Genomic DNA, 456,756 nt, shown 5'->3' on the forward strand with positions numbered 1-456,756 from the left:
CGAGTCCGACACCCCCACCACCGTCATCGCGACCACCCGCACCCCCCTCGCCCACCTCCTCCACGCCATAACCGCCGGCAGATTGACCCCGCCCCGCGGTTGATCAACCGCCGTACCGGCGCGAACAGGACAGCGGACGAGGTTCGTTCGGTGGAACGGAAGTCGGGGAACCGTCCGGATAATCGCTCCGCAGCGATCAAGCGCCACACCTGATTCGGCGCCAGAGGGACACGCATGGTCCCTACATCGACCTCACCTGTTCAGAACATGCCACCCCTGCCAGGAGGAACCACCAGAGACTCGACGGTAAGTGACTGTCCGTATTGGATCTAGTGCGTTAAGTAACACTCCTCGTACGGTCATTGCGTCACCAAAACCGTATCTCTGGAGGATTCGTGGCAAACTTGCGCACTCGACTGGCCGTGCTGGGCTCCGCCGTGGCTCTCGCCGCAGGCGCCCTCGTCCCCGCGCAACTCGCCGGCGCCACCCCGGCGGCCGCGGCGGCCTACGAGTGGGTCGCTCTGGGCGACTCCTACACCGCCGGGGTCATCCCGGCGGCGGGCGACACCTTCGAAGTCCCCCGCGACGGCTGCGAGCGCACCGACCGGTCCTACCCGCAGGTCATCGACCGCGACCTCGGCTCACTGATCGAACTGACCAATGTCAGCTGCGGAGCCGCCGTCATCGAGGACATCACCTTCAACGCCCAGGAGCCGATCGGCCGCCACCTGCCGCCGTTCTCCGAGGACCCGGACTACCCGTTCCCGCCGGTGCCTCCCCAGTCCGAGGCGGTCGGGTCCGGCACCGACGTGGTCACCGTCGGCGCGGGCGGCAACACCCTCGGGTTCGCCCAGATCCTCTTCACCTGCCTGCAACTGGGCGACGGTAGCGGCGGTGTGGGCACGCCGTGCCGGGACGACCTGGCCGACGACATCCCCGGCCGGCTGACCAAGGTGAGCAGCGACTACAAGGAGATGCTCGCCGTCCTCCACGAGCGGGCCCCGCACGCCAAGGTCCTGACCGTCGGCTACCCCACGGTCATCCCCGAGGACACGTCCAAGTGCCGGTACAACGACTGGGAGCAGTTCGCGTCGATCACTCCGGGAGACCTCGACTGGCTGCGCGACGACGTCCTGGAACCGCTCAACAAGGTCACCGAGCAGGCGGCCGGTGCGCAAGGGGACACGTTCGTCGGCCTCTCCGACTCCTCCCGGAACCACAGCGTCTGCGACTCGGGCAAGTGGGTGGAGGGCGTCTTCACGACCTTCCCGACCGAGGTGGCCTTCGTCCACCCCAACGCCCAGGGCCACAAGAACGCCGCTGATCAGGTCGCCCCGGCGATCCTGAACGCCTTGGGCGTGAGCTGATCCGCGTCCGGCGCCCCCGGGGAGCCGCATCGGGCCGACGGCCCGATGCGGCTCCAGCGACGTGGCTCCAGCGACGTGGCTCCAGCGACGTGGCTCCAGCGACGTGCGCGATCCCGGCCGGGGTGCGCCTGGCCCTCGGCCCAGGCCCCACCCGGAGGCAGCCGCCGGGCCGGAGCCCTACGCCTCCACCCCCGGCGGACCGTGCGGCACCGGGCCCGCCCGGTCCAGCAAACCCGTGCGGGCTGCCAGGGCCGCCGCCTCCAGGCGGGAGCCGACCCCCAGCTTCATCAGAACGCGTTGGACGTGGGTGCGGGCCGTCGACGGGGCGATGCCCATGCCCGCCGCGATGAGGCGGGTGTCCTCGCCCTCCGCCACCCGCACCAGGACCTCGACCTCGCGCGGGGTCAGCATCTGGAGCAGGCGCTGGCCCTCGTCGTCCGGCTGGGCGGCGGGGTTCAGCAGTTCGCCGAACGCGCTCTGCAACAGCTGCGGCGCCACCGCCGCCTCGCCCGCGCGGGCCTTCATGATGGCCCGCTCGACGCCCTCGATGCGCTCGTCGTGCCGCACATAGCCGGAGGCTCCCGCGGCGAACGCGGCCGCGATGCCGCGCGGGTTGGGCACCGGGCCGAGGACCAGCACCGCCACCTGCGGGCGTTCACGCTTGATCTTGACCACCGGGTCGAAGATTCCCGGCTCGGCGGGTGCCGCCGTGCCGAGCAGGCACACCTCGGGTGCCCTCGTGATCACCAGCTCCGCCGCACCCGCGGCCGGCGCCGCCGCCGCGAGCACCCGGTGCCCGCGCAGCTTCAACGCCGAGGCCAGCGCCTCGGCCAGCAGTCGGTGATCGTCGACCACCATGAGCCGGACTCCCATAGAGCCACCCCACCCCCCAGTCCCCCCAGATGGTTGCCAACTATGGCCGCCCACTGGTCCTCACGGACAGAAGCCCCCCGACTTCCCCGTCGGCTCCCCGCTGTTCATGCCCCCGGAAGCTACACGCTTGTTCGACGTTGCGCTCCCCCTATCGGAGAGAAGTGCCCGGATTACCGAAATTCCCTCCGATTCGAGCGGGATGAGGGATACGTGCACGGCCCCGCCCCTGAGCTGGGGCGGGGCCGGCGAGGAAGATCGAGGGGGCGCGTGGGGTTACTTCACCCCGAAGCCGAGCGCCGTGTACTCCTTCTCGTCCTTCGAATACGGCTTGCTGACGAGTTCCGAGCCGATGAACCACCGTCCGTCGGTGTAGAGCATCTCGCTCAGCGTCGGCGTCATCCCGCTGATCGCACGCAGCACCGACTCGGAGGACGGGGTCTCCAGGAGCTTGGTCTGCTTCAGCGACGTGCCGTCGATGGAGACGATCTGGGCCCCCTTGTCGTACGGGCCGTCCTTGAAGGCGATGATGTTCGGCCCGTCCATCCGGATCGGGAACAGCTCGTAGTCGTCGCCCGCGTCGACCCGGTCGCCGGTGGACTTACCGGTGGCCAGCGAGAAGGAGACGATCTCGTTGGTGGAGCTGTAGGCGCCGGTGCCGTCGTGGTTCTTGGTCGGCATGTACACCTTGTCGTTGCCGACGTAGATGCCCCGGCAGGCCCAGACACCGCGGACGGGGCACTCGTAGTCGTACTTGTCGTCCGGGATGGAGATCTTGGCGCGCAGCTTGCCGCTGTCGTCGAGCGAGAAGATGTCGCTCGTGCCGGTCAGCGGGACGTCGCTGCCGGTGACGACACCGAAGACCACCGGCTTGGTGGAGATGATCTTGGCGCGCGAGATGCCGGAGGGCACCTTGTAGGTCCACTTGACGCTGCCCGACTTCGGGTCCAGCAGCTGGATCTGGAAGGTCTCGCTGCCGTAGTCGCCGCACTTGCGGACCGCGATCAGCTGGGCGCCGCCCGCGTAGCCCTCGTCGGTGCACTCGCCGACCTTGGGCGACCACAGCACCTTGCCGGAGTTGACGTCGAACGCCGCGCCGCCGCCGTAGCCGCCGGCCGCCGCGACCGTCGTACCGGAGATGGTGACCTCGCCGAACGGCACCTTCTCACCGCTCGTGTCGGCGCTCTTGGTCCACACCTCCTTGCCGGTCTCGACGTTGAACGCGGTGACCTCGGTGCAGGGCTGGCGGTCGTCGTTGTTCTTGCGCTTGGCCGACTCGGTCACCACGACGGCGATGCCCTCGGTGGTGATCTCACGGGAGCCCGCGCAGGTCTGACCGGCCAGGTCCAGCGTCCACTTGGTCTTGCCGCTGTCCGGCTCATAGCCGACGATCTTGTTCAGGGCCGACTTGGCGTACGTGGTCTTCGTCAGCCAGGAGCCCTTGACGCTGTCGATGGTCAGCTTTTCCTTGACCTCGTGCGCGGGCACCTGGAAGAGGATCTTCGCGTTCGGGCTGCTGGGCGCCTTCTCCTGCGCCTCGGTCGGCACCTCCACGCCACCGGACGACGAACCGCCGGACGAGGACGAACCGCCGTCGTCACCCTTGGTGTCGTCCTTGCCGCCGGTCGTGCCCTGCGAACTGGCGGTGTCCTTCTTGCCGCTGTCGTCGTCCCCGCTGGTGGAGGCGTAGAAGACACCGCCGCCGACGATCAGCGCGATGGCCGCGACCGCCGCCGTGATGATGATCGCCGTGGAGTTGACCTTCTTCTTGCCGCCCGGAGCCTGTCCCATCTGCGGGTGCATCGCCATGGTGGGCGGCTGGTAGCCGTAGGGGCCGGGCGGCGGCTGCTGCCCGTAGGGACCGGGCTGCGGCTGCTGGCCGTACGGGCCGGGCTGCGGCTGGCCGTACGGGCCCGGCTGGCCGGGGTGACCGGGCTGGCCCGGGTAGCCGTAGCCGGGCTGCGGCGGGGGCGTCTGCGGGTAGCCGTAGCCGGGGCCCTGCGCGGGCGGGGGCCCCTGCGGGGGCTGGCTCGGCGGCGGGGTCTGCTGGGCCGGGGGCGCCTGCGGGTAGCCGTAGCCCGGACCCGGCGCGGGCGGTCCCTGCGGCGGGGGTGTCGGGGCGCCGAAACCGCCGGGCGGCGGGGGCGTGGGCGCGCCGAAACCGCCCTGCGGCGGGGCGTCCTGCGGGGGCTGCGCGGGCGGCTGCCCCTGGGCCGGGGGCTGCGCGGGCGGCTGCCCCTTGTCCAGCGACGGGGGCTCTGCGGGCGGCTGGTTCGGGGGCGGGCCCGGCGGCTGGTTCGGCGGGGGCGGCGGCTGCGTCATGACGTGAATACCTCGAAGCGGAGAGCGGAGGACGGAAGAAGGACGGAAGGGGAGGCCGGCCGGGTCACGGCGGGGCCGGGCGGCGGTGGCGTCGGGCGGCCGGTGTCCACGGCCCGCGCCGGTGACGCGGGCCGGGCCCGCGGGACCGACCGGGCCCGTCGCACGGTCCGGACGGGGCCGGTGGCACGGGCGGGGCCGTCGGTCGCGCGCGTCACTTGCCGTAGGCCAGCATCAACTTCTCCTTCGCGTCGTCGACACCGTTCAGCAGGGTGGTGGAGATGTAGAAGCGGCCGTCCACGTAGTCGATGGCCTTCGCGTAGAACGAGCTCTCGATCTCCGCGGCGCTCGCCGGCATCTGGATGAGCTTGGTCGCCTTCGGGCCGCTGCCGGTGGCCGGGATCGACACGACCTGGCCGCCCGCGTCGCGCGTGGACTCCACGTACGCGAGGAGCTTCGCCCCCTCGACCTTGATCGGGACGATCTCCGCGTCGGCGGAGGGCGACTTCAGGCGCCACCTCTCCTTGCCGGTCGCGAGGTTCAGGGCGACGACCTCGTTCGTGCCGTCCTTCTCCTCGGTCGGCAGGTAGAGGGTGTTCGCGTCGGCCGCGACGCCCGTGCAGCCCGCCAGGTCGCGGGTGAGGATGCCGCCGTCGCAGTCGGGCGCGAACGAGGCGTCGGAGTCGACCTGCGAGCGGGTCGAGCCGTCGGCCTTGAGGGTGGAGATGTTCCAGGTGTTCTCCTCCTCGTTGGTGAGGTAGAGGACGACCGGGTCCACCGAGTAGGCGTGTTCGACCTTCCAGCCCTTGGGGATCTTCCGCGTCCACTTGGCCTTGCCGGTCCTCGGGTCCAGCTCCTGGACCTCGTCGTGCTCCTTGTCGGTGGTCACCGCGCAGGAGGAGACGGCGATCAGCCGCGCGCCGCCCGCGAACCCGGCGGGGTAGCAGGACTGGCCGTAACTCTTCTTGTCGAACAGCTTCTTGCCGGTGTTGACGTCGTACGCCGTCCCGGACTGCGAGCGGCCCACCATGAGCGTGTCCCCGGTGACGGAGAGCCCGACGCTGATGGTGCTGTCGAACAGCTCACCCTCCTCCACCTCCGTCGACCAGCCCTTGTCACCGGTGTTCAGGTCGACCTGCTGGAGCTGGTCGCACTCGGCGTTCTTCGAGGTGTTCTTCTGGTACGAGACCACGACCCGGTCGCCGGAGGTCGCCCTCGGGGTGACCGCGCAGATCTTGCCGGGGAACTCGATCGGGTCCCAGGCGGGGTTCCCGTCGGACACGTTGTAGGCGAAGAGCTGCTTGTACGCGGGCTTCACCGCGACCTTGTCGGTGACCCACAGGCCGGGGGCGCTCGCGCCGGAACCGGGGGCGTCGGGGGCGCTCTTGTACCAGAGCACCTTCGCCTCACCGGCCTTGACGTCCGCGTTGAGGTCGGCGATGTCGAGGTCCTCGCCGCCGTCGCCGCTGCCGTCACCCTCGTTGACGGGCGCGGAGGGCGCGTCCGAGGGCTTGTCGTCCTCGCTCGGGCTCGGGCTCGTGCTCTCCTTGGCGACCGGCTTCTTCTCGTCGTCGTCCCCGAGGCTCGTCACCGCCAGCACCGTGCCGCCGATCACGAGCAGCGCGGCCACGGCGGCACCGATGATCATCGCGGGCCTGCCCTTGAAAGGGCTCTTGGGACCGCCGCCACCGCCCGGGGGCGGGGTGGGCGCGCCCGGGTACTGCGACTGCGGATAGCCGTAACCGGCCTGCGACGCCGGGCTGTACGGGCCGGGCTGCGCGTAGGGGCCGGGCTGCTGCGGCTGTCCGTACGGGCCGGGCTGGGCGTACGGGCCGGGCTGCGGGGGCTGCTGCTGGGGGTAGCCGTAGCCGGGGGCCGGGGCGGGCGGGCCCTGCGGCGGGGGCGTCTGCGGGTAGCCGTACGGCTGTTGCGGCGGTTGCGGTTGTGACGGCTGCGGCTGACCCTGTGGTGCTCCGTAGCCGCCCTGCGGCGGCTGATCGGGTGGCTGAACCATCAGCGCTTTCCCCCTGTTCGCTGCTTTCGAGCCACCCGTGGTCACGCGTGGTGTCGCTTCTCGGACTGCCAAGACTCTTCTCAGACGGCTCTTTCTATCACTGCGACGCTCCCCCGTACGGGGCCGGTCGCTCCCCTGTTCCCAAGGGAGAACCGGCCCGTAATGCCTCCGTTACGCTCCTTCACGCCCCCTTCACCGGACGCACGCCCCCTACGCCGCAAGCCTTCCGAAGGGCCCATCACTGAGCGCGGGCGCCCCAAAGGGGCGCGGGGAACGGCGCGAGCAACCACGACCCACCCGCACCCGGCCTCGAACACCAGCCCAAACCCCGCCACCCCGCACGAAGCGGAGCGCTCACGCGTCGTCCGCGAGTTCAAGCCACCGCATCTCCAGCTCCTCCTTCTCCGCGCCCAACGCCCGCAACTCGGCGTCCAGCTCCCCCACCTTCGCGAAGTCGGTCGCGTTCTCGGCGATCCGCGTGTGCAACTTCGCCTCCTTCTCGGAGACCTTGTCCAACTGCCGCTCGATCTTCTGCAGTTCCTTCTTCGCGGCGCGCGCGTCGGCGGCGTTGCGCTGCGCGGCCTCGGCGGCGGGCTTCGCGGCGATCCCCGCGGCGGCCGCGGCGGCCTCCTCCATCGCGTGGCGCCGCTCGATGTACTCGTCGATCCCGCGCGGCAGCATCCGCAGCGCCGCGTCGCCGAGCAGCGCGAACACCCGGTCGGTCGTGCGCTCGACGAAGAACCGGTCGTGGGAGATGACGATCATCGAGCCGGGCCACCCGTCGAGCAGGTCCTCCAGCTGCGTCAGGGTCTCGATGTCGAGGTCGTTCGTCGGCTCGTCGAGGAAGAGGACGTTGGGCTCGTCCATCAGCAGCCGCAGAATCTGCAGCCTGCGCCGCTCACCACCGCTGAGGTCGCCCACCGGCGTCCACTGCTTCTCCTTGTTGAAGCCGAAGGTCTCGCAGAGCTGCCCCGCGGTCATCTCGCGCCCCTTGCCGAGGTCGACGCGGTCGCGGACCTGCTGCACGGCCTGGAGCACCCGCAGGTTCGGGTCCAGCTCGGCGACCTCCTGGGAGAGGTAGGCGAGCTTGACCGTCTTGCCGGTGACGACCCGGCCGGCGGCCGGCTGCTTCTCCCCCTCGCTGCGCGCGGCCTCCGCCATGGCCCGCAGCAGGGAGGTCTTGCCGGCGCCGTTGACGCCGACGAGGCCGATGCGGTCGCCCGGCCCGAGCTGCCACGTCAGATGCTTCAGCAGCACCTTCGGCCCGGCCTGCACGGTGACGTTCTCCAGGTCGAAGACGGTCTTGCCGAGCCGGGACGAGGCGAACTTCATCAGCTCGCTCGTGTCACGCGGCGGCGGCACGTCCGCGATCAGCTCGTTCGCCGCCTCGACCCGGAACCGGGGCTTCGACGTACGGGCCGGGGCCCCGCGCCGCAGCCACGCCAGCTCCTTGCGGACCAGGTTCTGCCGCTTGGTCTCCTCGGTGGCGGCGATCCGCTCGCGCTCGGCGCGGGCGAAGACGTAGTCGGAGTAGCCGCCCTCGTACTCGTAGACCGAGCCCTTCTGCACGTCCCACATCCGGGTGCAGACCTGGTCCAGGAACCACCGGTCGTGGGTGACGCAGACGAGGGCCGACCGGCGTTCCCGCAGGTGGCCCGCCAGCCAGGAGATGCCTTCCACGTCGAGGTGGTTGGTGGGCTCGTCGAGGACGATCAGGTCCTGCTCCTCGATGAGCAGCTTGGCGAGCGCGATGCGCCGCCGCTCGCCGCCGGAGAGGGGGCCGATGACGGTGTCGAGGCCCTGCGGGAAGCCGGGCAGGTCGAGCCCGCCGAACAGTCCGGTGAGGACGTCCCGGATCTTGGCGTTGCCCGCCCACTCGTGGTCGGCCATGTCCCGGATGACCTCGTGCCGGACGGTGGCGGCGGGGTCGAGGGAGTCGTGCTGGGTGAGGACGCCGGCGTGCAGGCCACCGGAGTGGGTGATCCGGCCCGTGTCGGCCTCCTCCAGCTTGGCGAGCATCCGGATGAGGGTCGTCTTGCCGTCCCCGTTCCGCCCCACGACGCCGATCCGGTCCCCTTCGGAGACGCCGAGCGAGACCCCGTCGAGCAGGGCGCGGGTGCCGTACACCTTGCTGACGTTCTCGACATTGACCAGGTTGACGGCCATTACTCTCCTGCCACGGGGACGATCGACCCTCCAGGGTAGTCGGCGGGGTGGAGGGGGCGTGACGGGCGCCCGGGCGGGGGCCTCAGCGGGAGACGGCGACGCCTTCGCGGCGGACGGTGGCGCGCAGGCGGCGGCCGCGCCGGGTGAGCCCCCAGGGCTTCAGGACCGAGATCACGGTCATGAAGACGTACGCGGTCAGCGAGACGGCCGGGCCGAAGAGGACGTCCCCCGCGTCCGGCAGCGGCCCGCCCGCGGCGACGGCGGTGACCGCCGCGTTCACGCCGGGGCGCAGGACGAGGACCGTGGCGGTGAGGGTGGCCAGGGTCAGCCAGAACTTCACCTGGACCCAGTGGTGGCGGGCCAGTCCCCACGGGGTGCCGAGGGAAAGGGCCAGGCCACTGCCGAAGGTGAGCAGGGCGACGGGGACCAGGAGCCAGTCCGCGAACAGCTTCATGGCCCGCACGGACGCCTCCACCGTCACCGCGGACCCGGTGGTGCCGGCGGTGACCCCGAGCGCCAGCAGCCCGAGCGTGAGCCCGAGCCAGGCGGCGGAGGCGGCCACGTGGACGACGAGGAGGGCGCGGCGTACGGGACGGCTTGTCTTCATGTCCACCACGGTGCCGGGCCGGGGCGCCGGGGTCGTCCCCTCGCGGGAGTATCCGGGGGTACGGGGCCGGGCGTACGGGGGGAGGCCGCGGGGGCCGGTGGGGGCCGGTCGCGTGGGGCCGCGAGGCCGGTGAGGCCGCGAGGCCGGTGAGGCTTCTCGGGCAGTTCCCCGCGCCCCTGAACGCACGGGCTGCGCCCCGTGTTTTCAGGGGCGTGAGGAGGAGGCCGTGCGCCCCGGGGGCGTCTCCACCCGGGGCGCACGGCGTTCACGCGAGACCCGGGGCGGCGCCGACGTGCTCGGGCAGGGCGTCATGTCACCGCGGGGCGAGGTCTCGGCGATGAAGACGGCCGGGACGGCGCCCGCGTTGGCCGGCCGGCGCGAATCTTCCGCGCCGGCTCACACGTGCCGATCACTCTGCGCGGCCCCACGCCCCGCCCGCTCCACCAGCAGCCAGCCCACGAGGGTCATCGCCACCGCCGCCGGCGCGCTCACCTGCACGGCGATCAGCAGGGCCGTACGCCCCTCGAACAGCCCGCCGAAGCCGACCATGGACAGCCCCAGCACCCCGAAGAGGCAGAGCACGACACCGAGGGTGGCGGCCGGTCCGGAGAACGCCGTCGGCCCGCGTGAACTGCCGCGCGGGCGCGGGACGGTGGACCGGGCCGCGGGCCGCTCGAAGCTCCGGAAGGCCGCGACCAGCACCGCCGTCAGAACGGCGGCGGCGGCGATGCGCGGGGGCAGCTGGGCCCACCAGGCACCCGTCGCGGGCGCGGGCAGCGGCACATCCAGCGCGAGCAGCACGCCGTAGACCCCGAGCATGGCCGACAGGTGCCACAGGAACGCGGTCATCGAAATGCCGTTGGCCGCCACGACCGCCCGCCACACCTTCGGCCGCTCCAGCCACCGTCCGGCCGGCCCGCGCAGCCACTCCACCGCGCCGACCAGCCACAGCCCGTGGCACAGCAGCGCGAAGGTCGGCGGCGCCATGTTGGACACCTTCTCGCCCGGCATCCCGACCATCGACAGCGGATACGGCCCGAACGCCACCAGCAGCGCCGCCCCCGCGAGCCCGGCCCCGGCGAGCAGATACGGCCGGGTCAACCGCCCGTCGGCGCGCAGGAATCCGAGCTGGTGGATCGCGAGCCACACGAAGGCGAAGTTGAGGAACTCGACGAACGGCACGTCGAAGGCGAAGCGCAGCACGTCGACGGTGCCCGCCGCCGCGACCAGCGCCCCGAACGCGCCCCACCCGAACCGCTCGTGCATCTTCAGCAGCGGCGGGGTGAAGGCGACCATCGCGAGGTAGATGCCGATGAACCACAGCGGCTGCGCGACCAGCCTCAGTGCCACGTCGAGCAGTCCGCCGCCCTGGCCCGCGAGGTGCAGCAGGACGGCGGCGGCGCCCCACACCCCGATGAACACCATGGTGGGCCGCAGGAGCCGCTGGAGCCGGGCGCGGAGGAAGGCGGGGTAGACGGAGTCGCCGTCCGGGTGCCGGCGGCTGAGCGAGCGGTAGGAGAGGGCGTGCGAGAAGCCGCCGACGAAGAAGAACACCGGCATGATCTGCAGGGCCCAGGTCAGGATCTGGAGCCCCGGCTCGACGGCGAGGAGGTTCCCCACCTCGACATCGCCGTCCGCCCCGCCGGTGGTGACCGCCGCCATCAGCCAGTGGCCGAGGACGACCGTGCCGAGGGAGGCGACGCGGAGGAGATCGACGTACCGGTCACGGGTGGAGGGGGTGGCGGCGGCGAGTTCGCTCGCACTCGTTCCGGCACGCACGCTTGCGCTCACGCTTGCACTCATGGGAGTACGGTCGCGCCGGCGCCGGGTCGGGCGTCAGCGCTCCCGTACTCAACTCCCGTCTGAGTACCTAGGCTTGTGCGCCCCGTACGACGGTCGCCCCCGGCGCGGGGGAGACGGCCACCCGCGCCGCCCGGCACGTGCCGGACGCGAGCAGGCCCTCGGCGACGGCGCGGGCCGCGTCGGCGTCCCGGACGAGGAAGGCCGTGGTCGGGCCCGAGCCGGAGACGAGCGCGGCGAGCGCGCCGGCGGCGCGGCCCTCGGTGAGGGTGTCGGCCAGCTTCGGGAAGAGCGAGAGTGCGGCGGGCTGGAGGCCGTTGGAGCCCGGCAGGAAGGCCGCGAGCGCGTCGGCGTCCCCCTTGGCGAGGGCGTCCAGCAGCACTTGGGAGGCGACGGGCTCGGGGACGGCGTCGTGCGCGTGGAGCCGGTCGAACTCGCGGTAGACGGCGGGCGTGGAGAGCCCGCCGTCGGCGACGGCGAACACCCAGTGGAACGTGCCGCCGACGTCGAGGGGCCGGAGCTGCTCGCCCCGCCCGGTGCCGAGTGCCGCCCCGCCCACCAGGCTGAACGGGACGTCGCTGCCCAACTCCGCGCAGATGTCCAGGAGTTCCTCGCGCGAGGCGTCGGTCCCCCACAGCCTGTCGCAGGCGAGGAGCGCGCCGGCCGCGTCCGCGCTGCCGCCGGCCATACCGCCGGCGACCGGGATGTCCTTGGCGATGTGCAGATGGACGGCCGGCTCGACGCCGTGGCGTTCCGCCAGCGCGAGCGCGGCCCGTGCGGCGAGGTTCGTACGGTCCAGGGGGACCTGGTCGGCGCCGGGGCCCTCGCAGGTGACGGTCAGCTCGTCGGCGGGGGTCGCGGTGACCTCGTCGTACAGCCCGACGGCGAGGAAGACGTTGGCCAGGTCGTGGAAGCCGTCGGGCCGGGGGCCGCCGACCGCGAGCTGCACGTTGACCTTGGCGGGGACGCGAACGGTGACGCTCACGACTGGCGGGGCTCCTCGGTGGGGGTCTGGTCGTAGGTCCTGGTGCCGGTGGCGGTGGTGGCCTCGGTGACGCGGTGCTCGGCGATGGCGGCGAACTCCTCGACGGTCAGGGACTCGCCGCGGGCCTGCGGAGAGACGCCGGCGGCGACGAGGGCGGCCTCGGCGGCGGGCGCGCTGCCGGCCCACCCGGCGAGGGCGGCCCGCAGCGTCTTGCGCCGCTGGGCGAACGCCGCGTCGACGACCGCGAACACCTCCCGCTTGGCGGCGGTGGTCTTGACCGGCTCGGTCCGGCGGACGAGCGAGACGAGCCCGCTGTCGACGTTCGGCGCCGGCCAGAAGACGTTCCGCCCGATCGACCCGGCGCGCTTGACGTCCGCGTACCAGTTCGCCTTCACCGACGGCACGCCGTACACCTTCGAGCCCGGTCCGGCGGCGAGGCGGTCGGCGACCTCCGCCTGGACCATCACGAGGGTGCGTTCGATGGTGGGGAAGGTGTCCAGCATGTGCAGCAGCACGGGGACGGCGACGTTGTACGGGAGGTTCGCGACGAGGGCCGTGGGCGGAGGGCCGGGCAGCTCGGTCACCTGCATCGCGTCCGAGTGCACGAGGGCGAAGCGGCCGGCGCGGGTGGGCATGCGGGCGGTGATGGTGGCGGGCAGCGCGGCGGCGAGGACGTCGTCGATCTCGACGGCCGTGACCCGGTCCGCCACCTCCAGCAGGGCGAGGGTGAGCGAGCCGAGACCCGGGCCCACCTCGACGACCGTGTCCTGCGGGCGGACGTCCGCGGTCCGCACGATCCGGCGGACCGTGTTGGCGTCGATCACGAAGTTCTGGCCGCGCTGTTTGGTGGGGCGCACGCCGAGCGCTGCCGCGAGTTCGCGGACGTCGGCGGGGCCCAGGAGGGCGTCGGGGAGGCTGGAGGGGCTGCTCACGGCACCAGGGTACGGGGCGGGGGGTGGGGGGTTGCTCCTGGGCGCCTGAGGGGTGGGGGGTCGGTGCGTCGGCGAGTGCGGCCCGGTGGGGGCCGATCGCGCAGTTCCCCGCGCCCCCAAAAACCCAGGCCCCTGCGGGCCCGGGTCTGCGACGGGCGCGGGGTGGGAAAAACAGCCCCCCTCACCCCCGCAGCCGCGCCCCGCAGTGGGGCCAGGGGCTCGCCCCGCGCTGGACATACAGCTTCTTCGCGCGAAGGGTCTGTTCGCCCGCGGGCGCGTCCTGGGGGCGGCCACTGCCCCCGAGGCTCTGCCAGGTCCGCGTGTCGAACTGGTACAGCCCCCCGTACGTCCCGGAAGGATCGACCGCGTTCGGCCGCCCCCCGGACTCGCACGCCGCCAGCCCCGACCAGTTCAACCCCTCCGCCCCCGCCACGGACGTCGGCACCGCCTTCGTCCCCACCTTCACGATCTGGTCCCTGGGCTCCCGCACCACCTCCGTACGCAGCAGCCGCGGTCGCTGCCGCACCCCGTTGACCGACCGGAGCGCGTACGTGACCCGGCGGGTGCCCGGATATCCGGCCCGCTCGACGACCTCCGTGCCCCGGAACAGGGAGGGGTCCTCGGCGCGGCGCACCCGGAACGGGATCGGCACCTCACGCACCTCCGTGGACCCGGTCACCCGCAGCACGGTCACCGTCTGCCCGTCCCGGGGAAAGCTCGCCCGGTCGACCGAGGTGGTGTCCTCCCCGCGCAGGGTGACCCCGGCCTGCTCCACGGCCTCCCCCACGGTCGCCGCGTTCGTGCGGATCGTCCGCGTCCGCCCGTCCGCCATGATCGTGACGGTGCGCTCGGTCCGGACGTCCAGCTCCAGCCCCTGCCGCCCGATGCGCTGGGAGCGCGAGGTCGAGACGTACGCCCCCTCCGCACGCACCCCGAGCTGCTGGAGCGCCCCGTCCACCGTGTGGGCGGTCGTCCAGACCTTGCGCCGATGACCGTCCAGGGTGAGGGCGACGGGCCGGCCGTAGTGCACGGCCACCTCGTCGCCGCTGCTCAGCGCGGTACCGGGAGCGGGCGCGATGACATCGTGGGGGCCGACGGGGACCCCCTCGTCGGCGAGCAGTTCGGAGACGTCGTCGGCGAAGGTGTGCAGCGTGCGCGGCCGCCCGTCGACGGTCAGCTCGATCGCCTTGTCCTTCGCCACGAACGCGGAGGTCCCGCCCGCGAGGAACGCCACCACCAGCGCCTGCGGGACCAGCCTGCGCAGCGAACCGGGCCGGTCGGCGGCCCGTCTGCGCCGGGGCGCCCGCCGGGAGGCGCCCCGGCCGCCCTCGACGGGTGCGCGGGTCCCGGGCACCGGCCCGTCCGGCTCCAGGGGCTCGTCACGGCGGCTCCGGTCCGCGTAGGCGGGGCGATAGGTGTCCACGTAGACCCCGTACGGCAGCGTCTCGGCCTCGTACGGCGGTGTCCCGGCGGCGCCGTACGACGCCAGGACCTCGGCCCCGTACGGCAGCGTCCCGGCCCCGTACGCCGGCGTCGCGGCGTCACGCACCGTCGGCGGCCGGCTCGTACCGTCCGGGCCATGGCTCTCGTAGGTCTCGTACGACGACGACTGCAGGTTGCTCACGACGACACGCTCCAGAGGGGATCCGGGTCCGGGTCGGGCGACGTGAACCTAGCGGACTTCGGTCACCCTCCAAAGCAACGTGGTCACGCAGTGTCGCGACACGGGCCACTGATCATCTTTTCGGGTCCCCCGGACGGCCCAGCCGGCGTGATCCGTCAGTAATCGAACGCCCTCGACGTGTTCGCCGCGATCGCCGTCGCCAGCGCGTCCTCGTCGATGCCCCGCACCGCGGCCATCGCCCGGACCGTGACCGGAACGAGATACGGCGCGTTGGGCCGTCCGCGGTACGGGGCCGGCGTCAGGAAGGGCGCGTCGGTCTCGACGAGGACGAGTTCGAGGGGGGCGACGGCGAGCGCGTCGCGCAGCGGCTGGGCGTTCTTGAAGGTCATGTTCCCGGCGAAGGACATGAAGTAGCCGTGCTCCGCGCACTCGGCGGCCATGGCGGCGTCGCCGGAGTAGCAGTGGAAGACGGTCCGCTCGGGCGCACCCTCCTCCTTCAGGACCCGCAACACGTCGTCGTGGGCGTCGCGGTCGTGGATGACCAGGGCCTTGCCGTGCCGCTTGGCGATCTCGATGTGGGCGCGGAAGGACCGTTCCTGGGCGGCCTTGCCCTCCGGCCCGGTCCGGAAGTAGTCGAGCCCGGTCTCCCCGACCCCCTTGACCTGCGGCAGCGCCGCGAGCCGGTCGATCTCGGCGAGCGCGTCGTCGAGTGCCGTGTCACCGCCGGGGGTCCGCGCGCCCTGCCGGGACCAGCCGTCGGGGTCGCCGTGCACGATCCGCGGCGCCTCGTTGGGGTGCAGGGCGACCGTCGCGTGCACGGCCTCGTACCGCGCGGCCGTCTCGGCGGCCCAGCGGGAGCCCTTGAGGTCGCAGCCGACCTGGACGACCGTGGTCACCCCCACGGAGGCGGCCTTCGCGAGGCCCTCCTCGACCGTGCCGGACTGCATGTCCAGATGCGTGTGCGAATCCGCGACCGGCACCCGGAGGGGTGCGGGGAGCGGGGGCGCGGCGTTCCTGTCGTTCTTGCCGGACGCGTTGCCGGAGTCGTTCGAAGGCATGCCCCGATCCTACGAATCGCGGAACCGCACGATCGGGGCATGCCTCACAGGCTCACTGACGGGGAGGATCAGCTCGCCTTGCGGTGGAACGGGTGCAGCAGGTCGGAGAAGTGCCAGTGGTGGTGCTCCCCGGGCTCCGCCGCGTCGCTCGCCGCCGCGTCGACCGCCGCCGGGCGCGGCTTCGGCACGTGGCGCCGGTGTTCGGCGTCCCGGACCGACGACACCTGGCCCGCCCGCATGATCCGTACGACATGACCGTCGCAGTTCTGGCACGCCGGCCGGGAGAGCGGGGACGGCACGACCTTGCCGTCGGCCACGTACATCACGAAGTCGCGCCCCTGGGCGTCGTTGTGGTGCTCGATCTCGTACGACTGCTCCCAGCCGTGCCCGCAGCGCATGCAGGCGAACGAGTACGACTCGTGAACGACGGCGGTGGCGGTGTCCCGCAGGACGGCCCGCTCTACGATCTCGGTCATTGCCAGCTCCTCTGGTCCGCTGGACGCTGAGGACGGGTAAGTCCTCACCACCCATAGGACTCCTCCGCAGACCCGAAGTGCACCCCACCTGCCGACTGTTGAAGCCGTTTTGGCCCGTCCTTGTGGGAAGCCCCTCCACGCGAGGGCAGTGCTTTGCTCGGCTTTGCCGGGCCATGGGGCGCGGGGGTGTGTTGCGGGGCGCGTAAGGGGTGGAGGCGTGGGGTGCGTCGGCGGATGCGCGCCGGTGGAGCTTCTCGCGCAGTTGCCCGCGCCCCTGAAAACCCAGGCCGTACGGCCTGAAAAAGCGGCGGGGCTGCGGGTCCGAAAGTCAACGGGGCTGCGGGTCCGAAAGCATGGGGCGCAGCCCCTGCTTCTCAGGGGCGCGGGGAACTGCGCGACCAGCCCCCACCGGGCCGCACCCGACAACGCACCCCCCGCCACCCCACCCCGCGTACCCCTACGGCGCAGCCCTCTTCGCCGCGACCACCGCGTCGAAGACCTCCCGCTTGGGCAGCCCCGCCTCCACCGCCACCGCGGCGATCGCCTCCTTGCGGCGCTCCCCCGCCTCCTCCCGCACCCGGACCCGCCGCACCAGCTCCGCCGCGTCCAGCTCCTCCGGCCCCTTCTCCGGCGCCCCCTCGACCACGACGGTGATCTCGCCGCGCACCCCGGCCGCCGCCCACTCGGCCAGCTCCCCGAGAGGGCCCCGCTTGACCTCCTCGTACGTCTTGGTCAGCTCGCGGCACACGGCGGCCCGCCGCTGCGCGCCGAAGGCCTCGGCCATCGCCGCGAGCGTCGCGTCCAGGCGGTGGGGGGCCTCGAAGTACACGAGCGTGCGCCGCTCCTCGGCGACCTCGCGCAGCCGGCCCAACCGCTCCCCGGCCTTGCGCGGCAGGAACCCCTCGAAGCAGAACCGGTCGACGGGCAGCCCCGACAGCGCGAGCGCGGTGAGCACGGCGGACGGCCCCGGTACGGCGGTGACCCGGATGTCCTTCTCCACGGCCGCGGCGACGAGCCGGTACCCGGGGTCGGAGACCGACGGCATCCCCGCGTCGGTGACCAGCAGCACACGCGCCCCGCCCACCAGCGCCTCGACGAGTTCCGGCGTACGCGCGGCCTCGTTGCCCTCGAAGTACGAGACGATCCGCCCGCCCGGCTGCACGCCGAGCGCCTGGGTGAGCCGCCGCAGCCGCCGGGTGTCCTCGGCGGCGACCACGTCCGCACCGGCCAGCTCCTGGGCGAGCCGGGGCGGCGCGTCCGCGACATCACCGATGGGGGTACCTGCCAACACAAGGATTCCTGTCACACCCCCATCCTCCCAGGGGGAACGCCGCCGGCAGGGCGCGGGACCGCCTCGGACACCCCGGCCCACATTCCCGTCCCACGGGACTCCCACAGCCGTGTTCCCTACGATGGCGCGGTGACCAGTACCGCGTCCTCCACGGACACCCGGCAGGACCAGGCCACCGAAGCGCAGCGGCCGTCGTGGCAGCACCGCCTGCGCCGATTCGGCTACGCGGCGCCCCCGAGAGGCGACGTCCGCACCCGGCTGGTGCCCCCGTACACCCGGCCGGGTCCACGGGTGTGGGCCGCGCTCGGGCTGCGCGAGAGTGGCGCGGCGCGCCTGGTCCGGTGGTCGGCGTGGGGCGGTCCGCTGCTGGTGACGCTGTTCGCGGGGCTGCTGCGGTTCCACGACCTGGGCAGCCCCAGGGCGGTGATATTCGACGAGACGTACTACGCGAAGGACGCGTGGGCGCTCGTCCATCGCGGGTACGAGGTCAACTGGGCGAAGAACGCCAACGAGCTGATCCTCCAGAACAACGGGAACGTGCCCATCCCGACGGAGGCGGCCTATGTGGTCCACCCCCCGGTCGGCAAGTACGTGATCGGTCTGGGCGAGCTGATGTTCGGGTTCGACCCGTTCGGCTGGCGGTTCATGACGGCCCTGCTCGGCACGCTCTCCGTGCTGATGCTGTGCCGGATCGGCCGCCGGATCTTCCGCTCGACGTTCCTCGGCTGCCTCGCGGGCGCGCTGATGGCGGTGGACGGCCTGCACTTCGTGATGAGCCGCACCGCGCTGCTGGACCAGGTGCTGATGTTCTTCGTGCTGGCCGCGTTCGGCTGTCTGGTCGTCGACCGCGACAAGGCGCGGCAACGCCTGGCCGCCGCCCTCCCCCGGGACGGCGACGGGGTCGTCCGCCCCGACGTCCTGATCGCCGAGACGACCCGCCTGGGGTGGCGCCCGTACCGCTGGCTGGCCGGTCTCTGCCTGGGCCTGGCCCTCGGCACCAAGTGGAACGCCCTGTACTTCCTGGTGTTCTTCGGGATCATGACGGTGCTCTGGGACTACGCGGCCCGCAAGGTCGCCGGCGCCCGTCAGCCGCTGATCGCGATGCTCCGGCGCGACCTCGGCCTCGCGTTCCTGTCCACGGTCCCCGTCATGATCGTCACCTATCTGGTCTCCTGGACGGGCTGGATCCTCTCCCCGGACGACGGCACCGGCGGCTACTACCGCAACTGGGCCGCGACCGAGGGCAAGGGCGGCTGGCTCGCCTGGCTCCCGGACTGGCTGCGCAGCCTGTGGCACTACGAGCACGCGGTGTACGAGTTCCACATCGGGCTGTCGTCCCCGCACACGTACCAGTCGAACCCGTGGAGCTGGATCGTCCTGGGCCGCCCGGTCTCCTACTTCTACGAGTCCCCGTCCCCCGGCAACGACGGCTGCGCGGTCGACACCGCCGACAAGTGCGCCCGCGAGGTCCTCGCCATCGGCACGCCCCTGCTGTGGTGGGCGGCCGCCTTCGCGGTCCTCTACGTCCTGTGGCGCTGGTTCTTCCGCCGCGACTGGCGCGCCGGCGCGATCGCCTGCGGCATCGCCGCCGGCTATCTCCCGTGGTTCCTGTACCAGGAGCGCACGATCTTCTTCTTCTACGCCGTGGTCTTCCTGCCGTTCCTCTGCCTCGCCGTCACGATGATGATCGGCGCCATCCTCGGTCCCCCCGGCGCCCCGGAACGCCGCCGCGTGGCCGGCGCGGCGGGCGCGGGCGTCCTGGTCCTCCTGATCGCCTGGAACTTCATCTACTTCTGGCCCCTGTACACCGGCCAGCCCATCCCGATCGACAGCTGGCGGTCGCGGATGTGGCTGGATACCTGGGTGTGATGGCCGAACCCCGTTCGCCGGGCTCTGGCGGGCTAACAATCAGGGCACGCACAGGAGTCATTTTCCCCACGCGTTACTCCGGCGTGCTTACAGTGAGCCTCGGCAAGCGGTTTCTGAACGCGTTCAAAGGGGGAGTCGCGTCATGCGCAAGGGGGTCAAGGTCGCCATAGTCGGCGGAGTGTTCGCGGCGATGGTGGGCGGTGCCGGGTACGGCGGGTACAACTTCGTGACGGCGCTGAACGGGGACGGCGGGGGTGTCGAGAAACGCACCGGGCCGCCGGGCGGGGACGAGGTCCGGGAGACGACGGAGAAGTTCTTCGCCGCCTGGGAGAAGGGCGACTCGGCCACGGCGTCGTCGTACACGAACGACGCCGTGGACGCGGGGAAGGTCTTCGGCAGCTTCACGGGCGTCGCGCGGATCGACGACGTGAAGATCGAGCCGGGCAAGCCCACCGGGAGCGGCGACCGGACCGTCCCGTTCTCCGTCAGGGCGACCGTGTCGTACCAGGGCAAGAGCAAGGAACTCGCGTACAGGAGCCGGCTGACCGTCGTGCGCGGGAAGACGACCGGGCGGGCCCTGGTCGACTGGCGGCCCTCCGTCGTACACCCCGAGCTGAAGAAGGGGGACACGCTGTTCACCGGGGAGGCGGCGGCGCCGCCCATCGAGGCCGTGGACCGCGACGGCAAGGCGCTGACCAAGGAGAAGTACCCCTCCCTGGGGCCGATCCTCGACACGCTGCGCGAGCGGTACGGCTCCGACGCGGGCGGCACCTCCGGCGTCGAGCTGGGCATCCACCACGCCGCCGCCGAGGCCGGCGACACCACCCTGCTGACCCTCACCAAGGGCAGGGCGGGCAAGCTGCGGACCACGATCAGTGCCCGGACGCAGGCGGCGGCCGAGCAGGCGGTCACCAAGCACCCCGAGTCGTCCGTGGTCGCCGTGCAGCCCAGCACCGGGCAGGTGCTGGCCGTCGCCAACCACCGTGACGACAGCTTCAACGCGGCCTTCCAGGGTGAACTCCCGCCCGGCTCCACGATGAAGATCGTCACCGCCGCGATGCTCATCGACAACGGCGTGACCTCCATGAACGGCCCCGCGCCCTGCCCCGCCACGGCCACCTGGCAGAGCCAGACCTTCAAGAACCTGCCCGGTCTGAAGCCGGACGAGACGCCGAACGCGACGCTCGCCAACAGTTTCGAGCGGTCCTGCAACACGGCCTTCATCAAGCTGATCGACGAAAAGCCGCTGTCCGACGAGTCGTTGACCGAGGAGGCGCAGGAGCGGTTCGGGATCGGCCGGGACGACTGGAAGACGGGCATCGTCTCCATGGACGGCAAGGTGCCGCCCTCCGGCGGGCCGAACCGGGCCGCCAACGCCATCGGTCAGGGTGACGTCCTGATGAACCCGCTCAACATGGCGTCGGTGACGTCCACGGCGATCACGGGGACGTTCCGGCAGCCGTATCTGGTGTCACCGAAGCTGGACGACCGGGAGCTGGCCACCGCGAAGGGGCTGTCGGCCAGTACGTCCTCGCAGTTGAAGCAGATGATGAGGCTGACCGCGACCCGGGGGACGGCCGCGACCGTCATGTCCGGACTCAGCGGCGACATCGGCGCGAAGACCGGTTCCGCGGAGATCGACGGGCAGGCGGTGGCGGACAGTTGGTTCACCGGGTTCCGCGGGGACGTGGCCGCGGCGGCGATGTCGGAGGGGGGCGGTCGCGGGGGCGAGGCGGCCGGTCCGATCGTGGTGGATGTGCTGCGCGTCTCTCCGTAGGGGATGCGGCTCGCTGCGGGGTGCGGGTCCGGTGGGGGGCCGCGGACAAACGCGGCCCCGCCCACGGAGTGACCCGCGGGACTCTAGGGTGGTGGTGCTCGTTGAGGGACGAGAGGCAGCCGGGGGCAGCGGAAGGTCGGAGCGTGGGTAAGAGAAGGCGTGTCGACGAGCGGAAGGCCGCGAAGTCGGGGAGGTCGCGGCGGCACCTCGTCCTGGGCGGAGTGGCCGTCGCGGCCCTCGGTGGTGGCGCGGTCGCCGTGTACACGGTGTTCGGCGCCGGCGCGTCGGCCGACGACCGTTCGGCCGACGCCAAGGCCGTGAAGAGCGGCCCCCTGTCCGCCGTCGAGGTCCGCACCGCCGCGACCGCGTTCCTGACGGCCTGGCAGAAGGGCACCGTCACCAAGGCCGCCGCCGCCACGGACGACTCGACGGCCGCGAAGACCGCGCTGACCGGCTTCACCAAGGACGCCCACGTCAAAAACGTCACCCTCACCCGCGGCAAACGCGCGGGCGACATGGTGCCGTTCACGGTGAAGGGCACGGTCTCCTACAAGGGCACGGCCAAGCCGCTCACCTACAAGTCCGCCCTCACCGTCGTACGGGCGAAGAAGGACGGCGAACCCGTCGTCGCGTGGCAGCCGTCCGTCGTGCACCCCGACCTCGACGAGGGCGACCGCCTGGTCACCGGTGAGGCGGGCACGCCCCCGGTGAAGGCCCTCGACCGGGACGGCGGCGAGCTGACGACGAAGAAGTACCCCTCGCTGGGCTCGGTGCTGGACGGTCTGCGGGAGAAGTACGGCAAGAAGGCGGGCGGCAAGGCGGGAGTCGAGCTACGGATCGTCCGCGCGGACCCGGAGAAGGCCGGGCCGGACGGCACCTCCTCCAGCAAGTCCGCCGGCTCCACCAAGTCCGCGAACTCCACCAAGTCCACGAAGTCCACGAAGGAGAAGGCCGCCGACAAGACGCTGCTGGAGCTGAGCAAAGGCACGCCCGGGGAGCTGAGGACGACCCTCAGCCCGGCGCTGCAGGCCATCGCCGAGTCGAAGGTGGCGGCCACGAAGCGCGCGTCGGTGGTCGTGATGCGCCCCTCGACCGGCGAGATCCTCGCGGCGGCCAACTCCAGCGCCTTCAACGTGGCGTTCCAGGGCTCCCTGGCCCCCGGTTCCACGATGAAGATCGTGTCGTCGGCGCTGCTCATCGACAAGGGCCTGGCGTCGGCGGACAAGGTCCACCCGTGCCCCAAGTTCTCGTCGTACGGCGGCTGGAAGTTCCAGAACGACGACAAGTTCGAGATCAAGAACGGCACGTTCAAGGCGAGCTTCGCGCGCTCCTGCAACACCGCCTTCATCTCCCAGGCGAAGAAGCTGGACGACAACTCCCTGACCCTGGAGGCCCAGCAGGTCTTCGGGCTCGGCCTGAACAACTGGGCCATCGGCGTGTCCAGCTTCGACGGCGCGGTACCGGTGCAGAGCGCCGCCCCGATGGCGGCCTCGCTGATCGGCCAGGGCGGTGTGCGGATGAACCCGCTGAACATGGCGTCGGTGGTGTCGACCGCCAAGACGGGCGTCTTCAAACAGCCCTACCTCGTCGCCCCCTCCGTCGACGGCCGCACCCTCGCGACCGCCTCCCGGCCCCTGTCCGCCACGGCCCGCACGCAGCTGCGCGAACTCCTCCAATACACCGCCGCGGCCGGTACGGCGGCCGAGGCGATGTCGGGCCTCGGCCCGGACTACGGTGCCAAGACCGGCTCCGCCGAGGTGGACGGCCAGAAGGAGCCCAACGGGTGGTTCACCGCCTGGAAGGGCGACCTGGCCTCCGCCGGGGTCGTCCAGGAGGGGGGCCATGGCAGCGAGTCGGCGGGGCCGATCGTGGCGGCGCTGCTGAAGGCGGGCAGCGGGGGCTGAGTCCCGGCGTCCGCGGTCATGTACGGGCGTGGACGCGGATCTTCTCGTACGACTCGGGCGACTCGGCCAGGCACCAGTCGAAGACCGACGGCCAGGGACCGTAGCCCGCGTCCAGGTCCAGGTGGGCCTGGCCCGGCAGGACGTCGGCGGGCAGGCCCAGGGGGTCGGCGTAGACCGCGGCCGCGCCGCCCGGGCAGTACGGGTCGTCGTCGCCGCCGACGACCCGGGTGTACGAGGCGGCCGCGGCCAGCCGTGCGGGGTCCGGCCGCGGCGGGGCGAACTCGGCTATCTCCGGGTGCTCCAGGGCGACGTCGGGGGCGGGCGGGGCGACGAGCAGGACGCGGTCGACGGGGCCGGACAGGACGTCGTCCCGCGCGACCGCGTGCAGCCACAGCAGACAGGCCAGGCTGTGGCAGACCACCGTGATCCGCCGACCCGCCAACTCCGCCAGCAGGGCGTCCAGTTCCGCCAGCCACCGCTCCAGGTCCGGGTCGTCCGGCTCCGGCAGCTGCGGGTACGCCACCTCGTGGCCGAGGTCGGTGAGGCGGTCGGCCAGCCAGTGCTGCCAGTGGGCGGCCGGGCGGTGGTTCTGCCACCCGTGCAGGATCAGGAAGGCGCGGGTGCCGTCGGCGGGCGGGGTCTCTGTCATCCCCAGATCGTCAGCGAAGCGGGTCCTGCCGGTCCAGTGCCGTCTCTGTGGCTGGATGGGTCGCCGGGCGCGGGCCGGTGGGGCTTCTCGCGCAGTTCCCCGCGCCCCTGAAGGACAGGGGCTACGCCCCAAGCTTTTCAGGGAACGCAGGACCGGTACTTCCCGCGCCTGCAGGAGAGGTGGGGCTTTCGGGCCCGCAGGGCCCGGGCTTTTAGGGGCGCGGGGAACTGCGCGAGATGCCCCACGCACCCGCACCCGCACCCCACACCCACCGCACCACCCCGACAACCCCCTCGCATGGCCCGTACACCCACCGCTAGCGTGCCCGCATGACCAACCCCGCGCAGGACACCGAGCGCACCGCCGCCCACCCCCGTTTCGCCGAGGCACTCACCACCCTGGGCCTGGGCGAACTGCACGCCCGGATCCGCAGGTTCCCGGAGGCCACGAGGACCGCGGCGGAGGCGGCGGCGGCCCTCGGCTGCGAGTTGAGCGAGATCTGCAAGTCGCTGATCTTCGCCGCGGACGGCGTCCCCGTGCTGGTGCTCATGGACGGCGCGTCGAGGGTCGACCTGGAGCTGGTCCGGCGGGAGCTCGGCGCCACGAAGGTCACCCGGGCCCGCGCGGACGTCGTACGGGAGACGACCGGGTACGCGATCGGCGGCGTCCCGCCCTTCGGGCACCGCACCAGGACCCGCGTCCTCGCGGACCGCTCGCTCCTGGACCACGCGACCGTGTGGGCGGCCGCCGGCACCCCGTACACCGTCTTCCCCATGGACCCCAGGACGCTGATCGCCCACGCGGGCGCCACCCTGGTGGACGTCCGCGAGCACAGCGCGTGACGCCCCTCGTCACCGCGGCGGTACTGCTCGCCGCGGTCACCCACGCCAGCTGGAACGCGATCGCCCACAAGATCACGGACAAGCTGGTCGGGTTCACGCTGATAGCCGGCGGCGGGGCGCTGATCGGGTTCGCGATGGTGCCGTTCGTGCCGCTCCCGGAGGCCGGCGCGTGGCCGTATCTGATCGCCTCGACGGTCGTGCACCTCGTGTACTACGTGCTGCTGATGACGTCCTTCCGCCTGGGCGACTTCGGCCAGGCCTACCCCATCGCCCGCGGCTCCGCGCCCCTCGTCGTCACCGTGCTCGCCGCCGTCTTCGCGCACGAGGTGCCGGACGGGTGGGCGGCGGCCGGCATCCTGCTGAGCTGCGCCGGGCTGACCGGGGTCGCGCTGTGGGGCCTGCGCGGCGACCGCCCCCACTGGGCGGCGATCGGTGCCGCGCTGGCCACGGGCGTCTCGATCGCCTCGTACACGGTCGTGGACGGCCTCGGCGTACGGGCCTCCGGGTCCGCCCTGGGCTACATCGCCTGGCTGATGGCCCTGGAGGGGCTGGCGATCCCCGCCTACGCGGTCTGGCGTTGGCGCGGCGAAACGGTCGCCCTGCTCCGGCCGTTCGCCGCCGTGGGTCTGCTCGGCGCCGCGCTGTCCGTGGCGGCGTACGGCCTGGTCCTGTGGGCCCAGACGAAGGCGGAACTGGCACCCATAGCGGCCCTGCGGGAGTCGTCGATCCTCGTGGGGGCGGCCATCGGGGCGGTGTTCTTCAAGGAGCGGTTCGGGGCGCCGAGGCTGGTGGCGGCCGGTCTGCTGGTGGTGGGGATCGGGCTGATGCTGCACGCCGGGTAGACGGAACGCGTGCCGGGCAGGCCGTGCGTCCCCGGGCGCGGAGGGGCACTCTGGAAAGAGCGGTTCCGGAGGTGATCGTCATGATGAAGTCCACAGTCGGATGGCATATCGAGCTGGAGTTCCAGGAGGACGACCAGCGCACCCGTGCGGCGGCCCTCGTACGGCTCCCCGACGGGCAGGAAGTACGTGCGAACGGCTACGCCAGCCGTCACCGCTCCGACTCCCGGCAGCCCCGGGTCGGCGAGGAGATAGCCGGCGCGCGGGCCTTGAACGAGCTGGCCATGAAGCTCCTCACCAAGGCCCACGACGAGATAGACGAGGCATCGGGCCGGACGTCCCACCCGATCGCGCTCTGACGCTCCGGGTCGGCGAGGACGACCGGACGGCGCCATCGCGCCCACCCGTACACGGCCGGAAGGCGGCCGCGCGCGAGCGGGCGCGGTGGCGTCCGCGCATGTCGGCGCGCGAAGAGTGGACGCGTTGCCAAGTGACAGTGGACCGTCAGCCAACGACATTGGCCGGATTTCCGCGCATCCTGGTGATCGCCGCCGCGGAGTGCGGCCGTCCGGAAACACCGGGACCGGGCCAGGACACCAGCGGGGGAGCCCTGGGCCGGTCCGGCCGCTCACCCGTGACGGCCCCTCCGCGGCGGCGATCGTGCGGGCGTGGCCGATCGACGCTCAGCGCCGCGCCAACGCCTCCCGCACCGCCCTCACCAGGGCCTGCGCCCGGGGGTCCGCCGTCACCGTCTTACGGTAGCCGTTCGTGACGTAGCCGAAGGCGATGCCGGTCTCCGGGTCGGCGAAGCCGAGGGGGCCGCCCCGGCCGGGGTGGCCGAAGGAGCCGGCGCCGAGCAGCGGTGAGGCGGTGCCGTGGAGCATGTAGCCGAGGCCGAAGCGGGTGTTGATGACGAGGACGCGGTCGGGGCCGGCGGATTCCTCGGCACGGGCCGCCTCCATGGTCGCCGGACCGAACAGCCGTACGCCGTCGACCTCGCCGAGGAGCGCCGCGTAGAAGCGGGCCAGGGCGTCCGCCGTGGCGATGCCGTTGGTCGCGGGGAGGGCGGACGCGCGGTAGGCCGGGTCGTTCTGGTCCGGGAACGGGGTGATCGCGGCGAAGGCGCGGCGGGTGAGGGAGTCGGGGTCGTCGTAGGCCTCGGTGACCGACCGCTTGGCGCGTACCCGCAGGCCGCCCGAGGGTTCGGGCGCCGACTCCAGACGGCCCGCGCGGCCGACCCGGCCCGCGGCCGCCACCGTGTCCGGCAGGCCGAGCCACAGGTCGTCGTCCAGGCCCAGCGGGGCGGCGATGTCGGAGGCGATCCACTCGCCCGTTCCCCGGCCGGTCACGCGCCGGACCAGTTCGTCGAGCATCCAGCCGTACGTCAGCGGGTGGTAGCCGTGGTCGGTGCCGGGTTCCCAGGCGGGGGCCTGCGCGGCCACGGCGGCCGGTCCCCGGCGCGGGTCCAGCGATGCGGCGGGGGTGAGGGGCCGGTCCAGGGCGGGGAGCCCCGTCCGGTGGCCGAGCACGTGTCGCACCAGCGCGCGGTCCTTGCCGTGCGCCTTGAACTCCGGCCAGTACCGGCCCACCGGCGCGTCGAGGTCCAACTCCCCGCGCTCGGCCAGCATCAGCGCCACCGCGGCGGCCACGCCCTTCGTCGCCGAGCGCATGATCTGGGCGGTGCCGTGCCGCCAGGGCGCGTCGCCGTCGATGTCACGGGTGCCGGCCCACAGGTCGACGACCTTGCGCCCGTGCCGGTACACGACGACCGCCGCGCCTCGCTCGCCGAGCGCCTCGAAGTTGCGTACGAACGCGGTCCTGACCGGCTCGAAGTCCTCGGCGACCGTACCGTTCACGTCCACGCCGAGCTCCCTGTCCGTTCGTCCACCGCGGCCGAGCAGCGACCACGCGCCGCGACCGCCCACGCGATCCGTTCGCCGCGATCCGTTCGCCGCGACGACGGATGCAACGTACAGGCAGGGTTCCGGATTCCTCCCGCCCGGGGCCGCTCCCGCCCGGGGCCGCACCGCACTCAGCCCAGCAGGATCGAGACCTCGATGTTGTCGCGGGTGGCGTTGGAGTACGGGCAGACCTGGTGGGCCGCGTCGACGAGTTTGGCCGCGATGTCCTGGTCGATGATCGGGAGCGAGACGCTGAGGGCGACGGCCAGGCCGTAGCCGCGCTGCTTGTTGGGGCCGATGCCGACCTTCGCGGCGACGGTGGAGCCGGTCAGGTCGTAGCCCGCGCGGCGGCCGACGAGGACCAGCGCGTTGTGGAAGCAGGAGCTGTACCCCGCGGCGAACAGCTGCTCGGGGTTGGTGCCCTCGCCGTCGCCGCCCATCGCCGGCGGCATCGCGACCTTGAGGTCGATCTGGCCGTCCTGGCTGGTGATGTAGCCGTTCCGGCCGCCGTGCGCGGTGGCCTCGGCGACGTACATGATCTTCGTCGGACGCGTGTCCGGACGGGTGTCCGCACCGGTCTCCACCGCGGCGTCGTCAGTCATGCCCTTGGCCTCCCCCAGGACGAGCGCGTGGCCTCCCCAGGACAGGCGCGCACGAATACATCGTGCACAAGGTACCGGTCGGTAGGGGAGAGCGGTTACCAGGGGGTAGTAACCACGGGTAACACGAAGACCACTGGGTCACCTCCGCTCAGCGGCCCGCCGCCTTGGTCGCCCGCGCCGTGACCTGCCACAGTTCCTCGCGCAGCCGGGCGACCTCGGGGCCCTGCAGGCCGGTCGCGGCGGCGAGGGTGGCGGGGACGGCCGCCGCGCGGTCGCGGAGCTGTTCGCCGCGGCCGGTGAGCGCGATGCGCACCGTGCGCTCGTCCCGCAGCGAGCGTTCGCGGCGCAGCAGTCCGGCCGCCTCCAGGCGCTTGAGCAGGGGCGAGATGGTGCCGTAGTCGAGGCGCAGGGCGCCCGCGAGTTCCTTGACGGTGGTCTCGCCGCGCTCCCAGAGGGAGAGCATGACCAGGTACTGCGGGTAGGTGAGGCCGAGTTCGTCGAGCAGCGGGCGGTAGGCGGCGGTCACCGCGCGCTGGGCCGCGTACAGCGCGAAACAGAGCTGCTCGTCGAGGAGCAGCGAACCGTGGCGTTGCGCATCCGCTTGATTCGTCACGGGGCCCATTGTCACGGACGCGTGGGGGGTGGTGTCGGGGGGTCGTGGTCGCGTGCGGGTGGGTGGGGGTTGTTCGCGCAGTTCCCCGCGCCCCTGAAGAGCACCGGCGCGGGAGCGGTTTCGTCCGCGGGTCCGGTGGTGGATCTCGCGCAGTTCCCCGCGCCCCCGAAAAGCACAGGCCCTGCGGGCCTGCGACGGCAGTCGTGGGGCTGGAGAACCTGGGGCACAGCCCCGGGTTTTCAGGGGCGCGGGGAACTGCGCGAACGGGCCCCACCGGGCCCGCGGGCGACAGCGGACCCGGCCGGCTAGCCCGCTCGCACCGAGCGGGGGTCGAAGCCGAAGGGGAGTTCCAGGCGGTGGGCGCGCATCAGGGTGTCGTCGGTGAGGAGTTCCCCCGTCGGGCCGTCCGCCGCGATGACCCCCTCGCTGAGGATCAGGGAACGCGGGCAGAGTTCGAGCGCGTACGGCAGGTCGTGCGTGACCATGAGGACGGTGACGTCCAACGCCCGCAGGATGTCGGCCAGTTCGCGCCGGGAGGCCGGGTCGAGGTTGGAGGACGGCTCGTCGAGGACGAGAATCTCCGGCTCCATGACGAGGACCGTGGCGACGGCCACCCGCCGCCGCTGGCCGAACGACAGGTGGTGCGGCGGCCGTTCCTTGAACTCCGCCATCCCGACCTGCGCGAGGGCCCGGTCCACCCGGGCCTCCAGCTCGGGACCCGTCATCCCCGCCGCCGCGGGCCCGAAGGCCACGTCCTCCCGCACGGTCGGCATGAACAACTGGTCGTCCGGGTCCTGGAAGACGATGCCGACCTTGCGCCGGATCTCCGCCATGTGCCGCTTGCCGACGGGCATCCCGGCGACGGTCACCGTGCCCGCGCCCCCGGTGAGGATGCCGTTGAGGTGCAGGACGAGCGTGGTCTTCCCGGCCCCGTTCGGCCCGAGCAGCGCCACCCGCTCGCCCCGCCCGACGGTGAAGTCGACGCCGAAGAGGGCCTGATGACCGTCGGGGTAGGCGAAGGCCAGCCCGGCGACCTGGAGGGACGGGGGCACGGGATCCACGGGGCTCACGGGGCTCACGGAGTTCACGGGATTCACGGGGTTCTCGGGCGCGGTCACAAGCTCCATCCCAGCAGACAGACGACGAGCGCGGCGACCGGGAGGGCGAACGCGTACGACCACTGCGCCCGGGACGCGGTCACCTCGTCGATCACGGGCATGGTCCCCGCGTACCCCCGGCTGATCATGGCCAGATGGACCCGCTCGCCCCGCTCGTAGGAACGGATGAACAGCGCCCCGGCCGTCTTGGCGAGAACCCCCCAGTGCCGTACGCCGCTCGCCTCGAACCCGCGCGACTCGCGCGCGATCCGCATCCGCCGCATCTCGTCGGTGATCACGTCCCCGTAGCGGATCATGAAGGACGCGATCTGGACGAGCAGCGGCGGCAGTTTCAGGCGCTGGAGTCCGAGGAGGAGTGCGCGGAGTTCGGTGGTGGACGCGAGGAGGACGGAGGCGGCGACGCCCAGCGTGCCCTTGGCGAGGACGTTCCAGGCACCCCACAGCCCGCTGACGCTCAGGGACATCCCGAGGACCTCGACACGCTCGCCCTGCGCCACGAACGGCATGAGCACGGCGAACGCGACGAACGGGATCTCGATCAGCAGCCGCCGGAGCAGGAACCCGGCGGGTACGCGGGCCAGGTGCGCGACCACGCCGAGCAGCACGGCGTACAGCCCGAACGCCCACATCGCCTCCCTCGGCGTCGACACCACGACGACGACGAAGGCGAAGACGGCCGCGAGCTTGGTGTGCGGGGGCAGGGCGTGCACGGGCGAGTGCGCGTGCCGGTACAGCTTGTGGGCGTGGCCGGCGCCCATGTCAGGCGTTCTCGCGGAGGTCCGGGACGGCGGCCGGGGAGGTGTCGTTCGTACGCCGCCTGCGCACGGCCCAGAAGATGCCGGTACCGGCGGCGACGGTGACGCCGACTCCGATCACGCCCGCGAGACCGCCCGCGAGCCGGGCGTTGTCGAGGCCCTCGACGCCGTAGTCGGCGAGCGGGGAGTCGGCGGCGGCGTGGTCCTCGACCTTGGCGTCGATGCCCTTGTCGGCGGCGACCTTCTCCAGCCCGTCGGGGTCGGCCGACGCGTAGAAGCTGACGACACCGGCGAGGAGGAGGGAGGTGCCGAGGCCGGCGAGGAGGAGGGTGCGCGGGGAGCGGGCGACCGGGGCGGGCGCGGCGGCGGGGGCGGGCGCGGCGGCGGGGGCGTCGACCAGTTCGCCGTCGATCCTCAGCTTCAGCGGGGCGGTCAGACCGCGGGCGCCGTGGACGAGGTCCGGCCGTACGGCGATGACGGCGCCGACCGTGGCGGCGGTGATCGCGGCCTCGCCGAGACCGATGAGGACGTGGACGCCGACCATGGCGGTGAGCACCGAGCCGATCGGCACGTCCGTGGTGCCGCCGATCGCGTAGACGAGTGTGAAGGCGGCGGCCGCGGCGGGCACGGAGATCAGCGCGGCGACGAAGGCGGAGACGGTGATCGAGCGGCGCGTCCTGGGCAGGACCTTGGCCAGCCCGCGGAAGACGGCGTAGGCGACGACGGACGTGACGACCGCCATCACGCTGATGTTCACGCCGAGCGCGGTGAGGCCGCCGTCGGCGAAGAGGATGCCCTGCATCAGGAGCACCACGGACACGCACAGGATCCCTGTGTAGGGGCCCACGAGTATCGCGGCCAGGGCCCCGCCGAGCAGATGTCCGCTGGTCCCGGCCGCGACCGGGAAGTTCAGCATCTGCACGGCGAAGATGAACGCCGCGACGAGACCGGCGAGCGGCGCCGTCCGCTCGTCCAGCTCACGCCGGGCGCCGCGCAGGCTCACGGCGACCGCACCGGCGGCGACGACTCCGGCGACCGCCGAGACGGGGGCGTTGATGAATCCGTCGGGGACGTGCATACGAGGGCTCGCTCTCCTGGTACGGGGGCCGGGCCACCGGGTGGGGACGCGCTGGCTGGGGACTGCCTTCCGACGGGGGCCGGAGTGGCTGGAACCTTACGATGATAGAGCCCTGTTGCGACCCTCTTGCAAGAGCGCCTAGGCGCTGAATAGCGAACAGCTCGCCGCAGCCGCGGGGCCTCCGGGGGCGCCGGGCGGAAAATATGCGACATTGGAGAGACAGCGGAAGCGGTGGACAGCGGATGCACGGCTTCTGCGTGGGTCACTCAGCGTGAGGAGCAGCCCGATGTCTGTCACCGTCGAGCAGTACGCCCGGGCCCATGTCGTCACGGACTCCCCCGATGACCGGGACACCGTGCCGGTCATCCTGCGCTACGACCCCGACACCGATGCCTCCGCCGTCCGCGTGCGCCTGCCCGGTCCCGACGAGTGGACCTTCCCCCGCGACCTGCTCGAACGCGGCCTGCGCACCCCCACCACCTCCGGCTCTGTGAGCATCTGGCCCTGCGGCCGGGTCCAGGCCGTCATGGAGTTCCACTCCGCGCAGGGGGTGGCGGTGATGCAGTTCGACACGAAGGCACTGATCCGCTTCCTGCGGCGGACGTACACGGCCGTGCCGGTGGCGCACTGAGCGCGTCCGGCGCCGGCTCGGCGCCCCCGCCCGGTGAGGGGCTGCCGCCCCCGTACACCCTCGCGTCGTTGTGGGTGGTGCGGCACGGGCAGAGCACCGCGAACGTGGCGTACGCCGAGGCCGAGCGGACCGGGTCGACGGTGCCGTTGCCGGGCCGGGGCGGGGATGTTCCGCTGTCGGAGCTGGGCCGTACGCAGGCCGGAGCGCTGGGCGGGTGGCTGGCGGGGATCGCCGGGACCGGCGGCGAGGAGGCTCCCGACGGCGGACCCGGGCCGGATCTGGTGGTCTGCTCGCCTTACGTACGGGCCCGGCAGACCTGGGAGGCGATGGCCGGGCACCCGCGTGCGGTCCCGCCTCCGCTCCTCGTCGACGAGCGGCTGCGGGACCGGGAGACGGGGATCTTCGAGATGCACCCGCCGGACGCCCGGCGGGCCCGCGCGCCCGAGGAGGCGGCACGGTGGGCCCTCGTCGGCGACTGGTTCTACCGTCCGCCGGGCGGGGAGGCGCTGACCGATGTGGTGCTGCGGGTGCGGGACTTCGTCGGCGAGCTGGACCGGGTCGCCCCCGGCCGGCGGGTACTGCTGATCGCGCACGACGCGATCGCCGTCGCCGTACGCCTCGTGTGCGCGGGCCTCGGCGCGGCGTGTCCCGACGGGCTGCCGCCCGTCCCCAACGCCTCGGTCTCGCAGTGGGAGAGCGACGGGGGACGGCTGCGGCTGACGCGGTGGGGGGACACGGCCCACCTCGATCCGGGCTGAGCGAAGGGCTCGCGGGATCACACCGGGACGGTGAGGGTGGCCGTGTATCCCTGGTCGGTGCCGCCCTTCATGGTGGCGAGCTGCTGGTCGTAGCCGTCGCTGAAGATGTTGTCGGTCTCCAGGGAGAGGCGGCCGAGGTTCTCGACGCTCGCGCTGTACCCGTCCGTCGCGTACACGGTGTCGCACACGTCCTTGGGGAAGGCGAGCTGGGAGGTGGCGGCGATGTTCTCGGCGGCGGTGGCGTCCTCCAGGCTGTCGTAGACCTCGAAGTGGACGTGCGGCCAGCGGCCCGGGTAGCAGCCGGGGAAGATCGACGTGAAGGTGACCTGGCCCTTGTCGTCGGCCTCCTGGACGCCGCGCAGGTAGTTCTCCTCGGTGACGCCGTCGGAGTAGAGGGAGTACCGGCCCTCCCGGTCGCAGTGCCACACGTAGACCGCTGCGCCCTCCTTCGGGGTGTCGCAGCCGGAGGCCTGGTCGACGACCGTCAGCGTGATCGTCAGCGGGATGCCTTCGGCGACGCCGTCGGCCGAGCCGAAACTCTTCGCGATGTCCCGCCGGACGACACCGCTCTCCTTGAGGACGTCCGGGCCGTTCGAGCCGTCACCGGGGTAGGGGCCGGCCGTCTCGGTGGGGATGACCTCGCAGTCGGCGCCGGAGGCGCCGGCCGACGACGAGCCGGAGGAGGACGCGTCCGACGCGGAGCCGCCGCCGGAGCCGTCCGTGGAACAGGCCGCGACCAGCGGGACCATGCTCGCGCCGGCCAGCAGTCTGATCATGCGGCGGCGGGCGAACACCGGGAGGTCGTACGAGAGCCCTCTGTCGAACTCGTCGTCGTGGTCGTGCCCGTGGCCATGGCCGCCGCTGCCGTTCGTGGGTGCTGTGCTCATGATGCCGAACCACGCCTTCCGAAGATTCCCGTCATGGAATGCGCGTGATGCTACGAGCGCTTCCTGTGCGCTTCCCAGCCGCCTGCCATGGGCACGTTGTCAGCCGGGCGCCGCATCCGGTCACCGTACGGCCCCCAGCACCACGAGCGTGAACAGCGCCGGAGGGGTCGCGATCATCGTCGTCAGGTGGACGACCAACGCCCGCGTCAGCCCCAGCACCGGGAACAGCGCCAGCCCGCCCAGCAACCACCAGCCGAGGATCCGCCCCGCGAGCTGCCAGGCCGCGGTCTCCTCGGCCCGGGTGAGAAGCACGCAGCACAGGAGCACGTTGCCGGCACCGACACCGACCCGCCTGTCCACCTGCCGTACCCGCCGTACCCGCCGTACAAGCCGGATCGCACGGGACGCGTCTCATCATGACGGCCGAACAGCACCTCTGAGGGGCCCCGGCCCGGGTCACGCCCCGACCGTCCCGTCCACCCCCTCCCGCAGGAAGTCCGCGTGGCCGTTGTGGCGGGCGTACTCCAGCAGGACGTGGATCATGACCATCCGGAGCGAGACCTCCTCGTTCCAGCGCGGCTGGTGGCCGACGAGGTCCAGTGACTCCGCCTCCCGTTCGATACGGCGCGAGGTCTCCACCTCCGCCTCCCACGCCCCGAACGCCTCCGCCCGCGTCGAGGCGCTCGCGTCGTACGCCGCCTGGAAGTCGATCTCCTTCGACCACACCATGGGGGCGTCGTGGTCCTCGAACACCCGGCGGAACCAGGCGCGTTCGACCTCCGCCATGTGCCGTACGAGGCCCAGCAGCGAAAGGGTCGACGGGGGCATCGACCGGCGGCGCAGTTCCTCGTCCGTGAGGCCCGCGCACTTCATGGCGAGGGTCGCGCGGTGGTAGTCGAGGAAGGCGCGGAGTGTGGCGCGTTCCGTGCCGAGGTGGGGCGGGCCCACACGGGTGTCACGAGTCTCGTCGGTCGCGTCGATCTCGTCGCGCGCGTCGGGGGCGTCGGGGGCGTCGGGGGCGTCGGGGGCGTCGGGGGCGTCGGGGGCGTCGGGGGCGTCGGGGGCATGGTTCGCGTCGGTCTCTTCGGGCATCCGTCATTTTCACCCCTCACGCGGAAGCCGGTGAGGGCGCCCGTCCTCACGGGCCCTCACCGGCGGTCCTGCGTGTCCGTCCCGCGTGTCAGGCGCGGATCAGCTCCCTGTCCTCGTCGTCCTCGGCCGAGGTCCCGGTGGCGTCGTTCGCCCGCAGCCCCTCACCCTCGACGTCGACGTTCGGCAGCGCCCGGTCGAGCCACTTCGGCAGCCACCAGGCCTTGTCGCCCAGGAGGGCGAGGACGGCCGGGACGATGGCCATGCGGACGACGAACGCGTCGAAGAAGACGGCGATGGCGAGACCGAAGCCGATCATCTTGATCATCGACTCGCCGGAACTGATGAAGCCGGCGAAGACGGCCATCATGATCGCCGCGGCGGCCGCGACCACCCGTGCGCTGTACCTGAAGCCCGTCACCACGGCCTGGTGAGCGTTCTCGCCGTGCACGTACGCCTCGCGCATCCGGGTCACGAGGAACACCTCGTAGTCCATGGCCAGGCCGAAGACCACGCCCACCATGAAGATCGGCATCATCGACATGATCGGGCCGGTCTCCTCGACCCCGATGAGCCCCGCCAGCCAGCCCCACTGGAAGACCGCGACCACGGCGCCGAGCGCGGCCAGCACGCTGAGCAGGAAGCCGAGGGCCGCCTTCAGCGGAACCAGGATCGACCGGAAGATCACGATCAGCAGGAGGAAGGCCAGGCCCACCACCAGCGCGAGATAGGGGAGCAGCGCGTCGGTGAGCTTCTGCGAGAAGTCGATGTTCATCGCGGTGGCACCGGTGACCAGCACCTTCGCGTCCGTGTCCGCCGTCACGCCGGCGCCCGCGTCACGGATGGAGTGCACCAGGTCCTCGGTCTGCGTCGAGGACGGCTTGGACTTCGGGATCACCGTGATCATCGCGGTGTCGCCGGCCTTGTTGAAGGTCGCGGGCGTCACCGTCACGACGTCGTCGAGACCCTTGATCTCGTCGGTCACCGCGGTGGCGGCCCGCTGCGGGGACGCGCTGTCCTTGGCGTCGACGACGACCATCAGGGGGCCGTTGAAGCCGGGTCCGAATCCTTCCGAGAGCAGGTCGTACGCCCGGCGCTGCGTGGTGGACGTCGGCTGCGAACCGTCGTCGGGCAGGCCCAGCTCCAGCCGGCCGGCCGGGAGCGCGATCGCCCCGAGGCCGACGACGCCGAGCAGCAGCACGGCCACCGGACGACGGACGACGAAGCTCGCCCAGCGGGTGCCCAGGCTGGGCTTGCCCGCGACGGGCGCCTCACCGGTCTTCGCGGCGGTCTTCGCACCGGTCTTCGCGGCGGAGACCTCGGCAGGTCCCTCGGCAGGTCCCTCGGTGGACTTCTTCGCCCTGCCGCGTCCGAGCAGTCCGCCCTTCTCACCGGCGGGCCGGACCTTGCGGCCCGCGTAGCCGAGCAGCGCCGGGACCATGGTGAGGGCGATGAGGACCGCGACGACGACCGTGCCCGCCGCCGCGAGACCCATCTTGGTCAGCATCGGCACGTTGACGACCGCGAGACCGGCCAGGGCGATCACGACCGTGAGCCCCGCGAAGACCACCGCCGAGCCGGCGGTGCCGACGGCCCGGCCGACCGCCTCCTCGCGTTCCCTGCCCTCGGCCAGTTCGGACCGGTAGCGGGAGACGATGAACAGCGCGTAGTCGATACCGACCGCGAGACCGATCATCAGGGCGAGGGTGGAGGTGGTGTCGCCGAGGTCGAGCGCGCTGGCGAGCGCGGTAATGGTGGAGACACCGATGCCGACGCCGATGATCGCCGTCAGCAGCGGCAGCCCGGCCGCGACCAGCGAGCCCAGGGTGATGACGAGGACGACCGCGGCGAGGGCGAGACCGATGATCTCGCCGGTGGCCGCCGTCTCCGGCTCGGGCTGCAGGGCGTCGCCGCCCATCTCGACCGTGAGCCCGGCGGCCTGCGCCTTGTGCGCGGTGGTCTCCAGGGCCTCCTTCGAGGAGTCCTTCAGCTCCATGGCCGGGACCTTGTACGTCACCGAGGCGTAGGCGACCGTCCCGTCCTGGCTGACCGCGCGGGTGGTGAACGGGTCGCTGACGGAGACGACTTCGGAGCCGTCGCCCAGTTCCCCGACCGTCTTCTCGACGGCCGCCTTGTTGGCGGCGTCGGTCATCTTCTCGCCCTTGGGCGCCTTGAAGACGACCCGGGCGGTGGCGCCGTCGGCGCTCATGCCGGGGTAGCGCTGCTCCAGCAGGTCGAAGGCCTTCTGGGCCTCGGTGCCGGGGATGGAGAAGGAGGAGGATCCGGCGGCGGGCGCGGAGGCGGCGCCGACGCCCGCGAGCGTCAGCAGTGCCACCCAGATCAGGGCTACGAAATGTCGTCGCCGGAAGGCGAGTCGACCGAGTTTGTAGAGGAAAGTGGCCACGGGGGCGGTACTCCCGTTCAGGTCGTGGACGTGCAGGAGGGCAGGACGGATCAGCCCGTGCCGAAGGCGGGGAAGGCGAGAGGGGCAGGGGTGATCAGCCCGACGACATGAGCGGTGGCGTCAGGTACGGGTGTTCGCCGACTACGGGACTACTGGGTGGTCGACACACCGAGGGCGGGGAGGACCACGGCGTCGATGTACGAAGCGAGGAAGCCCTGGGTCGGCGGCAGGTCCTCGATCATGCCGCGCGCGACGTAGGCCCCGATGAACATGTGCAGCACGTAGTCGATGGCCGGGTTGTCCTCGCGGACCTCACCCCGGTCGACGGCACGTTGCAGCATGCGGCGGGTCTCCTCCACCTCGGGCTCGATGATCAGCTCGCGGAACGCCTTCAGGAGGTCGGGATTTCCGTGGATCGCCATGGCCAGGCCCCGCATGAGCGCGGAGTTCTGTTCCATGGTGCAGTCGTCCTGGGTGCCGATCATCGCGTGCATGTCGCCCCGCAGGGACCCGGTGTCGACGGAGGCGATGTCGGGGCCGGGCTTGTTGGCCCGCATCGCCTTCGCCACCAGCTCGGCCTTGCCGCCCCACTGGCGGTAGAGGGTGGCCTTGCTGGACCGGGTGCGGGCGGCCACGGCGTCCATGGTGAGAGCGTCGTAGCCGACCTCCCGGAGCAGGTCGAGGACGGCCGCGTACAGCTCGGCCTCGCGCTCGGGCGTGATCCGACTGCGGCGCACCGTCGCGGTCTCAGTCATCGCACTTCCCTTGCTCCGGCTTGGCGTTCGGGACGACAAGGCTACCGGCCGCACCCCTGAGGCACGGGCCGACGACCCCGTTCCCGAACGAAACGGTTTCGTACGCTTAAGAAGATACCCCGGCCCGCCAAGAAAACGAAACCGTTTCGTACGTGTCCTGGGTCACGGCGGTGAAGTTGCCGGTGCCTCCCGGGCGGAAAAGCATGGGTGGGTGAGCGACACCTATGAGCGAGGGACGGGCCAGGAGCGAGGGATGAGCCCGGGGCGAGGGACGGGCTCGGGGCAAGGGACGGGCCCGGAGCGAGGGCCGGGCCCGGAGCAGGCGCCGCGCCACGAGCGAGCGACGGACCCGGAGCAAGGGACAGACCGGAAGCAGGAGACGCACCCGGAGCGAACGTCGGACCCGGAGCAACGGACCGACCGGAAGCAGGAGACCCACCCGGAGCGAGCGACGGACCCGGAGCAACGGACCGACCGGAAGCAGGAGACGCACCCGAAGCAGGAGACCCACCCGGAGCAAGGGACGCACCCGGTGCAAAGGCCAAGCCGCGCGCAGAGGGTCGGTCGTGCGCAGGAGGGCGGCCATGGACAAGCGGCGGCCCCGGACGCCGGCTACCTCCGCTTCCCCCACCTCAGCGGCGACCGCTTCTGCTTCGTGGCCGAGGACGACCTGTGGCTGGCCCCCCTCGACGGCTCGGAGCGCGCCTGGCGGCTCACCGTCGACCGTACGAAGGTCGCCTGCCCGCGCTTCTCGCCCGACGGCCGGCACATCGCGTACACGAGCTGGCGGAGCATCACCCCGGAGATCCATCTGACCCCGGTGGACGGCGGGGCTCCCGCGCGCCGGCTCACCCACTGGGGCAGCCCCGACACCGAGGTCCGCGGCTGGACGCCCCCGAACAGGGCGGGCCGGTCGGACATCCTGGCCGTCGCCTCCCACGGCGAGCCCTTCTCGTACTTCACCTGGGCCTACAAGGTCCGCACCGACGGCGACCCCGGCCGCAAACTCCCCTGGGGTCCGGTATCCGACATCCAGTCCGCCGAGATCGACGGCGAGCGCCGCAGCCTGCTGCTCACCGGAACGCCCCCACACGAACCGGCTTCCTGGAAGCGCTACCGGGGCGGGGCCACGGGCCGCCTCTGGCTGCACGGCGAACGGCTGCTGGCCGACCTCGACGGGCACCTGCACTCCCCCATGTTCGTCGGCGGCCGGATCGCCTTCCTCTCCGACCACGAGGGCGTCGGCAACCTCTACTCCTGCGCGTACGACGGCTCCGACCTGCGCCGGCACACCGACCACGACACCTTCTACGCCCGGCACGCGGCGAGCGACGGCACCCGGGTGGTGTACCAGTGCGCCGGCGACCTGTGGATCGTCGACGACCTCGCCGCCGACGCCACCCCCCGCCGCCTGGACGTGACGCTCGGCGGCGCTCGCACCGGGCGGCGGCGGTACCAGGTGCCGGCCGCCCAGCACGTCGACGGCCTCTCGGTCGACGAGACGGGCCGGGCCAGCGCGGTCGTCGTACGCGGCAGCCTCTACTGGCTGACCCACCGCGACGGCCCCGCCCGGACCATCGCCGACACCCCCGGCGTACGCGTCCGGCTGCCCGAGATGCTCGGCTCCGGCGGGCAGGTCGCGTACGTGACCGACGCGGACGGCGAGGACGCGATCGAGATCGCCCACCTCCCCCGGGCCACCGGCGACCGTGCACCCCGCCGCCTCGCCTCCGGGGGCCTCGGCCGCGTCCTGGAACTGGTGGCGGACCCGCGCGGCGAACGTCTCGCCGTCGCCGCGCACGACGGCCGCGTCCTCCTCCTGACCGTGCCCGACCCAGCGGCTGCCGCCGCGGGAACGGAGGAGTCGAACGGCGAGGTCACCGAACTCATCGCCTCCCTCAACGGCCCCGTCCGCGACCTCGCCTTCTCCCCCGACGGCGCCTGGCTGACCTGGTCCCACCCCGGCATCGGCCGCACCCTGCGCCAGATCAAGATGGCCCGGATCAAGGACCGCCTCATCGTCGACGTGACGAGCGGCCGCTTCGAGGACGAGAACCCGGTCTTCACGCGGGACGGCCGCTACCTCGCCTTCCTGTCCTGGCGCGGCTTCGACCCGGTGTACGACGTGCACACCGGCGACCTGTCCTTCCCGCTCGGCTGCCGCCCCTACCTGCTCCCGCTCTCCTCCGCCACGCCCTCCCCCTTCGCACTGAACCCCGACGGCCGCCCGGTCGCCGGAGGCATGGACCCGACCGAGGACGAGGACACCGACGGAACGGTCACCGTGGAGACCGAGGGCCTGGAGAACCGCGTCACCCCCTTCCCCGTCACCGCCTCCAAGTACTCGGCGCTGCACCCGGTCTCCGGCGGCGGCCTCGTCTGGCTGCGCTGGCCCATCTCGGGCGCCCTGGGCGAGACCTTCGCCGACCCGGACGACATGACCGGCCGCCCGACCCTCGAACACTTCGACATCAGCAGGGCGAAGAGGTCCGAACTGGTGCAGCACCTGGACTGGTTCGCGGTCAGCGGCGACGGCTCACGGCTGGTCGTGGTGGACGAGGGCGACCTGCGTGCCGTCCCCTCCACCGAGTCCGGCGACGGCGACTCGACCGTCTGGATCGACCTCCGGCGCGTCCTGCACGAGGTCGACCCGGCCGCCGAGTGGCGCCAGTCGTACGCGGAGGCCGGGCGCCTGATCCGCGCCTACTTCTGGGACCCGGGAATGAGCGGCATCGACTGGGACGCGATCCTCGACCAGTACCGCCCGCTGGTCGAACGGGTCGCCTCCCCCGACGAGTTCGCGGACCTGCTGCGGGAAGTGCTCGGCGAACTCGGCACCTCCCACGCCTACGTCACCGCCGCCCGCCGCAACGAGGGCCCGCCCCACTACCAGCGCCGCCAGGGGCTCCTCGGCGCCAACCTCGTCCGCCGGGACGACGACTGGACGGTCCGCCGCATCCTGCCCGGCGACTCCTCCGACTCCAAGGCCCGCTCCCCGCTGGCCGGCACCGGCATCAGGGAGGGCGCCGCGCTGACCCACGTCGACGGCCGCCCGGTCGACCCGACGACCGGCCCGTACCCCCTGCTGGCGGGCGCGGGCGGCACGACCGTCGAACTGACCTTCTCCCCGGCCGAGGGCGAGGGCCGCTCCCGCCGCGTGGCCGTGGTCCCCCTGCTCGACGAACGCCCCCTGCGCTACCAGGACTGGGTGGCCAAACGCCGCGAGGTGGTCCGGGAGCTGAGCGGCGGCCACTGCGGCTATCTGCACATCCCGGACATGGGAGGCTCCGGCTGGGCCCAGTTCAACCGCGACCTGCGCATGGAGGTCTCCCGGCCCGCCCTGATCGTCGACGTACGCGGCAACGCGGGCGGCCACATCAGCGAGCTGGTGGTGGAGAAACTGAGCCGCACGATCCTCGGCTGGGACCTGACCCGGGGCGCCCAGCCGGTGTCGTACGCGTCGAGCGCCCCGCGTGGCCCGGTGGTGGCCCTGGCCGACGAAGCGACCTCGTCCGACGGCGACATGATCACCGCCGCCTTCAAACTCCTCGCGCTCGGCCCCGTGGTCGGCCTGCGCACCTGGGGCGGCGTCGTCGGCATGACCGGCCGCCACCAGCTCGGCGACGGCTCGGTCATCACCGTCCCCATGAACGCGGCCTGGTTCGACGCGTACGGCTGGACCATCGAGAACCGAGGCGTCACCCCGGACCTGGAGACCCTGCGCACCCCCCTCGACTGGGCCGAGGGCCGCAACACCCAGTTGGAGGCGGCGGTGAACCTGGCCCTGGACCTCCTCAAGACCCACCCCCCGGCGGACCCCCCCGACTACACGAACACCCCGGACAGGTCCCGCCCGAAGCTGCCGAACCGCCCCCGCCCCCGCCCCCGCCCCTGAGGAGGTTCTCGCACTCCTACGGTTCTTCTTGACGGTTCTTCTTGCGGGCGGACAACGACGCAGGGCGCCCTCCCGAAGGAGAGCGCCCCACGTTCGGCGTCGCCGAAGTCGGGTCCGGACGACTACACGTCCTGCCGGAACCGGTCCTCGTCGTCCCGCATCAGCCGCTCGGACTCCTCGTCCCGCCGCTGCGCACCACGCTGCGGCTGACCGTGCTCACGCTGCGGCTGACGCTCGCGCTGCGGCTGGCCGTGCTCACGACCGGGCTCGCGCCCGTGCTGCTCGCGCTCACGCTCACCAGGCCGCTGAGCCCGCTGCCGCTCCTCCGGCGACTGTCCGGCCTTCCGCTTCAGCTGCTCAGCCTTGTCCTGGAACTGGTCCTTCATGCCCATGTGGATTCACTCCCGTTGTGGGTGAGGGGATCGGGCCTCGACCAGACAAACACGCACGAACACGCCCCGCATGTCGATCAGTCACGCTCGGTCATCAGGCGTCCGGCGCCCCGACCCCCCGCGTCCGCTCGTCCGCGGCCCCACCGGCCCCCACCAGCCCCTTGGCGACCCCGCGGAGCCGAGGCTCCATCCGCCGCACCTCGCGCGGCGCGAACGTCCCGATGAGCCCCGGGAGATACCCGCGTACGCCCTGCATCCCCCGCAGCCACCACTGCCCGTACACATGACTCGACCGCCGCTCGATCCCGGCGACCAGCCGGTCCACCGCCGGTCCCAGGGGATACGTCTTCCCGGCCGGCCACGGCAGCCGCTCCCGCAACTCCCGCAGCGCCTCGTCCTTGTCGGCGCCCCGCACCATGTCCGTGTCCGTCCAGGACAGATACCCGACCCCGACACCCACACCCTGATGCGCGACCTCGGCCCGCAGACAGTGCGCGTACGCCTCGACGCCCGACTTGGACGCGCAGTACGCCGTCATCATCGGCGCCGGGGTGATCGCGGCGAGGGAGGCGATCTGCAGCAGATAGCCCCGGCTCTCGATCAGCGCCGGCAGGAACGCCCGCCCGGTGACGGCCGATCCGACGAGGTTGACCTCGACGACCCGCCGCCAGGACTCCGGGTCGGAGTCGACGAAGGGCCCGCTGTTGGCGACGCCCGCGTTGGCGACGACGATGTCGACCCGCCCGAACCGCTCCTTGACCTCCTCGGCGACCCGGGCCATGGCCTCGTGGTCGGTGACGTCGGCGTGCCAGTACGCTCCCCCATCTCCGTACAGCCGCTCCGACACCCGCTTCAGCTCGTCCGGTTCGAGGCCGACGAGCGCGATCTTCACCCCCCGCGCCGAGAGCTTGCGCGCGAGGAGTTCCCCGACGCCCCGCGCGGCCCCGGTGACGACCGCGACCCGCCCCCGCAATTTGCTGCCGTCGCTCATGCGCCCGCCTCCTCCAACTCGTCCTGTCCGGCACGTACATACAGCGCGGCCAGCCCGCGTATCCGGGCGCTGACCGCTTCCGGCGCCTCCACCGGCGCCATGTGTCCGACGCCGGTCAGCTCGCTCACGCCCACGCAGTCGGGCAGCGCGGCGGCCAGCGCCCGCGCGTGCACGGGCGGGGTCATCCGGTCCGCCGTGCCCACGACGACGGCCGTCGGCACCGTCAACTCCCTTACGCGCTGGTCGAGATCGAGCGAGGCGAGGACATGCGACCAGGCGTGCCGCACCCGGGCCGGGCACGCGTGCACGATCCGCGCGCACGCCTCGACCATCACCGGCGACGCGCCGGGGCCCATGGTCGCGTACTTGAGGATGCGCCGGGCGACCGGCGTGACCGGCCCGAGCGGCGCCCGCGCGCCGAGGACCCTCTCCGTGAGCCAGGTGCGTACGCGTCCGGGCCGCATCGGCACGACCAGCGACTCGACGGCCAGCTTCGAACTGCCCGTGCTGCACAGCAGGACGGCCGCCGCGTGCTCCCGCAGGCCCGGCCGCCCTGCGGCCGCCATCAGCGTCATCCCGCCCATGGAGTGCCCGGCCAGCACCGCCTTCTCGCCCGGCGCGAGCGTCGCGGCGAGCACCGCCTCCAGGTCGTCGGCGAGGGCGTCGGCGGTGCACACGGCGGAGGCGGGACTACGGCCGTGGCCGCGCTGGTCGTAGACGACGACCCGGTGGTCGACGGCGAGGTCCCGCACCTGCGCCGCCCAGTACGCCGTCGAACACGTCCAGCCGTGCACGAGCACCACCGCCGGCGCGTCCTGCGGGCCGTGCACCTCGACGTGCAGCCGCGCCCCGTCGGCGGACACGGCCGCCAACTCCCGTACGGCGACGGGCGGCGCGTAGGGCCCGTGCTTCACATGGGTCAGTCGGGTCACGCTCCGGCCTCCACCTTCGCCAGGTCGCCCGTCCCGGGCGTCTCCTCGTTCTCCGTACCCGGCCGGGCCGCCCGCAGCACCGTGTACTCGCTCAGATCGACACGCCGGGTCGCACTCCGGAACTCGCTCGTCGTGCCCGGCCAGACGGTCGTGTTGCGGCCGTCGGCGTCGAGGTACCAGCTGGTGCAGCCGCCCGTGTTCCAGACCGTGCGCTCCATGCGCTTGTGGACCCGCTGGTTCCAGGCCGCCACGGCGGCGGGCCGGGCGTCCAGGGCGACCCGGCCGCCCAGCACGTCCAACTGCCGTACGAAGTCCGCCATGTAGTTGAGCTGCGACTCGATCATCAGGATCATGCTGGAGTTCCCCAGGCCCGTGTTGGGCCCGATGATCGTCATCCAGTTCGGGAACCCGGCGGCCGACGCCCCGCGCAGCGCCTGCATCCCGCCGTCCGCCCACGCCTCGGCGAGGGTCCGGCCGTCCGCGCCCACGACCCGGTCGGCGATGGGCATGTCGGTGACATGGAACCCGGTGCCGAAGACGATCGCGTCGACCTCGGCGGCGGACCCGTCGGCGGCGACCAGTGTGGAGCCGTCGACCTTGGCCAGCCCGGACGCGATCACGTCGACGTTCGGCCGGGTGAGCGCCGGATAGTAGGTGTTGGACAGCAGGATGCGCTTGCAGCCGATGCGGTAGTCGGGCGTGAGCCGGGCGCGCAGCTCCGGGTCGCGCACCGCGCGGGCCAGGTTCCGCTTCGCCACCCGCTCCACCAGGCCCAGCGCCTTGGGGCGCTTGGTGAAGGCCTGCACCTGAAGCTCCCGGACGCCCCACAGCACGCCGCGCCGCGCCTGCGCGGTGAAGGGCAGCTGCCGGTGCAGCCACTGCTCGACGCCGCCGATGCCCCGGTCCACCCGCGGCATCACCCACGGCGGGGTCCGCTGGAAGAGGGTCAGCCGGCCGACCTCGGGCGCGATCGCCGGCACGATCTGGGCCGCGGAGGCCCCCGTGCCGATCATCGCGACCCGCTTGCCGCGCAGGTCGTAGCCGTGGTCCCAGCGGGCGGAGTGGAAGACCTTGCCGGGGAAGGAGCCGAGCCCCGGCAGCTCGGCCTCGGTGGGGATCCGCGGATCGGAGAGCGGGCCGGTCGCGGAGACGACCATGTCGGCGCAGAGCCGCCCGCCGCTGGTCTCGATGTCCCAGCGCAGCCGCTCCCCGTCCCAGGCCATCCTCAGCACCTCGGAGTCGAAGCGGATGTGCGGCCGCAGCCCGAAGACGTCCGTCACGTGCTCCAGATAGGCCCGGATGTGCTCCTGCCCGGAGAAGGCGCGCGGCCAGGCGTAGTTGGGCGCGAAGGAGAACGAGTACAGATGGGACGGCACGTCACAGGCGCACCCGGGGTAGTCGTTGTCGCGCCAGGTGCCGCCGACGGCACCCGCCCGCTCCAGGACGACGAAGTCGGTGATCCCCTCGCGCCGCAGCCGCACGGCCGCGCCGAGCCCGCCGAACCCGGACCCGACCACCGCCACCCGCACATGCGGCACCCGCTCCCGCCCGCTCTGCCCCTGCTCGGCCATCCGGTACCTCCACGCCTCATCGCGTGCGCACACCGCGTTCGCACCCCATGTCCGCGCCAGTAATCACTGGCGCAGTGGGGAGCGTAGGGCAGGACCGTACCGATGGGTAGGGGTCCGGCACTCTGGAGTTACCAGCGGTACGACATAGGCTGCGCGCGTGGCAGAAGACGGCGAGCGACACGAGTACCGCATGGAGGAGCTGGCCGGGAAGGCCGGCATCACCGTACGCACCCTGCGCTTCTACCGGGAGCGCAAACTGATCCCGCCACCCCGCCGCGAGGGCCGTATCGCCTGGTACGACGACACCCACCTGGCCCGGCTGCGCACGATCTCGGCACTGCTGGAGCGCGGCCACACGCTCAGCGGGATAGCCGAGCTGGCCGAGGCCTTCGACCAGGGCCGCGACGTGGGCGACCTGCTGGGCCTCGGGGACCCCACCGAGGAGGTCCCGGTCCGCCTCTCCCCCGAGGAACTGGCCGACCACTTCGGCGACCAGTCGACCCCGGAGAACCTCGCCGCCGCCCTGGACCTCGGCTATCTCGCCACCGACGGCGGCGAGATCGTGCACATCAGCCGCCGCCTCCTGGACGTCTCGGCGGCCCTGGTCCGCGAGGGCGTCCCCCTCGCCGACGTCCTCACCGTCGGCCGCCGCGTACGCGAACACGCCGAGGCCCTCGCCACCCTCTTCACCGACCTCATCCTCACCCAGCCCGGCCGCACCCCCGAAGACCTCCACCGCCTCCGCCCGTTGGCGAAGAGCGTGACGGAGGCGGAGCTGTCGCTGGCGCTGGACAGGCGGTTGCGGCAGACCGAAGCGGGCGATCAGGGGCCATGGCCGGGGCCGCCGGGATCGCCCCACCCGCCTCCTCAGAGGTCGTAGACCACCGTCACCGGCGCATGGTCCGACCATCGCTCCGCGTGAGTCGCGGCCCGCTCCACGAACCCCTTGACCGCCTTGGCGGCGAGCCCGGCCGTGGACACCTGATAGTCGATGCGCCATCCCGAATCGTTGTCGAAAGCCCGCCCCCGGTACGACCACCAGGTGTACGGCCCCTCGACATCGGGGTGCAGGTCACGCACGACGTCGACGTACCCCCCGTCCCCCGCGTCGAGGACCTGCCCGAGCCAGGCCCGCTCCTCCGGCAGGAACCCGGAGTTCTTCTGGTTGGCCCGCCAGTTCTTGAGGTCGGCCTGGCGGTGGGCGATGTTCCAGTCGCCGCAGACCACGACCTCGCGTCCGTCGGCGGCGGCCCGCTCCCGGAGTTCCTTCAGATAGGGCAGGAACTCCCCCATGAACCGCACCTTCTCGTCCTGCCGCTCGGTGCCGACCTCGCCGGAGGGGAGGTAGAGACTGGCCACGGTCACACCGGGCAGCTCGGCCTCGACGTACCGCCCGCTGCCGTCGAACTCGGCCGAACCGAAGCCGATCCGGACCCGGTCGGGCTCACGCCGGCTGTAGAGCGAGACCCCCGCGCGCCCCTTGGCGGCGGCCGGGGCGTGCACGACGTGCCACCCCTCGGGCTGTCGCACCCCTTCGGGGAGTTGCTCGGGCTCGGCCCGCACCTCCTGCAGGCACACCACGTCCGCCGAGGTCCCGGCGAGCCACTCGACGAAGCCCTTCTTCGCGGCGGCCCGCAGCCCGTTCACATTCACAGAGGTCACAGTCAGCACCCGGGCACGATACCCGTACCGTGGACGGGGTCCGGATTCGGCACAGATCACCCCGGACGCCCGCGGTCCCGGCCGCCGCGACTCCGGACGCCCGCGGCCCCGGCCGCCCCGAAGGAGAATCATGCATAGATGTACGATTCATGGCATGATTATCCGTCCCGTGCCCTTCGATCACCCCGACGCCGTCAAGCTGAACGACGAGGTCCAGGCCGAGTACAGCGTCCGCTACGGCGACGACGGCGACGCCACCCACATGGACCCGGCACACTTCCTGCCACCGAGGGGCCTGTACCTGATCGCCTACGACCCGCACGGCAGACCCCTGGCCACGGGCGGCTGGCGCAGCCAGGACACCAACGACGAGGGCAACCTGGACGGCGACGCCGAGATCAAGCGGATGTACGTCACCCCCGAGGCACGCGGCCTGGGCCTGGCCCGCCGCGTGCTCGCCGCGCTGGAGTCCGACGCCCGCGCCGCCGGCCGCACCCGTATGGTCCTCGAAACCGGCACCAAGCAGCCCGAGGCCGTCTCCCTCTACACCTCCAGCGGCTACGAGCCCTGCGCGAAGTTCGGCTACTACCGCTTCCACGAACTGAGCCTGTGCTTCGCGAAGCGGCTGCACGCCTGACCCCGGGCCCGTAAATCCCGGTGCCTTCCGGGGTGTCGGGCCCCTACCGTGAGCCCGGTGAAGAAGAACACGCGTCTGCGCCGTCTCGTCGTGGGCGACACCACCTGGCACTGGACCGTCCGCCAGAGGTCCCGCGTGGCCTACGACCACTGCCACCTCAAGCTGTCCCTCTACCCGCAGGGCCCCGGGCGCCGCCGCCTGGTCCTGCTCTTCAGCCCCGCCGAGGACCGCGTCGTCTCGAACTGCTACTTCGACTCCGGCGCCCTGGTCCGCCTCTCGAACCACACCTACCTCAACCTCCACGAGCCCGGCACGGTCCGCCGCCTCCTGGACGCCGCCGCCCCGAAACTGGACCTCCACCCGTCCGCGCAGGAGGTCGAGGTGGACGGCTGGCCGTACTTCGACGCGATCACGGAACCGGAGCCGAGCGCCCCCGCCGGTCTGTCCGACCATGACTCCGGCGCTGACGGAACATCGTCCTGACAACACGTCAAAGCCCCGGTCAGGAAACCCGACCGGGGCTTTGAGCTGCGTGGACCTGTGGGGATTTGAACCCCAGACCCCCTCGATGCGAACGAGGTGCGCTACCAGACTGCGCCACAGGCCCTTGCAACGAGTGAAACTCTAGCATCCCGATCGCGGTGCTCGGAAATCCGTATCCGCGAGCCCGCTAGGCGGCCTGGGGCCGGCTCCTGGCTGGTCAGCGGAGTGGGAGATCCGGGGCCGCGTGATCACTCGTTGGCCGCTCGGGGGCGGTCGCCGTCCTCGTACTGGTCGAAGAGGGGCGTGCGCCCCCGCTCGCGGGAGCGGCGCGCGGACGCGGCCCGGCGGGCGTCGGAGCGGCCGCCGTCGGGGGCGTCACCCGCCTCGCCCGCGTCGGCGTCCTCCGCCCCCTCCCCGCCGTCGCGCTCGCCCTCCGGCTCACGCCCGGGGGCGTGCGCGGAGTGGGACGGGGCGCCCGAGGAGCCGTGCGGGTCGGCCGCGCTGGAGCGCGCGGAGCTCCACGCGTCCGGGGCACCGAGGTCGACGCCGGAGGTGGCCCGGGGCGCGACCGGCGCGGTGACGTAGGTCGGGAGCGGCACGGGGACGGGGTCCCAGCTGTCGCCCTGGCCGGGCCGCCGCTGGCGCTCCCGCTGCTGGTCGACCCACTCGGCGTGGTCGGTCTGCTCGACGAGTGCGCGGCGGTCGGCCGCGAGGGCGGTCAGCTCGGCCCGGCTCTCCTCGTTCTCGGGTCCGTCCTCCGGCTCGTCGGTGTCCACCGGGTCCGGTGCGGGGCGCCGCCGCTGGGGCTGCCGCTCCCGCAGTCGCTGCGCCGCCACCTCGGCCTGGCGCCGGTCCATCGTGTACGCGAACCGCTTCAGCTCCTGGCGGCGCAGGTGCGCGATGTACGTGCTCAGCAGCACCGCCGGTACGGCCGGCGCCCACAGGAAGGCGAGTCCGCCGACCGCCGCGACGATCGCGCCGAGCGAGAAGGCGAGGAAGAGCAGCACCGTCGTACGCCGTCGGCGCGCGAGCACCTTCGAGCGCTGGGCCCGCGCCTTGGCCTCCGCCGAGTTGGCCCGGCGCGCGGCCGCCGTCCGCCTGTCCGCATGCTGCTTGTCCGCATGCTGCTTGTCCGGCCGCTGCTGGTCCGCACGCTGCTGGTCCGCACGCTGCTGGTCCGCACGCTTCGCGCGCGCGGGAGTCGGCGGGTGAGCCGCCCCCTGCTTGGCCTGCGGCGCCCCGCCCTGCTGGGGCAACGGCTTCGGCTGTGCCGGTGCGGGCGCCTGCGCCGCCGGTTTCCCCTGCTGCTGGGGCTGCTGTCCCTGCTGCGCCGACTCACCTCGCTCCGCCGGCAATCGGGCCTTCGTGTGCTCCCGGTGCGGGGGCATGGCGAAGGCCCGGACGTCCACCGAGTCGGTGACGCCGTCCGGTTCGGCGCTGGGCTCCCCCTCTTCGGTGGAGCGCGCCCGCAGGTCCTTGGCGTATCGGCGCTCCATCCCCGCCCGGCCGGAAAGCAGCCGGATGGCGGTGCTGAAGCGTTCCGTCGGACGGGCTTCGTTCAGCTCGTCCTGCCTACGGAGCCACATCGGCACCAAGTAGGCGGCCCAGGCCCCGACGATGACTGCGTAGATGAGGCCGCTGCTGCTCACGACTCACACGGTAGAGGGGTTTGCGTGAGGCCATCCGCCAATTGAGCCGGTGTGTCGCACGATCCGGCTGATATTTCGAGCTTTTTTTGTGACCGATCCGATCAGCGGGCCACCGAGAGCGCGAAATTAACGTGCTGAGAACGTCCCGAGAACGCCCCGACTCGTTCAAGCCGATCGTCGACCGATCGCCGCCGGGGCATTTTCTTCGAACACTTATTTCATTTATTGAGGAGGTCCGGGCTTGCCGGCGTCGGAACCGGCGTTCCGCGCGCTCCGCGTCCGTTCCCGCTGCCAGCGACCGAGCAGCCCCTCGGGGACCTCCTCCGCGGTGAGCGCGAAGACGAGATGGTCGCGCCAGGCCCCGTCGATGTGAAGATATCGTGGACGAAGACCTTCCTCGCGGAATCCGAGTTTCTCCACCACCCGTCGGCTCGGCCGATTCTCGGGGCGAATGCAGACCTCGATGCGGTGCAGTCCGACGGTCCGGAAGCAGTGGTCCACGACGAGCGCGACGGCCGTCGGCATCACCCCGCGCCCGGCCACCGACTCGTCGACCCAGTAGCCGACATGGCCGGAGCACATGGAGCCCCAGGTGATCCCGGCGACCGTCAACTGCCCGACCAGCCGCCCCTGGTACTCGATCACGAACGGCAGCATCCGGCCCGCGTTGGCCTCCGCCCGCAGATGGCGGACCATCTGACGGTACGTCGGCCGGTGCGCGACGGGGCCGCTGGGCGTGGGCGGCGGGATGGTCGCCTCCCAGGGCCGCAGCCAGTCCCGGTTACGCCGGTTCACCTCGCGCCAGGCCCGCTGGTCACGCATCTTTATGGGCCGGAGAACGACCTCGCCGTCCACCAGCGCCACGGGCCAGGATGGGGTGTTCAGCTCGCACCCCCGTGGCCGGTTCTCGGGTGGTCCCCGCCGCGGAGCTGGTCGACGGCGTGGGTGAGCAGGGGTTCCAGTACGGCCAGGCCGTCCCGGACGCCACCGGTCGAGCCGGGCAGGTTGACGATCAGGGTCCCGCCCGCGACTCCGGCGAGGCCCCGGGAGAGCGCCGCCGTCGGCACCTTGCCCCGGCCGTACGCCCTGATGGCCTCGGGGATGCCCGGCACCTCGTGGTCGAGGACCGCGCGGGTGGCCTCGGGGGTGCGGTCGGTGGGCGAGACGCCGGTCCCGCCTGTCGTCACGATCACGTCGTACCCTGCGGCGACACCGGCCCGCAGCGCGGCCTCCACGGGGTCGCCGTCGGGCACGACCTGGGGGCCGTCGACGGCGAAGCCGAAGCGCGTGAGCCCCTCGGCGATCAGGGGCCCTCCCCGGTCCTCGTAGACGCCGGCGGAGGCGCGGTTGGAGGCGGTCACGACCAGCGCGCGGTAAGGCGCGGACCCGGTGTCGTCGGGGGGCGGCGTCATGTCCGGCTCCAGTCGCCCGACTTGCCGCCCGTCTTCTCCTCGACACGGACGTCCGTGATGACCGCGCCCTTGTCGACCGCCTTGACCATGTCGATCACGGTGAGGGCGGCGACGGAGACCGCGGTGAGGGCCTCCATCTCGACGCCCGTTCGGTCCGTGGTCTTCACGGTGGCGAGGATCTCCACGGCGTCGTCCGCGACCGACAGGTCGACCTTGACGCCCGACACCGCGAGCGGGTGGCAGAGCGGGATCAGGTCCGGCGTGCGTTTGGCGCCCATGATCCCGGCGATGCGCGCGGTGGCGAGGGCGTCGCCCTTGGGCACCCCCTCGCCGCGCAGCAGTTCGACCACTTTCGGCGAGACCAGGACCCGGCCGCTGGCGCGGGCGGTGCGCGCGGTCACGTCCTTCCCGGAGACGTCGACCATGCGGGCGGCGCCCGCCTCGTCGATGTGGGTCAGTCGGTCCTGCGGCGTACTCATGGTGGTGTGACGCTCCCGGTCGGGGCCCGTCGCGGTGCGGCGCGCGCTCGGTTGTGCGCGACACGGTACGCCACCCCCGACGGTTCAGCCGAGCAGGACGACCTCGACCTCCGCGGCGGGCTCGACCGACTCGGTGTCCTCGGGGATCACGATCAGCGCGTCGGCGTGCGCGAGGGCAGCCACGAGGTGCGATCCGGCGCCCCCGACGGGCGTGACCTCGCCGTCGGCGTACGTCCCGCGCAGATACTGGCGGCGTCCCGCGGGCGAGGTCAGCGCCTTGGGGGCGCGGAGGGTCGCCGTGGTCGTCGGACGGTGGACGTCGGGCAGGCCCATCAGGGCGCGGATGGCGGGCCGGACGAAGATCTCGAAGGAGACGTACGACGACACCGGGTTGCCGGGCAGCGCGAGCAGCGGGGTGTGGTCGGGGCCGATGGTGCCGAAGCCCTGGGGTTTGCCGGGCTGCATGGCGAGCTTGCGGAAGTCGATGCCGGAGCCCTCCTCGTCCTCGTCGCCGACGGACTCCAGGGCCTCCTTGACGACGTCGTACGCGCCCACGCTGACCCCGCCGGTGGTGACGACCAGGTCGGCGCGGACGAGCTGGTCCTCGATGGTGGAGCGGAGGGTCTCGGCGTCGTCGGCGACGGCGCCGACGCGGTAGGCGATCGCGCCCGCGTCCCGCGCGGCGGCGGTGAGGGCGAAGCTGTTGGAGTCGTAGATCTGGCCGGTGGCCGGGGTCTCGCCCGGCGGGACCAGTTCGCTGCCGGTGGAGAGCACGACCACGCGCGGGCGCGGGTGGACGCGTACCGAGGCGCGGCCGATGGCGGCCAGCAGTCCGAGCTGCGGCGGGCCGAGGATCGTCCCCGCGGCCAGGGCGCGCTCACCGGCCTTCACGTCGCTGCCCTGCGCGCGTACGTGGGCGCGTGCCTCGGCGGCGCGGTGCACGGCGACCTGGCCGGTGGCGCCCTCGGGGGCGGCGCTGCGGGCGCGCATCCCGGAGACGGGTCCCCCGCCGAGGCCACCGTCGGTCCACTCCACCGGGACGACCGCCTCCGCGCCGGGCGGCAGCGGGGCGCCGGTCATGATGCGGGCGGCCTCGCCGGGGCCGACCCGGGGCGCCTCGGCCTGGCCCGCCGCGACGTCCCCGATCACGGTGAGCACGGCCGGGAACTCCTCGCTCGCGCCCGCGACGTCCGCGACCCGTACCGCGTACCCGTCCATCGAGCTGTTGTCGAAGGGCGGCAGCGACACCGGCACCGTGACGTCCTCGACCAGGACACAGCCCTGGGCGTCGAGGAGTTGCAGCTCGATGGGTTCCAGGGGGCGGACGGTGGCGAGGATGTCCTCCAGGTGCTCGGTCACCGACCAGAGGTGGTCCGGGTCGGTGGCGCGGGTCGCGGCGGTGCTCAATGTGGCTACATCTCCTCGGCTACGTAACTGCGGAGCCAGGTCCGGAACTCCGGGCCCAGGTCCTCACGTTCGCATGCGAGTCTGACAATGGCACGCAGGTAGTCGCCACGGTCACCGGTGTCATAGCGGCGGCCCTTGAAGACGACGCCGTGCACGGGGCCGCCGACCTTCTCGTCGGCTGCGAGCTGCTGGAGGGCGTCGGTGAGCTGGATCTCGCCGCCGCGGCCCGGCTCGGTGCGGCGCAGCACGTCGAAGATCTGCGGGGCGAGGACGTACCGGCCGATGATCGCGTAGTTCGACGGGGCGTCGGCCGCCTCCGGCTTCTCGACCATGCCCGTGACCTTGACGACGTCGCCGTCCTGCGTGGCCTCGACGGCGGCGCATCCGTAGAGGTGGATCTGCTCCGGCGCGACCTCCATGAGCGCGATGACGCTGCCGCCGTTCTCCTCCTGGACCTCGACCATGCGCTTCAGGAGGGGGTCGCGGGGGTCGATCAGGTCGTCGCCGAGGAGGACGGCGAAGGGTTCGTCGCCCACGTGCGGGGCGGCGCACAGGACGGCGTGGCCGAGGCCCTTGGGGTCGCCCTGGCGGACGTAGTGCATGGTCGCGAGGTCGCTGGACTCCTGGACCTTGGCGAGCCGGTGGGCGTCGCCCTTCTTCTGGAGGGCCGACTCCAGCTCGTAGTTGCGGTCGAAGTGGTCCTCAAGGGGGCGCTTGTTCCGGCCGGTGATCATCAGGACGTCGTCGAGACCCGCCGACGCGGCCTCCTCCACCACGTACTGGATCGCCGGCTTGTCGACCACCGGCAGCATCTCCTTGGGGGTCGCCTTGGTGGCCGGCAGGAACCGGGTTCCCAGACCCGCGGCGGGGATGACAGCCTTGCTGATCCTGGGGTTCGCCTCACTCATGGGCGGAACCATATCCGGTGCCTTTGTGCGGAATCTGTGGCTCCGATGAATTCGTTCTCATATGAGCCGATTACGAAGAATACTGGAGCTACCTGTGAGCCGGATGGGACCTGAACCGGAGCTTTCCAAGCGAATGTTGCGACGAGAGCTCCTCCTGGTGAGGAACGGGTTGACGCCGGATGACGTCCGGAACACGACGGGCGCCCTTGCGGAGCGGGCCCTCGGTCTGCCCGAACTGGCGCACGCGCGGACGGTCGCGGCGTATGTCGCCGTGGGGAGTGAACCGGGCACGCTCGCGCTCCTCGACGCGCTCCGCGCCCGGGGCGTGCGCGTCCTGCTCCCGGTCCTGCTCCCCGACAACGACCTCGACTGGGGCCCCTATGAGGGAGAGGCCTCCCTCGCGCGCGTGCGGCACGGGGGCGGGCGCATGGCGCTCCTCGAACCCGTCGGCGAGCGCCTCGGCCCGGAGGCCGTGACCACCGCCGACGCCGTCCTGCTGCCGGGCCTGGCGGTCGACACGCGCGGGATGCGGCTGGGGCGGGGCGGAGGCTCGTACGACCGCGTGCTGGCCCGCCTGGAACGCGCGGGCGCCGACCCGGCGCTGGTGGTGCTCCTGTACGACACGGAGATCGTGGACCGGCTCCCCGAGGAGCCGCACGACCGCCCGGTGCACGCGGTGGTGACCCCGGCGGGAGTACGACGGTTCCGGTGACCCGGACACGGAGGCGGCCCCCCACGCGTGCGTGGAGGGCCGCTTCCGGCGTTCAGGAGGACGTCACGGTTTCAGCAGCAGCGTGTCGCTCGTGCCGCCCTCGACCGCCTTGTCCGAGAACGACCATGCCAGCAGCTCACCCTTGGCCCACTTGTCGGTCTGGTCGGTGTAGTGCGCGTTGTACGCGTGCCCGGAGGCGCCGGTGAGGTTGATCCACTTGGACTTGTCGAGGTCCCCGAGGTTCACCACCATGCGCATCGAGGGCACCCACACGACCTCGTAGCCGCCCGCCGCGTTCCAGCCGGTGGCGTTGACCGTGGCCTCGCCGCCGCCGAGCTTCCAGGGGCCGCGGTTGAGCATGTACTTGAGGAAACCGGGGCCCTCGGCGCCGAGGGTCTGGTTCTTCAGGAACAGCCGGTGCAGCCGGCCCCAGCTCCAGGTGTCGATGTCCTTGCCGAGCTTGGCGGTGAGCTCCCAACGGGCGTCACGCATGGCCCGCTTGAACAGCTCGTCGCGGGTGTCGGCGGCCTCCTCGGTGCGGGTCTTCGGCGTCGACCACCAGTCGTTGTCCTGGTCGTCGATGATCTTGCGGACCACCTCGAACCAGCGGTCGCCGCCGTCCGGCTGCGCCTGGTCCGTGTCACGCCTGCCGCACTCGCGCACCCGCCGGTCCTCGTCGGCGGGGCCGGTGGCGTCGACCGGCTCGACCGACAGGCACTGGCCCTCGACGCGCAGTTCCTTGGGCAGCTTGTTGCCGAAGGCGAGCTTGAGGATGTTGCGCCAGACCGAGTTGAAGTACGCGGCGGCCGCCGAGTCGGCGTCCTGGGTGTAGTCCCAGCCCTCCAGGAGCTTCTGCGCCTCGCGGACGTGCGGGTCGTTCACGTCGATCTTGAGCAGCAGCGGCACCAGCAGCTTGGCGATCTCGCTGCTGTTGTCCATCTGCATCTGCCGCATGTCGTCGGTGGAGATCTTGCCGCCACCCTTGATCTTCGACTCGATGAGACTGGTGATCCGCTGCGCGCGCGTGCCGTAGCCCCAGTCCGTGGTGAGCGTGTACGGGTACTTCTTGTCGACGACGGCCTGGTTCGCGGTGACGATGTAGCCGCGCTCCGGGTCGTACTCGTAGGGCAGTTCGTCCTGGTCGATGTACCCGGTCCAGCGGTACCTGGCGTCCCAGCCGGGCGCCGGGATCGAACCGTCGCCCTTGCCCCGCGTGGGGATCTTGCCGGGCAGCTGGTAGCCGATGTGGCCCTCGGTGTCGGCGTAGATCAGGTTCTGCGAGGGGACGTCGAACAGGGCGGCGGCCGCACGGAAGTCGTCCCAGCCCTTGGCCTTGTTCATGGCGAAGACGGCGTCCATGGTGGTGCCGGGGTCGAGCGCGGTCCAGCGCAGGGCGATGCCGTAGCCGTCGCCTCGGTCGGGGGCGTCCTGGCCGACCGTGGCCTTCTTGCCGACCTGGACCAGTTCGCTGCTGCGGTCGGACAGCAGGGGCGCGTTGTCCTTGGTGGTCCGGACGACGATCTTCTTGGACGTGCCGCCGGCGACCTCGATGGTCTCCTCGCGGGTGTCGAAGGGCAGGACCTTGCTGCCGTACTGGTAGCCGTCGCCGGTGAGCTTCTCCAGGTAGAGGTCGGTGACGTCGACGCCGGAGTTGGTCATGCCCCAGGCGATGTCCGCGTTGTGGCCGATGACCACGCCGGGCATGCCCGAGAAGGTGTAGCCGGAGACGTCGTACTGGCACTTGGCGGAGACGGCCTTGCAGTGCAGGCCCATCTGGTACCAGACCGAGGGCAGCGCCGCCGACAGGTGCGGGTCGTTGGCGAGGAGCGGCTTGCCGGTGATGGTGTGGTCGCCGGAGACGACCCAGGAGTTGGAACCGATGCCGTTGCCGTTCACGCCGACGGCCTCGGGCAGGTCCTCCAGGACGCCGTAGAGGCCGTCCAGCTGGGTCTGGAGGGCTCCGGAGTCGGTGGAGGTCCCGGCGGTGCCGGTGCCCGTCCCCGTGCCGCCGGTGCCCTGCGTGGAGCCGTCGACGCTCTGGCCGGTGCCCTGCGTGGAGCCGTCGGCGTTCTGTGTCGAGCCGGACCCGTCCGACCAGGTCTTGGTCAGCTCGTCGTACTGGCCCTCCCGCACGATCGTCCCGTTGCGGTCGTACGGGTACTGCGGGTAAAGGTCGGCGATCTGCTTCGGGCCGAGGCGGCTGGTCATCAGGGCGCGGTCGATCTCGTCCTGCATGTTGCCGCGCAGGTCCCACGCCATCGCCTTCAGCCAGGCGACCGAGTCGACCGGGGTCCACTCCTCGGGCCTGTAGTCGTTGGCGAAGCCGAGGGCCGCGTACTCCAGCGAGATCTCGTCCCCGTCCTTGCCCGCGAGGTAGGCGTTGACCCCCTTGGCGTACGCGTCGAGGTACTTCCTCGTCTCGGCCGAGAGCGTCTTCTTGTACTCCTCCTCGGCGATCCGGTGCCAGCCGAGGGTGCGCAGGAACTCGTCGTTGTCGACCTGGCTCTCGCCGAACATCTCCGAGAGACGACCGGCCGTCATGTGGCGGCGCACGTCCATCTCGTAGAACCGGTCCTGCGCCTGGACGTAGCCCTGCGCCATGAACAGGTCCTCGTCGGAGGAGGCGTAGATCTGCGGGATCCCGTAACCGTCGCGCTTGACGTCGACCGGTCCCGACAGACCCTCCAGGGTTATCGAACCCTTGGTCTGGGGGAAGGAGGCGCGCACGGTGGAGACGGACCAGAACGCCCCGTAGCCGACGCCACCGATGATGGCCAGGACCAGGATGATCAGGAGAAGACGGACTTTGCGTCCCTTCTTCCTGCCGGACTTGCCGGACTGCTGGCCGGAGGAGGCGGGATTGTCGGTGGGCATCGCTGTCCTTGCTGTCCTAACACGAGCGGCAGGTCGGGCTGTGCTTTGTACTGAACGCTGGAGCAACCATAGGCGCAGGGCCCGACACGACTTGACGCGGAGTCGGGAACTGGCGCGGACGGCTGTTCGATCTTGCCCCCGCAAGCGTCAAGAAATCGTCAAGAGTTAGGTAAGGTAACGAAGTACTTGCACTGACGTAACCGCAATCGCACGGTTTCCGTGATCGGCTCGGCATGCCCCCACGCGCGTGTGCCCCGCATCCAGTGCTCGGCAATCCCAACCGGAACCACGTGCGGTTCGGCGAGAAAGGTACGGCCCTCTGACTGTCCACGACCTCAACCAGCTCCTGCTCGTCTGCTCGCTCGTCCTGTTGGTCGCGGTCGCCGCGGTCCGGATCTCGTCGCGCAGCGGGCTCCCCAGCCTGCTCGTCTACCTGGGCATCGGCATCGCCATGGGCCAGGACGGCATCGGCGACATCCACTTCGACAACGCCGAACTGACCCAGGTCATCGGCTACGCGGCCCTCGTCGTGATCCTCGCGGAGGGCGGCCTCGGCACGAAGTGGAAGGAGATCAAACCGGCCCTGCCGGCCGCCGCCTCACTGGCGCTGGTCGGGGTCGCGGTGAGCGTCGGCGTCACCGCCGCGGGCGCGCACTATCTGATCGGGCTGGAGTGGCGACAGTCACTCATCATCGGCGCGGTCGTGTCCTCCACGGACGCGGCGGCCGTCTTCTCCGTGCTGCGCAAGATCCCCCTCCCCGCGCGCGTGACGGGCACCCTGGAGGCCGAGTCCGGCTTCAACGACGCCCCGGTCGTGATCCTCGTCGCCTCGCTCTCCATGGCCGGACCGGTCGAACACTGGTACGTCCTCATCGGCGAGATAGCGCTGGAACTGGCGATCGGCGCCGCCGTCGGACTCGCCGTGGGCTGGCTGGGCTCCTGGGGCCTGCGGCATGTGGCGCTGCCCGCCTCCGGCCTCTACCCGATCGCCGTCATGGCCATCGCCGTCACCGCCTACGCGGCCGGTGCCATGGCCCACGGCAGCGGCTTCCTCGCCGTCTACCTGGCCTCCGTGGTGCTCGGCAACGCCAAGCTGCCGCACTGGCCGGCCACGCGCGGCTTCGCCGAGGGCGTCGGCTGGATCGCCCAGATCGGCATGTTCGTCCTGCTCGGCCTGCTCGTCACCCCGCACGAGATGGGCGACGACATCTGGCCCGCGCTCGTCATCGGCCTGGTGCTGACCATGGTGGCGCGACCGCTGAGCGTCATCGTGGCGCTGACGCCGTTCCGGGTCCCGTGGCGGGAGCAGACACTGCTGTCGTGGGCCGGCCTGCGCGGCGCGGTGCCCATCATCCTGGCGACGATCCCCATGGTGAGCGGGATCGAGGGCAGCCGCCGGATCTTCAACATCGTCTTCGTACTGGTCGTGGTCTACACCCTCGTCCAGGGGCCGACACTGCCCTGGCTGGCCCGCAAGCTGCGCCTCGGCGGCTCCGGCGACGAGGCCGCCGACCTCGGCATCGAGTCGGCACCGCTGGAGCGGCTGCGCGGTCACCTGCTGTCCGTCGCCATCCCCGAGAAGTCCCGGATGCACGGCGTCGAGGTCAACGAGCTGCGGCTCCCCCCGGGCGCCGCCGTCACCCTCGTCGTCCGCGACGGCACCTCCTTCGTGCCGCTGCCGACCACGGTCCTGCGCCGCGGTGACGAACTGCTCGTCGTCGCCACGGACCCGGTCCGCGACCAGGCCGAACGCCGCCTCAGGGCCGTCGGCCAGGGCGGCAAGCTGGCGGACTGGCTGGGAACGGGCAACGGGAACAGCGCCGGCAACGGGAACAAGCACGGGAAGAACGGTGGGGCGGGTCGTTAAGAGCAGGTTTCGTCCTGTTCACACCCTCTGGAATCGGGGGTGCGACCGCCCATGGTGCTCGTTTTCACAGGCGACCCGGCCGATCACCCCTGTACGATGAAGGCGCACTTGATCGGACCAACTCTGCCTGACGCAGAGCTGGCGCGACCGTATGGCGGCCGGAACGCCCCTCGCAGTGGGCTCCGGCATCTACCGCAGTAGCGCAAGAGGACAGCTCTCGGCGCCCCCCGCACGGGCGCGCTACCAGGCGGCGGAAAGGCACGGCCGTGGCATCCACGGTCACCTCGAACACCTCGAACACTCCGAAGGCGTCCCGCCCGGGATACGGGCAGTTGCTGCGCACCCCGCGCGCGTGGACGTTCCTTCTCCCCGGCTTCGCGGCCCGTCAGCCGTTCGCCATGCTGACCATCTCCATCGTGCTGCTGGTCCAGCACACCACCGGCTCGTACGGGGCGGCCGGCGCGGTGGCCGCCGCCACCGGTGTCTCCATGGCCCTGTTCGCCCCCTACAGCGGCCGCCTCGCCGACCGGCACGGGCAGCGGGCCGTCCTGATCCCCGGCGTCCTCGTCCACGGGGCCGCCGGCCTCACCCTCACGGCGCTGGCCCTGATGGACGCCCCCCTGTGGGCGCTGTTCGTCGCCGCCGTGCCGACGGGCGCCTCGGTGCCGCAGGTCGGCCCCATGGTGCGGGCCCGCTGGGGCGTCAAGCTCCAGGACTCGCCCCTGATGAGCACCGCCGCCGCCTTCGAGTCCGTCACCGACGAGCTGACCTTCGTGCTCGGCCCGCTGCTCGCGACCGCGCTCTGCACCGCCGTGCACCCGGCCGCCGGCCTGCTCACCGAGGCCGGGCTCACCCTGATCGGCGGCCTGTTGTTCGCCGCGCAGCGCGCCACCCAGCCCAAGGTCGTCTCCGTGGCGCACGCGCGCGTGGAGCGCGTCTCCGCCCTGTCCGTCCCCGGGGTGCGCGTCCTGATCGTCACCTTCCTGGGCATCGGCTCCGTCTTCGGCGGTATGCAGGTCTCGCTCGCCGCCTTCTCCGAGTCGATCGGCGAGCCCGGCCTGAACGGCGTCCTGTACGGCGTCTTCGCCGCCGGCAACATGCTCTCCGGCATCGTCTGCGGCGCCATCGCCTGGAAGGGGGCCCCTCAGCGGCGCCTGATCGTCGGCTACACGGCCCTCGCGGTGGTCGCCTCCGCCCTGTGGACCGCCGATTCGGTGCTCGTCCTCGCCGCGCTCGGCCTGCTGGTCGGCATGTGCATCGCCCCCGCACTGATCACCGGTTACACGCTGGTCGACTCGCTGGTCCCGTCCGGCGCCCGCACGGAGGCCTTCACCTGGCTCACCGGCGCGGTCGCGCTCGGCCAGGCGGCCGCCGTCACGGCCGCCGGGCAACTGGAGGACCGGCTGTGGACCGGCGCCGGATTCCTGGTCCCCGCGGCCGGTACGGTACTGGCCCTGGCCACCCTGTTCGCGCTGCGTACGCGGCTGGTGGGCCGGCCCCGGAGCCGTACCGTCGCGCGTGTCGTCGGTCACCGAGTGCCGGTGACAGTGGACTGATCCCGGGGGAATAGGTCACTATGGACCGTCGTTAGCACTCATCGAGTGAGAGTGCCAGGAGGAAGAGCCAGTGCCGACGTACCAGTACCAGTGCACCGAATGCGGTGAGGGCCTCGAAGCGGTGCAGAAGTTCACCGACGACGCCCTGACCGAGTGCCCCGCCTGCAACGGCCGCCTCAAGAAGGTGTTCTCCGCGGTCGGCATCGTCTTCAAGGGCTCCGGTTTCTACCGGAACGACAGCCGTGGCTCCTCGTCGAGCAGCAGCCCGGCGACGTCGAAGGGCTCGTCGGAGACGAAGTCGTCCTCGGACGCGAAGCCCTCGTCGTCCTCGTCGTCCTCGTCTTCGTCGTCCTCCGACTCGAAGTCGTCGTCCGCGGGCTCCTCCTCCACGAGCAGCACCTCGGCCGCCTAGCGCTCCCGTCCGGGACCCTGCCGTCGTACGCGAGTCGTACGCGACGGCGGGGTCTTCGGCGTTTTCCCAGCCCGGTTAGGGTGCGGGCATGGCGAACACGGAGCACGTGGCGAACGGAGCGGGGCCGGTGGGCGGGACGGGTACAGCGGGCGGCACGGCGGGGACGGGCTCGGCGGGGACGGACCTGGCGGAGATCGGGGTCATCGGGGGGTCGGGGTTCTACTCCTTCCTCGACGACGTGACCGAGATACAGGTCGACACCCCCTACGGGCCGCCCAGTGACTCCCTCTTCCTCGGTGAGATCGCCGGACGCCGGGTCGCGTTCCTGCCCCGCCACGGGCGCGGGCACCATCTGCCGCCGCACCGCATCAACTACCGGGCCAACCTGTGGGCGCTGCGTTCCGTCGGCGCGCGCCAGGTGCTCGGCCCGTGTGCGGTGGGCGGTCTGCGGCCGGAGTACGGACCGGGCACGCTTCTCGTCCCCGACCAGCTGGTGGACCGCACCAAGTCCCGCACCCAGACCTACTTCGACGGTCTCCCGCTGCCCGGCGGGGCCATCCCCAACGTCGTCCATGTCTCGCTCGCCGACCCCTACTGCCCCGTGGGCCGCGAGGCGGCCCTCGACGCGGCGCGCGGCCGGGACTGGGAACCGGTGGACGGCGGCACCCTGGTGGTGATCGAGGGCCCCCGTTTCTCCACCCGCGCCGAGTCCCTGTGGCACCAGGCCCAGGGCTGGTCCGTCGTCGGTATGACCGGCCACCCCGAGGCCGTCCTCGCCCGCGAACTGGAGCTCTGCTACAGCACCCTGACCCTCGTCACCGACCTCGACGCGGGCGCCGAAACGGGGGAGGGCGTCTCCCACGAGGAGGTTCTGCGGGTCTTCGCCGCGAACGTCGACCGGCTGCGGGGCGTCCTCTTCGACGCGGTCGCCGCCCTGCCGCCGAACGGCAGCCGCGACTGTCTGTGCGCGAAGGCGCTGGGCGGGATGGATCCCGGGTTCGAGCTGCCGTAGTCGGTGCCGGCGGGCGCTGGCACGGGCCGATCGGGGGAGTAGTGGCCGGGGAGTGAGCGGCGGGAGTTGTCCGCGGGCGATGAGAGCTGACGGCAGGCGGAATTCCTCGTTCGGGCGGTGGAGTTATCCACAACCTGTCGCCAGTCCACAGCCCGAAGCAGCCGTGGCCGCGAAGCCTCATCGTGGGACCGCAAGCCGATCTCACAGAGCAGGTGGTGGTCTCCATGTCCTCTTCCATGTCCCGAGCCGCGTCCCCTTCCGCGTCCCCTTCCGCGTCCACGTCCCGGCCTCCTTCCGCGTCCCGACCCACGTCCCCCTCCACGTCCCGGCCCCCTTCCACGTCCCGGCCCGCGTCCGCACGGCTTCCCTCCTGGGCCGCCGGCCCGCCCGGCACCGACGCCCCTCCCACCTGCGAGGTCCCGCACTTCGCGCCGCTCCGGGTGCGCGGCGGGGCGCACCGGCTCCGCCGTCTCGCCCGCTGCCGACGACGGGCCATGGCGGCGGGCCTGGCGGTGACCGCGGCCGCGCTGCTGGTGACGGGAGCGGGGCCGGGGGAGACCGGACGGGTCAGGGGCCACCCCGTGGCCGACCCGGTCCCCGGGCGCCCCACCGCCGCCGGGACGGTGACCGCGCCGGTCCGCATCGCCGACGGCGCGACGGTACGGCTGCTGCGCCCCGGCGACCGCGTCGACGTGATCGCGGCCGAGGAGTCCGCCACGGGCGCCGGGGCCGCGCGGATCGTCGCCCGCGGTGCCCGTGTGTCCAAGGTGCCGGCCGCCGACGCCACCGAGAGCGGAGCCCTGGTCGTGCTGACCGTGCCCCGCCGCACCGCGGCCCGGCTGGCCGGCGCGGGCGCCACGTCCCGGTTGGCGGTGACGCTGTGGTGACGTCACGTCCCACGATGGCGGGACCCGGCTGGACACCCGGGCCCGGCCCTGACGTAGGTTGCGGAGTCGTTTGTTCCACAATCAGCGCAGAAGGGCCTCGTGGTGAGCAAGCAGAAGCAGCCGAGCGTCTGGGAGGGCTTCAAGGCCTTCCTGATGCGGGGGAACGTGGTCGACCTGGCCGTCGCCGTGGTCATCGGCGCGGCCTTCACCAACATCGTCAACTCGGTGGTGAAGGGCGTCATCAGCCCGCTGGTGGGAGCGTTCGGCACGAAGAACCTCGACCAGTACCGCTCGTGTCTGAAGGACCCCTGCACGGTGGCGGCGGACGGCACGGTCACCGACGGGGTGGCGATCCTCTGGGGCACGGTGCTGAACGCGACGCTCACGTTCCTCATCACCGCGGCCGTCGTCTACTTCCTGATGGTGCTTCCCATGGCCAAGTACCTGGCCCGCCAGGAGGCCCGCCGCAAGGCGAAGGAAGGCACGCACGAGGTCATCGAGGTGACCGAGCTGGAGGTTCTGAAGGAGATCCGCGACGCCCTGGTGGCCCAGCGCGGTTCCGGTCACGACCGCACCTAGCGGCGGCGTTCGCGGCGCTGGGCCGACGGTGTCAGAGGTGGTGGGGCGGCTTCTCGTCGAGGAAGCGCTTCAGGTCGGCCGCGCTGTCGCCGCCGTCGCCGGGCCGCTCGCCCCACCCGTGGTCGGTGTCGTCGGACGACGGCCGGCTGAGCGGGTCGTCGAAGACCAGCGCGGCCTTGGGGTCACGCGGTTCGGGGGTGGGAGCGGTAGCCATGCTTCCAGGGTACGGCCCCGATCCCGGTCGGCGGCCGGTCGCAGCCTCTCCCCCCGGGCCACCCACACGGTCGCCGGGCCCGTCCGCGCACTCCCCCGGCCCCGCCGGGCACTTGTGCGCACCCGAGCGAGAATTCCCCCGGCTTATCTGGTGTGCTTGGCCCCATGACGTCCAGTTCCACGCCCTCGGCCCCCTCGGGTCCGGAACCGACCCCGGGCTCCGGCACGGCCTCGGCCACGCCCCGGGCCTCGGCCTCCGCCTCCCACTCCGGCGGCGGCCGGGCCCCGGTGCGCAGGCTGGTCGCGCGGGGGCGTGGGGAGGAACACCGGGTCGCCTCACCGCTGGAACTCCTCTTCGACCTCTGCTTCGTGGTCGCCGTGGCCCAGGCGGGCGTCCAACTCGTGCACGCGGTCGCGGAGGCCCACGCGGCCGAGGGCATCGTGAACTACGCGATGGTCTTCTTCGCGATCTGGTGGGCCTGGATGAACTTCACCTGGTTCGCCTCGGCGTACGACAACGACGACGTGCCGTACCGACTGGTGACCCTCGTCCAGATCGCCGGGGTGCTGGTGCTCGCCGCCGGGGTCACCCGGGCCTTCGAGGACCACGACTGGCTGCTGGTCGTGCTCGGGTACGTGATCATGCGGCTGGCGATGACCGCGCAGTGGCTGCGGGCCGCGCGGACCGCGACGGGCGCCGAGCGGGGCACGGCACTGCGGTACGCGGCTGGTGTGGCGCTCTGCCAGGTCGGCTGGCTGGGGCTGCTGGTCCTCCCGGAGCCGGCCCGGCCGTGGCTGTTCCTGGTGATGGCGATCGCCGAACTGTCCGTCCCGGTGTTCGCGGAGAGAGGCTTCCAGACGTCCTGGCATCCGCATCACATCGCCGAGCGGTACGGCCTGTTCACCATCATCGTGCTCGGCGAGACGATCCTGGCGGCGACGGTCGCCGTGAAGTCCGCGGTGGACGACGAGGACGCGCTGGGCGAGCTGTTGCCGATCGCGTCGGGCGGCCTGCTGATCGTGTTCTCGGCGTGGTGGGTCTACTTCACCGTCCCCATCCACGGCCATCTGCGCTCCAGCAAGGAAAGCTTCCTGTGGGGTTACGGCCACTACCTGATCTTCGCCTCGGCGGCCGCGATCGGCGCCGGGCTGGAGGTCGCGGTGGAGCAGGCGGTGGGCAAGGCGCACATCTCCACACTGGCCGCGTCCGCCGCGGTGACCCTGCCGACGGCGCTGTATCTCCTCTCCGTGTGGGCCCTGCACGCCCGCCACTACAAGGTGGGCACGGCCCGGCAGGCCGTGCTGCCGCTCTCCGCGCTGGCCGTGGTCGTGTGCACGTTCCTGGGCCACTGGGCGGTCCTGACCGCGGGCGTCGTGGCCGCCGTGACGGTCGCGGCCGGGGTCGCACTCAGCGCCCGCGACCACCGTGCCGAGGAGACCCACAGGGACCTCGGGACGAGCCCGGCCCACGACACCCGTGACGCCCATGGCAGTTGACGCGCTCACCGACGTCGCCGGCCTGCGAGTCGGTCACGCCACCCGGGTCGGCGGGGGCTGGCTCACCGGGACCACGGTCGTGCTGGCCCCGGAGGGCGGCGCGGTCGCGGCCGTGGACGTGCGCGGGGGCGGGCCCGGCACCAAGGAGACGGACGCGCTCGACCCGCGCAACCTGGTGCAGAAGGTCGAGGCGGTGGTCCTGACCGGCGGCAGCGCGTACGGGCTGGACTCGGCGTCGGGTGTGATGGCCTGGCTGGAGGAGCGGGGGCGGGGCGTGCGGGTCGGCCGTGACCCGGCGCACGTGGTGCCGGTGGTGCCGGCGGCCTGTGTCTTCGACCTGGGCCGGGGCGGGGACTTCACAGCCAGACCCGATGCCGCGCTCGGCCGGGCCGCGGTCGAGGCGGCCGACGCGAGCGGGCCCGGCGCCCCGGTGGCGGAAGGCTGCGTGGGTGCCGGGACGGGGGCGACGGTCGGGCTCCTCAAGGGCGGCATCGGCACCGCGAGCACCGTGCTGGAGTCGGGCATCACGGTGGCCGCGCTGGTGGTGGCCAACGCGGCGGGCTCGGTGACGGATCCGGAGACGGGGGTGCTGTACGGGGAGCTGCTCCAGGGGCGTAGGGCGTATCCGGCGCCGGAGGTCCACGACAGAGCGCGGCGCCGGATCGCCGAGGCCGCCGCGGAGAGCCCCCCTCCCCCGATGAACACCACGCTGGCCGTGGTCGCGACCGACGCCGACCTGACCCGCGCCCAGGCCCAGAAGCTGGCCGGGACGGCGCACGACGGCATCGCCCGCGCCGTGCGTCCCGTGCATCTGCTCAACGACGGGGACACGGTGTTCACCCTGGCGACGGGCGCCCGCCCGCTGCCGCCGCAGGCCGGTCCCCTCGCACTGAACGAACTCCTTGCGGCGGGGGCGGACCTGGTGACGCGGGCGATCGTGCGGGCGGTGCGGGCGGCCGCGTCGGTGGACGGGCCGGGTGGTGTGTGGCCGTCGTACGGGGAGTTGTACGGAGAGACGTGAGGGGTGACGGGCGCGAGGAGGGCATGGGAGTCGTGGGGGCCATAGGACTCGTGGGGGTCATGGGGGTCATGGGGGTCATGGGGGTCATGGGGGTCATGGGGGTCATGGGGGTCAACGGGATCTGAGAGGTCGGTAGTTCCAGCGTTCCGGCGGTGCCGCCGGGGGCGATTGTCCCGGTTCTGTCACGTGATGCCGTCAGGCGGGAGTCAGGGGGAACCCTCTCGGCCACCGCTCGCTCTCTCTCCACGTACCGGAGCGGAGCACGTAGATCACGCGGATCACGCGGACGCGAAGAACCTGGAGCAGATCGTGACAAGGCCGAAGATTGCTGTACGGCAGGCACTGGGGACCTGTGCCGTGCTGGTGGTCGGTGCGCTGACCCTCACCGGCTGTGGCGGAGACGCCCAGGCCGACAACAAGAGTGGTGGCAAGGGGACTTCGGCCGAGGACGCGGTGGCGCGGATCACGATCTCGGCGAAGGACGGATCGACGGGCGCGTCCATCAACGCGACCGGGGTGAAGGTCAGCGGCGGCAAGCTGACCGAGGTGAAGATGACCGCCGTCGAGGGCGGCACGGCCGTGGCGGGCGAGATAGCCGCGGACGGGCGGTCCTGGAAGCCGAAGGAGCAGTTGGAGCGCGGTACGAAGTACCGGATCTCCGCGACCGCGAAGAGCGCCGCCGGGAAGACGGCGGCGGCGAACTCCATCTTCACGACCGTGTCGACGGCCAACAGCTTCATCGGGACGTACACCCCGGACAACGGCACCACGGTCGGGGTCGGGATGCCGGTGTCGTTCACCTTCGACAAGGCCATCACGGACAAGAAGGCCGTGCAGTCGCACATCAAGGTGACGTCGAGCAGTGGGCAGCAGGTGGTCGGGCACTGGTTCGGGGCGCAGCGTCTGGACTTCCGGCCCGAGGAGTACTGGAAGGCCGGGTCCAAGGTCACGATGAAGCTGGACCTGGACGGCGTGGAGGGCGCGAACGGCCTCTACGGCGTGCAGGACAAGACGGTCACCTTCACGGTCGGGCGCGCGCAGGTCTCCACGGTCGACGTGAACACGCAGACCATGACGGTCGAGCGGGACGGGAAGACGCTCAAGACCGTGCCGATCTCGGCGGGCGCCGCCGCGAACCCGACGTACAACGGCCAGATGGTGATCTCGGAGAAGTTCCGGCAGACGCGGATGAACGGGTCGACGGTGGGCTTCGGCGGCGAGTACGACATCTCGGACGTGCCGAACGCGATGCGGCTGACCACGTCGGGCACGTTCGTCCACGGCAACTACTGGTACAACCGGGGCAACCCGCCGTTCGGGCGTGAGGGCACGAGCCACGGGTGTATCGGCCTCGCGGACGCCCAGGGGGCGAACGGCGACACGCTCGGCAAGTGGTTCTTCGACAACTCCCTCGTCGGCGACGTGGTGATCGTCAAGAACTCCCCCGACAAGACGGTCGCGCCGGACAACGGCCTCAACGGCTGGAACATGCCGTGGAGCGAGTGGACGGCCGGAGACGGCATCTGACCACCCTGTTCTGTGAGTTCGTGGGGCCGCGCGGGAACAGACCGCGCGGCTCCCTCGTTTTACGGGCGTACGTTTTCTCGGTTCCCGGACATGATGTCCGACCGAGGGGCTACGGTATGCACCCACAAGGTGACATGCAGCAACGCCGGGAGAAACCTTGAGCGTTCCGTACGAGACGGCAGCGTACGAACCACCCGAGTCGCCCGAGTCTCCTGAGGAGCACCTCGCGCGGCTCCTCGGCCGCGCCCTGAACTCCTTCGAGCTGCCCGACGAGACGATTCGACAGCTCGACTGCGCCCTCGCGCACGACAGCTCACTGCACTCCGCGCACTACAGTTCGGGGCTGCACCGGGCGACGTACCGGCACACGTGGCTGCTGGCCGACGGTTCCGCCGTCACCCTGTGGGAGCTGGTGCACAACACGGCGCTCGGCAGCGAGATCCAGCACGAGGTGTACACGGACGACGAGGAGCTGCGGGCCGCCACCGCGCGCCTGCCGCTGCCGCCGGACGCCACCGACTTCGAGCTGCCCGCCGTGGTGGAGCTGGCGGCGTTCCCCGAGCCGCGCCACGAGTACGTGCCGGACGACTCGGCGGACCACGCCCGTCGGCTGCTGCGGCGCGCGGAGAACCCGGACCCTCCCGGGGACGAGCTCGCCACACTGCTGCTGCGCACCGCGTTCGCGCACGAGATCACCCAGGCCTTCGGACGCCCGCACCGTCCCGCGCGGCACGGCCGGCCCGGCTGGAGTTTCTCGCTCTACGAGCACGCGTTCCTGCTCACGGACGGGCAGGAGATCTCCCTGTGGGAGGTCGAGCACACGGCCACACCGGACGGACGCCACATGTGCGAGGTGTACGCGACGGAGGACGCGGCCCGGGACGCCATGGAGCGGCGGGCAGGGACGCTCGGCTAGGCCTTTCGGCTGGACGTTTCGGCTGGGCGTCGCGACTGGACGCCGCGGCCGGACCGGGCGGACGCTGCGGCCGGACCGGGCGGACGCCGCGGCCGGACCGGGCGGACGCTGCGGCCGGGCCGGGCGGTGACGGGCTCAGGCGAGGCGGTCGTCGCTGAACTGGCGGGCCAGGAACGCGAAGGCGTCCTGCTCCGCCGGGGTCAGCTCCACGTGCTCCACGTGGGGGCCCTTGCGGCGCTGGTGCGGCAGGCCCAGCAGGCGCTGCCCGCGCCGGCCGGTCAGGCCGGCGAAGCGGCCGCGGTGGACCTCGTGATCCCGGCTCAGTACGCGGACCAGCACGGCGACCCAGATGACCGACGCGAGGACGAGGGCGGCCAGGCCCAGAGGCTGGAGGATCGACACGTGCTCAGGCATGCCGTCCAGTAGACACCACCGGATGGGACTTTGAGCCCGGACCGTGACGTATCTCGCAGGTACGACGCACACGCCACACGGGCGGCAAAGGCACCCAAAGGGGCGCACGGCGCGGACGGGGCTCAAGGGGTGGACCGGGCGCACGGGGTGGACCGGGCGCACGGGGTGGACCGGGCGCACGGGGTGGACCGGGCGCACGGGGCGAAGACGCGTCAGGCCGCGACCCTCTGCCGAGCGGGGTCGCGGCCTGCGTACGGTCACGGGTTCAGGCCGCGACCGGCTCCTTCGTCTCCGCCGCGACCGCCGTGGGCGCGGACTCGGGCGCCGTGTCCGCCGGGGCCCTGCGCATGCCCTTCAGGAGGATGACCAGGCCGGCCGTGACCGCCGTACCGATCGCGATGGCCAGCAGGTAGAGGAGCGGCTTGCCGATCAGCGGGGTGACCCAGATGCCGCCGTGCGGGGCGCGCAGGGTCGAGCCGAAGGCCATGGCCAGCGCCCCGGTGACGGCGCCGCCCGCCATGGACGCCGGGATCACGCGCAGCGGGTCGGCCGCCGCGAAGGGGATCGCGCCCTCGGAGATGAACGAGGCGCCGAGCACCCAGGCCGCCTTGCCGTTCTCGCGCTCGGCGGTGGTGAACAGCTTCTTGCGGATCGTGGTGGCGAGCGCCATGCCCAGCGGCGGGACCATACCGGCCGCCATGACGGCCGCCATGATCTTCATCGCGGCGGGACTGGGGTCCTGCACGGCGATACCGGCGGTGGCGAAGGCGTACGCGACCTTGTTGACCGGGCCGCCCAGGTCGAAGCACATCATCAGGCCGAGGAGGACGCCGAGCAGGACGGCGTTGCTGCCGGAGAGGCCGCTCAGCCAGTCCGTCATGCCCTTCTGGGCCTCGGCGATGGGCTTGCCGATCACCACCAGCATCAGGAAGCCGACGACGAGCGACGAGACCAGCGGGATCACGACCACCGGCATGATGCCGCGCATCACCGGTGGGATCTTGATCCGCTGGATACCGAGGACGACCGCACCCGCGAGCAGACCGGCGACCAGACCGCCGAGGAAGCCTGCGTTGATGTTGGCGGCGATCATGCCGCCGACGAAGCCGGGGACCAGTCCCGGCCGGTCCGCCATGCCGTACGCGATGTATCCGGCGAGGACCGGGATCAGGAAGCCGAAGGCGACGGCGCCGATCTGGAACAGCAGGGCCGCCCAACTGTCGGCCTGGAGCCAGACGAAGTGCTCGGTGACCGGCTTGGCCTTGTTGATCTCCCAGCCGCCGATCGCGAAGCCCAGGGCGATCAGCAGACCGCCCGCCGCGACGAACGGGACCATGTAACTCACGCCGGACATCAGCCACTTGCGCAGCTTGGTGCCGTAGCCGTCGCCGGACTCGCCCGCCCGGTCGACGGGGGTTCCGGGCCGGGCGGCGGCCGTGACCTCGCCGCGCTCGGCCTTCTGGCGGACCTCGGCGATCAGTGCGCCGGGGCGGCTGATGCCCGCCTTCACTCCGACGTCGACGGTGGGCTTCCCGGCGAACCGGTCCTTCTCCCGTACGGGCACGTCGTGGGCGAAGATCACGCCGTCGGCGGCGGCGATGACGGCCGGGTCGAGGCGGGAGAAGCCGGCCGAGCCCTGCGTCTCGACGACGATCTCCACGTCACCGGCGTCCCGGCCCGCGTTCTCCAGCGACTCGGCGGCCATATAGGTGTGCGCGATGCCGGTGGGGCAGGAGGTGACGGCGACGATACGGAACGGGCGGGCCTCGACGGTCTCCTGCGGGGCGACCTCCTGGGGATCGACCTCCTGGGGATCGACCTCCTGGGGATCGACCTCCTCGGCAGTCGGTGCCGGGGTCGTGCTGACCGCGGCGGCGTCGGGGGAGGCCGTTCCGCCCGACGCCGCCGCGGAGTCTTCGGTGCCCTCGGTCGCGTCGTCGCCCCGGATGAGCGCGGCGGCGCGGCCCGCGTCGTCCACGGCGCGCAGGGCGTCCGTGAACTCGGTGTTCATCAGCTGACGGGCGAGGGAGGAGAGGATCGTGAGGTGGGCGTCGTCCGCGCCCGCCGGGGCGGCGATGAGGAAGATCAGGTCGGCGGGGCCGTCGGGTGCGCCGAAGTCGACGCCGGCCGCGCTACGGCCGAAGGCAAGGGTCGGCTCGGTGACGTGCGCGCTGCGGCAGTGCGGGATGCCGATGCCGCCGTCGAGGCCGGTCGGCATCTGCGCCTCACGGGCGGCCACGTCGGCGAGGAAGCCGTCCAGGTCGGTGACCCGGCCCTTCGCGACCATGCGCTCGGCGAGGGCACGCGCCGCCGCTTCCTTCGTATCGGCGGACAGGTCGAGGTCGACCAGATCCGCGGTGATCATCTCGCTCATCGCGGGCTCCTTCGCACGCGTATCGCCCGGGGGATGTGGCGGGCGGGGGTGGGGAGGGAAGGGTGGGAGGCCCGGGCCTGGAGGGACGGCCGGGGGTGGAGTCGGTGTGCGGTGGTGGGTAACGCAAAACGAAGGTTCGTTCGCGGGGCGCCGGGGAGGACGGCGGGGCAGGGCGCAGGCCCGTTCGCGCGGTGGTAGCCAAAACGAGCGTTCGTTCGCGAGCCACCGGGGAGGGCGAGGCACAGCGCAGGCAGGTTCACGCGACGGAAGGTAAAACGAACGTTCATTCCCGACCGTCCCCTCATCACGTCACCCTCTCCCTCAGCACCCGGTCCGCCGGTACCTCCGCCGTCACCGTCACCGCCGCCGGGTCCAGGTCGCGCGGGGTCGGCATGACGCTGCCCGGGAGCTGGACGGCGGCGGCGCCGTGGGCGACGGCGGAGGCGAGGGCTTCGGGGCCATGGCCGCCGGCGATGAGGAAACCGGCGAGGGAGGAGTCGCCGGCGCCGACGTTGCTGCGGACGGCGTCGACGCGGGCGGTGCCGAACCAGGCGCCCGAGGCGTCGACGAGGAGCTGACCGTCGGCGCCGAGACTGGCCAGTACCGCGTCGGCGCCCATCTCGCGGAGTTCCTCCGCGGCCTTGACGGCGTCGCCGACCGTGGCGAGGGGCCGGCCCACGGCTTCGGCGAGTTCCTCGGCGTTGGGCTTGACGACGTCCGGGCGTTCGCGGAGTGCGGCGAGGAGGGCCGGGCCGGAGGTGTCCAGGGCGATGCGGGCGCCGGCCGCGTGGGCGCGGGCGACGAGTTCGGCGTACCAGGACGGGGCGAGGCCGCGCGGGAGGCTGCCGCAGCAGGCGATCCAGGAGGCGTCGGTGGACTGGGCGCGGACGGTCTCCAGGAGCAGCTCGCGCTCGGGGGCGGACAGTTCGGGGCCGGGCGCGTTGATCTTCGTCAGGACGCCGTCGGCCTCCGCGAGGGCGATGTTGGAGCGGGTGGCCCCGGCCACCGGCACTCGGGCGACCTCGATGCCCTGCGCGGCGAGCAGGTCGGCGACCAGCGCGCCCGGTGCTCCGCCGAGGGGCAGTACGGCCACCGTGCGCCGGCCCGCGGCGGCGACCGCCCGGGAGACGTTGACGCCCTTGCCTCCCGGGTCCATGCGCTCGCCGGTGGCCCGGATGACCTCGCCGCGGTCGAGGGAGGGGACCTCGTAGGTGCGGTCGAGGGACGGGTTCGGGGTGACGGTGAGGATCATGAGTGGTCTTTCCGGCCGACGGATGCGGTGGAGCCACCGGCGGGTGCGGCGCCCGGGACGCGCAGCACCTCGGTGCCCTTGCGCTCGATGGTGAGGGCGTCCTCGGGGTTCAGCCCGCTGTCGGTGATGAGCAGGTCCACGTCGCTCAGGTCGCCGAAGCGGGCGAAGTGCTCCTGGCCGTGCTTGGAGGAGTCGGCGAGCAGCACCACGCGGCGGGCGGCGGCCACCGCCGCGCGCTTGACGGCGGCCTCGGCGAGGTCGGGCGTGGTCAGGCCGTGGTCGACGGAGAAGCCGTTGGCGGCCACGAAGAGGACGTCGGCGCGGATCTCGCCGTAGGCCCGCAGTGCCCAGGCGTCCACGGCGGCGCGGGTGCGGGTGCGGACACGGCCGCCGACCAGATGGAGCTGGATGCCCGGGTGGTCGGCGAGGCGGGCCGCGATCGGCAGGCTGTGCGTGACCGCGGTGAGGGCGGCCTCCAGCGGGATGGCGGCGGCGAGGCGCGCGATCGTCGTACCGGCGTCGAGGAGGATCGTGCCGTCGCCCGGCAGTTCGGCGAGCGCGGCCTGGGCGATGCGGTCCTTCTCGTCGGCGGCGGTGCCCTCGCGTTCGGCGAGGTCGGGCTCGAAGTCCAGACGGCCGGCGGGGATCGCGCCGCCGTGCACCCGCTGGACGAGGCCGGCGCGGTCGAGGGCCTTCAGATCCCGGCGGATCGTCTCGGCCGTGACCTGGAACTGCTCGGCCAGCGACACCACGTCCACCCGGCCGCCGTCACGCGCGAGCCGGAGGATCTCCTGCTGCCGCTCGGGTGCGTACATGTCCGTTCGCCTCCGACTGGTGCCCGATTCTGTGGTTTCGCTCGGGAGACTACGCCGGGATGTCCGGAAAGTAAACAGGTTCGGGGCGGTTCGGGACACCAAGGCGGACATGAATGGGCATGAGCGGGCGTGATCGGGCATGACCGGACGCACGACGGGAGCGGGACCCGGCCCCCAAGGGTGCCCGGCCCCGCTCCCACTCCCGTTCACCTTCGCCTTTCGCCGTTCACCCTTCGGCTTCCGGCTTCCGGCTTCCGGCTTCCGGCTTCCGGCTTCCGGCTTCCGGCTTCCGGCGAGCAGACCCTCCGCCGGTCAGCGCACCGGCTCACCGACCTCCACGGACACCGGCTCATCGCCTCGCACGGACACCGGCTCATCGCCTCGCACGGACGTCGGTTCGTCGCTCCCTACGGGCACCGACGCACCCGTCTCCGCCGCGGCGCGTGCCGGCAGGGCGAACATCAGCAGGAAGATCGCGAGCAGGACCGCGGCCACCCAGCCGAGCGCGTACTCGAAGGCGTCGACGAAGGCGGGGCCGATGTCGGTCGGGGCGAGGTGGTCGTCCATGACACCGAAGAAGACGACGGCGACGAGGCCGAGTCCCAGTGCGTTGCCCATCTGCTGGACCGTGCTGATCAGCCCGGACGCGGACCCGGCGTGCTCACGCGGCACTCCGGAGAGGATCGCGTCGGTCAGCGGGGCGACGATGAGGCCCATGCCCGCGCCCATCACGACCAGCGGGAACGCCATCTGCCAGGGGGTGATGGCGAGGCCGTACCGTACGGACTCGGCCAGGTACAACAGCACTCCGGCCGCCATCAGCAGCGCGCCCGCCTGGAGGACCTTGCGTCCGAAGCGCGGGACGAGCTTCTGGACCGAGACGCCGGCGGCGACCGACACCGCGAGGGAGAACGGCACACCGGTGAGGCCGGCCCGCAGGACGCTCCAGCCGAGGCCGGTCTGGAGGTAGAGCGTCCAGACGAGGAAGAAGACACCGAGGGCGACGCCGAAGACGGTCTGCACGGCGATGCCCGCCGCGAAGCTCTTCACCCGGAACAACGACAGCTCGATGAGCGGGGACCCGTCGCGCACGGTCTTGCGTCGCTCGTACGCCACCAGCGCCGCGAACACGGCGAGCGAGCCGGCCATCGAGACGTACCCCCACAGCGGCCAGCCCAGTTCCCGGCCCCGGGTGAGCGGGTAGAGCAGCATCAGCAGGGCGGCGGTGACCAGGGCGACGCCTACGAGGTCCAGCTTCAGGGCGTGCGGGGCCTTGGACTCGGTGATGAAACGGCGGCCCAGGATCAGGGCCGCGACGCCGACCGGAAGGTTGATCAGGAAGATCGCCCGCCACTCGAGGCCGAGCGGGTTCCACTCGATGAGCAGCGCGCCGAGCAGCGGGCCGGAGACCGCGCCGAGGCCGACGATCGCGCCGAACAGCCCGAAGACCTTGCCGCGTTCGTGTGCCGGGAAGGTCGCGTGCACGATCGACAGCACCTGCGGCACCATCAGCGCGGCGGTCGCACCCTGCGCGAGCCTCGCCGCCACCAGCATCTCCGGGTTCGCGGCGAGGCCGCACAGTGCGGAGGCGACCGTGAAACCGCCGATGCCGAGGAGGAAGATCCGCCGACGGCCGTGGATGTCGCCGAGCCTGCCGCCGGTGACGAGGCCCGCGGCGAAGGCGAGGGCGTAGCCGGCGGTGATCCACTGGATCTGGCTGAACGAGGCGTTCTCGCCCTGCTTGATGGAGGGGATCGCGATGTTGACGATGGTGACGTCGACGAGGTCCATGAAGGCGGCCGTCATGACGATGGCGAGGGCGATCCACCGCCGTCGGTCGGCGTCGGCCGCTGCGGGTGCGGGTGCGGGGAGCGCCGTTTCGGTGACTGTGGTCGGGTCACTGGCGGTGGATCGGGGCTGGTCGCGCAGTTCCCCGTGCCCCTTCGGGGCGCTCGTTGTCGAGGTCATGCTTTGAAGGTAGAGGTCGAGTAGGTCAGATCATGTCCTACTTCTGCGGCATCCTCGCTCCATGACTACGGACACCCCGGCGCGGCTCCTTCAGCTCCTCTCCCTCCTCCAGACGCCCCGCGAGTGGCCCGGCGGTGAACTCGCCGACCGGCTCCGGGTCTCACGGCGGACCGTTCGCCGTGACGTCGACCGGCTGCGCGAGCTGGGCTATCCGGTGCAGGCGACCATGGGGGCCGAGGGCGGGTACCGGCTGGTGGCGGGGAAGGCGATGCCCCCACTCGTGCTGGACGACGAGGAGGCCGTGGCCATAGCGGTGGGGCTGCGGGCCGGGGCCGGGCACGCGGTGGAGGGCGTGGAGGAGGCGTCGGTACGAGCCCTCGCCAAGCTCGAACAGGTGCTGCCGTCGCGGTTGCGCCACCGGGTCTCCACGCTGCAGGCCGCCACCACCCCCCTGACCAGCGGCGACGGGGCGACGGTCGCGCCCGAGACGCTGACTGTGATGGCCTCGGCGGTGGCGGGCCAGGAGCGGCTGCGCTTCGCCTACCGTTCCGGTGACGGCACCGACTCGCGGCGCCACTGCGAGCCGTACCGGCTCGTCTCGACCGGCCGCCGCTGGTATCTCGTCGCGTACGACCTCGACCGCGCCGACTGGCGCACCTTCCGGGTCGACCGGGTCGAGGAGCCCTTCGCCACGGGCGCCCGGTTCGCGCCGCGCGAGTTGCCGACGGGGAGCGCGGAGGAGTTTCTGCGGCAGTCGATGTACCGGAGGCAGGAGACGTTCGCGGTCGACGTCACCTTCGCCGCGCCGGCCGAGGTCATCGCGGCCCGGGTGCCCCACTGGCTGGGTACGCCCGAACCCGTCGACGAGCACAGCTGCCGGCTGCGGGCCTCGGTCGGCGACTCCGTGGAGTGGCTGGCCATGCGGCTGGCCGTGGTCGACTGCGCGTTCACCGTGCACGGGCCGCCGGAACTGGTGGGATACGTAAGGGAGTTGGGCGCGCGGCTGACCCGGGCGGCCGGCGGGGCCGAGGAGTGAGGCCCGCGGTGCCGGTTCCGTGAGCGATGTCGGATCCGTGAGCGGTGCCGGATCCGTGAGCGGTGCCGGATCCGCGAGCGGTACCGGGTCCGCGAGCGATGCCGGATCCGCGAGCGATGCCAATTCCGTGCGCGGTGCCGGTTCGGCGAGCAGTGCCGGTTCCGCGAGCGCCGCCCTGACGTGCGGGTTCGGCAGAAGGGCCCCTGTGGCACAATCTGCCGTTCGGGTCACCCCGGGGTTCAGGTCCGGGGTGGCCCTTCGGTCTGCCCGGCCCGGCCGCGACACGGCCACCAGCCCGGCCCGCCACGGAAAGAAGCCGGGCTTCGGCGCCAGGGGGGGAGGCGCCGAAGCCCGGCTCTCGGAGAGTCCCGGCGCTGGGGGGAGAGCGTCGGGACTTGGCTTCGGATGGTCTCGGTGCGGTCGGGGGTCCTGCGGTGGAGTCCCGGGGGGCGGGGCCACGGCAGGGCGCTTCGGGTGGTGACGGCTTACGGCGTACGGCGGTGCGGGCTGGCTCAGGTGTCGCTTCGGTGGGCGCTGTACCCCCGACTCCCTCGAACTCCGGGTCCCGGGCCTGACGGCTCCGGGCCCGGGGAAGTCGTGGGCCCGGAAGACTTGTGCCCCGGGAACGGGGAGTTGAAGCGGCGTAGTACGGCCAACTGGCGGCACGGAAACGGCCAAGTCGTGGCCGGCGTACGTCGGTACACCGGGCCAAGCCCCGTGGCGGCCCCAGGGGTTGGGCCGTACGGGGTCTGTGGTCCGTACCCGGCGATGGTCGCCGTTCTGCTCCTCGAACGAGTTGGCCGGGGGGTCAGGCGACCGCGTCGAAGCCCGTGTCGCGGGCCAGCTTCTTCAGTTCGAGCAGGGCGTGCTTCTCGATCTGGCGGATCCGCTCGCGGGTGAGCCCGTGTTCCTTGCCGACCTCGGTGAGGGTGCGCTCGCGGCCGTCCTCGATGCCGTACCGCATCTTGATGATGGACGCGGTGCGCTGGTCGAGGCGCCCGATGAGGTCGTCCAGCTCCTCGCTGCGCAGCAGCGTGAGCACGGACTGCTCGGGCGAGACCGCGGAGGTGTCCTCCAGGAGGTCGCCGAACTGCGTGTCGCCGTCGTCGTCCACCGACATGTTCAGCGAGACCGGGTCGCGGGCCCAGTCGAGGACGTCGGTGACACGATCCGCGTTGGAACCCAGCTCGGCGGCGATCTCGGCGGGCTCGGGGTCGCGCCCGTGCTCGCGGTTGAACTCACGCTGCACACGGCGGATCCGGCCCAGCTCCTCGACCAGGTGGACGGGCAGCCGGATGGTGCGCGACTGGTCCGCGATCGACCGGGTGATGGCCTGACGGATCCACCAGGTGGCGTACGTCGAGAACTTGAAGCCCTTGCGGTAGTCGAACTTCTCCACCGCGCGGACCAGGCCCGCGTTCCCCTCCTGGATGAGGTCGAGCAGGGGCAGGCCACTGCGCGGATAGCGCCGGGCGACAGCCACGACGAGGCGCAGGTTGGACCGTATGAAGACGTCCTTGGCCCGCTCGCTGTCGGCGACGAGGGCTTCGAGCTCTTCGCGGGTCGCGTCCGCCTTGGCCTCCTCATCGCCGTCGAGGATCTGCTGGGCGAACACACCCGCCTCGATGACCTGGGACAGCTCGACTTCCTTGGCGGCGTCGAGCAGCGGTGTACGCGCGATCTCGTCGAGGTACATGCCGACCAGGTCGCGGTCGGCGATCTCGCCGCCAGAGGCGCGAACGCTGCGAGCCGCGTCGGTCCGGCCGGAGGCGGACGAACGACGAGCGGCGACGGCACGGGTTGCCATGCGTGCTCCCTTGCGATGGTGGGCTGGCAGGGTCGTATCGGGTCCTACGTGTGTCTCGATGCGGCCGCTCGGACACTCTCCCGAGTGCCCTGCTTCCGAAGGAAACAACGACTGGAATCAGGACAGAATTCCCCACCGGTCCCACTATTTTTCTGATCTTGCAGTACCCTGTGCCGCCGCAGGAGGAGGCGAGATGTCCGGAGAGTCCGCAGAGGTGCAGGTCAGACCAGGAGTCGAGACCGACCTCGCCGCCCTCACCGACCTCTACAACCACTATGTCCGTGAGACGCCCATCACATTCGATACCGCTGTCTTCACTGCGGAAGAGCGCCGCCCTTGGCTGCTCTCCCACCCTGAAGACGGCCCGCACCGCCTGATGGTTGCCACCGCGAAGGACTCACAGCGGATTCTGGGGTACGCCACGAGCAGCGCGTTTCGCGGGAAACCGGCGTACGACACCTCGGTGGAGGTGTCGGTGTACCTCGCCCCGGACGCGGGCGGCCGGGGCGTGGGCACGCTGCTGTACACGGCCCTTTTCGAGGCACTCGCCGACGAGAGCGTCCATCGCGCCTACGCCGGGATCGCCCAGCCGAACGAGGCGTCGACGCGGCTGCACGAGCGGTTCGGGTTCCGGTACGTCGGCACGTATCGGGAGGTCGGGCGGAAGTTCGGGCGGTACTGGGATGTGGCCTGGTACGAGAAGAGGCTCGACGAGACAGAACGTCTCGGGCGCATGGGGCCGGAGCGTTGAAGGCCGGGCTGCTACTCGGCGGGCCTGGGCTCAGCGGGTAGGGACTCGGTCGGCAAGGGGCGTTCGGTGGAGGGGGACTCGGTAGACGGGGACTCGGTGGACGGGAACTCGGTGGACGGGAACTCGGTGGTCAAGGACTCGGCGGGCAGGGACTCCCTCATCGCCTTGGCCGTGGCGGTGGGGTCGTAGCCCTCGGGTACCCCTTCGACCAGGATGATGTCGCCCGTGATGTGCCGTGAGCGCAAAGGGGCGATCTCCTGGTACGCGGGCGAGTCCCACCAGCTCCGCGCCTCGGCGATCCCGGGGAAGCCGATCACCACGACGGCTCCCGGCCAGTTCCCCTCCTTCACCTCGTGCCGGGCGACGTGTACGAGGAAGCGGCCGCCGTACGGCTCGAAGGTGGCGGGGATGCGCTCGATGTACTCGGCGATCTCCGGGTGCGGGGCGGCGTCCCTGAGGTGGGCTATGGCGTACGCGGGCATGAGGGGGTCCTTCCCGGTCGGCCGGGCTCACGCGGGCGGGGGCTCGAACGCGGGCCTCGCCGCCCCTGACGCCGACGAGACTGCCAGGCGTAGGGGCCGGGGTCGATGACCTCTGGGGTAAGGAGCCCCGGCCTGCGCGTCCAGGTCGCCCGGACCCACTACCCGAACTGCACCGACCGCTTCGCCAGGCCCATCCAGAAGCCGTCGATCACCGACCGCTGGGCGTCCAGTTCGCCGGAGGCCTCGGCCGCGCCCATCGTGACGAAGAGGGGGGCGAAGTGCTCCGTGCGGGGGTGGGCCAGCTGCCCGGCCGGGGACTTGTGGAGGAAGTCGAGGAGGGAGTCCCAGTCGCGGGATTCGAGGGCCCGGTTGCCCCAGTCGTCGAACTCCGTGGACCAGGTGGGGGTGCCGGCCTGGCGGAGGGCGGCGAGGTTGTGGGTGAAGAAACCGGACCCGATGATCAGCACGCCCTCGTCGCGGAGGGGGGCGAGCTTGCGGCCGATGTCCATCAGCTTCCGCGGGTCGAGGGTCGGCATGGAGATCTGCAGGACCGGGATGTCGGCGTCCGGGAACATCTCCACCAGGGGGACGTACGCCCCGTGGTCGAGGCCCCGGTCGGGGATGTCCTGGACGGGGATGCCGGGGGCCTGGAGCAGCTTGCGGACCGAGGCGGCCAGCTCGGGGGCGCCCGGGGCGGCGTACTGGACCTTGTAGTAGTGCTCGGGGAAGCCCCAGAAGTCGTAGACCAGGGGGATGGTCTCGATCGCGCCGAGGGCAAGAGGGGCCTCCTCCCAGTGGGCGGAGATCATGAGCACGGCCTTGGGGCGGGGCAGGGTCGCGGACCAGGCGGCGAGTTCGCCGGGCCAGATCGGGTCGTCGGCGAGCGGCGGGGCCCCGTGGCTCAGGTACAGGGCGGGCATGCGCTCGGCGGTGGCGGCGGACATAGGGGTGACTCCCTCAACACGCGCGACGCACACGACACGCGCGCCTCGGCGGGCCCGGTGGTCGCTTCTGTCTCCTTGGATTCGCCTGGCGCACCAGGCGCTTGAGACTCCTTCCAACTCCCCAGTAGTTGAAGTCTCAATATTTCTTGTTTCACCTTACATCTCTATAGTTCAAATTTCAAGAAGGGGCCTCGTACAGTGGGAGCATGAAGACCGCATCCACTGAGGAAGAACCCCGCTGGCTCACCGACGAGGAGCAGCGCACCTGGCTCGCCTACGTGCACGCCACGACCCTGCTCGAAGATCATCTCGACCGCCAGTTGCAGCGCGACGCGGGCATGCCCCACCTGTACTACCACCTGCTCGTCGTGCTGTCCGAGGCACCGCAACGCCGACTGCGGATGACCGAGCTGGCGATGCAGACGAAGATCACGCGGTCGCGGCTGTCGCACGCCGTGGCACGGCTGGAGAAGAACGGGTGGGTACGGCGCGAGGACTGCCCGTCGGACAAGCGGGGCCAGTTCACGGTGCTGACGGACGGAGGCCGGGAGATGCTCGCGAAGAGCGCGCCGGGGCATGTGGGCGCGGTGCGGCAGGCGCTGTTCGACCGGCTGTCGGATGAGCAGCAAAAGGCCCTCGGCGAGATCATGGCGATCGTCGCGGAGGGGCTGCAGCCGAGCGAGGCGGGGGCGGATCTGCCGTGGCTCCGGTAGTGCTCCGCCGGGGTTCGGGGTGGGGCCGTCGGGGTCGCGGCGTCCGTGGGGGTGTCTAGGGCTGCCAGGGGTCGATGCGGGGCGGGGGCGGGGGGCGGGGCGTCGTCGGGGTCGCGGGCGGCAGGCGACAGGTGACGGGTGACAGGCGACAGGCGAAGGCTCCGGACGTCGTGATTCGGGCGTCGGGCGTCGGGCGTCGGGCGTCGGGCGTCGGGCGTCGGGCGACAGGCTCCGGACGTCGTGATTCGGACGTCGTGATTCGGACGTCGGGCGACAGGCTTCGGCCGCCTGTGGGCGCGGTCCCGCCGAGCGCCCCGGTCGGCCGACCGGCGGTCGGCCGTGCTTGTTGTGCTGAGTTCGCGTGTGGGATGACGGGAGGGGTGGGGCAGGGGACTCCGCCCCTGCCCCACCCCTCCCCTTCCGTCAGTCCGGGTCCGCTGTCAGTGGGCGATCACCGGCACCTTGAGCTCGTCCGTCGCGTCCGCGTCCGATCCCGCCGTCGCCGTCATGTCGGGCTTGCCCGTCGTGACGAAGGTGAAGGCGATGGTGGCGGCGGCCACCAGGATGCCCACGGCGAACCAGATGGCGGTGGTGTAGCCGTTGACCATGCCCTGGAGCTGGACCAGCTGGGCGGCCGGCTTCGAGGTGGCCGAACCGATGTGGTCCGCGACGTAGGACGTGGTCGCGGAGGCGGCGACCGTATTCAGCAGCGCCGTGCCGATGGCACCGCCGACCTGCTGCGAGGTGTTGACCATGGCGGAGGCCACACCCGCGTCACGCGGTTCGACCCCGTACGTCGCCAGGGACATCGCCGGCATGAACGCCGTACCCATACCGAGGCCGAGCAGCAGCTGGGCCGGCAGCAGCAGACCGGCGTAGGAGGAGTCGACCTCCATCTGGGTCAGCAGGAGCATGCCGAGGCCGGCGACCAGGAAGCCCGGGGCCATCAGCAGGCGCGGCGGGACCCGGGTCATGAGGCGGGTGCCGATCTGGGTCGAGCCGGTGATCATGCCCACGATCATGGGCAGGAAGGCGAAGCCCGTCTTGACCGGCGAGTACCCCTTCACGATCTGCAGGTAGTAGGTCAGGAAGAGGAACAGGCCGAACATCGCGATGATCGCGAGGCCGAGGGAGAGGTAGACACCGCCACGGTTGCGCTCGGTGATGACGCGCAGCGGCAGCAGCGGGGCCTTGACCTTTGACTCGACGAGCACGAAGGTCGCGAGGAGCACCGCCGAGGCGACGAACAGCGTGATCGTCATCGAGTCCCCCCAGCCCTCGGACTCGGCCCGCGTGAAGCCGTAGACCAGGGAGACCAGGCCCAGGGTGGACAGGACGACGCCGGGGATGTCGAGCGGGGAACGGTTGCGGCCGCCCGCCGGCTCACGGATGACGAAGTACGCGCCGACCGCCGCGATCACCGCGAACGGGATGTTGACGAAGAACGTCCAGCGCCAGTCCAGGTACTCGGTGAGGAAGCCGCCGAGGATCAGGCCCACGGCACCGCCGCCACCGGCGATCGCACCGTAGATGCCGAACGCCTTGGCGCGCTCCTTGGCGTCGGTGAACATCACGGCCAGGAGGGAGAGCGCTGCGGGCGCGAGCAGCGCGCCGAAGGCGCCCTGGAGCGCGCGGGCGCCCAGCATCATCGCCTCACCGGTGGCCGCGCCGCCCAGCGCGGAGGCACCGGCGAAGCCGATCAGACCGGTGACGAAGGTGCGCTTGCGGCCCCACAGGTCGGAGATACGGCCGCCGAAGAGGAGCAGACCGCCGAAGGCCAGCGCGTACGCGGTGATGACCCACTGGCGGTTGCCGTCCGATATCCCCAGATCCTGCTGGGCGGAGGGAAGGGCGATGTTCACGATGGTCGCGTCGAGCACGACCATCAGCTGGGCGAGGGCGATGAAGACGAGCGCTTTCCAGCGGGTGGCGTGCGCGTCGTTTCGCTGATCGGCCGCCGATCCGGGTGTTCCGGAGGCGCCGCGGACTGTTTCGGACATGGAGGTACCCACTTCGGGACTTCGTGACGGAAAGATCGGTATCGGGTGACGGAAAGATCGGAAAGATCGGTATGAGGTGACGAAGTGATCGGTATGAGGTGGGACCGAGCGATCGTCATCGGGTGACGCGGCGATCGGTACCGGGTGCGGACAAGGGCGTCGCGAGGGAGGGCGTGTCGTCGTCGACAGCCTCGGGGTCAGCGGTTCAGCGGGGCAGTGAGTCAGTGGTTCAGGACGGGCACGGCCTCCGTAGGTCCTCCACGGTCACCGGGGCGCCGGGCAGTTCGGAGGTGGCCGGGGCGCGCAGGCCGTCCAGGAACAGTTGGAGATGGCGGTGGAGGAAGCGGTCGGCACCCCCGCACTGGGTGCCGGCCGGGGGCCTGCTGAGCTGGCTGACGGCGATCATCAGGTCGCCGACGCCCACGTCGGAGCGGAGCTGCCCGGCGTCCCGGGCGCGCTGCATGATCCCCTCGACCTGATCCTCCAGGCGCTCGCGCGCCGCCTCCAGGTCGGGGTGGTGCGTGTCGAACGTGCTCTGGATCATCGGGCAGAGGGCACTGATCCGCTCGTCGGCCGAGGTGTGCACGAAGCGCGAGAGCGCCTCGAACGCGTCACCGGTCTCGGTGAGCGCGGCCTCGGCCGCGAGGGCCGTACGGTCCATGACCGAGCAGACGACCTCACGGACCAGCGCTTCGCGGTCCGGGAAGTTGCGGTACAGCGTGGCGTTGCCGACGCCGGCCCGGCGGGCGACCTCGTCGAGCGGCACATCGGGGCCGAACTCCACGAACATCTCCCGGGCGGCACCGACGATCCGCTCCCGATTGCGCAGGGCGTCGGCCCGGGGGCGGGACACCTTGCGACGTACGGCGGTGGCGGTCTCCACGGCGTACTCCTCTGCTGACTGATCCGGTGGTGTGGGGGGCGCCCGGTGACGATCCGGGGATGGAGTCCCCGTTTCGCTCGGACACATGGCTAAACGGGGAAACGGTCCCCGGTTATTTCCCCCCACCGAAGACTTTTCCTGTGACCTGGGTCACACTTGGATGCCATGCGGATGGCATGCGGATGGCAGTCCGGATCGCCTCCGGATCGCACCCGGACCTCATCTCGACCACGCCTCGACCGCGGGCGGATCAGCCGCCGCGCGTCCGGGCGCCGATGCCCACGTTCGGCCCTTCCAGCGCGCGCCCGCGCACCCCTCGAACCAGGGTGATCGAAGGAGGACAGCCTCGTCACGGACGGCTGCCGTGGAGCGAAGGGCGCGTGGATGCAGCAGCCGTTCCGCCGAAACGGGATACCCGCGCGCCGGATACGTCCGCGCCGCGTCGTCGCGCTCGCCTCCGTCACCGCCCTCACCCTCGCGGTCAGCACCTCCGCCGGCACGGGGCACCTGGTGGCCAAGGAGACCACGACGGCCGCGGGGGCCACGGCCCTGGTCCGAGGTTCGGCGCTCAACCCCTGCATGATCCGCGGCCCGCTCGGCACCCAGATGTCCGAGGGCATCCCGACCCCGCCCGGCTACGCCCGCTCCACCGGCACGGTCCGCGCCCTCAACCTGATGATCGACTTCTCCGACGCGCCCGGCGAGGGCAGCGCGATGGACCGCTTCGCGGAGTTCGCCCCGCAGACCCAGAAGTGGTTCAGGACCAGCAGTTACGGCCGTATCGACTATCGCCCCGAGGCCCCGCTCACCGAGTGGCTGCGGATGCCGAAGTCCTTCCGCTCGTACGGCATAGAGCGCGGCGCCCCCTTCGACCCCGGCTACCGCCGGCTGGTGCAGGACATGGTGCGGGCCGCCGATCCCCTCGTGGACTTCCGGGCGTACGACCTCATCAACGTCCTCGTCACCCCGAACGCGGGGCCCTCCGCCCTCGACACCGTCCTGTCGGTGACCTTCGCCGGCAACCGCGAGGCGCCGATCGCGGACGGCGTGCCGGTCGCCAACGCGTCGTTCGTCTACAGCCGCCAGGACGACGGCTCGGGCTCGTACGCGGACACCGGGTACCGGGTCCTCCCCCACGAGAACGGCCATGTCTTCGGGCTGCCCGACCTCTACACCCACGAGGGCGGGGGCGCCGTCGGGCACTGGGACATCATGAGCGAGGACTGGGGCGTCGAGAACGATCTGGTGGGCTGGCACAAGTGGAAGCTCGGGTGGCTCGACGAGACGCAGGTCGGCTGCGCGGCGACGGTCGGCGCGGTCGAGTACGCGCTGACCCCGCTCGCCACCGCCGGGGGCGCGAAGCTGGTCGTCGTCCCGCTCAGCTCCCGGACGGCGTACGTCGCCGAGTTGCGGACGCGGGCGGGCAACGACGCGGCGGTGTGCCGGCCGGGTGTGCTCGTGTACCGGGTCGACGCGACGGTCGACACCGGGAACGGGCCCATCAAGGTGCACGACGCCCGCCGGGACAGCGGGGGGTGCACGCGCAGCCCCAACGTCCACGCGGAGCTGTCCGACGCGCCGCTCGTCGCCGGTGAGACGTTCAAGGACAGGCGGGCGGGGGTGGAGATCGCCGTGGCGGGGGTGGATGCCGGGGGGAGCCATCGGGTGGTGGTCCGGCGGGGGTGAGGGGTGGGGGCAGGGGGGCAGGGTCCGGGGTCAGGGGCGGGTACGGGACCAGGGGCGGGTACGGGACCAGGGGCGGGTACGGGGTCAGGGGCGGGTCCGGGACCAGGGGCGGGTACGGGGTCAGGGGCGGGTCCGGGACCAGGGGCGGGTACGGGGTCAGGGGCGGGTCCGGGGTCAGGGGCGGGTCCGGGACCAGGGGCGGGTACGGGGTCAGGGGCGGGTCATGGGCCAGATATGAGTCCTGGGCCAGGTGCGGGTCCTGGGGCCGGTCGCTCGGTTCCCCGTGCCCCTAAGGCACCAGGCCCTGCGTACCTGATGGACGACGACCCTCCGAGCCCGAAAAGCACGGGGGCGCAGCCCCTGCTTTTCAGGGGCGCAGGGAACTGCGCGACCAGCCTCCACCGGGCCCGCACCCGCCGGCGCACCCGTACCCCCGAGCCAAGAGGCGCCCCGCGCGGCGGCGCGAGCGGGCCGCATTACCGTGAACCCATGCTCCCGAACGTCCCGAGCCCGGCCCCGGCCCCCGCCCTCGCGCCGGCGTCAGCCCCCGCGCCCGCGCCGGCCGAAGCCGTCGCCCCCCTGATGCGGGGCATCACCGTGCTGCGCCGGCTCACCGACGCGGACGGGACGCTGAGCCCGAGCGCGCTGGAGAAGGCCACCGGTCTCGCGCGCTCCACGGTCGACCGGATCACTGCGACGCTGGCCCGCATGGGCTACGTACGACTGGACGGCCGCGACGCCGTCCTCGCCCCCCGCCTGATGGAGCTGGGCAACGCCTACCTGGCCGCCCTCCGCCTCCCCCGCCTCCTCGACGCCCACGCGGACGCCCTCGCCGACGAGCTGGACGAGTCGGTGTCCCTCGCGGTCCGCGACCGGGACGGCGTCCGCTTCATCCACCAGGCGACCCGCCGCCGCGCGATGTCCCTCAGCTTCCGCATCGGCGACCTCCTTCCCGCCGAACGCACCGCACCCGGCCCGCTGTTCGCCACCGAGTGGGAGCCGGCCGACTGGGCCCGGTGGCGGGCCCGCCGCACGGCCGACCCGGAGGGCCGCGGCTTCCCGGCGGTGCCTCCGCGCGCCGGCGCGTACGACGACTTCGAGGACCGTGCGGCACGGGCGGGCGCCCAGGGCTGGGCGCTGGACGACCAGTTGATCGAACCCGGGCTGGTCGCGGTGTCCGTACCCGTGCGGGACCCCCGTACGGGACGGATCGCGTGTGTGGCGAACGTCGTCAGCCATACGAGCCGGCACACGGCGGAGTCCCTGCGGTCGACACTGCTGCCGCGGCTGCGGGTGGCCGTGGCGGCGATGGAACGGGAACTGCGGGAGCTGCGGGACCCCCCGCCGCCGGTCACCGCGGCGCGGGGCGACACCTCGGCCCCCTCCGGGCTCGCCGCCTGGACCGGCACCTCCAAGCAGGAACTGGGCCGGGAGTTCATCGAGTCCCTCGCCCGGGGGCTGACCGTGATCACCTCGTTCGGCGAGGGGCGCGCGGAGCTGACCCTCACGGAGGTCGCCAGGGCCACCGGGCTCGCCCGCGCGACGGCCCGGCGCGCGCTGATCACCCTCGAACACCTCGGGTACGTCGAGTCGTACGACCGCGTCTTCCGGCTCACGCCCCGCGTACTGAGCCTGGGCTTCCCGCCCCTGTCGATGCTCCCCCTCCCCCGCATCGCCGCTCCGCATCTGGCCGAACTCTCCGCGCGGGTCCACGACTCGGCGTCCCTCGCGGTCCTCACCGGGGGCGGGGACGAGGTGCAGTACACGGCGCGGGTCGCCACGAGCCGCATCATGAGCGTCAACATCACCCTCGGCACCCGGCTGCCCGCGTACGCGACCTCGCTCGGCCGCGTCATGCTCGCCGACCTGCTCCCGAAGGCCCCGCTCCCGCCCCCGGAACGTCTCGTCCCACTGACCCCGCACACGATCACCGACCGGCCGGAACTGCTGACCGTCCTGGAGCGGGTACGGGCCGCCGGATACGCCGTCGTCGACGGGGAGTTGGAGGAGGGGCTGCGGTCCATCGCGGTGCCGGTGCGGGAGCGGGGCGGGCGGGTCGTCGCCGCGGTGAATGTCGCCATGCACAGCAGTCGGCGTTCGGTCGAGGAGTGTGTGGGGGAGGTTCTGCCGCAACTGCGGGACGCGGTCCGGCGGATCGAGGAGGAGCTGGAGGTGGCGGGGATGTTCCGCCGCGTCCCGGAGGTCTGACCTGGGGGGGGCACACTTGCCCGGGTGCACACCTCGGGAGAACCTCGGCGCCGGGCATGCGCAGGGGCTGGGCTGCCCGCCTACCCGTTGACCCCCGTGTACTTGCTCAGGCTCCAGTTCCACAGCAGCCTCGACAGGACGAACGCGGTGAGGCCGACGAAGGGGGAGGCCACCGCCAGCGCCTCCGGTACGCCCATCGCGGCGCCGTGGCCGGTCAGTACGCCGGCGGGGAAGTACGCGATGAAGGCGAGCGGGACGACGAAGGTGAACGCGGCGGACACGGCCCTCGGGAGGATGCTGAGGGGGTAGCTGCCGAAGGTCCCCATCAGCTCCTCCAGCCACTGGCTCCAGTAGGCGGTGGCCGGGAAGTGCAGCGCGGCGGCGGCCAGGGCGGTGAAGAGCGCGGCCTCGACCAGCATGCCGCCGACCACACCGGCCAGCACGTACGTGATCCGGCCCGCCGTCCAGTCGAGGGAGCTGCGCTGCAGCGCGGCGACGAACAGCCCGGCCGCGACGACCAGGTCGCCGATCGCGTTGACCGGGAAGAAGGCCAGCTGGACCTGCCGGTAGACCGGCATCGGGCGGATCAGGCAGGGGTCGACGACCCCCTCCTGGACGAGGACCTGCATGTACTGGACGCGGCCGAGGAAGAGCACGTACAGCCCATGGGCCAGCATGCGCATGCTGGCGATGAGCAGCACGTCGGAGCTGGACCAGCCGCCGAGTCCGGGGAACCGCGTGAGCAGCACCGAGGCGAAGACGACGATGGAGACCTGCCAGATCGCCCCGACGGCGACGTTCATCAGGAACTCGCCCCGGTACTCCAGCCGGGCCTTGAAGTTGAGCCTGGTGATCCGCCACACGACCCGCCAGGCGTGCGCCGGTCCGTGGGGAGGGGTCCTGGGGGGAGCGGACTCGTGGCGGGCGGGCTGGGGGCGGGCGGCCTCCCGGTCGGCTGTCCCGGCTGTCCCGACTGCCCCGGCTGCCCTGTCCGTCTCCTCCGTCCCGGCTGTCCCGTCGGGAACGGGTGTGTGTCCGGTCCTCGTCATGGTCATCCTCCCTGGGCCACGACGCGTCGGCCGGCCCGTTCCCAGAGCCGGCGGGTGAGCAGCGCGAGCAGCACGATCCAGACGGCCTGCACCGCCATCTGCCCGAAGGAGTCGCCGACGCCGATCCGCCCGACGTAGATGGACAGCGGTACGCCGAGCGTCGCCTGGAACGGCAGGAACGCGCTGAGCGTGATGAACCAGTCCGGGAAGTACCAGAGCGGCGCGTACACGCCGGAGAGCAGGTTCTGCGCGAAGACGAGGATGAGCAGGGCCGCCTCGTTGCGCAGGGTCCAGAAGCACAACAGGTCGACCAGCATCATCACGTAGTACAGGACCAGTTGGCCGAGCAGCATGCTCACCGCGAAGACCCCGGCGACGGCGGCCGAGGCGGGCGGGGCGACGACCCCGACGGCGAGGGACAGCACGTATCCGGCGAGCACCCAGCCGAAGCCGTACAACTGGTCGCCGAGGGCCCGCAGCGCGTAGTAGCGCTGGGGTTTCATCGGCCGCAGGTACCAGTAGACGATCGTCCCGAAGTGCAGGTGCTGGATCACCGTGTCGCGGCCCGCGCGCCGGTCGAGGCCGCGGATGCGGTTCGCGAGCACGGCGAGTACGGCGTAGCCGACGGCCTGGGTCTCGTCGAGCCCGGCGCTGGAGTCGGTGTTCGCGTACAGCCCGCGCCAGAGGTAGACGACCAGGCAGACCTGGACGAGGAGCCGGATGGCGGTGGCGGTCATCCGGGGCGGGGCGAGCAGTTCGCCGCGGGGGGTGATCCAGGAGACGCGGCGGGCGCGGGAGAGGGTGGTGGGCTGCATGGCTCAGCGGGCCTGGGTGGTGGCGGAGGCAGCGGCGGTGGGTGGGCCGGTGTCGTCGACCGGTGTGCCGGACGGGGGCAGGTCGCTGAGGTAGGCGGCGCGCATGACGTCCTCCAGGTCGTTCTCCTCCAGCGCCAGGTCCGCGACCCGGAACCGCCCGATGATCACCTTGAGCGCCTCGTGCACGCTGGGCGCGTCCTCCCCGACCGGCCCGAACACGACCCGCGGCCCTTCCCAGCGCAGCACCCCTATCCCGGCGAACCCGGGCAGCGGCACTTCCGTGACTCCGGCCGCCTCACCGTGCTCGTCCCCCTCGACCGGCTTGACCGCCTCGACGTCGGCCGGGTCGGCGAGCGTGGCCCGGACCTGCCAGGTGCCGCCGAAGCGGCGCCGGATCTCCTGGAGCGAGCCGTCGAGGACGATGCGGCCGTGGTTGATCAGCACGACGCGCTCGGCGAGCCGTTCCACCTCGGTCATGTCGTGCGTGGTGAGCAGGACGGTACGGTCGCGCTGCTCGACCTGGTGCCGCAGGAACCGCCGTACCTGCTCCTTCACCACCACGTCCATGCCGATGGTGGGCTCGTCGAGAAAGACGACGGGCGGGTCGTGCAGCAGGGAGGCGGCGAGATCGCACCGGACCCGCTGCCCCAGCGACAGGTGCCGGACGCGGGTGTCCCAGAACCCGGAGAGTTCGAGCAGCCCGTCGAACTCCTCGATACGGTCCCGGAACTGCCCCTCGGGAACCCCGTAGATGTCCCGGAGGATCTCGAACGAATCCCGGGCGGGCAGGTCCCACCACAACTGCGTCCGCTGCCCGAACACGGCCCCGATGTTGTGGGCGTTGCGCTCCCGGTCCCGGTGCGGGACGACCCCGGCGACGAGCGCCTCGCCGGAGGTGGGCGTCAGGATGCCGGTGAGCATCTTGATGGTGGTGGACTTCCCGGCCCCGTTGGGACCGAGCAGCGCGAGCAACTCCCCCTTGCCCACACTGAATTCGACGTCCTGCACGGCGACCTTGGCCACGCGCTGCGGACTGACGAGCGATCTGAGCGCCCCCGCGAGGCCGGGCCGCCGTACGGTCGTCTGAAACACCTTGGACAGCCCGCGCGCCTCGATCACCGCAGACAACGGCCACACATCCGTCCCACTCATAGGCAGTTCGACGCACCGAACGGCGTCCGGAATCGCGGCGGCAATGCTAGGCCCGGTGAGGCGGCGGGCGGTAGCGACTTTTTTGCAGGCGGCCGCCGTGCCCTCGGAGATCACCGACTTCATTCACCCAGGCAACCCGCCCCGAAGTCCTCCTGCTCTCGCTCTCGCTGCCGCTCCCGCCTGCCTGTCCCTCGCCACTCCCTCCGAGGTGGGGCGAAGGGTTACCGGCGCGTACGCGGGCCAGCGCGTCGGCGGAGATCGGCGCCTGACATCATGCGCGCCATGAACGCCGATTCCCCCGCCTCTTCCGGCTCCCCCACGGGGAGTTTTCTGCTCGAACTACGGGACGCGATCAGCTTCCGGGCCTTCGGGCTCGTCCTGGGCGGCCTGCTGATTCAACTCGCCTTCACCGTCTCCTATCTGGGCGCCTTCCACTCCCCCACGCCACACCGGATGCCGGTGGCGGTGGTGGCCCCGGCGGAGGCCGCCGCGCAGATCGTCGCCCAACTCGACGGGCTGGACGGCGACCCGGTGAACGCGACCGCCGTCGCGAGCGAGTCCGCCGCACGGAAGCAGATCATGAACCGGACGGTGGACGCCGCCTTCCTGTTCGACGCGACCGGCACGAAGGACACGCTGCTGGTCGCCTCCGCCGGCGGGCCCTCGGTGTCTCAGACCGCCACCCAACTCGCCCAGAAGATAGAGACCTCGCAGAAGCGGCAGGTCGCGGTCATCGACATCCAGGCCCCCAACACCGGCGACGGACGCGGCATGGCCTCCTTCTACCTGGTGCTCGGCTGGGTGGTCGGCGGCTATCTGACGGCGACGATCCTGAACATGTCGAGCGGTTCGAAGCCGGCCAACCGGCACCGCATCGTGATCCGATTGGGCGCGTTGGGTCTGTACGCGATCGCGTCCGGGGTCGCCGGAGCGGTGATCGTGGGCCCGGTGTTCGACGCGCTGAGCGGTCACTTCTGGGCGCTGGCGGGGATCGGCACGCTGGTGGTGTTCGCATCGGCCGCGACCTCGCTCGCTCTCCAGACCCTGCTGGGCATGGTCGGCACCGGCCTGACCATCCTGCTCTTCGTGGTGCTGGGCAACCCGAGCGCGGGCGGCGTCTACCCGTCGGTCCTGCTGCCGGGCTTCTGGAGCGCGATCGGCCAGGCACTGCCGCCGGGCGCGGGCACCACGCTGGTCCGCAACACGGTGTACTTCGACGCCCACGCCACGACGGCCGCCTGGTGGGTACTGGGCGCGTACGCGGTGGTCGGCGCGGCGCTGGCCCCGTTCGCGGCGTGGTGGAAGGAGCGACAGGGGACGGCGACGTCCGACGGCTCGGTGGATCCGGACGACATCACCCTCGGCACGGCAGGTGAGCCAAGCAGGTAACCCGCTGCCCGGCCGCCGGTCGGCAGCCGCCTCGCCGACGCCGGCCGGGGTAACCCCCTCGCCCGCCCACCCCCACCCGCTACACTGACGGCGGCGTGCCAGTCCGCTGGCGCACCGCCGGATCAGTGGATCGATGTGTCCGGGATCAGTGGCATTGGCCTCTATATTCCTGCACGTTTCCAACAGATCCCTGCCTTTGCCTTCGTAGCTCAGGGGATAGAGCACCGCTCTCCTAAAGCGGGTGTCGCAGGTTCGAATCCTGCCGGGGGCACAGCAAAAGGGCCAGCTCAGGAGGGTTTCCTCCCAGGCTGGCCCTTCGTGGTGTTCGAGGCCGTGCCACACGCGTGCCACTACGGCTTTGTGGACGGCCGGATCCTCTAGTCCGAGACGGCCTCTCCCCCACCCTCACGGATCATCGCCCCGAGCCGATCAGCGATGGCCCGGTCACGGTCGCTGGTCATGTGCTGGTAGATCAGCGCGGCACGCGAGCTGCTGTGGCCCATGCGGGTCATCAACTCACGGGTACTGGCCCCAGCGGTCGAGGCCAGCGTGTTGCCGGTGTGCCGAAGATCGTGGAAGTGCAGTTCGGACGTGACACCTGCCGCCTTCCGGGCCTTGACCCAGTCGTCGCGGAAGTTGCTCCGTCGCAACTGCCCGCGCTGCGGCCCGACGAAGACGTGACCGTCACGGCCAGGAGCAGCGACCTGCTCCAGGTGACGCGTGACGTCGTCGAGCAGCTCGGCCGGGAAGGAGACGGTACGCACCCCGGCCGCAGACTTCGGGCCCTTGTCGAAGAGCCGCCCGCTCTGCAACTCGGCCTGAGCCCGGCGAACAGTGACAGTCAGCCCCTCCTCGTCGAGGTCCCGACGCCGCAGGGCCGCCAGCTCCCCGAACCGCAGCGTGGTGAAGGCCGCCAGGAGCACGAGCAGCCGGTAGCGCGGCGCGATGGAGTCGGCGATGGCGAAGACCTCGGGCACCGTGAGGACCGGCCGCTCGGGCACGTCGTAGCGATCTGCCCCCTTGACGCGGCATGGGTTGCGCCGGATCAGCTCGTCATCCACAGCCGTGTTCATCAGGGCCCGCAGGAGTTGGTACGCCTTGACGACCGTCGGCTCACCGATGCCGGCCGCGAGGAGCCTGCCGCGCCAGCTGCGCACCCGAGTCGTCGTCACGTCGGCCACCGATCCGGCCCCGAAGGTGGGCAGGATGTGCAGCCGCATCACCGACTCGTTCCGCTCTCGGGGTGCGGTCGGCGAGCTTCCGGTCCCGCAGCCACGCGGTCGCGTACTCCTCGAAGTTCACCGCCCCGGCGTCCGGGTCCGACCACTGCCCACGCGTGATGTCGGACTCGACGTGCGTGAGAGCGGCTTGAGCATCGGTCTTGGTCGGGTAGGTCTTCTCAGCCGGACGCAACTGGCCCGTCTCCGGGTCGCGGTAGCGGACCTGCCAGCGGCCGGACGGAAGCTGCCGGACCGACCCGAAGTTTCTACGCCTCCCCTTTTTGTTTGCCATCAGGCGACCCTTCGCAGGGAGTCGCGCCGGTGCCCGATCGGTTGCACCGTGTTGGCGTCGATGAAGGCGTTCATCGCGCTCTCTGGGATGCGGACGTGTCGGCCGACCTTGACGAACTCGATGCGTCGCTCGGCGATCAGTCGGCGCGGGAAGCGTTCCGTGGTGCCGAGGAGTTCGGCCACCTGCGCCACGGTGAGGTAGCGGTCAGCCACGAGTGGGTTCTCCTTCTGTTCCGGGGGCGGGTTCGAGGGACGCGGCAAGCCAGGTCTCGCCCGCGCTGAGGCCCGTTCCGGCGAACACCCAGTGGGCGAGGACGAGGGTGGTTTCGCCGTCCTGGGGTGCGGGTGGATCGGCTTGTGCTCGTCGCCAGTCGGCGCGGGCGTCGCGGAGGGCTCCGAGGGTGGTGGAGTAGCGGCGGGACTTTGTGGAGAAGTGGCCGCGGAAGCCGAGCATGTGCGCCCAGGCGCGTAGGCGGAGGTCTGCCAGTTCGGGGCGTGCGCCGAGGGTCCAGGCGGTGCGGATCATGCGGCGGGCGTGGTCGGTGATCCGGGCCCCGGCCAGCTCGGCGAGGAAGCGGATCGGCCGGTCAAGGGTGCCGGTCGCGGTCTCGGCGCCCTTGGTTGCGTACTTGGCGATGTACGCCGCTACGGCCCGCTCGGTCAGCTCCTGGCCGCCGTCGAAGTCGGCGGAACGGATCGGGCGGACGTCGAGCTGACGGCCGAATGTGAAGGTGTGGGCCCGGCCGTCGACGGTCGGGCCACCGACGCGAGCGGCGGTGGCGGCGGCGTGGATGGCGTCGCTCAGCAGCTCGGCCGTGGCCCAGGCCGGGGGCGAGGTGTCGCCGCCTTCGGGGCCGTCGAGGCGGATGACCGCGTGGAAGTGGACGGCCCCGCGCTTTTGGTATTCGGCGACCTTGGCGAAGGAGATGCGGGCGTGGTCGCGGAAAGCGCGTTGGGTGAGGCCGGCCAGCTTGGCGACCTCGCGGCGGAGGTAGATGGAGAAGCGGCGCCACAGGGCTCCGGCGTGGGCGTTCCAGAGCACGGCTGCTTCGTAGTCGTACGTGTCCGGGTCGAGGGGCGTGCCGAGGGCCGGGTCTGTGTCGTCGTGCCGGACGCCGCAGCGGCAGGGCTGCCCGCTGGAGGGGCGGTTGTGGACCGGGCCGAAGCTCGGCGCGGTGAAGGTGGCGAAGACGCGCGGGTGTGTGCCGACCTGTTCGGGGGTGCCCTTGCCGCCGCGCAGTCCGGCGGTGATCAGGTGGTAGGTGTCGCGGCGGTAGACCTCCGCGCAGGCCGCGCAGCGGGTGGCACGGCGGTTGTTGCAGCGGACGAGGAGGTTTCCGGCGGGGAGGGTGGTCGAGTCGAGGTGGTGCAGGACGCGCCCGACCTCACCGGTCGTGGTGTCGACGGCGTACTCGGTGCGGTGGCCGTCGAGGCGTACGGGGTGGGTGCAGCCGCCCAGGCCGGAGAGTTGGCGGGCCAGTTCGGGCAGGGTGCCGAGTGAGGCGAGCATGGAGAGTTCCGCCAGCGGGGGCGGAGTCTGCCGGGTGATGATGGGTGTTCCTTTCGGCTGTTTCGGCGGTTGGGAGGGACGGCCCCGGGGCGGCGGGATGCTTGGCGGCTTGTTGCCGCCCCGGTGGCCGGTCAGTGCTTGTGCGCGTTGTTGACGAGGGAGCGCAGGACGACGGCGGCGATGGCCACGGAGATTGCCGAGACGGCGACCGCCGCCAGGAGCGCGGTGAGGACGACGCCGACGACGACCACGGCGGCGACCGCGCCCACGAACGGGGCGAGCGGGCGGCCGGCGGAGTGAGCCGGAACCGGGGCGTGGTTCTGCGGGATGTGCGTGGTGATGCTCGGGACGTGCGGAGTGTCGGGCAGCTTGGGACGGAACACGGCAGGTCTCCTTTGTGGTTGTGTGCGGTCGTTGGTTCAGTCGCGGTTGCCGTTGACGACGTCGACCCCGGAGCGGGTGCCGGACTCGATGACCGGGGCGAGGATGGTGTGCGAGAGCCAGAAGCCGAACAGTGCGATCACGGCGGCAACCCACAGGCGGATGCCGAGGAACTTGATCGCGGCCCAGGCGATGACGCCCAGGACGAAGACGAGCGGCAGCGAGCTACGAAGGCCGTCGCGTCCTCGCGCAGCGCCACCGGCACCCGAAGCGGTCCGGCGCCGGTACGGCGGGGCATCCGCACCTTCCTCAGGACGTCGAAGCCGACGAGCCGCAGTTCCACGACCCCGGGCTTGACGTCCCGCACGTACACGGCGTGAACGCCCCAGGCGTGCCGCAGACGCTCGGCCGAGGCCGCCACATCCGCAGGTTCCTGCCCCGGGGCCAGCCGCAGCCGGAGCCGCAGGCCGGTCGAGGTGGGCCGGATCATGCCCCGCCGAGGCGGCACCGGCCGGACCTCCCTCCGAGTGGTCGCCTTGACGGCCAGCGCCCTCCACCGGGACGGCGGGACCGTCAGGCCGCACGCATCCATGGTCGAGGAGTACGAGGCCAGCAGCCGGGCCACCGAGACCGGCAGCCCGACCGTAGACCAGTACGCCGCAGGGCGGGCGTGCCGGGCGTAGAACGCGCCACCGCCAATCACAGCAAGCGGCGCACCCCACTCGGCCAGCGTCACCAAGTCGGTCACGGCGATCAGCCCGCCTGCGCCATCGGGAAGGCACCCGGAGCCACGGCAGTGGCCCGGTAGGCGATGCCGTGCCGCTGCTGGCCGTTGAACACGCTCTCCCACGGCCGGGCGACGAGCCCTGGCAGCGCGACGGGAGCACCGACCGTCAGCCCGTCGGTCACCCCGCTCTCGGGGATGGTGACCTGGATCAGGGACGACTCGCCTTCGTCGATGAAGACGACGCCGACCGTCATCAGTGCCTCACCGCTCACGGCGTCCTTGGCGATCTCACCGGTCTGCCGGTCGCGCACCTTCGGCGCCGGCGCTTCCCCGAGGCGTACGCGGCACGTGCGAAATGCGGGACGCCGGACTCCCCGTCCCTCTCACCGACGAAGGTCCGACCGTCCACGAGGTCGACCTAGACGAGGCACTGAGCGGCAACCAGTTGGCCCGCGCCATCACGACAACCGCCACCCTGAACGAGGCAGAAGCACACAGCCGCGAAATCTGTGGCTACTCAGAGATCGACTACGAGCGCAACAAGGCCGCACGGCTCAAGGACAAGCCACCGGTACAGCTCGACCCCCAGGCCGTGCTGACTCAACTCGACCAGTTCGAAGCCGAAGCCCGGAACCGCGGAGTCACCCACACGACGTTCCGCCGAATCACTGAGGCCCTAGGCCTGCCGGGCAGCCAGCGGCAAGGACTCAAGGATCTACTCCTGGCTAATAAACCCGGGCAACACACTCCACCTCTATGGAGCATTTCAGGAAACCCGTAGAAGCATGCAGAATACTCTTGTATTATTATTATATCGTGCGACCAATAATCCTTGCGAGCTACTTTTACCCCGTTTCCTAATCGGAATGGCTAATCAACCGCAACCATGATGAACCGGGGACGTTGAAGCCTTCGGACACGCCGAATGCAAGATTTAGGGTGATCAATCTCCCCTTGGCCCGCTTCATGCGGAGCGGGCCAAGGCTATTTCCGCGAAGGGGGTTACTTCTTGTATCGCATCTTGCGAATCTTTGGCATTCGCCTAGAGATTTCCTCCAGGACGCTACTAAGGAAGAATACCCCCTCCATCCCCAACGCTGTCAGCAATGCGTGCAGCCCAGGGACGCCGGTCAATAGCTCTAGGGCGAACAGGCCAGACGCTGCCATGACCTTCGCGACGGCCAATACTACGTCCCCTGACGAGGAACACCCCGTCACCAACTCCACAATCAGCGTGGGGGAGCCTGATACGGGAATCCCACCCTTGCTTTCCTCGGACCCTAGAAGGATGCGCTCAAGTTCCTGTTCAAGGACAGCGCGCACCACATCTCGCAGTTGGTCTGAGTTGGAACTTTCCAAGCCAGACACCTCAATGCGCAAGGCAGGGTGGGAGATTTCCTCAGTGCTCACCTGAGCACTCCTAACTCAGGCAGGACTGTGGTCGCTCAAAGTTTGGCGACTCGGGATGACCACGAGTTCCTAGCCTGTTAGAGGGTCGACTGCTGACCCCCGCTATAGACGGGGAGCCCAGAGTAAGTCCTCCGTCAGGCACTGGGCTCCCCGTTCGCGGCTCTTACAGCTCCCGCCTGCAAAAAGCACCCAGTCGAGTGAATTTAGATACATAAATTCACCTCACCTGATGATAATCGGATTACCCGTGGTCACCTGCTCGGTCGTTTGCGCGGAATATTCTCGTTGGGCCAAGTATGTAGAAATACATGCGGCGCACCTCTGCCACGGGGCCGGGGCATCGCTCATGCATCGGCCGACCTCGGCACTGTTGCTTGATCGGGCATGGACACAGCCCAACGTCGCCCAACGTCGCCGCGTCTAGTCCCAGGTGATGCCCGACGCGCCCAACGTCGCCGACTGAGTTACAACATTCTTTACGGGTTCAAGAGCCCGCGCACGGCGCGCTACGTGCATGCGGGCAGAAGCGAGGAAGTCACCTGCAGGTCAAAGACATGCCTCCGGCGGGGGCGCTCAGGCTCCGAGATGGCGGGGGCGCCGTTCGCGAGTGCCGGCCGTTTGTGGTGTGCGCGGGGAGCTCCCATCCCGTCTGCCGTCGACCCAGGCAGAGCCGAGCAGACGCGGCCCCTGGCGTCCAGGTCGTTCGTACAGTGGCGCGCTCCACCTGGACGCCAGGAACCACGCCCGCTCCACGGTGTGTGGGTCGACGGCAGACGGGATGAGAGCTGAGGTGAGTGGTGGGCTGAGGTGCCGCCCGTTACAGCCAAGGTGGAGTCCATCCTGCATCGCGGCATAGATCAGCAAAAGGCTTATCTATTTGTGAGAATAGTGGATGAGTGTGGACGTCAGTAATCCGAGCCCCCAGTATCTGCTTCCGGGTGCTGCTCGTGTCGGGGTATCCCATATCGCGGCGGGCTGATAGCACGAAGTCGGCGTATAGCCTCATGTAAACGATCGGAGGCGGAGGGTTGAAGCTCGCCTGCATGAAGTTATGGAAGGACTCCACGGCTTCATCGGACCCGAAAATTGCCACCCATGTCGCGAACTCCGAAATGTGACTCCTGAGTGTATCCTCATCCACCGCGCGGCGGTCTAGCATGTCCTTGAGCGTGTTAATCATGGGCTTATAGGTGTCGTACTTCTTTTCGGATATCCTTGCCTCTAGCTCTCGAAGTCTCTGAGCTTCCAATTCGGATCTTTTTGCAATTTTTGCTGATCTTGCAGCGATTACGGCTGCAACAATGGCGGCGATTGCGGGGATTGCTGCCACAGTTAGGGAGATTTTCCAGCTGGCGTTGGCACCTTCGGCTGCCGCAATCCAATGTGTTGGTGCCATTTGCCCTCGATTTCACTACATTCAATTTCGAATCAAACCAGCAGCAATGTGAGTGCCGCCCCCAACAGCAACCCGACCACTCCGGCGACCACTACTGCTGCGAAAGGTGGTTTCGACTTATGGTCGTCATTGAGCTCCTCAATGATTCCCGCCTGGCTGACGATGACGTCGACTAGCTGGGCCACTTCATCCGTTTGTGCACGGTCTTGTGTTGAACCGTCATTAACGCGACTCACGATTTGATCAACGGTTGCAGGCAAGACTCGATCATCAGTTCTCACCCAAGCTTGGCCGCGAACCATAGTAAATCCGCTAACTGGTGCTGGAATTTCTACTGCGCCGATAGCCTTTCCCTCGATCTGCGGCGCATTGATGGAAACGTCAACTGCTGGGTGAATCATGGAGAGGGCTTGATCCACCCGCTGGTGCAGGCGACTTTCATCGATCCCGATAAGGCGATCAGGCCATGGCTTGTCGTCGCGGATGCCAAAGAGGACGACTCCACCCGCAGTGTTGGCGAATGCTGCGATAATTCGGGCCAAGTCTCGCGGGTGAGGGAGGGCGTGCAAAACTTCGAGAGTCTCGCTCTCGGGCTGAGAGGCGAGACGGTAAATGTCTCCGTAAGCCAATGGCACGTTATTCTCCCTTTAAGGTCCCATTCATCAGCTTTGATCCTGCCAGAGCTTTAGAGCTCGCTTAGCTCGTGTTTCAAGTTCCCTGGCGCGAGTCGCTTGGTTGGCGACCGTACTGATCTGCGTGTTCTGAGCCATCGTGCCGCTTGTCAGAGTTGAGCTGGACGCTTCGTAGCTCGACCTGACACTGACGAGGCTCGATCTCAGATTCACGCTGCCCACCATCGGCTCTAGCTGGCGAAGCCCATCGACGGCCTGTCGCCCTCCGGAGTTCTGCCACCAAGCTTGGTCGCGATATGTCTGGGATGCGTCACCAGCGATCCTGATCAGCACCAGGAGGTGGGCTCCAACTTCGACGGGAGGAGCATCCCGCATGTGCTTCTCAAGCCGACGCTGCTGAATCGCGACGTAGACGGCGGTCGGCCCGCTGAGAGCTCCGATTGCTCCGCCGATGCCGCCCAACCATGCCGCCAGATCTGCCACAGAGCTTCTCCCCCCGCTGCGCCCCTGGTGCGCCCGACTGAGCGGGGGGCCACGGGGTCACACTGACACCAACTGTCAATCCCTACACTCAGGACGCCTGATCACTCAAGGCCCGACCGCGCCTCCGAGCTCCTGGGCCGTCCCTGGGCCGTCCGAAGCCGACCAACGCCGACAGACGCCACCCACGGGTGACCACCCCCACCCCGCTCTGGCCTGGGCTCCCCGAGTTGATCTGCGACACTGGGAGGGTTATGCCGAAGCCCGGAGAACTGGCAGTGACACCCCGAGAGACTTCGCTGCTGTACAGCAGCGAAGTACAGCAACTACGGCGACCGCAGCCCGTCGTCACCGACCGCAGGCACCCGGGCGACCAGCCCAGCAGACCTCAGTGACCGCCCCGCCCGTAGTTCGCATCGAGGGGGCCGGCGGAACGCAGAGTGGACGCGGCAACGCTTGTCAAGGTCGCACGGAGCGACTGACACCAACAGGCGCGAACAGCAGTGGCCGGCGTCGGACCCCAGCGGACGCAGGACCGAGACGGAGCGCCGGTTGGCCGCCGGTGCCGACTCCCACTGATCGACCTGATAAGGAAGCGGACCAAGTGCAAAGCGTCCGTGTGCATACCACATCAGTCTTCAGCGTCGCTGAAGTACACCGTAAGACTCGGCCAACCGCCGTCCGCAGTGACCTCCGTATGCATGACGAGATCCTGAACCTCAACCAAGCCAAGGCTTTCGATCGAGTCTGCGACCCTACGGAGCAGCGCAGGCACGTCATCCTGCCCCGCTCCCGCCGGGTTGGCCTGCGAGAAGTGTTTGATCGTCCACGATTCCATGCGCTCATGATCGCGCAAGCCCCGACCATCACGCTGTCCCGCCGGGGCAGACCTTCCTGAGGTGCCGTACAGCAGTGAAGTACAGCCCGCCGTGCCAACGACCGGACCGCCCTCAAACCCAAGCAGCCGACTGACGCGCCTCGGAGACCTCAGCGACCATCCCGCCCGTAGTCCGGGACGAAGAGGTCCGTGCCAGACGCGTGCTAGATCCAGCGGGGAATCACGGGGAACAGCGGGGAATCAAGCGGCGATCCACCAGAGCGGCAGCGCCCTTAGTCGCAGGTCAGCCAGGCTTCGCAGGCCGGAAAACACGAGCTTCCCAAGCTGAGGTACCAGCCAAGTCACCGGCGGCAATCGACCTCAAGTCCTGCCCCCGGAGCGTACGAGTGTCTACGATCGCGCGGTGAGCTACGACATCTACTTCTTGAGCCGACGCGACGGGCAGTCCTGGGATGACGCCCTGGAGGCCGTGGAGGACGCAGCCGAGGAGAGCGAGCCGATCCCTTCCCGCCTCCTTGAAGCTTGGGGCCGAATCGTGCCGCAGGCTCGGACCCTGCTGGGCGAAGTAGAGATCACGGAATATGGGCAGGAGTCGCGGGACCTGAGCCACTCGGGCACCGGCATCGACCTGTCCGTCTTCGGCGACGAGGTGAGCATTACTGTGCCCTACTGGCATGCGGGGGACGACGCTGTGGTCGTACTCGACAAGGTCTTCGCCCTTGCGGCCATCGTCGAGAAGGAGACTGGGCTGACTGCCTACGATCCCCAGGTGGAGCGTCCACTTCGAGAGACACCGTTGCAGGGCGCTACCGGGCTGATGTCGCGCATCACCGAGGATTTGCGCAGCCGCTACGGCGGTTGATCACCGGGCAAGGCGGCGGGCCAGGTTCCGAGCCGTCTACGCGTCGCGTGCCACAGTCGTGCCAGATACAGGGGTCAGCCGCGGTCAACAGGGGTGACTCGCAGGCACAATCGGTCCGACTGACTTGGTCGAAGTATCCGCAGGTCACCTACCGCCCAGCCGCTCTCCTAAAGCGGTGCTCAGCTCCCGTCGTGCAGCGCGCTACTGATCTCCAGAAGACGTCCCTCAGGCAGAGCGAAAGCGTTGCTGGGGTTTCGGTAGGAGTGTCCACCATCGTTGATCCAGACGCCGTCTGCCAGCGTCCAGCAAGCGGGAGCCCATTGGCCCTGGTTCTCAAGGAGAATGCTCGCCACGTCGGCGGGCTGCTCGATCAAGGTGAGAGCGCTGAGCGCGGTGGTGAGGGCGACGGTTGCGTCGTCGGGAAGTCGCGCGTCGCCGAGTGTGGGGAAGAGCAGCAAGAGACGGGCGTCGGGGTCGTCAACGCCCTTTGTTGACGACTGTCGAGCAGCGGACAGCAACTCCGGCCAGGCCATGCCGGGGCCCATGAAGTGACCGTCATCCACAGCGAGGGTTTCCGCTGCCGGCCAAGTCGGGTGATGGATCAGATAGTCCACCCCTCGCTCTCCGTCGAAGTTGCGATAGACGACGTAGATCGTGTGGCCGGAGCGGAGGGGCACGCTGAACATCGGCCACTCCTGCTCGGCGGAGAGCACGCGGTAGAGCTCCATGGCCGCGTCCCAGTCAGCTCCGAACGCGGCTCGTTGCGCGTCCTCGCCGCGCAAACAGGTGCCGAGGTGCACGGGCCAAAACAACGGATCGTCAAGGTAGGCGCCACCCTCGACCAGAGGGCCACCTTCATATCCGGGGATCTTCAACACGCGAGGATGATGGCACGAGGGACCGACACCACCAGGGCGTGAGGGCCCGGCCCCCGCTCCGTCTCAGTTCCCGTCTCATTCAGCGCCGTTCACGGTCGTTCAGACGAGACCCAGAGCCGTCCCCGCCCCGATGACCGACCGCCCATGAACGCAGGTGAACGCCCGGGAACGACGCCCGCCACCCCACCACCACAGTTGGAAAGCGTGCGCAGCAACGCCAGTGTCAGAGCCTGGGCCTACGGTCCGTACATGGCAATCAGACCATCAGCACGTTGGCGTTCACGGGTGGACGAAGAGGCAACGGAGCTCGCGGTAGGGAGACGGGCCCCGAGCGATGCTTTCCTGTCGGAGCTCTTCCCTGAGTCGCTCCTGGCGGCGACGGATGAGGCCCTGCGTACGTTCGAGTCGGACGTAGAGGCGCTCCGGGACCAGGACAACGAGCAGGTCTTCGAAGCGATCAAGCATGTCGTTCTGGTGCTGAACGAGATCAACGAGGACCACGACGGCGCCGGCTACGAGACCCAGGAGCGTGAAGAGCTGTGCCTCTACATCGATCAGACCTTGATGGAGCACGGCATCGACGTCCCCGCCCTGGCGGCGAGGCGAGGCATCAGCCGCACCGAGATCACGGACGACTGGCGGGACTGGTAGCCGTTGCTGTACAGCAACCCCAGCAACCGCCAGCACAACACCGGCTGCCACGCTCTTCCCGGCAGCCTGTATGACCGCCAATGACCGACCTTTCCAGAGCTACGGATCGGAAGGTCTCTGACATCCACGGCTGACATCAACGACGCCGGACGGGGGCGTACACCAGCATCCCTGTCCGGCCGTCGCACCAGTCACCGGCAGCGGCCGGAACGGGCCCGGATCGAACTCCTCAAGCGGTGCTCGCACAACGCCGCGGCTGACACAGCAGCAGAGTGCCGGCAGGGCTCAGTCCTCACCTACCTGTACCAACGCCACGGCGAAGGAGCCGCCGGCCCCCGCAACGACCCCATCGAAGGTATGCCGGGTGACCGGGTTCCACGCTCGGGCTCCGGGCGAGAGATCGATGATGTTCGTGTACCAGGTGGCCTCATAGCCCAGCAGACGGACAACACGTTCCGCCGCTCTCCGGGCGTGTGCGCGGTCTCGGCGTCCTGAGCCCGGGAACACAAGGTCGTAGGTCGCCAGGTAGGTCAAGAGCTCCGCTGCGCGCTCAGCGTCGATCTGCAAGAGTGCGTCGTCGATCTCTACTGGTGTGTCCGGGCCGACTGCACCTTCCACTGCATACTGCTTCCAAGCCTCTTCGGCCTCGGCGGCCACTTGGCGAACGAGTCCCGGAACGGATCCGCCGGCCTGATCCACCAAGCGGCCGAAGACCCCGTCTTCCCGCGACAGAGAGCCAGTAAGAGCGCGCAGTTCCGCAGCTACGTCCACCGTGCCATTCTCTACTGGACCAGCCCCGACCCGGCCACGGCTGTGCAGCATCGTGCGATCCGCCGGTGAGTGTCTAACTGCGTGACAACGCCCACGAACACCGGCGAACAAGCACGGACGCCTGCGGACCATCAGCACAGGTGAGAGCCACACCAGCCCAAGGCAGCACCCCCACCCAAGTTGCTTCGGGACGAAGCGGTCGCTCCGTTAAGGTGCGCGGCATGACCGACGACGCCGCGGCCTGTCCCGAGTGCAGCCAGCCCATGAAGTCTGGTGGCTTCGTCCTCTCCAGGCGGGAGGACGATGGCCGGCGGACCTGCCGGACGTTGTGGAGGTGTAGCGGTCGGCATGTCTGGTGGAACTGGGCCGACCGGCCGGATGAGCCTTTGGAGCCCTGCCCCGTGCCTCAGCTCTTCCGCTGACATCCAACGTTGACATCGACGCCCCCGGACGGCGGCGACACTCAGCACCTACGCGTGGCACCGGTAACTGAGGTGTGCCCCATCCGGGACGAGAGGAGATCGAACTCCTAAAGCGGGTGTCGCAGGTTCGAATCCTGCCGGGGGCACAACGCGTTGCCGCTCTGACCTGGGGTTTCTTCCCCAGGCAGGCGCTTTGGTCGGCCTCGGACTCCTCGTCCGGGGCCGTTTGCGTGAGCGGACGAGGAGTTGCTTTGCCGAACATCGCCCAACGGATCAGCATCGTCCGGGCCTCGTCCGGCGCCGTCCACCGTCTGTCCAGCCCCCGCTCCACCACAGGTCAGGACACCCCGATCCACCCGAACCTCCAGACGAACATCTGGAAGGGTGTTGGGGGCAACCCCTCACGAGTGCGAATCTCGGGTGCTCCGCAGCAGCCTGAACAGACGAAACGAAGGGCGCACGCTCCCGCATCCCACGGCGGACTGCCGACACCGACTGCGTGGCGGAGTCCTACGGAACCTGGCGGTAGACGTCGCGGCGGTTGCCGACGGCCAGGACCCACACGATGAGTTGGCCGTCCTCGACGGTGTAGACGATGCGGTAGTCACCGACCCTGAGTCGCCAACGCGCGTTGTGCCCTTGGAGGGCCTTGATGTCGAGCGCAGTCGTATCGCCCGCATCCATTGCCTTCTGAAGTTCAGTGAGGCGATACAGGATACGCAGGGCATCCGGGCGCGGGATCTTGAGCATGTCCCGCTGCGCGTGCGGCGTGAAGCGCGTGACGTGCCCCATGGGTCAGCCCTCATGGGCGCGGAGCAAGGCAGCCATCTCTTCGAACGAGACCGACCCTTTTGTGCCCTCGGACTCGGCTTCGTCGGCCAGCCGGTTGAGCCACGCCTCTTCGGCCTCTTCGGCGATCTGTCGCAGGCGCTGGTACTCCTGGATATCGATCACGACAGCTTCATGCTTGCCGCGCCGGGTGATGATCGTCGGGGTTTCCTCCCGGCGAGCGCGATCGATGACGTCGGCGAGGTGGCTGCGGACCTCGGCCATGGATTCAACCACCGGATCCCTCATGTAATCAATGTAGCAGATGTACATGAAGGCGGAAATCCGTCCACTGGCGCACGGTCCCGTTGGCTTCGTGGTTCTTGGGGGCGAGATAGAGCTTGCCGTTGTCCTCGCTGTGCGCCTCGACGATGTGCGCCCGCAGGCGTCGAGGTCGACGCGGCCCGCCTTCAGCGCGGATGCCTCGCCCCAGCGCAGGCCGGTGTAGGCCAGCAGCACCTCCTCGTCCGGGGCCGTTTGCGTGAGCGGACGGGGAGCTGATCCACCGAATATCGCCAAGGGATCGGCACCAACCGGCACGGGATCCGGGCCGGGCTTCTCCGTATCGTCGAGCTCGGGTTCCGCTTCGGGGGCGGTGTTCTCAGAGGTGGCGCTGGCGCGCGGTACGCGCCTGGCCGCAAGCCTCGGCGATCGCCAGGTCCGCCTCGGGGGGCAGGCTCGTGTACGTGTCGGCCGTGATGGTGATCGAGGAGTGGCCGAGCATCTCTTGGATGTCCTTCAGGTCGGCTCCGGCCGCGTGGGCGAGGGTCGCGGCGCCGTGGCGGAGGTCGTGGAGCGGGACCGGTGGGAGGCCGATCTCCTCGTACAGCTCGATGAACCGTCGCGTGACGTTGGCGGGGTGGAGCAGTTCGCCGTTCTCGCGGGTGAAGACCCGTCCGGTCTCCCCCCAGGCGCTCCCCCACTCCTTGGGTCCTTGTCCTGTTGGACGCGGTGACGCTTGAGGGCCTGGACGGTGTCGGGGTCGAGCGCGATGGTGCGCGCGCCGGCGTCGGTCTTGGGGTCGTCCTCGTACACCTCCCAGCCGTCCACGACGAGTTGCTTGGCGACGGTGAGACCGGCATCCAGGTCGGTGTCGGTCCACTTCTGCCCGCACGCCTCACCCCGGCGCAGCCCGACCGAGCGACCGGCCGTGGCCCTGAAGGAGATCGGCGTCCGGTTGGTCTGGCGCAAGACCGGCACCGCCCGGCGTATCCATGACGCCCTCCTCGCCACACGCGGCGACGAGCCGTACGTCACGCTCATGGTCAACCCAGCCGCTGGGGACGGAAAGGTCCACGCGCTCTACAAGTCGTGGGGGTACGAGGATACCGGCCAGAGCCGGTCCTCACCGGTCCTCACCGTGGTGATCCGCGCAATCCGCTGACGGATGTGGCGGGGTCACCCGGCCAGCACGATGGCGTGTGGCGACGGTGCGAGCCGTGCCCTGTAGCGGCGGATCCCCAGCTGCGGTGCTCCAGTTCTGCCGCCACCAGCACCTCCGCCGTGTTCAGCCGGTCGGGCACGAGTTCCACCAGCGCTGCCACCGGGTGGTCGCCGACCAACGAGAAGCCCTTGACCTGGCGGAACTCCCACTGCGGGTTCGGCTGGGACGCGCCGTGGCCGCGGACGATCCACTCGGCCCTCTCCGGCCCCGCACCCGGCGGCTTCTCCACGCCCACGTCCAGCAGACCTGCCTTGACCGCGAAGCTCATGCCCATGCCGGAGCCGACGACCGGACGGGTGCGCTCGCCGGGGTCGATCAGACGCGCGACGGGCCGTGCTCGGCCGTCCGGTGTGGACAGTGCCACCCCAGGGAGGCGTGGCGGAACGCACCTTTGCCGGCCGGTGTCTCCGGACGGAACGAGCACACCATCAGGAGTTGCCGGAACTCGCGGTCGGGCGTTGCCTTGACGTAGGACGCCCACTGAGCGGGCACGCCCTCGTGGTCGACGGGCAGCACGTCCCAGCCGAACGTGAGCCTGCCGCGCAGCGGCTCGTCGTCGGCCGGGCTGCCGAGCGTGCGCTCCGGCACAAGCTCGACATCGTGCCACCGGACCTCGGTCATGCCACGGCTCCCTTGCTCCGACCATGCAGGTAGGTGAACGCTCCCCAGTCACGGTAGTGGGGATGCCGGGCACGGGTGGCGAGTTGGGCCTCGCGGAAGGCGCGCTCCGGGTCCGTGCCGTGCGCGATCCGATGGTGCATGTGGTGGTAGAAGTACGTGGCCGGCTCCGGGCGTACGGGCCACAGACACCCGACGACGGCCTGCGCGCCGGCGGTGATCAGTGCCGACGGGATGCCACGGACGTTGTCCGCGCGGTCGAATCGGCCCAGCGCGGACTCGCACGCGGCGAGAGTGACCAGGCGGACACCGCGCAGGTCGGCCTCCAGGAAGTCGTAGGCGAAGACCCGGCCGTCGTCATCACGGTCCGGGGTGAGACAGAGGCAGTGCATCCACGGCGCGTCCTGGTCCAGCGTCCCGTGTACGGCGATGTGGACCACGCCCGCCGTGGCCAGTTCGGCGAGCAGCCTGTCACGCGTGGCCGCGGGCCCGGTGGCGGCGTCCGTGCCGACCGCGTCGGCGACTTTCCGCGCGTGTTCCTCCAGCGCCGGTTCGGCGTGCAGCCCGTAGGGCACGCCGCCGTCAGCGGAGGCCAGCACCGCGGTGCGGCGCGGCCGTACGGGGCCTGCGGCTGGCATCAGGGCTTCGAGGCCGGCGATGGTGGTGACCGTCCAGTCGTCGGCGATCATCCGGTCCCCGGTGCGGCACAGCGGTAGCGGCAGGTAGTGCAGCGCGCCGTGCGGCCAAGCCAGGACCCGCTCCTTGCCCTGGGCCCGCCACTTGTCCCACAGTTCGCTGCCGCCGAGCGGCATGTCGCCCGGCTGCCGCAGCAGTCGGCTACCTTCCGGCGTCACATCGCCGAACAACGGGTCGCGTTCGACCTCCGTCCGGATCGCCTCGACCCGGTCCGCCACCGGGTGCCGGTCGTTGTTCTCGTCCGCGCCGTCGCCCAGGTGCACGACGAGCTCCCGGCTCTGCCTGGTGACCGCGAGAAGCACGGCCGCGCCACTCACAGCGGCGGGCAGGAACCAGGTCAGCAGTACGGTCCGGTCGTCCAGAAGCTCGTGTGTTGCCTGGTCAGACCCCACCTGGAGGCGTTGCGGGCCATGCCGAACTCACGGGTTATTGCACACATGCGAAGTCCCTGGTGGAGACGGTTCTCTTGGTCGAGAACCCACCCACCAGAGGCTTCATCCACCTATGAGACCAACTGACCAGCCGACGCCAGAGGTTGGAATGGACTCGCCGTCACTGCGGAGGAGTGAACGAGACCCACTTCTGCGCGGGGCTGCCGTTGCAATTCCAGATCTCGGTGCGGCTGCCGGGAGTGGTGGCGTAGCCCACGACGTATTCTCTCCGCTGCGGTGCCCCGGCTGGGCGGCGATGCGGCAGGGCCGATCGTCGGTCCTGCCGCATCGCCCTCCTAACTCCGGGCGGGCCAGGTCAGATGATCTTGAACCGCTGGTTGAACGAGCCATGGCAGGTGACCTGGAGGATCCCCGTCTCGTCGCTGGAGCGGCCCTGGTAAACGTCGAGACACTTGTCCGCGAACGTGCGGATCTCGACCTCACCGTTGCCGACCTCGGTGATCTTGAACCGCTGGTTGAACGAGCCATGGCAGGCGTACTGGAAGATCGGCGTCTCGTCGCCGGAGCGGCCCTGGTAAACGTCGAGACACTTGTCCGCGAACGTGCGGATCTGGACCTGCGGGGCATCCGAGCCTGCGGCTGCGGCCGTGTTGACGACCGGCGCTGCGGTCACTGCCGACGCCGCGACGGCCAGGACGACCAGGGCCCGTCGCCCCGTCTTGATGGTGGAATGCATGCGCTTTCTCCCTTTCCTGGAACGCTGCTGTTGGAGAGCTGCTGGGTCATGTACACGCCAGCTCTCCGCCCCAACACGGCAAAGCATAAGAAGCGGCCCATGCAGAAAAGTTGATTCCTCCTGTACGCACCGCCCTGGATCGTCGGAGCTTCTGACCTGCGGAATCGCTACCCATCGAGCCCCGCGAACTCGGCACGACCGGCAAGAAGCGGCAACAACCGGCAACCTTTGTCCGCGCGCATCACTCCCAGCGGTCACCCCCGTGCTGCTCGGGCGGCTTCGACTCGGTCGGCGTAGACCCGGTAGGCCTTCCGTCCGGCCGGTGATGCCCCGTCGGCGTCGAGAGCGGTACACGCCTCCAGGGCCGCCTGGTGGACGCTGAGCGGCGCGGCCACCCGCAGCGAGAAGCCCTGACGCCGCCGGATGGTCCGGCCGTCACCCAGCGCGGCCCGGACAACGACGTCGGCCGCGCCCTGCAGATGGTCGGCGAGCAGGCCGGGCACGTCGATGCTCACCACCAGGTCCGTGACCGCAGGGTTCTCCGGCTCCGGGCTCTCTTCGCCGCCCGGCTCCCCCAGTAGCTCTTGGAGGTCATCCGGCACGCCGCGGGCGCCTGCGGAGTCGAGCACGCGCCGGATGACCTTGGGGTCGTCCGTAGCCGAATAGGGCGGGGCATCTGACATCCACGGCTGACATCAACAGCACCGGACGCCAGCAACTCCGGGCGGTCGTAGGCACTAGCCCAAGCTTCGCGGCAACCGCCTGATGAGGATGTCGGATCGAACTCCTAAAGCGGGTGTCGCAGGTTCGAATCCTGCCGGGGGCACCAGCCAAAAGGCCCCGGACCGATCATGGTCCGGGGCCTTTCGCGAAGGCCGGCGCGCTCGGCGCGAGTGAAGGAATGATAGACGTTCCGAGGCTTGGCCTAGAGGCATCCGTGGAGGCGTCCGCCTGCCGCTAGGGCTGATTGTTCCAGCCCGGAGCAGCGAGCTCGGCATGGCGGAGCAGGCCGGGCTCGGTGCCCCTCCGCCTCTGCGCAGGGCCGGCGGCTCGGTGCCGCCGGGTCGGCCCGCCGAAAGGCGCACGAGCACGGGGCCGCATCCGCCCGGTCGGTTAGGGCTTCTCACCGTCCCGGTCGACGAGGGACTGGGTCGTCTTCATCTCGCAGAATGTGACCTCGCCCTTCTTGTACGAGCGTCCGGCCGACGAGCCGTCCTCGTACGTCACCTCGTAGTCGCGCACCGCAACGGTCTGCCTTCCCCGGTACTGGAAGGTGTCGGGGTCGAGGAGGTACTCCTGGCGCTGAACGGCCTTGCTGCCGCGGTCCGGATATATGGCGATGGCGTCATGCCCCATGGGGTCCTTCACCAGGTGCGGGACCACCTCGATCCCGGGGTCCGCGGCCAGGGCCCGGAACAGCTTGGCCATCCCCTGCGGGTGCACGGGATAGGCCTCGTCGAGAGTCGCCAGGAGCGCGAAGGTCTCGTGCTGGTCACCCGTCAAGCCGGTGTCCTTGCCCATGGGGAACATGTCCGCCGCCTGCTTCCGGATCTCGGCGGGGTCGTCCGGCAGCGAGGCGAGCAGGCGATACAGCCGCCGCTGCGAAGGCTCGGTGTCGCCGTCCTTGTCGTCCTCCCTCACGGGGCTGTCGTACTGGACCCACTCCTCGCTCACCTCAGGCTTGACATCGGGCGCTGCGTCTGACGCGCCGTCTTGGCACTGCGCGGTCTCCAGATAGACCCACTGGCCGTCGCGCGGATGCAGATCCGGCTGCCGCGACACCGCTTCCGCCGCCTGCTCCAGGAGTGCCGCCCCGGACGTCAGGTCCGGGCCGGCAGGCTGCACGCCGCGCTCGGGTCCATCGCCACCGACGAGCATGGTCACCAGCACCGCGATGGTGATCACCGTCGCGGCGACCCCCGCAGCCGTCACACGCCAGTCCAGCCGCACCCTGCGGGCAGAACCCCGCTGCGCTGCTCCCAGCAGCTTCTGGCGGCCGGGCACCAGCCGCACCCGGTCCGGCGTCGGCGCATCGGCGCGCAACTCGTGCACCTTGGTCATGTCATCCATGAGTTACCGCCCCGTGGTGGTCGCTTACGAGGGTGGGGTCGGCGCCGAGCGCCGTACGCATCCTGCGCCGCGCCCGGCTCAGCCGGGAGCGGACCGTGCCGACCGGAACCCCGAGGGCGTCGGCACACTCCTGGTAGGTGAAATCCGCCCAGGCGACCAGCAGCAGCACATGCCGGTCCTTCCCGGGCAAGGCCGCGATCGCCCCGGCCAACGCCTGCTGCGAGGCCTCGGCCGTCACCCGCTCGTCGGCCCGTTCCGACCAGGACTCGGCCACCGGGTCGACGCCGGTACGGGCCAGCGCCCGCAACGCCCGCACCTCGGAGCGGCGGTGGCTGCCGATGAGGTTGCTGGCGATGCCATAGAGCCACGGCCGGGCACTGGCGTGCGCGACGTCGTAACGGGCGCGGTTGCGGAAGGCGATGAGGAAGGTCTGCGCCGTGATGTCGTCGGCGTGACTGTCGCCCAGCCGGCGCATCACATACCGGTGGATCTCGGCGGCGTGTCTGTCGTAAAGCCTGGCGAACGTCTCCGGCTGCTCCAGGGATTCCCGGATGACCAGCGCGTCGTCGGTGGGTGGATCCCCCACGAGGCCCTCGCTTCTTCGTACAGCAACGGGGGCAGCCAGTTGGTCGTCGCTCAGCGGCCTGTTCCAGGCGCCGTTGTGTACCCGGCGGGTCGGTGCAGGTGCTGTCGAAACTGGTGAATGTTCGATTCGCACCCACCGCCGTCTGCTGCCCGAAGCGGTGAACAAATGCTGTCCGCTCTCGTGGACAGAGCCACAGAGATCAGCCACGGTTAGCGAAGGAGCCTAAGGCCGAGTTTCGTCTCACCAGGTCTCGAAACCGCAGGTCAGTGGCATGACGCGGTTACTCTCGTCCGGATCTGTGCCGACGGCCACAGCGAGCGGGATACGCGTATGCTCATACTGAGTCATGACAAAGCCTGCTGCGCTGAAGCGTCACTTGCCTACCAGCCCCTTCAAGGCCCCGGTCACACCGGCTCCCAAGCACTTCGCAACGGACGACCAGGTCACACATGACGTGTACGGTCTCGGCCGGGTAATCGGCATCGAGGACGGAATCGCGGCGCTGGTGGATTTCGGCTCGGCGCAAATGCGGATCTTGAGCCCGTACGCCAAGATGACCAAGCTGTAGGACCACTGTGCCCGGTCACGGCACGCCAGGCCCCATCAGGGACCTGTAACGAAAGAGAGCCCTCTCATCGAGCCAACGTCGCTGTTCTCCGCTCCGGAAGAGCAACCTCGCTGCTCCACTGCAGCGTCGCCGCCTCCGACGGCAAACCCCTTCCAGGCCCCAGACTTCAGGGAAGAGGAGATCTTCCTACTCGACGAGGCACAGGAGCCCGCCTCAGGCATGTGTGCGGCGCGCCCCAAGGCGGCTTAGCTCCACGAATGACGGTGGCTTCGGCAGCCGGCCACGGGCCGTCTCCGGTGTTGCGGAGGAACGCGGCCGTCTCAGTTTCCGTCTCAAACACAGCGGTGACGGTGTCAGACCCCAATGCGAGTCTGGGGCGGCATGGAGACACCCGTTGCCCCTGACAACGGGGATGAGGAGCACGCCGTCATCGCCCACTTCCGGCTCGGCGGTGACGGCTTCGGCGATGTCGACCAGCGCGAGCGAATTTACGAAGCTGAGGAGGCGATGGAGGCAGCGACCGCGGAGGCAGGCGTCGGGGAGGTCGACGGGAAACGAGTTCGGAGGCGGCGAAGCCGTCGTGTACGCCTACGGACCCGATGCCGATGCTTTGTTCAAGGTCCTGGAGCCGACCCTGCGCAACCTGCCGTTCCGGCCGGCGTACGTCCGTCTCAGGCGGGGCGACAACGAGACGCGAGTGGATCTGTAGGCCTACCGAACGAAGTGGTGCGTTGGCGAGCGCACCACAAGCGCACCAGAACAAACGGGGAACAGCGGGGAATCACGGGAACGCAATCCCGCCCGACGAGGCCGCCGCCTAGCTGGCCCTTCAAGGACGAGCTGGCCCGGCGCCGGTACCAGAAGTTGATCGACCGTCTTGAGGCGCTGATGCAGGAGGCCCTCAAGCCCGAGTATCAGGGCTACTTCGGGCAGCTGATTCTGAGCGGCGACGACCTTGAGGAGACGGCAGAGCTCAAGGACGTCCGGCGTGCCGCTCGTGAGACGGGGCGCCGTCTCGGCTGGAAGACGACCACCCGTCTCGTCGGTGGCCGGCTCTTCGTGCTCGACGAGCGCCAGGTGCCCGAGGAGATCGAGCAGCTGGCTGGGGATGCGTCCGCTGCTGCGATTGACCGGGCTCGGGAGGAAGGCCGCCGACCCCGGCTGACCTGATCCGAGGGAGACGCAAGGGGCCGCCCCACCACAACAGTGCGGCGGGGCGGCCCTTTCGCGCACGGCTCCCCGGCACGGATCAGGCACACATCACGCGACACCTTCCTCCAGGGCAGCCACCGCCTCGGCGGCCTCGCGGGCCTTCCGCTCAGCCTTCTCCAGCTTGTCCTTCGCCTTGGCCAGCTGCTTGGCACAGCGCTTGTGCATCTTCTTCGAGACCTCGTCCAGACGAAGCCCTCGCAGCGGCCCAGGCGGCACAAGCCTCCTCGGCGGCCCGTCGAGACCCCTTCTTCGACTCGCTGGGCCGGGCCCGGGCGGCCCTCGCCTACGCTGCCCTCGGCGACGGCCGCATAGCCGTGCGGTCCCTCGGAGGGGCCCAGGACACCTTCGTCAAGGCACCGGAGCGAGAGCGCCCTCGCTGGACGGCCTTCTACGGCCAGTCCGAACTCGATCACCTCGCCGCCGTCGTCCACTACAGCAGCGGAAGCCACACCCTCGCCGAAGCCATGGCCCACCGCGCCCTGGCCCGGATCCCGACCGCCTTCCGTCGCAACAGAGCGCTCGCAACCGCGCAACTCGCCCTGCTCCACCAGGGAGAACCGGAGCAGGCAACGGCCACCGCTGCCGACGTTTTCACGATCATGGACGGCGGCACGCTCCCCCGGCCGCATGCGCACCCTCCCCGGCGACTTCCACCGGGGCCTGTTCCTTCTGGCCCCATCCGCCTCCTGCGCACGAGACTGGGCAGACCGCGTGCGAACCGAATGGAGTCGAGCGTGATCGACCTGCGTCACTTCCGGTACGGAAGCCTCCCGGAGGGCTTCCGGCAGATGCTCATCGACGTACACGCCGACGCCTACGCCGACCAGATGGACGACCCCTTCCACCAACGCTTCGCCTGGTTCGTCGACCACTGGACCGGCATGGACGGCTTCTCCTGCGTCGTGGCGTACGACGCGGACGAGACGGTCGGCTTCGCCTACGGCGCCCCGCTCGCCCCAGGCCGCGAATGGTGGCGTTCCACCGACTACGAGCCGAGCGACGGCTACAGCTCCACCTACGCCGTCTCGGAGGTCATGGTGCGCCCTGGCTGGCGCAAGCAAGGCATCTCCGAACGACTCCACGAGGCGCTGCTGAAGGAACGCACGGAGGACCTCGCCGTGCTCCTGGTCGACGTGACCCACCCCAAGGTCCAAGCCCTGTACGAGTCGTGGGGATACACCAAGGCCGGCGAGCAGCAGCCGTTCGCCGACTCCCCTTTGTACGCGGTCATGCTCAAGGACCTTCGAACGTGAGTCGGCTCCCCGGCCTGCGCCAAGGCTCCTGCGAGCTACGGAGTTTGGCGCCCATGCGCCCCAACTGCGAAAGGTTCGGGATATCCGCCGCCACCTGATCCTGCCGACCGGCACCAAATGCATCAAGCACTCGTGCAGTCTGCACAGACGCTGGGCACGACGGTCGCGGGTCCGGTTACCTTGCTTCACGCCTCTGGTCGTCAAGGAGCGCTGAGGCGGCTGTCGAACCCGTCATGTACAAGCCGTTCACAGGCGTCATACACGTCACCCGGTGCGCTCCGTTCGACGGCGAAGCCGAGCTTCGGGCACTCCAGCACCCGTTGACGGTCGCCGACGAGCATGTCAGCGACGAGCTTCTCGTCGCTGATGGGATGCCAAGTTCTCTCCCATCCCCTGCCCCGCGACTCCACCGTCCTGCGCTGCTGCACGAGCCGGAAGCATTCCTCCCCCTCACGGGTCAGCTTCCTGCGGCACTGAGCCACCGTCCGGGTCTTGCGGATCTCGAACATCGCACCCCTTGAACCGGGGTGTTGCGACAGCTGCTAGAGAACCCAAGGTCCCTCCAGGGGCTTGTGCGCTCAGGGCCGCTGAACCCCGCCGGGTGCACCGTGCACCAACGGTTGCGCCTGGCTGTTGTGCTGTCAGGCCCGGGCTGGTCCAGGCTTTCGGGAGTCGGTCAGCGGGCCGGGCGCCGGGTGGAGCGGGCCGCCAGGTAGAGCAGATCGACGATCAGAAGCAGTACGCCGATGGACATCAGGTAGAGCATGCCGTCGACGGCCGCGCCGATGGCGACCAGAGCGATTCCGGCGATGAGCAGGATCAGGAAGGGGACCATGACGGGGTGCCTCCAGGGAAGGGAACCGTGCGGAATCCATGTGTTCTCTCGGCTACGGCAGGACACGCTGTGCCTGTGCTCGATGTCGCGTCGGCCGAGGAGGGGTACGTGGTGGCTCCGGCGCACGAGGTCTCCACCGGGGTGGAGGCGGCGTCCGCCGACCGCGTGCCCCACCGACCCCAGGGTTCTCAGGACGATGCCGACGACAGCCGGCCGGTGTCTTCGAGCACGCCGTCAGGGAGCGAGTGCGCCAGGCAGTGTGCTGTTCGTTTGATTCTCCGCGTGCCCGAACGCTCGGATTCCAGGAATCCTGGGCGCCTCGCAGCCGGTGCCCCCACGGGGCTTCGGCCCTGGGGATCTCAGGCGGTGCGTTTGGCGCGGTGGCGGGCTTCCCGGAGCCGGACCTTCGAGGGGAGGCGGTCCAGGCCGGCCGAGTCCCGTGCGTGTGCGAGTGTTTCGCGGCTCAGCCGCCCAAGAGCCCGCGCCGGGTCGGCGTGAGGCTCCAACAGCAGCCGCACGCGTGCGGTCGGAGCGGTGCGTCGGCCCGTCAGCCGGACATGAGCCCGCGAGACCCCCTCCAGGGCTTGTGCCTCTTCCTCGATGGCCCTCTCCAGCGTGCGGCCGTCGAGTCGGGCCGGCCCGCCGTCTCCGCTGTCGACGAGGACGCGGTCCAGGCGGTGTCTGCGTTGCGCGAAGAGCCACCACAGCAGCAGGGCCAGCAGCACGGCCAGCACCGCGATCACGGTCGGCCACCACCAGTCCTCTTGCCTCCACCGGGTGCGTCCCCAGGCGCCCAGCACCACGTCGTCCGGCCCGCGGAAGGGCCACCAGCCCGGCACGTCGAAATTCCAGTGGCGCTGCAGATCCAGTGCGCCCAGCAGCACGCCGCCGCCCAGGGCGAACAGTCCGAGGCCGAGAAGTCCGAGCAGCACCCGGTTCACCGTCTTGAGCATCCAGATCACCTCAGCCCTTCTTGGGGCGCCGGACGCGCACGGCCAGGGCGGGCTGCCGGGCCAGGCCCAGGGACGCCACGGCTTCGCCCAGCTCGGCGTCCAGGTCCGCGCGGACCTCCTCGAGACCGCGGAAATGCGCCTGGGCCCGGGCCTTCACCTTCCGGCGGCCGACGGCGACCTGTGCCGACTGGACCCCGGGCACCTGCATGGCCCGGTCGCGCAGAACCAGGGCGGCGGCGCGGCGGTCGAGCCCGGCTCGGACGTCCTCCGTCCCGGGGATGCCGGTGGGCCGCCGCATGGGCAGCAGCCGGCGCAGTCCCGGCGTCACCGCCAGCAGGAAGAGCCACAGGCCGAGGGCCATCGCCACCGCGGCCCCGACGATCATCCAGACGTCGTCCAGGGGCCGTGTGGCCAGTTCCTCGGCGAGCCGCCGCCGCCATTCCATCGCGGTGCGGCCCGCCCGCACCGCGACCACGTCGTACAGGAGAAGTCCGACGGCCGCGGCGGACAGCAGGGCTGCCAAGGCCGCGGGAATCCGCCGCGACGACCAGAAACGGCGCGCCGACCGGCCTGATCCGTCGATCGCCTTCGTCGCGCCCTCGGCCGCCCCAGGAGTGCCGTCGGCGGGCGGAGCCGCCGTCTGTCCCGGGCCGGAGGAGAGGTCGCTGCCACCGGCCGACTGCCGCGAGGTGTTCGCGCTCATCTCACCCTCTCCCGGTCCGTGTGCCGCGTATGAGCCGAGTGCAGGCGCTCGACCGATACCGCGAGGTCGGACACCTCCATGCCGGCCCATGCCCTGACACGTTCGGTGACCTCGCGGCGCACCGCGGCGCACTGCTCGCCGATGTCGGACGGGTAGCCGAGCTCGACGGTGATGTGCAGCCGTGCCTCGCCGAGCACCGCCCGCAGTCCGGCGGCGGACTCGGCGTCCCGTGCCGCGCCGGTCCGTTCCGGCGCCTGCCGTACGGAAGTGCTCACGTGCGGCGTCCGGCGGCCGGGGGGTACGTGGCCGGACGAGTCGGCGAACCGGCTCAGCGTCTCGCGCGCCACCCGGGCAGCGATCTTCGCGACGACCCGGTCGGTCACGGCGGTCGCTCCGCGCTCCCCGCGGGGGACGCCCGGGCGCTCATCGGCTTCGCCGCTCACCGCCGCCAGTCTCCCCGAGCCTGTCGCCGGTCGTCACGGATCCGATCCTGCCGGTCCCGGCGGCGGACGAAGTCGCCCGGTTCGAGATCACCCTCCATGAACCGCCCGATGACGAGACCGACGAGGCCCAGCACCAGCACCAGCAGGAAAGCCCAGAAGTCACCGAAATACGCGGCGAACCCCAGCGCCATTCCGGCCATCAAGCCCACCACGGCCCTGCTCATTTCGCGCTCCTTCACTCAAGCGGGCTGCCGCCCCGGCTACTGGATCCGCTGCCGCTCCTCCCCTTGGTCCTCTTCGTCGTCCGGCAGTTTCACGTCGCTGACCGTGATGTTGACCTCCACGACGTCCCGACCCGCCATCCGCTCCACGGCGGAGATCACGTTCTCCCGCACCGTGGCGGCCACGTCCGTGATCGAGACGCCGTAGTCGACGACGAGCTCCAGATCGATGGCGGCCTGCAGCTCTCCGACCTCGACGCTCACCCCGCGCGTGGCGGACTTGCCGCTGCCGGCGCCGGGCATCCGCTCCCGCATGGATCCCATCGAGCGGGCGAATCCGCTGCCCAGGGCATAGACGCCGCGGACTTCCTGTGCCGCCATTCCGGCGATCTTCTCCACCACCACATCGGCGATGGTCGTCCGGCCGCGAGAACCGGGCGCAGCGCCGAGCCTGACGCCGGTGTTCTCAGTCATCGGGATATTCCTCCCTCGCGAGGCCACAGAGCACTCATTACTCGGATTATAGTCTTTTTAGTACCTTTTGCCTGAATATAGAGTGTGAGACAGGGTGGTCCGACGAGTGGCCTGAGGCGCCTGCCCCGAGGTCGCGCGGACACCTCGGGCAGAGCGCCGCGGGAAGAGAACCGCAGCCGTGGAGAAGAAGGGTGAGAGGCCGGTGACCGAGGCGTGGACGCAGGCAGTACGAAGCCAGCTTGGCCTGGGCCGGCTGCTCCCGCTCGGCGGGCCCCCCGACGGGACGTGGATCACCGAGCAAGCGGCCGTCCAGGCCCTCGGGCGCACTGCCGCCGAGGTCCCCGGCGTCCGACTGGAGTCCCTGCGCATCGGGTCGGCGCCGCTCCAACCCGTGTCCGAGCCTGCCGTCCGTCCGCCGGCCAGCGCGCTACCGCCTGGCCCGCTCACCATCGATGCCGCCTTCGCCGCATCCCTCGTACGGCCGCTGCCGGAGACCGCCGACGAATTGAGGAGCGCGCTGCTGGGCGCGGCCGCTGAACGGCTCGGGCTGGCCACGGTGACGGCTGACATGCGCGTAACGGATCTCGTTGAGGTCCCGGAGGCGGGCATGACGTCTCCGACCGCGGCGACGGCCATGAGGCCCACACCGGAAGCCGCGGCCGAGCAGGGCTCGCCTCCGGTGACCGGAACAGGGTCCATGCGGGGACTCGTCGGGGAGCTGGCGGACATCGCAGCGGGTGTGCCGGGCGTCGCCCACCTCACCGCCGTGCTGGGCAGCCGCCCGGTCAGGGTGGAGGACCATGATGATCCACCCGGCCGACACATCGAGGTTCACCTCGCGGTCGCCCCCGGACACCATCCATTGCAAGTCGCCCGCGCCGTCCGGGACGCGGTGGCCGAGGCAGCCACCACTGACACCTCGGGCCCGGTCACCGTCGCCGCCCTCATCACGGAAACCGCGGCCTGGCGACGGACCTCGCCGGTCACCGTGATGAGTGCCCCTCAGTGATCGGCCGGCCCCTCTTCATCGGCCGCCCCCGGTTCTTCCCTTAAAGTGCGCGTGCGCGGACCGCTCCGCTGGCCCTGTCCTGCCGCGGTGTGAGACCTGCCTGGCAGGGAACCCGCATGCGGACGAAGGGTGTGCGCTGCCGCCGACAGACGAAGCAGACGTCGTCCTTGCTCCGCGGTCGCGCGATGTGCATCCGCAACGGCGGAAGCGCGTCCCTGCCTGTGGGCCGGTCTCAGCAACTTCCGAGGCGGCGCCTGACCATCTGCCTCCTTCGGAGAGAGTCTCAGCAACATGACCACAAACACCACGGTCCGCCCCCCGCCCTTGGAGAGGTCCGGCAGTGACTTTGCCCGGTTGTCGAGAAAGATCGCTGATGCCGGCCTGCTGGGGCGCCGTCCCGGCTATTACGCAGTGCGGATCACCGTGGTGGCCGCGCTCTACGTCGGTGGGTGGGCCGCCGTCGCGCTCATAGGCGACAGTTGGTGGACGCTGACCGTCGCCGGCTTCCTGGCCGTCGTCTTCGGCCAGGTCGCCCTGATCGCCCATGACGCGGCCCACCGCCAGGTGTTCCGGCGGCGCCGGGCCAGCGAGGTGTCCGGCCGGATCGCCGGTGCCGGTGTCGGGATGGGCTACGGGTGGTGGCAGGACAAACACACCCGCCATCACGCCAACCCCAACCATGAGGCACTCGACCCTGACCTCGACCCCGACCTGCTGGTCTGGTCCCAGGATCAGGCCCGGGCCGCCAAGGGGCTCCCCCGCCTGATCGGCCGCTGGCAGGCGTTCCTGTTCTTTCCGCTCCTCACGCTGGAGGGCTTCAACCTGCACGTGTCGAGCATGAAGGCGCTGGCCAATCGCTCGCTGAAGCACCGAGGGCTCGACGGGGCGCTGCTGTTCGGGCACTTCGTCGCCTATCTGAGCGTCCTGTTCTGGCTGCTGCCGCCCGGCATGGCGATCGCCTTCCTCGCCGTCCACCAGTGCCTGTTCGGCGTCTACCTCGGCTCCCTCTTCGCGCCCAACCACAAGGGCATGCCGATCCTGACCGGCGAAGACCGCCCGGACTTCCTGCGCCGCCAAGTGCTCACCTCGCGCAACGTCAGCGGCGGCCGGCTCACCGACATCGCACTGGGCGGACTGAACCACCAGATCGAGCACCACCTGTTCCCCAGCATGCCCAGCCCCAACCTGCGCAAGGCCCGGACCGTCGTCCGGCGCTACTGTGAGGAGCTGGGCGTGGACTACGTGGAGACCGGGCTGATCACCTCCTACCGGCTGGCCCTCACCAGTCTCCATCAGGCCGGAGCACCGCTCAGGCACCCCCACGTCCCCGCCTAGAGAGGCGCTGCCGCAGCCATCGGTGCCCGTGATGTGGTGTCGGACCACGCACGTCGGTCCAGAGCACGGCTGTTCGACGCTGTCGAAGAGCCGACCGCTCTGCGACTCGCCCCTGAGCCCGGCGAACAATAAGCCGTGCAAGGTCACTCGAGACCGACCAATGGCGACCGATGGGGCCGGATGAGCCGCCCCGCGACCAACGAAACCACAGGTCAGAGGCGCCCTGCCAGAGGCGTTTCCGCCCAGGGCTCGCCGTACGGCAAGATGGGCCGCTTCGTTCCGCCGGCGGCAGCGCCGCCTAGCACGTCCTGGAGGGACTTGCGTGCTCAATGCTGTTTCGGGCGGGCACGACCCGACCTACCAGCTCCAGACGAGCGTGCTCACGCTGATCTTTGGCATGGCGCTCATCAGCGTCGGCTGGATGCTGCGGCGGACGGGACGGCTACCTGCGTATCTCGACATCGGGCAGAAGGCGTTGGGCTCGCTGGTACCGCAAGGGGGCAAGAGTGCCGGCGTCGGTAGGCTCGGCGCGGCCATGATCGCCGTGGGTGGGTTCTTCCTCATCGGTACCGCATGCCTCGCGCTCGGGGCGCTGGGCGTCCTCGGTCCCTGAGAACAGGCTCGGGAAGAGCCACGCCGACCTCAGCGCGAGTGTCTGACTGCGTGACAACGTCGACGGACGTCGACGGACGGCGGCGGACGAGGGCGGACGCATCCGGACCAAACCGAGCGGCTGCATGCGCTGCAGGTGCGAATCCTGCCGGGGGCGCAACACGTTGCCGCTCTGACCTGGGGTTCATCCCCCAGGGAGGGGGTCCATTCGGCCTCGGACTCGTCGTCCGGGGTCGTTTGCGTGATCGGGAAGGACTTCCGTGTCGAGGCTGTCGGGCACGGTTCCGAGGTCGCGGCGGAGCTGGTCAAGGACGTCGTGTTGGGGGGTGCGGCACTTGGCCAATCCGAGTCCGGCCGACAGGCCAAGCCCTGGCATCGACGTGTATCCCGGCATGCTCAGGGGGACCACGCCGCGAGAAGCTCCGCCGGGCCGTACGCAGCGTCGAGCCCGGCGCAGTCGGTTCCGCTCCGCGAGGCAGCGATGACCGGCACAGGTGCAGGCGTGAGCGCGGCGCGGTGTCGATGCAGGGCCGCGAGATCGTGCCGGTCGAACGGGGAGTTCTCCAGCCACTTCACCGAGCCGACGAAGAACAGTTCCCTGGCGATCGGCTCGCGGTCCGCTCCCACGATGTCGATCTCCACATCGTTGGTGCGGGTCCAATAACCGCCGATCGCGGGGGCGGCGGGGAGGTCCCCGTCAGGCAACAGCCGTGCCAAGGCCTCGCGCACCAGAGGTTCAACGGCCCTACCGCGCCAACTGGTCCAGTTCTCGCGGATACGGCGCAGCGTCAGGTCACCCCGGCCCCTCTCGATCTCCTGCATCGCGGGGCCCAGTAGCTTCAGCCAGAAGCGGAGATATGGATCCGCGATCCGATAGCGGCGATCCTTCGAAGGCCGCGTCGACACGGGAAGCTCCGCCGCGATCACTCGCTTGTCCGCAAGGATTCCCAGCGACCGCTGTAGCGGCGTTGCCCCGATCCCGCCGGCTGCGCGCGCAATATTGGAGAACGTCCGCTCACCGCTGCCGATAGCCGAGAGCACAGTGCGGGCTTGCACCTGCTGGGGGAACTCCGCGGCGAGCGAGCGTTCCGCCGACACCAACAAGGCCGAGACCGGATCACTGAGCGCCTCCCGCAGGAACTCCCAGACGCCGGCGCCGTGCGTCCACTCCGCACAAATCAGAGGCAGTCCACCGGTGATCAAGGCCGCATCGAAGGCCGAGGCAGGGTCGAGGCCGAGCATCTCGCCCACCTCCGCCGGGTTGAGCGGCCCCAGCACCATCTCCCGTCCGCGCTGATGGAACGGGCGTCCATAGCTGTTCAGCGCTTCCATCATCGACAGGTCGGAGCCGATGAGAACCAGCAGAACCGGCTTCGTCTCCAGCACTCGGTCCCAGGCCCGCTGCAGCATTCCCTCGAACGCGCCCGCGTCATCCATCAAGTAGGGCACCTCATCCAGGACCACCACGCTCGCCCGGTCGTGCGGCAATACGGCGGCCAGTACATCGAAGGCGGCATCCCAGCTCGCCGGGCTGGCAGAAGACAGCAGGTTCGCCAGCGGAAGGCTGGATGACTGCGCGTCCTGACCGAGCCGCTCCAGGTCCGCCTTTGTCGACGCCCCCGTTGCGGCGTAGAAGAGGAAGGGCGCACCAGACATCTCGGCGAACCGCTCCACCAACCGCGACTTACCCACTCGGCGGCGCCCACGAAGCATCACGCACCGCCCGGGGCGCTCCCTGCCGATCCCCGCCGTCACCTTGCCCAGCTCGCGGTCCAGCGTCTTGAGCTCATGCCGCCTGCCTACGAAATCCGCCACGTCGCCGCCTTCCTCTACGACCATTACCCACCTCGCAGATACTAACATCACAGTTAGTAACATTAGTGTTAGCTGTGGCCCGTTCGGATGGAGGCAGTGACAGCCCAGTCCACCCACGAGAAATCAGCGTTGCGTGAGCCTGGCCTCGGCCTGCGGGAACCACGTGCCGGTGATCGCCCAGCTGGTGCAGGCCGACGAGGACACGGTCCGCGATGTGATCCACCGGTTCAACGAGATCGGGCTGGCCTGCCTGGCCCCTCAGTGGGCGGGAGGCCGTCCCCGCCGGCTCGGCCCTGACGACGAGGACTTCGTCGTGGCGACGGCCACCACCCGCTCCTCCAGGATCGGCCAGCGCTTCACCCGCCGGCCGTTACGCAAACTCGTCGTCTACCTGCGCAAAGTCCATGGCCGGGTGATCCGGATCGGCCGTGAGGCCCTGCGGCGCCTGCTCGCCCGCCGCGGCGTGACCTTCCAGCGGACCCAGACCTGGAAGGAGTCCACCGACCCCGAGCGCGACGCCAAGCTCGACCGGATCGAGCACGTCCTGGAGCACTTCCCCGACCGCGTTTTCGCCTTCGCCGAATGCGGCCCACTGGGCATCCGCCCCACCGGCGGGTCCTGCTGGGCGAAGCAGAACCGGCCCGACCGGGTCCCGGCGACCTACCACCGCACTCACGTGGTGACCTACTTCCACGGCTGCTACTCGGTCGGCGACGACACCTTGTGGGGCGTCAACCGCCGCCACAAAGGCGCCGTGAACTCCCTGGCCGCGCTGAAGTCGATCCGGGCCGCTCGCCCGGACGGCGCCCCGATCTACGTGATCATGGACAACCTCTCGGCCCACAAGGGCACCAAGATCCGCGCCTGGGCGGGTAAGAACAAAGTGGAGCTGCGCTTCACCCCGACCAACGCCTCCTGGGCCAACTCCGTCGAGGCGCACTTCGGGCCGCTGCGGCAGTTCACCCTCGCCGACTCCCACCACCCCGACCACACCGTCCGGACCCGGGCTCTGCACGCCTACCTGCGCCGGCGCAACGCCAACGCCCGCCACCCCGACGTCCTGGCCGCCCAACGCACGGAGCGCGCCCGCATCCGCAGCGAGAAACGCGTCCGCCGGGGCGGACACCCCCTCGCCGACGCGGCCTGACCGATCTTCTCAGCGGGGGTTCTACTCGTGAGGCTGCCAGGTGTAGCGGACGTCCGGCTCATGTTCCTCGTTGCGCAGCCCGTCGGTGTGCTCGACCGCGATGAAGCCGTGCCGCTCGTAGAACCGTTGAGCTGGTCCGTTGACCTGGAACGTCCACAGTCCCAGTCCATCGGGCCGCTGCTGCTTGGCCAAGTCCATGAACCGGTCGCCTACACCCCGGCCGCGCCAGGACGGATCGAGGTAGAGCTGTTCGAGTTCCTCGCCATCGAGTACCAGGAGCCCGATCACGGAGCCCTCGGCGACGGCTACCCAGGTCTCGCACTTCGGCACCACCACGTAGGAAAACCAATTCCGCACCTCGTCGTCGCCGTGCGCGCGGCGCACGGTCGGCAGCGCAGCGGTGAAAGAACGCAGCCAAACGTCGGCAACGTCGGCCGCATCAGAGTCATCCGCACGCCGAAACACAAGCTCACTACTGTTCACAGAGCGCGACTATCGCAGGTGGGTGATCTTGGCGCATCCGAATTTCGAGAGTGCCGTCCTCCCGGCGAACCTATGCGGTCAGAGCACTAGTGCGGTGGCCAGGAACGTTCGCCGGGGTCGGCTACGGCGACACGATGCAAGAAGCCACCGAGAAGCTTCAGGACCACTGGAAGGACTCAGCCTTTCCAACCTGAAGTTGCAGGTCACTGGGTCGGCGTGGGGCGAGGCCCGGTGCGCACGGGCTGTCTTCCGTGTGTCTACCAGAGTGTGGACGGTCCCGCGACGACCCAGCCAGCGTCGGTTGGCTTGGTCCAAAAGCCCAGTGACACCTCGATTACCTGCGCGCGGTAGGTGACCTCGGCGTAGAGATGGCTGCCAGTGTGGCCCCAGTTGCAGTCCCCGATGTCCCCAGATACGGCAGGCCGCCCGCGAAGGGGTCAGTCCCCGAGGCCGTCGCGCAGGAGGCGGCGGGCCACCTCGGTGCGGGCCGTGGCGAGTTCCGCGGCGATCCGCTCCGTCCGATGGGCCTGCGGCACCACCGCGGCCGGCTGGGGCTCCCCGGCGAGCAGGCAGGCGCGCCGCAGATGGGTCGGCGGGTGGGTGGCGTCGACCTGGTGCCCGCGACGGGCTCCGGCTCGCCTCTGCCGTTCGTACTCGTGCTCGGGGACGGACGCCGCGTACGCGGTGAGGACTTCCCACAGCTCGTCGGCCCGGGCCGCGGCCTCCCGGGCGGACCTTCTCCCGCCCAGGGCGGCACGGTTGGCCGCACCGCGCAGCTGGACGCCGAGCGCCCTGGTGATGAGCAACCGGTCCATGAGGCTCGCAGCCTCCTGGGTGGACGCGGTGCGGGCCGCCAGCCGGTCGGCGAGGTACTCGGCCCGGATCCCGGCTCGCGACGTCAGCCGGACGAGCAGTACCAACACCGCGTGGACCAGCAGGCGTGGGACCACGTAAAAGACGTTGACGAGCATCTCCATCGCGGACGGATGCGCAAACGGCCGAAGGGTCTGGTGCCAGAGGGCCATGGTCCGTATCGCCGAGCCCACCACCAGGCCGTTGCGTGTGTCGCCGTTGGCGTAGTGGGCCAGCTCGTGGCCGAGCAGCGCGATCCGCTCCCCGGGCGTGAGAACCTCCCACAGCGGCATGCCCAGCACCAGCAGTCGCCGGCCGCGCACACCGTACGTCGTGACGCAGGCGTTGATGCTCCCGTCCACGGCGATCACGTGCACGCCTCGGGTGCCGACCGCGTCCGCCACCTCGTCCACCAGGGCGAAGAGTTCGGGCGCGTCGGCCCGGAACAGCAAGGGTTGGTCGTCGGGCAGGCGGCGAGCCCTCGGAGCGAGCGCCCAGGCCAGCACCAGGAGCACCGGCCCCGCCACCATGCCGACACCGCCCCAGCCCGCCACCACGCACCAGACACCGCCGACGGCGAGCGCGAGGGTGACACCGTGCACGGTCAGTGCGAGCGCGGTGCCCGCCAGCGCCGAGGCGTCGCGCCGCGGGCGGGATTCCCGCCCGCTCTGCATCTCGGCGAGCAATTGCTCGCCATGCCGTCGGGCGAGGGCGCGTTCGGCTCGTTCCAGTCGGCCCCCGTCCGGTCTCGGCTCCTCGGGGTCCACGTTCCAGTCGCAGGCGGCACACCAGACGGTGAACCGGCTGTCGCCCCGGATTTCCGTGCCGCATTCCGGGCACGGCTGTGTCGTCTCTCTGGTCATGGCGGGCATGACGTCTTTCCCCTCCTCCGCAGCCCCTCCCCGAGCTGCCGCCTGCTGATACCGGGCGATCTGATCACACGGCCGAGACGCGGTGGGGCATGGGCCGTCCGTATCGGCTGAACCGTGATCTCGTCGCAATCGTCCGAGGGGCGGCGGTGGCTCGGGCAGCGTCCTCCGGGAGCGGGTGGCAAGAGGGCACGGGAACGGGGAACGGGAACGGCCCGTAGGCGACCGGTGTCCGGCTGAAGCCGTGGATACGGATCACAACGAGAATTCTCCGGTTCTCCCTGCCCTTGCATCGGGGCGGATTAAAGACCTCCTCTACGATTTCGCGCACATGCCGCCTTTGTTGCAGCAGTGGCGGGTGTGAGTTGAGCAAGGTGTTTTGGTGCGACTTTTTTGAATAAGGCCTGAACGCGCCCTTTTTGCAGGGTGTATGGGGCACTCACACTCAGGGAATGGTGGTGGTTCTCGACGGTGTCGGTCGGCCGGAGTGTCTGTTGTGTTCCTCCAACGGGCCCGATGTTCGTGAGCGTGGACGGATCATTCCCCTGTCGGCCGAACTCTGTGACAGGTGCTGGCACGAGGTGGCCAACGAGCTTGCCCTGGGTGAGGGGGCCACAGCCGCGCCGGAGGCCGAGGTGGATCCGGACGATGGGGGATGGGTGGAGCCGCCTACCTGCCGGCGTTGCGATGCGCCCGTGCGCCGGTACCCGACCAACTACGACCGTTGGGTCGAGCTGGCCACGTTCGAGCTGCCGGCGAAGAAGGTCGCTCCGCACCACCGTTGGCGTCTGATGCGGCCGAGGGCGGCGAACACTCCGGTCGTGGTGGCTACAGTGGCCGTCAGGATCGGCGCCGTCGACCCCACGCCCGGGGAACCCGTCATTCCCTCCCACGAGTTCGTCTGTCTGCGGCGTGACGCCTGACGCCGATTCCAGTGGAGAAAGTGGAGAAAGAGGCACCGGTGAGTGACGCCGAACCGTCCGCGCCCCGGCGCGCCGAAGCCAAGCGTGTGCAGGATCGGCGGCGGCGGGAGCGTATGCGGACCAATGGGGGCGTCGAGCGTTACACCGTCGAGGAGATCGGGGCGCGGGACGGGTGGGTCTGTGGGCTGTGTCTGGATCCGGTGGACCGGGTCCGGGAGCACCCCGATCCTCGGTCCCCGAGCATCGACCACGTCCGCACCATCTCGTCCGGCGGCACCGACACCCGGGACAACGTGCGTCTCACGCACTGGGGTTGCAACCATGCGCGCAACGACAGCACTCCGCTGAGGACTGTCGAGGAGGCCGAAGCCCAGCGCGCGGTGCTCGGTCGGCTGCCCGGCCTCCGGGACCTCGCGGAGAGCCTGAACGCGGAGGACATGGTCCGGCGGTCCCAGGCGTACCACTCGCCCGAGCGGTACCGGGCCAAGCTGGCCCGCCGGGTGGAGCGTTACGAGCGCGAAGGGCGCTGAGGCGTCCGGAGGCCCGGCCCTGCCCGCACAGCAACAGCAACAGCACGTCACCGTGCCATCGCGGGGCGCACCCCCTCACGCTCCTTCCACCGCACGCCGACCTGAAGAAGTGAGGGACAGGCACACTGGAAGGCAGAGCGTGCGGTGCGTGCGGTGCGTGCGGTGCGTCTCATGGCACCCCCGGGAAGGATCACATGTTCGTCATCTTCGGCACCAAGGGATACCTGTACCAGCTCGCGATACTGACGCTGGTGTGCGGGCAGTGCGGGAACCCCGCCGCGCATACGCTCAGGAAGCGGGTCACGAAGTTCACGCTGTTCTTCGTGCCGCTGTTCCCGATCTCGACGAAGTACCAGACGCAGTGCACGTTCTGCGGCGCGGAGCAGAAGGTGACCGCCGAGGAGGCGGAGCAGCTCCAGGCGCAGAGTTCGGGCGGCGGTCACGGCGGCTCGGGCGGTCCGTCCCACGGTCAGCCCCAGCAGCAGCGGTACCAGTCCTAGGAGGCGGCTGTCCGTCTTCCGGGGGCACCGGGGCCCTGTCCGCGAGGGTCCGGCGGGCCGCTGACCTCCCCAAAGGACTGAGGGAAAGAACTACCCGCCCACCCACCCTCCCCGGCCGCGAAGCGCGCGTCACCCGTCCGAGTGACCGGCTTGACCTGAGCGGAGCTGTCGGCAGGTCGCGTCACGGCGCGGACATCGTTGCGGCGCGCCGCCCCGCCCGCTCGGGCCGCCCCGCCACCCACAGCACCGACGTCACCAGCACCGAAGCCCCCGCCATCATCGTCATCGCCGTCGCCGGTGAGGTCAGTTGGGCCAGGCCGCCCGCCAGGGCCGCGCTCAGGCCCTGGAGGGTGAGCATGCCGGACGAGTGCAGGCCCAGGGCGTGGCCGGTGAGTTCGGGTGGGGTGAGGGTCAGGAGGTGTTGTTGCTGGATCAGGCTCGCGCCGAAGCCGACGGAGGCGAGGGTCGCGCAGGCCGCCGCGGCGGGGGTCGGGGGGTGGAGGGCGAAGAGGAGGTAGGGGGTGGCCAGGAGCAACAGGAGGGGGGTGGCCAGGCGGTCGCGGGTCCGGGGTGGGAGGAGGCGGCCCACCGTCACGTCGCCCGCCAGCATGCCGAGCGCCGCGCAGGCGAAGAGGAGGCCCGCCCGGTCGGGGGCGTAGGCGACGAAGAGGGACTCGCAGCCGACGACCAGGCCGTTGGGGATCCACAGGCCCAGGTAGAGGCGGCGGCGGGGGACGGACGACCAGAGCAGGGCGTTCGTGCGCCAGGTCTCGGCGACGGACGGGCGGCCGGAGGCGCGTGGGGCGCGGCGGGTCAGGCCGAGGGCGGTGCACAGGGCCGCCGCCGCGTACAGGGCCGCTGCCACCAGGAGGGTGACCGCCGGGGACAGCAGGGCCACGAGGGCGCCGCCGGTCGCGTAACCGGCGATCTGGGTGATGCCGTGCAGCATGTTGAACACCGAGCGGCCGAGGAGATAGCCGTCCTTCGGGAGGATCTCGTTCAGCAGACCCCAGCGGACTCCGCCGCCGAGGGAGGCGAACAGGCCCTGGGCCGCGATGACCGCGAAGACCGTCCACAGGGGCAGGCCGGGCAGGGCCAGCGACGCCGTGCTCACCGCGAGGAAGGCGGCGAGGCCCGCCGTCGTCGCGCGCGGTGGCAGGCGGTCCGCCGCCGAGAGCAGGGTCGTCGCGCCGACCACTTGGGCGAGGGACGGGCCGAACATGCTGAGGGCGGACAGGAGCGGGGAGCCGGTCGCCGCGTAGACGGAGGTGGCCAGGGCGAGACCGCCGATCGTGGAGGCGGCGACCTGGAGCGCGGAGGAGACGAAGAGAGGGGTGAACTCCGCGGTGCGGAAGAGGTGTTGATAGCTGCGCATGGGACACGACCCTCGTCGTCCCCCATCCTCCCGTCGTAATGTTTCGCGTACACGCGAAAGCTCTGCCAGAGTTCCGCCAAGGCTCTGCCAGGGCTCTGCCCGTGCTCCGCCGAAGCCGTCGGGCGGGCTCGCGTCGTACTGTCGGAGGTGACCGCGTGGGCTGGTGGCAGGTCAACGCCGACACCCTCGCCGGGAGCCGGTTCGTCGTCTCGCCGCTCGCGGAGACGTTCGCGAGTCTGAAGTTGCTCCACGCGGGGGCCGGTACGCATCCCGGAGAACGGGCCTGGCTGGCGGCCCATCTGCCGTCTTACCGGCGCGAGTTGGACCGTGACCCCGTCACCGCCCTGCTGATCCGCTCTGGGCTCGGCAGGGAGTGGATCGCCGACTTCCTGACGCCCACGCCCCGCGAGAACGAGTCCTTCGCGGACGAGATCGCCCGCGTCCGGGGCGCAGACCCCGCCGCCGCCCGCGCCCACCTCGTCCTCTCCCTGCGCGGCCCCCTGCCCTCCGCCCTGCACCGGGACGACCTTCCCGAGCGGGCGGCCGGCCTGCTGACGTACGTGTGGGAGGAGACCGTACGGCCGTACTGGGAGCGGCGCCGGCGGGTGCTGGAGGCCGATGTGCTCGCGCGGACCGCGCTGCTGGGGCAGGGCGGCTGGACGGCGGTGCTGGACGCGCTGCGGCCGGGGATGAGGTGGCTCGGCGAGAACCGGCTGCAGGTCAATCTGCACGAGTACCCGCCGCGTGAGATCTCCGGGGCGCGGCTGGTCTTCGTACCGGTCACGCCGCAGCGGACGGGGTGGGTGGCGTGGGAGGAGCGGGAGCGGTACGCCGTGGTGTACCCGTGCTCGGGGGTCCTCGCCGACGGCGGAGGCGGAGGCGGAGGCGAGGGTGGGGATCGTGGTGGTGGGGATGGGGGCGTCGTGCCCGCCGCGCTCGGGGCGCTTATCGGCGGAGCCCGCGCCCGGGTCCTCGTCCTCCTCGACTCCCCCATGAGCACGACCCAGCTGTGCGCGGTGACCGGGAAGACCCTCGGCTCCGTCGGCCGTCATCTGCGGGTGCTGCTGGACGCCGGGCTGATCCGGCGCGGGCGGGCGGGCCGGTCGGTGCTGTACGCGCGGACGGCGCAGGGGGAGGTGCTGGTGCGCGCGCCGCACCCTCGCGGGGGCGAACATCCTTCCGGAGATAGCATCCGTTTATGACTACAGACAACGCCACCCCCTCCGTCCTCGACGTGCAGATCGACGCTCTGAAGGGCGGCTCCGCGGACCTCGCGCAGTACGCCGGACAGGCCGTCCTCGTCGTGAACGTCGCCTCGAAGTGCGGTCTCACCCCCCAGTACACGGGCCTGGAGGCGCTGCAGGCACGCTATGCCGCGCAGGGCTTCACCGTGCTCGGTGTGCCGTGCAACCAGTTCCTCGGGCAGGAGCCGGGGTCGGCGGAGGAGATCGCGGAGTTCTGCTCGGCGACGTACGGCGTGACCTTCCCGCTGACCGAGAAGGTCGAGGTCAACGGTGAGAACCGGCACGCGCTGTACGAGCGCCTCGTGGACCACGCGGACGCCGAGGGTCACACCGGCGACATCCGCTGGAACTTCGAGAAGTTCCTGATCGGCCGCGACGGCTCGGTCGTCGCCCGCTTCTCGCCGCAGACCGAGCCGGAGTCGGCGGAGCTGGTCGCCGCCGTGGAGAAGGCCATCGGCTGACCGCCGGAGGACCCTTCGTTGACCTTGCCCCTGGGGCAAGGGGCAGCGTCCCTCTCGCCGGGCGGAAGGCGCCCGGTGACGGAGGAGCGACCCAGTGCGCATGAACGACGACGATCCGGACGACCTGCTCACCATCGGTGCCTTCGCCGCCCGCGCGCGGCTGTCGGCGAAGGCGCTGCGGCTGTACGACCGGCTGGGGCTGCTCCCGCCGGCGTACGTCGACGAGGTGAACGGCTACCGGTACTACCGGGCCGACCAGGTCGAACGTGCCCGTCTGGTGGCACTGCTGCGTCAGCTCGACATGCCTCTGGCGCGGATCGCCGAGATCGTCGAGACCGTCGAGCCGGACGGCGCGCGGGCCGCCGAGCGGCTCGCCGCGTACTGGGCCGGCGCCGAGGAGCGGTTCGCGGCACAGCGGACCCTGGTCGACTACCTCCGTGGACGGCTGTCGGGAAGGGATACCGGTATGTACGGGAAGTTCACGGTCGAAACGGTCGACACCGCTGCCCAGGTGCTGCTGACCCAGTCGCGCCACACGCTCGCGGACGAGTTGCCGGCGTGGATCGGGGCGTCGCTGGGGCGGCTGGAGGAGGGCGCGGCGGCGTGCGGCGGAAGCACGGGCGCGCCGTTCGTCGTCTACCACTCCGAGGTGTCGATGGAGAGCGACGGGCCCGCCGAGGCGTGCGTTCCGGTGGCGGACGAGAGCGCCGCGCGGGTGTGGGCGGCCGAGTACGGACGGTCCTGGGAGACGAAGGTGCGGGTGGAGCCGGCGGGACGGCTCGTGTACACCCGGATCAGCAAGGCCCAGGTGGCGCATCCGCAGATCCTGGCGGCGTTCGAGGCGGTCGAGCGGTGGATCGCCGGTCAGGGGCTGGAGATCAGCGGGCCGTGCCGCGAGATCTACTTCGCCGACTGGGAGGCGGCGGGTCCGGAGGACCCGGTGTGCGACGTGGCGTTCCCGGTCGCATCCTGACTCTGCCGGTGCCGGTCGCGTCCCGACTCTGCCGGTGCCGGTCGCGTCCTGACTCCGGCGATGCGGCCGTGGTCGGTGCCTGTGCCGGTGCGGCCGTGGTCGGTGCCGGGTGCGGCCGTGGTCGGATACCGGTGCGGCCGTGGTCGGTGCCGGGTGCCGCCGTGGTCGGATACCGGTGCGGTCGTAGGGGTTTCCCTACGGCCGTACCGGATCGCATACGTCCTGTCGGCCAACTGTCGGCGAGTGGTTAGCGTCTACCTCAACACACGGAGAACGTCAGGGACGACGTCGGTGAAGACCGCACCCGCCCGCACGAGCCGAAACGGAACGGAAGAGCCGCAGTGGCCTTTGCCGAGCTGACCCCACGACGACCCGTCTCGCGCGCCGACAAACCGTCGCGCGAGCCGTGGCGGGAACGCCATCGGGTGCCCCTCACGGCCGCCCTGTGCGCCCTGCCGCTGTATTTCGTGTGGTGGGCGGTCTTCGCGACCGGCGGCGGCGACCTCGCGGCCCAGGTGGCCTGGGCGGAGTTCGCCAAGATGTACCCGGACTCCGCGGTCAACCTGTTCTGGTACGGCGGTCTGCACGCGGCGAACTACAGCGTGCTCTCGCCGTACCTGATGGCGGCGTGCGGGGTGGTCCCCGTGACGCTGGTGTCGGGGCTCTCGGCCTCCTGGCTGGCCGGTGCGGTCGTCACTCGCATGGGTGTACGCGCGCCGGTGCCGGTCGCGCTGGCGGCGACGTTCTCGCTGTGGTGCCAGGTGGTGTCGGGGCGCTCCACGTTCATGCTGGGCACTGCCTTCGCGATGGGGGCCCTGCTGGCGGTGCTGAGCGGGCGCGGCGGGCGGCAGCTCGCGGCGGCGGCGGTGTGCGCGACGCTGTCCACGCTGGGGAGTCCCGTCTCCGGGCTGTTCCTCCTCGTGATCGGCGCCGCGTATCTGCTGTGCCGTGAGTGGGGCCGGGCGGGGGCGCTGATCCTGCCGCCGGTGACCGTCGTGGCCGTGACCACGCTGCTGTTCCCCTTCGAGGGCGAGCAGCCCATGGCCTTCAGCCGGATATGGCCGCCGGTCGTGCTGTGCGCGGTGGTCGTGCTGGTCGCGCCGAGCGCCTGGCGGGTGCTGCGCCTGAGCGCCGCGATCTACGCGCTCGGCGTGGTCCTGTGCTACCTGATCCCCACACCCATCGGCACGAACGTCGAGCGGCTCCTGGAGCTGGCGGGACCGGCGGCCGCCCTGGCGATCTGCCTGTACCGGGGCGAGGCGCGCACGGACGGCGCCCGGCTCCCCCTGCCCTGGTTCACGCCGCAGCGGCGGACGGTGGCCGGAGTGGTGGCCCTGGTGCTGTCCGTGACCTGGCTGACCGGCAAGACGACCGCCGACATCGTCACCAACACGAAGGTGCCGGAGTGGGCGGTGAAGACCGACGGGGTGGTGAAGGAGCTGAAGCGGCTCGGCGCCTGGAAGACCCGCGTCGAGGTGGTACCGGCCCGCGACCACCGTGAGGCCGCCATCCTCGCCCCGTACATCAACATGGCCCGCGGCTGGAACCGGCAGGCCGACGTGGAGCGCGGCCGGCTGTTCTACGAGGGCCATGGCGGGACCGAGGTGCCCGAGGGGGCGTTCACGCCGACCGCGTACAAGGCGTGGCTCTCGCAGTGGGCCGTCGGGTTCGTGGTCCTCGTCAACGGCGAGCCGGACGGGCCCGCCGAGCTGGAACACGCGCTGGTGACCAGTGGGCCGGACTATCTGCAGCCCGTCTGGCAGGACGCCAACTGGAAGATCTACCGGGTGAAGAACGCGACCCCGCTGGTCGACCGCCCCGCCACCGTCGTCAGCGCGGACGGCGCCAACCTCGTCGTCCACATGCCGAGGGCCGGCGAGGTCACCGTCCGCGTCGCCTACTCCCCCTGGCTCTGGGCCGACAACGGCTGCCTCACCGCCGACCGCGAGTCCGACGGCGACCTCACCGAGTTCACCCGCCTCACGGTCCACGAACCCGGCAACGTGCGCATCAGCTCCCAGTACGGCGGACCGTCCCGCAAGACGGCCCTGGAGTGCGAGAAGGAAGCGGACGAGAAGGGGGTCGGCGGGGAGGAGTGAGGGGGGCGCTCGGCGGGAGGCGTACGGCGGACACGGGGAAGGACATGGAACGGGCTCCTCTGCGTGTACGTGACTGGCGTGTACGGGTCCGGCGTGCTGGTACGTGCGAGGGGGCGCCGCGTCCGGACGCGGCGCCCCCTCGTGGCGCTTGCGGGTCGGAGACCCGGCGGCCTCAGAACTCGACGCAGCTCACGCTGTTGTCGCCGATGTCGTTGTTGCTGAAGTCCGCGTCCGCGCTGTTCGCGGCGGCACGGTAGCGCAGGTGATCAAAGCATTGCGTACCGAGTCCCGTCCATGGCGCTCGATCGCGAGGAAGAGGCGGCCGACCGCCTTGGGAAGCAAGCCTCGGAACGCGTTTGACGCGCACGGAAGCGCCCCTTCCGTCCGTGTGGTCGGAAGGGGCGCCTCGTGCCTTGTGCCGCGTGCCTTGTGCCTCGGGGGTCAGTCCGCGCGGGTCAGTCCACTCCCGTCAGCTCACTCGGGTCAGCTTGGTGAGGAAGCCGGGCTCGGTGAGGGTTTCCTGGAGGGCGACCGGCACCTCCACGCCGTCGCCGGTGCCGTTGCCGACGATCAGTGAGCCGACCTCGGTGCCCGGCTTCGCCTCGTGCGGGATGGTGGCACTCGCGTCGAGTTCGATCTTGACGGTCTTGCCGGCCCAGCCGACCGCCGAGACGTTCTTCGTGACCACGACCGGGGTCCGGCCGCCGAGCCCGTCGTCGACGTATCCGACGACGTCGCCCTTCTTCAGGATCGTGTCGGAGGTCAGCCCGTCCTGGGCGGCGAGCATCGCGGTCTTGCTGACCGCGTTGACCGTGTCGATGATCGGCGGGGTGTGCTGGCCGAGGATCGCGCCGACGACGATCGCCGTCTCACCGCCGACCTCCTGCGTGGCCGCGAAGAGGAGGTTGCCGCCGGCGGCCGTGGTGGAGCCGGTCTTGATGCCGATGGCGTTGTCGTAGGGGACGAGCCGGTTGTAGTTGCTCCAGGGCTGGCCCGAGGGGTCCTTCCAGGAGGGCAGCCTGGTGATGTCGGTGAGCGCCTTCATCTTCACCAGCTCGTTGCCGAGCTTGACCTGGTCCTCGGCGGTGGAGACGGTCGTCTCCTTCAGCCCGGACGGGTCGGTGTACTTCGTGTTCTTCATCCCGAGGTCCTTGGCGGCGGCGTTCATCTTCTTGACGAACTCCTCCTCGGAACCGTTGCTGTCCCAACGGGCGAGCAGCCGCGCGATGTTGTTCGCGGACGGAATCATGATGGCCGCGATCGCGTCGTACTGGGAGAGCGTGTCGCCCTCCTTGACGGTGTTGAGCGTGGACTCGCCGTCCTTGTCGTAGCCGCCCTCGGTCTCCGCCTTCGCGTCGACCGGGATCTTCGCGCCCTTCTCCCCGGCCTTCATCGGGTGGTCCTTGAGGATGACGTAGGCGGTCATCGCCTTGGCGACGGAGCCGATGGCCACGGGCTTCTGCTCGCCGAAGCTGTCCATCGTGCCGATGCCGTTGACGTCCATCCAGCCCTGTCCCTCGTCGGGCCACGGCAGGGACATCTTGCCGCCCTTGAACGCGTACGACTCGTCGGCGGTCAGGGCGAGGGTGGGGGCCGGGAGCGGGCGCAGGGACTGTGCGACCGCGAACACGATCACCAGCAGGATGGCCAGGGGGGTCCAGATCTTGACCCGGCGGATGAACGTCCGCACGGGGGTCTGGCGCGGCGGTGGGGTGTTCGTCAGTTCGGCCAGCAGGTCGAGCGGCGGCTTCGGCGGCAGCGGCTGCTGCGTCGTCCGCTCCGGGCCCACCTGGGGGATGGTCCGCGTCGCCTCCGCCGGGGTGATGGCGGGGCTGTCCGGGGTCGCGGCCGGGGGCCTCGGCGGGGCGTGCTCGTCCAGCGGCTTCAGGGCGACGAATTTGCTGGTGCGTTCGGATGGGGGCGGGGGGGTCGTGCTGCCGGGCTCGTCGTCGGCATCGACCTTCGCCCTGCCGGCGGGGGCGGGCTCGGTGTCGCCCTTCGCCCTGCCTGCGGGGCCGGGATCGGCGTCGGCCGCGACCTTGTCGGTGACGTCGGGCCTGGCGTCGGCCTTGGCTCCGTCGGTGGCCTCGGCGCTGTCGGCGTCCGTGGACCTGACGGCGTCCTCGGGCTGGTCGACGGGCTCGGTGGCCTTGGTGGCGGCGCCGCCCAGCTTGAGCATGGTGGTGGGGTGGTCCACGGCGGGCGGCCGGGGGGCCCGGAAGATGGCGGTCGGCTGATCCACAGCCCGCCCCGCCTCGGCTCCGCCATCGCCCTCCGACGTCCCACCCGCACCACCCGCGCGGCTTTCGTCGTCGTCCGCGGGTGGCCCCTGTGGGGCGCCTCCACCGTCGGCGGCGATCAGCTCGTCGGCGGGGCCTGATTCGTCGGCGGGGCCGTCCGGGCCGTTGACGGGATCGTCCCGGCCGTCGGCGGGGCCGTCCCGGCCGTCGGCAGGGTCGTCAGGGCCGGCGGGGGCCTGCGGCCCGGTGGGGGCGTGTGGCTGGTCGGCGTCCACGTCCACGGCCGCGTCCACGTCCACGGCCTCGGTCGAGTCCGAGCCGACGCCTGCACCCTCGCCGGCGCGGGCGGTCCCGCTCGCGCTCGCGGCGCCGGGGCGCCCGGCAGCGGAGAGGTGAACCGTGCTGTCGGTGGCGGGGGGCGCGTCGGCGGGGTCGGACTCCGTGCTGGCGGCGGCAGCCGGGCGCGTGTCCGTGGGGTGCTTCGCACTGTCGGTGGTGGCGGAACCGGGCGTAGACCTGCCGTCCGATTCCACCCGGAGCGTGGTGGTCTTCGGGTCGTCGCCGGATCGGGAGGTCTTGGCGGCAGCGTCGGCCTTGGCCTCCGTGCCGGCCTCGCTGCCGGTGTCGGCGTCGGCGTCCGTACGGGCAGCGGCGGCGGAGTTGGTCTCCTCGCCCGCCCGAGCCGCGGGCAGTCGTACCGCTGAGGCGGTGGGGGTGGGCGCAGCGGCAGCGCTGTCGTGCCGGTCGGCGTCGTCGTCCCCGGCTGCCGGGGCCGTGTCGGCGGACTCGGTCCTGTCCGTGCCCCGGCCGCCTTCGTCAGCCCCGGGGACAGGCTTGCTGCCGGGGGTCTCCTCCTGGCGCTGGTCCGGCGCGGCGTCCTGGCTCTCCTCGGCGGCGTCCGCCGCCCCAGCCCCCGGCTTGCCGCCCGAGGCCCTCTCCGCGCTCCGGCCGTGGCCGTCCGGGCCCGTCACCGCGCCACCGGCGTCCTCACCGTCGCCGGAGTCGGTGTCCGCCGACGCGTCGCCCGCGTCCGCGTCCGGGACAGCGGGCGGCGAGTCGGCATCCGAGCCCGCGTCATCCGTACCGGCTTCCGAAAGCTCCGCGTCCGAGCCGTCGTCGGACGCCTCGGCGTCCGAGTCGCCCGCCTCCGGACCTCCCGCACCCGAACCGGCATCCGCACCAGCCCCGTCCGAGCCGTCGGCGCCGGCGCCGGCGCCCGAGCCCCTACCGGCCTCCGGCCCGTCCGTCTCCGATTCGGCACCCCCGACGGCTCCCCGCCCCGCAGAGTCCGCCGAACCCGAACCCGAACCCGAACCGGCACCGGCACCGGCACCGGCACCATCCAGATCGGTGCCTTCCGCCTCCAGCAAGGTCCGGCGGGAGAACACCGCTGTCGCCTGGTCCGGCTTCGGGGCGGGGTCCCGGGACATCGCGAGGCGTGGGTCCAGGGATGGCTTCGCGGGGCCGGGGGCGTCCCGGAGCGGTGGCTCGTTCCCCGATGTCGACTCCGTCGACGACTCGTACCGCTGCGACCTGTCGGGGGACGTGCCCGCCACCGATGCCTCCTCCCGCGCGCCGCCCGTCCTAGGAGCGCGCGCCCAACCGAACCGTGATTCCGTGAAATCCCGCCGCCCGGACACTAGTCACCGGCGCACCGCCGCGCCTCGCCGCTGTCCGAACCATGTACCAGTGTCCTGTGTGCGGGCTTAACCCCTGCGGTAGACGAGAACGACATACCTATCGGTTCCACTACATTTCGGTCACGCACTCTCGACAGACCAATGTGAGAGGGGTCACCCTGTCTGTCATCCACGCGGGGAGGCATGGATGGGCAGGAGCCGCAGAACGATTCCGGAAGAGCTTCTGCTGCTGGCGTTGGACCCGGCCACGGGTACCACCGCACAGCCGCAGTCGCTCGACCTTGGTCTGGCCGGAGCGCAGCTAGTGGAGCTGGCGCTGGCCGGACGGATAGCCCCAGACGGGGATCGTATCGCCGTGGTGTCCCCACGGCCGACTGGAGATCCGACTCTGGACTGCGCGTTGGAGTTGCTGCGAAGGCGTGGCGCTCCCGTACGGGCGGTCCATTGGATCGGCGGGCCGCGTCTCGGGCTCCGCCAGATCTATCTCTCGCATCTGGAGCGGTGCGGCATGGTGCATGCCGTGGCGGGCCAGATGTGCGGAGTGCTGCCGACCACTCGCTACCAGGCGAGTCAGACCGAGATCAGCCGGGAGATCCGAGCCCGGCTGGACTCCGCGATCCGCACCGGCGTCCCGCCGGACCCGCGGACCGCGGCGCTCGCCGCGCTGGCGCACGCGGTCGGCCTCGGCAAGCACCTGTATCCGGGGAACGAGGGACGCTCGTCCCGCTCCCGGCTGCGGGACCTGATCCGGCACGACCCCATGGGGGGCCTGGTGGCCCACGCCGTCATGGACGTGCAGAACGGCGTGGCCGCACAGCCGCGCCGCAGCCCGGCACCGACCGGCCGTCAGGCCGCCCCCGGCGCCAGGCCACCCGCACCGGAACCCGCGCGCGGTGTTCCGATGCAGCCACGCCGCGGCTCGATGGCCCGTGTAGTGGCGCACTGAGAGACACACGCAGCACACCGCAGGACCAGAAGCACGAAGAGCACCGAGAACACCTGAAGCGCGCGAGGAGTTCGGCGCAGGCGCCGAGGCACCGGGGTGCGTGTGGGAGCAGGACCCCTGAGCCGCGGGTCCCTACCCCACCGCACCACGTGCGTCACGGGCGCCCAGGGACCCAGGACCCGGTTCGGGAGCCGCAGGTTCGCGCGGGGCGTGTGGGGCCGTAGTACGCCCCCACACGCCCCGCGCGACCGCATGCCCGCGCCCGGCCCGCAGGCGGTCGCGTGCAGGCGGCCGCGCCCACCTCGCCGCCATGCCAGGCCGCGAGTGACGTCGAGGCCGGCCGCGCCCCGCGCGCGTCCATCCGGCGGAGATCCCTCCACGGCGGAAAAACATCGGCGCGAACGGCGCGTACGCAGCGCATATCCGCTGTTTTCCAGCGGTACTCGGCACCTTGGTGGCAATCTGCTCAACAGCAGATACGCAAAGTAGAGGCACGCAGCCGGAGGTGCACGTCCCGTGGCGTCCAACGTCAATCCCACCGTCAGGCGACGCCGGTTGGGCCAGGAGCTGCGCAGGCTCCGCGAGCTCAAGGGCATGACCGCCGAGGAGGTCGCCGAGCGGCTGCTGGTCTCCCAGTCGAAGATCAGCCGCCTGGAGAACGGCCGCCGCAGCATCAGCCAGCGTGACGTCCGCGACCTCTGCGGAGTCTACGAGGTCGAGGACCAGCGGGTCGTCGACTCCCTGATGCAGATGGCCAAGGACTCCCGCCAGCAGGGCTGGTGGCACGCCTTCGGCGACGTTCCGTACAGCGTCTACATCGGTCTGGAGACCGACGCGGCCAGCCTGCGCGTGTACGACCCCCAGGTCGTCCCCGGGCTGCTGCAGACCCGGCCGTACGCCGAGGCGCTCATCGCGGGCGCGCTGCCCGAGACGACGCCCGCCGACATCGACAAGCGGGTCCAGGTACGGCTGAGGCGACAGGAACGTATCTCCGCGCCGGAGAGCCCCCTGCGGCTGTGGACGGTCCTCGACGAGTCCGCGCTGCGCCGGGTCGTCGGCAACCGCTCCCTCATGCGCGAGCAGCTGGAGCATCTGGTCGAGCAGCCCCAACTCCCGCACGTCACCGTCCAGGTGATCCCCTTCGACATGGGCGCGCATCCCGGCCTGAACGGGCAGTACGCGATCCTGGAGTTCCCGGACGCGTCGGATTCCAGCGTGGTCTACATCGAGGGTGTCACCAGCGACCTGTACCTGGAGAAGCCGGCCGATGTCCAGAAGTACAGCGTCATGTACGAGCACCTGCGGGCCCAGGCCCTGAACGTGGAGCAATCCCGCCAGCTCATCGCCGACATCGCGAAGGACTACGCGCAACTCCGTCCCCACTGAACGGCCCCCGACCGCCCCCGAACGGTTTCCGCAGGGCCGCTGAACGGCCCCTCCAGGCCTGGTGGGACTGAAGGGGCCGGAAGATACACCCTCGACACACTCGGGGGGAAGACCCCCATGGAATATGCCACCCACCCGAGTGAATAGTCGCTTCGCCAGCCGATGTTGGCGAGTAGCGTCGATCACGCCAAGGAAAGCAACGACCTTGGCGCAAACCGAACCGTGGGCTCCGGCAACGGACAGCACCCTTCCACGGTTCGGCGACAGCAACTCAGCGACCAACCGGCAAGCGGAGCAGAAATGGCAATTCAGCAAGGCGCCCAGAACTCGTGGGTCAAGTCGTCCTACTCCACGGGCAACGGCGCGTGCGTCGAGGTCAAGTCCCCCGTCGTCTCGGCCCTGTCCGTGCGCGACTCCAAGGTCACCGACGGCCCGACGCTGGCGTTCCCCGCCGACTCGTGGAGCGCGTTCGTGGCCGAGGTCGGCCGGGGAGCCTTCGACCTCGCGTGACCATGGTTCACCACGACCATCACCATCCCCCTCACCCCAACTCCACACACACCCACTGACAGAGCCCTCTCGACCGGCCCGCCGTCCTGGCCGAGGGGGCTCGGCCTTGCCCGCGTCCCACCGCCGGGTCCGGCGCGCGGGCACGCGGGCCGCCGCAGGGAACACCTCGGGATCACCCCGGGATCACCGCAGGCGGTCCACGTACCGGTCCGTCCCCGGCACCGTGGGAACGAACGGGGCGAGCAACTCCTGCCGCCCCAGCCCCGATTCGGTGACCGCCTCCCCCAGACCGCCGAAGTACGCCTCCCAGCAGTCGCGCGGATCGCCCTCCAGGAACCACAGCAGGGTCAGGCGGGTGTCGACGCCCTCGACCTGCTTGACGTACGACATCCGGTCCAGGGGCAGCGGGGTGGGCCGGAAGACGGTGACCATGGCGGCCGGCGACCCGGCGAGCCGCTTGGGCAGGTGCCGGGCCCGCAGCCACTCCAGCAACTCCCCCCGCTCCGCGGGTCCTTCGGCGTCGATCACCTGGAGCACGAGGCCCGCGTACGGGTGGTCGAGGGCATGGAAGTCGCGGGGTCCGGCGGCGCCGTCGCGGTAGACGGTCACCTCGTGGTCCTGGAACGCCGTGAAGACATGCGTACGGTCCTGGTAGACGCGTGCGTCGCGATTCAGCCGCCTGTTGATGGCGACGGTCCACCTCATGTGGTCGTCGTAGCGGCCGTCGGTGATCCAGTAGGTGGAGAGGTAGCAGCCGGCGGTGACCGGCTGGGCGATCGCCGACTTCTCGGGCGTACGCAGGAGCTGGAGGTCGCGGGTGGCCACCCAGCGGCGGCCCGAGAACATCCAGGGCATGGCCATCGCGCCCGCGTAGTAGTGGTCGTCCTCGTACCAGCGGTTGTACGCGTACTCGTGGCCCGGGTGCGGCTCGACCATGGTGATCAGGGCGTGGCCGGGACGGACGCCGTAGGGGCCGACGGCGGCCAGTTCGGCGTACGTGGCGCTGCGGGTGTCCTCGCTCCTGTGCTCGGCCTCGCTCATGTGCGTCCCCTTCCGTCCCTCTGCGGTCGCCCATACTCTGACGCTCCGTCAGATAATGCGCCAGAGCCGGGAGGTCTTCGATGTCACTGCTCACCGGAAAGACGGTCGTCGTCTCGGGAGTCGGGGCCGGACTGGGCCAGCGGGTCGCCGCGGCGGTCGTCCGGGACGGCGGGAACGCCGTACTGGGGGCGCGTACGGAGGCGAATCTCGCCAAGGCCGCGGCGGAGGTGGACCCGCGGGGCGCGCGCACGGCGTACCGGGCGACCGACATCACCGACGAGGCCCAGTGCGCGGCGCTCGCGGCGCTCGCGCGGGAGCGGTTCGGGGGTGTGCACGCGGTGGTGCACGTGGCGGCCTGGGACAGCTACTTCGGGGGCCTGGAGGACGCCGACTTCACCACCTGGCAGGCGGTCCTCGACGTGAATCTGCTGGGCACCCTGCGGATGACCCGGGCCTGCCTGCCGGGACTGAAGGCGGCGGGCGGCGGGTCGGTGGTCATCATCGGCACCCAGTCGGCGGTGGCCGCGCCCTCGCAGGTGCGGCAGGCGGCGTACGCGGCGTCCAAGGGGGCGCTGACGAGCGCGATGTACTCGCTGGCGCGGGAGCTGGGGCCGCACCGGATCCGGGTCAACACCGTACTGCCGGGCTGGATGTGGGGGCCGCCCGTGGAGGCGTACGTGCGGTTCTCGGCGCACACCGAGGGGGTGTCCGAGGCGGAGGTGCTGGCGCGGCTCACGGAGCGGATGGCACTGCCGGAGCTGGCCACGGACGGGGACGTCGCGGACGCGGCGGTCTTCCTGGCCTCGGACCGCGCGCGGGCGATCACCGGCCAGTCGCTGCTCGTCAACGCCGGGGAACTGATGCGCTGACCTGCTCACGCCGGGGCCTCACGAGGGAAGAAGGCTGATCCTTTTCGGCCACTCGTAGTTCACATACATGGATGGAGGTCATCGCTCGGAACTATTTTACCCCCTCTTGACCTACCCCTTCCTTGCCGTGGCCATGCCACCGAACCCAGAGTTCACATGCCTGACCCTGGCGGCGGACCCTGGAAGGGGGCCCATGAATAGTCTCGACTGGGCCGTGCTCATCGGCTACTTCGGTGTGATGGTCGCGATCGGCGTCTGGTCGCACAAGCGTGTGGACAACGTCAGCGACTTCTTCACGGCCGGCGGCAAGATGCCCTGGTGGCTCTCCGGCATCTCGCACCACATGTCGGGCTACAGCGCGGTGATGTTCACCGGCTATGCCGGCATCGCCTACACCTACGGTGTCACGTCGTTCGTGACCTGGTCGTTCCCCATCGCCCTCGGCATCGCCATCGGCTCCAAGCTGTTCGCGCCGCGCATCAACCGGCTGCGTTCACGGCTGCAGGTGGCATCGCCGCTCGAATACCTGAAGAACCGTTACAACCTGGGCACCCAGCAGGCGTTGGCGTGGTCCGGCATGCTGCTGAAGATCGTGGACGTCGGCGCGAAGTGGGCCGCGATCGCGACCCTGCTGTCCGTGTTCACCGGCGTCTCCCTGAACCAGGGAATCCTGATCACGGGCTCGATCACGGCCGTCTACTGCACGATCGGCGGTCTGTGGGCCGACGCGCTGACGGAGCTGGGTCAGTTCGTCATCCAACTGCTGGCCGGTATCGCGATGTTCATCGCGGTGGTCGCCAAACTCGGGGACTACGGCGGGTTCTTCGGGGTCTGGGACCGCCCGGAGCTGAAGGGGCACGCCGAGCCGCTGGTCGGCCCGTACGGCACGGTCTTCCTGCTCGCCTTCCTCTTCATCAAGCTCTTCGAGTACAACGGCGGCATGCTCAACCAGGCCCAGCGCTACATGGCCACGGCGACCCCGCACGAGGCCGAGCGCTCCGCCCGGCTGTCGGCGGTGCTGTGGCTGGTCTGGCCGCTGGTGCTGTTCTTCCCGATGTGGATGTCTCCGCTGCTGGTGAAGTCGGAGTCGGGCAACGGTTCGGACACCTACGCCCTGATGACGGAGCAGCTGCTGCCGCACGGTCTGCTGGGCCTCGTCATCGTCGGTTTCTTCTCCCACACGATGGCCATGTGCTCGTCCGACGCGAACGCCATCGCGGCCGTCTTCACCCGGGACTGCGCGCCGGTGATCTGGCGCCGGGCGCGGACGTGGAGCGAGGGGCAGGGGCTGCGGGTCGCCCGGATCACGACGGTCGTGTTCCTCGGCCTGTCGATGGCGGCGGCCACGCAGGTCAACTCGCCCGCCTTCAAGGACATCATCACCGTCGTCATCAAGTGGGTCGCCGGGCTCATGGGCCCGATGGCCATCCCGATGATGCTCGGCCTGCTGCGGCCCTTCCGCCGCTCCGGTCCGACGGCGGCGCTCACGAGCTGGGCGTGCGGCCTGTTCGCCTTCTGGCTGGTGAACTACCCGATCAACTGGAACGTCGACGGCGGCGTGCCCCTGCAGTACCAGGTGTCCATCCCGCTGGCCGTGTCGCTCGTGCTGTACATCGTCATCGGCTTCATCAAGCCGGAGGACACCCCCGAGCGGCTCGCCCTCATCGAGATCATCAACACGGACGGGGACGGCACGGGCGGGGCCGGCGCGGCGGCGGTACCGGCTCAGGGGAAGGACGCGTCCAGTCCCAGCGGGGTCTGAGAGCCTCGCGTACGGGGGTTCGTGTGGGGCCCGTAGGGCTGTGAAGCCGCGGGGCCGTGAGACGGTGAGGGCCGCGCCCGGGGGGATTCCGGGCGCGGCCCTCACGGCTGCCGCAGGTGGGCCGCGATCATGCGGGCGCAGGTCAGGGACTCGGTGTGGGTGGTGTCGACCTCCACGTCGTAGCGCACGCCCTCGTGGACGAGGTCCGCCTGGGCTTTGGCCATTCCCGGCACCCGGTCGCCCCGGGCGATCTCGCGGGCCGCGGCGACGGCGCTGTCGCAGCGGACGCCGGCCCAGAGCACGTCGACGCCGTGCGGGCCGTCGAGAAGCCGCTGCCAGCGTTGCTGGGAGGCCGCTCCGCCGAGGAAGACGTCGTCGACGATGACGCGGGCCCCCGCACGCACCATGGCCACGACGCCCCGGGCCCAGGCCTGCTCCAGTGCGCGGAAGTCCGCCCCGATGCCGACCTCGCCGTCGGGTGAGATCGCGATGCCGCCGTCCGTCGTCTGCATCCGCGCGGGCATGGCCTCGATGAGCGAGTCGACCCCGAACGCCAGCCACGGGTCCGGCAGTTCGGCCTGCAGACACCGCACGATGCCGGACTTGCCCGCACTGGAACCGCCGTTGAGGATGATCATCCGAGTGGCCATCGGGCCACGGTAGGCGCTCACGCTCCGGGCGTGAAACCCGTTTCCGGGCAGGCGGGCCGCTCCTTGGAGGGCGCGCCACCGCCCGGCGGGCGCGTCAGGAACACGTCCACCGGGCCCTCGGTGTCCAGGCGGAAGCCGTGGCGTTCGTAGAGGCGGCGGGCGGGGCTGCCCCGCAGGACGTTCAGGCGGACCGGGAGGCCGGTGCGGTCGGCGCGGGCGAGGAGGGTGTGGAGCACGGCTGTGCCGATGCCGGTGCCCTGGAGGTGGGGGGCCAGGTAGAAGTGCTCCAGCCAGTGGGCGTCGGCGGCCGGGCGCAGGGCCACGCAGCCGGCGACGGCACCGCCGGCCTCGACGACCCAGGTGTGGGCCGGGTCGAAGGAGTCGCGGAAGCGCCGGCGGACGCGGTCGGGGTCGTAGCGGCCGAGGCGTTCGAGGTCCGGGCGCATGACCACGGCGCGCAGCTCGGCGAGGGGCCCGACGTCCCTCGGCAGGGCCGGGCGCGTGTTCCAGTCGGCCATGTCAGGCACCGTGTCCACGCCGCCTCAGGCGCGTGGGTAGCGGGTCAGCCAGCCCGGTACCGCACCGCCCGGGGCGTGCAGGGCCGGGCCCTGGGTCATTTCGAGGGCGAAGTCGTCGGCGAGGACGAGGATCGTGGGGCGGCCCTCCAGTTCGGCGAGCCAGGCGGGGGGCAGGGCGGTCTCGCCGTGGAGGGCGCCGAGGAGACCGCCCGTCAGGGCGCCGGCCGCCCCCGAGGGGCCGCCGTGGTTGACGGAGAGGCACAGGCCGTGGCGGACGTCCTCGCCGACGAGCGCGCAGTACACGGCGACGGCCAGCAGGCCCGCCGCCGCGCCGTCACCGGCGAGGCGTTCGACCAGGGCGGGGGACGGCGCACCCTGGCGGACGGCGGCGACGGCCTGCTGGAGGGCGTCGGCGACGGGCTGGTGGCCGGGGCGGGCGGCCAGCAGGACCAGGGTCTTCTGGACGGCTGCGTCGAGGCTCTCGCCGCGCGCCAGGGCGTGGACGATGACGGCGTAGGAGCCGGCGGACAGATAGGCGGTGGGGTCGCCGTGGGTCTGGGCCGCGCACTCGACGGCCAGCTGGAAGACCAACTGCGGCTCCCAGCCGACGAGCAGGCCGAACGGGGCGGAGCGGGCGGCGGCCTCGGCACCGCACGCGCCCGGGTTCTTGGGGGCGTCGAGCGTGCCCATGGTCCCGTCGGCGAAGCCGAGGAGGCAGATGAGGGAGGGGTCGCGGCGCGCGTAGAGCCACTCCTCGCGGGCGAGCCAGCCGTCGTCCTTGCGGCGTTCGTCGGGGCCCCAGTCGCGCTGGGTCGCGGCCCAGCGCAGATACGCCCGGTGCAGATCGGTCGGCGGGTGCCACACGCCGGTGTCGCGGCGGACCTGGGCGCGGATCAGTCCGTCGACGGTGAACAGGGTGAGCTGGGTGAGGTCGGTGATCGCGCCGCGCCTGCCGTACGCGGAGGCCAGATCGGTCAGCCACTCCGGGCCGTACGCCTCGCCGATCTGCGCCAGGGTGAGGTGGTCGACCGGCGCGCCCAGCGCGTCGCCGACGGCAGCGCCCAGCAAGGTCCCGCGCACCCGGCTGCGGAAGTCCTGCTGCTCGACACGCCCCCAGACGGCACCGGCTGTCGCACCCACCCCAGCCTCCTCACGGCCCCTGCCCCGACCCGTACGTCAGTACATCTGTACATCCGTACGCCCGTACGGCTCGACAGTCCAGCACTGTAATCGAACAGGAACCATCGATTCAGGGCCCTCATCGAGCACTGAACAACACAAAACGCGCGACTCTTCGGGCACTGCGGCACAGAACAATCAGAGGCGAACAGGTGCTGTGCCGGAGTCCCACTCTCGAAGAAACCGTGCGCCGGCGCAACATCCGTCGACGGTCCGTTCCGGACGATTCACTCCGGGTGCCGCGAACGCGGCGGCCGGGCCGCCGCCGCCTCCGTGGCCCGGTCGTGCACGTCCACGATCGACGGGTCGCCGGGGCGCAGCGCCCGCGCCCGCTCCGCGTCGGCCAACGCCCGCTCCGGGGAGCCGAGTTCGAGGTGGACGGCGGCACGGTGGCGCAGCGCCCAGGCGTACTCCGGGTGCAGGGCGAGCGCCGCGTCGAGGTCGGTGAGGGCGTCGTCGAGACGGCCCAGCCGGAAGCGGGTGACGCCCCGGCCGGCGTACGCGGAGGCGTACAGGGGATCGAGGGCGAGGGCCCGGTCGTAGTCGGCGAGGGCCTCCTCGTCACGGTCGGCGACCCGCAGGGCGTCGCCGCGTTCGCAGTGGACCCAGGCGGCGTCCGGGTCGAGCGCGACGGCGTGGTGCAGGTCGGCCAGCTGCCGTTCGTGCTCACCCCGGGAGCGCCGTACGCGCGCCCGGCGCACCAGGGCCCAGACGTACTCCCCGTCCAGCTCCAGGGCGCGGTCCAGGTCGGCGAGGGCCTCGTCGAGCCGGCCCTGCGCGAGCCGGGCGGCGCCCCGCGAGGCCCAGGTCGAGCGGCGTACGGGATCGAGGGCGACGGCGCGGTCGAGGTCGGCGACCGCCGCGTCGGGGTCACCGAGGAGGCGGTGGTAGTCGCCGCGCAGGACGAGGGTGGTGGTGTCGTCGGGGGCGAGCGCGTCGGCGCGGTCGAGGTCGGCCACGGCGCCCGCGTAGTCCCCGGTGTGCGCCCGCGTGACCGCCCGGCCCTGCCATGCCGTGGCCGCTCGGGGGTCGAGGGCGAGGGCCCGGTCGTACTCGGCCAACGCCCGCTCGTGCGCCCCGTCCCGGTGCAGCGCCCGCCCGCGCAGGGCGTGCGCGTGCGCCCGGCGCCCGGCGTCGAGAGCGGCCCGGAGCAGCAGCACGCCCAGCGCGTCATGGGCACCGCCCCGCTCCAGCGCACCCAGCAGGTCCCGCCCCCAGCGCGTCGCGTCCTCGTCGTCGGCGTCCTGCCCCGCCTGCGCCAGGGCCTCGGCCCAGCGCCGGGCCACGGCCGTGTCCTCGCCGCACGCGTCCACGACGTCCCGCAGCGCCCCGGCGAGTGCCCCACGCTCCCCCGCGCACAGCCGGTGGTACGCCTCGGCCAGCCGCAGCTCCCGCCACCGCGCCTCACCCCATGGCTCCCGCCCCTCCAGCCCGGCTTCGGCCTCCGCGCGCCACCCGGCGAACGCCGCCGCCAGCCGCCGGTGCCGCGCGCCGAAGTCCCGGGGCGACCGCGTCCGCTGCAGCCGCACCATCGGGGCGCGTACGACGTCGTGGAAGACCACACGGTCGCCGCGGTCGGTCACGAAGGGGAGGGCGCGGAGCCAGGCGAACAGCGCGTCGGGGTTCTCGGCGGCGCCCGCGCGGGCGCCCGCGCCGGGAGCCGCATCCGCATCCGCATCCGCATCCGCATCCAGCACGGCCACCCGGAAGACCTCAGGGTCCAGCCATCGGGGCAACGCGCAGGTCAGCGCGGTGGCCCGGCGTACCGGGTCGCTCTCCCAGCGCAGGAAGCGCTCCACGGCGGTGGCGCTCGCGTCGCCCGCGTCGGCGAGGTCGTCGAGGTCGGCGGGGCGGGCCTCGGCGAGGGTCGAGACCAGGACGGGCAGGCCACCGGTGAGCCTCAGGACCTCCTCCACCACCGGCGGGGCGAGCACCCCCCTGGCCGCGAGGAGGCCACGGGACTCGGCCTCCGTGAAGGGCCGCAGCGGGAGGTCGAGGACGAAGTCGCCGAGGCCGCCCCAGCGGGCGGCGTCCAGGGGCCGCTGTCCGGCCGTCACCAGGACCAGGTTGCCGGGGAGGGGGCCGTGACGGTCGCCGGAGACGAGGTCGTGCAGCCACGGGTCGAGGAAGGCGCCGGTCCGCTCGTAGGTGTCGAAGAGCAGGACCAGCCAGGGCGCTTCGGCCGCGGCTCCGGCCAGCTCCTCCACCAGGGCGGGGGTGAGGACGAGTTCGGGGGCGAGGAGTAGTTCGGCGTCCTCCTGACCTCGGGTGCGCGGGCCGAGGCCGGTGCGCAATCTGTCCGCCTGGCGGGCGAGTTGGGCGGGGTCGACGGCGCCGGCGAAGGGGCCGACCACGGGGACGAGGCCGAGCGCGACGAGGGTCGCGCGGGCGGCGGCCATGCTCGCGGCCGACGGGTCGGCGACGGCGCCGGTGCGCCCCGGCCGAGCCGGCTGCCCTGCCTGAGCCGACTGACCCGGCCGGCCCGGTTCATCCGGTTCACCCGGTTCCCCGGGCCGCCCCTCCTGCTCGGGCACGGCCATGGCGGCGAGTTCGGCCGCGTACCGGCGCTCGCGGTGGGCGGTGAGCAGCCGTTCCAGTTCCTTGAACCGCCGTCCCTGCCGGGCGAACCGGTCCGCGATCACGGCCATGGCCTCCGGCACACTGCCGACGCCGTCGTCGACGTACGCGGTGAGGGCGCCGTGCTCCCGGGCGATCTGCTCCAACTCCCGGACCAGAAAGGTCTTCCCCATGCCCGCGTTGCCGTGCACGTGGAAGAGGAAACGGCGCCGCTCGTCCTCGACGGGCAGATCGAAGGTGGCGCGGAAGGCGGCCCGTTCGGCGTTCCGGCCGACGAAGCCCTGGCGGGTACGGCGCCGGATCAGCTCCTGCATCGTCGGAATCGGCGGCTGCGCGCGCCCCATGCATACCCCTCCGGCCCTCGTAGGTGCCCCGCGGTTTTCCGCCACCGGCGGGTCCCATTGTGATCCAACGCGCCGAAAAACACCTGGGGATGGCCCATACGCCCGCACATAGTTGGACCATGGCTGAAACCCAGACCCCCCGCGGTTCCCTTCTCCCCCTGGCCTCGACCCTGCTCGTCGGCACGGTCGCCCTCTACATGGCGCTCGTGGCGTTCGGCAACATCACCGACTTCGGTACGAACCAGCAGTTCGTCCACCATGTCCTCGCCATGGACACCACGTTCGAGGACGAGGACCTGATGTGGCGGGCCATCGAGTCGAAGGGCGTGCAGGACGCGGCCTACGTCCTCATCATCGTCTGGGAGACCGTCGCGGCCCTGGTCCTCGCCGCGGCCACCTGCTTCTGGACCCGCGCCCTCGGCCACCGCGCCTTCCACACCGCCCGCCGCTACAGCACCCTCGGCCTGCTCATGGTCCTCCTCCTCTTCGGCGCCGGCTTCCTGGCCATCGGCGGCGAGTACTTCGCCATGTGGCAGTCCGACGACTGGAACGGCCTCGACGCCGCCCTGCGGGTGTTCCTGCTGAGCGGGGTGGTGCTGGTGGTGACGTGCCTGCCGGCGAACGAGACCACCGCGAACTGAGGCCGGCCGACGGACGACTGCCGGCGGTCGGTCGACCGCCGGCAGTTCGGGCATCCAGACTCAGCACAGGCAGGGTTCGGTGCCCCGGCCCAGTCCGTTGATCTGGTCGTCCTCCAGGGCGCCGGCGAACGCGTGCACCTCGTCGACGTCACCGTGGAGGTACTCGCCCCATCCGTCGCCGACCTGGGCCCGGCCGACCTGGAGCGGGCCGGTGCTGGGCAGACCGTCCGCGAAGTCGGCGGTGGCCCCGTCGGCGAGTTGACCGTCCAGGAAGAGCTTGATCGTGTCGGTGGCGTCGTCGTAGACGACCGCGAGCCGGTGCCCCTCCCCCTCGCCGCCGTCGGCCATCGCCAGCTGCGCCACGACGGTCTCGGTGGCGTCCGGCTCGTCCGCGTTCGGCATGATCAGCTGCCAGGCGTACGTGGAGGGCTCGTACCGCACCCGGAACACGTCGGTGTGCTCACCGCCCTGGGACAGCACGGTCATCGGCCGGGACGGCTCGGCGTCCGCGAGGCGTACCACCACGCCGATCGAGAAACTGTCGGAGGTGTCGACGACGGGCCGCTCCGTGGCCGCGTACCCGCTCTCGCCGTCGAGCTTGAGATGGCCGTCACCGACGAGCGCGTACGGCACGTCGGCGCAGTCGGGGTCGAGGTCCGGGATGCAGGAGCCGTCCGGGCCGCGGTGGATCGTCGCGCCCGTGCCCAGCTTCAGCGGCACACCGTCGCCCTGGTCGGGGCTGGTCCCGTCCGTCGCGTTCTCCAGCGACCAGTGGGCGAGGGCGCGCGGCTTGCGGTGCCCCAGTTCGGCGGCCTCGTCCGGGACGACGACGCGGTCGTGGACCCTGATGCCGCCGAGTTCGCCGTCCCAGCGGTCCTGGTAGCCCTGCCCGTCCCGGGCGCGCCCGATCTGGAAGGCGCCGGCGTCCGCGCCGGGCGCGGCCTCCTTCTTCGTGCCGACCGCCCGGCCGTTGACGTACAGCCGGCCCTCACCGGTCTCGGCGTCGTACACGCCGAGCAGATGGGCCCACTCCCCGGCCTCGGGCACGCCGCCCGTCATCCGGGCGCCGCCGACGGTGAACGACCAGACGGGCGTCTCGCCACGGGCGTCGACACCGAGCGCGAAGGCCGTGGAGTCACCCGCGTCCTGCGCCGCGACGGTCATGTCCCGGTCGGTCCGCGCGGGCCGTGCCCAGCCGCTGACCGCGAACGTCTTCCTGGGGTCGGACACCGCCGGGGCACCCGGGGTGAGGTAGCCGTGGCTGCTGCCGTCCAGGGTCGCCGTCGAGGCGAGGGCCGTGCCCCCGGGTGCCGGGCCGCCGAAGGTCACACCGGTGCCGGCCTCGGCGGCGGTGCCGATCTCGGCCGCGGCGGTGGTCGCGCCGGCCGGGTCGTCGAGCTTCCAGTGGGCGACGGGGGCGCGGCCGGACTTCACGAAGAAGTCGTACGAGGTCTCGCCGCTGCTGCGCCCTGCCCGGTCGATCGCGCGGACCGTGAGCTGGTCGGGCCCGGAGTCGAGCGGCAGGAAGGGGATGGTCACGGCTCCGCCGGGTTCGTCGGGCCGAACGGTGCCGTACGGGCCGCCGATGAAGCCGTACGTGTAGGCCACGACGTCGTCCGAGGGCGAGTCCATGGTGAAGTGGCCGTACACGCCGACGCCGTCCACCCAGAGGACGTCCTGCGGGTACTCGGGTGAACTGACCACGGCCTTCTGCGGGTTCACGTCGTCGATGACGAACTCGCAGGCGGAGCCGTCCCCTTCGGAACTCCAGGTCGACTTCGACGTACCGTCGTCGGCCCGGACGTGCCAGGAGACCACAGTGTTCGCGGGCAGGTCCTCCCACGGCAGCCTGAGGGTGAACGGTGTGCCCGACCGCTTCGACGTGGTCGTGAGGGTCCTGCGCTGCTCGGCGCCCTCGGCGTCCTTCCACCAGAACTCGAACTCCCCGCCGAGGGGACCGCTGTCGGTGTCGTACAGGACCGCGTTGACCTGAGGCTGCGGATCGGCGATGTACGCCTTTCCGTCACCCGTCCCGCAGGCCTTGCCGCCCGTCTTCAGATCCCGTACGAGCGGCTGCTTCGGCGGCAGGTTCCCGGCCGCGTGCGCCACTCCCGACGTGGACGCCACCATGGCCGCCACGGAGCACCCCATCGCCAGCAGCGCACGGCCGCCGGATCTCCTTAACCCGTCCAACTGTTCCCTCCCCGGTGAGCTTTCCCCATCACCCGTGCGTCGCTCGGGCCGGTGGAGGCTAACAGGGGCCACGGACACCGCAGAAAGGGTTTTCCGCCCCGTCACCTCAGGTGCGTCACTCCAGCACCGGCAGCAGCTCCGGCAGATGGCCGTCCGAGGCCGCCGCCGCGCGTTGGCGTTCCTCCGGGACCTCGCCGTAGAGGGTGGTGCGGGGGCGGGCGGGGCGGCCGGCGGTGTCGGCGACCGCGATCAGGTCCTTGACCGACTTGTAGGAGCCGTAGGAGGAGCCCGCCATGCGGGAGATGGTCTCCTCCATCAAGGTGCCGCCCAGGTCGTTCGCGCCGGAGCGGAGCATCTCCGCCGCGCCCTCCGTGCCGAGTTTGACCCAGCTGGTCTGGATGTTGGGGATCCAGGGGTGCAGGAGGAGGCGGGACATCGCGATGACGGCGCGGTTGTCGCGCATCGTCGGGCCGGGGCGGGAGATGCCCGCCAGGTACACCGGCGCGTTGGTGTGGATGAAGGGGAGCGTCACGAACTCCGTGAAACCGCCGGTGCGTTGCTGGATGCCGGCCAGGGTGCGCAGGTGGCCCAGCCAGTGGCGGGGCTGGTCGACGTGACCGTACATCATCGTCGAGGAGGAGCGGATGCCCAGCTCGTGGGCGGTGGTCACCACCTCGATCCAGGTGGCGGCCGGCAGCTTGCCCTTGGTCAGGACCCAGCGGACCTCGTCGTCGAGGATCTCCGCCGCCGTGCCGGGGATGGAGTCGAGGCCCGCCTCCTTCGCGGCCGTCAACCACTCGCGGACCGACATGCCGGTGCGGGTCGCGCCGTTCACCACCTCCATCGGGGAGAAGGCGTGGACGTGCATACCGGGGACGCGGGTCTTGACGGCCTTCGCGATGTCGAAGTACGCCGTTCCCGGCAGGTCGGGGTGGATGCCGCCCTGCATGCAGACCTCGACCGCGCCGAGGTCCCACGCCTGCTCGGCCCGGTCGGCGACCTGGTCGAGGGAGAGGGTGTACGCGTCGGCGTCCGTGCGGCGCTGCGCGAAGGCGCAGAAGCGGCAGCCGGTGTAGCAGACGTTCGTGAAGTTGATGTTCCGGGTGACGATGTAGGTGACGTCGTCGCCGACCGCCGATTTGCGGACGTCGTCCGCGATGCGGGTGAGCGCGTCCAGTGCCGGGCCGTCGGCGTGCAGCAGGGCGAGGGCCTCGGCGTCCGACAGCTTCGTCGGGTCGTCGGCCGCCGTCGACAGGGCCGCGCGTACGTCCGTGTCGATGCGCTCGGGGGCCATACCGGGCGCCGCCGCCTCGCGCAGGGCGCCCCAGTCGCCGTAGACGGAGTCGAAGTCCTCCCGGCGGTCGCCGGTGCGGCCCTCCGTGTCGATGGCGGTGTGCAGGTCCGTGCGGCCGGCGGCGACGAAGACCTCCTCGGGCTCCTGCCACGGGTGGCCCTCCACCACGGCGTCCGGGCGCGCGAGGCCGGTCTCCGGGTCGGCCAGGGCCCGTACGTGCGGCAGGAGGCGCGGGTCGAGCCAGGGCTCGCCGCGCGTCACGAACTCCGGGTACACGCACAGGCGTTCGCGCAGCTCGAAGCCGGCGGCGCGGGAGCGGGCGGTGAGTTCCTCGATCTGCGGCCAGGGGCGCTCGGGGTTCACGTGGTCGATGGTGAGGGGGGACACCCCGCCCCAGTCGTCGATCCCGGCGCCGATGAGCCGTTCGTACTCGCTGTCGACGAGGTTCGGCGGGGCCTGGATGCAGCCCGCCGGGCCCATGAGGTGGCGGGCGACGGCCACGGTGGCGACCAGCTCGTCCAGTTCCGCGTCCGGCATGCCGCGCATCGCGGTGTCGGGCTTGGCGCGGAAGTTCTGGATGATCAGCTCCTGGATGCCGTGGTAGGCGCGGGAGATCTTGCGGAGCGCGAAGAGGGACTCCGCGCGCTCCTCGTACGTCTCGCCGATGCCGATGAGGACGCCGGAGGTGAAGGGGGCGGAGGAACGGCCGGCGTCCTCCAGGACCCGCAGCCGGACCGCCGGCTCCTTGTCGGGGGAGCCGTGGTGCGGGCCGCCGGGCTCGGACCACAGCCGGGTCGCGGTCGTCTCAAGCATCATGCCCATGGAGGGGGCGACGGGCTTGAGCCGCTGGAAGTCCGTCCAGCTCATGACGCCGGGGTTGAGGTGCGGGAGGAGGCCCGTCTCCTCCAGGATGCGGATGGAGATGGCGCGGACGTAGGCGATCGTGTCGTCGTAGCCGTGCGCGTCGAGCCACTCGCGCGCCTCCGGCCAGCGGTCCTCCGGCTTGTCGCCGAGGGTGATCAGCGCTTCCTTGCAGCCGAGGGCGGCGCCCTTGCGGGCCACGTCCAGCACCTCGTCCGGGGACATGAACATGCCGTGGCCGGCGCGGCGGAGCTTGCCCGGCACGGTGACGAAGGTGCAGTAGTGGCATTTGTCCCGGCAGAGCCGGGTGAGCGGGATGAAGACGCTCTTCGAGTACGTGATGACGCCGGGGCGGCCGGCCGCCTCCAGGCCCGCGTTCCGCACGCGTGCCGCCGAGGCGGCGAGGTCCTCCAGGTCCGCGCCGCGTGCCTGGAGCAGCACCGCCGCCTCGGTCACGTCGAGAGCCACGCCGTCGCGGGCGCGTTTGAGTGCCCGCCGCATGGAGTTCTCGGTCGGGCCGGTCCCGGAGGTCGCGGAAGTCGTCATCCGTCGAGCATACGAGCGACTTGGCTCCGCCTTGCGGGGTGGCTCCGGGTGGGGGTGGGATGGCTGGGGGGTGGGAGGTGCTTGAGGGGATGGCGAGTGCCGGCCCGGTGGGGCTTCTCGCGCAGTTCCCCGCGCCCCTCAAAAGCACCCCTGGCTCCGCCTCGGGGTACCGCGCCTGAGGGGCAGGGGTGCCTGAGGGGTGGCGGGTGCGGGCCCGGAGGGGGCTTCTCGCGCAGTTCCCCGCGCCCCTCAGAGCATCAGGCCCTGCGGGCCTGGAAGACACGGCCCTGCGCCCCTGAAAAGCTTGGGGCGTAGCCGCTGCTTTTCAGGGGCGCGGGGAACTGCGCGGCCAGCCCCCACCCGGGCGCGGCCGCCCGAGCGCGGCAAGCACCGAGTCGGGCGGCGCGGGCGAACCGTGAGCCCGGCGGCGTTATGCCGCCCCGCCTCCCAGGAACGTGCCGTACTCGTCCAGCAGCCCCAGCACCTCCGCCTCCCCCGCCGGAGGCAACTGCACCACGGCCTCCTCGATGCCCAGCTCGGCGTAGTACGCCAGCTTGCCCGCACTCGGCTGGACCGCGTACGGCACCACCTGAAGGCCCGCCGGGTCGCGGCCGGCGTCCGTCCACGCCGCCCTCAGGACCGGCAGCGCCTCCCCCAGCCCCCGCCCCCCGATCGGCAGCCACCCGTCCGCGTACTCGGCGATGTGCGCGAACAGCTTCGGCCCGGCGGCGCCGCCGATCAGCGTGCGCGGCCCGACCACCGGCCCCCGCGGCTTCCGCACCGGCTTGGGATACGCGGAGCTCGCCCGGACGCTCCCGAACTCCCCCTCGTACGCCGTCGGCTCCTCCGCCCACAGCGCCCGCATCAGCGCCATCCGGTCCCGCACCAGCTCCCGCCGGGTACGCCAGGCGACCCCGTGGTCGGCGGCCTCCTCCACGTTCCAGCCGTAGCCGACGCCGAGGGTGAGACGGCCGCCGGAGAGGTGGTCGACGGTCGCGATCTGCTTCGCGAGGTCGATCGGGTCGTGCTGGGCGACCAGCGTGATGCCGGTGCCGAGACCCAGCCGCTCGGTGACGGCGGCGGCCTGGCCGAGTGCCACGAAGGGGTCGAGGGTGCGGCCGTACTCGCGCGGCAGGTCCCCGCCGGCCGGGTACGGGGTCGTCCGCTCGACGGGGATGTGCGTGTGCTCGGGGAGGTAGAGCCCCGCGAAACCGCGTTGCTCCAGCTCACGGGCGAGCCGGGTCGGGGTGATCGTCTCGTCGGTGAGGAAGATCGTCACGGAGATGCGCATGGGTCATCTGTAGCGGCTCGGAACCGCGATGTCCATACCGACCGGTCGGCACTACGTGTCGGCGGGAGGGGCCGTCGCCAGCAGGGCCTCCTTCGCGAGACGGTCCGTGCGGGCCGGGTCGCCGAGGCGGTGCAGCAGGACCCACCGCCCGTCGTCGTACGCGGCGGCCACGACCGACGAGCCGCGGGTGGCGCCGTTGTGCCACCGGATCGAGGGGCCCCGCTGCCAGGAGGGCGCCGGATCACCGAGCCGGCGTTCGACGAGCAGGGCGACCAGCAGATGCGCCACCGTCCGGCAGGTGGACCACATGCCACCCGCCGGCAGGATCGGGCCGGTCAGCGTCCACAGCGGGCGCGGCCGGCCGAACAGGTCGCGCGGGACGAGGCGCAGGCTCTCCGGCGGGTGCGCCGTCACCACGCCCGCCTCCAGGCCGAGCGGCGACAGGACGTGCCGGTCGACCAGGTGCTGGTATGAGCGGCCCGTGGCGGCCGTGAGCGCGTACCCGAGCACGGCGTAGCCGAGGTTGGAGTACTCCCGCTCCCCCAGCCGTCCGGCCGTCAGCCGGGGCAGGCCGCGCAGCGACTCCCGCAGCGCCGTCTCCGTGAAGCCGAGGTACGGATCGTCCGGAGGGCCGAGGGGCCCGGCGGGCAGGCGGGGCAGGCCCGAGGTGTGCTCGGCGAGGTGGCGGAGGGTGATGCCCGTGCCGCCCGGCACCTCCTCGACGCACTCCTCCAGCGGGGTGTCGAAGCCGACCGTCCCCTCCGCCGCGAGCCGGGCCAGCACGGTCCCCGTCAGCACCTTGGTCAGGGAGCCGATCTCCACGAACCGGTCCGCGTCGTGGCCGTGCGCCACCCGGTCGGTGATGCCGGCGCCGCCCAGCAGGCAGGTCGGTGTCCGCACGTGCGGTGTCTCCCGTCGGACATCGGTCCTCATGTCTCCGGCATGTCCTTCCGCGGCGAAACGAAAACCGGCGATTTCCTTCCCTTGTCCCTCAGTTCACCACCGCATAGGAAGGTGGCACGCACCACCCCTGCACCACCCACGCCATGTCACTCACGACCGACCTGGGGAGCAGCAGCATGTGCGACGACGACCACGGTGACGCGAACGCGAACGAGAACGGCGACGGAAACGGCGACGGAAACGGACTCGGACGGCGCGCTCTGTTCGTGACGTCGGCGGCGGCCGCGCTTACGTTGGGAAGCGTGACCTTTGGGACGAGCGGCGCCGAGGCCGCACACGGCGACCAGGAGACGAGGACCATCCGGGGAACCCTCCCCGTCGGCTCCCCCGACTTCGTGTATCTGCCGGTCGAAGTACCGTCGGGCGTACGGGAGTTGAAGGTCTCGTACAGCTACGACAGACCGGCCGTCCCGGCGGGCACGATGGGCAACGCGCTCGACATCGGCGTCTTCGACGAGCGCGGCACGGACCTCGGCGGCAAGGGCTTCAGGGGCTGGTCGGGCGGTGCCCGCACGGAGTTCTTCATCCGGACGGACGAGGCGACCCCGGGCTACCTCCCCGGCCCGGTCCGCCCCGGCACCTGGCACATCGCGCTGGGCCCGTACACGGTGGCGCCGGACGGACTGCCGTACGAGATCACGATCACCCTCACGTACGGCACTCCGGCCCCGGCGGCGAAGCCCGTGTACCCGCCGGAGCGGGCCGAGGGGCGGGGCCGGGCCTGGTACCGGGGCGACTGCCATCTGCACTCCTGGTACTCCGACGGCCGCCGCACGCTCGGCGAGCTGGCGGCGCTGGCGCGGGCGGCGGGCCTGGACTTCATCAACAGCTCGGAGCACAACACCCCGTCCGCGCACGCCCATTGGGCCGAGCACGCGGGTGACGACCTGCTCATCATGCTGGGCGAGGAGGTCACGACCCGCAACGGTCATGTCGTGGCGCTCGGCATCGACCCGGGGACGTTCGTCGACTGGCGCTACCGGGCCAGGGACAACCGGTTCGGCCGGTACGCCCGGCAGATCCGCCGCGCCGGGGGCCTGGTCGTCCCGGCCCATCCGCACGCCACCTGCATCGGCTGCAACTGGAAGTTCGGCTTCGGCGAGGCGGACGCGGTGGAGGTGTGGAACGGCGCCTACTCGCCGGAGGACGAGGTGGCGCTCGCCGACTGGGACGGCATGCTCGTGGCGTCCGTGAAGGAGGGACGCGACTGGATCCCGGCCATGGGCAACAGCGACGCCCATCGCGACCCCGATCCCGTCGGCCGCCCCCAGACGGTCGTCCTGGCCGACGACCTGACCAGGGAGGCCATCCAGGAGGGCCTGCGGGCGGGCCGCTCGTACGTCGCCGAGTCCAAGGACGTGTCCGTGTCCTTCACGGCGTCCGGCGCGCGCGGCGAGCACGCGGGCATCGGCGAGCGGCTGAACGTGGCCCCCGACACCCTGGTCACCGTCCGCCTGGAGGCCACGGGCTCCGCGGGCTGCAGCATCCGCTTCGTCACCGACCAGGGCGTCCTGTTCACCTCGGCCGCCCTCCCGGAGTCCGGCACGGGCTCGGCCCAGTGGCGTACGACGGCCTCGTACGCGGCGTACGTACGCGCCGAGGTCCGCCGGCCGCCGATCGTGCCGGGCTTTCCGGGGCCGCTGGCGGCCTTCACCAACCCGATCTTCCTCGGACGGCGGTAGCGGCCGGCGGAAGGTCCGGCGATCATAGGGAGAACCCGCGTACGGAATACGCGTGTTGGGCCTTAGGTTTGGCTCGACACATCACGTGCGTCCGTACGGCTGGGCCGTTCGCGTGGACGCACCTGCACGGCGGAGGAGACGGCGCCCATGACCGATCACGCGACCACGCCCGACCCGGCGGCGGCTCCGGCGGCGAAGGAGAAGGTCGACACCTCGGTGCCCGCCTCCGCCCGCATCTGGAACTACTGGCTGGGCGGCAAGGACAACTACCCGGTGGACGAGGCGGCCGGTGACGCGTACGCCGGCGCGTTCCCCGGCATCGTGACCATCGCCCGCAGCAGCCGCGCGTATCTGCGGCGCAGCATCCGGCATCTGGTGGAGGTGGAGGGCGTCCGGCAGTTCCTGGACGTCGGCACCGGGCTGCCCACGGCGGACAACACCCACCAGGTCGCCCAGCGCAGCGCGCCGGAGGCCCGGATCGTCTACGTCGACAACGACCCGATGGTCCTCGCGCACGCCCGCGCGCTGCTGTACTCCGCCCCCGAGGGGGCGACCGCGTACATCGACGCGAGCCTCTACGACACGGACCGCATCCTGGCGGCCGCCGCCGAGACGCTGGACCTGTCCCGGCCCACGGCCCTGATCCTCAGCGGCATCCTCGGTCACGTCGCCGACTACGAGGAGGCCCGTGACATCGTCCGCCGTCTCCTCGCCGGTCTGCCCTCCGGCAGCTACCTCAACATCAACGAGGGCTCACGGGGCACCGATCCCGACTACGAGCGCGCGCAGGACGCCTACAACGAGACCGGCGCGGTCCCGTACTTCCTGCGCCCCATCGAGCAGATCACCGGCTACTTCGACGGTCTCGACCTGATCGACCCCGGCATCGTCTCCGTACCGCTGTGGCGCCCGGACGACACGGCGGCGGGCGAGCCGAAGCCGATCGGCCAGCACGGCGGGCTGGGCCGGAAGCCGTAGCCCGCGCGGGTGGCGCGAGTGGCCGGGTCCCCGGCGGGACCCGGCCCCGGTGTCCGCCCCCGTCCGCCCGGCCGGCCGACGGCTGCCCGATCCCGTCCTGAGGAGAACACGCCCATGTCCCGCCCCGCGGACCACGCGAACGGCACGGAACAGCCGGGTCCGAAGCAACGCGTCGTCACGGCCTTCCAGCGTTACGTCGCCAACCCGGTCCTGCGCCGGGTACCGCTCCAGACCGTGCTGGAGACCACCGGCCGCACCTCCGGTCTCCCCCGTCGTACCCCGATCGGCGGCCGTCGCGTGGGCGACACGTTCTGGCTGGTCTCGGAGTACGGCGAGAGGTCCCAGTACATCCGCAACATCAAGGCCGACCCGTCGGTGCGGGTGCGCATCCGGGGCCGCTGGCACACCGGCACCGCCCGTCTCCTCCCGGACGACGACCCGGTGGCCCGCCTGCGGACCCTGCCCCGTCTGAACAGCGCGGCGGTGCGGGTGCTGGGGTCGGGGCTGCTGACGGTGCGGGTGGATCTGCGGGGCAGGGGGCGCACCCCGTAGCGGTCCCCGTCAGGCGTCCTCGGGTTCCAGCTCGAAGGTGAAGTAGATGCTCAGCGTGTAGGGCTCGTCCTCGTCGTACGCGTAGTCCCAGGACACGTCCACCAGGAAGACGTCGTGCTCCCCCACCCACGCGTGGGCCTTCCGGAACGCCTCCGCGGCGGTCGTGGCCGGGAACAGTTTCCTCGCCATGGGATGGACCTGGGACTCGGCGTCCGAGTCGTCGAAGCCCTCCGGAACGGCCAGGCAGAGATCGGGGTCGAGGTCCATGGGGTGCGCGCCCTTCCTGTTCCTGTCGGTCGCCCCGTAAGACCGCCGCACCCCCGGGAGGGGTTGCTCCGGGCCGGCCGACTCAGTCCGGGCGGCCGTCCGGGCGGGTCGTCCGGACGGTCGTCCAGACCTCGCCGCCCTCCACCCGCACCACGCACTCCATGGTGACCACTGCGCCCGCCTCGCGAAGACGGGCAAAAGGGGTGAACAGGTCAGAACACCGGCGGGCGGGCCGCCGGTGGCCGACACGCCACGAACACGAACTCCCTGCCGGGACGGTCGGGGGCGTCCCGTACGTCCTCCAGCACGTATCCGTGCGCGGCGAGATCCGCCTCGACCTCGTGCCGTTCGCGGAATCTGAGGGTCGAGTCGGAGGTGAGCGGCGACTCGCCCCTGCCGCTGTCGAGGACGTAGTGCCAGCGGAAGGTCACCAGTGGGCCGGTGACCCGCGTCAGCTCCACCCAGCTCTCGACCGCGCCGAGGCCCGGTACCTCGGTGACCCGGTACGAGTCCTCGCGATTCCACGCCTCCCAGGCCCGCGCGGCCGGGTCACGGGTCTCGAAGACCAGCCTGCCGCCCGGTCGCAGCGCCCCGTACGCCCCCGCGAGCGTCCGCCGCCACGCCCCCGGTTCCACGATCGCCTGCGCCACGTTGGCCGTCATCGTGGCGAGGTCGGCCCGGAGCGGGGGAAGGGCGGTCGCGTCACCGTGGATCCACCGGACCCGGTCGGCCCCCGGTCTGGCCCGCGCGACATCGAGACAGGCGCCGGCCGGGTCGACCCCGACGACCTCCACCCCACGCTCCGCCAGCAGCAGCGCGAAGACGCCCGTTCCGCAGCCGATGTCGAGCACCCTCCTCGCGCCGGACTCCTCCGCGAGCCGGAGGTAGGCGTCCAGGTCGCCGCGATCGGGGTCGAGGGGGTCGTACAGCTCGGCCAGCCGTCGGTCACGGAAGATCTCGTCAGCCATGCGGCCACGGTAGGGGACGTGAGTGGTGCCCCCAACAGCCTTTGTCCTGCACGCAATTCACGCGACACGGCCCAGGGCCTCTGGAACGCTGTGCGTCGACCGCCGTTCCCGACCGAGGGTCTCTCATCCATGTCTGCTCGCCGCCCGACCGTGTCCATCCAGGAGTTCCCCGTCTCCGACGCCGAGGCCGGACCGTACGGAATCGCCGCCGGGCCGGACGGCGCGCTGTGGTTCACGCTGGTTCACGCCGGGCGCATCGGCAGGCTCACGCCCGACGGCGAGACCACGTCGTACGCCCTCTCCTCGGCGTCCGGCGGGCCTTCGCTCATCACACCCGGGCCGGACGGGGCCCTGTGGTTCACGGAGTTCCGGGAGCATCGGATCGGACGGATCAGCACGGCCGGGGAGGCCACGTCCTTCGCCCTGCCGACGCCCGACGCCGGGCCGTTCGGGATCGCGGTCGGTCCCGACGACGCGCTGTGGTTCACGGAGGCGGGGGCCGACCGGATCGGCCGGATCACGACCGAAGGGGAGATCGTGGAGTTCCCGCTGCCGGTCTCCGGGGCGTTCGTGTCGGCCATCGCCGCCGGGCCGGACGGCCGGCTGTGGTTCACGATGAACCAGGCGAACGCGATCGGTGCCATCACGCCGGACGGGGAGGTGGCCGTCCACCCGCTGCCGACGCCGGGCGCCGGTCCCGTGGGAATCACCGCCGGAGGTGACGGGGCCCTGTGGTTCGTCGAGATCGGAGCCGGGCAGATCGGCCGGATCACGCCGGACGGGAAGATCGACGAGTTCCCCCTGCCCGACCGCGAGTCCCGCCCGCACGCCATCGTCGCCGACTCCGACGGCGCCTGCTGGTTCACCGAGTGGGGCGCGAACCGCGTCGGCCGCATCGCCTACGACGACCGTCACCCGGAAACGCCCGAGATCCACGAACACGAGCTGCCGACCCCGTCATCGGAGCCCCACGGCATCGCCCTCGGCCCGGACGGCGCCCTGTGGACGGCCCTGGAGACCGGCGCGGTGGCCCGCGTCCGGCCCGCCGGGAACGCGGGTTGACGGTGCGTCCACCACGGCCCCCGCAGGGGGCTCGCTCGACCTGACGGGCGCAGTCAAGCTCAGATACTGCTCTGAACTCGCGTTTCCGCCTTGTCGCCGTTCTCGGCCCGGTGTCACGATCACGGCCTCGCCCGCCACCGACGGGCCGACCGACGGGGGTCGTTCATGTCACGCTCAGCACGTATGCCGCGCCGCACACTCACCGCTCCGGTGCTGCTGTCGGCGGCTCTGCTCTCCACCGGCGCGTGTTCGCCGGACGGCGACAGCGGGCCGCCGAAGCAGCAGCCGGTACGGACGACCCAGCCCAGCCAGGCGGAGACGGACCCGGCGACGGACTCCGACGAGGCGGACGTGGACCGTGTGTTGGACGACCAAGCTCCCGTTCCCGCGACGGGTCGCGTCATCCTGCGTCACCACCGGACGCAGGGCAGCGCGCACCTGGAGTTCGCCAAGGCGAGGAAGGGCGAGGGAAACGCCCTCACCGTCGCGGTGAGCTGCGAGGGCAAGGGCACGATCGAGGTCCGGTTGCGCCCCGGGGGTATCTCGTTCCCCATGGACTGCCTCGACAACGAAGTGACCACCATCGAGAACCAGTTCACCGGCGACGACTCGAACCGCGCCGGCACCGTCTCCGTCACCGCCCCCTCCGGAGTGCGCTGGTCCCTGTCCCTCGGCCGCGGTGAGCCGACGGAACAGGACCTCGACGGTTAGGGCCTGCTCCCTGGCGTCAGCCGGTGGTGCGCGCGAAGGCCGCCAGCGTCGCGAAGTCCGGTTCGCGCAGGCCGAGGCGGGGGTCCACGCGGTGCAGCAGCGCGGAGTTGTGGTGGTGGGCGGCGACGAGGTCCCGGTCGGCGGGGCCGATCTCGTCGTCGACCCAGGCGAACGGGCGCCCGGCCGCGTGCTCGACGAGGCGCCGTGTCTTCCAGAAGACCCCGGGGTACGCGGCGGCCGCCTGGGACGTGCGGGGCGGCACGGCCACGCCCGGCTCGGACCACTCCACCACCGGCAGCTCCGGCAGTCCGAGGACGGGCGCGATGAACGTGTTCGCCTCGTCGACCCAGGTCGTCGCCCAGGTCACGTCGAACAGCGCGGTCAGCTCCCGCAGTTGACGGCCGTGGTCGGGGTTGAGCCACACCCGCAGCGGCTTGACGTGGGCCGCGGGCTGTCCCGGGTGCTGGGCGAGCCAGCCCTGCGGCTTCATCCGGTGGGTGGTGTAACCGGCGGGCCGCCGCTCGGGCTTCGCGGCGTACGGGTTCAGCGGCCCGTCCACGTCCAGGTAGAGGAGCGGGCGGGCCATCAGTCCGTCTCTCGGGCTCGGGTCCGGGTGTTCCGCCATCGGGTGAGGAGGCCGCGGGTGGAGAGGGTCGTCGGGTCGTCGGCGCCGAGGGCCCGTTCCATCGCGGCGACGACGTCGGCCATGTCCTGGACCGCGGCGTCGGTGGCGGCCCCGTCGCCGGCGCGGCCCGCACGGTCGTGGCGCAGGATCGTCAGCGAACTGCGGGTGATCAGCGTCAGGTTGTGGTCGGCCCCCAGCTGCTCGCCGGCCACCGCGACGACCTCGGCGTAGGCCGCCTCCGCCTCGTCGGTACGGCCGTCCTGGCCGAGCCACTCCGCGCGGCAGCAGAGGGCGGCGAGCGTGTCGGGGTGGCCCGGACCGAGGACGCGGGTGAGGTCGGCGGTCAGTCCGTCGAGCGCGGTGAGGCGGTCGGGCAGGTCCCCCGTCTCGCCGCGCAGTTGAAAGGACAGCAGCCGGGTGGACAGCGTGTCGGGGGCGTCCGGCCCCAGGGCACGGGTCATGTCCGGCAGGACGGCGTTCAGCCGGTACACCGCGAGGCCGGGCTGCCCCTGCCGCAGGCAGGCCGCCGCCGACAGTGCGCGGGCGCGCAGTACGTCGGGGTCGTCGCCCCCGAGCCGCCACTGCGCCACGGCCGGCGGGAACGGCACCTCCCGGTTCGCCAGGCGCACCAGGGTGATCACCGCGCCCAGCGTCACCACCAGATGCACCCAGAGCAGCACACCGACCGGCACGAACAGGGCTCCCACGACCGCGGCCGCGAAGCCGCCCAGGGGCCACCGCCACGCCTTCGCCACACGCCGGCCCTGCCGGCCACGCCGCTCACGCTGCATTCGAACATGATTGCGTCGAGAAGGATCTCAGGGGAAGCCCTCACCCCGGCCAGACGATGGCCTGCGTCTCGCTGTACGCGTGCAGCGCGTACGAGCCCACGTCGCGTCCCACCCCGCTCTTCTTGAACCCGCCGAACGGGGCCTCCATGTTGCGGCCCACGGTGTTCACCCCCACGCCTCCCGCCCGGAGACGGCGGGCGACACGGAAGGCGCGGGCCACATCACCGGACCAGACGTAGTCGATGAGGCCGTAGTCGCTGTCGTTGGCGAGCGTGACGGCCTCGTCCTCGTCGTCGAAGGGGAGGACGACCACGACCGGGCCGAAGATCTCCTCGCGGACGACGCGCATGTCCGGGGTGCAGTCCGCGAGGACCGTGGGCGCGACGTAGAAACCCCGGTCGTACGGCGGCCGTTCGCCGCCCGCCACCACCCGCGCGCCCTCCTTGCGGCCCAGCTCGACGTACGACTCGACGCGGTCGCGGTGCGCCGCCGAGATGACCGGGCCGACCACCGTGCCCTTCTCGCGCGGGTCGCCCACCGGCAACCGGCCGGCGTACGCCGCCAGTTGGGCGACCAGCCGGTCGTAGACGCCGCGCTGCGCGATCACCCGTGTCGGTGCCGTGCAGATCTGCCCGCTGTAGAAGGTGAAGGTGGTCGCGATGCCCGCCACCGCCGACTTCAGGTCCGCGTCGTCGAAGACGACCGCCGCGCCCTTCCCGCCCAGCTCCATCAGCTGGCGCTTCATCCCGCGCCCGCACACCTCCGCGATCCGCTGCCCGACCGCCGTCGACCCGGTGAAGCTCACCATGTCGACGTCCGGCGAGTCCACGGCCGCCGCACCGACGTCCGCGCCGGACCCGCTCACCACGTTCACCACCCCCGGCGGGACACCGGCGGCCTCCAGGGCCTCCGCCATGCGGTAGACGGAGAGCGGGTCCTGCGGGGCCGGCTTCACGACCACCGTGTTGCCCATGGCGAGGGCGGGGGCGATCTTGCCGGCCGGGTTGGCCCAGGGGTTGTTGTACGAGGTGACGCAGGTGACCACGCCCACGGGGTGCCGTACGGCGAGGGCGCCCATCACGGCCGCCGCGCCGAAGGTCCCCGCCTCGTTGATCTGGGGGGCGATCGCCTCCTCCACCGGCTCGACGCGGGAGTACCGCTGGAACCGGGCCGCCCCCACCCCGACCTGCATGCCCCGCGCCGTCCCGGTCGTCGCGCCGCTCTCGGCCTGGGCGAGTTCGGCGTACGGGACGAGGTGGCGTCGTATGTGGTCCGCCGTACGGGCGAGGATCGCGGCCCGCTCGGCGGCCGGCACCCGCGACCACGGACCGAACGCCTCCCGGGCGGCGGCGGCCGCCGCGTGCACCTGCTCCCGCGAGGCCTCCGGTGCCCACCCGACGACGTCCTCCGTCGCCGGGTCGACGATCGCGTGGTGCCCGCCGTCGGGCTCCACCCAGGAGCCGCCGACGAACAGCCGCTGCCGTTGCGGGAACCCCTCCGAAGACCCCGCGGGACTCACTTCGTCCTCACCGTCCGCGTGTCCCGCCCGCTGCGCAGCACCTTCCCGGGCACGGCCCCGGTCACGACGTCGTCGCGGATCGCCTCGACGCCGTTGACCCAGACCGCCCGTACGCCGATCGCCCTGGAGTCGAGGCGCGGACTGTCGCCCGGCAGGTCGTGCACCAGGGTGGCCTTGCCGGCGTCGACGCGCTCCGGGTCGAAGAGGACCAGGTCCGCATGCCAGCCCTCTCGGACCTGCCCCCGTTCCCGCAGGCCGAAGAGGCGCGCCGGGTCGTCGGTGAGCATCTTCACCGCCTGTTCGAGGCCGACCAGCTTCCGGCCGCGCAGACAGTCCCCGAGGAACCGGGTGGTGTACGGGGCGCCGCACATGCGGTCCAGATGGGCGCCCGCGTCCGAGCCGCCGAGCAGGACGTCCTCGTGCCGCCAGGTCTCGGAGCGCAGGGCCCAGGAGTCGGGGTCGTTGTCGGTGGGCATGGGCCACAGCACCGTACGCAGGTCGTCGGCGGCGCAGATCTCCACCAGGCACTCGAACGGTTCCTGGCCGCGTTCGGCGGCGATGTCCTTGACGACGCGCCCGGTCAGGCCCTCGTTCGCCTCGCTGTAGGTGTCCCCGATGACGTAACGCCCGAAGTTGGCGAGCCGCCGGAAGACGCCCGCCTCCTTGGAGTCCGCGCGCCGCAGCATCTCCGCCCGGACCTCGGGGTCGCGCAGGCGCTCGATCCGCTCGGGCACCGGCAGGCCCAGGACCGGCCCCCATCCCGGGATCAGGTTGAGCGCGCAGAACGTGCCCAGCGACATGTTCATCGGCGTGAGGATCGGCATGGTCAGGGCCACCACCCGGCCGCCGGCCTTCCGGGCCCGCTCGCTCGCCTCCAGCTGCCTCGGCACGCGCTCGGGGACGGACGCGTCGATGGTGAGGACGTTCCAGTTGAGGGGCCGGCCGGCGACCGCGCTCATCTCCACGAAGAGATCGATCTCGTCGTCGCTGAACTGGTCCAGGCATCCGGCGACGATCGCCTCGATCTGGGTGCCCTCGTGTTCGCCCACGGCCCGCGACAGCGCGATCAGTTCGGCGGGCTTCGCGTGCCGGGACGCGACCGGCCGGCCGTCGCCGTCGCTGTGCGTCGAGGACTGGGTGGTCGACAGGCCCCAGGCCCCGGCCTCCATCGCCTCGTGGAACAGCCGCAGCATCTGGTCCAGTTGCTCGTCGGTCGGCTGTCCGCCGACCGCGTCCGGCCCCATCACGTACCGCCGCAGCGCGCAGTGCCCCACCATGAAGCCCGCGTTGACGGCGATGCGCCCTTCGAGGGCGTCCAGGTACTCCCCGAACCCGTTCCAGTTCCAGGGCGCCCCCTCCTCCAGCGCGACCAGCGACATCCCCTCGACCTTGGACATCATCCGGCGCGTGTAGTCCGCGTCCTCGGGGCGCTCGGGGTTCAGGGGCGCCAGCGTGAACCCGCAGTTGCCGCCCGCCACCGTCGTCACGCCGTGGTTGAGGGAGGGGGTCGCGTACGGGTCCCAGAACAGCTGGGCGTCGTAGTGGGTGTGCGGGTCGACGAAGCCGGGGGCGAGGACGAGGCCGCGCGCGTCCTCCGTGGTGCGCGCCTCCTCCGTCACCTCCCCGACGGCGGCGACCCGGCCGTCCCGTATCCCGACGTCGGCGGTGTACGCGGGGGCGCCCGTTCCGTCCACGACGGTCGCGCCTCTGATCACATGGTCGAGCACGGCTACGCCCCTTCCACACAGGCGACAAGCACGGATACGAAGGCTGTGCTGCCACGCCCCGAAGGGGCGCGGGGAACTGCGCGAGCAACCACGACGGGCCCGCGGCCGACGGACGAACCGGCCCGCCGCCGACGGACCGACCTGGGCCCGCCGCCGACGGACGCACCGCGGCCCACCGGCGCCGGACGCACCTCAGCCGGCGCTCGCCGCGGAGCGGAACCGCGACGTCCGGTGCACCGGGTCCGTGTCGATCTTCGGGATCACGTGCTCCCCGACCAGCCGGATCGTCTGCAGGGTCGCCTCCTTCGGCACCCCCACCGGCAGCCCGAAGCTGAGCTGGTCCGCCCCGGCCTGCTCCCAGCGCTTGCACTGGCGGAACACCTCGTCCGGGTCCCCGCAGATCAACAGCTCCTCCTCGATGAGCAGTTCGATGAACTCCTCGTTGTACTCGGGCAGCGTCTCCGGCCACACGGGGAAGCCGTCGGGCCGGGGGAAGGTGTCGTGGTACCGGAAGACGAGCGACGGCAGGTAGTGCAGCCCGCCGTTCACGGCGATACGGACCGCCTCGTCGTGGGTGGGCGCGCAGATCGCGGTCGTCGTCACCATGACGTTGTCGTTGACGAAGTCACCGATGGGTTCGGCGTCGACGATCGCCGTCTTGTACTTCTCCAGCACCCACTCCATGTCGGAGACCTTCTGCACACTGAAGCCGAGCACGCCGAGCCCCTTGCGCGCGGCCATGGAGTACGAGGGCGGCGACCCGGCGGCGTACCACATCGCGGGGTGCGACTTCCCGTACGGCTTGGGCAGGATCTTGCGCGGCGGGAGGGACCAGTGCTTGCCCTGGAAGCCGACGTACTCGTCCTGGAGCCACATCTTGGGGAACTCGGCGATGGTCTCTTCCCAGATCTCCTTGGTGTGGTTCATGTCGGTCACCCCGGGGATGAACCCGAGGATCTCGTGCGATCCGGCCCCGCGGCCGCTGCCGAACTCGAAGCGGCCCTCGGTGAGATGGTCGAGCATGGTGACCTTCTCGGCGACCTTCACGGGGTGGTTGACCTGGGCGAGCGGGTTGAAGATGCCGGAGCCGAGATGGATCCGGTCGGTGGCGTGCGCGAGGTAGCCGAGGAAGACGTCGTTGGCGGAGAGGTGCGAGTACTCCTCCAGGAAGTGGTGCTCGGACGCCCACGCGTACTTGAAGCCGGACCTGTCCGCCTGGATGACGTACTCGGTCTCCTCCATCAGCGCCTTGTGCTCGGCGAGCGGGTCCGTCTCGGCCCGCTTGCCCACGTATCCCTGTACAAAGAGCCCGAATTCCAAGGAGGTTCACCGTCCTCAGCGATACCCGGCGACAGTATCTGACTGAACGTCAGATCTCGGTAGGGCCGACTGTTCCACCGGCCCCGTGGAGCGTCAATAGCTGACGTGCCGTCAGATACGGGACCCGCGCCCGCGCCGCCCGGTCACAGGCTCACCCCCGCCAGCCAGCCCCCGTCGATGACGAACGGCTGCCCGGTGATGTAGGAGGAGTCCTCGCAGGAGAGGAAGAGGGCGAGGCGGGCGACCTCGTCGGGGCGGCCGATCCGGCCGAGCGGGATGCGCTTGCGGTAGAGCCTGTCGACGGCCTCGGCGGTCACCTCGTCGCCCGGGTCGGTCATCGCGGTGTCGATGGAGCCGGGGCAGACCGCGTTGACCCGGACGCCCTTGCGGGCCAGCTCCAGCGCGGCGACCCGGGTGAGGCCGACGATCGCGTGCTTGGTCGCGGCGTACGCGCCGACGTACGCCATCCCCGTCAGCCCCGTGTACGAGGCGGTGTTGACGATCGTGCCGCCGCCGGCCGCCTCGATCTCGGGGGCCAGGGTCCTGATGCCGAGGAAGACACCGACCTGGTTGACCTGAACGACCTGCATGAACTCGTCGAGCGGGGTGTCGACGAGGGAGTTGAAGCGCAGGACACCGGCGTTGTTGACGAGGCCGTCGACGCGGCCGTACGCGCCCTTGGCGGCGGCGACCGCCGTGGACCAGTCGGCCTCGCTGGACACGTCCAGGTGGACGTAGAGCGCGCCGATCTCCTTGGCGAGGGCCTCCCCCTGGTCGTCGAGCACGTCGGCGACGACCACCCGCGCGCCCTCGGCCCGGAACAGCCGGGCCTCCTGCTCCCCCTGGCCGCGCGCGGCGCCTGTGACGAGGACGACACGTCCGTCGAGCTTGCCCATGTGGACTCCCTTCGCGGTGCGTTGGCCGAGGTCAGGGTACCTCCGTTCCTGACGAAGCGTCAGATGTGAGACAGGTGCTTGCGATCGCGATCTCAAGTGACCCACGGGTAGGGATATTTGACCCTGTCCACCACACGTACCGGGCCCCAATAATCCGTCAGCGGAAGGTAAAGCCACCCCCAAGGAGAGAGCCGAACATGGCGAAGCGGCGCTTCAAGAACAAGAAGGTCCGGTACCTGGCGATCGGTGCCTCGCTCGTGACCGGTACGGCTGTCGCGGCCGTACTCCTGCCGTCGGCCAGCGCGGCCGATGAGAAGACGCCGGACCAGATCATGGGAATGTGTGAAAGGACTTCGGTACTCAACGGAAAGCAACAGTCGACGCGTGATTTCGGGGGTGGTCTCGGGGACGGATTCGCATCCGACACCTGTGATTTCGTCGAGACGAATTTCGAGACCTTCGACGGCCCCACGGAGAAGGTCACCGTGGACTTCCCGAACTGCGAGGCGAACGCCACCGCACCGGCGAAGGTGACCACCGAGTTCTCGAAGGCGGTGGGCCAGGGCGAGGGCAAGTACACCGCGACCCAGCAGGGCGCCCTCGGCGGTCTCTTCGGAGCCCTGAGCGGCGGCTGGGTGAAGCACAAGGGCACGCTGGACATGACCGTCAAGACGGCCACCGCCAGCGAGTCGGAACAGCGGGAGGTCCCCGTCGGCAAGGTGATGCATGTGACGTTCACGCCGAAGATGCAGCGCATGACCGGCGAGTGGCGGGTGCACCTCGACGCCAGGGAAGCCACCACGGTAACGAACGCCACGCCTGAGCAGAACTTCGTGGCTCCGGAGGTGGTCGAGGGTCCGGTCATCCTGGAGAGCGCCGCGGGCACGCCCGGACTCGCGGACGGCACCACCAAGGTCGTTCTGGAGGACTGCTGACCAAGGGCCGGCAGTCGACGGCCGACGTCCTCCCCCGACGGCCTCCGGCCGGCCCGCGCCACCGCACCTCCCCCTGGCACCGCAACCCCACCGCTTGGGAAACCCCTCCCACCAGCACTGATCCCCTCATCACCCTCGCAGGAGACCCACATGACACGCACCGGGCGCAGCGGCAACCACCGCAGCAAGAAGAAGCGCATCACCCTGGCGCTGGCACCGGTCGTCGCCCTCGGACTGGCCGTCCCGCTGATGTACAGCGCGGGAGCCGCCACCCCCGACGAGGTGGCCACCGACTGCCGTACGGACTCGGACAAGCTGGAGAACTGCGAGTTCGTCGACGTCCAGGTCAAGCGCGACAGCCTCGGCCCCAACGAGCGGGTCACCTCGGTGACCGACAACTGCGGAGTCACCACCCCGGCGACGAAGACCTTCAGCGGCACGGCGTCGGTGACACGTGTGATCCAGCTGGAGGACGGCTTCAACACGGACGGCAGCACGAAGCTGGCCAGCTCCGTCTTCGAGATCGGCGTCAAGTTCGCCACGCAGGAGTTCAACATCAAGCGTGACGACACCACGTCGTCGTTCTCCTTCTCCAGGTCCGACACGGTGAAGGAGGACCACATCGCCTTCTTCATGTGGTCCCACAAGCGCACCGACGTGAGCGGTTTCCTCAAGGCCACCTACAAGGAGGCCCAGGACGGTCAGACGGTGTTCTTCTCGCCCAGCGAGAACTCCACCGCCGTCCATGTCTTCTACCCGCAACTCCTGCCCAGCGGAACCCCGGACGGCCGGCTCTGGCTGCGCAACGTCAAGTGCGGTACGCCCCAGGCCAACGGAATCATCAACAGCGAGGGAAGCGTTCGCGCCGAACCCGGATTCGACCAGGGTGGCGAGAACGTGACCGACATCGAGGTGCCGCTCTCCGACATCACCGTGCAATAGCGTCCGGAGAAACCCGAGTAATCCCCCGTGCTCTGCGCGGGGGATTTTACGTGCGGCCAGAAAAGCAGTCGAAGCAGACGTCTATGCGTTGTCGACGGCGCTCAATGAAGTGTTCTCATACGCGAACCCCTGGGGTGGCCCCCAGCCATCTCAGCACCGCCTCCGTACGTCCTCGGGCATCGAGCTTGGCGTAGATGTTGCTGAGGTTGTTGCGGACGGTCTTCTCGCTCAGTGTCAGACGCAGCCCGATCTCCTGGGCACCGAGGCCGGTGGAGAGGAGATCCATGATCTGGCGCTCGCGGGGCGAGAGCTGGGAGCGCAGCCGTTCGGTCGCCTCCCCGTGACCGGGCAGACGCTGGGCCGCGTCCCGGATGGCGGCGCAGGCGACGGGCGAGAAGTAGGTGTGGCCGACGGTGGCGGCCACGACGGCGGAGGAGAGCATGCAGGTGCAGTAGTCGCCCTCGACCAGATAGCCGGCCCCGCCCCGGAACACCTCCACGACCCCGTCGGCGTCCTGACGGGGGCTGACGACGATCACCGGGGCGCTCATGGAACCCATGGCCTTCAGCAGCCCCGCGAAGGACACCGACGGGTCCTCGCAGTGCAGGACCACGACGTCCGCCTCGGTCTCGCGGAGTTCGCGGTAGGGCGGCGGGACGAGCAGGGCGCTGCTCACATACCGGTCGTCGGGTGCCGGCCAGTCGTCGTGCGGCCACCGGCCCGGGTCGCAGGCCAGGGCGACCGAGAGGCCCTGGGGCGAGGGTGCGGGCAGGCGGGGTGGGGGTGCGGGGACGTGTGAGGGGCGTGCGGGAACAGCTGAAACGGGGGTGCCTGCGTGCTGGGACGTTCTGACGTGCCGGGGGGATCGCACCTCGCGTGTCCTTCCGCCGAAGCCATGACTCCCCTACATACGTGACTCCGGCGTCAGTTGTTCGAAGTTTCAAGAACGAAACGGCAAGCTGTCTGACAGGTTCCCCGCACGGGCCACCGCGACGGCCGGAACCGGTCTGTCTTGAACTTCCCTATGGGTGGGGGGAGTTCGGGTGTGCGCGTGCAGGGAGGAGCGCGGGACGGGGACCTGTGGGGCGGCCGGCCGGCGGTAGGGTCCCGGTGTGCGTTGATCTGCCGAGCGGTGGCCGAGTGCCGCCGCGCAGGGTGCGGGCGACCCCGACGAGTCCCGGGGCCGTCCGGTCGGCCTACCCCTCCTCCACCACACCGGAGATCACGCCATGACCGCTGAGCGGCCTCGCCTTTCCTACGACGCCTTCGTGGAGTCGGCCACCGCCGACCCCGCCGTCGTCGGCCTCGTCCTCAAGGGCTCCCGGGCCCACGAGGGCATGACCACCGAGTACTCCGACCACGACCTCTACGCCGTCCTCGCCGACGGCGCGACCACGGCCCTCACCCGCTTCGGGGGCCACCGCTCCCCGGAGCTCGACCTCGTCCTCCTCTCCCTCGACGAGTTCCGCGCCCTCGGCATGCCCGGCTTCGAGCGGTACGCCCTGGCTCGCGCCCGGGTCGTGCTGGACCGTCTCGACGGAGGCATCGCCCGCATCCTGGCCGACAAGGCACGGCTCGGCGCGGAGGAAGCCTTCGGGGAAGCGGCGGCCTCGCTCGACGCCTACGCCAACTCCCTGTACCGCTCGGTCAAGAACGCCCGTGACGGACAGGCACTGGCAGCCCGCCTCGACGCCGCCGACAGCGTCCGCTTCCTGCTGGAGACCCTCTTCGCCCTGGACCGCCGCCCCCGCCCGTACAACAAATACCTGGTCTGGGAGCTGACCCGCTTCCCGCTCCCCGAGTGGGACACCACCCCGCTCCTCGACGCGGTGCACCACATCACGGCCACGGGCGACGTCCCCGCACAGCGCCGCCTCTTCGCCCAGGTCGAGCCCGTGGTCCGCCGTGCCGGTCACGGCCCGGTCCTCGACGCGTGGGGGAGGGACCTGCGGCTCATGCGCCCGCGGTAGCGCCGACGGGGCGGGAGACGTGAGCCCGGTAGCCGGCCCCGAGCCGGCGTCTACAGCAAGGGCCCCACCTCGGCCCCGAACGTCCCTATCTGGTCCACGAGTTCACTGCGCCCCCGGCTCCGGAACCGCACCTGGATCTGGTCCACCCCCATCGCCCCGTACTGCCTCAAGGACTCCGCCAGCGCCTCCGGGCTCCCGGTGAGGGTGCGGCGGCCCACGTTCCAGTCCGGCTCGCCGACGTACAGCGGCTCGGTGATCGCGCCGACGGTGAGCGGGGCCGTGACACCGGCCTCCTCCCGCAGACGCCGGAGCCGGGCGATCTGGGCCGGGAGCCGGTCGCGCGGGTCGCCCTGGGGGAGCCAGCCGTCTCCGCGTACGGCGGCCCGGCGGACGGCGGCGGGGGACGAGCCGCCGACCCACACCGGGATGCGGGCCTGGGCGGGGCGGGGACGCTGGCCCAGGTCCTCGAAGTCGTACAGCTTGCCGTGGTGGGAGGGGAACTCGTCCGGGCCGAGGGCCGCGCGCAGGGCGTCCACGCACTCGTCCAGGACGGCGCCCCGGCGTTCGAAGTCCACCCCCAGCGCCTCGAACTCCTCCCGTACGTGCCCGGCGCCCACGCCCAGGATCAGCCGGCCGCCGGAGAGGTGGTCGAGGGTGGCGTACTGCTTGGCCGTCAGGAGCGGGTGGCGCAGGCCGACGACCGCGACGTGACTGAGCAGCCGGACCCGTTCGGTGACGGCGGCAAGGTAGGCGAGCGTGGCGACCGGGTCGTACCAGACCGTGCTCATCGCGGGCGCGAGACGGCGCGGGATGGCCACGTGGTCGCAGACGGCGACGTACGCGAACCCCGCCCGGTCGGCGGCCCGCGCGATCCCGGCCAGGTCCTCCGGTCCGGCGTCCGCCTCCCAGGGCTCGGCGTAGAGGGTGCTCTGGGACTGGACGGGGAGCTGCATCCCGTAGCCGAGCCCCACGCCGGACCCGCCCGGCTGACGCTCCCCGTTTCCGCCCGGCTGAGGTTCCCCGGCCCCGCTCAACTCGCGCTCCCCGGCCCCGCCCACAGCCCCTCCCGCGTCAGCCCGAGCAACTCGATCGCGTTCCGCCGCACGATCCGGTCCACCACGTCCGGGTCCAGGTGTCCCATCTGTGCCTCGCCGACCTGCCGCGACTCCGGCCAGGTGGAGTCGGAGTGGGGGTAGTCGGTCTCGTACAGCACGTTGCCCACGCCGATCGCGTCGAGGTTCTTCAGCCCGAACGCGTCGTCGAAGAAGCAGCCGTAGACGTGGTCCGCGAACAGCTCCGACGGCGGTCGGTGGACCTTGTCGGCCACCCCGCCCCAGCCCCGGTTCTCCTCCCACACCACGTCCGCGCGCTCCAGGATGTACGGGATCCAGCCGATCTGGCCCTCGGCGTACATGACCTTGAGGTTCGGGAAGCGTTCGAACTTGCCGCTCATCAGCCAGTCGACCATCGAGAAGCAGCAGTTGGCGAAGGTGATCGTGGAGCCGACGGCGGGCGGCGCGTCGGCGGAGGTGGACGGCATCCGGCTCGACGAGCCGATGTGCATGGCCACGACCGTGCCGGTCTCGTCGCAGGCGGCGAGGAAGGGATCCCAGTCGTCGGTGTGGACGGAGGGCAGACCGAGGTGCGGGGGTATCTCGGAGAAGGCCACGGCACGCACCCCGCGCGCCGCGTTCCTGCGCACCTCCGCCGCCGCCAGCTCCGCGTCCCAGAGAGGGACGAGGGTGAGCGGGATCAGCCGGCCCCGGGCATCGGGGCCGCACCACTCCTCCACCATCCAGTCGTTGTACGCCCGCACACCGAGCAGCCCCAGCTCGCGGTCGGCCGCCTCGGTGAAGGTCTGGCCGCAGAAGCGCGGGAAGGTCGGGAAGCAGAGGGCCGACTGGACGTGGTTGACGTCCATGTCCGCGAGGCGCTGCGGGACGTCGTACGAGCCGGGGCGCATCTGCTCGTACGTGATGATCTCCAGTTTGATCTCGTCCCTGGAGTAGCCGACGGCGGTGTCGAGGCGGGTCAGCGGGCGGTGCAGGTCCTCGTAGACCCACCAGTCGCCGATCGGGCCGTCGTCGCCGGGGGCGCCCATCACCGGCTTGAAACGGCCGCCGAGGAACGTCATCTCCTTCAGCGGCGCGCGGACGATCCGGGGGGCCGTGTCCAGGTACTTCTTCGGGAGCCTGTCCTGCCAGACGTGCGGGGGCTCCACCGTGTGGTCGTCGACGGAGATGATCTTCGGGAAGGGGGTGGTGGCGGGGGCGGGATCCGTGGTGCTCGTCTCCAAGGTGTCCATGTCCGTCACGGTAGCGCTGATCTGACGACCCGTCAGTAATTTGGTTCCCGACCGCCCCGTCCTCCGCCCCGCGCCCACCGCCGGACGGGCGCGTGGGCGAGGAGAGCCTGTGTGGGCCTGGTGACATCCCCCGTGGCTCCCTGTGATCGAGCTCTCCCACGGCTGACGGATCCGCCGCGGACAAGGCAAACTGGCACGGGTACGGGGAGGCTTGGGGGACGTCGATGGGTGGTGAACCGGGAGTGCCGGAGAGCGGTGTGCCGCGCGTGCCGGAGCAAAGGGTTGCCATGGACGCCTCGATTCCGGAACCGGTCCCCCCGCCGTCGGACGAGCTGCGCTTCGCCGTGCTCGGACCCGTGCGCGCCTGGCGCGGCGCCGAACCCCTCGCCACCGGTTCGCCCCAGCAACGCGCTCTGCTGGCGGCGCTGTTGCTGCGCGAGGGCCGCACGGCCACCGCGCACGAGCTGATCGACGCGCTGTGGGGCGACGACCCGCCCTCGCAGGCGCTGGCCGCGGTGCGGACGTACGCCTCGCGGCTGCGCAAGGTGCTGCCGGGTGTGCTGGTCAGCGAGTCCGGCGGTTACGCGGTCCGCGCGCTGTCCGGCGGCGCGCTGGACCTTGCCGTGGCCCAGGATCTGGCCGCCGACGCCGACAAGGCCAGATCCTCCGGGGACCTGTACCAGGCCCGCGGGCTGCTGAACGAGGCGCTGGGGCTGTGGGACGGGGAGGTCCTGGCGAGCGTGCCGGGTCCGTACGCGGAGACCCAGCGGGCCCGCCTGGAGGAGTGGCGTCTCCAACTCGTGGAGAGCCGCCTCGACATGGACCTGGAGCAGGGCTGCCACGCGGAGGCGGTCTCCGAGCTGACCGCCCTCACCGCCGCGCACCCTTTGCGGGAGCGACTGCGTGAACTGCTGATGCTGGCGCTGTACCGCAGCGGCCGGCAGGCGGAGGCCCTCGCGGTGTACGCCGACACCCGCCGCCTCCTCGCCGACGAACTGGGCGTGGACCCGCGTCCCGGTCTGCGGGAGCTGCAGCAGCGCATCCTCCAGGCGGACCCGGGCCTCGCGGAGCCCTCCGCCCCCCTCGCGCCGGAGACCACCGCGACCCCGGTCCGGCCCGCCCAACTGCCCGCGACGGTCCCGGACTTCACCGGACGCGCCGCCTTCGTGAACGACCTGAGCGAGGTACTGGCCGAGGCCTCCGGCGCCGAGGGCCAGGTGATGTCGGTGTCCGCGCTGGCGGGTATCGGCGGCGTCGGCAAGACCACTCTCGCGGTGCATGTGGCCCACCGGGCCCGGCCCGCCTTCCCCGACGGGCAGCTGTACGTCGACCTCCAGGGCGCCGGCTCCCGTCCAGCCGAGCCGGAGGCCGTCCTCGGCTCGTTCCTGCGGGCGCTCGGCACGGCCGAGTCCGCGATCCCGGACTCCCTGGAGGAGCGGGCCGCGCTGTACCGGTCGGTGCTGGACGGCCGCCGGGTCCTGGTCCTGCTCGACAACGCTCGGGACGCCGCCCAGGTACGGCCGCTGCTGCCCGGCACGGCGGGCTGCGCGGCCCTGGTCACCGCCCGGGTGCGGATGGTGGACCTGGCCGGCGCCCACCTCGTCGACCTCGACGTGATGTCGCCCGACGAGGCCCTGCAGCTCTTCACGAAGATCGTCGGAGAGGAGCGCGTCGCGGCGGAGCGCGAGGCCGCGCTCGACGTCGTCGCGGCCTGCGGTTTCCTGCCGCTCGCCATCCGCATCGCCGCGTCCCGCCTGGCGGCGCGCAGAACGTGGACGGTGTCCGTCCTCGCCGCCAAACTCGCCGACGAGCGGCGCCGGCTGGACGAGCTGCAGGCCGGGGACCTGGCCGTGAAGGCCACCTTCGAGCTGGGCTACGGCCAGCTGGAGCCCGCCCAGGCCCGCGCCTTCCGCCTCCTCGGCCTCGCCGACGGCCCGGACATCTCCCTGGCCGCCGCGGCCGCCGTACTGGACCTGCCGCCGGAGGACACCGAGGACCTCCTGGAGAATCTGGTCGACACGTCCCTGTTGGAGTCCGCGGCGCCGGGACGCTACCGCTTCCACGATCTCGTCCGGCTCTACGCGCGTGCATGCGCCGAACGCGACGAACAGCCGCCGAGCGAGCGGAGCGCGGCGATGTCACGGCTGCTGGACTTCTATCTGGCGACGGCGACACGGGTGTACGCGATCGAGCGGCCGGGGGACCGGACGGTCGCGCATCTGGAGCGGAGCCGGTACGCCGGCCGGGAGTTCGCCTCCGCGTCGGACGCGCTGGACTGGCTGCACGCGGAGGCGGAGCCACTGCTCGCCTGCGTTCAGCAGTCGCTCGGAGCGTCCACCGTGCGACGGGCCGTCGACCTGCTGCTGGCCACCATCGATCTGGCGGAGTCCGGGGCCGGTTCCCGCCGCTACGAGACGACCGCGCTCGCCGCACGTGACGCGGCCGCGGCCCTCGGGGACGCGCACGCAGAGACCCGGGCACGCATCACGCTGGCCCAGGTCCTCAGCCAGGCGGGGCGTTTCGAGGAGGCGGAGCAGGAGGCGCGGCGCGCCGATCTCGTCAACGGGACGGCCGACGACCCCTGGACGAGCGGCACCGCCCCCAACCAGCTGGGCATCATCGCCATCTGCACCGCTCGCTTCCCGGACGCCGAGGTCTTCCTGCTCAGGGCCGTCGAGGCGTTCCAGGCGGACGGCAACAAGCCCGGCGAGGCCAGCGCGGTGTGCAACCTGTCCCGCTCGCTCGCCTCGATGGGCCGTACCGCCAGGGCGGTCGAGCTCGCGCAGCGAGGCGTGGAGATCTACGACGAGCTGGGTCTGTCGGTACGCCTCGCCAACGCCCGCTACGCGTCGGGAATCGTGCTCACGCAGGCAGGCCGGCTCCCGGAGGCCCTGGAGCAGCTCGACGCGGCGCTGCGGATCTTCACCGAGAACCGTCAGCGGCTCTGGGAGGGCACGACCCATTTCCGGGTGGCCCAGGTCCACCTGGCGGCCCGTCGTCCCGCCCAGGCCGCCCGGCACGCCGAACAGGCGCTGGCGATCGGCTGCATCGGCGGCGACTGGATGAGGGCCAACGCCCTGACCCTGCTGGGCAGGGCCCTGATGGCCCTCGGCCAGTCGGACCGCGCCCGCGCGTGCTGGCGTGAGGCGCTCTCGATGTACGAGCAGTCCGGCTCGGCCGAGGCGGCGGAGGTACGCGGCCTGCTCCATCCGCTGGCGGCGGCGTGACAGCTCTGGGGCAGGACGTTCATCGAACGTTTATGAGTGGCTGACAGTCTCAGTGCATCGATTCGTCGCGTCGGGGGGCAGGCGGATCCGCGGGGCCTCATGGCTGACCTGAGGCCGCTCGAAACGCCCGTTCGGCGACCTCCGGGGGAGTTGCCGAACGGGCGCTTCCGCCGAGAAACATCGTTCACTCACGGGGAGTTCCAGCTATGAGCGAGAAGAAGAAGCAGGACCCGAAGATCACCACGATGGACCAGCACGCTCCCGCCCCGCCGAGCAAGGACGGGCTGATCACGACGATGGACCAGCACGCTCCCGCCCCGCCGAGCGAGGACCCGGAGATCACCACGCTGGACCAGCACGCACCCGCCCCGCCGGCTCTGGACCTGGGCGGCAAGTAGACCTACTCCTGACGGGGATCGGCCGCGGTGGCGCGGAGGGGGAGCCACCGCGGCCGAGGTGCGTCCGGGGGCGGTCCGGCCCGACCGGGGTGTACCGGGCCGGGCCGGCCGACCGAGGAAGGGACCAGGATGATCGCAGCGCGTGCCGGATCCGGTGCCTGCGTCGCCGCGCGGCCGGAGAGGACGCCGGGCGCACTGCGTGCGGCCCTGGAGCGGGTGGCGCCGCACCGCCTCGGCGAGATGGAACGGCAGAAGGACGAGGCCATCACCCTGGCGGCCCGCACGGGCAGCCTCGGCCCGATCACCCGGTTCCTCGAAACCTGGGCCGTGACCGTCGAGATCGCCAGGATCCCCGCCACCGCCGCCCGGCTGCGCGCCGCCGAACACACCGTCCGCACCGTCGGCCACGACGACCCGGCCTGGCGCGAGGCGATGGACGAGATCCGCGACCTCCACGCGGAGGCCCTGGAGTCACTCGGCCGGGATCCGCTCAGCAGGGATCCGCTTTCCCGGGATTCAGTTGCCCGGGATCCGTTCGAGCGGGTGGCGGCCGACCGGTAGCAGGCCGAGCGGTGGCGACCGACCGGCAGCACGCTGGGCGGCTGCAGGCTGGGCGGCAGCAGGCTGGCCGGGTGGCACTCCCCGCCCGCCCTCACCGTCCCCGCAACTCCCCCTTCACCACCTTCCCGCTCGCGTTCCGCGGCAGCTCCCCCACGAACTCCACGCTCCTCGGCACCTTGTAGTTGGCCATCTCGCGACGGGACCAGGCGATGAGGTCGTCGGCGGTGACGTGGGAGCCGGGGCGGCGTACGACGTAGGCCCTGCCGACCTCGCCCAGGCGGGTGTCCGGAACGCCGATGACCGCCACGTCGGCCACGTCCGGATGGAGGCCGAGCAGTTGCTCGATCTCCGCCGGGTACGCGTTGAAGCCGCCGACGATGAACATGTCCTTGATGCGGTCGGTGATCCGCAGATTGCCGGCGTCGTCGAGGACGCCGACGTCACCCGTGCGGAGCCAGCCGTCGGCCGTGACCGCGCGGGCGGTCTCGGCGGGGTCCTCGAAGTACCCCCGCATGACGTTGAAGCCGCGGACGAGGACCTCTCCCGGGGACCCGGGCGGCAGGGGGGACCCCAGCGGGTCGACGACCCGCACCTCCGTCCCCGGTATCGCCCGCCCGGACGTCGACGCGATCACCGACGGCTCGTCGCCGCGCCGGCACATCGTGACGATGCCGGAGGCCTCGGACAGGCCGTACGCCGTCAGGACGGTGTCCACCCGCAGCTCCGCCCTCAGCCGTTCGACCAGGCGCAGCGGCACCACCGCCGCGCCCGTCACCACCAGGCGCAGGGCGCTGAGGTCGTAGTCGTCGCGGGCGGGGTGGTCCAGGAGCGACTGGTGGAGGGTGGGCGGGCCGGGGAGGACGGAGACCCGCTCCGCCGCCACGTTGGCCATCGCCGTCTCCACGTTGAACACCGGCTGCGGGATCATCGTCGCGCCCCGCATCAGGCAGGCGATCACACCGGCCTTGTAGCCGAAGGTGTGGAAGAACGGGTTCACGATGAGGTAGCGGTCGCCCCGCCGGAGCCCGGCCAGGTCGCTCCACACCTCGTACCCCCGCAGGGTCTGCGCGTGCGTGATCACCGCGCCCTTCGGACGGCCGGTCGTACCCGAGGTGAAGATGATGTCCGAGGGCGAGTCCCCGCTCAGTCCGGCCGACCTCGCCCGCACCACCCCCTCCCCCACCGCGTCGCCGCTCGCGAGGAAGTCCTTCCAGGTGCGGAAGTCGGCGGGCGCGTCGTCCGACAGCACCACCACCTGTTCCAGGTGCGGCAGTCCGGGCAGCGGTCCCGGCCGCTCGCACACGCTCCCGGCGCCCCGCGCCCGCAGTCGCCCGCCGTCCGCGCCCGCGGCCCGCCGCAGCGAGGCCACGTACGACGTACCGAGGAACGTCCCGGTGATGAACAGCAGCTTCGCCCGGCTGCGCGCCAGCACGTCCGCCGCCTCGCCGCCCTTGAAGCGGGTGTTCAGCGGGACCAGCACCGCGCCCGCCGAGACCGCGCCGAGCGCGGAGACGATCCAGTCGAGGGAGTTGGGCGCCCAGAGGGCGACCCGGTCGCCGGCCCGGACCCCGTTCGCGACGCACGCGGCCGCCGCGCGCTCCACCCGCGCGCCCAGCTCCGCGTACGACACCCGCGTACGCCCGTCGACGACGGCCTCGACCCCGCCGAACCGCCGGGCCGCCGAGCGGACCAGCTCCGGGACGGTCTCCCACGCCCCCCGCTCCGAGTCTCCGTGCCCCTCCACGTCACCGATCACCGCAGGCCTCCGTACCGAGAACCGATGTCCACGTGCTGCCCGAGCATGAGCTGACTACCCGTCAGATTAGCTGTACCCTGACGGACTGTCAGCAGCCGGTCGGGGCCGGACCACCCCCTGACCATGCCCCTGTGCGGAGGTGTGCGCCCATGGCCGTGCTCAAGGACGCGACAGCGATCGTCGGCATCGGCCAGACCCCCTTCGCCAAACAACTGCCCGCGACCGAGCGGGCGTTGGCGTGTCGGGCGATTCTCGCCGCCCTCGACGACGCGGGGATCGCCCCGGACGAGGTCGACGCGCTCGCCTCGTACACCATGGAGGAGACGGACGAGGTCGAGGTCGCCAAGGCACTCGGCCTCGGCGACCTCACGTTCTTCAGCAAGGTCGGCTACGGCGGCGGCGGTTCGTGCGCCACGGTCGCGCATCTGGCCGCCGCGATCGCGACCGGGCAGGCCACGGTCGGCGTCGCCTGGCGGTCCCGCAAACGCGGCTCGGGCCCCCGCCCGTGGAAGAACACCACGGTCCAGCTCCCCACCCCGGCCCAGTGGACCCGCCCCTACGGCCTGCTCCGCCCCGCCGACGAGATAGCCATGCTCGCCCGCCGCCACATGCACGAGTACGGCACGACCCGCGACCATCTCTTCAACGTCGCCCTGGCCTGCCGCAACCGGGCGAACCAGAACCCGGCCGCGATCATGTACGAGCGCCCCCTGACCCGCGAGATGTACATGAACTCCCGCTGGATCAGCGAGCCCCTGTGCCTCTTCGACAACTGCCTGGAGACCGACGGGGCGCTGGCGTGCGTCGTGGTCTCCGCCGAGCGCGCCCGCGACTGCCGCCGGACCCCCGTCTACGTCCACTCCGCCGCCCAGGGCCTGCCCGCCCAGCACCACGGCATGGTCAACTACTGGAACGACGACCCCCTGACCGGCCCCGCCTGGACCGCCGCCCGGCACCTGTGGAAGCACGCGGACATCACCCCGGACGACATCGACGTGGCCCAGATCTACGACGCGTTCACCGCGCTGATCCCCCTCTCCCTGGAGGGCTACGGCTTCTGCGGCCGGGGCGAGGGCGGCGCGTTCACCGAGGGCGGCGCCCTGGAGAGCGGCGGCCGGCTGCCCCTCAACACCTCCGGGGGCGGCCTCAGCGAGGCGTACGTCCACGGGTTCAACCTGATCACCGAGGGTGTGCGGCAACTGCGCGGCACGAGCACCGCCCAGGTGCCGGGGGCGGCCACCTGCCTGGTCACGGCGGGCGAGGGCGTCCCGACATCGGCCCTGCTACTGAGGAGTTGAGGGAGTTGCGCGAGTCGAAGGAGCCGAGGGAGTTGCGGACATGCTGACCCCCGCCGTGGACGACGACGGCGCCCCCTTCTGGGAGTACGCCGCCCAGGGCGAACTGCGCATCCAGGCCTGCGCCGACTGCGGCGAACTCCGCTTCCCGCCCCGCCCCTGCTGCCCGCACTGCCGCTCCTTCGCGACCGAGTGGCGCCGGGTCGGCGGCCGGGGCCGGATCTGGTCGTACGTCCTGCCCCACCCGCCCCTCCTGCCCGACTACGCCGAGCAGGCCCCGTACAACGTCGTCCTCGTCGAACTCACCGACGCCCCCCGCATCCGCCTCGTCGGCAACCTGGTGACCGCGCCCGGCGCCCGCCTCGACTCCGTCCCCGTCGAACGTCTGCGGATCGGCGCCCGGGTCCAGGTGGTCTTCACCGACACCGGCCTGCCCCAGTGGGTACTGGAGCGACCGTGACCCTGCGCACGACGACGGACAAGGACACGGGCGTGATGCTCGCGACCCTGGACCGCCCGGAGAGACTGAACGCGATCGACCTCCCGACGGCCGAGCAACTGACCTTCCTGTGGAGGGAGTTGCGCTACGACGACACCGTACGGGCCGTCGTCCTGACCGGCGCCGGCGACCGCGCCTTCTGCACGGGCCTCGACCGGGACGCGGCGACGGCCGTCCCCCAGCCGAACTCCCCCTACACGATCGAGGACCCCCTCCTGAGGATCGGCCCGAAATCCAACGATCTCTGGAAGCCGGTGATCGCGGCCGTGAACGGCATGGCCTGCGGTGGCGCCTTCTACCTCCTCGGCGAGGCGGACTTCCTCGTCGCGGACCCCTCGGCCACCTTCTTCGACCCCCACACCACCTACGGCATGGTCAGCGCCTTCGAGTCGATCCTCATGTCCCAGCGCATGCCGTACGGGGAGGCCACCCGCCTGGCCCTGATGGGCACCGCCGAGCGGATGTCGGCGCACCGGGCCTACGAGACGGGGCTCGTGTCGGAGGTGACGGACCCGGGCGCCTGCGTCACCGCGGCGCTGCGCTGCGCCGAGGTGATCGCCGGGTACCCGCCGGAGGCCGTCCAGGGCACGGTCCGCGCCTGCTGGTCGTCCCGGGAGGCGGCAAGGGCGCACGCGCTCGCGTACGCCCCGCACCTGATCTCCCTGGGCAACCAACCCGCAGCCCGACAGGAGCAGTTGTTCGCCGGGCGGCGACAGGGCGGGTTCCGGACGCGATGACCCCTCGGGGTCAGGACCGGAAGGTCGGTCACTCGCTCGCCGCCCCCTCCACTCGCTCCGGCGCCGACCCGGGCACAGGCCGTTCCCGGACGTTCTGGCGGGTCAACCGCCGCCCCCATCTCTGGGCCGGCGCCTCGACGCAGTGGTACGTCAGCACGCAGACCGGTAACAGCACGGCGTAGAAGGCCACTTCGAGGGCCAGGTCGTCATGGCGGCGGCGGCCGATCGTGGCGTCGCCCACCGCCAGCAGCAACGGGTGCACGAGGTAGACCGAGTAGCTGATCATGCCCAGGAACGTGAGCAGGCGTGGGGTCCGCCGACGGCGCAGCGCCAGCCCGATGCCGAAGGTGACCACCGCCAGCAGGAAGGACGCGATCCAGGCGCGCCGGGTGAAGTGGCCCCCGTCTCCGTCGGCATACGCGCTTCCGACCGCGCAGGCCACCACCAGGGCCGCCACGCATCCCGCCCACGCCCAGCCGCTCTGGCCGGTGTCGGCCCGGTACACCGCCGTGCCGAGGAACATCACGGCGAGGATCACCAGGCCCTCCCACACCGGGACCGTGCCGTTGAAGGCGACCAGGGTCAGCGCGAGGACCCCGCCCAGCAGGCCCCCGAACACCCTCGGCACGGCCGACCCGGCGCTCGCGCAGCACAGGGCGACGGCCATCACGACCGAGGCGAGCGCGATCAGCCGGCCGGCGCCCAGTTCGCCGGAGAGCGCCGACGCCGGCAGCGTGAACCCGGCCGCCACACTCAGCGCGGCGAACCCCGCCAGGGTGACGGCGACCGCGCCGGACCGCCGGTGCAGCCGGACGCTGAAGAGGGCGACGACCAGCAGGTAGAAGGCCATCTCGTACGAGAGCGTCCACAGGACGAGCAGGAGGTTGGGCGTGCCCAACAGCTCCTGGAACAGGGTCAGATGGGCCACCGCCACCGTGGCGAGGCTCTGCCCCCCGAAGTCCCGGATCTCCGCCACACCCAGGTGGTCGGCCGCGATCAGACCGGCGACGACGGCCGCGCACAACGGGTGGATACGGAAGAGGCGGCCGGTCCAGAAGGTCCGCACACAGCCCCGGCGTTCCAGCGAGGCGGGGATGATGTACCCGCTGACCAGGAAGAACACCATGATGCCGTAGCGGCTGGTGTTGAACTCCGGCATCAGCTCCCGGCGGAACTCCGCCATGAAGGCGTACGACGAGTGGTCGAACACCACGACGAGCGCCGCGATGCCGCGTAACGCGTCCAGCCAGCCGAGCCGCGACGCACCGGACGCGGCCGGCCGGGAGAACCGGGACGTCACGGAGAGTAACGACTGTAGACCCGTTTTCACCTGTTGGTCTTCCCCCCGTGCTCAGCCGACCGCGGCCGACACCGGCCACCCGAATGCGACATATGGAGCGTACGAGCCGGAGTCCCGCCCCGCCCGGCGACCACCGAAACGCCTCACCGGGCGGAGCAGCCGCGCCGGCCGGTCTCAGCGCAGCCCGCGGGAGACCAGCAGGCCGCAGGACTCCGTCGCGCTCTCGCACGCGGCGTTGCCCGCGGCCAGTACGGCACGGGTGCCGGGGACGCCCTCGACGCCGAAGACCGTGGGTTCTGTGGGGCTGGGGGGCGCTGGGTGCGCTGGACCGCTGCCCGGCTCAGCGCCGGGCGTTCGCCGGCACCTTGATCTGGCTCTCGCCCCAGCCCATCCGGGTCGTCGCCGTGTAGTTCACCGTCGTGCCCGCGTCGAGACCCGCCTCGCGGGCCCTGGCCGACGGTTCGACCAGTACGAGCTGCTCGGCGAGCAGTTCGCCGGTGGCCGGGTCCACGACCACCCGCTGCTCCACGCTCCCGAGCGGGGTCGCGTGCGTGCCCGGGAAGGCGATGCCGACGCCCTCGCGCCCCAGCGGATCGGTCACCTGCCCCAGCCCCCGGACACCGGGCTGCCCGGCCATCACCCGGTACGCGGCGGCCCGGACGGCGGGCTTCACCGGCATCCTGATCAGGTCGGCCGCCTGGCGCAGGACGTAGGCCGTACGGTCGCTGATCTCGGCACCGCCGTCCTGCCCGTGCCGGCGCTCCAGCTCGCGCCGCAACTCGGCGGTGCCGGAGGGGAGTGCGAGCAGATCCTGGTAGGAGGCGTTCCGCGGGCCGAGGGCGTAGATCTTGTCGTCGACGTCCGTGCGCATGACCGTCGGCGGCCGGGTGCCCATCGTGTACCCGAGCGTGCCGCCCGCCTCGTTGCCCATGACCTCCGCCTGCATCGTCCCGGGCGAGCCGGCGGCCCGCCAGCGTGCCGCGTCCACCTTGGTCCGGGGGACGATCTCGGCGTCCAGACCGGAGACCATCAGGCTCTGGGTCCCCGGGCGCACCCCGACCGACCACTCGGAGGTCGCCGAGTCGCGCACGGCGAAGAGCGGGCCCTCGCCTCCCGCCGCGCCGACGACGTTCACGTCCTGTGAGCGCGTGGTGGTCTGCCAGTACGTTCCCTCGCCGTCCGCCGCCCCGACCTTCTTGGCCGCGCTGAGCAGTTCGAGGCGGCCGTCCGGCGCGGACGCGTCCGGCCCCGAGGCGGAGGAGTGCGGGGGCGCGCCCGGGCTGACGCCCAGGGGATCCCGGTCCAGGGAACTCACGACCACCGCGGACGCCGCGACGGCCGCGAGGGCGGCCACGGTCCCGAACGGCCGGATGCCGCCCCGCAGTCGCTCCGGGACGCGGAAGCGTGCCGCGCGGCCGTCGGTCGACCGGGCGAGGATGCGGGCCAGGTCCGCGTGCTGCCGCGGGGAGTCCGCGAGCCTCGCCGGGTCCAGTTCCTCGGGGCGCGCGTCCGCGAGCACCTGCATAGCGTCGGTCCGCCCGGACCGTCCGTGGGTGTTCTTCACGTGAGTGCTCCTCTGCGATCGGTGCGGCGCGGGGCCTGGGGTGTGTGGGGCGCCTGGGACATGTGGGATGCCTGGGGTGTGCGGGGTGCGGAGTCCGCGTTCCACGCGGGAGCCGGTGGCGTGTCCCGTACGGGTGTCGTGTCGGCGGGGTGCGCCGACTCCAGGGCCTTCTCCAGGCGGCGGCGGGCCCGGTGCAGCCGGACGGTCAGCGTCGCGGTGGTGCAGCCCAGGACCCGTGCGGCCTGTCTGGCGCTCAGCCCGTGCCAGGCGATGAGCGTCAGCAGCTCCCGGTCGGCGTCGGACAGGCTCGCCAGGGCCTGCAGCGCGGCTTCCCGCTCGGTCACGTCCGCCGCGACGTCGCCGACGCCGGGACGGGCGCCGCTGCTGATGTGCTGGGCCTCCGCGGCGGCGAGGGCGTACTGATGGGCGTCCCGGCGGCGCAGTTCGCGCACCAGGTTGCGGGCGACCCCCAGGAGCCAGGGCAGAGCGGGGCGCGGGATGTCCCGCACCCGCCGCCAGGCCACGGTGAAGGTCTCGCTGGTGATGTCCTCCCCCACCTGGCGTCCCACCAGGCTCGTGGCGTAGGCGAGGACGCGCGGATAGCACTCCTCGTAGATGTCCCTGAAGCGTTGCGCATGCGTCACGCGCCGTCCCCTCATATCGGCTGTCTCACCGAGCAATGCGCGGGGCGGCCGACTTCTTACAGGGGGAGCGACGATTCACGAACTGTGGCCCGCGTCACACGCCGGTGCGTGCTTGCTTGCGTGCGCGGGTGGGAGGAGGGGGAGGGGGCCGTCGCGGCCCTACGACGTCCGGGCCGTCCCCGTCCCCTTCTCCGCGTCCAGCGCGTACACGCACCGGTCCTTGCTGCACGCGTACACGACGCCGTCCTTGACGACGGGCGACCCGGTGATCTCCCCACCCGTGGCGAGCTTCCACCGCAGCCGGCCGTCGTCGGCCTTCAGCGTGTACAGCAGGTGATCCGTCGAGCCGAAGTGGATCCGCCCCTCCGCCACCGACGGCGCGCCGACGATCTCGCCGCCCGCCTGGAAGCGCCACTTCGGTGTGCCCGTGACCGCGTCGAGGGTGTAGAGCCCCTTGCCGCTGCCGACATGGACGTGTCCGGCGGCGACCAGGACCGGCTCCAGCGAGGAGCGCGACTCCGTCGCGATCCGCCAGCGGTCGCGGCCGTCGGTCGCGTCGAGGGCGTAGACCGTGCCGAGGTAGTCGGCGAGGTACACGCCGCCGCCCGTGACGGCCGGGCCCGGCGCGAACGTGGGCGCGGAGAGGAAGACGGCCGGTGCCTCGAAGTGCCAGCGGACGTGGCCGCTCGCGATGTCGACGGCGAGGACGCGGCTGCCGGCGGAGACGTACACGTAGCCGTCGGCGGCCGGTGCCAGCCGTACCGGGACGCCGCCGCAGGAGCCCGCGTCCCCGATGGGGTACGACCAGCGCTCCTCGCCCGTACGGGCCTCCAGCGCCCGCAGCCGGGCGTCCTTCCAGATGTAGACCGTGCCGTCCTGGACGACCGGTCCGGCCTCGGGGGACTCGAAATCGGTCTGGGCGCCGGTCAGCTCCCAGAGCTTCTGCCCGTTGGACGCCTCCCAGCCCTGGACGCCGCCACCGCGGGTGGCGGTGACCACGGTGCCCCGGTCGGCCTTCAGGGAGTACACCCAGGCGTCCGTCGACAGCCGCCACAGGTCCCCGCCCTCGCGGGCGTCGAGCGCGAAGAGGGTCGGTCCGTCGGAGGCGTGGATACGGCCGTCCGCGACCGCCATCGACCAGGCGACGTCACGGGTCTTGAAGCGGCGCCGGCCGGTGGCCACGTCCAGGGCGTGCACCTCGAAGGAGGTGACGTAGACGAGGTCGTCGGCGACGGACGGGGTGCCCCACACGTCGTTCGACATGCGGAAACGCCAGGGGCGCCAGCCGGAGGGCGCCGCCTCGGGGGTGGCGGGCGGGGCCACGGCGGGCGCGGGGTCGGCGCCGTTCACGCCGGCGCGCGGGCGGGACCAGGACGCGGCGAGGCCCGCCTCAGGAGGGGGCGCCTTCACGGCGGCCGCGCGGGCGTCGGCGACGCGTGGTCCGGGGCCGATGGGCACCTGTCCACCGGCGAGCCGTACGGGTCCGGTGTCGGGGGCGCCGACCGGGGCCGGCGCGGGGTCGTACGGCGGCGGGGGCGGGGGGACGGGGGCGTGGGGGCGGCCCCCGCCTCCGCTGCGGCCGGAGGAGGGCTGCGGTTTGGGCGCGGGGCGCCCGCCGCGGCGGGTCTCGATCATGGCGACCGCCTTCTCGGGCAGCCACGCCGACGCCGTACCGCTGTCGTCCGAGCCGGAACCGAAGAGGTGCGGGGCGAGCTGGGCCTGGAGATCGGCCGGGCCCGGGCGCGCGGTCGGGTCCATCTGCATACAGGACTCGATCAGCGGGCGCAGGTCGTCCGGGAGGCCGGAGAGGTCGGGGCCCTCGCGCAGCAGCATGAAGACGGTCTCGACGGGGTTGGCGCCATGGAACGGGGCGTGTCCGGTGGCGGCGAACACGAGCATCGAGCCCAGCGAGAAGACGTCGCTCGCGCCGGTCACGCTGCGCGAGTCCTTCGCCTGCTCGGGCGACATGTACGCGGGCGTCCCGACGGCGACGTTGGTCATCGTCAAACGCGTGTTCGATACGCCGGACGCGATGCCAAAGTCGATCACGCGTGGCCCGTCCTCGACGACGAGCACGTTGGAGGGCTTCAGGTCGCGGTGGACGAGCCCGGCACCGTGGATGGACTGCAGGGCCTCGGCCACGCCCGCGGCGAACCAGCGGACGGCCTGGACCGGCATCGGACCGCAGTCGTTCACTATTTCTTCGAGCGAGGGCGCGGGGACGTACGCGGTCGCCAGCCACGGCACGGCGGCCCGGGGGTCGGCGTCGACCACCGCCGCCGTGTAGAAGCCGGACACCGCGCGGGCGGCCTCGACCTCGCGCGTGAAACGGACCCGGAAGAGCTGGTCCTCGGCCAGTTCCGTCCGCACCGTCTTGATCGCCACACGCCGGCCCGACGCCGAGCGCGCCAGATAGACCAGCCCCATGCCGCCGGCACCCAGCCGTCCCAGCACCTCGAACGGCCCGATCCGCCGCGGATCGTGCTGCGTCAGCTGATCCACCACTTGCCCTGCCACCTCCCCGTACGGACCGCGTCACCCGTGTTGTGCGCGCGACCCCGTGCAGCGTCTCACCACCGCACCGCCCTGGCGGCACGCACCCCGATTCTTCCTGTACCGGGGGCAGGTTGCGAACCCGGGGGCGAGTCGGGGTGTCTCAGGACAAAACCACGTTGTCCGCCTCTCGGGAAGCGGGAGCCCGGATGGTGGGACACCGTGGCGAGCCGCGTACCACCGGCGCACAACCCCGTACGTCTGCCCGCGCGGCGGCCTCGTCACGCCCCCGGAGCGCCCGCGCGAGCCGTGAGCCGGGCGCGCGGCCTCAGCCCTTCCGGCCGCCGTCTTCCCGCTGGTCAGCGTCGCCCTCCGGGGCGCTCGCGCCGCGTGCGCCCTCCGATGGGGTGTCGTCCTCCCGCCGGTCGTCCTCCTCCTGCCGCAGTTCGTCCGGGCGCTGTTCGACCTGGTCCGCCGCCTGCGGCGCTTCCCGCCAGCCGTTTCCGTTCCTTCGTCGCAGCAGTGCGAACGACGCGCCCTGATTGTCCGTGACGACCGCCACATTTCCGTACGAGGTGTCGAACGGCGGCACCTGGACGCGCCCCCCGAGCCGGATGACGGTCGCGAGCGCCGCCTCGCAGTCGTCCGTCCCGAAGTGGACGAGGAAGTGCGGCGGCATCTCCGCCGGGAAGACGTCCGTGAGCGTGGCCCGGCCGAAGTCCGGGACCGCGTCCGGGCCGAAGAGGGCGTCGTGGAAGAGGTGCGCGTAGAAGGAGTTGGCCGCCTTGGTGTCCCTCGTGTACAGCTCGGCCCACGCGAACGTGCCGGGCTCGTGGCGCCGCCCGAAGCCGGTGTGCGCGCCGGCCTGCCAGAGGCCGAAGACGGCGCTCTCGGGGTCGGTGGCCAGCGCGGCCGTGCCGAGCGTGCCGACCGGGGTCGGCGGGGTGATCACCTGACCGCCGGCCGCGGTGATCCGGGAGGTGAGGGCGTACGCGTCCGGGGTGGCGAAGTGCACGGTCCACACCGTGGGGAGGCGGCCGTCGGGCTTGGGGGCGAGGGCGGCGACGGGGGCGCCCTCGACATGACCCCACACCTCGTGCGCGCCGTCTCCGGGGGCCACCTTGAAGGTCCAACCGAAGAGTTCGCCGTAGAACCGCTTCCCCGCCTCCACGTCGGGCAGCTGGGCGTCCACCCAGCAGGGGACGCCCTCGGGGTACGGGACGCTGCCCGCGCCGGCTTCCGCCCCGGTGACGGCACCCGTCTCATCGGCCATAGCCCCAAGCTAAGGGCGCCCCACACGGGGCGCGCGTCGGGCGCGTCCGTATTGGGGGAACTGCGGGGGCGGGTGCGGGGGGCGTGGGCGGGTGGTCGGGGGCGAGGGCGGGTGCGGGGGCGCGTGCGTCGGCGGGTGCGGGCCGGTCGGGGGGCGCGGGCGGGAGCGGGCAGTCGGGGGCGGGCAGTCGGGGGCGAGGGCGGGTGCGGGTGAGTGGGGGTTGCTCGCGCAGTTCCCCGCGCCCCTGAAAAGCAGGGGCTGCGCCCCTTGCTTTTCAGGCCGCAGGTTTCGGGGCTTTCGGGCGCAGGCCCGAAGGCTTGCCCCTCTCGGGCCCGCCCCGGCCCGACCTTTCAGGCCGCAGGGCCTGGTCTTCGGGCCCGCGGGGCCTGGTCTTTCAGGGGCGCGGGGCGCGGCCTTGTCAGGCCCGCGGGGCTTGGCCTTGTCAGGGGCGCGGGGCCTCGTCTGTCAGGCCCGCAGGGCCTGGTCTTTCAGGGGCGCGGGGAACTGCGCGAGCAACCACGAACCACCCGCAGCCGAAGTCACACGCACGCCCGCTCGAGGGGGCGCGGGGAACTGCGCGAGAACCTCCACCCACCCGCGGCCGAAGACCACCCCCGCCCCAAGAACCCCACTCACCCGAAAGAAACGCGCCAACACACTCCGTGATCACCGCACGAACCCCTAGGTGACGCCCCTGCTCCCCATTTGCAGTCGGCCGAATCGCGCTCCGATCACCCCTCGGTAAGCTGACGGCATGACAGGACAAGTGCGTACCGTCGACGGCCGCGTGGCCGGCCGACGAGGGCAGGCGACCCGGCAGAAGCTGCTCGACTGCCTCAGCGAGATGCTCAGCTCGTCGCCCTACCGGGACGTCAAAGTCATTGATGTCGCCCGGAAGGCGGGGACTTCACCCGCGACCTTCTACCAGTACTTCCCGGACGTCGAGGGCGCCGTCCTGGAGATCGCCGAGCAAATGGCCACCGAGGGGGCCACGTTGACGCGCCTCCTCGAAGGCCGCTCCTGGGTCGGCAAGGCCGGCTGGCAGACCGCCCAGGAACTCGTCGACGGCTTCCTGGACTTCTGGCGCAAGAACGACGCGATCCTCCGCGTCGTCGACCTGGGCGCCGCCGAGGGCGACAAACGCTTCTACAAGATCCGCATGAAGATCCTGAACTCGGTCACCAACACCCTGTCGGAGACGGTCTCCGAACTCCAGGCGAAGGGCCGCGTCGACAAGGACGTGAACCCGGCGGCCCTCGCCGGTTCCCTCGTCGCCATGCTCGCCTCGGTCTCCGGGCACCAGAAGGGCTTCCAGACCTGGGGCGTCAAGCAAGCCGAACTACGGCCCAACCTCGCCCTGTTGGTCCACCTGGGCATCACCGGCAAGAAACCGACGAAGTAACCAGGAGCACCCGGGCAGGCCCCGGACGCGATTCCTGTCACGCAGACGGCACCCTCGACCGAGGAGTGCCGCCTGCCGCGTTCAGGGGCACGTGGGGGGCGGGGAACGGTCAGCCGCACACGAACATGCGAAGAACGCCCCCGAGAGCGCGGACTCGCTCACCGCCGCACGATCCGGAACACCCGTATCTCCCGGTCCACTCGCGCCTGATACGTCGAGTACGGCGGCCAGAACCGCAGCAGCTCCTTCCATACGGCGGCCCGTTCCTCCCCCGCCAGCAGATGCGCGGTGACGGGGATGTCACGCCCCTTCCAGTTGATCTCGGCGTCGGGGTGGGCCAGGAGGTTGGCGCTCCAGGCCGGGTGGCCGGGGCGGCCGAAGTTCGACCCGATGAGCACCCAACTGTCCCGCCCCTCCTCGGGCATACAGGCCAGCGGCGTACGACGCGGCTCCCCGCTCCGCGCCCCGGTCGCCGTCAGCACGACACCCGGCAGCAGCTGCGCGCTGAGCAGCACCCGGCCCCGCGTCACCCGGTGCACGGCGCGGTCCAGCGCCGGTATGACGTGCGGCGCGACCCGGGCGAACGCCGGAGCCGAGGACACCTTCTGCACCAGCCGCACGCCCATGCCCTTCATGCCCTCGGCCATCCCCGCCGCCCTTTCCGCCGCCCTTTTCGAAGCCATCAGCCCCGCACCGCCCTCTGCTCGCCCGGCCCGTCGACCGTGAAGACCCCCGCCATGTCGGCCGCCCGCCCCCGCAGCCGGTGCACCGGCCCGAAGAGCGCCTCGTCCCCCGCCGCCCGCTTGAAGTACAGCTGCGCCTCGTGTTCCCAGGTGAACCCGATCCCCCCGTGCAGCTGGATCCCTTCCCCGGCCGCCATCCGCAACGCGTCCAGCGCCTGCGCGAGCGCCAGCCCACCGGCCCGCTCGCCGCCGGGCGGGGCGGCCGCCGCCCAGGCGGCGTAGTACGCCGCCGACCGGGCCGCCCGCACCCGCACGTAGACATCCGCGAGCCGGTGCTTCACCGCCTGGAACGACCCGATCGGCCGTCCGAACTGCTCCCGTTGCCGCGCGTACGCCACCGTCCGCTCCAGCACCCGGTCGGCGGCCCCCACGGCCTCCGCCGCGAGCACGGCGGCGGCCGCGTCCCCGACCTCGGCCAGGACCGCCGGCACACCGGCATCGGCGGCACCGGCCTCCTCCCCCAGCAACTCGGCTTCCACATGACGCAGTTCGAGCCGGGCCACCGGCCGCGTCTCGTCGATCGAGGTCTGCCGCACCCGCACGAGGCCCCCGCCGCCCCCCGCTTCCCCGTGCGGCACCCGCACCAGGAACAGCAGGGTCCGCGACCGGGCGTACCCACCGGCATGCGCGGCCACGAGCAGCAGTCCCGCGCTGTGCCCGTCGAGGATCTGCCCGGCCTCCCCGTAGAGCCGCCACCCGTCCCCGACGCGCCGCGCCTGGACGCCGCCGGCCCGGCCACCGCCGGCCCATGCGCCACCGTTGTCGCAGGTCAGCGCCAGCGCGGTGGTGAGGGCGGTGCCCGGTACAACGAGGGCCGCGGTGAGCCGGCCGGACGTGAGGAGGGGCAGCAGTGCGGCGCGCTGCCGCTCGGTGCCGAGGGCGAGGATCAAGGGCGCGACGAGCACCGAGGTGGACAGCAGCGGCGAGGGGGCCAGGGCGCGCCCCAGCTCCTCCGCGGCCAGGGCGAGTTCGGTCGCCGAGCAGCCGACACCGCCGTGACTCTCGGGGAGGGCGAGCCCCGGCAGCCCGAGCTGCTCGGAGAGGGCGGACCAGAGACCGGCGTCGTACCCCTCCCCGGTCCGCACGGCGGCGCGAACCTCCTCCGGACCACAGCGCTTGAGCAGCAACTCCCTCACTGTGCGCCGGATTTCCTCCTGCTCGGCGGTGAGGCGGGCGTCCATGGGCGGTCCCCCTTCCACTCCCCCAACGTCATCCTGAACTCAAGATCTGACGGTCCGTCATATTAGGCCGGAAGGCGACCGAAGCACAGGGTTCCCGGCCGCCCATCTGATGTACCGTCAGATTCATGACCGCTGCGCCCGCCCCACCCGGACCCACCGGCCCTCGCGACGCGGCCCGCCCTGACGCGGCACGAGCTGACGCAGCACGGGCTGACGCGGCACGAGCCGAAACAGCCCCGCCTGACGCACCACGTCCTGACCCGGCACGTGCGGAGGCGACGCATGCGGAGGTGAGGCATGCGGAGGCGACGCGTCGAGCCCCGGTACGTCGAAGCGGCGGCCGGAAGGTCGCGATCGTCGGGGCCGCGCTGTCCGACTGCGGCCGGGTGGACGACGCGACCCCGTACGCACTCCACGCGCAGGCCGCCCGCCGGGCCCTCGCCGACGCGGGGCTGGAGCACACGGCCATCGACGGCCTCGCCTCGGCGGGCCTCGGCACACTGGCGCCGGTGGAGGTGGCCGAGTATCTGGGACTGCGGCCCACCTGGGTGGATTCCACCTCGGTCGGCGGCTCGACGTGGGAGGTCATGGCGGCCCACGCGGCGGACGCGATCGCCGCCGGGCACGCGAACGTCGTCCTCCTCGTCTACGGCTCCACCGCCCGCGCGGACATCAAGGCGGGCCGCCGCACCGGCAACCTCTCGTTCGGTGCGCGCGGCCCCCTCCAGTTCGAGGTCCCGTACGGGCACACCCTGATCTCCAAGTACGCCATGGCCGCGCGCCGCCACATGTACGAGTACGGGACGACCCTGGAACAGCTGGCCTCCGTCGCCGTACAGGCCCGGACGAACGCGGCGGCCAACCCCGAGGCGATGTTCCGCACGCCGATCACCGTCGACGACGTCCTCTCCTCCGCGCCGATCGCCGACCCCTTCACCAAGCTCCACTGCTGCATACGTTCCGACGGCGGCGCGGCGGTCCTGCTGGCGGCGGAGGAGTACGTACGGGACTGCCGGCCGGCGACGCCCGTATGGGTCCTCGGCACCGGCGAGTACGCCTCCCACACGACCATGTCCGAGTGGCCCGACTTCACGGTCTCCCCGGCGGCGGTCAGCGGCCGCCTCGCCTTCGAACGAGCCGGCGTACGCCCCGCCGAGATCGACTTCGCCGAGATCTACGACGCCTTCACCTACATGACCCTCGTGACGTTGGAGGACCTCGGCTTCTGCGCGAAGGGCGAGGGCGGGGCCTTCGTGGAGAAGGGCCGCCTGACCCTGACCGGCGACCTCCCGGTCAACACCGACGGCGGCGGCCTCTCCGCCCAGCACCCGGGCATGCGCGGCCTCTTCCTCCTCGTGGAGGCCGTACGCCAGCTGCGCGGCGAGGCGGGACCCCACCAGATCCCCACCCCCGACGGCGCCCCGCCCCGCCTGGCCGTCGCGTCGGGCACGGGCGGCTGGTTCTGCTCCTCGGGAACGGTGGTGCTGGGTCGGGAGTGAGGCCGCCCTCCTCGTCCGGCGCCGGGGCAGGCACCGGAATAGGCGGCGGGGCAAGGGCGCTGAACCGACTCGGCAGACGAAGACGTCCCCGTTTCGGCCCTGGAGGAAGCGACATGGCACTGTCCCGCAAGGAGCGCGAGGAGTTTCTGGCCGAGGCTCAGGTGGCCGCGTTGGCGGTGGACGCCGGGGAGGGGAGGGCGCCGCTGACGGTGCCGATCTGGTACCAGTACGCACCCGGCGGCGACATCTGGATCATGACCGGGTCGGACACCCGCAAGAACCGGCTGATCCAGGCGGCCGGCCGCTTCTCCCTGATGATCGACCGCCTCGAACCCACGATCCGCTACGTCTCCGTCGAGGGCCCCGTCACCGACACGTCCCCCGCCACCCTCGACGACCTCCGCGAGATCTCGGCCCGCTACCTCCCGGCCGAAAAGGTCGACGGCTACGTCGACTTCGCCTCCCGCAACCACGGCGACCAGGTCATCATCCGCATGCGCCCCGAGAGGTGGGTCTCGTCCGATCTGGGCACGGTGTGAGACCGTCCCACCCATGACCGAACCCCCTGACCGGCCGCGGTCCCCCTCCCGGGCCCCGGCGGCGGCCCCCGCCCAGCCGTCCACCCCGTCGTCCGCCCCGTCGTCCGCTGTCGTCCAGATCCTGCGGGGGCTGCGGGTCTGGGATCCGCAGGTCAGCGCACTGCCGTTGTTCGACCCGGCGGCGGCCCCCGCCGAGCCGGTGCCGCTGTTCGCCGCCTGGTTCGGGGAGGTCGTGGCGGCCGGGGAGGTGGAGCCGCACACCATGTCGCTGGCCACGGCCGACGCGGAGGGCCGGCCGGACGTCCGTACGGTGATGCTGCACGACGTGGACGCGCGGGGCTGGCACTTCGCCTCCCACGCCGGAAGCCGCAAGGGACGCCACCTCGCGGCCCGCCCGTACGCGTCCCTCGGCTTCTACTGGCCCCTCCTCGGCCGCCAGGTCCGGGTGCGGGGCCGTGTCACCGTCGAGCCCGCCGAGGTCGCCCACGCCGATCTGCACGCCCGCTCGACGGGTGCGCTGGCCGCCGCCCTCGTGGGCCACCAGAGCGAAGCCCTGCCTTCGTACGCGGAGCTGGAACGCGCCTCGGAGGCCGCCTGGGAACGCGCCCGGCGGGAGCCGGACGTGGCCGTGCCCTCCTGGACGGCGTACGTCGTGGAACCGGACGAGGTGGAGTTCTTCCAGGGGGACGCGCGGCGACGGCACGTACGGCTGGACTACCGGCGGGAGAGCGGCGGTTGGATCAAGGAGCTGCTCTGGCCGTGACGGACGGAGGCGAACGGTCTCCCTCGAACCAGACCCGGATCGGGCTCGGATCAGGCCCCCCGATTCGGCCCGGATCAGGCCCCCCGATTCGGCCCGGATCAGGCCCCCCGATTCGGCCCGGATCAGGCCCTCCGATTCGGCCCGGATCAGGCCCTCCGATTCGGCCCGGATCAGGCCCGGATCAGGCCCCCCGATTCGGCTCGGATCAGGGCTTCTCCCACACGGACACATGCCCGGTGCTGTCGTTCGTGAACGGCTCCCCGTTCCATCCCGCCCAGCGGTCGCGCAGCCGCATCCCGGCCAGCCGCGCCATCAGATCCAGCTCGGCCGGCCAGACGTACCGGAACGGGATCGACCGGTACACCGGCCGTCCCTCGACGACCGTCAGATGGTGCGACCGCATCCCCTGCGTCGCCACGTCGTACGTGTCGAACCCCAGCCGTGTGGGCCCGACATGGAACGGCACCGCGTCCTGCCCCGGCGGCAGCCGCCGCAGATCCGGCACCCCGACCTCGATCACGAAACAGCCGCCGGGCAGAAGATGCGCGGCGGCGCTGCGGAAGCAGTCCACCTGGGCGTCCTGCGTGGTCAGGTTGTTGATCGTGTTGAAGACGAGGTAGGCGACGGTGAAGCCGGGGCCGTCGACCCGCGTCGTGGCGAAGTCCCCGAGGGTGACACCGATGTCCGCGCCGCCCGGCTTGGCCCGCAGCCGCTCCACCATGGCGCGGGACAGGTCGATGCCATGCACCGGGACGCCCCGCCGGGCGAGCGGCAGGGCGATGCGCCCGGTGCCGATCCCGAACTCCAGCGCCCGCGCGTCCCCTCCGGGTCCGCCCGCGAGAGCGGCGAGCAGGTCCACCGCCGGGTCGACGGCCTCCGCGCCGAACATGGGGGAGTCGGGGTCGTCGTAGTGCGCCGCGACGGCTTCGCCGAAGTAGCCGTCGGGATCGTCGACGGTCTCGTACGCGAGTCGGTCGTCCGCGCTCATCAGATCCTTTCCGGTGCCGGGTCGGTGGCCAGCCGCGCGTGCAGGTGCGCGTCCCGGAAGGCGTCGTGGCGCCCCTCGTCGAACGCCGCCCCGCGCATGGTCCCCTCGTACCGGAACCCGCACAGCTCCGCGACGCGGCAGGACGCGGCATGGCCGACGACATGGTCGAGTTCGAGCCGGTGGATACCGAAGTCGGTGAGGGTCCAGCGGGCGGCGAGGTCGAGGGCGCGGGTGGCGACCCGGCGGCCCCGGGCCTCGGGCAACGCCCAGTAGCCGACGACGGCCCGGCGCATGGACGCGTCGATCCCGCTCAGCCCGATGTGCCCGAGCGTCACACCGGTCTCCGCGTCCGCGATCCGGAAGGAGACGGTCTTGCCCTCCTCGTCGGACTCGGCCCGCAACCGGAGCGACTCCCGGGCGCCCGCGAGACTCCCGTCCAGCGTCATGGGCGTGTTCCACCGCCGGAAGTCCGGATCGGCACGGCCCCGGAACCACGCCTCCACATGGGCGTCGGAGTCCACGTCCCACGCACACAGCCGCAGCCCGTACCCGTGCGGCTCGGTGGAGGACCCACCTGGAGAAGGATCGGGGAACGGACCGGCGGATCGCTCATCAGTACGGCTCACGCCCCCATTGAAACGCGCGCCCCGTCACGAGCGCGCGCGAAATACGGGCACCACCACGCCCCCGCCCTCCCGGAAGCCGACCTCCAACCCCATCCCCGTGCGCAGTCGCCCCTCCGCGCACTCCACCACCTCGGTCATCATCCGCGGCCCCTCGACGAGATCGACGACCGCGGGGACGTACGGCGTCCGTTCCCCGAAGGGCGGCAGGTCGTTGCGGTGGACGACGGACCAGGTGTAGAGGGTGGCGCGCCCGGAGGCCTCCTCCCACCGCACGTCCTCGCTCCAGCAGTACGGGCAGAACTCGCGCGGATAGTGGTGTGCGCGCCCGCAGCCGGCGGCCGCGCAGCGCCGCAGGAGCAGCCGCCCGTCGGCGGCGGCGTCCCAGTACGTACGGGTGAACTCATCGGCCTCGGGCACATCGAACCGCATGCCGCTCCTCCCATCGCTCCTCACGCGCCCCCTTCAGAACAAGCCCAACGCGCTGTCGACGGACCAGGTCTGCCAGGACATCCCGAACAGCCCCACCACCGAGATGAGCGCCATCATCGAGTTCTGCCCCTGCTCGGCCCAGTCGTGGATCATCAGCACGAGATAGAGGAGGTTGAGCAGCAGCCCGCCCAACAGCGCGACCGGGGTGAGCAACCCGAGGATCAGCCCGAGCCCGAGGGCGAGTTCGGCGTAGACGACGACGTACGCCATCGCCTTGGGCCGAGGCTTGACGACCACGTCGAACCCGCTGCGCACCGCCCCCCACCGATGCTTCTCCGCCACCCCCGCGGCCCACTCGATGCCGGCCCCCTCGAACCACGCCCCCTTGTCCTTGTGCCGCCAGCTCTCCAGCCACCACAGCCCGAGCCCGATACGAAGAACAGCCAGCCATTCGGCACCGCCGAGCCAGATCGACTCCATGCACATCGCCACCCTTCCGCGTGGACGCGGCGTTTCTGACGGTACGTCAGTTCAGCGGAGCGGGGGTGAATGCGCAAGGGCTGATGACCACCCGGCGGATCCGGGCGCGAAGGCCCTCCGATCGCAGCAGGAACAGGAGCAGGAACAGGACCACCCGGCGCGGGTGGCGTCCGACGGGAGCGTGGGGGGCGGGGTGGGACGGCGGGAGCGTGAGGCGAGGTGGGGTGGGGTGGAGTGGGACGCCTCACCACCCCACCCCCACATACCAGGAGACCTACGCCACAGACCCCACCCACGCCTCCTACACCCGTGATCAATCCGCAACCAATTCCGGGCTTGACCGAGACCCAACAAATGAGGGCGTGAATACGCTCAGGCGCATGGCCGACTCCAGAGCTTCCGTCACTCCCGCCTCTTCCGACCGCCCCGTCTATGTGATCGGCGGCGGACCCGGCGGGCTGGCAGTCGCGTACGCGTTGCGGGCCCAGGGGGTGCGGGCCGTGGTGCTGGAGAAGTCGGACGGGGTCGGGGCATCCTGGCGGCGGCACTACGACCGGCTGCATCTGCACACCACCCGGCGCCTGTCGGCGCTTCCCGGCCTGCCCATGCCGCGCCGGTTCGGCCGGTGGGTGTCGCGGGACAACGTGGTCCGCTACCTGGAGAAGTACGCCGAGGTGCACCAACTGGAGATCGTGACCGGCGTCGAGGTCTCCCGCGTGGAGCGGACCGCCGACGGCACCGGCTGGCTGCTGCACGCCACCGGCGGCCGTGAGCTGACCGGCGGCGCGGTCGTCGTCGCCACCGGCTACAACCACACCCCCCACATCCCCGAGTGGCCCGGCCGCGACTCCTACACCGGCGACCTCGTGCACGCCCGCGAGTACCGCAACCCCGAGTCCTACGCCGGCCGGGACGTCCTCGTCGTCGGCATCGGCAACACCGGCGCCGAGATCGCCGTCGACCTCGTCGAGGGCGGGGCGGGGCGCGTGCGGCTCGCGGTGCGGACGGCCCCGCACATCGTGCGCCGGTCGACCGCCGGGTGGGCGGCCCAGTACACGGGCGTCCTCGTACGGCGGCTGCCGGTCGCCCTCGTGGACCGGCTCGCCAAGCCGATGGCGAAGCTCAGCGTGCCGGACCTGTCCGCCCACGGCCTGGCCCGGCCCGACACCGGCCTCTACTCCCGCGTGCACGAGGGGGCCGTTCCCGTGCAGGACGTCGGACTCATCGACGCCGTGCGAAAGGGCAGGGTCGAGATCGTCGCCTCGGTCGAGGGGTTCGAGGACGGCAAGGTCGTCCTCGGCGACGGCACCCGGATCGAGACCGACGCCGTGATCGCCGCCACCGGCTACCGCCGCGCCCTGGAAGGGCTCGTCGGACACCTCGACGTCCTCGACGGACGCGGGAAGCCGGTCGTGCACGGCGCCCGCTTCCCCAAGAACGCCCCCGGCCTGTACTTCACCGGCTTCACCAACCCCATCAGCGGCATGTTCCGCGAACTCGCCCTCGACGCGGAGAAGATCGCCAAGGCCATCGTGAAGACGGGCGGCGTCACCACGCGCGACGCGGTCACCGTACAGATCCGCACCACCCGCTGAGCGAACGGGCGGGAGGGTGCGGTCGCCGGGCGGGAGGACAGGCGGCCGAAGGGCGGGAGGGCAAGCGGTCACCGGCCGCCCGACCGCTCGACGCGCGATCGGGGCACGGGGGCCCCACCAAGCCACCCCCGCCCCAGACCCATCCCCTCCCACACGTCTGACCGTCCCCCGACACGGGTACAACCTCCTTACTGCCGCGTAGCTTTGCCCGCACACCCATTCCTGACACAGCGTCAGTTCAGTAGTCTGAAATCTGACGTGTCGTCAGAAACGTGAATGCGTCACGTCACTGAATTGGCTGTCACACAGGAGCGGGCGGACCGATGCTTGGATCAACCCACGGCACCCTCACCACCGACTCCCGCCGGGCCCGGGCCATCGCGTGCGGGGAGCACCCCACGCAGGTCGTGCACGGCAGGCCCGCCGAGGCAGGCGACCTGGACGTCAGCGGGCGTCCGCTGTACGCCGACGTCCCCGATCTGGACCGGCTCTTCCGCCCGGAGTCCCTGGCCGTCGTCGGCGCCTCGGACACCGAGGGGCGACCGAACACCGGGATCACCCGGCAGCTGCTCGCCTGGTCCGAACGCGTCGGCGCCCGGCTGCACCCCGTGCACCCCACGCGGGAGTCGGTCTTCGGCATTCCGTGCGTCCCTTCCGTCGCCGACCTGCCCGAACAGGTCGACCTCGCCGTCCTGCTCCTCTCCGACCCCCTCCCCGTGATCGACGAACTGGCTGCGGCCAAGGTGAAGTTCGCCGTCGCCTTCGCCTCCGGATTCGCCGAGACCGGCGCGGAGGGCGCCGCCGCGCAGGAGCGGCTGGCCGCCGCCGTGGCCCGCGCCGACGGGCTGCGGCTGCTCGGCCCCAACACCAACCTCAACGCCTTCGAGCGCTTCCGCGACGACCTCGACGGCCCGGCGATCGCGCTGATCACCCAGTCCGGCCACCAGGGCCGCCCCGTCTTCTCCCTCCAGGAGATCGGCATCCGCCTCTCGCACTGGGCCCCCACCGGCAACGAGGCGGACCTGGAGGCCGCCGACTTCATCTCCTACTTCGCCGAACGCCCCGAGGTCGGTGCCATCGCCGCCTACGTCGAGGGCCTCAAGGACGGCCGCGCCTTCCTCCTCGCCGCCGACCGGGCCGCCCGGCGCGGTGTGCCCGTCGTCGCCGTCAAGGTCGGCCGCACCGAGACCGGCGCCCGCACCGCCGCCTCCCACACCGGCAAACTGACCGGCGCGGACGCGGTGGTGGACGCGGCGATGCGGCAGTACGGCGTGATCCGCGTCGACGGTCTCGACGAACTCCAGGACACCGCCACGCTCCTGGCGCGGGCCCGGCGCCCGCGCAACCCGGGGGCGGCCGACCCGAGGCCCGAGGGCGTCGTCGTCTATTCGATCTCGGGCGGCACGGGCGCGCACTTCGCCGACCTGGCCACCGAGGCCGGCCTCCCCCTCCCCACCCTCTCCGAGGCCAAGCAGGCGGAGCTGCACCAGTGGATCCCGGACTATCTGAGCGTGGCCAACCCCGTCGACAACGGCGGCCACCCCGTGGGCGACTGGCGCGGCCCCCGCATCCTCGACGCGATCCTCGACGACCCCTCGGTGGGCGTGCTGATCTGCCCCATCACGGGCCCCTTCCCGCCGATGAGCGACAAGCTCGCCGAGGACCTGGTGGCCGCCGCGGAGCGGACGGACAAGCTGGTGTGCGTGGTGTGGGGGTCGCCGGTGGGCACCGAGGCCGCCTATCGCGAGACGCTGCTCGGGTCGTCCCGGGTGGCGACCTTCCGCACCTTCGCCAACTGCATCACGGCCATCCGCGCCCACCTCGACCACACCCGCTTCACCAGCGCCTACCGCTCCCCCTTCGACGAGGCACCGCGCTCCCCCTCCCCCTCCTTCCGCAAGGCGAAGGCACTGATGCGGCCGGGGCAGCAGCTGAGCGAGCACGCGGCGAAGCAGCTGCTGCGCGCGTACGGCATACGCGTGCCGCGCGAGCAGCTGGTGACCAGCGCGGCGGCGGCCGTGCGCGCGGCGAGCCTCGTCGGCTACCCGGTGGTGATGAAGGCGTCCGGTGCCCGCATCGCCCACAAGACCGAACTCGGCCTGGTGAAGGTCGGGCTGACCTCCGCGAGCCAGATCCGCGACGCCTATCGCGAGCTGACCGACATCGCCCGCTACGAGGACGTCTCCCTCGACGGGGTGCTGGTGTGCCAGATGGTCGAGCGGGGGGTGGAGATGGTCGTGGGCGTCACCCACGACGACCTCTTCGGGCCCACCGTCACGGTCGGCCTCGGCGGGGTCCTCGTGGAGGTCCTGCGCGACTCCGCCGTACGCGTGCCCCCCTTCGCCGAGGACCAGGCGCACGCCATGCTCGCCGAACTGCGCGGGCGGGCCCTGCTGGACGGGGTGCGCGGGGCTCCCCCGGCCGACGTGGACGCCCTCGTGGAGGTGGTGCTCCGCGTGCAGCGTATGGCGCTGGAACTCGGGGACGAGATAGCGGAGCTGGACATCAACCCGCTGATGGTGCTGCCGAGGGGACAGGGGGCCGTGGCCCTGGACGCGCTGGCGGTGTGCCGCTGAGCGCGGCCACCCCCTGAGGACATCAACCACTCCCCGTGACAACTGGAGCACCCACATGTCCGCTTCCCCCCAAGAACATCCCGAAAAATCCCGTGACTCATTGATACTGCACGCCACTGACAACGCCGTCTCGTGGATCACGCTCAACCGCCCCGAGGCGATGAACGCCCTCACCCCCGACCAGCGGGAACACCTCATCCGCCTCCTCTGTGACGCCTCCTGCGACCCCGCCGTGCGCGCGGTGGTGATCACGGCCACGGGTCGCGGATTCTGCGCGGGCGCGGACCTGCGGAGCGCCTCGACCGGCGGCGACACGGCGGGCGCCGAAGGGGGGCGCGTGGCCGGTGACGTGGCGCGCCTGATCCGCCTCGGCGCACAACGGCTCGTCGCGGCCGTCCTCGACTGCGAGAAGCCGGTGATCGCGGCGGTCAACGGCACGGCGGCCGGCCTGGGCGCGCATCTCGCCCTCGCCTGCGACCTCGTACTGGCGGCCGAGGAGGCCCGTTTCATCGAGGTGTTCGTACGGCGCGGCCTCGTCCCCGACGGGGGTGGCGCGTATCTGCTGCCCCGCCTCGTCGGGCCCCGGCGGGCGAAGGAGCTGATGTTCTTCGGGGACGCCCTGTCCGCCGCCGACGCGGAGCGCCTCGGCCTCGTCAACCGGGTCGTGGCCGCCCCGGACCTGCGGAAGACGGCCCGTGAATGGGCGGAACGGCTCGCCGCCGGGCCGACCCGCGCCCTGGCGTCGACCAAACACCTGGTCAACACCTCCCTCGACACCGACCGCGCCACCGCCTTCGCCGCCGAGGCCGCCGCACAGGAGATCAACATGACGACGGCGGACGCCCAGGAGGGCGTGGCGAGCTTCGTGGAACGACGGACACCGCGCTACGAGGGCCGCTGAGGGCTCACCCAAAGCCGGGGGCTACGGGCCACGGGCCACGGGCCACGGCCACAGGCCACAGGCCACAGGCCACAGAAGAACCGTTACGGGACTTTACGGGACCGCACTTCACTTCTGACGGGTCGTCAGTTTCAATGGTGAGGTGATGGGACATGCGGGAATGGCAGCCGCCGCCGTCCGCTACCTGAGGGCGGGCCCGGCGGACGGAAGTGGCAGGGCGACGCACCCGGAACCGGTCCTCGAAGCGCTGCCGCGCCCCGAGCTGCGCTGCGTCGGCGAGAACGAACGCGCGCCGGTCGACCAGGCGGAGTTCCGCCGTGTCCTCGGCGCCTTCGCGACGGGCGTCACGGTGATCACCGCCCCGGCACCGGCGTCCCCACCGCCGCCGGGAGCCGACGCCTCAGCCCCCGCCGGGCCCCCCACCGAACCCCCCGCCGGCTTCGCCTGCCAGTCGTTCTCGTCCCTCTCGCTCGATCCGCCGCTGGTGGCGTTCATGGTCGGCCGTACGTCGACGACCTGGCCCCGGATCGCCCGCGCGGGCGTCTTCTGCGTGAACGTACTCGGCGCGGACCAGGGCGAGTTGTGCCGGCGCTTCGCGGTGAGCGGGGCGGACAAGTTCGCCGGCGTCAGCCACACCCCGGCCCCCGCCACGGGCTCCCCCCGCCTCACCGGCGCCGCCGCCTGGATCGACTGCACGGTGCACGCCGTCCACACCGGCGGCGACCACCTGATCGTGGTGGGCCGGGTGCGGGCACTGGACACGGCCGACGACACGATGCCGCTGCTGTTCCACCGGGGCCGCTTCGGCCGGCTCAGGACCTGACGGCGGCCCCCCGGCTCAGGACCTGACGGCGGGCCCCCGACTCACCGACTCAGGTGACCGCCAGCCCCACCCGCCCCACCGGCCGCCTCCGTATCACCAACGCCATCAGGGCGGCCGCCGCGCACAGCGCGCCCGAGGCGTACCAGACGACGTCGTAGGAGCCGAAGGTGTCGCGGGCGAGGCCGCCGAGGAAGGCGACGAGGGCGGCGCCGAGCTGGTGGGAGGCGAGGACCCAGCCGAAGACGATGGCGCTGTCGGCACCGTAGTGCTCGCGGCACAGGGCCATGGTCGGCGGGACGGTGGCGACCCAGTCGAGGCCGTAGAAGACGATGAAGAAGATCATCGGGAGGTGCACGGCGGGCGCCAGCAGGATGGGGAGGAACAGGAGCGAGATACCGCGGAAGGCGTAGTACACCGCCAGCAGCCGCCGCGAGTCGAAGCGGTCCGTGAACCAGCCCGAGGCGATCGTGCCGAGGACGTCGAAGACCCCGATGACGGCCAGCAGGGAGGCCGCCGCCGTGACGGGCATGTGGGCGTCGTGGGCGGCGGGGATGAAATGGGTCTGGACGAGACCGTTGGTGGAGGCGCCGCAGATCGCGAACGTGCCGGCGAGCAGCCAGAACGGCCCCGTCCGCACGGCCGAGAGGAGCACGCGCACCGCCCGCCGCGCCGCCCCCGGCACCGGCCCCGGCTTCGCTACGAACTCCTCGGCGCCGTAGGGCTTCAGCCCCACGTCCGCCGGGTGGTCCCGCAGCAGCAGCCATACGAAGGGGACGACGGCCAGGGCGGCGAGCGCGACCGTGACGGAGGCGGGCCGCCAGCCGCGCTCGGAGACGATCCACGACAGCAGGGGCAGGAAGATCAGCTGGCCGGACGCGGAGGCGGCGGTCAGGATGCCCGAGACCAGACCCCGCCGTTCGGTGAACCAGCGGTCGGTGACGGTCGCCGCGAAGGCCAGCGCCATCGAACCCGAGCCGAGCCCCACGAGCAGGCCCCAGCAGAGCATCAGCTGCCAGGCCGAGGTCATCCACACCGTCGTACCGGCCCCGAGCGCGATCACCGTCAGGGCGACCGCGACGACCCGGCGGATGCCGAAGCGGTCCATCAGCGCGGCGGCGAAGGGGGCCGTCAGACCGTACAGGGCCAGGTTGATCGAGACCGCCGAGGCGATCGTGCCCCGTGACCAGTCGAACTCCCGGTGCAACGGATCGATCAGCAGACCCGGCAGCGACCGGAAGGCCGCCGCCCCGATGATCGTCACGAAGGTGACGGCGGCGACGAACCAGGCACGGTGGACACGGACGCGGCCGGGACGGCGGCCGGAACGGGCGGGCCGGGGGGCGGCGGAATCGCGTTGGACGGCTCTGTCGTCGTCGGCTGTCTGAGGCATGCCTCAAGCGTCGGACCTGCGGCCCTTCCGAACGAGCGGCCCGAGGGACAGCATCCGATAGGATCGGGCCATGACCGTCGAGCCCGCCACCGGGGCCGCCGCCATCGGACCGGCCACCGACACCGGAGCCCCCGCCCCTGCCCCGACCCGCCACCGCGTCGTCGTCCTCGCGCTCGACGGGCTGCTCCCCTTCGAGCTGGGCATCCCGCAGCGCATCTTCGGCATGGCGCGGGACGCGGCGGGGCGGCGGCTGTACGAGGTCCTCACGTGCTCGGTCCGGCCGCCCGGACCGGTGGAGACGGACGCCGACTTCGAGATCCTCGTCCCGAACGGCCCGGAGACCCTCGCCACCGCCGACACGGTCGTCGTCCCGGCCTCGTTCGAGCTGGGCCCGGTCCACGAACAGGGCGTCCTCACCCCCGAACTGGCCACCGCTCTCGCCCATGTCCGCCCGGGCACCCGGATGATCTCCATCTGCATCGGCGGCTACGTCCTGGCCGCCGCGGGCTACCTCGACGGCCGCCCGGCGACCACGCACTGGCTCCACGCCGAGCACTTCCAGCGACTGTTCCCGAAGGTCCGGGTCGACGCGGACGTCCTCTTCGTCGACGACGGCGACGTCCTCACCTCGGCGGGCGTCGCGGCCGGCGTCGACCTGTGCCTGCATCTCGTACGACGCGACCACGGCACCGGCGTCGCCAACGAAGTGGCCCGGCGCATGGTCGTACCCCCGCACCGGGACGGCGGCCAGGCCCAGTACATCCAACGGCCGCTGCCCGAGCCTCGGTCGGCGACGACCACCGCCGCCCGCGCCTGGGCCCTGGGGCGCCTGCACGAACCGATCCAGCTCCGCGACATGGCCGCGCAGGAGTCCATGTCCGTGCGCACCTTCACCCGCCGCTTCCGCGAGGAGGTCGGTGTCAGCCCCGGTCAGTGGCTGACCCGGCAACGCGTCGAACGGGCCCGCCACCTCCTGGAGTCCACCGGACTCTCCGTCGACCAGGTCGCCCACGACGCGGGCTTCGGCACGGCCCAGTCGATGCGGCAGCATCTGCAGGGCGCGCTGGGGGTGACCCCGACGGCGTACCGGCGGACCTTCAAGGCGGAAGGGGCGGCGACACGTACGGCGGGGGCCGGCCGCGCGGAGCGGACCGGGCAGGAGCCCAGCCCGGTGGCCTAGAAGGTGAGCACCGCCCTCGCCACCCGCCCCTCCCCCGCGTCCTGCGCCGCCTTCGCGAAGTCCTCCACCGGGTAGGTGGCCGTGACCAGCTCGTCCAGGAGCAGCCGGCCCTCCCGGTAGAGGTCGGCGTAGAGCGCGATGTCGCGTTGCGGGCGGGACGAGCCGTACCGGCAGCCCAGGATCGACTTGTCCAGGTAGAGGGAGGAGACGAGGAAGGACGCCTCGGCGGTCGCGGGCGGCACACCGAGCAGGACGGCCTGGCCGTGCCGGTCCAGCAGGTCGATCGCCTGGCGGACGAGTGCGACGCGGCCGACGCACTCGAAGGCGTGGTCGGCGCCCGTGGGCAGGATGTCCCGTACGCCGGCCACGGACGTCAGGAAGTGTGTGGCCCCGAACAGCCGCGCCACCGCCTCCTTGTCCGGGTTGGCGTCCACGGCGACGATCCGCGTCGCCCCCGCGATCCGCGCGCCCTGTACGACGTTGAGCCCGATCCCGCCGGCCCCGATCACGACGACGGTGTCCCCGCGGTCGACGCGCGCCCGGTTGAGCACCGCGCCGACGCCGGTCAGCACCCCGCACCCGATCAGCGCGGCGGAGGTCAGCGGAATGTCGTCCGGTATCCGTACCGCCTGGACGGCCTTGACCACCGTCCTCTCCGCGAAGGCGGAGTTCGCGGCGAACTGGAACACCTCCCGCCCGCCGCGCGAGAACGGCCGCGTGGGACGTCCGATCGCCCTGCGGCACATGGTCGGCCGCCCCCGGTCGCAGTCGGCGCAGGCCCCGCAGTTGGCGAGGGTGGACAGGGCCACGTGGTCCCCGGGCCGGACGTGCCGGACCCCCGCCCCCACCGCCTCGACGACGCCCGCCCCCTCGTGTCCCAGCACCACCGGCACCGGGAACGGAATCGTCCCGTCCACCACCGACAGGTCGCTGTGGCAGAGCCCGGCGGCCGAGACGGCCACCAGCACCTCACCGGGACCCGGCTCCCGCACGACCAGATCGTCGACGACCTCGGCCCGCTTCCCGTCGAACACCACTCCGCGCATGGCCCTCACCCCTCAGCTCGGCCTCTCGGCTCCCTCGGCAGACCGAGCACCCGCTCGGCGATGATCGTGCGCTGCACCTCGTCGGAACCGCCGTAGACGGTGTCGGCCCGGCTGAACAGGAACAGGTACTGGAAGGGGTCCAGCGCGTACGGCTCCGGCGCCGACCACTCCCGTGGCCCCAGCACCGCCCCCGCGCCCCGCACCTCCATGGCCAGCTCACCGAGCCGCCGGTGCCACCGCCCCCACAACAGCTTGGCCACGCTCGGCGCACCCGGCTCGGCCCCGCCCTCCGCCCCGCCGAGCGTCCGCAGGGCGTTCCACCGCATCGCCTTCAACTCGGCCCACTGCCCCACGAGTCGGTCGCGTACGACGGGATCGTCCGCCGCCCCGCTCGCCACGGCGGCCCGTACGACGTCCCCCAACTCCCGCTCGAAGCCGATCTGCTGGGCGAGGGTCGACACCCCCCGCTCGAAGCCGAGCAGCCCCATGGCCACCCGCCAGCCGTTCCCCTCGCCCCCGACGACGTGCTCCGCGCGGGCGTGCGCCCCGTCGAAGAAGACCTCGTTGAACTCGCTCGTCCCGGTCATCTGCCGGATGGGCCGCACCTCGACCCGGCCCGGCTGGTCCATCGGCACGAGCACCAACGACAGCCCGTGGTGGCGTACGGAGCCCGGCTCGGTACGGGCCAGCACGAAGCACCAGTCGGCCTCGTGGGCGAGCGAGGTCCAGATCTTCTGTCCGGTGATCCGGTACGACCCGTCGTCCGCCCGCTCCGCCCTGGTCCGCACCCCTGCGAGGTCGGACCCGGCGCCGGGCTCGCTGTATCCCTGGCACCAGAGTTCGTCGCCGCGCGCGATCGGCGGCAGGAACCGCCGCTTCTGCTCCTCGCTCCCGAACGCGATCAGCGTCGGCGCGAGCAGCTTCTCCCCGATGTGCCCGGAGCGGGCGGGTACGTCGGCCCGCGCGTACTCCTCGGCCCACACCACCTGCCGGACCAGCGTGGCCGTCCGGTTCCCGTACCCGCCCTCGCTCCATCCGAGCCCGATCCACCCGGCGGCCCCGAGCGTCCGCTCCCAGTCCCGCCGGTCCTCGCCCACTCCGGCGTGCGCCCCCAGCCAGTCCCGCACCTCCGCCCGGAACGCCTCGTCCTCGTCACTGAACCCGAAGTCCATGCCACCTCCCGATGAACGCCGCGCGGATGGAGCAGCGTGCCTGCTTCGTCGGCGGGTGCCGGCGCGTGGGGCTTCTCGCGCAGTTCCCCGCGCCCCTGAACACCCAGGCCCTGTGCCCCTGAACACCCAGGCCCCGCGGGCCTGAAAAGCGACGCTCGGGCGGGGGAGAAACACGGGGCGCAGCCCCCGCCTCTCAGGGGCGCGGGGAACCGCGCGACCAGCCCCCACCGGAGCCGCACCCGCCGACGAACCCCCGCCCCCACCCCCTCACGCGTTCGGCCGCTCCCCGGCCGCCGCGGCCCGGGCCATCCCCTCCACCCGCTCCAGCATCGGCATCGGATCCACCCCCAGCGCCCCCGGCAGGAACTCCGCGATCCTCTCCGGGGTCCAGCCCCCCTCCGCATACGCCGAGCGCAGCTCCCGCGGCTGCGCCCACACCGCGATCTTCGGCCCGGCGACCGTGTACACCTGCCCGGTGATCCGTTCCTCTCGGGCCCGGTCCGACAGCAGGTACACCACGAACGCGGCCACGTCCTCCGGCTCACCGATCTCGGTCAGCTCCATCGGCACCCCCGCGGACATCCGCGTACGCGCCACCGGCGCCACCGCGTTCGCGGTCACCCCGTAGCGGTGCAGGCCCAGCGCCGCGCTGCGCACCAGGGAGATGATCCCGCCCTTGGCCGCGCTGTAGTTGGCCTGCGAGACGGACCCCTGGTGGTTGCCGCTCGTGAACCCGATCAGGGTCCCGGCCCGCTGCTTGCGCATGACGGCGGACGCGGCCCGGAACACGGTGAACGTGCCCTTCAGATGGGTGGCGATGACCGGATCCCATTCGTCCTCGGCCATGTTGAACAGCATCCGCTCGCGCAGGATCCCGGCGACACAGACGACCCCGTCGATCCGTCCGTACGCCTCGACCGCCGTGTCCACGAGCCGTTGTCCGCCGGCCATGGTGGAGATGTCGTCGGCGACGGCGACGGCCTCGCCCCCGGCCGCCTCGATCTCCTTGACGACGGTCTCGGCGACGGAGCTGGTGGGTTCGGAGCCGTCGACGGAGACGCCGTAGTCGTTGACGACGACGCGCGCGCCCTCGGCGGCGGCGCCGAGCGCGACCGCCCGGCCGATCCCCCGCCCCGCTCCGGTGACGGCGACGACCTTGCCTGCCAAGAAGTTTCCCACCCCGGCCCCTTCCCCTCATCCCGGTTACTGATGGACCGTTACCTGACGGGCTATCACCTGACGTACCGTCAGATCTGCTCGTACGGCGATTCTACGGCCCGTCCGACACACCCACACAAGCCCCGGGGAGGGCCGATGTCATTGCCCGTGCAGTTCCACGACATCGCCAAGCGCGTGAACAACTGGGGACGTTGGGGGGCGGACGACGAGATCGGCACCCTCAACCTGATCACCGACGAGGTCGTACGGGAGGCCGCCGCCTCGGTCCGCACCGGGCGCCGGGTGCCGCTCGCACTGCCCCTCCAGCAGGACGGCGTGCAGACGGGGATGATGCCGGGCCGGGTGAACCCGCTGCACGCGATGGTGCAGATCAACCAGGAGATCTTCGGTCCGGGCACGGTCGCGTGCAGCGACGACGCGGTGACCATGGGACTGCAGGCGGCGACGCACTGGGACGCGCTCACCCATGTCTCGCACTCGGGCCGGATCTACAACGGCCGCCCGGCGGACACCATCACCCCACACGGCGGCGCGGCCTTCGCCGGCATCGACAAGGCCCGGCACATCGTCTCGCGCGGCGTGCTCCTGGACATCCCGCGCGCCCTGGGCCGCGACGACGACCGGCTGCCCGGCGACCACGCGGTCACCCCCGAAGACCTGGACGCGGCCGAGGAGTTGGCGGGGACCCGGGTCCGCGCGGGGGACATCGTCCTGGTCCGCACCGGGCAGATCCGGACCTACCTGGCCGGCGACAAGCACGGGTACGCGTTCCCCTCGCCGGGGCTCTCCGTGCGCACCCCGGAGTGGTTCCACGCGCGCGATGTCGCCGCCGTCGCCAACGACACCCTGACGTTCGAGATCTTCCCGCCGGAGATCGAGGACCTGTGGCTGCCGGTGCACGCGCTCCACCTGGTCGAGATGGGCATGCCGCAGGGGCAGAACTGGAATCTGGAAGAGTTGTCCACAGCCTGTGGACAACTTGGGCGGTACGACTTCCTGCTCTCGGCGATGCCCGAACCGTTCGTCGGCGCCACGGGCACGCCGGTGGCACCGATCGCCCTCCTGTAGACACCCCGCACCACGGGGACTTCGGACCATCGGGCCCCTGAGCCGGCTGGCGGCGCGGCGCTGTCCGCCCCGAGCACGGCACCGCGCGCCGCCATCCGGCCTCGGCGGGCCCGCTCCACCCCCGGATCCCTGCGCGAGCCGACGCCGAACGCGACCCACGCTCGTCGAGGACTTCCGTCACCGAAGCCCTCGTCGTCCCCTCGCGGCGAATCGCTGGACACAAGCGTGATCAAACGGACAGGACACGTCAACACCCGTTCGGGGAGCAGGCACGCGAAACCGGCATCCTGGCGGTGCGTACGGAAGCACGACCCGGCGCACGGCCAGGCCGCCACCGACCGACCACCCCGCGCCACGCACGCACGCGCAGGCGCGTGCGGCGCACCTACGGGCGACCGCGCGCACCTGACGCCCCGACGGGAGGCAGGCCCACCGAGCGGCGGCAGGGGGTACACCGTCGTCCGTCGCGCCGTTCACCGCACACCGCGCCCCACACCCCGCACAGGACAGCGCCGGCTAGACCGCCTCGTAGGCCATCCCGTCGTACGCCATCCCCTCGCACACCAGGCTCTCCCGGGCGACCGCGGCGACCCCGGTCACCGCGCTGCACGCCGGATAGACCGCCGGCGCCACGACGCCGCCGCCCGCTCCCGGCGCACCACCCGACGCCCCCGAGGCACCCCTCGCCCCGGCGACCCCCGGCACCACCCGGTCCAGCTCGCACCAGATGCGCTTGCCGACGCCCTCGTAGGACCAGCCCCAGCGGTCCGCGAGGACCTCGACCAGGGCGAGACCCCGCCCGCCCGTCTCGTCACCGTCGGCGCATCGCGGGGCCGGCGGACACGCGCTGGTGTCGGCGACCTCCAGGCGGACCTTGCCGACCGCACCGTCGCGCAGGGCGGACAGCAGCAGCCGCAGCACGGCCGGACGGCCGGTGTGGACCACCGCGTTGGTGACCAGCTCGGAGACGAGGAGGATCAGCGTCTCGGCGAGCGGCTCGTCGTCCCCTATCCCGGACCCGGCGAGCCGTGAACGGGCCCATCTCCGTGCGCGACCCACCTCTGCGGGGTCGGGCCGGATCTCCAGCTGCACTTGAAGCACCTGCACCGCTCACACCATCCGAACCGGCGGACACATCGCCGCACGCCCCTCAGGGGCCACGATCGTGGTCATCTGCTGCCTGGCCGACGCCACCGTCAACGACACCGTCGGCACCGGGATCACGGAACGTGATCCCCTTACAGGACAGCATGGTTGACGTACAGTCACCCCAACAAGCGCTTCGGGCATATTCCAGCGCGAAGGAGTACGCGTACGGCATACTGTGCGACGCTCATCGCGGCGAGTCGAACAGACCGGGGCCGCGAGACTTCGGCCCACTTCACGAGCGCCGCGCACCGCCGGATCCGGGGCCGCCACAGGGGCAACACCGACTCGGCTCGACCTCGGAACCACTCGCATCCACCAGAAGGTACCGGAGCGGGACTCCGACTCCAGGCCGTGACAAGTCACACTCAGGACACAACCCGGTATCAACGCTCGGTAATTCCGGTATGCCACGTTCCGCGACATTCGAGCGTTACGCCGCCACACCTTTACGCTCCGTGCCTGGTCAGCGCGATCAGCCCGCCTCGACCAACAGTTCCCCCGCCAACAACTCCTCACTCTCCGTGATCGATCCGCCACGTTCCGCCCGTACCCACGCCCGCTTCAGACACAGGTGTACGTCGGCCTCCCAGGTGAACCCCATGCCGCCGTGCACCTGGAGACAGTCGCGCGCCCCGCGCACCGCGGCCTCGTCGGCCAGCAGGCGGGCCGCCGCGATGTCCACCGGATCAGCGGTCACGGCCGCCGCGTACACCGCCGCCCGCGCCACCTCCACCCGCACCAGCAGTTCGGCACAGAGATGCTTGACCGCCTGGAACGCCCCGACCGGTCGGCCGAACTGCTCGCGCGTCCGGGCGTGTTGCACCGCGGCCTCACAGGCCCGCACCGCCGTCCCCAACTGCTCGGCGGCGGTGAGCAGGACGAACAGATCATCGGGGCGGGCGGCCGAACCGGCCCCGGGCACCCGGTGCAGCGGCGTCAGCGGGTCGACGGACCGCAGCTCCACGGCCTCCCCCGCCTCCCCCACGACCACGTCGGCCTCCGCCAGCCACTCCACCAGCCCCCCGCCCCCGACGGCGGTGACGACGGCCTCCCCGGTCGCCGCCCCCGGCACCACCCCCGCCGCGAGATGCGTGGCCACGAGCGGCCCCGGCAACAGGGCCCGCCCGGCCTCCTCGAACACCAACACGGCCTCCGGCAGCCCCAGCCCGACCCCGTCCCGCGCCTCCGGCAGCCGCAACGCGAAGAACCCGACCGCCCCCAGCTCCCGCCACAGCTCCCGGTCCAGCCGGGGCCGGTCGACGGCGGCCCGGAGCGCCTCCCGCCCGAAACGTCGTGCCAGGAACTCCCGTACGCCGTCCCGCAACGCCTGCTGATCCTCAGTGAGTCGAAACCGCATCGCCGAGTGCCCCTCCTCAACCCCGAGTACGACAGCGCGCCCTCCAGGGGCGCGGGAAACCGCGCGAGCGACCCCACGCGGCGGCGGACCCACCACACCCCCGCCCCCGTCGCCCCCTCACCCCTTGGGCAACCCCAGAATCCGCTCCCCCACGATGTTCCGCTGGATCTCCGACGTCCCCGCCGCGATCGTGTACGACAGCGAAGCCAGCCGGTCGAGAACCCACGGCCGCCCCAGATCGACCGCCTCCGCCCCCAGCACCTCCCCCGCCGCGTCGAACAGCTCCTGCCGCGCGCGCGAGTACCTCAGCTTGAAGACCGAGCCCCCCACTCCCGGCACACCACCGCTCGCCTCCGCCGCGCTCACGTTCCACTGCGTGAGCCGCCACAGGGCCCGGAACTCCGCGTTCAGCCGCCCCAGCCTCCGCCGCACCGAGGAGTCGTCCCAGCGCCCGTTCGCCCGCGCCTGGCGCGCGACCTCCCCCAACACCCGCCGACAGGCGACCACTTCGCCCACGAACGCCGTCCCGCGCTCGAACGACAGCGTCACCATCGTCACGCGCCACCCGTCGTTCTCCTCGCCCACCCGGTTGGCGACCGGCACCCGTACGTCGTCGAGGAAGACCTCGGCGAACTCGGTGGAGCCGGCGAGCGTGCGCAGCGGCCGTACGGTCACGCCGGGCGCGTCCATGGGCATCGCCAGCCAGGTGATGCCCCGGTGCTTCGGCGCGTCCGGATCCGTGCGCACCAACAGCTCGCACCAGTCGGCGACTTCGGCGTGCGAGGTCCAGATCTTGGACCCGCTCACCACGTACGCGTCGCCGTCCCGACGCGCGCGGGTGCGCAACGACGCGAGGTCGGACCCGGCGTCCGGTTCGCTGAACCCCTGGCACCACACCTCCTCGCCGCGCAGGATCGGCGGGAGCCAGCGGGCCCGCTGGCCGGGGGTGCCCTCGGCGGCGATCGTGGGCCCCGCGTGCAGCAGCCCCACGAAGCCGGCGCCCACGTACGGGGCGCCCGCCCGCTCGGTCTCCTCCAGGAAGATCAGCCGCGTGGTCGGCGAGGCGTCCCAGTGGACGTCGGCGTACCCGGCGTCGTACAGCGTCCGCTGCCAGCCGAGATCGTAGGCGCGCCGTCCGGGCCAGTCGCCGGGCGACGGCTTCGGCGGCAGCGAGGGGAGCGTCTTCGCCAGCCACTCCCGCAGCCGCGCCCGGAACTCCTCCTGCGCCGGGCTGTACGCGAGGTCCATCGCCCGGGGCCCTACGTGCCGAGGTGGCGGTCGAGGTCCAGGCCGAGCATGCGGATCGCGTTGCCGCGCATGAGCTTGTAGACGGTCTCGTCGTCGAGGCCCTTCACATGGTCGAGGGCGACCTCCTTGGTGTGCGGGAAGGTCGAGTCGACGTGCGGGTAGTCGGTCTCGAAGGTCGCGTTGTCGCGACCGACCACGTCCAGCGAGGCGATCCCGTGCTTGTCGCGGAAGAAGCAGCAGAACATCTGCCGGTAGTAGTACGTCGACGGCGGCTCGGGGATCAGGTCGCGCACGCCGCCCCAGGCGCGGTGCTCCTCCCAGACGTCGTCGGCGCGTTCCAGGGCGTAGGGGATCCAGCCCATCTGGCCCTCGCTGTAGGCGAGTTTGAGGCGGGGGAACTTCACCAGGACCCCGCTGAAGAGGAAGTCCATCATCGAGGCCATCGCGTTGTTGAAGGAGAGCGAGGCCTGCACGGCGGGGGGTGCGTCGGGGGAGGCGGCCGGCATCTGGGAGCTGGAGCCGATGTGCATGTTGACGACCGTCCCGGTCTCCTGGCAGGCCGCGAAGAAGGGGTCCCAGTAGCCGGAGTGGATGGAGGGCAGGCCGAGGTAGGTCGGGATCTCCGAGAAGGTGACGGCCCGGACGCCCCGGGCGGCGTTGCGCTCGATCTCCTCGACGGCGAGGTCGATGTCCCACAGGGGGATCAGGCAGAGCGGGATGAGCCGGCCGCCGCTGTCGCCGCACCACTCCTCGACCATCCAGTCGTTGTACGCGCGCACGCAGGCCAGGGCGACCTCCTTGTCGTGCGCCTCGGCGAAGGTCTGGCCGCAGAAGCGCGGGAAGGTCGGGAAGCAGAGCGAGGCCTCGACGTGGTTGAGGTCCATGTCCGCCAGCCGGGCCTTCGGGTCCCAGCAGCCGCGCCGCATCTCCTCGCGGGTGATGCCCTCCAGGGTCATCTCGTCCCGGTCGAAGCCGACGGCCGCGATGTTCCGCTTGTACGGGAACTTCAGGTCCTCGTAGATCCACCAGTCCGTCGGCTGCCCCTCGGGGTCCATCGTGATCCGGTACTTGCCGGCGATGTACGCCAGCTCGCCGATCCCGGCGGTGAGGGGCTTCGGGCCCCGGTCGCGGTACTTCTCCGGCAGCCAGGTGTCGAAGAGGTGCGCGGGCTCGATCACATGGTCGTCGACGCTGATGATGCGGGGCAGTTCGGTCATGGATCCCCCACTCAGTTATCTGATGGACCGTCAGATCCTTGTGAGCAGGTTAGTGGCACACCCCTGGACCGACAAGCCGCCCCGGCCTACGCTCTGGCCACGATCTGACATACCGTCAGCCAGTGGCGAGTGAGCCGAAGGGGCGCGTCGGTGTCGCCCCGCGAGCGCGCGGAGGCCCGCAGGGTCGAGCACGGTCGCGGGGCTCGACACCGACGGGAGCGCCCCGGAGGCGAACCGAGCCTCAAAAGAAGGGGCCCCGCGCTGTGAATGACACCGCCCACGCACTCGGCACGTCCCGCACCCTCTGGGAACTCCTCGACCGCCGCGCCGGCCTCACCCCCGACCGGCCCGTCCTCCTCCAGGACGACCGCACCCTGAGCTTCGGCGAACTGCGCGCCCGCGCCGAGCGGGTGGCAGCCGGGCTGCACGACAGGGGCGTACGCCCCGGCACGGTCGTCGCCTGGCAGCTGCCCACCCGGATCGAGACGGTCCTGCTCTCCTTCGCCCTGGCCCGCCTCGGCGCCGTCCAGTCCCCGGTGATCCCCTTCTACCGCGACCGCGAGGTCGGCTTCGCACTGCGGGAGTCGAAGGCGGAGTTCTTCGCGGTGCCGGGCGAGTGGCGGGGCTTCGACCACACGGAGATGGCCCGGCGGCTGGCGGCGCGCGGCGTCTTCGAGGCGTACGACCGGCTCCCGGACGGCGATCCCTCGACGCTCCCGGCCCCGCCGGCCGACGGCACCTCCGTCCGCTGGATCTACTGGACCTCGGGCACCACCTCCGACCCCAAGGGCGTCCTCCACACCGACCGTTCGCTGATCGCGGGCGGCTCCTGTCTCGCCCACGCGCTACGGCTCACCTCGGACGACGTCGGCTCGATCGCCTTCCCGTACGCGCACATCGGCGGCCCCGACTACATGGTGATGCTGCTGCTGTACGGCTTTCCGGCGGTGCTGTTCGAGCACTTCGCGCTGCCGGCCGCACTGGAGGGCTACCGCGAGCACGGGGTGACGGTGGCGGGCGGGTCGACGGCGTTCTACTCCATGTTCCTGGCCGAGCAGCGCAAGCAGCCCGGTGTTCCCGTCATTCCCACCCTGCGGCTGCTGGCGGGCGGCGGGGCCCCGAAACCGCCCGAGGTCTACCACGCGGTCGTCCGGGAGATGGGCGTGCAGCTCACCCACGGATACGGCATGACGGAGGTCCCGATGATCACGATGGGGGCGCCGGACGACTCGGTGGAGAACCTGGCGACGACGGAGGGGCGGCCGCCGGCCGGAATGGAGATACGGATAGCGGCGGACGGCGAGGTGCGGCTGCGGGGGGAGGCCGTCTGCCGGGGCTATCTGGACCCCGCGCAGTCGGCGACGGCGTTCGACGCGGACGGGTTCTTCGTGACGGGCGACCTCGGACACCTGACCGACAGCGGCCATCTGGTGCTGACCGGGCGCCTCAAGGACGTCATCATCCGCAAGGGCGAGAACATCTCGGCGAAGGAGATCGAGGACCTGCTGCACCGCCACCCGGCGGTGCGGGACGTGGCGGTGATCGGTCTCCCCGACGCCGAACGCGGGGAACGGGTCTGCGCGGTCGTGGAACAGCCGCCGGCGGCGGAGGCGCTGACCCTGGAGGCGGTGACGTCGTACCTGCGCGCGGAAGGGCTGTCGGTCCACAAGCTGCCGGAGCAGGTGGAGGTGGTGGACGCCCTTCCGCGCAACGAGACCCTGCGGAAGGTCCTCAAGTACAAGCTGCGCGAGCGTTACTCGGGCACGGTGAAGTAGCGGGCGAAGGCGTTCACGACCTCCACCTCGTCCACCTTGCCGTCGGCGTCGGTGTCGAGCGTGGCGGCGGCGGCCGCGCAGACCTCCTCCGGCGCGCCGAGGGCCTTGAGGACCCGGGCGGTCTCCTCGACCGTGGCCTTCCCGTCCCCGTCGGCGTCCGCGACCGCCAGGGCCGCATGCAGGAAGGGGCGGGCGATCTCGGCGAATCGGTCGGGGTTGTCGCGCAGTCGCTTGACCGCGCCGTTCACGAACTCGTCCCGGGTGATGCGCTGGTCGCCGTCCCGGTCCGCTATGCCGGCCATGCCCTGCCAGAAGGCCTCGGCACCGCCGTACAGGGCCTGGCCCTTGTCCGAACGCGCGGTGGTGCCGAACTCGTTGAGAACCGCCTTGCTCGCCGCGCTGAAGTCCTCGCGGTCGATCCAGCCGTTGCCGTCCTGGTCGAAGGTGGCGAACCGGGCGGCGATCCTGCGCTCGTACTCGCTGCTGACCATGTCTCTCGGGGCCCGCCTTACGTCAAGTGGGGTGTTTCTCGGACGGAGCGTACGACGTCAGAGGCCCGGACGGAGCGGGAAAGCGTCGCTTGTACCAAGACTGCGGGAATTCCGGGACAACCGTGTGGCCACCGGGACGCCACCGCGTGCGACAGCTCACACGTACGTACTGCTCATCGGGAGAGGTGCCGAGGTCAGGCCGACAGGGGGCCGGCCTCCTCCTCGGGCTCCGGCGCGACCGCCGAGGCGACGTCCGGGTGGACGTCGAAGAGACGGCGGACGCCGAGGGCGGCGAGCACGCGGTTGACATGCGCGCCGTGGGCCGGGCCGCCGCCCGCGTGGCCGTCGGCGGGGAGGATCAGCTTGAGCCGTCCCCGGCAGGAGCGCATGAGGCGGCGGGTGGCGATGAGGACCCCCACCCCGCTGGAGTCGCAGAAGACGACGTCGGAGAGGTCCAGGACGAGGCTTCGGCGGCCGTCGGCCACCGCCTCGTGCACCCGCTGGCGCAGCAGGGGCGAGGTGACCAGGTCCATCTCACCGGACACGTGCAGCACGACCCACCCGCCCCGCTCACCCGGCTCGCCCGGTACGCCCTGCCCGTCCTGATCGCCGTCGGTCACTTCGAACGTCACCGCGATGCCTCTCAGTCGCCGAACCGGAAGCCACTGCACCGCTTCCTGCTTGCGCGGCTGCCCCGCCGTCGTTCCATGAAACACCCGCGGCCCGCCGAAAGAGCGGGGTAAGCGAGCCAATTCAGGGGCCTTTTCGGTGCGATTTCTATCGAGTACGGTCACATGTGATCGACTATTGATCGCGAATGGATGTGAAGCGGTCCTGGCCGGTCGGATCCATGCAGATCCGGCCACACATGGGGTCGTACAAGCATACGAAAGGCGGGCGGACGCCCACGTGGGCGGCATGGAAACGGCTTGCGCCGACGGTCATACCACCTCCGGCCCCACGAGGGGCGCACATTGCCATAAAGGGGCGTGCGTGGTCAGCGGTGCCGACTACATTCGGGACGGCAGTGCACGGAGGCTTGAAACGGTGCCGGAACCGGGCCGCTGCGACGCCGGACCGACGAGGGGGTCGGTGACGGGTCGACACGGGGTCCACGGTCCGGAGGTCATCAGGAACGGCGCAGGTACGAGCAGGGTGAGGGGGCCGTATGGCGACGAAGGACGCACCGCCCCGCTGGGACCGCAGGATGCAGCAGCGGCTGGCGCGCGGCGAGGCGGCGGCGCTCGGTGAGCTGTACGACCGGTTCGCGTCCCTCGTGCACGGGCTCGCCCACCGCGTCCTCGGCGACGAGCGGGGCGCCGACGGCATCACCCGCGAGGTGTTCCTCCAGCTCTGGGAGAACCCCGAGGCGTACGACCCCAAGCACGGCCCCCTGCGTTCCTGGGTGGCGGCGCTGACCCACCGTCTGGCGGTGCAGCGGCTGCGCGCCACCGAGACCGCCGCGCTCGCCCGGGGCGGCGAGGGCACCGCGGAGGACCTGGAGCGCAAGGTGCGCCACGCGTCGGTCGCGGCCCGCGCCGACTACATAGTGCAGGCGATGCCCACATCGCTGCGGGCCGCCCTGGAGCTGGCGTACTTCCAGCGCCGCGACTACCGCCAGACCGCCACCGACCTCGGCGTCACCGAGGACGAGGCCCGCCGCCGCCTGCGCCTCGGCCTGCAGCTCCTGTCCACCGCCCACGACACCCGCCCCTCCGGCACCCCGCCCGAACCCGGGGCCACGGCGTGACCGGCGGACCGACCCCGTTCGGGGCCCCCGGCGACGACCCGGAGGAGCAGGGGCCCGGCGGCCCCCACGACGGTGACGGCGGTGGCGACGGGCCGGCCGGGCCGCCGCGCATACCGCTGCCGCGTACCTCCGTGGAGGACACCGGTCTGCCGCTGCCCGACCCCGCGCCGCCGACGGCACCTCCGGCGTCCCTCGTGCTGGAACACCATGTGCTCAAGGCGCTGCTCGGGGCCTGGGCGCTGGCGGCGTGCTCGGCGGAGGAGGCGCTGGCCGTCGAGGAGCACCTCGGGTCGTGCGGGGCGTGCGCGGACGAGGCGCGCCGGCTGCGGGAGGCCGTGGGGCTGCTGCACCCGCCGGAGAGCCTCGACCTGGATCCCTCGCTGCGCACCCAGGTGCTGGGCGTCTGTCTGCGCCGCCGCCCGCCGCGCATCCCCGTGCCCGGCTGGGCCGCCCCGTACGACGCGGAGACGGCCCGGCTGGACGCGTTGCTGCAGGACATCGGGACCGCCGACTGGCACGCGCCCGTACGGCTGCGCTGGTTCGAGGGCGTGGGGCCGGTGAGCCGGCGGACGACCGTCGCCGGGGTCATCGCCCATCTGCTCACCGTCGACGGGATGGTGGCGGCCGCGCTCGGTCTGGACGACCCGCTCGGCGGGCTGGATGCGGCGGGCGACGAGCCCGTCGGCGATACTCCGGCCGCGCGCACCGAGGCCTACTGGAAGGCGTCCCACTTCCCGCCGAGCCGTGCCCTGCGCGCACCCTGGCGGCAGCAGAGCCACGACATCGTCCGCACGACGTCGTTCACGGGCGGTGGCGGGCCGGACGGCTCCGACAACTCCGGGCGCCTGCCGGTCTCGTACGGCGGCTTCGAGCTTCCCCTGCGGGACGCGATGCTGGACCGGGCGTTCGAGTGCTGGATCCACGCGGAGGACATCGCGGAGGCCGTGGACTACCCCTACGAGCCGCCCTCGGGCCGCGATCTGCACGGCATGATCGACCTGGCGGCCCGCATGCTGCCGGTGTCCCTGGCCGAGCGGCGCCGGACCGGCCTGGCGTCCCCGCCCCCGCCGGGCCGCCACCTCGTACCGGCCGGCGCCCCCGGCCGCAGCCTCCGCCTGGAGATCGAGGGCTCCGGCGGCGGCGAGTGGCTCATCCCCCTGGACTCCCCCGCGGCCCTAGGCTCCGCCGACCACGAGGTGGCCCACGTCGCCCTGGAGGAAGCGGCGGCAGGCCAGGCCGGCGACCGCGAGGCAATCAAAGACGTCCTGCTAGCGGCAGCGTCCCTGAGCCGGATGTAGGGGGCCGGGAAGGGCGCAGCCCTTCCCGGGGCGCGGGGAACCGCGCGAACAACCCCACACGACCCGCACCCGCCGACACAACACCCGCCCCCGACCCCTGAGGCGCCCCCGCCCGGCGGAGCCCCTACGCGAAGACGACCGTCCGCCGCCCGTTCATCAGAATCCGCCGCTCCGCATGCCACTTGACCGCCCGCGCCAACGCCTGGCACTCCACGTCCCGCCCGACCGCGACCAGCCCCTCGGGCGTCACCCCGTGCCCCACCCGCTCGACCTCCTGCTCGATGATCGGCCCCTCGTCGAGGTCGGCGGTGACATAGTGCGCCGTCGCCCCGATCAGCTTCACACCCCGCGCATGCGCCTGGTGGTACGGCTTCGCACCCTTGAAGCTCGGCAGGAAGGAGTGGTGGATGTTGATGATGCGACCGCTCAGCTGCTTGCAGAGGTCGTCGGAGAGAACCTGCATGTAGCGGGCCAGAACGACCAGCTCGACCTTCTCCTCGCGCACGATCTCCAGCACCCGCGCCTCGGCCTGCGCCTTGGTGTCCTTGGTCACCGGAATGTGGTGGAAGGGGATGTCGTACGACCCCACCAGCTCGGCGAAGTCGGTGTGGTTGGAGACGACGGCCGCGATCTCCACCGGCAGCGCCCCGATGCTGGCCCGGAAGAGCAGGTCGTTCAGGCAGTGCCCGAACCTGCTGACCATCAGGACGATGCGCATCTTCTCGTCGGCCCGGTTGATCTGCCAGTCCATCTGGAAGGAGTCACCGATCGCCGCGAAGCTGGCCCGCAGCTTCTCCACGTTCACCGGCGCCTCCGCCGAGAAGTGGACGCGCATGAAGAACAGTCCCGTGTCGTGGTCGCCGAACTGCTGGCTGTCCTCGATGTTGCCGCCGGTCATGAAGAGGTAGCTCGACACGGCGTGCACGATGCCCGGCTTGTCCGGGCAGGCGAGGGTGAGGACGTACTGGTCGGCGGGCGCCGCGGCTCGGGTGGACTGCGCGTTCATGCCGGACAGGGTCCCATATGGCGTACCCGGGTCGGCAACCGTCCCGAGGACCGGACCACCCGTCCGCCCCTCGCGCGCCCCTCGCCCGTCCCGCCCGCCCTTCCGGCCCCTACGCCGCCCGCGTCATGATCCGCAGCACCTCAAGGGTGCGCGGCGGCGTGTCCGGGTCCTCCCCGTCGCTCGCCGAGAGGCGTACGTGGGCCTCGCGGGCGGCGCGGACCGCCTCGGGCCAGGCCTCGTGGTCGACGTAGGCGGAGACGGGCGCGTCCGGGCCGACCTGGTGCATGATCCGCAGCACGCGCAGCACGGCGGTGTCGACGAGGGCGGCCTCCTGGGCGTCACGGAAGATCGTGCCCACGTACTTCTCGGCGGACCAGTTGTCCAGCCAGGTGTCCTCGACCAGGCGGTACACGGCGTCGGTGACGTCCCCGTACCCGTCGACACCGGCCAGCCAGACATTCTGCTGGAACGCGGGGTCGGAGAGCATGTGCAGCGCGGAGCGCACATTGCTGCGCCAGCGCCACCACGGCATGTCGTTCAGTGGCATGTCGCCCATGGTGGATGAGCGACGCCCGCGACGGGAAGGGGTCTCCGGACCTTGGACGGTCATCGATCCTGCGTTCCTCTCTGCAACCACGCGAAAATACGATCGTAGCTCTTTGCAATTCACCTCCTGGTCACCTCACGTCGACCGTCCGTCACTCCCGGGTTGGCGGTGTGGCGGAATCGTGCGGAGCCATGACTGGTTCCCGGGCACGACGGACCCCTCTGTTCACAGACCTCCCCCTAGGGCTGGCCAAACGCCTGGTCAGGGCCACCACACTGGCGGCGTGTGCGTCGCTCGTCGCCGGGTGCGGGGTCGTCCCCGGTACCACGGGGGGTACCGGGGACGACCCCGTCACCGTCATGACCTGGGCCCCGGAGAAGACGTCCGCCACCAACAAGCCCGGTATGCCCGCCATGGCGAAGGCGTACGCCCGCTGGATCAACGCCAACGGCGGCATCAACGGCCGCGAACTCAAGATCCTGACCTGCAACGACCACAACGAGACCGTGAACGCCGCGAAGTGCGCCCGCCGCGCCGCCGACGAGAACGTCGTCGCGGTCGTCGGGTCCTACAGCCAGCACGGCCGTTCCTACCTCGCCCCGCTGGAGTCCGCGGGCATTCCCTACATCGGCGGCTACGGCGTCACCGACGACGAGTTCGCCAGCGCGCTGTCCTACCCGGTCAACGGCGGCCAGGCCTCCCTCATGGCGGGCCTCGGCGAGCAGCTGGCCAAGGCGTGCGGCCCGGTCGCCCTCGTGCGCCCCGACTCGATCGCCGGCGACCAGCTGCCGCTGCTGCTGGACTCGGGGCTGCGGTCCGGGGGCCATCAGGGATCCGAGGACCAGCTGGCGGCCGAGGACGCGACCGAGTACGGCGGGCACGCCCGGGAGGCCCTGCGGCGGGCCGCCTCCGATCCTGCCGCGGAGGGCTGTGTGGTCCCGGCGCTCGGCGACCGCACCTTCACCTTCATGGACTCCTTCCGCCGCGACCGCGGGGACTACCCGTCCGTCCGCACCGGGACCGTCCTCGGCAGCGTCGACCAGACGGTGATCGACGCGACCGGCGGCAGGTCGGGGCCGTACGAGGGGGCGTACGTCACCGGCTGGTACCCGGTGGAGACCGACAAGCGGTGGGACCGGATGAAGCAGGTGATCCGGGAGCACGCGTTCGACGACAACCGGATCGACCCGGCGGACCCGGGTGTGCAGACCACGTGGATCGCGTACACCGTCCTGCGGGCCGCCCTGCGGAAGATCGGTGACGGCGAGGTGACCGCCCAGGCGGTCCGCCGCGTCCTCGACGACGGCCTGACCGTCACCACGGGCGGCCTCACCCCACCTCTGAGCTGGCGCTTCGAAGACCTCATCGCCTCCGCGGGCTTCCCCCGCCTCATCAACCCGGAAGTCACCTTCCAGGTGGTCCGCAAGGGCCAACTGGTCGCCGCCCGCCGGGACTTCGTGAACGTGGAGAAGACACTGGTGGAGGCGGACAGCTGAGCGAACCGGGCGGCGCCGGCCGACGGGCTCCGGCCGACACGCTCCGGCTCCGGCTCTGACTCCGGCTCCGACCGCGGCCGCAGAGCCGTGGCCGCGCCGCTTCGCTAGAGCTGGACCGCCTGGCGCGTGGTCAGGCCGTAGGTCGTGGCGATGGTGTTCCAGAGCTTGGCGGCCTTGGCCTTCTCCGCGCTGGCGGTGCCGCTGGCCGCGTTGCCGGCCTGGGTCTGGCCGGTGGGGCGTGCCTGGCCCTTCTTGCAGCCCTTCCTGCCGGCGCTCTGGTCGGCCCACGCGGCGTAGTGGTCGTCGGCGGAGGCGGAGGCCTGCCAGGCCTTGGTGAGCGAGGTGGTCAGGGCCTCGTGGTCGGGCAGCTTGTCGACGGACAGTTCCCCGAGCCGGGTCACCAGCTCGTTGCGCTGCTTCGCCGCGTCCCGCAGATCGGTGGCGGCCTGCCCCAGGTTCGTGCAGGTCTTGATGTTCGCGACCGCCTTGATCACGCTGTTGCGGCTGTTGCCGCTGTCCGCCAGCAGCTTGTCCAGCGCGACCGCCTGCTCCTTCGCCGGATCGGCCGCCGCGGACTCCGACTCCTCGGGAGCCCCGGTCGCCGCCACGGGCTTGTTGTCGCTCGGCGAGTCCTTGTCCCCCGACCCGGCCATCAGCGCACCCGCCCCGATGCCGAGCACGGCGATCCCCACCCCGACGAGCGCGATGAGCGGCACCCGGGACTTCGTACGGCCGCCCCCGCCGCCCCCGCCGTCCCGTCTCGCACCGGCCCGCCCGGCGTGACCACCGTGACCGCCATGACCGCCATGACCGGAGGGCCCGCCCGGGCCCCGCGGCGGCTGCGGAGCGGCCGTGTGGTCGATCTTCGGCATCTGCTGCGTGGCCCCGGCGGCACCCTCCGCCGCCGCGTCGCTGCGGAAGAGGCTGTCGAACACGTCCGGCTGCTGCTGGGGCGGGCTCGGCCGCCGCGGCCCCGGCGCACCGTACGGCTGCGGCTGGGCCGGCGCCTGCGCGGCCACCGGCGGGATGAACTGCGTCGGCTGGGCGTCCGGGTTCCCGGCGGGCGCCGTGTGCGGGGGCTGTCCGGGGTGGCCGGCGGGCGGCAGGGGCCCGGCGCCGTGGTCCGGCACCCGCCCGAGGTACGCCGTCGCGTCGGCCGACGCCTCCGGCGGCAGCGCGCCCGGCCCGACCGGCGGCAGGAACTGCGTGGCGGCCTCCGCGGCGGGCGCCTGCGCGGCCACCGGCGGTATGTACTGCGTCGCGCCTTCGTCCATGGGCATGGCCCCGGTCGCCGGTACGTAGGGGATGTACTGGGTGGCCCCCTCGTCCACGGGTGCCTGCGGCGGGGCCGCCTCACCCGCGGCCGGCGGCAGCGGCGTGCCCGAGCCCGTTCCGCCGTATCCCCCGAGGCCGTACTCCGACCCCGTGGAACCCTCGGGCGGCAGCGGCGTCCCGCCCTGGGTGCCGTACGCGGCCTGGGCCCCGTACGGGTCGTAGGGGTCGTGCGTGCCCTGACCGCCCCACTCCGGAGCGGGTGGCGCGGACGGCGCGCTGTTCCAGTGGCCGGCGGGCGCCGCGGCCTCCTCGGAACCCCACTGCCGCTGCTGGTCCCACGGCTGGGCCGGGGCAGGCGGCAGCGGCGCCGGCGGCAGATCGCTCGGATGGAGCGGCGCCCCACCGTCCGAGGGCAGCACGATGCCTTCGCGCGCGGTCCGCGCCGAGGGCTCCTCGCCCTGTCCACTCTGCGTCACCGAGACTCCTACGAATGGGGGACTTGCGGAATCGTCGACTCACGCTACCGGTTCCGGATGACGGCCCACGCACCACCCGCGCCCCGAGGAGGGGGCGAAGCCGCCCTCAGGGACGCGGGAACCACGTGAGCCACCCCAGTACCCCACCCACGGCGCTCTACGCCGCCTGCAAGTCCATGCGCGCCCCGAACTCCCTGACCACCGCCTCCTCCCGGAACGGCTCCAACCGCTGCTGGAAGTCGTCCAGATACTCGGCCCCGCGGTTCGACCGCAGCGATCCCAGCAGCTCCACGGCCTGCATGCCCGTGTGACAGGCCTGCTCGACCTCGCGCTGCTGCACCTGCGCCGTGGCGAGCAGGACGTATCCGATGGCCCGCCGGCGGGCCCGTGACTCCGGATGCCTGGCCAGGGACTCCTCGGCCCGCCGGGCCGCCGCCTCCGCCTGCCCCAGATCCCGGTGGCAGTGCGCCAGCTCGTCGGCGAGATAGGCCTCGTCGAAGTGCCTGATCCACACCGGGTCGTCCCCGGCCGAGGGATCCGCGCTCTCCAGCGCCTCCACGGCACGCCCCGCCGCCGCCTGCGCGGCGCGCGCGTCGCCCATCAGCGCGTGCCCGCGCGCCTCCGCCGCGTGGAACATCGACTCCGCGCGCGGCGTGGCCCGCCCACGCGCCCCCTCCTGCGCCGCCCGCGCCAACTGCGCGATCTCCCGCGGGTTGCCGAGCTGCGCGGCGAGGTGACTCATGGACGCGGCGAGGACGTAACCGCCGTAGGCGCGGTCGCCCGCGGCCTGGGCGAGGCGGAGCGCCTGGATGTAGTACCGCTGGGCGAGGCCCGGCTGCCCGGTGTCGACGGCCATGTACCCGGCGAGTTCGGTCAGTCGGGCGACCGAGGCGAACAACTCCCGCCCCACCGCCTCCCGGTAGGAGCCGGCCAGCAGCCCCGAGACGACGCTGTTCAGGTAGTGCACGACGACCGGCCGCACATGCCCGCTGCCGTACTGGTGGTCGAGGTCGACGAGCGCCTGGGTCATCGCGCGCACGGCGTCCACGTCGGCCGACCCCACGCGGGGTCCCGCCGTGCGGGCGACCTGGGAGTCCGGCGACGAGATCAGCCAGTCCCGGCTGGGCTCGACCAGCGCGGAGGCGGCGACGGACGAGCCGGAGAGGAAGTCCCGCCGCCCCACGTCGCTGCGCCACAGCTCGCAGACCTGCTCGATCGCCCCCAGCACCGTCGGCGAGAACTGCAGACCGACGCCGGACGCGAGGTTCTTGCCGTTGGCCATGCCGATCTCGTCGATGGTGACCGTGCGGCCCAGTTTGCGGCCGAGGGCCTCGGCGATGATCGCGGGCGCCCGGCCCCTCGGCTGCTGTCCCCGCAACCAGCGGGCCACGGACGTCTTGTCGTAGCGGAGATCGAGGCCGTGCTCCGCGCCGCACATGTTGACCCGCCGGGCCAGCCCGGCGTTGGAACAGCCCGCTTCCTGGATGAGTGCCTGCAGTCGTTCGTTCGGCTGCCTGGCGACGAGCGGCCTTGCGGCCATGGCGTACCCCCTGTGGCTGTGGTGCCTTGCCCACGCACCGAGTTGACGTGTCCTCAGCGGCCGACTCCTCTCGCATACGTGTACCCACATATCGAAAGGTTCCGGCCTCGAAGATCAATGCCCCGCCGACATACCGAAGATGCGAGACATACCAGGATTGCCGGGGTAAACACGGATGCTGTACCCCACACGTGGCTACCCGGCTCACTCCGTGATCCCGCCCGCGCGCCCCCGGCCGTGCGCCCATGCGCCCCGGCCCGATCGGCGATGCTCTCCCCCGCGCATGTGACTTCCGTAACCCCTGATGACCGCTAGAGTTGTGTTCATCGTGGAAGAGACCATCGCGGGCCCTGAAGCTGCCCACATCCCGAAGCAGCGTGGCGAATCGCTGCTGGACACCGCCGTTCGCTACACCGAAGATCGCCACTGGGACGTGTTCCCCGGTACATGGCTGGAAGCCGTCGACGGGGTGCAGCAGTGCTCCTGCGGCAGCGCGGTGTGCGCCGCCCCCGGCGCGCACCCGGCGCGCGAGGACTGGGCGACCCAGGCGACAGGCAGTGCGACCGCCGCACGCCGTCTGTGGTCGGAGCAGCCCACCGCGTCGATCCTTCTGCCGACCGGCCATACGTTCGACACGATCGACGTTCCGGAGACCGCCGGCCTGCTGGCGCTGGCCCGCATGGAACGCATGGAGCTGACCCTCGGCCCGGTGACCTGGACGCCGGACCGCCGGATGCACTTCTTCGTGCTGCCGGGTGCCTCCGTCAAGGTCCCCGATCTCGTACGGAAGTTGGGCTGGTCGCCGCTGGCGCTCGACCTCAGGGCGCTGGGCGAGGGCGAGTACGTGGCGGCTCCGCCGACGCGGTACGGGTCGCGGGGGGCCGTGCAGTGGGCCCGGCGCCCCACCCCGGCCAACCGCTGGCTGCCGGACGCCGAGGAACTGATCTCACCGCTCGCCTACGCGTGCGGGCGGGACGGGCGCCGCTGACTCCCGCCGCCCTCGCGGGACCGTTTCCCCAGGGTGTCGTCATGACTGAGGACACCTTCTGGAACGTGGCGGAGGATCAGGAAGTGGTCCGGTAAGGGGAGTTCTCCTGACCGTGGTCCGTGCGCCGCTGCCGGGCGGTTCGGCGGTTCTGCCCGCTCATGATCTGGTGCGGGCGCGGGAGTTCGTGTCCTCGTTCGGGACCGTCGACGCCGTCCGCGAGGAACTCGCCCCCGTCGACGCCACCGACGCCGTGGCCCTGGCGACCCGGGCGGATCTCGATGTCGTCCGGGTCGGATGCTGGGGCGGCGTCACCGAGATCGTCGATCCGGCGCTGGGGAACCTCGGGGACGACTGCCACCTTCAGCACCATCACCGGCGCGAGGACGGCCCAGGGCACGATCGACAGGATCAAGGCGTCCGACGACGAGCTGAAGCAGCTCCGGGGCACCAGCCGCACCCAGGCCGGCATCTGGGAACAGCGCTCCAACGGCATCGAGCGCACCGGCAGGCCCAACGTCCACACGCACGACGACAAGCGGTTCGACGCCGACCCCCTCAAGGGCGGGCGCGGCCCGATCATCGACTAGGCCCTGCGCTCCGGCAAGACGCCGGAGGAGGCCAAGCGGCTGCAGAAGATGTACGACGCCAACAACGGCAAGGGGTACTTCGGGCGGCCCGGCGGCATCGACTTCTCCTCCCTGGAGATGAACTACGTCGGCGAGCCCGTGAAGGGCGAGGGCCTCGACTACGGACGAGGGAGGGCCCCGGAGCGGTCCGGGGCCCTCCCGCCGTGTGGGAATCAGTCCGAGAAGGTGTCCAGGAACGGCTCTATGGCCGCGCGCCACGCGTCCGGCTGGTCGTAGTGGACGAGGTGGCCCGCGTCGGCGACCTCGGCGTACTGGCCGTGGGGCAGCACGCGGACCATCTCCTGGGACTCGGCGCGGCCCAGTTCGCCGTCGAGGCCGCGGACGACGAGGGTGGGGCAGCGGACCTGGGTCAGCTCCTCCCAGTGCGCGTCGTACACCCACGTCTCGCGGGTCTTCAGCATCTGCTCGGGGTCGAAGACGGGCCGCCAGCCGTCGGGGCCCTCGTGCATGACCTCGGCGTAGAACTCGCCGCGGGACGGGCTGGGGCGCTCCACCCAGGGATCGTCCTCGCCGAACCACTTGCGGACGTCGGCGAGGGTGGCGAAGGGCAGCGGCCAGGCCTTGAACCAGTTCTCCCACTCGCGCTGCGAGGCGGCGCCCAGCGCCGAGGCCCGCATGTCGCAGATGATCAGGCCGCGCACCAGGTCCGGGCGGCGGGCGGCCAGCTGCCAGGCGGTCAGGGCGCCCATGGCGTGGCCGATGAGGACGACCGGGCCCAGGCCCAGCTGTTCGACCGCCGCCTCGGCGTCCTCGACGTAGGCCTCCCGGGTGTACGCGGCCTGCTCGGGCTTCGCGCTCTGGCCGTGACCGCGCTGGTCGAGTGCGACGGCGCGGTGCCGTTCGGAGAGCCAGCGGGCGGTGGGGGCCCAGTGGGAGGCGCGGCCCATGAGGCCGTGCAGTAACAGCACCCCCGGCCGGGGCTCGTGTTCACCGGACTTGGGCGGTTCGTCGAACTCCCAGGCGGCGAGACTCACGCCGTCCGCTCCCGTCACGTCGATGCGCCGCACCATTGGCACCCCCCAGACTCCCGCCCGGACCACTCGCTCCCGCCTCGTGTACCCACTTCGAGCCGGTTGGTCCACTCGTCCCAACTGCTGTCGTACCGCTGTTCCGCTGCTGCTCCTACTGCTTCCCCGTCGCATCCGCCGTCGCTCCAGCCGCCGTCACCCCGTGCGCGCCGCTCGGACGACCCGCCCGTGTGTTACAGCGTGCATATCGGTTGACACGTTACGTGTGGGGTGCGCGAGTCGGTCAGGGCACGTGTCACACATCGCCACGCCGCCCACGCTATCGAATGCACATTCGAAGATCCTGCCCTGGGCGGCAACACCCCTCGTTCGAGTGACCCCCCTCAAGGATTGCCCGCCGCCACCGAGGGGAGATCTTCAACGGGAGGCGGACCGCTCGGGGAAAACGGTCCGAGGGGACTGACCCTGGGAGCTCGGGGCTCCGGGTCAGCACAGGGGAGGACAGGCCCCGGCGCCACACGGCGCCGGGGCCCTCCTCACGTCCACGGCACATCAGCCCCGCCCCCTCCCCTACCACCGGAGATCCGCCGTCTCGGGCGGCCAAGAGCCCCTCAGGTCATATGCCTCACGCGCAAGCCTCGCATGCGAACGGTTCGCGCGCTGCGATTCGGCGCACTGAATCTTCGACGGGGCGAGATCCCGGACACGAACCCCGATCCCCCACAACTTCCCCTTCCGCACCGGGAGTTGGCGGCCGATACGGACATCCACCGACACACACCGAACAACGGTCGACGCAAGCCGACACGGACCGCCGTCGACGGCCGGAATCAGCCAGTTCCGACAGCGCGGCAGCCGACGGCGCGGCGTGCGGCGGTCGCCGACGGGGTGCGGGTGTGTGCCATCCGTCGGGGAGCGAGGCGAGCGGCGCGACCTGGCTCGCGGGCTCGGGAGGGCGGGTGGCGCCACCGGAACGACGGCCGGAACCGGGCGGCGGAGCGGCGTCGGCCGGTGCGGCGCTCGGCGGCATCGGTGTGCCGTCCGCCGACGGCGGGGTGGGCGGACCGGTACGGCTCACGGGAGGGCGAGCGGGGTTCCCCGGCGCCTGAGTCCGTCGACGGCGGCGCGGCGGGGGGGGCGCCGACGCCGGTACTGCGGCCGGGGCCGGGCCGGTACCGGGCGTCGGGGTGGTGCAGGGGTCGGGGTCGTCGGGTGGGAGGTTCAGCGTTTGGCGACGAACACGTGGGAGGCGACGTCCGCCTCCAGCTCCGCCGCCTCGCCGCCGCTGCCCACGAGGACGCCGCCCGCCGCCTCCGTCACGCTCACCACGGAACCGGGCTGCACGCCCGCGCGGCGCAGCGTGTACATCAGCTGGGCGTCCGTCTGGATGGGCTCGCCGATCCGGCGTACGACCACGGTCTTGCCCTCCGTGCCCGGGTCGAGGTCGGCGAGCGACACCATGCCCTCGTCCAGGAAGGGGTCCGCGCCGTCCTTCTCGCCCAGCTCCTCCAGGCCCGGGATCGGGTTGCCGTACGGCGACTCGGTGGGGTGGCGCAGCAGTTCCAGGACGCGGCGCTCGACCGCCTCGCTCATCACGTGCTCCCAGCGACACGCCTCCGCGTGCACCTGCTCCCACTCCAGGCCGATCACGTCGACGAGCAGACACTCCGCGAGGCGGTGTTTGCGCATCACGCGCGTGGCCAGCCGGCGGCCCTCCTCGGTCAGCTCCAGGTGGCGGTCCGCGGCGACGGCCACCAGGCCGTCGCGCTCCATGCGCGCGACCGTCTGGCTCACCGTGGGGCCGCTCTGGTCGAGCCGCTCCGCGATCCGGGCGCGCATGGGGACCACACCTTCCTCCTCCAGCTCGAGGATGGTGCGGAGATACATCTCCGTCGTGTCGATCAGTCCGGACATACGTGCCCCTCGATGAGATCCAGCCGGAGGCTTCGACGGCCGTACCCGGCGTGCTGCGGCGTGCTGCGCTGGCCCTGGACCCAATTCTTACGCATCCGACCGACAACCGGGTGGTGCCGGGGGAACGACGGCGGTATGACTCGCGCCGGGTGGCCGATTTGTGACCCCGCGCCCCTTTCCCGACGGGTGGCGGGGACCATCGCCCACCCGCGGCCGTATTGACACCTCACTGGTCCAGACCTTTAACGTGATCCGCGACACTCGGGACTCGCAGAAGGTGAAGGGGTCGGCGCATGGGACTGGACGGCGGCACGGCGGGTGGGCGGTTCCTCGACGCGGCGATCGGGCTGCTGGAGCGGGTACGGGACGAGGAGGGGGAGCAGGTCGTCGCGGCCGGCGAGATGATCGCGGACACCGTGGTCGAGGGCGGTCGCCTCTTCGCGTTCGGGGCCGGACACTCCTCCCTCGCCGCCCAGGACCTCGTCTACCGGGCCGGCGGCCTCGCCCTGATGAACCTGCTGGCCGTCCCCGGCACGCTCGGCGTCGACGTACTCCCCGCCACGCTCGGGTCGGCGCTGGAACGGGTCGACGGACTGGCCACCGCCGTCCTCGACCACAGCCCGCTGCGCGCCGGTGACCTGCTCGTCGTGATCTCGCTGTCGGGCCGCAACGCCCTGCCCGTGGAGATGGCCGCGCACGCCAGGCAACGCGGGGTGAAGGTCATCGGCCTCACCTCCGTCGCCTACGCCACGGCGACGACTTCACGCCACTCCTCCGGCACCTTCCTCAAGGACCACTGCGACCTCGTCCTCGACTCGAAGATCGCGGTCGGCGACGCCGAACTCACCCTCGACACCATCCCCGCCCCCTTCGCCCCGGCCTCCACCGTCGTCACCTCCGCGATCCTCCAGTCGGTCATGGCCACCGCCGCCGCCTCCCTCGCGGACCGGGGCGTCGAACCGCCCCTGCTCCGCTCCGGGAACGTCGACGGCGGCCTCGACTGGAACGACCGCATCATGCGGGAGTACGGCGATCGCATCTTCTACCTGCGCTGACTGAGCACCCGGGTTCGTGGGAACGTTGAGAAGGGTGAGGAGGAAATCCGGCGTACAACGATTTCGTCCACATCTTGCGTGAACCAGATGTGGGCTGGATCACGTTCGAGTTGAATGATGGCCAGTGAGCGAACCGACGCGCCGTACATGCCGTACACGCGGACGCAACGCAGCCTGCAGGGGGTTCAGGTGAGTGCTTCCCGGCGTCGTGGGACCACCGACGCGCTCGGACCCGACGAGCCCGAGCGGACCGGTCCGACGGACGAGAACACGAAGGACGCCAACGACACCAAGGACACCGACGACATCGAGGGCACGGTGAACACCGAGGACACCGAAGGCACCGGGGAATTCACGGACTCCGGTGGCTCGGATCTCCTCGCCGCCCTGCTGGACGGCATGGACGCCGCCCTCTGCGCCTTCGACGCCGACGGCGTCGTCACCCACTGGAACCGCGAGGCCGAACGCATCCTCGGCTGGAGCGCCCAGGAGGCGGTGGGCCGCCGCGGGTTCGCCGGATGGGCCGTACGGACCGCCGACGCCGAGGAGGTCGAGGGGCGGCTGATGGCCGCCATGCACGCCTCCGGCCGGCAGGTCCACGAGTTCGCCCTGGTCACCAAGGACGGCGGACGCGTCCTCGTACGCACCCAGTCCGCCGCCGTACGCGGCACCGACGGCAAGCCCGCCGGCCTGTACTGCGCCTTCAGCGAGGTCCACGCCCAGATCGACCTGGAGCGGTCCATCGCCCTCAGCGAGGCCCTCTTCGAGGACGCCTCCTGGGGCGTCGTCCTCGTCGACGCCGACCTGCGCCCCGCCGTCGTCAACGCCCACGCGGCCCGTTCCCTCGGCATCGGCCGCACGGCCGTCCTCGGGCGCCCCCTCGGCGAACTGCTGGCCCAGGGCGTCGAGGAGCTGGAGAGCGCCCTCACCCACGTCCTCGCCGAGGGCGCCCCGCCCGCGCCCGCCGAGATCTGGGTGGGCGTGCGCACCCCCGACGGCGAGAAGCGCAGGTGCTGGCGCAGCGGCTTCCTGCGCCTCGCCTCGCCGCTGGCCGAGGAACCCGTTCCCCTGGGCGTCGGCTGGCTCTTCCAGGACGTCACCGAGTCCAAGCAGACCGAGCAGGAGGCCGCGCAGCTCCGCTTCCGCGTCAACCAGCTCCACCGGGCCGCCCGCGCCGCCGCCGAGTGCGAGGACCCCGGCGAGGCCGCCACCGTCCACCTCGACTTCGCCCTCGCCGGCTTCGCCGACCACGCCCTCATCGACCGTGTCTCCGGCGGCTCCCTCACCGACGGCGAAGGCCCCGCCCGCCTCGTCCGCGCCGCCGCCACGCCCACCGGCCGGCCGGGCCCCAGCCACCTCGCCGGCCACGCCGGCATCCCGGTCCGCTACGGCCCCGGCCACCCCGCCCTCCAGTGCGTCGACCGGGCCGGTTCGGTGCGCGCCAGCGCCGGTACGGCCACCCCGGAAGCGGCCCGCGAGTGGGCCACCGGGCGCCAGTGGCCCCCGGAGACCGTGCACGCCCTCTGCGCCGTCCTGCGCAGCCGCGGCCGCACCCTCGGCGTGGTCACCTTCCTGCGCACCGCCGGCCGTACCCCCTTCGAACGCGGCGACGCGGTCTACGCCGAGGACGTCGCCGTCCACATCGCCGCGGCCCTGGACCTGGAGGCCCTGGAGCGGTCCTCGGAGTAGCGCGGTGGGCGGCGCGGCAGGGCGGGAAAGGGCTCGCGTCCGCTCGGCGGACCGGCGGAGAATCACGCCATGTCTGTCATCCACCGCACCTGGCTCAAGCCCACCAAACTCGAACTCCTGACCTCATGGCTGCCCACCCGCCCCTGGTACGCGGGCGGCCCGGACGCCCCGGTGCTCGCCAAGGCCGGCGGCTTCCGTCTGGACGACCCGGAGGGCGAGGTCGGCATCGAGTTCATGGTCGCCACCGACACCTCCGGCCCCGCCCCGGTGCACTACCTGGTCCCCCTCACCTACCGGAGCGCCCCGCTCCCGGGCGCCGACCACGCCCTCGTCGGCACCCTGGAACACGGTGTCCTCGGCAAGCGCTGGACCTACGACGGCTGCCACGACCCGGTGCTGCTCACCCAGCTCCTGGCCCTGTTCGAGGGCCGCGCCGAACCCCAGGCCCAGAGCGTCTCGGACACCCCGGACCACGAGATCACCCACTCCTACGCGGGTGACGCCCCCCTCTCCACGGCCGACGCGCGCGCCACGGACACCCCCGAGGCCACCGAGCTGCCGCTCGCTCCCGCCCCCACCGTCCTGCACCTGAACCGCGTCCTGCGGCCCGGCTCCCTCGACCTGCCGGCCGCCGCGAAGGGCCAGGTCACCGGCCACTGGACCCTGCCGGACGAGACCCGGGTGCGCGGGGTCCTCGCCGTGCTGCGGTGATCGCTCGGCAATCCACCCGGAAAATCACTTGAGCACCGTCGCCACGGTTTCTAATGTGGTGCCCACGCCGAAAGGAGGTGATCGGGTACATGTATGAAACCCGGACGCGCGAGGTGGCTGCGGGCTAGCGCCCGTCACCATTCTCAGTGCGGTGTCGGACCCGCGTGTGCTCTGTACACGCAGCCGGCCCAATCTCAAGCAGTCACCCGACCCGCAGACTCGCCGGTACGTCCGGCCGGCTTCTTCGCCCTTGGGCGGAGGGACCCAGAGTCTGCGGGTCGTCTGCGTTTCGTAGGGCGCAGTATGCTTTCACCATGCTTCCGATACTCGTTCGACGCCGGCACGTGGACTACGCGCGCGTCACGAGCATGGGCTGTCGGCCTTCCGTCTGACCTCGCCGCCCGCCCCAGCCCTTTCTCCTCCTCGGACGCATCCCATGACGAACACAGCGACGGCCTCGTCGTACCCCCAGCTGCCCATCATCGATCTCTCCGCCGCCGATCGTGGACCCGAGGCGCGGGCGCTGTTGCACGCGCAGTTGCACAGTGCCGCGCACGACGTGGGGTTCTTCCAGCTCGTCGGGCACGGGGTGGGTGAGGACGAGATCGCGCGGCTCACCGGCGCCATGCGGGAGTTCTTCGCCCTGCCCGAGGCCGAGCGGCTCGCCCTCGACAACGTCAACTCGCCGCACTTCCGGGGGTACACGCGGACCGGGGACGAGCGGACGGGCGGGAGCCGGGACTGGCGGGACCAGCTGGACATCGGGGCCGAGCGGGCCGCGCGCGTCCCGGGGGACGGTGAGCCCGCCTACTGGTGGCTGCAGGGGCCCAACCAGTGGCCCGGCTCCCTGCCGGGGCTGCGGGACGCCGCCCTCGCGTGGATCGACCGGCTCAGCGCCGTGGCCCAGCGGTTGCTGCGTGAGCTGCTGGTCTCCATCGGGGCTCCCGCCGATTTCTACGACCCGATCTTCGGGGAGCGGGCGCATCCGCATCTGAAGCTCGTGCGCTACCCCGGCAGTGCGGGGGACGGCGCCGATCAGGGGGTGGGGGCCCACAAGGACTACGGGTTCCTGACGCTGCTGCTGCAGGACCAGGTCGGTGGGCTGCAGGTGGAGCGCGCGGACGGGCTGTTCCATGACGTGCCGCCGATCCCGGGGGCGTTCGTCGTGAATCTCGGGGAGCTGCTGGAGGTGGCGACCAACGGGTACCTGCTCGCCACCCGCCACCGGGTCGTCAGTCCGGCGGGGGCGACCGAGCGGTTCTCGGTGCCGTTCTTCTACAACCCCCGGCTCGACGCGCGGGTCGAGCCGCTCGTCTTCCCGTACGCGTCCGTCGCGCCCGGGGTGACCGACGATCCGGGGAACCCGCTGTTCGCGGAGTACGGGTTCAACGAACTGAAGGGGAAGCTGCGGGCGCATCCGCTGGTCGCGGAGCGGCATCACGCGGGGCTGCTCAGCCCCGCGTGACCTGAGCCGGATCCGCTAGTCGGCGATGTCCTCGTACCCGGCGATCTCCTGCGGGCCGCGCGCGGGCGGGCCCACGTAGCGGGCGGAGGGGCGGACGAGGCGGCCGGTGCGCTTCTGTTCGAGGATGTGGGCGGACCAGCCCGCGGTGCGGGCGCAGGTGAACATCGACGTGAACATGTGGGCCGGGACCTCGGCGAAGTCGAGGACGATCGCGGCCCAGAACTCGACGTTCGTGGCGAGGACGCGGTCGGGTCGGCGGGCGTGGAGTTCGGCCAGGGCCGCCTTCTCCAGGGCCTCGGCGACCTCGAAGCGGGGGGCGCCGAGGTCGCGGGCGGTGCGGCGCAGGACGCGGGCGCGGGGGTCCTCGGCGCGGTAGACGCGGTGGCCGAAGCCCATGAGGCGTTCGCCCTTGTCGAGGGCCTGTTTGACGTAGGCGTCGGCGTCGCCCGTGCGTTCGATCTCCTCGATCATGCCGAGGACGCGGGAGGGGGCGCCGCCGTGGAGGGGGCCGGACATGGCGCCCACGGCGCCGGACAGGGCCGCCGCCACGTCCGCGCCGGTCGAGGCGATGACGCGCGCGGTGAAGGTGGAGGCGTTCATGCCGTGCTCGGCCGCCGAGGTCCAGTAGGCGTCGACCGCCGCGACGTGCTTGGGGTCGGGTTCGCCGCGCCAGCGGATCATGAAGCGTTCGACGACGGACTGGGCCTTGTCGATCTCGCGCTGCGGGACCATGGGGTGGCCCTGACCGCGGGCGGACTGGGCGACGTAGGACAGGGCCATCACGGCGGCGCGGGCGAGGTCGGCGCGGGCCTGCTGCTCGTCGATGTCCAGGAGGGGCTTGAGGCCCCAGACCGGGGCGAGCATGGCCAGCGCGGACTGGACGTCGACGCGGATGTCGCCCGAGTGGACGGGGATGGGGAACGGCTCGGCGGGCGGCAGGCCGGGGCGGAAGGCACCGTCGACGAGCAGGCCCCAGACGTTGCCGAAGGAGACGTGGCCGACCAGGTCCTCGATGTCGACGCCGCGGTACCGGAGCGCGCCGCCCTCCTTGTCCGGTTCGGCGATCTCCGTCTCGAACGCGACGACTCCTTCGAGCCCGGGTACGAAGTCGGACATCAGGCGGCTCCTCTTGATGCGGGCGACAGGGGGTTCCAAAACCATACGCCTGAGTGCCAGGTTTGGGGAGAGTCCGCGGCACTCAGTGCCACTTCTCCACCGGCGGCCGTTGATACGGCAGGATGACCATGTGAACGATCACGACCCCGCCGTCATGCGCAAGCAGTACCGCGCCGACGGCCTCGACGAGAGCGAGCTGGCCGGCGACCCGATGGAGCAGTTCGCGCGGTGGTTCGGGCAGGCCGCGCGGGAGGGCGCGGTCTTCGAGCCGAACGCCATGGTCGTGTCGACGGCGGACGCCGAGGGGCGGCCGAGTTCCCGTACGGTGCTGATGAAGGCGTACGACGCGCGGGGCTTCGTCTTCTACACGAACTACGGCTCCCGCAAGGCCCGGGACCTGGCGGACAACCCGCACGTCTCGCTGCTGTTCCCCTGGCACGGGATCGCCCGGCAGGTGATCGTGACGGGTACGGCGCGGCGGACCGGGCGGGACGAGACGGCGGCGTACTTCCGGACGCGACCGCATGGTTCACAGCTGGGCGCGTGGGCCAGCGCGCAGTCCTCGGTGATCTCCTCACGGGTCGAACTGGACGCCGCCTACGAGGAGTTGCACGCCCGCTATCCGGAGGGCGAGCAGGTGCCGGTGCCGCCGGACTGGGGCGGTTTCCGGGTGACGCCGCAGGCGGTGGAGTTCTGGCAGGGGCGGGGGAACCGGCTGCACGACCGGCTGCGGTACACGGCGGAGCCGGACGGGTCGTGGCGGGTGGAGCGGCTCAGCCCGTAGGGGTCAGCCGAGGGCCTCGTCCAGCAGGGCCGCCCACTGGTTCACGACCCTGTCGCGGCGACCGGTGTCGTCGGTGAGGAGGTTGGCGAGGCCGAGGCCGCGGGCCATGTCGAGGAGGCCCTGGACGGTTTCGCGGACGCCGGGGACGGTCTCGTCGGCGCGCAGGAGTTCGACGGCGATGCGGTGGGTCTCGCGGCCGACGCGGGCTTCGAGTTCGGTGACGCGCAGGCGGAGCTGCTCCTCGTTGGAGGCGGCGACCCAGAGGTGGAGGGCGGCGCGGAAGAGGGGGCCGGTGAAGAGGTCGACGACGGCGGCGACGACGGCCCGGCGGTCGGCGGGTCCCTCGGGGAAGAGGGCGCGCAGGGCGAGGGAGCGCTCCTCGGCGACGTACTCGACGGCGGCGGTGAAGAGGTCCTCGCGGGTGCGGAAGTGGTGCTGGGCGGCGCCTCGGGAGACACCGGCGCGCTCGGCGACGACGGAGACGGTGGAGCCGGCCCAGCCGTGTTCGGCGAGGCAGGACACGGCGGCTTCCAGGAGCCGCTTGCGGGTGACCCGGCTGCGGTCCTGCTTGGGGCCCCGGTCCGCCACCGTGGCGGGTTCGGCGTCGATGTCCGTGCCGGTGCCGGTCTCGGTGCCGGTCACAGTTCCGGTGTCGGTGTCGGTGTCGGTCTCGGTTCCGGTGTCGGTCTCGGTTCCGGTCTCGTCGGATGTGCCCACCGCACTCACAGCACCCATCCCGGTTCCCTTCTTTCGAGGAAGGCCGTCATGCCCTCGCGGGCGTCGGCGGAGGCGAACAGCCGGGACGAGAGCCGGGTCAGTTCGCCCGCGTCCCGGTCGAAGTTCTCCAGCACCTTAGTCGTGAGCAGCTGTTTCGCCTCCGCCAGGGCCCTCGGTGAGGCCCGGCGCAGTCCGTCGAGGACGGGTTCGAGTACGGCGTCGACCTCGGCGCCGGCGTCGGTGATCAGCCCGATGCGGGCGGCTTCGGCGGGGCCGAACTTCTCGCCGGTGAGGTAGTAGCGCGCGAGGGCGCGCGGGTCGGTACGGGGGCGCAGGGTGAGGGAGATGACGGCGGGCGCGACACCGATGCGGACCTCCGTGAGGGCGAAGGTGGCCTCGGGTCCGGCGGCGGCGATGTCGCAGGCCCCGAGCAGGCCGAGCCCGCCCGCCCGGACGTGCCCGGTGACGCGCGCGACGACGGGCTTCGGCAGCTGCAGGAGCTGCCGGAAGAGGTCGACCAGGGCTTGCGGGTCGGGCGGGTCGCGCAGGTCGGCGCCGGCGCAGAAGGTGTTGCCGGTGTGGGTGAGGACGACGGCCCGTACGGCGTCGTCCTTGCCGCACCCGTCCAGGGCGTCGCGGAGTGCGGCGACGAGGGCCGCCGAGAGGGCGTTGCGGTTGGCCGGGGAGTCGAGGGTGAGGGTGGTGATGCCCCGGTGGTGCGCGGTGCGTACGAGGGGTTCGGTGTCCGTCACAGGCGCTCCCTGAGTTCGCGGCGGAGGATCTTCCCGGAGGCCGCGCGGGGCACGGCGTCGATGAAGGTGACGTGGCGGACGCGCTTGTAGGGGGCGACGCGTTCGGCGACGTACATCATGATCTCGCCCTCGGAGAGTTCACGGTCGGTGGGGCGGCGGACGACGAAGGCGTGCGGAACCTCGTTGCCGTCGTCGTTGTAGTGGCCGATGACGGCGGCGTCGGCGATGCCGGGGTGGGTGACGAGGAGGGCTTCGAGTTCGGCGGGGGCGACCTGGAACCCCTTGTACTTGATCAGTTCCTTGACGCGGTCGACGACGTACAGCCAGCCGTCGGCGTCGGTGTGGCCGATGTCGCCGGTGGAGAGCCAGCCGTCGGCGTCGATCATGTCTGCGGTGGCCTGGGGGCGGCCCAGGTAGCCCTTCATGACCTGGGGGCCCCGGATGACGATCTCGCCCGGTTCGCCGGGGCCGAGGTCCTTGCCGGGGTCGTCGAGGGAGACGATCCGCATCTCGGTGCCGGCGATGAGCCTGCCGACGGTGCCGGGGGGCGCGGAGGCGGCCCGGTCGAGGGGCACGATGTGGGAACAGGGGGACAGTTCGGTCATGCCGTAGCCCTGGACGACGGGCGGCAGGCCGAGGCGGGCGGAGCAGGCGGCGGCGAGCTTCGCGTCGAGGGGTGCGGCGGCGGAGAGGATGTGCCGGACCGTGGAGAGGTCGTGTCGTTCGGCCGCCGGGTGCTTGGCGAGGGCGAGGACGATCGGCGGGGCCACGTAGAGGTGGGTGATGCGGTGCCGGACGATCGCGGCGAGGTAGCTCTCCAGGTCGAAGCGGGGCAGGACGACGACCGTGGCACCGAGTCGCAGCGGGGCGTTCATCAGGGCGGTGAGCCCGTAGATGTGGAAGAACGGCAGGACGGCGAGGATGCGGTCGCCGGGGCCCGCCGGCATGACCGGTTCGAGCTGGGCGAGGTTGGTGGCGATGGACCGGTGGGTGAGCATGACGCCCTTGGGGACGCCGGTGGTGCCGGAGGAGTACGGCAGGACCGCCACGTCCGTGCCCGGGTCGATGTCGACGGCCGGTTCGGGTGCCGCACCGGCGAGCATGTCGATCAGTGAGCGGTGCCCGGGGGCGCTGTCGCAGACGAAGATCTCCCGTATGCCGCCGACGCGTTCGGCGGCGGCGCGGGCGGTCTGCAGCAGCGGCGAGACGGTGACGATCCAGCTCGCCCCCGAGTCCCGCAGCTGGGTGGCCAGCTCGCCGGGGGTGGCCAGCGGGTGCGCGGTGGTGACCGTGGCGCCCGCGCGGGTGGCCGCGTAGAACGCCGTCGGGTAGGCGATCGTGTTGGGGCTGTGCAGGGCGAGGACGTCGCCCTTGCGGACGCCCGCCTCGGCGAACGCGGCGGCGAGGCGCCGGTGGAAGCGGTCCACCTGCTCGTAGGTGAGGGTCGTGCCGTCGACGCCGTCGATCAGCGCGGGCAGGTCGCCGAACTCGGCGGCACGGGCCAGTACGGCGTCGTGGATGGGGAGTTCGACGGGTGGGACGTCTGCGTACTCGCTGCGGAACATGGTTCCTCCTCGTGCGCTCCGGCTCGTGACGCCGCGCTCCGGCGACGTGGGGCGGCGCCCGGCGGCTCAGTACGACTTCGGCAGGCCCAGGGTCTGGTGGGAGACGTAGTTGAGAATCATCTCCCGGCTCACCGGCGCGATACGAGACACGCGCGCCGCCGTTATCAGCGAGGCGAGGCCGAACTCGGCCGTGAGGCCGTTGCCGCCGAGGGTGTGCACGGCCTGGTCGACGGCCTTCACACAGGCCTCCCCCGCCGCGTACTTGGCCATGTTGGCAGCCTCGCCGGCCGCCACGTCGTCGCCGGCGTCGTAGAGGTGGGCCGCCTTCTGCATCATCAGGCGGGCCAGTTCGAGTTCGATGTGGGACTGGGCGAGGGGGTGGGCGATGGCCTGGTGGGCGCCGATGGGCTGCCCCCAGACGGTGCGTTCGCGGGCGTAGTCGACGGCCCGGGCGAGGGCGTACCTGGCCATGCCGATCGCGAAGGCGGCGGTCATGATCCGCTCCGGGTTGAGGCCGGCGAACAGCTGGAGGAGACCGGCGTTCTCGTCGCCGACCAGGGCGTCGGCGGGGAGCCGGATGTCGTCGAAGGTCAGCTCGAACTGCTTCTCAGCGGCGCGGAGTTCCATGTCGATCGGGCGGTACGCGAAGCCGGGGGTGTCGGTGGGGACGATGAAGAGGCAGGGCTTGAGGGTGCCGGTGCGGGCGTCCTCGGTGCGGCCCACGACGAGGACGGCGTCGGCCCTGTCGACGCCGGAGATGAAGACCTTGCGGCCGGTGAGCAGCCAGTCCCCGGTCTCGTCCCGGCGGGCCGTGGTGGTGATGCGGTGGCTGTTGGAGCCGGCGTCGGGTTCGGTGATGCCGAAGGCCATGAGGCGGGTGCCGTTCGCCAGCACGGGCAGCCAGGCCTGTCGCTGGGCCTCGGTGCCGAAGCGGGCGATGACCGTGCCGCAGATGGCCGGTGACACGATCATCATGAGCAGGGGGCAGCCCGCGGCGCCGAGTTCCTCCAGGACGATGGAGAGTTCGGCGATGCCGCCGCCTCCGCCGTCGTACTCCTCGGGGAGGTTGACGCCCAGGTAGCCGAGTTTGGCCGCCTCGGACCAGAGTTCGTCGGGGTGGCGGCCCTCTTTGTTGATCGTGGTGATGTAGTCGCGGCCGTAGCGTTTGCCGAGGGCGGAGACGGCGGCTCGGAGGGCTTTGTGCTCTTCGGATTCGAGGACCGGGGACATGTGAGGGCTCCTAAGGGGGAGGGTCCGTTCGTCGGGAGGAGGGTGCGGGTTCGTGGGGGCTTGTCGCGCTCGCGCGGCGGAGCCGCATATCGATACGGCCCCGCGCCCCTCAGCGGGGCTGCTCCTCGACCATGGCCAAGAGGGCGCCCATCTCCACCTGCTGGCCAGGCACCACGTGCAGGGCGGTCAGCGTGCCCGTCGCCGGGGCCGTGATCCTGTGTTCCATCTTCATCGCCTCCAGCCAGAGGAGGGGCTGACCCGCCTGTACGGCCGACCCGGGTCTCAGGTCCTGCGCCAGGCGGACGACCGTGCCCGGCATGGGGGCCAGGAGGGAACCGGGGGCGTGCTCGGTGGTGGAGTCGGGGAAGCGGGGCAGGGCGGTGAGGGTCGTGGCGTCGACGTGGATCCGGTCGCCGTACCGTGCGACCTCGAACCTCCGCCGCACACCGTCGACTTCGAGCACGACGAGGCGGGTGTCCGCGTGGACGACCCGGACGCCGTCCGCCTCCGGGCCGTTCCTGGTGTGCCGGTAGCGGACCTCGTGCTCGTCCCCCGCCATCACGTACCGCTTGACCTGGGGCTGGGACGGCAGATTGCGCCAGCCTCCGAAGCGGGGGTCGCCCCCGGAGGCGGCGTCGGCCAGGGCGGCGGCCAGCGGGGCGTGCGGATCGGGGGCGGGGGCCGTGAGGCCGGCGAGGTGGCGGTCGTAGAAGCCGGTGTCCATACGGGCCGACGTGAACTCCTCGTGGCGCAGGGAGTTCACCAGCAGCGCCCTGTTCGTGGCCGGGCCGTGGATCGTGGCCCGCTCCAGGGCGCCCGCCAGCCTGCGGACGGCCTCCGCGCGGGTGGGGGCGTGGACGACGGCCTTGGCGAGCATGGGGTCGTAGTGGACGCCGATGGTGTCGCCGTCCTCGTAGCCGGTGTCCAGGCGGACCCCGGGCACGGACAGGCGGTGCAGGACGCCCGTCTGCGGGGCCCAGTCGTGTGCCGGGTCCTCGGCGTACAGGCGGGCCTCGATCGCGTGGCCGCGTGCGGGCGGGGGGCCGACCGGGAGGGCGTGGCCCTCTGCGACGCGGATCTGTTCGGCGACCAGGTCGAGGCCGAAGACGGCTTCCGTGACCGGGTGTTCGACCTGGAGGCGGGTGTTCATCTCCAGGAAGTGGGCCCTGCCGTCGGCGACGAGGAACTCGACCGTGCCCGCGCCGACGTAGGAGACGGCTCGGGCGGAGCGTACGGCCAGGGTGTGGAGTTCCTCGGTGAGTTCGCCGGAGAGGGCGGGGGCCGGGGCCTCCTCGACGACCTTCTGGTGGCGGCGCTGGAGGGAGCAGTCGCGGGTGCCCAGGGGCCAGATCGTGCCGTGGGTGTCGGCGAGGATCTGGACCTCGACGTGGCGGCCGTTCTCGACGTAGGGCTCGACGAAGACCTCGCCGTCGCCGAAGGCGCTCGCGGCCTCGGCGCGGGCGCTCTCCAGTGCCGCGTCCAGGTCGTCGAGGTGACGGACCACGCGCATGCCGCGTCCGCCGCCGCCCGCGGCGGCCTTCACCAGGACCGGCAGGTCGTCCTCGGTGACCTTGTGGAGGGGGGCCAGACCCATGAGTTCCTTGGCACGGGTCTTGGACGCCATGGCTTCGATCGCCTCGGGGGCCGGGCCGATCCAGGTGAGGCCCGCGTCCAGGACCTGGCGGGCGAAGCCGGGGTTCTCGGAGAGGAAGCCGTAGCCGGGGTGGACGGCGTCGGCGCCGGCCGCGAGGGCGGCCTTCACGATGAGGTCGCCCCGCAGGTAGGTGTCGGCGGGGGCCGCGCCCGGCAGTCGCACGGCCGCGTCGGCCGTACGGGTGTGCAGGGCGCTCTCGTCGGCGTCGGAGTGCACGGCGACCGTCCGGATGCCCAGCTCACGGCAGGTGCGGAAGATCCGGCAGGCGATCTCGCCCCGGTTGGCCACCAGGAGGGAAGTGATCAGGGAAGTTTGCACGAGCCTCACATCCGGAAGACGCCGAAGCCACCGCGTGCGCCCTCGTAGGGCGCCGTGTGGATCGCGGACAGGCACAGGCCGAGGACGGTACGGGTGTCACGGGGGTCGATGACCCCGTCGTCGTACAGCCGCCCGGACAGGAACATCGGCAGGGACTCGGACTCGATCTGCCGCTCCACCATCGCGCGCAGCGCGGCGTCGGCGTCCTCGTCGTACGGCTGTCCCTTCGCCGCGGCCGACTGGCGGGCCACGATCGACAGGACGCCGGCGAGCTGCTGCGGGCCCATCACCGCCGACTTGGCGCCGGGCCAGGCGAAGAGGAAGCGGGGGTCGAAGGCGCGCCCGCACATGCCGTAGTGGCCGGCGCCGTACGAGGCGCCCGTCAGGACGGACAGGTGGGGCACCCGGCTGTTGCTCACCGCGTTGATCATCATCGCGCCGTGCTTGATGATGCCGCCCTGCTCGTACTCCCTGCCGACCATGTAGCCGGTGGTGTTGTGGAGGAAGAGGAGCGGGATGTCGCGCTGGTTGGCGAGCTGGATGAACTGGGCCGCCTTCTGGGACTCCTCGCTGAAGAGGACCCCGCGGGCGTTGGCGAGGATGCCGACCGGGTAGCCGTGCAGGGTGGCCCAGCCGGTGCTGAGGCTGGTGCCGTAAAGGGGCTTGAACTCGTCGAAGTCGGAGGCGTCGACGATCCGCGCGATCACCTCGCGGGGGTCGAACGGTGTGCGGAGGTCGCCGGGGACGAGGCCCAGCAGTTCCTCCGGGTCGTACTTCGGGGGCGCGGCCGGGGCCGGGTCGGCGTAGGCCTTGCGGTGGTTGAGGCGGGCGACGACCCGGCGGGCCTGGCGGAGGGCGTCGGGCTCGTCGACGGCGAAGTGGTCGGCGAGGCCCGACACGCGCGCGTGCATCTCGGCGCCGCCCAGCGACTCGTCGTCGCTCTCCTCGCCGGTGGCCATCTTCACCAGGGGCGGCCCGCCGAGGAACACCTTCGCCCGCTCCTTGACCATGATCACGTGGTCGGACATCCCGGGGACGTAGGCCCCGCCGGCGGTGGAGTTGCCGAAGACGACGGCGATGGTGGGGATGCCGGCGGCGGACAGGCGGGTGAGGTCGCGGAAGATCGCTCCCCCGGGGATGAAGATCTCCTTCTGCGAGGGGAGGTCGGCCCCGCCGGACTCCACCAGGCTGATGCAGGGCAGGCGGTTGGCGAGCGCGATGTCGTTCGCCCGCAGCGCCTTCTTCAGGCTCCACGGGTTGCTCGCGCCGCCGCGCACGGTCGGGTCGTTCGCGGTGATCAGGCACTCGACGCCCTCGACGGTCCCGATGCCGGTGACGAGGGAGGCGCCGACCGCGTACTCGCTGCCCCAGGCGGCGAGCGGGGACAGCTCCAGGAAGGGCGTGTCCGGGTCGAGGAGCAGTTCGATGCGCTCGCGGGCGAGCAGCTTGCCGCGCCCCCGGTGCCTGGCGACGTACTTCTCGCCGCCGCCCGCGAGGGCCTTGGCGTGCTCGGCGTCGAGTTCGGCGAGCCTCGCGAGCATGGCCTCGCGGTTCGCGGTGTGGTCGGGGGCGCCCGGGTCGAGGGCGGAGCTGAGGACGGTCACGGGTGTACCTCCGCGGGGTCCGGGCGGTCGGCGGCGGGCGCCGGCAGGAGCGTCTGCGGTATGTCCAGGTGGCGAGAGCGCAGCCATTCGCCGAGGGCCTTGGCCTGCGGGTCGAAACGGGCCTGCGAGGCGACACCCTCGCCGAGGATGCCGACGATCTCGAAGTTGAGGGCGCGCAGGTCGGGGAGCGTGTGCCGGGTGACGGGCAGACCGGCCGTCTCCGGGAGGAGTGCGCGCAGGAGGTCGGTGGTGAGGGTGTGGGCCAGCCACCGCCAGGCGTCGTCCGTACGGGCCCAGACGCCGATGTTGGCGTTGCCGCCCTTGTCGCCGCTGCGGGCGCCGGCGACGAGGCCGAGGGGTGCGCGGCGCACCGGGCCCGGGGGCAGCGGCTCCGGGAGGGGCGGGTCGTCGACCGGCCGCAGGACGAGGGCGTCGGGGGCCGGGGCCACGGGGACCCGGCGGCCGTCGTGCAGGACCGCCGTGTGGGCGACGGCGCCCTGGTCGACGTACGCCGCCTCGAAGACCCCGTAGGGCGCGCCCCTTCCGGGTGGGGCCAGGACGTGGAAGCCGGGGTAGCTGGCGAGGGCCAGCTCCACGGCGGCGCCGCTGAGGGCGCGGCCGACGGTGGTCTCGTCGGTGTCGCGGACGACGAGGTGGAGGAGGGCGCTGGCGGTCTCCTCGGTACGGGCGTCCGCGTGGTCGGTGCGGGCCAGCTCCCAGTCGACGTGCGCGGGGCGGGACTTGGCGGCGGCGAGCGCGGTCTCCAGCTGGTCGCGGACGAGGGCGGCCTTGCGCTCGATGTCCAGGCCGGTCAGCACGAAGGTGACCTCGTTGCGGAAGCCGCCGAGCCGGTTGAGGCCGACCTTGAGGGTGGGCGGCGGGGCCTCGCCGCGTACGCCCTCGACGCGGACGCGGTCGGGGCCGTCCTGGGTGAGCCTGATCGTGTCGAGGCGGGCGGTGACGTCCGGGCCCGCGTACCGGGCGCCGCCGGTCTCGTAGAGCAGCTGGGCGGTGACCGTGCCGATGTCGACGAGGCCGCCGGTGCCGGGGTGCTTGGTGATGACGGCCGAGCCGTCGGCGTGCAGTTCGGCGAGGGGGAAGCCGGGGCGGGCGGTGCCGACCTCGCCGAAGAAGGCGTAGTTGCCGCCGGTGGCCTGAGTGCCGCACTCCAGTACGTGTCCGGCGACGACCGCGCCCGCGAGCCGGTCGTACTCCCCCGGGCCCCAGCCGAAGTGGGCGGCGGCGGGCCCGGTGACCAGGGCCGCGTCCGTGACCCGGCCGGTGACCACGACGTCGGCGCCCTCGCGCAGACAGGCCGCGATACCGAAGCCGCCGAGGTAGGCGTGGGCGGCGAGGCTGCCGGGGTGCAGGGCGGTGAGGTCGTCGCCCTCGACGTGCGCGACGCGGACGGGGACGCCGAACCGGTCGGCCAGCTTCCGTACGGCGTCGGCGAGCCCGGCGGGGTTGAGCCCGCCGGCGTTGGCGACGATCCGTACGCCCCGCTCCCGGGCCAGTCCCAGGCACTCCTCCAGCTGGCGCAGGAAGGTGCGGGCGTACCCGGCGGTGGGGTCCTTCAGGCGGTCGCGGCCGAGGATGAGCATGGTCAGTTCGGCGAGGTAGTCGCCGGTGAGGACGTCGAGTTCGCCGCCGGTGAGCATCTCGCTCATCGCGTCGAAGCGGTCGCCGTAGAAGCCGGAGGCGTTGCCGATGCGGAGGGGGGTGGCCGGTGTCGGCGCCGCTGCCGTGGCTGCCGCCGCTGCCGTGGCTGGCGTGGCTGGCGTCACCGGGTGGTCTCCTTCGGCTCGCGTCCCGTTCCCGGGGGGCCGGCGAAGGCCTGGGCGATGTCCAGCCAGCGATCGGCGTCGGCGCCCTCGGTGCGGAGGACGAGGTCGGTGCGGTGGGCGCGCTGGGTGACCAGGAGACAGAAGTCGAGGGCGAGACCGCCGACGCGGTCGGTCGCGTCCTCGGGGCCGTACGTCCACACCTCGCCGGCGGGGCTGGTGAGTTCCACGCGGAACTCCTCGAAGGGCGGGGTGAGCCCATGCACGCCGAACGCGAAATCGCGGGTGCGGATGCCGAGCCGGACGATGTGGCGGAGCCGGTCGCCTGGGGCGATCCGGGGGACTCCGAGGGCGTCGGCGATGTCCAGGCCGTGGGCCCAGGTCTCCATCAGGCGGGCGGTCGCCATGGAGGCGGTGGACATGGGCGGGCCGTACCAGGGGAACCGCGCACCCTCGGGCGCCGCGCGCAGGGCGTCCTCCAGGGCCGCGCGCCCGGCCCGCCAGTCCGCGACCAGTCGCTCGGGGGGCTTCGCGGCCCCTTCCTCCGCGCCGATGTCCACGAAGTCGCCAGGCGCGGTCAGCGCGCTCTCGACCTCACGGGCGAAGGCGACCTGGTCGGTCACGGCCAGCACGGAGGAGTGGTCCGTCCAGGCGAGGTGGGCGATCTGGTGGGCGACGGTCCAGCCGGGGGCGGGCGTATCGAGCGCCCACTGTTCCGGGCTCAACTCGGCTACGAGCAGGTCGAGTTGCTCGCTCTCGGCATGGAGGTCGTCGATTACGGGCGTGGGGTCGGCCATGGGGGGAGCATGGCAGCGAGGGCAGAAACAAGCAAGCGTGCTTGGATTTTTGGTCGCCGATTCACCCGGCCGGTCCGCCGCACTCACGGGGAGGGAGGGGGAGGAGACGCCAGGAGGCGGGCGGCGGCACAAGGAGACGGGTGGCGGCGCAAGGAGACGGGTGGGTAGGCGGGAGGAGGCGGGGTGGATAGGCGGAAGAAGGCGGGGTGGATAGGCGGAAGAAGGCGTAAGTTGCAAAACTGATTACAGCCATGACTTAGTCCATTGCCTTGCACTACCGAGTCCCTCATACTGAACGAAACGCCCTCTCCGCCCCTCCGAACCCCGCACTCCGCTCTCCTTGGACGGCCCCCGTGACACTCCCCAGCGCTGACCAGTCCGCGCCCGCCGCAGCCGCAGCCGCGACCGCGCCGTCGGCCGGAACCGGGCTCGCCTCCGGCGACACCCGCGCCTCACGCGCTCCACGTGGCCTCGGGTCTCTCGGGCCCGTGGGGCTGGTGCTGGCCGGCGGGATCTCGGTGCAGTTCGGCGGTGCCTTGGCGGTGACGCTGATGCCGCGCGCCGGGGCGCTCGGGGTGGTGACCCTGCGGCTCGCGGTGGCCGCGCTGGTGATGCTCGTGGTCTGCCGCCCCCGGCTGCGCGGGCACTCGCGCACCGACTGGAGCACGGTGGTCGTCTTCGGCGCCACCATGGCCGCGATGAACGGCCTCTTCTACCAGTCCATCGCCCGCATCCCGCTCGGCCCCGCCGTCACCCTGGAGGTGCTCGGCCCGCTGGTGCTCTCCGTCCTCGCGTCCCGTCGCGCCGTGAACATGGTGTGGGCCGGGCTCGCCCTCTGCGGTGTCTTCCTGCTCGGGGGCGGCGGGGACTTCGGCGCCCTCGACCCGCTCGGCGTGGCCTTCGCCCTGGCCGCCGGGCTGATGTGGGCCCTGTACATCGTCTTCAGCGCGCGTACGGGGAGGCGGTTCCCGCAGGCCGACGGGCTGGCGCTGGCCATGGTCGTCGCGGCGGTGCTGTTCCTGCCGCTCGGGATCGTCGAGTCGGGGACGCGGCTTCTCGACCCGACGACGCTCGCCCTGGGCGCCGCCGTCGCCGTCCTGTCCTCCGTCCTCCCCTACACCCTGGAACTCCTCGCCCTGCGCCGCATGCCCGCGTCCACCTTCGCGGTCCTCATGAGCCTGGAGCCCGCGATCGCCGCGACCGCCGGCTTCCTGATCCTCGACCAGGCCCTCGCCGCCACCGAGGCCCTCGCCATCGCCCTGGTCATCGGGGCGAGCATGGGGGCGGTGCGGACGCAGGTGGGGCGGGGGAAGGCGGGGGTCGCGGGGTGAGGGGGACGAGACCGCACACCGACATGACCGGCCTTGTCGGCCGCCTTCTCGCATGGGTCGGCTTGCTCTCGAAGCCGAGCGGCAGACACCGCGCCACTCCTGGCCGGCGTTCCCGACCTGTCGCCGCCGCACCCCTCACCCTCGGCACCTCGCTGCCCGCCCACCGGAGCCCCTATGGCCTCCACGACACCATCGATGGCACCACCACCATCGCTGTACGCCCCTACGTCACCGCCCACGAGCAACGGCAGCGGCGCCGCGAACTCGCCATGGCGGCCATGGGGCTCGACATGCCCGGTCCGTACTGGATCCATGGGACGGAAGTCGCGTGAGGGAGCCGAAAGCGGAAGCCGACACAGAAGCGTTCCAGCGTTCTGAAGGCGAGGTACGACTGCTCCCCTGGACCGACATCGAAGGAAGGTCGTGCTATCTCGTCAGCGACGTCAGTGGGCGGACCGATCTCACGCCTCGCCGACACCACCGAAGCCATCCAGCTCGGCATGGCCTCGGAACTCCTCGCCCACGCCCGAGACATGCTGCCGAACGCCCTGCCCGGTGAACTCGGATTCCTGGCTGCCAGGTTGACCGAGGCCCTCGCCGACACGCTTCGAGTCGCCGAGAGCCGGGGGCACCGCTTGGGCCCGTGAACGCGGGCAACGAGCGGGGATCAATCGAGTCCGGTGACTGCGGCGCTGTTCGTCGGAGCCACCGGACGCTGTTGTATAACCGCTCTGTGATCTACCACGTCGTCTCCCTCGATGCCTGGAACGCCCACCCCGACCAGCCGTACGCGCCCGCCTCGCTCCCGGAGGACGGGTTCGTGCACTGTTCCCCCGACGAGGCGACGACCCTCGCCGTCATCAACGCCTTCTACCAGGACGCGCCCAAGCCGCTGCACGTGCTCGTCCTCGACGAGGAACGCCTGGCCGCCCGGGTGGAGTTCGAGGCGGCCGCGCCCGCTCCGCCACCGGGGGTCGGGGCGGACGTTCTGTTCCCCCATGTGTTCGGGCCTCTCGACCGGGACGCCGTGGTGGGCGTCCTGGAAATCCAGTGGGACGCGGAGGGGCGCGCGACGGGTCTCGGCGAGAACTGACGTTCAGTCCATCGGCGCTTCGGGGCCGGCCCCACTTAGGGCCTGTCGTTTGGATCATGAACGGCTTCGGGCCACAGTGTCTGATGACCGCAGATGCGCGTGCCGAGCCCCGCGGCCCAGGCGCGATCCAAACGACAGGCCCCAAGCGCCCCGCCGCGCGGTACGACAGGCCCTAGGAGGCGATCAGCGTGCGGGCTTGCTCGATCCATCCCGACACGGCCTTGGCACCGCAGTTCTCGGCAACGGACCGGGCCTCACGGAGGTGGCGGGACGCCGCCGAGGAGTCGCCTGTTTCGGCCGCGAGGTAGGCCAGTGCCACCAGACCGGCCGCCTCTCCGGCCCTGAAGCCGATCTCCCGGCGCAGTGTCACCGACTCGGTCAGCCGCTCGCGGGCCCGGTCGAAGTGGCCCGCGTCCTTGTCCGTGAAGCCGAGATGACGGACCGCATAGGACATCGTCATCCGGTCGTCGACGGATTGCGCCAGCGCGTACGACCGCTCGAAGTAGCGCCTGCCGGTGGCGCCGTCCCCCTTGACCACCTGATGCCAGCAGCCGACCCAGAACAACGCGTCCGCCTCGCCCGAGGCGTCCCCCAGACGCTCGTACAGCTCGGCCGCACGCTCGAACAGCACCAGTTCCTGGCTGTTCTCCACCCGATCGTTCAGGAAGCGGACGTGCAGCAGCTTGCCCCGCGCCAGGGAAAGCGGCGCCTCGACCGCGTCCAGCACGCCGTCGGACCGCTCCAGCGCGGACGTGTCCCCGCCGAACATCGCCGCTTCGAAGAGTTCTCCCGCATGGTCGATCCAGTCCTGTCCTTGCATGCTGCAACCCCTCCCCGTCGGACACCGGCAGCGCCGAGGTTATGCCCACGCCCCCGGGGCGGCGGGCATTTTCGGACGGCCGCTCTCCCCCATCCGAGTCGTCGGCGACCGGGACGGCCGGGAAACGCCGGCAGCGCAGGTACGCCGCCTCACCCCGGCGGCCCCTGTGCTCCGTCGCCCCGGTCCAACCCCTCCGCCAGCACCTCCGCCAGGTGCAGCCCCCGTCTCCCCGCCAGCTGTTCCAGTTGCGTCCGGCACGAGAAGCCGTCCGCCAGGACCAGCGCGTCGTCGGCCGCGTCCCGTACCGCCGGGAGGAGCTGGTCCTCCGCGCAGGCGACGGAGACGTCGTAGTGGCCCTTCTCGAAGCCGAAGTTGCCGGCTAGGCCGCAGCAGCCTCCGCTGAGGTCGCCGGTGAGGCCGGCGGCGGCGCGGAGGCGGCGGTCGGGGGCGTCGCCCAGTACCGCGTGCTGGTGGCAGTGGGTCTGGCCGACGACCGGGCGGCCGACGACGGGCGGGGTCCAGTGCGGGGCGTGGCGTTCGAGCGCCTCCGCGAAGGTGAGGACCGAGGCGGCGAGCCGGTGCGCCCGGGGATCGTCGGGAAGCAGTTCGGGCAGGTCGGTGCGGAGCGTCGCGGCGCAGCTCGGTTCGAGGACGACGACGGGCAGGGCGGCAGGCACGGTCGGGGCGAGGCCCGGGTCCTCGTCCGGCGGTCGCCGCCGCGGCGCGGGGCTCACGGGCGCGTCGAGGACGTCCAGCACCTCCAGCATGTCCAGGGTGCGGCGCAGCACCGCGCGGGCCCGGTCGAGCTGGCCCGTCGAGATGTAGGTCAGGCCGCAGCAGACCCGGGCCCCGCCCGTCGCGAACGGTGCCCGGTGGATCCGTGGCCGGGTGGGCCGCGACCGGGTGAGGGCGGCCTCCTCGCCCCCGGCCTCCCGGCGGACGGGGTCCGACCGCCGCGCCCAGGCCTGCCTTCGCCCCGTCCACGGCGTCGACGGCACGATCACCCGCAGACCGGCCGCCTCCAGCACCTTCAGCGCCGCCTGCCCCACGGACGGAGAGAGGTGTTCCGTGAAGGTGTCCGTCCACAGGAGCACGGTCGGGGGTGCCTCGTGGGCAGCGGCCCGGTCCCCGGCCTCCGCCCGCCTCCCGCGCTCGCCGAGCGACCGCGCGTACCACCGCGTGAACGGCACCCGCGCGAGCCGGGGCAGCTCCCGCTCCCCCGCGATGCCGCCCAGCCGTTTCGCGAGCGCGGCCAAGGGGCGTGCGGCGGCGAGGGTGTTGACGAGGGCGGCCGTGCGCGTGCGGGCGATCAGGCGGAGCCACCGCGGCAGCCGGCCCATCGTGTGGTGGGCGGCCGGGCGGCGGCGGCCGGCGTAGTGGTGATGGAGGAACTCGGCCTTGTACGTGGCCATGTCGACGCCGACCGGGCAGTCGGAACGGCAGCCCTTGCAGGAGAGGCAGAGGTCGAGGGCGTCCCGTACCTCGGGCGAGCGCCAGCCGTCGGTGACCACCTCGCCGGCCAGCATCTCGTGCAGGAGGCGGGCCCGGCCCCGGGTGGAGTGCTCCTCCTCCCCCGTCGCGCGGAAGGAGGGGCACATGACGGCTCCGGACGCCGGACTCACCTCGGTCGTCCGGCACTTGGCGACGCCCACGCAACGCCGGACCGCCGCCGAGAAGTCCCCGCCGTCGTCGGGGTAGGCGAACTCCACCGGCACGGGTGTGCGCGGCAGCACCGCGAAGCGCAGGTTCGCGTCGAGGGGGGCGGGGCGGACGAGCATGCCGGGGTTGAGGAGGTCGTCGGGGTCCCAGACGCCCTTCACCCGCTCGAACAGCCGGACCATCTCGGTGCCGTACATCGTCGGCAGGAGTTCGGCGCGGGCCTGGCCGTCGCCGTGTTCGCCGGAGAGGGAGCCGCCGTGGGAGGTGACCAGTTCGGCCATTTCCTCGGAGAAGCGGCGGAAGCGGGCGACGCCCGCCGGAGTCAGCAGATCGAAGTCGATACGGACGTGGATGCAGCCGTCGCCGAAGTGGCCGTAGGGCGTGCCCCGCAGGTCGTGGGCGCGCAGCAGGCCGCGGAAGTCCCGCAGGTACGCGCCGAGCCGGGCCGGTGGCACCGCGCAGTCCTCCCAGCCGGGCCAGGCCTCCGTGCCGTCGGGCATACGGGTCGCCGTGCCGCTCGCGTCCTCGCGGATGCGCCACAACGCGCGCTGGGCGGCGGGGTCCGTCACCACGAGCGCGTCGGCGGCCCCGGCCGCGCGGACGATCGCGTCGGCGTGCGCCCGCGCCTCGGCGGGCGTGGCGCCGCCCGTCTCCACGAACAGCCAGGCCCCGCCCGTCGGGAGGCCGGTCGCCCCCGGCGGGACGAGGTCCGCGGCCATGCCCTCCACCGTGAGCGGGCGGTGCGGCAGCAGGCCGGGGGCGGCCTCCGCCGCCGCGCTCTCGTCGGCGTACGCCAGCACGGCGAGGGCACGCGCGCGGGGGGCCTCGACGAGGCGTACGACCGCTTCCGTGAGCACCCCGAGCGTGCCCTCGGAGCCGCAGAAGGAGCGGGCCACATCCGTGCCGTTCTCCGGGAGGAGGGCGTCGAGGGCGTAGCCGGAGATACGGCGGGGGAGGTCGGGGAAGCCGGTGCGCAGGAGGGCCGGCTCGCGCTCCACCAGCGTCCGGAGACCGTCCGGCGCGCCCGACCAGCCCTGCCCGAGCCGCAGCGCTTCGCCCCTGGCACCGGTCACCGCCAGTGCGCGTACGTTGTCGGCCGTCGTGCCCCAGGCGACCGAGTGGGAGCCGCAGGAGTTGTTGCCGATCATGCCGCCGAGGGTGCAGCGGCTGTGGGTGGAGGGGTCGGGGCCGAAGCGCAGGCCGTGCGGGGCGGCGGCCTCCTGGAGCCGGTCCAGGACCAGGCCGGGCTGGACGACCGCCGTGCGTGCCTCGGGGTCGAGGGAGACCAGCCGGTTCATGTGGCGGGTGAGGTCCAGCACCACGCCCGTGCCCGTGGCCTGCCCGGCGATCGACGTGCCGCCGCCGCGCGCGACGACCGGGACGCCGTGCTCCCGGCACACGGACAGGACGGCCGCCACGTCGTCCGCGTCCCGGGGGGCGACCACGCCGAGCGGCACCCGCCGGTAGTTGGAGGCGTCCATCGTCACCAGGGCGCGTGCCGTCACGTCGAAGGCGGCCTCGCCGCGCACGCCGGCCGCCCGCAGCGCGGCGGGCAGCGCGGCCCGCAGCGTCGCCGCGTCCGCGTCACCTGCGGCGTCCCTCGCGCTCGCGCCGCCATCGCCCGTCCTGCCCCCGAGTTCCGTCATGCGTCCCAGGATGCACCCGACCACTGACAGTGACCGTGGAGCGACAGGGCGGCGATGACACAGCGGTGGGACGGCGACGGGACGCCGAGGGGAGACCGGGCGGAAAGGCGGCGCGCCGCTCACCGGGTACGTTGGCTTGATTCCGGAGAGCTAACCGGAAACCGGCCAACCCCCGTCACGAACTCCCATATAGTGACGCCCAATTGAGCACCAGACGTCGCTTCTCGTTCAGGGACCGACCGAGTTACCCATCCAGGAACCGACTGAGTTACCGAGTTCAGAACCGACCGAGGACACCAGCCGATGACCGCGCCCAGCTCACCTCGCTCACCAGGCGAACGCCCCGCCCTGCGCTCAGTCCTTCCCCTGCCCCTGGTGACCGCCCTGCTCACCGCGACCGCCACCGGAGCCGCGGTCGCGGTGGCGCCGCAGTCCGTGCGGACGCCCCTCGCCGCCGGGGCGGGGGCTGCCGCGCTGCTGCTCACGGCCGTCGTCGCGGTCGCCGTGCACGCGCGCGTGTCGGTGCGACTGCTGCGCCTGCGGCTCAACGCCGTCTCCCAGGAGACCGGTCTGCTGCTGCAGGAGCGGGCGCGGACGGCCGAGGAGTTCGCGCAGGAGCGGGGCCGGCTGACGGAGGAGTTCGTCCAGGAGCGGGCGCGGATCGCGGCCGAGTTCGCCCGGGAACGGGTGCGGCTGACGACGGAGTCCGAGCGCGAACGCGAACGGCTGTCCGACGAGCGGGACCGCACGGCGGAGGAGATCACCCAGGAGCGGGTGGCGCTGTCCGAACGCGCCAAGCAGGCCGAGACCGAACGCTCCGCCGTCCTCGCCGTCACCGCCAACGTGGCCGGCCGGATGCAGGCCCTCGCCACCGCCACCCTCGCCGACCTCCGCGCCATGGAGGAACGTCACGCCGACGAGGACGTCCTCGCCGACCTGCTCCACCTCGACCACCGCACCGCCCAGGCGGGCCGTCTCGCCGACTCCGTCGCCGTCCTCGCGGGCGCGCGCTCGGGCCGCCGCTGGGCCCGCCCGATCCCCATGGAGTCGATCCTGCGCGGCGCGATGGGCCGCATCGGCGCCTACCGCCGGGTCCGGCTGCACTCCTCCAGCGAGACCGCCGTCGCCGGTCACGCCGCCGAGGGCGTCATGCACGCGCTCGCCGAACTCCTCGACAACGCGGCGAACTTCTCGCCGCCGACCGCCGAGGTCCATGTGTACGTCGAGGAGGTCCCGGCCGGCGCGATCATCTCGGTCGAGGACTCCGGCCTCGTCATGGGCGACGTCCAGCTCCGGCGCGCCGAACGCGCCGTGTCGGGCGAGGCCACCGACCTGGCGAGCCTCTCCGGCACGCGTCTCGGCCTCGCCGTCGTCGGCCGCCTCGCCCGCAAGCACGGCCTGCGGATCTCCTTCCGCCCGTCCGCGCGCGGCGGCACCGGCGTCCTCATGCTCATCCCGCAGGACGTCCTGGCCAGCGCGATGCCCACGACGGCGTCTCCCACGGGGTCCGCCCCGGCCCAGTCGCCCTACGGGGGGGCGCGCGCCCCGCACGATCTGGACGCCGAACCGACGCCGATCCACTCCTTCCCGTCGGACGCCCCGGCCGCCCCTGTCGCCGACCCGGTGGCGGACGCCCTGATCGACTCCTTGTCCGGCTACAGGAACGCCACCCCCGCGCCGGATCCGGCACCGGCCCCGGCCCCGGGCAACCCGGCCGGCGCACCGGCGTTCGGTTCCTCGTACGACGGTTCGTCCGGCTACTCGTCCGACTATTCGTCCGGTTCCTCGCAGGACACCTCGCACGACTCCTCGCACGACCCCTCGTACGGGTCCCCGATCGGTACTTCGGGTTCCGCCTTCGGTTCGTCGTTCCGCTCGTCGTTCAGCTCGGAATTCGGCACCGGAGAGTACGAGTTCGGCTCCGGCGACGAGACCGCCGCAGCCCCCTCCGAGGCCCTGCCCCGGCGCCGTCGCGGCCAGTCCCTCGCCGACGCGGAGGCCCGTACCCGGGCCGCGGCCGATGCCGCCGCGGCCCGGCCGGAGCGGACCTCCCGGCCCGCCGAGGACGCGAGCAGCGGTGCCGTGCGGTTCAGCAGCTTCCGCCGCGCGGTGCGAGGCACGAGCGGCGGACTGGACCAGGCGTTCGTCCAGGGAACGGCCGCGGGCGACGAGGGCGCCACGGGTGTGCCGCCCGGGACCGGTGCCGCCCTGGAACCCGTACGGGACGCAGCCGCGCCCGCCGAAGCCGTACGGCAGCCGGAGTTGGAGCCGGTGCGGGAGTCCGAGTGGGGTGCGGTGGCGGGCTCGGCGTGGGAGCCCGGACCCGAACCCGTACGGGAGACGGACTGGGAACCCGGGCCACCCGTACAGGAGAGCGCATGGGTGCCCGAGCCCGCACGGGGCCTCGTGTGGGAGCCGGAGGCGGTGAAGGAGGCGGCCTGGCAGGCGGAGGCCGCCGCCGAGCTTCCCTGGGCGCCGGACCCCGCAGGGGAGGCCAAGTGGGAGCTGGACCCCGTAAGGGAACTGGCCTGGGAACCCGCACGGGACACCCGCCCCGCCCCGGACGAGGACACCGGCTCCGCGTCCTACCCCTCCCCGTCCTACCCGGACCCCGACCCGGACCCCGACCCGGCCGGAGAGCGGCTCCCCGCCCCGGACCCACGCACGCACCCCCACCTGGAAGGCGACCACACCCCATGACCGGCACCGGTATCGGCACCACCGCCGACGACAGGCTCACCTGGCTCATGGAGGGACTGCTGGAACGCACTCCGGGCGCCCGGCACGCGCTCGTCCTCTCCCGGGACGGTCTGCGCCTGTGCCGTACCCCCGAGCTGTCCGTCGACCGGGCGGACCAGCTCTCCGCGATCGCCGCCGGCATCCAGTCGCTCTCCCAGGGGGCGTCCGTGGAGTTCGGCGACGGCAGCGGAGGCGTACGGACGGCGATGGCGGAGTTCCACGGCGGGGTCCTGTTCATCGTGGAGGCGGGCGAGGGCGCGCATCTGGCCGTGGTGACGGACGAGGAGGCGGACGCCGGTCTCGTCGGCCACAACATGAGCGAGCTGGTCGAACAACTCGGCGAGCACCTGAGCGCGAAGCCGCGCCACCCGACGAGCGCGACCAACCCATCTGCCGCGACCGACCCGACGGCCGCGAGAAACGCGACCGGCATCGCAAGGAACGCGGCCGGCACGAGGAACGCGGCCGGCTCGACGGGCACGATGGGCGCGGCGGGCACGACCGGCGCCGCCGCCGTGACCACCGCTACGACGACGACCGCGGCTACGGCTCTGGCGCCCCGTACGTCATGAGCCGGCCCGGCAGGGACGACCTGCCCGACCGGCTCTACACGCTCACCGGGGGGCGCAGCCGTTCGGCACCCGGAACGCCGTTCGACCTGGTGACCCTGGTGGTGGCGGAGAGCCAGCCGGTGCCCGGCATGCAGTCGGAGCACGTGGCGATCCTGCGGCTGACGGAGCGGCCGACGGCGGTCGTGGAGATCGCCGCCGAGCTGCGGCTGCCGGTGAGCATCACGAAGGTGCTGCTCTCCGACCTCCTCGCGGCGGGCCGGGTCAGCGCCCGGCACCCGAACCGGGCCACGCTGATCGATCCGGACATCCTGGAGCAGGTGCTAGTTGGACTTCGCAACCTCTGACAACGGCGACGGCCACCCGTTCCCCATGCCCCCGCTCTCGTCCGCCGCGTCCGTCCCCGTGCCCCTCTTCGGTGCGCGTTTCCAGGGTGCTCCCGCCGCCCGGTACGGGGATCTACGGCGGGAGCACGGCGAGGTGGTGCCCGTGCTGCTCGACGGGGGCCTACCGGCGTGGCTGGTGCTCGGCTACAGCGAGCTGCACCAGGTGACCAGCGATCCGGAGCTGTTCAGCCGGGACTCGGGGCTGTGGAACCAGTGGCCGAACATCCCGGCCGACTGGCCGCTGCTCCCCGTCATCAGCCCCGAGCAGCCGTCGGTCCTCGGCACGGTCGGCGAGCGGCACCGGCAGCGGGCCGCGCTGATCGAGGAGGCGCTGGAGGCGGTCGAGCCGCTCGAACTGCGCGGCCATGTCGAGCGGTTCGCGGACGAGTTGATCGACGTGGTGTGCGGGGCGGGCGCGGCCGATCTGGTGGGGCAGTTCGCGGCGCTGCTGCCCGTACGTGTGCTGGCGTACCTCTTCGGTTTCCGGGAGGAGCACGGTCCCGGGCTGGTGGTCGCGCTGAACGACATCCTCGACGGCCAGGACCGGGCGATGGCGGCGGAGGGGTATCTGCGCACGGCGATGGACCGGCTGGTGTCGGAACGGCTGCGGCAGCCCGGCGACGACGTGGTCTCGCGGCTCCTCGCGTACGCGCGCGCGTACGAGGTGACGGTCGAGGAGGTCACCCACGACGTGATGGTGATGCTGGCGGTGGGGCATCAGCCGACCGCCGACTGGATCGGCAACTCGCTGCATCTGATGCTGACGGACGAGCGGTTCGCGGCGTCGTTGTTCGGGGGGCGCAGCAGTGTGGCCGAGGCGATGAACGAGGTGCTGTGGGAGGACGCGCCGATCCAGAACGCGGCCGGGCGGTGGGCCACCCGTGACACGCGGCTCGGTGGGCGGGTGCTCCGTGCGGGTGACCTCGTCCTGCTGGGGCTCCAGGGGGCGAACTCCGATCCGCGGGTGCGTACGCAGGGGGCGCTCACCGGTGGCAACAACGCGCACTTCTCCTTCGGGCACGGGGAGCACCGGTGTCCCTTTCCGGCGCAGGAGACGGCCGAGGTCATCGCCCGTACGGGTATCGAAGTCGTCCTGGACCGGCTTCCGGACATGGACCTCGCGGTCCCGTCCGGGGCTCTGGCCCGGCGGGCGTCTCCCTGGCTACGGGGGCTGGTGGAGTTGCCTGTGCGGTTCGCGCCGGGGCCGGTCCGTGGGGTCTGACGTGCCGGGGTGTGTTTCGCCCCCGCCGCCCCTACCCGTCCCTCCCCCAGGGGCTGCGCCCCTTCGACCCCCAGCTGACCGCCCGGTGGGGGCTTGTCGCGCAGTTCCCCGCGCCCCTGAAAAGCAGGGGCTGCGCCCGCTGCTTTTCAGGGGCGCGGGGCCTGGGCCTTCAGGGACGCGGGGAACTGTGCGAGCAACCACGACGGACCCGCGCCCGCCGACGCACCCGCACCCCCGAGTCATCAGGCACCCCCACCCGTCTCACCCGACGGACGACGTTTCGCCCAGGTTTCGCGGAGCGGCTAGGCTCCATGCCCGTGGCTGATATCCAGATCCCCGCTGACATCAAGCCCGCCGACGGACGTTTCGGCGCGGGCCCCTCCAAGGTTCGGACGGAGGCGCTGGACGCGCTGGCCGCGACCGGCACCTCTCTGCTCGGCACCTCGCACCGCCAGGCCCCGGTGAAGAACCTGGTCGGCCAGGTCCGTGAGGGCATCAGCGAGCTGTTCTCCCTGCCCGAGGGCTACGAGGTCGTCCTCGGCAACGGCGGCTCCACGGCCTTCTGGGACATCGCGACCCACGGCCTGATCGAGAACAAGAGCCAGCACCTGACCTTCGGCGAGTTCAGCTCGAAGTTCGCCAAGGCCGCGAAGCTCGCCCCCTGGCTCGCCGAGCCGACGGTCGTCTCCTCCGACCCCGGCACGCACCCGGAGCCGGCCGCCGAGGCGGGCGTCGACGTCTACGCCTTCACGCACAACGAGACGTCCACCGGTGTCGCCGCCCCGCTGAACCGCGTGGCCGGCGCGGACGAGGGCGCCCTCGTCCTGGTCGACGCCACGTCCGGCGCGGGCGGCCTGCCCGTCGACATCGCCGAGACCGACGTCTACTACTTCGCCCCGCAGAAGTCCTTCGCCTCCGACGGCGGCCTCTGGATCGGCGTCTTCTCCCCGGCCGCCATCGAGCGCGCCGAGCGGATCCACGCCTCCGGCCGCCACATCCCGGAGTTCTTCAGCCTCCCCACGGCGATCGACAACTCCCGCAAGAACCAGACGTACAACACCCCGGCGCTCGCGACCCTCTTCCTGCTCGACCAGCAGCTGAAGTGGATCAACGGCCAGGGCGGTCTGAGCTGGTCCACGGCCCGGACGAAGGACTCCTCGACCCGCCTCTACACCTGGGCGGAGGAGAGCAAGTACGCGAGCCCGTTCGTCACGGACGCGGCCAAGCGCTCCCAGGTCATCGGCACGATCGACTTCTCGGACGAGATCGACGCCGCCGCCGTCGCCAAGGTCCTGCGCGCCAACGGCATCGTCGACACCGAGCCCTACCGCAAGCTCGGCCGCAACCAGCTGCGCGTCGCCATGTTCCCGGCGATCGCCCCGGACGACGTCGAGGCGCTCACCAAGTGCGTCGACCACGTGATCGAGAAGCTCTGATCATCGGCGTACGACACGTACGACGCTGAAGGGCGCCCGGCACATGGTGCCGGGCGCCCTTCTCGTGGGTTACCGCGCGGTCAGCCTCGGAAGCCGAGTATGCCGTGCAGGGTCTCACCGCTGGTCGCGCCGGCCCCGCCGACGGTGCTCAGGGTGGACTGCGCCGACTTCTGCTCGGCGGGCGCCGGCGTCGGGTCGGGCAGCTTCTTGCACGTGGCGTCGGCCGTGCCCTTGCCGTGCGGCACCTTGCCGTTGGTCAGGTACGTCGCCAGGTACTTGTCGAGGCAGCTGTTGCCGCTCAGCGAGATGCCGTGGTTGCCGCCGCCCTGCTCGACGACCAGGCTGGAGTTCTTGAGCAGCTTGTGGACGGTGACCCCACCCTGGTACGGGGTGGCCGCGTCGTCCGTCGCCTGGAACAGCAGCGTCGGCGGGAGCTTGGAGTTGGCGATGCTCACCGGCTTCAGCGACTTGGTCGGCCAGAACGCGCACGGCGCGTTGTACCAGGCGTTGTTCCAGGCCATGAACGGGGCCTTCTTGTAGACCGCCCAGTTGTCCTTGGTCCACTTCTTCCAGTCGCGCGGCCAGGACGCGTCACGGCACTGCACCGAGGTGTAGACGCTGTAGCCGTTGTCGCCGGAGGAGTCGATGGCGGCGAAGTTGTCGTACGCGTCCACCAGCGGGGCGGTGTCCTTGTCGTTCACGTACGCCGCGAACGCCTCGGCCAGGAAGGGCCAGTAGCCGTTGTAGTAGCCGCCCGGGATGAAGGTGTCCTCCAGCTCGGAGGCGCCCACCTTGCCCTCAGCCGGCTTCTTGGCGAGGGCGTCCCGCATGGCGTACCACTTGGCTTCGATCTTCTTCGGATCGGTGCCGAGCTTGTACGTGGAGTTGTACTTCGCGACCCACTTCGTGAACGCCTTGTGGCGCTTGTCGAAGGCGTAGTCCTGGTCGAGGTTGTCCTGGTACCAGACGCCCGTCGGGTCCACGATCGAGTCCAGCACCAGGCGCCGCACCCGCTGCGGGTACAGCTTGGCGTAGACGGCGCCGAGGTACGTGCCGTACGAGTAGCCGAAGTAGTTGATCTTCTTCGCGCCGAGGGACTTACGGATCGAGTCCAGGTCCTTCACGGCGCTGATCGTGTTGATGTACGGCAGGACGTCCTTGTACTTGGTGCCGCAGGCCTTGGCGAAGGACTGGGCGCGCTTGACGTTGGCCGTCTCGATCGCGGACGTGCTGGGCACGGAGTCCGGGCGCACCGGGTCGAAGTAACCGGGCTTGCAGTCCAGGGCGGGCTTGCTCGCGCCCACTCCCCGCGGGTCGAAGCCGATGACGTCGTACTGCGCGGCGACCTTCTTCGGCAGCGAGGACGCGACGAACGAGGCCAGACCCGTACCGCTGCCACCGGGGCCGCCCGGGTTGACCAGCAGCGGGCCCTGGTACGTCTTCGAGGTGTGCGGCACGCGGGACAGCGCCAGCGTGATCTTCTTCCCGTTCGGCTTCGCGTAGTCGAGCGGCACCTTCACCGAGCCGCACTGGAGCGTCGGCGAGTTGTCGGTGGCGCACTTCTTCCAGGCGACCTTCGCGGCGGCGGCCTGGACGGTGTTCGCGGAGGGCGACCCGCTGGCGTTGGCGGGGACGGCGCTGAGCGTCCCGGCCAGAACGACGCCGGCGCCGCACAGCACGGCTGCGCTTCTTCTCATGAAGTTCTCTCTGAACGATGGGGGGTTCAGGTCCGCGAGGTTCGCGGTCCAGGCCGCATGGTTCCCGAAGATCACGCCCGGCAATAACTTATTCGACCAAGACTTGACCGAATTGAGTCATTGCTTACTCTCAAATGACTCACAGAAAGGGGCAGTTACACCAATCCGGACACATGGTTCCGGACGGCCGCTCGCCGTCGACGAGGGCACCCGGCGGGCCCCGGGCGCCCCCCTCACACCCCGCGCGTCAGGTGGCCGTACAGCTCACGCTCGGCACACCCCCGCCCCCGGGCGCGCCCCCGAAACCGAAGCTCGCCGAAGCGCCCGGGGCGACCGCCCCGTTGTGCGCGGCGTTGGCCGCGGTGACCGTCGCCCCGCTCTGGGTGTAGGACGCGTTCCACATGTTCGTGACCCGCTGGGAGCCGGGCCAGGTCCAGGTGACCTTCCAGGAGGCGAGGTCGGTAGTACCGCTGTTGGTGACCTTCACCTCGGCGTTGAAGCCGCCGCCCCAGTCGCTGCTGACCGTGTACGCGGCGGTGCAGGCCGGCGTGCCACCGCCGGGGTCGCCCGGATCACCCGGATCGCCGGGGTCCCCCGGGCCGGAGCCGCCGGGCGGGAAGCCGGGGGCCTTGATGCTCGCGAGGTAGCCGTCCTTGACGGTGTCCACCGTCTGCCAGTCGTCCTTCAGGATGCCGCCGGTGTCACCGGAGTTGGGGTTCCAGGACCAGAAGGTCCAGTGGAAGGAGTCCGAGCCGTAGGCCGAGGTCGAGCGCAGATAGGTCACCAGGGCCGCCAGCCACCGCTGGTCGACGGTGGACTGGAGCGTCGTACCGAACTCGCCGACCCACACCGGCGCGATGTTCTGCTTGAAGATGTATCCCCAGTACTTGTCCCAGACGCCGGGCATGTTGGCGGGGAAGGACGGGTCGCTGAACCAGCTCTGCTGGGCGACGCTCGTGGCGTAGTCGTGGGCCGAGTACACCACCCGGTTCGCCACGTCCAGCTGCACCGGGTACTGGGCCACGCCCATCAGGTTGCCGCCCCACCAGCCCGAGACGCCGTTGAACGTCTGGACGCCCTCGACGAGGATCAGCAGGTCGGGGTTGACCGACAGGACCGCGTTGCCGGCGCGCTGGGCGGCCAGGCGCCAGTCCCTGGCCGTGTCGCCGCAGCCCCAGCAGGCGGGATCGTGGGGCTCGTTGTGGAGGTCGATGCCGACTACCGTCGCGTTCCCCTTGTAGCGGGTGGCCAGCGCCTTCAGGTTGGTGATCCACGTCGACTCGGGGACGGCCGAGGTGTACCAGAGCGCCGACTGGCCCGCCGCGTCCGGGCGGTGGCGGTCGAGGATGACCTTCAGTCCGCTCTGCCCGGCGTACGCGACGATCCTGTCCAGGACCTGGAGGGACGTCAGGCCCCGCAGGTCGGCGTTCTTGCCGTCGGAGTGGTTGAGGCTGTCGGGCATGGTGCCGGGCTTGAGGATGTCGTCGCTGTAGGGCATCCGGAGGGTGTTGTAGCCCAGCGACTTCATCTGGTCGATCATGCTCTTGTAGTCCCGGGACCAGAGGCCGTGGGGGACGTGGTTGGCGGTCTCGAAACCGAACCAGTTGATGCCGGCGATCCGGACCGACTGGCCGCCCGCGTCCAGGATCTGCCGGCCGCTGGTGCGCCAGTAACCGGCCCCGGCCTCGGCCGCGCCGGCCTCCGGCGCGGTGGTCGCCGCCGCCGGGTGCACGCCGCCGGCCAGGGGCAGCGTGAACAGGGCGGCGGCCGCGCACAGGGCGCCCAGGGTTCTCCGTAAGCTGCGGAACATGTCGCTGCTTCCTCCTCGGGAGGTGCGGGTCCGGAACCGATGGGAGCGCTCCCATCACCCGCACTTCCCATGGAAACAGATCGCATGAACACGTCAAGGCATCCGACGCCACCTGATGCGCCGGACGCCCTCACGCGTCCCCCCGACCGTCCGTCACCTCAACTGCTGAGCTTCCTGAACCGGCGTACCGCCAGCGGCAGGAAGACCAGCGTCAGTACCAGCGGCCACACCCCGGCCATCAGCAGCGCGTTCCGCTCGACCCAGGACTCGCCGCCGTCGACCGGCGTCCCGAACAGCTCGCGGGCCGCCGCGGCCGTGGAGGAGACCGGGTTCCAGGCGGCGATCCAGCCCAGCCAGTCGGGCATGAGCTGCGGGGCGACGTAGATGCTGGAGATCATGGTCAGCGGGAAGGCGACCGCGAACAGCCCGCCCGCCGCCTCCGGGTTGGGGACCAGCAGGCCCAGCCAGACACCGATCCAGATCAGCGCGAAGCGCAGCCACAGGAGCAGACCGAACGCGGCCAGGAAGCCGAGGCCCCCGTCCGGGCGCCAGCCCATCGCGACCGCCGTCAGCATCATGATGGCCAACTCCGCGCAGGCGACGAGCAGATCGGTCAGCCCACGCCCGGCGACCACCGCGGACGGCGCCATCGGCATGGAGCGGAAGCGGTCGATGACCCCCTTGGTGGAGTCGTGGACGACCAGCGTGGCCGTGTTGATGAACCCGAAGGCCATCGTCATCACGAACATGCCCGGCATCAGGAAGTCCCGGTAGTCCCCGCCGCCGGGCACCTTCATGGCACTGCCGAAGACATAGCCGTACAGCAGCACGGACAGGATGGGAAAGCCCAGCTGCCAGGCGATGTTGACCGGCTGGCGCCGGTAGTGGGTGAGGCCGCGGCGGACGATGTTCCAGACGTCGGAGAACAGCCAGTACATACGGCCGCGCGCACGTGACGCGCCCAGGTCGACGGTGGTCATGCGACGGCCCCCTTCTCGGTGTCACGGAGGTCACGGTCCGCCCCGCTCCCGGTCCCGGTGGTCCCCGGCTTCTGCGCGCGCTGCCCCGTCAGGCGCAGGAACACGTCGTCCAGGCTCGGCCTGCGCAGGCCGATGTCCACGACCCGCACGCCCTCGTCCTGGAGGGTGCGGGCCACCTCGGTGAGCGCCGCGACGCGGTCGGTCACCGGCGCGTGGACCCGCGACTCGGCGTCGTCCGACTCCGGTTCGCCGTCCGAGACCCGGGCGACGACCTTCACCGCGCGCGGGATGTCGGCGCGCTCGGCGAGGACGACCTCGACGCGGTCGCCGCCGACCGTGCTCTTCAGCCCGTCGGGGGTGTCGTCGGCGATGGCCCGCCCCTGGTCGATCACGGTGATGTGCGAGGCCAGTCTGTCGGCCTCCTCCAGATACTGCGTGGTGAGCAGCACGGTCGTACCGCTCGCCACCAGCGCGCGCACGGCTTCCCAGACCTCGTTCCGGCTGCGCGGATCGAGGCCGGTGGTCGGCTCGTCCAGGAAGAGGACGGCCGGGGCGAGGATCATCGAGGCGGCGAGGTCGAGCCGCCGCCGCATACCGCCGCTGTACTCGCCGACACCCTTGTCCGCGGCGTCGACGAGGTCGAACCGGTCGAGCAGCTCGGCGGCCCGCGACCTCGCCCGCTTCCCGCCCAGGTGGAACAGCCGGCCGAACATCTCCAGGTTCTGCCGTCCGGTCAGTACCTCGTCCAGGGCGGCGTACTGGCCGGTGAGGCCGATCCTGGCCCGTACCTCGCGCGGACGCCGTGCCACGTCGAGACCGGCCACCACCGCCCTGCCGCCGTCCAGGCGCACCAGGGTGGACAGGATGCGTACGGCGGTGGTCTTGCCCGCGCCGTTCGGGCCGAGCAGGCCGTGCACGGTGCCCTCGCGCACGGCGAGGTCGAACCCGTCGAGCGCCCGCTTCTCCCCGTAGCGCTTCTCCAGCCCCTCCGCCCGCACCGCGTATCCGCCGACGCCTCCGGCGCCGCTTCCCTCGCTCATGGGTCCCCCTTCCGTCAGCAACTGGGTACACCGTACCCGATTTCGCGTACGTCGTACCCAGTTTTTCGCGAGGGCATAAACTCCGCTCATGACCAGGAGCGAGGGCGGTTCGGACGACGACGCGGGCGGCGGCCGGGCGGGCGGGACCACCAACAAACCCCGTGGTGCCGGTGGTTCCGGTGGGGGCGGGGGTACGGAGTCCAGCGGCAGCGGGGACATCGTCCGGACGCTGCATCTGCTGTGGGACACCGGCCGCCGCCCCAGCCGGGGCCCGAAGCCGGGGCTCACCCTGGACCGGATCGTGGAGGCGGCCGTCCGGGTCGCCGACGCGGAGGGTCTGCCCGCCCTGTCCATGCGCCGGGTCGCCACCGAACTCGGCACCGGGGCCATGTCCCTGTACCGCTACGTCCCCGGCAAGGCCGAACTGCTGGACCTCATGCTCGACCGCGTCCAGCGCCCCTCGGAGAACCCCGCCGACCTGGGCGACGGCGACTGGCGCTCCGCCCTGGAGGCCCTGGGCCGGGCCACCCTCGCCCTCTACCAGCGTCACCCCTGGCTGCTGCAGGTCAACCAGTCCCGCCCGGTCCTCGGCCCCAGCGCCCTCGACGGCATGGAGAAGGTGCTCGCCCGCATCAAGCCCATGGGACTGACCGACCCCGAGCTGATCTCCGCGATCGTCGCCGTGGACGGCTATGTCGTCGGCGCCGCACGCACCCAGCTCTACGCGCAGGAGGCGGAACACCGCACCGGTCTCACCGACGCGGAGTTCTGGCAGGCCCACGCCCCCGTCCTGGAGGAACTCATGGCCTCCGGCCGCTACCCGCTCCTCGCCGGCCTCTCGGACGACGCCTTCGCCACGGGCTTCGACCACTTCGAGTTCGGCCTGCAGCGCCTTCTGGACGGGCTGGAGGTGTTCGTCGCGCGGCGGGGCGGGGGCGGGGAGGGGTGACGGGGAGCGTGGGTGCCTCGTGGCTCAGGAGGGCCGGCGCAGCAGCCGCCTGAAGCCCCATACGACGACGACCGCACCGCCGACGGCGAGGGCGCCGACCTTGAAGGTGGAGCTGGTGCCGTCGCCGTCCGCCGCTTCGGTGCCGGAATCCTTCCCGTCGGAGGACGACGAGCCGGAACCGCCGCTCCCGGAGCCGCCGCCGGGCACGTCCCGCGCGACGACCGAGCTGCCCGATCCCTCGCTGCCGTACATGATCTTCGAGCCGTCGGTGTCGAACGTGACCGACTCCCCCTGCCGCTGCAGGGGCACGTTCAGCCGCGCGACCTTCTTGAGTCTGCCGCCGTTCCAGTCGTAGAGGATGCCGCCGAAGTACGCGCGCAGGGCGAGCTGCTTGCCGTCCGGTGAGAACGCGCCGTCGGTGACTTCCAGGTCCGGGACGGAGGCGACCTTCCTGAACACGTTCGTGCCGGAGGGCGAGAGGTCGGCCGGACCTTCGTACAGCGATCCGCCCTCCTCGTTCTTGTCGGCGATGTAGACCCGGCCGGTCTTCGGATGCACCATCAGCGCCTCCGCGTCCCGCGCCCCGCCCTCGTACTTCACCACGTACTGCGTGGCCTTGATCGTCTGGTCCTTCAGCTCCTTCGGCTCGGGGAGTTCGTAGATCCAGACGTACGCCCAGGTGCCGCCGAGGTTGTCGCCGATGTCGCCGACGTAGAGCTTGTCGCCGGGGCCCATGGAGATCGCCTCGACGTCGCGCGGGGTGCCGACGCCCGTCATGGTGACCGTGGCGACCGTCTCGCCCGTCCTGCTGTCGACGGCGTAGAGGAAGGCCCCGTCGTCGCTGTCGTTGTGGGTCCAGTAGACCCCCGGGTGCTGACGCGACGCGGCGAGACCGCTCGACTCGGTGATCCGCGTGTCCTTCATCGTGAACCCGTCGTCGTCGGCGGCCGCGGGCGCGGCCGGGAGCGCGGCGAGCAGGACGGCGGCGAGACCGGCGAAGCCGGCGCGGAACCGGCACAGGGAGGTGAGGGGGCGACGGCGCATGGGCCCAAGCCTGCCATCTCGCTCCGCTGGGTGGGGTGGGGGAGCGCCGTCGGGGTGGGGGTGCGTGGTCGGGTGCCGGTCCGGTGGGGCTTCTCGCGCAGTTCCCCGCGCCCCTACGAGAAGCGGGGGCTGCGCCCCTGCTTCTCGTCCACGTGGCGGGGTTCACAGGGCTGTTCGGGGCGAGAGGTGCTACCAGTCGGTAGCGATCGTTCATGATGTGCCAATGCTCAGGTTCATGCCCGTAGGCGACTCCATGACGATCGGGAGCGCCGGCGAACACACATGGCGCTACCGGCTCTGGCAGCACCTGCGCACGACGTACGACGGGCCCTTCAAGATCGTCGGCCCGCGCGAGACGCTGCACGACAAGGCGACGGACGCCCCGACGTCGTACGAGTACGCCGGCACCGACCCGCGCTTCCCCCGCGGCCATCTCGCCGGCTGGGGCGAGGGCTGGCTCCACATGGCGCCGCTGATCGCGGACGCGGTCCGCGGCCACCGGGCGAACGTCCTCCTCGTCTCCCTCGGCCTCATCGACCTCGGCTTCTACACCAACGCCGAGCAGACCGCCGAGAACACCCGCCGCTTCGTCGAGGCCGCCCGCGAGGCGAACCCGCACGTGCGCATGGTCCTCCTCCCCGTCACCCCCAACGTCCGCGCCGAGTCCGACGCCCCCTTCGCCGCCCAGGTCGCCCGCTTCAACGAACTCCTCGCCAAGACGGCCGCCGACCTCGACGAACCCCGCTCCCCGCTCCTCGTGGCCTCCCCGCCCCCGTCGTACGACATCCACCGGGACACCTACGACGGCACCCACCCCAACGCCTCCGGCGAACACAAGATCGCGGCGACCTTCGCGAACGCGATGCACGAGGCGTGGGACCTGGGGGGACCGTACGAGGAAGGGTTCTAAGCCGGCCCTAAGCCCCAGACCCGGCACCCTCGGCCGTCCTCGTCGCCGTCACCAGCGCGAACGTCAGATACTCCCCCTGGTCCGCCTCCAGCATCTCCACGACCGCCCGATCGGCGCCCCCTGCCTGCGGATCGCGTTCCGCACACGCCCGCGCCCAGAGCAGCCAGTCCCGCCAGCCGTCCTCCTGGAGCCGGGCCGAGGTGACGTCGACCAGTTCGGTGACCGCCCACTGGAACCGCCACCACTCGGCGGTGTGCCAGGCGATGGCCTCCCAGCCGACGACGGCCTTGATGTGCGGCGGCACGGACCCGAGGTCGCGCACCTCGCGGGTCAGCGCGGGTGTGGCGACGCCGAGCTGCCCGCCGGGCCGCAGGAACCGCACCAGGTACGGCAGATAGCCGTCCGCCGTCCCGAAGTACTCGAACGCGTCCACGCTGACGACGGCGTCGAAGCTGTTCTCCTCGAACGGCAGGGCGTGCGCCTCGGCCCGCACGGCCGTCACCCGGTCCCCCACCCCGGCCTTGTCGAAGACCTCCGCCGCCTCCTCCGCCGCGATCCACCAGTCCGCGGCGACCACCTCCACCCCGAACTCCCGCGCCAGGAACACGGAGGTCGCCCCCTTCCCCGACCCCAGGTCCAACACCCGCGTCCCGGGCCGCAGTTCGAGGTCCCGCACCAGGTCCTCCAGCAGCCACAACGGGTTCGGCCCCATGTCGAGGTCGAGCAGCCAGGAGGGGTCGTAGGCGGAGGAGCGCGGGTAACGGTCGGGGCGGTGGAGGGCGTCGAGCGCGGTGGTGGTCACGGGAGACGACCCAAACGGTTCGGGCGCCGGGCGCGCAAGGGAGTTTCGCCGTACCTCCCGTGCCCTGGTCACCGTGCGTATCGTTGTACTGCGCGGCCGTCTTCGTTCGAGGGGCGGCCGGGTAGGAGCGCCACGATGACCGTCCTTGAAGACAGGATCGCGATGGCCGAGAGCGACAACACGCGCCAACTGGACGAGATGTTCGAACGGCTCGAGAAGATGCCCGTCCCCGAGGGATACAAGGTAGAGATCGTCGAGGGGACCATCTACATGTCGCCGCAGCGGGACGCTCATTGGCAGACGATTCGCCGGATCGTTCGCGAACTCGACAACCATTTCGGCGACGACGTGCACGTCGTCTCGGACGTCCGCATCGACTTCCCCGGCCCGCTGAACGGCTACTGCCCCGACGTGGCCAAGCTGCGCGACGATGCCGAGAAGGACGCGCGGGACCACTGGCGCTACGAGGACATCGAGTTCATCGCCGAGGTCATCTCCACGGACACCGCCAGGAACGACTACGGCCCCCAAGAAGACCGCGTACGCACTCGCCGAGGTCCCCGTCTACCTGATCGCCGACCCCTGTGTGGGCAAGTGCCGGCTGTTCACCCAGCCCAAGGACGGCGATTACATCAGTGACCTGTCCATCACCTACGGCGGCGACGTCGACATGACCACCACCCTGCTCGGCCTGGTCCTCCCGACCGCCACGTTTCCCCGAGGCTGACGAATTCGCCCGCCACCTCCCGGATCCGGCGCTCCGCACTTGATCGGCGGTCCCCCGCTCGCTTGGATGTCCCGGTCGGACGCGGCGGTGACGGATGCGGGGCGGGACGGATGGCGCGGGGCGGGCTGGGCCGGGAGTTCCGGTGGCTGTGGACGGCGTACGCGGTCAGCGCGTTCGGAACGCGGCTGTCGTTCGACGCGTTCCCCCTGATCGCGGTGCTGGTCCTGCGCGTCGGCCCGACACAGGTCTCCGCGCTGGCGGCCACCGGCCTGGCGGTGGGCGCGGTGGTGGCCCTGCAGCTCGGCCCCTGGGTGGAGTTCCGCCGCAAGCGTCCGGTGATGATGACGATGGACCTGGTCCGCTGTGCGGCCCTGCTGACGGTCCCGGCCGCCTACGCCCTCGACCTGCTCACCTTCCCCCAGCTCCTCCTGGTCTCCATGGTCGTCGCCGTGGCCGACATCACCTTCACCGCGGCGAGCGGCGCCTTCCTGAAGTCCCTGGTCCCCCCGGAACACCTCGTGGCCGCCAACGGCCGCTTCGAGGCCACGACCTGGACCACGACCATGCTCGGCCCACCCCTCGGCGGCGCCGCGATGGGCCTCTTCGGCCCGGTCGTCACCCTGCTGATCGACGCCACCAGCTACCTGCTCTCGGCGGCGGGCATCCGGGCGATCGGCGACCGCGAGCCGCACCCGGCACGGACGGCACCGCCGACGCATACGGCAGAGGTGGCCGGGGCGGGGGCCTCGGAGACTGCCGCGGGTGCCGTGGGTGCCGCGGTGCCCGCTGCACCCGCGACGCAGAAGACCCCCACGGCACCCACGGCACCCACGACGCCCAAGACCTCCACCCCCCGTCTCCGCCCCACGGACCTCCTCGACGGCTGGCGGTTCCTGCTCGCCGACCCGGCCCTGCGCTCCCTCTTCCTCAACACCATCGTGGTCAACGCGCTGATCATGGCGCCCGCACCGCTGCTGCTGATCCTCATGGTCGGTGAACTCGGCTTCGCCCCCTGGCAGTACGGCCTCGCCTTCGCCGTCCCCTGCGCCGGCGGACTGATCGGCTCCCGCCTCTCCCGCCGCCTGGTCGCCCGGCACGGCGACGACCGGGTGCTGCGGGTCGCCGGAACCCTGCGGGCCTGCTGGCCGCTGGGGCTGGCGTTCATCGGTCACGGCCCGGCGGGCCTCGTCCTCGTCATGGTCGTCGAGCTGGGCCTGATCACCTGTATCAGTGTCTTCAACCCCGTGATGGCCACCCAGCGCCTCACCCGGACCCCGTCGGACCGCGTCGCCCGCGTCCTCACCGCCTGGTCCGTCACCGGCAAACTCGCCACCGCCGCCACGACGGCCCTCTGGGGCCTCCTCGCCGCCCTGACGACCCCCCGGACGGCGATCGCCACGGCCGGCCTCCTCCTCCTGGCGACCCCGCTGCTCCTGCTCACCCACCGCCACCGGCCCGGCGGGGCACCCCGCATCCCCGCCCCGAACGACCACCAGAACCCGGAGCCCCTTCAGAAGAACTGACACCGGAAGAACTGACACCGGACGTCGCACGGGGCCCACCGGGGGGAACGGCATGACCGGCACAACCGTGAAGGTCAGAACATCGTGTTGTCGTTCGCCGACGTCACCGGCACGTCCTGGAGCGCGTCCCAGTGTTCGACGATCCTGCCGTTCCGCACCCGGAACAGGTCGACGACGGCCTGGCCGCGCTCGCCCGGGGCGTTGACGTAGTGGCTGTGGACGGCGACGAGGTCGCCCTCGGCGACGACGCGCTTGCGCGTGACGGTGAGGGAGGGGAACTGCTGGAAGTAGCCGCCCAGACCGGCCCTGGCCCCGGCCACGCCGTCGGGGATGTTCGGGTTGTGCTGGTGGTACTCGGGGCCCCAGTACCGGTCGAGCGCCGAGAGGTCCTTCCGCACCAGCAGTCGGTCGAAGGCCTTGGTCACCAGCCTCTCGTTGTACGCGGTCAGCCGGGCCGGCCCCGGCACCTCGGTGCGCGGCCGGCTGACGGTGGAGAACATGTCGTTGCCGTTGGCCGAGGACTCCGGCACCTCCTGTCCCACGTCCCAGTGCTCCGCGATCCGCCCGCCCTGGAAGCGGAAGATGTCGAACACGGCGGAACCCCGGGTGCCGGGCGTGAGCACGACGTCGGAGTGCACGAGGACGAGGTCGCCCTGGGCGATGACCCGCTTGACGTCGTAGGCGGCGTCCGGGAACTGCTGCCGCACCGCCGCCGCGAGCCCCTTCAGCGTCTCCGCCCCGTCCGGCGCGAACGGGTTGTGCTGGATGTAGTCCGGCCGCACGTACCGGTCCACGACCGCCGTGTCCCCGTCCTCGAACACCCCCTTCAGCACCCGTACGGCCACGGCCTTCTGGTACGCGAGCCGAGCGGCGTCCCCGTGCGGGGCCCGCTCGGCGACGGCGGTGGACGGGGCCGCGACGGCCGGTACGACGGCGGCGGTGGAGGTGAGCGCGACGGCCGCGAGGACGGCGACGAGCGCGCGGCGGGCAGGCGTGGTGGGGGTCACGAGGCTCCCATCGGAGAGGTCGGCAGGTCAGCCTCCCGCTTGAAAGTTCAAGCAGCTAGGCTTACGAAAGGAAAGCACTAACCTTCAGTTAGCGTCAAGATCCCTCCCCTTGCCTAGAGCGCACTCCACCGCCTTGGCTAAGCGGTCATGAAGTACACACAGCTCGGACGCACAGGTCTCAAGGTCAGCCGGCTGGTCCTCGGCACGATGAACTTCGGTCCGCAGACGGACGAAGCGGACAGTCACGCGATCATGGACGCCGCGCTGGACGCGGGCATCAACTTCTTCGACACGGCGAACGTCTACGGGTGGGGCGAGAACAAGGGCCGCACCGAGAGCATCATCGGCAACTGGTTCGCCAAGGGCGGCGAGCGCCGCGACAAGGTCGTCCTCGCGACCAAGGTGTACGGGAACATGGCGGCGTCGGCCGACTCCTGGCCCAACCACGACAAGCTCTCCGCCCTGAACATCCGGCGGGCCGTGGACGCCAGCCTCAAGCGGCTGCGCACGGACTACATCGACGTCTACCAGTTCCACCACATCGACCGGGCCACCCCCTTCGAGGAGATCTGGCAGGCCGTCGACGTCCTGGTCCGGCAGGGCAAGATCCTCTACGCCGGCTCCAGCAACTTCCCCGGCTACAAGATCGCCCAGGCGAACGAGACCGCCGCCCGCCGGGGTGGCACCATCGGCCTCGTCAGCGAGCAGTGCCTCTACAACCTCGCCGAGCGCCGCGCCGAGATGGAGGTCATCCCGGCCGCGCAGGAGTACGGCCTCGGGGTCATCCCCTGGTCGCCGCTGCACGGCGGACTGCTCGGCGGGGTCATCAAGAAGGAGGCCACGCAGGGCCGCCGCGCCTCCGGCCGCAGCGCCGACGCCCTCGCCGACCCGGCCGTACGCGGCCAGGTCCAGGCGTACGAGGACCTGCTCGACAAGCACGGCCTCGAACCGGGAGAGGCCGCCCTCGCCTGGCTCCTGACCCGTCCCGGCGTGACCGGCCCGATCGTCGGCCCCCGTACGGCCGAACAGCTCCGGTCGGCGATCCGCGCGAGCGAGCTGGAGCTGAGCGAGGAGCTGCTGACCTCGTTGGACGAGATCTTCCCGGGCCCGGGGCCGTCCCCGGAGGCCTTCGCCTGGTGAGGGCCCCGTAAGGGGCGCGGGGAACTGCGCGACAAGCCCCCGCCGACGGGCGGGCCGGCCCGGTCCGCGGTTCCCCGAAGGTCACCGGAACCCGATCGTCACCGGTGGCCGACGGTCACCGGGACCCGATGGTCGGGGAGACCCGACGGTCATCTGCCAAGCGCCGCCGCGAGAGCAACCACCGCGAACATCAGCACGAGCACACCGGCCATGATCCGGTTACGGGTCTTCGGGTCCACCCCACGAGCGTAACCGGCGGCCCGAACGGTCATCCGGCCGCCCCGAGCGGCCAGCGCCCCACCGCCTCGTACCGCGGCTGCTCCCCCGGCACCCCGGACGTCGGCAGATCGCTGCGCACCAGCGCGAGGTCGGCCACCGTCCACGTACGCCCGGCGAAGGCGTCGAGCGCGTCGACGTACGGCCGTACGTCGACGTTCTCGCGGCTGCGGGCCACCGTCAGATGGGGCGTGTACCGGCGGTGCTCCCCCATCGGCACCCCGGCCTTGCGCGCCGCCGCCTCCGCCCGGTCGGCCAGCAGCCGGAGCGCGTCGAGGTCGCCCTCGGCACCCGCCCACAACGCCCGCCCGTGCCCGAACTGTCCACCGCCGCGCACGGCCAGCGGGAACGGCTCGCCGCGCCGCGCGGCCCGCTCCAGGCGCCGCGACAGCTCCGGGACGACGTCCTCCTCGACCTCGCCGTAGAAGGCGAGGGTGAGGTGCCAGCCGGCCGGTGCGGTCCAGCGCAACCGGTCCGCACCGGCCAGGCCCTTCAACTCCCCGATCGCCACACCGAGTTCGTCGACGACGTCGGCGGGCGGCAACACCGCGGCGAACAGCCGCAGGGTACTCGTCGCACTCATGACGCCCACCTTCGCAGGACTAGGCCGCGGTCGTCACGGGAACGGTCCGCTCCCCGTGCTGCCCCTCGGCCCGTTCCCTGGGCACGAACCGCACCCGCGGGTGACCCCGGTTCCATCCCATCGACACCCGCAGACCGCCGGCCCTGACGAGGATCAGGCCCACGGTGACCGCGGCGACGGTGGAGACGACACCACCGGCGAGGAAGCCCGCGCGGGCGCCGTACGCGTCGGTGGCCCAGCCGGCGATCGGCGCGCCCAGCGGGGTGCCGCCGAGGAAGACCATCATGTAGAGGGCCATGACACGGCCCCGCATCGCGGGGTCGGTGCCCATCTGGATGGCGGTGTTGGTGGTGACGTTCACCGTCAGGCCGAACATCCCTATCGGCACCATGAGCAGGGCGAACAGCCAGTACGTCGGTGCCAGCGCGGCCACGATCTGCAGCAGGCCGAAGGCGAGCGCGCCCCCGATCAGCACCCGCAGCCGGGTGGTGCCGCGACGGGCGGCGAGCAGGGCACCGGCGACCGAGCCGACCGCCATGAGCGTGTTGAAGAGGCTGTAGGAGCCGGCGCCCGAGTGGAACACGTCGTCCGCGTAGGCCGACAGCCAGACGGGGAAGTTGAAGCCGAAGGTGCCGATGAAGCCGACGAGGACGATGGGCCAGAGCAGTTCGGGGCGGCCGGCCACGTAACGCAGGCCCTCACGGAGCTGGCCCTTGGCGCGGGGCGCGCGGCGCACGGGGTGCAGGTCGCGGGTCCGCATCAGCAGCAGGCCGGCGATGGGGGCGACGAAGGACAGGCCGTTGAAGAGGAAGGCCCAGCCCGTGCCGACGGTGGTGATCATCACGCCGGCGACGGCGGGGCCGACCAGACGGGCCGACTGGAAGTTCGCCGAGTTGAGGCTGACCGCGTTCTGCAGCTGGTCCGGGCCGACCATCTCCGACACGAACGACTGGCGGGCCGGGTTGTCGACCACGGTGGCCATGCCCACGGCGAAGGCGGCCACGTACACGTGCCACACCTGGACCTGGCCGGAGAGCGTGAGCGCGGCGAGCGCCAGTCCCGTGACGGCCATGGACGCCTGGGTCAGGAACAGCAGGCGCCGCTTGGGGAACCGGTCGACCAGCACCCCGCCGTACAGCCCGAACAGCAGCATCGGCAGGAACTGCAGCGCCATCGTCACACCGACGGCCGTGGACGATCCGGCCAGGCTCAGCACGAGCCAGTCCTGAGCGATCCGCTGCATCCACGTGCCGACGTTCGACACGACCTGCCCGAGGAAGAACAGCCGGTAGTTCCGCACCCGCAGCGACCGGAACATGGACACGCGTTCACGGGGGGCGGGGGTCTGGGCGGGGGTGGGGGTACTCGCGGCGGTGGGGCTCGCGGTGGGCGCGGGCGCCTGGGGGCCGGCGGCGTCCGGCGATGCCTCGGCGGTGGTGGATCGGTCCAGCGGGCCGGTGGTATCCGGCGGTGCTTCCGGCACCTCGTGCGCGTGCGGGGTGGCGCGGGGGGTCGGTGGCGCGGGGACGGAAGCTGCTCCGGGGCCCGTACTCAAAAGGGTTCGCCTCCTTGGGTGGAACGTGTGCGTGTCGTGCGGTTGCGTAAGCCTCACGGCTCCTGTTCTGTCTGCTTCTGTCTGTTTCTGTCTGCTGGTTCTCGGGTCGACCCATGCCTGTCACCCAGGGGGCGCGCAGGTGTCGGCCGGGGCGTATCGGGGGCCGGTCCGGTGTGCCCCCGTGGCCCGAACGCGCCCGGCGGGCGGGGTCAGAGGTGGGCGAGCTTCTCCAGAACGGGCGCGGCCGCGCGCAGCTTCTCCCACTCGTCCCCGTCGAGGCCCTCGACGAGGGAGGCGAGGAACGCGTTGCGTCGGCGGCGGCTCTCCTCCAGCATCGCCTCGGCCCGCTCGGTCTGGGTGACCACCTTCTGCCGCCGGTCCTCGGGGTGCGGCTCCAGCTTCACGAGGCCCTTGCTCTCCAGCAGGGCGACGATCCGGGTCATCGACGGGGGCTGCACATGCTCCTTGCGGACCAGCTCACCGGGGGTGGCGGTGCCGCAGCGGGCGAGGGTGCCCAGCACCGACATCTCGGTCGGGCTCAGCGACTCGTCGACCCGCTGGTGCTTGAGCCGACGGGACAGGCGCATCACGGCGGAACGGAGGGCGTTCACAGCGGCCTCGTCGTCGCCATGGTTCAGGTCAGGCATGTTCTTTAGCGTAACTCATTACCCTCGCTAAAGACCATCGGAACTCCACAGCCGTGCCCGTGAGCCCCGCCACTCATGCCGACCCCGGCCCTTACGTCACTCATATGAGTGACTAGTAAGCAGAACGTGACACGGAGGGTCGCACGCACCCGACCCTTGTACACATGGGGACCACTGTGCTCAGCCTGCGGATAGACGGGGAGCTGCTCGACCGGCTCCGGACCCACGCGGCGAAAAGGGGAATGAGCGTCCAGGACTACGTGATCGGGACGCTCATTCGCGACGACTTCGACGAGCGGTTCCAGACCGCGGTCGACGAGACGGAGAAGTTCTACGGGGTGAGGTGAGGCGACCGGGTGCCGCTCACGTCAGCCCCAGGGCCGGCATCAGGTAGTAGAAGCCGAAGACCGCCGCCACCACGTACATCGCCGCCGGAACCTCGCGTCCACGGCCCGCGGCCAGACGCAGGACGACGAAGGTGAGGAAGCCCATGCCGATGCCGTTGGTGATCGAGTAGGTGAACGGCATCATCACCATCGTCACGAACGCCGGGATCGCGATCGTGTAGTCGGCCCAGTCGATCTCGCGGACCGCGTTCGCGAGGATCAGGAACCCGACCGCCAGCAGCGCCGGGGTCGCCGCCTGGGAGGGCACCATCGTGGCGACCGGCGTCAGGAACAGCGCGACGGCGAACAGAGCGCCGGTGACCACGTTCGCGAAGCCGGTGCGCGCGCCCTCCCCCACACCGGCCGTCGACTCCACGAAGCAGGTCGTCGCGGACGAGGAGCTGGCGCCACCGGCCGCGACGGCGATGCCGTCGACGAAGAGCACCTTGTTGATGCCCGGCAGCTGCCCGTCCGCGTCGGTCAGCCTGGCCTCGTCGCCGACGCCCATGATCGTGCCCATCGCGTCGAAGAAGCACGACAGCAGCACCGTGAAGACGAAGAGGACACCGGTCAGCACACCGACCTTCGAGAACCCGCCGAAGAGGCTGACCTGGCCGATCAGCCCGAAGTCGGGGGTCGCCACCGGGTTGCCGGGCCACTTCGGCGTGGTCAGACCCCAGGCACCCGCGGGCAGGTCGGCGGCGGCCTGGACGGCGACCGCGAGCAGCGTCATCGCGACGATCGAGATCAGGATCGCGCCCGGCACCCTGCGCACGATCAGCGCGAGCGTCAGCAGCGCGCCCAGGACGAAGACGAGCACCGGCCAGCCGTCGAGATGCCCGGTGGCGCCCAGCTGGAGCGGCACGGTCGTGTGGGCGGCGTCCGGGATTCGGGTGACGAAACCGGAGTCCACCAGCCCGATCAGCATGATGAACAGGCCGATACCGATGGAGATGCCCTTGCGCAGACTCAGCGGCACGGCGTTCATGACCCGCTCCCGCAGCCCCGTCGCCACCAGCAGCATCACGACGAACCCGGCCAGCACGACCATGCCCATCGCATCCGGCCACGACATGCGCGGCGCGAGCTGCAGCGCGACGACCGTGTTCACGCCGAGCCCCGCCGCCAGCGCGATCGGCACGTTGCCGACGACACCCATGAGGAGCGTGGTGAAGGCGGCGGTGACCGCGGTCGCGGTGACCAGCTGGCCGTAGTCCAGCTGGTGCCCGTACATGTCCTTCGCGCTGCTCAGGATGATCGGATTCAGCACGATGATGTACGCCATCGCGAAGAAGGTGGCGAAACCGCCCCGGATCTCGCGCGACAGCGTGCTGCCGCGTTCCGTGATCCTGAAGTGGCGGTCGAGCACGCCGAGGGTGCTGCTCTGCGGGGACATGCGAAACCTCATCCCCAACAGGCATGCAGGGCGCCGTTGGAGTTTTCTACGAACAGAAGTGGTCAGACAGAAACCGTTTCAGTATGAACATATAATTCAGCTCCCGCCATCTCCGCGCGTAGACCCATCCGCCTCGTAAGCTGTGCCCCATGGCCGCGTTTTTCTCGGGATCCCCCAAGCACGAGGCACCGGAGCCCCTGGAGGGGCCCATCGTGCCGACCATCATCGGCGGCACGATCCTGTGGCTCGTCCTCTTCGTCGTCCAGCTCCCCTTCTACGGCTGGTACGCGGACCACGGACACACCTGGTGGATCTGGACCTGCCTCGCCGGCGGCGGCCTGGGGTTCATCGGCATCTACTACGTCCGCCGACGGGACGCGGCGATCAAGCGGGACGCGGCGGAGAAGGCGGCCACCGAGGCGAAGGCCGCCGACCACGCGAAAGCCGGGGCCGAAGGGGCAGGGACCGAAGGGGCAGGGACCGAAGAGGCGGCAGCCGCAGGGGCGGCAACGGAAGAAACCGAGGCCGGCGACGTGACCGCGCGGCCCGCCGGCAACTGAGCCCGCCCGACGGTTTCGGCCCTCGCCGCCACCGCACCACAGGCGGTGTACGACCCCGGCATCACGGCGCGGCCCGCCCCTCCTCCCCAGGTCGGATCTTTGCCGCACTCGGCGGGTGAACCCCCAAATCCGCACGTACCGTCGAATGCATGACGCACATCGACGCGGGTACCGAACTCGATCCTGTGCACCCCACGCCCGTCCCGGCCCGCCCGGGGCGGGCGCGCGGTCTGACGGCCGCCGAGGTGGCCGGGCGGGTCGCCCGCGGCGAGGTGAACGACGTACCCGTGCGGAGCAGCCGCTCCCTGGTGGACATCGTCCGCGCGAACGTCTTCACCCGGTTCAACGCGATCATCGGCGTCCTGTGGGTCGTCATGCTGTTCGTCGCCCCCATCCAGGACAGCCTGTTCGGCTTCGTGATCCTGGCCAACACGGGCATCGGCATCGTCCAGGAGTGGCGGGCGAAGAAGACCCTCGACTCCCTCGCGGTGATCGGCGAGGCGAAACCCACGGTCCGGCGGGACGGGGTCGCGGCCCCGGTCGGCACCTCCGACATCGTCCTCGGGGACCTCATCGAGATCGGCCCCGGCGACAAGATCGTCGTGGACGGCGAGTGCGTCGAGACCGACGGTCTGGAGATCGACGAGTCGCTGCTCACCGGCGAGGCCGACCCGGTCGTCAAACACCCCGGTGACCAGGTGATGTCGGGCAGCTTCGTGGTCGCCGGCGGCGGCGCCTTCACCGCGACGAAGGTGGGGCGGGAGGCCTACGCGGCCCAGCTGGCGGAGGAGGCGAGCCGCTTCACCCTGGTCCACTCCGAACTGCGCTCCGGCATCTCCACCATCCTCAAGTACGTCACCTGGATGATGGTCCCGACCGCGATCGGCCTGATCGTCAGCCAGCTGATCGTGAAGGAGAACGACTTCAAGGACTCCGTCGCCCGCACGGTCGGCGGCATCGTCCCGATGGTCCCCGAGGGTCTGGTGCTGCTGACGTCGGTCGCCTTCGCGATCGGGGTGATCCGTCTGGGCCGCAAGCAGTGCCTGGTGCAGGAACTGCCCGCCATCGAGGGCCTGGCCCGCGTCGACACCGTCTGCCTCGACAAGACCGGCACCCTCACCGAGGGCGGCATGGACGTCACCGAACTCCGTCCCCTGGGCGGCGCCGACGAGGCGTACGTACGCGAGGTCCTCGGCGCGCTCGGTGCGTCCGACCCCCGCCCGAACGCCTCCCTCCAGGCCGTCATCGACGCCTACCCGGACAGCGACGGCTGGCGCTGCACCGAGTCCCTGCCCTTCTCCTCGGCCCGCAAGTACAGCGGCGCGTCCTTCGGCGAGAGCGACGGCGAGTCCAGCACCTGGCTGCTCGGCGCCCCCGACGTCCTGCTCCCCGACGACGACCCGGCCCTCACCGACACCGACCGGCTCAACGAGCAGGGGCTACGGGTCCTGCTGCTCGCCCGGGTCACCCGCGCACTCGACGACCCCGAGGTCGCCCGGGACGCCCGCCCCACCGCCCTCGTCGTCCTCGAACAGCGGCTGCGCCCCGACGCCGCCGACACCCTGCGCTACTTCGAGGAGCAGGACGTACGGGCCAAGGTCATCTCCGGCGACAACGCGGTGTCGGTCGGCGCGGTGGCCGGAAAGCTGGGCCTGACCGGCGCGGTCGTCGACGCCCGCCGGCTCCCCGGCGAGCGCGACGGCATGGCGGACGCCCTCGACTCCGGCACGGTCTTCGGCCGGGTCACCCCGCAGCAGAAGCGGGACATGGTCGGCGCCCTGCAGTCCCACGGCCACACGGTCGCGATGACCGGCGACGGCGTGAACGACGTACTGGCCCTCAAGGACGCCGACATCGGTGTGGCGATGGGCTCGGGCTCGGAGGCGACCAGGGCCGTCGCCCAGATCGTGCTGCTCGACAACAGCTTCGCCACGCTGCCGTCGGTCGTCGCGGAGGGCCGCCGGGTCATCGGCAACATCACGCGGGTGGCGACCCTGTTCCTCGTCAAGACGGTGTACTCGGTGCTCCTCGCCGTCCTGGTGGTCTGCTGGCAGGTGGAGTACCCCTTCCTCCCCCGCCATCTGACCCTGCTCTCGACCCTGACGATCGGCATCCCGGCGTTCTTCCTCGCCTTGGCCCCCAACAGAGAGCGCGCGCGACCCCACTTCGTGCGGCGCGTGATGCGGCACTCGATCCCGGGCGGCGTGCTGGCGGCCGTCGCCACCTTCGTCACCTATCTGCTCGCCCGCCACCACTACGCGGGCGAGGGCGCGTTGGAGGCGGAGACCAGCGCGGCCACCCTCACGCTCTTCCTGATCTCCATGTGGGTGCTGGCCATCGTCGCCCGCCCGTACACCTGGTGGCGCGTGGGCCTGGTGGCCGCGATGGGCGGCTGCTTCCTGCTGGTCCTCGTCGTGCCGTCGCTCCAGGACTTCTTCGCCCTGCGGCTGGTGGGGACGACCATGCCGTGGATCGCGGTCGCCGTCGCGGCCCTGGCCTCGGCCGCACTGGAGTTCCTGTGGAGGTGGGTGGACCGCCGCTTCCCGGCGTAGGGCACCCGGCCGCTACCGCTCCGGAAACCGGACGCCTCCGGCCGGCGTCCTCGCCTGCGACCGGCCTCGCCGAGGCCGCGCCGTCGCGTCACCGGCATCGAGCGGCACCGGGAGGCGGCGCAGGGAGGGAGCAGCAGCGCATGAACCCGTATCAGCCGGTGGAGTTCCACGCCCCGTGCGGACATCAGATCTCGGCTCCGGCCGACCGGGTCGGGCAGGACGTCCGCTGCCCGCACTGCCACCAGGTGGTCCGGGTCCCGTCGCCCGACGTGCCGTACGCCTCGCCGGTGCCCCTGCCCGCCGGTGCCACCGAGCCGGTGGCGCTGACCGCGTTCTACGTCACCGCGCTGGTCGGCGGCATCCTCGGTGCCGGTCTCGTCTATCTGGTCATGTTCGACGAGTTCTCGGAGACCGAGCTGGTCTCGATCACACCGCTGTGGTTCTTCCCCATCGTCCTCGGCCTGTACGGCTTCGCCTCCCAGCGGCTGTTGCGCCGCATCGCCACGGGCCGTGCCAGAGACCTCAGGGAGGCCGCCGGCATGTCGATCGACGTGGCCGGTCACTGGGCGGCCCTGGTCCTCTTCCCGTTCCTGGTGCTGAGGTGGCGCAGTTCCCTGCTGGTGTCGCTGGCGGCGGCGCTGTTCTGGGCCGTGCTGCTGTGGCTGTTCTTCGCGCTGCTCTTCCCCAGCCTCTGACAGCACGGCCCACCCCCTGTCATGTCACCGCGCGGGCCTACGTCACGTCGACGTAGTCGCCCGTCGCGCTGACCGGCGCCGTCGTGGTCACCCCGGCGTAGCTGAAGCGCCAGTAACCGTCGTACGTGGCGGTGCCGGTGGCCTTCACATGGCCGGAGGCGTCCGAGTAGACCGTTTTGACCGTGGTGTACGTGCTGCTGCCCGCCTTGCGGAACTGGAGCTTGACCGGCTGCTCGGCGAAGGCCGTGTAGGTGTGGCTCTGCCAGTCGGCGCGGGTGAGGCTGCCCGTCGCGGTGACCGTCCTGCCCTTCTTGACCGGCTCCGGCCCGGCGTTGACGGTGAGCTTCGCGATCCGCCGCACGAGGGTGGAGGCCAGTCCGCCCTGCTCCTTGTAGCCGATCTTGCTGTAGTCGGGCTTGTCGTTCGACGGGTCCTGGCCGTTGAACGCGATGGCGTCGGCGCCCGCCTTCCAGGTCCCTGCCTGCGAGTTGCGCAGGTCGCCGTCGCCCGGACGGATGTCGATGGTGCCCGTGCAGCTCGCCGTCGTCGTGGTGGCGACCTTGCAGGTGGCGAAGTCGTCACCGAACAGCTGCGGGGTGTCCTCGTCGCCGAAGGCGCCGTGGTAGAGGAACGGCTCCGCGAAGAAGTCCTTCGCGGTGATGTCGACGCCGGAACCGTGGGTCAGCGTGAACGACACCGCGGTGGAGACCTTGCCGCCGATGCCGACCTTGAGGGACGGGGCGACCTTGAAGTTCGAGAAGCCGACGTTCAGCGTGTAGGGCTGACCGCTCGTCGCCGTCGTGCCGGCCGCGTGCGCGGCCGGCATCCCGAGGGCGGAAAAGGCCAGGGCGCCGGCGACGGCGGCCACAGTGGCTCTTGTGCGCATGTGTTCCCCAAGTGGAGAAAGAGTGATCCAGGGCCTTGTGACCCGGACGATCTGAACACGCGTTCCCTCAACCGAATGCGCCCCCGGCGCGGATTTGGCCCGGCCATGCGGACTCTTGGAAGACGTATACGGAACGCTTGGTCCCGCTCTTACGGCCGCCTACGGACTCTTACGGAAGTCGCAGTCACTCCTTACGAAAAAGGGCGCCGGTCCGGGAGGTCCCGGAGCCGACGCCCCATCTCCTGCTACTGCCGCGCCTACTTCACGTCGATGGCGTCGGCCGCCGAGGTCACGGCCGCCGTGCCCGAGCTGCCCGCGAAGACGTAGCGGTAGGAGCCGTCGGCGGACGCCTTGACGGTGGTCTTCAGGGCGCCCGTGGTGGACGTCTTGACCGTCTTGACGTCCGTGTAGGTGGACGTGCCCGCCTTCTTGAACTGCAGCTTCACGGACTGGCCGCCGTACGCCGGGAACTTCTCGGTGTCCCAGTTGGCACGGGTCAGCTTGCTCGTGACCGTGATGGTCTTGCCCTTCTTGACGGGCTCGGGAGAGGCGTTGGCGCCGGTGAGCTTCGTCTGGCGCTGGATCTTGAAGGTCTTGGCCGGGTCCTTCTCGACGTAGTCGAAGTCATTGGCCGCGGCGAGCGCCCAGACCTTCCAGGTGCCGGCGACCGAGTTGATCAGGTTCGACTGCGTCTCGACGGTGAAGCTGGCCTTGCAGGACGCCGTGGTGGCGCTCACCTTCGTGCAGGTGGCGCGGCTGTCGGAGTTGCCGTTGGCCACGGCGCCGCTGTCGGCGGTGTCCAGGTTCGCGCCGTGGTAGAGGACCACGGTGACGTCCTTGAGGCTGATGCCCGAGTCGTCCGAGGCGTTGAAGGAGACCGTGAAGGTCTTCTTGCCGGAGCCGACGACGACCGGCTTGCCGCCGTTGACGACGACGTCGGAGAGGGTCGTGTCCCCGTCGGTCGGAGCGGCCTGCGCGGCCGGGGCGATGAAAGCGGTCAGAGCCAGGGCGCCGGTGACGGCACCCACGATCGCACGCTTGTGCAAGATATTCCCCACGTGGAAGGGGGCTCACGGACGGTTCCGTCGCGCGAGACCCGGTTCAGGTCTGTCGAGCCGGCGGGGGCTCCGGACGTCGTGTGACTCCCGGGGCTCCTGAGAAAGCCGTCGGCTCGTGTGATCAGATCCACGAGGATGGCGAATGGTTGTACGAGTTTTTGTGATTCCGGTGAAGATGTTGCCCAGATCACAACCAGCTTCGCTCACGACCCGTCACAAGCCGACGCGATCCGTCAGATCTCGGCACAACCCGCCGGACGCCGCTCAGACGCGCTCCAGCGGGCGATGCGGCCCGGCAGGCAGCTCGACGTCGATCGCGTCGCCGGGACGCACGGCTCCCCCGTGCCGGACGATCCCCATGATCCCGGACTTGAAGGTGAACTCGCCGGTCGTGGCGTCGAGTTCGAAGACCTCCTTCAGCAGCCCCTTCCGGAACGTGTTGATCTGGTCGCACGGGTTACGCAGCCCCGTGACCTCCACGACCGCCTCGTCACCGAGGCGCAGCAGCGCACCCGTGGGCAGGCCCAGCAGATCGATCCCCCGGGTGGAGACGTTCTCGCCGAGCTGCCCGGCCGCGACGGTGAACCCCTTCGCGGCCAGCTCGTCGAACAGCTCCTCGTGGATGAGGTGCACCTGCCGCAGATTGGGCGCGTCCGGCTCGTAGGTCATACGGAACCGGTGCTTGACGGTCGTCCCCGCGTGGACGTCGCCCTCGACGCCCAGACCGGCGAGCAGCGTGATGCTCGCCCGGTTCGGCTTGCTGAAGGAGTACGTCCCGTTCGCGCTCACTGCCGTGACCCGCGCCGTCATCGTCTGTCCACCTCTCGCCTCGGTCGAAAAACCCTCGGTCGAATCACCCTCAGTCGAACCAGCGGTCCCGTGCCAGCTCCGCCGTCCTGGACGGGTCTTCGAGCAGGGCGGCCACCTCGAAGCGGCGCGGCCACTGGCCCGCCGCCCAGGCGAGCCCGGCGGCGACGCCTTCCAGGGTGGCGGCGTGCAGGACGCCGTCGCGGGTGCGGCGCCAGTCCAGCTCGACGCCGTCGACGACCAGCTCCTCGTGCTCGACGTACGACCCGGGGGTGGCCGGGCCGAGCAGCATCCGTACCGCTTCCGGAACGTCGTGCTCCGCGCCCTGGGAGTCCACCTCCCCGGTGACCGACTCGCTGAGCCGCCGCACCTGGAACAGCTCGGCCAACTCCCCGGCCCGTGACGGCCGTACGGGCAGCAGGGGCATCCCGGCGGTGAAGGGCAGCAGGTCGGGGGAGTCGACGACGACGGCGTCGGCCGCGTCCACGACGGTCACCTCGCCGTCCACCACCGCGCGCAACTCGTCGGGCAGGGTCACCTGTTCCGGGTCGAGGTCGGCCAGGGCGCCGTACAGGCCGTGGAGTTGGGCGGCGGAGACGGGGAGGTCCGGGTCGGCCAGCCGGTCCAGCAGTTCGGCGGCGCCGCCCGGCTCGTCCAGCAGCGCGGCCACCGAGGTGCGCACGCCCAGCGCCCGCAGGACCTGCTCGTCGTCGAAGCCGGTGGCGTCGGCCTCGTCGTACAGGCCGCGCAGCAGCGGGTCTCCGCCGGCCGCGAGGAGGCCGGCGGGGCGGCGGCCGTCGAGGACCGGGTGCCCGCGCAGCCACCAGGCGGTGTAGGGGCGTACGACCTCGTGCGTGCCGTCGGGGAGCAGGATGCGGACCGGCTGGACGAGGGCGTCGCGCAGCGGGGGCCGGGCGAGCAGGGCGAGCGCCTCCGGCCAGCGGTCCTCGTCGACGAGGTCCAGGTCGCGCACGGCCACGATCTCCGTCGCGACCGGCGGCACGGGGCTGTCCGGGAAGCGGTCGAGGATGTCCTCGGACCAGACGTCCACCGCGTCGAGCAGCCCGGCGTCGTCCGGCTCGGCGAAGTCCCCGTCGCGCGGCTCCAGTTCGTCGGGGTCGAGGACGACGTCGGTGGCCCGGACGAGGGCGAAGGTGGCGAGGACTCCGCAGGCGGCCAGGGGCTGTTCGCCCCAGCGGTCGGCCAGTTCGGCGTCCACGAGGGCGAGTTCGTCCTCGCGCATGACCCGGGCGAAGGGGCTGCCGGGGAGGACGAGTTCACCGGCGGGGGCCAGTTCGCCGTCCTCGTCGGGCAGGGCGAGGGCGCCGAGCCAGGGTTCGTCGCCGGGGTCGAGCGCGGCGTCACGCACCAGGGCGAGGACGAGGTCGGCGAGTTCGTCGGCGTCCGGCCGGCCGTCCTCCTCGTCCCAGACGCCGCCCTCGTCGTCCAGCGACGCGGCGACGGCGGCCCGGACCTGCGGGGTGGTGAGCACGGCGCGCGGGGTCGCGGGCAGGGCGCCCAGCTTCTCCAGCAGCGGATGCGCGGCGTCCGGGTGGGCGACCTTCAGGCCGAGGCGGGCGAGGGTGTCGGGGCGGGCCGCCTGCGGGCCGTCGGGGGCGGGGAGGAGGATCTGCCGCGGCCCGATGGTGGTCCGCCCGTCCGCGAGCGGGACGGGAAGGCCCGACAGGCGGTCCGGGTCGACACCGGCGAGGCTGTCGTAGAGCCGCCGCCACCAGTCGGGCGCCTTCTCCAGGCCCGCGAGCCGGTCGATGACGTCCCCCAGCGGCAGGCGCGCGACGCCCAGCGCGCGCAGCTCAGCGCGCCGTTCGAGCCCGGCGGGCAGCAGGCTGGGCAGGACGTCGGCGAGCACCCGTACGGTCTCGGCGCCGGCGCCCTCGACGACTTCGGCGTCACGGGGGCGCAGGGCGGCGGGCAGGTCGTCCAGCTCGTCGTCGGGCTCGGGCGTCACCGCACGCGGCAGGAACGCGGTGCGCGGCAGCCGCTCCAGGATCGCCTGGCGCAGCGCCCCGTCCAGCTCGCCCTTGCCCAGCGGGCCGGGCACCAGGTCGATGATCCCCTCGCCCACCGGCTCCCAGGCGGCCAGCAGCGCGGCGTACGCGTCCGCCGCGCGCTGCACGAGGAAGTCGGTGAGCGGGCCGGGCGCCGCGCGCCGCCGGGTCGTGTCCAGGGGGAAGGAGGCGATGAGCAGCGCGGGCACGCCGAGGGCCTCGTCGCTGGGGGTGGGCGCGTGCACGACGGCGCTGGTGCGCGGGCGGACCGGTGCGCCGTCGGGCCCGGTCGGCACGGCCCAGGTGACGGACCAGTGCGGGCGCAGCCGCTCCTCGACGGGCCGGTCGGCCAGCAGCACGGCATCGAGCGCCCCGTGCTCGGCGACGGTGCGCCAGCGCGTGACCCCGTCCCGTGAGTCCTCGACGACGACGTGCGCCCCCTCCACGCTCCGCCGCATCGTCCGCACCTCGTCGGCGCCGATCTCGATGACGACCTCGTCGAGGCCGGGCAGGGCGAGGAGCAGCGCGTCGTCGACCGCGTGCAGCAGCCGCTCGGCCAGATCGGCGGCGGCGGTGTCGCGCAGCGGCAGGATGACCACGGTGTCGTACGACTCCGGAGCGGTCCCCTCGGCCGCGAACGGCAGCCGCAGCAACGGCACATGCCCGTCCCGGCGGCGGATCTCGTCCCCGAGTCCGGGGCTGTGCCGGGCGGTGTCGGCGGCGAGCAGCCGCGCCTCGGCGAGCGACCAGCGGATACCGCCGTGCCGCCCGATGACGGCGGGTTCGTCGGTGACCGCGAGCACGGCGGCGAAACCCACACCGAACCGGCCGACGGCACCGTCATGAGAGTCCTGGCTGTCCCGTTTCGCGGACGCGCGGAGCGTGGACAGCGACTCGACGCCGCCCGCGTCGAGGGGCGCGCCGGTGTTGGCGGCGACGAGGACGCCGTCCCGCAGCGTCAGCCGCAGCCGGCCCGGCACCTTGGCGCGCGCGGCGGCGTCGGCGGCGTTCTGCGCCAACTCCACCACGAGACGGTCCCGGTAGCCGCCGAGGACGAGGTCCTCCTCGGCGTTGGCGTCCTCACGGAACCGGGCCGGACTGGTGGCCCAGGCGTCGAGCACGCCCCGGCGCAGCCGAGCCGTCCCGAACGGGTCCGCACCCTCGGCCGCCGGCCGCACGAACTTGCTCACGGTTCATCCTCCATGTCGCCAGGTGCACGAAGGTACCGCGTCGCTGCGCTGCTCAGGCCGGACGCCCAGGGGGTGGGGGGTAGCTGGTACGTGGGCGGGTGCGGCTCCGGTGGGGCTTCTCGCGCAGTTCCCACCGGAGCCGCACCCGCCGAAGCAACCCGCACCCCCGAGCCATGAGGCGCTCCTACGAGAAGGCCCCTACGAGTGCCCGAGATCGGCCTCGGCGTCAGCCTCCTCCGCCCCCACGGACACCGATCCGGAATCGGGCGACGGCCGCAGCGGGAAGGGGTCCACCCGCGTCTCGTCCAGCCGCGGCGGAGCCGGGCGCGGCGGCGCGGGCATGACCGCCGCCTCCGAGTGCCCTCCACAGCCGTACGTCAGGGACACCATCCGCCCGTCCGCCGGCGCGAACTCGTTCGCGCACACACCGAAGGCCTGCCCGAGCGACCCCCCGATCGCCACGAGGAACCCGCAGCTGACGCACGACGCCGGCGCCGCCTGCGCCATCGCGGTCTTCGCCCCGAACCCTTCCTCCCACCGGTCCGCGGCCGTGTGCAGCCCGTACCGGGACAGCACCCGGGCCCGCCGCATGCCCAGTTCCTCGGCGACCGCGGCGATCGACCCGCGCGTCGGCACGAGCGGCAGGTGCGCCGGGACCCCGGCGGTGACCTCGGCGTCCTCCGCCTCCACCAGCTCGGCCATGTCGTGCGAGACCGGCGAGTTCGGCAAGGGCTCGTCCTCGCCGGAGTACCCGGGCTCCAGCCGCAGATCCTCGGCGTCCGTGGGCAGCAGGTCGCCGGGTCCCATGTCGCCCGGCCGGAGCCGCTCGCTCCACGGCACCCACTCCGGCGCCAGCAGCGCGTCGGGGCCCGGGAGCAGGACGACCTCGTCGAGCGTCACGAACTTCGCGCGTGAGGCACGGGCGACGGTGACGGCCCAGCGCCAGCCGCGGTAGCCCATCTCCTTGCACTCGAAGAAGTGCGTCACGACCCGGTCGCCCTCGGACACGAGCCCCGCGTGCTCGCCGACCACGCCTGGTGCGGCGGCCTCCTCGGCCGCGGAGCGGGCGAGGTCGACGGCCTCGGCACACAGACGGTCGGGGGTGCGGCTTCGCGTTGTCGCTGCGCTCACAGGTATCGCTTCTCTCCTACGCCGTCTCACGAGTGCGCCTCCCTCGGCGGGGGGTGCGGACGGAGCGGACCAGGGGGCCGCGTCGACGTCCGCGCCCGATCGCACTCGGGCGCACCTATGTCATCCATTCTGCGGGATGAACGAGAGGCGCGCGGCCGAGAACAACCGCCGCAGGCGCGCTATGCACGCTACCTTCTCCGAGGCTCTGCGCCCACACCGACGTAGCGGTTCCGCGATTCCGCTGCGCTCGGCCTGGGCGGGGAGGGGGGTGTGGGGCGCCCCTCAGGCACCCCCGCCGGTTGGCAGAAAACCACCGGGGCCGCCGCCCCAGGGCCCCGCATCATCGGAGGTCGCAGCCCGTCCGCAGGCACATCGTGGCTGATCGCGCGGTTCCCCGCGCCCCCAAAAAAGCCCAGTCCACGCAGACCGCAAAAGTCAACAACCCCACAACCCTGAAAAAGCGCCGAGCCACAGCCCCGGCCCTCAAGGGGCGCGAGGAACTGCGCGAGAAGCCCCACCGACCCGCACACACAACCAACCGCACGAGGAGCCAGGGGCGCAGCCCCAGCCCTCCAGGGGCGCGGGGAACTGCGCGAACAACCCCCACCCACCCGCAGACGCACACCCAACCCCCGCCCGCCCCCGGGGCCATCCGAGCGGTAAACGCACTACGGTCCCCCTTCTCGGGGCACTATGACGAGGTGACCGGCGCCGAGCGGAGCGGAGCGCGCGGATCGGGTCGGGTGACCGGCGTCGTCCGCTCGGTCGGCCGCGCCCTGCACCTGCCGTTCACCGGCCCAGCCCGAGGCATCCGCAAAGCCACCCACGCCCACGGCGCCGGCGAATCCGGCCTCGGCAAACTCATCGAACTGCACGGAGTGAACGGCGCGGGCGACGTGATGATCACCGTCTCCCTCGCCTCCACGGTGTTCTTCTCCGTCCCCACCGACGAGGCCCGCGGCCGAGTCGCCCTCTACCTCGCCATCACCCTCGCCCCCTTCGCCCTCCTCGCCCCCGTCGTCGGCCCCCTGCTCGACCGCCTCCCGCACGGCCGCCGCGCCGCGATGGCCGGCGCGATGCTGGCCCGCGCCCTCCTCGCCCTGCTGCTCGTCGGCGCCGTCGAGACCGGCAGCCTCCAGCTCTACCCCGCCGCCCTCGGCGTCCTGGTCGCGTCGAAGGCCTACGGAGTGGTCCGCAGCGCCGTCGTACCCCGCCTCCTCCCACCCCGGTTCTCCCTGGTGAAGGCCAACTCCCGGGTCACCCTCTGCGGTCTGCTCGCCACCGGCGTCGCCGCGCCCATCGGCGCCGGACTCCAGGCACTCGGTCCGCGCTGGCCGCTCTACGGAGCCTTCGTGATCTTCGTCGCGGGGACGTTCCTCTCCTTCACCCTCCCCGCGAAGGTCGACTCCGCGAAGGGCGAGGACAGGGCCCTGCTCGCGGCCGACCCCGAGCATCTGCACGGCCCGCACCGCGGCGGGACGCTGAAGCGGCCCGGCCTGCGGACGGTCGGCCCGGCGGTCACCCACGCCCTCGCCGCCAACGCCGCGCTGCGCGGCCTCTCCGGCTTCCTGATCTTCTTCCTGGCCTTCCTGCTGCGCATCCACCCCCTCCACGGGCAGAGCGCCGCCGTCTCCCTGGGCATGGTGGCCGTGGCCGCCGGCCTCGGCAACGCGCTGGGCACGGCCGTGGGGGCGTGGGCGAAGCAACGGTCGCCGGAGCTGATCATCGTGACCGTCGTCGCCGTCGAACTCGGCGTGGCGATCACGGCGGCCCTGTTCTTCAGCGCGTTCTTCATCGCCTGCCTCGCCGCCGTCGCCGGCTTCTCGCAGGCCCTGTCGAAGCTGTGCCTGGACGCCCTGATCCAGCGCGACGTCCCCGAACTCGTCCGGACCTCCGCCTTCGCCCGCTCCGAGACCCTGCTGCAGATGGCCTGGGTGGTCGGCGGCGCCATCGGTATCGCCCTCCCCCTCAACGGCACCCTCGGCATGGCCGTGGCCGCCGCGATCGTCGCCGCGGGCTGGCTCACCACGGTCCGGGGCCTGCTCTCCTCGGCCCGCCACGGCGGCGCCCCCCGCGCCCGCGTGGCCTGACCGAATCCCCGACCGGCCCGGCACGCCGTACCCCACGTAGGGGCACCCCTGGACGGGCCAGATAGCCTTCGCCCATGACCTTCCCGCGTTCCCGTCGCGCCGCAGCCACTCTCGGCGCCGTTTCCGCCGGACTTCTCGTCCTGTCGGCCTGCGATGAGCCGACGCCGATGGCCACCGTCACGATCGGCACCGAATCGATCAGCGCCGAGGCCGAGTGCTACCGGACCCTCGACGCCGCTCAGGCCAAGGAGTGCGCGGAGGAGAAGCCCTCCAAGTCGATCGAACTGCCGGAGGGCAAGGCCCTGCGCATCGGCGTCGACCCGGAGGTGGCGAAGACGGGCTGGGCCCTGTGGATCAACGGGGAGCAGGCCACCAGCGACACGTTCGACAAGACGTACTGGTCGTTCGAGAACCCGGGCCTCTTCGCCACCCAGCCCGGTCAGCCCGCCCAGAAGTCGCTCACGATCAGCATCGTCGAGCAGAACGCCTCGGGCTCGGCGATCAAGGGCGTGTGGAACTTCAAGCTGACGAACCCGGACGCCTGATCCCCTGCCGCCGCCCATGCGCATCCTCGTAGCCACCGCCGTCCCCGCCGAACGGGACGCGGTGGCACGAGCGCTCCCGGGCCCCGCCACCGAGGTGCGCCTCCCGGCGGGGGCCCTCCACCGCTTCCGTACGTCCCCGCACGAGCACGACCTCCTCGCCGCCGGTGTGGGCCCCGCCCTCGCCGCCGCCTCCACCGCCGCCGCACTGACCGCGGCGGTCCTCGCGGGCAGGCCGTACGGGCTGGTCGTGTCCGCCGGTATCGCGGGCGGCTTCCTCCCCGAGGCGCCCCTCGGCTCGCTCGTCCTCGCCGACGAGATCACCGCGGCCGATCTGGGCGCCGAGACCCCGGACGGCTTCGTCCCGGTCACCGACCTCGGCTTCGGCACCGTCACCCACCGGCCGCCGCACCGCCTCGTCCGCGCCGCAGCGACCGCCACCGGTGCCCGCGCGGGCACCGTGCTCACCGTCTCCACGGTCACCGGCAGCGCGGCGCGCGCGTCCGCCCTGCGGGCCCGGCACCCCCGCGCGCTGGCCGAGGCGATGGAGGGCTTCGGGGTCGCCGAGGCCGCCGCCGCGCACACCACGCCCGTCCTCGAACTGCGCGCCGTCTCCAATCCCGTGGGCCCGCGCGACCGCGCCGCCTGGCGCATCGGCGACGCGCTGAGCGCACTCACCGAGGCCTACGGGAAGCTGACGCCCGTACTGGAGAGTTGGGACCCCCATGAGCCCTACGAGTCACATGAGCCCCACGAGCCCGATGAGCCCCATGAGCACTGAGGCGGCGCCCATGAACCGCGCGACCACTCCCCCCGGGACCGGCGGACTGCGGATGGCGTACTCGCCCTGCCCCAACGACACCTTCGTCTTCGACGCCTGGGCGCACGGCCGGATCCCCGGCGCGCCCGCGCTCGACGTGACGTTCGCCGACATCGACATCACCAACGGCATGGCCGAGCGCGGTGAACTCGACGTACTGAAGGTGTCGTACGCCGTGCTGCCGTACGTCCTCGACGAGTACGCGCTGCTGCCCTGCGGCGGTGCGCTCGGGCGGGGCTGCGGCCCGTTGGTGCTGACGCGTGAGCCGGGCACGGACCTCACCGGCCGTACGGTGGCCGTGCCGAGCGAGCGGTCCACGGCGTATCTCCTCTTCCGCCTCTGGGCGGCGGACACCCTGCCCGGCGGGGTCGGCGAGATCGTGGTGCTGCCGTTCCACGAGATCATGCCCGCCGTGCGGGACGGCAAGGTCGACGCCGGACTCGTCATCCACGAGGCCCGCTTCACGTACCGGAACTACGGCCTCCACAAGCTGGCCGACATGGGCGAGCACTGGGAGGACACGACGGGGCTGCCGATCCCGCTGGGCGCGATCATCGCGAAGCGCTCGCTGGGCGCCGAGGCCCTGACCGGGCTCGCGGAGACGGTCCGCGCCTCCGTCCGCGCGGCCTGGGACGACCCCGAGGCGTCCCGCCCCTACGTCCTCGAACACGCCCAGGAGATGGACCCGGCCGTCGCCGACCAGCACATCGGCCTGTACGTCAACGAGTTCACGGCCGACCTCGGCGAGGACGGCTACGCGGCGGTCAGAGGCCTGCTCACCCGTGCGGCGGCCGAGGGACTGGTACCGCCCCTCGGCCCGGACGCGCTCGAATTCCCCTGAGTCACCTCGGAAGTTGTCGCTCTACACGTCCAACTGGTCGGCCACGGCGCGGAGAAGACCCGCGATCTTCCCGCCCGCGGCGCGGTCGGGATAACGGCCCCGCTCCAGCATGGGCGTGATGTTCTCCAGCAGCGTGGTCAGATCCTGCACGATCGAGGCCAGCTCGTCGGGCTTCTTGCGCTGGGCGGCGGCGACCGACGGGGCCGGCTCCAGGATCGTCACGGACAGGGCCTGGTCACCGCGCTGACCGGCGACGACCCCGAACTCGACCTTCTGGCCCGGCTTCAGGGTGTCGACACCGGCGGGCAGTACGGAGGAGTGGACGAAGACGTCACCGCCGTCGTCACGGGAGAGAAAGCCGAAGCCCTTCTCGCTGTTGAACCACTTGACCTTGCCGGTAGGCACGTCTGTCCTCGTCCTCGTACTCGTCGGAAACTGCGTTGGAAAGTGCTCTGAAGGTGTTCTCGGTGGGCGCGAACTGCTCTGGACAGCACTGCAGCGGGTCGTCGGACCCGCCGGTCCCCAGCCTATTGGTCCGGGGGCGGGTGACAAGACGTCGGCAGACTGTTCCCTCGCGCTGGGAACTACCCTGGTCGGGTGCGTGACAAAACCCAACCGAATTCCGCCGAACCCGGTGACCGGCTGATCCGTGCCGGTGCCATCGTGTTCTTCGTCGGCGCCGTGGCCACTCTCGTCACCGTGGCGCCGCTGTTCCTCGGGACGAGTCCTTTCCCGACCTACATGTTCGTCCTGAGCATGCTCATGGGCGTCGGCTTCCTCGTCGCCGGCGCGGGAGTCCTGCAGTCCGTCGCGGCGGGGCGCAGGAGGGCGCGCGCGGTACGTCCCTGACGCTTCCCCGACGACTCAGGGCCGGTGGTGGGTCGCGAGCCACGCGGGGAACGCGGTCAGGTCCGGCAGGACGACGTCGGCGCCGGCCTCGCGCAGCTCCCGCTCGTCGCAGGGTCCGGTGGTGACCGCGACCGCGTACGCCTGTGCCGTGCGGGCGCCGCGTACGTCGCCGGTGTGGTCGCCGACGTAGACGCTCGCGCCGTGCTCGCGCAGCGCGGCCGCCTTGGCCTCGGCCCACAGGTCGCCCACGACCACGTCGGGCTCGATGCCGAGGTGCTCCAGGTGCCGCTTGGCGTTGGGCTCGTACTTGGCGGTGACCACGATCGCCCGCCCACCGGCCGCGCGGACCGCCGCGATGGCCTCCGGCGCGCCCGGCATCGCGGGGGTCGCGGCGATCGCGATCGCCGGGTACATCTCGCGGTAGAGGTCCGCCATCGCCGGGATCTCCGCCGCCGGGAACCAGCACGCCAGCTCGTCCGCGAGCGGGGGGCCGAGGCGGGTGATCGCCAGGTCGGCGTCTATGTACGTCCCCGTCCGCGCCGCCAGCGCCTCGTAGCAGGCGTGGATGCCCGGCCGTGAGTCGATCAACGTCATGTCGAGATCGAACCCGACGGTGAGTGCGCGAGAAGTCATACCGCCCATTGTGGGGCGGGGGGCGTGTGGGGGCGGGGGAGGGTGCGGTTCGGGGGCGGGTGCGGCCCGGTGGGGGCTGGTCGCGCAGTTCCCCGCGCCCCTAAAAGCCCAGGCCCCTGCGGGCCTGGAAAGAAGACGGCCCCCACCGGACCCGCACCCGCCCACAACCGCGCCCGCCCACAACCGAACCGCACCCCCCGACACGTCCCCCGCCCGCGCTCACCGGGCGCGTTGGGAGCGCCAGAGCAAATACAGCGCGGAGGACACCGCCGCGATCCGCAGCATCCAGGGCCACGCGTCGGCGAGCGCCGCGTCCATGTGGCCCTTGGCGATCGGCTCACCCCAACGCCCGTCCGTACGCCCCCACAGCCAGACGACCCCGCCCGCGGCCACCGCCCCCGGAATCCCCATGACCGCCCACTTCGACTCGGAAGGCGTCAACTTCCGCGACAGATAGGCGATCAGCCACCCGAGCCCCAGCGGCACCAGACTCCCCATGACCGCCCCCGCGACCAGCAACGCGGCGGCCAGCAACAGCAGCGGATTGCTCCACCCCCCGCCCCCCGAGGCCCGCAGCCGAGGCAACGGCAACCGTCGCCGCCGCGCCCCACCCTCCTGTGCGGGGGCCGCGGCCGGAGCGGCGGCAGCACCCTCGGCCGTGGCGGCCTTCCCCGCCACCTCCGCCGCCGCCTCCACCGGAGGCGGCGGCGCCTTCAGCAGCTCGGGAATCTCCACGCCCCCGACGAACCCGGGCACGGAGTCCCCCAGCCCGAACCCGATATCGGCGCCCCCGGGCCCGCCACCGACCCGCCACCAGTCGGGCTGCACATCCCCGTCGCCCAGCTCGTGCAGCGGGGCGAGATGCGGCGGCGCGGCACCGCCCGCCGACGACGGCGGCACGGCGTCGGCGGGACGCGGTCGCGGCACGACCCGCCGCAGCCCCTTGGCCGGCTCCCCGGCCCCGTCCGTGTCGTCCCCGTCCGCTCCGGTCACCCGCTGCACGGGCACCGCCGCGGCCCGGGGCTCCGGTACGTCACCGGGCTCGCCGGCCGCCTCGACGACCTCACCCGGCGTACCGAGGCGGGCGATGATGCGCCGCACGGCCGCCGGGCTGTCCACCGGCGCCTTCGCCCGCCGCCGGTCGATCTCGTCACGCAGCCCCGCCACCAGACGCATCCGCGTCGCCGACGGCAACTGCCGCTGCTGAGCCAGATCACCGACCCGGCTCAGATACTCGTAGACGACCTGGTCGCTCTCAATCCCCACGAAGCCCCTCCGGGGTTGGCGCGCGTACTTCCTCCCGACGGTATCGCTTCCGCCCACGCGGAAGCCGCGAGGAACCACGCGGCCGCCCCCCACCGGCCCCGCACCGGACCCCCACCCGCCGACGCACCCGCACCCCGACCCCTGAGGCGCCCCGGCCCGGCGGAGCCCAGGCGCTAACGTTGGCCGGATGAGCACCGAGGAGCACACCCCCACGGAGGCGGCGCCTGCCGGTGGGGCCCCCCGTTCGCTGGCGGAGGCGCTGCGCGGGCGGGACGACCGTTCGCTCGCCGTGCTGCTCCGGGCGCGGCCGGATCTCATCACGCCCGTGCCGACCGACCTGACCCAGCTGGCGACCCGGGCGGGGACCCGCGCCTCGGTCGTCCGGGCCCTGGAGCGCCTGGACCGGTTCGCCCTGCAGACGGCGCAGGCCCTGGCCGTGGCGGCCGACCCGGCGTCGTACGGCGAACTCGCGGGCCTGCTGGCCGGTGACGAGGCCGACCCCGCCGTCACCGCCGCGCTGCCCCACGCGCTCGGCACCCTGCGCGACCAGGCCCTGGTGTGGGGCCCCGAGGACCGTCTGCGGCTCGTCCGCACGGCCCGTGAGCTGCTCGCCCCCTCCCCGCAGCACCCCTCCCCCACCGGTCTCGGCCCGACCGTCGCGGAGGCCACGGCGGGTATGTCGCCGGGGCGGGTCCAGGAGATCGTGGCGGAGGCGGGTCTGCCGAGCACCCATGACTCGGTGTCGGCCGTCACCGCCCTCAGCGGCCTGTTCTCCGACCGTCGCCGCATGGCCGCGCTCCTGGCCGCCGCGCCCCCCGAGTCCCTCGACGTCCTGACCCGCCTGGTGTGGGGGCCGCCGTACGGGCAGGTCACGGCCAGCCCGGCGGCGCATCTGCGCTGGCTGCTGGACCGGGGGCTGCTGCTGCCGACCGCGCCCGGCACGGTCGTCCTGCCGCGCGAGGTCGCCCTGCATCTGCGGGCGGGCCGGGCCCACCGGGAGGTGCGGCCGGTGCCGCCGCCCGTGGAGGCGTCGGCCGCGCACCGTCCCCAGGTGGTGGACGCGACGGCGGCCGGTCAGGCGTACACCGCGCTGGCGACCGTGGAGGAGTTGCTGAAGGACTGGGACGAGGGCGGGCCGGGTGTCCTGCGCGCGGGCGGGCTCAGTGTGCGGGACCTGAAGCGGACCGCCGTGGCCCTGGACCTGTCCGAGCAGGTCGCCGCGTTCTGGGTCGAACTCGCCTACGCCGCGGGGCTGTTGGCGTCCGACGGCGAGGCCGACGAGCGGTACGCCGCGACCCCCGCGTACGACGGGTGGCTGGAGCTGCCCGCCGCCGAGCGCTGGGCGCGGCTGGCCACGGCCTGGCTGTCGGCGACCCGTACGGCCGGGGTGATCGGCGAACGGGACGCCAAGGACCGTACGTTGTCGGCGCTGGGTCCGGGTCTGGACCGTTCGGCCGCGCCGGAGGTGCGCCACCGGGTCCTCGCGCTGCTGGCCGGGCTGCCCGAGGGCACGTCGGCCGCCCCCGACTCCGTACTGGCCCGTCTGCACTGGGAACGCCCCACCCGCGGCGGCCGGCAGTCCCCCTCACCACAGCCGGGGTCCTCGCACGCCGGGCAGGGGGAGGATCTGCGGGCCCGGATCGCCCGCTGGACCCTGTCGGAGGCCGAGTCGCTCGGGGTCACCGGGCGCGGCGCGCTGTCCTCGCACGGCCGCGCCCTCCTCGGCTTCCCGCACGAGGCCGCGGCCGGCGCCGATCTGCCGGAGACCCCCGGCGACAAGCTCCCCGCCCATCACGTCCCTGTGCCGCATGCTCCGGCACCGTCCCCCGACCCGGTCGCCGAGCGGGCCGCGGCCGCCTCCCGGGCCGCGCGGCTGCTCGCGCCGCTGCTCCCCGAACCGCTGGACCACGTGCTGCTGCAGGCGGACCTGACGGCCGTCGCGCCGGGCCCGCTGAAGCGGCCGCTGGCGGACGCGCTGGGCGTCCTGGCGGACGTGGAGTCGAAGGGTGGCGCGACGGTGTACCGGTTCACGCCGGGGTCGGTGCGCCGGGCGCTGGACGCGGGCCGAAGCGCCTCCGACCTGCACGCCTTCCTGACCGCCCACTCCCGTACGCCGGTTCCGCAGCCGCTCGCGTACCTGATCGACGACGTGGCCCGGCGCCATGGGCATCTGCGGATCGGCGCGGCGTCGGCGTACGTGCGGTGCGACGACGACGCGATGCTCAGCGAGATCCTCGCCGACAAGCGGTCGCAGGGGCTCGGGCTGCGGCGGCTGGCGCCGACCGTGCTCGCGGCCCAGACGGACCCCGCGACGCTGCTCGACGGGCTGCGGGCGATGGGGTACGCGCCGGCCGCCGAGTCGGCGGAGGGCGATGTGCTGATCACCCGGGCGCATGCCCACCGCACCCCGCCCCGCACGGCCCCGGAGCCGGTCCCGGAGGGGCCCCCGGCCCCGGACGACACGCTGCTGGGCGCCGCGATCCGGGCCATCCGCGCCGGTGACCTCGCCTCCACCGCGCCCCGGCGGACGACCGGGGACCCGGCCCCGGCCGGCGCCCTGCCCCGCACGGGTTCCGCCGAGACCCTGGCGACGATGCAGGCGGCCGTCCTCACGGGCGAGGCCCTGTGGATCGGCTACGTCAACGCCGAGGGCTCCGCCAGCCAGCGCGTCATCGCCCCGGTCCGGGTCGAGGGCGGTTTCGTGACGGCGTACGACCACACGGCGGACGAGGTACGGACGTTCCCGCTGCACCGGATCACGGGTGTCGCGGAACTGGCGGACGAGGCGACCTGAGCGCCGGCCGCCCCCGGTCCCGGCCGTGTTGATCAAGTCGCTTCCCGTCCCTCACCCGTATGGGCGTACGCCGGAGTTCATGCAGGCCATCGGGTGATTTCCCTCCGATGAGCGGTCGGGCGGGGGCGGGCGCATCGTGGGGTGGGCGGCGGGGCAGCCACCCTGTGTCCGATCGAGATCGACTCCCCTGCGCTCGAAAGGCCCACCCGTACGCATGCGCCCCCTGCTCACGCTCGTCTTCGCCGTCGCCCTGGTGGGTGTGCTCGCCTCCCCGGCCGCGGCCAACCCGCCGCTGCCCCTGCCCGAACTCGGCACGCTGGTGGGTGAGGGCGTCGGCGTGGAGGGGCCCTTGATCCAGAACGTCAGCCTGTTGAAGTAGAGGCGCGGCCGGCCCGGTAGCTGTCCCCTTCGATGCGGACGATCTCGGCGTGGTGTGCGAGGCGGTCGACCATCGCGGGGGCGGCCCCGCCGAAGATCTCCTCCCAGCGGCCGAGCGGCCGGTCGCTGGTCACGATCAGCGAGGCCCGCTCGTAGCGGTGCGCGATCAGCTGGAAGACCAGCCGGGCGGTGTCCGTGTCGAAGGGGAGGTAGCCGACCTCGTCGACGACCAGCAGGGGGCAGGCGTCGAGCGCGGACAGTTCCTCCGCGAGCCTGCCCTCGGCCCGTGCCCCGGCAAGGCGGGCGGCCCACTGGATGGCGGTCGCGAACAGCACCCGGTGCCCGGCCTGGCAGGCCCGTACGCCGAGCCCGATCGCCAGATGCGTCTTGCCGGTGCCGGGGGCGCCGACGAACACCACGTTCCGCCCGGCGGCCATGAAGTCCAGCGTCCCGAGCCGGGTCAGCACCCGCCGGTCGAAGGAGCGCGGGTGGCTCGTGTCGAAGTCCTCCAGCAGCTTGCGCGCCGGGAAGCCGGCCGCCCGCATCCGCCCCTCGACCCCGGTCTCGGCCGGGGGCGGCGTGCGCCGGGCCTCGTACGGCACGATCCGGGCCCCGCCGCGCGTGAACCGGGTCTCGTGCTCGTGGGAGGAGCCCCGGCCGTCGTGGGTCGGGTAGTTCTCGTACGAGGTGGCCTGGGCCGGGATCGGCAGCCGGCTGGTGGGGGGAGCGGGGGCGACGGGGCCCCTCTGCCGGGCCGGTTCCGTCGGCTGCGACGGCTCCCCCGGGCCGCGGTGTTCCGTGGGCTCCACCGGCACGGGCGGGCCCGGCGGCCGCTTCGGGGCGGCGGCGGACGTGCCGTGGTGGGAGCCGTGTCCCTTGTCCTCGCGCAGCATCGGGCCCGACATGTACGCCAGGAGCACCGCCGAGGCGATGAAGGCCATGTGGATCACCGTGCCCCACAGCAGCGCGTGGTGCGAGGTGTGGTGGACGTCGACGAACATCTGGAGCAGATGGACGGAGGAGATGCCCACGATGGCGGTGGCGAGCTTCACCTTCAGCACGTTGGAGTTGACATGCGAGAGCCATTCCGGCTGGTCGCGGTGGCCCTGGAGGCCGATGCGGGAGACGAAGGTCTCGTAGCCGCCGACGATCGTCATGATCAGCAGATTGGCGATCATGACGACGTCGACCAGCTTGAGCACGGCGAGCATCACGTACGTCTCGGAGGCGTTGCCGCCCACGCACCTGACGATTAACGTCCACAGCTCGTTGAAGAACTTGTAGACGTACACCCCCTGGGCCGCGACGAGACCGAAGTACAGCGGTGCCTGGAGCCAGCGGGTGGCGAAGAGGGCGTAGCCGAGCGTGGTGCCCTGCGGAGAGACGGGCGGGGTGACCGGGTCTGCCGGGGTGGTTGGCTGCACGGTCCGCATTCTTCGGAACTTTTGCCGCAAATCTGAATTCCTGCCACTCATCGGAATGAATAGACATGTAATAAGACCGGGATCCGGAGGGGTGGGCGCCGCGGAAAGCCTTGTTGATCAGGCACACTGGACGTTTGGCCGAATCGAAAGGTGCCGCGTGTGAATGGTCCCCTCATCGTCCAGTCCGACAAGACGCTGCTCCTGGAGGTCGACCACGAGCAGGCGGACGAGTGCCGTCGGGTCATCGCGCCGTTCGCCGAGCTGGAGCGGGCGCCCGAGCACATCCACACCTACCGGGTGACCCCGCTCGGCCTGTGGAACGCGCGCGCCGCCGGGCACGACGCCGAGCAGGTCGTCGACGCGCTGGTGCAGTACAGCCGCTACCCCGTACCGCACGCGCTCCTCGTGGACGTCGCCGAGACGATGGACCGCTACGGCCGCCTCACCCTCTCCAAGCACCCGGTGCACGGCCTCGTCCTCACCACCACGGACCGGCCGGTGCTGGAGGAGATCCTGCGGTCCAAGAGGATCACTCCGCTCGTCGGTGCCCGGATCGACCCGGACACCGTCGCCGTGCACCCCTCCGAGCGCGGGCAGATCAAACAGACCCTGCTGAAGCTGGGCTGGCCCGCCGATGACCTCGCCGGCTACGTGGACGGCGAGGCCCACCCGATCGAACTGGCCGAGGACGGCTGGGCGCTGCGCCCGTACCAGAAGCAGGCGGTGGAGAACTTCTGGCACGGCGGCAGCGGAGTCGTCGTGCTGCCCTGCGGCGCCGGAAAGACGCTGGTCGGGGCCGGGTCCATGGCCCAGGCCAAGGCGACCACCCTCATCCTCGTCACGAACACCGTCTCCGCCCGTCAGTGGAAGCACGAGCTGGTGAAGCGGACGTCGCTGACCGAGGAGGAGATCGGCGAGTACAGCGGGACGCGCAAGGAGATCCGGCCGGTCACCATCGCCACCTACCAGGTGCTGACGACCCGCCGGAAGGGCGTCTACCCGCACCTGGAGCTGTTCGACTCCCGTGACTGGGGGCTCATCGTCTACGACGAGGTGCATCTCCTTCCCGCTCCGGTCTTCAAGTTCACCGCCGATCTGCAGGCGCGCCGGCGGCTGGGGCTGACGGCGACCCTCGTCCGGGAGGACGGGCGGGAGTCGGACGTGTTCTCGCTCATCGGGCCCAAGCGGTTCGACGCCCCCTGGAAGGAGATCGAGGCGCAGGGCTACATCGCGCCCGCCGACTGCGTCGAGGTCCGGGTGAACCTGACCGACTCCGAGCGGCTCGCCTACGCGACCGCCGAGCAGGAGGAGAAGTACCGCTTCTGCTCCACCACCGCGACCAAGCGGAAGGTGGCCGAGGCGATCGTCCGCCGCTTCGCGGGGCAGCAGGTCCTCGTCATCGGCCAGTACATCGACCAGCTCGACGAACTGGGCGCCCACCTGGACGCGCCGGTGATCAAGGGCGAGACCAGCAACGCGCAGCGCGAGAAGCTCTTCGACGCCTTCCGGCAGGGCGAGATCAACGTCCTGGTGGTGTCGAAGGTCGCGAACTTCTCCATCGACCTCCCGGAGGCCACGGTCGCCATCCAGGTCTCCGGCACCTTCGGCTCCCGCCAGGAGGAGGCCCAGCGCCTCGGCCGCGTCCTGCGCCCCAAGGCCGACGGCCACAAGGCCCACTTCTACTCGGTCGTGGCCCGCGACACCATCGACCAGGACTTCGCCGCCCACCGCCAGCGCTTCCTCGCCGAACAGGGGTACGCCTACCGGATCATGGACGCGGACGAGCTGCTGACGGAGGGCTGAGGCCGGCCCGGCAGGGGCAGGACCGGCGGGACGGGCGGGACGGTCAGCCGTACCGCCCCGTGCCGCCGAGGACCGGGGCCGCCTTGAGTGCGGGCAGCGGGAGCCGGGTCGCCGGACGGGCGGGCGGGCGCAGGGGTGATCGCCCCGCGCCTGGCGCGGGACTCTGCGGAGGGAGCGGGGGCACGCGGGGTGAGGCCGGGCCTCACCGGCGGCGTATGCCCGCTTCCTCCGCGTATTCACCGAGCACGATCACGCCGAAGGCGGCGCTCGCGAAGACCTTGACGGCGCGGAGGGCGTCGGCGAGGCGGTGACGGCGGTGGTGGTCGTCGAGGCCGGTGGCGCCGGGCGGCGGACCGGGTCGGCCGGAGGCCGATGCGGGGATGAACGTCGCTGCACTCATGACTCCATGGTGGAACGTCCGCCTCTGGATTACGTCGGTCTGGGGAGTGAACCCGCTGAGGCCCCGGCTCACCCTCAGGTCCCCCCGCCCCCTGATACCGGCGATGTACGCACCCCCTAGGGGTACGGCGCAGAATTTTCGTTGGCCTCCGCCCCCTCCCCTCACCTACACTCTCCGCTCTTGCCCGCCTCCCTTCCGTGGAGCGCCGTCGCCCGGACGGAAACCGGTCGGCCACCGCCCCTGGCAGAACACCGCCGTCAGGCGGCACTCCCAGGCACACCCCTAGGTCCCGTAGGTCACCCGGAGGCACCCCCTTGTCCGCGCACTCCACCGCCGATCCCGCCGCCGATCCCGCCGCCGATCCCGCCGCCGATCCCGCCGACCCGCTCTCCCGAGAGCGTTCGCACCTCTCCGCCTCCCGTTCGGCCCTGCGCGCCATGCGGGAGGACGTGGAGGCGCTGGACATCAAGGACGTCACCGCGAACTGGGTGAACGCGGAGGTGCTGGCCCGCCAGATCGAGGAGCGGATCAAGTCGCTCGCCGACCTGAGCCACACCCCGCTCTTCTTCGGCCGCCTCGACTATCTGCACGCCCCCGGCGCCGACCACGCCGAGGGAGCGGAAGGGGAACGGTTCTACATCGGCCGCCGCCATGTGCACGACGCGGACGGCGACCCGATGGTCATCGACTGGCGCGCCCCCGTCTCCCAGCCGTTCTACCGGGCCTCCAAGACCGACCCGCTGGACGTCGCACTGCGCCGCCGCTTCGGTTACACCGGCGGCGACCTCACCGCGTACGAGGACGAGCACCTCTCCGACCCCGCCGAGGCGGCCACCACCAGCAAGCTTCTGCAGCAGGAGATCGAGCGGCCGCGCGTCGGCCCGATGCGGGACATCGTGGCGACGATCCAGCCGGAGCAGGACGAGATCGTCCGGTCCGACCTCGGCGGCTCCCTCTGCGTCCAGGGCGGCCCCGGCACCGGAAAGACCGCCGTCGGCCTGCACCGCGTCGCCTACCTCCTCTACGCCCACCGCGAGCGCCTCGCCCGCACCGGCACCCTCGTCATCGGGCCGAACCGGTCCTTCCTCCACTACATCGAGCAGGTCCTCCCCGCGCTGGGCGAGCTGGAGGTCAAGCAGGCGACCGTCGACGACCTCGTCTCCCACGTCGAGGTGCGGGGCGCGGACGAGGCACCGGCCGCCGTCGTCAAGGGCGACGCCCGCATGGCCGAGGTGCTCCGCCGGGCCGTCCGCTCGCACGTCACGCCGCCCACCGAGCCCGTCGTGGTCGTCCGGGGTTCGCGTCGCTGGCGCGTACCGGCGTACGAACTGGCGGACATCGTGCGGGAGTTGCTGGAGCGGGACATCCGCTACGGAGCCGCCCGCGAGGCCCTGCCGCAGCGGATCGCGCACGCCGTGCTGGTGCAGATGGAGCGGTCCGGGGAGGCGCCGGACGACCGAGTGCAGGACGCGGTGGCCCGCAACACCGCCGTGAAGGCGGCGGTCAAGACGATGTGGCCGCCCGTCGATCCCGCCAGGCTCGTCCTGCGCCTCCTCTCCGACCCGGACTTCCTCGCCGCGCACGCGGACGGGATCCTCACGGGCGACGAGCAGAAGACGATCCTGTGGGCGAAGCCGGCGCGGAGCGTGAAGGCGGCCCGCTGGTCCGCCGCCGACGCCGTGCTCGTCGACGAGACCACCGACCTGGTGCAGCGCACGCACTCGCTCGGGCATGTCGTCCTCGACGAGGCGCAGGACCTCTCCCCCATGCAGTACCGGGCGGTCGGGCGCCGCTGCACCACCGGCTCCGCGACCGTCCTCGGCGACCTCGCGCAGGGCACCACTCCCTGGGCGACGCGGAGCTGGGAGGAGGCCCTGACCCACCTCGGCAAGGCGGAGGCCCACGTGGAGGAGCTGACGGCCGGTTTCCGGGTGCCGACCGACGTGATCACGTACGCCTCCCGGCTCCTGCCCCACATCGCGCCCGGTCTGACGCCGGTCGCGTCGGTCCGTGAGAACCCGGGCTTCTTCGACGTACGGCCGAGCGCGGACGACTCCGAGGTCGTCGCCGCCTGCGAGGAGCTGCTGCGCAACGAGGGCTCGACCGGGCTCATCGCCGCCGACGCCCGGATCCCCGCGCTCGCGGAGGCGCTCACGGCGGCCGGGATCGGCTATCTGGCGCCGGGCGAGGAGACGACGTACGAGACCCGCCTCACCCTCGTCCCGGCCTCGCTCGCCAAGGGCCTGGAGTACGACTACGTCGTCCTGGACGAGCCCCGGGCGGTCGTCGACGGCGAACCGGACGAACGCACGGGCCTGCGCCGCCTGTACGTGGCGCTCACGCGAGCGGTGTCGGGCCTGATCGTGACGCACGCGGCCCCGCTGCCGCCACAGCTCGGCTAGCGCCGCCCCGTCCGGGTACGCGCGACGGCCCCCGGCGACCGAGGTCGCCGGGGGCCGTGGTGTGCGCGCGGCCGGGGTGTGTGTGCGGCCGGGGTGTGTGTGCGGCCTACTTGAACTTGTTGCTGGTCGCCAGGTAGACCTGCTTGGCGTTCTTCCCCAGGCGCGGGCCGGTGATGAACGTGGCGCGGTCGCTCAGGGAGTTGTTGGAGACCAGGTAGGTGCGGCCCTTGTAGGTCGTGAACCAGGGGCCGCCGGAGGCGCCGCCGTTCATGGTGCAGCCGACCATGTACTGGGCGGGGTAGTCGCTCGGGTAGCTGTAGCCGAGGACGAAGCGCTTGGTGGCGCCCTGGCAGTGGTACATCTTCGAGCCGTCGTACGGGGCCTCGGCCGGGTAGCCGCGGACCTTCATTTTCTTGACCTTGTTGGCGGCGGGGGCGTTGAACCACACCGGCAGGGCCGAACCGACGCGCTCCTCCAGGGACTTGGCGCCCTTCTCCGGCTTCATGTGCAGGACGGCGTAGTCGTACGCCGCGGCCACGGTGCCCTTGCTCGCGGCGCCGCCCTTGATCCAGGGGCCGGAGGTGGTGGCCCAGTCGGCCCAGGCGAGGCCGTACGGGGAGACGTTGGTGGCGCGGTAGTCCCGGGACGCCTGGTTGATGTTCAGCTTGCCCGAGTTGTTGAAGGACGGGACGAAGGCGATGTTGCGGTACCAGCCGCCGCCCTTGCCCGCGTGCACGCAGTGCCCGGCGGTCCACACGAGGTTGGACTTGCCCGGGTGGGCCGGGTCCTTCACGACCGCGGCGGAGCAGACGCTCGACCCCTGGGGCGTGGTGAAGAACAGCTTGCCGACCGGGGCGGCGTTCTTGTGGTAGGTCGCCTTGACCTTGGCCGCCTGCTGCTTCTTGACCTTGCCGTCGGGCAGCCAGACCTGGGTGGTCTTGCTCGACCCGGTGGCGGTGTTCCCCGCCTCGGCGACCGCCGGCAGGTCCGGGAGGTTCTCCTCGGCCTCGGCGATGCGCTCGGGCGTCCAGAAGTCCTCGATGTACGGGTTGGCGAAGTCCTCGGCCCTGGAGGCCCAGTCGCCGCCGAAGTCCTGCCAGCCACCGTCCTTCCACTTCCGCAGCGCGTCACCGCTGAGGTCGGTGGGCACGCCCTTGGGGAGCTTGAAGCCGCCGACGGTCGTGTCACCGCCGCTCTCGTTCTCACCGGTGTCGACGCCGTCGCCCGCGTCCGCTTGCGCGGTCGTCGAGCCGCCGGCCTCGGCCCCGCTCTCGTCGGTCTTGCTGCAGGCAGTGGTGGTGACCATGATCGCGGCGATCACGGCGGCCGCGGCCGTGAGGCCGCGGCGGCGTATGAATGGCATGGAAGCCCGTCCCCGTGTGATGAAACTTGTCATGCCCCCGCTTGGCTGGGGCGGAGACCACTATGCACGCGGGCGGGACGCGGAACGATCTCCGAGCGGGTGCGCGCGGCGACTTCGCACACAACAACTACGTGGCGGATATCTACCCGTGATGTGCGAGCGCGCGACGGCGTCCGGTGCGCCCGGCGTGGACCACCGGGGTAACGCACAGGATCCGCACATCAATTGATTCTTCATCACTCCGACACCCCCCGCCTCTTGCGCGCTACCCGTGAGTACGGCGAATCTGACCTGCGCATGCCACTTCGCAGCACGTGGCACCCCCGCACCCCGGCTCCCGGCCGTCTCCCCCCCGCGCCGCGGTCCATCAGGAGGTCGCAGTGAAGACAGGTTCGCGCACGCGTACTTCGCGTCGTTTCCGCAGATCCGCAGTCACCCTGGGCGCCACCGCCGCGCTGGTCGTCGGTGTCGCGGGCAGCGCGTACGCCGCTCCGCCCGCCGCACTGCCCGCCAACGCCGAGGCACTGGAGAAGACGTGGCAGCCGGCGTACGACTACGACACGGACGGCTGCTACGCGACCCCCGCGATCGGCGCCACGGGCACGGTCAACGGTGGCCTCAAGCCGACCGGTTCGCTCAGCGGCGACTGCCGGGACGCGTCCGACCTGGACAACACCAACGGCTACTCGCGCTACAAGTGCAACAACGGCTGGTGCGCGATCATGTACGACCTCTACTTCGAGAAGGACCAGGCGGTCGCGGGCAGCAGCATCGGCGGCCACCGCCACGACTGGGAGCACGTCGTCGTCTGGGTGCAGAACGGCACGGCCCGGTACGTCTCGACCTCCAACCACGGCGGCTTCACCGTGCACGCCGCGTCGTCGGTGCGCTGGGACGGCACTCACGCGAAGATCGTCTACCACAAGGACGGCATCCGGACGCACTGCTTCCGCCTCGCGGGCTCCAACGACGAGCCGCCGGAGAACCACAAGGGCACCTGGCAGTACCCGCCGCTCGTCGGCTGGAACGGCTACCCGTCGACCGCCATCCGCGACACCCTCGTCGCCTACGACTTCGGCAGCGCCAACTTCGGCCTCAAGGACGGCAGTTTCGCCTCCAACCTCACCAAGGCGATGCCGTCGGGCATCACGTTCGACCCGAACGCGTAGCCCAGCGGGGTGCCCTTCGGCGGGGGCGGGGCCGCCTCGGAGGCGGCGTCGGCCGGGCCAGTCGACCGCGCGGGTGGCAGCCCGCGCGGTCAAGTGGCCCGCGAGCCGGGCGGGCGAGCGGGCGAGCGGGCGGGCGAGCGGGCGAGGCGGGCCACGCGCGGGCCCCTGTCCGGGCTAGGCGACGCGACCCGCGTCCAGGGCACGGCGCCATGCGCGTACCGCGTCCGCGTCGACCGGCGCGGACCAGCCTCCCGGGCGCGCCGCTCCTCCGATGTGGAAGGCGTCCACGCGGGCGGCGCGCAGCCGCGGGACGTGGTCGAGACGCAGGCCCCCGCCGATCAGCAGGCGCTGGGTGTAGCCGGGGTCACCGCGTCGCGCGGCCTCGGCCAGCAGCACCGGGAGCCCGGCGTCGACCCCGGACCCCGAGCCCGCCGTGAGGTACGTGTCCAGCCCCGGCAGGTCCGCGAGCTGCTTGCGCAGGGCCTCCCGGTCGGCGGCGCGGTCGATCGCCCGGTGGAACGTCCACGCCCGCCCGTCCAGCTCGGCGACCACCCGCTCCAGCGCGTCCAGGTCGGGCCCGCCGTCCTCCGCGAGGAACCCGAGCACGAACTCCTCCGCCCCGGCCGCCCGCAGATCGCACGCCACCCGCACCAACGCGTCCACGCGCCCCGCCGCGAACCCGTCGGCGAGCCTCAGCATGACCCGTACCGGGATGTCGACGGCGGCCTGCACCTCCACGAACGTGGCGACCGCCGGGGTGAGCCCGTCGGCCCCCATGTCCGCGACCAGCTCCAGCCGGTCGGCACCTCCGGTCTGGGCGGCGACGGCGTCCTCGGCACCGAGGGCGATCACCTCCAGAAGCGCGCGCGTGGTCATGGGGCCCCTTCCCTCGGGCTTCGGCTTGGCGTGGACGACAACAGGTCTAGTCCAATTTACAACAGGTGGACCTGTTGGACGCGGCCGTCACGGTTCGCACCTGGACGGCCACCCTCCGCATCTACCCTGGTGTGGGCGCGCTGCAACAAGGCCGGCTGTGCGAGAGGGAGTTGCCCCATGCCGAAGCCCAGGACCATCGACCCCTCCCAGTCCACGCGAGCGATGTACGGCGCGGAGCTGCGCCACCGGCGGGAACGGGCTGGTATGTCACAGGAGGAGCTGGGGGCCGCGATGTTCATCAGCGGCGCGTACGTCGGGATGCTGGAGGTGGGAACGCGGAGGATGCAGCCGGAGTTCGCGCGGATGGCGGACGAGGTGCTGGACACCGACGGGTTCTTCACGCGGAACCTGGAAGCGGCGAGACAGTCTCCGTACGAGCACCACTTCGCGGATGTGGTGGAGTTCGAGAGCCTTGCGCTCAGCATCAAGGACTGGGCACCGATCCTGGTGCCGGGCCTGCTTCAGACAGCGGAGTACACGCGAGCGGTCGTCCGCGCGTACGACCCGTTCCTCACGCAGGAGGCGGTCGAGGGACGGGTGGCTGCTCGGCGGGCACGCGCACACATCTTCGAGAACCCGACGAAGCCGCAGTACTGGGCCGTGCTGGACGAAATGGTCGTGCGCCGACCAGTGGGCGGACCGGCGGTCATGGCGGAGCAGTTGCGGCACATCGCGGCAATGGCCAGGCGCCATCGGATCATCGTTCAGGTGCTTCCACTGGCGGAGGGGGCGAATGCCGGGATGACGGGCATCTTCAAGCTCATGACGTTCGAGGATGCTCCGCCTCTCGCCTACTCGGACGGGGCCGAAACTGGCCGTCTTCAGGACGATCGTTCCGTGGTGACCCGTTCCACGCTGTCCTACGATCTGATTGGGGGTGCGGCACTGTCGCCTGGCGCGTCCCTCGCCATGATCGAGCAGGCGGCCGAGGAGTACGAGGATGCGCACCGCACCCGACCTGAAGACCGCGACTTGGCGTAAGAGCAGCTACAGCGGGGGCAACAGCGCGGAGTGCGTGGAAGTGTCCGACGGCCACCCCGGCCTCGTCCCCGTCCGCGACAGCAAGAACCCGGCCGGCGGTGTTCTCGTCTTCGGGGCCGCCGCCTGGTCGCACTTCGTGGCGGCGGCCCGTGAAGGGTGACCGCCCTCAGTAGATGGTGATCCGCTCGATCTTGTGGACCTTGCCGCTCGGGGAACCGGAGGCGAGGCCGAGGTCGAAGGCGTACCACTTCGGCAGCCGGCCCCAGTCCCACTGCGGGCCGCCCAGCACCGTGCGGTACGTGAAGCTCACCTCGTTGTTGCCGGTGTTCATCCAGCCCACCCCGTAGATGGCGACATCGATGGTGCCGGCGTTGGCGAAGCAGGGATTCACGCCGTCGACCTCGAAGTAGAGGAAGTCGCTCCTCTCGCCGCAGTCCACCCGGTTGATGGCGTGGGCGGGCAGGGCGGTGGCGACGGTGGCTGCCAGTGCCACTCCGGTGACCCCGGCGAAACGGAGGGCGCGACGCGCGATCGAACCATTCATCAAAGGCCCCTCTGCGGTTCGGATTCGGCGAGTGAGAGGCACCCGAAGCCCTTCGGGTTGCCTGGTGCGACGGGCGGACTTTGCACTCAACTACCTTGCGAGCCAAGGTAGTTACCCGTAGGGATCAGCTCCGGACGCCGATGCGGGGAGCAGGAGAGACGACCCGTCTCGATCTCGCTGAGGGCGGGATGGGTGGAGTCGAGCCCCGTCACGGCACAATGCGTACATGTCCGCCCCTGAGACACCTGACGCCCCCGAGACACCTCAGACACCGGAGACACCCGGTGTCTCGGAGGCCCGCCGCGTGGCCCTCCGCCACCGCTGGCTCCCCGCGCTGCTCTCCGCCCGGGACGGAGCCTGCGAACCCGCGCCGGGGCCGTACGCCGAGAACCTGATCGAGCGGTGGTCCGAGCCGCAGCGGAAGTACCACACCCTCGATCACCTCACGGCGGTGCTGGACCGTGTCGAGGTGCTGGAGGAGTACGCGGCGGACCCGGATCTCGTGCGGCTGGCGACCTGGTTCCACGACGCCGTGTACCTGCCGGACCGGTCGGAGAACGAGGAGCGGTCGGCCCGGCTCGCCGAGCGGGCGCTGACCGAGGCGGGGGTGCCGGCGGCGAAGGTGGCGGAGGTCGCCCGGCTGGTGCGGCTGACGATCACCCATGATCCGGCCGACGACGACTCCAACGGGCAGGTGCTGTGCGACGCGGATCTCGCGATCCTCGCGTCGCCGCCGGACGCGTACGCCGCCTACGCCGCCGCCGTGCGGGAGGAGTACGGGTTCGTGCCGGACGAGGCGTTCCGGGAGGGCCGCGCGGCGGTGCTGCGCCAGCTCCTCGACCTGCCCCGGCTGTTCAGGACGCCGTACGGGGAGCGGGAGTGGGAGGGCCGGGCGCGGGAGAACCTTCGCACCGAACTGGCGCTGCTGACGGGCTGACGGGCTGACCGAGCGCATCGATCGAGCCACGGGGGAATGCGGTCCCCCGGCCGCCGGTTACCCCTGTATATGTCTTCTCCCGCCACCGCCGAGGACCACCCCGCCCGCTTCCGCATACCCCTCTCCGTCTACGTCCTCGGCCTCGCCGTCTTCGCGCTCGGCACCAGTGAGTTCATGCTCTCCGGGCTGCTGCCGCCCCTCGCCGAGGACATGCACGTGTCCATTCCACGGGCAGGGCTGCTGATCTCGGCGTTCGCGATCGGGATGGTGGTCGGGGCGCCGCTGCTGGCGGTGGCGACGCTGCGTCTGCCCCGGCGTACGACTCTCGTCGCGCTGATCACGATCTTCGGGTTCGGGCAGGTCGCGGGCGCCCTCGCCCCGAACTACGGCGTCCTCTTCGCCTCCCGGGTCGTGAGCGCGCTCGCCTGCGCGGGGTTCTGGGCGGTCGGAGCGGCCGTGGCGGTGGCGATGGTGCCGGTGAACGCGCGGGCGCGCGCCCTGGCCATCATGATCGGCGGGTTGTCGATCGCGAACGTGCTCGGGGTGCCGGCGGGGGCGTTCCTCGGGGAGCACTTCGGGTGGCGGTCGGCGTTCTGGGCGGTGGCGGTGGCCTCGGCGATCGCGCTCGTCGGGGTCGTCACACTGGTTCCGGCCATTCCCCGGCCCGAGCAGCTGCCCCGGCTCGGGCAGGAGGTCCGGATCTACCGCGACCGGCAGGTCTGGCTGACCATCGCCGTCGTGGCGCTCGCCGCCGGCGGTGTCTTCTGCGCGTTCAGTTATCTCGCGCCGCTGCTCACGGACGTGGCGGGGCTGGACGACGGATGGGTGCCGACGGTTCTCGCGCTGTTCGGGATCGGCGCGCTGATCGGCACGGCGATCGGGGGCCGGGTCGCGGACGCGCACCTCTTCGGGGTGCTGCTCAGCGGTATCACCGCCTCCACCGTCTTCCTCGTCGCCCTGGCGCTGCTCGCCCAGTACGCCGTCGCCGCCGTGCTGCTGTCCTTCCTCCTCGGGGTGTCCTGCTTCTACACCGCCCCGGCGCTCAACGCCCGGCTGTTCAACGTCGCGGGCGCCGCCCCGACCCTGGCCGGCGCCACCACCACCGCCGCGTTCAACCTCGGCAACACCGGCGGCCCCTGGGTCGGCGGGGTGGTCATCGACGCGGGCTTCGGTTTCGCCTCCACCGCCTGGGCGGGCGCCGCCATCACCGCCGCCGCGATCGGCACCACGGCCGTGTCGCTGCGCCTGCACCGGCGTACGCGGGCCTCCCGGCTGGTGGCCGGGAGCGGTGGGAGCGCCGTAAATCCGGTACGTACGGACGTCTGACCCCGCCTATCCTCGCCGCCATGCGACCAATGGGTGGGGATCAGGTACAGGAAGCCGTCGAACACTGTCTGGCGGTGCTGGAGACGGTGGTCGACCAGGACTGGGAGGGCGTCAAGGCCGGTCGGCTGGAGTGGAGTTGCCGGGGGACGGCCGACCACATCGCCTCGGACCTGATCGCGTACGCGGGGCAGTTGGCGGGGCGGCCGACGGCGCGCTGGGTGCCGTTCGAGATCGACTTGTCCGAGTGCGAGGGGAACGCCGACGTACTGGAGGTGATCCGGACGACCGGCGTGCTGCTGGCCGCCACCGTCACGGCCACTCCCCGCTCGGTGCGGGGCTACCACCCGTATCCGTTCCGGGCGGCCGACCGTGAGGGCTTCGCGGCGATGGGGGTCGCCGAGGTGCTGCTGCACACGTACGACATCGCGGAGGGCCTCGGGCTGCCCGCGTCCGCGCACCTGCCGCCCGTCGGGCTGTGCGAGACCGTGCTCGCGCGCCTCTTCCCGCACGTCAGGCCCGGTGACGACCCCTGGGCGACGCTGCTGTGGGCCACCGGCCGGGGCGAGCTGCCGGGGCGCGCGCCCGTCACGGAGTGGCAGTGGCGCAATCCGCTGCACATCGATGCCGGACGGATCGTCCTCCAGGGCGTCCACCCGGCCGCCGCGGCCGATCTCGCCGAGGGCGGCACGGGGGGCTTCGACTGGATCGTGGGCGGGCCCATCGACGGGACGCGGGTCGGGGCGGGGCTGGTGTTCCAGGCGTACGAGGCGGGGGTGCACCGGCCGGAGTGGGGCATGTTCGTGCTCGTACGCGAGGAGGACGGGATGGCCGTCGGCGCGCTCGGCTACCACGGCGCCCCGGACGAGGAGGGCCGTGTCGAGGTCGGCTACGACCTGGTCGAGGGGGCGCGCGGGCGCGGCTACATGACCGAGGCACTGCGCGGACTGACCGGCTGGGCAGAGGAACGGGCCCGGGAACAGGGCGACGTACGGTCGCTCTTCGCGGTCGTCGACAAGACCAACACGGCTTCCCAGGGCGTCGTCAGCCGGGCCGGCTTCCAGAAGGTCAGCGACGACTGGGGGGACGGCGAGCACGGGACGCAGTTCGCGTACGAACTCCGCCTCGGCACCTGACGCCACCGGGTCCGACTCGCGCAGACCGGAACCGCACAGATACGGGACCGCACGGCCGGGACCTGAGCCGGGACCGCACGGCCGGGACCGCACGGCCCGGACCGCTCAGGCCGTCGTGGCACCCCGCCGCTTCGGTCTGCGCAGGCCCGCCTCCGTCAGCCTGCGCAGCAGCTCCTTCGAGCCGACCTCCGCGGCTCCCGCCCGCACGACCTCCTCGTAGCGGTGGGACGGGATGTCGTAGTGGTCGCGTTCGAAGGCGCGCTCGGGGATGCCCAACCGCTGCGCGAAGGCGTGCAGTTCGTCGAAGGAGGCGTCGCTCACGAGGTGGGACCACATGCGGCCGTGCCCCGGCCAGGTGGGCGGATCGATGTAGAGGCTCACGAGGAGTGCCCCTCTCCGAACGCCCCTCCGGGCCCGTCTCCGAACGCCCCTCCGGGTCCCTCTCCCGCCCCTTCTCCGATCGCCGTCCTCAGCGCCCCCACCGCCGCGACCCGCACCCCCGCCTTGTGGCACACCCACCGCGGGTCGGGTCCCAGCTCCGGTTCCACGTCGAGCGCGTGCGGGTCACCGTCGTCGCAGACCGGGCAGAGGGGCCAGCGGCCGTACTGTTCGAGCAGGGCGTCCTGTACGTCCTGGGCGACGAGCCCGGCGACGTACGGCACTCCGTCCGGCCACTGCTCGACCCACCAGCGGCGTTGCACGACCGATTCCTCGACCATGGACACGACATCGGCCTCGGCGACCCTCCCGGCCGCCAGATCGGCGAGTACGAGGGCGCGGGCCGCGTGCAGCGCCTGCTCAAGGGGGCTCACGGGGTCACTGCTGGGGCTCATGCACCCATTGTGCGGCCCTTGACCATACGGCCGGAAAGAAAATATCTTTCATTATGTGAGTGATGACGTGAAGGAAACTTTCGCAGCCGCGGCCAGGGAGGCCGCCGGCCGCCCGGCCGAAGGCCGGAGCGGCTCCGCGACCACGTCGTCCGCACCACCCGCCCCCGCCGCCCTCGCGGCGAAGGTGCGGACGCTGGCCCCGTCCATGACCCGCTCGATGCAGCGCGTCGCGGAGGCCGTCGCGAACGACCCGGCGGCCTGCGCCGCCCTCACGGTCACCGGCCTCGCCGAGCTGACCGGCACCAGCGAGGCGACGGTCGTCCGCACCGCACGCCTCCTCGGCTACCCCGGCTACCGCGACCTGCGCCTCGCCCTCGCCGGACTCGCCGCCCACCAGCAGTCGGGCCGCGCCCCCTCGGTCACGGCCGACATCGCGGTGGACGACCCGCTGCCCGACGTGGTCGCCAAGCTCGCCTACGACGAGCAGCAGACCCTCGCGGACACGGCGGCCGGACTCGACATGGCCCAGCTCGGCGCGGCGGTCGGAGCGCTCGCCGGGGCCCGCCGTATAGACATCTACGGCGTCGGGGCGTCCGGGCTGGTCGCCCAGGACCTCACGCAGAAGCTGCTCCGCATAGGGCTGATAGCCCACGCCCACAGCGACCCGCACCTCGCCGTCACCAACGCGGTGCAGCTCCGCGCGAAGGACGTGGCCGTGGCGATCACCCACTCCGGCTCGACGGGCGACGTCATCGAGCCGCTGCGGGTCGCCTTCGACCACGGGGCCACGACGATCGCGATCACCGGACGGCCGGACGGACCGGTCTCCCAGTACGCCGACCACGTCCTGACGACGTCCACGGCCCGGGAGAGCGAGCTGCGACCGGCGGCGATGTCGTCCCGGACGAGTCAGCTGCTGGTGGTGGACTGCCTGTTCGTCGGGGTGGCGCAACGGACGTACGAGTCGGCGGCGCCCGCGTTGTCGGCGTCGTACGAGGCGTTGGCGCACCGGCACCGGGTCGGCGGTCCGTCCCGGTAGCACCCGGTGACGAGCGCCCCGCCACCGCGCAGGCCTCCGACCCACCCGTAGCACCGCCGTACCACCGCACGGCCCCGTACGGAATGAGCCCCCATGCCCTCCACCCCTGGTATCCCCGGCACTCCCGACACCTCCGCCCTCCCCAACCACCTGGCCGTGCGCGCCGAGTTGGAGTCGCTGACGACCGAGGCGTTCCGGCCGGAGCTGGCCGACATCGATCAGCTGCCGACGCTGGACATCGCGAAGCTGATGAACGCCGAGGACGCGACCGTGCCGACGGCGGTCTCCGCGCAGTTGCCGCTCATCGCGGCGGCCATCGACGCGATCGCGGAGCGGATGGCCCGGGGCGGCCGGCTCGTCTACGCGGGGGCGGGCACGGCCGGGCGGCTGGGCGTCCTGGACGCGTCCGAGTGCCCGCCGACGTTCAACACCGCGCCCTCGCAGGTCGTGGGCCTGATCGCGGGCGGCCGGGATGCCATGATCACCTCGATCGAGGGCGCGGAGGACTCGGCGGAGCTGGCCCGGACCGACCTCGACGCGCTCAAACTCACGCCCGACGACACCGTGGTCGGCGTCTCCGCCTCCGGCCGCACCCCGTACGCGGTGGGCGCGGTGGAGCACGCGCGCGCGGTCGGCGCGCTCACCGTCGGTCTGTCCTGCAACGCGGCCAGCGCGCTCGCCGCGGCGGCCGACCACGGCATCGAGATCGTCGCCGGACCCGAGCTGGTCACCGGCTCGACCCGCCTCAAGGCCGGCACGGCCCAGAAGCTGGTCCTCAACATGCTCTCGACGATCACCATGATCCGTCTCGGCAAGACCTACGGGAACCTCATGGTCGACGTCCGCGCCACCAACGACAAGCTCCGCGCCCGCTCCCACCGCATCGTCGCCCTCGCCACGGGCGCCACGGACGCCGAGATCGAAACGGCCCTCACGGCCACGAACGGCCAGGTCAAGCACGCCATCCTCACCATCCTGACCGGCGTGGACGCGGACACCGCGACCCGCCTGCTGACGGAGAACGAGGGCCACCTTCGGGCAGCCCTGACCGCCACGACACCCGACTGACCGCCACCCACCGGCGGCCCGTACGGCGGACACCCACCGGCGGCCCGTACGGCGGACACCCCGCCCGCGTCATCCGGGTCCGCCGGTGACGGCGCGGCCCAGGTACGCGGCCAGCCGGTCGAGTGCGGTGGCGTGCGTGGATGCCGCCTGTGCTGGGGCGAAGGAGCCCGCCGGAGTACGGGGCAGCCCGCCGTAGATCTCCCGTACGACGGGGAGGGCCGTCTCGGCGAGGCGCTGGACGGCGACGGCGTCGAAGGGGTGTCCGACGGCCCGGGCGAGGTCCCAGCCGTGGACCAGCATCTCGATGACCAGCTGTTCGACGAGCCGTCGCCCGGGCGCGGGGCCGTAGCGGCGGTCGAGCATGCCCGGGCGGGCGAAGGCCGACCGCGCGGCCCTCGACGCGGAACGGAACGCCGCCACGTGATCGGTCCCGAGGTGGTCCGCGGTGAAATCGGCGCGGGGGGTGCCGTCGGCCAGGGAGGCCCACAGCAGGTTCTCCCAGACGAGATGGCCGAGCAGCGCGCGTACGTCCCAGTCGGCGCAGGGCGTCGGCCGGTCGAACTGGTCCGGTTCCACCGCGGCGACGAGCAGCCCGACCGCGTCCAGGACCTCCTCGCAGGCGCGGAGCACGCCGCCCGGTTCCCAGGCGTCCGCCCCGGCGTCGTACAGCGCGTCGAGTCGCGCCGCCCGTGCGCCGGGTGCGGGGTGCGCCCGCAGTGCCGTGGTGAGCCAGTGCCCCGCTGCCGCCATGCTGGGCCGCACGGGTCGTCCGTTGATGACGCACAGCAGATGCCAGTACCGCTCCATGTGCGGGTCGGCGGCGACCTCCAGCTGGCGCAGCAGCAGGGACCTGGTCCCGGTGTCGTCGACCGGTGTGGTTCCGTCGGGAGACGTCTGCGTGGGGAGCCACGTCGCCATGACGGCGGCCACGACGGGGTCGGCCGCCGGTGAGTCCGGGGCGATGCCCTGATCCCTCGCGGTCTCCACCCGCCGCAGCCACGCGTCGGTGACGCGCTCCGCCTCCTTGAGCGCGCTCTCGTCGTGCTCGCCCGGGTGGTGTTCGGCGGCGTACCGCGCCATGCGTCGCAGGCCGGCGCGCAGGGCCGGCGTCGTGACGAGTTCGCCCAGTTCCAGCCAGGCGTCCGTCTGCTCGTCGGTGGCGTGGGCGGGCAGCTCCGGGGTGGCGGCGAGCAGGCCGCGCCGGTAGGCGGGTACGTCCAGTTCTCCCAGGGTCTCGGTGACGAAGTCCTGGATGACGGCCCGGCGTTCGGCGGCCGACATACGTACCAGCTCGGTCATGGTGGTGAGCCCCTCGGCGGTGGTGTCGCGGCGGACGGCGGAGCGCAGTACGGCCTGTCGCGTCCGCAGGGCGCGGATCTGCGCCTCCAGCGCGTCGACGTGGGTGGCGGCCACCTCCGACAGGGTGTCCTCCCGCTCCACCACGTCCCGGATCGTGGCCAGTCCCAGCCCCAGCCCGCGCAGGGTCTGCGCCAGTTGCAGGCGGGAGAGGGCCTCGGGTCCGTAGAGCCGGTAGCCGGCCGGGGTGCGGTGTGCCGGGTGGACGATCCCGAGGTCGGACCAGTGGCGGACCAGCTTCACCGACAGTCCGGCCCTGCGCGCGACCTCGCCGATACTCCAGAGCGTGTTGTCACCGACGTGCATGGGCTCCACCCTGCGGTCTCCCACGCGGGGAGAGTCAACAGCCCCCGGCATCGGCCTTCCGGTCCGGGCGCCCTTTCCGGACGGGCCCGCCCCTCACCAGCGCCACGCCCACCTCGGGCGACACCCCGTCCCCCGCGCCCCCACCGCGCAGGCGGCCTCCCAGTCCTTCCTGGCCTTCGCCCGGTCCGGGCGCAGGGAATCGATCAGCCGGTCGCGCTCGCGTTCCTTCTCCGCCCTGCGCTCGGCCGCCTCCTTCCGGATCTTGCGCACCTCGGCGTCGATGTCCGCGCTCTGCCGCTGCCGCTCCGCGCGGTACTCGGCGTCGCGCAGCTCCCGGCGTTCGTCGGCGTGATCCGGGTGATAGGCGTAGCGCCGGTCACCCCGGCGGACGGGGTAGAGCAGCACCTGCCGGCCCGCGAGGGCGGCGAGGGCCACGACCAGCGCCGACGACCAAAGGACGATCTCCACCGTGCGGCCTCCCCGATGCACCACTGGTGTGCCGCCAGCAGTGTCCCGCCCGGGATCGCCGCACGGAATACGGCCGTAGGTCACGGTTCCGCCGGAGCGGGCACCGAAGGTGGCATGAACAGGTACCGAGGGCGGCACGGGAGCAGGCGCCGGAACCGCTCACGGGCATCGATGTCAGTGGGGTGTGGCACCGTGGGGTGAGTCGATGTCTCCAGGGAAGGACCGAGCCCGTGAACCACGCCCAGCTCACCGCCCTCGGCCGTGCCCTGCGTCTCCTCGGGGAGCACGGCGAGACGCTGAGCGCCGAGACGACGGACGCCCGGCTGCACGAGGTGAAGGCGGACATCAGGCGTGCCCTGGAGCTGCTGGACGACACGGTCGCGGCGGCCAAGCCGACGACCCGCTGCGCCGAGCATCCGAACGGCCCGGTCGACGAGGAGGCCCCGGACCGCTGTCTCCTCTGCGAGACCCGCCGCCGAGCCGCCCGCCGCACCCAGCTGAACGACAGCTACGGCCCTCCCCGCCCCACCGGCCCCGCCGCCCAGGCCCCCTCGCGCTACGGCATACGGGACGACCGCCCCCAGCCCCAGCAGCGCTGGCTCCCCGAGGCGTGGAACGGCCAGGTCTGGCAGCTCTGCGGCACCCCCCGCCGCGACCGCCGCGAGGCCGAGCTGTTTCTCGCCGCCCAGCGCCGGGGCCCCCGCCCCGCCGTCGCCTACCGCCTGATCCAGGAGTTCACGGACTACGACGTGACGCGTATCTGGGGCGAGCCGGTCCGGATGGACATCGAGCCGATGGGGAATGTCTGAGCGGGTCCCCCGCAGGCCGCCGCACCACCCGACGCCCCGCCGGCACCTGCTGACGCCCCGCTGACACCCGCCTGATGCCCTCCATCCGCTGATCGGACCAACGCGCGCTCCGACAGCGGGCCGGCTCCCCCCAGGTCTGGCAGAGTCGACGGCGGTTCAGGGTCCGTGGTCGACGGCACCCGACCTCGGTGACCTGGGGAGATGCCATGAGCGAAGCGGCAGACGGCCCTCGATGACACAGCCCGGACAGCACGCCGAGGGCGCCGGGCCGTTCACGACACGGCTCACCTGGCAGCCGCCGGGCGGCGGTACCGCGGTCTGGGAATCGCGGCTCGCCCGGCGCCGCGGACTCATCACCGTCCACCCGACCGGAGCGGCCACCGCCCATCACGCCAGCGCCGACGACGCCGCCGTCGCCCGGCTGCGCAGGCTCAACGCGATCGCCGCCACCGTCTTCGTCCTCGGCGGTGCGCTCTTCGCCGCGGGTGCCGCCGTCGCCCAGTTCGGCTCGGGCGACGCCACCACCTCCGCGTCGATCTACTTCGCCGGCGGCCTGTGCTTCAACATCGGCGGCTATGTGTCCCTGCTCCAGGTGATCAACGCGCCTCGCCATGTGCCGGGGGGCGAAGGCGTCCTGGTCACCCGGCGCTGGCGATGGTGGAGCTACGAGCCGGCGCGGGCCGACTGGCTGAGCACGTTCGTCCTGTTCGCCGGCACCCTGGTCTTCGCCGTCAACCTGCTCGACTCCTTCCTGCAGGGTCTGACCGCGCAACAGGTCAACCGTCTGATCTGGGCGCCCGACATGATCGGCTGCGTGCTCTTCCTGATCTCCGGGCACCTCGCCCTCGTGGAGATCTGCCACGGCCGCCCGCGCCTGCTGCCGCGCGACCTCGGCTGGTGGATCGTCGCCGTGAACCAGCTCGGCTCCGTCCTCTTCATGGTCTCGGCGTTCGCCGCCTACACCCGCCCGGCCACCGGAAGCCTGATCAACGCCGACATCGCCAACTGGGGCACCCTCACCGGCGCCCTCTGCTTCTGCGTCGGCGGCATCCTCCAGCACTTCGAACGACCGTAGGCGCCGGCACCGAGGTCAGCCCTGAGGCTCCTGCGGTTTGACGTCGACGTCGCGCAGGCCCTGCTCCTTGAGCCCGGTGCGGGCCTCGGTGCGGTGCCCCCGGGCGATGTAGTCACGCACGACCGCCTCGACGGCGTCCTGAGGCGATCCGACCCCCGCCAGGACCATCACCTCCACCACCAGTTCGGCGTCGAGACTGATGTTGACCTTGGCCACGAGCTGCCCCCTTCCGTCGGCCTCGGAGAGTAGCAGCCGCTCGGCACTAGCCGACCCCGGCCGGCACCGTCGTCACGGAGGACACCCTCAGGCGCACGGGCAGGGCGCCCGTGTCCAGGTTGGCCGCCAGCGCCTCGGCCTCCTGCGGGGTGAAGTCACCGGAGATCTCGGCCGTGCCGCCGGTGATCGCGGTGCTCACGGAGGGAGCGGAGACGACCTTACCGTCGAGGACGATGGCGAACTGGTTCTGCGGCAGGGTCTGCTGGGCCAGCCGCCCCGTCACGTCGGCGAACTTCTTCGCGCCCGCCGAGGTGAACTCCAGCGTCACGAACCAGCCACCCCCACGTGCCGCGTCGACGTCCGCCGCCGCGTCGGACACGTCCGTGCCGGGCACGGCGACCGGGCCGAGTTCGTACGTGGAGAGGGCGCCCTGCTGCTCCCCGCACGCCGTCAGGGGCTGCGACGGGGACGCGTCCGCCGCCGCCCCGCACGTGCCCTTGCTCTCCGTCGGAAGCTGGCTGAGCACCGGCCGGAACGCCAGCTCGGCCGGCGCGCCCAGGGCCTTCAACGACTCCTCGCTCTCGGCCGGGCCGGCCACCGTGATCTGCCGCTTCTCCTCGACCGTCACCTCGACATCCGTCAGCTTGGCCGCCTTCACCCGGTCCCGCATCAGCCCGGCGGCCCGTTCCAGGGTGTCCGGGCCGACCGGCTCGGCGGACGTGAACGTCACGTACGCCCGGCCCCCGCCCCCGGAATTCGAGGCGGAGGGGGAGGCCGGGGCCGTGGTGCGCGGTCTGTCCGACCTCGCCTTCGCGTCGCCGCCGGACCCGCCGCCCGTATCACCGCCCGGCCCACCGCACCCGCACACCAGCCCGACCAGACACGCCACCATCCCGAGCGTCCCGCGCATCGCCGTCCCCCGCCCTCGATCCATGACCGTCCAGCCTGGCACGGTCACCCCGCAAAGAGGACAGCTTCCCTCCAAGTGTCACCAAGCGCTCAACACGGCAGCCTTCCCTCCTCGTTGACCTGCCGCACCCGTGCCCGCAGCACCTCCCCCGGGGCCGCCTCGCGGAGCGTGTCCGGCGGGCAGTCCCACTCCCGTCCGCCCCCGACCGGCCGCAACTGCACGTAACCGCCCTCGCGGCCCATCACCTCGCCGAGCCGGCCGTCCCGTACGTCCACGGCGTACGACCGCGCTGACGCCGTCACGTCTCGGCCGCGTCGCGCAGAACGGCGGCCAGGTCGGCGGCGACCTGGAGATTGCAGCAGCCCAACTCGACCAGGGGATAAGGCAGTTCGCTGGCTCCTGTGATCGGATCGACCCGCAGCGACGGCAGGACGATCCCGACGCCACGCAGCGCCCGGTCGAGCTGCTCCACGGCCTCCTCGGTCGTCCGCACCGGGTTGCGCCCCTTCGCTGCCGCTCTGTTCTCCACGTCCACGCCCTCCACACTGGGTTGCCGATTCACCACACAGCGTGTCCGAAAGGGCTTTAGCCTGGCCAGATACGACGCCCCAACAGGGGTTCTGCTGGACAGGGAGCTGTGGCCATGCCAGGACCGAAGGATCTGGACCCGTCGTCGTCACCCCGGGCGCTGTTGGGGGCGGAGTTGCGGCACGCCCGGGAGAGGGCGGGGCTCAGCCAGGAGGATCTGGGCCAGCGGTTGTTCGTGAGCGGGTCGTTCGTGGGGCAACTGGAGTCGGCGGTACGGCGGTTGCAGCCGGAGATCGCGCGGCTGATCGATGTGGCGTTGGAGACGGGGGACTTTTCCTGCGGAATTGCCAGGCCACCGCCAAGTCCAAGTATCCGGAGCACTTCGCGGAAGCTGCGGAGGCCGAGACAGAGGCCACGGAGATCAGGGAGTACGCGCCTCTACTGATCCCTGGGTTGCTCCAAGCACCGGCGTACACACGTGCCGTGTGCCGGGCGTACCGAGCGACGGCACCACAGAAGGTGATCGACGAACTGGTGACGGCCCGAATGGAGAGGGCGCGCATCCTCGATGATCCAACCGAACCGCTGTTGTGGGCGGTGCTGGACGAGGCCGCCCTACGACGTGTGACGGGCGGACGCGAGGTGATGGCGGAGGCACTGCTCCACATCATCGGTTTGGTCCGACGCAGCCGGATCGTCGTACAGGTACTGCCGTTCGAGGCGGGAGCACATGCGGCGATGCAAGGTGCTCTCAAGCTGATGGACGTCCACGAGGCTCCGCCACCGGTCTACTACGAGGGGGTCGGCACCGGACGTCTCGTCTGGAGGACGACCCGGCCACCGTCCGACACCAGCGACGCACCTACGAGTTCCTCACCGCCGCGGCGCTCTCGCCCGAGAAGTCCCTGGTCATGCTTGAAGCCATGGCCCAGGATTACACGCATGAGGAACATCTCTGACACTGCCACCTGGCACAGGTCGAGCTACAGCGGCGGCGACGGCGGCAACTGCCTGGAGGTCGCCGAAGGCCACCCCACCCACATCCCCGTGCGGGACTCCAAGGCCCCCCTCGGCCCGGCACTCGTGTTCCGGGCCGAGGCATGGTCCGCGTTCGTCGACGACCTGAAGCGGCGCTAGCCGAACGGGTTGCCGTGACCCGGCAGCCGGCCGCCCGGCGGCAGGTACCGCAGCCGGCCGGCCCGGTCGGTCACCGGTGTGAACCCGGCGGCCTCAAGCCGGGCGGTGTACCTGACATTGCGACGACGGGTCGCGACGAGGCCCGCGTACGCCATACCCATGAGCACGACCCAGCTGCCGAGGCCGACGACGACACCGATGGCGGCGTTGTCCTTGAGCACGTATCCGATGCCGAAGGCCAGCCCGATGAAACCGATCCCCGCGAGGGCCAACCGCTCCTTGTCCGTGTGCTGATGTCCGAGGTCGAACAACATGCGGGCCCTGAGGAGTTCGACCTCCTCGGGCACGAGGGGCGGCAGCGGACCCCCGTTCCGCGCGTCGGGATACCGCGCCCGGTTCCGCTCGGCACGCTCCCGGCCCTCGGGGCTCGGGTCGGGCACGAGGCGCAGCGACATCTTGTTGTCGCCGGTGACGTTCAGGTCCATGTACTCGTACCCGAACTGCCCGGCGATGAAGGCGAGTCGAGTGAGCCCCTTCATCGTCGTCATGCCGATGACGAGCGTGACGGGTTCACCACTCTCCATCTTCCGGAACAGCTTGCGCACACGCTTCTTGCCCACCGGAGCCCCCGCTCGTCACCGACACCCTCACCAACACCTACTGTTCGAACAGCATTTCACTCAGGCGGCCGATCTGGTCGGGGTCGGGGGACCAGCAGTACAGGATCACCTCGTCCGCCCCGATCCCGGCGTACCCGGCGACCGCCGCCCGTACGGCCTCCCGTGTGGTCAGCAGCCCCTCCGCCATGTACTCCGCGCGGCCCGTGAAGGCGTAGTAGCGCAGCAGGTTGGCGCGGGCGTCGGCGATCACGGACGGCGGCCCGACCGCGACACTGGCCTGGGCCACGAGCTTCGGGCGTCCGGCGCGCCCGTGCTTCTCCCAGGCGGCCTCGACGTCGCGGAACATACGGTCCATGTAGGCCGGGGGCAGCGCCGCCCCGAGGAAGCCGTCGCCCCAGCGTGCGACGCGTTCGAGCGCGGCGGGGGCGAAGCCGCCGAAGAGGACCTCGGGGCCGCCGGGGGTGGCGGGCAGCGGTCCGACCGCCCCGACCCCCTCCGCGTAGGGCTGGCCGGACCAGGCCCAACGCAGTTGCTCCAGCTGCTCGTCGAGACGACGGCCGCGCCGCCGGATGTCGATCCCGGCGACCCGGCAGTCGTCCTCACGCCCGCCCACCCCGATGCCGAGCGTGAAGCGCCCGCCGGAGATCCGGTCCAGCGTGGCCGTCTGCTTGGCGAGGATCGCGGTGTTGTGGTGCGCGGCGAGCAGGACTTCGGTCTGGACGCGGACACGGCTGGTGGCCCCGGCGAGCGCGGCCAGCGTGACCAGCGGCTCCGGGTTGTCGTAGACCAGGCGGTCCAGCAGTCCCAGTGTGCGGAAGGGGCTGGCGTCGGCGAGCCGGGCCCAGGTCAGCAGACCGGCGGGGTCGTCGACGGGCAGACCGAGCCCGACGGGGATGCGTGCGGGTACGGCTACGGAACTCATGGCGGGACACTCCTGTGCGCGGTGGAAGGGCAGGGCAAACTCACTGCCGCCCGCTTCTTGGCCACGCACCACAGGTGTGCGTGCTCGCCCGCTCCCGTTCTGCGGCGTCCTTCTGGAGAGCGTGATCACCGAAGTGCCCCCAGGCTACTCAGCCGCCCCACCCCCGGGCGAGCGAATTAACCCTCGCCGATACGCCCCGAAGCTCAAGCCGTCAGCCGCGAGCCCTCTTTTTTCGGATGGGGAGGTGGGCCTCAACCCACCCTCCCACCCGGCAAGTTGACGTCACGCGTACGACTTGCCACGCAGGGTGACGATGCTGATACGGTGCCCGCAGACGAAACAGCCCCCGCCAGGTGCTACCAACACCTGCGGGGGCTTGACCTACGAGATCGAAGGCTGAAGGTTCGATCCCCATGGCTACTGCCAACTTTAGTGCTGCCGCCCCGCCCGCGCACGCGAACCCGCCCGCCCCGCACCCCCATCCGATGGCGGCCCCGGGCTACGGCAAGCGCGCCGCCCCCGGCCAACTCCCCCGTTCGGCCCACGACTTCGCCGGACTCCCGCCCCGCGAGGCAGCGATCGCCGCGTTCATCGACCGCCTGCCCGACGGCGCCGACATCAGCGTGAAGACGCTGGCCAAGGAGCTGCCGTACGGCCAGTGCGCCCTGCGGACCGCCCTCAACAGGCTGCAGAACGCGGGCCACCTGCGCCGGGGTCGCGAACACCTGACCGCCGCGTCGGGCACCGCGCACTGGATCACCCGAACGTGGTTCTCGCGTACCGCGCGCGACGACCCCTGGTGGGCGAGGTTCACCCGGGGTGACGTACCCGACGAGGAACCGGAACGGGCCCGTCCCACCCGCTCCCGCGCCCACATCCTGCTCGCCGCCCTCGGCCGTACGGTTCCGCCCCTGTCCCTCTCGCAGGCCGACTGCGTGGCCCTGGCCCCGCTGCTGGCACCGTGGTTCGAGCGCGGCGCCACCGAGGAGCACATCCACCGGGCCCTCACCGCCGGCCTCCCCGTCCCGGTCCACAGCCCGGCGGCCCTCATCCGCACCCGCCTCCGCGACAAACTCCCACCGGAGCCGGAGCCGGAGCCGCAACGGCCTTGGGGGCCGGAACGGGCCGCGGAACCACACCCCTCCCGGCCGCCCCTCCGCATGCTGGAATGCGCCCACTGCCGCACCCCGGGCCGCCCGGAAGCCCTCCCGGGCGGCGTCTGCGCCACATGCCGGGGCGAACGACCTCCGCCCCGCCACCCCGACGCGCTCCTGGCCTCGTCGACCGTCCAGGCCCGCGCGGCGGAGATCCGCGCGGCGATGGACCAGCGACGACAGGAGCGTCAGGGGACCCCGGTATGAGCACCCCTGGGACTACGCCTGCCGAAGGCCCCGGCGCGCCTCAGCTGAGCGACGTCAGCGCCGACGGCTGGAACGCCTTCAGTTCGTCGAAGCGGCCGTCGAGGACCTTCGCGGCCCACTGCGGGTCCTGGAGGAGCGCGCGGCCCACGGCGACGAGGTCGAACTCGTCGGCCTCCAGGCTGTTCAGCAGGTCGTCGATGCCCTTCGGCGGCGCACTCTCGCCGGCGAGCGCGGTGAGGAACTCGCCGTCCAGGCCGACCGAGCCGACCGTGATGGCGGGCTTGCCGGTGAGCTTCTTCGTCCAGCCCGCGAGGTTCAGCTCGGAACCCTCGAACTCCGCCTGCCAGTAGCGGCGCGTGGACGCGTGGAAGGCGTCGACGCCGGCCGCGACGAGCGGGTTCAGCAGCGCCTCCAGTTCCTCGGGCGTCCGGGCGAGGCGGGCGTCGTACCCGTCCTGCTTCCACTGCGAGTAGCGGAAGATGACGGGGAAGTCGGCGGACACGGAGTCCCGCACGGCCGCCACGACCTCCGCCGCGAACTTCGTCCGGGCGACGAGGTCACCGCCGTAGGCGTCCGTACGGCGGTTGGTGCGCTCCCAGAGGAACTGGTCGATCAGGTAGCCGTGGGCGCCGTGCAGCTCGACGCCGTCCATGCCGATGCGCTCGGCCTCGGCGGCGGACTTGGCGAAGGCCTCGATGACCTCGTCGATGTCGGCCTGCGTCATGGCCCGGCCGCCCTCGGCCTCGGTGCCGTCGACCCGCAGACCGGACGGGCCGAGGACCGGCGCCTCGGGGAAGAGCTGTCCCCGCTGCCGGACGGCCCCGATGTGCCACAGCTGCGGGACGATCGTGCCGCCCCCGGCATGCACCGCCTCCGCGACCTTCGCCCACCCCGCGAGCTGCTCCTCACCGGCGAACCTCGGCACCGTAGGCAGGTCCCCGGCCGTCTCGTGCCCGACGTAGGTCCCCTCGGTCACGATCAGCCCGACCCCCGCGGCCGCCCGCCGCCCGTAGTACGCGGCCACGTCCGCCCCCGGCACACCACCGGGCGAGAACGTCCGCGTCATGGGCGCCATGACGATCCGGTTCGGGACGGTCAGACCGTTGATCGTGACGGGCCGGGACAGGACCTCGGCGGCACGGGAGGTGGAGGCGGTGGTCACGTGGGGGCTCCTCGGGACGTTCGGACGACATGGGTGGCACGGGTGGCACGGGTGATGCGAAGGTGGCACGGACACTGCACTACATGCGCATGCATATAGTCTCCTCCGCACAACCGCCCCGACCGCCACCGCATTCCGTCGCCGCGCCCCCGTCCGATGTGACCCCGGACACGCCCGAGGGCGGCACCCCCCGTTTCCAGGGAGTGCCGCCCTCGGTACCGCAGGACGGTGATCGACCGGGGTCGATCAGAAGTCCATGTCACCGCCCGGCATGCCGCCACCGGCGGGCGCGGACGCCTTCTCCGGCTTGTCGGCGATGACGGCCTCGGTGGTGAGGAAGAGCGCGGCGATGGAGGCCGCGTTCTGCAGCGCGGAGCGCGTGACCTTCGCCGGGTCGATGATGCCCTCGGCGATCATGTCGACGTACTCACCGGTCGCGGCGTTCAGGCCGTGGCCGACGGGCAGGTTGCGCACCTTCTCGACGATGACACCGCCCTCAAGGCCGCCGTTGACGGCGATCTGCTTGAGCGGGGCCTCCAGGGCGAGCTTCACGGCGTTGGCGCCGGTCGCCTCGTCACCCGTCAGCTCCAGCTTCTCGAAGACCGAGGAGGCCTGCAGCAGGGCCACGCCACCACCGGCGACGATGCCCTCCTCGACGGCCGCCTTCGCGTTGCGAACGGCGTCCTCGATGCGGTGCTTGCGCTCCTTGAGCTCGACCTCGGTCGCGGCACCGGCCTTGATGACGGCCACGCCGCCCGCGAGCTTCGCCAGGCGCTCCTGGAGCTTCTCGCGGTCGTAGTCCGAGTCGCTGTTCTCGATCTCGGCGCGGATCTGGTTGACCCGGCCCTGGACCTGCTCCGAGGAGCCGGACCCGTCGACGATCGTGGTCTCGTCCTTGGTGATGACGACCTTGCGGGCACGGCCCAGGAGGTCGATGGAGGTGTTCTCGAGCTTGAGACCGACCTCCTCGGAGATGACCTCGCCACCGGTGAGGATGGCGATGTCGTTCAGCATCGCCTTGCGGCGGTCGCCGAAGCCCGGGGCCTTGACGGCGACGGACTTGAAGGTGCCGCGGATCTTGTTGACGACCAGGGTCGACAGGGCCTCGCCCTCGACGTCCTCGGCGATGATCAGCAGCGGCTTGCCGCCCTGCATGACCTTCTCCAGGAGCGGGAGCAGGTCCTTGACGCTCGCGATCTTGGAGTTCGCGATCAGGATGTACGGGTCGTCGAGGACGGCCTCCATACGCTCCATGTCGGTGGCGAAGTACGCCGAGATGTAGCCCTTGTCGAAGCGCATACCCTCGGTGAGCTCAAGCTCCAGACCGAAGGTCTGGGACTCCTCGACGGTGATGACGCCTTCCTTGCCGACCTTGTCCATCGCCTCGGCGATGAGCTCGCCGATCTGGGTGTCGGCGGCGGAGATGGAGGCCGTGGAAGCGATCTGCTCCTTGGTCTCGACATCCTTCGCCTGCTCCAGCAGGGCGCCGGAGACGGCCTCGACGGCCTTCTCGATGCCGCGCTTGAGAGCCATCGGGTTGGCGCCGGCGGCCACGTTGCGCAGACCCTCGCGCACCAGGGCCTGGGCCAGGACGGTCGCGGTCGTCGTGCCGTCACCGGCTACGTCGTCCGTCTTCTTCGCGACTTCCTTGACCAGCTCGGCGCCGATCTTCTCGTACGGGTCCTCGAGCTCGATCTCCTTGGCGATGGACACACCATCGTTGGTGATCGTGGGGGCGCCCCACTTCTTCTCGAGGACGACGTTGCGGCCCTTGGGGCCGAGCGTCACCTTGACGGCGTCCGCGAGCTGGTTCATGCCGCGCTCGAGGCCGCGCCGTGCCTCCTCGTCGAACGCGATGATCTTGGCCATGTGAAGTGGTCCTCCCGGACAGGGGGTGGATTGCTCCGGACCGCGCTGGCGCCCGCGACGGACGGCCTGCCTGCCTCGTGGTTCCTTGCCCCACCCGGCTTGCGGGCCTCGCCGACCCGGTCCTCGTTGTCACTCTCACCTTCAGAGTGCTAACGCCAATGATTAGCACTCGCCCCCTGCGAGTGCAAGCGCCTCTCGATGATCCGCAGGTGAACGCGCCCCCCGCGCCCCACGCGCGACCCCCGGCGCGCACCCCTCAGGGACCGGCGCGAGGGCCTGCGCACACAAGAGGGCCCGCACCCCGAAAACGGGGTGCGAGCCCTCCTACGAAGAACGAAGAACGTCGCTGCGTTGAACCCGGCGCGTTACTTCAGCCGGCCGCGAGTCGGACCATGTCCGCCTGCGGCCCCTTCTGACCCTGCGAGATCTCGAACTCGACCCGCTGGCCCTCTTCCAGGGTGCGGTAGCCGTCCATCTGAATCGCGCTGTAGTGGACGAATACATCCGCACCACCGTCGACCGCGATGAAGCCGTACCCCTTCTCCGCGTTGAACCACTTGACGGTGCCCTGAGCCATGCCTAACTCCCCTATTACTGGCCCTTGCACAGATCCACACTTCGCGGATCCGGGTCAGACCTCACCCCCCAACGGTTGGGGGTGTGCGCCGGAACGCGTCGACCGCGGCCGAATGTATCTGTCCAACTGCCCTCTGCAACAGGTCAATCGGACGAGAATTCTGGACACGACCGGTCGGGAATGTACGAACAATTCGCCCGAATTCAGGGCAAGTCGGGCCCCACAAAAGGAGCGAAATACACAAATGGCCTGCACACTTTGGCTACTTCATATAGGGCGTGCGGCGGAATCACATATGCATCCGGCATGGAATCACTACGGTGATCGGACCGGGTTCCCCAACTCTACAGTGCTCAACCATAGAGAATTGCCCCCTCCGCTTCTCTCGCGGAGGGGGCAATTCGATGAACTCTCGGTAATCAAAGTTACCGACGGTTACTACCGACGGGTACGGACCGGCGGTCAGCCACCCGCGACCGCGGGAATGATCGACACGCCCGCGCCGTCCGGCGTCGCCGTCTCCAGGCCCTGCTCGAACCGGACATCGTCGTCATTCACGTACACATTCACGAACCGCCGCAGCTTGCCCTGATCATCGAGAACCCGGGCGGCGATCCCGTTGTGGTTCTTCTCCAGGTCGGCGATCACCTCGGCGAGGGTGGCCCCCTCGGCCTGGACCTCGGCCTGCCCACCGGTGTAGGTGCGAAGGATGGTGGGGATGCGGACGTTGACGGACATGATGGGAAACCTCCGGGGAGTGCAGCGAACCTAAGGGGCGCGGGGCTGTACGAGATATGCGGCTACCGCCGCGTGGGCGCGACAAGCCCCCGCTTACCCGCAGTCGAACGACGTGCTGACGGGTCCTGCTTACGCGAGACCGGCCTCACGGAACGAATCGAGGCTGGGCCGGATGGTCGCGGTCAGACCGGTCCCGGCCACCGCGTCCAGCGTCTTGAGGCCGTCACCGGTGTTGAGCACGACCGTGGTGAGCGTCGGGTCGAGGACGCCGTCCTCGATCAGCTTCTTCGTGACGCCGACGGTCACCCCGCCGGCGGTCTCCGCGAAGATCCCCTCGGTCCGCGCCAGCAGCTTGATCGCCTCGACGATCTGCTCGTCCGTCACGTCCTCCACGGCCCCGCCGGTCCGCCGCGCGATGTCGAGCACGTACGGACCGTCCGCCGGGTTGCCGATCGCGAGCGACTTGGCGATGGTGTTCGGCTTCTGCGGCCGTACGACGTCGTGGCCCGCCTTGTAGGCCACCGACACCGGCGAGCACCCCTCGGCCTGCGCACCGAAGATCCTGTACGGCTTGTCCTCGACGAGTCCGAGCTTGATCAGCTCCTGGAGGCCCTTGTCGATCTTCGTGAGCTGCGACCCGGAGGCGATCGGCACGACCAGCTGGTCCGGCAGCTTCCAGCCGAGCTGCTCGCAGATCTCGTACGCCAGGGTCTTGGAGCCCTCGGCGTAGTACGGCCGCAGGTTGACGTTGACGAAGCCCCAGCCCTCGCCGGCCGGGTCGCCGATCAGCTCGGAGCAGAAGCGGTTCACGTCGTCGTAGTTGCCCTCGATGCCGACCAGCTCGCCGCCGTAGACCGCGGCCATGACGACCTTGCCCTGCTCCAGGTCGTGCGGGATGAACACGCAGGACCGGAAGCCGGCGCGGGCGGCGGCGGCGCCGACGGCACCGGCCAGGTTGCCCGTGGAGGAGCAGGAGAGGGTGGTGAAGCCGAAGGCGCGGGCGGCTTCCAGCGCCTGGGCGACGACACGGTCCTTGAAAGAGTGCGTCGGGTTGCCGGAGTCGTCCTTGATGAACAGCTTGCCGGCGTCGACGCCGAGCGCGGCGGCCAGGTTGTCGGCCTTGACGAGCTGGGTCCAGCCGGGGTTGATGTTCGGCTTGGTCGCCACGTCGGCCGGGACGGGCAGCAGGGGCGCGTACCGCCAGATGTTCGCGGGGCCGGACTCGATCGTCTTCCGCAGCTCCTCCGTGTCGTACGCGGAGTAGTCGTACGCGATCTCCAGAGGCCCGAAACACTCCTCACAGGCGAAGACCGGTCCGAGCGGTACCCGGTGGCCGCATTCCCGACAGCTCAGGGCGGCGGCGGGCCCGAGGTCTACTGTGGAGGTGGAATCGGTGGTGCTTGCAACAGTCTGCGCAGCCATGGAGGCGAGGCCCTTTCTCCTCATCTTCCTCACGACGCACTTCGCCGTGAGACGGATTTGGCACCTTCCCGAGCCGGGAGCCTCACCACGACAACGTGGTCAGACCGGCTGGAGGGTTGCCGGGGCTTCATCGGGCCGTATCCCTCTGCCCCTCTGGATGAGCGGTATTTGGTTGTATACGCCGACGGGCACCGACATGCGATGGTCACCAGCGTTGTCCAAGACTGTAACCGAAGGCCAGGACAGTTGAGAGAGCCGTCCGAACCGCGAGATGAACGCAGAGGAGCCGCGCACTGTGCTGAAGGAAGTCGAGCGCTGGCTGAGTACCCGCTCCTGGTCCATGGCCGACCGCCCGCTCCACCGGATCATGGCCGCCAAACGCGCCTGCGGCCAGTCGGTCAGCGTGGTCCTGCCCGCGCTGAACGAGGAGGAGACCGTCGGCGACATCGTCGCGATCATCCGCCACGACCTCATGCGGCAGGTCCCGCTCGTCGACGAGATCGTGGTCGTCGACTCCGGCTCCACCGACCGGACGTCGCAGGTCGCGGCAGCGGCCGGCGCGCGGGTCGTCCACCGCGACGACATACTGCCCCGCCTCCCGGCCGTGCCCGGCAAGGGCGAGGTCCTGTGGCGCTCGCTGCTCGTCACGAGCGGTGACATCGTCTGCTTCATCGACGCGGACCTCAGGGAGTTCTCGTCCGACTTCGTCTCCGGGATCGTCGGCCCGCTGCTGACGGACCCCGGTGTCGACCTCGTCAAGGCGATGTACGACCGCCCCCTGGGCTCCGCCGCCGGCCAGGGCGGCCGTGTGACGGAACTCATGGCCCGCCCCCTGCTCAACATGCACTGGCCCCAGCTGGCCGGCTTCGTCCAGCCCCTCGGCGGCGAGTACGCGGCCCGCCGCTCCCTCCTGGAACGGCTGCCGTTCCCCGTCGGCTACGGCGTGGAGCTGGGCATGCTGGTCGACGCGCTGCACCTGGTCGGCCTCGACGCCCTGTCCCAGGTCGACGTGGGCGTCCGCAAGCACCGCCACCAGGACGGGCAGGCGCTGGGCCGCATGTCCGCGGCGATCTACCGCACGGCCCAGCTCCGACTGGCCCGCGGCCACCTGATCCGTCCCGTCCTGACGCAGTTCGAGCGGGGGCGGGAGGGGTTCGAGCCGCGGACGTACTCGGTGGACCTGGAGGAGCGTCCGCCGATGGTGGAGATCGCGGAGTACGTGGAGCGGAAGGCGGCGTGATCTTTTAAGGGCCCGGGGGTTGCGGGTTTCGTCGGCGGGTGCGGCCCCGGTGGGGCTTCTCGCGCAGTTGCCCGCGCCCCTGAAAAGCCGGGGCTGCGCCCCAGGCTTTTCAGGCCCGCAGGGCCTGGGCTTTCAGGGGCGCGGGGAACTGCGCGAGCAACCACGACGCACCCGCACCCGCCACACGACAGGCACTCCACCCCCATGAGGCACTCCTGTATACGGCCGAACCGCACGTTTGACCGCCGAACCCCCGGGCTAGGTTGAGCCTTATGGCATCAACGCACGGCGCGGCCCACGTACTCGTCGCGTCCAACCGGGGACCCGTCACCTACACGCTGGACGAGAGGACCGACACGCTCGGAGCGAAGCGCGGCGGCGGCGGTCTCGTCTCGGGCCTCTCCGCGATCGACCCGTCCTCCGGCGCCGTCTGGGTGTGCTCCGCCCTGGGCGACGGCGACCGCGAGGCCGTACGACGCGGCATCGCCGAACCGGGCGTGCGCATGCTCGACATCCCCGCCGACGTGCACCACGACGCGTACAACGGCGTCGCCAACTCCACGCTGTGGTTCGTGCACCACATGCTCTACCAGACCCCCCTGGAACCGGCCTTCGACGCGGAGTTCCGGCGGCAGTGGGCGGCGTACGAGACGTACAACCGCGCCTTCGCCGAGGCGCTCGCCGACGAGGCGGCGGACGGCGCGGCCGTTCTGGTGCAGGACTACCACCTGGTCCTGGTCCCCCGCATGCTGCGCGAACTCCGCCCCGACCTGCGCATCGGCCACTTCTCGCACACCCCGTGGGCGCCCGTCGACTACTTCCGGATGCTCCCCGACGACATCGCCGCACAGGTGCTCGACGGCATCCTCGGCGCCGACCGCGCCGCGTTCCTCACCCGGCGGTGGGCGGACGCGTTCACCGCGTGCTGTCACGCCGTCCTCGGCCCCGACGCCGCGTCCGGCACGAGGATCGGCGTGCACGGCCTGGGCGCCGACGCCGACTTCCTGCGGACCCGCGCCCACCAGGCGGACGTCGACGAGCGCATCGTCACGCTGCGGGAGCAGATCGGCACGGCCCCCGACGGCACCCCGCGCCGCACGATCGTCCGCGTCGACCGCACCGAGCTGTCGAAGAACATCGTGCGCGGCCTGCACGCCTACCGCCAGCTCCTCGACGACCGGCCGACCTGGCGCGAGCGCGTCGTGCACGTCGCCTTCGCGTACCCGTCGCGTCAGGACCTCGCGGTGTACCGGGACTACATGGCCGAGGTCCAGCGGGTCGCGGACGACATCAACGAGCGGTACGGGACACCGGACTGGACCCCGGTCATCCTCCACCTCAAGGACGACTTCGCACGCTCCCTCGCCGCGTACCGTCTCGCGGACGTGGCCCTGGTGAACCCCATCCGCGACGGCATGAACCTCGTCGCCAAGGAGGTGCCGGTGATCTCCGACGAGGGGTGCGTGCTGGTGCTGTCGCGGGAGGCCGGGGCGTACGAGGAGCTGGGGGACGACGCGGTGGTGGTGAACCCGTACGACGTGGTGGGTACGGCGGCCGCGCTGGACGAGGCGTTGAACGTGCCGGCGGCCGAGCGGGCGGAGCGGGGCAAGCGGCTGGTCGCGGCGGCCACCGCGCTGCCGCCCACACAGTGGTTCCTGGACCAGCTGAGGGCGCTGGAGGAGGCCCGGTAGCGCCGGGAGGCCCGGCATCGACGGGAAGCCGGGCCCCTCTCGTCCACCTGTCTCCCTGCCTCGCTATACGTGCTCGGCGATGCCCGCCAGGAGGCGGACGACCCCCTCCGGGCCGTTCACCACCAGGTCGGCCCGCTCCGACAGTTCGGTGACCTCCGCGCTGCCGCTGCAGACCAGGAGGCCGGGCGTGCCCTCGGTGCGGAGTTTCTCGACGGCGGCGAAGGCGGGGAGGTCGCCGAGGTCGTCGCCGGCGTAGAGGACGGATCCGGCGCCGGTCTGCGTGAGGTGGTCGCGGAGGGCCACACCCTTGTCCATGCCCGGGGGCCGCAGTTCGAGGACCATGCGGCCGGGTTCGACGATGAGGCCGTGGCGGGCGGCGAGGTCGGTGAGCGGGGCGCGCAGCGCGTCGAAGGCGGCCTGGGGGTCGTCGGCGCGGCGGGTGTGGACGGCGACCGCCCGTCCCTTCTCCTCGATCCAGGTCCCCTGCCACGCGCCGACGCCGTCCAGGAAGCCGGGCAACTCGGCGCGGACCGCCGCGACACCGGGGTGCGGGGCGGGGGCGCTGACCGTGCCGGTGACGGCGTCCCAGCGTTCGGCGCCGTAGTGGCCGAGGACCACGAGGCGTTCCAGCCCGGGGACTCCGGCGAAGCCGCCGTGGCGTACGGCGACGGCCGCGGGGCGGCCGGTCACCACGGCCACGGAGGCGACCTTGGGGGCGAGGGCGGCGAGGGCGGCGACCGCGTCGGGGTGGGCGCGGGCCTGCTCGGGGTCGGGGACGATCGGGGCGAGCGTGCCGTCGAAGTCGAGCGCGATCACCGTGCCGCCCGGGCGGTCGAGGATCGCGTCCAGCGCGTCCCGCCCGGCCGGGGTCACGGGTGTCGGCAAGGTGGCCTTGGGGTTCTCTGCGTCCTTGTGGCTGCCCATGGCGTCGACCCTATCCGTCATCGCTCGGCCCGGCGTCCCTCCCGGACCCTTCGCAGCCGGTTGACGGTGACCGGGTCGTGGGCGAGGGCGCGGGGGTCGTCGAGCAGGGCGTTGAGCAGCTGGTAGTACCGCACCGGCGCCAGCCCGAGCCGCTCCCGGATGACCCGCTCCTTGGCCCCCGGCCCCTCCCACCCTTGCCGCTCCACGGCGAGGATCGCCTGCTCCCGGGTGCCCAGCTCGTCCATGCCTCGACGGTAACGGACGGGTGTGACATCGCGCGGGGGCACGGGGTCACGTGGTGGGGCGGTGCGAGGGGCGAGCGTGCCTGGTGCGAGGTGCGTGCGTGGTGCGAGGTGCGTGGTCGGGTGCGGGTGAGTGGGGGCTGGTCGCGCAGTTCCCCGCGCCGCTGAAGGACACGGCCCCTGCGGGCCGAAAAGCATGGGCCGCCGGCCCTGCTTCTCAGGGGCGCGGGGAACTGCGCGAGAAGCCCCACCGCACCCGCACCCGCCGACGCACCCGTACCCTCCACCCCATGTCGCGCCCCCGCCCCGGCCGCCCTACTCCTCCCGGTCAGCGACACTCGCCGTCTGCTGCAGCTCACCGAGCACAGTCGCCGGCTTCGCGTCAGCCCGCACCGCCCGCCCGATCTGCTCCTTCAGCGCCGCACTGACATCCGCCCAGGACGTCTTGCCGACCGGATACAGCTCCGCGCTGGGCAGTGCTTCGAGGAAGGGCCCGAGATCCGCGTCACCCTTGTCCCCCGCCATCTCCTCGGACGCGGACGCGGTCACCGGCAGCAGGTCGTACTCCCGGGAGAAGTCGAGCACGTTCTCGTCGCTGTAGACGAAGTCGAGGAAGTCACCGATCTCGTCCTCGTGCCCGTTCTGCTTGAAGGCCATCATCCAGTCGGCGACCCCCATGGTCGCGTGCTTGCGCGCGTCACGCCCCGGCATGGCGGCCGTCCCGTACTCGACGCCCTCGTCGGCGGCCATCTTCATCAGGCTGGGGTGGCCGTTGAGCATGCCGACCTCGCCGCGCGCGAACGCCGCGAACGCGTCGGCGCGGTTGAGTTCGGCGGGGGCGACGGGCCCGGTGAGGCCCTTGTCGACGAGCTCGTCCTTGAGCCAGGTGAAGGTCCGGACGTTGTCCTCGGAGTCGATCCGGTAGGTGCCGACGTTGTCGGTGTAGCCGCCCCCGCCGCTGAGCAGCCACTGCATGGTCTCGGCCTGCGCCTCCTCGGACCCGAGCGGCAGCGCGTACGGGGTGCCGACCCCGGCCCTGTCGAGCGCCTCGGCGTCGGCGGCCAGCTCGTTCCAGCTGCGCGGGGCGCGGTCGATGCCCGCCTCTGCGAAGAGTTTCCTGTTGTAGAAGAGGACGCGGGTGGACGCGGCGAACGGCATCCCGTACGCGACCCGCTTCACCTTGCCCGCGTCGGCGAGCTGAGGGAGGAAGCCGGCCTGGACGGGGATGGAGAGCAGGTCGTCGACCTCGTAGAGCCGGCCGGCCGAGGCGTAGTCCGCGTAGGTGCCGGCCTGCGCGAGATCGGGGGCCTCGTCGGCGGCGACCATCTCCTTGATCCTGCGGTCGACGTCGTTCCAGGAGTAGACACTGACATCGATCTTGACGCCCGGAGTCTTCTTCTCGTACGCCTTCACGACCGCGTCCCAGTACTTCTGGGAGCTGTTCGCCTTGGAGTCGCCGTAGTCGGCGGCGACCAGTCTCAGCGTGACGCCGGGGCCCTCGCCCTCCGAGGCGCCGCAGCCCGCAAGTGTCGCCATCAGTCCCAGTGCGGACGCCACCGCTATGCCGCTGTTCCTGACCCCGGTGTTCGTCCGCCGCTGCCGCTGTCGCACTCCCACTGCCCCAACCTGTCGCACGAGCCCCGCGCACAACAGCCTGAATCACAGGCCCTGCGCGAAAGGCCGTTGATCGCTCAACTTCTCAAACCTTCCATAAGGTCTACACCACAAGGTCTACACCACGACTCGGTAAGTGGACTAGACCTCTCGTGGGTCGAAGGGCCACACTGTCCCCGTGAGACATGTCATCGCCCTCGATGTGGGCGGCACCGGGATGAAGGCCGCACTGGTCGGGGCCGGCCCCGCGCCCGGCGCACCCCCCGTGCTGCTGCACCAGACCCGGCGCGCCACCGGACGCGAGCGCGGGGCGGAGGCGGTCGTCACCTCGATCCTCGACCTCGCCGCCGAACTGCGCGCGTACGGCGAGCGGCACTTCGGCGAGCCCCCGGCCGCCGCCGGGGTCGCCGTACCCGGCATCGTCGACTCCGGCCGGGGCATCGCCATCTACGCCGCCAACCTCGGCTGGCGCGACGTCCCGTTGCGCGCGCTCCTCGCCGAACGCCTCGACGGCGTCCCGGTCGCCCTCGGCCACGACGTGCGCACCGGCGGGCTCGCGGAGGGGCGCGTGGGCGCGGGCCGGGGCGCGGACCGCTTCCTCTTCGTGGCGCTCGGCACCGGCATCGCCGGCGCGATCGGCGTCGACGGCCGGGTGGAGGCGGGCGCCCACGGCTTCGCGGGCGAGATCGGCCACATCGTCGTACGGCCCGGGGGCCTCCCCTGCCCCTGCGGTCAGCGCGGCTGTCTGGAACGGTTCGCCTCCGCGGCGGCCGTCAGCGAGGCCTGGGCGGAGGCCGCCGGCGACCCCGGGGCCGACGCCGCGGACTGCGCCAAGGCCGTCGAGTCGGGTGATCCGCGCGCCGCCGCCGTCTGGCAGAGGGCCGTCGACGCCCTCGCCGACGGCCTCGTCACCGCCCTCACCCTGCTCGACCCCCGGACCCTCATCGTCGGCGGTGGCCTGGCGGAGGCCGGTGACACCCTCTTCGCCCCGCTGCGCGCCGCCGTCGAACACCGGGTCACCTTCCAGAAGGTGCCCGCCATCGTCCCGGCCGCCCTGGGAGACACCGCGGGCTGCCTCGGCGCCGGCCTGATGGCCTGGGACCTCCTCACCCCCACGACCCCCACGGCTCCCAAGGCCCCTTCGGAGGTAACCACCTGATGGCCCCCGCACTTTCCGACACCGGGTCCGACAGCGCTCCCTCAGGGGCGCGGGGAGCTGCGCGAGCGACCACGATCAACCCGCGGCCGCGACACACAGCACAGCCCTACGTCCTCGAAGGCGCCAACGTCGTCCTGCCCACCGGCACGGTGAAGAACGGCCGTCTCACCATCGACGGCACCAAGATCTCCGACAACCCCCCGGAGAACGCCCACACCCTCCTGGTCCACAACCACTGGCTGGTCCCCGGTTTCGTCGACCTCCACAACCACGGCGGCGGCGGCGCCTCCTTCACCTCCGGCACCGTCGAGGAAGTCCTCCAGGGCATCCGCACCCACCAGCTCCACGGCACCACCACCCTCGTCGCCTCCACGGTCACCGGTGACATGGACGGCCTCGCCCACCGCGCCGGCCTCCTCTCCGAACTCGCCGAGCAGGGCGACATCGCCGGCATCCACTTCGAGGGCCCGTTCATCTCCCCGTGCCGCAAGGGCGCCCACGCGGAGGCCCTCCTGCGCGACCCCGACCCCGCCGAGGTCCGCAAGCTCATCGACGCGGCACGCGGCCGGGCGAGCATGGTCACGCTGGCCACCGAACTCCCCGGCGGCCTCGACTCCGTACGACTCCTCGCCGAACTCGGCGTCCTCGCGGCGATCGGGCACACGGACGCCACCTACGAGCAGACGGTCCAGGCGATCGACGCGGGCGCGACCGTGGCGACCCACCTGTTCAACGCGATGCCCCCGCTCGGCCACCGCGAGCCCGGCCCGATCGCCGCGCTCCTGGAGGACGAACGGATCACCGTCGAGCTGATCAACGACGGTACGCATCTGCACCCCGCCTCCCTGCAACTGGCGTTCCGTCACGCGGGCGCCGCGCGGGTCGCGTTCATCACCGACGCCATGGACGCCGCCGGCTTCGGCGACGGCCGCTACATGCTCGGCCCGCTGGAGGTCGAGGTCGCGGACGGTGTGGCCCGCCTGGTGGAGGGCGGCTCGATCGCGGGCTCCACCCTCACCCAGGACCGCGCCCTCAAACGCGCCGTCACCGTCGACCGCCTCCCGATCGAGGACGCCGTCGCCGCCCTCTCCGCCAACCCGGCCCGCCTCCTCGGCCTTGACGACCGCATCGGCTCCCTCGACCCGGGCAAGGACGCCGATCTGGTCCTCCTCGACGCGGACTTCGACGTCAAGGGCGTCCTGCGCAAGGGCGAGTGGGTGGTGAACCCGTTCGGCGACTGATCCGGACACCGTGACGCCCGGGCGGTCTGGGCCGACCGCCGCTCCTTTGGCATGATCGAGCCTCCGCGCAGTCGAGGCTCAAGGGGGTGAGCCCAGGTGATCCTCACGGTCACACTGAACACCGCTCTCGACATCACCTATCGCGTGCGGGATCTCAGGCCCCACGCCACACACCGGGTGACGGACGTGACCGAACGCCCCGGCGGCAAGGGGCTGAACGTGGCCCGCGTCCTCGCGGCACTCGGCCACGAGGTGACGGTCACCGGCTTCGCCGGCGGCGCGACCGGCCGCGCCCTGCGGGACCGGCTCACGCACACACCGGGTGTGGTGGACGCGCTGCTCCCGGTGGAGGGCGCGACCCGCCGCACGGTCGCCGTGGCCGACGCGAGCGGCGACACGACCCAGCTCAACGAACCGGGCCCGCTCATCGCACCCGCCGAGTGGTCCGCCTTCCAGGAGGCGTACGCCGATCTGCTGCGCTCCGCCTCGGTGGTGGCCCTGTGCGGCAGCCTGCCACCGGGGGTGCCGGTGGGCGCGTACGCGGGTCTGGTGCGTACCGCCCGCACGCTGTCCGTCCCGGTCCTGCTGGACACCAGCGGCGAGCCGCTGCGGCGCGGGGTGGCCGCCCGCCCCGACCTGGTGAAGCCGAACGCCGACGAACTGGCCGAACTGACCGGCTCCCACGAGCCGTCCCGCGCGACCCGTGACGCCCGCCGCCGAGGCGCCCAGGCGGTCGTGGCCTCCCTCGGCCCCGAGGGCGTCCTCGCCCACACCCCCGAGGGCACCTGGCGTGCCGCCCCGCCCCGCCGCTTCCGCGGCAACCCGACCGGAGCGGGCGATTCGGCGGTCGCGGGCCTGCTCTCCGGCCTCACCGACCACCTCCCCTGGCCCGCCCGCCTGGCCCGAGCCGTGGCCCTGTCGGCGGCGACCGTACTGACCCCGGTGGCAGGCGAGTTCGACCGTCAGGCGTACGAGGAACTGGTGGGGCAGGTGACGGTGACGGAGGAGGTCACAGCGGCGTGAGGCATCGGCCCGAAGGATCGGGCCTCAGGGCTTCCAGCCCTTTTCCAAGTACAGCTGGTCGAAGTTGACATCGCAGTCATTGCCCTCTTCACACGAGATCTTGATCTCGTTGCTGCCCTTGTTGAGCTGGATGGACGCGTAGGTGTTCGTCCAGCCCTTCTCGTAGTCGCCCTCGGGGCCCTTCGCGAAGTTGGCCAGGTTGAGGGCACGGCCCTGTGCGGTGCCGTTCACCGTGAGGGTGGCGTTGGCATCCTTGCCCGGGACGCCGTAGAGGACGTAGAGCGTGTACTTGCCACTCTCCGGAACGTCCTCCGCCTTCCAGGTGATGGACGAACCCACCGAGTTGAAGTTCCCGACGTAGAAGCCCCCGTCCGACTTGGCGCCGGGGACGTCGGAGGCGATGGCCGCGTTGCCGCCGAGGAGGAGGGTCTTGGCCTCGGCCTTGGGGAGTTCCTGGGCTTCCGCCTTCTTCGACTTGCTCGCCGACGGGCTGGGGTCGGCGCTCTCGCCGGTGGTCGGGGTCGTCGAGGCGCCGGTGTCGTTGCCGGACGCGTTCTCGCCGTCGTCGCCGCCGAGCATGGCGATGCCGATGCCGATCACGACCGCCGCCACGACGGCGATCGCGCCGATGAGGAGGCCCTTGGTGTTGGGGCCGCGGCCCCGGCCGCCGCCCCCGCCGCCTCCGTGGCTCTGCTGCCGGGTCGTCGGCGCGCCGCCGGAGAAGCTCTCGGGGGCCTGGTAGTGCGCGTTCGGCCGACCGGGACCCGCCTGCTGCTGGCCGTACCCCTGCTGCGGGACCTGCCCGTACTGCGCGGTGGCGGCCTGCGGAGCCTGCTGGGTCTGCTGCCCGTACTGGCGTTCACCGACCGGCCGGGCCCGGTTGACCGCGTTGGGGTAGCCGTAGCTCGCGCTGGGCGGCTGGGCTCCTCGGGCCTGTCCGTCCTCGTAGAGGTAGCCGAACGGGTCGTCGTCCTCGGGCGTGCTCGCGCCGTTGTTGCCGGGCGTCATCCCTAGGTCTCCTCAGCGGTGCGGTACTTACACGTACGGGTGGCGGGTTATTGCTTGGGGGTGTAGGAGAGCGAGCCTACCCGCTCGTGGTGACCCAAACGGGTGACTCGGACCTCATCACCCGGCCCACCCACCGGACACTAGCCGCTCTCTCGCCACCGCACGCCTCTGACCTGCGGATATCGCCCCATGTCTCCAGCGTCACTCCGGACGCTATCCGGCCCGCCTGTGCTGCCTGGGACGAGATCGTTTCTCGACGTACATCCGCTCGTCAGCTGATTTCAACACCTCGTCCGCCGTCATTCCGCAATGGGCCCATCCGATACCGAAACTGGCGCCTACGCGCATTGCGCGGCCGTCGACCCGAATCGGCTGAATGATCTCGTTGCGCAGGCGTACGGCGAGGTCCTGGGCGTCCGCGCGGCCGAGGCCGTCGGCGAGGACGACGAACTCGTCGCCGCCGAGCCGGGCCACCGTGTCACCGTCGCGCACACCCCGGCTGAGCCGCCGGGCGACCTCGATGAGGACGGCGTCGCCCGAGTTGTGCCCGAACCGGTCGTTGATCGACTTGAACCCGTCGAGGTCGCAGAAGAGCACCGCGAGCCCCTTGGTCCCGTCGTCCCGCTCGTCCTCGGGCGCGACGGTGTGCACATGGTGGTCGAAGGCGTCGAACGGTCCGCCGGCCCGGTTGAAGCCGAAGGCGTGCCCGCTGTGCCCCGCGGCCTCGTAGTCGTCGAACGACGGGTGCGGCAGCCGCGCCGCGTGCTCGTCGTGCTCCCCGAACTCGCCGTGCCCGGCGCCGAACTCCCCCTGCTCCCCGAACGGCCCGAAGGCCGCGTTCATCGAGTCGGCCGCCGCGCCGGCCGGGAGCGACTGGGGGCGCTGGCAGAGACGGGCGGCCAGGCGCGAGCGCAGCTCGGCCGAGTTCGGCAGGCCGGTGAGGGCGTCGTGCGAGGCCCGGTGCGCGAGCTGCAGCTCACGCCGCTTGCGCTCCTCTATGTCCTCGACGTGGGTGAGCAGGAAACGGGGCCCGTCGGCGGCGTCCGCGACCACGCTGTTGCGCAGCGACACCCAGACGTACGTCCCGTCGCGCCGCCCGAGCCGCAGCTCCGCGCGCCCGCCCTCGGCGGAGGTCCGCAGGAGGGTGCCTATGTCCTCGGGGTGGACGAGGTCGGAGAAGGAGTAGCGCCGCATCGCGGAGGCGGGCCGCCCGAGCAGCCGGCACAGCGCGTCGTTGGTCCGCAGGATCCGGCCGTGCTGGTCGCCGCCCATCTCGGCGATGGCCATGCCGGAGGGGGCGTACTCGAAGGCCTGCCGGAAGGATTCCTCGCTGGCGCGCAGCGCCTGCTGCTCCCTTTCGAGCCTGACCAGTGCTCGCTGCATGTTGGCGCGCAGGCGAGCGTTGCTGATCGCGATGGCGGCCTGGAATGCGTACATCTGGAGCGCTTCGCGTCCCCATGCGCCCGGTCGCCGGCCGTTGCGCGGCCGGTCCACGGACACGACACCGAGCAGTTCCCCGCAGGAGGCGCCGCCGGCGCCCGGGGTGTACATCGGGGCGAAGAGGCGGTCCGAGGGATGCCACTCGTCCTCGAACCGGGGGGCGGGGCCGTCGGTGTACCACTGCGGTACGTCGTCCTCGTCGAGCACCCAGCCCTCGGTGTGGGGTATGAACCGCAGGTCGCCCCAGGCCTCGCCCATGGTCAGCCGGCGTTCCCAGGATTCGCGGGAGCCGACGCGGCCGGTGATCAGGGCCTCGGCGGCGCTGTTCCCGGCGAGGGCGGCGACGACCAGGTCGCCGTCGGGGCGGACGAGGTTCACGCAGGCCAGTTCGTAGCCCAGGCCGTTGACCACGCCGTCGGCGACGGTCTGCAGCGTGTCGGCCAGGCTGCGCGCGGTGTTCATGTCCGCCATCACCTGGTGCAACTGCCGCAGCGTCGTCAGACGGACGTAGGGCTCCGAATCGGTTTCCATTCGCCCTCCCCCCGAGATCTCGTGGCAGCTCCAGGCTCCAGGTAACCTGCTTAACTCGCGGGCTTACTACCGCTTACAGTTCCCGCTTACAGCTTGCAGCGTCCCCGCCACTGAATCACAGCGCGAAGCCCACTCGGTACACAGGGTCAACAAAATATGGCTCCTGTGACTCAAGTCACAACAGAACATGAGCAATTGAGTGGAGTTTATGCGTTTCTCTCGTGCGCTTCCTGAACAGAATTCAGAACTCTGTGTAGGCGCTGCGCGCGGGGCTGACCGGGGCGGATGGCCGACAGCCGGGCCCACCTGGGTTCCTGGCATGAGCCCGTCAGTGACACCGTGGAGCGCCGCCGCCTGACGGCGGACGAGCCGGAGCGGGACAAAAGCGATCCCGACCGGACGCGAAACCACATGGAGGACGTCCGCGAGGGCGAGGACCTTCCCCGTGGACGGCCGGGGCACCACAGGCCTTCCACAGGCCTGTGGAAGGCCTGTGGGCCCTAGGTCGCAGGTCCGGGGGCGGATCGGGCGGGGGCCCGATGTGGTGGGCGCCGGCCGGGAGCTAGCGTGCGGGCGTGCCGAAGAACTCGCTGTCAGCCCCTCCCCCGGCTTCGCCCGGCCTTCCCCCCTCGGTACATGCTGAGGGGGTGAGCGAAGACGAATTCCGTGCCGCGATGTCCCGGCTGGCGGCCGGTGTGGTCCTGGTCACCGCGCACGAGGCGGCACTGGACCCGGAGGGACCGCGCGGCGAGGACGTCGGGATGACGGCCACCTCCTTCATGTCCGTGTCCCTCGACCCGCCCCTCGTCATGGTCAGCCTCCGCGAGGGCTCCCGGATGGACGACCTCCTCGCCGAGCAGCCGCTGTGGGCGGTCTCCGTCCTCTCCGAGCACCAGCGCACCGCCGCGGCCCGCTTCGCCATGAAGAACCGCGTGAGCGACCGCCTCCTCTTCGCGGACCTCGCGCACACCAGGGGCGGGATCACCGGCGCACCCCTGATCGACGGCGCCCTCGCCACCCTGGAGTGCCGCACCGAGCAGCGGGTGACCGCCGGCGACCACACCCTGGTCATCGGCCGGGTCCTCGCCTCCACGGCGGCAGGTACGAACCCGGGCCCGCTGAGCTACTTCCGGGGCCGCTACCGGCAACTGGCCCCGTAGGACGCGCCGCGCGGGACCGGTAGGGCGTGGCAGGGCGTGCGCGTGGGAACGGGGCGCGGGAAGCGGGCATGGGAACCGGGCATGGGAAGCGGGAGCGAGGGCCTCAGCCCCAGTCCCGCCCCTGCCGCCCCCGTTTGGTGTCGGACCGCTGCTTCTTCTCCCGCAGCCGCCGTTCGTTGATGCCGCGCGGGATACGGGTCGCCCGCCGCGGCTTGGGCGGCGGCGCGGTCGCCTCCGCGAGCAGCGCGGCCAGCCGGACGGCGGCGGTCTCGCGGTTGCGCCACTGGGAGCGGTGCTCGGAGGCCCGGACGCTGACGACGCCGTCGACGAGCCGCCCTGCGAGCCGCTCCAGCGCCCGCGCCTTCCACACCTCGGGCAGTGCCTCGGTGTTCGCCAGGTCGAACCGCAGCTCGACCTGGGAGTCACTGGTGTTGACGTGCTGCCCGCCGGGACCGGAGGAGCGGGAGAAACGCCACTGGAGCTCGGCCTCGGGAAGCGAGACGGAGCCACGGATGACGTGAGGACCGGACATGCCCCCATGGTCGCGCGGATGTCCGGTCCACGTCACGCCCTTTTCACCGCGCCCGGGAAGCATGAGTAAAGAAAGTAAAAACCGCTGGAACCTCTGGCGCCCCTCCCGACGTTCATAGGGGTACAGGTAGCTTCGTCCCCGGCACGAAGCCCCGTAAGGCACGTACGCAACGAGGGAAGGACTCCCAACCATGGCTGTAAGCCTGTCCAAGGGTGGCAACGTCTCGCTCACCAAGGAGGCTCCGGGCCTGACCGCCGTCACCGTGGGCCTCGGCTGGGACGTCCGCACCACCACCGGCACGGACTTCGACCTCGACGCCTCCGCGATCGCGGTCAACCCGCAGGGCAAGGTCTATTCGGACGGTCACTTCGTCTTCTTCAACAACAAGCAGACCCCGGACCAGACCATCGTCCACACCGGCGACAACCGCACGGGCGAGGGCGCGGGCGACGACGAGGCGATCAACGTCAACCTGGCGGGTCTCCCCGCCGACGTCGACAAGATCGTCTTCCCGGTCTCCATCTACGACGCCGAGAACCGCTCGCAGAACTTCGGCCAGGTCCGCAACGCCTACATCCGCATCGTCAACCAGGCCGGCGGCGCCGAGATCGCCCGCTACGACCTCTCCGAGGACGCGGCCACCGAGACGGCGATGGTCTTCGGCGAGCTGTACCGCAACGGCGCCGAGTGGAAGTTCCGCGCCGTCGGCCAGGGTTACGCCTCGGGCCTCGTCGGCATCGCCCAGGACTTCGGCGTCAACGTCTGACGTCTCCTGACCTCTCCTGACGGGCCGACGGCTCGGCCCCACGGCTCGGACTGACGGCCCCACGGCTCGGCCCGACGTCCGGAAGGCGCATCGCCGCCGCCCCGCCGCACGCACTGCCGAAGGCCCCGCCACGACACTGACCGTCGCGGCGGGGCCTTCGGCCGTCCCGGACGCGCGCGACCCCCGCCGCGAGTCCCGCTCACCCTCAGCTCACACCCGCCAGTCGGCGGAGTACTGGATGTGCAGTGAGGCGGGCACGCCCCGCCGGTTCCACGGGCGCGACCAGGGCCCCGCGCCCAGTTCGACGCAGTAGTGCTGGGCGTGCGGATGCTGGTGCGGGAACGACGGAGCCTCGTCGACGAGCCCGCGCAGGAGGGTGCCGTACTCGCGGAAGGCGGTGGGGCTGCCCACGACGAAGAGCGTGTGCGCGGCCAGGTCGAAGGCGAGATGGTCGCGGTAGGAGCGGTAGTGCCGCCGTTCGTGGCGGATGGCGTCCTCCTCCGGGAAGTCCCGCTCCGGCGTGCCCGTCGTCTGCGGCCTGCCCGCGTCGAGCCGTGCGCGCACCCGCTTCCACGAGGCGGTCGGAAACCCCAGGCTGTGGTGGAGCAGAACCAGGTCCAGCGAGACGGGTTCACCGTCGCCGGACGTGACGCCGTCGGGAGCGGGGTGGGCACGGATCGGCAGATGGACCAGCGACCGGGCGGACCGGGCGGCCAGCGCCCACAGGGCGACCAGCTGTTCCGCGCCGGCCCGGTCGGCGTACATCGACAGCCAGTGACCGTCGTCGCGCAACACCAGCCGTGCCGGGGACGGGACCGGCCGGATCACCCGGAACTCGTCGCCGCCCAGCCGGGCCTTGTGCACCCGCACCCGCTGCTCCACGCGCCTCCTCACCTCTCCACTCTCCACGGCTTCCGCGCGCCGCGCCGGGGAGAACTGTAGGTCCGGTCGGACCGCTCGGTCCCGAGCCACGAGCCGTTGTCGGACCCGGTCGATAGCGTGCGGGCCATGCTGCTCACACCCCTGCGCACCGCCGAGGACGGAACCGTCCCCGGCCCCCTCCTCACCGAACTCACCGCTCTGTACGCCTCCCACCGCGACTTCTACGCCCTGAGCGGTGACTTCCCGGACGCGAACGACATCCGGCCCGAACAGGTGGCCGCGGCACTGTCGGTGGAGCTGGCCGATCCGGAGGCGGAGATCCTGCTCGCGCGCGACGCCGGGGAAGACCGCGAGACCGGGCGGGGCGGCGAGGGGCGGCTCGTCGGGGTCGCCATCACCCTCGCCCGTCATCCCGATCCGGCCGACCCCGACCCGTGGATCGGGCTGCTGCTCGTCGACGCCACTGCTCAACGACGTGGATATGGAAGCCAGTTGGCGAGCCTCGTCGAGGAACGGTTCCGGCGGGCCGGACGCACCGCCGTACGGTTGGCGGTACTCGACAACAACCCCGGGGGCCTCGCGTTCTGGACGGCCCTCGGCTACGAGGTCGTGGAGCGCCGCCGGGACCGTCAACTGGGGCGCCCCTGCGTCGTGTTGCGCAAGACGCTGCGTACGGCACGGCAGGCCGCGCGGGTCGCCGTACTCGATCCGGACGGTGCGGTCTTCCTGTTCGAGTACCACAACGAGGAGGTGGGCTCGCACTGGGCCCTGCCCGGTGGCGGTCTGGAGGCCGGTGAGAGACCGCGCGAGGGCGCCCTGCGGGAACTGCGCGAGGAGACGGGCTGGACGGACGTGGAGCCGGACGCGTTCCTCCACACCTGGACCCATGACTTCACCCGCGCCGGCGTCCCCGTCCGCCAGCACGACCACATGTACGTGGCCCGCGGCCCGCGCCGCGAGCCGGTCGGCGGCCTCCTCGCCGCCGCGCGCGCCGAGGAGGGCATCCTGAGCTGGCGCTGGTGGACCCGCCAGGAACTCACCGAGGCGAGCGGGGCGGTGTGGCCGCCCGAACTGCCCCGGCTGCTCACGGAGTTCGAGGAGTCGGAGCGGTCGCCGCGCCGAGGGGACTGACTCCCCTCAGGCCCGAGGCGGTCTGCCCTCCCCGTACAGCCAGTCCTTCCAGACCGGGCTCAGGTCCGCGTCCGGAGCCGCCTTCCCGGCGAACGTCTCCACGTACGCCGTGAAGTCGGCCGTGTCCGCGTTGCCGTGGCGGTGGGCGGTCGCCCAGCCCCGGATGAGCGCGAAGAAGGCGTCGTCGCCGACGGCCTCACGGATCTTGTGCAGCACCATGGCCCCGCGCTCGTACACCGGGCTGTCGGAGATACGGGCGGCGCTCGGCGGCTTCGCGGGCGGGAAGTCCCAGACTGCCTCGCTCTCGTCGGCGTCCTGGAAGTACTCGCCCTCGTACAGCGCGTCGAAGGACTCCTGGGCGGTGTCTCCGCCGTGGTCCTCCGCCCACAGCCACTCGGCGTAGGTGGCGAAGCCCTCGTTGAGCCACATGTCCCGCCAGCTCTCCGGGGTCACGGAGTCGCCGTACCACTGGTGGGCCAGCTCGTGGACGAGGAGCGGGAGGCCGGGCACGCCGGGGAAGACGGGGCGGTTCTGGGTCTCCAGCGCGTACGCCACGTCCTCCGGCCGGTCGACGATCGCGCCGGTCGAGGAGAAGGGGTACGGGCCGAAGTTCCCCTCCGCCCAGTCGATGACCTCGGGGATCCGGTCCAGGACCGCACGGCTGTCCTCGGCCTGGGTGGGATCGACGGCGACGTACACCGGAAGCCGACCCGCGCCCCGGCCCGCACCCGCACCCGCTTCGACCGTCGAGCGCCTGATCTCGAACCGGCCGATCGCGATCGTGGCCAGATAGCTCGCCATCGGCTCGGCGACGCGCCAGGAGTACGTCGTTCGGCCGCCCTCGCCGGACTCGCTCGTCAACTCCCCGTTGGAGACGGCCCGCAGGCCCTCGGGGACGGTGACCGAGATGTCGTAGGTCGCCTTGTCGGAGGGGTGGTGGTTGCCGGGGAACCAGGTCATCGAGCCCGTCGGTTCACCGAGGGCGAGGACGCCGTCGGCGGTCGGCAGCCAGCCCTCCCGGGAGCCGTCCGGGTCGGTGATCGTCTCCGGGGTGCCCGAGTACCGCACCCTCGTCCGGAACGTCTCCCCCGCGCGGAGCCCGCCCCCGGGGGTGACCGTCAGCTCCTGCCCCGCCCGCTTCCAGCGTGCCGCCGCGCCCTCGACGGCGACCGACTCGACGTCCATCCCCGACAGGTCGAGGTTGAACGAGCCGAGGTCCCGTGTCGCCCGGGCGGTGATGACGGCGGTGCCGCGCAGGCTGCCGCCGGACCCGGCCCCGGACGGGGGTGTGTACCCGAGGGTGAGGGCGTAGTGCGTGACGTCGTAGCCGCCGTTGCCGAGCTGCGGGAAGTACGGGTCGCGCAGGCCCGCGGCTCCCTTGCCGGCCCCGGCCTCGCCACCGCCCTCGGCGCACGACGTGAGCGTGAGTGCCAGCGCGACGGTGAGCAGGGCGGCCGGGACAACCGGGGCGGATCGGGACACGTCGGCGATCCTATGAGGACATGACACCATCGCCTACGTGCTCGACATCGGCTACGCCCTCTCCAACCGCTTCCCCGACCCGCCGCAGACGGACTACCGCCGCGCCGACGTGTACGCGCTGCGGCACGACCTGTTCTGCGGGGACGTCTACCTCGCCGACACGAAGGCGGACCGGGAGCTGTCCACAGCCTGGGGATGGGTGCCGGTGCTGGACTTCGCGTGGGCGCTGTGCGACATCGTGGAGCGGCTCGACCAGGACCCCGCCGGGTCCCGCGCCTCCCGGCCCCAGCACGCGGAACTCGACTTCACCGAGTCCACCGACCGCATGCTCTTCGAGCGGCGCTTCGGCTGGGTGGACGTCGAGGCGGACTGGATGCGGGCCGAGGACCCCCCGCTGACCTTCTCCCACTCCGAACTCCGCCGCGAGGCCCGCGACTTCCTCCACGACGTGATCGCCGACCTCTGCGACCTCCACGAAACGCTGGCCGACAACCCAGCGATCTGGACCCTCCAGTCCCGCTTCCCGAGGATGCCGTAGGAAGCCTGCCCCGTTCGCCCGCGGGCCCGGTGGGGGCTGCACATGCGGGGTCGAAGGGGCGCAGCCCCTGGGGAAGGGACGGGTAGGGGCGGCGGGGGCGGGACACACCCCGGCACCCCGGAGGTCACCCCTCCACCCGAATCCCCATCTCCCCCGCCAACACCGGCGCCAGATCCATCAACTGCGCCGCACTGATCACGGCCCCGGACAACCGCTCCACCCCCCGCACGATCTCCACCGACGCGGCCCCCCGCAGATCCACATCCACGAAGCGCACCCCGGTCAGATCAACCCCCTTCAACGCACACCCCGCGAACGAGACCCGCTCCAACCGCGCACCCCCGAAATCCGGCTCGACCAGCACACAGTCCTCGAACACCACGTCCCGGAGCCGAGCCTCCCGCAGATTCAAATAGTCGATCTTCCCCCCACGCACCAGCACCCGCTCCAGCACGCCCCCATGCAACTGCACCCCACCGAGCCGCGCGTCCACCAGCTCCACATCCCGCAGCGTCGCCCCGGCCAGATCCGTCCCCACCCCCCGTATCCCGGTGAGAACGGAATCGAGCACCCGAGCCCGCTGCAACCGCGTCTCGTCCAGCGCGCACCCCGTCAGCGCACAGTCCATGAACCGCGCACCCCCGCCGTCCTGCCCGACGAAGTCCAGCTCCCGGAACTCCAGCCCGTCATAGTCCCCGTCGGGCTCCAGCTCCCCGCCCCCGAACACCTCCAGCACCGGCAACCGCACCTCCGGCCGCCGCGCCGCCTTCACCACCGACCTCGCCCGCACCATGCCCCCATCGTGCACCCCACCACTGACAATCCCCATGACCTGCGCGAACGCCCCGCCGAAACCAGGCCATGTCACATTCCGGCCCCCTCGACCCGTCGTAGGTGCGAACAGCCACCGACCCGGCCGGCACCGACCCGAGGGAGCCCACGCCATGCGCACCAGCCGAACCCCCACCCCCCTCACCGTCATCGGCGGCGGCTTCGCCGGACTCACCGCGGCGATCACCGCCGCGGAGGCGGGCGCGAAGGTCACCGTGTACGAGGCGCACCACACGCTCGGCGGCCGGGCCCGGACCACGGAGGGGCCGTACCGGACGAACGAGGGACCGCACGCGCTCTACAGCGGCGGCCCGCACTGGACCTGGCTCGGGCAGCGGGACCTGATCGGACCGCTCGCCCCGCTCCCGCCCCTGGAGACCGCCCGGCTCCGTCTGCACCACAAGGGCGCCCTGCGCCGTACACCACCGTTCGCCATGCTCAAGCTCCTGCGCCCCCGCCGGGCGAGCCGGCACGCGCCCGTCGACGTCGACTTCCGCACCTGGGCGACCGCACAGGCCGGCGAGGAGGCCGCGCGGGCCGCCGCCAACTACGCGGCGGTGGCGCTGTTCCACCACGACCCGGGCTCCCTGTCCGCCGCGTTCGTGCAGGAACGGCTGCGCCGGGCCACGAAGCTGCCCCCGGAGGCGCACTACCCGCGCGGCGGCTGGGCGAGCGTCATCGACCGGATGGCGGCCCGCGCCTGGAACCTGGGTGTCCGCATGGAGACCCTCAGCCGCGTCGACAGCCTCGACGCCCTCGGCGACCGGGCGGGCGGCGGGGGCACCGGCCCGATCGTGGTCGCCACCTCCCTGGACGCCGCCCGACGCCTGCTCGGGGACGACTCGCTGACCTGGCCGAGCGGCCGTACCGCCCTCGTCGACCTCGCCGTACGCACCCGTCGGGGCGACGCCTTCGCCGTCTCCGACCTGGACGCGCCCGGCTGGATCGAGCGGTTCACCGCGCAGGACCGCACGCTGGCCCCGGCGGGCGAGCAGCTGCTCCAGGGGCAGTTCCCGATCGGCCCGCACGAGTCGCGGGCCGACGGCATCACGCGCGCCGAACACCTGCTCGACCTGGGTTTCCCCGGCTGGCTGGACCGGGTCACCTGGCGCCGCGAGGCCACCTCGAACGGCCGTACGGGCGCGGTCGATCTCCCCGGCACCAGTTGGCGGGACCGCCCGGCCGTGGACCGGGGCGACGACGTCTACCTCGCCGGCGACCAGGTCGCGGCGCCGGGTGTCCTCTCGGAGGTGTCGTTCAACAGCGCCCTCGCGGCCGTCTCCCTGGCGCTGGGCAGGAGGTCGAGGACCCCCCTCGACCTGAAGCACGCCTGAGGCGCCCTCAGTGCCGCCCCGCCACCCGATCCGCCACCCGTGCCAACCGCGACGACTCCCCCTTGTTCGACGCCGCCTCGCGCCGGTCGGCGGCACGGTACGTGGCGTACATGCCCTGCACCCCCGCCCACCGCAGCGGCTCCGGTTCCCACTTGCGCACCCGGTGGTTCACCCACGGCAGCGAGGTCAGCTCGGTGGCCCCGGCCTGCCCGGAGTCCCGCAGGACGAGATCGCGCAGGGTGCGGGCGGCGAGGTTGGTGGTGGCCACCCCCGAGCCGACGTAACCGCCGGCCCAGCCGAGCCCCGTCGACCGGTCGAGGGTGACCGTGGCACACCAGTCACGGGGAACCCCGAGCACGCCCGACCAGGCATGGTCGACCCGCACCCCCGCCAGCGAGGGGAAGAAGCGCACCAGGATCTCGTACAGCGCCTCGATCGTCGCCGCCTGCGTACGCCCGTCGTTGTCCGTCCGCGACCCGAAGCGGTACGGCACCCCGCGGCCGCCGAGCGCGATCCGGTCGTCGGCGGTGCGCTGCGCGTACATGTACGCGTGCGCCATGTCGCCGAGCGTCTCGCGGCCCTCCCAGCCGATCGCGGCCCACTGCCCGGCCGTCAGCGGCGCGGTGGCGATCATCGAGGAGTTCATCGGCAGCCAGGTCCGCCGCTGGCCCCTGAGGTTCGCCGTGAAACCCTCCGTGCAGCGCAGCACATGGGGCGCCCGGACCGTGCCGTACGGCGTGACCGCCTGCCGCGGCCGGATCTCGGTCACCGGCGTCAGCTCGTGCACGGTCACCCCCAGCCGCTCGACGACGGCCGCCAGCCCCGTCACCAGCTTCACCGGGTTCAGCCGCGCCCCGTGCGGCGTCCACGTCGACCCCACCGCGTCCGCGACCCTGATCCGCTCGGCCGTCTCCCGCGCGCCGTACAGCTCGCGGTCGTCCTCCCCGTACGCCCTCTCGTGCTCGTGGAAGGCTCGCAGGCGGCTCAACTGGGCCGGGGTGCAGGCGACTTCGAGCACTCCGCCCCGGTGGATGTCCGCCTCGACACCCTCCTCGCCCGCCACCCGCACGACCTCGTCGACGGTCTCGTTCATGGCCCGCTGCAGCCGCACGGCGGCCTCCCGCCCGTGCAGCCGCGCGTACCGGTCCCGCCCCGCGACCCCGTTGTAGAGCCAGCCGCCGTTGCGCCCCGAAGCCCCGTACCCGCAGAACTTCTGCTCCAGGACGACGATCCGCAGATCGGGTGCGGCCTTCTTCAGGTAGTAGGCCGTCCACAGCCCGGTGTACCCGCCTCCGACGATCACCACGTCGGCGGACGCGTCCCCGGCCAGCGGCTCCCTCGGGACGGGGAGGCCGGTCTGCGCGTACCAGAAGGAGATCCCGCCGTTGACGGTGCCGGCCATCGCGTCCGAGCTGCTCATGGCGGGACGCTAACCCCTGCCGAGGGCCTCTGTCTCCTACGGATTTCGTGGCCTGCGTGCCGTCGCGGGCCGGAAATCGAAGGCGCTTCGGGCGGGCGCACCCGTAGGGTCGCCCGCATGACCGAAGCCATCCCGGTGCCGGAGGAACTGGCCGCCACGCTGGCGATGTTCTTCGAGGAGAAGGGCCGGGCCTTCGCCGCCGCCCTGCCGGGCCTGGCCGCCCGGTTCCTGGACCACTGGGGCCTGCGCCCGGACGGACCGGCCATGCACGGCATGTGCGCCCTGGTCCTGCCCGTGGTCCGCACGGCCGACGCGACCCCGGCCGTCCTCAAGCTCCAGATCCTCGACGACGAGAGCGCGGGCGAGCCGGTCGCCCTGCGCGTCTGGGACGGCGACGGGGCGGTACGGCTCCTGGACCACGACCCGGAGACGGGCAGCATGCTGCTCGAACGCCTCGACCCGGCCCGCATGCTGTCCCACGAGCCCGACACCCACGCGGCCATCCTGGTCATCGCCCGCCTCCTGGCCCACCTGACCGCCACCCCGGCCCCGCCGGGCCTGCGCCGCCTGGCCGACATCGCGGCGGACATGCTGGACCGCACGCCCCCCGTGCTGGCCCGCGTCCCGGACGCCGTTGACCGCCGCCTGCTCGCGGACTGCGCGGCGGCGCTCCGCGAGGTCATGGCCGAACCCGGCGACCGGCTCCTCCACTGGGACCTGCACTTCGACAACGTCCTGGGCGCCGACCGCGCCCCCTGGCTCGCCATCGACCCCAAGCCCCTCGCCGGCGACCCCGCCTTCGACCTCTGGCCGGCCCTGAACAACCGCTTCGACCCGGACGACGTCCCCTGGCGCTTCGACGCGATGACCGACGTCCTCTCCCTGGACCGTGACCGCGCCCGAGCCTGGACCCTCGCCCGCCTCCTCCAGAACGCCCTCTGGGAGATCGAGGAGGGGCGCCCCCTCGACCCCGACGACCTGGAACTGGCCCGCCGACTGCGCTGACCCACCCCCTGGGCCGCGACGTCCCGGGCCGACTCGCCCCCGACACGCGGTCCCGGGCCGCCCCCGCGACCCGGGACCCGCCGTCACTTGCCGCTGCCGCCGGGGACGCCGATGCGGGTGATCCGGTGGTCGCGGTCCAGGTCGACGACGAGCTTGACGGTGCCTCCCATGCCCCAGGTAAGGGTGACGGCAACCTTGTCAGCGGTGGCGCCGTTCTTGACCGTCCACTTCGCCGGGACGTTCTGGGCGTGCAGGATGCCGTCCGCGTTGTTGCGGGCCTCCCACTTCTCCACCTTGCGGAGAGCGTCGGGGCGGACGTAGAACTCGCGGAGTTCGGTGGTCAGCCTGCCGTTGTCCGCGTCGAGCTGGGCGTCGATGTAGGCGCCGTAGAAGTCGGCGACCCGGGTCACGTTGTCCGACGACTTGCCACTGATGGTCCGCTGCGCGACGGCACCCGCCGTCGTCCCTCCCGTGGTCGCCTCCGCCGACGCGGTGAGCCCCAGCGGGAGGACGACGGCGGCGACGAGGCCGGCGATCAGAGCGGTGCGGCGGACGTGCTTGCGGGTGGTCGTGTTGCTCTTCATGAGTGAGTTCCCCGATGTCGTGTGGCGTTGGATCGAAAGTGCGTCGCGGTGTACGGGGCGGCCCCTCGACCCCTGGTGAGGGGCGGCTCCGGCGACACCCAGAGCTTCGGCGGCCCGCCGGACCCACCACAACGGCCGGCGGCCCACCCGCAACGGTGGAACCGTCCCAGGCCCGCTGACCTCTCCTCTTGGGGAGTGCCTGGGATGCCGTCCTGGGATGCGAGTCAGGAGGAACCGGTGTCGTCCCAGGACGAGGTGGAGGAGTTCGCGGCGCTGCTACGGCGTCTGAAGGCCCGTACGGACCGCAGCTACGCGGCGCTCGCGCGCCACCTGAACATGAACGCCTCGACGCTGCACCGGTACTGCTCGGGCGAGGCCGTGCCGCTCGGCTTCGCGACCGTGGAACGTATCGCCGCGCTGTGCGAGGCCACCCGGGCCGAACGGGTCGAGCTGCACCGGCGGTGGGTCCTGGCCGTGGCGGCCCGACAGCGGTCCCGGACGACGCCCACCCCGGCCGCACCGGCCGCCACCGAACCCGCCGCGGCGCCGGCCGAAGCGGAGGCCCTAGCCCAAGCGGAAGCCGCAGCCGTTGAGATCGTGTCCGGGGGCGGGGGCGGGGCGCCCCCGGCCCCCGTCTCCACGACGACCGCCGACACCGCGCCCGTGGCAGCTACGGCATCGGGCCGCGTACCGCGACAGCCCTGGTACAGGCACCGCATCGCGCTCGCCGCCGCTGTCGTGGCCGCGCTGACAGCCGCCCTGGCCGGCCTGTCCGCCCTGACGTCCGCCACGACGACCGCGAAGACGGCGGGCACCCGGCACGGCTCCCCGACACCGTCCGCGCCCGCCTCCCCCGCACGCGGTCTGCCGTCCCACACCCCCGCACCGAAGGCGTCCACCGCGGGCGACCGCTCACCGACCCCGTCCACGAGCCCGCCCGCGAGCCCCTCCGCGGACTCCCCCGCCAAGAAGACCGTCTCCGCCGCCCCGCCCCTGACCTGGACCGTGAACTCCCAGCTCTGGGCGACCGGTTGCGACCACGACTACGTCATCGACAAGGCGCCCCGCCAGGTGCCCCCGCCCCCGCTCCCGCAGGACGCCGCCCCATGGGCGCGTTCGCAGGGCGCGGTGCACGGCGGCCAGACACTCGTGGACATCGCCGTGCAGGGGCGGACGGACACCGCCGTCGTCCTGGAGGCCCTGCGCGTCCGCGTCGTGGGCCGGGCGGCCCCGATGAAGGGCACCGTCTACTTCACGGGCCAGGGCTGCGGCGGCGACCTGGACCCCCGCTCGTTCGCGGTGGACCTGGACATGGACCGCCCGGTCGCCCGCCCGGCCCAGGGCCCCGAAGGCGGAACGGGCACCCCGGCCACCCGCATGCCCTACCAGGTGTCCGCGAAGGCTCCCGAGGTCCTGATGGTCGACGCCCGCACCGTCGACTGCGACTGCCGCTGGTACCTGGAACTCGACTGGTCCTCCGAGGGCCGCACAGGCACCGCACGCATCGACGACCACGGCACCCCGTTCCGCACCACCGGCATCGAGGGCCTGCCCCAGTACTGGTACGCGAACGACGGCTGGACCCCCACGACCTGAACCACGACGAAACCGGCGTCTGAGACCACTCCTGGGACCGCCGACAGCCGAGCGGCCCGCACCCGACGTCGCCGCCGCGTCCGCTGAACGCAAAACCCCAGGCCAGAGAACATCTGGCCTGGGGCAGCAAGAGAGCCCCCTGTCGGATTCGAACCGACGACCTACGCATTACAAGTGCGTTGCTCTGGCCAGCTGAGCTAAGGAGGCGTGGCCCCTCGCGGGGGCGCCCGTGCAGTGTACCCACGTCACAGGGTGTGCTCGTCGAAAATTTCCGCGAAGTTCACAGGGGTCGAGGTACTGACAGACCAGGTGAACGACAGGTACCGTCCTGACCCAATCCACTCCCGTGGACTACACCACCGTGGATCCGTCCGCGGTGGATCACCACCTTTACTCGGATCGTCCGGCACGTTCCTGCCGGTGAAGGGGGCCTACGACCCATGGCCACAGTTTCGTTCGACAAGGCGACCCGCATCTACCCGGGTTCCACCAAGCCCGCCGTGGACGCGCTCGAGATCGAGATCGAGGACGGCGAGTTCCTCGTCCTGGTCGGCCCGTCCGGTTGCGGCAAGTCCACCTCGCTCCGCATGCTCGCGGGGCTCGAGGACGTCAACGGCGGCGCCATCCGCATCGGTGACCGCGACGTCACGCACCTGCCGCCGAAGGACCGGGACATCGCCATGGTGTTCCAGAACTACGCGCTCTACCCGCACATGACCGTCGCCGACAACATGGGCTTCGCGCTCAAGATCGCCGGCGTCAACAAGGCGGAGATCCGGCGGAAGGTCGAGGAGGCCGCGAAGATCCTCGACCTCACCGAGTACCTGGACCGCAAGCCGAAGGCCCTCTCCGGCGGTCAGCGCCAGCGTGTCGCCATGGGTCGCGCCATCGTGCGTGAGCCCCAGGTCTTCCTCATGGACGAGCCGCTGTCGAACCTCGACGCCAAGCTCCGTGTCTCGACCCGTACGCAGATCGCGTCCCTGCAGCGCCGCCTCGGCATCACCACCGTCTACGTCACCCACGACCAGGTCGAGGCCATGACGATGGGCGACCGCGTGGCGGTCCTCAAGGACGGTCTGCTCCAGCAGGTCGACACCCCGCGCAACATGTACGACCGCCCGGCCAACCTCTTCGTCGCCGGCTTCATCGGCTCCCCGGCCATGAACCTGGTCGAGGTCCCGATCACCGACGGCGGTGTGAAGTTCGGCAACAGCGTCGTCCCGGTCAACCGTGACGCGCTCAAGGCCGCCTCCGACAAGGGTGACACCACCGTCACCGTCGGTGTCCGCCCCGAGCACTTCGACATCGTGGAGCACGACGGCTCCGTGGCCGCCGCCCTGTCGAAGGACACCGCCGACGCCCCGGCCGGCCTCGCCGTCACCGTCAACGTCGTCGAGGAGCTCGGCGCCGACGGTTACGTCTACGGCACCGCCGAGGTCGGCGGCGAGACCAAGGACCTCGTGGTCCGCGTCAACGGCCGCCAGGTGCCCGAGAAGGGTGCGACGCTGCACGTCGTGCCGCGTCCGGGCGAGAACCACGTGTTCTCGACCTCGACGGGCGAGCGCCTCTCCGACTGACCCGGACACGGCGCGTCCGTGACCGTGCGCGAAACCTCCAGCCCGGGATAAATCACCCAGGTTGACGAAGAAGGCCCCGCAAACATTCGCGGGGCCTTCTTCGTTGCCCTCAACTACCCCGGCAAATAGGTTGTTTTCGACCAGTGTGCGTCAACCTGCCACCCGGAAGACGGAGCTTCGACATCCCCCGTACCGGTGACCTAATGTCGCCATATCACTACCCCGCGCTACCCTCACTCGCGTGAAGCACACCCACACCCACACGCAACGGACGCGCCACGGCCGCGGTCCCGCCCGCAGGATCGGCCGCTCCCTGGCCCTGGTCCTGCCCGTCGTCATGGTCCTCTCCGGCACCCTCGCGGTCACCCGGGTCAACTGGTCGGGCACCGACCCGGCGGAGTCGATGCTCGCCGCCTCGGAGGTCTCCCAGCGCGCCAAGACCCGCGCCCCCCACGAGGTGCTGCGCGACAAGCTCCTCGTGGAGCTGCAGGAGGAGAACCCGGGCGTCGCCCTCACCCACCTCCAGCAGGCGGTGAACGGCCGCCCGGCGCTGGCCAAGCACTGCACCTCCATCGCCCGCGCCCTCGGCCGCGCCGCGGTCCGCGCCTACGGCCCCACCCGCGCCCAGTCCTTCGCCCGCCCGGTCTGTGACACGTCCTTCGCGACAGGAGTGGCCGCCCAGTTCAGCTGAGACAGTGCGACGCATCGCCGGTGACCGCGCGACGCACCGCTGAGGGCCCCGCAGTGCCGTAGAGAGCTTCCAGCGGCCCCAAGGGGCTCCCAGAGGCTTCCAGTAGGCCCACCAGGCCCCGCAGGATCCCCGAGGGCTCCAGGCGCTCGGCATCCCCGTACACCGATCCCAGGGCCGTGCTCCCGCGAACGGGGCGCCACGTACAGTTCGGGCATGACCGATCCGAACGCCGCGTCGCGCCCCGTTCAAGCCGTGATCCTCGCCGGTGGCCAGGGCTCACGGCTGCGTCCGTACACCGACGACCGGCCCAAGCCCATGGTCGAGATCCCCGGTACGGGCACCCCGATCATCGGCCATCAGCTCACCTGGCTCGCCGAGGAGGGAGTGACCGACGTGGTCGTCTCCTGCGGCCACCTCGCCGACGTCCTGCAGAAGTGGCTGGACTCGGCCGACCTGCCGGTCCGCGTCACCACGGTCGTCGAGACGGAACCCCTCGGCCGAGGGGGCGGCCTCAAGTACGCCGCCTCCCACCTGCCCCACCCCGACCGCCCCTGGTACGCCACCAACGGCGACATCTGGACCCGCTTCTCGCTCCGCGACATGGCGGACTTCCACACCGAACGCGACGCCCTCGCCACCCTCGCCCTCGCCCGCCCCCGCATCCCCTGGGGCGCGGTGAAGACGGACGGCTTCGGCCGCGTGACGGACTTCATCGAGGCCCCGCCGACGACGTACGAGATCAACGCCGGCGTCTACGTCTTCTCCCCGGAGTTCACCGACCTCCTCCCGGCCCGCGGCGACCACGAACGCACCACGTTCCCCCGCCTGGCCCGCGAACGCCGTCTGGCCGGCTTCCCCCTCCCCCAGGGCGCCTACTGGCGAGCCATCGACACGGCCAAGGACCTCACGGAAGCAGCCAAGGAACTGGCAGCCCTGAGCCGCTGAACGGCGCACGGCGCAGCCGCTCTCCAGCCGCCTCCCCCGCCCCACCGAACACGGCAGTGGGCCCCGCGCCAAGAAGCACGCGGGGCCCACCAGCACATCGGCACAGCCGACGGAACCTACCCGAGCAGTCCGCCCACCAGCCCAGGCTGCCCACCCGAGGAACTCCCCCCGGTGGACCCCCCGTTGGACCCGGTGGCCCCTCCGGTCGCACCGCCGGAGGCCCCTCCGCTGGAGCTGGGCCCGGCAGTGGTGCTCGGCACCTGCTCGACCGGCGTGGTCTGCTGCGGCGGCGCCTGCCCCGCCGTCCCCTGCGTCTGACTCGGCTGCCCGCCGGTGACCGCCCCGGTGGACGGCGCGGCGCCCGGCGTCGTGGCCGCCTGCGAAGGCGTCGCCGAGGTCGCGCCCGCCGACGGCGAGTTGGACGCGCTCGGGCTGTTCTCGCGCCGCGCGCTCGGCTCATCCGGCAGCGGCGACCCCGGCAGCTCGTTGCGCGGCGCCTCCCCGGGCCCGGGGACGACGATCCGGTCGGCGTCGCGCACGGCCCCGCCGAGCACGGACCCCACGAGCAGCGTCAGCCCGACGACGATCGCGGCGACGAGCGCGCCCCGGCGCAGTACGTACCGCCGCAGCTCCCAGATGTCGGCGCGCGGCCCGAGCGTGCGCCAGGCGCCGCCCGCGAGCCGCCCGTCGACGGAGTACACCGGCGCGCCCGCGATGATCAGCGGGGACCAGGCGGCGAGGTAGATGATGTCGGGCGTCTCGTAGACGGGGACGGTCTTCCAGCTGACGGTGACGAGCAGCGCGGCCGACAGCAGCGCCCCGACACCGCCGGCGACCCGCTGCCAGAGTCCGAAGACGGTGAGCACGCCCACGATGACCTGGGCGAAGGCGATGACGAGCCCCGAACCCACCGGGTGTTCGAGGGCGAACTGCCGCAGCGGCTCGGCGACTTCCCACGGGTGCAGCGTGTTCAGCCACTTCACCATGGAGCCGCGCTTGCCGCCGTCGAAGTAGTGCGGGTCGCAGAGCTTGCCCATGCCGGCGTAGGCGGAGATGAAGCCGAGGAAGACGCGCAGCGGCAGCAGCACCACGCCGAGGTTCATCCGGCGCCCGGGGTAATAGGCGTGCCGGACGGGCTCGTTGCCGGTCCGCCGCCCGCCGCGCTCGCCTTCGCCGTCGTCGTACGGCTCCGCGAACTCCCCGTCGGCGTAGGCGTCCTGGCCGTACTCCGGTTCGTCGTACGTGCTGCCGACGGTGCGCATGGCGGGCAGGAGCCGGGTGCCGTCGGCGGCGTGGTCGCCGTGGGTGCGCTGGCTGCCCACGAGGGGCGTCTCGACGGTCTCGACGGTCAGGTCGGCGCCGTAGCGCCCGCTCGCGTCGCCGTAACGCCCGCCGCCGGTGTCGTAGGCGCTGCCGCCCACGCCGTCGAGGCGGGGGATGACCTGCGTCGACCCGGTGTCGCCCAGCGGGTCGGCCCCTCGGCCGACGCCCGCGCCGCGTACCGCCTGGAGGAGCCGGTGGGCTCCGGTGTCGTCGGGCGCGGACTTCCCGCTCCAGACGACGGGCGCGCGCCGGCGCCCGGCGGCGGGCGCGCCGGAGCGCCCGGCCGTGCCCGCGACCGGGATGCGCGCGGTGTCCTCGCCGACGCTCAAGTGCCGTGCGATGCGCGGGGACGCCCGCGTGGAGACGCCCAACTGCACGCGAAAGCTCGCGTGGTTGACGATGACCTGCGCCGGATCGCTCGGCACCTTCACCATGCTCAGCGCGGGAGCGTCGTCGAATCCCGAGTCGAATCCCGACGAACGGTCCCCCGTGGGTGTGCGGGGTGTTCTGGTGTCCACACTCATCTAACCGAGTGACGTGTCGTTAGGACACTGCTTTGACCGCCCCGATCTGTCCGGACCCCGTCAAGGTCGTCCGGAACACCCCGAACCCCCAGTTGGGGCCCGGTTTCACACCCGTCACACCGACGGAACTACGCCCGGCGCCGAGCCGCCTCGTAGAGCACAACTCCCGCCGCGACACCGGCGTTCAGCGACTCGGCCCCACCCGGCATCGGGATCCGCACCCGGTAGTCGCACGTCTCGCCCACGAGGCGGGACAGGCCCTTGCCCTCGCTGCCGACGACGATGACGACCGGACCGCCGAGGGCCTCCAGGTCACCGATCTCGGTCTCGCCGTCGGCGGCCAGACCGACCACCACGACACCGGCCTTCTTATAGGCCTCCAGCGCGCGCGTCAGGTTGGTGCAACGGGCGACGGGCGTACGCGCGGCCGTGCCGGCGGACGTCTTCCACGCGCCGGCGGTCATGCCGGCCGCGCGCCGCTCGGGCACGACGACGCCGTGGCCGCCGAACGCGGAGACCGACCGGACGACGGCACCGAGGTTGCGCGGGTCGGTCACGCCGTCGAGGGCGACGATCAGCGGGTCCTGGCCCTCGTCGTACGCGGCGTTCGTCAGGTCCTCGGGGTGCGCGTACTCGTACGCCGGAACCTGGAGGACGAGACCCTGGTGGTTGAGCCCGTTGGTCATGCGGTCCAGCTCGGGGCGCGGCGCCTCCATGAGGTTGATGCCGCCGCGCTCGGCCGCGAGCTGCAGCGCCTCGCGCACCCGCTCGTCGTTGTCGATGAACTGCTGGACGTACAGCGTCGAGGCGGGCACGCCCTCACGCAGCGCCTCGACGACGGGGTTGCGTCCGACCACCATCTCGGACGTGCCCTTGCCGCCCCGGCCACGCGGCGCGGGACGGCGTGCGGCCTGCTTCGCCTTGGCGTTGGCGATGCGGTTCGCCTTGTGCTTCTTGCGCATCTCGGCGGGCGGGGTCGGGCCCCTGCCCTCAAGACCCTTGCGCCGCTGGCCGCCACTGCCGACCTGCGCGCCCTTCTTGCCGGACATGCGGCGGTTGTTAGCGGCCATGACCTACCCGTCTCTCAGAAGCGTGTGTGCGTACGCGTCGGGCGTACGTCGTCGTGTCTATGTCGTCGTGCGTATGTCGTCGTGCGTATGTCGTCGTGTGTACGTAATGCAGTGTGCCGCCCGGAGGCCCGGGCGGCACAATCGATCAAGGTGACCGGACGTTCGGGCTCAGCGCGGGCCGAGCGTCCAGCGCGGGCCGTCGGGGCTGTCCTCGATGACCAGACCCGACTGGTTGAGCTGGTCGCGGATGGCGTCCGCGGTGGCCCAGTCCTTGCGGCCGCGGGCGGCCTCGCGCTGCTGGAGGACCAGTCCGACGAGCGTGTCGACGACCCCGTGGAGGTCCTCGCCGCGGTCGCCGACGGCCCCGGCCCAGTGCGGATCGAGCGGGTCGAGGCCGAGGACCCCGAGCATGGCCCGCACCTCGGCGAGGCGCGCCACGGCCTCTTCCTTGTCGTCTGCGGCCAGAGCGCTGTTGCCCTGCCGGACCGTGGTGTGCACGACGGCGAGCGCCTGCGGCACCCCCAGGTCGTCGTCCATCGCCTCGGCGAACGCCGGCGGCACCTCGGCCGCGGGCTCCACGACCCCGCCGGCCTTCTCGACGACCCGCTGGACGAACCCCTCGATCCGGGCGAACGCCGACTCGGCCTCGCGCAGGGCGTCCTCGCTGTACTCGATCATCGAGCGGTAGTGCGGCGTGCCCAGGTAGTACCGGAGCACGATGGGCCGCCAGTGCTTGACCATCTCGGAGACGAGGACGCTGTTGCCCAGCGACTTCGACATCTTCTCGCCGCTCATGGTGACCCAGGCGTTGTGCACCCAGTACGCCGCGAACGCGTCGCCGAAGGCCTTGGCCTGCGCGATCTCGTTCTCGTGGTGCGGGAAGATCAGGTCGAGGCCGCCGCCGTGGATGTCGAAGGCGGTGCCCAGGTACTTGTGCGCCATGGCCGAGCACTCCAGGTGCCACCCCGGCCGCCCCCGCCCCCAGGGCGTCTCCCAGGTCGGCTCCCCCGGCTTCGCCGACTTCCACATGGCGAAGTCACGGGGATCGCGCTTACCGGTCTCGCCCTCGCCGGAGGGCTGGAGGAGGTTGTCCAGCTCCTGGTTGGACAGCGCCAGGTACTCGGGGAAGGACCGCACGTCGAAGTAGACGTTCCCGTCGGCCTCGTACGCGTGTCCGCGCTCGATCAGCCCGCGCATCATCTCGACCATCTCGGTCACATGCCCGGTGGCCCGCGGCTCGTAGGTGGGCGGCAGGCAACCGAGCACGCCGTACCCGTCGTTGAACGCGCGCTCGTTCTCGTACCCGATGGACCACCAGGGGCGGCCCTGATCGGCCGACTTCGCGATGATCTTGTCGTCGATGTCCGTGACATTCCGGACGAACGTCACGTCGTACCCGCGGTACTCGAACCACCGGCGCATGATGTCGAAGTTGAGCCCCGACCGGATGTGCCCGATGTGCGGGGCCGCCTGCACCGTGGCGCCACACAGGTAGATCGAGACACAACCCGGCGTGAGCGGGGCGAAGTCACGAATCTGCCGGGCGCTGGTGTCGTACAGGCGAATAGTCACGCCCCCAAGCGTAGTGGCCCACCAGCCGTGCCCGAGCCCTTCACCCCAAGGACGACAGATTCGTGACGTATGCCCGCCCGGCGTACGGCCACCGCGCCCTTCGGACGGGCCGAGGGCCCGAGAAAGGGGTGCGGGGAACGGCGCGAGCGACCACGACGCTCCCGCACCCGAACAAGCACGCGGGGGCGCCGGGGGCGCCGGGGGCGCAGCCCACCGGGGATGGGACGGGTAGGGACGGCGGGGGCGAAAACCACCCCTCACCCCGAGGTCAAGAAGTCACCCCGCCCGCACCACGAGCGCCGTGGCCACCGCCATCAGCCCCTCACCCCGCCCGGGGAAACCCAGCCCGTCCGTGGTCGCCCCGGACACGGAGACCGGCGCCCCCACCACCTCGGACAGCACCTTCTGCGCCTCGTCCCGCCGCTTGCCGATCTTCGGCCGATCCCCCACCACCTGCACGGCCACGTTGCCGATGACGAACCCCCCGGCCCGCACGATCCGCGCCGCCTCCGCCAGCAACGTCACCCCGGACGCCCCCGACCACTCCGGCCGCCCGGTCCCGAAGTGCTGCCCCAGATCACCGAGCCCGGCGGCGGAGAACAGCGCGTTGCAGGCGGCGTGCGCCACCACGTCCGCGTCGGAGTGCCCTGCGAGCCCCGGCCCCTCCCCCTCCCACTTCAGCCCGGCGCACCACAGCTCCCGCCCCTCCTCGAAGGCGTGGATGTCGGTACCGATCCCGACCTGCGGCAACACCACGGCGCCGGACACGGACCCGACCGCCGGCACGCCGGAACCCACGGCCTTCTCGGAACCCACGGCCTGCTCAGAACCCATCGTTCAGCCTCCTGCGCGCCAGAACCGCCTCCGCGAGCACCAGATCCAGCGGCCGCGTCACCTTGAACGCCTCCTCGTGCCCGGGCACGACCACGACACCCCGCCCGAGCCGCTCCACCATGCTCGCGTCGTCGGTCACCTCCCCGGTGACCGTCTCGTGCGCCCGGAGCAGCGTCTCCCGGTCGAACCCCTGGGGCGTCTGCACGGCCCGCAGCCGCGCGCGCTCGGGCGTGGCGACGACCGGCTCCGGCGCGCCCGGCGCGTCCGCGGGCTCGACCTCCTTGACCGTGTCGGCGAGCGGCAGCGCGGGCACCACGGCGGGCGCCCCGTCCCGTACGGCCTCGATGACCGCGTCGACGGTGTCGACGGGCACGAGCGGACGGGCCGCGTCGTGGACGAGGACGATGTCGTAGCCGGGCGGCAGCGCGTCGAGCCCGAGTTTCACCGACTCCTGGCGCGATTCGCCGCCGGGGACGACGAGGAAGTCCGTCCGCTCGGGCAGGGCGTGCGCGTCGAGCAGGGTCTTGACCTCGGGGGCGCCGTCGGGCGGTGCCACGACGATCACCAGGGAGACGGCGCGGGAGGCGGCCATGGCGCGTACCGCGTGGATCAGCATCGGGGTGCCGTTCAGCGCGCGCAGCGCTTTGGGGGCGCCCGGGCCGAGACGTACACCCCGGCCGGCTGCCGGGATCACGGCCGCCGTACGGGTTGCCGTAGCGGTCGCGGAAGGCGAGGGACGCGAATCGTCAGACATCGGTTCCTGTCAGGTTTGTGTGCTCGGCCTAGGTGGGTATGGCCACAGCGTGCCGGGCGCGACACCTTGACCGGACCCTTCCGTGACATCTGGTCGAGCCAGCTGCCCGGGCCCGGCACGCCAAGTAGGAGCGGCAGTACGCGTACGACAGGTACGAGCACTCCGTACACACATGAGCACCGGGGCACGCCAAGTATCGCCGAGTATCGGAGTCCCCATGAAGGCGTTCGGCATCCGGACATGAACATGCCGCAGCGCCCGGCGACATTACGTACGTCATCGGGCACCGCGGCATTTCGATGTGCTGCGCTGAACGGCTGAGCGGGCTGGCTGCCTGCCTCAGGAGTCAGTTCAGGACGCGAGGACCTCGTCGAGCAGGGCCTCGGCCTTGTCCTCGTTCGTGTTCTCCGCGAGGGCGAGCTCGCTCACCAGGATCTGGCGGGCCTTGGCGAGCATGCGCTTCTCACCGGCGGAGAGTCCGCGCTCCCGCTCGCGACGCCACAGGTCACGCACGACTTCCGCGACCTTGATGACGTCGCCGGAGGCGAGCTTCTCCAGATTTGCCTTGTAGCGACGCGACCAGTTCGTGGGCTCCTCGGCATACGGTGCGCGCAGCACCTCGAAGACCCGGTCCAGGCCGTCTTGACCGACCACATCACGTACGCCGACGAACTCCGCATTGTCCGCCGGCACACGCACTGTCAGGTCGCCCTGAGCGACCTTGAGCACCAAGTAGGTCTTGTCCACGCCTTTGATCTGGCGAGTTTCGATGGCCTCAATCAGCGCGGCCCCGTGATGGGGATAGACCACGGTGTCGCCAACCTTGAACGTCATGTGACAGGTACCCCTTCCGTGGCTATCCAGGGTAACACGGAAACGGCGTGTTCTGAATGGCGTTTTCGCAGGTCAGGGCGCATCTCGGGGCTTGACAACTGCAACAGGAACGTGCTGCGAGGGCCGAACGGAGGAGGGTATTCGCAGGTCGGAGCGGCTCTCCGGGCGGAGCGAAACGCGTACGGTACACGCATCCGGAGGGCCGCACGAGCGCCCGAACGTCCTGCTTTGTCCGCGCCCATGTGTGCGACTTACGCTACTCCGTTCGGTGAGCGGAGTCGGGTACGAGACGAATCCGGAATTGATCAAGGAGTTCGATCAACGGGCGCTGTTCCGCCGTTACCGGATCGTGTTCTGGGCCTGTTCCTCCGGCCTTCCGGCGACGGTTCCCGCGCGTTCTGCCCGGCGTTCGGTCCCTGTTCCGGCCCACGTTCCGGTCCGAGTTCCGGCCGGTGTTCCGACGGGCGTCCGGCCGCTGTTCCGACGGCTGATCGATTTTCCGTACCGGAGCGCATTCCCCGGGGGAAATCCAGGGCGCGGTGGCGGCGAGTTCGGCGGAGGTTATGTGAATGCCGGACAGGCGTGTCGCGGCGACCGTCAATTGCCTCCGCCGACTTGTCGGGGGACTTGGGGAGGGTCGGGTGCGGCAGGGACGGGACGGCTCGGTAACCTGGGCCCGCTACAGACCACGTACCGCCCACGTTCTAGGAGTTGCCGCCGCCGTGAGCAGCAGCCTTCGACGCGGCACCCTCGCCGCCGCCGCCATCGCGTTCTCGATCGCCTCACTCGCCGCGTGCGCCGCCGGCAACAACGCCCAGACGCTGGAGGTCAAGCCGGACAACGCGGCCACGAGCGTCGGCGACATCAAGATCCAGAACGCGATCGTGGTCACCCAGCCCGGTACCGACACCAAGGGCCCCGCCGTGGTCTCCGCGACCGTCTTCAACGGCGCCGACACCGACCAGACCCTGGAATCCGTCACCGTCGAGGGCGCCGGCACCGTCGAGCTGAACCCCGCCAAGGGTGCGGGCAAGGGCGGCAAGATCGTCGTCCCGGCCGGCGGCTCCGTCATCCTGGGCGGCGAGAACAACGCCTCCGCGGTCCTGACGGACCTCACCGACGCGGTCCAGGACGGCAACGCCCAGAAGGTCACCTTCGACTTCAGCGAGACCGGCGAGGTCGGCCTGCGGGCCTTCGTGGTCCCCGCCGAGCACTACTTCGAGAAGTGGGGCCCGAGCGACATCCCCGAGGCCCCCGCCACCAGCGCCTCCCCGTCCGAGGAGACCTCCGGCTCCCCGTCCGCGACCGCCTCGGGCTCACCCGCCGCCGACGAGACCGCCGAGGAGGGCACCGCCGCCGGTTCCACGGCCTCCCCGTCCACCTCGTCCTCCGAGGAAGCCACCGGCCACTGAGCCCCCGCGCACCTACGCCGAAGGGCGGCACCCCTGTCAGGGGTGCCGCCCTTCGGCGTAGAACCACCGGATCGGCCTACGGCTCGAACTTGTACCCCAGGCCCCGCACCGTCACCAGGTATCTCGGGGCGCCCGGGTCGGGCTCGATCTTGGCGCGCAGACGCTTGACGTGGACGTCGAGGGTCTTGGTGTCGCCGACGTAGTCCGCGCCCCAGACGCGGTCGATGAGCTGCATACGGGTCAGGACCCGCCCCGCGTTGCGCAGCAGCATTTCGAGCAGGTCGAACTCCTTGAGGGGGAGGTCGACCTTGGAGCCGGAGACGGTGACGACGTGGCGGTCGACGTCCATCCGGACGGGCCCCGCCTCCAGCGCGGCGGGGCTGACCTCCTCGGGCTCGCCGCGGCGGCGCAGTACGGCCCGGATACGGGCGACGAGCTCGCGGGAGGAGAAGGGCTTGGTGACATAGTCATCGGCTCCTATTTCCAGGCCCACGACCTTGTCGATCTCGCTGTCCTTGGCGGTCACCATGATCACCGGGACATTGGAACGGCCGCGCAGCTGACGGCAGACCTCGGTGCCCGGCAGTCCGGGCAGCATCAGGTCGAGCAGGACGAGGTCGGCTCCGTTGCGCTCGAACTCGTCGAGACCGTCGGGTCCGGTGGTCGCGATGGCGACCTCGAAGCCCTCTTTGCGGAGCATGTAGGACAGGGCGTCGGAAAAGGACTCCTCGTCCTCGACGACGAGCACTCGGGTCACGGAAGGACCTCCGGGGCGGGAAGCGGGTCGTACGATCCGTACGGGGATGGGTCGGGGTGAGGCTGTCCGTCCTCGTCGTCGAGGTCCGGGTGCTGTGCCGCACGGTCACGGGCCGTGCCCGCCTCCGGCAGCCTGAGGGTGAACGTGGAGCCCTGTCCCTCCGAACTCCACACCGTGACCTCCCCGCCGTGCGAGGCGGCCACGTGCTTGACGATCGCGAGACCGAGACCCGTACCGCCGGTCTGGCGGGAACGGGCCGGGTCCACGCGATAGAAGCGCTCGAAGATGCGCTCCTTGTCCTTGTCCGAGATGCCGATGCCCTGGTCGGTCACGGCGATCTCGATATGGTCCCCGCCGGGCGCGCTCACCTGGCGGGCGGCTATGCCGACGCGGGTGCGGGCCGGAGAGTAGTTGACGGCGTTCTCGACGAGGTTGCCGAGGGCGGCGGCGAGCTGCCCCCGGTTGCCCCAGACGCGCAGCTCGGCCGTGCCGCCGGCGGCCATCGTGATCTGCTTGGTGCCGGCCTGGTGGCGGCAGCGGTCGACGGCCTCGGCGACCAGCTCGTCCACCCGGACCGGCTCGGCGTCCTCCAGCGGGTCGTCGTTCTGCACCCGGGAGAGGTCGATCAGCTCCTGCACGAGGTTGGTGAGCCGGGTGGCCTCGATCTGCATGCGCCCGGCGAACCGTTCCACGGCCTCGGGGTCGTCCGACGCGCCCATGACAGCCTCGCTCAGCAGCGACAGCGCGCCCACCGGCGTCTTCAGCTCATGGCTGACGTTGGCGACGAAGTCACGTCGTACGGCCTCGATCCGGCGGGCCTCGGTGAGGTCCTCGACCAGGAGCAGCACGAGCCGGGAGCCCAGTGGCGCGACGCGCGCGGAGACGGCGAGCGCCTCGCCGCGTCCCGTGCCGCGCCGGGGCAGGTCCAGTTCGACCTGGCGTATCTCGCCGTCCCGACGGGTGTCGCGCGCCATCTTCAGCATCGGCTCGATGGAGAGCTTCCCGCCGCGGACCAGCCCGAGGGCGTACGCGGCGGAGCTGGCCTTGACGACGGCGTCGGCCTCGTCGAGCACGACCGCGGAGGAGCGGAGCACCGACAGCACCGTGTCGACACCGGGCGGAAGCACCGGGTCCGTGTGCAGGGAGGTTCTGGTGGGACGCTTCTGCTCGCGTTCACTCACACGGAACGCCAGCATGGCGATGACGCCGGTGAGCACTCCGGCGATCGCTGCCGCTGCGGCGACCGCCGCGTTCACGTCCATGCTTCCAGGTTAGGCACGAGGTCGGACATCCCCACAGCGATCGGAGGGCGACCTCGAACACTCGTCGCCCAGAGTTCACCTTGGAGCCAGTATTGGTTCATTTGGGATGGCCGAAACGGACGCGTACGGGCCTGAACGTGGGAGCGTGGGGTTCGTCCGGGCCCCCGGTCACCGTTTCGCCGTCGCCGTTCATTCGGTCGTTCGGCCTTCCCGGCCTGGCGGAACGGCCTCCGGAACGGCTTTTCTGGTTACCCACGAGCTGACGTACGTAAGAGAGGGACACCCTGATGCGGGACGCGTACCACGAGGAACTTGACTCGATCGGTGAGGGCCTGGTCGAGATGGCCCGACTGGTGGGGTCGGCTATCGGTCGCGCCACGACGGCGATGCTCGACGCCGACCTCAAGCTGGCCGAGAGCGTGATCGAGGCGGACAAGAAGGTCGACGACCTTCAGCACGACCTGGAGGCCCGCGCGATAGCCCTGCTGGCCAGGCAGCAGCCGGTGGCGACGGATCTGCGGATCGTCGTGACGTCGCTGCGCATGTCGGCGGACCTGGAGCGCTCCGGCGACCTCGCCCAGCACGTGGCCAAGCTGACCCGGCTCCGTTTCCCCGAGAACACCGTCCCGCGTGACCTGCACGCGACGATCCTGGAGATGGGCCAGCTCGCGCAGCGCCTGATGGCGAAGGCCGCCGAGGTCATCATCACCAAGGACGTCGATCTCGCGCTCCAGCTGGAGAGCGACGACGACGCGATGGACCTCCTGCACCGCACCCTCTTCCAGCACCTCATGGACGACCGCTGGAAGCACGGCATCGAGACCGCCGTCGACGTCACCCTCCTCGGCCGCTACTACGAGCGCTTCGCCGACCACGCGGTCTCCGTCGCCAAGCGCGTGGTGTACCTGGTGACGGGCGAGCACGCGGACGAGCTGCAGGCGGACATCCAGCCCGTCACGGGGGTGGAGGGGGCGTAGGGATCCCGCTGGTGCGGGGAAGGCGGAGGAGCGCGGGGCTCCCGTTGCGGGGCTCCGGCGCCTCACGGTCCGGCGGGGCGTGCGGACGCCTCCGTGCGCCGTTGATGCGCCCGGCTGAACCGGCCTGCAATGGGGCAACCCATGGGCAAGGGCAGGAGACGGGCAGCGCACAGGCCGCCGACCCTTTCGCGGTCCTGGCTGCCCGGCTGCCACCGACTGCCCGCCGCCCCAGCTACCTCCGAGGAGGGACCATGGCCGAATCCCCATCCCCCGCCAGCCCCAGCACTCCGGACCCGACACAGCTACGGGACACCCATCAGCCCGCGGACATCAAAGCTCTGCCTCTGTTCGGCGCCTGTGGCTGCGGCTCCGGATGTGCGTGCGGATGCCAGTCCGGCAACCCGTGCCAGTGCGGCTGACCGGCACGGGCTGCTGCTGTCCGTAGCCGCGAGGAGGGGCCGTCGCTCGGGACGGCCCCTCCTCGCGCTCACGAGTCTCGCCCGTGCCGCATGCGTTCAGCACCATGCCTCGGAGCTGTCGGCAGCGGCGGCGGTCTCCACCGCGAACGAGCCGTCGGCCGGCCCCTCCGGCATCGGACTGGCGAGCGCCCCGTCGATCCGCTGGGTGAAGCAGTCGCCGGCCCGGTGTCGCCACCCTTCGGCCTGCGCGGCGTCGCGGTAGTGCCGCAGGACACCCTCCCGGTCACCGTCGTACCGGTACGCCCTGCCGGCGGCGACCGCCGGACCGTCGTCGTCGCACTCCTGGTACGTGTCCACGACAACGGCCCCGGCGATCCCCGCACCGAGCACGGGCTCGTCGGCGAGCGTCACCCCGAACCGCTCCTCCTGCCTGCCGCACCCGTACGCGACGAGGAAGTAGCCCACGGGCAGCCCCCCGAACAGCAGCGCCATGACGGCCACGGCACCTGTCGCCGTCGTCCCCGACCTCCTGATCCCCAGGACGGGGACGCTGGCGCTCGGAGGTCCGACGCCGGTCCGACGTCGGTCCGATGCGCGAGGGGTCGCACGCACGGCCGCGCGGGCGCAGCATGAAGGGAGAGGACGGGACGCTGAGAGAAAAGGGAGGTGCGGCCATGGGCAAGTTCATGGACGTCCACCACAACATGAAGGGCATCACGGCGGACCAACTGCGCGAGGCGCACAACGCCGACCTGGCCATCGAGAAGGACGAGAAGGTCCACTTCGAGAGCGCGTGGGCCGACCCCGAGTCCGGCACCGTGTACTGCCTCTCCGAGGCCCCCTCCGCCGACGCCGTCCAGCGCATCCACGAACGCGCCGGCCACAAGGCGGACGAGATCCACCCGGTGCCCCTGGCGATCTGAGCGCGCGGGACTCTCGGGCGGGCGCCGATACGCCTCCGCACGCTGCGCCGATACGCCTCCGCACGCCCTGTCCGGCACGGCGCGCGGGATGGAACCATCCCCATGCCGCATGGCGCATGCCGGCGCCGGTGGCGATCAAGGGGGATCTTCGATGGCTGTAGTGATGTCCATGCTCTGGGCGGACGTGACTCCGGAGCAGTACGACACCGTGCGGGACGCGGTCGACTGGGAGGCGGTCCCGGCGGCCGGCGGCCAGCTGCACATGGCCTGGTTCGACGAGCAGGGCCTGCATGTCACCGACGTCTGGGAATCCCAGGAGGCCTTCGAGACCTTCTTCACCGAACGCCTCGCTCCCGCGATCCAGAAAGCCGGCCTCACGGGCACCCCGGAAACCAGCCTGAGCCCCCTGCACCGCCGCTTCGTCGCGCCGGACGTCACGGGCGCGTCCGCGTAGCCCTCCCTGGACTCGCGCGCGAGCGCCATGCACCTGTCGTCATGGCCTTGCCGCGATGAGGTGGGCCGACGATGCTGGGCCGATGCCCGGGCAGCGCAGGAGGAGACATGGCCGCCAGGACGAGGCGCGGCGGGCTGCCGCTCGTTTCGCCTCGGACGCGGGCCGCTGGGAGGTACTTCTCGAAACCCAGGACGAGTCGGAATGGCACGCTCGTCTCCGCCACCTCCGAGCGTCGGACAGCGGGATCGACTGGACGGCGGTGCGGGTGGACAGGTTCTGCGGGCGCGCGACCCACCCGACCACCTTCCGGCTGAGCCTCTTCGTGCCGAGGGCACCCCCCGTCCGGACCGGGCCCCTCCTCGCGGCACGGTCGGCGCGTCGGATGACGGACCCGTCAACTGAGCTTGCTGCGAGCCGAGTTGAGTACGGGTACTCACGACGGAGTCCTGGTTCCGCCGGGAGCATGGGGTGCGTGGGAAGCACCAAGTCTCCGGGGGGAATCCGATGAACGCTCGCACCCTGTTTCGCCTGACCTTCGCCAACCCCGCTTCGGCGGCCTATCTGGGGCTCGTCGGCGCGTCCGTCGTGCTCGAGGTGGCTGTCGTACTGTTCGGGGACCCCGAAATGGTCGGGGTATGGCCGTTCCTTCTCACCGCCCCCACCTCCCTGGTGACAACAGGTGCCATCGGGGCGCTCTGGGGTGCGGACGCGCCCTACTGGTTCCTGGCTGTCGGGGTCGCCATCAGCGCGCTGGTCCAGTCGTTCGCCCTCGGAGCCCTCCTGCAGGCCCTGCGCGGAGGCGGCCGCGGCCTGGCCCGCCCGAGCCGCGGCTGAGCTGAACACGGCAAGGAGCCCCCTACCGGCGGAGAGGCCGCGGGTAGGGGGCTTGATGGCGTCTGCTTACTTCTTCTTGCCCTGGTCTGACGGGCCCGTTTTTCGGCCCTGGTCAGGGGGCTAGCTACCCCAACTGACCTGCGGTCGACCCGTCGTTGGTGGTCGTTGTCTGTCGTCGTTGGTCGTCCTCGGAGGTGCCAGAGAGGTTCCGGGACATGGCCGTTTCTTTCGGGATCACCGAACCCTTGGCATGTGAGGGTGCTCGTCGAGTGCGGCGCCTCCGGCGGCCTCTGTAGCCTGGCTGCGCTGTACGTCGGGGGGAGCTGACCGTGGAGAACATCCTGTCCGTGGCCATCGGGGCCGCTATCGGCCTCATAGGGGCGGTGTTCGGTTCGTGGTTCACCGCGCGCCGGCAGGACCGCATGTGGCTCCGCGAGCAGAAGCTCAAAGCCGGGATCGGCTTCAACACGGCCGTGGTTCAACTGCTGGACTACCTGAAGGAATCACAGCTGAGTGACGACGGTCCCGGAGCCAACGAGTTGGCGAACCAGATGCAGGAAGCACGCTCAGCCCTCTACCTGCTCTGTGCCAGCGACACCGTCGATCTCGCCGATGCTCTCGCGCGTCGGGTCTGGAGCACCCGGCCCACCGACGGCAGGGACGACCGCCGGGCCGAGTTCCGAGAGACGCTAGACCTCCTGCGTCGCTTCACCCACCAGCTCCGGCAAGAGATCGCCAGATCGTAGTCCCCCACCGTGTCCGGGCTAACCCACGGGCCTGGTCCGCTTGTCGCTTGTCGGCTCGCAGGTCAGAGCCTGTTCCGGGCTATCCCACAGTGCGGTCCCGTCTTGTCACGTCAAGCGACAAGGGCATGAGCGGTGCCAGCAGCCGCTTGTCCCGGATCCTCCTATGCCTTACTGCGTTCGGCCAGTGGCGTCCGCAGTATGGAGAACACCCAGAGCACCCCGGCCGAGCCTCGCGCTGAGCCGTATGTGGAGGCCTTGGTGCGGCGGACGAATGCAGAGGACGACGACCCTGACGCCTTTACTCCGTCCTGACACCCTCTGACAGTCAGGGGCCTTCTGACACCCAAACCCCTAGGCAAACTAGGGTGTCACCCGCTCTCACACCTGACGCTGACACTCTTTGACACCCTGCCCCTACGCGTTCGAGGACGGCAGTCCAGGGCGGGGGACTCCCGCCCGCCCCGTTTGGAATGCCGGTCCTCGGGGCCTTCCAAGGGGCAGACGGCAGAACAGCGGGCGCGTCGTCGGGCCTCTACCGCTCCGGGGGCTTCTGGAGGCTTTCCCGCAGGGGGCAGGACGGCCGTGCCCACCGCGCCCCTGCCCCCGGCCGGAAAAGCCGTCCCTTCTCCCCCTACTAGAGAGTTGAGGGAGAACAGCGTCCGTAGCGTCCGCCGGTCCTCTCCTACATCCTCTGACCTGCACTGTTCCTGTGGACGCTAAACAGAATGTGTAGCGTCCGTCAGTGTCCGCAGCGTCCGGCCACCCTCTGCTGCTAAGAGCCGGTTTTCGCAGGTCACGGCCCACTCTTAGGAAGTGGCGGGTGCGGACGCTGTGGACACTGGGCGCCTGTGGGCCTGACGCGTCAGGCCGGTGTCAGCCCTGAGACGGTCCAGACGAGAAGAGACCACCCCGCGCCGCTGGTTGGTCTCTTCGTCCTCGCCCGCGCCAAGTCGGACGGTCGCTCTGGCACGAGCAAGAGGAGCATCACGTGCGGAGCGTGCTCCTCTTGCTTGGACCCTGAACGGTCGGGGCCCGAGCCCTCGGGAGCTCTCGCCTGCCGCCGCGTCACACCGTCACATGTGACGGCCGCGTCACACCCAAACCCCTAGGCAGACCCGCTGTGACGCGGGGCCGGGCAGCTGCTCGAAGCCCTCCCCGCGCCGCTCGTGCGTCCGCCGAAGTGGCCCAAGGACGCCACCCGCGCGAGCGGCAGGGTCAAGCGGCCCGCCCCGCTGCTGCGGTCCATCGGGATCACCGCGGACGACGCGCAACGTAGCCACGACCGGCACCGGCACCGACTCCTCACCCTGTCCCGCGCACCCGACGAAGACGCGTCAGCGTCCACCCCCGAACAAGCCTCCCTCTGGCCGGAGGTCGCCCCGCCGGGGCACGGCAGAACCCCCACCCGACCAGCACTGACGTAACCGGAACGCCCACCGGGCCGGGCCGCACACCAGCGGCCCGGACACGTCGAAGCTGCGGATGCTACAGCCGTCCAGCGTCCACAGCGTCCACACCCCTCGCCCCCGCTGGCCTGCACGAATACGGCCGTGCGGACGCTAGGGCGCTGCGGACGCTGAGATACACCAACTCTCTAGGACGGCCACCCGGCACCACTCCCACGCATCGCACCCCGGACACGAGGAGTCACCACCACCATGGCCACCATCGAGCCGACCGACCCCCGCGCGATCCTGCGCGGCGGCCGCCCCGCTGGGCTCCAACGAACACCGCGGCCGGCAGGGAGGAACACCCGCTCGGCCAAGCGAGGCAGGGAGAACTCCCTGACCGCCTCCCTGGCCTGCCTCCCTCTGCCTGACCAGCACGTACGCCCCCTCAGGGAGGCAGGAAGCCACACCCCCGGCACCCCCGGAAACCCTCTGTTGGAAGCCACCGAGACCCCCTGTCCCTGCCTCCCTGACACCCGCTGGAGCCCTGCTACCGGTAGCACCCCGACCCGCTACCGGTAGCAACCCCGCTAGCACCCCAAACCCCCAGTGATCAGGCCCGTAGCAAGTAGCGGGCCCAGCTCACCACACCCCAAAACCGGCCGGAGAGCCCCCATGGGCCCTCCCGCTCCCTCCTACCAACCGAAGGAGACAGCCCTCATGGGGGAAGCCCGCTCTCGCCAAGGCGGGCGTCATCCCGAAGGCCAAGAGCCGCGAGCACGCCGCCGCCCGCGAGCACGGCATGCACGCGCTACGGCACTTCTACGCGTCCGTGCTCCTGGACGCCGGAGAGAGCATCAAGGCGCTCGCTGAGTACCTCGGGCACTCGGACCCAGGGCTGACGCTGAAGGTGTACGCGCATCTCATGCCGAGCAGCCGAGAGCGAGCCCGGAAGGCTCTCCAGCCGCAAGGCCACGAGGGCTGAGGTTCCAGGGAGGTTCCAGACCATGAGAATGCCCCCGCCCCGCGCCATTCGCGCGGGTCGGGGGCATGGTCACAAACTCTACTTCTTCTTGCCCTGGTTCTTGACCGCCTCGATCGCGGCCGCCGCCGCGTCCGGGTCGAGGTAGGTGCCGCCCGGGTTGAGGGGCTTGAAGTCGGCGTCCAGTTCGTAGGAGAGCGGGATGCCCGTGGGGATGTTGAGGCCCGCGATGTCGGCGTCCGAGACGCCGTCGAGGTGCTTGACGAGGGCGCGGAGGGAGTTGCCGTGGGCGGCGACGAGGACCGTGCGGCCGGCGAGGAGGTCGGGGACGATGCCGTCGTACCAGTACGGGAGCATGCGGACGACGACGTCCTTGAGGCACTCGGTGCGGGGGCGCAGCTCCGGCGGGATGGTCGCGTAACGCGCGTCCGAGGCCTGGGAGTACTCCGAGTCGTCCGCGAGCGGAGGCGGCGGGGTGTCGTACGAGCGGCGCCACAGCATGAACTGCTCCTCGCCGAACTCGGCGAGGGTCTGGGCCTTGTCCTTGCCCTGGAGGGCGCCGTAGTGGCGCTCGTTCAGGCGCCACGAACGGTGTACGGGAATCCAGTGGCGGTCGGCGGACTCCAGGGCCAGCTGCGCGGTGCGGATGGCGCGCCGCTGGAGGGAGGTGTGGAGCACGTCCGGGAGCAGGCCGGCGTCCTTCAGCAGCTCACCGCCGCGCGTCGCCTCCTTCTCTCCCTTCGGCGTGAGGTTGACGTCCACCCAGCCGGTGAACAGGTTCTTCTCGTTCCACTCGCTCTCGCCGTGGCGGAGGAGGATCAGCTTGTACGGTGCGTCGGCCATGGCTCCGAGCGTAATCCACGGCCGGGAATCGTCGCCCACCTGGCCGACAGGCGGACAGGCCCGGCCCGCCGCACGCCGTTCGCCACCGGCAGCTGACCGGGGTCCCTAATTCAGTGGCCCGGCCCCCGACCCCGCTCGTAAGGTGTGCCCGCCGACTTGGCTACTTACGTCCGTGGGGGATCCGCATGCCACTCGTCGCTGCCGGACGTGCCGTCCGGGAGTCCGTCTCCGGGCTGCCCCGGGAGTTCTGGTGGCTGTGGACCAGCACGCTGGTGAACCGGCTGGGTGCGTTCGTCGCCACGTTCATGGCGCTGTATCTGACGCTGGACCGCGGGTACTCCGCCTCGTACGCCGGTCTCGTCGCCTCGCTGCACGGCCTCGGCGGGGTCGTCTCCTCGCTCGGCGGCGGGGTCATGGCCGACCGGCTCGGGCGCCGGCCCACCCTCCTCATCGCGCAGGCGTCGACGGCCGGATCGGTCGCGCTCCTCGGCTTCGTGCGGGATCCCGTGGCCATCGCCGCCGTCGCGTTCCTCGTCGGCGCGACCAGCAACGCCTCCCGCCCCGCCGTTCAGGCGATGATGGCGGACATCGTCCGGCCGGAGGACCGCGTACGCGCGTTCTCCCTCAACTACTGGGCCATCAACCTCGGTTTCGCCGTCTCCTCCATGGGCGCCGGGTTCATCGCCGAGGTCAGCTACCGCGTCGGCTTCCTGGCCGAGGCGGGGATGACGCTGGTCTGCGCGATCGTCGTCTTCCTGAAGCTGCCGGAGTCGCGGCCGGAGCGGACGGCGGCGGAGAAGGCCGGGACGCAGGACGTCGGACTGGGGACCGTGGTGCGCGACGGGCGGTTCATGGGCGTCGTCGGGCTCTCCTTCCTCGTCGCGCTGATCTTCCAGCAGGGGTCGGTGGGGCTGCCGGTCGCCATGGGAGAGGCCGGTTTCACGCCCGCCGACTACGGGCTCGCCATCGCCGTCAACGGGGTGCTGATCGTGGCCCTGCAGATCCCGGTCACCCGGGTCATCGAGCACCGCGACCCCGGACGCCTCCTCGTCGTCTCGTCCGTGCTCGCCGGATACGGCTTCGGCCTCACCGCCTTCGCCGGGTCGATCGGCGTCTTCGCCCTCACCGTCTGCGTCTGGACCCTCGCGGAGATCGTCAACGCGCCCACCCAGACCGGCGTCGTCGTCCGTCTCTCGCCCGTACAGGGGCGCGGCCGCTACCAGGGCATGTACACGATGTCGTGGTCCGTCGCCGCGCTCGTCGCGCCGCTGATGTCCGGGGTCGTCATCGACCGCTGGGGCGCCGAGTGGCTGTGGGGGCTGTGCGCGGTGATCGGGACCGTGGCCGGGGTGGGGTACTGGGCGTTGATGCTCCGGATGCCAGGGTCGGAGGCGGAGGTGGAGGTCGAGTTCGAGGTGGATGCGGAGGCCCAGGCCGCCGCGAGGGGGCCTGCTGCGGAGACGCCGTCCCTTGCGGGCCCGCGTCCGGGCCCGAGCCCGGGCCCGGACGCGGACGCGGACGTGCGTACGACCCCGTAGGCAGCACGGAACCCGTAGGTCCCCCGAGGGCGCGCGGCCGGCACCGGCTCGGCCTGAGGCCGGCACCGGCTCGGCCTGAGCGGCCCGGCCGCCTACGGATGCATCCGCGCCCCCTTCACCACCTTGTCCACCCCGTTGCGCGGCCCGTACACCGCCAGCCCCACCAGGTCCAACTCCCCCGTCCCCACGGCTCGTACGGCCGCTCGGTTGTCGCGGTCGTTGCCCGTGGTGAAGAGGTCGGACGTGAAGACGGCGCGGGGCAGGGCCCGGGCCAGCGCACGGGCGTGCGCCGTCCTGAGCACCTCCTTCGTCCCCTCGAAGACGAGGACGGGCTGGCGGAACATCGGGAGGTACGCCGTGCCGTCGGCGTCCTCGTACGGGTCGCCGATCACCTCCGGGATCATCGGTCCGACCCTGCTGACCAGGAAGGACGTGACGTTGAGGCGTTGCCAGGTCTCCAGGTCGTCGCGGAGGAGGACGACGATCTTGGTGTCGAAGCGGAGGGGGGCCGTGCTCGCGGAGGTCTCGCTGCTCATGGGACGAGACTGCCGACCAGCGTACGCCCCCGTCTTGTACGTTCTTTGCATGTGCCCCCAGCGGCCGAAGCCCCACCGGCCGACAGCCCAGCCGTCCCCCCAGCGCGAGGTCACCGCCTGGCGGCCGCGGGTGCCCGGCATCGTCGAGGTGTTCCACGCGCACTACACGGAGTACGCGTACCCGATGCACGTGCACGACGTCTGGACGCTGCTGATCGTCGACGACGGGGCCGTGCGCTACGAGTTGGACCGGCATGAGCACGGGACGCCGAACGACACGGTCTCGCTGCTGCCGCCCTACGTGCCGCACAACGGGGCGCCGGTCACGGACGAGGGTTTCCGCAAGCGGGTGTTGTACCTGGACCTGGATTCGAGTTCGCTGGACGAGAGCCTGATCGGGGCGGCCGTGGACGGTCCCGACCTGCGGGATCCGCTGCTGCGGCGGCGGGTGGGGCAGTTGCACGCGGCCCTCGCGCGACCGGGGGACGAGCTGGAGGCGGAGAGTCGGCTGGCGCTCGTCGGGGAGCGGCTGCGCGGGCATCTGCGCAGGCCACCGGCGCGTTCGGCCGCACAGCCGCCCGGCGGCCCCACGGTCGCCCACCGGCTGCGCGAACTCCTCGACGAGCGGGTCGCGGACGGGGTCACGCTGGCGGAGGCCGCGGGTACGGTGCACGCACACCCCGCGCATCTCGTACGGGCGTTCGGGGCGGCCTTCGGGATCGCGCCGCACCAGTATCTGATGTCCCGGCGAGTGGAGCGGGCCAGGCGGCTGCTGCTGGACGGGATGCGGCCGGGCGAGGCCGCGGCGGTGGCCGGGTTCTACGACCAGGCCCATCTGACGCGGCACTTCAGGCGGTGGGTGGGTGTCACCCCTGGCCGCTTTCGGAGCGGTCGGCCTTCGCACGGGTCAGGTGACTGAACGCGTCCAGGTTGCGCGTCGGCTCCCCCCGGGATACGCGCCAGGCGTACTCCTTGCGGATCGCGGAGGCGAAGCCCAGTTCGAGAAGGGTGTTGAAGGCGCCGTCGGCCGCTTCCAGGACCTGGCCGAGGAGGCCGTCGATGCCGTCGGGGGTGACGGCGGACAGGGGCAGCCGGGCCGTGACGTAGACGTCGCCGAGCGGGTCGACGGCGTAACTCACGCCGTACAGCTTGAGGTTGCGCTCCAGGAGCCAGCGGTGGACGCCCGCCTCGTTCTCGTCGGGGTGGCGGATCACGAAGGCGTTGAGGGAGAGGGAGTGCCGGCCGACGATCAGTGAGACGGTCGTCGAGAGTTTGCGGGTGCCGGGGAGCTTCACGACGTAGGTGCCGGGTGCCGGGCTCTCCCACTCCAGCTCGGCCTCGTTGAGGACCTGCTCGATGATCGACGCTTCGTCAGCCATGGGGCGAGCGTACCCGCCGGTAGGGGTGGGCGGCGGGTAGCGGGTGACGGGTGGCGACCGCCCGGGCGGTCGGGCCCCACCGCCGCTCACGCGTAGTGGCCCCGCACCCGGTGCCTGCGGTGGTCCTGCACGGCCGCCGCGTAGACGTCCGCGGTGGCGGCGGCCGAGGTGTCCCAGCCGAAGGACTCGGCGTGGGCGGCGGCGGCCGCGCCCATGCGGGCGGACAGTTCCGGGTGGTCGGCGAAATCGCGGAGCACGCGCGCGTAGGCGGCGGGATCGTGACCCTGCACCAGGAAGCCGGTCCGTCCGTCCCGCACGGCGACCGGGAGGCCGCCCACCGAGGCCGCCAGCACCGGCGTACCGGCCGCCTGCGCCTCGATGGCGACGAGCCCGAAGGACTCGCTGTACGACGGCATGACCAGCACGGACGCCGCCCGGAACCAGTCCGCGAGCTGCTCCTGGCCGACGGGCGGCCGGAACCGTACGACATCGGCTATCCCGAGCCGCGCGGCCAGCTTCTGCAGGCCTTCCGGCTTGGCGAGGCCACTGCCGCTCGGCCCGCCGACCACCGGCACCACGATCCTCGACCGCAGCTCGGGACGTTCGTCGAGGAGGACGGCGACGGCGCGCAGCAGGACGTCGGGGGCCTTCAGGGGCTGGATACGGCCGGCGAAGAGGGGGATCAGGGCGTCCTGGGGCAGGCCGAGACGGGTCCTCGCCGCCGCGCGGCCGTCGGCCGGTCGGAAGCGGTCGAGGTTCACGCCCGGGTGGACGACGGCGACCTTGGCCGGGTCGGCCTCGTAGTGGCGTACGAGTTCGTCGGCCTCCTCCGCCGTGTTGGCGATGAGGCGGTCGGCGGCGCGGACGATCTGGGTCTCGCCGATGACGCGGGCGGCGGGCTCGGGGGTGTCGTCGTCGGCGAGCGCGGCGTTCTTGACCTTGGCCATCGTGTGCATGGCGTGCACCAGGGGGACGCCCCAGCGTTCGGCGGCGAGCCAGCCGACGTGCCCGGAGAGCCAGTAGTGCGAGTGGACCAGGTCGTAGTAACCGGGTCGGTGGCCCGCCCACGCCTGCATCACCCCGTGCGTGAAGGCGCACAGCTGGGCCGGGAGTTCCTCCTTCGCCAGCCCTTCGTACGGGCCCGCGTCGACGTGCCGGACGAGGACGCCCGGGGCCAGCTCGACCGTCGGGGGCAGGGCGCCCGTCGTGGCCCGGGTGAAGATCTCCACCTCGACGTTCTGCGCGGCCAGCCGCTGCGCCAGCTCCACGATGTAGACGTTCATCCCGCCCGCGTCACCCGTGCCGGGCTGGTGCAGCGGCGACGTGTGCACCGACAGCATCGCGACCCGGCGGGGCTTCCGGTGCAGCCGAAGCCGCCCGGCGCCGGCCGGGGAGCGCCGTCCGAGCCTGCTGACGTAGTGGCTCACGTGGCGTCCTCCTCGCTCCGGGCATGCCGTTAGGAGGGTGTGGGGCCCTCTGGTCAGGCAGAACGCCGGAGGAGGCCGTTCCATTTCCGCTTTGCAGAATTATTACCGAATCTCGCTCAACCGTTCGACCACATGGTGAGTGGTGGGGCTGTGGCGCCTTCCAAGGGCGGGTGCCCCTCGGCGGGGAAGCGCGCGATCACCCGAAGGCGCCGGAGGAATACGCTCACTGCATGGCAAGACCAGTCGGCACCGTGACGCGCGGCACCACCAACCCCAACCGCCTGCGCCGCATGGACCGCTGGATCGCGGCGACGCACGGCGCCGAACTCCGCCGTGCCACCGCGCCCCTCGCCGTCGACCTCGGCTACGGCGCCGCCCCCTGGACCGCCGTCGAGCTTCTGCGCCGCCTGCGCGAGACGGCGCCCCGCACCGAGGTGGTCGGCGTCGAGATCGACCCGGCCAGGGTCGCGGCGGCGAAGCCGTACGCGTGCGAGGGCCTGACCTTCCGGCACGGCGGCTTCGAGGTGCCCGTACCGGGCCGCCCGACCCTCGTCCGGGCCGCGAACGTCCTGCGCCAGTACGACGAGGAGGAGGTCAGGGCCGTCTGGGAGCGCCTGTGCGCCCGTCTCTCGCCGGCCACGCCCTCGTCCTCGGGGGGCCTGCTCGTGGAGGGCACCTGCGACGAGATCGGCCGCCGCCACGTCTGGGTCGCGCTCGGCCCGGAGGGCCCCCGCACGGTCACCTTCGCCACCCGCCTCGGCTCCCTGGACCGCCCCTCCGACCTCGCCGAGCGCCTCCCCAAGGCCCTCATCCACCGCAACGTCCCCGGTGAACCGGTGCACGCCTTCCTCCGCGACTTCGACCGCGCCTGGGCCGCCGCGGCCCCCTACGCCTCGTACGGGGCCCGCCAGCGCTGGATCCGCACCGCTCGCGCCCTCGGCGCGGACTGGCCGGTTCGGGACGGGGTGAGGCGATGGCGGCAGGGCGAAGTCACGGTGGCGTGGGAGGCGTTGGCGCCGAGGGGGTGAGCGCGCAGCCGACCCGCGTCCGCGTCGATCACCCAGAGCGATGAACTCGTGACGGACGGGAACGATCGCCTCGGGCCGATCGTCACACAGACGGGAGCAACGATCTCCTCGACTCGTGAGTCACACAGATGCGAGCGGAAGCGGGCGAGCGGAAGCGGGCGAGCGGAAGCGGGCGAGCGGAAGCGAGCACCGAGGGAGGGGCGGGGAGGGGATGGGAGTACCGGGGAGGGCGGGGGAACGGACGTGGAGCCGCAAGAGGGAGCCAGGGACGGGGAGTTCGTGGTCGCTCACCCCTGTTGGATCACGCGACGCCGTGACACGATCACCGAGCACCGGCAAGTTACTGACGGTTAACCAGTTCTTTTTCCAGTGGGGTTGGGGGCAAGAGGTATGGGAGCCGGCAAGCGGAGCCTGACCATGGCGGCCGTGGCCGTGGTCTGCGCGATGACCGTGCTGGGTGCACCGGTCAACGCGTACGCGAGCCAGACGAAACCGACCGAGCCGACCCCGGGTCCGGCCCCGTCGCCGTCGAACACCGCGGGCGGTTCCGGCACTCCGGAGACCTACCCGACTCCCGTGACGAACGAGGAGCTGGAGGCCGTACGCACGAAGCTGGAAGGCCTCTACCACGACGTGGCGGTCGCCACGGACGCGTACAACGCGGCCGAGGAGAAGGCCGACAAGCAGTCCGAGGAGCTCGTCGATCTGGCCCACGAGGTCGACAAGGGCCACGCGAAGCTGGACAAGTTGCAGGATCTCATCGGCGCCGCGGCCCGCGCCCAGTACCGCGGTGGCGGCCTCCCGCCGGAGGTGCAGCTGTGGCTGACGGAGAACCCCCAGGACTTCCTGGAGGGTGCGGACCGTCTGCGTCAGGGCCAGCTCGCGACCAAGGGTCTGCTCGCCGAGATGACCCGGACGCAGGAGGACTTGGAGCAGTACGCCAAGGACGCCTCCGCGCGCTGGAAGAAGCTGGAGGCCAACCGCAAGGCCAAGGAGAAGGCCAAGAAGAAGATCAAGAAGCAGATCGCCGCCGCCGAGGAGCTGGAAGGCCAGCTGGAGGACGACGAGCGTGAGCGGTTGGCGCAGCTGGAGGAGGCCGCCGCGGAGAAGTCACAGGCCACGTGGCTGGGCTCCGGCATCCTGGACGAGATCAACGGCAAGGCGTCGCCGCAGGGCAAGCAGGCCGTGAAGTTCGCGACGGACCAGATAGGCAAGTGGTACGAGTGGGGCGCCGAGGGCCCCGACACCTACGACTGCTCCGGTCTCACCAGCAAGGCGTGGGCCGCCGCCGGTCTGACCATCCCCCGCACCTCCCAGGAGCAGTGGCGCCTGCTCAAGCACATCGACATCCAGGACATGCGCCCCGGCGACCTCATCATCTACAACGCCGACGCCAGCCATGTCGCCATGTACCTGGGCAACGGCTCCATAGTCCACGCCCCCCGCCCGAACCGTAAGGTCTCGATCGCCGGGGCAGGGACGATGCAGATCCTGGGAGTCGTACGACCGGACGCGTGAGCGGGTCGCCTACGGCTGGGCGGGGCGGGACAATCCGGTGCGGTGGCGATGCCGGTGGCGGTGGCGGTGGCGATGCTGGTGCCGGTGGCGAGGCTGGTGCCGGTGGCGATGCTGGTGCCGGTCGGCAGCGGCAGGTGGACCGTCGCCCCTGCCGGGCGGGTGCGCCTCACGCGTGCACGATTTCCGTACCGGGTGGCGGGGTGAGGCGGGCGGCTGCGCGGCGACGCGCACCAAGCCGCCTGCCGCCGGCCACCGGGCGGCAGGCGGCAGGCGGCAGGCGGCAGGCGGCAGGCGGCAGGCGGCAGGCGGCAGGCGGCAGGCGGCAGGCGGCAGGCGGCAGGCGGCAGGGTGCGCACGACCCGCGGGGGCCGGCCCGTGGGCACCGACCGTGCCCCCGCCAGTCACGTGACCCACCCCACGTGACTCGCACCACCTTCCCCGACCCGGCTCAACCTCCGCCGCGTGACATACGTCATCCCAGGAGAAAGCCCTGCCATGTCCAAGTGCGGTACATGATGCGGCATATGACTCCGGCCGTTTGCCGCCCGGCGTCCCGCCGAGCATTCCGTTGTGGCGGCGCCTGGCGCTATGGTCCCCGTCGGTGGGTCGAGGTCCCTCGCCCCACCGTGCCCTCGGGGGGAGGGAAGGAACCCAAACACGATGCCCGTACCCGTACCGCGGCAGAGAGCGATCCCGGCCGTGGAGAGTGGTCAGGCGCACGCCGTGTCCGCATCCAGCGGACCGTCCGGAGAGGGGGCGGCCATGAACGCCTCGGCCCTGGCCCCTGCAGACAAGTCGAAGACGCCCGGCCCCACCGGCGACCGCGCCACGGGCCCGGCAGGCCTGCCCGCCCCCGCCGCACAGCCCGGCGGACCCACCAACCTCACGGTCCTCCTCATCCAGGACGACCCGGCGGGTTCCCTCAACGTGCCCGAGTTGCTCGACTCCACGGGCAAGCCGATCCGCGTGCGCACCGCCCGCAACCTCACCGAGGCCCAACGGCTGCTGACCGACGACGTCAACTGCATCCTCCTGGACCTGGCACTCCCGGCCCCGGCCCGCCCGACCGACACGGACACCGAGGCGGCCGACCGCCCCGAGGACGAACTCGCCGTCCTCAAACACGTCCTGCGACTGGCCCCCCGCCACGCCGTGCTGGCCCTCACCGACTCCGGCGACGCCGAACGCGGCACGGAGGCGGTACGGGTCGGAGCACAGGACTACCTCTTCCGGGACGAAGTGGACGGCCGCCTGCTGAGCCGCGCGATCCGCTACGCGGTGGAGCGGAAGCGGTCGGACACCGCCGAGCGCCGGCTCACGGAGTCCAAGCTGCGCGCCCAGGAGAACGCCCGCCTGGAGCGCGGCCTGCTGCCGACACCGCTGCTGGAGGGCTCGTCCCTGCGGTTCGCCGCCCGCTACCGGCCGGGCCGTTCCCGCGCCCTGCTCGGCGGCGACTTCTACGACACCGTCCGCACTCCCGACGGCACCGTGCACGTCATGATCGGTGACGTCTGCGGGCACGGCCCCGACGAGGCGGCACTCGGTGTGGAGCTGCGGATCGCCTGGCGGGCGCTGACGTTCGCGGGGCTGTGCGGCGACGAGTTGCTGTCCACGCTGCAGCGCGTCCTGGAACACGAACGCGAGAGCGACGAGATCTTCGCGACGCTCTGCACGGTCGACATCGCCCCCGACGGCCGCCGCGCGGGCCTCTGCCTCGCCGGTCACCCGGCCCCGCTGATCGTGCGCCACGGCCGCGGCATCCGGCCCACCCCGCCGGCCGACCTACTGCCGTCCGACAACGGCGGGCCGGCCCTCGGTCTGCTGCCGAACGCCCGCTGGCCGCGTACACAGATCGAGCTGGGCGCCGCCTGGAGTCTGATGCTCTACACGGACGGCCTGATAGAGGGCCGGATCGGCCAGGGCAAGGAGCGGCTGGGGCAGGACGGCATGGTCGAGATGGTCCGCCGTCAGCTCGCCGAGGGCCTGCGCGGCGAGGATCTGCTACGCGCGGCGGTGAACGAGGTCCGCGACCTCAACGGCGGCGAACTGACCGACGACGTGGCGGTCCTTCTGCTGGACCGAGAGGGCTGACGGGTCCGGCCGAGGCTCCGCCCCGGCTCTTTCGCCCTGCCTTCGCCCTGCCCTGCTCGGGGGGTCAGCGACCGCCGTTGTACGGGCCGTACGGACCGTCGCTGCTGGAGCCTCGGCGGCCGCCGCCGCCCCCGCCGCCGCCGGAGATCTGCTTGACCGCGGGACGCACATCCACGATGTACACGATGCTCGCGATGACGCCGATGATCGGCAGGAACGACAGGATCGAGAACAGATAGCTCACGACGAGGGCGATCCCGAGGATGATCAGCCAGAACACCTTGGTCTGCTTGTCCGCCGCGCGGAACGCGTCCTCACGCCGGAACGCGGCGTCGAAGAGCCCGAACGCGGCGAGAGCCATCAGGACGATCTTCAGAAGTCCCAGGAACCCCACGAAGCCCGTCATCAGCATGCCGCCCACACCACCCGTTCCGTTCGCTCATCCGACTGCCGACCGGCTGTCCGGTGCCGAGGCCGACTCCTACGCGGCCACCGTACCCGTAGAACGGGCCGGCCACCCCAAAGGTGCCCGGCCCGTCTCCGTACCGCGAAGTACCGCGCGGGTACCTCCGAGATACCGCGCGGGTACCTCTCTCTCTGTCGCCGACTTCTCCGTCGGCTATGTCGCCCACCGGGCGGCGCGTCCTGCCGCCTACTTCGCGGGCGGGGTGGTCTTCTTCGCGGTCGGCGCCTTGCGGACCGGGGCCGGCTTCTTCGGCGCGGCCTTCTTGGCGGCGGGCGCGGGGGCGGGCGCGGCCTGGGCCGGAACGGGCTTGGCGGCCGCCGGCTCGTCCTTGACCTCGACCGGCTTGGAGTTCGGCTCGACGGCGATCGCCAGCTCCTCGATCTCCTCGGCGGCCTCGCCACGCCAGGTCTTCACGGCCTGCTCACCGTGCTCGGCGACCTTCTCGTACGTCTCGCGGGCCTTCACCGCGTACTCGGCGGCGACGCCGACGCTGCGCAGCGCGAGGTCCTGCGCGGTCTCACCGAACTTCTTCAGGTCGGTGTCGAGGCTGCCGATGAACTCGGTGACCTTGGTCTGCAGGTTCTCCTGGGTCTCCTTGACCCGGGCGGTCGCCTTCTCCTGGACGGCCTTCGGGTCCGTCTGGCGTACGGCGTCGATCCGGGCCGGCGCCTCGGCGCGCAGCTGCTCGACGATGCCGGGGACCTTCTTCGCCTGCTGCAGGGCGAGGTCGGCGGTGCCGGCGGCGAAGTAGAACGGCGTCGGGTCGGTGACGGCCTTGCGGATGTCGTCGGTGATGGCCATGGTGATGGTCCTCCGGGTTGCTGTCAGCTGAGGGTTTGTGTGGTTCGGGTCCGCGTACGAGACTCCGGCGCCGAAGCGGGCGAAGTCAGCGAAGTCTTCTGATCATCGAGGTCGTCAACTCGCCGTCTGCCGCGGACCGGCATCGCCGCCGTCGCCGGCCGTACCGGAGCCCGGGCCGGGGGCCGAGGGTGCTGCGGCCTCCGTCACCACGCCGAGGTCCAGGTCGATCTCGAATCCGTTCTCCTTGCGGAAGGACTCGTAGATCTGGAGCAGCACCTGCTTCTGCCGCTCGTTCAGTGTGGGGTCGGCGAGGATGACGGCACGCGTCTCCACCTCGTCACGATCCCGCTCGGCGTCGAGAATGCCGGCCCGCACGTACAGCGTCTCGGCGGAGATCCGCAGCGCCTTGGCGACCTGCTGCAACACCTCCGCGCTCGGCTTGCGCAGCCCGCGCTCGATCTGGCTCAGATACGGATTGGACACCCCGGCGGCGTCGGCGAGCTGCCTGAGCGACAGCTGCGCGTTTCGCCGCTGTTCACGCAGGTACTCACCGAGATTGCCGACGTTGAGCGATGCCATGCCTCCACCATGCCCCACCCCCGCTAACTATTGCAAGCACCCGCTTGCAAAAGTGCGCTAGGCCACGCGCGGGCCGGGGGCCTGTGTAGCGAACGGTGGTGTCCGTTCCCTGTTCATCTGCGGTTTCCCGCCGGGTCTGCAGTGTGAAGTGAACGGGTCCCGGAAGACCTGCGCAGCGAGCAGCCCTACCGGCCCGCGAGGAGGATCGAACCGGGTTTTTGAGGGCTGCGTTCGATACAGGCGTCCGTGCGTTCGTCTAACGGTGGTTTTACCGGAAGGGACCTCGGCAGTGCCGTACTGCCCCGTGAAGCCGTGGCGAGCCGTTAGTGCTGGTGCTCTCGCACTTGGCGGTCAGGATGGCTGGACTTGATCGAAGAGGGCGAGAGCTTCGGCGGGGTCCGGGCTCATGAGGCGTTCCAGACCGGCCGTCGTGATCTTCGCCCACCTGCCGGCCCGTGCCCACATCCGTTCCTCGAAGGCGCGGACGGCTTCGTCCAGATCTCCAGGGCCGGGGGTGGCGGCGATGGACTCGGCGAGTTCAGCACCTTCCAGCATCGCGAGGTTCGCGCCCGCTCCCAATGGGGGCATCAGGTGGGCGGCGTCGCCCAGTAGCGTCACCCCGGGGACGTGGGTCCAGGTGTGGGACACGGGCAGGACGTAGAGGGGGCGGTGGATGAAAGCGGTGCCGTGGCGGAGGAGGTCGAGGACGGGAGCGGCCCAGCCGTCGAACAGAGCCAGCAGGCTCGATCGCACGGCTTCGACGTCGGCCAGGTCCAGGTTCGCGTGCCAGTCCAGCGGCGCACGGAACTTGGCGTACACCTTGACGTGGCCGCCGCTGTTGCGCTGGGCGACGAGAGCTCGGTTCACGCCGTACACAGCCACGGAACCGTCGCCGATCAGCCGGGCGAGGTCGGGGTGGCGGGTGTCGACGTCGTCAAGGGAGGTCTCGACATAGGTGACGCCGGTGTAGTGCGGTGTCGCCGGCGAGACTGCCGGGCGGATCCGGGACCAGGCACCGTCCGCGCCGACCACGAGGTCGAACGCCTCCTGTCGCCCGTCCGCAAAGTGGACCAGTACGCCGTCCCGGGCCCCCGGCACCACCTGCGTTACGCCCCGACCCCACCGGACGTCGAGAGGGCCGAGCAGCAGGTCGCGGAGTTGGCCGCGGTCGATCTCGGGATTGGCCCGGTCATCCGGGCGGGGTTGCCAGTCGCGCAGGACGGTCCCGTCCGTGTCCAGGACGCGCATGGCCTGCCCCTCGGGACGAGACAGTGCCTGGAACTCCGCCAGCAGCCCCGCCTTGTCCAGCGCGAGCTGGCCCATCCCTTCGTGCAGGTCCAGCGTGCCGCCCGGAGGGCGGGCGTCGGGGGCGGGATCGCGTTCGAGGACGGCGACGGGGGAGCCATGACGGTGCAGGACACGGGCGAAGGTGAGGCCGGCAGGACCGCTCCCGACCACTGCGATGCGATGTCTCATGGCGATACACTGTATTGCTCGTATACGGCGCATCGCAACGGTACGGTGAGAGCATGACTGTCTGGGACCGGCCGGAGCCGCCGACTCGCCCCGTGCCGCTCGACCGGGAGCGGATTGTCGCCGCCGCCATCGCACTGGCCGACGAGGGCGGGCTGGAGGCGGTGTCGGTGCGCAAGGTCGCGGCCCGCCTGGACGCCGGTCCGATGCGGCTGTACAGATACATCTCCACCAAGGAGGAGCTGTTCGACCTCATGGTGGACGAGGTCCAGGCCGAGACCCTCCCCGAGGAGCAGCCCGGTGACTGGCAGGAGGCCTTGCGCGGCCTCGCCCAGCGCACCAGGCAGGCCGCCCTCCGCCACGAATGGCTGGCCGACCTCCTCGGCGGTCGCCCGACCCTGGGTCCGAACGGCCTCGCCGTGACCGAGGCCACGCTGGCCGCCTTCGACGGCCTCACCGATGTCGACACCGTCATGCGCGCCGTGGAGACTGTCAGCGCCTACTTCATCGGCGCGATCAGGCGCGAGATCGCGAACCTGCGGGCCGAGCGCGCCACGGGCCTGTCCAAGCACGACTGGCAGCAGGCCCACGGCCCGCATGTGACGAGAATGCTGGCCACCGGCCGCTTCCCGGCGCTGGCCAAGGCCGTGCATGACGGCACGGACGTGGACGCCGAGACATCCTTCGCAACCGGCCTGGACTGGGTTCTCGACGCCGTGGCCGCCAAACTGACCCGGCCGCCGACGTGACGCTCAGCTCTTGCCGAATGTGAGCGAGGTCGGGGTCGGCATCCACCGGCCGGGCGGGGCTTGCGCCGCCACCACTGCATGACACGGCCCAGCGACGGGGGATCGCGCCGAACTGCGTAATCACCCGGACGAGGGGTTTGGTCCCATTCAAGCTGCCCACTCCCTACAGGTCTGCAAAGTGGCATACATGGGTCTGAGTGTGCTGGAGGGGGCGAAGCCGTCACAAATAGACGGCTTCGAGGTCGGCTGGCGGGACGACCAGGGTGAACATCGGCTGCCGTTGGCGGATGCGGTCTCGGTGCCGTTCGAGGCCGGGCCGCCGGTCCGCGGCTTCCCGTCATATCGGGGCAACGACATTTCCCTGGGTTGTATTGGTCGTCGACGATTCCGAGTCTGCGCTATTGGGGGAGGGTGACCAGGATGCGGCCGTGGCCACCGCCGGTGTCGACGTGGTCGTGGGCCTTGGTGATGTCGTCCAGCGGGTAGCGGTCGCGGACGTCGACGGTGAGGGCGCCGACGGCGGCGGCGGAGGTGAGGTCGCGGGCGGCCTGGCGCTTGGCCTCGGCGGGGAAGTCGTCGCTGCCGAGCAGCCGCAGGGTGACGTTGTTGAACAGCAGCGGCCAGAAAGGGACTTCGGTGCGGTCCGCGCGGGTGGCATAGGCGGCGATGACGGCATTGTCGGCGGCGACGGCGTTGTCGAGGTCGGCGTTGTCGGACAGCGCGACCTCGATGATCCGGTCGACGCCCCGCGGCGCGTAAGAGCGGATGGCAGCGGCGGGTTCGCCGGTGTCCAGGGCGACGGCGTGGGAGACGACGGCCGGGTCGACGTGGTCGAGGTCCGTGGTGCGGCGGACGGTGGCGATCACGGTGGCGCCGGCCCAGTGGGCGAGCTGGGCGGCCAGGGAGCCGACGCCGCCCAGAACTCCGTGGACCAGGACCAGTCGGCCGTCGACCGGGCCGTCGGCGAAGACGGTGCGGTGGGCGGTGATACCGGGGATGCCGAGGCTCGCGCCCAGTTCGTCGCCGAGGTGGTCGGGTAGCGGGACGGCCAGATCCGCAGGGACGACGGTGTACTGGGCGGCGGTGCCGAAGGGGCGGTAGGACTGGGCCCCGTGCACCCAGACCCGTTGCCCGACGCGGCGGGCGTCGACCCCGTCGCCCACGGTGTCGATGACTCCGGCGGCGTCGCTGTGCGGGATCACCCGCGGGTAGGCCATGGACGAGCCGAGCCAGCCACGCCGTTTCTTGGTGTCGCCGGGGTTGACGCCCGAGACGGTGACGCGGACGCGGACCTCGCCGGGGCCGGGGACGGGATCAGGGAGTTCACCGACGTGCAGGACATCGGCGGCGGGTCCCTGGTCGTCGTACCAGGATGCAAGCATGGGGGTACCTCCGTGGACAGTCAGCTCGCGGGAGCGGCGGGCGCATGCGGATCGCTGTCGGTGCATCCGGTGTCGAATACGGGCGGCTTCTCGCCGAGGGTCTCGCGCAGCCAGGTCCGTTCGGCGCGACTGGTGGCGCGGGCGGTGAGCAGCATGCCGCGTCGGTAGGGGTCGGCGATCTCCTCGGCACGCAGGGGTCGCTCGTTGTCGTAGAAGAAGCTCGCCGGTTCCTCCAGGAACTCCAGCCGTCTGCGCAGCACCGCGTGCCGTTCGGCCACGTCGGGCAGGTGGGAGAGGAATGCCAGGACGACGTAGAACCGGGTGAAGTCGGTGATCTCGTGGTCGGCGGGCTTACGCAGGCGCTGAAGCATGTCGGCCCGCCCTGCCGCGGTCAGGCTGAGCACGTACCGGGCCGCCCCCGCGGCCGGGTCGGCACGCCGCTCGACCAAGCCCGCCCTGGTCAGACGATTGATCGCCGGATACAGGCTGCCGTCACTGACGGGCCGCGTGTAGCCGGTCAGCTGTGAGACGCGGCGACGCAGCTCGTGCCCAGGCAGGGGTCCCTCGGCGAGGAAGCCGAGTATCGCGAGTTCGAGCATGGGTTCATCCTCGCACACCTACATCGAATCGATGTGAACATCGATTCGATGTTAGGCTCCCCGGTATCCATCCATCGTCTTTGGAGAGGCACAGCAAGATGCCGGCGCAGTCCAGCGAGTCAGTGATGAACCGCTTCGTCGAGTTCATCAACACGGGCGACGAGGGTCTCGCTCACGAAGTCATTTCTCCGGACGCGGTGTTCCACGCACCCAGCCACCCGAAACCGCTGCGGGGGCCCGATGGGTACATGGAAGTCCTCGGGATGATGCGCAGCGCCTTCCCGGACGTCCAGTGGACGCTGGAGGAGACGGTCACCGAAGGCGACACGGTCGCCGCGCGGTTCACCATGCGGGGAACCCACGACGGTGAATTCTTCGGGATCCCGGCGACCGGCAACAAGATCTCGGTGCAGGCCATGAACTTCTACTATCTGGCCGACGGCCGGATCGTCGGCGAACGGGGGCAGCCCGACCTCCTCGGGGTGATGCAGCAGATCGGTGCCGTACCGGCGCCGTGAACCTCGTGGCGCCGCGTGAGCCTGTTGTCGCGCGGACCTACCGCTGCCGGGAGGTACGTCGCCCCGGCAAAGGGTAAGGCCCACACCGGCCCGCGGGCGGCCGACGCAGGTTCACTGCAAGAGGCCGGCCTTCCACATGACGTTCCTTGCCGTCCAACCCAGTCGGCGCAGGCGGCCAGGGGGTCCGGGCCGAAGGAAGCGTCACGCGACTGCGTTGACAGCGAAGTTGGTCCGCGCAGGTCAGCGACTTCAGCCCGACTAACTTCGCTGTCAAAGGACAGCAGCGCGACCAAGACCGCCTAGCAGCTACGGCCGGACCATGGCAGGGCAACGATCAACGCGTGCTGACGCAGAAGGGATGTCCCGCCGGATCGGTGCAGGGCCACCGGCATCCGCGCGGCGTCGGCGTCGGCGTCTTATATGGATCGGCTGTTACAGAATCCGGGCATGGCACATCAGTCGAGCGTGCCCAGGGCGACCTCCACGAGTGGTTCGAGAGCCTTTGCGTCCGGGGTGACCTTCGAGGAGACGAGGAGTCCGTTGAGGAAGGTGACGAGGAAGGCGGCGAGGGTGTGCGGATCGTGCCGCGCCGAGATCTCGCCGCGCTCCGCCGCCGCGCGCAGCAGGCCGGTGAGGGCGTCCTCGTTGGCGTTCAGCACGTCCCGTACCGTGCGACCGCCGCCTCGGTGTCGAACTCCCGGGTCCTCGCCATGCCTTCACCGCAGCTGTTATGGAACGTGCGATCAAGAATGCCCCAAGCGACGCAGGCGACCCCCTCCCGCTCCCGCTCCCGCCCCCGCTCCCGCCCCCGCCCCCGCTGGCTGGAATGTTCTGGGCGTCGCGGCGAGACGGGGAAGCTTGAGGCATGCGTCCGACCGACTGGCATCTCACCGCAGACGTCAACGACTTCCACGCCCGAGCTGGGGACTTCCTTCGCTCGCGCCCCGCTCTGCACACCATGGCGCTGACGGTGACGGAGAAGTACCGAACTGAGGGAGTGGCCTCCCGGCACGGCGCCGAGGGTCCTGTTTTCGGCCGACTGGAGTGCGAGGGCGAGGTCCGCGCGGCCTTCCTCCAGCGCACCCCGAGCGGTTCCCTGAGCGTCACGTCCCTCGCTCCCGAACAGGCCGACGCGCTCGCCGTCCGTCTGGCCGAGCTGAAGCACCCGGTCCCCGGTGTGGTCGGTGACCATGACTCGGCCGCCGCGTTCGCCGAGGCATGGCAGCGGCGGACGGGCGCGGAGCCGGTGCCCAGCACGCGGCTCCATCTCCACCGTCTCGGCACGCTCACCCCACCGGAGCCGTTCCCCGAGGGCCGGGGGCGCGCCGTGGGCGAGGAGGACCGGGAGCAACTCATCCGCTTCTGCCGCGAGTTCTGCGTCGACGTCGCCGAACAGCCCTCCATCGACCTGATCGACGCCGGCTCCTGGGCCGACTCGCGCTTCGCCGACAGGCACTTCACGTTCTGGGAGACGCCCGACGGCACCCCCGTGTCGATGGCGGCCAGGACCACGGTCGTCGGCGCCATGAGCAGGGTGGATCCCGTCTACACCCCCGCCCACCTCCGGGGGCGCGGCTACGCGGGCGCCGTGACGGTGGCGGCGAGCCGCGCCGCGCTGGCCGCGGGCGCGAAGGAGGTCGTGCTGTTCACCGACCCTGCCAACCTCACCAGCAACGCCCTCTACAGGCGCCTCGGCTACGTCCTGCTCACCGACTTCATGGTCTACGAGTTCCCGTCCACCGCGTCGGAGGCCGGCTGAGAGCCGACGGATCCGTGACCACGGCGGACACGCACGGGGGCGCGGCCCCGAATCTCCGGCCCCGAAATCTCCGGCCCCTGCCCCCTGCCCCCCGTGCGGGCGGCAGACTTGCCCCATGACCGCCATCGCTCCGAACGCCAAGGCCGACCTCCGCCTCTATCTGCAGTCCGCCCGCGACGCCCTGGTGTGGAAACTCGAAGGGCTGTCGGAGTACGACGCCCGCCGCCCGCTGACCCCGACCGGCACCAACCTCCTGGGGCTGCTGAAGCACGCGGCCGGCGTCGAACTGGGCTACCTCGGCGACACCTTCGGGCGCCCCTCGGGCGAACCCCTGCCCTGGCTCGACGGTGACGCCGAGCCCAACGCGGACATGTGGGCCACCGCCGACGAGTCCCGCGAGGACATCGTGGGGCTCTACCGCCGGGCCTGGGCCCACGCGGACACGACCCTCGACGCGCTCCCGCTGGACACGGTCGGAAGGGTGCCGTGGTGGCCCGACGGCAAGGACGAGGTGACGTTGCACCACGCCGTGACCCGCGTGATCGCCGACACCCACCGGCATGCCGGACACGCCGACATCCTCCGGGAACTCCTCGACGGCGCGGTCGGCATGAACGACGGCAACACGAGCATTCCGTCGAGCGACCCGGCATGGTGGGAGAAGTATCGCGGCCGCTTGGAACGCGCAGCCGAGGAGGCCGAACGAAAGGCGTGAACCGGCCCGACAGACAGGCCATTTCCTTCGACCGCGTCACCCCACCTCCAGAACGCGCCGGAATTCAGGCCGAATACGCATTGCCCGGCCCCGGCCCCTCCCCTTATCGTGGGCGCATGACTGCCGGGTCGGCCTCGCGCCGTGAGTGGATTGGTTGCCCGGCCTCCGAGTGAGGCCGGGGCGGGCCAGGAGCCCGCCTGCTGAGGTTCCGCGCGCCGAACACCGTTCTCTTCTCCGATCTCCCACCGACGAGATCCGACGAGATCCGACGAGATCATCGGGTGCCTACCCGGGTTCCTACGGTGTTCCCGACGCACCACGGGTGCGCCCTTCACGTGTCCGCGCGCACCGAAGTCGCACACCACCACACCGCAGCGCATCACTTCGCATCGCGACACACCGCACCGCACCGCATCCTCGGTAGAGGCCCTCACCCTCACGCATTCCACCGACGCGTCCATTCCGTCGGCCATTCACCGACTCACGCGCTGCGGCAATCACCCCTGCCCGAATTCCGCGACGAAAACCCCGTCGCGCGGCCACCAATGGAAAGCAGAGAATGCCCCACCCTTTCAACCAGCAAGTCATCGACGAGTTCCGCGCCCGCCACGGCGAGGTCGGCGGATACTTCGAGGGCGCCCGGCTGATCCTCCTCACCACCACCGGCGCGCGCACCGGCAACCGGCACACCACCCCCCTCGGCTACCTCCCCGACGGCGACGGCACGATCCTGGTCATCGCGTCGGCCGGGGGTTCGCCCAAGCACCCCGACTGGTACCGGAACATCACGGCCGACCCCCGGGTCACCGTGGAGAGCGGGGCGTTCACCTACGAGGCCGAGGCCGTCGTCCTGGAGGGCGAGGAGCGGGACCGGGCGTTCGCGCGAGCCGTCGAGGACGAGCCGGGATGGGCCGAGTACCAGGCGAAGACGGACCGTACGATCCCGGTCGTCGCCCTGCGCGAGGTCCCCGTGGCCGGCCCCCCGAACATCAACGCCGGTTCCATGGGCGAGGCCGTCAAGGTCGTCCATGACGCGTTCCGCCGCGAACTGGCGCTGATCAAGAAGGAGTTGACGGCGAGCAACGGCCGGGCCGGGCTCGGTGCCCAGCTCCGCGTCAACTGCCTCACCTTCTGCCAGGGGCTCCACAACCACCACACCGGCGAGGACATCGGCCTCTTCCCCTTCCTCTCCGACCGCCACCCCGAACTGGTCCCGGCCCTCACCCGTCTCCACGAGGAGCACGAGCGGATCGCCGCCCTCTGCGAGGAGCTGCGCCGGGTCGTGACGGCCGAGAACGCCGCCCCCGGGGCCGTACTCCCCGAGGTGGAGCGCCTCATCGACGAACTCGAAGCCCATCTCGCCTACGAGGAGGCGCAGTTGATCCCCGTGCTGGACGCCGTGGCGGTGCCGTCGACATCCTGAGCGGCGCGGTGCGGGAAAGGGCGCGACAGCAGGCGCGCGTGCCCTGCTGAACAACCGGTGAGCAGCGCGCGAGCCCCCCGGGGGGAGGGAGATCGGGCTCGCGTGCGCGCCGCTCACCGGCACCGCTCACCGTAGCCACGGCCCCGATCACCAAGGTGCCGGTACGGTCATGACTCCGCCGCCTTCCGGTAACACGACCACACCCGCAGACACTCGCCGTACGCGTCGCCGGTCGGGGCCGGCGCCGCCCGCCCGGAGCCGGTCGCTCACCACGGCAGCGCTCGCGCGTGCACCACGTCCAGACGCGACACCGCGCGCGTGAGCACCACGTAGAGCCGGTGCAGCCCCCGCTCCTCCGCCGCCACGATCGCGGCCGGCTCGACCACCACGACATGGTCGTACTCCAGCCCCTTCGCCTCCCCGGCCCCCAACACCGCCACGCGCGCGCCGAGTTCGCCCGGTCCGCCCGTGAGGATGCCGGCCTCGCCGAGCGCCTCCCGCAGCCGCAGGACGTCCGGCCCGTCGGCCGCGATGACCCCGATGGACCCCTCACGGGCGAGCGCGTCCCGCACGGCGTTGACGGTCGTCCCGGGCACGGCTTCGGGGACGGCCGTGGAGACAGCCTCGGCGGCGGCGCCTCCCGCACCCCCGGCCCCCGCACCCCCGGCCTCCGTACCGCCCATGCCGCCCGCCCTTCTGATCCGCAGCTCCCCGTCCCTCCGCAGGGACCGGGCGGCGGGCACGTCCACCCCCAGGCGCCCCAGCAGCCCGTTCGCCAGTCCGACGATGGCCTGCGGCACCCGGAACCCGGTGGTCAGAGGGACGACATGGGCGTCCGGCTTGCCCAGGTGGGCGAGGAGTCCGGGCCAGTCGCGGGCGGCCCAGGGGGTCGTCCCCTGGGCCAGGTCACCGAGGACGGTCACCGAGCCGTAGGCCGCCCTGCGGGCGATCGCGCGGCACTCCATCGGGGAGAGGTCCTGGGCCTCGTCGACGACGACATGGCCGTAGCCCTCCGGGTGGGCGAGCAGCCCCGCGACCTCGTCGAGGAGCACGAGATCGGCGGCCGACCAGCGGGCCGAGCGCCATGTGCGCGGCGGTCTCGCCCAGCCGACGGCCTTCCGCTCCCCCGCGTCGAGCAGCCCCTCCGCCGCGACGGCGAGCGCGTCCGGGTCCCCGAGCAGCCCGGCCAGGACCTCCTCCGGCCGGACCTTCGGCCACACCGCCTCGACGTACGCGCCGACCGGCCGCGACCGCGAGATCCGGTACACCCACGCGTTCGGGCGGGGTCCCGCCCGCCGCTCCGCCTGCATCTGCAGCAGCCGCACGACCCGCGCCCGGACGCGCTCCCGCCCGACGTCGTAGGGCAGGTCCTGCGCCCGTACGTCCGCCACGATCCGTCGCAGCTCGTCCCCGGACACCCGCCAGCGGTACGAACCCTCCGCGAGGACGAGCGAGTCGAAGCGATCGGGCTGCTGTGGGCGCTCCGACTGGCCCGACCGCTCCGACCGCTCCGACTGCTCCGGCCGCCGCCCGGATCGTCGGTCACCGTCCGCCACCCGCGCGTACAGGGCCCGGCGGAGCACCTCCGCCATCCGGGGGTCGTGCTTCACGGCCGCCGCGCGCTCGTCGTCCTCCGCCGTGACCGGGTGCCGGGCGATCTCGTCCGTGACCGTCGACTGGCGTACACCCGTCTCGCCCAGCGCCGGCAGCACCTCCGCGATGTAGGAGAGGAAGGTGCGGTTGGGGCCGAGGATCAGCAGTCCGCCGCGGCGGATGCGCTGCGGGTAGGTGTAGAGGAGGTACGCGGCCCGGTGCAGCCCGACGGCCGTCTTGCCGGTGCCGGGGGCGCCCTGGACACAGACGGAGGTGCCGAGATCCGCCCGCACGAGGTCGTCCTGCTCCGGCTGGATGGTGGCGGCGATGTCCCGCATGGGGCCGAGGCGGGGCCGCTCGATCTCGGCGGCGAGAAGGCCGCCGGGGCGGGCGGTGACCGCGCTGCCGGATACGCCACCGCGGTCCAGGCGCTCGTCCTCCAGCCCCGTGAGGTCGGCCGAGTCACCCCGGCTCCCCGGCGCCCACCCGAAGCGACGCCGGACGGCGACACCCCGTGGATCACGGGAACTCGCCTGGTAGAAGGCCCGCGACACCGGCGCCCGCCAGTCGACGACGAGAGGCGGCACAGCCGGAGCCTCACTGATCCGCAACCGCCCGACGTGATAGCTCTGCCCGGCGTGATCGGCGTCCGTGCGGGCGCCGAAGTCGAGCCGCCCGAAGAACAGCGGCCCCTCGGGCAGCTCCCGCATCTCCTTGGCACGGCTGCGCAGCCGGTACCCGAGCACCTCGGCGTCCGCCCCCGACGCGGAGACGTCCTCCCCGACGACGACCTGTTCCCCCGCGCCTTGGACCATGGCGGCGAGGGCGGCGCGGCAGGTGTCGTGATACGCCCGCTCGTCGGCGAGCGTGCGCCGGAGTGCGGGGTCCACGGCAGGTTCGAGAGAGGTCATTCCACCGAGCCTACCGAAATAATGTAACCGAGTTACATTCCTTACCGAGTCTCGTACGCTTCGAGCCCGCCTGCACCGTCCGAGCGACCCCCGAGCGAAGCGGACCGATCCGAGCGACCCCCGAGCGAAGCGGACCGATCCGAGCGACCCTGTCAGGCCACCGCACCTCCGAGCGGAAGCGCCCCCTCCAGCCGCCCGAAGACCCGCTCGGCGGCGGCGACGGCGTCCCGCTCGACCTCCTCCACCGGCTCCCCGCACTCGACCCGCCGCCGGTTCTCCTCCGCGAGCACCCGCCGTACGGCCACGATCTGCCCGGCGGCGACCCGCGCGTCGAGCCCGCCCCCGAGCACCTCGGCGAGCGCGGCCTCGGCCCGCTCCAGATGGCCGTACGCCCGCGCGACCAGCGACGGCGTCCCATAGAGCAGCCGGTGGAAGGCGAGCACCTGCGGATGGTCGTTCAGCCCGGTCACCGGGTCCCGCCGCGCGAGCCCCGCCAGGAAATGCGCCCGCACGGCCCCCACGACCGACTCCCCCTCGGCCCGCCCGGCCACCACCCGCGCCGTCTCGTCCTCGTGATCGGCGATCCGGTGGAGCACAAGGTCCTCCTTGGCCGGGAAGTACCGGAAGAGGGTCGGCTTCGAGATCTCCGCCGCCGCGGCCACCTCGGCCACGGACACGGCGTCGAACCCCTTCTCCAGGAACAGCCCGATCGCGATCCCGGACACCCGCTCGTACATCCGCTGCCTCTTGCGCTCGCGCAGGCCGGTCTCACTCATACGGACGAGCCTACGCAGCGCCGGCGCCCGCCCGGAGCCACCGGGTGAGCGCCGCCTCGATCGCCCCCACGTCGGGCACCTCCTCGACGCCCAGGGGGTACGCGCCCCTGCTCAGCACCTCCCGGAGCGACCGACTCGCACGGCGCAGCAGGGCCCCGTCCACCTGGGGCTCAAGTCGCAGGGACTGCGAGGTGCGCATCACGTCGGTGAACACCGACTGCGCCCTCTTGTAGTCGAGGAGCTTCGGGAGGTCCTCCCGCCAGCCGTGGGAACTCCCCGGGCGGACGCCCTCCACGAGTGCGCACCACCGCCGCGTCATCCGCCGCTCCTGCTCTGGCGGGTAGCGCATCAGATACAGATGGGTGGCCAGGTCGTAGAGCGGGTCGCCGAACATCGCGAGTTCCCAGTCGATGGCCCAGAGCCGGCGATCTGGGTCGACGATGAGGTTCTCTCGGTGCAGGTCCGCGTGGAGGAGACAGAACGGTCGCTCCCGCAGGCCGGCCACATGCTTTCTGAGCTGCTTGAAGGAGTCGTGATCCAGGTTCAGTCCGGCGAACAGTTCCCCGTACTCCGCGAGGTTGGCTCCGTAGACGCGCTCCTCGGTGAAGCAGATCAGGCGGTCGAGGAATCCGGCGCTGTCGCCCTCCGGTGCCCGGTCGCCCGCCTCGCACCTCCGCTTCACCAGCAGGGACCGGGGTCGTACGGCGACCAGTTGGCGGAACAGGGTGAGGATCTGCTCGAACGCCTCGTCGGGGACCGCCGTGCCGGAGGCGTGGAGCGCTCCGAGGGTCGCTCCTTCGATGAACCGCTGGAGGACGGTGCCCTCGACCTCGATGAGGTCCGGGATGTTGTCGATACGCCCCTGCAGCTCGGTGAGCAGACGCTCCTCCGAGTCGAAGCAGCGCCGGTCGAACCAGAGCAGACCGGCGCGGGGCTCACGGCACTTCCAGCGGGCGCCCCCCGCTGCGAACCTGGCCTCGGGCGGCAGCGGGAAGACATACGTCTCGTGGTGGTAGCCGCTGAGCGGTCCCTCCACCTCGTCCGGGGCGGCGCTCATCTCACCGGCGCGGCGCCGCCCCGTGGAATCCGATTCAGCTGGCATTGCCCGTTCTCTCGCCGTGGTCGCACCAGTGGTGAAATCAAGGAAGTGGAGGCACGTTACTCCTCCGTGGGCGAGCATCGTGGCAGAAGCGAAGCATTCGCCGGTGGCGGTCCACGGGTTGAACACTCACGCGTCGACACCCGTACTGACACTCGTCGCGCGCCTGTCCGAAGACGCCGTATCCGCAGGACACACGGGTCGCCGGGTCACTGCCCGGCGAGCGGCGCCCGCAGGACGTCCAGGACGAGCTTGAGCGAGTTCACGGTGTGCGGGAGGGGTACACCCGCGTCCAGGAGCGCTTTGAGCTTGCGCTCGTTGTGCGCGTAGCCCAGAAAGGGAACCCCCGCGTCGCGGGCCGCCGCGAAGTCCGTCGGCGCGTCGCCGACCATCAGGGCGCGCGCGGGATCCGCTCCCATCGCGTTGAGGGCCTGGCGCAGGATGTGAGGGTGCGGCTTCATCAGGTCGAGGTCGCGGGTGCGGCCGTACATGTAGGGGAAGCACTCGGCGAGGCCGCGGGTGTCGATGTAACGGGCCGCGGCGAGAGCCGAGTTGTTGGTCGTGATGGCGAACCTGGCCCGACGGGACCAGGTCCGGATGAGCGGGTCGGCCCAACTGGTGGGGTACGCCTTCGGCGCGGCGGTCAGCTCCTGCTGGGTGAGCCACTCCTCCAGGTCGACGATGAGGTCGCTGCTGGGGTGACGCCGGCCGAGGCCCAGGAGGACGACCTGCGGGTCCGCCGTGTCGCGCTCCCGCTCGGTCAGCAGCCCGCCCAGCCCGCGCCGGTCGATCAACTCCACCAGATCGCGGGCCACTTGGTGCGCGGGATGCCCGGAAAACAGTCGACAGATCGGCCCGTCCAGGTCCCAGAGCACGTAGCGGACGGGGGTGATCAGTTCTCGGAGGGACTCTGTCTGTGCTGTCACCGGTTCAGTCTGCGCCGTATCAGGAGTCACTAGGAGAGTGTCAGGTCCGTCGTGATGGTTTCCCAGAGGGCGTTGAACCATTGCTGGGACTGATCGACGAAGGCCGCGTCGCGGGGTCCCGTCTCCTTCTCGAAGGAGAACAGGAGCGACTGGGTGCCGAAGGCGTCGTACATCTGAAGGGGGCCGTCCTCCATCTGCTCCTCGCGCTGCATGAGCATGTAGTAGGCGATCAGGGCCTCCTGGCCGTTGAGGAGGTACAGCTTGACGGGCGGGGTGAAGGGGAGGGCGCGGAAGGTGACGCGGACGTCGAGCTGGTGGGACGTGCGCAGGGCCAGGAGGTTGTGGCGCAGGACGCGGATCTGGGCGTTGCGCTGGTCGAGCCAGCGCTTGTGGACCGGGTCCTCGTCGTCCGTGCCCCGCCCCTCCACCGGGACCGGGAACGCCAGGTTGATCTTCCGGGAGGGCAGGAGGATGCGTACGTCGATGGACTCGGGACGCATCGTGCCCTCGTGGATGCGGCGCACCGGTTCGCCGAGGGCCAGCATCAGGGTCTCGGCGGTGAGGCAGGCCGCGTCGACGCGGACGTGCGGCGCGGAGAAGGCCGCGGCGAGGCGGGGGCCGAGGCCCACCATCGTGGACTGCGGTGCGTCCCTCGCGGGGTGGAGTGCCTCGGCGACCCTGGGCGGGCTCCCCTTGCTCACGTTGCTCAGCAGCCCGTCCTCCTGCAGGGCACGCAGCGCCTGACGGACCGGGCCGCGCTCCACGCCGAACTCCTCCGCCAGTTCGGCCTGGGTGGGCAGGCGCTCGCCGGGCCTGAGCTCGCCGCTGCGGATACGGTCCCGCAGGGTGTCGGCGATCTCCTGGGACGAGAGCTTTCTGCTGCCGTTCACTGCAACGTTCTCCTGAGTCACGACCAAACGGTACAACTCTCACCCATCTTTGGGGAGTTCACCGCAAGGTGGTTATAAACCTAGACCAAATGGGAACCATTTAAACGAAGTTGGTTGCCAACTTTCTCAAGTTGGCAGAGGTACCGACTCTCACCGGCCCCCTGGTCACCCAGCCCCTCGGAGGAGGTACCACCATGCCCGCTGCCCTCGCCCTCGCCTCCGCCCTCGTCGTCGTCGCCCTCCAGCGCTTCGTCGAGTGGCGCTACGGCACCATGGGAGTCATCGGCCTGCTGTTCCTCACGATCGGACTGAAGGCCAACAACCACACGTGCAGCTCGATCGGCGCGGTCATCCTCGCGCTGATGTTCGCCGGACCCGCGATGTGAGGCGAGAACGCCCGCTGCCCGTGAGCGGGCGGCACGACCCTCAGGTCGTGAGCAGCAGGTCCGAACTGATGGTCTCCCACAGGGCGTTGAACCACAGGCCGGACTGCTCGACGAAGGTCGTGTCCCGCGGGGCCGCGGCCGCGTTCCGTTCGAACGCGAACAGCGTGGACTGGGTCCCCTCGGCGTCGTACATCTCCAGCTGCTCGCTGTCCACCTCGGCCTCCTTCCGCTGGACCGTGTAGTACGCGAACAGCGCCTCGCGGCCGTTGAGCAGATACAGCTTCACGGGCGGTGTGAAGGGCAGCGCGCGGAAGGAGACACGGACGTCGATGCCGTGCGTGGACCGCAGGGCCAGCAGGTTGTGCCTGAGGACCTGCCCCTGCGCGTTGCGCTGGGCGAGCCAGCGGCGCTGCAGCCGGCCGTCGACCGAGGCGTCCACCGGGGTCGGGAAGGCCAGCGGGATGTCCCGGCTGGGCAGCATCACCCGGACATCGACCCTGGCCGGATTTATGCGCCCCGCGTGAATCTCGCGCAACGACTCACCCACGGCGAGCGTGAGGGACACGGACGTCAGACACAGGGCGTCGATCCGCACATGCGGGGCCGCGAAGGCGGCGGACACGCGCGGGCCGAGTTCCACCATCGTGGGCCGCGGGGCCGCTTCCGGCCCGCCGACGGCCGCCGTTCCCAGGCCCGCGGCGACGGTCGCCGGACTGCCCTTGGAGACATTGGTGAGCAGGTGCTCCGACTGAAGGACGCGCAGGGCCTGCCGTACGGCCCCGCGCTCCACGCCGAACTCGTCGGCCAGCTTCGCCTGTGTGGGCATGCGCTGTCCCGGTCGCAGCTCGCCGGACCTGATCCGGCCGCGCAACACGTCGGCCACCTCGTGGTGTGACCTCTGGGGCCGCTGTGACGACTTCCGCCCATCGACGGCCGTGCGTTCCCGCTCCACGAACAAACACTACAACTTCTCGCCATCTTTGGGCAGTTCGTGGGAAGGTGGTTATGAGACGACTCCAAGAGGACATAAGTAAGGTGAAGTTGGTTGCCAACTTCCCCAACATGGTCAAACCTTGGGACTGTTGGTGACACCGAGACCGACCGATCGACCTCCCCTCCGGAGGGGAGCCGGGAGTCCGACCGGTCCGCACAGCCACAACTGAATGGATCAGCCACAACTGAATGCGCAGCCACAACCACAACTGAACAGCTACGGATTCCGCACACACGCACACACACCACGAAAGGTTCAGAAGATGTCCGGGCACCACGGTCGCCTGGACGTCCGCAGCAGGGCGTCGGCTACGGAGGCGGCGCCCTTCCGCTGTTCCCGGACCCGGCCGAGCGCGCCGAGCCGTACGGCCGACTCGTCGCCCAGCCACAGCGCCGCCAGGTCCGAGGCCTCCAGCACGAGGTCCCCGTCCTCGCTCGTCGGCACACAGCTCGCGCCGTCCGGGCCCGCGTCCAGGCGGTAGCGCCCGTCCGCGAAGCCGCCCGCGTCGACGACCTCCAGCACCAGCGTCCCGGTCCCGGCGTACGTACGCGTCTCCAACGCCCGTACGACGTCCAGGATCCGCACCCACAGCCAGTCCGCCTGCGTGGTGACGCTCACGGCGCGCGGGTCGGGGAAGAAGTGCGGCAGCAGGTCGTCGGGGGCCCGCCAGCCGGACTTGACCTTGGTGATCCAGTCGATCGAGCAGAGGTAGTGCCACAGGGCGCGCTCGGCGGCCGGGGTCGTCGCGATCAGCCAGTTGACGTCGGCCGTGTTCTGCGGCTGCTTCATCTGCCAGCTGTCGTCCGCCTCGTACGAGACGAGCCCCTCGACCTCACCGGCCGCCGAGCGGTACACCGCGTAGAACGGGTCGGTCCAGGAGGAACTGGTCCGCAGGTCACCCGTGTTGACCCGCCACCAGCGCTCGTCGCGGCTCACCGCGCCCGGCTGGGCGTGGCGCAGGCGGTCGTGGAGGGCGGGGCCGAGGGCGCGTACGGCCGCGCCGTCGACGAGATCGACCCGGCCGCCGTCCGCCGGGCCGGACCAGCGGGGGTCCAGGCCGGTGCGGGGGACGTCGACGGTCCACTCGGTGGTCCAGGTGGCGGGGCCGAAGCCGTAGCGGCCGTAGATCGGGTACTCGGCGGCGATCAGGGTGGCGACGACGTCGCCGCGTTCCTTCGCGGCGGTGAGGTCCTGGGCCATCATCCGGGTGAGGAGGCCCCGGCGGCGGTGGGTGGGGCTGACCGTGACGTTCGAGATGGCGTCGGCGGGGACGGTCCGGCCGCCGACGACCGTCAGTTCCTGGGGGAACGAGCGGAAGGTCGCGACCACCTGGGCGGTGTCGGTGGGGGTGAGGGGGGTGTGGGCGCGTGACGCGTCCAGCGCGGCGAGGGTGCGGGACGGCTCGATGTGGGACGAGCGGTCCTTGAGCTCCTGGGGGGAGAGGGGTTCCGGGGGGCGGAGGAATCCGGTGTTCAGGGCGTTCAGCCAGGCCGGGATCTCGTCCTCGGTGACGGGGCGTACGGCTATGTCGTGGGAGGAGCTCATGGGGCCACGCTAGGGGGCGGCCCGCGGTGTGTCTCGGGGATTTTCCCGCCCCGCCGGTGCGGGGAGGCGGGGCTTCTCGCGCGGTTCCCCCGCGCCCCTGGAAGGGCGCGGGGTCCGGCGTCAGGTGAGCAGATCGTCCACCTGGGCCTCGCCCTCCCGGTAGCGGCGGGCGATCTCGGCGCTGCAGTCGTCCGCGGTGCGCTGGAGGCGCTGGCGGCGGCCGGAGATCTGCTGCTCGTGGTGGACGAGACGGGCGAGACCGACGGTGAGTTCGTCGTCGGTACGGGCCCGGAGGTCGGAGAGTTCGACCTCGTCCAGCATCTCGGCGGCGAGCCGGCGGTACTCCTCGCCGTACGGCGTGCCCACGGTGACGTGCCGGGCCGAGGAACGGTGCCGGGCCGGGGCGTCCGTGAGGATCGCCGAGAGGCGGTCCACGAGCGCCGCCGGGTCCGCCGCGCCGCCCCGGCGGGCCAGTTCGGCACGCAGGATGTCGATACGGCCCTGGAGCAGCCGCCGCAGATAGCTGAGGTCGGCCTCGTCCCGCTGGGCGTCCCGGCGCAGAGTGCGCAGTTCGGGCAGCCGCAGCCGGGACAGTTCGTGCTCGGCCTGGTCCGGCGGCGGCAGCGGTGCGCTGTCCGTGCGCTGGACCGGTGGCCGGCGGATACCGGGGCCGGGCCCCGGGGTCGTACGGGTGGACGTCGCAGTCCCCGGGGGCTGCCCAAAACTCGATGTGCTCATGCGCCTCAACCGTCCCCTCGACCGGTGTGTGTGAGCATCGTGCCACTCTCTGTGGTCACTATGTGACCGAGTCCCCGCGATCCACCCCAGATGGGCGGTAATGGATCAATGAGAAAGACCGGGCAAAGCGCTCCGCAAACCCCGGTGATCACGGACCCCCCGTAAGAGGGACCCCCTCGCACACGGTTGATGGACGTCGGCGGCATGATGGTCGGCATGCGTGCGGTGGTGCAGAGGGTCGACGGCGCGAGTGTCGTCGTCGACGGTGAGACGGTCGGCGAGATCCAGGGCGAGGGATTGTGCGTCCTCGTCGGGGTGACGCACGACGACACCAAGGAGAAGGCGGCGCAGCTGGCCCGCAAGCTGTGGTCCGTGCGGATGCTGCACGACGAGAGGTCGTGCAGCGATGTGGACGCGCCGTTGCTGGTGATCAGCCAGTTCACGCTGTACGGCGACGCGCGCAAGGGCCGTCGGCCCACCTGGAACGCGGCGGCGCCCGGCGACATCGCCGAACCGCTGGTGGAGGAGGTCGTCGCACAGTTGCGGGCCCTGGGGGCGACCGTGGCCACGGGGCGGTTCGGGGCGAGCATGCGGGTCGGGCTGACGAACGACGGGCCCTTCACGGTGCTGCTGGAGATGTAGGAAGCGGGGCCGCCGCGCGACGGGCGGCGGGGGCGGGGCAGGGGGGCGCAACCCGGCGCGCGAAGGCCGCCGGACCCACCCGTCCGCCCTCGCGTCACCACGGAGCGTTTCGGAGCACCGCGGAGCGAAACCCCACCCGTACGGCCCATACAGCCCCTATGGCCCCTACGGCTCGACCACCGTCTCCTGTGCCGCCGCCGTCGTGTCCGCCATCAGCCGCGCGTCGACCGGCACGTTGCGCTTGATCAGCGCGAGGGCCACCGGGCCCAGCTCGTGATGGCGTACGGACGTCGTGATGAAGCCGAGCTTGCGGCCGTCGGGACCGTCGTCGGCGAGGCGGAGTTCCGCGCCGCGCGGCGGGAGGTGGACCTCGCTGCCGTCGAGGTGGAGGAAGACCAGACGGCGCGGGGGCTTGCCCAGGTTCTGGACGCGGGCGACGGTCTCCTGACCCCGGTAGCAGCCCTTCTGCAGATGCACCGCCGTGCCGATCCAGCCCAGCTCGTGCGGGATGGTGCGGTGGTCGGTCTCGAAGCCGAGGCGGGGGCGGTGGTGCTCGACCCGCAGCGCCTCGTACGCGAGGAGACCCACCGCGGGGCCCGCCTTGTCCGCGTACGACTCCAGGTCGGCGCGCGGCAGGAACAGATCACGGCCGTAGGGGGTCTCGCGGACGACCGTGCCCTGCGGGATCCCGGTGATCGAACCGGCCGGAAGGTGGACGACGGCGACGTCGTCCGTCCGGTCGGCCACGTCGACCCGGTAGAAGAACTTCATCGACTCCAGGTAGGCGAGCAGCGCCTGCTGGGTGCCGGGTTCGACATGGATCCAGACGGTGGTGCCGTCGTCGACCAGGTAGAGCGCGTGCTCGATGTGGCCGTTGGCGGAGAGGATCAGCGCCTCGGTGGCCTCGCCCGTGGGCAGTTCGCTGACGTGCTGGGTGAGCAGCAGGTGCAGCCAGCTGAGCCGGTCCTCGCCGGTGACGGTCAGGACGCCCCGGTGGGAGAGGTCGACGAATCCGGTGCCGTCGGCGAGGGTGCGCTGTTCGCGGAACAGGTCGCCGTAGTGCGCGGCGACACCTTCGTCCACCCCCTCGGCGGGGACGGCGCCGGGCAGGGACAGCAGAGGGCTTTTCATACGCCAAGCCTACGACTCGGTAGTTGAACCCTTGGAGGTCGATCCCTTGGAAACCGGTGCCCCGGGGGTAGATCCCCCGGAGGGCGATCCCTCGGAGGGCGATCCCTTGGCGCGCGCGGCCTTGCGCGAACAGTCCTGGCAGCGGCCGAAGATCGCGAAGTGCTTCATGTCGGTGTCGAAGCCGAACGTCTCGCGCAGCTTGGCCGTGAAGTCGGCCGCCACCGACACGTCCGCCTCGATCACGTCCGTGCAGTCCCGGCAGACGAGGTGGAGGTGATGGTGCCGGTCCGCCAGGTGGTACGTCGGCGCGCCGTGCCCCAGATGGGCATGGCTGACCAGCCCCAGCTCCTCCAGCAGCTCCAGGGTCCGGTAGACCGTCGAGATGTTGACCCCCGACGCCGTCTTCCGGACCTCCACGAGGATGTCGTCGGGGGTCGCGTGCTCCAGGGTGTCCACGGCTTCGAGCACGAGCTGCCGCTGCGGCGTCAGCCGGTAGCCGCGCTGCCTGAGGTCACTCTTCCAGTCGGTGCTCACCACGGGTCCAGTCTAGGGCGGGCCGGGCGGGGTCGGGGGGTCCGCCGACAGGACACCGTTCAGCAGGGCGTCGGCGAGCACGGCGCGGTAGGCGCGGGTGGCGCGAGCGATCTCGGTGTGCGCCTGGATCTTGTCATCGAGGGCGGCGAGCGTGGCACCGATGGTCTCCTGCTCGGCGGGCGGCGGCAGGACGACGGGCAGTTCGCCGAGGGTACGAATGCTCAGTGACGGGATCACGGAACCGGCCGTCCGGGTCCTGATCCACTCCTGTGCCGCCGCCGAGCTCAGAAAGGCGGCGAGATAAGCGGGCGGGACCATCGCCTTCCCGGGCAGCCGGAGCCGTACCAGGTTGGGGTGGAGCAGCCAGCCCGCATGTTCCCCGGTGACCAGTGCGCAACGGCCCACGGTTCCGGTGCGGGTAACCAGGATGTCTCCCTCGGCCAGCTGGTACTTCGCCAGCGTCCGCGCCCGGTCCCAGGGGATCGCCGGTACGGCGGCGGCCTTCCCCGCAGCGATCCGCAGGCCGTCCAGGTCTCGTGGCAGTACGACCGGGGTCCCACCGTCCACTTGAAGGTGACCCTTGTCCTCGGCTCGTGCCGCCGGGCCTGCGGTGATGGAGGCGCACAGGTCCCGCAGCGGGGCGCGCGACCAGCCCGGCGGCAGCGGTTCACCGGTATCGACACTCGTCACAGTCCGTACCTCCTGAACCACCGAAGCACCTCGGCGTCGGCCGCGGCCACCCGCTGGTGCAGAGCCTCGATCTCCTCGCCCAGCCGTGCCAGCCGTTCCCGGGTCTCGGTGGGCCCGGCCCCGGGAACGGCCGAGGCCGGGCCCACTGGCCTGACATGCTGTACGGGATCGAGGCTGTGACCGTGCGCCACGATGTCCGGCACCGACACGGGCCTGCTCAGCCCAGGGGTGCCCGTGAAGGAGGACCCGCCCGTCAGGGACGTGTGCCACGACACGTACTCCCCCACCAGCTGTCCGATGTCGTCGTCGGACAGAGCCCGCTGGGTCCGGGTGACCTGGTGCCCGAGGTGCCCGCCGTCCACGAACAGCACATCGGGGGCGGGCGTTCCGCCGGAGCCGGGGGCGCGCAGGAACCAGATGTGCGTCCTGACGGCCGTGAGCGTGAAGAGTGCGGGGGGCAGCGCGATCACACACTCCACCGCCCCGGCCTCGACGAGCCCCCCGCGCACCGCCTCGGCGGCACCGCTGTTGGAGGCGGCCCCAGCCGGCATCAGCACAGCGGCCCGGCCGTCGGGAGCGAGCCGCGAGACGGCGTACTGGATCCAGTCGAACTCGATCCGGCGGGCGGGGCCGTACTTCCAGTACGAGGGTGGGGATACGTCCTCCGGGAAGCGGCCGAAGGGAGGATTGGTGAGCAGCACGTCGCAGGTCTCGGGAAAGCCGGGAGGGCCGATGGGAGGGCCGACGGGATCGAGCGCCGGAGTCACGAGTCCATCGTCACTGACGGTCGCCTCGCCGAGCCATGCCATGCGCCCGTGGTGCACCTGCAGGTTGTCGACCGCCGCCACCCGTTCCGGGGGGCTGGGCGCCCGGCCGCTGATCAGAGGCCGTTCGCCACCACCGTGTGCCGCGACCGCGTCCAGATAGGCGACCAGCAGCTCTCCGACACGGGCGTACGGATCGTGCACGTACACCGCGCCGGGCCGTACGGCCGCCAGAGCCCCCGCCATGACCCGGCTCACGGACGGCGGGGTGAGAAACGCCCCGCCCTCGCGTGCGTGCTCCGCGCGCCAGCGTCTCAGAATGTGATCGAACGCCGCTCGGGCTTCCTGCTCGGACCCCACAGGGGTGCGCCCCAGCGTGTCGAAGAGTTCGGGCAGCGCGCCGGGCGGAAACACTCGCTGCGCGTAGTCGTGCTCGGGCGCCATCACGGCGTAGCGCCTCAACTCCTCGGCCATACCCTCATCGGGGTCCTTGATGTGCTCGTAGACGAAACGCAGCAACCACCCGAGGTAGTCGTCCAGCGGCATGCCCCCCCTCAGCCGGTCCGCCTCCGGCCCCGCGAGCCGCTCGACCAGCCGGAGCAGTCCGCCGGCCGTCCCGCCGAGACCCGCGCGGAACCGGTCGCCGTAGGTCGTGCCCACCGGTTCGCCGGGAAGCAGGGCGTTCGCGGGGACGGTCCGGGTGGACAGCCAGGCCAGCACCTCGGCGGCACGGAACAGTTCGGGGTCGCCACCGACCGGAGCGGGATACTCGGCATAGCGCCGCTCCCAGTTGGTCACTGCGGGCCGCTTCACCTTGGCGAGGCGCGCGATCTCGGGCCGGGAGACGAGCCTGTCGGCGGGCGCCGGGCCACCGCTGGTGGCGGGCGCTGACGCCCCGGAGCCGGTCATGGCACTCCCTCCATCGGACCTCATCAGAACCGAGGCGGCCAGACGCCGCCGACCACGTCCGCCCGGTCGGCGAGCACGGCCGGAAAGCGGTCCATGGCCTGCGCCTCCTTGGCGAGTTGAGGGCTGAGGTAGCCGAGGACGCGGTAGATCTTGGCATGGTCGGCGGCAAGGTGACGGTGGAAGACCGGCTCGTGATGCATGATCCGGTTACGGAAGCGGACCAGCGACAGAAGGCTGTCATGCAGTCCGGCGCGACGTCCCGAATAGTGCGGGAACGCCTTGTGCGTAACGGGCACCCAGAAGCCACGGTCATAGCCGCGTGCGCCGCTCACCAGGGAGATCCAGAAACCGAAGGACAACTCGGCGACGATACCGTCCGCGCACACCACGCTCGTTCCGTTCCGTCGGCACTTCTCGCGCGCCTCGTCGACCAGCCGGAGGCCGTTGCTGTTCAGGGGCGCGCTGACCCACCAGTCCGGCCTGCCGTGATGCCTGACGAGTTCGTCATGCAGAGCGTTGCGCAGCGTGACTTCCAGACAGTGGAGGGGGCCGTAGAACGCCGCGGACGCGGAGACATTCCACCAGTACAGTCGCATCGCTGTCTCGGCGTCGCCGCCCGCGACCGCGAGGTAGATGGCCATGCGCGGCTTCGACAGGGCCTTCGCCAGCCACTCAGGCAGCTCGTCAGTCATGGCTTCCCCCTGCATGGATGGAGTCTGGTAACGTCGGTCGAGTACGTCTCGGGTCCGCCTCTGTTCTCATGCCGCCCGAGACACGGCTTTGAGGAACCCCGGTCGCAGGTCTATTGCGACCGGGGTTCCGTGCGTTCAGAGAACCCCGAAGACATCCGTCACTGTAGTGTCCGCACACCCTGCATCGCAAGCGCATTGCCGTACCGTTGATTCTGTTAACCCCTTCGAGGTTGACGCCGCGCAGAAAACGACTCCCCCGGCCACTAGGACACGGGGGAGTGCGGGACTTGCACCAGAAGTCGGCGAGCGGGCCTACTTGAAGAACGCGATGCCGTCGTCCGGCATGTCGTCCGGCAGGGCCTTCGCCCAGCGCTCGACGTCCTCGGGGGTGACGACCTTCTTCAGGTGCGCGGACATGTAGGGGCGCAGCTCGACGTCGGGCGTCGCCTTCTCGCCGACCCACATCAGGTCGCTGTGCACGTAGCCGTACAGCCGCTTGCCGCCGCTGTAGGGCCCCGAGGCCGCCGTCCGCGCGACCGCGTCCGTGACCACGTCGATCTGCGGCTTCTGCTTGGCCAGCTCGCCGTACCAGACCTCGACGACGCCGTCGTCACGGGTCATGACGATCTCGACCTTGCGGTCGGCGTCGATGCGCCAGAATCCGGACTCGGTCTCCAGCGGACGGACCTTGTTGCCGTCCTTGTCCAGCACCCAGGTGTGGGAGTGGTACTCCAGGAAGTCCCGGCCGTCGTGGGAGAAGGTGACCTCCTGGCCGAAGTTGCACTTCTCGGCACCGGGGAAGTCGTGGACGCCCGCGCCCGCCCAGTCGCCGAGCAGAAAGGCGAGGGGGACGAGGTCCTTGTGCAGGTCGGACGGGATCTCGATCATGAGTGGCGTTCCTGGATGTCCTCGACGTGGGTCAGCGCTGGCCCTGGTACAGCTTCTTCACGGTCAGACCGGCGAAGGCGAGAACGCCGACGGCGACCAGGACCAGCAGGATTTCGAAGAAGAGTTCCACGGGGTGCTCCTCGGATGAGCCGGGGGTTCGGTACTGCACAAGGCCGGGCCCCAGCTTACGCGGCCGGGGTCGGGGGTTCGCCGCGAGGTGGGCCTTCGCCGCCCGGCCGCGACGACGATCGCGTTCCGCGTGGTCATGTCGGTGATCGCGGCGCGGACTACCATGCGGCCATGGCGAAGAAGCTCGTGATCAAGGTGACGGCCGGGGCGGACGCCCCCGAGCGCTGCTCCCAGGCCTTCACGGTGGCCGCCGTGGCCGTGGCCAGTGGGGTGGAGGTGTCCCTGTGGCTGACCGGCGAGTCCGCGTGGTTCGCGCTGCCGGGCCGGGCCGCCGAGTTCGAACTGCCGCACGCCGCCCCGCTCCCCGACCTCGTCGACTCGATCCTCGCAGGCGGCCGGGTCACCCTGTGCACGCAGTGCGCCGCCCGCCGGGACATCACCGAGAAGGACGTCATCGAGGGCGTGCGGATCGCGGGCGCGCAGGTGTTCGTACAGGAGGCGCTGGCGGACAACACCCAGGCGCTCGTCTACTGAGCAGCTGGGTGGGCCGGGTCTAGGACCTCGGCCGTCTCCTGCCGTCCAGCTCGTCCCACCACTCGTCGGACTTCGGGTCGCCGGAGGGGTCGTCCCACCAGCGGTCGTCGGGGCCGCGCCGGTTGGCGACGACGGCGGCGAGCGGCGGGATGACCATGGCGACCACGCACATGCCGACCGCGACCGGGACCGACCAGAGGCGTACGACGCCCCACGCCAGGACGAAGAGGGCGAGGCACGTGCCCATCATGGCGAAGTAGGCGTGGCGCCGGCGGGCGTACATGTCTCCAGCGTAGGCCCGCGCACGGCGCAGGGCCGTACCCCGGTTCGGACACCCGGGGTACGGCCCTGCGCCGTTCGGAACAACCGCCTCAGACGGCGATCGCGACCTCCGCCAGGCCGCCCTGCTCGGCGACGACGGTGCGGTCGGCGGTGCCGCCGGGGACGAGCGCGCGGACGGTCCAGGTGCCCTCGGCCGCGTAGAAGCGGAACTGGCCCGTCGCGGAGGTCGGGACCTCCGCCGTGAACTCGCCGGTCGAGTCCAGCAGACGGACGTAGCCGACCACCGGCTCGCCGTCGCGGGTCACCTGGCCCTGGATCGTGGTCTCACCGGGCTTGATCGTCGAGGCGTCCGGGCCGCCGGCCTTCGCTCCACACATGTCTTTCTCCAAGAGAGGTCTGACCGGAAGGGAAGGCCGGTCGGGATGAACGGGACGTTCGCTTGCTACGGGTGCCGCTGGGTGCTGCCGGTCCTACTTGTTGGCGCCGAGCTCGATCGGGACGCCGACGAGGCTGCCGTACTCGGTCCAGGAGCCGTCGTAGTTCTTGACGTTCTCCACGCCGAGCAGCTCGTGCAGGACGAACCAGGTCAGCGCGGAGCGCTCACCGATGCGGCAGTAGGCGATGGTGTCCTTGGCCAGGTCCACCTGCTCGTCGGCGTACAGCTCCTTGAGCTGGTCGTCCGACTTGAAGGTGCCGTCGTCGTTGGCGTTCTTCGACCACGGGATGTTGCGGGCGCTGGGCACGTGGCCCGGACGCTGCGACTGCTCCTGCGGCAGGTGGGCCGGGGCGAGCAGCTTGCCGGAGAACTCGTCGGGCGAGCGCACGTCGACGAGGTTCTGCGAGCCGATCGCGGCGACGACGTCGTCACGGAAGGCGCGGATCGCGGTGTTCTGCGGCTTGGCCTTGTACGCGGTGGCGGGGCGCGCCGGCACCTCGTCGGTCAGCTCGCGGGCGTCCAGCTCCCACTTCTTGCGGCCACCGTCGAGCAGCTTGACGTTCTCGTGGCCGTACAGCTTGAAGTACCAGTAGGCGTACGAGGCGAACCAGTTGTTGTTGCCGCCGTAGAGGACGACGAGGGTGTCGTTGCCGATGCCCTTCTCCGACAGGAGCTTCTCGAAGCCCTCCTGGTCGACGAAGTCCCGGCGTACCGGGTCCTGGAGGTCCTTCGTCCAGTCGATCCGGATGGCGTTCTTGATGTGGTTCTTCTCGTACGCCGTCGTGTCCTCGTCGACCTCGACGATGGCGATGTTCGGGTCGTCGAGGTTGGCCTCGACCCAGTCGGCGTCTACCAGGACGTCGCTGCGGCTCATGCTCTTTCTCCTCCGGGGCAGTTACGGCGGGGTGCGGGTGCCTCCGGCGTTCGGCCGGGGCGCGCAGGGATGGGCCCTGGCTCGAACAGGGCAGGCATCGGGGGACGCGGCGGCAGGACTCCGCCGCTCGCTCAGAAAGTGCGACAGAGCATGGCGGCGACGCGGCACAGGTCTACTGCCCGCCGCTTCGTGAGATCCGCCTGTCGCTTCATGAGTATCGATCGTAGGGACGGACAGGCAGACGTGTCACCGGCGTGTCGGATATTGAGACGCGATCGTCCGCAATATGGGATGAGAAGGGGGCGCACGCCGGTGCGGCACCGATTCCGGAGGGGTGTATCGATCGTCACAGCTAACCTGCGGACATGACCGTCTCGCCCATCGGACACTCCAGGTCCGCGGCGGGTGCCGCCCCGGATCCCGACTCCCGTCCTACCCGGCCAGCCTGACGTTCGAACCCCGGACGGTGATGTCCACGCCGTCCGACGCGGCCTCGACCTTGTGGAGCTTGATGCCGCCGGGGAGGCCGTCGATCTTCTGCTCGAAGTCGGTGATCGACCGGACCTGGCCCTCCGCGGCCTCGACGACCAGGTTCGGCAGGTTGTCGGCGTGCACCTTCACGGTGTCGCCGTCGACGGTGACCGTGCTGAGCACCGGGTACGTCGTCGACTTGCCCAGGAAGGTGACCTTGATGTCGACCTTGACCTTGCCGTTGCCGCCGTCGGAGAGGCCGACGACCTGGGCGGTCGCACCGGGGAGGATCTGTGTCGGCGCGGACTTGGCGGCCTTGAGGAGTTCGTCGTAGGTGATGGTCGCCGTGCCGGTGGCGGTGGCTGCGGTGGCGGAGCTGTAGTCGCTGGAGAAGGCGACGCCGTGCATGTTCGCCTTCATGTCGGCGATACGGATGCTCTCGTCGGCCTTGCCCGTGGTCGCCTCGTAGTCCTCGATGCCGACCTCGACGTCGTCGAGTTCGCCGCTCGCGACCTGGGTGAGGAACGGGAAGCCCTTGATGGAGACGTCGGGGGTCTTGGCGAGGCCCTCGCTGGTCTTCAGCTGCTCGGCCGCCTCGTCCTCGGCGAAGCCGACGGCGACGCGGTCGGCGATCACGAAGAGGCCGCCCAGGATCACGGCGACGATGACAAGTATTCGCAGTGCGCGCATGGCTCTGTGTTCCCCACGTAGTCCACTCGGCGTTCGGCCCGGCGATCGGTCGGTCCGGCTTCAACGACCTGAGTGGCCGTTCTACGCGAGGGTAATCGGGCGGGTGTAAGGGCGGGGTGGGCCGGGTCGCGTTGTTGATCAGCTGTGACAGGGGACGCGGGTGGGTGCGGGGTGGGGTGCGTCGTCGGGTGCGTCGTCGGGTGCGGCCCCGGTGGACGCGACGCGCGAGGTCAGCCCAGTGCGCGGCCGAGGAGGTACACCGCCGGGGCCGCGGCCGTCAGCGGCAGGGCCACACCCGCGGTGAAGTGGACGAAACGCGAGGGATAGTCGTACGCGGCGACCCGATGCCCGATGAGCGCACACAGCCCCGCCCCGGCACCGAGCAACGCACCGGACGTACCGAGCTCCGTCGCACCGCCGACGGCGATACCCGCGCCGGCCGCCGCCAGCAGGGACACGATCACCGAGACCGGCGTGGGCAGCGGCAGGGCACGGGCCAGCACGGCCACCGCCACCGCGACCCCGCCCACGGTCACCGCGTCCGCCACGGCCGCCAGATAGCCGGTCGCGATGATCGACAGCGCGGCCGAGGCCACCGTCGCCATCAGCCCGTACATCCGCTCGTCCGGATCCGCGTGGCTGCGCAGCCCGAGCACGATGCTGAGCAGCACCCAGACACCGAGCGTCCCGAGGATCGCGGCGGGCGCGTTCTCCCGCCCGGCCACGAACAGCGCCGCGTCCGCCGCGAGAGCCCCCGCGAACGCCAGCACGATGCCCTGCCGGGCCGGCCACATGCCGTTCAGCCGGAACCAGCCCGCCGCGGTCACGGCCTGGAGGACCACCAGCGGCACGGCGAGGGCGTACTCGCCGATCGCCGCCGCACCGGCCAGCAGCAGGCCCAGGACGGCCGTGATCAGCGCCGGCTGCATCCCGGGCTCGATGATCGGCGACCGCCCCTCGGCCCGCGCCCGTTGGGCGTCGGTGACCCGCGTGTTGCCCGTGAGGGTGGGCGGACCGTAACCCGGCTCGGGCGTCTGCCGCGCCGGGGTCTGCGGAGGCTGAGGCGTCTGCGGGGATGTCCGCGGCGTGTGCTGCCCGTGCGGGTCATAGGGACCTAGCGGCCCCTGCTGCCCCTGCTGCCCGTACTGCCCGCTCGGGCCGTCCGTCTGCGGGGACAGGTACGCCGTCTCCGTGAGGTGCGCCGGGGCGGCCGGCGGGGTCTGGGGCTGGATCTGGGTCTCCCAGGTCTGGCCCTCCCACTGCTGGGTGTACTGCTGGGCGTGGGCGGCCTGGCTCTCGTCGTAGCCCTGCCACTCGGGCTGCGGCGCCTGGGCCCCGTGCTGCTGCGGCGGCTGCTGGTACTCGTCGTAGCCCTGGTGGCCCTCGTACCCGTACGGCTGGTTGCTCATGATGTGGGGGTCACCCTCCTGCGAACGGCGGAAGCACCTCGACCGTGCCGCCCTCGGCCAGACGTACCGTCTCATGGGCGCGGGTGCCCACGGGGTCGCCGTCAACGAGGAACGAGCATCGCCGCAGGACGCGGGCGAGTTCGCCGGGGTGTCGGTCGCGGACCGCGTTCAGGGCGTCCGCGAGGGTGGCCGCGTCGTAGGGCTCCTCGGCGAGGCCGGCTGCGGACTTGGCCGCGGCCCAGTAGCGGACGGTGCCCTTTGGCATCTGCGTTCCTCTGTGTTCGTCGTGACGGGCATCAGGCTACGGGGCGGTCGGCGCGGTGGGGAAACCGCGGGTGAGCGGGCGCTCGGCGGCACGGCCCGCCCCGCCCCGCCCCTCGGGTGGCGCTACCGGGGGCATGCGTGCACCACCCACTCCCCGATCCGCCCCAGCAATTCCCCGCTCGCCGCGTTCTCCGCGTGTCCCATCCCCCGTTCCAGCCACAACTCGCCGTTCTCGCCCGCCGCTGCCGCCAGCATTTCGGGGTGATCGGTCGGAAAGTAGCCGTCGCTGTCGCCGTGGACTATCAGGAGCGGGGTCGGGTCGATGAGCGGAACGGATTCGACCGGGGAGAGGGGGACGGGGTTCCAGTCACGGTGGTGGATACGGGTCCGGAAGCCGTAGCGGCCGACCAGGCGGCCCTCGGGACGGGTGATCAGCCAGTGGACGCGGCGCATGGGGGCCGTGCCCCGGTAGTACCAGCGGGCGGGGGCACTGACGGACACCACCGCGTCGGGCCCGCCGAGGCGATCGGGGCGGTCGGGGCCGCCTGAGCCGTCGGGGCGGTCGGGGTGCTCGGAGCCGTCGGGCAGGGCGGCGTGGCGCAGGACGACCGAGCCGCCCATGGAGAACCCGACCGTGGCGACGCGCTCGTGCCCGAGTTCGCGGGCCCAGCGGACCGCCGCCGCGAGGTCGAGCACCTCGCGGTCGCCGACCGTGGAGTGGCCGCCGGACCGTCCGTGGCCGCGGAAGGAGAAGGTGACGACGGACCCGTACCGCGTGAGCGCCGCCACCACCCTCCGAACATGCGGACGGTCGGCGTCACCCGTGAAGCCGTGTGCGACGACGACGGCCAGATGGCCGGAGGATGGAGTTCCGGTGTCGTCCGAGCGGTCGTCCGAGCCCTTGTATACAACGACTTTCGGATCGTATACAGCCTCGATATTCACCCCGTCGTCAGTGCGTAGAAACCTGCGCAAAGGGGTTCGGGGCGGCCACGAAGTCGTTCGACCGGCCGTCTCAGAGTTCGGAATGCCGAAAGATCGCGTCACATCACCTGCCGGACCAGGACTCATGTGGGCTATTCTGCTGGACAGAGGACTCGGGCAATGTCGCCCCCGGGTCCTTTTGTGCTTTCGGAAGCGTTGTATACGAGCGGGAAACACCAGGTGACCGCAGGTGTACGGGCCCCGGGATCGCAGAGCAGAACACTGAGCGACACCGCATTGCAGGATCGCGGTGACGCGCAGTGCCACACACGTCCTCGCAGGGACCGAGGAGGAACCAGACGTATGAGTTCTCTGCTGCTCCTGACCAACGCCCTCCAGCCTTCCACGGAGGTGCTTCCCGCCCTCGGGCTGCTGTTGCACAACGTGCGCGTGGCCCCGGCCGAAGGCCCCGCCCTCGTCGACACCCCCGGTGCGGACGTCATCCTGATCGACGGCCGCCGTGACCTTCCGCAGGTCCGCAGCCTGTGTCAGCTGCTCCGCTCCACGGGACCCGGCTGCCCCCTCATCCTCGTCGTGACCGAGGGCGGCCTCGCCGCCGTCACCGCCGACTGGGGCATCGACGACGTCCTGCTCGACACCGCCGGCCCCGCCGAGGTGGAGGCCCGCCTGCGGCTGGCCATGGGCCGGCAGCAGATCGTCAACGACGACTCCCCCATGGAGATCCGCAACGGCGATCTCTCCGTGGACGAGGCGACCTACAGCGCCAAGCTCAAGGGCCGCGTCCTCGACCTCACCTTCAAGGAGTTCGAGCTCCTGAAGTACCTCGCGCAGCACCCGGGCCGTGTCTTCACCCGCGCCCAGCTGCTCCAGGAGGTCTGGGGATACGACTACTTCGGCGGTACGCGGACGGTCGACGTCCACGTGCGACGGCTGCGCGCCAAGCTCGGCCCCGAGCACGAGTCGCTGATCGGGACGGTCCGGAACGTCGGTTATCGATTCGTTACGCCCGAGAAGGCGGAGCGCGCCGCCGACGACGCCAAGGGCAGGGCGGCCTCCCCAAAGGCGGCGGATGCGGACGAGACGGCGCCCCTGGACGCGGTCGAGATCACGGCCGAGGCGTAATGGCGATCCCGCCGGGCGACGTACGCACTGGTAACCCTCGGGTCCGCCGGCGTACGCCCTGCCCAGCGGCGATCCATCCGCGTAGACTCCGCGCGTGGCCAAGGTGACTCGGGATGACGTGGCAAGACTGGCGGGTACGTCGACCGCCGTCGTGAGCTACGTCATCAACAACGGACCCCGGCCGGTCGCCCCGGCCACGCGCGAGCGTGTCCTCGCCGCTATCAAGGAACTGTCGTACCGGCCCGACCGGGTCGCGCAGGCGATGGCTTCGCGGCGCACCGAGCTGATAGGCCTGATCGTCCCGGACGCGCGCCAGCCGTTCTTCGGCGAGATGGCGCACGCGGTCGAACAGGCGGCGGCCGAGCGCGGCAAGATGGTCCTCGTCGGGAACTCCGACTACGTCGCCGAGCGCGAGGTCCACTATCTGCGGGCGTTCCTCGGGATGCGCGTCTCGGGGCTGATCCTCGTCAGCCACGCCCTCAACGACAACGCCGCCGCCGAGATAGAGGCGTGGGACGCCCGGGTCGTGCTGCTGCACGAGCGGCCCGAGGCGATCGACGACGTGGCCGTGGTGACCGACGACATCGGCGGCGCGAAGCTCGCCGTCGAGCACCTTCTCTCGCACGGCTACGCGTACGTGGCCTGTCTGGGCGGTATCGCCGAGACCCCGCTCGTCGGCGACCCCGTCTCCGACCACGTCGAGGGCTGGCGGCGCGCGATGGACGAGGCCGGGATCCCCACCGAGGGACGGCTCTTCCAGGCCCCCTACAACCGGTACGACGCCTACCAGGTCGCGCTGAAGCTGCTGGCGGAGCCGGGGCGGCCGCCGGCCATCTTCTGCTCCACCGACGACCAGGCGATCGGCGTGCTGCGGGCCGCGCGCGAGCTGCGCATCGAGGTACCGAGCGAGCTGGCCGTCGCCGGGTTCGACGACGTCAAGGAGGCGGCGCTGACCGACCCGCCGCTGACGACGATAGCGACGGACCGTACGGGGATGGCGCGGGCGGCGGTGGACCTGGTGCTCGACGACGGAATCCGGGTCGCCGGATCCCGTCGCGAGCGGGTGAAGCTGTTTCCGTCGACGCTGGTGGCTCGGCGGTCGTGCGGGTGCGAGTAGCTCCGCTGGGCGCGAGTGGCTAGGGCTTGAGGTCGGCTGCTGACCTCCTCGGGCGCCTTTATATGGGGCGAACGAGGTTCTGGTGGGGTTCTCAGGGAGCACTCAGGAACGTCTCATGGTCGGGCGGCACGCTCTGAGTCATGACCGAGAGCTTCCGCCGCAGCGGCGAGTACGAGAACCCCTACCAGGGTCAGCAGCAGCAGCACTCCGGGTACGCCACGGGCGAGACCCAGCAGCAGCCCGCGTACCTCCAGCAGCAGCCCGCCTCCGCGCCGGGGAACCCGGTGCACCCGGGAAACCCGGTGCACCCGGTGAACCCGGAGTGGCCGCCCCCGCCGGCGTACGACCCCGCGTCGGCTTCGGCACCGGGATCGGCATCCGCGTTCGGCGCTCCCACCGCGCTTCTCACCGAGCCGGTCTCCTCCGCCGGCGCCCCCGGATCGGCGCCCGCGTCGAGAAGGCGGGCCCGGGGTCCGATCGTGCTGCTGGCGGCCGTGGCGTTCGTCGCGGCGGCGATCGGCGGCGGCACGGCGTACGGCATCCAGGAGCTGACCGGCACGGACACCGTGGCCTCCAGCTCCACCAGCACGAACGTGGTGCCCACCAGCCAGAAGGGCACGGTCTCCGGGGTCGCCAAGGCGGTCAGCCCGAGCATCGTCGAGATCAACGCCAGCTCGAACGCGGGTGAGTCCACCGGTTCCGGTGTGATCATCACCAGTGACGGCGAGATCGTCACCAACAACCACGTCATCGCCGGCGCCTCCCAGATCAAGGTGTCGACGAGCGACGGCAAGACCTACACGGCCGAGGTCGTCGGCACGGACAGCAAGAAGGACCTCGCCCTCATCAAGCTGCGCGACGCCTCCGGGCTGAAGACCGCCACGCTCGGCGACTCCGCCGGCGTCAAGGTCGGCGACCAGGTCGTGGCGATCGGCTCCCCCGAGGGCCTGACCGGCACGGTCACCAGCGGCATCGTCTCCGCCCTGAACCGCGACGTGACGGTGTCGACGGACGAGAGCCAGGGACAGCAGCAACAGCAGGGCGGTGGCGGCGGGCAGTGGCCGTTCGAGTTCGGCGGGCAGCAGTTCAACGGCGACACCGGTTCGTCCACGACGACGTACAAGGCGCTCCAGACGGACGCGTCGCTGAACCCGGGCAACTCCGGTGGCGCCCTCATCGACATGAACGGCAACATCATCGGCATCAACTCCGCCATGTACTCCGCCGCGGACGCCTCCTCCTCCAGCGCCGGCAGCGTGGGCCTCGGCTTCGCGATCCCCGTCAACACGGTCAAGGCCGACCTGAGCACGTTGCGGGCGGGCGGCTCGGACTGAGGTCCGGCGCTCCCTGTCCAACAGGCGTCCCGTGCAGTCCCGTGCAGCCCGGTCCAGTCCCGTGCAGTCCAAGGAGTTCGACATGATCACGCAGATCTCGCACGACGTGGAGAGCGCCGGCGACCCGGCCGGGCTGGGCCTCGCCCTCGCGGTGGCCGCCGAGCTGCACGCGCCGGTGACCCGGGCCCCCGAGGTGGCGTCCGCCGCCCGAGGCACAGCCCGCCGCACCACGGCCGCCCGACCGCATCGCCGTACGGTTCGCGGCTGATCCGCACGGGCTACTGCGCGACCAGGGGACGTGCAAGGCTAGGGCGGCACCGAGCCACCGGCCACGACGCACCCGGCACCGCACGAACACCCCTACGGCGCCCCGGCCCTGTCCACCACCGCACCCGAGGAACGAACCCACCATGAGCCCCGCCGAAGGCGCCCCCGAACCCCAGCGCATCCTCATCGTCGACGACGAGCCGGCGGTGCGTGACGCCCTCAAGCGCAGCCTCGCCTTCGAGGGCTACGGCACCGAGGTCGCCGTCGACGGCGCGGACGCGCTGGAGAAGGCGACCACGTACCGGCCGGACCTGGTGATCCTCGACGTCCAGATGCCGCGGATGGACGGGCTGACCGCCGCCCGCCGTATCCGCGGCGCCGGTGACACGACCCCGATCCTGATGCTCACGGCCCGCGACACGGTCGGTGACCGCGTCACCGGCCTCGACGCCGGCGCGGACGACTACCTGGTCAAGCCGTTCGAGCTGGACGAACTCTTCGCCCGGGTCCGCGCGCTGCTGCGCCGCAGCACGTACGCCGCCGCCCAGGCCGGCGCCGCCGAGGTGGACGAGGCGCTCACCTTCGCGGACCTGCGGATGGATCTGGCGACGCGGGAGGTCACGCGGGGCGTGCGCCCGGTGGAGCTGACCCGTACGGAGTTCACGCTGCTGGAGATGTTCATGGCGCACCCGCGCCAGGTCCTCACGCGGGAGCAGATCCTCAAGGCGGTCTGGGGCTTCGACTTCGAGCCGTCCTCCAACTCCCTGGACGTGTACGTCATGTACCTGCGCCGCAAGACCGAGGCGGGCGGCGAACCCCGGCTCGTGCACACGGTGCGGGGTGTCGGGTACGTCCTGCGGCAGGGCGGCGCGGAGTGAGGAAGCTCCTGAGCCGCTACCGGTCCCTGCCGATCCGGGCCCGGCTGTCGATGCTGGTCGCGGCGGCGGTGGCGTTCGCGGTGGCGGCGGTGTCGGTGACGTGCTGGTTCATCGTGCAGGGGAAGCTGTACGAGCAGCTCAACGACGATCTGAAGAAGTCCGTGGGCATAGGGATGATGCGGAACGCGGCCGAACAAGCGGTCAACTCCTGCACGCAGATCCCGGCGGAGAACGACGGCCGCCAGGGCCCCCAGAACACCTACTTCCAGGTGGTCCTGGAGGACGGAACGCCCTGCGTCCTGCCCTTCTCCGCGGGCCTGGTGAACGTCAGCCAGGACGACGAGGAGATCGTCAGCGACACGGAGCGTGATCTCACCCTCTACCGCAACGGCACCGACTCGGAAGGTGTCGACGTCCGGATCATGACCACGCCGGTGACCCTCACCGACCAGACCACCGGACAGACGTCCAACGCGGCGATCGTCGTCGCGCTCCCCCTCAAGGGCACCCAGTCCACCCTCAACGACCTCGCCCTCATCCTCCTCGTCGTCTCCGGCATCGGAGTCGTCGGCGCCGGGGCGGCCGGTCTGGCCGTGGCCCGTGCGGGTCTGCGCCCGGTCGACAAGCTCACCGAGGCGGTCGAGCACGTGGCGCGGACCGAGGACCTGGGCATCCGCATCCCCGTGGAGGACAGGAGCGAGGACGAGATCGCCCGCCTCTCCCGCTCCTTCAACTCCATGACGAGCGCCCTCGCCAGCTCCCGCGAGCTGCAGCGACAGCTGATCGCGGACGCCGGCCACGAACTCCGTACGCCCCTCACGTCTCTCCGCACGAACATCGAACTCCTCACCCGTAGCGAGGAGACGGGCCGCCCCATCCCGGCGGACGACCGCAAGGCCCTGCTCGCCTCGGTGACGGCCCAGATGACCGAACTGGCCGCGCTGATAGGCGACCTGCAGGAGCTGTCGCGCTCGGAGGCGGGTCAGCAGGGCGGCCGGCACCTCCAGGTGGTCGACTTCCAGGAGACCGTGGAGGCGGCCCTGCGGCGGGCCCGGCTGCGCGGCCCCGAGCTGACGATCACGGCTGACCTCCAGCCCTGGTACGTCCGCTCCGAGCCGTCCGCCCTGGAGCGGGCCATCGTCAACATCCTCGACAACGCGGTGAAGTTCAGCCCCGAGGGCGGCACGATCGAGGTCTCCCTGGACGAGGGTGTCCTCCTGGTCCGCGACCACGGCCCCGGCATCCCCGCCGACGAACTCCCCCACGTCTTCGACCGCTTCTGGCGCTCCCCCAGCGCGCGGGCCCTGTCGGGTTCGGGACTGGGCCTGTCCATCGTGGCCCGCACGGTCGAACAGGCGGGCGGCGAGGTGTCCCTGTCCCCCGCGGACGGCGGCGGCACGCTGGCGACGGTACGGCTGCCGGGGGCGGCCACTCCGCCGCCGGAGGGGCCGGCGGGGGCCTGAGCGGGGGTGCGGGCCGGGGTGTGCGGGGCGGGATCGCGCCTTACCTGCCCGAAGCGCATCAACAGAACCAGGTGGTCCTGCGGGTACTGGTCGCGGCGGCGTTCGGCTACGCGACGGCGGCTACCAGGTGGTCTGCGACGGCGTCGTCGGGCCCTGGTTCATCGGCCTCTTCCGCGCGACCGCCCAGCAGCGGGTTCTGCCGCTGAGCTACGTCATCCTTCGGCCGGACCCTGCGCACCACACTGGAACGGGCGACGAGCCGGGCCGACGACGCCATGACCGACCCCGAGCCGATTCGGCTCACTCCAGGGCCGGTTCAGCGACCTGGGCGCCTACGAGGCCCACGTCCTGGATTCCACCAGCCCGACCGCCGAGGCAACCGCCGAGAGCATCCTGCGAGGGGTCGCGACGGGCGCCCGCCTCCTCGCGTGACGTGTTCGTGACATGTTTCTGAGTGGGGTCTGAGAACGCTCTGACGCCGCTGTGAGGTCCGTCGTGTTCGCTACCGGTGAGTTCTTCGAGTTCTTCCGTTCCCCAGACGACAGAACCGGTGGCTGCCGACGCCGGCGTAGAGCAGTAGGAGCGCACAGCAATGCGAACCGCACTCAAGGTCAAGGCATCTCTCAAGCGGGGCGCCCTCGTCGCCGCCTCCACCGCGCTGGCCGTGTCCGGCGTCCTGGCCGGCACCGGCTCCGCGCAGGCGGCCACCGGGCCCGGCGGCGCCACGAACATCCGGGGCGTGGACCCCGGCAACACCGACTCGATGATCGAGCGGCTCTGCGGCCAGAAGACGAGCCTGACGGGCGTGTACGGGGCCCTCAACGTCCGTACCGGCCAGTTCAAGACGCGCGACGAGTACCTGCGGGACGTCGTCGGGCTGTGGGTGCCGGCCGGTGACTGGGAGACCTTCCGCGGCTGGTGCGGCAACGCGCAGGCCTCGACCTGGTCCACCACGGGCGCCGCCGTCCGCACCTCCCCCTGGATCGGCAACCGGGGCTCGAAGGACGACAAGGAGACCTTCGTCAGCAGCTACAGCACGAAGACGTTCGCGAAGAAGAGCGTCGGCGCGGAGATCAGCCTGTCCGTGGCCAAGAGCATCTTCTCCGGCAGCGCGGGCGGCAGCTTCTCGTACGAGTGGGGCTGGGAGAAGTCGTCGAGCTTCGAGCGCCGCAGCGAGAAGACGATTCCGCCGTGCACGCAGATCGCCGTGACGTGGACGCCGTTCCAGCGCGTGGTCCGCGTCAACCCGATCTTCTACGTCGAGGACTACTCCTGGAACAAGGGCAACGGCGAGAAGACCGTGCACACCTGGCGCAACCGCTCCTACCGCACGATCTACTCGTACGGCTACTACATCGACGGCACCTCCGACAAGCTCCTGCCCAACGGCCAGCCCGACGGCCGGGAGGACAAGTGGGAGCAGAAGCTGGACCCGAAGACCTGCGCCCGCTGAGGCACCCCCGGCCCGGCCGGGCGAGGTGAACGACCCCGTGAACAGCGGTACCCCGTGCCCCTCGAAGGGGCACGGGGTACCGTGCGTGCGACCGCGAGTGCCTAGCCGAGGATCGTGATCCGGTTGGCGGCCGGCGGGGCGAGCGGTGCGCCCGCCGAGGAGTTGGCCAGCAGGTACTGCTCCAGGGCGGCGAGGTCGTCCGCGCCGACCAGGTCGTTCGTGCCCTTGCCCAGCGTCGGGTAGCCGTCGCCGCCGCCCGCGAGGAAGCTGTTGGTGGCGACGCGGTACGTGGCGGCCGGGTCGATGGCGACGCCGTTGAGCTTGATGGTGCCGACGACGACGCGGTCGGCGCCGGTCTTCGTGAGGTCGAGCGTGTACGTCAGACCGGACGACGGCAGCAGCACCTTCGGCGCGGCGGTGTTCGAACCGCTCACCTGCTCCTTGAGGACCTGGATGATCTGGGCACCCGTGAAGTCCTGGAGGTTGACCGTGTTGGAGAACGGCTGGACGGTGAAGCCCTCGGCGTAGGTCACCACGCCGTCGCCCTCGGTGCCCTTGGCCGCGTAGGTGAGCGGCGCGCGCACACCGCCGGGGTTCATCAGCGCGAGGTCGACCTCGGGGTCCAGCGTCTTGCCGTACCAGTACTGCGCATCGGCGATGAGGTCACCCATCGGGGTCTCGGTGCCGACGTTGGGCACATCGGCGGATATGTAGCCGATGGTGCGGTTGCCGATGGGGGCGGCGAGGGTGTTCCACCTGCTGATGAGGGCCGTCATGTCGGCGGCCTTCGGGACGGTCCGGGTGACCACGTGGTTCGCGGACTTCACGGCCGTACGGGCGATGTCGTTGGTCTGACGGTCGTACGTCAGCGTCGTGTCGGTGTAGAGGCGGCCGAAGGACGCGGCCGAGGTGACCATGCGCGGCTGGCCCGCCGGGTCGTTGATCGTGCAGGCGTACGCGGCGTGCGTGTGGCCGGTGACGAGGGCGTCGACCTTCGGGGTGATGTTCTTGGCGATGTCGACGATCGGACCGGAGATGCCGTCACCGGCGCCGGGCGAGTCGCAGTCGTAGTTGTACGACTGGGAGGCGGGGAGGCCGCCCTCGTGGATCAGCGCGACGACCGACTTGACGCCCTGACCCTCCAGCTCCTTGGCGTACTTGTTGATCGTCTCGACCTCGTCCTTGAACTTGAGGCCCTTGACGCCCTCGGCGGAGACGACACCGGGGGTGTCCTCCAGCGTCACACCGATGAAGCCGATCTTGACGCCGTTCTTCTTCCACACCCAGTAGGGCTTCAGGAGCGGCTTGCCGGTCTTCTCCTCGATGACGTTCGCCGCGAGGTACGGGAAGTCGGCGCCCTTGAACTTCTTGCCGTCGACGTAGCAGCCGTCGACCTTGTGGCAGCCGCCCTTCTGCAGGCGGCGCAGTTCCTTGGCGCCCTCGTCGAACTCGTGGTTGCCCACGCTCGTGACGTCGAGTTCGAGCCCGTTCAGCGCCTCGATGGTGGGCTCGTCGTGGAAGAGGCCCGAGATCAGCGGGGAGGCACCGACCATGTCACCCGCGGCGGCCGTGATCGAGAACTTGCTGTTGGCCTTGCGGGCGTCCCGCAGGTGCGTGGCCAGGTACTCGACACCACCGGCGTTGATAGTCGTGGTCGTACCGTCCTCGTGCAGCTCGGTCACCCGGCCCGAGGAACCGGCCGGCGGCTCCAGGTTGCCGTGCAGGTCGTTGAACGACAGCAGCTGCACGTCCTGGTACCGCGACTTGTTCTTGCCGGGCTTGTGCGACGGCGCCTCACCGGCGCTCGCCGGCATCGCGGCGGCCAGCGCCCCGACGGTCGCCAGGCCGGCCGCGGCGGCGAGGATCCGGTTGCGGCGGCCCCTGCGGCGCTGCGCTTGGGGTGTGGCTGACATGTGCCCCCCTGGATTCGTGAGAAGTAAGGAAAACGTGAGAACAGGCCCCGTCGGCCCGAAGCGTAGGGTCAACGCGCGTAGCGCGACAGGGGGTTCATGGTTACGACCTGGTTGCCGTCAGGGAGGAGTGCGAACGAAACGGCACGTATGGGGGCGCCGGATGCCCACGTCCTCGGCTTCATGGCGGGGCGCGGGCAGCCACATTCAAGCCGCGGCCGAGCCGCTGCCACGCCGCTGCCACGCGACAACGGGAAGCAACGGCGCTCGTGGGCACCCCCCTGGCCCACCCCGCGGTTAACCTCGAATCCATGACCAGCGACGACATCGCCCGGCCCGGCTCAGCCGCCCGCAGCATCGAGACCCGCCCGGACCTGACCGCCGCCCAGAAGGACGCCGTCCTCGCCCTGCTGGACGAGGCCACCCAGGTGGACGGCCAGCAGGCGGTGTCCGAGCAGGGCCGCCTCCAACTCCGCGGCGGCCCCCGGGAGGGCGTACGCCACCTCCTCCTCAGCGTCGGCGAGGACCTGGTCGGCTACGCCCAGCTGGAGGACAACGACCCGGTCGAGGCTCCCGCAGCCGAGCTGGTCGTCCACCCCTCCCACCGGGGCCACGGCCACGGCCGGGCCCTCGGCTCCGCCCTGCTCGCCGAGTCCGGCAAGCGCCTGCGCGTCTGGGCGCACGGCGGCCACTCCGCCGCCCGCCACCTCGCCCAGGTCCTCGGCCTCACCCTCTTCCGCGAACTGCGCCAGATGCGCCGCTCCCTGACCGACTTCGACCCCGCCGAGCCGGTCCTCCCCGAGGGGGTCACCGTCCGCGCCTTCGTCCCCGGCGAGGACGACGCGGCCTGGCTCGCCGCCAACGCGGAGGCCTTCGCCCACCATCCCGAACAGGGCTCCCTCACCCAGCGCGACCTCGACGACCGCAAGGCCGAGCCCTGGTTCGACCCGGCGGGCTTCTTCCTCGCCGAGCGCCACGGCGAGGGCGGCACCGAACTGGTCGGCTTCCACTGGACCAAGGCGCACGCCGCCGAACAGCTCGGCGAGGTCTACGTCGTCGGCGTCCGCCCCGGCGCCCAGGGCGGCGGCCTCGGCAAGGCCCTCACCACGATCGGCCTGCGCCACCTCGCCGCCCAGGGCCTGCCCACCGCGATGCTCTACGTCGACGCCGACAACAAGGCGGCGGTGACCGTGTACGAGCGGCTGGGCTTCGTGACGTACGAGACGGACCTGATGTACCGCAGCGAGACCTGAGGTAGCGCGGCGGGACCCGAGGCATCGCGGCGAAACCCGACGTACCCGGAGTTTTCCACAGGCTGGGGGCGGTGCTGTTGACACCGCCCCCTTTCTTGCACCACCCTTTCACTACTCAATTAGTGAAAGGGTGGTTGTCCGAGTGGTCGAGTACCGCATCGACCGGCGCAGCGGTGTCGCCACCTATGTGCAGATCGTCCAGCAGACCAAACAGGCCCTGCGGCTGGGCCTGTTGGAGCCCGGCGACAAGCTCCCCACGGCCCGCGAGGTCGTGGAGGCCACCGCCATCAACCCGAACACGGTGTTGAAGGCCTACCGCGAGCTGGAGCGCGAGGGTCTGGTCGAGGCCCGCCGCGGCCTCGGCACGTTCGTACGGAAGTCCCTGGGCAGCGCCCCGGCCGACTCCCCGCTGCGGGCCGAGCTGGACGCCTGGGCGGTACGGGCCCGGGAGGCGGGGCTCGAACGGGACGACGTGGCGGCCCACTTCACCTCCGTACTGGACGAACAGTTCACCAAGGACCGGCAGGACGAGCAGGACCGGCAGGACCGGCAGGACGGACGGAACCGCCACGACCAGCGAGACCGGCGAGACCAGAAGGATCAGGGGGACGACGTATGACGGGGACCGCGATGGAGGCGGCCGCGCTCGGCAAGAAGTTCGGGTGGCGGCAGGGTGGCTGGGCGCTGCGCGACTGCACGCTGCGGCTGCCGAGGGGACGGGTGTGCGCGGTCGTCGGACCGAACGGCGCGGGCAAGTCGACGCTCCTGGCCCACGCGGCGGGGCTGCTCCGCCCCACCGAGGGCGCCATCAGCGTGCTGGGCACGACCCCGGCCGCGGCCCGCGAGCGCATCGCGTACGTCGCCCAGGACAAGCCCCTGTATCCGCAGCTCACCGTCGGCGAGACCCTGCGGCTGGGCCACGAGCTGAACCCCCGGCGCTGGGACGCGGCCGTCGCCGGGCGGGTGGTGGACGAGGGCGGGCTGAGCCGGGTCGCCAAGATCCGCTCCCTCTCCGGCGGCCAGCGCACCCGGGTCGCCCTCGCCCTCGCCCTCGGCAAGCGCCCCGAACTGCTGCTCCTGGACGAGCCGATGGCCGACCTCGACCCCCTCGCCCGGCACCAGCTGATGGGCACCCTGCTCGCGGACAACGCCGAACACGGCACCACGGTTGTCATGTCCTCGCACGTAGTGGCCGAACTGGAGGGCTCCTGCGACCACTTGTTCCTGCTGGGCGTGGGGCGCGTCCGGCTCGCGGGCCCGCTGGAGGAGATCCTCGCCGCGCACACCCTGGTCACCGGCCCGGCCGGCGATCTCGCCCCGCACACCGTCGTCGAGTCCCGCACGACGGGGCGTCAGCTCACCGCGCTCATCCGCCCGCAGGGCCCCATCGGCCCCGACCGGCAGACCGCCGAGCCCACGCTGGAGGAGCTGGTCCTCGCCCACCTGAGGGCGCCCGAGGCTCCGGCCCTCACGCTCGACGACCCGGACGCCGGTGACCACACCGACGAGACCGACGGGGCCGACGGGGCCGAAGCGCGGGAGGCCACGGTATGAGCACCACGACCACCGAGACCGTGGGAACCGCCCGCACCGGGCAGCCGGACAGCCCGTCCCCGGCCTCGCTCCCTGCCCTCACCCCCACCCGCGGCCTGATCCGGGCCACCCTCCGCGTGCACCAGTCGGCGCTGTGGTTCTGGGCCCTGCTGATGGTCCTCGTCGGCGGCGGACTGCTGTGGGCCGCGGGACCCGGCATCGACGCGGCCTGGGCCGACCACGTGAGGAGGGGCTGCGCACTGGCCGACTACTGCGCGCGGGGCCCCGCGTACACCAGGTACGACCTGGTCGTCGGCCTCGGCCGCACCATCCTCACCGTCACCCCGGTCCTGATCGGCGCCTGGGCCGGCGGCGCGCTGATCGCCCGTGAGCTGGAGAGCGGCACGGCACACCTGGCCTGGACCCAGTCCGTCACCCCGACCCGCTGGCTCGCCGCCAAGCTGGCGGTCCCGGCCGCCCTGATCGTCTCGGGGACGGTCCTGCTGACCCTGCTGAACCGCCTGGTGTGGTGGCGGGAGGAGCGGCTCCGGCAGGCGCAGGCGACGGACGACTGGTTCGCGTCCACCGTCTTCGTCGGTCACGGGACCCTCGCCACGGCGTACGCCCTGCTGGGCCTGGCGGTCGGCGTCCTCGCGGGCCTGCTGCTCCGCCGCTCGCTCCCCGCGCTCGGCGCCGGCCTGGTGGGCACGGGCCTCCTCGCGGGCGTCCTGCAGTCCCACCGCCACCGGCTGTGGCCGGCCGAGACCCTCGTCTCCACGTCGTCCTCGATGCGCGACTGGTCGGGCGAACTGGTCGACCGCGGCTTCGTCAGCGGCACGGGCGAGCGCGTCTCGGACCTGAGCTGCACCGGCGACTCCTGCGACCGGACCGACGCCGTCGCCTTCTACGCCGACTTCCACCCCTCCTCCCACTTCTGGCCCCTCCAGCTCGTCGAGACCGGCATCGTCCTCACGGCCACCGCCCTGCTGGTCTGGGCCGCGTTCCGACTCCTGAGCCGCAGCACGGGAGGAGCCGTATGAGCACCGCAATCGTCACCGCGCCCGTCGAGGGCACCACGACCGCCCGCGGCGGCCTGACCTGGACCGTGTGGCGCGTGCACCGCGCGGCGCTGCTGGTGTGGAGCGCGTATGTGCTGCTCATGGTCGGGGGGATGCTCTGGCTGCGGTACGTCACCGGTGCGGAGGTACGCGCCGAGGAGGCTGCCTGCCGGCAGCTGGAGAACGGGTGCATCGACCTGGAGTCGGCCTTCGGCTACTCCCTGGGCATGAGCTGGGTCGACGCCCTGATCGCCTACTCCTCCTACGCCGTGGCCGCCTGGGCCGGGGCTTCACTGACCGGCCGTGAGCTGGAGCGGGGCACGGCCCAGCTGGCCTGGACCCAGTCCGTCACCCCGGTCCGGTGGCTCACCGTCAAGCTCGCGGTGCCCGCCGTCGCGCTGACCGCCGGCATCACGGTCCTGGTGCTGGTCTACCGCTGGGCCTGGTCCTCGGACCGGGACCTGCGCGGCGACGAGTGGTACTACACCGACCCCTTCCTGAACCGCGGCCCCGCAGTCCTGGCGTACGCCCTGTGCGCACTGGCCGTCGGCGCCCTGGCGGGCCTCGCCCTCAGGCGGGCGCTGCCCGCGCTGGCCGTGGCCTTCGGCTTCATGGTCGCGTTCCGCGCGTGGCTCGACGTGCGGTACGACGAACTGTGGCCCACCACGACCCTCACCGGCACCGCCGCAGGCCGGCTGCCGATGACGGCGGACCAGATGGAGCTGGGCGCGATCATCGGCTCCGGCACCCGCGTCAACGACCTGACCTGCTTCGATGTCGATTCCGACCTCGACTACACCCGGTGCATGAACAGGAACGGCTTCGCCGACCTGTACGCCGAGGTGCACCCGGCCTCCCACTTCTGGCCCCTGCACCTCATGACGACCGGCGTCGTCCTCGCCGTCGCCGTCCTCGCCACCGCCGCCGCCTTCCGGCTGCTGCGCCACCGCAGCCGCTGAGGCCGCACGGCCACCGGCGGCACCACGACCAGGCACGCCCCTCCTACGGGGGGGAGGGGCGTGCCGACGGCGTACGGCAGGTGAACAGCGCGCGTCAGCGGAACGGCGTACGCCGGGGCCCGGCGCACGTCCGCGCGGAACCGGGGGGCCTCCCCGCGCTATCCCGCACGTAAGGTCTCCGTAACCGGCGATTAAGACGGTCTTGCGACGCTTCCGCAATGAACCCCGTCGTGCCCGAGCCCTCGCCTCCCCCACGCAACGGCCCAAGCAACGGGAAGAGCGCGGGGAACGGCCCCCGTGCGACCGCGCCCGTCGCCCCGGACCACGCCACCGGTGTCGTCGACGTCGTCGCCCGTATCGACGCCGACATCGCCGAGAACGACGCCGTGAACGCCTCCGCGCCCCTCGCCGCACTCCCACCGGCCCTGTCCGACGCGCCTGTGATGCTCGCGGCGCGGAAGAATGGTGCCATGAGCCAGTCCAACGCCCAGGCAGACCAGGTCCAGCACGCACAGCCGACCGTCGGCTCCATAACGGGCCATCGCCCGCACACGGTGTCGGCCGCCGTCTCCGACCTGGAACCCGACATCGACGCCGACCTCGACGGATACGAGGAGGAGGACCACGGCGGCGAAAGGCTGCCGCAGGGCCGCTTCCTCGACCGGGAGCGCAGCTGGCTCGCCTTCAACGAACGCGTCCTGGAACTGGCCGAGGACCCGAACACCCCCCTCCTCGAACGGGCGAACTTCCTGGCGATCTTCGCCAGCAACCTCGACGAGTTCTTCATGGTCCGCGTGGCCGGCCTGAAGCGGCGCATCGCCACCGGCGTGGCCACCCGCTCCGCCTCCGGCCTGCAGCCCCGCGAGGTGCTGGAGATGATCTGGGCCCGCTCCCGCGAGCTGATGGCCCGGCACGCCGCCTGCTTCCACGAGGACGTCGCCCCGGCGCTGGCCGAGGAGGGCGTGCACCTGGTCCGCTGGAGCGAGCTGGCGGAGAAGGAGCAGGCCCGTCTCTTCACGCTCTTCCGCCACCAGATCTTCCCGGTCCTGACGCCGCTGGCCGTCGACCCGGCGCACCCCTTCCCGTACATCTCGGGTCTCTCCCTGAACCTGGCCGTACGCGTGCAGAACCCGGTGACCGGCACCTCGCACTTCGCCCGGGTCAAGGTGCCGCCGCTGCTGTCCCGCTTCCTGGAGGCCTCCCCGGGCCGGTTCGTCCCTCTGGAGGACGTGATCGGCGCTCACCTGGAGGAGCTGTTCCCGGGCATGGAGGTGCTGGAGCACCACGCCTTCCGGGTCACCCGCAACGAGGACCTGGAGGTCGAGGAGGACGACGCCGAGAACCTCCTCCAGGCCCTGGAGAAGGAGCTGATGCGGCGCCGCTTCGGGCCGCCGGTGCGCCTGGAGGTCGAGGAGAACATCAACCAGGAGGTCCTGGACCTGCTGGTGCGCGAGCTGAAGATCAAGGAGTCCGAGGTCTACCCGCTGACCGGGCCCCTGGACCTCACCGGCCTCTTCCGCATCGCCTCCCTGGACCGGCCGGAGCTGAAGTACCGCAAGTTCGTCGCCGGCGTCCACCGCGACCTGGCCGAGGTCGAGTCGGCGTCCGCGCCGGACATCTTCGCCGCCCTGCGCAGCCGGGACGTGCTGCTGCACCACCCCTACGACTCCTTCTCCACGTCGGTGCAGGCGTTCCTGGAGCAGGCGGCCGAGGACCCGGACGTCCTCGCGATCAAGCAGACCCTGTACCGGACGTCCGGCGACTCCCCCATAGTCAACGCGCTGATCGACGCCGCCGAGGCCGGCAAGCAGGTCCTCGTCCTGGTGGAGATCAAGGCGCGCTTCGACGAACACGCCAACATCAAGTGGGCGCGCAAGCTGGAGGAGGCCGGCTGCCACGTCGTCTACGGCCTGGTCGGTCTGAAGACCCACTGCAAGCTGTCCCTGGTGGTCCGTCAGGAGGGCGACACCCTCCGCCGCTACAGCCACGTCGGCACGGGCAACTACCACCCGAAGACGGCACGGCTCTACGAGGACCTGGGCGTGCTCACGTCCGACCCGCAGGTCGGCGCGGACCTCTCCGACCTCTTCAACCGGCTCTCCGGCTACTCGCGCCGCGAGACCTACCGCCGCCTGCTCGTCGCGCCCAAGTCCCTGCGCGACGGCCTGATCGCCCGCGTCAACAAGGAGGTCCAGCACCACCGTGCCGGACGTCCCGCCTACGTCCGCATCAAGGTCAACTCGATCGTGGACGAGGCCCTCATCGACGCCCTTTACCGGGCCTCGCAGGCGGGTGTGCCGGTCGACGTGTGGGTGCGCGGCATATGTGCCATCCGGCCCGGCGTCCCGGGCCTGTCGGAGAACGTCCGGGTGCGCTCCGTCCTCGGCCGCTTCCTCGAACACTCCCGGGTCTTCGGCTTCGGCAACGGCGGCGAGCCCGAGGTGTGGTTCGGCAGCGCCGACATGATGCACCGCAACCTCGACCGCCGGATCGAGGCTCTGATCCGGATCACCGACCCCGGCCACCGGGCGGCCCTCAACCGCCTGCTGGAGACCGGCATGTCCGACCTGACCTCCTCCTGGCACCTCGGCCCCGACGGCGAGTGGACCCGGCACTCGTACGACGCGGACGGCCAGCCCCTGCGCAACGTCCAGGAGATGCTCATTGACGCCCGGAGGCGCCGGCGTGGCACAGCAACACCTTGACCCCACCACGGACCCCACGGTCGTGCCCGCGGATGCCGTCGCCGGCTATCTGCGGGCCCGGGCCACGGAGTTCCTCCGCGCGCTGCGCACCCACCGCGAGACCGGTGGGGGCGCGGCGGGGGGTGCCGAGGAGTCCACCGACGCGGCGCTCGCCCTGCGCCGCTCGGCCCGCCGCATCAGCGGCACGCTGCACACCTTCCGCCCGCTCCTCGACACGGACTGGTCGGAGTCGCTCCGCCCCGAACTGGCCTGGCTGGCCGGCACGCTGGGCCGCGAACACGCCTACGCGGCCCGCCTGGACCGCCTGGTGACCGCCCTCAACCGCCTCTCGGGAGCGAGCCCGTTCCCGGCCCAGCAGGCGATGCCCGGCCGCTCCGCGGGCGGCCTGCCCGCCACCGGCCCCGCGGGCGGCCGCGCGGCCACCGCCGCCGTCGGCACCCGCCCCGCGGCGAACCCGGACCGCGGCAACCTGACCGTCGGCGCGGCGAAGGCCGGCGCCCTCCTGGACCGCCAGCTCACCCTCGCCCGCACCCGGGCCCACTCCGCCGCCCTCCAGGCTCTCGGCTCCAGCCGCTTCCACGCCGTCGCCGACAACGTCGCCGTGCTCGCCAGCGAGGTCCCCCTCACCCCCGCCGCCCCGATCGCGGACCTGCGCCCCCTCGCCGCCGCCGCCCACGACCGCCTGCGCGACGCGGTCACCGGCCTGCCCCTGCACACCGCCGGTCACGCGTACAACGCCGAGGCCCTCATCCACGGCCTCTCCGCGGACACCGCGCCCCACCCGCAGGACGCCCCCTGGCACCAGGTACGGCTCCTGCTCCGCCTCCACCGCTACGCCCTGGAGGTCCTGCACCCCGAGGCCGTCCCCGTCGACGTACGCCTCCTCGCGGCCGGCGAGGCCCTCAACCGCCACCGCGACGCCTCCGAGGCGGCCTCGGCCGCGGCCGCCGCCGCCCGCACCCCCCGTATCGCCCCGGCCACGGCCTACGCCCTCGGCGTCCTGCACGCCGACCAGCGCCACGAGGTGGAGGCCTCCCGGTTCACGTTCCAGCAGTCCTGGCAGAAGGAGGCGGTGAGCACGTCGTGACCGAGAACAGCGACACCGTCATCCGGGCGGCCGGCTGCGTCCTGTGGCGCCGCTCGCCCGAGGCCGGGGACCCGCGGATCTGCCTGGTCCACCGGCCCAAGTACGACGAGTCGCGGCATCGCTCATCACGGTGAAGGAACCCGCAGGTCAGAGGCATGACGAGATCGAGGTAGTGATGGACATCACACCACTGGTACGTGCCGCAGGCTGCGCCCTGTGGCGCCGACCGTCCTCCGCCGGGGGCATCGAACTGGCCTTGGTCTACCGGCCGAAGTGGTCGGACTGGTCCCTGCCGAAGGGCAAGCTCAAGCGCGACGAAGACGCTCGCGACGGCGCCCTCCGCGAAGTACTCGAGGAAACCGGCATGCGATGCGCCCTCGGCCCGGAACTCCCGACCGTCCACTACACCGACCACCAGGGGCGCCCCAAGCAAGTGCGCTACTGGGCGGCCGAAGCGACGCGCGGCACATTCACCCCGAACAGCGAAGTCTCCGACCTCCTCTGGCTGCCCCCTGAGGCCGCGACACGGCGACTCACGCACGAGAGGGACCGAACCGTGGTGTCCTCGCTCCTCGAAGCGCTGCACAAGACAGGGACGGACCGTTAGAGGGCGGGCTCGCGTGTGAAGGTGCGCACCGGCGAGCCCTTCCCGTGTTGCGCGAGGGATGCCTCGCCCGATCCTCGTCACGGGCTTCGGCATCTCGGCCTCGGCGGCCCGGAAACACGTGAACCCCCGGCCAGGGCCGGTGCGGATGGCCGGGTGAGCCGTCCATGCCCAAAGCCGAATGGCGCCCCCCAGGGAGGGCGCCACTCGCTCATTCCGCAGACCTCCTCAAGGAGATGAGGCCGTGGTCTCGCTCAGTCCTCACACTTTGCATTGGACTTGGACTTGGACTTGGCCTTGGCCTCCCACGGCCAGTCCTTCCCGTGCTCCTCCCAGGGGGGAGGACCCTCGTGCTTGGAGCAGTGGTGCTTGTGACCGCCGTGGTCCCCCTTGTCCCCGTGGCCGTCGTGACCACCGCCGGGTCCCGCAGGACCTTCAGGACCTTGAGGGCCTTCAGGGCCTTGGGGACCTTCAGGACCTTGGGGACCTTCAGGACCTTGAGGTCCGGTGTCTCCCTTGGGGCCCTCAGGTCCGACAGGCCCGGTGTCTCCCTTGGGGCCCTCAGGTCCGACAGGCCCGCTGGGCCCGGCAGGCCCGGTCGGTCCGGCAGGTCCCGTGGGTCCGACTGATCCGGCAGGCCCGGTCGGTCCGACTGATCCGGGAGGCCCGGTGGGACCGGTGTCTCCCGGGGGGCCCTCAGGCCCGGTGGGACCGGCGGGCCCGCTGGGACCGGCAGGTCCGCTGGGGCCGGCAGGTCCGCTGGGGCCGGCAGGTCCCGTGGGTCCAGGAGGACCACTGGGGCCGGCGGGCCCGGTCACGCAGAACGGCCTCGTGATGTCGTTGTTGTCCAGCGTCACCGCGGCGGTCTGCGCAAGTGCTCGGCCCTGGACGTCGGCGCCCGTATTCAGCGTGATGGACGCCAGGGCCATGATGGTGCCCACGAAGTCTGAATTTGTCCCGAGGGTGGCGGAACTGCCCACCTTCCAGAACACGTTGCAGGCCTGCGCACCGTTGATGAGTCTGACGCTGCTGTTCGAAGCGGTGATCAGCGTCTCTGTGGTCTGGAAGATGAAGACGGCGTTGGGGTCACCCTCGGCATTGAGCGTGAGTTCTCCGGTGATTCCCAACGTCGGGTTCGAGTAGACGCCGGGCCCCAGCACCCGTCCGCCGAGTTCGACCGCAACAGCGGTCCCGCTTCGGCCGGCCGCGTTGTTGTAGGCCGTGGTCAGATCCAGTTTCGCCTGATCAGCCGCGCCGTTGGCGATGTTCAGGGCGCCGAAGATCTCTCCGGGCGGGAAGCCCGTCACGGAGGTGCCCGGACTGAGCCCCACGTCGCCGATGATGTCGGAGTCGCCGGTGTTGGTGATCGTCGAACCGGCCAGGATCGCGTAGCTCTCGGCGGTCCCCAGCGGAACGGGGGGTTCTGCTGCCTGCGCGGTGGTGTTCCAGGCCAGAGTGGCCATGGCCAGCAGTACCACTCCGGGCACCACTGCGAGACGCGCCTTGAGGCGGCGGTGTATACGGGGTCTGCCTCGCGGCGGAGGTGTTGCGTCCACGACTGTCATGAGCCTGGCCTTTCTTGTCGTCAGTGAGCTCAGTCGCACCGGCACAAAAGCATCCCGGCCTCCGCGGTGAGTTCCGGTCGGGCCGGAAGTCGCCTCCCCCGTCAAGGTTCCGCGTCGCCTACCGCGAGGAGGGGAGCGCTGGGGCGGGAGCCTGCCGATGATGATGATCCGTCATCAACTAGCCCAAAGCTAGCAATAGCCCCATAAAGTGCATATGCCAAAGAGGCCGAACGAGGTGCAAGATGTGTGTGATTCACTCCGCCGGTCGTGTCGGTGCTTGATTCCGGCCCTCGGCCCGTTGTCGGGGAGGACGGGGCCACCAGCCGGATCACGGAGTGCCGCCCGGCTCGAACCGGCCGCTCCGGGCTCGGTTCCACCGCTGGAACAACGGGCGGTCGATCGCCTGACTGTCCGGCTGCCGTCGGCTCACCGTCCGGTACGAGCGAAGGGGCTCCCGCTTCCTCGCCTGGCTCGACCTCGCCGTCGCCCCTCACCCGCTACGGAAAGCTCGCGAAACTCACCACGTGAGCCGTCCTCCAGGGATGCCATGACGACTGGTCGCATCCCAAGGGGAAGCCGAAGCGCGACGAGGAGGCCTCACCGGCGCACGGCGCGGGGTCGAGGAGGAGACCGGCCACCGCTGCGCGCCCGGCCCCGGCTGCCCACGGCCCACCACGTGGTCACCGGCCGGGCCAAGCAGAAGAGTTACTGGGCCGCCGAGGTGACCGACGGTCACCTCACACCCGACGACGAGGTGGACCGGATCCCCTGACTGGACCCGGCCGCCGCCCGTGACCGCCTCGCCCAGCCCCGCGACCGCGAACTGGTCGACGAGTTCCCGACGGCCCTCCGCAACGCCTGACGCCCACCCGCTCGGCGCCCGCGACACGCTCACCCGGCCCGCCGCTCACACCCCGCTCGCCGTGTGCCCCTCCGCGTCCGTCCGGGCCAGGCTCCTGGCCCGCCGGGCGGGCCCGCGCCAGCCGCAGCTGCATCTCGCCACACAGAACCGGCCCTGCTCGACGGTGGTCGTCCGATGCTGGGGGAGTACCGGCTCGCTTTGATGCGCCACACCGACAACGCTACCCAGGGCGAGCGACCGCGATCCCTTCCACCCCCGGCCGGCGCGAGCCGCCCGGCGCCCCCGCCCCTCGCCCCGCGTCCTCCCGCGTGACGACCGCCTCGACCTGTCGTTATCCGAACGAGCAGGAGACCCGGTTCGGACACGGCCAGGGGGATGGCAGGCGATGGTGACGCGGCGGCACAACAGAACGGGCGCGGCATTCGTCGCGGCGGGACTCCTCGTCGGCGCGACCGGTGTGACGGGCTGCCAGGGCGGCCCCGACGACGCTCTCCCCTCCGACCCGGTGGACCTGCTGCGCCGCGCCGCCCCCGCCCTCGTCCGCGCGGGCAGCTCCAAGGCCCGTACGGAGATGGAGATGGCCACCGGCGGCACCCGCGTGACCATCCACGGCGACGGTGTCTACGACTTCGGCCGACAGCTCGGCAGGCTGAAGGTGCTGCTCCCGCACGACCCCGCCGGCCGCAGCGAGCACCGCCCGATCACCGAACTCCTCTCCCCCGGCGCCCTGTTCATGAAGAACCGGGGTGCGGGCGTGCCCGCCGACAAATGGGTCCGCGTCGACACGGGCACCCTCTCCGACGGCAATCTGGTCACCGGCGGCGCCACCGACCCCTTCGCCGCGGCCGAGGTGCTGCGCGGGACACGTACGGCGAGGCTCGTCGGCGAGAGCGAGGTGGACGGCACCCGGGTCCGGCACTACCGCGGCACCGCCGACCTCACGACCGCCTCCCGCGTGGCCTCCGAGGGCAACCGTGCCCCGCTGCGTGCCGCCGCCCGGGGCTTCGCCACCGCCCGGGTGCCCTTCGACGCCTATCTCGACGACGAGGGCCGCATCCGGAAGGTCCGCCACCGCTTCAGCTTCGTCAACGGCGCCCGGCAGGGCACGATCGCCGTCGCCTCCACCACCCTGCTGTACGACTTCGGCGTCCCCGTCGCCGTACGGCTGCCGAAACCCGAGGACATCTACGCCGGGAAGATCGCCGAGGAGTAGCGGAGAGAGCCGTAGCGGAGAGAGCCAGTAGCAGAGAGTACGGGGCCGGAAATGGTCCGTTGGTGCCATGCGCGGGCTGTGTGCCGCTGCCTACCCTAGGAGTCGGTGGCGGCTGAGAAGAGGTGATGCGCGTGGCTCCGGCAGGCGGTACGGCGGTTCAGGACCACGTGGCCCTCGCCGAGATCGAACTCTGCGGCGACCTCATCATCGCGGCCTCGACCACCGACGGCGACCGCCTCAGCCCCGATCGCATCGACGAGGTCCTGCGGGTCTGGGAAGAGCGCGCTCACGAGGACGGACCGCCCCGGTAGCGGACGGCCGCGCGCGCGTCGCCCTCCGGCGGCTCGGCCCCGGCCACCGCACCCGGTGGCCGAAAAGCACCCCCCGCGCGAGAGACCCCGGCGCTCAGGTCCGCAGCAGCCGCCCGATCGCCTTCGTGGCCTCCTCCACCTTCGCGTCGATCTCGGCACCGCCCTTGAGAGCGGCGTCGGCCACGCAGTGCCGCAGGTGTTCCTCCAGCAGCTGGAGCGCGAAGGACTGCAACGCCTTGGTGGAGGCGGAGACCTGGGTCAGTATGTCGATGCAGTAGACGTCCTCGTCGACCATCCGCTGGAGCCCACGGATCTGCCCCTCGATGCGCCGCAGACGCTTGAGGTGTTCGTCCTTCTGGTGGTGGTACCCATGGATTCCACGGTCGTGGTCGGTCACGACACCCTGCTCCACGCCGTCTACGGCGGAGGGCGCTCCCGCGCCGGCCCCTGTGGTCGTCATCGCAGCCTCCAGACATATACCCCTACCGGGTATATGGTAGCGAACTTTGGCGGGTATACGCCCTGCGGGCGGCCCCCGTGCGAGCCGATTGGCCTGATGGGCGACACTGGGGGACGGCCCATTAGCCGTGGCCGGATGATGCGCCTAGCATCAGCCTGACCGAAACCCATGCATACCGAGGACCCCACGTGCGCTTTCGTCTGACCCCCAGGGAGACGAGCTTCTATGACATGTTCGCCGCATCCGCGGACAACATCGTCACGGGCTCGAAGCTCCTCATGGAACTGCTCGGGGCGGACGCCGCCGGCCGGGCCGAGATCGCAGAGCGTATGCGGGCCGCCGAACACGCCGGTGACGACGCCACACACGCGATCTTCCACCAGCTGAACTCCTCGTTCATCACGCCCTTCGACCGCGAGGACATCTACAACCTCGCGTCCTCCCTCGACGACATCATGGACTTCATGGAGGAGGCCGTCGACCTGGTCGTCCTCTACAACGTCGAGGATCTGCCCAAGGGCGTCGAGCAGCAGATCGAGGTACTGGCGCGGGCGGCCGAGCTGACCGCCGAGGCCATGCCGAACCTGCGGACCATGGCCAACCTCACCGAGTACTGGATCGAGGTCAACCGCCTGGAGAACCAGGCCGACCAGATCCACCGCAAGCTGCTGGCCATGCTCTTCAACGGCAAGTACGAAGCCATCGAAGTGCTGAAACTCAAGCAGATCGTGGATGTGCTGGAGGAGGCGGCGGACGCGTTCGAGCACGTGGCGAACACGGTGGAGACCATCGCCGTCAAGGAGTCCTGAACCCTTCATGGACACCCTTGCTCTGGTCGTGACCGTCGGGGTCGCGCTCTTCTTCACGTACACCAACGGCTTCCACGACTCCGCGAACGCGATCGCGACCTCGGTGTCGACCCGCGCGCTGACGCCCCGCGCGGCCCTCGCCATGGCCGCGGTGATGAACCTCGTCGGCGCGTTCCTCGGCAGCGGGGTCGCCAAGACGGTCAGCGAGGGCCTGATCTCCACGCCCGAGGGATCCAAGGGGATGGGCATCCTCTTCGCGGCCCTGGTCGGCGCGATCACCTGGAACCTCGTCACCTGGTACTTCGGGCTCCCGTCGTCCTCCTCCCACGCCCTGTTCGGCGGCATGGTGGGCGCGGCGCTCGCGGGCGGTACGACCGTCTACTGGTCCGGGGTGCTGGAGAAGGTCGTCATCCCGATGTTCATCTCCCCGGTGGTCGGCCTGGTCGTCGGCTACCTGGTGATGGCGGCGATCATGTGGATCTTCCGCCGCGCCAACCCGCACAAGGCCAAGCGCGGTTTCCGTATCGCGCAGACCGTGTCGGCGGCCGGCATGGCCCTCGGCCACGGTCTGCAGGACGCCCAGAAGACGATGGGCATCGTCGTGATGGCGCTGGTCATCGCGGACGTCGAGGACTACGGCGATCCCATCCCGGTCTGGGTCAAGATCGTCTGCGCGGTCATGCTCTCCCTCGGCACCTACGCGGGCGGCTGGCGCATCATGCGCACCCTGGGCCGCAAGATCATCGAACTCGACCCGCCGCAGGGCTTCGCCGCCGAGACGACCGGCGCGTCGATCATGTTCATCACGGCCTTCATCTTCAAGGCCCCCATCTCCACCACCCACATCATCACCTCGGCGATCATGGGCGTCGGCGCGACCAAGCGCGTCAACGCCGTCCGCTGGGGCGTGGCCAAGAACATCATCCTCGGCTGGTTCATCACGATGCCGGCCGCGGCCCTCGTCGCCGCCGCGAGCTTCTGGATCGTGAACCTGGCGGTCCTGTAGCGGCCGCAGGCACCCTGCGACGGCGGAGGGCCCGCCCCCGGGAGACCGGGGGCGGGCCCTTCACCTACCTCGCGGCGGCACCGCCATGCAGCACCGCGAGGGGTTCTTCGCGGGCGGCGGCCTAGCCGAAGCGCCCGGAGATGTAGTCCTCCGTGGCCTGCACGGACGGGTTGGAGAAGATGCGCTCCGTGTCGTCTATCTCGATCAGCTTGCCGGGCTGCCCGACGGCCGCGAGGTTGAAGAACGCCGTACGGTCCGAGACACGCGCCGCCTGCTGCATGTTGTGCGTCACGATGACGATCGTGAAGCGCTCCTTCAGCTCACCGATGAGGTCCTCGATGGCGAGCGTCGAGATCGGGTCGAGCGCGGAGCACGGCTCGTCCATGAGCAGCACCTTCGGCTCGACCGCGATCGCGCGGGCGATGCACAGCCGCTGCTGCTGGCCACCGGACAGACCGGAACCCGGCTTGTTCAGGCGGTCCTTGACCTCGTTCCAGAGGTTCGCGCCCTTGAGGGACTTCTCGACGATCTCGTCCAGCTCGGACTTCTTCTTGCCGCCGACCAGCTTCAGGCCCGCCGCCACGTTGTCGTAGATCGACATCGTGGGGAACGGGTTCGGACGCTGGAAGACCATGCCGACCTCACGCCGTACGGAGACCGGGTCGACCCCGGTGCCGTACAGGTTCTCGTCGTCGAGCATGACCTTGCCCTCGACCCGGCCGCCCGGCGTGACCTCGTGCATCCGGTTCAGGGTGCGCAGGAACGTGGACTTGCCGCAGCCGGAGGGGCCGATGAAGGCCGTCACCGTGCGGGGCTCGATGGCCATCGAGATGTCCTCGATGGCCCGGAACGAGCTGTAGTAGGCGTTGAGGCCGCTGACGTCGATTCGCTTGGCCATGGAGATCACTGCTTCTTTCGCGGGGGAACTGGTCGCTGTATGGCCGCGTCAGCGACCGGCCACGCGGGGGAGCCGCATGTTGTCATCGTGGGGCCTTCCAGCGGGCGATGCCGCGGGCCGCCAGGTTCAGGATCATGATGAAGGCGATCAGCGTCAGCGACGCCGCCCAGGCACGGTCGTACGCCGCTCCGGAACCGCCGCTCTGCTGGAACTGCAGATAGATGTACATCGGCAGCGAGGCCTGCGGGTCGGCGAAGGGGTTCGCGTTGATGTAGTTCGAACCCCACACCAGCAGCAGGACCGGAGCGGTCTCACCGGCGATACGGGCGACCGCGAGCATCACACCTGTCGTGATACCACCGATGGCGGTGGGCAGCACGATTTTGAGGATGGTGCGCCACTTCGGCACGCCCAGCGCCAGCGAGGCCTCGCGCAGCTCGTTCGGGACGAGCTTGAGCATCTCCTCGGTGGACCGGACGACGACCGGCAGCATCAGGATGGTCAGCGCCATCGCGCCGGCGAATCCGGAGGGGCCCATGCCCAGGATCAGGATCCAGGTGCTGAGGATGAACAGACCCGCGACGATCGACGGGATGCCCGTCATGACGTCGACGAAGAAGGTGACGGCCTTGGCGAGCCTGCCGCGGCCGTACTCGACCAGGTAGATCGCGGTCAGCACGCCGATCGGCACGGAGATGACGGCGGCGATGCCCACCTGCTCCAGGGTGCCGAGGATGGCGTGGTAGATACCGCCGCCGGGCTCGGTGGTGGAGACCACGCCCATCGAGTGGGTGAGGAAGTAGACGTCGAGGACCTTCACACCGCGCACGATCGTCTCGTACACGAGGGAGGTCAGCGGGATCACGGCGAGCAGGAACGCGACCCAGACGAGGCTGGTCGCGACGCGGTCCTTGGCCTGGCGCTTGCCCTCGACGCGCGCGGCGATGCCGTACGAGCCGAGGACGAAGAGGACGCCGGCGATCAGGGCCCACTGGATGGAGCTTTCGAGGCCGGCCACGGCGCTGATGCCGAGGCCCAGGGCGACCGAGCCGGCGGCGACCGCCCACGCGAACCACTTGGGCAGGGACGCGGCACGCAGCGTGCTCGGGCCCTTCGGGGTGAGAGTTGCGTTGCTCATGCGTTGGCCCCCGAGAACTCCTTGCGGCGGGCGATGATCAGCCGGGCCGCGCCGTTGACCAGCAGGGTGATGACGAACAGGACCAGACCGGAGGCGATCAGGGCGTCCCGGCCCATCTCGGTGGCCTCACTGAACTTGCTGGCGATGTTCTGGGCGAAGGTGCCGCCGCCCGGGTCGAGCAGGCTGAGGTTGATCTCGAAGCTGGACGACAGGACCATCGCCACGGCCATGGTCTCGCCGAGCGCGCGGCCGAGGCCGAGCATGGAGGCCGAGATGACACCGGAGCGCCCGAAGGGCAGCACCGCCATGCGGATGACCTCCCAGCGGGTGGCGCCGAGGGCCAGGGCGGCCTCCTCGTGCATCCGCGGGACCTGGCGGAAGACCTCACGGCTCACGTTGGTGATGATCGGCAGGATCATGATCGCGAGCAGGATGCCGACGGTGAGCATCGAACGGGGGGCGCCGCCCTGCCATTCGAGGACGCCGGTCCAGCCGAGGTAGTCGTTCAGCCAGCCGTAGAGCCCGTCGAGCTGCGGTACGAGGACCAGGATGCCCCAGAGGCCGTACACGATGGACGGCACGGCGGCGAGGAGGTCGACCACGTACGCGATGGGGCCGCCGAGCCTGCGCGGGGCGTAGTGCGTGATGAAGAGGGCGATGCCGACCGCGACCGGGACCGCGATGGCCATCGCGATGACCGACGAGACGATGGTGCCGAAGGCCAGGACCGCGATGCCGAAGACCGGCGGAACCGCGGTGGGGTTCCACTCGAAGGTGGTGAAGAAGTTGGCCTCGTCCTTGCTGATCGCGAGCGCGGCACGGTAGCTGAGGAACACGGCGATGGCCGCCATGAGCACCAGCAGGAAGATGCCGGATCCCCGGGACAGGCCGAGGAAGACCCGGTCACCGAGACGGGTCACGCCGCGCTCGACGCGCTTGTCCTCGCGGGCCTCGGAAGGCGGTGGGGTGGGGGGAGCGGGAGTGTCTTTGGTCGATATGTCCATCAGGTTCTCCGGTCTGCGGAGCCGGCACCGGAAGGGCGGCGGCTCGGGGCGGAGCCGTCCGCGGTGGCGGGAGACTCCTGGCGGCGGTGCACCGGACGGTGCGGCCCAGTCCCGGTCGGGGCTGGGCCGCACTCAGGTCAGCTCAGTTCCGAGATGGTCGTACGGACCTTGGTGATGATCTCCTCGGGCATCGGGGCGTACCCGGCCTCGGAGAGCAGCGCCTGGCCGTCCTCGGACGCGACATAGGTGAGGAAGGACTTCGTGGCGGGCAGGGTGTCCGCCTTGTTGCCCTTGTCACAGACGATCTCGTAGGTGACGAGGGTGATCGGGTAGGCGCCCTCGGCGGTGGGCTTGTAGTTCAGCTTCAGCGCGAGGTCCTTGCCCGTGCCGACGACCTGGGCCTCGGAGATGGCCTTGGTGGCGTTCTCGACGGTCGCCTTGACCGGCTGGGCGGCCTCGGTCTTGACGTCGACCGT

The 456,756-nt window shown here is 71.5% G+C and carries 415 protein-coding genes, 3 tRNA genes, 16 pseudogenes and 1 riboswitch (2 of these 435 running past the window's edge); of the genes and pseudogenes, 190 read left to right on the top strand and 244 right to left on the bottom strand.

The window, feature by feature from the left end:
• Together H4687_RS19860 and H4687_RS19865 are read left to right on the top strand one after the other, a co-directional pair.
• Positions 1-103, top strand: partial view of a DUF397 domain-containing protein gene (locus H4687_RS19860; protein ID WP_046917459.1) — the 3' portion only. It extends 101 nt beyond the left edge of the window; 103 of the gene's 204 nt are visible here — the last part of the coding sequence; its start codon lies beyond the left edge, outside the window; it ends in the stop codon at positions 101-103.
• A gap of 292 nt (positions 104-395) precedes the next feature.
• Positions 396-1,367: an SGNH/GDSL hydrolase family protein gene (locus tag H4687_RS19865; protein WP_192781696.1), complete on the top strand. Its 972-nt coding sequence runs from the start codon at positions 396-398 to the stop codon at positions 1,365-1,367.
• A 177-nt stretch (positions 1,368-1,544) separates the two neighbouring features.
• On the opposite strand, the gene H4687_RS19870 is transcribed toward H4687_RS19865, so the two are convergent.
• The 12 genes from H4687_RS19870 to rsmI form a co-directional block, all read right to left on the bottom strand.
• Positions 1,545-2,240, bottom strand: coding sequence for a helix-turn-helix transcriptional regulator (locus tag H4687_RS19870; RefSeq protein WP_078907207.1), 696 nt, complete (start codon positions 2,238-2,240; stop codon positions 1,545-1,547).
• Positions 2,241-2,513: 273 nt separating this feature from the next.
• Positions 2,514-4,559: an outer membrane protein assembly factor BamB family protein gene (locus H4687_RS19875; protein ID WP_050398356.1), complete on the bottom strand. Its 2,046-nt coding sequence runs from the start codon at positions 4,557-4,559 to the stop codon at positions 2,514-2,516.
• 211 nt (positions 4,560-4,770) lie between these two features.
• Positions 4,771-6,570 carry an outer membrane protein assembly factor BamB family protein gene (locus tag H4687_RS19880; RefSeq protein ID WP_050398355.1) on the bottom strand — a complete coding sequence of 600 codons (1,800 nt, stop codon included), beginning with the start codon at positions 6,568-6,570 and terminating at the stop codon, positions 4,771-4,773.
• Positions 6,571-6,924: 354 nt separating this feature from the next.
• A complete protein-coding gene (locus H4687_RS19885) occupies positions 6,925-8,736 on the bottom strand; it encodes an ABC-F family ATP-binding cassette domain-containing protein (protein WP_005485853.1) in 1,812 nt (603 codons plus the stop codon).
• Positions 8,737-8,818: 82 nt separating this feature from the next.
• Positions 8,819-9,343: a hypothetical protein gene (locus H4687_RS19890; RefSeq protein ID WP_050398354.1), complete on the bottom strand. Its 525-nt coding sequence runs from the start codon at positions 9,341-9,343 to the stop codon at positions 8,819-8,821.
• Positions 9,344-9,739: 396 nt separating this feature from the next.
• The gene (locus H4687_RS19895) at positions 9,740-11,122 is read right to left on the bottom strand and encodes an acyltransferase family protein (RefSeq protein WP_046919757.1); all 1,383 of its coding nucleotides are present in this window, start codon (positions 11,120-11,122) and stop codon (positions 9,740-9,742) included.
• A gap of 91 nt (positions 11,123-11,213) precedes the next feature.
• Complete coding sequence (locus H4687_RS19900; protein WP_046919756.1) at positions 11,214-12,128, bottom strand: 4-(cytidine 5'-diphospho)-2-C-methyl-D-erythritol kinase; 915 nt, start codon at positions 12,126-12,128, stop codon at positions 11,214-11,216.
• Positions 12,125-13,060, bottom strand: a complete 936-nt coding sequence (gene rsmA, locus H4687_RS19905; RefSeq protein ID WP_078907206.1) for a 16S rRNA (adenine(1518)-N(6)/adenine(1519)-N(6))-dimethyltransferase RsmA — start codon at positions 13,058-13,060, stop codon at positions 12,125-12,127. The genes H4687_RS19900 and rsmA overlap by 4 nt, the downstream gene beginning before the upstream one ends.
• Positions 13,061-13,241: 181 nt before the next feature.
• Positions 13,242-14,684: a resuscitation-promoting factor gene (locus H4687_RS19910; RefSeq protein ID WP_046918071.1), complete on the bottom strand. Its 1,443-nt coding sequence runs from the start codon at positions 14,682-14,684 to the stop codon at positions 13,242-13,244.
• Between the two features lie 155 nt (positions 14,685-14,839).
• On the bottom strand, positions 14,840-15,742 hold the full coding sequence (locus H4687_RS19915) for a TatD family hydrolase (RefSeq protein ID WP_046918072.1): 903 nt from the start codon (positions 15,740-15,742) through the stop codon (positions 14,840-14,842).
• A 68-nt stretch (positions 15,743-15,810) separates the two neighbouring features.
• Positions 15,811-16,218 (bottom strand): hypothetical protein, encoded by a 408-nt coding sequence (locus H4687_RS19920; RefSeq protein ID WP_046918073.1) that lies wholly within the window; start codon positions 16,216-16,218, stop codon positions 15,811-15,813.
• A gap of 457 nt (positions 16,219-16,675) precedes the next feature.
• Positions 16,676-17,524 (bottom strand): 16S rRNA (cytidine(1402)-2'-O)-methyltransferase, encoded by an 849-nt coding sequence (gene rsmI / locus H4687_RS19925; protein WP_050398353.1) that lies wholly within the window; start codon positions 17,522-17,524, stop codon positions 16,676-16,678.
• 114 nt (positions 17,525-17,638) lie between these two features.
• Here rsmI and H4687_RS19930 point away from each other — a divergent pair, with 114 nt between their 5' ends.
• The 3 genes from H4687_RS19930 (at position 17,639) to H4687_RS19940 (ending at position 23,059) form a co-directional block, all read left to right on the top strand.
• Positions 17,639-19,378: a dolichyl-phosphate-mannose--protein mannosyltransferase gene (locus H4687_RS19930; protein ID WP_046918621.1), complete on the top strand. Its 1,740-nt coding sequence runs from the start codon at positions 17,639-17,641 to the stop codon at positions 19,376-19,378.
• A 142-nt stretch (positions 19,379-19,520) separates the two neighbouring features.
• Entirely contained in the window at positions 19,521-21,155 is a 1,635-nt protein-coding gene (locus H4687_RS19935) for a penicillin-binding transpeptidase domain-containing protein (protein WP_046918622.1), read from the top strand.
• A gap of 143 nt (positions 21,156-21,298) precedes the next feature.
• Complete coding sequence (locus H4687_RS19940; RefSeq protein WP_046918623.1) at positions 21,299-23,059, top strand: penicillin-binding transpeptidase domain-containing protein; 1,761 nt, start codon at positions 21,299-21,301, stop codon at positions 23,057-23,059.
• 16 nt (positions 23,060-23,075) lie between these two features.
• Here the strand turns inward: H4687_RS19940 and H4687_RS19945 are convergent, their stop codons facing one another.
• A complete protein-coding gene (locus H4687_RS19945) occupies positions 23,076-23,708 on the bottom strand; it encodes an RBBP9/YdeN family alpha/beta hydrolase (RefSeq protein ID WP_050398352.1) in 633 nt (210 codons plus the stop codon).
• 329 nt (positions 23,709-24,037) lie between these two features.
• Here H4687_RS19945 and H4687_RS19950 point away from each other — a divergent pair, with 329 nt between their 5' ends.
• The 3 genes from H4687_RS19950 (at position 24,038) to H4687_RS19960 (ending at position 25,748) form a co-directional block, all read left to right on the top strand.
• Positions 24,038-24,550: a YbaK/EbsC family protein gene (locus H4687_RS19950; protein ID WP_046920003.1), complete on the top strand. Its 513-nt coding sequence runs from the start codon at positions 24,038-24,040 to the stop codon at positions 24,548-24,550.
• Positions 24,547-25,392, top strand: coding sequence for a DMT family transporter (locus H4687_RS19955; protein ID WP_046920004.1), 846 nt, complete (start codon positions 24,547-24,549; stop codon positions 25,390-25,392). The genes H4687_RS19950 and H4687_RS19955 overlap by 4 nt, the downstream gene beginning before the upstream one ends.
• 80 nt (positions 25,393-25,472) lie before the next feature.
• Positions 25,473-25,748 (top strand): DUF1876 domain-containing protein, encoded by a 276-nt coding sequence (locus H4687_RS19960; protein WP_028797039.1) that lies wholly within the window; start codon positions 25,473-25,475, stop codon positions 25,746-25,748.
• A 324-nt stretch (positions 25,749-26,072) separates the two neighbouring features.
• On the opposite strand, the gene H4687_RS19965 is transcribed toward H4687_RS19960, so the two are convergent.
• From H4687_RS19965 to H4687_RS19990, 6 genes are all read right to left on the bottom strand, one after another.
• The gene (locus tag H4687_RS19965) at positions 26,073-27,251 is read right to left on the bottom strand and encodes a serine hydrolase domain-containing protein (protein ID WP_046920005.1); all 1,179 of its coding nucleotides are present in this window, start codon (positions 27,249-27,251) and stop codon (positions 26,073-26,075) included.
• Between the two features lie 170 nt (positions 27,252-27,421).
• A complete protein-coding gene (locus H4687_RS19970; RefSeq protein ID WP_005485882.1) occupies positions 27,422-27,892 on the bottom strand; it encodes an organic hydroperoxide resistance protein in 471 nt (156 codons plus the stop codon).
• 148 nt (positions 27,893-28,040) lie between these two features.
• Positions 28,041-28,514: a MarR family winged helix-turn-helix transcriptional regulator gene (locus tag H4687_RS19975; protein ID WP_046920006.1), complete on the bottom strand. Its 474-nt coding sequence runs from the start codon at positions 28,512-28,514 to the stop codon at positions 28,041-28,043.
• Positions 28,515-28,810: 296 nt separating this feature from the next.
• Entirely contained in the window at positions 28,811-29,632 is an 822-nt protein-coding gene (locus tag H4687_RS19980; RefSeq protein WP_225966750.1) for an energy-coupling factor ABC transporter ATP-binding protein, read from the bottom strand.
• Positions 29,620-30,381, bottom strand: coding sequence for a cobalt ECF transporter T component CbiQ (gene cbiQ / locus H4687_RS19985; protein ID WP_046912800.1), 762 nt, complete (start codon positions 30,379-30,381; stop codon positions 29,620-29,622). The genes H4687_RS19980 and cbiQ overlap by 13 nt, the downstream gene beginning before the upstream one ends.
• 1 nt (position 30,382) lies before the next feature.
• The gene (locus tag H4687_RS19990) at positions 30,383-31,456 is read right to left on the bottom strand and encodes an energy-coupling factor ABC transporter permease (protein WP_050398351.1); all 1,074 of its coding nucleotides are present in this window, start codon (positions 31,454-31,456) and stop codon (positions 30,383-30,385) included.
• 286 nt (positions 31,457-31,742) lie between these two features.
• Here H4687_RS19990 and H4687_RS19995 point away from each other — a divergent pair, with 286 nt between their 5' ends.
• Positions 31,743-32,087, top strand: a complete 345-nt coding sequence (locus H4687_RS19995) for an SsgA family sporulation/cell division regulator (RefSeq protein WP_046912802.1) — start codon at positions 31,743-31,745, stop codon at positions 32,085-32,087.
• Between the two features lie 74 nt (positions 32,088-32,161).
• A complete protein-coding gene (locus H4687_RS20000; protein ID WP_046912808.1) occupies positions 32,162-32,845 on the top strand; it encodes a histidine phosphatase family protein in 684 nt (227 codons plus the stop codon).
• A 17-nt stretch (positions 32,846-32,862) separates the two neighbouring features.
• Here the strand turns inward: H4687_RS20000 and H4687_RS20005 are convergent, their stop codons facing one another.
• The 5 genes from H4687_RS20005 to H4687_RS20025 form a co-directional block, all read right to left on the bottom strand.
• The gene (locus H4687_RS20005) at positions 32,863-33,732 is read right to left on the bottom strand and encodes an intradiol ring-cleavage dioxygenase (protein WP_046912803.1); all 870 of its coding nucleotides are present in this window, start codon (positions 33,730-33,732) and stop codon (positions 32,863-32,865) included.
• A 120-nt stretch (positions 33,733-33,852) separates the two neighbouring features.
• Positions 33,853-34,092 (bottom strand): hypothetical protein, encoded by a 240-nt coding sequence (locus H4687_RS20010; protein ID WP_050398350.1) that lies wholly within the window; start codon positions 34,090-34,092, stop codon positions 33,853-33,855.
• A gap of 96 nt (positions 34,093-34,188) precedes the next feature.
• On the bottom strand, positions 34,189-34,713 hold the full coding sequence (locus H4687_RS20015; RefSeq protein ID WP_046912809.1) for a DinB family protein: 525 nt from the start codon (positions 34,711-34,713) through the stop codon (positions 34,189-34,191).
• Positions 34,714-34,912: 199 nt separating this feature from the next.
• On the bottom strand, positions 34,913-37,225 hold the full coding sequence (locus tag H4687_RS20020) for an MMPL family transporter (RefSeq protein WP_046912805.1): 2,313 nt from the start codon (positions 37,223-37,225) through the stop codon (positions 34,913-34,915).
• Between the two features lie 149 nt (positions 37,226-37,374).
• Entirely contained in the window at positions 37,375-37,980 is a 606-nt protein-coding gene (locus H4687_RS20025) for a TetR/AcrR family transcriptional regulator (protein WP_046912806.1), read from the bottom strand.
• A 655-nt stretch (positions 37,981-38,635) separates the two neighbouring features.
• On the opposite strand from H4687_RS20025, the gene H4687_RS20030 reads away from it, so the two are divergent.
• Positions 38,636-41,875 carry a S41 family peptidase gene (locus H4687_RS20030; protein ID WP_050398349.1) on the top strand — a complete coding sequence of 1,080 codons (3,240 nt, stop codon included), beginning with the start codon at positions 38,636-38,638 and terminating at the stop codon, positions 41,873-41,875.
• A 122-nt stretch (positions 41,876-41,997) separates the two neighbouring features.
• Here H4687_RS20030 and H4687_RS20035 read toward each other — a convergent pair whose 3' ends face one another.
• The 4 genes from H4687_RS20035 to H4687_RS20050 form a co-directional block, all read right to left on the bottom strand.
• Positions 41,998-42,267 carry a hypothetical protein gene (locus H4687_RS20035; protein ID WP_050398348.1) on the bottom strand — a complete coding sequence of 90 codons (270 nt, stop codon included), beginning with the start codon at positions 42,265-42,267 and terminating at the stop codon, positions 41,998-42,000.
• Between the two features lie 94 nt (positions 42,268-42,361).
• Positions 42,362-43,258, bottom strand: a complete 897-nt coding sequence (locus H4687_RS20040) for an SDR family oxidoreductase (protein ID WP_050398347.1) — start codon at positions 43,256-43,258, stop codon at positions 42,362-42,364.
• Positions 43,255-44,190: an alpha/beta fold hydrolase gene (locus H4687_RS20045; protein ID WP_046916339.1), complete on the bottom strand. Its 936-nt coding sequence runs from the start codon at positions 44,188-44,190 to the stop codon at positions 43,255-43,257. The genes H4687_RS20040 and H4687_RS20045 overlap by 4 nt, the downstream gene beginning before the upstream one ends.
• Positions 44,187-45,761: a flavin-containing monooxygenase gene (locus H4687_RS20050; protein WP_046916340.1), complete on the bottom strand. Its 1,575-nt coding sequence runs from the start codon at positions 45,759-45,761 to the stop codon at positions 44,187-44,189. The genes H4687_RS20045 and H4687_RS20050 overlap by 4 nt, the downstream gene beginning before the upstream one ends.
• A gap of 157 nt (positions 45,762-45,918) precedes the next feature.
• Between H4687_RS20050 and H4687_RS20055 the strand changes: the two genes are divergently transcribed.
• Positions 45,919-46,641 carry a MerR family transcriptional regulator gene (locus tag H4687_RS20055; RefSeq protein ID WP_167358629.1) on the top strand — a complete coding sequence of 241 codons (723 nt, stop codon included), beginning with the start codon at positions 45,919-45,921 and terminating at the stop codon, positions 46,639-46,641.
• On the opposite strand, the gene H4687_RS20060 is transcribed toward H4687_RS20055, so the two are convergent.
• A complete protein-coding gene (locus H4687_RS20060; RefSeq protein WP_046916342.1) occupies positions 46,629-47,423 on the bottom strand; it encodes an exodeoxyribonuclease III in 795 nt (264 codons plus the stop codon). The genes H4687_RS20055 and H4687_RS20060 overlap by 13 nt on opposite strands.
• A gap of 154 nt (positions 47,424-47,577) precedes the next feature.
• Between H4687_RS20060 and H4687_RS20065 the strand changes: the two genes are divergently transcribed.
• A complete protein-coding gene (locus H4687_RS20065; RefSeq protein ID WP_046916343.1) occupies positions 47,578-48,060 on the top strand; it encodes a GNAT family N-acetyltransferase in 483 nt (160 codons plus the stop codon).
• A gap of 57 nt (positions 48,061-48,117) precedes the next feature.
• Positions 48,118-48,543 (top strand): hypothetical protein, encoded by a 426-nt coding sequence (locus H4687_RS20070; RefSeq protein ID WP_046916344.1) that lies wholly within the window; start codon positions 48,118-48,120, stop codon positions 48,541-48,543.
• A 50-nt stretch (positions 48,544-48,593) separates the two neighbouring features.
• Here the strand turns inward: H4687_RS20070 and H4687_RS20075 are convergent.
• From H4687_RS20075 to galU, 7 genes are all read right to left on the bottom strand, one after another.
• A tRNA-Ala gene (locus H4687_RS20075) sits at positions 48,594-48,667 on the bottom strand.
• A gap of 124 nt (positions 48,668-48,791) precedes the next feature.
• Complete coding sequence (gene sepX, locus H4687_RS20080) at positions 48,792-50,192, bottom strand: divisome protein SepX/GlpR (RefSeq protein WP_046916345.1); 1,401 nt, start codon at positions 50,190-50,192, stop codon at positions 48,792-48,794.
• Positions 50,193-50,414: 222 nt separating this feature from the next.
• Positions 50,415-51,047, bottom strand: a complete 633-nt coding sequence (locus H4687_RS20085; protein ID WP_046916353.1) for a GNAT family N-acetyltransferase — start codon at positions 51,045-51,047, stop codon at positions 50,415-50,417.
• A 26-nt stretch (positions 51,048-51,073) separates the two neighbouring features.
• A complete protein-coding gene (locus tag H4687_RS20090; protein WP_046916346.1) occupies positions 51,074-51,604 on the bottom strand; it encodes a MogA/MoaB family molybdenum cofactor biosynthesis protein in 531 nt (176 codons plus the stop codon).
• A complete protein-coding gene (gene moaC / locus H4687_RS20095) occupies positions 51,601-52,083 on the bottom strand; it encodes a cyclic pyranopterin monophosphate synthase MoaC (RefSeq protein ID WP_005485947.1) in 483 nt (160 codons plus the stop codon). The genes H4687_RS20090 and moaC overlap by 4 nt, the downstream gene beginning before the upstream one ends.
• A gap of 84 nt (positions 52,084-52,167) precedes the next feature.
• Positions 52,168-53,490 (bottom strand): molybdotransferase-like divisome protein Glp, encoded by a 1,323-nt coding sequence (glp, locus tag H4687_RS20100; RefSeq protein WP_046916347.1) that lies wholly within the window; start codon positions 53,488-53,490, stop codon positions 52,168-52,170.
• Positions 53,491-53,495: 5 nt separating this feature from the next.
• Positions 53,496-54,398: a UTP--glucose-1-phosphate uridylyltransferase GalU gene (gene galU / locus H4687_RS20105; protein ID WP_020115636.1), complete on the bottom strand. Its 903-nt coding sequence runs from the start codon at positions 54,396-54,398 to the stop codon at positions 53,496-53,498.
• A 133-nt stretch (positions 54,399-54,531) separates the two neighbouring features.
• On the opposite strand from galU, the gene H4687_RS20110 reads away from it, so the two are divergent.
• On the top strand, positions 54,532-55,110 hold the full coding sequence (locus H4687_RS20110; protein ID WP_046916348.1) for a 5-formyltetrahydrofolate cyclo-ligase: 579 nt from the start codon (positions 54,532-54,534) through the stop codon (positions 55,108-55,110).
• 63 nt (positions 55,111-55,173) lie between these two features.
• Here H4687_RS20110 and H4687_RS20115 read toward each other — a convergent pair whose 3' ends face one another.
• Positions 55,174-57,984 (bottom strand): penicillin acylase family protein, encoded by a 2,811-nt coding sequence (locus H4687_RS20115; RefSeq protein ID WP_046916349.1) that lies wholly within the window; start codon positions 57,982-57,984, stop codon positions 55,174-55,176.
• A gap of 247 nt (positions 57,985-58,231) precedes the next feature.
• On the opposite strand from H4687_RS20115, the gene H4687_RS20120 reads away from it, so the two are divergent.
• The 6 genes from H4687_RS20120 to mscL all read left to right on the top strand — a co-directional run bounded on the left by H4687_RS20120 (position 58,232) and on the right by mscL (position 64,297).
• Positions 58,232-59,851, top strand: coding sequence for a potassium/proton antiporter (locus tag H4687_RS20120; protein WP_046916350.1), 1,620 nt, complete (start codon positions 58,232-58,234; stop codon positions 59,849-59,851).
• A 266-nt stretch (positions 59,852-60,117) separates the two neighbouring features.
• Positions 60,118-61,407: an MFS transporter gene (locus H4687_RS20125; protein ID WP_046916351.1), complete on the top strand. Its 1,290-nt coding sequence runs from the start codon at positions 60,118-60,120 to the stop codon at positions 61,405-61,407.
• Between the two features lie 70 nt (positions 61,408-61,477).
• On the top strand, positions 61,478-61,819 hold the full coding sequence (locus H4687_RS20130; RefSeq protein ID WP_078907204.1) for an FmdB family zinc ribbon protein: 342 nt from the start codon (positions 61,478-61,480) through the stop codon (positions 61,817-61,819).
• A gap of 88 nt (positions 61,820-61,907) precedes the next feature.
• A complete protein-coding gene (locus H4687_RS20135) occupies positions 61,908-62,831 on the top strand; it encodes an S-methyl-5'-thioadenosine phosphorylase (protein WP_225966751.1) in 924 nt (307 codons plus the stop codon).
• Positions 62,832-63,325: 494 nt separating this feature from the next.
• On the top strand, positions 63,326-63,718 hold the full coding sequence (locus H4687_RS48510) for a hypothetical protein (RefSeq protein ID WP_046917876.1): 393 nt from the start codon (positions 63,326-63,328) through the stop codon (positions 63,716-63,718).
• 99 nt (positions 63,719-63,817) lie between these two features.
• The gene (mscL, locus tag H4687_RS20145; RefSeq protein ID WP_373560636.1) at positions 63,818-64,297 is read left to right on the top strand and encodes a large conductance mechanosensitive channel protein MscL; all 480 of its coding nucleotides are present in this window, start codon (positions 63,818-63,820) and stop codon (positions 64,295-64,297) included.
• 31 nt (positions 64,298-64,328) lie between these two features.
• Here the strand turns inward: mscL and H4687_RS20150 are convergent, their stop codons facing one another.
• Complete coding sequence (locus tag H4687_RS20150) at positions 64,329-64,511, bottom strand: hypothetical protein (protein ID WP_046917873.1); 183 nt, start codon at positions 64,509-64,511, stop codon at positions 64,329-64,331.
• Positions 64,512-64,675: 164 nt separating this feature from the next.
• Here H4687_RS20150 and H4687_RS20155 point away from each other — a divergent pair, with 164 nt between their 5' ends.
• The 4 genes from H4687_RS20155 to H4687_RS20170 all read left to right on the top strand — a co-directional run bounded on the left by H4687_RS20155 (position 64,676) and on the right by H4687_RS20170 (position 69,471).
• The gene (locus H4687_RS20155) at positions 64,676-66,007 is read left to right on the top strand and encodes a low temperature requirement protein A (protein WP_046917874.1); all 1,332 of its coding nucleotides are present in this window, start codon (positions 64,676-64,678) and stop codon (positions 66,005-66,007) included.
• A complete protein-coding gene (locus H4687_RS20160) occupies positions 65,997-67,028 on the top strand; it encodes a P1 family peptidase (protein WP_046917875.1) in 1,032 nt (343 codons plus the stop codon). The genes H4687_RS20155 and H4687_RS20160 overlap by 11 nt, the downstream gene beginning before the upstream one ends.
• A 309-nt stretch (positions 67,029-67,337) precedes the next feature.
• Positions 67,338-68,555 carry a L,D-transpeptidase gene (locus tag H4687_RS20165; RefSeq protein WP_046920132.1) on the top strand — a complete coding sequence of 406 codons (1,218 nt, stop codon included), beginning with the start codon at positions 67,338-67,340 and terminating at the stop codon, positions 68,553-68,555.
• A 157-nt stretch (positions 68,556-68,712) separates the two neighbouring features.
• On the top strand, positions 68,713-69,471 hold the full coding sequence (locus H4687_RS20170; protein WP_046920133.1) for a DUF6227 family protein: 759 nt from the start codon (positions 68,713-68,715) through the stop codon (positions 69,469-69,471).
• 135 nt (positions 69,472-69,606) lie between these two features.
• Here the strand turns inward: H4687_RS20170 and H4687_RS20175 are convergent, their stop codons facing one another.
• The 5 genes from H4687_RS20175 to H4687_RS20200 form a co-directional block, all read right to left on the bottom strand.
• Positions 69,607-69,885, bottom strand: coding sequence for a hypothetical protein (locus H4687_RS20175; protein WP_046920134.1), 279 nt, complete (start codon positions 69,883-69,885; stop codon positions 69,607-69,609).
• A 265-nt stretch (positions 69,886-70,150) separates the two neighbouring features.
• Positions 70,151-72,259, bottom strand: coding sequence for a PTS fructose transporter subunit IIABC (locus tag H4687_RS20185; RefSeq protein ID WP_192781698.1), 2,109 nt, complete (start codon positions 72,257-72,259; stop codon positions 70,151-70,153).
• 304 nt (positions 72,260-72,563) lie between these two features.
• Positions 72,564-73,511 carry a 1-phosphofructokinase gene (gene pfkB, locus H4687_RS20190; protein WP_046914725.1) on the bottom strand — a complete coding sequence of 316 codons (948 nt, stop codon included), beginning with the start codon at positions 73,509-73,511 and terminating at the stop codon, positions 72,564-72,566.
• The gene (locus tag H4687_RS20195) at positions 73,508-74,326 is read right to left on the bottom strand and encodes a DeoR/GlpR family DNA-binding transcription regulator (protein ID WP_046914724.1); all 819 of its coding nucleotides are present in this window, start codon (positions 74,324-74,326) and stop codon (positions 73,508-73,510) included. The genes pfkB and H4687_RS20195 overlap by 4 nt, the downstream gene beginning before the upstream one ends.
• A gap of 312 nt (positions 74,327-74,638) precedes the next feature.
• Positions 74,639-76,294: an MFS transporter gene (locus tag H4687_RS20200; protein ID WP_046914723.1), complete on the bottom strand. Its 1,656-nt coding sequence runs from the start codon at positions 76,292-76,294 to the stop codon at positions 74,639-74,641.
• 61 nt (positions 76,295-76,355) lie between these two features.
• Here H4687_RS20200 and H4687_RS20205 point away from each other — a divergent pair, with 61 nt between their 5' ends.
• On the top strand, positions 76,356-77,330 hold the full coding sequence (locus tag H4687_RS20205; protein ID WP_046914722.1) for a helix-turn-helix transcriptional regulator: 975 nt from the start codon (positions 76,356-76,358) through the stop codon (positions 77,328-77,330).
• 808 nt (positions 77,331-78,138) lie between these two features.
• Here H4687_RS20205 and H4687_RS20210 read toward each other — a convergent pair.
• Positions 78,139-79,137 carry a sigma-70 family RNA polymerase sigma factor gene (locus H4687_RS20210; RefSeq protein ID WP_046914721.1) on the bottom strand — a complete coding sequence of 333 codons (999 nt, stop codon included), beginning with the start codon at positions 79,135-79,137 and terminating at the stop codon, positions 78,139-78,141.
• A gap of 193 nt (positions 79,138-79,330) precedes the next feature.
• Between H4687_RS20210 and H4687_RS20215 the strand changes: the two genes are divergently transcribed.
• Positions 79,331-79,888, top strand: a complete 558-nt coding sequence (locus tag H4687_RS20215) for a GNAT family N-acetyltransferase (protein ID WP_046914720.1) — start codon at positions 79,331-79,333, stop codon at positions 79,886-79,888.
• Between the two features lie 140 nt (positions 79,889-80,028).
• Here H4687_RS20215 and H4687_RS20220 read toward each other — a convergent pair.
• Both H4687_RS20220 and H4687_RS20225 read right to left on the bottom strand, forming a co-directional pair.
• Positions 80,029-80,370, bottom strand: a pseudogene (locus H4687_RS20220) (DUF1330 domain-containing protein); the annotation flags it as partial.
• Positions 80,371-80,528: 158 nt separating this feature from the next.
• Positions 80,529-81,314: a dioxygenase family protein gene (locus H4687_RS20225; protein WP_046914718.1), complete on the bottom strand. Its 786-nt coding sequence runs from the start codon at positions 81,312-81,314 to the stop codon at positions 80,529-80,531.
• Positions 81,315-81,520: 206 nt separating this feature from the next.
• On the opposite strand from H4687_RS20225, the gene H4687_RS20230 reads away from it, so the two are divergent.
• The gene (locus tag H4687_RS20230) at positions 81,521-82,027 is read left to right on the top strand and encodes a MarR family winged helix-turn-helix transcriptional regulator (RefSeq protein WP_046914717.1); all 507 of its coding nucleotides are present in this window, start codon (positions 81,521-81,523) and stop codon (positions 82,025-82,027) included.
• A gap of 440 nt (positions 82,028-82,467) precedes the next feature.
• Here H4687_RS20230 and H4687_RS20235 read toward each other — a convergent pair whose 3' ends face one another.
• Positions 82,468-84,027 carry an MFS transporter gene (locus H4687_RS20235; protein WP_028797052.1) on the bottom strand — a complete coding sequence of 520 codons (1,560 nt, stop codon included), beginning with the start codon at positions 84,025-84,027 and terminating at the stop codon, positions 82,468-82,470.
• A gap of 229 nt (positions 84,028-84,256) precedes the next feature.
• Positions 84,257-84,910 carry a TetR/AcrR family transcriptional regulator gene (locus H4687_RS20240; RefSeq protein WP_046920175.1) on the bottom strand — a complete coding sequence of 218 codons (654 nt, stop codon included), beginning with the start codon at positions 84,908-84,910 and terminating at the stop codon, positions 84,257-84,259.
• Between the two features lie 384 nt (positions 84,911-85,294).
• Between H4687_RS20240 and H4687_RS20245 the strand changes: the two genes are divergently transcribed.
• Together H4687_RS20245 and H4687_RS20250 are read left to right on the top strand one after the other, a co-directional pair.
• On the top strand, positions 85,295-86,596 hold the full coding sequence (locus tag H4687_RS20245; protein ID WP_050398345.1) for a M6 family metalloprotease domain-containing protein: 1,302 nt from the start codon (positions 85,295-85,297) through the stop codon (positions 86,594-86,596).
• Between the two features lie 489 nt (positions 86,597-87,085).
• On the top strand, positions 87,086-88,804 hold the full coding sequence (locus H4687_RS20250) for an IclR family transcriptional regulator domain-containing protein (protein WP_050398153.1): 1,719 nt from the start codon (positions 87,086-87,088) through the stop codon (positions 88,802-88,804).
• Positions 88,805-88,884: 80 nt separating this feature from the next.
• Here H4687_RS20250 and H4687_RS20255 read toward each other — a convergent pair whose 3' ends face one another.
• Genes H4687_RS20255 through H4687_RS20265 form a run of 3 tightly spaced genes read right to left on the bottom strand, consistent with a single transcriptional unit; the run spans position 88,885 to position 91,820 of the window.
• Entirely contained in the window at positions 88,885-89,853 is a 969-nt protein-coding gene (locus H4687_RS20255) for an ABC transporter permease (protein ID WP_225966753.1), read from the bottom strand.
• 2 nt (positions 89,854-89,855) lie between these two features.
• Positions 89,856-90,668: an ABC transporter permease gene (locus tag H4687_RS20260; RefSeq protein ID WP_050398155.1), complete on the bottom strand. Its 813-nt coding sequence runs from the start codon at positions 90,666-90,668 to the stop codon at positions 89,856-89,858.
• Positions 90,669-90,671: 3 nt separating this feature from the next.
• Positions 90,672-91,820, bottom strand: coding sequence for an ABC transporter ATP-binding protein (locus H4687_RS20265; RefSeq protein ID WP_046919125.1), 1,149 nt, complete (start codon positions 91,818-91,820; stop codon positions 90,672-90,674).
• Positions 91,821-92,102: 282 nt separating this feature from the next.
• On the opposite strand from H4687_RS20265, the gene H4687_RS20270 reads away from it, so the two are divergent.
• Together H4687_RS20270 and H4687_RS20275 are read left to right on the top strand one after the other, a co-directional pair.
• Complete coding sequence (locus tag H4687_RS20270; RefSeq protein ID WP_225966755.1) at positions 92,103-93,209, top strand: SNG1 family protein; 1,107 nt, start codon at positions 92,103-92,105, stop codon at positions 93,207-93,209.
• A gap of 198 nt (positions 93,210-93,407) precedes the next feature.
• Positions 93,408-93,480 (top strand) — tRNA-Arg (locus H4687_RS20275).
• Positions 93,481-93,586: 106 nt separating this feature from the next.
• Here H4687_RS20275 and H4687_RS20280 read toward each other — a convergent pair.
• From H4687_RS20280 to H4687_RS20310, 7 genes and pseudogenes are all read right to left on the bottom strand, one after another.
• A pseudogene (locus H4687_RS20280) lies at positions 93,587-94,721 on the bottom strand (tyrosine-type recombinase/integrase).
• Positions 94,721-94,933, bottom strand: a complete 213-nt coding sequence (locus H4687_RS20285) for a helix-turn-helix domain-containing protein (protein ID WP_046917757.1) — start codon at positions 94,931-94,933, stop codon at positions 94,721-94,723. The pseudogene H4687_RS20280 and the gene H4687_RS20285 overlap by 1 nt, the downstream one beginning before the upstream one ends.
• Positions 94,926-96,230 (bottom strand): replication initiator, encoded by a 1,305-nt coding sequence (locus H4687_RS20290; RefSeq protein WP_046917756.1) that lies wholly within the window; start codon positions 96,228-96,230, stop codon positions 94,926-94,928. Before H4687_RS20290 ends, H4687_RS20285 begins: the two co-directional genes overlap by 8 nt.
• A 131-nt stretch (positions 96,231-96,361) precedes the next feature.
• Positions 96,362-96,613: a hypothetical protein gene (locus H4687_RS20295; RefSeq protein WP_046917755.1), complete on the bottom strand. Its 252-nt coding sequence runs from the start codon at positions 96,611-96,613 to the stop codon at positions 96,362-96,364.
• A 36-nt stretch (positions 96,614-96,649) separates the two neighbouring features.
• Positions 96,650-96,832, bottom strand: a complete 183-nt coding sequence (locus H4687_RS20300) for a hypothetical protein (protein ID WP_046917769.1) — start codon at positions 96,830-96,832, stop codon at positions 96,650-96,652.
• Positions 96,823-97,359: pseudogene (locus tag H4687_RS20305) on the bottom strand (FtsK/SpoIIIE domain-containing protein); the annotation flags it as partial. The gene H4687_RS20300 and the pseudogene H4687_RS20305, both read right to left, overlap by 10 nt.
• A gap of 5 nt (positions 97,360-97,364) precedes the next feature.
• A complete protein-coding gene (locus tag H4687_RS20310) occupies positions 97,365-97,649 on the bottom strand; it encodes an SCO3933 family regulatory protein (protein WP_046917754.1) in 285 nt (94 codons plus the stop codon).
• Between the two features lie 11 nt (positions 97,650-97,660).
• On the opposite strand from H4687_RS20310, the pseudogene H4687_RS20315 reads away from it, so the two are divergent.
• Positions 97,661-98,119, top strand: a pseudogene (locus H4687_RS20315) (DUF1152 domain-containing protein); the annotation flags it as partial.
• 1,446 nt (positions 98,120-99,565) lie between these two features.
• Here H4687_RS20315 and H4687_RS20320 read toward each other — a convergent pair.
• The 3 genes from H4687_RS20320 to H4687_RS20330 form a co-directional block, all read right to left on the bottom strand.
• Positions 99,566-100,078 (bottom strand): hypothetical protein, encoded by a 513-nt coding sequence (locus tag H4687_RS20320; RefSeq protein ID WP_159026225.1) that lies wholly within the window; start codon positions 100,076-100,078, stop codon positions 99,566-99,568.
• A 98-nt stretch (positions 100,079-100,176) separates the two neighbouring features.
• Positions 100,177-100,779 (bottom strand): AlbA family DNA-binding domain-containing protein, encoded by a 603-nt coding sequence (locus H4687_RS20325; RefSeq protein WP_078907120.1) that lies wholly within the window; start codon positions 100,777-100,779, stop codon positions 100,177-100,179.
• A 1,108-nt stretch (positions 100,780-101,887) separates the two neighbouring features.
• Positions 101,888-102,094: a hypothetical protein gene (locus tag H4687_RS20330; RefSeq protein WP_046917752.1), complete on the bottom strand. Its 207-nt coding sequence runs from the start codon at positions 102,092-102,094 to the stop codon at positions 101,888-101,890.
• Positions 102,095-102,497: 403 nt separating this feature from the next.
• Here H4687_RS20330 and H4687_RS20335 point away from each other — a divergent pair, with 403 nt between their 5' ends.
• On the top strand, positions 102,498-102,956 hold the full coding sequence (locus H4687_RS20335) for a hypothetical protein (RefSeq protein ID WP_046917751.1): 459 nt from the start codon (positions 102,498-102,500) through the stop codon (positions 102,954-102,956).
• Between the two features lie 179 nt (positions 102,957-103,135).
• On the opposite strand, the gene H4687_RS20340 is transcribed toward H4687_RS20335, so the two are convergent.
• Entirely contained in the window at positions 103,136-103,834 is a 699-nt protein-coding gene (locus H4687_RS20340; protein ID WP_046917750.1) for a hypothetical protein, read from the bottom strand.
• Between the two features lie 285 nt (positions 103,835-104,119).
• Between H4687_RS20340 and H4687_RS20345 the strand changes: the two genes are divergently transcribed.
• The gene (locus tag H4687_RS20345; protein ID WP_233443319.1) at positions 104,120-104,485 is read left to right on the top strand and encodes a hypothetical protein; all 366 of its coding nucleotides are present in this window, start codon (positions 104,120-104,122) and stop codon (positions 104,483-104,485) included.
• A 285-nt stretch (positions 104,486-104,770) separates the two neighbouring features.
• Here the strand turns inward: H4687_RS20345 and H4687_RS46525 are convergent, their stop codons facing one another.
• The 5 genes and pseudogenes from H4687_RS46525 to H4687_RS48085 all read right to left on the bottom strand — a co-directional run.
• Complete coding sequence (locus H4687_RS46525) at positions 104,771-105,256, bottom strand: hypothetical protein (RefSeq protein WP_225966757.1); 486 nt, start codon at positions 105,254-105,256, stop codon at positions 104,771-104,773.
• Positions 105,257-106,188: 932 nt separating this feature from the next.
• Positions 106,189-106,470, bottom strand: coding sequence for a type II toxin-antitoxin system RelE family toxin (locus H4687_RS20355; protein WP_046917747.1), 282 nt, complete (start codon positions 106,468-106,470; stop codon positions 106,189-106,191).
• 3 nt (positions 106,471-106,473) lie between these two features.
• A complete protein-coding gene (locus H4687_RS20360) occupies positions 106,474-106,731 on the bottom strand; it encodes a type II toxin-antitoxin system Phd/YefM family antitoxin (protein WP_192781819.1) in 258 nt (85 codons plus the stop codon).
• A gap of 376 nt (positions 106,732-107,107) precedes the next feature.
• Positions 107,108-107,230 (bottom strand): hypothetical protein, encoded by a 123-nt coding sequence (locus tag H4687_RS47540; protein WP_264086569.1) that lies wholly within the window; start codon positions 107,228-107,230, stop codon positions 107,108-107,110.
• A gap of 12 nt (positions 107,231-107,242) precedes the next feature.
• A pseudogene (locus H4687_RS48085) lies at positions 107,243-107,620 on the bottom strand (hypothetical protein); the annotation flags it as partial.
• A gap of 21 nt (positions 107,621-107,641) precedes the next feature.
• Between H4687_RS48085 and H4687_RS20375 the strand changes: the two are divergent.
• Positions 107,642-107,890: pseudogene (locus H4687_RS20375) on the top strand (GNAT family N-acetyltransferase); the annotation flags it as partial.
• Here H4687_RS20375 and H4687_RS46535 read toward each other — a convergent pair.
• The 7 genes from H4687_RS46535 to H4687_RS20405 all read right to left on the bottom strand — a co-directional run bounded on the left by H4687_RS46535 (position 107,862) and on the right by H4687_RS20405 (position 113,048).
• Positions 107,862-108,314: a hypothetical protein gene (locus H4687_RS46535; protein ID WP_046917746.1), complete on the bottom strand. Its 453-nt coding sequence runs from the start codon at positions 108,312-108,314 to the stop codon at positions 107,862-107,864. The pseudogene H4687_RS20375 and the gene H4687_RS46535 sit on opposite strands and share 29 nt — an antisense overlap.
• Positions 108,266-108,571: a hypothetical protein gene (locus H4687_RS46540; RefSeq protein WP_046917745.1), complete on the bottom strand. Its 306-nt coding sequence runs from the start codon at positions 108,569-108,571 to the stop codon at positions 108,266-108,268. Before H4687_RS46540 ends, H4687_RS46535 begins: the two co-directional genes overlap by 49 nt.
• Positions 108,568-109,656, bottom strand: a complete 1,089-nt coding sequence (locus tag H4687_RS20385; RefSeq protein WP_050398156.1) for a CHAT domain-containing protein — start codon at positions 109,654-109,656, stop codon at positions 108,568-108,570. The genes H4687_RS46540 and H4687_RS20385 overlap by 4 nt, the downstream gene beginning before the upstream one ends.
• Positions 109,657-110,011: 355 nt before the next feature.
• Positions 110,012-110,392, bottom strand: a complete 381-nt coding sequence (locus H4687_RS20390) for an RICIN domain-containing protein (RefSeq protein ID WP_046917742.1) — start codon at positions 110,390-110,392, stop codon at positions 110,012-110,014.
• A 254-nt stretch (positions 110,393-110,646) separates the two neighbouring features.
• The gene (locus H4687_RS20395) at positions 110,647-111,021 is read right to left on the bottom strand and encodes a hypothetical protein (protein ID WP_050398157.1); all 375 of its coding nucleotides are present in this window, start codon (positions 111,019-111,021) and stop codon (positions 110,647-110,649) included.
• Positions 111,022-111,505: 484 nt separating this feature from the next.
• A complete protein-coding gene (locus H4687_RS20400; RefSeq protein WP_225966758.1) occupies positions 111,506-112,453 on the bottom strand; it encodes a CU044_5270 family protein in 948 nt (315 codons plus the stop codon).
• Between the two features lies 1 nt (position 112,454).
• A complete protein-coding gene (locus tag H4687_RS20405) occupies positions 112,455-113,048 on the bottom strand; it encodes an RNA polymerase sigma factor (RefSeq protein ID WP_046917740.1) in 594 nt (197 codons plus the stop codon).
• Positions 113,049-113,394: 346 nt separating this feature from the next.
• Between H4687_RS20405 and H4687_RS20410 the strand changes: the two genes are divergently transcribed.
• The 4 genes from H4687_RS20410 to H4687_RS20430 all read left to right on the top strand — a co-directional run bounded on the left by H4687_RS20410 (position 113,395) and on the right by H4687_RS20430 (position 116,081).
• Positions 113,395-113,616, top strand: a complete 222-nt coding sequence (locus H4687_RS20410) for a hypothetical protein (protein WP_046917739.1) — start codon at positions 113,395-113,397, stop codon at positions 113,614-113,616.
• A gap of 580 nt (positions 113,617-114,196) precedes the next feature.
• On the top strand, positions 114,197-114,325 hold the full coding sequence (locus H4687_RS47550) for a hypothetical protein (protein WP_264086502.1): 129 nt from the start codon (positions 114,197-114,199) through the stop codon (positions 114,323-114,325).
• A 155-nt stretch (positions 114,326-114,480) separates the two neighbouring features.
• Entirely contained in the window at positions 114,481-114,786 is a 306-nt protein-coding gene (locus H4687_RS20420; protein ID WP_225966759.1) for a hypothetical protein, read from the top strand.
• Between the two features lie 764 nt (positions 114,787-115,550).
• Positions 115,551-116,081, top strand: a complete 531-nt coding sequence (locus H4687_RS20430; protein ID WP_046917738.1) for a GNAT family N-acetyltransferase — start codon at positions 115,551-115,553, stop codon at positions 116,079-116,081.
• Positions 116,082-116,281: 200 nt separating this feature from the next.
• On the opposite strand, the pseudogene H4687_RS20435 reads toward H4687_RS20430, so the two are convergent.
• The 7 genes and pseudogenes from H4687_RS20435 to H4687_RS20465 form a co-directional block, all read right to left on the bottom strand.
• A pseudogene (locus H4687_RS20435) lies at positions 116,282-116,449 on the bottom strand (YdcF family protein); the annotation flags it as partial.
• Between the two features lie 308 nt (positions 116,450-116,757).
• A complete protein-coding gene (locus tag H4687_RS20440) occupies positions 116,758-116,916 on the bottom strand; it encodes a hypothetical protein (RefSeq protein WP_167358617.1) in 159 nt (52 codons plus the stop codon).
• A 359-nt stretch (positions 116,917-117,275) separates the two neighbouring features.
• Positions 117,276-117,869, bottom strand: coding sequence for an alkaline shock response membrane anchor protein AmaP (amaP, locus tag H4687_RS20445; RefSeq protein ID WP_046917762.1), 594 nt, complete (start codon positions 117,867-117,869; stop codon positions 117,276-117,278).
• A gap of 10 nt (positions 117,870-117,879) precedes the next feature.
• Positions 117,880-118,572, bottom strand: a complete 693-nt coding sequence (locus tag H4687_RS20450; RefSeq protein ID WP_046917737.1) for a DUF6286 domain-containing protein — start codon at positions 118,570-118,572, stop codon at positions 117,880-117,882.
• Complete coding sequence (locus H4687_RS20455; protein ID WP_050398158.1) at positions 118,569-119,015, bottom strand: Asp23/Gls24 family envelope stress response protein; 447 nt, start codon at positions 119,013-119,015, stop codon at positions 118,569-118,571. The genes H4687_RS20450 and H4687_RS20455 overlap by 4 nt, the downstream gene beginning before the upstream one ends.
• Complete coding sequence (locus H4687_RS20460) at positions 119,012-119,239, bottom strand: hypothetical protein (RefSeq protein WP_046917735.1); 228 nt, start codon at positions 119,237-119,239, stop codon at positions 119,012-119,014. The genes H4687_RS20455 and H4687_RS20460 overlap by 4 nt, the downstream gene beginning before the upstream one ends.
• Positions 119,240-119,275: 36 nt before the next feature.
• Complete coding sequence (locus H4687_RS20465; RefSeq protein WP_046917734.1) at positions 119,276-119,710, bottom strand: Asp23/Gls24 family envelope stress response protein; 435 nt, start codon at positions 119,708-119,710, stop codon at positions 119,276-119,278.
• 202 nt (positions 119,711-119,912) lie between these two features.
• On the opposite strand from H4687_RS20465, the gene H4687_RS20470 reads away from it, so the two are divergent.
• From H4687_RS20470 to H4687_RS20480, 3 genes are all read left to right on the top strand, one after another.
• The gene (locus tag H4687_RS20470; RefSeq protein WP_046917761.1) at positions 119,913-120,719 is read left to right on the top strand and encodes a hypothetical protein; all 807 of its coding nucleotides are present in this window, start codon (positions 119,913-119,915) and stop codon (positions 120,717-120,719) included.
• A gap of 291 nt (positions 120,720-121,010) precedes the next feature.
• On the top strand, positions 121,011-122,054 hold the full coding sequence (locus H4687_RS20475; RefSeq protein ID WP_046917733.1) for a fatty acid desaturase family protein: 1,044 nt from the start codon (positions 121,011-121,013) through the stop codon (positions 122,052-122,054).
• 322 nt (positions 122,055-122,376) lie between these two features.
• The gene (locus H4687_RS20480; protein WP_046917732.1) at positions 122,377-122,667 is read left to right on the top strand and encodes a hypothetical protein; all 291 of its coding nucleotides are present in this window, start codon (positions 122,377-122,379) and stop codon (positions 122,665-122,667) included.
• Between the two features lie 395 nt (positions 122,668-123,062).
• Here the strand turns inward: H4687_RS20480 and H4687_RS20485 are convergent, their stop codons facing one another.
• On the bottom strand, positions 123,063-124,481 hold the full coding sequence (locus tag H4687_RS20485) for an ATP-binding protein (protein ID WP_046917760.1): 1,419 nt from the start codon (positions 124,479-124,481) through the stop codon (positions 123,063-123,065).
• A gap of 139 nt (positions 124,482-124,620) precedes the next feature.
• On the opposite strand from H4687_RS20485, the pseudogene H4687_RS20490 reads away from it, so the two are divergent.
• Positions 124,621-125,628 (top strand): annotated as a pseudogene (locus tag H4687_RS20490) (IS630 family transposase); the annotation flags it as partial.
• Between the two features lie 21 nt (positions 125,629-125,649).
• Here the strand turns inward: H4687_RS20490 and H4687_RS20495 are convergent.
• Both H4687_RS20495 and H4687_RS20500 read right to left on the bottom strand, forming a co-directional pair.
• On the bottom strand, positions 125,650-126,012 hold the full coding sequence (locus H4687_RS20495; protein ID WP_451682034.1) for a GNAT family N-acetyltransferase: 363 nt from the start codon (positions 126,010-126,012) through the stop codon (positions 125,650-125,652).
• Between the two features lie 536 nt (positions 126,013-126,548).
• Positions 126,549-127,835 (bottom strand): M48 family metallopeptidase, encoded by a 1,287-nt coding sequence (locus H4687_RS20500; protein WP_046917730.1) that lies wholly within the window; start codon positions 127,833-127,835, stop codon positions 126,549-126,551.
• 449 nt (positions 127,836-128,284) lie between these two features.
• Between H4687_RS20500 and H4687_RS46545 the strand changes: the two genes are divergently transcribed.
• The 3 genes from H4687_RS46545 to H4687_RS20515 all read left to right on the top strand — a co-directional run bounded on the left by H4687_RS46545 (position 128,285) and on the right by H4687_RS20515 (position 129,785).
• Positions 128,285-128,755 (top strand): DUF6083 domain-containing protein, encoded by a 471-nt coding sequence (locus tag H4687_RS46545; RefSeq protein WP_225966761.1) that lies wholly within the window; start codon positions 128,285-128,287, stop codon positions 128,753-128,755.
• Between the two features lie 113 nt (positions 128,756-128,868).
• On the top strand, positions 128,869-129,285 hold the full coding sequence (locus tag H4687_RS20510; protein ID WP_046917759.1) for an HNH endonuclease: 417 nt from the start codon (positions 128,869-128,871) through the stop codon (positions 129,283-129,285).
• A gap of 194 nt (positions 129,286-129,479) precedes the next feature.
• Positions 129,480-129,785, top strand: coding sequence for a zinc-ribbon domain-containing protein (locus H4687_RS20515; protein ID WP_050398159.1), 306 nt, complete (start codon positions 129,480-129,482; stop codon positions 129,783-129,785).
• A 181-nt stretch (positions 129,786-129,966) separates the two neighbouring features.
• Here H4687_RS20515 and H4687_RS20520 read toward each other — a convergent pair whose 3' ends face one another.
• On the bottom strand, positions 129,967-131,160 hold the full coding sequence (locus H4687_RS20520; protein ID WP_050398160.1) for an MFS transporter: 1,194 nt from the start codon (positions 131,158-131,160) through the stop codon (positions 129,967-129,969).
• A gap of 155 nt (positions 131,161-131,315) precedes the next feature.
• Between H4687_RS20520 and H4687_RS20525 the strand changes: the two genes are divergently transcribed.
• The 4 genes from H4687_RS20525 (at position 131,316) to H4687_RS20540 (ending at position 135,937) form a co-directional block, all read left to right on the top strand.
• Entirely contained in the window at positions 131,316-132,362 is a 1,047-nt protein-coding gene (locus H4687_RS20525) for an ArsR/SmtB family transcription factor (protein ID WP_046920225.1), read from the top strand.
• The gene (locus H4687_RS20530; RefSeq protein WP_046920226.1) at positions 132,359-132,865 is read left to right on the top strand and encodes a glutathione peroxidase; all 507 of its coding nucleotides are present in this window, start codon (positions 132,359-132,361) and stop codon (positions 132,863-132,865) included. Before H4687_RS20525 ends, H4687_RS20530 begins: the two co-directional genes overlap by 4 nt.
• 100 nt (positions 132,866-132,965) lie before the next feature.
• Complete coding sequence (locus tag H4687_RS20535) at positions 132,966-133,838, top strand: MerR family transcriptional regulator (RefSeq protein WP_046920227.1); 873 nt, start codon at positions 132,966-132,968, stop codon at positions 133,836-133,838.
• 425 nt (positions 133,839-134,263) lie between these two features.
• Positions 134,264-135,937: a hypothetical protein gene (locus tag H4687_RS20540; protein ID WP_046920228.1), complete on the top strand. Its 1,674-nt coding sequence runs from the start codon at positions 134,264-134,266 to the stop codon at positions 135,935-135,937.
• Positions 135,938-136,406: 469 nt separating this feature from the next.
• Here H4687_RS20540 and H4687_RS20545 read toward each other — a convergent pair whose 3' ends face one another.
• The gene (locus tag H4687_RS20545; RefSeq protein WP_050398161.1) at positions 136,407-139,733 is read right to left on the bottom strand and encodes a D-alanyl-D-alanine carboxypeptidase; all 3,327 of its coding nucleotides are present in this window, start codon (positions 139,731-139,733) and stop codon (positions 136,407-136,409) included.
• A 271-nt stretch (positions 139,734-140,004) separates the two neighbouring features.
• On the opposite strand from H4687_RS20545, the gene H4687_RS20550 reads away from it, so the two are divergent.
• The 3 genes from H4687_RS20550 to H4687_RS20560 all read left to right on the top strand — a co-directional run bounded on the left by H4687_RS20550 (position 140,005) and on the right by H4687_RS20560 (position 142,659).
• Positions 140,005-140,763: a GOLPH3/VPS74 family protein gene (locus H4687_RS20550; RefSeq protein WP_005486078.1), complete on the top strand. Its 759-nt coding sequence runs from the start codon at positions 140,005-140,007 to the stop codon at positions 140,761-140,763.
• A 516-nt stretch (positions 140,764-141,279) separates the two neighbouring features.
• Positions 141,280-142,149: a helix-turn-helix domain-containing protein gene (locus H4687_RS20555; RefSeq protein ID WP_046917908.1), complete on the top strand. Its 870-nt coding sequence runs from the start codon at positions 141,280-141,282 to the stop codon at positions 142,147-142,149.
• A 300-nt stretch (positions 142,150-142,449) separates the two neighbouring features.
• On the top strand, positions 142,450-142,659 hold the full coding sequence (locus tag H4687_RS20560; RefSeq protein WP_046917909.1) for a DUF397 domain-containing protein: 210 nt from the start codon (positions 142,450-142,452) through the stop codon (positions 142,657-142,659).
• Positions 142,660-142,842: 183 nt separating this feature from the next.
• Here the strand turns inward: H4687_RS20560 and H4687_RS20565 are convergent, their stop codons facing one another.
• A complete protein-coding gene (locus tag H4687_RS20565; protein ID WP_046917910.1) occupies positions 142,843-143,700 on the bottom strand; it encodes a hypothetical protein in 858 nt (285 codons plus the stop codon).
• A gap of 80 nt (positions 143,701-143,780) precedes the next feature.
• Here H4687_RS20565 and H4687_RS20570 point away from each other — a divergent pair, with 80 nt between their 5' ends.
• Both H4687_RS20570 and H4687_RS20575 read left to right on the top strand, forming a co-directional pair.
• Positions 143,781-144,569: an SDR family oxidoreductase gene (locus tag H4687_RS20570; protein ID WP_046917911.1), complete on the top strand. Its 789-nt coding sequence runs from the start codon at positions 143,781-143,783 to the stop codon at positions 144,567-144,569.
• 193 nt (positions 144,570-144,762) lie between these two features.
• Positions 144,763-146,331: a sodium:solute symporter family protein gene (locus H4687_RS20575; RefSeq protein ID WP_046917912.1), complete on the top strand. Its 1,569-nt coding sequence runs from the start codon at positions 144,763-144,765 to the stop codon at positions 146,329-146,331.
• A 101-nt stretch (positions 146,332-146,432) separates the two neighbouring features.
• Here the strand turns inward: H4687_RS20575 and cpt are convergent, their stop codons facing one another.
• From cpt to H4687_RS20595, 4 genes are all read right to left on the bottom strand, one after another.
• A complete protein-coding gene (gene cpt / locus H4687_RS20580; protein ID WP_046917913.1) occupies positions 146,433-146,981 on the bottom strand; it encodes a chloramphenicol phosphotransferase CPT in 549 nt (182 codons plus the stop codon).
• A gap of 17 nt (positions 146,982-146,998) precedes the next feature.
• Positions 146,999-147,499: a GNAT family N-acetyltransferase gene (locus tag H4687_RS20585; protein ID WP_046917919.1), complete on the bottom strand. Its 501-nt coding sequence runs from the start codon at positions 147,497-147,499 to the stop codon at positions 146,999-147,001.
• A gap of 24 nt (positions 147,500-147,523) precedes the next feature.
• The gene (locus H4687_RS20590) at positions 147,524-148,639 is read right to left on the bottom strand and encodes an ADP-ribosylglycohydrolase family protein (protein ID WP_046917914.1); all 1,116 of its coding nucleotides are present in this window, start codon (positions 148,637-148,639) and stop codon (positions 147,524-147,526) included.
• A 266-nt stretch (positions 148,640-148,905) separates the two neighbouring features.
• Positions 148,906-151,599, bottom strand: coding sequence for a tetratricopeptide repeat protein (locus tag H4687_RS20595; protein ID WP_046917915.1), 2,694 nt, complete (start codon positions 151,597-151,599; stop codon positions 148,906-148,908).
• 119 nt (positions 151,600-151,718) lie between these two features.
• Here H4687_RS20595 and H4687_RS20600 point away from each other — a divergent pair, with 119 nt between their 5' ends.
• The gene (locus H4687_RS20600) at positions 151,719-152,240 is read left to right on the top strand and encodes a DUF2165 domain-containing protein (protein WP_046917916.1); all 522 of its coding nucleotides are present in this window, start codon (positions 151,719-151,721) and stop codon (positions 152,238-152,240) included.
• 60 nt (positions 152,241-152,300) lie between these two features.
• Here H4687_RS20600 and H4687_RS20605 read toward each other — a convergent pair whose 3' ends face one another.
• The 4 genes from H4687_RS20605 to H4687_RS20620 all read right to left on the bottom strand — a co-directional run bounded on the left by H4687_RS20605 (position 152,301) and on the right by H4687_RS20620 (position 159,358).
• Positions 152,301-154,391 (bottom strand): LamG domain-containing protein, encoded by a 2,091-nt coding sequence (locus tag H4687_RS20605; RefSeq protein ID WP_046917917.1) that lies wholly within the window; start codon positions 154,389-154,391, stop codon positions 152,301-152,303.
• Between the two features lie 157 nt (positions 154,392-154,548).
• Entirely contained in the window at positions 154,549-157,134 is a 2,586-nt protein-coding gene (locus tag H4687_RS20610) for a bifunctional FO biosynthesis protein CofGH (RefSeq protein WP_050398162.1), read from the bottom strand.
• Positions 157,135-157,564: 430 nt separating this feature from the next.
• Positions 157,565-158,425: an LLM class F420-dependent oxidoreductase gene (locus H4687_RS20615; protein ID WP_050398163.1), complete on the bottom strand. Its 861-nt coding sequence runs from the start codon at positions 158,423-158,425 to the stop codon at positions 157,565-157,567.
• Positions 158,426-158,476: 51 nt separating this feature from the next.
• The gene (locus H4687_RS20620; RefSeq protein ID WP_225966762.1) at positions 158,477-159,358 is read right to left on the bottom strand and encodes a serine hydrolase domain-containing protein; all 882 of its coding nucleotides are present in this window, start codon (positions 159,356-159,358) and stop codon (positions 158,477-158,479) included.
• 146 nt (positions 159,359-159,504) lie between these two features.
• Between H4687_RS20620 and H4687_RS20625 the strand changes: the two genes are divergently transcribed.
• The 3 genes from H4687_RS20625 (at position 159,505) to H4687_RS20635 (ending at position 162,600) form a co-directional block, all read left to right on the top strand.
• Positions 159,505-161,070: a CehA/McbA family metallohydrolase gene (locus H4687_RS20625; protein ID WP_404819314.1), complete on the top strand. Its 1,566-nt coding sequence runs from the start codon at positions 159,505-159,507 to the stop codon at positions 161,068-161,070.
• Between the two features lie 147 nt (positions 161,071-161,217).
• On the top strand, positions 161,218-162,048 hold the full coding sequence (locus H4687_RS20630; protein WP_046915283.1) for an SAM-dependent methyltransferase: 831 nt from the start codon (positions 161,218-161,220) through the stop codon (positions 162,046-162,048).
• A gap of 114 nt (positions 162,049-162,162) precedes the next feature.
• Complete coding sequence (locus H4687_RS20635; protein ID WP_046915282.1) at positions 162,163-162,600, top strand: nitroreductase/quinone reductase family protein; 438 nt, start codon at positions 162,163-162,165, stop codon at positions 162,598-162,600.
• 9 nt (positions 162,601-162,609) lie between these two features.
• Here the strand turns inward: H4687_RS20635 and H4687_RS20640 are convergent, their stop codons facing one another.
• Together H4687_RS20640 and H4687_RS20645 are read right to left on the bottom strand one after the other, a co-directional pair.
• Positions 162,610-162,867 (bottom strand): hypothetical protein, encoded by a 258-nt coding sequence (locus H4687_RS20640; protein WP_005486104.1) that lies wholly within the window; start codon positions 162,865-162,867, stop codon positions 162,610-162,612.
• A gap of 212 nt (positions 162,868-163,079) precedes the next feature.
• On the bottom strand, positions 163,080-163,835 hold the full coding sequence (locus tag H4687_RS20645) for a class I SAM-dependent methyltransferase (RefSeq protein ID WP_046915281.1): 756 nt from the start codon (positions 163,833-163,835) through the stop codon (positions 163,080-163,082).
• A 129-nt stretch (positions 163,836-163,964) separates the two neighbouring features.
• Here H4687_RS20645 and H4687_RS20650 point away from each other — a divergent pair, with 129 nt between their 5' ends.
• Together H4687_RS20650 and H4687_RS20655 are read left to right on the top strand one after the other, a co-directional pair.
• Positions 163,965-164,897 carry a Vgb family protein gene (locus tag H4687_RS20650; RefSeq protein WP_046915280.1) on the top strand — a complete coding sequence of 311 codons (933 nt, stop codon included), beginning with the start codon at positions 163,965-163,967 and terminating at the stop codon, positions 164,895-164,897.
• 183 nt (positions 164,898-165,080) lie between these two features.
• Complete coding sequence (locus tag H4687_RS20655; RefSeq protein WP_046915279.1) at positions 165,081-165,608, top strand: hypothetical protein; 528 nt, start codon at positions 165,081-165,083, stop codon at positions 165,606-165,608.
• Positions 165,609-165,624: 16 nt separating this feature from the next.
• Here H4687_RS20655 and H4687_RS20660 read toward each other — a convergent pair whose 3' ends face one another.
• The 6 genes from H4687_RS20660 to H4687_RS20685 all read right to left on the bottom strand — a co-directional run bounded on the left by H4687_RS20660 (position 165,625) and on the right by H4687_RS20685 (position 172,486).
• Positions 165,625-166,194: an HAD domain-containing protein gene (locus H4687_RS20660; protein WP_046915278.1), complete on the bottom strand. Its 570-nt coding sequence runs from the start codon at positions 166,192-166,194 to the stop codon at positions 165,625-165,627.
• Positions 166,194-167,024: a tetratricopeptide repeat protein gene (locus H4687_RS20665; protein ID WP_046915277.1), complete on the bottom strand. Its 831-nt coding sequence runs from the start codon at positions 167,022-167,024 to the stop codon at positions 166,194-166,196. Before H4687_RS20665 ends, H4687_RS20660 begins: the two co-directional genes overlap by 1 nt.
• A gap of 40 nt (positions 167,025-167,064) precedes the next feature.
• Entirely contained in the window at positions 167,065-168,543 is a 1,479-nt protein-coding gene (locus H4687_RS20670; RefSeq protein ID WP_046915276.1) for an aldehyde dehydrogenase family protein, read from the bottom strand.
• Complete coding sequence (locus H4687_RS20675; protein WP_046915275.1) at positions 168,540-170,270, bottom strand: N-acyl-D-amino-acid deacylase family protein; 1,731 nt, start codon at positions 170,268-170,270, stop codon at positions 168,540-168,542. Before H4687_RS20675 ends, H4687_RS20670 begins: the two co-directional genes overlap by 4 nt.
• Before the next feature lie 192 nt (positions 170,271-170,462).
• Positions 170,463-171,590 carry an LLM class flavin-dependent oxidoreductase gene (locus H4687_RS20680; RefSeq protein ID WP_078907126.1) on the bottom strand — a complete coding sequence of 376 codons (1,128 nt, stop codon included), beginning with the start codon at positions 171,588-171,590 and terminating at the stop codon, positions 170,463-170,465.
• Positions 171,591-171,733: 143 nt separating this feature from the next.
• Positions 171,734-172,486 carry an SDR family NAD(P)-dependent oxidoreductase gene (locus H4687_RS20685; protein WP_046915273.1) on the bottom strand — a complete coding sequence of 251 codons (753 nt, stop codon included), beginning with the start codon at positions 172,484-172,486 and terminating at the stop codon, positions 171,734-171,736.
• A 197-nt stretch (positions 172,487-172,683) separates the two neighbouring features.
• Here H4687_RS20685 and H4687_RS20690 point away from each other — a divergent pair, with 197 nt between their 5' ends.
• Positions 172,684-173,421 (top strand): hypothetical protein, encoded by a 738-nt coding sequence (locus H4687_RS20690; protein ID WP_179860092.1) that lies wholly within the window; start codon positions 172,684-172,686, stop codon positions 173,419-173,421.
• Between the two features lie 150 nt (positions 173,422-173,571).
• Positions 173,572-174,363 carry a hypothetical protein gene (locus tag H4687_RS20695; RefSeq protein ID WP_046915272.1) on the top strand — a complete coding sequence of 264 codons (792 nt, stop codon included), beginning with the start codon at positions 173,572-173,574 and terminating at the stop codon, positions 174,361-174,363.
• Positions 174,364-174,478: 115 nt separating this feature from the next.
• Here H4687_RS20695 and H4687_RS20700 read toward each other — a convergent pair whose 3' ends face one another.
• On the bottom strand, positions 174,479-175,039 hold the full coding sequence (locus tag H4687_RS20700; RefSeq protein ID WP_078907127.1) for a response regulator transcription factor: 561 nt from the start codon (positions 175,037-175,039) through the stop codon (positions 174,479-174,481).
• Positions 175,040-175,592: 553 nt separating this feature from the next.
• Here H4687_RS20700 and H4687_RS20705 point away from each other — a divergent pair.
• Positions 175,593-176,333 (top strand): hypothetical protein, encoded by a 741-nt coding sequence (locus H4687_RS20705; RefSeq protein ID WP_046914267.1) that lies wholly within the window; start codon positions 175,593-175,595, stop codon positions 176,331-176,333.
• Between the two features lie 50 nt (positions 176,334-176,383).
• Here H4687_RS20705 and H4687_RS20710 read toward each other — a convergent pair whose 3' ends face one another.
• Both H4687_RS20710 and H4687_RS20715 read right to left on the bottom strand, forming a co-directional pair.
• Positions 176,384-177,286 carry an LLM class F420-dependent oxidoreductase gene (locus tag H4687_RS20710; RefSeq protein ID WP_046914268.1) on the bottom strand — a complete coding sequence of 301 codons (903 nt, stop codon included), beginning with the start codon at positions 177,284-177,286 and terminating at the stop codon, positions 176,384-176,386.
• Positions 177,287-177,363: 77 nt separating this feature from the next.
• Positions 177,364-178,638 (bottom strand): amidohydrolase family protein, encoded by a 1,275-nt coding sequence (locus tag H4687_RS20715; RefSeq protein ID WP_046916405.1) that lies wholly within the window; start codon positions 178,636-178,638, stop codon positions 177,364-177,366.
• A gap of 287 nt (positions 178,639-178,925) precedes the next feature.
• Between H4687_RS20715 and H4687_RS20720 the strand changes: the two genes are divergently transcribed.
• From H4687_RS20720 to H4687_RS20730, 3 genes are all read left to right on the top strand, one after another.
• Positions 178,926-181,865, top strand: coding sequence for an AfsR/SARP family transcriptional regulator (locus H4687_RS20720; RefSeq protein ID WP_192781699.1), 2,940 nt, complete (start codon positions 178,926-178,928; stop codon positions 181,863-181,865).
• A 206-nt stretch (positions 181,866-182,071) separates the two neighbouring features.
• Positions 182,072-182,263: a hypothetical protein gene (locus tag H4687_RS20725; protein ID WP_046916403.1), complete on the top strand. Its 192-nt coding sequence runs from the start codon at positions 182,072-182,074 to the stop codon at positions 182,261-182,263.
• A gap of 129 nt (positions 182,264-182,392) precedes the next feature.
• On the top strand, positions 182,393-182,824 hold the full coding sequence (locus tag H4687_RS20730; RefSeq protein WP_046916402.1) for a DUF6247 family protein: 432 nt from the start codon (positions 182,393-182,395) through the stop codon (positions 182,822-182,824).
• 91 nt (positions 182,825-182,915) lie between these two features.
• On the opposite strand, the gene H4687_RS20735 is transcribed toward H4687_RS20730, so the two are convergent.
• Positions 182,916-184,580, bottom strand: coding sequence for a fatty acid--CoA ligase family protein (locus H4687_RS20735; protein ID WP_046916401.1), 1,665 nt, complete (start codon positions 184,578-184,580; stop codon positions 182,916-182,918).
• 149 nt (positions 184,581-184,729) lie between these two features.
• Between H4687_RS20735 and H4687_RS20740 the strand changes: the two genes are divergently transcribed.
• From H4687_RS20740 to H4687_RS20750, 3 genes are read left to right on the top strand one after another with little or no spacing between them, the layout of a single operon-like run.
• Positions 184,730-185,878: a lipid-transfer protein gene (locus H4687_RS20740; RefSeq protein WP_046916400.1), complete on the top strand. Its 1,149-nt coding sequence runs from the start codon at positions 184,730-184,732 to the stop codon at positions 185,876-185,878.
• A 40-nt stretch (positions 185,879-185,918) separates the two neighbouring features.
• Positions 185,919-186,335: a Zn-ribbon domain-containing OB-fold protein gene (locus tag H4687_RS20745; protein ID WP_050398164.1), complete on the top strand. Its 417-nt coding sequence runs from the start codon at positions 185,919-185,921 to the stop codon at positions 186,333-186,335.
• Positions 186,332-187,111, top strand: a complete 780-nt coding sequence (locus H4687_RS20750; protein ID WP_050398165.1) for an enoyl-CoA hydratase/isomerase family protein — start codon at positions 186,332-186,334, stop codon at positions 187,109-187,111. Before H4687_RS20745 ends, H4687_RS20750 begins: the two co-directional genes overlap by 4 nt.
• Before the next feature lie 28 nt (positions 187,112-187,139).
• Here H4687_RS20750 and H4687_RS20755 read toward each other — a convergent pair whose 3' ends face one another.
• From H4687_RS20755 to H4687_RS20775, 5 genes are all read right to left on the bottom strand, one after another.
• Positions 187,140-188,411, bottom strand: coding sequence for an acyltransferase family protein (locus tag H4687_RS20755; RefSeq protein WP_046916991.1), 1,272 nt, complete (start codon positions 188,409-188,411; stop codon positions 187,140-187,142).
• Between the two features lie 340 nt (positions 188,412-188,751).
• On the bottom strand, positions 188,752-189,975 hold the full coding sequence (locus tag H4687_RS20760; RefSeq protein ID WP_046916990.1) for a CU044_5270 family protein: 1,224 nt from the start codon (positions 189,973-189,975) through the stop codon (positions 188,752-188,754).
• Complete coding sequence (locus H4687_RS20765; RefSeq protein ID WP_046916989.1) at positions 189,972-190,619, bottom strand: RNA polymerase sigma factor; 648 nt, start codon at positions 190,617-190,619, stop codon at positions 189,972-189,974. The genes H4687_RS20760 and H4687_RS20765 overlap by 4 nt, the downstream gene beginning before the upstream one ends.
• 159 nt (positions 190,620-190,778) lie before the next feature.
• On the bottom strand, positions 190,779-193,124 hold the full coding sequence (locus tag H4687_RS20770; protein WP_050398166.1) for an outer membrane protein assembly factor BamB family protein: 2,346 nt from the start codon (positions 193,122-193,124) through the stop codon (positions 190,779-190,781).
• A 316-nt stretch (positions 193,125-193,440) separates the two neighbouring features.
• The gene (locus H4687_RS20775; protein ID WP_050398167.1) at positions 193,441-194,385 is read right to left on the bottom strand and encodes a VOC family protein; all 945 of its coding nucleotides are present in this window, start codon (positions 194,383-194,385) and stop codon (positions 193,441-193,443) included.
• A 754-nt stretch (positions 194,386-195,139) separates the two neighbouring features.
• Here H4687_RS20775 and H4687_RS20780 point away from each other — a divergent pair.
• A complete protein-coding gene (locus H4687_RS20780; protein ID WP_046920403.1) occupies positions 195,140-195,787 on the top strand; it encodes a TetR family transcriptional regulator in 648 nt (215 codons plus the stop codon).
• 158 nt (positions 195,788-195,945) lie between these two features.
• On the opposite strand, the gene H4687_RS20785 is transcribed toward H4687_RS20780, so the two are convergent.
• Together H4687_RS20785 and H4687_RS20790 are read right to left on the bottom strand one after the other, a co-directional pair.
• Entirely contained in the window at positions 195,946-196,434 is a 489-nt protein-coding gene (locus H4687_RS20785) for a nitroreductase/quinone reductase family protein (RefSeq protein WP_046920402.1), read from the bottom strand.
• 35 nt (positions 196,435-196,469) lie between these two features.
• Positions 196,470-197,711: an acyl-CoA dehydrogenase family protein gene (locus tag H4687_RS20790; protein WP_050398168.1), complete on the bottom strand. Its 1,242-nt coding sequence runs from the start codon at positions 197,709-197,711 to the stop codon at positions 196,470-196,472.
• A 290-nt stretch (positions 197,712-198,001) separates the two neighbouring features.
• Between H4687_RS20790 and H4687_RS20795 the strand changes: the two genes are divergently transcribed.
• The 3 genes from H4687_RS20795 (at position 198,002) to H4687_RS20805 (ending at position 200,512) form a co-directional block, all read left to right on the top strand.
• Positions 198,002-199,210 carry a thiolase C-terminal domain-containing protein gene (locus H4687_RS20795; protein WP_046917129.1) on the top strand — a complete coding sequence of 403 codons (1,209 nt, stop codon included), beginning with the start codon at positions 198,002-198,004 and terminating at the stop codon, positions 199,208-199,210.
• A 113-nt stretch (positions 199,211-199,323) separates the two neighbouring features.
• Positions 199,324-199,749, top strand: coding sequence for a pyridoxamine 5'-phosphate oxidase family protein (locus H4687_RS20800; RefSeq protein WP_046917128.1), 426 nt, complete (start codon positions 199,324-199,326; stop codon positions 199,747-199,749).
• 13 nt (positions 199,750-199,762) lie between these two features.
• Positions 199,763-200,512, top strand: a complete 750-nt coding sequence (locus H4687_RS20805; RefSeq protein ID WP_050398169.1) for a pyridoxine/pyridoxamine 5'-phosphate oxidase — start codon at positions 199,763-199,765, stop codon at positions 200,510-200,512.
• 205 nt (positions 200,513-200,717) lie between these two features.
• On the opposite strand, the gene H4687_RS20810 is transcribed toward H4687_RS20805, so the two are convergent.
• From H4687_RS20810 to H4687_RS20825, 4 genes are read right to left on the bottom strand one after another with little or no spacing between them, the layout of a single operon-like run.
• Positions 200,718-201,500, bottom strand: coding sequence for a class I SAM-dependent DNA methyltransferase (locus tag H4687_RS20810; RefSeq protein ID WP_050398170.1), 783 nt, complete (start codon positions 201,498-201,500; stop codon positions 200,718-200,720).
• Positions 201,500-202,126, bottom strand: a complete 627-nt coding sequence (locus tag H4687_RS20815; RefSeq protein ID WP_050398171.1) for a GNAT family N-acetyltransferase — start codon at positions 202,124-202,126, stop codon at positions 201,500-201,502. Before H4687_RS20815 ends, H4687_RS20810 begins: the two co-directional genes overlap by 1 nt.
• 24 nt (positions 202,127-202,150) lie before the next feature.
• Entirely contained in the window at positions 202,151-202,555 is a 405-nt protein-coding gene (locus tag H4687_RS20820) for a Zn-ribbon domain-containing OB-fold protein (protein ID WP_050398172.1), read from the bottom strand.
• A gap of 33 nt (positions 202,556-202,588) precedes the next feature.
• The gene (locus H4687_RS20825; RefSeq protein ID WP_050398291.1) at positions 202,589-203,035 is read right to left on the bottom strand and encodes a DoxX family membrane protein; all 447 of its coding nucleotides are present in this window, start codon (positions 203,033-203,035) and stop codon (positions 202,589-202,591) included.
• 380 nt (positions 203,036-203,415) lie between these two features.
• Between H4687_RS20825 and H4687_RS20830 the strand changes: the two genes are divergently transcribed.
• The 4 genes from H4687_RS20830 to H4687_RS20845 all read left to right on the top strand — a co-directional run bounded on the left by H4687_RS20830 (position 203,416) and on the right by H4687_RS20845 (position 208,930).
• A complete protein-coding gene (locus H4687_RS20830; RefSeq protein ID WP_046920299.1) occupies positions 203,416-204,630 on the top strand; it encodes a flavin-containing monooxygenase in 1,215 nt (404 codons plus the stop codon).
• A gap of 323 nt (positions 204,631-204,953) precedes the next feature.
• Positions 204,954-207,206: an acetate--CoA ligase family protein gene (locus H4687_RS20835; protein ID WP_046918320.1), complete on the top strand. Its 2,253-nt coding sequence runs from the start codon at positions 204,954-204,956 to the stop codon at positions 207,204-207,206.
• A 55-nt stretch (positions 207,207-207,261) separates the two neighbouring features.
• Complete coding sequence (locus H4687_RS20840) at positions 207,262-208,107, top strand: enoyl-CoA hydratase/isomerase family protein (protein ID WP_046918319.1); 846 nt, start codon at positions 207,262-207,264, stop codon at positions 208,105-208,107.
• Between the two features lie 145 nt (positions 208,108-208,252).
• Positions 208,253-208,930, top strand: coding sequence for a flavin reductase family protein (locus H4687_RS20845; protein WP_225966763.1), 678 nt, complete (start codon positions 208,253-208,255; stop codon positions 208,928-208,930).
• 49 nt (positions 208,931-208,979) lie between these two features.
• On the opposite strand, the gene H4687_RS20850 is transcribed toward H4687_RS20845, so the two are convergent.
• Positions 208,980-210,320, bottom strand: a complete 1,341-nt coding sequence (locus H4687_RS20850; protein WP_097249955.1) for an MFS transporter — start codon at positions 210,318-210,320, stop codon at positions 208,980-208,982.
• 70 nt (positions 210,321-210,390) lie between these two features.
• Here H4687_RS20850 and H4687_RS20855 point away from each other — a divergent pair, with 70 nt between their 5' ends.
• Positions 210,391-211,500 (top strand): GlxA family transcriptional regulator, encoded by a 1,110-nt coding sequence (locus tag H4687_RS20855; RefSeq protein WP_078907129.1) that lies wholly within the window; start codon positions 210,391-210,393, stop codon positions 211,498-211,500.
• Here the strand turns inward: H4687_RS20855 and H4687_RS20860 are convergent.
• The 3 genes from H4687_RS20860 to H4687_RS20870 form a co-directional block, all read right to left on the bottom strand.
• The gene (locus H4687_RS20860; protein WP_050398174.1) at positions 211,497-212,546 is read right to left on the bottom strand and encodes a Zn-dependent alcohol dehydrogenase; all 1,050 of its coding nucleotides are present in this window, start codon (positions 212,544-212,546) and stop codon (positions 211,497-211,499) included. The two genes, H4687_RS20855 and H4687_RS20860, sit on opposite strands and share 4 nt — an antisense overlap.
• Positions 212,547-212,551: 5 nt before the next feature.
• Entirely contained in the window at positions 212,552-213,718 is a 1,167-nt protein-coding gene (locus H4687_RS20865; RefSeq protein ID WP_050398175.1) for an acyl-CoA dehydrogenase family protein, read from the bottom strand.
• 267 nt (positions 213,719-213,985) lie between these two features.
• Positions 213,986-214,897 carry an SDR family NAD(P)-dependent oxidoreductase gene (locus H4687_RS20870; RefSeq protein ID WP_050398176.1) on the bottom strand — a complete coding sequence of 304 codons (912 nt, stop codon included), beginning with the start codon at positions 214,895-214,897 and terminating at the stop codon, positions 213,986-213,988.
• A gap of 135 nt (positions 214,898-215,032) precedes the next feature.
• Between H4687_RS20870 and H4687_RS20875 the strand changes: the two genes are divergently transcribed.
• The gene (locus tag H4687_RS20875) at positions 215,033-215,965 is read left to right on the top strand and encodes a cyclase family protein (protein WP_046919982.1); all 933 of its coding nucleotides are present in this window, start codon (positions 215,033-215,035) and stop codon (positions 215,963-215,965) included.
• A gap of 516 nt (positions 215,966-216,481) precedes the next feature.
• Here the strand turns inward: H4687_RS20875 and H4687_RS20880 are convergent.
• The 4 genes from H4687_RS20880 to H4687_RS20895 all read right to left on the bottom strand — a co-directional run bounded on the left by H4687_RS20880 (position 216,482) and on the right by H4687_RS20895 (position 220,936).
• Positions 216,482-217,057, bottom strand: a complete 576-nt coding sequence (locus H4687_RS20880; RefSeq protein ID WP_046919983.1) for an ATP-binding protein — start codon at positions 217,055-217,057, stop codon at positions 216,482-216,484.
• 529 nt (positions 217,058-217,586) lie between these two features.
• Entirely contained in the window at positions 217,587-218,471 is an 885-nt protein-coding gene (locus H4687_RS20885; RefSeq protein WP_097249950.1) for an acyl-CoA dehydrogenase family protein, read from the bottom strand.
• A 117-nt stretch (positions 218,472-218,588) separates the two neighbouring features.
• Entirely contained in the window at positions 218,589-219,719 is a 1,131-nt protein-coding gene (locus H4687_RS20890; RefSeq protein ID WP_046919660.1) for an acyl-CoA dehydrogenase family protein, read from the bottom strand.
• A gap of 11 nt (positions 219,720-219,730) precedes the next feature.
• Positions 219,731-220,936, bottom strand: a complete 1,206-nt coding sequence (locus tag H4687_RS20895; protein WP_046919661.1) for an amidohydrolase family protein — start codon at positions 220,934-220,936, stop codon at positions 219,731-219,733.
• 263 nt (positions 220,937-221,199) lie between these two features.
• On the opposite strand from H4687_RS20895, the gene H4687_RS20900 reads away from it, so the two are divergent.
• On the top strand, positions 221,200-222,711 hold the full coding sequence (locus H4687_RS20900) for a class I adenylate-forming enzyme family protein (RefSeq protein ID WP_046919662.1): 1,512 nt from the start codon (positions 221,200-221,202) through the stop codon (positions 222,709-222,711).
• Here the strand turns inward: H4687_RS20900 and H4687_RS20905 are convergent.
• Together H4687_RS20905 and H4687_RS20910 are read right to left on the bottom strand one after the other, a co-directional pair.
• Positions 222,690-223,202 (bottom strand): EF-hand domain-containing protein, encoded by a 513-nt coding sequence (locus H4687_RS20905; protein WP_046919663.1) that lies wholly within the window; start codon positions 223,200-223,202, stop codon positions 222,690-222,692. The two genes, H4687_RS20900 and H4687_RS20905, sit on opposite strands and share 22 nt — an antisense overlap.
• A 194-nt stretch (positions 223,203-223,396) precedes the next feature.
• Positions 223,397-223,840 carry an STAS domain-containing protein gene (locus H4687_RS20910; protein WP_373560673.1) on the bottom strand — a complete coding sequence of 148 codons (444 nt, stop codon included), beginning with the start codon at positions 223,838-223,840 and terminating at the stop codon, positions 223,397-223,399.
• A gap of 530 nt (positions 223,841-224,370) precedes the next feature.
• Between H4687_RS20910 and H4687_RS20915 the strand changes: the two genes are divergently transcribed.
• The gene (locus tag H4687_RS20915; protein ID WP_046919665.1) at positions 224,371-224,952 is read left to right on the top strand and encodes a sigma-70 family RNA polymerase sigma factor; all 582 of its coding nucleotides are present in this window, start codon (positions 224,371-224,373) and stop codon (positions 224,950-224,952) included.
• Positions 224,949-226,250 (top strand): zf-HC2 domain-containing protein, encoded by a 1,302-nt coding sequence (locus H4687_RS20920; protein WP_046919666.1) that lies wholly within the window; start codon positions 224,949-224,951, stop codon positions 226,248-226,250. The genes H4687_RS20915 and H4687_RS20920 overlap by 4 nt, the downstream gene beginning before the upstream one ends.
• 124 nt (positions 226,251-226,374) lie before the next feature.
• Here H4687_RS20920 and purU read toward each other — a convergent pair whose 3' ends face one another.
• Positions 226,375-227,256, bottom strand: coding sequence for a formyltetrahydrofolate deformylase (purU, locus tag H4687_RS20925; protein ID WP_050398177.1), 882 nt, complete (start codon positions 227,254-227,256; stop codon positions 226,375-226,377).
• 109 nt (positions 227,257-227,365) lie between these two features.
• Positions 227,366-227,866 (bottom strand): SCO4402 family protein, encoded by a 501-nt coding sequence (locus tag H4687_RS20930; protein ID WP_028797063.1) that lies wholly within the window; start codon positions 227,864-227,866, stop codon positions 227,366-227,368.
• Between the two features lie 128 nt (positions 227,867-227,994).
• Between H4687_RS20930 and H4687_RS20935 the strand changes: the two genes are divergently transcribed.
• On the top strand, positions 227,995-229,299 hold the full coding sequence (locus H4687_RS20935) for an ABC transporter substrate-binding protein (RefSeq protein WP_078907130.1): 1,305 nt from the start codon (positions 227,995-227,997) through the stop codon (positions 229,297-229,299).
• A gap of 104 nt (positions 229,300-229,403) precedes the next feature.
• Here H4687_RS20935 and H4687_RS20940 read toward each other — a convergent pair whose 3' ends face one another.
• Both H4687_RS20940 and H4687_RS20945 read right to left on the bottom strand, forming a co-directional pair.
• On the bottom strand, positions 229,404-231,050 hold the full coding sequence (locus tag H4687_RS20940; RefSeq protein ID WP_050398178.1) for a hypothetical protein: 1,647 nt from the start codon (positions 231,048-231,050) through the stop codon (positions 229,404-229,406).
• 157 nt (positions 231,051-231,207) lie between these two features.
• Entirely contained in the window at positions 231,208-232,590 is a 1,383-nt protein-coding gene (locus H4687_RS20945) for a hypothetical protein (protein ID WP_046914949.1), read from the bottom strand.
• Positions 232,591-232,894: 304 nt separating this feature from the next.
• Between H4687_RS20945 and H4687_RS20950 the strand changes: the two genes are divergently transcribed.
• From H4687_RS20950 to H4687_RS20955, 3 genes and pseudogenes are all read left to right on the top strand, one after another.
• A complete protein-coding gene (locus H4687_RS20950; protein ID WP_046914950.1) occupies positions 232,895-233,578 on the top strand; it encodes a bifunctional DNA primase/polymerase in 684 nt (227 codons plus the stop codon).
• 112 nt (positions 233,579-233,690) lie between these two features.
• A pseudogene (locus H4687_RS48515) lies at positions 233,691-233,894 on the top strand (DUF6333 family protein); the annotation flags it as partial.
• Entirely contained in the window at positions 233,857-234,165 is a 309-nt protein-coding gene (locus H4687_RS20955) for a hypothetical protein (RefSeq protein WP_046914951.1), read from the top strand. The pseudogene H4687_RS48515 and the gene H4687_RS20955, both read left to right, overlap by 38 nt.
• A 212-nt stretch (positions 234,166-234,377) precedes the next feature.
• Here the strand turns inward: H4687_RS20955 and H4687_RS20960 are convergent, their stop codons facing one another.
• Together H4687_RS20960 and H4687_RS20965 are read right to left on the bottom strand one after the other, a co-directional pair.
• The gene (locus H4687_RS20960; RefSeq protein WP_046914952.1) at positions 234,378-235,235 is read right to left on the bottom strand and encodes an alpha/beta fold hydrolase; all 858 of its coding nucleotides are present in this window, start codon (positions 235,233-235,235) and stop codon (positions 234,378-234,380) included.
• A gap of 1,179 nt (positions 235,236-236,414) precedes the next feature.
• A complete protein-coding gene (locus H4687_RS20965) occupies positions 236,415-237,107 on the bottom strand; it encodes a metal-dependent transcriptional regulator (protein ID WP_005486189.1) in 693 nt (230 codons plus the stop codon).
• Positions 237,108-237,400: 293 nt separating this feature from the next.
• Between H4687_RS20965 and H4687_RS20970 the strand changes: the two genes are divergently transcribed.
• The 4 genes from H4687_RS20970 (at position 237,401) to H4687_RS20985 (ending at position 242,027) form a co-directional block, all read left to right on the top strand.
• On the top strand, positions 237,401-238,162 hold the full coding sequence (locus tag H4687_RS20970; RefSeq protein WP_046914953.1) for an SIS domain-containing protein: 762 nt from the start codon (positions 237,401-237,403) through the stop codon (positions 238,160-238,162).
• A gap of 189 nt (positions 238,163-238,351) precedes the next feature.
• Positions 238,352-239,851: a PAS domain-containing protein gene (locus H4687_RS20975; RefSeq protein ID WP_046914962.1), complete on the top strand. Its 1,500-nt coding sequence runs from the start codon at positions 238,352-238,354 to the stop codon at positions 239,849-239,851.
• Positions 239,852-239,920: 69 nt separating this feature from the next.
• Positions 239,921-240,562, top strand: coding sequence for a maltokinase N-terminal cap-like domain-containing protein (locus tag H4687_RS20980; RefSeq protein ID WP_046914954.1), 642 nt, complete (start codon positions 239,921-239,923; stop codon positions 240,560-240,562).
• Between the two features lie 436 nt (positions 240,563-240,998).
• Positions 240,999-242,027, top strand: coding sequence for an isopenicillin N synthase family dioxygenase (locus H4687_RS20985; RefSeq protein WP_046914955.1), 1,029 nt, complete (start codon positions 240,999-241,001; stop codon positions 242,025-242,027).
• A 15-nt stretch (positions 242,028-242,042) separates the two neighbouring features.
• On the opposite strand, the gene H4687_RS20990 is transcribed toward H4687_RS20985, so the two are convergent.
• Positions 242,043-243,143, bottom strand: a complete 1,101-nt coding sequence (locus H4687_RS20990) for a citrate synthase 2 (protein ID WP_046914956.1) — start codon at positions 243,141-243,143, stop codon at positions 242,043-242,045.
• Positions 243,144-243,297: 154 nt separating this feature from the next.
• On the opposite strand from H4687_RS20990, the gene pdxH reads away from it, so the two are divergent.
• Positions 243,298-243,927 carry a pyridoxamine 5'-phosphate oxidase gene (pdxH, locus tag H4687_RS20995; protein WP_046914963.1) on the top strand — a complete coding sequence of 210 codons (630 nt, stop codon included), beginning with the start codon at positions 243,298-243,300 and terminating at the stop codon, positions 243,925-243,927.
• Between the two features lie 3 nt (positions 243,928-243,930).
• On the opposite strand, the gene H4687_RS21000 is transcribed toward pdxH, so the two are convergent.
• The 8 genes from H4687_RS21000 to H4687_RS21035 form a co-directional block, all read right to left on the bottom strand.
• Entirely contained in the window at positions 243,931-244,653 is a 723-nt protein-coding gene (locus tag H4687_RS21000; RefSeq protein ID WP_233443363.1) for a TetR/AcrR family transcriptional regulator, read from the bottom strand.
• Positions 244,650-245,396 (bottom strand): enoyl-CoA hydratase family protein, encoded by a 747-nt coding sequence (locus H4687_RS21005; RefSeq protein WP_046914957.1) that lies wholly within the window; start codon positions 245,394-245,396, stop codon positions 244,650-244,652. Before H4687_RS21005 ends, H4687_RS21000 begins: the two co-directional genes overlap by 4 nt.
• Complete coding sequence (locus tag H4687_RS21010) at positions 245,393-246,961, bottom strand: 4-coumarate--CoA ligase family protein (RefSeq protein WP_046914958.1); 1,569 nt, start codon at positions 246,959-246,961, stop codon at positions 245,393-245,395. The genes H4687_RS21005 and H4687_RS21010 overlap by 4 nt, the downstream gene beginning before the upstream one ends.
• 66 nt (positions 246,962-247,027) lie before the next feature.
• Complete coding sequence (locus H4687_RS21015; RefSeq protein ID WP_046914959.1) at positions 247,028-248,191, bottom strand: acyl-CoA dehydrogenase family protein; 1,164 nt, start codon at positions 248,189-248,191, stop codon at positions 247,028-247,030.
• Positions 248,192-248,300: 109 nt separating this feature from the next.
• Positions 248,301-250,151: an acetyl/propionyl/methylcrotonyl-CoA carboxylase subunit alpha gene (locus H4687_RS21020; RefSeq protein ID WP_046914965.1), complete on the bottom strand. Its 1,851-nt coding sequence runs from the start codon at positions 250,149-250,151 to the stop codon at positions 248,301-248,303.
• 17 nt (positions 250,152-250,168) lie between these two features.
• The gene (locus H4687_RS21025; RefSeq protein WP_097249939.1) at positions 250,169-251,767 is read right to left on the bottom strand and encodes an acyl-CoA carboxylase subunit beta; all 1,599 of its coding nucleotides are present in this window, start codon (positions 251,765-251,767) and stop codon (positions 250,169-250,171) included.
• Positions 251,764-253,476, bottom strand: coding sequence for an acyclic terpene utilization AtuA family protein (locus H4687_RS21030; RefSeq protein WP_267890682.1), 1,713 nt, complete (start codon positions 253,474-253,476; stop codon positions 251,764-251,766). Before H4687_RS21030 ends, H4687_RS21025 begins: the two co-directional genes overlap by 4 nt.
• 71 nt (positions 253,477-253,547) lie before the next feature.
• Positions 253,548-254,345 (bottom strand): TIGR03084 family metal-binding protein, encoded by a 798-nt coding sequence (locus tag H4687_RS21035; RefSeq protein WP_046919162.1) that lies wholly within the window; start codon positions 254,343-254,345, stop codon positions 253,548-253,550.
• A 353-nt stretch (positions 254,346-254,698) separates the two neighbouring features.
• On the opposite strand from H4687_RS21035, the gene H4687_RS21040 reads away from it, so the two are divergent.
• The 4 genes from H4687_RS21040 to H4687_RS21055 all read left to right on the top strand — a co-directional run bounded on the left by H4687_RS21040 (position 254,699) and on the right by H4687_RS21055 (position 256,769).
• On the top strand, positions 254,699-255,676 hold the full coding sequence (locus H4687_RS21040) for an EamA family transporter (protein WP_179860090.1): 978 nt from the start codon (positions 254,699-254,701) through the stop codon (positions 255,674-255,676).
• A gap of 23 nt (positions 255,677-255,699) precedes the next feature.
• Positions 255,700-256,008: a hypothetical protein gene (locus tag H4687_RS21045; RefSeq protein ID WP_046918873.1), complete on the top strand. Its 309-nt coding sequence runs from the start codon at positions 255,700-255,702 to the stop codon at positions 256,006-256,008.
• 114 nt (positions 256,009-256,122) lie between these two features.
• Positions 256,123-256,323 carry a hypothetical protein gene (locus H4687_RS21050; protein ID WP_318787709.1) on the top strand — a complete coding sequence of 67 codons (201 nt, stop codon included), beginning with the start codon at positions 256,123-256,125 and terminating at the stop codon, positions 256,321-256,323.
• An 86-nt stretch (positions 256,324-256,409) separates the two neighbouring features.
• Positions 256,410-256,769: a DUF952 domain-containing protein gene (locus H4687_RS21055; protein WP_046918872.1), complete on the top strand. Its 360-nt coding sequence runs from the start codon at positions 256,410-256,412 to the stop codon at positions 256,767-256,769.
• A 172-nt stretch (positions 256,770-256,941) separates the two neighbouring features.
• On the opposite strand, the gene H4687_RS21060 is transcribed toward H4687_RS21055, so the two are convergent.
• A complete protein-coding gene (locus H4687_RS21060) occupies positions 256,942-257,589 on the bottom strand; it encodes a hypothetical protein (protein WP_046918871.1) in 648 nt (215 codons plus the stop codon).
• Between the two features lie 149 nt (positions 257,590-257,738).
• Positions 257,739-260,894: an FAD-binding and (Fe-S)-binding domain-containing protein gene (locus H4687_RS21065; protein ID WP_046918870.1), complete on the bottom strand. Its 3,156-nt coding sequence runs from the start codon at positions 260,892-260,894 to the stop codon at positions 257,739-257,741.
• A gap of 303 nt (positions 260,895-261,197) precedes the next feature.
• On the opposite strand from H4687_RS21065, the gene H4687_RS21070 reads away from it, so the two are divergent.
• From H4687_RS21070 to serC, 5 genes and pseudogenes are all read left to right on the top strand, one after another.
• The gene (locus H4687_RS21070; protein ID WP_050398180.1) at positions 261,198-263,594 is read left to right on the top strand and encodes a sensor histidine kinase; all 2,397 of its coding nucleotides are present in this window, start codon (positions 261,198-261,200) and stop codon (positions 263,592-263,594) included.
• Positions 263,591-263,998, top strand: a pseudogene (locus H4687_RS21075) (roadblock/LC7 domain-containing protein); the annotation flags it as partial. The gene H4687_RS21070 and the pseudogene H4687_RS21075, both read left to right, overlap by 4 nt.
• 203 nt (positions 263,999-264,201) lie before the next feature.
• Positions 264,202-264,549: a DUF742 domain-containing protein gene (locus H4687_RS21080; RefSeq protein WP_046920293.1), complete on the top strand. Its 348-nt coding sequence runs from the start codon at positions 264,202-264,204 to the stop codon at positions 264,547-264,549.
• Between the two features lie 25 nt (positions 264,550-264,574).
• Positions 264,575-265,810 carry a cytochrome P450 gene (locus H4687_RS21085; protein WP_046920295.1) on the top strand — a complete coding sequence of 412 codons (1,236 nt, stop codon included), beginning with the start codon at positions 264,575-264,577 and terminating at the stop codon, positions 265,808-265,810.
• 317 nt (positions 265,811-266,127) lie between these two features.
• Positions 266,128-267,246, top strand: a complete 1,119-nt coding sequence (serC, locus tag H4687_RS21090) for a phosphoserine transaminase (protein WP_046917225.1) — start codon at positions 266,128-266,130, stop codon at positions 267,244-267,246.
• Between the two features lie 80 nt (positions 267,247-267,326).
• Here serC and H4687_RS21095 read toward each other — a convergent pair whose 3' ends face one another.
• The 4 genes from H4687_RS21095 to H4687_RS21110 all read right to left on the bottom strand — a co-directional run bounded on the left by H4687_RS21095 (position 267,327) and on the right by H4687_RS21110 (position 272,773).
• Positions 267,327-268,943, bottom strand: coding sequence for an alpha/beta hydrolase (locus tag H4687_RS21095; RefSeq protein ID WP_046917226.1), 1,617 nt, complete (start codon positions 268,941-268,943; stop codon positions 267,327-267,329).
• Positions 268,944-269,190: 247 nt separating this feature from the next.
• A complete protein-coding gene (locus tag H4687_RS21100; protein WP_046917221.1) occupies positions 269,191-270,753 on the bottom strand; it encodes a cellulase family glycosylhydrolase in 1,563 nt (520 codons plus the stop codon).
• Positions 270,754-270,911: 158 nt separating this feature from the next.
• On the bottom strand, positions 270,912-271,733 hold the full coding sequence (locus H4687_RS21105) for an ABC transporter permease (RefSeq protein ID WP_046917222.1): 822 nt from the start codon (positions 271,731-271,733) through the stop codon (positions 270,912-270,914).
• Positions 271,730-272,773, bottom strand: coding sequence for an ATP-binding cassette domain-containing protein (locus tag H4687_RS21110; RefSeq protein ID WP_046917223.1), 1,044 nt, complete (start codon positions 272,771-272,773; stop codon positions 271,730-271,732). The genes H4687_RS21105 and H4687_RS21110 overlap by 4 nt, the downstream gene beginning before the upstream one ends.
• A gap of 88 nt (positions 272,774-272,861) precedes the next feature.
• Between H4687_RS21110 and H4687_RS21115 the strand changes: the two genes are divergently transcribed.
• A complete protein-coding gene (locus tag H4687_RS21115) occupies positions 272,862-273,722 on the top strand; it encodes a TetR/AcrR family transcriptional regulator (protein ID WP_078907135.1) in 861 nt (286 codons plus the stop codon).
• Between the two features lie 24 nt (positions 273,723-273,746).
• Here H4687_RS21115 and H4687_RS21120 read toward each other — a convergent pair whose 3' ends face one another.
• Entirely contained in the window at positions 273,747-274,766 is a 1,020-nt protein-coding gene (locus H4687_RS21120; RefSeq protein ID WP_046917224.1) for a membrane protein, read from the bottom strand.
• 223 nt (positions 274,767-274,989) lie between these two features.
• Here H4687_RS21120 and H4687_RS21125 point away from each other — a divergent pair, with 223 nt between their 5' ends.
• Positions 274,990-275,676: an SGNH/GDSL hydrolase family protein gene (locus tag H4687_RS21125; RefSeq protein WP_050398181.1), complete on the top strand. Its 687-nt coding sequence runs from the start codon at positions 274,990-274,992 to the stop codon at positions 275,674-275,676.
• A gap of 7 nt (positions 275,677-275,683) precedes the next feature.
• Here H4687_RS21125 and H4687_RS21130 read toward each other — a convergent pair whose 3' ends face one another.
• A complete protein-coding gene (locus tag H4687_RS21130; protein WP_046917885.1) occupies positions 275,684-276,478 on the bottom strand; it encodes an SAM-dependent methyltransferase in 795 nt (264 codons plus the stop codon).
• A 135-nt stretch (positions 276,479-276,613) separates the two neighbouring features.
• Here H4687_RS21130 and H4687_RS21135 point away from each other — a divergent pair.
• A pseudogene (locus tag H4687_RS21135) lies at positions 276,614-277,205 on the top strand (Uma2 family endonuclease).
• 110 nt (positions 277,206-277,315) lie between these two features.
• Complete coding sequence (locus H4687_RS21140; protein WP_046917884.1) at positions 277,316-278,728, top strand: MFS transporter; 1,413 nt, start codon at positions 277,316-277,318, stop codon at positions 278,726-278,728.
• 74 nt (positions 278,729-278,802) lie between these two features.
• Here the strand turns inward: H4687_RS21140 and H4687_RS21145 are convergent, their stop codons facing one another.
• Entirely contained in the window at positions 278,803-279,735 is a 933-nt protein-coding gene (locus tag H4687_RS21145; RefSeq protein WP_046917883.1) for a nuclear transport factor 2 family protein, read from the bottom strand.
• Positions 279,736-279,882: 147 nt separating this feature from the next.
• Between H4687_RS21145 and H4687_RS21150 the strand changes: the two genes are divergently transcribed.
• Positions 279,883-280,875, top strand: a complete 993-nt coding sequence (locus H4687_RS21150; RefSeq protein ID WP_046917882.1) for an aldo/keto reductase — start codon at positions 279,883-279,885, stop codon at positions 280,873-280,875.
• Between the two features lie 268 nt (positions 280,876-281,143).
• On the opposite strand, the gene thpR is transcribed toward H4687_RS21150, so the two are convergent.
• From thpR to H4687_RS21165, 3 genes are all read right to left on the bottom strand, one after another.
• Entirely contained in the window at positions 281,144-281,716 is a 573-nt protein-coding gene (gene thpR, locus H4687_RS21155) for an RNA 2',3'-cyclic phosphodiesterase (protein ID WP_046917886.1), read from the bottom strand.
• Positions 281,717-281,753: 37 nt separating this feature from the next.
• Positions 281,754-283,289 carry an MFS transporter gene (locus H4687_RS21160; RefSeq protein ID WP_373560635.1) on the bottom strand — a complete coding sequence of 512 codons (1,536 nt, stop codon included), beginning with the start codon at positions 283,287-283,289 and terminating at the stop codon, positions 281,754-281,756.
• Positions 283,290-283,498: 209 nt separating this feature from the next.
• Positions 283,499-283,936, bottom strand: a complete 438-nt coding sequence (locus tag H4687_RS21165) for a MarR family winged helix-turn-helix transcriptional regulator (protein ID WP_046918286.1) — start codon at positions 283,934-283,936, stop codon at positions 283,499-283,501.
• A gap of 164 nt (positions 283,937-284,100) precedes the next feature.
• Here H4687_RS21165 and H4687_RS21170 point away from each other — a divergent pair, with 164 nt between their 5' ends.
• Complete coding sequence (locus H4687_RS21170) at positions 284,101-284,283, top strand: hypothetical protein (protein ID WP_020115690.1); 183 nt, start codon at positions 284,101-284,103, stop codon at positions 284,281-284,283.
• 16 nt (positions 284,284-284,299) lie between these two features.
• Here H4687_RS21170 and H4687_RS21175 read toward each other — a convergent pair whose 3' ends face one another.
• Positions 284,300-285,718 (bottom strand): NCS2 family permease, encoded by a 1,419-nt coding sequence (locus H4687_RS21175; protein ID WP_046918287.1) that lies wholly within the window; start codon positions 285,716-285,718, stop codon positions 284,300-284,302.
• A 149-nt stretch (positions 285,719-285,867) separates the two neighbouring features.
• On the opposite strand from H4687_RS21175, the gene H4687_RS21180 reads away from it, so the two are divergent.
• From H4687_RS21180 to H4687_RS21190, 3 genes are all read left to right on the top strand, one after another.
• Positions 285,868-286,278 (top strand): DUF2530 domain-containing protein, encoded by a 411-nt coding sequence (locus H4687_RS21180; protein ID WP_046918288.1) that lies wholly within the window; start codon positions 285,868-285,870, stop codon positions 286,276-286,278.
• A gap of 149 nt (positions 286,279-286,427) precedes the next feature.
• Positions 286,428-288,830 carry an HAD-IC family P-type ATPase gene (locus H4687_RS21185; protein WP_046918289.1) on the top strand — a complete coding sequence of 801 codons (2,403 nt, stop codon included), beginning with the start codon at positions 286,428-286,430 and terminating at the stop codon, positions 288,828-288,830.
• Between the two features lie 140 nt (positions 288,831-288,970).
• Positions 288,971-289,525, top strand: coding sequence for a hypothetical protein (locus H4687_RS21190; protein WP_046918290.1), 555 nt, complete (start codon positions 288,971-288,973; stop codon positions 289,523-289,525).
• 37 nt (positions 289,526-289,562) lie between these two features.
• Here the strand turns inward: H4687_RS21190 and H4687_RS21195 are convergent, their stop codons facing one another.
• The 5 genes from H4687_RS21195 to H4687_RS21215 form a co-directional block, all read right to left on the bottom strand.
• Positions 289,563-290,411: a hypothetical protein gene (locus H4687_RS21195; RefSeq protein ID WP_046918291.1), complete on the bottom strand. Its 849-nt coding sequence runs from the start codon at positions 290,409-290,411 to the stop codon at positions 289,563-289,565.
• A 257-nt stretch (positions 290,412-290,668) separates the two neighbouring features.
• Positions 290,669-291,457, bottom strand: coding sequence for a DUF5707 domain-containing protein (locus H4687_RS21200; protein ID WP_225966768.1), 789 nt, complete (start codon positions 291,455-291,457; stop codon positions 290,669-290,671).
• Positions 291,458-291,733: 276 nt separating this feature from the next.
• Complete coding sequence (locus H4687_RS21205; protein WP_046918293.1) at positions 291,734-292,279, bottom strand: MOSC domain-containing protein; 546 nt, start codon at positions 292,277-292,279, stop codon at positions 291,734-291,736.
• Positions 292,280-292,328: 49 nt separating this feature from the next.
• A complete protein-coding gene (locus tag H4687_RS21210; protein ID WP_050398182.1) occupies positions 292,329-295,475 on the bottom strand; it encodes a sacsin N-terminal ATP-binding-like domain-containing protein in 3,147 nt (1,048 codons plus the stop codon).
• Positions 295,476-295,673: 198 nt separating this feature from the next.
• Positions 295,674-296,606 carry a DUF3027 domain-containing protein gene (locus tag H4687_RS21215; RefSeq protein WP_046918183.1) on the bottom strand — a complete coding sequence of 311 codons (933 nt, stop codon included), beginning with the start codon at positions 296,604-296,606 and terminating at the stop codon, positions 295,674-295,676.
• Between the two features lie 743 nt (positions 296,607-297,349).
• On the opposite strand from H4687_RS21215, the gene H4687_RS21220 reads away from it, so the two are divergent.
• The 4 genes from H4687_RS21220 (at position 297,350) to H4687_RS21235 (ending at position 300,899) form a co-directional block, all read left to right on the top strand.
• Entirely contained in the window at positions 297,350-298,696 is a 1,347-nt protein-coding gene (locus H4687_RS21220; protein ID WP_050398183.1) for an MFS transporter, read from the top strand.
• Between the two features lie 74 nt (positions 298,697-298,770).
• Positions 298,771-299,241, top strand: a complete 471-nt coding sequence (locus H4687_RS21225) for a hypothetical protein (protein WP_046920268.1) — start codon at positions 298,771-298,773, stop codon at positions 299,239-299,241.
• A gap of 16 nt (positions 299,242-299,257) precedes the next feature.
• Positions 299,258-300,019, top strand: a complete 762-nt coding sequence (locus H4687_RS21230) for a futalosine hydrolase (RefSeq protein ID WP_046920269.1) — start codon at positions 299,258-299,260, stop codon at positions 300,017-300,019.
• Complete coding sequence (locus H4687_RS21235; protein WP_225966769.1) at positions 300,009-300,899, top strand: 1,4-dihydroxy-6-naphthoate synthase; 891 nt, start codon at positions 300,009-300,011, stop codon at positions 300,897-300,899. The genes H4687_RS21230 and H4687_RS21235 overlap by 11 nt, the downstream gene beginning before the upstream one ends.
• Before the next feature lie 21 nt (positions 300,900-300,920).
• Here the strand turns inward: H4687_RS21235 and H4687_RS48090 are convergent, their stop codons facing one another.
• Positions 300,921-301,304: a cold-shock protein gene (locus H4687_RS48090; RefSeq protein ID WP_005486266.1), complete on the bottom strand. Its 384-nt coding sequence runs from the start codon at positions 301,302-301,304 to the stop codon at positions 300,921-300,923.
• Between the two features lie 192 nt (positions 301,305-301,496).
• Here H4687_RS48090 and H4687_RS21245 point away from each other — a divergent pair, with 192 nt between their 5' ends.
• Positions 301,497-301,748, top strand: coding sequence for a membrane protein (locus H4687_RS21245; protein WP_046920270.1), 252 nt, complete (start codon positions 301,497-301,499; stop codon positions 301,746-301,748).
• A 15-nt stretch (positions 301,749-301,763) separates the two neighbouring features.
• Here the strand turns inward: H4687_RS21245 and H4687_RS21250 are convergent, their stop codons facing one another.
• Together H4687_RS21250 and H4687_RS21255 are read right to left on the bottom strand one after the other, a co-directional pair.
• Complete coding sequence (locus tag H4687_RS21250) at positions 301,764-302,390, bottom strand: HAD family hydrolase (RefSeq protein ID WP_046920271.1); 627 nt, start codon at positions 302,388-302,390, stop codon at positions 301,764-301,766.
• 210 nt (positions 302,391-302,600) lie between these two features.
• Positions 302,601-303,647, bottom strand: coding sequence for a hypothetical protein (locus H4687_RS21255; protein WP_050398184.1), 1,047 nt, complete (start codon positions 303,645-303,647; stop codon positions 302,601-302,603).
• 187 nt (positions 303,648-303,834) lie between these two features.
• Here H4687_RS21255 and H4687_RS21260 point away from each other — a divergent pair, with 187 nt between their 5' ends.
• Together H4687_RS21260 and H4687_RS21265 are read left to right on the top strand one after the other, a co-directional pair.
• The gene (locus tag H4687_RS21260; protein ID WP_050398185.1) at positions 303,835-306,441 is read left to right on the top strand and encodes a helicase C-terminal domain-containing protein; all 2,607 of its coding nucleotides are present in this window, start codon (positions 303,835-303,837) and stop codon (positions 306,439-306,441) included.
• Positions 306,442-306,655: 214 nt separating this feature from the next.
• Complete coding sequence (locus H4687_RS21265; RefSeq protein WP_167358618.1) at positions 306,656-306,820, top strand: hypothetical protein; 165 nt, start codon at positions 306,656-306,658, stop codon at positions 306,818-306,820.
• On the opposite strand, the gene istB is transcribed toward H4687_RS21265, so the two are convergent.
• Positions 306,804-308,252, bottom strand: coding sequence for an IS21-like element helper ATPase IstB (gene istB / locus H4687_RS21270; protein ID WP_050398186.1), 1,449 nt, complete (start codon positions 308,250-308,252; stop codon positions 306,804-306,806). The genes H4687_RS21265 and istB overlap by 17 nt on opposite strands.
• 150 nt (positions 308,253-308,402) lie before the next feature.
• Here istB and H4687_RS21275 point away from each other — a divergent pair, with 150 nt between their 5' ends.
• On the top strand, positions 308,403-310,046 hold the full coding sequence (locus tag H4687_RS21275) for a DNA repair helicase XPB (protein WP_046919656.1): 1,644 nt from the start codon (positions 308,403-308,405) through the stop codon (positions 310,044-310,046).
• 202 nt (positions 310,047-310,248) lie between these two features.
• On the opposite strand, the gene H4687_RS21280 is transcribed toward H4687_RS21275, so the two are convergent.
• Positions 310,249-310,446 carry a hypothetical protein gene (locus H4687_RS21280; protein WP_046917297.1) on the bottom strand — a complete coding sequence of 66 codons (198 nt, stop codon included), beginning with the start codon at positions 310,444-310,446 and terminating at the stop codon, positions 310,249-310,251.
• 314 nt (positions 310,447-310,760) lie between these two features.
• Here H4687_RS21280 and H4687_RS21285 point away from each other — a divergent pair, with 314 nt between their 5' ends.
• Positions 310,761-312,848 (top strand): HelD family protein, encoded by a 2,088-nt coding sequence (locus tag H4687_RS21285; protein ID WP_050398187.1) that lies wholly within the window; start codon positions 310,761-310,763, stop codon positions 312,846-312,848.
• Positions 312,849-312,954: 106 nt separating this feature from the next.
• Here H4687_RS21285 and H4687_RS21290 read toward each other — a convergent pair whose 3' ends face one another.
• Complete coding sequence (locus H4687_RS21290) at positions 312,955-314,211, bottom strand: trypsin-like serine peptidase (RefSeq protein ID WP_046917299.1); 1,257 nt, start codon at positions 314,209-314,211, stop codon at positions 312,955-312,957.
• 380 nt (positions 314,212-314,591) lie between these two features.
• On the opposite strand from H4687_RS21290, the gene H4687_RS21295 reads away from it, so the two are divergent.
• Positions 314,592-315,380, top strand: a complete 789-nt coding sequence (locus tag H4687_RS21295; protein ID WP_050399225.1) for an NPP1 family protein — start codon at positions 314,592-314,594, stop codon at positions 315,378-315,380.
• Between the two features lie 174 nt (positions 315,381-315,554).
• Here the strand turns inward: H4687_RS21295 and H4687_RS21300 are convergent, their stop codons facing one another.
• Complete coding sequence (locus tag H4687_RS21300) at positions 315,555-316,256, bottom strand: copper homeostasis protein CutC (RefSeq protein WP_046919234.1); 702 nt, start codon at positions 316,254-316,256, stop codon at positions 315,555-315,557.
• Between the two features lie 177 nt (positions 316,257-316,433).
• Between H4687_RS21300 and H4687_RS21305 the strand changes: the two genes are divergently transcribed.
• Positions 316,434-317,297, top strand: coding sequence for a helix-turn-helix domain-containing protein (locus tag H4687_RS21305; RefSeq protein ID WP_046919233.1), 864 nt, complete (start codon positions 316,434-316,436; stop codon positions 317,295-317,297).
• Positions 317,257-317,457: a DUF397 domain-containing protein gene (locus H4687_RS21310; RefSeq protein WP_046919232.1), complete on the top strand. Its 201-nt coding sequence runs from the start codon at positions 317,257-317,259 to the stop codon at positions 317,455-317,457. The genes H4687_RS21305 and H4687_RS21310 overlap by 41 nt, the downstream gene beginning before the upstream one ends.
• Before the next feature lie 6 nt (positions 317,458-317,463).
• Here the strand turns inward: H4687_RS21310 and H4687_RS21315 are convergent, their stop codons facing one another.
• Positions 317,464-317,841 (bottom strand): beta/gamma crystallin domain-containing protein, encoded by a 378-nt coding sequence (locus tag H4687_RS21315; RefSeq protein WP_050399223.1) that lies wholly within the window; start codon positions 317,839-317,841, stop codon positions 317,464-317,466.
• 226 nt (positions 317,842-318,067) lie between these two features.
• Here H4687_RS21315 and H4687_RS21320 point away from each other — a divergent pair, with 226 nt between their 5' ends.
• The 3 genes from H4687_RS21320 to H4687_RS21330 all read left to right on the top strand — a co-directional run bounded on the left by H4687_RS21320 (position 318,068) and on the right by H4687_RS21330 (position 321,237).
• Entirely contained in the window at positions 318,068-318,778 is a 711-nt protein-coding gene (locus tag H4687_RS21320; protein WP_225966770.1) for an HD domain-containing protein, read from the top strand.
• Positions 318,779-318,847: 69 nt separating this feature from the next.
• Entirely contained in the window at positions 318,848-320,104 is a 1,257-nt protein-coding gene (locus H4687_RS21325; protein ID WP_046919230.1) for a Cmx/CmrA family chloramphenicol efflux MFS transporter, read from the top strand.
• A 29-nt stretch (positions 320,105-320,133) separates the two neighbouring features.
• Positions 320,134-321,237 carry a GNAT family N-acetyltransferase gene (locus H4687_RS21330; protein ID WP_050399221.1) on the top strand — a complete coding sequence of 368 codons (1,104 nt, stop codon included), beginning with the start codon at positions 320,134-320,136 and terminating at the stop codon, positions 321,235-321,237.
• A gap of 105 nt (positions 321,238-321,342) precedes the next feature.
• On the opposite strand, the gene H4687_RS21335 is transcribed toward H4687_RS21330, so the two are convergent.
• On the bottom strand, positions 321,343-321,618 hold the full coding sequence (locus H4687_RS21335; RefSeq protein WP_046919493.1) for a DUF4031 domain-containing protein: 276 nt from the start codon (positions 321,616-321,618) through the stop codon (positions 321,343-321,345).
• Positions 321,615-322,070, bottom strand: a complete 456-nt coding sequence (locus tag H4687_RS21340; protein WP_046919494.1) for a hypothetical protein — start codon at positions 322,068-322,070, stop codon at positions 321,615-321,617. The genes H4687_RS21335 and H4687_RS21340 overlap by 4 nt, the downstream gene beginning before the upstream one ends.
• Before the next feature lie 55 nt (positions 322,071-322,125).
• Between H4687_RS21340 and H4687_RS21345 the strand changes: the two genes are divergently transcribed.
• Together H4687_RS21345 and murQ are read left to right on the top strand one after the other, a co-directional pair.
• Positions 322,126-323,109: a MurR/RpiR family transcriptional regulator gene (locus H4687_RS21345; protein WP_046919495.1), complete on the top strand. Its 984-nt coding sequence runs from the start codon at positions 322,126-322,128 to the stop codon at positions 323,107-323,109.
• A 93-nt stretch (positions 323,110-323,202) separates the two neighbouring features.
• Positions 323,203-324,177, top strand: a complete 975-nt coding sequence (murQ, locus tag H4687_RS21350) for an N-acetylmuramic acid 6-phosphate etherase (RefSeq protein WP_050399218.1) — start codon at positions 323,203-323,205, stop codon at positions 324,175-324,177.
• 69 nt (positions 324,178-324,246) lie between these two features.
• Here murQ and H4687_RS21355 read toward each other — a convergent pair whose 3' ends face one another.
• Positions 324,247-325,863, bottom strand: a complete 1,617-nt coding sequence (locus H4687_RS21355) for a TIGR03086 family metal-binding protein (RefSeq protein WP_233443567.1) — start codon at positions 325,861-325,863, stop codon at positions 324,247-324,249.
• A 69-nt stretch (positions 325,864-325,932) separates the two neighbouring features.
• Positions 325,933-326,307, bottom strand: a complete 375-nt coding sequence (locus H4687_RS21360) for a hypothetical protein (protein ID WP_046920053.1) — start codon at positions 326,305-326,307, stop codon at positions 325,933-325,935.
• A 230-nt stretch (positions 326,308-326,537) separates the two neighbouring features.
• On the opposite strand from H4687_RS21360, the gene H4687_RS21365 reads away from it, so the two are divergent.
• Positions 326,538-327,116 carry a hypothetical protein gene (locus H4687_RS21365; protein ID WP_097249918.1) on the top strand — a complete coding sequence of 193 codons (579 nt, stop codon included), beginning with the start codon at positions 326,538-326,540 and terminating at the stop codon, positions 327,114-327,116.
• 232 nt (positions 327,117-327,348) lie between these two features.
• A complete protein-coding gene (locus H4687_RS21370; RefSeq protein ID WP_046918000.1) occupies positions 327,349-328,191 on the top strand; it encodes a hypothetical protein in 843 nt (280 codons plus the stop codon).
• Between the two features lie 15 nt (positions 328,192-328,206).
• Here the strand turns inward: H4687_RS21370 and H4687_RS21375 are convergent, their stop codons facing one another.
• From H4687_RS21375 to H4687_RS21390, 4 genes are all read right to left on the bottom strand, one after another.
• Positions 328,207-328,407 (bottom strand): type II toxin-antitoxin system VapB family antitoxin, encoded by a 201-nt coding sequence (locus H4687_RS21375; protein ID WP_046918001.1) that lies wholly within the window; start codon positions 328,405-328,407, stop codon positions 328,207-328,209.
• Between the two features lie 46 nt (positions 328,408-328,453).
• A complete protein-coding gene (locus H4687_RS21380) occupies positions 328,454-329,137 on the bottom strand; it encodes a preprotein translocase subunit SecD (protein WP_233443566.1) in 684 nt (227 codons plus the stop codon).
• 269 nt (positions 329,138-329,406) lie between these two features.
• Positions 329,407-329,619 (bottom strand): hypothetical protein, encoded by a 213-nt coding sequence (locus H4687_RS21385; protein ID WP_046918003.1) that lies wholly within the window; start codon positions 329,617-329,619, stop codon positions 329,407-329,409.
• Positions 329,616-329,846 carry a hypothetical protein gene (locus H4687_RS21390; RefSeq protein ID WP_233443565.1) on the bottom strand — a complete coding sequence of 77 codons (231 nt, stop codon included), beginning with the start codon at positions 329,844-329,846 and terminating at the stop codon, positions 329,616-329,618. Before H4687_RS21390 ends, H4687_RS21385 begins: the two co-directional genes overlap by 4 nt.
• A 114-nt stretch (positions 329,847-329,960) precedes the next feature.
• Between H4687_RS21390 and H4687_RS21395 the strand changes: the two are divergent.
• Together H4687_RS21395 and H4687_RS21400 are read left to right on the top strand one after the other, a co-directional pair.
• Positions 329,961-330,804 (top strand): annotated as a pseudogene (locus H4687_RS21395) (helix-turn-helix domain-containing protein).
• A complete protein-coding gene (locus tag H4687_RS21400) occupies positions 330,788-330,982 on the top strand; it encodes a DUF397 domain-containing protein (protein WP_078907444.1) in 195 nt (64 codons plus the stop codon). The pseudogene H4687_RS21395 and the gene H4687_RS21400 overlap by 17 nt, the downstream one beginning before the upstream one ends.
• Here H4687_RS21400 and H4687_RS21405 read toward each other — a convergent pair.
• Both H4687_RS21405 and H4687_RS21410 read right to left on the bottom strand, forming a co-directional pair.
• Entirely contained in the window at positions 330,979-331,602 is a 624-nt protein-coding gene (locus H4687_RS21405; RefSeq protein ID WP_046918006.1) for a hypothetical protein, read from the bottom strand. The genes H4687_RS21400 and H4687_RS21405 overlap by 4 nt on opposite strands.
• 37 nt (positions 331,603-331,639) lie before the next feature.
• A complete protein-coding gene (locus H4687_RS21410; protein ID WP_078907443.1) occupies positions 331,640-332,524 on the bottom strand; it encodes an LLM class flavin-dependent oxidoreductase in 885 nt (294 codons plus the stop codon).
• Positions 332,525-333,009: 485 nt separating this feature from the next.
• On the opposite strand from H4687_RS21410, the gene H4687_RS21415 reads away from it, so the two are divergent.
• Positions 333,010-333,885: a hypothetical protein gene (locus H4687_RS21415; RefSeq protein ID WP_050399215.1), complete on the top strand. Its 876-nt coding sequence runs from the start codon at positions 333,010-333,012 to the stop codon at positions 333,883-333,885.
• 40 nt (positions 333,886-333,925) lie between these two features.
• On the opposite strand, the gene H4687_RS21420 is transcribed toward H4687_RS21415, so the two are convergent.
• From H4687_RS21420 to thrC, 5 genes are all read right to left on the bottom strand, one after another.
• The gene (locus H4687_RS21420) at positions 333,926-335,047 is read right to left on the bottom strand and encodes an NADH:flavin oxidoreductase (protein WP_046917986.1); all 1,122 of its coding nucleotides are present in this window, start codon (positions 335,045-335,047) and stop codon (positions 333,926-333,928) included.
• 246 nt (positions 335,048-335,293) lie between these two features.
• Positions 335,294-336,916, bottom strand: coding sequence for a chaperonin GroEL (gene groL / locus H4687_RS21425; RefSeq protein WP_046917987.1), 1,623 nt, complete (start codon positions 336,914-336,916; stop codon positions 335,294-335,296).
• A gap of 370 nt (positions 336,917-337,286) precedes the next feature.
• Positions 337,287-337,493 (bottom strand): cold-shock protein, encoded by a 207-nt coding sequence (locus H4687_RS21430; protein ID WP_005486335.1) that lies wholly within the window; start codon positions 337,491-337,493, stop codon positions 337,287-337,289.
• A 462-nt stretch (positions 337,494-337,955) separates the two neighbouring features.
• A complete protein-coding gene (locus H4687_RS21435; RefSeq protein ID WP_046917988.1) occupies positions 337,956-338,231 on the bottom strand; it encodes a MoaD/ThiS family protein in 276 nt (91 codons plus the stop codon).
• Between the two features lie 129 nt (positions 338,232-338,360).
• Positions 338,361-339,653 (bottom strand): threonine synthase, encoded by a 1,293-nt coding sequence (thrC, locus tag H4687_RS21440; RefSeq protein WP_046917989.1) that lies wholly within the window; start codon positions 339,651-339,653, stop codon positions 338,361-338,363.
• 17 nt (positions 339,654-339,670) lie between these two features.
• Positions 339,671-339,817: riboswitch (SAM riboswitch) on the bottom strand.
• A 131-nt stretch (positions 339,818-339,948) separates the two neighbouring features.
• On the opposite strand from thrC, the gene H4687_RS21445 reads away from it, so the two are divergent.
• Both H4687_RS21445 and H4687_RS21450 read left to right on the top strand, forming a co-directional pair.
• Positions 339,949-340,893: a glucosyl-3-phosphoglycerate synthase gene (locus H4687_RS21445; protein ID WP_046917990.1), complete on the top strand. Its 945-nt coding sequence runs from the start codon at positions 339,949-339,951 to the stop codon at positions 340,891-340,893.
• Between the two features lie 272 nt (positions 340,894-341,165).
• Entirely contained in the window at positions 341,166-342,584 is a 1,419-nt protein-coding gene (locus H4687_RS21450; protein ID WP_046917991.1) for an alpha,alpha-trehalose-phosphate synthase (UDP-forming), read from the top strand.
• A gap of 63 nt (positions 342,585-342,647) precedes the next feature.
• Here H4687_RS21450 and otsB read toward each other — a convergent pair whose 3' ends face one another.
• The 3 genes from otsB to H4687_RS21465 form a co-directional block, all read right to left on the bottom strand.
• Complete coding sequence (gene otsB / locus H4687_RS21455; RefSeq protein WP_050399212.1) at positions 342,648-343,508, bottom strand: trehalose-phosphatase; 861 nt, start codon at positions 343,506-343,508, stop codon at positions 342,648-342,650.
• 17 nt (positions 343,509-343,525) lie between these two features.
• Positions 343,526-343,753 (bottom strand): DUF3263 domain-containing protein, encoded by a 228-nt coding sequence (locus H4687_RS21460; protein ID WP_005486343.1) that lies wholly within the window; start codon positions 343,751-343,753, stop codon positions 343,526-343,528.
• A gap of 312 nt (positions 343,754-344,065) precedes the next feature.
• On the bottom strand, positions 344,066-345,367 hold the full coding sequence (locus tag H4687_RS21465; protein ID WP_050399210.1) for an extracellular solute-binding protein: 1,302 nt from the start codon (positions 345,365-345,367) through the stop codon (positions 344,066-344,068).
• 175 nt (positions 345,368-345,542) lie between these two features.
• Between H4687_RS21465 and H4687_RS21470 the strand changes: the two genes are divergently transcribed.
• The 3 genes from H4687_RS21470 to H4687_RS21480 all read left to right on the top strand — a co-directional run bounded on the left by H4687_RS21470 (position 345,543) and on the right by H4687_RS21480 (position 348,787).
• A complete protein-coding gene (locus H4687_RS21470) occupies positions 345,543-346,523 on the top strand; it encodes an ROK family protein (protein ID WP_050399209.1) in 981 nt (326 codons plus the stop codon).
• The gene (gene nagA / locus H4687_RS21475; RefSeq protein ID WP_225966772.1) at positions 346,523-347,764 is read left to right on the top strand and encodes an N-acetylglucosamine-6-phosphate deacetylase; all 1,242 of its coding nucleotides are present in this window, start codon (positions 346,523-346,525) and stop codon (positions 347,762-347,764) included. The genes H4687_RS21470 and nagA overlap by 1 nt, the downstream gene beginning before the upstream one ends.
• A gap of 96 nt (positions 347,765-347,860) precedes the next feature.
• Positions 347,861-348,787 (top strand): 1-phosphofructokinase, encoded by a 927-nt coding sequence (locus H4687_RS21480; RefSeq protein ID WP_046916796.1) that lies wholly within the window; start codon positions 347,861-347,863, stop codon positions 348,785-348,787.
• 24 nt (positions 348,788-348,811) lie between these two features.
• On the opposite strand, the gene H4687_RS21485 is transcribed toward H4687_RS21480, so the two are convergent.
• Together H4687_RS21485 and cdgB are read right to left on the bottom strand one after the other, a co-directional pair.
• The gene (locus tag H4687_RS21485) at positions 348,812-349,795 is read right to left on the bottom strand and encodes a carbohydrate-binding protein (protein ID WP_046916795.1); all 984 of its coding nucleotides are present in this window, start codon (positions 349,793-349,795) and stop codon (positions 348,812-348,814) included.
• 213 nt (positions 349,796-350,008) lie between these two features.
• The gene (cdgB, locus tag H4687_RS21490; protein ID WP_046916794.1) at positions 350,009-351,766 is read right to left on the bottom strand and encodes a diguanylate cyclase CdgB; all 1,758 of its coding nucleotides are present in this window, start codon (positions 351,764-351,766) and stop codon (positions 350,009-350,011) included.
• A 647-nt stretch (positions 351,767-352,413) separates the two neighbouring features.
• Here cdgB and H4687_RS21495 point away from each other — a divergent pair.
• Positions 352,414-352,926, top strand: coding sequence for a flavin reductase family protein (locus tag H4687_RS21495; RefSeq protein ID WP_046916793.1), 513 nt, complete (start codon positions 352,414-352,416; stop codon positions 352,924-352,926).
• Positions 352,927-353,029: 103 nt separating this feature from the next.
• Here the strand turns inward: H4687_RS21495 and arfB are convergent, their stop codons facing one another.
• Positions 353,030-353,458, bottom strand: coding sequence for an alternative ribosome rescue aminoacyl-tRNA hydrolase ArfB (arfB, locus tag H4687_RS21500; RefSeq protein ID WP_046916792.1), 429 nt, complete (start codon positions 353,456-353,458; stop codon positions 353,030-353,032).
• A 190-nt stretch (positions 353,459-353,648) separates the two neighbouring features.
• Here arfB and H4687_RS21505 point away from each other — a divergent pair, with 190 nt between their 5' ends.
• Positions 353,649-354,224: a TerD family protein gene (locus H4687_RS21505; protein ID WP_005486352.1), complete on the top strand. Its 576-nt coding sequence runs from the start codon at positions 353,649-353,651 to the stop codon at positions 354,222-354,224.
• Positions 354,225-354,434: 210 nt separating this feature from the next.
• On the opposite strand, the gene H4687_RS21510 is transcribed toward H4687_RS21505, so the two are convergent.
• A complete protein-coding gene (locus H4687_RS21510; RefSeq protein WP_046916791.1) occupies positions 354,435-355,106 on the bottom strand; it encodes a hypothetical protein in 672 nt (223 codons plus the stop codon).
• Positions 355,107-355,232: 126 nt separating this feature from the next.
• Here H4687_RS21510 and H4687_RS21515 point away from each other — a divergent pair, with 126 nt between their 5' ends.
• Positions 355,233-356,237 carry a bifunctional GNAT family N-acetyltransferase/NUDIX hydrolase gene (locus tag H4687_RS21515; RefSeq protein ID WP_046916790.1) on the top strand — a complete coding sequence of 335 codons (1,005 nt, stop codon included), beginning with the start codon at positions 355,233-355,235 and terminating at the stop codon, positions 356,235-356,237.
• Between the two features lie 6 nt (positions 356,238-356,243).
• Here the strand turns inward: H4687_RS21515 and H4687_RS21520 are convergent, their stop codons facing one another.
• Positions 356,244-357,749 carry a M1 family metallopeptidase gene (locus H4687_RS21520; protein ID WP_046916789.1) on the bottom strand — a complete coding sequence of 502 codons (1,506 nt, stop codon included), beginning with the start codon at positions 357,747-357,749 and terminating at the stop codon, positions 356,244-356,246.
• Positions 357,750-357,756: 7 nt separating this feature from the next.
• Between H4687_RS21520 and H4687_RS21525 the strand changes: the two genes are divergently transcribed.
• Positions 357,757-358,257, top strand: coding sequence for a hypothetical protein (locus tag H4687_RS21525; RefSeq protein ID WP_046916788.1), 501 nt, complete (start codon positions 357,757-357,759; stop codon positions 358,255-358,257).
• A gap of 124 nt (positions 358,258-358,381) precedes the next feature.
• Here the strand turns inward: H4687_RS21525 and H4687_RS21530 are convergent, their stop codons facing one another.
• Positions 358,382-359,086 carry a pentapeptide repeat-containing protein gene (locus H4687_RS21530; RefSeq protein WP_179860088.1) on the bottom strand — a complete coding sequence of 235 codons (705 nt, stop codon included), beginning with the start codon at positions 359,084-359,086 and terminating at the stop codon, positions 358,382-358,384.
• 115 nt (positions 359,087-359,201) lie between these two features.
• On the opposite strand from H4687_RS21530, the gene H4687_RS21535 reads away from it, so the two are divergent.
• Positions 359,202-360,422 carry an FAD-dependent oxidoreductase gene (locus tag H4687_RS21535; RefSeq protein ID WP_046916787.1) on the top strand — a complete coding sequence of 407 codons (1,221 nt, stop codon included), beginning with the start codon at positions 359,202-359,204 and terminating at the stop codon, positions 360,420-360,422.
• Between the two features lie 7 nt (positions 360,423-360,429).
• Here the strand turns inward: H4687_RS21535 and H4687_RS21540 are convergent, their stop codons facing one another.
• A complete protein-coding gene (locus H4687_RS21540) occupies positions 360,430-361,842 on the bottom strand; it encodes an NAD(P)/FAD-dependent oxidoreductase (RefSeq protein ID WP_046916786.1) in 1,413 nt (470 codons plus the stop codon).
• A 117-nt stretch (positions 361,843-361,959) separates the two neighbouring features.
• Between H4687_RS21540 and H4687_RS21545 the strand changes: the two genes are divergently transcribed.
• A complete protein-coding gene (locus tag H4687_RS21545; RefSeq protein ID WP_046916785.1) occupies positions 361,960-362,847 on the top strand; it encodes an aminoglycoside phosphotransferase family protein in 888 nt (295 codons plus the stop codon).
• A gap of 83 nt (positions 362,848-362,930) precedes the next feature.
• Here the strand turns inward: H4687_RS21545 and H4687_RS21550 are convergent, their stop codons facing one another.
• Entirely contained in the window at positions 362,931-363,431 is a 501-nt protein-coding gene (locus H4687_RS21550; protein WP_046916784.1) for a hypothetical protein, read from the bottom strand.
• 237 nt (positions 363,432-363,668) lie between these two features.
• Between H4687_RS21550 and H4687_RS21555 the strand changes: the two genes are divergently transcribed.
• Complete coding sequence (locus H4687_RS21555; RefSeq protein WP_063784595.1) at positions 363,669-365,027, top strand: helix-turn-helix domain-containing protein; 1,359 nt, start codon at positions 363,669-363,671, stop codon at positions 365,025-365,027.
• A 133-nt stretch (positions 365,028-365,160) separates the two neighbouring features.
• Here the strand turns inward: H4687_RS21555 and H4687_RS21560 are convergent.
• Positions 365,161-365,234, bottom strand: a tRNA-Thr gene (locus H4687_RS21560).
• A gap of 233 nt (positions 365,235-365,467) precedes the next feature.
• Between H4687_RS21560 and H4687_RS21565 the strand changes: the two genes are divergently transcribed.
• From H4687_RS21565 to H4687_RS21575, 3 genes are all read left to right on the top strand, one after another.
• Positions 365,468-366,604, top strand: a complete 1,137-nt coding sequence (locus tag H4687_RS21565; RefSeq protein ID WP_046915791.1) for an ABC transporter ATP-binding protein — start codon at positions 365,468-365,470, stop codon at positions 366,602-366,604.
• 241 nt (positions 366,605-366,845) lie between these two features.
• Complete coding sequence (locus H4687_RS21570; protein WP_046915792.1) at positions 366,846-367,295, top strand: hypothetical protein; 450 nt, start codon at positions 366,846-366,848, stop codon at positions 367,293-367,295.
• Between the two features lie 213 nt (positions 367,296-367,508).
• Positions 367,509-368,240: a nucleotidyltransferase family protein gene (locus H4687_RS21575; RefSeq protein WP_046915793.1), complete on the top strand. Its 732-nt coding sequence runs from the start codon at positions 367,509-367,511 to the stop codon at positions 368,238-368,240.
• Between the two features lie 116 nt (positions 368,241-368,356).
• Here H4687_RS21575 and H4687_RS21580 read toward each other — a convergent pair whose 3' ends face one another.
• From H4687_RS21580 to H4687_RS21605, 6 genes are all read right to left on the bottom strand, one after another.
• Positions 368,357-370,081 (bottom strand): DoxX family protein, encoded by a 1,725-nt coding sequence (locus H4687_RS21580; RefSeq protein WP_050399274.1) that lies wholly within the window; start codon positions 370,079-370,081, stop codon positions 368,357-368,359.
• A gap of 134 nt (positions 370,082-370,215) precedes the next feature.
• Positions 370,216-371,157 carry a 23S rRNA (guanosine(2251)-2'-O)-methyltransferase RlmB gene (gene rlmB, locus H4687_RS21585; RefSeq protein WP_046919033.1) on the bottom strand — a complete coding sequence of 314 codons (942 nt, stop codon included), beginning with the start codon at positions 371,155-371,157 and terminating at the stop codon, positions 370,216-370,218.
• 168 nt (positions 371,158-371,325) lie between these two features.
• Entirely contained in the window at positions 371,326-372,729 is a 1,404-nt protein-coding gene (gene cysS / locus H4687_RS21590; RefSeq protein ID WP_046919032.1) for a cysteine--tRNA ligase, read from the bottom strand.
• Positions 372,730-373,005: 276 nt separating this feature from the next.
• Positions 373,006-373,563 carry a 2-C-methyl-D-erythritol 2,4-cyclodiphosphate synthase gene (gene ispF, locus H4687_RS21595; RefSeq protein ID WP_046917387.1) on the bottom strand — a complete coding sequence of 186 codons (558 nt, stop codon included), beginning with the start codon at positions 373,561-373,563 and terminating at the stop codon, positions 373,006-373,008.
• The gene (gene ispD / locus H4687_RS21600) at positions 373,553-374,317 is read right to left on the bottom strand and encodes a 2-C-methyl-D-erythritol 4-phosphate cytidylyltransferase (protein ID WP_005476804.1); all 765 of its coding nucleotides are present in this window, start codon (positions 374,315-374,317) and stop codon (positions 373,553-373,555) included. Before ispD ends, ispF begins: the two co-directional genes overlap by 11 nt.
• Positions 374,318-374,668: 351 nt before the next feature.
• Positions 374,669-375,151 (bottom strand): CarD family transcriptional regulator, encoded by a 483-nt coding sequence (locus H4687_RS21605; protein ID WP_003953493.1) that lies wholly within the window; start codon positions 375,149-375,151, stop codon positions 374,669-374,671.
• Positions 375,152-375,873: 722 nt separating this feature from the next.
• Here H4687_RS21605 and H4687_RS21610 point away from each other — a divergent pair.
• Entirely contained in the window at positions 375,874-376,563 is a 690-nt protein-coding gene (locus H4687_RS21610; protein ID WP_046917386.1) for a copper chaperone PCu(A)C, read from the top strand.
• Between the two features lie 76 nt (positions 376,564-376,639).
• Here H4687_RS21610 and H4687_RS21615 read toward each other — a convergent pair whose 3' ends face one another.
• Both H4687_RS21615 and H4687_RS21620 read right to left on the bottom strand, forming a co-directional pair.
• Complete coding sequence (locus H4687_RS21615) at positions 376,640-377,320, bottom strand: response regulator transcription factor (RefSeq protein WP_046707143.1); 681 nt, start codon at positions 377,318-377,320, stop codon at positions 376,640-376,642.
• Positions 377,317-378,582, bottom strand: coding sequence for a sensor histidine kinase (locus H4687_RS21620; protein WP_046917385.1), 1,266 nt, complete (start codon positions 378,580-378,582; stop codon positions 377,317-377,319). Before H4687_RS21620 ends, H4687_RS21615 begins: the two co-directional genes overlap by 4 nt.
• Positions 378,583-378,869: 287 nt before the next feature.
• Here H4687_RS21620 and phoU point away from each other — a divergent pair, with 287 nt between their 5' ends.
• Positions 378,870-379,559: a phosphate signaling complex protein PhoU gene (gene phoU, locus H4687_RS21625; RefSeq protein ID WP_005476809.1), complete on the top strand. Its 690-nt coding sequence runs from the start codon at positions 378,870-378,872 to the stop codon at positions 379,557-379,559.
• A gap of 515 nt (positions 379,560-380,074) precedes the next feature.
• On the opposite strand, the gene H4687_RS21630 is transcribed toward phoU, so the two are convergent.
• Positions 380,075-380,479, bottom strand: a complete 405-nt coding sequence (locus H4687_RS21630) for a hypothetical protein (RefSeq protein WP_046917384.1) — start codon at positions 380,477-380,479, stop codon at positions 380,075-380,077.
• Positions 380,480-380,652: 173 nt separating this feature from the next.
• Here H4687_RS21630 and H4687_RS21635 point away from each other — a divergent pair, with 173 nt between their 5' ends.
• From H4687_RS21635 to H4687_RS21655, 5 genes and pseudogenes are all read left to right on the top strand, one after another.
• A complete protein-coding gene (locus H4687_RS21635; RefSeq protein ID WP_020115722.1) occupies positions 380,653-380,901 on the top strand; it encodes an SCO4226 family nickel-binding protein in 249 nt (82 codons plus the stop codon).
• Between the two features lie 151 nt (positions 380,902-381,052).
• The gene (locus tag H4687_RS21640) at positions 381,053-381,355 is read left to right on the top strand and encodes a class I SAM-dependent methyltransferase (RefSeq protein ID WP_046917383.1); all 303 of its coding nucleotides are present in this window, start codon (positions 381,053-381,055) and stop codon (positions 381,353-381,355) included.
• Positions 381,356-381,859: 504 nt separating this feature from the next.
• Positions 381,860-382,189 (top strand): SCO4225 family membrane protein, encoded by a 330-nt coding sequence (locus H4687_RS21645; protein ID WP_046917382.1) that lies wholly within the window; start codon positions 381,860-381,862, stop codon positions 382,187-382,189.
• A gap of 329 nt (positions 382,190-382,518) precedes the next feature.
• Positions 382,519-382,935: a hypothetical protein gene (locus H4687_RS21650; RefSeq protein ID WP_046917381.1), complete on the top strand. Its 417-nt coding sequence runs from the start codon at positions 382,519-382,521 to the stop codon at positions 382,933-382,935.
• 2,115 nt (positions 382,936-385,050) lie between these two features.
• A pseudogene (locus tag H4687_RS21655) lies at positions 385,051-385,308 on the top strand (tyrosine-type recombinase/integrase); the annotation flags it as partial.
• Between the two features lie 78 nt (positions 385,309-385,386).
• On the opposite strand, the gene H4687_RS21660 reads toward H4687_RS21655, so the two are convergent.
• Positions 385,387-386,148: a phosphoglyceromutase gene (locus H4687_RS21660; protein WP_046917378.1), complete on the bottom strand. Its 762-nt coding sequence runs from the start codon at positions 386,146-386,148 to the stop codon at positions 385,387-385,389.
• A 185-nt stretch (positions 386,149-386,333) separates the two neighbouring features.
• Between H4687_RS21660 and H4687_RS21665 the strand changes: the two genes are divergently transcribed.
• Complete coding sequence (locus H4687_RS21665; protein WP_046917377.1) at positions 386,334-387,686, top strand: MDR family MFS transporter; 1,353 nt, start codon at positions 386,334-386,336, stop codon at positions 387,684-387,686.
• A gap of 92 nt (positions 387,687-387,778) precedes the next feature.
• Here H4687_RS21665 and H4687_RS21670 read toward each other — a convergent pair whose 3' ends face one another.
• Positions 387,779-388,222, bottom strand: a complete 444-nt coding sequence (locus tag H4687_RS21670; RefSeq protein ID WP_046917376.1) for a DUF2000 domain-containing protein — start codon at positions 388,220-388,222, stop codon at positions 387,779-387,781.
• 49 nt (positions 388,223-388,271) lie between these two features.
• On the opposite strand from H4687_RS21670, the gene H4687_RS21675 reads away from it, so the two are divergent.
• A complete protein-coding gene (locus H4687_RS21675; protein WP_046917375.1) occupies positions 388,272-389,141 on the top strand; it encodes a helix-turn-helix transcriptional regulator in 870 nt (289 codons plus the stop codon).
• Here the strand turns inward: H4687_RS21675 and H4687_RS21680 are convergent.
• Positions 389,089-389,601 carry a type III secretion system chaperone family protein gene (locus H4687_RS21680; RefSeq protein WP_046917374.1) on the bottom strand — a complete coding sequence of 171 codons (513 nt, stop codon included), beginning with the start codon at positions 389,599-389,601 and terminating at the stop codon, positions 389,089-389,091. The two genes, H4687_RS21675 and H4687_RS21680, sit on opposite strands and share 53 nt — an antisense overlap.
• 86 nt (positions 389,602-389,687) lie before the next feature.
• Positions 389,688-391,028 (bottom strand): D-inositol-3-phosphate glycosyltransferase, encoded by a 1,341-nt coding sequence (gene mshA, locus H4687_RS21685; RefSeq protein WP_046917373.1) that lies wholly within the window; start codon positions 391,026-391,028, stop codon positions 389,688-389,690.
• A gap of 230 nt (positions 391,029-391,258) precedes the next feature.
• Between mshA and H4687_RS21690 the strand changes: the two genes are divergently transcribed.
• From H4687_RS21690 to H4687_RS21705, 4 genes are all read left to right on the top strand, one after another.
• Positions 391,259-392,056: a class I SAM-dependent methyltransferase gene (locus H4687_RS21690; RefSeq protein ID WP_078907441.1), complete on the top strand. Its 798-nt coding sequence runs from the start codon at positions 391,259-391,261 to the stop codon at positions 392,054-392,056.
• A 390-nt stretch (positions 392,057-392,446) separates the two neighbouring features.
• Positions 392,447-393,574: a C40 family peptidase gene (locus H4687_RS21695; RefSeq protein ID WP_046917689.1), complete on the top strand. Its 1,128-nt coding sequence runs from the start codon at positions 392,447-392,449 to the stop codon at positions 393,572-393,574.
• Positions 393,575-393,616: 42 nt separating this feature from the next.
• Positions 393,617-393,778 carry a hypothetical protein gene (locus tag H4687_RS21700; RefSeq protein WP_159026222.1) on the top strand — a complete coding sequence of 54 codons (162 nt, stop codon included), beginning with the start codon at positions 393,617-393,619 and terminating at the stop codon, positions 393,776-393,778.
• A 456-nt stretch (positions 393,779-394,234) separates the two neighbouring features.
• Positions 394,235-395,665, top strand: coding sequence for a PP2C family protein-serine/threonine phosphatase (locus tag H4687_RS21705; RefSeq protein ID WP_046917688.1), 1,431 nt, complete (start codon positions 394,235-394,237; stop codon positions 395,663-395,665).
• Positions 395,666-395,729: 64 nt separating this feature from the next.
• Here the strand turns inward: H4687_RS21705 and H4687_RS21710 are convergent, their stop codons facing one another.
• The 4 genes from H4687_RS21710 to H4687_RS21725 form a co-directional block, all read right to left on the bottom strand.
• Positions 395,730-396,077, bottom strand: coding sequence for a DUF2516 family protein (locus H4687_RS21710; protein ID WP_046917691.1), 348 nt, complete (start codon positions 396,075-396,077; stop codon positions 395,730-395,732).
• Positions 396,078-396,317: 240 nt separating this feature from the next.
• Positions 396,318-396,932, bottom strand: coding sequence for a hypothetical protein (locus tag H4687_RS21715; protein WP_046917687.1), 615 nt, complete (start codon positions 396,930-396,932; stop codon positions 396,318-396,320).
• Between the two features lie 114 nt (positions 396,933-397,046).
• Positions 397,047-397,511, bottom strand: a complete 465-nt coding sequence (locus H4687_RS21720) for a helix-turn-helix domain-containing protein (RefSeq protein WP_046917686.1) — start codon at positions 397,509-397,511, stop codon at positions 397,047-397,049.
• 351 nt (positions 397,512-397,862) lie between these two features.
• On the bottom strand, positions 397,863-398,987 hold the full coding sequence (locus tag H4687_RS21725; RefSeq protein WP_046917685.1) for an FAD-dependent oxidoreductase: 1,125 nt from the start codon (positions 398,985-398,987) through the stop codon (positions 397,863-397,865).
• Positions 398,988-399,040: 53 nt separating this feature from the next.
• Between H4687_RS21725 and H4687_RS21730 the strand changes: the two genes are divergently transcribed.
• A complete protein-coding gene (locus H4687_RS21730; protein ID WP_046917684.1) occupies positions 399,041-399,733 on the top strand; it encodes a TetR/AcrR family transcriptional regulator in 693 nt (230 codons plus the stop codon).
• A 398-nt stretch (positions 399,734-400,131) separates the two neighbouring features.
• Here the strand turns inward: H4687_RS21730 and H4687_RS21735 are convergent, their stop codons facing one another.
• Together H4687_RS21735 and H4687_RS21740 are read right to left on the bottom strand one after the other, a co-directional pair.
• Complete coding sequence (locus H4687_RS21735; RefSeq protein WP_046917683.1) at positions 400,132-401,115, bottom strand: NADPH:quinone reductase; 984 nt, start codon at positions 401,113-401,115, stop codon at positions 400,132-400,134.
• 20 nt (positions 401,116-401,135) lie between these two features.
• Positions 401,136-401,714 carry a PadR family transcriptional regulator gene (locus tag H4687_RS21740; protein ID WP_046917682.1) on the bottom strand — a complete coding sequence of 193 codons (579 nt, stop codon included), beginning with the start codon at positions 401,712-401,714 and terminating at the stop codon, positions 401,136-401,138.
• 125 nt (positions 401,715-401,839) lie between these two features.
• On the opposite strand from H4687_RS21740, the gene H4687_RS21745 reads away from it, so the two are divergent.
• Entirely contained in the window at positions 401,840-402,232 is a 393-nt protein-coding gene (locus H4687_RS21745) for an ester cyclase (RefSeq protein WP_225966774.1), read from the top strand.
• Between the two features lie 455 nt (positions 402,233-402,687).
• On the opposite strand, the pseudogene H4687_RS21750 reads toward H4687_RS21745, so the two are convergent.
• A pseudogene (locus H4687_RS21750) lies at positions 402,688-402,906 on the bottom strand (TetR family transcriptional regulator C-terminal domain-containing protein); the annotation flags it as partial.
• 191 nt (positions 402,907-403,097) lie between these two features.
• Here H4687_RS21750 and H4687_RS21755 point away from each other — a divergent pair.
• The 3 genes from H4687_RS21755 to H4687_RS21765 all read left to right on the top strand — a co-directional run bounded on the left by H4687_RS21755 (position 403,098) and on the right by H4687_RS21765 (position 406,129).
• Positions 403,098-403,991 (top strand): GNAT family N-acetyltransferase, encoded by an 894-nt coding sequence (locus tag H4687_RS21755; RefSeq protein ID WP_046916739.1) that lies wholly within the window; start codon positions 403,098-403,100, stop codon positions 403,989-403,991.
• A gap of 115 nt (positions 403,992-404,106) precedes the next feature.
• The gene (locus tag H4687_RS21760) at positions 404,107-404,706 is read left to right on the top strand and encodes a DinB family protein (RefSeq protein ID WP_046916740.1); all 600 of its coding nucleotides are present in this window, start codon (positions 404,107-404,109) and stop codon (positions 404,704-404,706) included.
• Positions 404,707-405,265: 559 nt separating this feature from the next.
• The gene (locus H4687_RS21765) at positions 405,266-406,129 is read left to right on the top strand and encodes a nitroreductase/quinone reductase family protein (protein ID WP_046916741.1); all 864 of its coding nucleotides are present in this window, start codon (positions 405,266-405,268) and stop codon (positions 406,127-406,129) included.
• A 266-nt stretch (positions 406,130-406,395) separates the two neighbouring features.
• Here H4687_RS21765 and H4687_RS21770 read toward each other — a convergent pair whose 3' ends face one another.
• From H4687_RS21770 to H4687_RS21790, 5 genes are all read right to left on the bottom strand, one after another.
• Positions 406,396-408,633: a HelD family protein gene (locus H4687_RS21770; protein ID WP_050399182.1), complete on the bottom strand. Its 2,238-nt coding sequence runs from the start codon at positions 408,631-408,633 to the stop codon at positions 406,396-406,398.
• 152 nt (positions 408,634-408,785) lie between these two features.
• Complete coding sequence (locus H4687_RS21775) at positions 408,786-409,409, bottom strand: TetR family transcriptional regulator (RefSeq protein ID WP_046918916.1); 624 nt, start codon at positions 409,407-409,409, stop codon at positions 408,786-408,788.
• Positions 409,410-409,419: 10 nt separating this feature from the next.
• Positions 409,420-410,511 carry an aminoglycoside phosphotransferase family protein gene (locus H4687_RS21780; RefSeq protein WP_046918917.1) on the bottom strand — a complete coding sequence of 364 codons (1,092 nt, stop codon included), beginning with the start codon at positions 410,509-410,511 and terminating at the stop codon, positions 409,420-409,422.
• A gap of 206 nt (positions 410,512-410,717) precedes the next feature.
• On the bottom strand, positions 410,718-411,434 hold the full coding sequence (locus H4687_RS21785; protein WP_046918918.1) for an HAD family hydrolase: 717 nt from the start codon (positions 411,432-411,434) through the stop codon (positions 410,718-410,720).
• A gap of 29 nt (positions 411,435-411,463) precedes the next feature.
• Entirely contained in the window at positions 411,464-412,324 is an 861-nt protein-coding gene (locus H4687_RS21790) for a GntR family transcriptional regulator (RefSeq protein WP_046918919.1), read from the bottom strand.
• Between the two features lie 194 nt (positions 412,325-412,518).
• Here H4687_RS21790 and H4687_RS21795 point away from each other — a divergent pair, with 194 nt between their 5' ends.
• On the top strand, positions 412,519-412,710 hold the full coding sequence (locus H4687_RS21795; protein ID WP_005476857.1) for a hypothetical protein: 192 nt from the start codon (positions 412,519-412,521) through the stop codon (positions 412,708-412,710).
• A 40-nt stretch (positions 412,711-412,750) separates the two neighbouring features.
• Here H4687_RS21795 and H4687_RS21800 read toward each other — a convergent pair whose 3' ends face one another.
• The 3 genes from H4687_RS21800 to H4687_RS21810 form a co-directional block, all read right to left on the bottom strand.
• A complete protein-coding gene (locus H4687_RS21800; RefSeq protein WP_179860087.1) occupies positions 412,751-413,668 on the bottom strand; it encodes a winged helix-turn-helix domain-containing protein in 918 nt (305 codons plus the stop codon).
• A 291-nt stretch (positions 413,669-413,959) separates the two neighbouring features.
• Positions 413,960-415,249, bottom strand: coding sequence for a GNAT family N-acetyltransferase (locus H4687_RS21805; RefSeq protein ID WP_050399180.1), 1,290 nt, complete (start codon positions 415,247-415,249; stop codon positions 413,960-413,962).
• Positions 415,250-415,369: 120 nt separating this feature from the next.
• Entirely contained in the window at positions 415,370-415,987 is a 618-nt protein-coding gene (locus H4687_RS21810) for an RsiG family protein (RefSeq protein WP_050399179.1), read from the bottom strand.
• A 216-nt stretch (positions 415,988-416,203) separates the two neighbouring features.
• On the opposite strand from H4687_RS21810, the gene dtd reads away from it, so the two are divergent.
• The gene (gene dtd, locus H4687_RS21815; RefSeq protein ID WP_028797086.1) at positions 416,204-416,629 is read left to right on the top strand and encodes a D-aminoacyl-tRNA deacylase; all 426 of its coding nucleotides are present in this window, start codon (positions 416,204-416,206) and stop codon (positions 416,627-416,629) included.
• 165 nt (positions 416,630-416,794) lie between these two features.
• On the opposite strand, the gene ygfZ is transcribed toward dtd, so the two are convergent.
• From ygfZ to H4687_RS21845, 6 genes are all read right to left on the bottom strand, one after another.
• Positions 416,795-417,760: a CAF17-like 4Fe-4S cluster assembly/insertion protein YgfZ gene (gene ygfZ, locus H4687_RS21820; RefSeq protein ID WP_046917834.1), complete on the bottom strand. Its 966-nt coding sequence runs from the start codon at positions 417,758-417,760 to the stop codon at positions 416,795-416,797.
• A 9-nt stretch (positions 417,761-417,769) separates the two neighbouring features.
• Complete coding sequence (locus H4687_RS21825) at positions 417,770-418,297, bottom strand: Fur family transcriptional regulator (RefSeq protein WP_046917835.1); 528 nt, start codon at positions 418,295-418,297, stop codon at positions 417,770-417,772.
• Between the two features lie 9 nt (positions 418,298-418,306).
• Positions 418,307-418,984, bottom strand: a complete 678-nt coding sequence (locus H4687_RS21830; RefSeq protein WP_046917836.1) for a restriction endonuclease subunit S — start codon at positions 418,982-418,984, stop codon at positions 418,307-418,309.
• Complete coding sequence (locus H4687_RS21835; RefSeq protein WP_046917837.1) at positions 418,981-420,657, bottom strand: N-6 DNA methylase; 1,677 nt, start codon at positions 420,655-420,657, stop codon at positions 418,981-418,983. The genes H4687_RS21830 and H4687_RS21835 overlap by 4 nt, the downstream gene beginning before the upstream one ends.
• A 23-nt stretch (positions 420,658-420,680) precedes the next feature.
• Positions 420,681-421,349: a hypothetical protein gene (locus tag H4687_RS21840; RefSeq protein ID WP_046917838.1), complete on the bottom strand. Its 669-nt coding sequence runs from the start codon at positions 421,347-421,349 to the stop codon at positions 420,681-420,683.
• A 312-nt stretch (positions 421,350-421,661) separates the two neighbouring features.
• On the bottom strand, positions 421,662-422,237 hold the full coding sequence (locus H4687_RS21845) for an FABP family protein (protein WP_005476868.1): 576 nt from the start codon (positions 422,235-422,237) through the stop codon (positions 421,662-421,664).
• 300 nt (positions 422,238-422,537) lie between these two features.
• Here H4687_RS21845 and H4687_RS21850 point away from each other — a divergent pair, with 300 nt between their 5' ends.
• On the top strand, positions 422,538-422,900 hold the full coding sequence (locus H4687_RS21850; protein ID WP_046917839.1) for a DsrE family protein: 363 nt from the start codon (positions 422,538-422,540) through the stop codon (positions 422,898-422,900).
• A 19-nt stretch (positions 422,901-422,919) separates the two neighbouring features.
• On the opposite strand, the gene H4687_RS21855 is transcribed toward H4687_RS21850, so the two are convergent.
• From H4687_RS21855 to H4687_RS21885, 7 genes are all read right to left on the bottom strand, one after another.
• Complete coding sequence (locus H4687_RS21855; RefSeq protein WP_046917840.1) at positions 422,920-423,183, bottom strand: DUF3099 domain-containing protein; 264 nt, start codon at positions 423,181-423,183, stop codon at positions 422,920-422,922.
• An 88-nt stretch (positions 423,184-423,271) separates the two neighbouring features.
• Positions 423,272-423,559: a DUF1416 domain-containing protein gene (locus tag H4687_RS21860; protein WP_013002600.1), complete on the bottom strand. Its 288-nt coding sequence runs from the start codon at positions 423,557-423,559 to the stop codon at positions 423,272-423,274.
• A 93-nt stretch (positions 423,560-423,652) separates the two neighbouring features.
• Positions 423,653-424,492 carry a sulfurtransferase gene (locus H4687_RS21865; protein WP_046917841.1) on the bottom strand — a complete coding sequence of 280 codons (840 nt, stop codon included), beginning with the start codon at positions 424,490-424,492 and terminating at the stop codon, positions 423,653-423,655.
• A 432-nt stretch (positions 424,493-424,924) separates the two neighbouring features.
• A complete protein-coding gene (locus H4687_RS21870; protein WP_046917842.1) occupies positions 424,925-425,653 on the bottom strand; it encodes an LmeA family phospholipid-binding protein in 729 nt (242 codons plus the stop codon).
• Between the two features lie 230 nt (positions 425,654-425,883).
• A complete protein-coding gene (locus H4687_RS21875) occupies positions 425,884-427,062 on the bottom strand; it encodes a hypothetical protein (protein WP_046917843.1) in 1,179 nt (392 codons plus the stop codon).
• Between the two features lie 10 nt (positions 427,063-427,072).
• Entirely contained in the window at positions 427,073-427,327 is a 255-nt protein-coding gene (locus H4687_RS21880) for a MoaD/ThiS family protein (RefSeq protein WP_046917844.1), read from the bottom strand.
• 122 nt (positions 427,328-427,449) lie between these two features.
• The gene (locus H4687_RS21885; RefSeq protein WP_097249885.1) at positions 427,450-428,397 is read right to left on the bottom strand and encodes an alpha/beta hydrolase; all 948 of its coding nucleotides are present in this window, start codon (positions 428,395-428,397) and stop codon (positions 427,450-427,452) included.
• Between the two features lie 216 nt (positions 428,398-428,613).
• Here H4687_RS21885 and H4687_RS21890 point away from each other — a divergent pair, with 216 nt between their 5' ends.
• The 7 genes from H4687_RS21890 to H4687_RS21920 all read left to right on the top strand — a co-directional run bounded on the left by H4687_RS21890 (position 428,614) and on the right by H4687_RS21920 (position 435,905).
• Positions 428,614-429,393, top strand: a complete 780-nt coding sequence (locus H4687_RS21890) for a winged helix-turn-helix transcriptional regulator (RefSeq protein ID WP_046917846.1) — start codon at positions 428,614-428,616, stop codon at positions 429,391-429,393.
• Positions 429,394-429,487: 94 nt separating this feature from the next.
• Positions 429,488-430,510, top strand: a complete 1,023-nt coding sequence (locus H4687_RS21895) for a LacI family DNA-binding transcriptional regulator (protein ID WP_046917847.1) — start codon at positions 429,488-429,490, stop codon at positions 430,508-430,510.
• Positions 430,511-430,650: 140 nt separating this feature from the next.
• Positions 430,651-431,844 carry a S1C family serine protease gene (locus tag H4687_RS21900; RefSeq protein ID WP_046917848.1) on the top strand — a complete coding sequence of 398 codons (1,194 nt, stop codon included), beginning with the start codon at positions 430,651-430,653 and terminating at the stop codon, positions 431,842-431,844.
• Positions 431,845-431,926: 82 nt separating this feature from the next.
• Entirely contained in the window at positions 431,927-432,112 is a 186-nt protein-coding gene (locus H4687_RS21905; RefSeq protein WP_046917849.1) for a hypothetical protein, read from the top strand.
• A 142-nt stretch (positions 432,113-432,254) separates the two neighbouring features.
• Entirely contained in the window at positions 432,255-432,989 is a 735-nt protein-coding gene (locus H4687_RS21910) for a response regulator transcription factor (protein ID WP_046917850.1), read from the top strand.
• Entirely contained in the window at positions 432,986-434,452 is a 1,467-nt protein-coding gene (locus tag H4687_RS21915; protein ID WP_050399177.1) for a sensor histidine kinase, read from the top strand. The genes H4687_RS21910 and H4687_RS21915 overlap by 4 nt, the downstream gene beginning before the upstream one ends.
• A gap of 592 nt (positions 434,453-435,044) precedes the next feature.
• On the top strand, positions 435,045-435,905 hold the full coding sequence (locus H4687_RS21920) for a hypothetical protein (RefSeq protein ID WP_046913231.1): 861 nt from the start codon (positions 435,045-435,047) through the stop codon (positions 435,903-435,905).
• A gap of 101 nt (positions 435,906-436,006) precedes the next feature.
• Here the strand turns inward: H4687_RS21920 and H4687_RS21925 are convergent, their stop codons facing one another.
• A complete protein-coding gene (locus H4687_RS21925) occupies positions 436,007-437,818 on the bottom strand; it encodes a bifunctional metallophosphatase/5'-nucleotidase (RefSeq protein ID WP_046913232.1) in 1,812 nt (603 codons plus the stop codon).
• A gap of 308 nt (positions 437,819-438,126) precedes the next feature.
• Between H4687_RS21925 and mshD the strand changes: the two genes are divergently transcribed.
• From mshD to H4687_RS21970, 9 genes and pseudogenes are all read left to right on the top strand, one after another.
• On the top strand, positions 438,127-439,068 hold the full coding sequence (gene mshD, locus H4687_RS21930) for a mycothiol synthase (protein ID WP_046913233.1): 942 nt from the start codon (positions 438,127-438,129) through the stop codon (positions 439,066-439,068).
• Positions 439,069-439,210: 142 nt separating this feature from the next.
• Positions 439,211-439,588 (top strand): annotated as a pseudogene (locus H4687_RS21935) (GntR family transcriptional regulator); the annotation flags it as partial.
• A 95-nt stretch (positions 439,589-439,683) separates the two neighbouring features.
• The gene (locus H4687_RS21940; RefSeq protein ID WP_046913235.1) at positions 439,684-440,622 is read left to right on the top strand and encodes an ABC transporter ATP-binding protein; all 939 of its coding nucleotides are present in this window, start codon (positions 439,684-439,686) and stop codon (positions 440,620-440,622) included.
• The gene (locus H4687_RS21945) at positions 440,619-441,641 is read left to right on the top strand and encodes a hypothetical protein (RefSeq protein WP_046913236.1); all 1,023 of its coding nucleotides are present in this window, start codon (positions 440,619-440,621) and stop codon (positions 441,639-441,641) included. The genes H4687_RS21940 and H4687_RS21945 overlap by 4 nt, the downstream gene beginning before the upstream one ends.
• Positions 441,638-442,618 carry an ABC transporter gene (locus H4687_RS21950; RefSeq protein ID WP_046913237.1) on the top strand — a complete coding sequence of 327 codons (981 nt, stop codon included), beginning with the start codon at positions 441,638-441,640 and terminating at the stop codon, positions 442,616-442,618. Before H4687_RS21945 ends, H4687_RS21950 begins: the two co-directional genes overlap by 4 nt.
• A gap of 470 nt (positions 442,619-443,088) precedes the next feature.
• A complete protein-coding gene (locus H4687_RS21955) occupies positions 443,089-445,323 on the top strand; it encodes an RNA degradosome polyphosphate kinase (RefSeq protein WP_046913238.1) in 2,235 nt (744 codons plus the stop codon).
• Positions 445,304-446,410, top strand: a complete 1,107-nt coding sequence (locus tag H4687_RS21960; protein WP_050399273.1) for a CHAD domain-containing protein — start codon at positions 445,304-445,306, stop codon at positions 446,408-446,410. The genes H4687_RS21955 and H4687_RS21960 overlap by 20 nt, the downstream gene beginning before the upstream one ends.
• On the top strand, positions 446,407-446,544 hold the full coding sequence (locus H4687_RS21965) for an NUDIX hydrolase (RefSeq protein ID WP_159392207.1): 138 nt from the start codon (positions 446,407-446,409) through the stop codon (positions 446,542-446,544). The genes H4687_RS21960 and H4687_RS21965 overlap by 4 nt, the downstream gene beginning before the upstream one ends.
• A 41-nt stretch (positions 446,545-446,585) precedes the next feature.
• Complete coding sequence (locus H4687_RS21970) at positions 446,586-447,017, top strand: NUDIX hydrolase (protein WP_046918399.1); 432 nt, start codon at positions 446,586-446,588, stop codon at positions 447,015-447,017.
• 251 nt (positions 447,018-447,268) lie between these two features.
• Here the strand turns inward: H4687_RS21970 and H4687_RS48095 are convergent, their stop codons facing one another.
• Positions 447,269-448,579 carry an ice-binding family protein gene (locus tag H4687_RS48095; protein WP_107082385.1) on the bottom strand — a complete coding sequence of 437 codons (1,311 nt, stop codon included), beginning with the start codon at positions 448,577-448,579 and terminating at the stop codon, positions 447,269-447,271.
• Positions 448,580-449,125: 546 nt separating this feature from the next.
• On the opposite strand from H4687_RS48095, the pseudogene H4687_RS46570 reads away from it, so the two are divergent.
• The 3 genes and pseudogenes from H4687_RS46570 to H4687_RS21985 form a co-directional block, all read left to right on the top strand.
• A pseudogene (locus H4687_RS46570) lies at positions 449,126-449,441 on the top strand (NUDIX domain-containing protein); the annotation flags it as partial.
• A gap of 385 nt (positions 449,442-449,826) precedes the next feature.
• On the top strand, positions 449,827-450,654 hold the full coding sequence (locus H4687_RS21980; RefSeq protein ID WP_050399174.1) for a hypothetical protein: 828 nt from the start codon (positions 449,827-449,829) through the stop codon (positions 450,652-450,654).
• 125 nt (positions 450,655-450,779) lie between these two features.
• Positions 450,780-450,965 (top strand): hypothetical protein, encoded by a 186-nt coding sequence (locus tag H4687_RS21985; protein ID WP_020115737.1) that lies wholly within the window; start codon positions 450,780-450,782, stop codon positions 450,963-450,965.
• Between the two features lie 94 nt (positions 450,966-451,059).
• Here the strand turns inward: H4687_RS21985 and H4687_RS21990 are convergent, their stop codons facing one another.
• Positions 451,060-451,425, bottom strand: coding sequence for a metal-sensitive transcriptional regulator (locus H4687_RS21990; protein WP_046918535.1), 366 nt, complete (start codon positions 451,423-451,425; stop codon positions 451,060-451,062).
• Between the two features lie 188 nt (positions 451,426-451,613).
• Here H4687_RS21990 and H4687_RS21995 point away from each other — a divergent pair, with 188 nt between their 5' ends.
• Both H4687_RS21995 and H4687_RS22000 read left to right on the top strand, forming a co-directional pair.
• Positions 451,614-452,234 (top strand): DUF47 domain-containing protein, encoded by a 621-nt coding sequence (locus H4687_RS21995; protein WP_046918534.1) that lies wholly within the window; start codon positions 451,614-451,616, stop codon positions 452,232-452,234.
• Between the two features lie 7 nt (positions 452,235-452,241).
• Complete coding sequence (locus H4687_RS22000; RefSeq protein ID WP_046918533.1) at positions 452,242-453,240, top strand: inorganic phosphate transporter; 999 nt, start codon at positions 452,242-452,244, stop codon at positions 453,238-453,240.
• Positions 453,241-453,361: 121 nt separating this feature from the next.
• Here the strand turns inward: H4687_RS22000 and pstB are convergent, their stop codons facing one another.
• From pstB to pstS, 4 genes are all read right to left on the bottom strand, one after another.
• Positions 453,362-454,138: a phosphate ABC transporter ATP-binding protein PstB gene (gene pstB / locus H4687_RS22005; protein ID WP_028797089.1), complete on the bottom strand. Its 777-nt coding sequence runs from the start codon at positions 454,136-454,138 to the stop codon at positions 453,362-453,364.
• 82 nt (positions 454,139-454,220) lie between these two features.
• Entirely contained in the window at positions 454,221-455,276 is a 1,056-nt protein-coding gene (gene pstA, locus H4687_RS22010) for a phosphate ABC transporter permease PstA (RefSeq protein ID WP_046918532.1), read from the bottom strand.
• Positions 455,273-456,280 carry a phosphate ABC transporter permease subunit PstC gene (gene pstC / locus H4687_RS22015; protein ID WP_046918531.1) on the bottom strand — a complete coding sequence of 336 codons (1,008 nt, stop codon included), beginning with the start codon at positions 456,278-456,280 and terminating at the stop codon, positions 455,273-455,275. Before pstC ends, pstA begins: the two co-directional genes overlap by 4 nt.
• 137 nt (positions 456,281-456,417) lie before the next feature.
• A protein-coding gene (pstS, locus tag H4687_RS22020; protein ID WP_179860084.1) for a phosphate ABC transporter substrate-binding protein PstS crosses the window boundary here: on the bottom strand, positions 456,418-456,756 show its final stretch. Its footprint extends 795 nt past the window's final position; only the last 339 of its 1,134 coding nucleotides appear in the window; the start codon falls outside the window, past its right edge — the gene reads right to left on this strand; its stop codon occupies positions 456,418-456,420.

This window comes from Streptomyces stelliscabiei (assembly GCF_014873495.1).
Classification (GTDB): Bacteria; Actinomycetota; Actinomycetes; order Streptomycetales; family Streptomycetaceae; genus Streptomyces; species Streptomyces bottropensis.

Bases quoted from the DNA above. Each gene is read 5' to 3' on its own strand.
- H4687_RS19870 (WP_078907207.1), bottom strand. From the start codon at position 2,240: ATGGGAGTCCGGCTCATGGTGGTCGACGATCACCGACTGCTGGCCGAG.
- H4687_RS19875 (WP_050398356.1), bottom strand. From the start codon at position 4,559: ATGACGCAGCCGCCGCCCCCGCCGAACCAGCCGCCGGGCCCGCCCCCG.
- H4687_RS19880 (WP_050398355.1), bottom strand. From the start codon at position 6,570: ATGGTTCAGCCACCCGATCAGCCGCCGCAGGGCGGCTACGGAGCACCA.
- H4687_RS19885 (WP_005485853.1), bottom strand. From the start codon at position 8,736: ATGGCCGTCAACCTGGTCAATGTCGAGAACGTCAGCAAGGTGTACGGC.
- H4687_RS19890 (WP_050398354.1), bottom strand. From the start codon at position 9,343: ATGAAGACAAGCCGTCCCGTACGCCGCGCCCTCCTCGTCGTCCACGTG.
- H4687_RS19915 (WP_046918072.1), bottom strand. From the start codon at position 15,742: ATGCCTTCGAACGACTCCGGCAACGCGTCCGGCAAGAACGACAGGAAC.
- H4687_RS19920 (WP_046918073.1), bottom strand. From the start codon at position 16,218: ATGACCGAGATCGTAGAGCGGGCCGTCCTGCGGGACACCGCCACCGCC.
- H4687_RS19935 (WP_046918622.1), top strand. From the start codon at position 19,521: ATGCGCAAGGGGGTCAAGGTCGCCATAGTCGGCGGAGTGTTCGCGGCG.
- H4687_RS19945 (WP_050398352.1), bottom strand. From the start codon at position 23,708: ATGACAGAGACCCCGCCCGCCGACGGCACCCGCGCCTTCCTGATCCTG.
- H4687_RS19950 (WP_046920003.1), top strand. From the start codon at position 24,038: ATGACCAACCCCGCGCAGGACACCGAGCGCACCGCCGCCCACCCCCGT.
- H4687_RS19960 (WP_028797039.1), top strand. From the start codon at position 25,473: ATGATGAAGTCCACAGTCGGATGGCATATCGAGCTGGAGTTCCAGGAG.
- H4687_RS19970 (WP_005485882.1), bottom strand. From the start codon at position 27,892: ATGACTGACGACGCCGCGGTGGAGACCGGTGCGGACACCCGTCCGGAC.
- H4687_RS19975 (WP_046920006.1), bottom strand. From the start codon at position 28,514: ATGGGCCCCGTGACGAATCAAGCGGATGCGCAACGCCACGGTTCGCTG.
- H4687_RS19980 (WP_225966750.1), bottom strand. From the start codon at position 29,632: ATGGAGCTTGTGACCGCGCCCGAGAACCCCGTGAATCCCGTGAACTCC.
- cbiQ (WP_046912800.1), bottom strand. From the start codon at position 30,381: ATGGGCGCCGGCCACGCCCACAAGCTGTACCGGCACGCGCACTCGCCC.
- H4687_RS19990 (WP_050398351.1), bottom strand. From the start codon at position 31,456: ATGCACGTCCCCGACGGATTCATCAACGCCCCCGTCTCGGCGGTCGCC.
- H4687_RS19995 (WP_046912802.1), top strand. From the start codon at position 31,743: ATGTCTGTCACCGTCGAGCAGTACGCCCGGGCCCATGTCGTCACGGAC.
- H4687_RS20005 (WP_046912803.1), bottom strand. From the start codon at position 33,732: ATGAGCACAGCACCCACGAACGGCAGCGGCGGCCATGGCCACGGGCAC.
- H4687_RS20025 (WP_046912806.1), bottom strand. From the start codon at position 37,980: ATGACTGAGACCGCGACGGTGCGCCGCAGTCGGATCACGCCCGAGCGC.
- H4687_RS20035 (WP_050398348.1), bottom strand. From the start codon at position 42,267: ATGGGCATGAAGGACCAGTTCCAGGACAAGGCTGAGCAGCTGAAGCGG.
- H4687_RS20040 (WP_050398347.1), bottom strand. From the start codon at position 43,258: ATGAGCGACGGCAGCAAATTGCGGGGGCGGGTCGCGGTCGTCACCGGG.
- H4687_RS20050 (WP_046916340.1), bottom strand. From the start codon at position 45,761: ATGGCCGAGCAGGGGCAGAGCGGGCGGGAGCGGGTGCCGCATGTGCGG.
- H4687_RS20065 (WP_046916343.1), top strand. From the start codon at position 47,578: ATGATTATCCGTCCCGTGCCCTTCGATCACCCCGACGCCGTCAAGCTG.
- H4687_RS20090 (WP_046916346.1), bottom strand. From the start codon at position 51,604: ATGACGCCGCCCCCCGACGACACCGGGTCCGCGCCTTACCGCGCGCTG.
- moaC (WP_005485947.1), bottom strand. From the start codon at position 52,083: ATGAGTACGCCGCAGGACCGACTGACCCACATCGACGAGGCGGGCGCC.
- galU (WP_020115636.1), bottom strand. From the start codon at position 54,398: ATGAGTGAGGCGAACCCCAGGATCAGCAAGGCTGTCATCCCCGCCGCG.
- H4687_RS20110 (WP_046916348.1), top strand. From the start codon at position 54,532: ATGTTGCGACGAGAGCTCCTCCTGGTGAGGAACGGGTTGACGCCGGAT.
- H4687_RS20115 (WP_046916349.1), bottom strand. From the start codon at position 57,984: ATGCCCACCGACAATCCCGCCTCCTCCGGCCAGCAGTCCGGCAAGTCC.
- H4687_RS20135 (WP_225966751.1), top strand. From the start codon at position 61,908: ATGGCGAACACGGAGCACGTGGCGAACGGAGCGGGGCCGGTGGGCGGG.
- H4687_RS48510 (WP_046917876.1), top strand. From the start codon at position 63,326: ATGGCGGCGGGCCTGGCGGTGACCGCGGCCGCGCTGCTGGTGACGGGA.
- H4687_RS20150 (WP_046917873.1), bottom strand. From the start codon at position 64,511: ATGGCTACCGCTCCCACCCCCGAACCGCGTGACCCCAAGGCCGCGCTG.
- H4687_RS20155 (WP_046917874.1), top strand. From the start codon at position 64,676: ATGACGTCCAGTTCCACGCCCTCGGCCCCCTCGGGTCCGGAACCGACC.
- H4687_RS20160 (WP_046917875.1), top strand. From the start codon at position 65,997: ATGGCAGTTGACGCGCTCACCGACGTCGCCGGCCTGCGAGTCGGTCAC.
- H4687_RS20175 (WP_046920134.1), bottom strand. From the start codon at position 69,885: ATGCCTGAGCACGTGTCGATCCTCCAGCCTCTGGGCCTGGCCGCCCTC.
- H4687_RS20185 (WP_192781698.1), bottom strand. From the start codon at position 72,259: ATGAGCGAGATGATCACCGCGGATCTGGTCGACCTCGACCTGTCCGCC.
- pfkB (WP_046914725.1), bottom strand. From the start codon at position 73,511: ATGATCCTCACCGTCACCCCGAACCCGTCCCTCGACCGCACCTACGAG.
- H4687_RS20195 (WP_046914724.1), bottom strand. From the start codon at position 74,326: ATGTACGCACCCGAGCGGCAGCAGGAGATCCTCCGGCTCGCGCGTGAC.
- H4687_RS20200 (WP_046914723.1), bottom strand. From the start codon at position 76,294: ATGACCTCGACAACGAGCGCCCCGAAGGGGCACGGGGAACTGCGCGAC.
- H4687_RS20205 (WP_046914722.1), top strand. From the start codon at position 76,356: ATGACTACGGACACCCCGGCGCGGCTCCTTCAGCTCCTCTCCCTCCTC.
- H4687_RS20210 (WP_046914721.1), bottom strand. From the start codon at position 79,137: ATGGCAACCCGTGCCGTCGCCGCTCGTCGTTCGTCCGCCTCCGGCCGG.
- H4687_RS20215 (WP_046914720.1), top strand. From the start codon at position 79,331: ATGTCCGGAGAGTCCGCAGAGGTGCAGGTCAGACCAGGAGTCGAGACC.
- H4687_RS20225 (WP_046914718.1), bottom strand. From the start codon at position 81,314: ATGTCCGCCGCCACCGCCGAGCGCATGCCCGCCCTGTACCTGAGCCAC.
- H4687_RS20230 (WP_046914717.1), top strand. From the start codon at position 81,521: ATGAAGACCGCATCCACTGAGGAAGAACCCCGCTGGCTCACCGACGAG.
- H4687_RS20235 (WP_028797052.1), bottom strand. From the start codon at position 84,027: ATGTCCGAAACAGTCCGCGGCGCCTCCGGAACACCCGGATCGGCGGCC.
- H4687_RS20245 (WP_050398345.1), top strand. From the start codon at position 85,295: ATGCAGCAGCCGTTCCGCCGAAACGGGATACCCGCGCGCCGGATACGT.
- H4687_RS20250 (WP_050398153.1), top strand. From the start codon at position 87,086: ATGCTCCCGAACGTCCCGAGCCCGGCCCCGGCCCCCGCCCTCGCGCCG.
- H4687_RS20255 (WP_225966753.1), bottom strand. From the start codon at position 89,853: ATGACGAGGACCGGACACACACCCGTTCCCGACGGGACAGCCGGGACG.
- H4687_RS20260 (WP_050398155.1), bottom strand. From the start codon at position 90,668: ATGCAGCCCACCACCCTCTCCCGCGCCCGCCGCGTCTCCTGGATCACC.
- H4687_RS20265 (WP_046919125.1), bottom strand. From the start codon at position 91,820: ATGAGTGGGACGGATGTGTGGCCGTTGTCTGCGGTGATCGAGGCGCGC.
- H4687_RS20270 (WP_225966755.1), top strand. From the start codon at position 92,103: ATGAACGCCGATTCCCCCGCCTCTTCCGGCTCCCCCACGGGGAGTTTT.
- H4687_RS20290 (WP_046917756.1), bottom strand. From the start codon at position 96,230: ATGCTCGCCTCACTCGGCACCCTGCCCGAACTGGCCCGCCAACTCTCC.
- H4687_RS20330 (WP_046917752.1), bottom strand. From the start codon at position 102,094: ATGGAATCGTGGACGATCAAACACTTCTCGCAGGCCAACCCGGCGGGA.
- H4687_RS20355 (WP_046917747.1), bottom strand. From the start codon at position 106,470: ATGGGGCACGTCACGCGCTTCACGCCGCACGCGCAGCGGGACATGCTC.
- H4687_RS20360 (WP_192781819.1), bottom strand. From the start codon at position 106,731: ATGGCCGAGGTCCGCAGCCACCTCGCCGACGTCATCGATCGCGCTCGC.
- H4687_RS47540 (WP_264086569.1), bottom strand. From the start codon at position 107,230: ATGCTCGGCCACTCCTCGATCACCATCACGGCCGACACGTACACGAGC.
- H4687_RS46540 (WP_046917745.1), bottom strand. From the start codon at position 108,571: ATGACCGAGGTCCGGTGGCACGATGTCGAGCTTGTGCCGGAGCGCACG.
- H4687_RS20390 (WP_046917742.1), bottom strand. From the start codon at position 110,392: ATGCATTCCACCATCAAGACGGGGCGACGGGCCCTGGTCGTCCTGGCC.
- H4687_RS20400 (WP_225966758.1), bottom strand. From the start codon at position 112,453: ATGACCAAGGTGCACGAGTTGCGCGCCGATGCGCCGACGCCGGACCGG.
- H4687_RS20410 (WP_046917739.1), top strand. From the start codon at position 113,395: ATGACAAAGCCTGCTGCGCTGAAGCGTCACTTGCCTACCAGCCCCTTC.
- H4687_RS20430 (WP_046917738.1), top strand. From the start codon at position 115,551: ATGGAGTCGAGCGTGATCGACCTGCGTCACTTCCGGTACGGAAGCCTC.
- H4687_RS20440 (WP_167358617.1), bottom strand. From the start codon at position 116,916: ATGGTCCCCTTCCTGATCCTGCTCATCGCCGGAATCGCTCTGGTCGCC.
- amaP (WP_046917762.1), bottom strand. From the start codon at position 117,869: ATGCTCAAGACGGTGAACCGGGTGCTGCTCGGACTTCTCGGCCTCGGA.
- H4687_RS20450 (WP_046917737.1), bottom strand. From the start codon at position 118,572: ATGAGCGCGAACACCTCGCGGCAGTCGGCCGGTGGCAGCGACCTCTCC.
- H4687_RS20460 (WP_046917735.1), bottom strand. From the start codon at position 119,239: ATGAGCAGGGCCGTGGTGGGCTTGATGGCCGGAATGGCGCTGGGGTTC.
- H4687_RS20465 (WP_046917734.1), bottom strand. From the start codon at position 119,710: ATGACTGAGAACACCGGCGTCAGGCTCGGCGCTGCGCCCGGTTCTCGC.
- H4687_RS20475 (WP_046917733.1), top strand. From the start codon at position 121,011: ATGACCACAAACACCACGGTCCGCCCCCCGCCCTTGGAGAGGTCCGGC.
- H4687_RS20500 (WP_046917730.1), bottom strand. From the start codon at position 127,835: ATGCCCGCCATGACCAGAGAGACGACACAGCCGTGCCCGGAATGCGGC.
- H4687_RS46545 (WP_225966761.1), top strand. From the start codon at position 128,285: ATGGTGGTGGTTCTCGACGGTGTCGGTCGGCCGGAGTGTCTGTTGTGT.
- H4687_RS20510 (WP_046917759.1), top strand. From the start codon at position 128,869: ATGCGGACCAATGGGGGCGTCGAGCGTTACACCGTCGAGGAGATCGGG.
- H4687_RS20515 (WP_050398159.1), top strand. From the start codon at position 129,480: ATGTTCGTCATCTTCGGCACCAAGGGATACCTGTACCAGCTCGCGATA.
- H4687_RS20520 (WP_050398160.1), bottom strand. From the start codon at position 131,160: ATGCGCAGCTATCAACACCTCTTCCGCACCGCGGAGTTCACCCCTCTC.
- H4687_RS20530 (WP_046920226.1), top strand. From the start codon at position 132,359: ATGACTACAGACAACGCCACCCCCTCCGTCCTCGACGTGCAGATCGAC.
- H4687_RS20535 (WP_046920227.1), top strand. From the start codon at position 132,966: ATGAACGACGACGATCCGGACGACCTGCTCACCATCGGTGCCTTCGCC.
- H4687_RS20550 (WP_005486078.1), top strand. From the start codon at position 140,005: ATGGGCAGGAGCCGCAGAACGATTCCGGAAGAGCTTCTGCTGCTGGCG.
- H4687_RS20560 (WP_046917909.1), top strand. From the start codon at position 142,450: ATGGCAATTCAGCAAGGCGCCCAGAACTCGTGGGTCAAGTCGTCCTAC.
- H4687_RS20565 (WP_046917910.1), bottom strand. From the start codon at position 143,700: ATGAGCGAGGCCGAGCACAGGAGCGAGGACACCCGCAGCGCCACGTAC.
- H4687_RS20570 (WP_046917911.1), top strand. From the start codon at position 143,781: ATGTCACTGCTCACCGGAAAGACGGTCGTCGTCTCGGGAGTCGGGGCC.
- H4687_RS20575 (WP_046917912.1), top strand. From the start codon at position 144,763: ATGAATAGTCTCGACTGGGCCGTGCTCATCGGCTACTTCGGTGTGATG.
- cpt (WP_046917913.1), bottom strand. From the start codon at position 146,981: ATGGCCACTCGGATGATCATCCTCAACGGCGGTTCCAGTGCGGGCAAG.
- H4687_RS20585 (WP_046917919.1), bottom strand. From the start codon at position 147,499: ATGGCCGACTGGAACACGCGCCCGGCCCTGCCGAGGGACGTCGGGCCC.
- H4687_RS20595 (WP_046917915.1), bottom strand. From the start codon at position 151,599: ATGGGGCGCGCGCAGCCGCCGATTCCGACGATGCAGGAGCTGATCCGG.
- H4687_RS20600 (WP_046917916.1), top strand. From the start codon at position 151,719: ATGGCTGAAACCCAGACCCCCCGCGGTTCCCTTCTCCCCCTGGCCTCG.
- H4687_RS20605 (WP_046917917.1), bottom strand. From the start codon at position 154,391: ATGGGGTGCTCCGTGGCGGCCATGGTGGCGTCCACGTCGGGAGTGGCG.
- H4687_RS20610 (WP_050398162.1), bottom strand. From the start codon at position 157,134: ATGACGACTTCCGCGACCTCCGGGACCGGCCCGACCGAGAACTCCATG.
- H4687_RS20615 (WP_050398163.1), bottom strand. From the start codon at position 158,425: ATGCGCATCTCCGTGACGATCTTCCTCACCGACGAGACGATCACCCCG.
- H4687_RS20620 (WP_225966762.1), bottom strand. From the start codon at position 159,358: ATGAGGACCGATGTCCGACGGGAGACACCGCACGTGCGGACACCGACC.
- H4687_RS20625 (WP_404819314.1), top strand. From the start codon at position 159,505: ATGTGCGACGACGACCACGGTGACGCGAACGCGAACGAGAACGGCGAC.
- H4687_RS20630 (WP_046915283.1), top strand. From the start codon at position 161,218: ATGACCGATCACGCGACCACGCCCGACCCGGCGGCGGCTCCGGCGGCG.
- H4687_RS20635 (WP_046915282.1), top strand. From the start codon at position 162,163: ATGTCCCGCCCCGCGGACCACGCGAACGGCACGGAACAGCCGGGTCCG.
- H4687_RS20640 (WP_005486104.1), bottom strand. From the start codon at position 162,867: ATGGACCTCGACCCCGATCTCTGCCTGGCCGTTCCGGAGGGCTTCGAC.
- H4687_RS20645 (WP_046915281.1), bottom strand. From the start codon at position 163,835: ATGGCTGACGAGATCTTCCGTGACCGACGGCTGGCCGAGCTGTACGAC.
- H4687_RS20650 (WP_046915280.1), top strand. From the start codon at position 163,965: ATGTCTGCTCGCCGCCCGACCGTGTCCATCCAGGAGTTCCCCGTCTCC.
- H4687_RS20655 (WP_046915279.1), top strand. From the start codon at position 165,081: ATGCCGCGCCGCACACTCACCGCTCCGGTGCTGCTGTCGGCGGCTCTG.
- H4687_RS20660 (WP_046915278.1), bottom strand. From the start codon at position 166,194: ATGGCCCGCCCGCTCCTCTACCTGGACGTGGACGGGCCGCTGAACCCG.
- H4687_RS20665 (WP_046915277.1), bottom strand. From the start codon at position 167,024: ATGCAGCGTGAGCGGCGTGGCCGGCAGGGCCGGCGTGTGGCGAAGGCG.
- H4687_RS20685 (WP_046915273.1), bottom strand. From the start codon at position 172,486: ATGGGCAAGCTCGACGGACGTGTCGTCCTCGTCACAGGCGCCGCGCGC.
- H4687_RS20690 (WP_179860092.1), top strand. From the start codon at position 172,684: ATGGCGAAGCGGCGCTTCAAGAACAAGAAGGTCCGGTACCTGGCGATC.
- H4687_RS20695 (WP_046915272.1), top strand. From the start codon at position 173,572: ATGACACGCACCGGGCGCAGCGGCAACCACCGCAGCAAGAAGAAGCGC.
- H4687_RS20705 (WP_046914267.1), top strand. From the start codon at position 175,593: ATGACCGCTGAGCGGCCTCGCCTTTCCTACGACGCCTTCGTGGAGTCG.
- H4687_RS20710 (WP_046914268.1), bottom strand. From the start codon at position 177,286: ATGCAGCTCCCCGTCCAGTCCCAGAGCACCCTCTACGCCGAGCCCTGG.
- H4687_RS20715 (WP_046916405.1), bottom strand. From the start codon at position 178,638: ATGGACACCTTGGAGACGAGCACCACGGATCCCGCCCCCGCCACCACC.
- H4687_RS20720 (WP_192781699.1), top strand. From the start codon at position 178,926: ATGGACGCCTCGATTCCGGAACCGGTCCCCCCGCCGTCGGACGAGCTG.
- H4687_RS20725 (WP_046916403.1), top strand. From the start codon at position 182,072: ATGAGCGAGAAGAAGAAGCAGGACCCGAAGATCACCACGATGGACCAG.
- H4687_RS20730 (WP_046916402.1), top strand. From the start codon at position 182,393: ATGATCGCAGCGCGTGCCGGATCCGGTGCCTGCGTCGCCGCGCGGCCG.
- H4687_RS20740 (WP_046916400.1), top strand. From the start codon at position 184,730: ATGGCCGTGCTCAAGGACGCGACAGCGATCGTCGGCATCGGCCAGACC.
- H4687_RS20745 (WP_050398164.1), top strand. From the start codon at position 185,919: ATGCTGACCCCCGCCGTGGACGACGACGGCGCCCCCTTCTGGGAGTAC.
- H4687_RS20775 (WP_050398167.1), bottom strand. From the start codon at position 194,385: ATGGCCGATGAGACGGGTGCCGTCACCGGGGCGGAAGCCGGCGCGGGC.
- H4687_RS20780 (WP_046920403.1), top strand. From the start codon at position 195,140: ATGACAGGACAAGTGCGTACCGTCGACGGCCGCGTGGCCGGCCGACGA.
- H4687_RS20785 (WP_046920402.1), bottom strand. From the start codon at position 196,434: ATGGCCGAGGGCATGAAGGGCATGGGCGTGCGGCTGGTGCAGAAGGTG.
- H4687_RS20790 (WP_050398168.1), bottom strand. From the start codon at position 197,711: ATGGACGCCCGCCTCACCGCCGAGCAGGAGGAAATCCGGCGCACAGTG.
- H4687_RS20800 (WP_046917128.1), top strand. From the start codon at position 199,324: ATGGCACTGTCCCGCAAGGAGCGCGAGGAGTTTCTGGCCGAGGCTCAG.
- H4687_RS20805 (WP_050398169.1), top strand. From the start codon at position 199,763: ATGACCGAACCCCCTGACCGGCCGCGGTCCCCCTCCCGGGCCCCGGCG.
- H4687_RS20810 (WP_050398170.1), bottom strand. From the start codon at position 201,500: ATGAGCGCGGACGACCGACTCGCGTACGAGACCGTCGACGATCCCGAC.
- H4687_RS20820 (WP_050398172.1), bottom strand. From the start codon at position 202,555: ATGCGGTTCGATGTGCCCGAGGCCGATGAGTTCACCCGTACGTACTGG.
- H4687_RS20825 (WP_050398291.1), bottom strand. From the start codon at position 203,035: ATGGAGTCGATCTGGCTCGGCGGTGCCGAATGGCTGGCTGTTCTTCGT.
- H4687_RS20830 (WP_046920299.1), top strand. From the start codon at position 203,416: ATGGCCGACTCCAGAGCTTCCGTCACTCCCGCCTCTTCCGACCGCCCC.
- H4687_RS20835 (WP_046918320.1), top strand. From the start codon at position 204,954: ATGCTTGGATCAACCCACGGCACCCTCACCACCGACTCCCGCCGGGCC.
- H4687_RS20840 (WP_046918319.1), top strand. From the start codon at position 207,262: ATGTCCGCTTCCCCCCAAGAACATCCCGAAAAATCCCGTGACTCATTG.
- H4687_RS20845 (WP_225966763.1), top strand. From the start codon at position 208,253: ATGGGACATGCGGGAATGGCAGCCGCCGCCGTCCGCTACCTGAGGGCG.
- H4687_RS20850 (WP_097249955.1), bottom strand. From the start codon at position 210,320: ATGCCTCAGACAGCCGACGACGACAGAGCCGTCCAACGCGATTCCGCC.
- H4687_RS20855 (WP_078907129.1), top strand. From the start codon at position 210,391: ATGACCGTCGAGCCCGCCACCGGGGCCGCCGCCATCGGACCGGCCACC.
- H4687_RS20860 (WP_050398174.1), bottom strand. From the start codon at position 212,546: ATGCGCGGAGTGGTGTTCGACGGGAAGCGGGCCGAGGTCGTCGACGAT.
- H4687_RS20865 (WP_050398175.1), bottom strand. From the start codon at position 213,718: ATGGACTTCGGGTTCAGTGACGAGGACGAGGCGTTCCGGGCGGAGGTG.
- H4687_RS20875 (WP_046919982.1), top strand. From the start codon at position 215,033: ATGTCATTGCCCGTGCAGTTCCACGACATCGCCAAGCGCGTGAACAAC.
- H4687_RS20885 (WP_097249950.1), bottom strand. From the start codon at position 218,471: ATGCGGTTTCGACTCACTGAGGATCAGCAGGCGTTGCGGGACGGCGTA.
- H4687_RS20890 (WP_046919660.1), bottom strand. From the start codon at position 219,719: ATGGACCTCGCGTACAGCCCGGCGCAGGAGGAGTTCCGGGCGCGGCTG.
- H4687_RS20895 (WP_046919661.1), bottom strand. From the start codon at position 220,936: ATGACCGAACTGCCCCGCATCATCAGCGTCGACGACCATGTGATCGAG.
- H4687_RS20905 (WP_046919663.1), bottom strand. From the start codon at position 223,202: ATGGTCAGCAGCGAGTACGAGCGCAGGATCGCCGCCCGGTTCGCCACC.
- H4687_RS20915 (WP_046919665.1), top strand. From the start codon at position 224,371: ATGGCGACGAAGGACGCACCGCCCCGCTGGGACCGCAGGATGCAGCAG.
- purU (WP_050398177.1), bottom strand. From the start codon at position 227,256: ATGAACGCGCAGTCCACCCGAGCCGCGGCGCCCGCCGACCAGTACGTC.
- H4687_RS20930 (WP_028797063.1), bottom strand. From the start codon at position 227,866: ATGACCGTCCAAGGTCCGGAGACCCCTTCCCGTCGCGGGCGTCGCTCA.
- H4687_RS20935 (WP_078907130.1), top strand. From the start codon at position 227,995: ATGACTGGTTCCCGGGCACGACGGACCCCTCTGTTCACAGACCTCCCC.
- H4687_RS20945 (WP_046914949.1), bottom strand. From the start codon at position 232,590: ATGGCCGCAAGGCCGCTCGTCGCCAGGCAGCCGAACGAACGACTGCAG.
- H4687_RS20950 (WP_046914950.1), top strand. From the start codon at position 232,895: ATGACCGCTAGAGTTGTGTTCATCGTGGAAGAGACCATCGCGGGCCCT.
- H4687_RS20955 (WP_046914951.1), top strand. From the start codon at position 233,857: ATGTCGTCCGGGTCGGATGCTGGGGCGGCGTCACCGAGATCGTCGATC.
- H4687_RS20960 (WP_046914952.1), bottom strand. From the start codon at position 235,235: ATGGTGCGGCGCATCGACGTGACGGGAGCGGACGGCGTGAGTCTCGCC.
- H4687_RS20965 (WP_005486189.1), bottom strand. From the start codon at position 237,107: ATGTCCGGACTGATCGACACGACGGAGATGTATCTCCGCACCATCCTC.
- H4687_RS20970 (WP_046914953.1), top strand. From the start codon at position 237,401: ATGGGACTGGACGGCGGCACGGCGGGTGGGCGGTTCCTCGACGCGGCG.
- H4687_RS20980 (WP_046914954.1), top strand. From the start codon at position 239,921: ATGTCTGTCATCCACCGCACCTGGCTCAAGCCCACCAAACTCGAACTC.
- H4687_RS20985 (WP_046914955.1), top strand. From the start codon at position 240,999: ATGACGAACACAGCGACGGCCTCGTCGTACCCCCAGCTGCCCATCATC.
- H4687_RS20990 (WP_046914956.1), bottom strand. From the start codon at position 243,143: ATGTCCGACTTCGTACCCGGGCTCGAAGGAGTCGTCGCGTTCGAGACG.
- pdxH (WP_046914963.1), top strand. From the start codon at position 243,298: ATGCGCAAGCAGTACCGCGCCGACGGCCTCGACGAGAGCGAGCTGGCC.
- H4687_RS21010 (WP_046914958.1), bottom strand. From the start codon at position 246,961: ATGTTCCGCAGCGAGTACGCAGACGTCCCACCCGTCGAACTCCCCATC.
- H4687_RS21015 (WP_046914959.1), bottom strand. From the start codon at position 248,191: ATGTCCCCGGTCCTCGAATCCGAAGAGCACAAAGCCCTCCGAGCCGCC.
- H4687_RS21035 (WP_046919162.1), bottom strand. From the start codon at position 254,345: ATGGCCGACCCCACGCCCGTAATCGACGACCTCCATGCCGAGAGCGAG.
- H4687_RS21045 (WP_046918873.1), top strand. From the start codon at position 255,700: ATGACCGGCCTTGTCGGCCGCCTTCTCGCATGGGTCGGCTTGCTCTCG.
- H4687_RS21060 (WP_046918871.1), bottom strand. From the start codon at position 257,589: ATGCAAGGACAGGACTGGATCGACCATGCGGGAGAACTCTTCGAAGCG.
- H4687_RS21065 (WP_046918870.1), bottom strand. From the start codon at position 260,894: ATGACGGAACTCGGGGGCAGGACGGGCGATGGCGGCGCGAGCGCGAGG.
- H4687_RS21070 (WP_050398180.1), top strand. From the start codon at position 261,198: ATGACCGCGCCCAGCTCACCTCGCTCACCAGGCGAACGCCCCGCCCTG.
- H4687_RS21080 (WP_046920293.1), top strand. From the start codon at position 264,202: ATGAGCCGGCCCGGCAGGGACGACCTGCCCGACCGGCTCTACACGCTC.
- H4687_RS21085 (WP_046920295.1), top strand. From the start codon at position 264,575: ATGCCCCCGCTCTCGTCCGCCGCGTCCGTCCCCGTGCCCCTCTTCGGT.
- H4687_RS21095 (WP_046917226.1), bottom strand. From the start codon at position 268,943: ATGAGAAGAAGCGCAGCCGTGCTGTGCGGCGCCGGCGTCGTTCTGGCC.
- H4687_RS21100 (WP_046917221.1), bottom strand. From the start codon at position 270,753: ATGTTCCGCAGCTTACGGAGAACCCTGGGCGCCCTGTGCGCGGCCGCC.
- H4687_RS21105 (WP_046917222.1), bottom strand. From the start codon at position 271,733: ATGACCACCGTCGACCTGGGCGCGTCACGTGCGCGCGGCCGTATGTAC.
- H4687_RS21110 (WP_046917223.1), bottom strand. From the start codon at position 272,773: ATGAGCGAGGGAAGCGGCGCCGGAGGCGTCGGCGGATACGCGGTGCGG.
- H4687_RS21115 (WP_078907135.1), top strand. From the start codon at position 272,862: ATGACCAGGAGCGAGGGCGGTTCGGACGACGACGCGGGCGGCGGCCGG.
- H4687_RS21120 (WP_046917224.1), bottom strand. From the start codon at position 274,766: ATGCGCCGTCGCCCCCTCACCTCCCTGTGCCGGTTCCGCGCCGGCTTC.
- H4687_RS21125 (WP_050398181.1), top strand. From the start codon at position 274,990: ATGCTCAGGTTCATGCCCGTAGGCGACTCCATGACGATCGGGAGCGCC.
- H4687_RS21140 (WP_046917884.1), top strand. From the start codon at position 277,316: ATGGCGCGGGGCGGGCTGGGCCGGGAGTTCCGGTGGCTGTGGACGGCG.
- H4687_RS21150 (WP_046917882.1), top strand. From the start codon at position 279,883: ATGAAGTACACACAGCTCGGACGCACAGGTCTCAAGGTCAGCCGGCTG.
- H4687_RS21165 (WP_046918286.1), bottom strand. From the start codon at position 283,936: ATGCCTGACCTGAACCATGGCGACGACGAGGCCGCTGTGAACGCCCTC.
- H4687_RS21170 (WP_020115690.1), top strand. From the start codon at position 284,101: ATGGGGACCACTGTGCTCAGCCTGCGGATAGACGGGGAGCTGCTCGAC.
- H4687_RS21175 (WP_046918287.1), bottom strand. From the start codon at position 285,718: ATGTCCCCGCAGAGCAGCACCCTCGGCGTGCTCGACCGCCACTTCAGG.
- H4687_RS21180 (WP_046918288.1), top strand. From the start codon at position 285,868: ATGGCCGCGTTTTTCTCGGGATCCCCCAAGCACGAGGCACCGGAGCCC.
- H4687_RS21185 (WP_046918289.1), top strand. From the start codon at position 286,428: ATGACGCACATCGACGCGGGTACCGAACTCGATCCTGTGCACCCCACG.
- H4687_RS21190 (WP_046918290.1), top strand. From the start codon at position 288,971: ATGAACCCGTATCAGCCGGTGGAGTTCCACGCCCCGTGCGGACATCAG.
- H4687_RS21195 (WP_046918291.1), bottom strand. From the start codon at position 290,411: ATGCGCACAAGAGCCACTGTGGCCGCCGTCGCCGGCGCCCTGGCCTTT.
- H4687_RS21205 (WP_046918293.1), bottom strand. From the start codon at position 292,279: ATGACGGCGCGGGTCACGGCAGTGAGCGCGAACGGGACGTACTCCTTC.
- H4687_RS21225 (WP_046920268.1), top strand. From the start codon at position 298,771: ATGACCTTCCCGCGTTCCCGTCGCGCCGCAGCCACTCTCGGCGCCGTT.
- H4687_RS21230 (WP_046920269.1), top strand. From the start codon at position 299,258: ATGCGCATCCTCGTAGCCACCGCCGTCCCCGCCGAACGGGACGCGGTG.
- H4687_RS21235 (WP_225966769.1), top strand. From the start codon at position 300,009: ATGAGCACTGAGGCGGCGCCCATGAACCGCGCGACCACTCCCCCCGGG.
- H4687_RS21250 (WP_046920271.1), bottom strand. From the start codon at position 302,390: ATGGGCGGTATGACTTCTCGCGCACTCACCGTCGGGTTCGATCTCGAC.
- H4687_RS21260 (WP_050398185.1), top strand. From the start codon at position 303,835: ATGAGCACCGAGGAGCACACCCCCACGGAGGCGGCGCCTGCCGGTGGG.
- H4687_RS21265 (WP_167358618.1), top strand. From the start codon at position 306,656: ATGCGCCCCCTGCTCACGCTCGTCTTCGCCGTCGCCCTGGTGGGTGTG.
- istB (WP_050398186.1), bottom strand. From the start codon at position 308,252: ATGCGGACCGTGCAGCCAACCACCCCGGCAGACCCGGTCACCCCGCCC.
- H4687_RS21280 (WP_046917297.1), bottom strand. From the start codon at position 310,446: ATGAGTGCAGCGACGTTCATCCCCGCATCGGCCTCCGGCCGACCCGGT.
- H4687_RS21290 (WP_046917299.1), bottom strand. From the start codon at position 314,211: ATGCCATTCATACGCCGCCGCGGCCTCACGGCCGCGGCCGCCGTGATC.
- H4687_RS21300 (WP_046919234.1), bottom strand. From the start codon at position 316,256: ATGACCACGCGCGCGCTTCTGGAGGTGATCGCCCTCGGTGCCGAGGAC.
- H4687_RS21305 (WP_046919233.1), top strand. From the start codon at position 316,434: ATGCCGAAGCCCAGGACCATCGACCCCTCCCAGTCCACGCGAGCGATG.
- H4687_RS21310 (WP_046919232.1), top strand. From the start codon at position 317,257: ATGCGCACCGCACCCGACCTGAAGACCGCGACTTGGCGTAAGAGCAGC.
- H4687_RS21315 (WP_050399223.1), bottom strand. From the start codon at position 317,841: ATGAATGGTTCGATCGCGCGTCGCGCCCTCCGTTTCGCCGGGGTCACC.
- H4687_RS21320 (WP_225966770.1), top strand. From the start codon at position 318,068: ATGTCCGCCCCTGAGACACCTGACGCCCCCGAGACACCTCAGACACCG.
- H4687_RS21325 (WP_046919230.1), top strand. From the start codon at position 318,848: ATGTCTTCTCCCGCCACCGCCGAGGACCACCCCGCCCGCTTCCGCATA.
- H4687_RS21330 (WP_050399221.1), top strand. From the start codon at position 320,134: ATGGGTGGGGATCAGGTACAGGAAGCCGTCGAACACTGTCTGGCGGTG.
- H4687_RS21340 (WP_046919494.1), bottom strand. From the start codon at position 322,070: ATGAGCCCCAGCAGTGACCCCGTGAGCCCCCTTGAGCAGGCGCTGCAC.
- murQ (WP_050399218.1), top strand. From the start codon at position 323,203: ATGCCCTCCACCCCTGGTATCCCCGGCACTCCCGACACCTCCGCCCTC.
- H4687_RS21370 (WP_046918000.1), top strand. From the start codon at position 327,349: ATGACACAGCCCGGACAGCACGCCGAGGGCGCCGGGCCGTTCACGACA.
- H4687_RS21400 (WP_078907444.1), top strand. From the start codon at position 330,788: ATGAGGAACATCTCTGACACTGCCACCTGGCACAGGTCGAGCTACAGC.
- H4687_RS21410 (WP_078907443.1), bottom strand. From the start codon at position 332,524: ATGAGTTCCGTAGCCGTACCCGCACGCATCCCCGTCGGGCTCGGTCTG.
- H4687_RS21415 (WP_050399215.1), top strand. From the start codon at position 333,010: ATGGCGGCCCCGGGCTACGGCAAGCGCGCCGCCCCCGGCCAACTCCCC.
- groL (WP_046917987.1), bottom strand. From the start codon at position 336,916: ATGGCCAAGATCATCGCGTTCGACGAGGAGGCACGGCGCGGCCTCGAG.
- H4687_RS21430 (WP_005486335.1), bottom strand. From the start codon at position 337,493: ATGGCTCAGGGCACCGTCAAGTGGTTCAACGCGGAGAAGGGGTACGGC.
- H4687_RS21435 (WP_046917988.1), bottom strand. From the start codon at position 338,231: ATGTCCGTCAACGTCCGCATCCCCACCATCCTTCGCACCTACACCGGT.
- thrC (WP_046917989.1), bottom strand. From the start codon at position 339,653: ATGGCTGCGCAGACTGTTGCAAGCACCACCGATTCCACCTCCACAGTA.
- H4687_RS21450 (WP_046917991.1), top strand. From the start codon at position 341,166: ATGGCATCAACGCACGGCGCGGCCCACGTACTCGTCGCGTCCAACCGG.
- otsB (WP_050399212.1), bottom strand. From the start codon at position 343,508: ATGGGCAGCCACAAGGACGCAGAGAACCCCAAGGCCACCTTGCCGACA.
- H4687_RS21460 (WP_005486343.1), bottom strand. From the start codon at position 343,753: ATGGACGAGCTGGGCACCCGGGAGCAGGCGATCCTCGCCGTGGAGCGG.
- nagA (WP_225966772.1), top strand. From the start codon at position 346,523: ATGGCCCCCGCACTTTCCGACACCGGGTCCGACAGCGCTCCCTCAGGG.
- H4687_RS21485 (WP_046916795.1), bottom strand. From the start codon at position 349,795: ATGACGCCCGGCAACAACGGCGCGAGCACGCCCGAGGACGACGACCCG.
- cdgB (WP_046916794.1), bottom strand. From the start codon at position 351,766: ATGGAAACCGATTCGGAGCCCTACGTCCGTCTGACGACGCTGCGGCAG.
- arfB (WP_046916792.1), bottom strand. From the start codon at position 353,458: ATGTCCGGTCCTCACGTCATCCGTGGCTCCGTCTCGCTTCCCGAGGCC.
- H4687_RS21505 (WP_005486352.1), top strand. From the start codon at position 353,649: ATGGCTGTAAGCCTGTCCAAGGGTGGCAACGTCTCGCTCACCAAGGAG.
- H4687_RS21515 (WP_046916790.1), top strand. From the start codon at position 355,233: ATGCTGCTCACACCCCTGCGCACCGCCGAGGACGGAACCGTCCCCGGC.
- H4687_RS21520 (WP_046916789.1), bottom strand. From the start codon at position 357,749: ATGGTGTCATGTCCTCATAGGATCGCCGACGTGTCCCGATCCGCCCCG.
- H4687_RS21530 (WP_179860088.1), bottom strand. From the start codon at position 359,086: ATGGGGATTGTCAGTGGTGGGGTGCACGATGGGGGCATGGTGCGGGCG.
- H4687_RS21535 (WP_046916787.1), top strand. From the start codon at position 359,202: ATGCGCACCAGCCGAACCCCCACCCCCCTCACCGTCATCGGCGGCGGC.
- H4687_RS21540 (WP_046916786.1), bottom strand. From the start codon at position 361,842: ATGAGCAGCTCGGACGCGATGGCCGGCACCGTCAACGGCGGGATCTCC.
- H4687_RS21545 (WP_046916785.1), top strand. From the start codon at position 361,960: ATGACCGAAGCCATCCCGGTGCCGGAGGAACTGGCCGCCACGCTGGCG.
- H4687_RS21550 (WP_046916784.1), bottom strand. From the start codon at position 363,431: ATGAAGAGCAACACGACCACCCGCAAGCACGTCCGCCGCACCGCTCTG.
- H4687_RS21565 (WP_046915791.1), top strand. From the start codon at position 365,468: ATGGCCACAGTTTCGTTCGACAAGGCGACCCGCATCTACCCGGGTTCC.
- H4687_RS21575 (WP_046915793.1), top strand. From the start codon at position 367,509: ATGACCGATCCGAACGCCGCGTCGCGCCCCGTTCAAGCCGTGATCCTC.
- rlmB (WP_046919033.1), bottom strand. From the start codon at position 371,157: ATGGCCGCTAACAACCGCCGCATGTCCGGCAAGAAGGGCGCGCAGGTC.
- ispF (WP_046917387.1), bottom strand. From the start codon at position 373,563: ATGGGTTCTGAGCAGGCCGTGGGTTCCGAGAAGGCCGTGGGTTCCGGC.
- ispD (WP_005476804.1), bottom strand. From the start codon at position 374,317: ATGTCTGACGATTCGCGTCCCTCGCCTTCCGCGACCGCTACGGCAACC.
- H4687_RS21605 (WP_003953493.1), bottom strand. From the start codon at position 375,151: ATGACGTTCAAGGTTGGCGACACCGTGGTCTATCCCCATCACGGGGCC.
- H4687_RS21620 (WP_046917385.1), bottom strand. From the start codon at position 378,582: ATGGACGTGAACGCGGCGGTCGCCGCAGCGGCAGCGATCGCCGGAGTG.
- phoU (WP_005476809.1), top strand. From the start codon at position 378,870: ATGCGGGACGCGTACCACGAGGAACTTGACTCGATCGGTGAGGGCCTG.
- H4687_RS21635 (WP_020115722.1), top strand. From the start codon at position 380,653: ATGGGCAAGTTCATGGACGTCCACCACAACATGAAGGGCATCACGGCG.
- H4687_RS21640 (WP_046917383.1), top strand. From the start codon at position 381,053: ATGGCTGTAGTGATGTCCATGCTCTGGGCGGACGTGACTCCGGAGCAG.
- H4687_RS21645 (WP_046917382.1), top strand. From the start codon at position 381,860: ATGAACGCTCGCACCCTGTTTCGCCTGACCTTCGCCAACCCCGCTTCG.
- H4687_RS21660 (WP_046917378.1), bottom strand. From the start codon at position 386,148: ATGGCCGACGCACCGTACAAGCTGATCCTCCTCCGCCACGGCGAGAGC.
- H4687_RS21665 (WP_046917377.1), top strand. From the start codon at position 386,334: ATGCCACTCGTCGCTGCCGGACGTGCCGTCCGGGAGTCCGTCTCCGGG.
- H4687_RS21670 (WP_046917376.1), bottom strand. From the start codon at position 388,222: ATGAGCAGCGAGACCTCCGCGAGCACGGCCCCCCTCCGCTTCGACACC.
- H4687_RS21675 (WP_046917375.1), top strand. From the start codon at position 388,272: ATGTGCCCCCAGCGGCCGAAGCCCCACCGGCCGACAGCCCAGCCGTCC.
- H4687_RS21680 (WP_046917374.1), bottom strand. From the start codon at position 389,601: ATGGCTGACGAAGCGTCGATCATCGAGCAGGTCCTCAACGAGGCCGAG.
- H4687_RS21690 (WP_078907441.1), top strand. From the start codon at position 391,259: ATGGCAAGACCAGTCGGCACCGTGACGCGCGGCACCACCAACCCCAAC.
- H4687_RS21695 (WP_046917689.1), top strand. From the start codon at position 392,447: ATGGGAGCCGGCAAGCGGAGCCTGACCATGGCGGCCGTGGCCGTGGTC.
- H4687_RS21705 (WP_046917688.1), top strand. From the start codon at position 394,235: ATGCCCGTACCCGTACCGCGGCAGAGAGCGATCCCGGCCGTGGAGAGT.
- H4687_RS21710 (WP_046917691.1), bottom strand. From the start codon at position 396,077: ATGCTGATGACGGGCTTCGTGGGGTTCCTGGGACTTCTGAAGATCGTC.
- H4687_RS21715 (WP_046917687.1), bottom strand. From the start codon at position 396,932: ATGGCCATCACCGACGACATCCGCAAGGCCGTCACCGACCCGACGCCG.
- H4687_RS21720 (WP_046917686.1), bottom strand. From the start codon at position 397,511: ATGGCATCGCTCAACGTCGGCAATCTCGGTGAGTACCTGCGTGAACAG.
- H4687_RS21725 (WP_046917685.1), bottom strand. From the start codon at position 398,987: ATGAGACATCGCATCGCAGTGGTCGGGAGCGGTCCTGCCGGCCTCACC.
- H4687_RS21730 (WP_046917684.1), top strand. From the start codon at position 399,041: ATGACTGTCTGGGACCGGCCGGAGCCGCCGACTCGCCCCGTGCCGCTC.
- H4687_RS21735 (WP_046917683.1), bottom strand. From the start codon at position 401,115: ATGCTTGCATCCTGGTACGACGACCAGGGACCCGCCGCCGATGTCCTG.
- H4687_RS21740 (WP_046917682.1), bottom strand. From the start codon at position 401,714: ATGCTCGAACTCGCGATACTCGGCTTCCTCGCCGAGGGACCCCTGCCT.
- H4687_RS21745 (WP_225966774.1), top strand. From the start codon at position 401,840: ATGAACCGCTTCGTCGAGTTCATCAACACGGGCGACGAGGGTCTCGCT.
- H4687_RS21755 (WP_046916739.1), top strand. From the start codon at position 403,098: ATGCGTCCGACCGACTGGCATCTCACCGCAGACGTCAACGACTTCCAC.
- H4687_RS21760 (WP_046916740.1), top strand. From the start codon at position 404,107: ATGACCGCCATCGCTCCGAACGCCAAGGCCGACCTCCGCCTCTATCTG.
- H4687_RS21765 (WP_046916741.1), top strand. From the start codon at position 405,266: ATGCCCCACCCTTTCAACCAGCAAGTCATCGACGAGTTCCGCGCCCGC.
- H4687_RS21770 (WP_050399182.1), bottom strand. From the start codon at position 408,633: ATGACCTCTCTCGAACCTGCCGTGGACCCCGCACTCCGGCGCACGCTC.
- H4687_RS21775 (WP_046918916.1), bottom strand. From the start codon at position 409,409: ATGAGTGAGACCGGCCTGCGCGAGCGCAAGAGGCAGCGGATGTACGAG.
- H4687_RS21780 (WP_046918917.1), bottom strand. From the start codon at position 410,511: ATGCCAGCTGAATCGGATTCCACGGGGCGGCGCCGCGCCGGTGAGATG.
- H4687_RS21795 (WP_005476857.1), top strand. From the start codon at position 412,519: ATGCCCGCTGCCCTCGCCCTCGCCTCCGCCCTCGTCGTCGTCGCCCTC.
- H4687_RS21805 (WP_050399180.1), bottom strand. From the start codon at position 415,249: ATGAGCTCCTCCCACGACATAGCCGTACGCCCCGTCACCGAGGACGAG.
- H4687_RS21810 (WP_050399179.1), bottom strand. From the start codon at position 415,987: ATGAGCACATCGAGTTTTGGGCAGCCCCCGGGGACTGCGACGTCCACC.
- dtd (WP_028797086.1), top strand. From the start codon at position 416,204: ATGCGTGCGGTGGTGCAGAGGGTCGACGGCGCGAGTGTCGTCGTCGAC.
- ygfZ (WP_046917834.1), bottom strand. From the start codon at position 417,760: ATGAAAAGCCCTCTGCTGTCCCTGCCCGGCGCCGTCCCCGCCGAGGGG.
- H4687_RS21835 (WP_046917837.1), bottom strand. From the start codon at position 420,657: ATGACCGGCTCCGGGGCGTCAGCGCCCGCCACCAGCGGTGGCCCGGCG.
- H4687_RS21840 (WP_046917838.1), bottom strand. From the start codon at position 421,349: ATGACTGACGAGCTGCCTGAGTGGCTGGCGAAGGCCCTGTCGAAGCCG.
- H4687_RS21845 (WP_005476868.1), bottom strand. From the start codon at position 422,237: ATGATCGAGATCCCGTCCGACCTGCACAAGGACCTCGTCCCCCTCGCC.
- H4687_RS21850 (WP_046917839.1), top strand. From the start codon at position 422,538: ATGGCGAAGAAGCTCGTGATCAAGGTGACGGCCGGGGCGGACGCCCCC.
- H4687_RS21855 (WP_046917840.1), bottom strand. From the start codon at position 423,183: ATGTACGCCCGCCGGCGCCACGCCTACTTCGCCATGATGGGCACGTGC.
- H4687_RS21860 (WP_013002600.1), bottom strand. From the start codon at position 423,559: ATGTGTGGAGCGAAGGCCGGCGGCCCGGACGCCTCGACGATCAAGCCC.
- H4687_RS21865 (WP_046917841.1), bottom strand. From the start codon at position 424,492: ATGAGCCGCAGCGACGTCCTGGTAGACGCCGACTGGGTCGAGGCCAAC.
- H4687_RS21870 (WP_046917842.1), bottom strand. From the start codon at position 425,653: ATGCGCGCACTGCGAATACTTGTCATCGTCGCCGTGATCCTGGGCGGC.
- H4687_RS21875 (WP_046917843.1), bottom strand. From the start codon at position 427,062: ATGAGCAACCAGCCGTACGGGTACGAGGGCCACCAGGGCTACGACGAG.
- H4687_RS21880 (WP_046917844.1), bottom strand. From the start codon at position 427,327: ATGCCAAAGGGCACCGTCCGCTACTGGGCCGCGGCCAAGTCCGCAGCC.
- H4687_RS21885 (WP_097249885.1), bottom strand. From the start codon at position 428,397: ATGAGTCCTGGTCCGGCAGGTGATGTGACGCGATCTTTCGGCATTCCG.
- H4687_RS21890 (WP_046917846.1), top strand. From the start codon at position 428,614: ATGAGTTCTCTGCTGCTCCTGACCAACGCCCTCCAGCCTTCCACGGAG.
- H4687_RS21900 (WP_046917848.1), top strand. From the start codon at position 430,651: ATGACCGAGAGCTTCCGCCGCAGCGGCGAGTACGAGAACCCCTACCAG.
- H4687_RS21905 (WP_046917849.1), top strand. From the start codon at position 431,927: ATGATCACGCAGATCTCGCACGACGTGGAGAGCGCCGGCGACCCGGCC.
- H4687_RS21910 (WP_046917850.1), top strand. From the start codon at position 432,255: ATGAGCCCCGCCGAAGGCGCCCCCGAACCCCAGCGCATCCTCATCGTC.
- H4687_RS21920 (WP_046913231.1), top strand. From the start codon at position 435,045: ATGCGAACCGCACTCAAGGTCAAGGCATCTCTCAAGCGGGGCGCCCTC.
- H4687_RS21925 (WP_046913232.1), bottom strand. From the start codon at position 437,818: ATGTCAGCCACACCCCAAGCGCAGCGCCGCAGGGGCCGCCGCAACCGG.
- mshD (WP_046913233.1), top strand. From the start codon at position 438,127: ATGACCAGCGACGACATCGCCCGGCCCGGCTCAGCCGCCCGCAGCATC.
- H4687_RS21940 (WP_046913235.1), top strand. From the start codon at position 439,684: ATGACGGGGACCGCGATGGAGGCGGCCGCGCTCGGCAAGAAGTTCGGG.
- H4687_RS21945 (WP_046913236.1), top strand. From the start codon at position 440,619: ATGAGCACCACGACCACCGAGACCGTGGGAACCGCCCGCACCGGGCAG.
- H4687_RS21950 (WP_046913237.1), top strand. From the start codon at position 441,638: ATGAGCACCGCAATCGTCACCGCGCCCGTCGAGGGCACCACGACCGCC.
- H4687_RS21955 (WP_046913238.1), top strand. From the start codon at position 443,089: ATGAGCCAGTCCAACGCCCAGGCAGACCAGGTCCAGCACGCACAGCCG.
- H4687_RS21970 (WP_046918399.1), top strand. From the start codon at position 446,586: ATGGACATCACACCACTGGTACGTGCCGCAGGCTGCGCCCTGTGGCGC.
- H4687_RS48095 (WP_107082385.1), bottom strand. From the start codon at position 448,579: ATGACAGTCGTGGACGCAACACCTCCGCCGCGAGGCAGACCCCGTATA.
- H4687_RS21980 (WP_050399174.1), top strand. From the start codon at position 449,827: ATGGTGACGCGGCGGCACAACAGAACGGGCGCGGCATTCGTCGCGGCG.
- H4687_RS21985 (WP_020115737.1), top strand. From the start codon at position 450,780: ATGCGCGTGGCTCCGGCAGGCGGTACGGCGGTTCAGGACCACGTGGCC.
- H4687_RS21990 (WP_046918535.1), bottom strand. From the start codon at position 451,425: ATGACGACCACAGGGGCCGGCGCGGGAGCGCCCTCCGCCGTAGACGGC.
- H4687_RS22000 (WP_046918533.1), top strand. From the start codon at position 452,242: ATGGACACCCTTGCTCTGGTCGTGACCGTCGGGGTCGCGCTCTTCTTC.
- pstB (WP_028797089.1), bottom strand. From the start codon at position 454,138: ATGGCCAAGCGAATCGACGTCAGCGGCCTCAACGCCTACTACAGCTCG.
- pstA (WP_046918532.1), bottom strand. From the start codon at position 455,276: ATGAGCAACGCAACTCTCACCCCGAAGGGCCCGAGCACGCTGCGTGCC.
- pstC (WP_046918531.1), bottom strand. From the start codon at position 456,280: ATGGACATATCGACCAAAGACACTCCCGCTCCCCCCACCCCACCGCCT.